Origin of the sequence: Bradyrhizobium sp. 134 (genome assembly GCF_023074155.1) — a bacterium.
GTDB lineage: Bacteria > Pseudomonadota > Alphaproteobacteria > Rhizobiales > Xanthobacteraceae > Bradyrhizobium.
On record NZ_JADPKX010000086.1, the window covers coordinates 1 to 461,373 of the forward strand.

At 63.6% G+C, this 461,373-nt stretch carries 407 protein-coding genes and 8 pseudogenes (1 of these 415 only partly in view); 235 read left to right on the plus strand and 180 right to left on the minus strand.

The features are described 5' to 3' along the window. The 6 genes and pseudogenes from IVA75_RS34900 to IVA75_RS34925 form a co-directional block, all read left to right on the plus strand. A partial coding sequence (locus tag IVA75_RS34900; protein ID WP_247288326.1) for a sensor histidine kinase occupies nt 1-340 on the plus strand: 340 nt, incomplete at its 5' end. Further along, complete coding sequence (locus IVA75_RS34905) at nt 333-698, plus strand: response regulator (RefSeq protein ID WP_247288327.1); 366 nt, start codon at nt 333-335, stop codon at nt 696-698. The genes IVA75_RS34900 and IVA75_RS34905, both read left to right, overlap by 8 nt. 461 nt (nt 699-1,159) lie before the next feature. Further along, nucleotides 1,160-1,813 carry an MEDS domain-containing protein gene (locus IVA75_RS34910; RefSeq protein WP_247288328.1) on the plus strand — a complete coding sequence of 218 codons (654 nt, stop codon included), beginning with the start codon at nt 1,160-1,162 and terminating at the stop codon, nt 1,811-1,813. A gap of 23 nt (nt 1,814-1,836) precedes the next feature. After that, a complete protein-coding gene (locus IVA75_RS34915) occupies nt 1,837-4,956 on the plus strand; it encodes a GAF domain-containing protein (RefSeq protein ID WP_247288329.1) in 3,120 nt (1,039 codons plus the stop codon). Nucleotides 4,957-5,174: 218 nt separating this feature from the next. After that, nucleotides 5,175-5,737 (plus strand): annotated as a pseudogene (locus IVA75_RS34920) (transposase); the annotation flags it as partial. A 184-nt stretch (nt 5,738-5,921) separates the two neighbouring features. Then, nucleotides 5,922-6,110, plus strand: coding sequence for a hypothetical protein (locus tag IVA75_RS34925; protein ID WP_247288330.1), 189 nt, complete (start codon nt 5,922-5,924; stop codon nt 6,108-6,110). 316 nt (nt 6,111-6,426) lie between these two features. Here the strand turns inward: IVA75_RS34925 and IVA75_RS34930 are convergent, their stop codons facing one another. Next, nucleotides 6,427-6,801 (minus strand): cupin domain-containing protein, encoded by a 375-nt coding sequence (locus IVA75_RS34930; protein ID WP_247288331.1) that lies wholly within the window; start codon nt 6,799-6,801, stop codon nt 6,427-6,429. Next, nucleotides 6,801-7,565, minus strand: a complete 765-nt coding sequence (locus IVA75_RS34935) for a Crp/Fnr family transcriptional regulator (protein WP_247288332.1) — start codon at nt 7,563-7,565, stop codon at nt 6,801-6,803. Before IVA75_RS34935 ends, IVA75_RS34930 begins: the two co-directional genes overlap by 1 nt. Before the next feature lie 549 nt (nt 7,566-8,114). Between IVA75_RS34935 and IVA75_RS34940 the strand changes: the two genes are divergently transcribed. Then, the gene (locus IVA75_RS34940; protein ID WP_247288333.1) at nt 8,115-8,846 is read left to right on the plus strand and encodes a Crp/Fnr family transcriptional regulator; all 732 of its coding nucleotides are present in this window, start codon (nt 8,115-8,117) and stop codon (nt 8,844-8,846) included. A 504-nt stretch (nt 8,847-9,350) separates the two neighbouring features. Here IVA75_RS34940 and IVA75_RS34945 read toward each other — a convergent pair. The 4 genes and pseudogenes from IVA75_RS34945 to IVA75_RS34965 form a co-directional block, all read right to left on the minus strand. After that, nucleotides 9,351-9,677 carry a nuclear transport factor 2 family protein gene (locus tag IVA75_RS34945; RefSeq protein ID WP_247288334.1) on the minus strand — a complete coding sequence of 109 codons (327 nt, stop codon included), beginning with the start codon at nt 9,675-9,677 and terminating at the stop codon, nt 9,351-9,353. Between the two features lie 227 nt (nt 9,678-9,904). Next, nucleotides 9,905-10,301 (minus strand): annotated as a pseudogene (locus tag IVA75_RS34950) (tyrosine-type recombinase/integrase). A gap of 542 nt (nt 10,302-10,843) precedes the next feature. Then, complete coding sequence (locus tag IVA75_RS34960; protein WP_247288336.1) at nt 10,844-11,716, minus strand: NmrA family NAD(P)-binding protein; 873 nt, start codon at nt 11,714-11,716, stop codon at nt 10,844-10,846. A gap of 45 nt (nt 11,717-11,761) precedes the next feature. Next, a complete protein-coding gene (locus IVA75_RS34965) occupies nt 11,762-12,184 on the minus strand; it encodes a DoxX family protein (RefSeq protein WP_247288338.1) in 423 nt (140 codons plus the stop codon). 118 nt (nt 12,185-12,302) lie between these two features. On the opposite strand from IVA75_RS34965, the gene IVA75_RS34970 reads away from it, so the two are divergent. Beyond that, nucleotides 12,303-13,208 carry a LysR substrate-binding domain-containing protein gene (locus tag IVA75_RS34970; protein WP_247288340.1) on the plus strand — a complete coding sequence of 302 codons (906 nt, stop codon included), beginning with the start codon at nt 12,303-12,305 and terminating at the stop codon, nt 13,206-13,208. Between the two features lie 793 nt (nt 13,209-14,001). Here IVA75_RS34970 and IVA75_RS34975 read toward each other — a convergent pair. Then, nucleotides 14,002-15,183 (minus strand): SMP-30/gluconolactonase/LRE family protein, encoded by a 1,182-nt coding sequence (locus IVA75_RS34975; RefSeq protein ID WP_247288341.1) that lies wholly within the window; start codon nt 15,181-15,183, stop codon nt 14,002-14,004. A gap of 433 nt (nt 15,184-15,616) precedes the next feature. Here IVA75_RS34975 and IVA75_RS34980 point away from each other — a divergent pair, with 433 nt between their 5' ends. From IVA75_RS34980 to IVA75_RS34990, 3 genes and pseudogenes are all read left to right on the plus strand, one after another. After that, nucleotides 15,617-15,823: a hypothetical protein gene (locus IVA75_RS34980; protein ID WP_247288342.1), complete on the plus strand. Its 207-nt coding sequence runs from the start codon at nt 15,617-15,619 to the stop codon at nt 15,821-15,823. 440 nt (nt 15,824-16,263) lie between these two features. After that, nucleotides 16,264-17,443, plus strand: a pseudogene (locus IVA75_RS34985) (caspase family protein); the annotation flags it as partial. Nucleotides 17,444-17,819: 376 nt separating this feature from the next. After that, nucleotides 17,820-18,191, plus strand: coding sequence for a hypothetical protein (locus IVA75_RS34990; RefSeq protein WP_247288343.1), 372 nt, complete (start codon nt 17,820-17,822; stop codon nt 18,189-18,191). Nucleotides 18,192-18,196: 5 nt separating this feature from the next. Here the strand turns inward: IVA75_RS34990 and IVA75_RS34995 are convergent, their stop codons facing one another. Continuing rightward, a complete protein-coding gene (locus IVA75_RS34995; RefSeq protein ID WP_247288344.1) occupies nt 18,197-18,631 on the minus strand; it encodes a DUF2721 domain-containing protein in 435 nt (144 codons plus the stop codon). Between the two features lie 274 nt (nt 18,632-18,905). Here IVA75_RS34995 and IVA75_RS35000 point away from each other — a divergent pair, with 274 nt between their 5' ends. After that, complete coding sequence (locus IVA75_RS35000; protein ID WP_247288345.1) at nt 18,906-19,397, plus strand: DUF992 domain-containing protein; 492 nt, start codon at nt 18,906-18,908, stop codon at nt 19,395-19,397. Nucleotides 19,398-19,531: 134 nt separating this feature from the next. Continuing rightward, nucleotides 19,532-20,746, plus strand: coding sequence for a TAXI family TRAP transporter solute-binding subunit (locus IVA75_RS35005; protein WP_247288346.1), 1,215 nt, complete (start codon nt 19,532-19,534; stop codon nt 20,744-20,746). A 15-nt stretch (nt 20,747-20,761) separates the two neighbouring features. Here IVA75_RS35005 and IVA75_RS35010 read toward each other — a convergent pair whose 3' ends face one another. The 4 genes from IVA75_RS35010 to IVA75_RS35025 form a co-directional block, all read right to left on the minus strand. Next, on the minus strand, nt 20,762-21,835 hold the full coding sequence (locus IVA75_RS35010; protein ID WP_247288347.1) for a transporter: 1,074 nt from the start codon (nt 21,833-21,835) through the stop codon (nt 20,762-20,764). 122 nt (nt 21,836-21,957) lie between these two features. Then, nucleotides 21,958-22,443, minus strand: coding sequence for a helix-turn-helix transcriptional regulator (locus IVA75_RS35015; RefSeq protein ID WP_247288350.1), 486 nt, complete (start codon nt 22,441-22,443; stop codon nt 21,958-21,960). Between the two features lie 151 nt (nt 22,444-22,594). After that, entirely contained in the window at nt 22,595-23,242 is a 648-nt protein-coding gene (locus IVA75_RS35020) for a response regulator (protein WP_247288351.1), read from the minus strand. A 228-nt stretch (nt 23,243-23,470) separates the two neighbouring features. Then, entirely contained in the window at nt 23,471-24,580 is a 1,110-nt protein-coding gene (locus IVA75_RS35025) for an HlyD family secretion protein (protein ID WP_247288352.1), read from the minus strand. 224 nt (nt 24,581-24,804) lie between these two features. Here IVA75_RS35025 and IVA75_RS35030 point away from each other — a divergent pair, with 224 nt between their 5' ends. The 7 genes from IVA75_RS35030 to IVA75_RS35060 all read left to right on the plus strand — a co-directional run bounded on the left by IVA75_RS35030 (nt 24,805) and on the right by IVA75_RS35060 (nt 33,038). After that, nucleotides 24,805-25,473, plus strand: a complete 669-nt coding sequence (locus tag IVA75_RS35030) for a hypothetical protein (protein WP_247288353.1) — start codon at nt 24,805-24,807, stop codon at nt 25,471-25,473. Nucleotides 25,474-25,587: 114 nt separating this feature from the next. After that, nucleotides 25,588-27,021, plus strand: a complete 1,434-nt coding sequence (locus IVA75_RS35035) for a DUF1254 domain-containing protein (RefSeq protein ID WP_247288354.1) — start codon at nt 25,588-25,590, stop codon at nt 27,019-27,021. Between the two features lie 77 nt (nt 27,022-27,098). Next, nucleotides 27,099-28,541 carry a DUF1254 domain-containing protein gene (locus IVA75_RS35040; RefSeq protein ID WP_247288355.1) on the plus strand — a complete coding sequence of 481 codons (1,443 nt, stop codon included), beginning with the start codon at nt 27,099-27,101 and terminating at the stop codon, nt 28,539-28,541. 173 nt (nt 28,542-28,714) lie between these two features. Then, nucleotides 28,715-30,154 (plus strand): DUF1254 domain-containing protein, encoded by a 1,440-nt coding sequence (locus IVA75_RS35045; protein WP_247288356.1) that lies wholly within the window; start codon nt 28,715-28,717, stop codon nt 30,152-30,154. A gap of 50 nt (nt 30,155-30,204) precedes the next feature. After that, complete coding sequence (locus IVA75_RS35050) at nt 30,205-30,573, plus strand: HdeA/HdeB family chaperone (RefSeq protein WP_247288357.1); 369 nt, start codon at nt 30,205-30,207, stop codon at nt 30,571-30,573. Nucleotides 30,574-30,751: 178 nt separating this feature from the next. Next, entirely contained in the window at nt 30,752-31,105 is a 354-nt protein-coding gene (locus IVA75_RS35055; protein ID WP_247288360.1) for a response regulator, read from the plus strand. A 109-nt stretch (nt 31,106-31,214) separates the two neighbouring features. Then, nucleotides 31,215-33,038, plus strand: coding sequence for an ATP-binding protein (locus tag IVA75_RS35060; protein WP_247288362.1), 1,824 nt, complete (start codon nt 31,215-31,217; stop codon nt 33,036-33,038). Nucleotides 33,039-33,543: 505 nt separating this feature from the next. On the opposite strand, the gene IVA75_RS35065 is transcribed toward IVA75_RS35060, so the two are convergent. The 7 genes from IVA75_RS35065 to IVA75_RS35090 form a co-directional block, all read right to left on the minus strand. After that, nucleotides 33,544-33,744, minus strand: coding sequence for a hypothetical protein (locus IVA75_RS35065; protein ID WP_247288364.1), 201 nt, complete (start codon nt 33,742-33,744; stop codon nt 33,544-33,546). Between the two features lie 150 nt (nt 33,745-33,894). Continuing rightward, nucleotides 33,895-34,179, minus strand: coding sequence for a hypothetical protein (locus tag IVA75_RS35070; RefSeq protein WP_247288366.1), 285 nt, complete (start codon nt 34,177-34,179; stop codon nt 33,895-33,897). 256 nt (nt 34,180-34,435) lie between these two features. Beyond that, on the minus strand, nt 34,436-35,596 hold the full coding sequence (locus IVA75_RS35075) for a PAS domain-containing sensor histidine kinase (RefSeq protein WP_247288367.1): 1,161 nt from the start codon (nt 35,594-35,596) through the stop codon (nt 34,436-34,438). Further along, nucleotides 35,597-36,385: an alpha/beta hydrolase gene (locus IVA75_RS35080; RefSeq protein WP_247288368.1), complete on the minus strand. Its 789-nt coding sequence runs from the start codon at nt 36,383-36,385 to the stop codon at nt 35,597-35,599. A gap of 100 nt (nt 36,386-36,485) precedes the next feature. Continuing rightward, a complete protein-coding gene (locus IVA75_RS35085; protein WP_247288369.1) occupies nt 36,486-36,878 on the minus strand; it encodes a response regulator in 393 nt (130 codons plus the stop codon). 357 nt (nt 36,879-37,235) lie between these two features. Then, complete coding sequence (locus IVA75_RS40230; RefSeq protein WP_256464258.1) at nt 37,236-37,370, minus strand: hypothetical protein; 135 nt, start codon at nt 37,368-37,370, stop codon at nt 37,236-37,238. Nucleotides 37,371-37,781: 411 nt separating this feature from the next. After that, nucleotides 37,782-38,012 carry a hypothetical protein gene (locus IVA75_RS35090; RefSeq protein ID WP_247288370.1) on the minus strand — a complete coding sequence of 77 codons (231 nt, stop codon included), beginning with the start codon at nt 38,010-38,012 and terminating at the stop codon, nt 37,782-37,784. A 37-nt stretch (nt 38,013-38,049) separates the two neighbouring features. Here IVA75_RS35090 and IVA75_RS35095 point away from each other — a divergent pair, with 37 nt between their 5' ends. Next, a complete protein-coding gene (locus IVA75_RS35095; protein ID WP_247288371.1) occupies nt 38,050-38,196 on the plus strand; it encodes a hypothetical protein in 147 nt (48 codons plus the stop codon). Nucleotides 38,197-38,788: 592 nt separating this feature from the next. On the opposite strand, the gene IVA75_RS35100 is transcribed toward IVA75_RS35095, so the two are convergent. Further along, nucleotides 38,789-39,151, minus strand: a complete 363-nt coding sequence (locus IVA75_RS35100) for a response regulator (protein ID WP_247288372.1) — start codon at nt 39,149-39,151, stop codon at nt 38,789-38,791. A gap of 277 nt (nt 39,152-39,428) precedes the next feature. On the opposite strand from IVA75_RS35100, the gene IVA75_RS35105 reads away from it, so the two are divergent. Next, nucleotides 39,429-39,698, plus strand: a complete 270-nt coding sequence (locus tag IVA75_RS35105) for a DUF2934 domain-containing protein (protein ID WP_247288373.1) — start codon at nt 39,429-39,431, stop codon at nt 39,696-39,698. 377 nt (nt 39,699-40,075) lie between these two features. Here the strand turns inward: IVA75_RS35105 and IVA75_RS35110 are convergent, their stop codons facing one another. The 3 genes from IVA75_RS35110 to IVA75_RS35120 all read right to left on the minus strand — a co-directional run bounded on the left by IVA75_RS35110 (nt 40,076) and on the right by IVA75_RS35120 (nt 42,869). Beyond that, entirely contained in the window at nt 40,076-40,570 is a 495-nt protein-coding gene (locus IVA75_RS35110; RefSeq protein WP_247288374.1) for a PRC-barrel domain-containing protein, read from the minus strand. A 130-nt stretch (nt 40,571-40,700) separates the two neighbouring features. Further along, the gene (locus IVA75_RS35115; protein ID WP_247288375.1) at nt 40,701-41,555 is read right to left on the minus strand and encodes a hypothetical protein; all 855 of its coding nucleotides are present in this window, start codon (nt 41,553-41,555) and stop codon (nt 40,701-40,703) included. Nucleotides 41,556-42,062: 507 nt separating this feature from the next. Then, nucleotides 42,063-42,869 carry a helix-turn-helix domain-containing protein gene (locus tag IVA75_RS35120; protein ID WP_247288378.1) on the minus strand — a complete coding sequence of 269 codons (807 nt, stop codon included), beginning with the start codon at nt 42,867-42,869 and terminating at the stop codon, nt 42,063-42,065. 143 nt (nt 42,870-43,012) lie between these two features. Here IVA75_RS35120 and IVA75_RS35125 point away from each other — a divergent pair, with 143 nt between their 5' ends. The 3 genes from IVA75_RS35125 (at nt 43,013) to IVA75_RS35135 (ending at nt 45,570) form a co-directional block, all read left to right on the plus strand. Beyond that, nucleotides 43,013-43,993 carry a tripartite tricarboxylate transporter substrate binding protein gene (locus tag IVA75_RS35125; protein ID WP_247288380.1) on the plus strand — a complete coding sequence of 327 codons (981 nt, stop codon included), beginning with the start codon at nt 43,013-43,015 and terminating at the stop codon, nt 43,991-43,993. Nucleotides 43,994-43,995: 2 nt separating this feature from the next. Next, entirely contained in the window at nt 43,996-44,892 is an 897-nt protein-coding gene (locus IVA75_RS35130) for an MBL fold metallo-hydrolase (protein ID WP_247288382.1), read from the plus strand. A 231-nt stretch (nt 44,893-45,123) separates the two neighbouring features. Beyond that, the gene (locus IVA75_RS35135; RefSeq protein WP_247288383.1) at nt 45,124-45,570 is read left to right on the plus strand and encodes a hypothetical protein; all 447 of its coding nucleotides are present in this window, start codon (nt 45,124-45,126) and stop codon (nt 45,568-45,570) included. A 426-nt stretch (nt 45,571-45,996) separates the two neighbouring features. Here the strand turns inward: IVA75_RS35135 and IVA75_RS35140 are convergent, their stop codons facing one another. Next, nucleotides 45,997-46,896, minus strand: coding sequence for a LysR substrate-binding domain-containing protein (locus IVA75_RS35140; RefSeq protein WP_247289084.1), 900 nt, complete (start codon nt 46,894-46,896; stop codon nt 45,997-45,999). Between the two features lie 83 nt (nt 46,897-46,979). Between IVA75_RS35140 and IVA75_RS35145 the strand changes: the two genes are divergently transcribed. From IVA75_RS35145 to IVA75_RS35160, 4 genes and pseudogenes are all read left to right on the plus strand, one after another. Then, a complete protein-coding gene (locus tag IVA75_RS35145; RefSeq protein WP_247288384.1) occupies nt 46,980-48,131 on the plus strand; it encodes an acyl-CoA dehydrogenase family protein in 1,152 nt (383 codons plus the stop codon). 271 nt (nt 48,132-48,402) lie between these two features. Next, nucleotides 48,403-49,437: pseudogene (locus IVA75_RS35150) on the plus strand (IS110 family transposase). Between the two features lie 731 nt (nt 49,438-50,168). Then, on the plus strand, nt 50,169-50,474 hold the full coding sequence (locus IVA75_RS35155) for a hypothetical protein (RefSeq protein ID WP_247288385.1): 306 nt from the start codon (nt 50,169-50,171) through the stop codon (nt 50,472-50,474). Between the two features lie 627 nt (nt 50,475-51,101). After that, nucleotides 51,102-51,710, plus strand: coding sequence for an NYN domain-containing protein (locus IVA75_RS35160; RefSeq protein ID WP_247288386.1), 609 nt, complete (start codon nt 51,102-51,104; stop codon nt 51,708-51,710). A 722-nt stretch (nt 51,711-52,432) separates the two neighbouring features. On the opposite strand, the gene IVA75_RS35165 is transcribed toward IVA75_RS35160, so the two are convergent. Continuing rightward, nucleotides 52,433-53,695, minus strand: coding sequence for an ROK family protein (locus tag IVA75_RS35165; protein WP_247288387.1), 1,263 nt, complete (start codon nt 53,693-53,695; stop codon nt 52,433-52,435). Between the two features lie 255 nt (nt 53,696-53,950). Here IVA75_RS35165 and IVA75_RS35170 point away from each other — a divergent pair, with 255 nt between their 5' ends. The 4 genes from IVA75_RS35170 (at nt 53,951) to IVA75_RS35185 (ending at nt 59,038) form a co-directional block, all read left to right on the plus strand. After that, complete coding sequence (locus IVA75_RS35170) at nt 53,951-54,916, plus strand: sugar-binding protein (RefSeq protein WP_247288388.1); 966 nt, start codon at nt 53,951-53,953, stop codon at nt 54,914-54,916. 51 nt (nt 54,917-54,967) lie between these two features. Further along, on the plus strand, nt 54,968-56,494 hold the full coding sequence (locus tag IVA75_RS35175) for a sugar ABC transporter ATP-binding protein (protein ID WP_247288389.1): 1,527 nt from the start codon (nt 54,968-54,970) through the stop codon (nt 56,492-56,494). After that, on the plus strand, nt 56,491-57,552 hold the full coding sequence (locus IVA75_RS35180; RefSeq protein WP_247288390.1) for an ABC transporter permease: 1,062 nt from the start codon (nt 56,491-56,493) through the stop codon (nt 57,550-57,552). Before IVA75_RS35175 ends, IVA75_RS35180 begins: the two co-directional genes overlap by 4 nt. Nucleotides 57,553-57,688: 136 nt before the next feature. Beyond that, nucleotides 57,689-59,038 carry a carbohydrate porin gene (locus IVA75_RS35185; RefSeq protein ID WP_247288392.1) on the plus strand — a complete coding sequence of 450 codons (1,350 nt, stop codon included), beginning with the start codon at nt 57,689-57,691 and terminating at the stop codon, nt 59,036-59,038. 149 nt (nt 59,039-59,187) lie between these two features. On the opposite strand, the gene IVA75_RS35190 is transcribed toward IVA75_RS35185, so the two are convergent. Next, entirely contained in the window at nt 59,188-60,075 is an 888-nt protein-coding gene (locus tag IVA75_RS35190) for a hypothetical protein (protein ID WP_247288393.1), read from the minus strand. A gap of 165 nt (nt 60,076-60,240) precedes the next feature. Here IVA75_RS35190 and IVA75_RS35195 point away from each other — a divergent pair, with 165 nt between their 5' ends. Next, on the plus strand, nt 60,241-61,428 hold the full coding sequence (locus tag IVA75_RS35195; RefSeq protein WP_247288394.1) for a CoA transferase: 1,188 nt from the start codon (nt 60,241-60,243) through the stop codon (nt 61,426-61,428). On the opposite strand, the gene IVA75_RS35200 is transcribed toward IVA75_RS35195, so the two are convergent. After that, nucleotides 61,425-62,210 carry a DUF72 domain-containing protein gene (locus IVA75_RS35200; RefSeq protein ID WP_247288395.1) on the minus strand — a complete coding sequence of 262 codons (786 nt, stop codon included), beginning with the start codon at nt 62,208-62,210 and terminating at the stop codon, nt 61,425-61,427. The genes IVA75_RS35195 and IVA75_RS35200 overlap by 4 nt on opposite strands. A 93-nt stretch (nt 62,211-62,303) precedes the next feature. Between IVA75_RS35200 and IVA75_RS35205 the strand changes: the two genes are divergently transcribed. Continuing rightward, the gene (locus tag IVA75_RS35205; RefSeq protein WP_007607539.1) at nt 62,304-62,519 is read left to right on the plus strand and encodes a hypothetical protein; all 216 of its coding nucleotides are present in this window, start codon (nt 62,304-62,306) and stop codon (nt 62,517-62,519) included. A gap of 6 nt (nt 62,520-62,525) precedes the next feature. Here the strand turns inward: IVA75_RS35205 and IVA75_RS35210 are convergent, their stop codons facing one another. From IVA75_RS35210 to IVA75_RS35225, 4 genes are all read right to left on the minus strand, one after another. Beyond that, complete coding sequence (locus IVA75_RS35210) at nt 62,526-63,674, minus strand: amidohydrolase (RefSeq protein ID WP_247288396.1); 1,149 nt, start codon at nt 63,672-63,674, stop codon at nt 62,526-62,528. 104 nt (nt 63,675-63,778) lie between these two features. After that, on the minus strand, nt 63,779-64,867 hold the full coding sequence (locus IVA75_RS35215; protein WP_247288397.1) for a mandelate racemase/muconate lactonizing enzyme family protein: 1,089 nt from the start codon (nt 64,865-64,867) through the stop codon (nt 63,779-63,781). A 74-nt stretch (nt 64,868-64,941) separates the two neighbouring features. Beyond that, nucleotides 64,942-66,135: a M20/M25/M40 family metallo-hydrolase gene (locus IVA75_RS35220; protein WP_247288398.1), complete on the minus strand. Its 1,194-nt coding sequence runs from the start codon at nt 66,133-66,135 to the stop codon at nt 64,942-64,944. Nucleotides 66,136-66,160: 25 nt separating this feature from the next. Beyond that, nucleotides 66,161-67,414, minus strand: coding sequence for an MFS transporter (locus IVA75_RS35225; RefSeq protein ID WP_247288399.1), 1,254 nt, complete (start codon nt 67,412-67,414; stop codon nt 66,161-66,163). A gap of 127 nt (nt 67,415-67,541) precedes the next feature. Here IVA75_RS35225 and xylB point away from each other — a divergent pair, with 127 nt between their 5' ends. The 5 genes from xylB to IVA75_RS35250 all read left to right on the plus strand — a co-directional run bounded on the left by xylB (nt 67,542) and on the right by IVA75_RS35250 (nt 73,540). Then, on the plus strand, nt 67,542-68,987 hold the full coding sequence (gene xylB / locus IVA75_RS35230) for a xylulokinase (RefSeq protein WP_247288400.1): 1,446 nt from the start codon (nt 67,542-67,544) through the stop codon (nt 68,985-68,987). A gap of 210 nt (nt 68,988-69,197) precedes the next feature. Then, nucleotides 69,198-70,727 (plus strand): sugar ABC transporter ATP-binding protein, encoded by a 1,530-nt coding sequence (locus tag IVA75_RS35235; RefSeq protein ID WP_247288401.1) that lies wholly within the window; start codon nt 69,198-69,200, stop codon nt 70,725-70,727. Further along, nucleotides 70,720-71,760: a ribose ABC transporter permease gene (locus tag IVA75_RS35240; RefSeq protein ID WP_247288402.1), complete on the plus strand. Its 1,041-nt coding sequence runs from the start codon at nt 70,720-70,722 to the stop codon at nt 71,758-71,760. Before IVA75_RS35235 ends, IVA75_RS35240 begins: the two co-directional genes overlap by 8 nt. A 96-nt stretch (nt 71,761-71,856) precedes the next feature. Beyond that, entirely contained in the window at nt 71,857-72,804 is a 948-nt protein-coding gene (locus tag IVA75_RS35245) for an ABC transporter substrate-binding protein (RefSeq protein WP_247288403.1), read from the plus strand. A 265-nt stretch (nt 72,805-73,069) separates the two neighbouring features. Continuing rightward, entirely contained in the window at nt 73,070-73,540 is a 471-nt protein-coding gene (locus IVA75_RS35250; RefSeq protein WP_247288404.1) for an Imm50 family immunity protein, read from the plus strand. A gap of 144 nt (nt 73,541-73,684) precedes the next feature. Here IVA75_RS35250 and IVA75_RS35255 read toward each other — a convergent pair whose 3' ends face one another. After that, nucleotides 73,685-74,530 (minus strand): c-type cytochrome, encoded by an 846-nt coding sequence (locus IVA75_RS35255; RefSeq protein ID WP_247288405.1) that lies wholly within the window; start codon nt 74,528-74,530, stop codon nt 73,685-73,687. A gap of 302 nt (nt 74,531-74,832) precedes the next feature. Between IVA75_RS35255 and IVA75_RS35260 the strand changes: the two genes are divergently transcribed. Next, nucleotides 74,833-76,281: a tetratricopeptide repeat protein gene (locus tag IVA75_RS35260; RefSeq protein WP_247288406.1), complete on the plus strand. Its 1,449-nt coding sequence runs from the start codon at nt 74,833-74,835 to the stop codon at nt 76,279-76,281. A 279-nt stretch (nt 76,282-76,560) separates the two neighbouring features. Here IVA75_RS35260 and IVA75_RS35265 read toward each other — a convergent pair whose 3' ends face one another. Next, nucleotides 76,561-77,838, minus strand: a complete 1,278-nt coding sequence (locus IVA75_RS35265) for a L,D-transpeptidase (protein ID WP_247289085.1) — start codon at nt 77,836-77,838, stop codon at nt 76,561-76,563. A 276-nt stretch (nt 77,839-78,114) separates the two neighbouring features. On the opposite strand from IVA75_RS35265, the gene IVA75_RS35270 reads away from it, so the two are divergent. Continuing rightward, nucleotides 78,115-79,230: a transglycosylase SLT domain-containing protein gene (locus IVA75_RS35270; RefSeq protein WP_247288407.1), complete on the plus strand. Its 1,116-nt coding sequence runs from the start codon at nt 78,115-78,117 to the stop codon at nt 79,228-79,230. A gap of 255 nt (nt 79,231-79,485) precedes the next feature. Here IVA75_RS35270 and IVA75_RS35275 read toward each other — a convergent pair whose 3' ends face one another. The 3 genes from IVA75_RS35275 to IVA75_RS35285 form a co-directional block, all read right to left on the minus strand. Beyond that, nucleotides 79,486-79,836, minus strand: coding sequence for a hypothetical protein (locus IVA75_RS35275; protein WP_247288409.1), 351 nt, complete (start codon nt 79,834-79,836; stop codon nt 79,486-79,488). 421 nt (nt 79,837-80,257) lie between these two features. Next, nucleotides 80,258-80,539: an HGGxSTG domain-containing protein gene (locus IVA75_RS35280; RefSeq protein ID WP_247288411.1), complete on the minus strand. Its 282-nt coding sequence runs from the start codon at nt 80,537-80,539 to the stop codon at nt 80,258-80,260. Next, on the minus strand, nt 80,536-81,192 hold the full coding sequence (locus IVA75_RS35285; protein ID WP_247288414.1) for a hypothetical protein: 657 nt from the start codon (nt 81,190-81,192) through the stop codon (nt 80,536-80,538). The genes IVA75_RS35280 and IVA75_RS35285 overlap by 4 nt, the downstream gene beginning before the upstream one ends. A 438-nt stretch (nt 81,193-81,630) precedes the next feature. Here IVA75_RS35285 and IVA75_RS35290 point away from each other — a divergent pair, with 438 nt between their 5' ends. Beyond that, entirely contained in the window at nt 81,631-82,605 is a 975-nt protein-coding gene (locus tag IVA75_RS35290) for a tripartite tricarboxylate transporter substrate binding protein (RefSeq protein WP_247288416.1), read from the plus strand. Here the strand turns inward: IVA75_RS35290 and IVA75_RS35295 are convergent. Continuing rightward, nucleotides 82,592-83,077, minus strand: a complete 486-nt coding sequence (locus tag IVA75_RS35295) for an NUDIX domain-containing protein (protein WP_247288418.1) — start codon at nt 83,075-83,077, stop codon at nt 82,592-82,594. The two genes, IVA75_RS35290 and IVA75_RS35295, sit on opposite strands and share 14 nt — an antisense overlap. A 102-nt stretch (nt 83,078-83,179) precedes the next feature. Between IVA75_RS35295 and IVA75_RS35300 the strand changes: the two genes are divergently transcribed. Next, nucleotides 83,180-84,316, plus strand: a complete 1,137-nt coding sequence (locus IVA75_RS35300; protein WP_247288419.1) for a DUF1236 domain-containing protein — start codon at nt 83,180-83,182, stop codon at nt 84,314-84,316. 50 nt (nt 84,317-84,366) lie between these two features. Here IVA75_RS35300 and IVA75_RS35305 read toward each other — a convergent pair whose 3' ends face one another. Next, nucleotides 84,367-85,323 carry a lytic transglycosylase domain-containing protein gene (locus IVA75_RS35305; protein WP_247288420.1) on the minus strand — a complete coding sequence of 319 codons (957 nt, stop codon included), beginning with the start codon at nt 85,321-85,323 and terminating at the stop codon, nt 84,367-84,369. Between the two features lie 182 nt (nt 85,324-85,505). On the opposite strand from IVA75_RS35305, the gene IVA75_RS35310 reads away from it, so the two are divergent. After that, nucleotides 85,506-86,540, plus strand: coding sequence for a L,D-transpeptidase (locus tag IVA75_RS35310; protein WP_247288421.1), 1,035 nt, complete (start codon nt 85,506-85,508; stop codon nt 86,538-86,540). Here the strand turns inward: IVA75_RS35310 and IVA75_RS35315 are convergent. From IVA75_RS35315 to IVA75_RS35325, 3 genes are all read right to left on the minus strand, one after another. Continuing rightward, entirely contained in the window at nt 86,537-86,812 is a 276-nt protein-coding gene (locus tag IVA75_RS35315) for a hypothetical protein (protein WP_247288422.1), read from the minus strand. The genes IVA75_RS35310 and IVA75_RS35315 overlap by 4 nt on opposite strands. 68 nt (nt 86,813-86,880) lie before the next feature. Beyond that, on the minus strand, nt 86,881-87,738 hold the full coding sequence (locus IVA75_RS35320; protein WP_247288423.1) for a VOC family protein: 858 nt from the start codon (nt 87,736-87,738) through the stop codon (nt 86,881-86,883). Nucleotides 87,739-87,883: 145 nt separating this feature from the next. Beyond that, on the minus strand, nt 87,884-89,074 hold the full coding sequence (locus IVA75_RS35325; RefSeq protein ID WP_247288424.1) for a urate hydroxylase PuuD: 1,191 nt from the start codon (nt 89,072-89,074) through the stop codon (nt 87,884-87,886). Between the two features lie 235 nt (nt 89,075-89,309). On the opposite strand from IVA75_RS35325, the gene IVA75_RS35330 reads away from it, so the two are divergent. Next, nucleotides 89,310-90,650: a sorbosone dehydrogenase family protein gene (locus tag IVA75_RS35330; RefSeq protein ID WP_247288425.1), complete on the plus strand. Its 1,341-nt coding sequence runs from the start codon at nt 89,310-89,312 to the stop codon at nt 90,648-90,650. A 172-nt stretch (nt 90,651-90,822) separates the two neighbouring features. Here the strand turns inward: IVA75_RS35330 and IVA75_RS35335 are convergent, their stop codons facing one another. From IVA75_RS35335 to IVA75_RS35350, 4 genes are read right to left on the minus strand one after another with little or no spacing between them, the layout of a single operon-like run. After that, the gene (locus IVA75_RS35335; RefSeq protein WP_247288427.1) at nt 90,823-91,623 is read right to left on the minus strand and encodes an SDR family oxidoreductase; all 801 of its coding nucleotides are present in this window, start codon (nt 91,621-91,623) and stop codon (nt 90,823-90,825) included. A gap of 1 nt (nt 91,624) precedes the next feature. Then, on the minus strand, nt 91,625-91,894 hold the full coding sequence (locus IVA75_RS35340) for a hypothetical protein (RefSeq protein WP_247288428.1): 270 nt from the start codon (nt 91,892-91,894) through the stop codon (nt 91,625-91,627). Between the two features lie 13 nt (nt 91,895-91,907). Next, entirely contained in the window at nt 91,908-92,177 is a 270-nt protein-coding gene (locus IVA75_RS35345; protein ID WP_247288429.1) for a carboxymuconolactone decarboxylase family protein, read from the minus strand. Nucleotides 92,178-92,191: 14 nt separating this feature from the next. Then, a complete protein-coding gene (locus tag IVA75_RS35350) occupies nt 92,192-93,004 on the minus strand; it encodes an SDR family oxidoreductase (RefSeq protein ID WP_027568764.1) in 813 nt (270 codons plus the stop codon). Between the two features lie 233 nt (nt 93,005-93,237). Here IVA75_RS35350 and IVA75_RS35355 point away from each other — a divergent pair, with 233 nt between their 5' ends. Genes IVA75_RS35355 through cyoD form a run of 4 tightly spaced genes read left to right on the plus strand, consistent with a single transcriptional unit; the run spans nt 93,238 to nt 97,088 of the window. Then, nucleotides 93,238-94,071: a ubiquinol oxidase subunit II gene (locus tag IVA75_RS35355; protein ID WP_027568765.1), complete on the plus strand. Its 834-nt coding sequence runs from the start codon at nt 93,238-93,240 to the stop codon at nt 94,069-94,071. Continuing rightward, the gene (cyoB, locus tag IVA75_RS35360) at nt 94,061-96,061 is read left to right on the plus strand and encodes a cytochrome o ubiquinol oxidase subunit I (protein WP_247288430.1); all 2,001 of its coding nucleotides are present in this window, start codon (nt 94,061-94,063) and stop codon (nt 96,059-96,061) included. Before IVA75_RS35355 ends, cyoB begins: the two co-directional genes overlap by 11 nt. Beyond that, complete coding sequence (locus tag IVA75_RS35365) at nt 96,061-96,702, plus strand: cytochrome (ubi)quinol oxidase subunit III (RefSeq protein ID WP_247288431.1); 642 nt, start codon at nt 96,061-96,063, stop codon at nt 96,700-96,702. Before cyoB ends, IVA75_RS35365 begins: the two co-directional genes overlap by 1 nt. Beyond that, complete coding sequence (gene cyoD, locus IVA75_RS35370) at nt 96,699-97,088, plus strand: cytochrome o ubiquinol oxidase subunit IV (RefSeq protein ID WP_247288432.1); 390 nt, start codon at nt 96,699-96,701, stop codon at nt 97,086-97,088. Before IVA75_RS35365 ends, cyoD begins: the two co-directional genes overlap by 4 nt. Nucleotides 97,089-97,305: 217 nt before the next feature. Here the strand turns inward: cyoD and IVA75_RS35375 are convergent, their stop codons facing one another. Next, on the minus strand, nt 97,306-98,094 hold the full coding sequence (locus IVA75_RS35375) for a thermonuclease family protein (RefSeq protein WP_027568768.1): 789 nt from the start codon (nt 98,092-98,094) through the stop codon (nt 97,306-97,308). Between the two features lie 196 nt (nt 98,095-98,290). Here IVA75_RS35375 and IVA75_RS35380 point away from each other — a divergent pair, with 196 nt between their 5' ends. The 4 genes from IVA75_RS35380 (at nt 98,291) to IVA75_RS35395 (ending at nt 103,244) form a co-directional block, all read left to right on the plus strand. Next, nucleotides 98,291-99,889: a GMC family oxidoreductase gene (locus IVA75_RS35380; protein ID WP_247288433.1), complete on the plus strand. Its 1,599-nt coding sequence runs from the start codon at nt 98,291-98,293 to the stop codon at nt 99,887-99,889. A gap of 7 nt (nt 99,890-99,896) precedes the next feature. Then, entirely contained in the window at nt 99,897-100,346 is a 450-nt protein-coding gene (locus IVA75_RS35385; protein ID WP_247288434.1) for a gluconate 2-dehydrogenase subunit 3 family protein, read from the plus strand. Nucleotides 100,347-100,437: 91 nt separating this feature from the next. Beyond that, on the plus strand, nt 100,438-101,457 hold the full coding sequence (locus IVA75_RS35390; protein WP_247288435.1) for a trypsin-like peptidase domain-containing protein: 1,020 nt from the start codon (nt 100,438-100,440) through the stop codon (nt 101,455-101,457). Nucleotides 101,458-101,516: 59 nt separating this feature from the next. After that, on the plus strand, nt 101,517-103,244 hold the full coding sequence (locus tag IVA75_RS35395; protein WP_247288437.1) for an FAD-dependent oxidoreductase: 1,728 nt from the start codon (nt 101,517-101,519) through the stop codon (nt 103,242-103,244). Between the two features lie 122 nt (nt 103,245-103,366). On the opposite strand, the gene IVA75_RS35400 is transcribed toward IVA75_RS35395, so the two are convergent. After that, the gene (locus IVA75_RS35400; RefSeq protein ID WP_247288439.1) at nt 103,367-106,843 is read right to left on the minus strand and encodes an indolepyruvate ferredoxin oxidoreductase family protein; all 3,477 of its coding nucleotides are present in this window, start codon (nt 106,841-106,843) and stop codon (nt 103,367-103,369) included. Nucleotides 106,844-107,031: 188 nt separating this feature from the next. Between IVA75_RS35400 and IVA75_RS35405 the strand changes: the two genes are divergently transcribed. The 3 genes from IVA75_RS35405 to IVA75_RS35415 all read left to right on the plus strand — a co-directional run bounded on the left by IVA75_RS35405 (nt 107,032) and on the right by IVA75_RS35415 (nt 110,572). Then, nucleotides 107,032-108,000 carry a hypothetical protein gene (locus tag IVA75_RS35405; RefSeq protein WP_247288441.1) on the plus strand — a complete coding sequence of 323 codons (969 nt, stop codon included), beginning with the start codon at nt 107,032-107,034 and terminating at the stop codon, nt 107,998-108,000. A gap of 204 nt (nt 108,001-108,204) precedes the next feature. Then, nucleotides 108,205-108,906, plus strand: a complete 702-nt coding sequence (locus tag IVA75_RS35410; RefSeq protein WP_247288443.1) for an isochorismatase family cysteine hydrolase — start codon at nt 108,205-108,207, stop codon at nt 108,904-108,906. A 10-nt stretch (nt 108,907-108,916) separates the two neighbouring features. Next, on the plus strand, nt 108,917-110,572 hold the full coding sequence (locus tag IVA75_RS35415) for a regulator (RefSeq protein ID WP_247288444.1): 1,656 nt from the start codon (nt 108,917-108,919) through the stop codon (nt 110,570-110,572). Here the strand turns inward: IVA75_RS35415 and IVA75_RS35420 are convergent, their stop codons facing one another. From IVA75_RS35420 to IVA75_RS35465, 10 genes are all read right to left on the minus strand, one after another. Further along, complete coding sequence (locus IVA75_RS35420) at nt 110,573-111,397, minus strand: carbohydrate ABC transporter permease (RefSeq protein ID WP_247288445.1); 825 nt, start codon at nt 111,395-111,397, stop codon at nt 110,573-110,575. Next, nucleotides 111,394-112,332, minus strand: a complete 939-nt coding sequence (locus IVA75_RS35425; RefSeq protein WP_247288446.1) for a sugar ABC transporter permease — start codon at nt 112,330-112,332, stop codon at nt 111,394-111,396. Before IVA75_RS35425 ends, IVA75_RS35420 begins: the two co-directional genes overlap by 4 nt. After that, nucleotides 112,329-113,651, minus strand: coding sequence for an extracellular solute-binding protein (locus IVA75_RS35430; protein ID WP_026233315.1), 1,323 nt, complete (start codon nt 113,649-113,651; stop codon nt 112,329-112,331). Before IVA75_RS35430 ends, IVA75_RS35425 begins: the two co-directional genes overlap by 4 nt. A 78-nt stretch (nt 113,652-113,729) precedes the next feature. Beyond that, nucleotides 113,730-114,509, minus strand: a complete 780-nt coding sequence (gene soxA, locus IVA75_RS35435) for a sulfur oxidation c-type cytochrome SoxA (protein WP_247288447.1) — start codon at nt 114,507-114,509, stop codon at nt 113,730-113,732. Further along, entirely contained in the window at nt 114,506-114,823 is a 318-nt protein-coding gene (gene soxZ / locus IVA75_RS35440; protein WP_027568779.1) for a thiosulfate oxidation carrier complex protein SoxZ, read from the minus strand. Before soxZ ends, soxA begins: the two co-directional genes overlap by 4 nt. Further along, the gene (locus IVA75_RS35445; protein WP_247288448.1) at nt 114,823-115,290 is read right to left on the minus strand and encodes a SoxY-related AACIE arm protein; all 468 of its coding nucleotides are present in this window, start codon (nt 115,288-115,290) and stop codon (nt 114,823-114,825) included. The genes soxZ and IVA75_RS35445 overlap by 1 nt, the downstream gene beginning before the upstream one ends. 8 nt (nt 115,291-115,298) lie before the next feature. Then, nucleotides 115,299-115,751 carry a sulfur oxidation c-type cytochrome SoxX gene (soxX, locus tag IVA75_RS35450; RefSeq protein ID WP_027568781.1) on the minus strand — a complete coding sequence of 151 codons (453 nt, stop codon included), beginning with the start codon at nt 115,749-115,751 and terminating at the stop codon, nt 115,299-115,301. Further along, nucleotides 115,744-117,015, minus strand: a complete 1,272-nt coding sequence (locus IVA75_RS35455; RefSeq protein ID WP_247288449.1) for an NAD(P)/FAD-dependent oxidoreductase — start codon at nt 117,013-117,015, stop codon at nt 115,744-115,746. The genes soxX and IVA75_RS35455 overlap by 8 nt, the downstream gene beginning before the upstream one ends. A 54-nt stretch (nt 117,016-117,069) precedes the next feature. After that, complete coding sequence (locus tag IVA75_RS35460) at nt 117,070-119,256, minus strand: molybdopterin cofactor-binding domain-containing protein (protein ID WP_247288450.1); 2,187 nt, start codon at nt 119,254-119,256, stop codon at nt 117,070-117,072. An 11-nt stretch (nt 119,257-119,267) separates the two neighbouring features. Beyond that, the gene (locus IVA75_RS35465; protein ID WP_007594050.1) at nt 119,268-119,717 is read right to left on the minus strand and encodes a (2Fe-2S)-binding protein; all 450 of its coding nucleotides are present in this window, start codon (nt 119,715-119,717) and stop codon (nt 119,268-119,270) included. 257 nt (nt 119,718-119,974) lie between these two features. Between IVA75_RS35465 and IVA75_RS35470 the strand changes: the two genes are divergently transcribed. After that, entirely contained in the window at nt 119,975-121,594 is a 1,620-nt protein-coding gene (locus IVA75_RS35470; RefSeq protein ID WP_247288451.1) for a B12-binding domain-containing radical SAM protein, read from the plus strand. A gap of 4 nt (nt 121,595-121,598) precedes the next feature. Here IVA75_RS35470 and IVA75_RS35475 read toward each other — a convergent pair whose 3' ends face one another. Next, entirely contained in the window at nt 121,599-122,987 is a 1,389-nt protein-coding gene (locus tag IVA75_RS35475) for an MFS transporter (protein ID WP_247288452.1), read from the minus strand. A gap of 169 nt (nt 122,988-123,156) precedes the next feature. Between IVA75_RS35475 and IVA75_RS35480 the strand changes: the two genes are divergently transcribed. Next, the gene (locus IVA75_RS35480) at nt 123,157-124,218 is read left to right on the plus strand and encodes an isocitrate/isopropylmalate family dehydrogenase (protein ID WP_247288454.1); all 1,062 of its coding nucleotides are present in this window, start codon (nt 123,157-123,159) and stop codon (nt 124,216-124,218) included. Between the two features lie 240 nt (nt 124,219-124,458). Then, nucleotides 124,459-124,812: a UBP-type zinc finger domain-containing protein gene (locus tag IVA75_RS35485; protein ID WP_081747934.1), complete on the plus strand. Its 354-nt coding sequence runs from the start codon at nt 124,459-124,461 to the stop codon at nt 124,810-124,812. Nucleotides 124,813-124,923: 111 nt separating this feature from the next. Here the strand turns inward: IVA75_RS35485 and IVA75_RS35490 are convergent, their stop codons facing one another. Beyond that, complete coding sequence (locus IVA75_RS35490; RefSeq protein WP_027568787.1) at nt 124,924-125,667, minus strand: SDR family oxidoreductase; 744 nt, start codon at nt 125,665-125,667, stop codon at nt 124,924-124,926. Nucleotides 125,668-125,829: 162 nt separating this feature from the next. Between IVA75_RS35490 and IVA75_RS35495 the strand changes: the two genes are divergently transcribed. The 5 genes and pseudogenes from IVA75_RS35495 to IVA75_RS35515 all read left to right on the plus strand — a co-directional run bounded on the left by IVA75_RS35495 (nt 125,830) and on the right by IVA75_RS35515 (nt 131,968). After that, a complete protein-coding gene (locus IVA75_RS35495; RefSeq protein WP_027568788.1) occupies nt 125,830-126,600 on the plus strand; it encodes a methyltransferase domain-containing protein in 771 nt (256 codons plus the stop codon). A 184-nt stretch (nt 126,601-126,784) separates the two neighbouring features. Further along, nucleotides 126,785-127,786 carry a DctP family TRAP transporter solute-binding subunit gene (locus tag IVA75_RS35500; RefSeq protein ID WP_027568789.1) on the plus strand — a complete coding sequence of 334 codons (1,002 nt, stop codon included), beginning with the start codon at nt 126,785-126,787 and terminating at the stop codon, nt 127,784-127,786. 151 nt (nt 127,787-127,937) lie between these two features. Then, nucleotides 127,938-128,414, plus strand: a pseudogene (locus tag IVA75_RS40405) (TRAP transporter small permease subunit); the annotation flags it as partial. A 219-nt stretch (nt 128,415-128,633) separates the two neighbouring features. Further along, nucleotides 128,634-129,914 carry a TRAP transporter large permease subunit gene (locus IVA75_RS40410; RefSeq protein ID WP_245287869.1) on the plus strand — a complete coding sequence of 427 codons (1,281 nt, stop codon included), beginning with the start codon at nt 128,634-128,636 and terminating at the stop codon, nt 129,912-129,914. A gap of 122 nt (nt 129,915-130,036) precedes the next feature. Continuing rightward, the gene (locus tag IVA75_RS35515; protein ID WP_247288456.1) at nt 130,037-131,968 is read left to right on the plus strand and encodes an alkyl sulfatase dimerization domain-containing protein; all 1,932 of its coding nucleotides are present in this window, start codon (nt 130,037-130,039) and stop codon (nt 131,966-131,968) included. Nucleotides 131,969-132,152: 184 nt separating this feature from the next. On the opposite strand, the gene IVA75_RS35520 is transcribed toward IVA75_RS35515, so the two are convergent. Next, nucleotides 132,153-133,223, minus strand: coding sequence for a glycosyltransferase family 4 protein (locus tag IVA75_RS35520; protein WP_247288458.1), 1,071 nt, complete (start codon nt 133,221-133,223; stop codon nt 132,153-132,155). Between the two features lie 277 nt (nt 133,224-133,500). Between IVA75_RS35520 and IVA75_RS35525 the strand changes: the two genes are divergently transcribed. Genes IVA75_RS35525 through IVA75_RS35540 form a run of 4 tightly spaced genes read left to right on the plus strand, consistent with a single transcriptional unit; the run spans nt 133,501 to nt 139,406 of the window. Beyond that, on the plus strand, nt 133,501-135,264 hold the full coding sequence (locus IVA75_RS35525; RefSeq protein ID WP_247288460.1) for an ABC transporter ATP-binding protein: 1,764 nt from the start codon (nt 133,501-133,503) through the stop codon (nt 135,262-135,264). Between the two features lie 56 nt (nt 135,265-135,320). Continuing rightward, a complete protein-coding gene (locus tag IVA75_RS35530; RefSeq protein WP_247288461.1) occupies nt 135,321-137,525 on the plus strand; it encodes an amylo-alpha-1,6-glucosidase in 2,205 nt (734 codons plus the stop codon). Between the two features lie 22 nt (nt 137,526-137,547). Continuing rightward, on the plus strand, nt 137,548-138,069 hold the full coding sequence (locus IVA75_RS35535; RefSeq protein ID WP_027568795.1) for a PRC-barrel domain-containing protein: 522 nt from the start codon (nt 137,548-137,550) through the stop codon (nt 138,067-138,069). Nucleotides 138,070-138,092: 23 nt separating this feature from the next. Further along, the gene (locus tag IVA75_RS35540) at nt 138,093-139,406 is read left to right on the plus strand and encodes an MFS transporter (protein WP_247288462.1); all 1,314 of its coding nucleotides are present in this window, start codon (nt 138,093-138,095) and stop codon (nt 139,404-139,406) included. Nucleotides 139,407-139,444: 38 nt separating this feature from the next. Here the strand turns inward: IVA75_RS35540 and IVA75_RS35545 are convergent, their stop codons facing one another. From IVA75_RS35545 to fixL, 4 genes are all read right to left on the minus strand, one after another. Further along, nucleotides 139,445-140,146, minus strand: a complete 702-nt coding sequence (locus IVA75_RS35545; RefSeq protein WP_007594028.1) for a helix-turn-helix domain-containing protein — start codon at nt 140,144-140,146, stop codon at nt 139,445-139,447. Nucleotides 140,147-140,230: 84 nt separating this feature from the next. Continuing rightward, nucleotides 140,231-140,671, minus strand: coding sequence for a response regulator (locus IVA75_RS35550; RefSeq protein ID WP_247288463.1), 441 nt, complete (start codon nt 140,669-140,671; stop codon nt 140,231-140,233). 58 nt (nt 140,672-140,729) lie between these two features. Next, the gene (gene fixJ / locus IVA75_RS35555) at nt 140,730-141,347 is read right to left on the minus strand and encodes a response regulator FixJ (RefSeq protein ID WP_247288464.1); all 618 of its coding nucleotides are present in this window, start codon (nt 141,345-141,347) and stop codon (nt 140,730-140,732) included. 3 nt (nt 141,348-141,350) lie between these two features. Further along, on the minus strand, nt 141,351-142,868 hold the full coding sequence (gene fixL / locus IVA75_RS35560) for a sensor protein FixL (protein WP_247288465.1): 1,518 nt from the start codon (nt 142,866-142,868) through the stop codon (nt 141,351-141,353). A 204-nt stretch (nt 142,869-143,072) separates the two neighbouring features. Between fixL and IVA75_RS35565 the strand changes: the two genes are divergently transcribed. The 10 genes from IVA75_RS35565 (at nt 143,073) to ccoS (ending at nt 152,595) form a co-directional block, all read left to right on the plus strand. After that, the gene (locus tag IVA75_RS35565) at nt 143,073-143,906 is read left to right on the plus strand and encodes a universal stress protein (RefSeq protein WP_247288466.1); all 834 of its coding nucleotides are present in this window, start codon (nt 143,073-143,075) and stop codon (nt 143,904-143,906) included. Nucleotides 143,907-143,944: 38 nt separating this feature from the next. Beyond that, a complete protein-coding gene (locus IVA75_RS35570) occupies nt 143,945-144,370 on the plus strand; it encodes a CBS domain-containing protein (protein WP_247288467.1) in 426 nt (141 codons plus the stop codon). Nucleotides 144,371-144,690: 320 nt separating this feature from the next. After that, nucleotides 144,691-146,340, plus strand: coding sequence for a cytochrome-c oxidase, cbb3-type subunit I (ccoN, locus tag IVA75_RS35575; protein WP_007607681.1), 1,650 nt, complete (start codon nt 144,691-144,693; stop codon nt 146,338-146,340). A 10-nt stretch (nt 146,341-146,350) separates the two neighbouring features. After that, a complete protein-coding gene (gene ccoO / locus IVA75_RS35580; RefSeq protein WP_247288469.1) occupies nt 146,351-147,085 on the plus strand; it encodes a cytochrome-c oxidase, cbb3-type subunit II in 735 nt (244 codons plus the stop codon). 13 nt (nt 147,086-147,098) lie between these two features. Beyond that, nucleotides 147,099-147,263, plus strand: coding sequence for a CcoQ/FixQ family Cbb3-type cytochrome c oxidase assembly chaperone (locus tag IVA75_RS35585; protein ID WP_007594016.1), 165 nt, complete (start codon nt 147,099-147,101; stop codon nt 147,261-147,263). A 6-nt stretch (nt 147,264-147,269) separates the two neighbouring features. Continuing rightward, nucleotides 147,270-148,145 carry a cytochrome-c oxidase, cbb3-type subunit III gene (ccoP, locus tag IVA75_RS35590; protein WP_027568802.1) on the plus strand — a complete coding sequence of 292 codons (876 nt, stop codon included), beginning with the start codon at nt 147,270-147,272 and terminating at the stop codon, nt 148,143-148,145. 111 nt (nt 148,146-148,256) lie between these two features. Beyond that, nucleotides 148,257-149,723, plus strand: coding sequence for a cytochrome c oxidase accessory protein CcoG (gene ccoG / locus IVA75_RS35595; RefSeq protein WP_247288471.1), 1,467 nt, complete (start codon nt 148,257-148,259; stop codon nt 149,721-149,723). 15 nt (nt 149,724-149,738) lie between these two features. Beyond that, nucleotides 149,739-150,224, plus strand: coding sequence for a FixH family protein (locus IVA75_RS35600; RefSeq protein ID WP_247288474.1), 486 nt, complete (start codon nt 149,739-149,741; stop codon nt 150,222-150,224). An 11-nt stretch (nt 150,225-150,235) separates the two neighbouring features. Beyond that, the gene (locus tag IVA75_RS35605; protein WP_247288475.1) at nt 150,236-152,428 is read left to right on the plus strand and encodes a cation-translocating P-type ATPase; all 2,193 of its coding nucleotides are present in this window, start codon (nt 150,236-150,238) and stop codon (nt 152,426-152,428) included. Further along, entirely contained in the window at nt 152,428-152,595 is a 168-nt protein-coding gene (gene ccoS, locus IVA75_RS35610) for a cbb3-type cytochrome oxidase assembly protein CcoS (protein WP_027568806.1), read from the plus strand. Before IVA75_RS35605 ends, ccoS begins: the two co-directional genes overlap by 1 nt. Here the strand turns inward: ccoS and IVA75_RS35615 are convergent. Together IVA75_RS35615 and IVA75_RS35620 are read right to left on the minus strand one after the other, a co-directional pair. Next, the gene (locus IVA75_RS35615) at nt 152,592-153,794 is read right to left on the minus strand and encodes an MFS transporter (RefSeq protein WP_247288478.1); all 1,203 of its coding nucleotides are present in this window, start codon (nt 153,792-153,794) and stop codon (nt 152,592-152,594) included. The two genes, ccoS and IVA75_RS35615, sit on opposite strands and share 4 nt — an antisense overlap. Nucleotides 153,795-153,894: 100 nt before the next feature. Continuing rightward, nucleotides 153,895-154,377: a cupin domain-containing protein gene (locus IVA75_RS35620; RefSeq protein WP_027568808.1), complete on the minus strand. Its 483-nt coding sequence runs from the start codon at nt 154,375-154,377 to the stop codon at nt 153,895-153,897. A gap of 242 nt (nt 154,378-154,619) precedes the next feature. On the opposite strand from IVA75_RS35620, the gene IVA75_RS35625 reads away from it, so the two are divergent. Together IVA75_RS35625 and IVA75_RS35630 are read left to right on the plus strand one after the other, a co-directional pair. After that, a complete protein-coding gene (locus IVA75_RS35625) occupies nt 154,620-154,904 on the plus strand; it encodes a hypothetical protein (RefSeq protein ID WP_247288479.1) in 285 nt (94 codons plus the stop codon). An 80-nt stretch (nt 154,905-154,984) separates the two neighbouring features. Beyond that, complete coding sequence (locus IVA75_RS35630) at nt 154,985-155,701, plus strand: peroxiredoxin-like family protein (protein WP_247288481.1); 717 nt, start codon at nt 154,985-154,987, stop codon at nt 155,699-155,701. Nucleotides 155,702-155,725: 24 nt separating this feature from the next. On the opposite strand, the gene IVA75_RS35635 is transcribed toward IVA75_RS35630, so the two are convergent. Next, nucleotides 155,726-156,613, minus strand: a complete 888-nt coding sequence (locus IVA75_RS35635; RefSeq protein ID WP_247288483.1) for a LysR family transcriptional regulator — start codon at nt 156,611-156,613, stop codon at nt 155,726-155,728. 172 nt (nt 156,614-156,785) lie between these two features. Here IVA75_RS35635 and IVA75_RS35640 point away from each other — a divergent pair, with 172 nt between their 5' ends. The 3 genes from IVA75_RS35640 to IVA75_RS35650 all read left to right on the plus strand — a co-directional run bounded on the left by IVA75_RS35640 (nt 156,786) and on the right by IVA75_RS35650 (nt 159,856). Then, on the plus strand, nt 156,786-157,607 hold the full coding sequence (locus IVA75_RS35640) for a 3-hydroxybutyrate dehydrogenase (RefSeq protein WP_247288485.1): 822 nt from the start codon (nt 156,786-156,788) through the stop codon (nt 157,605-157,607). Nucleotides 157,608-157,677: 70 nt separating this feature from the next. Further along, the gene (locus IVA75_RS35645; protein ID WP_247288487.1) at nt 157,678-158,820 is read left to right on the plus strand and encodes a patatin-like phospholipase family protein; all 1,143 of its coding nucleotides are present in this window, start codon (nt 157,678-157,680) and stop codon (nt 158,818-158,820) included. Between the two features lie 85 nt (nt 158,821-158,905). Beyond that, a complete protein-coding gene (locus tag IVA75_RS35650; RefSeq protein ID WP_247289086.1) occupies nt 158,906-159,856 on the plus strand; it encodes an oxygenase MpaB family protein in 951 nt (316 codons plus the stop codon). 127 nt (nt 159,857-159,983) lie between these two features. Here the strand turns inward: IVA75_RS35650 and glgA are convergent, their stop codons facing one another. Next, a complete protein-coding gene (gene glgA, locus IVA75_RS35655) occupies nt 159,984-161,399 on the minus strand; it encodes a glycogen synthase GlgA (RefSeq protein ID WP_256465210.1) in 1,416 nt (471 codons plus the stop codon). Nucleotides 161,400-161,594: 195 nt separating this feature from the next. Here glgA and IVA75_RS35660 point away from each other — a divergent pair, with 195 nt between their 5' ends. From IVA75_RS35660 to IVA75_RS35670, 3 genes are all read left to right on the plus strand, one after another. After that, a complete protein-coding gene (locus tag IVA75_RS35660) occupies nt 161,595-162,791 on the plus strand; it encodes a CoA transferase (protein ID WP_247288489.1) in 1,197 nt (398 codons plus the stop codon). Between the two features lie 160 nt (nt 162,792-162,951). Further along, on the plus strand, nt 162,952-164,019 hold the full coding sequence (locus tag IVA75_RS35665; protein ID WP_247288490.1) for an alcohol dehydrogenase: 1,068 nt from the start codon (nt 162,952-162,954) through the stop codon (nt 164,017-164,019). Nucleotides 164,020-164,153: 134 nt separating this feature from the next. Beyond that, complete coding sequence (locus IVA75_RS35670; protein WP_247288491.1) at nt 164,154-165,233, plus strand: isocitrate/isopropylmalate dehydrogenase family protein; 1,080 nt, start codon at nt 164,154-164,156, stop codon at nt 165,231-165,233. A gap of 33 nt (nt 165,234-165,266) precedes the next feature. Here IVA75_RS35670 and IVA75_RS35675 read toward each other — a convergent pair whose 3' ends face one another. The 5 genes from IVA75_RS35675 to IVA75_RS35695 all read right to left on the minus strand — a co-directional run bounded on the left by IVA75_RS35675 (nt 165,267) and on the right by IVA75_RS35695 (nt 169,798). Continuing rightward, nucleotides 165,267-165,551 (minus strand): hypothetical protein, encoded by a 285-nt coding sequence (locus IVA75_RS35675; RefSeq protein ID WP_247288492.1) that lies wholly within the window; start codon nt 165,549-165,551, stop codon nt 165,267-165,269. 144 nt (nt 165,552-165,695) lie between these two features. Next, nucleotides 165,696-166,517: an enoyl-CoA hydratase gene (locus tag IVA75_RS35680; protein WP_247288493.1), complete on the minus strand. Its 822-nt coding sequence runs from the start codon at nt 166,515-166,517 to the stop codon at nt 165,696-165,698. 111 nt (nt 166,518-166,628) lie between these two features. After that, nucleotides 166,629-167,978 (minus strand): L,D-transpeptidase family protein, encoded by a 1,350-nt coding sequence (locus IVA75_RS35685; RefSeq protein WP_247288494.1) that lies wholly within the window; start codon nt 167,976-167,978, stop codon nt 166,629-166,631. A gap of 372 nt (nt 167,979-168,350) precedes the next feature. Further along, a complete protein-coding gene (locus IVA75_RS35690; RefSeq protein ID WP_026233304.1) occupies nt 168,351-168,722 on the minus strand; it encodes a helix-turn-helix transcriptional regulator in 372 nt (123 codons plus the stop codon). A 29-nt stretch (nt 168,723-168,751) separates the two neighbouring features. Further along, entirely contained in the window at nt 168,752-169,798 is a 1,047-nt protein-coding gene (locus tag IVA75_RS35695) for a LysR family transcriptional regulator (protein ID WP_027568820.1), read from the minus strand. Between the two features lie 503 nt (nt 169,799-170,301). On the opposite strand from IVA75_RS35695, the gene IVA75_RS35700 reads away from it, so the two are divergent. Together IVA75_RS35700 and IVA75_RS35705 are read left to right on the plus strand one after the other, a co-directional pair. Then, a complete protein-coding gene (locus IVA75_RS35700; RefSeq protein WP_007593979.1) occupies nt 170,302-170,568 on the plus strand; it encodes a hypothetical protein in 267 nt (88 codons plus the stop codon). A 206-nt stretch (nt 170,569-170,774) separates the two neighbouring features. After that, nucleotides 170,775-171,506, plus strand: a complete 732-nt coding sequence (locus IVA75_RS35705) for a cytochrome c biogenesis protein CcdA (RefSeq protein WP_081747935.1) — start codon at nt 170,775-170,777, stop codon at nt 171,504-171,506. Here IVA75_RS35705 and IVA75_RS35710 read toward each other — a convergent pair. The 3 genes from IVA75_RS35710 to IVA75_RS35720 all read right to left on the minus strand — a co-directional run bounded on the left by IVA75_RS35710 (nt 171,503) and on the right by IVA75_RS35720 (nt 174,803). Then, on the minus strand, nt 171,503-172,639 hold the full coding sequence (locus IVA75_RS35710) for a mandelate racemase/muconate lactonizing enzyme family protein (RefSeq protein ID WP_247288496.1): 1,137 nt from the start codon (nt 172,637-172,639) through the stop codon (nt 171,503-171,505). The genes IVA75_RS35705 and IVA75_RS35710 overlap by 4 nt on opposite strands. 13 nt (nt 172,640-172,652) lie before the next feature. After that, on the minus strand, nt 172,653-174,110 hold the full coding sequence (locus IVA75_RS35715; RefSeq protein ID WP_035961760.1) for a sensor histidine kinase: 1,458 nt from the start codon (nt 174,108-174,110) through the stop codon (nt 172,653-172,655). 348 nt (nt 174,111-174,458) lie between these two features. Next, nucleotides 174,459-174,803 (minus strand): DUF1236 domain-containing protein, encoded by a 345-nt coding sequence (locus IVA75_RS35720; RefSeq protein WP_027568825.1) that lies wholly within the window; start codon nt 174,801-174,803, stop codon nt 174,459-174,461. A 138-nt stretch (nt 174,804-174,941) separates the two neighbouring features. On the opposite strand from IVA75_RS35720, the gene IVA75_RS35725 reads away from it, so the two are divergent. The 4 genes from IVA75_RS35725 to IVA75_RS35740 all read left to right on the plus strand — a co-directional run bounded on the left by IVA75_RS35725 (nt 174,942) and on the right by IVA75_RS35740 (nt 178,469). Beyond that, nucleotides 174,942-175,175, plus strand: a complete 234-nt coding sequence (locus tag IVA75_RS35725; protein ID WP_027568826.1) for a hypothetical protein — start codon at nt 174,942-174,944, stop codon at nt 175,173-175,175. A 379-nt stretch (nt 175,176-175,554) separates the two neighbouring features. Next, nucleotides 175,555-176,553, plus strand: a complete 999-nt coding sequence (locus IVA75_RS35730; RefSeq protein ID WP_247288498.1) for a TRAP transporter substrate-binding protein — start codon at nt 175,555-175,557, stop codon at nt 176,551-176,553. An 84-nt stretch (nt 176,554-176,637) separates the two neighbouring features. Then, a complete protein-coding gene (locus IVA75_RS35735; RefSeq protein ID WP_247288500.1) occupies nt 176,638-177,153 on the plus strand; it encodes a TRAP transporter small permease in 516 nt (171 codons plus the stop codon). After that, nucleotides 177,150-178,469, plus strand: a complete 1,320-nt coding sequence (locus IVA75_RS35740; RefSeq protein WP_027568829.1) for a TRAP transporter large permease — start codon at nt 177,150-177,152, stop codon at nt 178,467-178,469. Before IVA75_RS35735 ends, IVA75_RS35740 begins: the two co-directional genes overlap by 4 nt. A 49-nt stretch (nt 178,470-178,518) precedes the next feature. Here the strand turns inward: IVA75_RS35740 and IVA75_RS35745 are convergent, their stop codons facing one another. Further along, nucleotides 178,519-179,793 carry a serine hydrolase domain-containing protein gene (locus tag IVA75_RS35745; RefSeq protein WP_247288502.1) on the minus strand — a complete coding sequence of 425 codons (1,275 nt, stop codon included), beginning with the start codon at nt 179,791-179,793 and terminating at the stop codon, nt 178,519-178,521. Nucleotides 179,794-179,964: 171 nt separating this feature from the next. On the opposite strand from IVA75_RS35745, the gene IVA75_RS35750 reads away from it, so the two are divergent. Next, the gene (locus IVA75_RS35750) at nt 179,965-180,882 is read left to right on the plus strand and encodes an intradiol ring-cleavage dioxygenase (RefSeq protein WP_247288503.1); all 918 of its coding nucleotides are present in this window, start codon (nt 179,965-179,967) and stop codon (nt 180,880-180,882) included. 31 nt (nt 180,883-180,913) lie between these two features. Here the strand turns inward: IVA75_RS35750 and IVA75_RS35755 are convergent, their stop codons facing one another. Beyond that, entirely contained in the window at nt 180,914-181,807 is an 894-nt protein-coding gene (locus IVA75_RS35755; RefSeq protein WP_247288504.1) for a LysR family transcriptional regulator, read from the minus strand. Nucleotides 181,808-181,909: 102 nt separating this feature from the next. On the opposite strand from IVA75_RS35755, the gene IVA75_RS35760 reads away from it, so the two are divergent. Further along, nucleotides 181,910-182,779 carry an NmrA/HSCARG family protein gene (locus tag IVA75_RS35760; protein WP_247288505.1) on the plus strand — a complete coding sequence of 290 codons (870 nt, stop codon included), beginning with the start codon at nt 181,910-181,912 and terminating at the stop codon, nt 182,777-182,779. Nucleotides 182,780-182,821: 42 nt separating this feature from the next. Then, nucleotides 182,822-183,496: an SDR family oxidoreductase gene (locus IVA75_RS35765; protein WP_247288506.1), complete on the plus strand. Its 675-nt coding sequence runs from the start codon at nt 182,822-182,824 to the stop codon at nt 183,494-183,496. Between the two features lie 24 nt (nt 183,497-183,520). Here the strand turns inward: IVA75_RS35765 and IVA75_RS35770 are convergent, their stop codons facing one another. Together IVA75_RS35770 and IVA75_RS35775 are read right to left on the minus strand one after the other, a co-directional pair. Beyond that, nucleotides 183,521-185,257, minus strand: a complete 1,737-nt coding sequence (locus IVA75_RS35770) for a bifunctional protein-serine/threonine kinase/phosphatase (protein ID WP_247288507.1) — start codon at nt 185,255-185,257, stop codon at nt 183,521-183,523. Nucleotides 185,258-185,312: 55 nt separating this feature from the next. Then, on the minus strand, nt 185,313-186,152 hold the full coding sequence (locus IVA75_RS35775) for a formate/nitrite transporter family protein (RefSeq protein WP_247288508.1): 840 nt from the start codon (nt 186,150-186,152) through the stop codon (nt 185,313-185,315). A 670-nt stretch (nt 186,153-186,822) separates the two neighbouring features. On the opposite strand from IVA75_RS35775, the gene IVA75_RS35780 reads away from it, so the two are divergent. From IVA75_RS35780 to IVA75_RS35825, 10 genes are all read left to right on the plus strand, one after another. Next, nucleotides 186,823-188,142: a CmpA/NrtA family ABC transporter substrate-binding protein gene (locus IVA75_RS35780; protein WP_247288509.1), complete on the plus strand. Its 1,320-nt coding sequence runs from the start codon at nt 186,823-186,825 to the stop codon at nt 188,140-188,142. 61 nt (nt 188,143-188,203) lie between these two features. Beyond that, on the plus strand, nt 188,204-189,100 hold the full coding sequence (ntrB, locus tag IVA75_RS35785) for a nitrate ABC transporter permease (protein WP_007593954.1): 897 nt from the start codon (nt 188,204-188,206) through the stop codon (nt 189,098-189,100). Between the two features lie 11 nt (nt 189,101-189,111). After that, nucleotides 189,112-189,906 (plus strand): ABC transporter ATP-binding protein, encoded by a 795-nt coding sequence (locus IVA75_RS35790; protein ID WP_027568839.1) that lies wholly within the window; start codon nt 189,112-189,114, stop codon nt 189,904-189,906. Nucleotides 189,907-190,244: 338 nt separating this feature from the next. Beyond that, on the plus strand, nt 190,245-191,636 hold the full coding sequence (locus IVA75_RS35795; protein WP_247288510.1) for an MFS transporter: 1,392 nt from the start codon (nt 190,245-190,247) through the stop codon (nt 191,634-191,636). Nucleotides 191,637-191,755: 119 nt separating this feature from the next. Beyond that, nucleotides 191,756-192,184 carry a globin family protein gene (locus tag IVA75_RS35800; protein ID WP_026233298.1) on the plus strand — a complete coding sequence of 143 codons (429 nt, stop codon included), beginning with the start codon at nt 191,756-191,758 and terminating at the stop codon, nt 192,182-192,184. Nucleotides 192,185-192,194: 10 nt separating this feature from the next. Continuing rightward, the gene (locus IVA75_RS35805) at nt 192,195-193,412 is read left to right on the plus strand and encodes an FAD-dependent oxidoreductase (RefSeq protein ID WP_346658457.1); all 1,218 of its coding nucleotides are present in this window, start codon (nt 192,195-192,197) and stop codon (nt 193,410-193,412) included. Nucleotides 193,413-193,427: 15 nt separating this feature from the next. Then, nucleotides 193,428-196,133 carry a nitrate reductase gene (locus IVA75_RS35810; protein WP_247288512.1) on the plus strand — a complete coding sequence of 902 codons (2,706 nt, stop codon included), beginning with the start codon at nt 193,428-193,430 and terminating at the stop codon, nt 196,131-196,133. A gap of 260 nt (nt 196,134-196,393) precedes the next feature. Then, nucleotides 196,394-197,233, plus strand: a complete 840-nt coding sequence (locus IVA75_RS35815; protein WP_247288514.1) for an aldo/keto reductase — start codon at nt 196,394-196,396, stop codon at nt 197,231-197,233. 186 nt (nt 197,234-197,419) lie between these two features. Beyond that, nucleotides 197,420-198,361 carry a DMT family transporter gene (locus IVA75_RS35820; RefSeq protein ID WP_247288516.1) on the plus strand — a complete coding sequence of 314 codons (942 nt, stop codon included), beginning with the start codon at nt 197,420-197,422 and terminating at the stop codon, nt 198,359-198,361. A 59-nt stretch (nt 198,362-198,420) separates the two neighbouring features. Further along, a complete protein-coding gene (locus tag IVA75_RS35825) occupies nt 198,421-199,500 on the plus strand; it encodes a zinc-binding dehydrogenase (RefSeq protein WP_247288517.1) in 1,080 nt (359 codons plus the stop codon). Nucleotides 199,501-199,504: 4 nt separating this feature from the next. On the opposite strand, the gene IVA75_RS35830 is transcribed toward IVA75_RS35825, so the two are convergent. After that, nucleotides 199,505-199,966: an Lrp/AsnC family transcriptional regulator gene (locus tag IVA75_RS35830; protein WP_007593935.1), complete on the minus strand. Its 462-nt coding sequence runs from the start codon at nt 199,964-199,966 to the stop codon at nt 199,505-199,507. Between the two features lie 133 nt (nt 199,967-200,099). Between IVA75_RS35830 and IVA75_RS35835 the strand changes: the two genes are divergently transcribed. Next, nucleotides 200,100-202,463 (plus strand): transketolase, encoded by a 2,364-nt coding sequence (locus tag IVA75_RS35835; protein WP_247288518.1) that lies wholly within the window; start codon nt 200,100-200,102, stop codon nt 202,461-202,463. Between the two features lie 207 nt (nt 202,464-202,670). Continuing rightward, nucleotides 202,671-204,101: an aldehyde dehydrogenase family protein gene (locus IVA75_RS35840; protein ID WP_247288519.1), complete on the plus strand. Its 1,431-nt coding sequence runs from the start codon at nt 202,671-202,673 to the stop codon at nt 204,099-204,101. A gap of 165 nt (nt 204,102-204,266) precedes the next feature. Here the strand turns inward: IVA75_RS35840 and IVA75_RS35845 are convergent, their stop codons facing one another. Further along, nucleotides 204,267-205,235: an SMP-30/gluconolactonase/LRE family protein gene (locus IVA75_RS35845; protein ID WP_247288520.1), complete on the minus strand. Its 969-nt coding sequence runs from the start codon at nt 205,233-205,235 to the stop codon at nt 204,267-204,269. Between the two features lie 89 nt (nt 205,236-205,324). On the opposite strand from IVA75_RS35845, the gene IVA75_RS35850 reads away from it, so the two are divergent. Continuing rightward, entirely contained in the window at nt 205,325-206,146 is an 822-nt protein-coding gene (locus IVA75_RS35850; RefSeq protein WP_247288521.1) for an NAD(P)-dependent oxidoreductase, read from the plus strand. A 38-nt stretch (nt 206,147-206,184) separates the two neighbouring features. Here IVA75_RS35850 and IVA75_RS35855 read toward each other — a convergent pair whose 3' ends face one another. The 3 genes from IVA75_RS35855 to IVA75_RS35865 all read right to left on the minus strand — a co-directional run bounded on the left by IVA75_RS35855 (nt 206,185) and on the right by IVA75_RS35865 (nt 209,443). After that, a complete protein-coding gene (locus tag IVA75_RS35855; protein ID WP_247288522.1) occupies nt 206,185-207,456 on the minus strand; it encodes an MFS transporter in 1,272 nt (423 codons plus the stop codon). Nucleotides 207,457-207,598: 142 nt separating this feature from the next. Next, nucleotides 207,599-208,429 (minus strand): potassium channel family protein, encoded by an 831-nt coding sequence (locus tag IVA75_RS35860; protein WP_247288523.1) that lies wholly within the window; start codon nt 208,427-208,429, stop codon nt 207,599-207,601. 108 nt (nt 208,430-208,537) lie between these two features. Further along, on the minus strand, nt 208,538-209,443 hold the full coding sequence (locus IVA75_RS35865) for a transglutaminase family protein (protein WP_247359672.1): 906 nt from the start codon (nt 209,441-209,443) through the stop codon (nt 208,538-208,540). Between the two features lie 230 nt (nt 209,444-209,673). Between IVA75_RS35865 and IVA75_RS35870 the strand changes: the two genes are divergently transcribed. Continuing rightward, nucleotides 209,674-210,087, plus strand: a complete 414-nt coding sequence (locus IVA75_RS35870) for a hypothetical protein (protein ID WP_027568856.1) — start codon at nt 209,674-209,676, stop codon at nt 210,085-210,087. A gap of 66 nt (nt 210,088-210,153) precedes the next feature. Here IVA75_RS35870 and IVA75_RS35875 read toward each other — a convergent pair whose 3' ends face one another. Continuing rightward, a complete protein-coding gene (locus tag IVA75_RS35875; RefSeq protein ID WP_247288525.1) occupies nt 210,154-210,570 on the minus strand; it encodes a DUF1236 domain-containing protein in 417 nt (138 codons plus the stop codon). A gap of 180 nt (nt 210,571-210,750) precedes the next feature. Next, a complete protein-coding gene (locus tag IVA75_RS35880) occupies nt 210,751-211,452 on the minus strand; it encodes a GntR family transcriptional regulator (RefSeq protein ID WP_027568858.1) in 702 nt (233 codons plus the stop codon). A 175-nt stretch (nt 211,453-211,627) separates the two neighbouring features. On the opposite strand from IVA75_RS35880, the gene IVA75_RS35885 reads away from it, so the two are divergent. From IVA75_RS35885 to IVA75_RS35900, 4 genes are all read left to right on the plus strand, one after another. Next, nucleotides 211,628-213,358, plus strand: a complete 1,731-nt coding sequence (locus IVA75_RS35885; protein ID WP_247288527.1) for an IlvD/Edd family dehydratase — start codon at nt 211,628-211,630, stop codon at nt 213,356-213,358. A 61-nt stretch (nt 213,359-213,419) separates the two neighbouring features. After that, nucleotides 213,420-214,415, plus strand: a complete 996-nt coding sequence (locus IVA75_RS35890) for a TRAP transporter substrate-binding protein (RefSeq protein WP_247288529.1) — start codon at nt 213,420-213,422, stop codon at nt 214,413-214,415. 149 nt (nt 214,416-214,564) lie between these two features. Then, complete coding sequence (locus IVA75_RS35895; RefSeq protein WP_027568861.1) at nt 214,565-215,146, plus strand: TRAP transporter small permease subunit; 582 nt, start codon at nt 214,565-214,567, stop codon at nt 215,144-215,146. Beyond that, nucleotides 215,143-216,483: a TRAP transporter large permease gene (locus IVA75_RS35900; protein ID WP_027568862.1), complete on the plus strand. Its 1,341-nt coding sequence runs from the start codon at nt 215,143-215,145 to the stop codon at nt 216,481-216,483. The genes IVA75_RS35895 and IVA75_RS35900 overlap by 4 nt, the downstream gene beginning before the upstream one ends. A gap of 3 nt (nt 216,484-216,486) precedes the next feature. On the opposite strand, the gene IVA75_RS35905 is transcribed toward IVA75_RS35900, so the two are convergent. Continuing rightward, on the minus strand, nt 216,487-217,281 hold the full coding sequence (locus tag IVA75_RS35905) for an enoyl-CoA hydratase-related protein (RefSeq protein ID WP_027568863.1): 795 nt from the start codon (nt 217,279-217,281) through the stop codon (nt 216,487-216,489). 223 nt (nt 217,282-217,504) lie between these two features. Here IVA75_RS35905 and IVA75_RS35910 point away from each other — a divergent pair, with 223 nt between their 5' ends. Further along, nucleotides 217,505-218,725, plus strand: a complete 1,221-nt coding sequence (locus IVA75_RS35910; RefSeq protein WP_247288530.1) for an FAD-dependent oxidoreductase — start codon at nt 217,505-217,507, stop codon at nt 218,723-218,725. Here the strand turns inward: IVA75_RS35910 and IVA75_RS35915 are convergent, their stop codons facing one another. Continuing rightward, nucleotides 218,726-219,643, minus strand: a complete 918-nt coding sequence (locus IVA75_RS35915) for a ribokinase (protein WP_247289089.1) — start codon at nt 219,641-219,643, stop codon at nt 218,726-218,728. Between the two features lie 17 nt (nt 219,644-219,660). Then, entirely contained in the window at nt 219,661-220,554 is an 894-nt protein-coding gene (locus tag IVA75_RS35920) for a sugar kinase (RefSeq protein ID WP_007593904.1), read from the minus strand. A gap of 210 nt (nt 220,555-220,764) precedes the next feature. On the opposite strand from IVA75_RS35920, the gene IVA75_RS35925 reads away from it, so the two are divergent. From IVA75_RS35925 to IVA75_RS35965, 9 genes are all read left to right on the plus strand, one after another. Continuing rightward, a complete protein-coding gene (locus IVA75_RS35925; RefSeq protein WP_247288531.1) occupies nt 220,765-221,613 on the plus strand; it encodes a VOC family protein in 849 nt (282 codons plus the stop codon). 220 nt (nt 221,614-221,833) lie between these two features. Then, nucleotides 221,834-222,493: a TetR/AcrR family transcriptional regulator gene (locus tag IVA75_RS35930; RefSeq protein ID WP_027568868.1), complete on the plus strand. Its 660-nt coding sequence runs from the start codon at nt 221,834-221,836 to the stop codon at nt 222,491-222,493. Nucleotides 222,494-222,733: 240 nt separating this feature from the next. Then, complete coding sequence (locus IVA75_RS35935) at nt 222,734-223,543, plus strand: ABC transporter permease (RefSeq protein WP_007593901.1); 810 nt, start codon at nt 222,734-222,736, stop codon at nt 223,541-223,543. A 63-nt stretch (nt 223,544-223,606) separates the two neighbouring features. After that, nucleotides 223,607-224,599 carry an ABC transporter substrate-binding protein gene (locus IVA75_RS35940; protein ID WP_027568870.1) on the plus strand — a complete coding sequence of 331 codons (993 nt, stop codon included), beginning with the start codon at nt 223,607-223,609 and terminating at the stop codon, nt 224,597-224,599. Next, the gene (locus IVA75_RS35945; RefSeq protein ID WP_247288532.1) at nt 224,596-225,444 is read left to right on the plus strand and encodes an ATP-binding cassette domain-containing protein; all 849 of its coding nucleotides are present in this window, start codon (nt 224,596-224,598) and stop codon (nt 225,442-225,444) included. The genes IVA75_RS35940 and IVA75_RS35945 overlap by 4 nt, the downstream gene beginning before the upstream one ends. A 4-nt stretch (nt 225,445-225,448) precedes the next feature. Beyond that, entirely contained in the window at nt 225,449-226,846 is a 1,398-nt protein-coding gene (locus IVA75_RS35950) for a hypothetical protein (protein WP_247288533.1), read from the plus strand. Next, the gene (locus IVA75_RS35955; protein WP_247288534.1) at nt 226,843-227,994 is read left to right on the plus strand and encodes a Gfo/Idh/MocA family oxidoreductase; all 1,152 of its coding nucleotides are present in this window, start codon (nt 226,843-226,845) and stop codon (nt 227,992-227,994) included. The genes IVA75_RS35950 and IVA75_RS35955 overlap by 4 nt, the downstream gene beginning before the upstream one ends. A 10-nt stretch (nt 227,995-228,004) precedes the next feature. After that, nucleotides 228,005-229,210 (plus strand): dihydrodipicolinate synthase family protein, encoded by a 1,206-nt coding sequence (locus tag IVA75_RS35960; protein WP_247288535.1) that lies wholly within the window; start codon nt 228,005-228,007, stop codon nt 229,208-229,210. Continuing rightward, nucleotides 229,210-230,073 carry a sugar phosphate isomerase/epimerase family protein gene (locus tag IVA75_RS35965; RefSeq protein ID WP_247288536.1) on the plus strand — a complete coding sequence of 288 codons (864 nt, stop codon included), beginning with the start codon at nt 229,210-229,212 and terminating at the stop codon, nt 230,071-230,073. The genes IVA75_RS35960 and IVA75_RS35965 overlap by 1 nt, the downstream gene beginning before the upstream one ends. Nucleotides 230,074-230,210: 137 nt before the next feature. Here the strand turns inward: IVA75_RS35965 and IVA75_RS35970 are convergent, their stop codons facing one another. Continuing rightward, on the minus strand, nt 230,211-231,431 hold the full coding sequence (locus IVA75_RS35970) for a cytochrome P450 (RefSeq protein ID WP_247359676.1): 1,221 nt from the start codon (nt 231,429-231,431) through the stop codon (nt 230,211-230,213). 107 nt (nt 231,432-231,538) lie between these two features. Here IVA75_RS35970 and IVA75_RS35975 point away from each other — a divergent pair, with 107 nt between their 5' ends. The 9 genes from IVA75_RS35975 to IVA75_RS36015 all read left to right on the plus strand — a co-directional run bounded on the left by IVA75_RS35975 (nt 231,539) and on the right by IVA75_RS36015 (nt 243,000). Then, on the plus strand, nt 231,539-232,084 hold the full coding sequence (locus IVA75_RS35975; protein WP_247288539.1) for a phosphonopyruvate decarboxylase: 546 nt from the start codon (nt 231,539-231,541) through the stop codon (nt 232,082-232,084). Further along, a complete protein-coding gene (locus IVA75_RS35980) occupies nt 232,081-232,671 on the plus strand; it encodes a thiamine pyrophosphate-dependent enzyme (protein WP_247288540.1) in 591 nt (196 codons plus the stop codon). Before IVA75_RS35975 ends, IVA75_RS35980 begins: the two co-directional genes overlap by 4 nt. Nucleotides 232,672-232,804: 133 nt before the next feature. Beyond that, nucleotides 232,805-233,506, plus strand: coding sequence for a TetR/AcrR family transcriptional regulator (locus IVA75_RS35985; protein WP_247289091.1), 702 nt, complete (start codon nt 232,805-232,807; stop codon nt 233,504-233,506). 1 nt (nt 233,507) lies between these two features. Next, on the plus strand, nt 233,508-234,701 hold the full coding sequence (locus tag IVA75_RS35990; RefSeq protein WP_247288541.1) for an efflux RND transporter periplasmic adaptor subunit: 1,194 nt from the start codon (nt 233,508-233,510) through the stop codon (nt 234,699-234,701). A 76-nt stretch (nt 234,702-234,777) separates the two neighbouring features. Next, a complete protein-coding gene (locus IVA75_RS35995) occupies nt 234,778-237,873 on the plus strand; it encodes a MexW/MexI family multidrug efflux RND transporter permease subunit (RefSeq protein ID WP_247289093.1) in 3,096 nt (1,031 codons plus the stop codon). A 140-nt stretch (nt 237,874-238,013) separates the two neighbouring features. Continuing rightward, entirely contained in the window at nt 238,014-240,611 is a 2,598-nt protein-coding gene (locus tag IVA75_RS36000; protein ID WP_247288542.1) for a cache domain-containing protein, read from the plus strand. After that, complete coding sequence (locus IVA75_RS36005; protein ID WP_247288543.1) at nt 240,608-240,997, plus strand: response regulator; 390 nt, start codon at nt 240,608-240,610, stop codon at nt 240,995-240,997. Before IVA75_RS36000 ends, IVA75_RS36005 begins: the two co-directional genes overlap by 4 nt. Beyond that, complete coding sequence (locus tag IVA75_RS36010) at nt 240,994-242,244, plus strand: adenylate/guanylate cyclase domain-containing protein (RefSeq protein ID WP_247288544.1); 1,251 nt, start codon at nt 240,994-240,996, stop codon at nt 242,242-242,244. Before IVA75_RS36005 ends, IVA75_RS36010 begins: the two co-directional genes overlap by 4 nt. Nucleotides 242,245-242,253: 9 nt before the next feature. Continuing rightward, nucleotides 242,254-243,000, plus strand: a complete 747-nt coding sequence (locus tag IVA75_RS36015; RefSeq protein ID WP_027568885.1) for a hypothetical protein — start codon at nt 242,254-242,256, stop codon at nt 242,998-243,000. Here IVA75_RS36015 and IVA75_RS36020 read toward each other — a convergent pair. From IVA75_RS36020 to IVA75_RS36075, 12 genes are all read right to left on the minus strand, one after another. Further along, nucleotides 242,997-243,884, minus strand: a complete 888-nt coding sequence (locus tag IVA75_RS36020) for an ABC transporter permease (protein ID WP_247288545.1) — start codon at nt 243,882-243,884, stop codon at nt 242,997-242,999. The two genes, IVA75_RS36015 and IVA75_RS36020, sit on opposite strands and share 4 nt — an antisense overlap. Before the next feature lie 4 nt (nt 243,885-243,888). Then, nucleotides 243,889-244,830 carry an ABC transporter permease gene (locus IVA75_RS36025; RefSeq protein WP_027568887.1) on the minus strand — a complete coding sequence of 314 codons (942 nt, stop codon included), beginning with the start codon at nt 244,828-244,830 and terminating at the stop codon, nt 243,889-243,891. Nucleotides 244,831-244,861: 31 nt separating this feature from the next. Further along, on the minus strand, nt 244,862-246,385 hold the full coding sequence (locus IVA75_RS36030; RefSeq protein WP_247288546.1) for an ABC transporter substrate-binding protein: 1,524 nt from the start codon (nt 246,383-246,385) through the stop codon (nt 244,862-244,864). Between the two features lie 23 nt (nt 246,386-246,408). Further along, on the minus strand, nt 246,409-247,509 hold the full coding sequence (locus IVA75_RS36035; protein ID WP_247288548.1) for a dipeptide ABC transporter ATP-binding protein: 1,101 nt from the start codon (nt 247,507-247,509) through the stop codon (nt 246,409-246,411). Continuing rightward, nucleotides 247,509-248,498, minus strand: coding sequence for an ABC transporter ATP-binding protein (locus tag IVA75_RS36040; RefSeq protein WP_247288551.1), 990 nt, complete (start codon nt 248,496-248,498; stop codon nt 247,509-247,511). Before IVA75_RS36040 ends, IVA75_RS36035 begins: the two co-directional genes overlap by 1 nt. Next, complete coding sequence (locus IVA75_RS36045; RefSeq protein ID WP_247288553.1) at nt 248,495-249,205, minus strand: DUF1028 domain-containing protein; 711 nt, start codon at nt 249,203-249,205, stop codon at nt 248,495-248,497. Before IVA75_RS36045 ends, IVA75_RS36040 begins: the two co-directional genes overlap by 4 nt. Nucleotides 249,206-249,214: 9 nt before the next feature. Beyond that, the gene (locus IVA75_RS36050) at nt 249,215-251,020 is read right to left on the minus strand and encodes a gamma-glutamyltransferase family protein (RefSeq protein WP_247288555.1); all 1,806 of its coding nucleotides are present in this window, start codon (nt 251,018-251,020) and stop codon (nt 249,215-249,217) included. 81 nt (nt 251,021-251,101) lie between these two features. Further along, on the minus strand, nt 251,102-252,091 hold the full coding sequence (locus IVA75_RS36055) for an oligopeptide/dipeptide ABC transporter ATP-binding protein (protein WP_027568893.1): 990 nt from the start codon (nt 252,089-252,091) through the stop codon (nt 251,102-251,104). Next, nucleotides 252,088-253,074 carry an ABC transporter ATP-binding protein gene (locus IVA75_RS36060; protein WP_027568894.1) on the minus strand — a complete coding sequence of 329 codons (987 nt, stop codon included), beginning with the start codon at nt 253,072-253,074 and terminating at the stop codon, nt 252,088-252,090. The genes IVA75_RS36055 and IVA75_RS36060 overlap by 4 nt, the downstream gene beginning before the upstream one ends. A 13-nt stretch (nt 253,075-253,087) precedes the next feature. Then, nucleotides 253,088-254,056 (minus strand): ABC transporter permease, encoded by a 969-nt coding sequence (locus IVA75_RS36065; protein ID WP_106942637.1) that lies wholly within the window; start codon nt 254,054-254,056, stop codon nt 253,088-253,090. Continuing rightward, nucleotides 254,057-255,037 (minus strand): ABC transporter permease, encoded by a 981-nt coding sequence (locus tag IVA75_RS36070; protein WP_027568896.1) that lies wholly within the window; start codon nt 255,035-255,037, stop codon nt 254,057-254,059. Between the two features lie 115 nt (nt 255,038-255,152). Then, nucleotides 255,153-256,751 (minus strand): ABC transporter substrate-binding protein, encoded by a 1,599-nt coding sequence (locus tag IVA75_RS36075; RefSeq protein ID WP_247288557.1) that lies wholly within the window; start codon nt 256,749-256,751, stop codon nt 255,153-255,155. A gap of 305 nt (nt 256,752-257,056) precedes the next feature. Here IVA75_RS36075 and IVA75_RS36080 point away from each other — a divergent pair, with 305 nt between their 5' ends. The 6 genes from IVA75_RS36080 to IVA75_RS36105 all read left to right on the plus strand — a co-directional run bounded on the left by IVA75_RS36080 (nt 257,057) and on the right by IVA75_RS36105 (nt 264,786). After that, nucleotides 257,057-257,314, plus strand: coding sequence for a DUF6489 family protein (locus IVA75_RS36080; RefSeq protein ID WP_007593837.1), 258 nt, complete (start codon nt 257,057-257,059; stop codon nt 257,312-257,314). Then, entirely contained in the window at nt 257,314-258,114 is an 801-nt protein-coding gene (locus tag IVA75_RS36085; protein WP_247288558.1) for an alpha/beta hydrolase, read from the plus strand. Before IVA75_RS36080 ends, IVA75_RS36085 begins: the two co-directional genes overlap by 1 nt. Before the next feature lie 46 nt (nt 258,115-258,160). Continuing rightward, nucleotides 258,161-259,711, plus strand: a complete 1,551-nt coding sequence (locus tag IVA75_RS36090) for a wax ester/triacylglycerol synthase family O-acyltransferase (protein WP_027568899.1) — start codon at nt 258,161-258,163, stop codon at nt 259,709-259,711. A gap of 10 nt (nt 259,712-259,721) precedes the next feature. Beyond that, complete coding sequence (locus tag IVA75_RS36095) at nt 259,722-260,717, plus strand: alpha/beta hydrolase (RefSeq protein WP_027568900.1); 996 nt, start codon at nt 259,722-259,724, stop codon at nt 260,715-260,717. 130 nt (nt 260,718-260,847) lie between these two features. After that, nucleotides 260,848-264,081, plus strand: a complete 3,234-nt coding sequence (locus IVA75_RS36100) for a cytochrome P450 (RefSeq protein WP_247288559.1) — start codon at nt 260,848-260,850, stop codon at nt 264,079-264,081. Nucleotides 264,082-264,111: 30 nt separating this feature from the next. After that, nucleotides 264,112-264,786, plus strand: coding sequence for a spermidine synthase (locus IVA75_RS36105; protein ID WP_247288560.1), 675 nt, complete (start codon nt 264,112-264,114; stop codon nt 264,784-264,786). A gap of 29 nt (nt 264,787-264,815) precedes the next feature. Here IVA75_RS36105 and IVA75_RS36110 read toward each other — a convergent pair whose 3' ends face one another. Both IVA75_RS36110 and IVA75_RS36115 read right to left on the minus strand, forming a co-directional pair. After that, complete coding sequence (locus IVA75_RS36110) at nt 264,816-265,280, minus strand: nuclear transport factor 2 family protein (protein WP_247288561.1); 465 nt, start codon at nt 265,278-265,280, stop codon at nt 264,816-264,818. 145 nt (nt 265,281-265,425) lie between these two features. Further along, on the minus strand, nt 265,426-266,340 hold the full coding sequence (locus tag IVA75_RS36115) for an alpha/beta hydrolase (protein ID WP_247288562.1): 915 nt from the start codon (nt 266,338-266,340) through the stop codon (nt 265,426-265,428). 170 nt (nt 266,341-266,510) lie between these two features. On the opposite strand from IVA75_RS36115, the gene IVA75_RS36120 reads away from it, so the two are divergent. The 16 genes from IVA75_RS36120 (at nt 266,511) to IVA75_RS36195 (ending at nt 280,327) form a co-directional block, all read left to right on the plus strand. Continuing rightward, nucleotides 266,511-266,894 carry a hypothetical protein gene (locus tag IVA75_RS36120; protein ID WP_247288563.1) on the plus strand — a complete coding sequence of 128 codons (384 nt, stop codon included), beginning with the start codon at nt 266,511-266,513 and terminating at the stop codon, nt 266,892-266,894. Beyond that, a complete protein-coding gene (locus IVA75_RS36125; RefSeq protein ID WP_007593822.1) occupies nt 266,891-267,973 on the plus strand; it encodes an alpha/beta fold hydrolase in 1,083 nt (360 codons plus the stop codon). Before IVA75_RS36120 ends, IVA75_RS36125 begins: the two co-directional genes overlap by 4 nt. Continuing rightward, nucleotides 267,970-268,563, plus strand: a complete 594-nt coding sequence (locus IVA75_RS36130) for a GNAT family N-acetyltransferase (protein ID WP_007593821.1) — start codon at nt 267,970-267,972, stop codon at nt 268,561-268,563. The genes IVA75_RS36125 and IVA75_RS36130 overlap by 4 nt, the downstream gene beginning before the upstream one ends. Nucleotides 268,564-268,765: 202 nt before the next feature. After that, nucleotides 268,766-269,221 carry a phasin gene (locus IVA75_RS36135; protein WP_027568907.1) on the plus strand — a complete coding sequence of 152 codons (456 nt, stop codon included), beginning with the start codon at nt 268,766-268,768 and terminating at the stop codon, nt 269,219-269,221. Nucleotides 269,222-269,386: 165 nt separating this feature from the next. Next, nucleotides 269,387-270,673: a DUF445 domain-containing protein gene (locus IVA75_RS36140; protein WP_247288564.1), complete on the plus strand. Its 1,287-nt coding sequence runs from the start codon at nt 269,387-269,389 to the stop codon at nt 270,671-270,673. A gap of 201 nt (nt 270,674-270,874) precedes the next feature. Next, nucleotides 270,875-271,645 (plus strand): alpha/beta hydrolase, encoded by a 771-nt coding sequence (locus tag IVA75_RS36145; RefSeq protein WP_247288565.1) that lies wholly within the window; start codon nt 270,875-270,877, stop codon nt 271,643-271,645. Between the two features lie 95 nt (nt 271,646-271,740). Further along, on the plus strand, nt 271,741-272,607 hold the full coding sequence (gene paaX, locus IVA75_RS36150; RefSeq protein ID WP_247288567.1) for a phenylacetic acid degradation operon negative regulatory protein PaaX: 867 nt from the start codon (nt 271,741-271,743) through the stop codon (nt 272,605-272,607). A gap of 76 nt (nt 272,608-272,683) precedes the next feature. Beyond that, nucleotides 272,684-273,676: a 1,2-phenylacetyl-CoA epoxidase subunit PaaA gene (gene paaA, locus IVA75_RS36155; RefSeq protein WP_247288569.1), complete on the plus strand. Its 993-nt coding sequence runs from the start codon at nt 272,684-272,686 to the stop codon at nt 273,674-273,676. 10 nt (nt 273,677-273,686) lie between these two features. Further along, a complete protein-coding gene (gene paaB / locus IVA75_RS36160; RefSeq protein WP_106942621.1) occupies nt 273,687-273,974 on the plus strand; it encodes a 1,2-phenylacetyl-CoA epoxidase subunit PaaB in 288 nt (95 codons plus the stop codon). Next, nucleotides 273,974-274,750, plus strand: a complete 777-nt coding sequence (gene paaC, locus IVA75_RS36165; protein ID WP_247288571.1) for a 1,2-phenylacetyl-CoA epoxidase subunit PaaC — start codon at nt 273,974-273,976, stop codon at nt 274,748-274,750. The genes paaB and paaC overlap by 1 nt, the downstream gene beginning before the upstream one ends. Then, nucleotides 274,744-275,247, plus strand: a complete 504-nt coding sequence (gene paaD, locus IVA75_RS36170) for a 1,2-phenylacetyl-CoA epoxidase subunit PaaD (protein WP_247288573.1) — start codon at nt 274,744-274,746, stop codon at nt 275,245-275,247. Before paaC ends, paaD begins: the two co-directional genes overlap by 7 nt. Nucleotides 275,248-275,249: 2 nt before the next feature. Continuing rightward, nucleotides 275,250-276,332, plus strand: a complete 1,083-nt coding sequence (gene paaE, locus IVA75_RS36175; protein ID WP_247288575.1) for a 1,2-phenylacetyl-CoA epoxidase subunit PaaE — start codon at nt 275,250-275,252, stop codon at nt 276,330-276,332. A gap of 55 nt (nt 276,333-276,387) precedes the next feature. Next, nucleotides 276,388-276,837, plus strand: coding sequence for a hydroxyphenylacetyl-CoA thioesterase PaaI (gene paaI, locus IVA75_RS36180; protein ID WP_247288578.1), 450 nt, complete (start codon nt 276,388-276,390; stop codon nt 276,835-276,837). A 28-nt stretch (nt 276,838-276,865) separates the two neighbouring features. Then, nucleotides 276,866-278,197, plus strand: coding sequence for a phenylacetate--CoA ligase PaaK (gene paaK, locus IVA75_RS36185; RefSeq protein WP_247288579.1), 1,332 nt, complete (start codon nt 276,866-276,868; stop codon nt 278,195-278,197). 64 nt (nt 278,198-278,261) lie between these two features. After that, nucleotides 278,262-279,266: a zinc-binding alcohol dehydrogenase family protein gene (locus IVA75_RS36190; RefSeq protein WP_247288580.1), complete on the plus strand. Its 1,005-nt coding sequence runs from the start codon at nt 278,262-278,264 to the stop codon at nt 279,264-279,266. A gap of 2 nt (nt 279,267-279,268) precedes the next feature. Then, nucleotides 279,269-280,327: a YeeE/YedE family protein gene (locus IVA75_RS36195; RefSeq protein ID WP_247288581.1), complete on the plus strand. Its 1,059-nt coding sequence runs from the start codon at nt 279,269-279,271 to the stop codon at nt 280,325-280,327. Here IVA75_RS36195 and IVA75_RS36200 read toward each other — a convergent pair. Further along, nucleotides 280,306-281,220 carry a DMT family transporter gene (locus IVA75_RS36200; RefSeq protein ID WP_247288582.1) on the minus strand — a complete coding sequence of 305 codons (915 nt, stop codon included), beginning with the start codon at nt 281,218-281,220 and terminating at the stop codon, nt 280,306-280,308. The genes IVA75_RS36195 and IVA75_RS36200 overlap by 22 nt on opposite strands. Before the next feature lie 100 nt (nt 281,221-281,320). Here IVA75_RS36200 and IVA75_RS36205 point away from each other — a divergent pair, with 100 nt between their 5' ends. Then, entirely contained in the window at nt 281,321-282,751 is a 1,431-nt protein-coding gene (locus IVA75_RS36205) for a PLP-dependent aminotransferase family protein (protein ID WP_247289096.1), read from the plus strand. Between the two features lie 10 nt (nt 282,752-282,761). On the opposite strand, the gene IVA75_RS36210 is transcribed toward IVA75_RS36205, so the two are convergent. The 5 genes and pseudogenes from IVA75_RS36210 to IVA75_RS36230 form a co-directional block, all read right to left on the minus strand. Continuing rightward, nucleotides 282,762-283,985 carry a bifunctional alpha/beta hydrolase/OsmC family protein gene (locus tag IVA75_RS36210; RefSeq protein ID WP_247288583.1) on the minus strand — a complete coding sequence of 408 codons (1,224 nt, stop codon included), beginning with the start codon at nt 283,983-283,985 and terminating at the stop codon, nt 282,762-282,764. Nucleotides 283,986-284,011: 26 nt separating this feature from the next. After that, nucleotides 284,012-284,671: a sulfite oxidase-like oxidoreductase gene (locus IVA75_RS36215; RefSeq protein ID WP_027568923.1), complete on the minus strand. Its 660-nt coding sequence runs from the start codon at nt 284,669-284,671 to the stop codon at nt 284,012-284,014. A gap of 3 nt (nt 284,672-284,674) precedes the next feature. After that, nucleotides 284,675-284,872, minus strand: a pseudogene (locus tag IVA75_RS36220) (alpha-ketoglutarate permease); the annotation flags it as partial. A gap of 129 nt (nt 284,873-285,001) precedes the next feature. Next, nucleotides 285,002-286,225: a cytochrome P450 gene (locus IVA75_RS36225; protein WP_247288584.1), complete on the minus strand. Its 1,224-nt coding sequence runs from the start codon at nt 286,223-286,225 to the stop codon at nt 285,002-285,004. 54 nt (nt 286,226-286,279) lie between these two features. Continuing rightward, on the minus strand, nt 286,280-286,489 hold the full coding sequence (locus IVA75_RS36230) for a ferredoxin (protein ID WP_027516766.1): 210 nt from the start codon (nt 286,487-286,489) through the stop codon (nt 286,280-286,282). 133 nt (nt 286,490-286,622) lie between these two features. On the opposite strand from IVA75_RS36230, the gene IVA75_RS36235 reads away from it, so the two are divergent. Further along, entirely contained in the window at nt 286,623-287,270 is a 648-nt protein-coding gene (locus IVA75_RS36235) for a TetR/AcrR family transcriptional regulator (RefSeq protein ID WP_247288585.1), read from the plus strand. Here IVA75_RS36235 and IVA75_RS36240 read toward each other — a convergent pair. The 4 genes from IVA75_RS36240 to IVA75_RS36255 all read right to left on the minus strand — a co-directional run bounded on the left by IVA75_RS36240 (nt 287,267) and on the right by IVA75_RS36255 (nt 291,229). Further along, on the minus strand, nt 287,267-287,914 hold the full coding sequence (locus IVA75_RS36240) for an aspartate/glutamate racemase family protein (protein ID WP_247288586.1): 648 nt from the start codon (nt 287,912-287,914) through the stop codon (nt 287,267-287,269). The two genes, IVA75_RS36235 and IVA75_RS36240, sit on opposite strands and share 4 nt — an antisense overlap. Nucleotides 287,915-287,977: 63 nt before the next feature. Beyond that, entirely contained in the window at nt 287,978-288,991 is a 1,014-nt protein-coding gene (locus IVA75_RS36245; protein ID WP_027568927.1) for an amino acid ABC transporter substrate-binding protein, read from the minus strand. A 12-nt stretch (nt 288,992-289,003) separates the two neighbouring features. Next, on the minus strand, nt 289,004-290,353 hold the full coding sequence (locus IVA75_RS36250) for an aspartate aminotransferase family protein (protein WP_247288589.1): 1,350 nt from the start codon (nt 290,351-290,353) through the stop codon (nt 289,004-289,006). A gap of 3 nt (nt 290,354-290,356) precedes the next feature. Continuing rightward, on the minus strand, nt 290,357-291,229 hold the full coding sequence (locus IVA75_RS36255; protein WP_247288591.1) for a MurR/RpiR family transcriptional regulator: 873 nt from the start codon (nt 291,227-291,229) through the stop codon (nt 290,357-290,359). An 86-nt stretch (nt 291,230-291,315) separates the two neighbouring features. On the opposite strand from IVA75_RS36255, the gene IVA75_RS36260 reads away from it, so the two are divergent. After that, nucleotides 291,316-292,503: an ABC transporter permease subunit gene (locus tag IVA75_RS36260; protein ID WP_247288592.1), complete on the plus strand. Its 1,188-nt coding sequence runs from the start codon at nt 291,316-291,318 to the stop codon at nt 292,501-292,503. 2 nt (nt 292,504-292,505) lie between these two features. Next, nucleotides 292,506-293,609: an amino acid ABC transporter permease gene (locus IVA75_RS36265; protein WP_247288593.1), complete on the plus strand. Its 1,104-nt coding sequence runs from the start codon at nt 292,506-292,508 to the stop codon at nt 293,607-293,609. Between the two features lie 70 nt (nt 293,610-293,679). Here IVA75_RS36265 and IVA75_RS36270 read toward each other — a convergent pair whose 3' ends face one another. Both IVA75_RS36270 and IVA75_RS36275 read right to left on the minus strand, forming a co-directional pair. Then, nucleotides 293,680-295,098: an amidase family protein gene (locus IVA75_RS36270; protein ID WP_247288594.1), complete on the minus strand. Its 1,419-nt coding sequence runs from the start codon at nt 295,096-295,098 to the stop codon at nt 293,680-293,682. A gap of 156 nt (nt 295,099-295,254) precedes the next feature. After that, nucleotides 295,255-296,031 (minus strand): SDR family oxidoreductase, encoded by a 777-nt coding sequence (locus tag IVA75_RS36275; protein ID WP_247288599.1) that lies wholly within the window; start codon nt 296,029-296,031, stop codon nt 295,255-295,257. A gap of 157 nt (nt 296,032-296,188) precedes the next feature. On the opposite strand from IVA75_RS36275, the gene IVA75_RS36280 reads away from it, so the two are divergent. After that, nucleotides 296,189-297,262: a tartrate dehydrogenase gene (locus tag IVA75_RS36280; RefSeq protein ID WP_247288600.1), complete on the plus strand. Its 1,074-nt coding sequence runs from the start codon at nt 296,189-296,191 to the stop codon at nt 297,260-297,262. A gap of 188 nt (nt 297,263-297,450) precedes the next feature. Here the strand turns inward: IVA75_RS36280 and IVA75_RS36285 are convergent, their stop codons facing one another. Genes IVA75_RS36285 through IVA75_RS36300 form a run of 4 tightly spaced genes read right to left on the minus strand, consistent with a single transcriptional unit; the run spans nt 297,451 to nt 301,667 of the window. Continuing rightward, nucleotides 297,451-298,527, minus strand: coding sequence for a malate/lactate/ureidoglycolate dehydrogenase (locus IVA75_RS36285; RefSeq protein ID WP_247288602.1), 1,077 nt, complete (start codon nt 298,525-298,527; stop codon nt 297,451-297,453). Between the two features lie 11 nt (nt 298,528-298,538). Next, a complete protein-coding gene (locus IVA75_RS36290) occupies nt 298,539-299,450 on the minus strand; it encodes an NAD(P)-dependent oxidoreductase (RefSeq protein WP_247288603.1) in 912 nt (303 codons plus the stop codon). 16 nt (nt 299,451-299,466) lie between these two features. Then, nucleotides 299,467-300,717, minus strand: coding sequence for a Zn-dependent hydrolase (locus IVA75_RS36295; RefSeq protein WP_247288605.1), 1,251 nt, complete (start codon nt 300,715-300,717; stop codon nt 299,467-299,469). 32 nt (nt 300,718-300,749) lie between these two features. Continuing rightward, complete coding sequence (locus IVA75_RS36300) at nt 300,750-301,667, minus strand: LysR family transcriptional regulator (protein ID WP_247288607.1); 918 nt, start codon at nt 301,665-301,667, stop codon at nt 300,750-300,752. Between the two features lie 120 nt (nt 301,668-301,787). Here IVA75_RS36300 and IVA75_RS36305 point away from each other — a divergent pair, with 120 nt between their 5' ends. The 6 genes from IVA75_RS36305 (at nt 301,788) to IVA75_RS36330 (ending at nt 307,367) form a co-directional block, all read left to right on the plus strand. After that, nucleotides 301,788-302,603, plus strand: coding sequence for a putative hydro-lyase (locus IVA75_RS36305; RefSeq protein WP_247288609.1), 816 nt, complete (start codon nt 301,788-301,790; stop codon nt 302,601-302,603). Nucleotides 302,604-302,692: 89 nt separating this feature from the next. After that, complete coding sequence (locus IVA75_RS36310; RefSeq protein ID WP_027568940.1) at nt 302,693-303,937, plus strand: ABC transporter substrate-binding protein; 1,245 nt, start codon at nt 302,693-302,695, stop codon at nt 303,935-303,937. Between the two features lie 152 nt (nt 303,938-304,089). Then, entirely contained in the window at nt 304,090-304,968 is an 879-nt protein-coding gene (locus IVA75_RS36315; RefSeq protein ID WP_256465216.1) for a branched-chain amino acid ABC transporter permease, read from the plus strand. Next, complete coding sequence (locus IVA75_RS36320; RefSeq protein WP_007593738.1) at nt 304,968-305,951, plus strand: branched-chain amino acid ABC transporter permease; 984 nt, start codon at nt 304,968-304,970, stop codon at nt 305,949-305,951. Before IVA75_RS36315 ends, IVA75_RS36320 begins: the two co-directional genes overlap by 1 nt. Next, on the plus strand, nt 305,948-306,679 hold the full coding sequence (locus tag IVA75_RS36325) for an ABC transporter ATP-binding protein (protein ID WP_007593737.1): 732 nt from the start codon (nt 305,948-305,950) through the stop codon (nt 306,677-306,679). Before IVA75_RS36320 ends, IVA75_RS36325 begins: the two co-directional genes overlap by 4 nt. Next, complete coding sequence (locus tag IVA75_RS36330) at nt 306,663-307,367, plus strand: ABC transporter ATP-binding protein (RefSeq protein WP_027568941.1); 705 nt, start codon at nt 306,663-306,665, stop codon at nt 307,365-307,367. The genes IVA75_RS36325 and IVA75_RS36330 overlap by 17 nt, the downstream gene beginning before the upstream one ends. 184 nt (nt 307,368-307,551) lie before the next feature. Here IVA75_RS36330 and IVA75_RS36335 read toward each other — a convergent pair whose 3' ends face one another. Continuing rightward, complete coding sequence (locus IVA75_RS36335; RefSeq protein ID WP_247288613.1) at nt 307,552-308,226, minus strand: aldolase; 675 nt, start codon at nt 308,224-308,226, stop codon at nt 307,552-307,554. A gap of 103 nt (nt 308,227-308,329) precedes the next feature. On the opposite strand from IVA75_RS36335, the gene ltnD reads away from it, so the two are divergent. The 7 genes and pseudogenes from ltnD to IVA75_RS36370 all read left to right on the plus strand — a co-directional run bounded on the left by ltnD (nt 308,330) and on the right by IVA75_RS36370 (nt 319,661). Beyond that, nucleotides 308,330-309,247 carry an L-threonate dehydrogenase gene (ltnD, locus tag IVA75_RS36340; protein WP_247288615.1) on the plus strand — a complete coding sequence of 306 codons (918 nt, stop codon included), beginning with the start codon at nt 308,330-308,332 and terminating at the stop codon, nt 309,245-309,247. Between the two features lie 16 nt (nt 309,248-309,263). Then, nucleotides 309,264-310,046 carry a 2-oxo-tetronate isomerase gene (gene otnI, locus IVA75_RS36345; protein ID WP_027516788.1) on the plus strand — a complete coding sequence of 261 codons (783 nt, stop codon included), beginning with the start codon at nt 309,264-309,266 and terminating at the stop codon, nt 310,044-310,046. Continuing rightward, on the plus strand, nt 310,043-311,332 hold the full coding sequence (gene otnK, locus IVA75_RS36350) for a 3-oxo-tetronate kinase (protein WP_247288616.1): 1,290 nt from the start codon (nt 310,043-310,045) through the stop codon (nt 311,330-311,332). The genes otnI and otnK overlap by 4 nt, the downstream gene beginning before the upstream one ends. Nucleotides 311,333-311,501: 169 nt before the next feature. Then, nucleotides 311,502-313,190: a methyl-accepting chemotaxis protein gene (locus IVA75_RS36355; RefSeq protein ID WP_247288618.1), complete on the plus strand. Its 1,689-nt coding sequence runs from the start codon at nt 311,502-311,504 to the stop codon at nt 313,188-313,190. Between the two features lie 254 nt (nt 313,191-313,444). Then, nucleotides 313,445-315,138, plus strand: a pseudogene (locus IVA75_RS36360) (methyl-accepting chemotaxis protein). Between the two features lie 154 nt (nt 315,139-315,292). Then, nucleotides 315,293-318,472: an efflux RND transporter permease subunit gene (locus tag IVA75_RS36365; RefSeq protein ID WP_247288620.1), complete on the plus strand. Its 3,180-nt coding sequence runs from the start codon at nt 315,293-315,295 to the stop codon at nt 318,470-318,472. Further along, nucleotides 318,459-319,661 carry an efflux RND transporter periplasmic adaptor subunit gene (locus IVA75_RS36370; RefSeq protein WP_247288622.1) on the plus strand — a complete coding sequence of 401 codons (1,203 nt, stop codon included), beginning with the start codon at nt 318,459-318,461 and terminating at the stop codon, nt 319,659-319,661. The genes IVA75_RS36365 and IVA75_RS36370 overlap by 14 nt, the downstream gene beginning before the upstream one ends. 107 nt (nt 319,662-319,768) lie before the next feature. On the opposite strand, the gene IVA75_RS36375 is transcribed toward IVA75_RS36370, so the two are convergent. Continuing rightward, nucleotides 319,769-321,286 carry an acetyl-CoA acetyltransferase gene (locus IVA75_RS36375; protein WP_247288623.1) on the minus strand — a complete coding sequence of 506 codons (1,518 nt, stop codon included), beginning with the start codon at nt 321,284-321,286 and terminating at the stop codon, nt 319,769-319,771. 118 nt (nt 321,287-321,404) lie between these two features. Continuing rightward, nucleotides 321,405-322,538 (minus strand): nitronate monooxygenase, encoded by a 1,134-nt coding sequence (locus IVA75_RS36380; protein ID WP_247288624.1) that lies wholly within the window; start codon nt 322,536-322,538, stop codon nt 321,405-321,407. A 301-nt stretch (nt 322,539-322,839) separates the two neighbouring features. Here IVA75_RS36380 and yghU point away from each other — a divergent pair, with 301 nt between their 5' ends. Further along, complete coding sequence (gene yghU, locus IVA75_RS36385) at nt 322,840-323,721, plus strand: glutathione-dependent disulfide-bond oxidoreductase (RefSeq protein WP_247288625.1); 882 nt, start codon at nt 322,840-322,842, stop codon at nt 323,719-323,721. A 135-nt stretch (nt 323,722-323,856) separates the two neighbouring features. Here yghU and IVA75_RS36390 read toward each other — a convergent pair whose 3' ends face one another. From IVA75_RS36390 to IVA75_RS36400, 3 genes are all read right to left on the minus strand, one after another. Continuing rightward, entirely contained in the window at nt 323,857-325,134 is a 1,278-nt protein-coding gene (locus IVA75_RS36390) for an acyl-CoA dehydrogenase family protein (protein ID WP_027568951.1), read from the minus strand. A 272-nt stretch (nt 325,135-325,406) separates the two neighbouring features. Further along, nucleotides 325,407-325,787 carry a VOC family protein gene (locus IVA75_RS36395; RefSeq protein ID WP_247288626.1) on the minus strand — a complete coding sequence of 127 codons (381 nt, stop codon included), beginning with the start codon at nt 325,785-325,787 and terminating at the stop codon, nt 325,407-325,409. A gap of 25 nt (nt 325,788-325,812) precedes the next feature. Then, the gene (locus tag IVA75_RS36400) at nt 325,813-326,592 is read right to left on the minus strand and encodes an SDR family oxidoreductase (protein WP_247288627.1); all 780 of its coding nucleotides are present in this window, start codon (nt 326,590-326,592) and stop codon (nt 325,813-325,815) included. A gap of 165 nt (nt 326,593-326,757) precedes the next feature. Here IVA75_RS36400 and IVA75_RS36405 point away from each other — a divergent pair, with 165 nt between their 5' ends. The 3 genes from IVA75_RS36405 to IVA75_RS36415 are packed head-to-tail and all read left to right on the plus strand — an operon-like array spanning nt 326,758 to nt 328,909. Then, a complete protein-coding gene (locus tag IVA75_RS36405; RefSeq protein WP_027568954.1) occupies nt 326,758-327,546 on the plus strand; it encodes an enoyl-CoA hydratase/isomerase in 789 nt (262 codons plus the stop codon). Beyond that, entirely contained in the window at nt 327,543-328,529 is a 987-nt protein-coding gene (locus IVA75_RS36410) for a phosphotransferase family protein (RefSeq protein WP_027568955.1), read from the plus strand. Before IVA75_RS36405 ends, IVA75_RS36410 begins: the two co-directional genes overlap by 4 nt. Nucleotides 328,530-328,531: 2 nt before the next feature. Beyond that, nucleotides 328,532-328,909 (plus strand): DUF6285 domain-containing protein, encoded by a 378-nt coding sequence (locus IVA75_RS36415; protein WP_247288628.1) that lies wholly within the window; start codon nt 328,532-328,534, stop codon nt 328,907-328,909. Nucleotides 328,910-329,070: 161 nt separating this feature from the next. Here the strand turns inward: IVA75_RS36415 and IVA75_RS36420 are convergent, their stop codons facing one another. Then, nucleotides 329,071-329,850, minus strand: a complete 780-nt coding sequence (locus tag IVA75_RS36420) for an enoyl-CoA hydratase-related protein (RefSeq protein WP_247288629.1) — start codon at nt 329,848-329,850, stop codon at nt 329,071-329,073. Between the two features lie 208 nt (nt 329,851-330,058). Between IVA75_RS36420 and IVA75_RS36425 the strand changes: the two genes are divergently transcribed. After that, on the plus strand, nt 330,059-331,333 hold the full coding sequence (locus tag IVA75_RS36425; protein WP_247288630.1) for an acyl-CoA dehydrogenase family protein: 1,275 nt from the start codon (nt 330,059-330,061) through the stop codon (nt 331,331-331,333). A 160-nt stretch (nt 331,334-331,493) separates the two neighbouring features. On the opposite strand, the gene IVA75_RS36430 is transcribed toward IVA75_RS36425, so the two are convergent. Beyond that, nucleotides 331,494-333,074, minus strand: coding sequence for a fatty acid--CoA ligase (locus tag IVA75_RS36430; protein WP_247288632.1), 1,581 nt, complete (start codon nt 333,072-333,074; stop codon nt 331,494-331,496). Nucleotides 333,075-333,294: 220 nt separating this feature from the next. After that, on the minus strand, nt 333,295-334,167 hold the full coding sequence (locus IVA75_RS36435) for an SDR family oxidoreductase (RefSeq protein ID WP_027568960.1): 873 nt from the start codon (nt 334,165-334,167) through the stop codon (nt 333,295-333,297). A 115-nt stretch (nt 334,168-334,282) separates the two neighbouring features. On the opposite strand from IVA75_RS36435, the gene IVA75_RS36440 reads away from it, so the two are divergent. The 4 genes from IVA75_RS36440 (at nt 334,283) to IVA75_RS36455 (ending at nt 337,906) form a co-directional block, all read left to right on the plus strand. Next, nucleotides 334,283-335,092, plus strand: coding sequence for a crotonase/enoyl-CoA hydratase family protein (locus IVA75_RS36440; protein ID WP_247288634.1), 810 nt, complete (start codon nt 334,283-334,285; stop codon nt 335,090-335,092). A gap of 129 nt (nt 335,093-335,221) precedes the next feature. Then, a complete protein-coding gene (locus tag IVA75_RS36445; protein WP_247288636.1) occupies nt 335,222-336,766 on the plus strand; it encodes an acyl-CoA synthetase in 1,545 nt (514 codons plus the stop codon). 93 nt (nt 336,767-336,859) lie between these two features. Further along, on the plus strand, nt 336,860-337,264 hold the full coding sequence (locus IVA75_RS36450) for a YccF domain-containing protein (RefSeq protein ID WP_027568963.1): 405 nt from the start codon (nt 336,860-336,862) through the stop codon (nt 337,262-337,264). Between the two features lie 468 nt (nt 337,265-337,732). Beyond that, on the plus strand, nt 337,733-337,906 hold the full coding sequence (locus IVA75_RS36455; protein ID WP_247288639.1) for a hypothetical protein: 174 nt from the start codon (nt 337,733-337,735) through the stop codon (nt 337,904-337,906). Between the two features lie 115 nt (nt 337,907-338,021). Here IVA75_RS36455 and IVA75_RS36460 read toward each other — a convergent pair whose 3' ends face one another. Both IVA75_RS36460 and IVA75_RS36465 read right to left on the minus strand, forming a co-directional pair. Then, nucleotides 338,022-338,939 carry an NADP-dependent oxidoreductase gene (locus IVA75_RS36460; RefSeq protein ID WP_247288640.1) on the minus strand — a complete coding sequence of 306 codons (918 nt, stop codon included), beginning with the start codon at nt 338,937-338,939 and terminating at the stop codon, nt 338,022-338,024. A gap of 345 nt (nt 338,940-339,284) precedes the next feature. Beyond that, entirely contained in the window at nt 339,285-339,908 is a 624-nt protein-coding gene (locus IVA75_RS36465) for a TetR/AcrR family transcriptional regulator (RefSeq protein ID WP_247288642.1), read from the minus strand. A gap of 124 nt (nt 339,909-340,032) precedes the next feature. Between IVA75_RS36465 and IVA75_RS36470 the strand changes: the two genes are divergently transcribed. Both IVA75_RS36470 and IVA75_RS40415 read left to right on the plus strand, forming a co-directional pair. Then, nucleotides 340,033-340,911: an SDR family oxidoreductase gene (locus tag IVA75_RS36470; protein WP_247288643.1), complete on the plus strand. Its 879-nt coding sequence runs from the start codon at nt 340,033-340,035 to the stop codon at nt 340,909-340,911. Nucleotides 340,912-340,957: 46 nt separating this feature from the next. Further along, a pseudogene (locus IVA75_RS40415) lies at nt 340,958-341,080 on the plus strand (Ohr subfamily peroxiredoxin); the annotation flags it as partial. Here IVA75_RS40415 and IVA75_RS36475 read toward each other — a convergent pair. After that, on the minus strand, nt 341,081-342,244 hold the full coding sequence (locus IVA75_RS36475; RefSeq protein WP_275992101.1) for a mandelate racemase/muconate lactonizing enzyme family protein: 1,164 nt from the start codon (nt 342,242-342,244) through the stop codon (nt 341,081-341,083). Nucleotides 342,245-342,276: 32 nt separating this feature from the next. Further along, entirely contained in the window at nt 342,277-343,593 is a 1,317-nt protein-coding gene (gene dctA, locus IVA75_RS36480; protein ID WP_247288646.1) for a C4-dicarboxylate transporter DctA, read from the minus strand. A gap of 195 nt (nt 343,594-343,788) precedes the next feature. Here dctA and IVA75_RS36485 point away from each other — a divergent pair, with 195 nt between their 5' ends. Both IVA75_RS36485 and ppc read left to right on the plus strand, forming a co-directional pair. Continuing rightward, nucleotides 343,789-344,679: a LysR family transcriptional regulator gene (locus IVA75_RS36485; protein ID WP_247288647.1), complete on the plus strand. Its 891-nt coding sequence runs from the start codon at nt 343,789-343,791 to the stop codon at nt 344,677-344,679. 827 nt (nt 344,680-345,506) lie between these two features. Continuing rightward, on the plus strand, nt 345,507-348,296 hold the full coding sequence (gene ppc / locus IVA75_RS36490; protein WP_247288648.1) for a phosphoenolpyruvate carboxylase: 2,790 nt from the start codon (nt 345,507-345,509) through the stop codon (nt 348,294-348,296). A 50-nt stretch (nt 348,297-348,346) separates the two neighbouring features. On the opposite strand, the gene IVA75_RS36495 is transcribed toward ppc, so the two are convergent. From IVA75_RS36495 to IVA75_RS36510, 4 genes are all read right to left on the minus strand, one after another. Next, nucleotides 348,347-349,510 carry an SMP-30/gluconolactonase/LRE family protein gene (locus IVA75_RS36495; RefSeq protein ID WP_247288649.1) on the minus strand — a complete coding sequence of 388 codons (1,164 nt, stop codon included), beginning with the start codon at nt 349,508-349,510 and terminating at the stop codon, nt 348,347-348,349. A 114-nt stretch (nt 349,511-349,624) separates the two neighbouring features. After that, nucleotides 349,625-350,539: an SDR family oxidoreductase gene (locus tag IVA75_RS36500; RefSeq protein ID WP_247288650.1), complete on the minus strand. Its 915-nt coding sequence runs from the start codon at nt 350,537-350,539 to the stop codon at nt 349,625-349,627. Between the two features lie 5 nt (nt 350,540-350,544). Then, the gene (locus tag IVA75_RS36505; protein ID WP_247288651.1) at nt 350,545-351,684 is read right to left on the minus strand and encodes a thiolase; all 1,140 of its coding nucleotides are present in this window, start codon (nt 351,682-351,684) and stop codon (nt 350,545-350,547) included. A gap of 4 nt (nt 351,685-351,688) precedes the next feature. Next, a complete protein-coding gene (locus IVA75_RS36510) occupies nt 351,689-352,102 on the minus strand; it encodes an OB-fold domain-containing protein (RefSeq protein ID WP_247288652.1) in 414 nt (137 codons plus the stop codon). A 173-nt stretch (nt 352,103-352,275) separates the two neighbouring features. Between IVA75_RS36510 and IVA75_RS36515 the strand changes: the two genes are divergently transcribed. The 5 genes from IVA75_RS36515 (at nt 352,276) to IVA75_RS36535 (ending at nt 357,193) form a co-directional block, all read left to right on the plus strand. After that, nucleotides 352,276-353,625 carry an amidase gene (locus IVA75_RS36515; protein ID WP_247288653.1) on the plus strand — a complete coding sequence of 450 codons (1,350 nt, stop codon included), beginning with the start codon at nt 352,276-352,278 and terminating at the stop codon, nt 353,623-353,625. Further along, nucleotides 353,618-354,304: a DUF2848 domain-containing protein gene (locus tag IVA75_RS36520; RefSeq protein WP_247288655.1), complete on the plus strand. Its 687-nt coding sequence runs from the start codon at nt 353,618-353,620 to the stop codon at nt 354,302-354,304. Before IVA75_RS36515 ends, IVA75_RS36520 begins: the two co-directional genes overlap by 8 nt. 183 nt (nt 354,305-354,487) lie before the next feature. After that, nucleotides 354,488-355,234, plus strand: a complete 747-nt coding sequence (locus tag IVA75_RS36525; protein ID WP_027568977.1) for a 2OG-Fe(II) oxygenase — start codon at nt 354,488-354,490, stop codon at nt 355,232-355,234. Nucleotides 355,235-355,243: 9 nt separating this feature from the next. Continuing rightward, entirely contained in the window at nt 355,244-355,897 is a 654-nt protein-coding gene (gene alkB, locus IVA75_RS36530) for a DNA oxidative demethylase AlkB (protein ID WP_247289098.1), read from the plus strand. Between the two features lie 54 nt (nt 355,898-355,951). Continuing rightward, nucleotides 355,952-357,193 carry an MFS transporter gene (locus tag IVA75_RS36535; protein WP_027568979.1) on the plus strand — a complete coding sequence of 414 codons (1,242 nt, stop codon included), beginning with the start codon at nt 355,952-355,954 and terminating at the stop codon, nt 357,191-357,193. On the opposite strand, the gene IVA75_RS36540 is transcribed toward IVA75_RS36535, so the two are convergent. From IVA75_RS36540 to hpaH, 6 genes are all read right to left on the minus strand, one after another. Further along, nucleotides 357,171-358,799, minus strand: a complete 1,629-nt coding sequence (locus tag IVA75_RS36540) for a thiamine pyrophosphate-dependent enzyme (protein WP_247288657.1) — start codon at nt 358,797-358,799, stop codon at nt 357,171-357,173. The genes IVA75_RS36535 and IVA75_RS36540 overlap by 23 nt on opposite strands. A 25-nt stretch (nt 358,800-358,824) precedes the next feature. Next, the gene (locus tag IVA75_RS36545; protein WP_247288658.1) at nt 358,825-359,694 is read right to left on the minus strand and encodes a fumarylacetoacetate hydrolase family protein; all 870 of its coding nucleotides are present in this window, start codon (nt 359,692-359,694) and stop codon (nt 358,825-358,827) included. 3 nt (nt 359,695-359,697) lie between these two features. After that, nucleotides 359,698-360,681 (minus strand): 3,4-dihydroxyphenylacetate 2,3-dioxygenase, encoded by a 984-nt coding sequence (gene hpaD, locus IVA75_RS36550; protein WP_027568982.1) that lies wholly within the window; start codon nt 360,679-360,681, stop codon nt 359,698-359,700. A 66-nt stretch (nt 360,682-360,747) separates the two neighbouring features. Then, on the minus strand, nt 360,748-362,286 hold the full coding sequence (hpaE, locus tag IVA75_RS36555; RefSeq protein ID WP_247288660.1) for a 5-carboxymethyl-2-hydroxymuconate semialdehyde dehydrogenase: 1,539 nt from the start codon (nt 362,284-362,286) through the stop codon (nt 360,748-360,750). Continuing rightward, entirely contained in the window at nt 362,279-362,677 is a 399-nt protein-coding gene (locus IVA75_RS36560; protein WP_247288662.1) for a 5-carboxymethyl-2-hydroxymuconate Delta-isomerase, read from the minus strand. The genes hpaE and IVA75_RS36560 overlap by 8 nt, the downstream gene beginning before the upstream one ends. Nucleotides 362,678-362,707: 30 nt before the next feature. Next, nucleotides 362,708-363,514, minus strand: coding sequence for a 2-oxo-hept-4-ene-1,7-dioate hydratase (gene hpaH / locus IVA75_RS36565; protein WP_247288665.1), 807 nt, complete (start codon nt 363,512-363,514; stop codon nt 362,708-362,710). 110 nt (nt 363,515-363,624) lie between these two features. Between hpaH and hpaR the strand changes: the two genes are divergently transcribed. The 18 genes from hpaR (at nt 363,625) to IVA75_RS36655 (ending at nt 386,939) form a co-directional block, all read left to right on the plus strand. Next, complete coding sequence (hpaR, locus tag IVA75_RS36570; protein WP_247288667.1) at nt 363,625-364,143, plus strand: homoprotocatechuate degradation operon regulator HpaR; 519 nt, start codon at nt 363,625-363,627, stop codon at nt 364,141-364,143. A gap of 118 nt (nt 364,144-364,261) precedes the next feature. Continuing rightward, on the plus strand, nt 364,262-365,347 hold the full coding sequence (locus IVA75_RS36575) for a malate/lactate/ureidoglycolate dehydrogenase (protein WP_247288669.1): 1,086 nt from the start codon (nt 364,262-364,264) through the stop codon (nt 365,345-365,347). 142 nt (nt 365,348-365,489) lie between these two features. Next, complete coding sequence (locus tag IVA75_RS36580; RefSeq protein ID WP_018456947.1) at nt 365,490-366,266, plus strand: aldolase/citrate lyase family protein; 777 nt, start codon at nt 365,490-365,492, stop codon at nt 366,264-366,266. Between the two features lie 93 nt (nt 366,267-366,359). Then, the gene (locus IVA75_RS36585; protein WP_247288672.1) at nt 366,360-367,883 is read left to right on the plus strand and encodes an altronate dehydratase family protein; all 1,524 of its coding nucleotides are present in this window, start codon (nt 366,360-366,362) and stop codon (nt 367,881-367,883) included. 186 nt (nt 367,884-368,069) lie between these two features. Beyond that, a complete protein-coding gene (locus IVA75_RS36590) occupies nt 368,070-368,591 on the plus strand; it encodes a PAS domain-containing protein (protein ID WP_247288674.1) in 522 nt (173 codons plus the stop codon). Next, nucleotides 368,569-369,873, plus strand: a complete 1,305-nt coding sequence (locus tag IVA75_RS36595) for a methyl-accepting chemotaxis protein (RefSeq protein WP_247288676.1) — start codon at nt 368,569-368,571, stop codon at nt 369,871-369,873. Before IVA75_RS36590 ends, IVA75_RS36595 begins: the two co-directional genes overlap by 23 nt. A 287-nt stretch (nt 369,874-370,160) precedes the next feature. Beyond that, nucleotides 370,161-373,430 carry a transglutaminase family protein gene (locus IVA75_RS36600; protein WP_247288677.1) on the plus strand — a complete coding sequence of 1,090 codons (3,270 nt, stop codon included), beginning with the start codon at nt 370,161-370,163 and terminating at the stop codon, nt 373,428-373,430. A gap of 27 nt (nt 373,431-373,457) precedes the next feature. Continuing rightward, nucleotides 373,458-375,995, plus strand: a complete 2,538-nt coding sequence (locus IVA75_RS36605; RefSeq protein WP_247288679.1) for a circularly permuted type 2 ATP-grasp protein — start codon at nt 373,458-373,460, stop codon at nt 375,993-375,995. After that, nucleotides 375,992-376,870, plus strand: a complete 879-nt coding sequence (locus IVA75_RS36610) for a transglutaminase family protein (protein WP_247288681.1) — start codon at nt 375,992-375,994, stop codon at nt 376,868-376,870. The genes IVA75_RS36605 and IVA75_RS36610 overlap by 4 nt, the downstream gene beginning before the upstream one ends. Nucleotides 376,871-377,086: 216 nt before the next feature. Beyond that, entirely contained in the window at nt 377,087-377,914 is an 828-nt protein-coding gene (locus IVA75_RS36615) for an HD domain-containing protein (protein WP_247288682.1), read from the plus strand. A 12-nt stretch (nt 377,915-377,926) separates the two neighbouring features. After that, nucleotides 377,927-378,817, plus strand: a complete 891-nt coding sequence (locus IVA75_RS36620) for an alpha/beta hydrolase (protein WP_247288683.1) — start codon at nt 377,927-377,929, stop codon at nt 378,815-378,817. Nucleotides 378,818-378,952: 135 nt separating this feature from the next. Then, nucleotides 378,953-379,579 (plus strand): GTP cyclohydrolase I FolE, encoded by a 627-nt coding sequence (gene folE / locus IVA75_RS36625; RefSeq protein WP_018456940.1) that lies wholly within the window; start codon nt 378,953-378,955, stop codon nt 379,577-379,579. A gap of 27 nt (nt 379,580-379,606) precedes the next feature. Further along, entirely contained in the window at nt 379,607-381,130 is a 1,524-nt protein-coding gene (locus IVA75_RS36630; RefSeq protein ID WP_247288684.1) for an FAD-dependent oxidoreductase, read from the plus strand. 177 nt (nt 381,131-381,307) lie between these two features. Next, nucleotides 381,308-382,516, plus strand: coding sequence for an ABC transporter substrate-binding protein (locus IVA75_RS36635; protein ID WP_247288685.1), 1,209 nt, complete (start codon nt 381,308-381,310; stop codon nt 382,514-382,516). Nucleotides 382,517-382,765: 249 nt separating this feature from the next. Then, nucleotides 382,766-383,998 (plus strand): acyl-CoA dehydrogenase family protein, encoded by a 1,233-nt coding sequence (locus tag IVA75_RS36640; protein ID WP_247288686.1) that lies wholly within the window; start codon nt 382,766-382,768, stop codon nt 383,996-383,998. A gap of 130 nt (nt 383,999-384,128) precedes the next feature. Next, nucleotides 384,129-385,529: a PAS domain S-box protein gene (locus IVA75_RS36645; protein WP_247288687.1), complete on the plus strand. Its 1,401-nt coding sequence runs from the start codon at nt 384,129-384,131 to the stop codon at nt 385,527-385,529. A 49-nt stretch (nt 385,530-385,578) separates the two neighbouring features. Continuing rightward, on the plus strand, nt 385,579-385,914 hold the full coding sequence (locus tag IVA75_RS36650) for a response regulator (protein ID WP_247288688.1): 336 nt from the start codon (nt 385,579-385,581) through the stop codon (nt 385,912-385,914). 533 nt (nt 385,915-386,447) lie between these two features. Further along, nucleotides 386,448-386,939 (plus strand): septal ring lytic transglycosylase RlpA family protein, encoded by a 492-nt coding sequence (locus IVA75_RS36655; protein WP_027568999.1) that lies wholly within the window; start codon nt 386,448-386,450, stop codon nt 386,937-386,939. 156 nt (nt 386,940-387,095) lie between these two features. On the opposite strand, the gene IVA75_RS36660 is transcribed toward IVA75_RS36655, so the two are convergent. The 4 genes from IVA75_RS36660 to IVA75_RS36675 all read right to left on the minus strand — a co-directional run bounded on the left by IVA75_RS36660 (nt 387,096) and on the right by IVA75_RS36675 (nt 391,876). Continuing rightward, nucleotides 387,096-389,000 (minus strand): AI-2E family transporter, encoded by a 1,905-nt coding sequence (locus tag IVA75_RS36660; protein ID WP_247289100.1) that lies wholly within the window; start codon nt 388,998-389,000, stop codon nt 387,096-387,098. A gap of 168 nt (nt 389,001-389,168) precedes the next feature. Continuing rightward, nucleotides 389,169-389,483, minus strand: a complete 315-nt coding sequence (locus IVA75_RS36665; RefSeq protein WP_247288689.1) for a hypothetical protein — start codon at nt 389,481-389,483, stop codon at nt 389,169-389,171. A 146-nt stretch (nt 389,484-389,629) separates the two neighbouring features. After that, nucleotides 389,630-389,812 carry a hypothetical protein gene (locus IVA75_RS36670; protein ID WP_247288691.1) on the minus strand — a complete coding sequence of 61 codons (183 nt, stop codon included), beginning with the start codon at nt 389,810-389,812 and terminating at the stop codon, nt 389,630-389,632. A 324-nt stretch (nt 389,813-390,136) separates the two neighbouring features. Next, entirely contained in the window at nt 390,137-391,876 is a 1,740-nt protein-coding gene (locus IVA75_RS36675) for a HAMP domain-containing methyl-accepting chemotaxis protein (protein WP_247288693.1), read from the minus strand. A 219-nt stretch (nt 391,877-392,095) separates the two neighbouring features. Between IVA75_RS36675 and IVA75_RS36680 the strand changes: the two genes are divergently transcribed. The 4 genes from IVA75_RS36680 (at nt 392,096) to IVA75_RS36695 (ending at nt 398,582) form a co-directional block, all read left to right on the plus strand. After that, nucleotides 392,096-393,478 carry an ethanolamine ammonia-lyase subunit EutB gene (locus tag IVA75_RS36680; protein ID WP_247288695.1) on the plus strand — a complete coding sequence of 461 codons (1,383 nt, stop codon included), beginning with the start codon at nt 392,096-392,098 and terminating at the stop codon, nt 393,476-393,478. 152 nt (nt 393,479-393,630) lie between these two features. Continuing rightward, the gene (locus tag IVA75_RS36685) at nt 393,631-395,217 is read left to right on the plus strand and encodes a B12-binding domain-containing radical SAM protein (protein ID WP_247288697.1); all 1,587 of its coding nucleotides are present in this window, start codon (nt 393,631-393,633) and stop codon (nt 395,215-395,217) included. A gap of 6 nt (nt 395,218-395,223) precedes the next feature. Then, entirely contained in the window at nt 395,224-396,009 is a 786-nt protein-coding gene (gene eutC / locus IVA75_RS36690) for an ethanolamine ammonia-lyase subunit EutC (protein WP_247288699.1), read from the plus strand. Between the two features lie 206 nt (nt 396,010-396,215). Continuing rightward, a complete protein-coding gene (locus IVA75_RS36695) occupies nt 396,216-398,582 on the plus strand; it encodes an MMPL family transporter (protein ID WP_027569007.1) in 2,367 nt (788 codons plus the stop codon). 123 nt (nt 398,583-398,705) lie between these two features. Here IVA75_RS36695 and IVA75_RS36700 read toward each other — a convergent pair whose 3' ends face one another. After that, on the minus strand, nt 398,706-399,203 hold the full coding sequence (locus IVA75_RS36700) for a hypothetical protein (RefSeq protein ID WP_027516853.1): 498 nt from the start codon (nt 399,201-399,203) through the stop codon (nt 398,706-398,708). Nucleotides 399,204-399,663: 460 nt separating this feature from the next. On the opposite strand from IVA75_RS36700, the gene IVA75_RS36705 reads away from it, so the two are divergent. The 6 genes from IVA75_RS36705 (at nt 399,664) to IVA75_RS36730 (ending at nt 405,848) form a co-directional block, all read left to right on the plus strand. Then, nucleotides 399,664-399,897 (plus strand): hypothetical protein, encoded by a 234-nt coding sequence (locus IVA75_RS36705; protein ID WP_007593627.1) that lies wholly within the window; start codon nt 399,664-399,666, stop codon nt 399,895-399,897. A 194-nt stretch (nt 399,898-400,091) separates the two neighbouring features. After that, nucleotides 400,092-400,976, plus strand: coding sequence for a squalene synthase HpnC (hpnC, locus tag IVA75_RS36710; RefSeq protein ID WP_247288701.1), 885 nt, complete (start codon nt 400,092-400,094; stop codon nt 400,974-400,976). Then, nucleotides 400,966-401,805: a presqualene diphosphate synthase HpnD gene (gene hpnD, locus IVA75_RS36715; RefSeq protein WP_247288703.1), complete on the plus strand. Its 840-nt coding sequence runs from the start codon at nt 400,966-400,968 to the stop codon at nt 401,803-401,805. Before hpnC ends, hpnD begins: the two co-directional genes overlap by 11 nt. Then, nucleotides 401,805-403,058, plus strand: coding sequence for a hydroxysqualene dehydroxylase HpnE (hpnE, locus tag IVA75_RS36720; protein WP_247288705.1), 1,254 nt, complete (start codon nt 401,805-401,807; stop codon nt 403,056-403,058). The genes hpnD and hpnE overlap by 1 nt, the downstream gene beginning before the upstream one ends. A gap of 76 nt (nt 403,059-403,134) precedes the next feature. Next, nucleotides 403,135-405,102: a squalene--hopene cyclase gene (gene shc, locus IVA75_RS36725; RefSeq protein WP_247288707.1), complete on the plus strand. Its 1,968-nt coding sequence runs from the start codon at nt 403,135-403,137 to the stop codon at nt 405,100-405,102. After that, entirely contained in the window at nt 405,099-405,848 is a 750-nt protein-coding gene (locus IVA75_RS36730; protein ID WP_247288708.1) for a phosphorylase, read from the plus strand. Before shc ends, IVA75_RS36730 begins: the two co-directional genes overlap by 4 nt. Nucleotides 405,849-406,018: 170 nt before the next feature. Here IVA75_RS36730 and hpnH read toward each other — a convergent pair whose 3' ends face one another. Together hpnH and ispH are read right to left on the minus strand one after the other, a co-directional pair. Then, nucleotides 406,019-407,179 (minus strand): adenosyl-hopene transferase HpnH, encoded by a 1,161-nt coding sequence (gene hpnH / locus IVA75_RS36735; protein ID WP_027569013.1) that lies wholly within the window; start codon nt 407,177-407,179, stop codon nt 406,019-406,021. A 35-nt stretch (nt 407,180-407,214) separates the two neighbouring features. Further along, a complete protein-coding gene (gene ispH / locus IVA75_RS36740; protein ID WP_027516858.1) occupies nt 407,215-408,141 on the minus strand; it encodes a 4-hydroxy-3-methylbut-2-enyl diphosphate reductase in 927 nt (308 codons plus the stop codon). A 460-nt stretch (nt 408,142-408,601) separates the two neighbouring features. Between ispH and IVA75_RS36745 the strand changes: the two genes are divergently transcribed. Continuing rightward, the gene (locus tag IVA75_RS36745; RefSeq protein ID WP_247288709.1) at nt 408,602-411,190 is read left to right on the plus strand and encodes an MMPL family transporter; all 2,589 of its coding nucleotides are present in this window, start codon (nt 408,602-408,604) and stop codon (nt 411,188-411,190) included. Here IVA75_RS36745 and IVA75_RS36750 read toward each other — a convergent pair. Beyond that, nucleotides 411,158-411,790, minus strand: a complete 633-nt coding sequence (locus IVA75_RS36750) for a DUF2147 domain-containing protein (RefSeq protein ID WP_247288710.1) — start codon at nt 411,788-411,790, stop codon at nt 411,158-411,160. The two genes, IVA75_RS36745 and IVA75_RS36750, sit on opposite strands and share 33 nt — an antisense overlap. 141 nt (nt 411,791-411,931) lie before the next feature. Between IVA75_RS36750 and hpnO the strand changes: the two genes are divergently transcribed. Together hpnO and IVA75_RS36760 are read left to right on the plus strand one after the other, a co-directional pair. Then, nucleotides 411,932-413,323 (plus strand): aminobacteriohopanetriol synthase HpnO, encoded by a 1,392-nt coding sequence (gene hpnO / locus IVA75_RS36755; RefSeq protein WP_026233264.1) that lies wholly within the window; start codon nt 411,932-411,934, stop codon nt 413,321-413,323. 115 nt (nt 413,324-413,438) lie between these two features. Next, nucleotides 413,439-413,843: a GFA family protein gene (locus IVA75_RS36760; RefSeq protein WP_247288711.1), complete on the plus strand. Its 405-nt coding sequence runs from the start codon at nt 413,439-413,441 to the stop codon at nt 413,841-413,843. 15 nt (nt 413,844-413,858) lie between these two features. Here IVA75_RS36760 and IVA75_RS36765 read toward each other — a convergent pair whose 3' ends face one another. The 5 genes from IVA75_RS36765 to IVA75_RS36785 all read right to left on the minus strand — a co-directional run bounded on the left by IVA75_RS36765 (nt 413,859) and on the right by IVA75_RS36785 (nt 418,434). Next, nucleotides 413,859-414,620: an anti-sigma factor gene (locus tag IVA75_RS36765; RefSeq protein ID WP_027569017.1), complete on the minus strand. Its 762-nt coding sequence runs from the start codon at nt 414,618-414,620 to the stop codon at nt 413,859-413,861. Next, complete coding sequence (locus tag IVA75_RS36770; RefSeq protein WP_247288712.1) at nt 414,617-415,165, minus strand: sigma-70 family RNA polymerase sigma factor; 549 nt, start codon at nt 415,163-415,165, stop codon at nt 414,617-414,619. Before IVA75_RS36770 ends, IVA75_RS36765 begins: the two co-directional genes overlap by 4 nt. Nucleotides 415,166-415,322: 157 nt before the next feature. Next, the gene (locus tag IVA75_RS36775; protein WP_027569019.1) at nt 415,323-415,658 is read right to left on the minus strand and encodes a cupredoxin family copper-binding protein; all 336 of its coding nucleotides are present in this window, start codon (nt 415,656-415,658) and stop codon (nt 415,323-415,325) included. 23 nt (nt 415,659-415,681) lie between these two features. Next, nucleotides 415,682-416,626 carry a metallophosphoesterase gene (locus tag IVA75_RS36780; RefSeq protein ID WP_247288713.1) on the minus strand — a complete coding sequence of 315 codons (945 nt, stop codon included), beginning with the start codon at nt 416,624-416,626 and terminating at the stop codon, nt 415,682-415,684. Nucleotides 416,627-416,814: 188 nt separating this feature from the next. After that, entirely contained in the window at nt 416,815-418,434 is a 1,620-nt protein-coding gene (locus tag IVA75_RS36785; protein WP_247288715.1) for a GMC family oxidoreductase N-terminal domain-containing protein, read from the minus strand. Between the two features lie 200 nt (nt 418,435-418,634). Between IVA75_RS36785 and IVA75_RS36790 the strand changes: the two genes are divergently transcribed. Next, on the plus strand, nt 418,635-419,807 hold the full coding sequence (locus tag IVA75_RS36790) for a M20 aminoacylase family protein (RefSeq protein WP_027569022.1): 1,173 nt from the start codon (nt 418,635-418,637) through the stop codon (nt 419,805-419,807). A gap of 75 nt (nt 419,808-419,882) precedes the next feature. Here IVA75_RS36790 and IVA75_RS36795 read toward each other — a convergent pair whose 3' ends face one another. The 3 genes from IVA75_RS36795 to IVA75_RS36805 all read right to left on the minus strand — a co-directional run bounded on the left by IVA75_RS36795 (nt 419,883) and on the right by IVA75_RS36805 (nt 424,287). After that, entirely contained in the window at nt 419,883-421,511 is a 1,629-nt protein-coding gene (locus IVA75_RS36795; RefSeq protein WP_247288717.1) for an inorganic phosphate transporter, read from the minus strand. Between the two features lie 98 nt (nt 421,512-421,609). After that, nucleotides 421,610-423,052, minus strand: a complete 1,443-nt coding sequence (locus IVA75_RS36800) for a UdgX family uracil-DNA binding protein (protein WP_247288719.1) — start codon at nt 423,050-423,052, stop codon at nt 421,610-421,612. Beyond that, nucleotides 423,052-424,287: a putative DNA modification/repair radical SAM protein gene (locus IVA75_RS36805; RefSeq protein WP_247288721.1), complete on the minus strand. Its 1,236-nt coding sequence runs from the start codon at nt 424,285-424,287 to the stop codon at nt 423,052-423,054. The genes IVA75_RS36800 and IVA75_RS36805 overlap by 1 nt, the downstream gene beginning before the upstream one ends. 165 nt (nt 424,288-424,452) lie before the next feature. On the opposite strand from IVA75_RS36805, the gene IVA75_RS36810 reads away from it, so the two are divergent. The 3 genes from IVA75_RS36810 to IVA75_RS36820 are packed head-to-tail and all read left to right on the plus strand — an operon-like array spanning nt 424,453 to nt 430,095. Beyond that, a complete protein-coding gene (locus tag IVA75_RS36810; protein ID WP_247288723.1) occupies nt 424,453-425,241 on the plus strand; it encodes a DNA repair protein in 789 nt (262 codons plus the stop codon). Continuing rightward, on the plus strand, nt 425,138-426,730 hold the full coding sequence (locus IVA75_RS36815; protein ID WP_247288725.1) for a DNA polymerase Y family protein: 1,593 nt from the start codon (nt 425,138-425,140) through the stop codon (nt 426,728-426,730). The genes IVA75_RS36810 and IVA75_RS36815 overlap by 104 nt, the downstream gene beginning before the upstream one ends. Next, nucleotides 426,727-430,095 carry an error-prone DNA polymerase gene (locus IVA75_RS36820; protein WP_247288727.1) on the plus strand — a complete coding sequence of 1,123 codons (3,369 nt, stop codon included), beginning with the start codon at nt 426,727-426,729 and terminating at the stop codon, nt 430,093-430,095. Before IVA75_RS36815 ends, IVA75_RS36820 begins: the two co-directional genes overlap by 4 nt. A gap of 115 nt (nt 430,096-430,210) precedes the next feature. Here the strand turns inward: IVA75_RS36820 and IVA75_RS36825 are convergent, their stop codons facing one another. Then, on the minus strand, nt 430,211-430,981 hold the full coding sequence (locus IVA75_RS36825; RefSeq protein ID WP_247288729.1) for an SDR family oxidoreductase: 771 nt from the start codon (nt 430,979-430,981) through the stop codon (nt 430,211-430,213). A gap of 175 nt (nt 430,982-431,156) precedes the next feature. Further along, nucleotides 431,157-431,444, minus strand: coding sequence for a hypothetical protein (locus IVA75_RS36830; RefSeq protein WP_007593600.1), 288 nt, complete (start codon nt 431,442-431,444; stop codon nt 431,157-431,159). A gap of 54 nt (nt 431,445-431,498) precedes the next feature. Here IVA75_RS36830 and IVA75_RS36835 point away from each other — a divergent pair, with 54 nt between their 5' ends. The 3 genes from IVA75_RS36835 to IVA75_RS36845 all read left to right on the plus strand — a co-directional run bounded on the left by IVA75_RS36835 (nt 431,499) and on the right by IVA75_RS36845 (nt 437,443). Then, nucleotides 431,499-432,899, plus strand: coding sequence for a CoA transferase (locus IVA75_RS36835; RefSeq protein ID WP_247288730.1), 1,401 nt, complete (start codon nt 431,499-431,501; stop codon nt 432,897-432,899). Between the two features lie 145 nt (nt 432,900-433,044). Then, a complete protein-coding gene (locus IVA75_RS36840) occupies nt 433,045-434,289 on the plus strand; it encodes an efflux RND transporter periplasmic adaptor subunit (RefSeq protein ID WP_247288731.1) in 1,245 nt (414 codons plus the stop codon). Nucleotides 434,290-434,326: 37 nt separating this feature from the next. Continuing rightward, nucleotides 434,327-437,443 (plus strand): CusA/CzcA family heavy metal efflux RND transporter, encoded by a 3,117-nt coding sequence (locus IVA75_RS36845; RefSeq protein ID WP_247288732.1) that lies wholly within the window; start codon nt 434,327-434,329, stop codon nt 437,441-437,443. Nucleotides 437,444-437,452: 9 nt separating this feature from the next. Here the strand turns inward: IVA75_RS36845 and IVA75_RS36850 are convergent, their stop codons facing one another. From IVA75_RS36850 to IVA75_RS36875, 6 genes are all read right to left on the minus strand, one after another. Then, nucleotides 437,453-438,079 carry a LysE family transporter gene (locus tag IVA75_RS36850; RefSeq protein ID WP_247288733.1) on the minus strand — a complete coding sequence of 209 codons (627 nt, stop codon included), beginning with the start codon at nt 438,077-438,079 and terminating at the stop codon, nt 437,453-437,455. Nucleotides 438,080-438,279: 200 nt separating this feature from the next. Further along, nucleotides 438,280-439,242, minus strand: coding sequence for an amidohydrolase family protein (locus IVA75_RS36855; RefSeq protein WP_247288734.1), 963 nt, complete (start codon nt 439,240-439,242; stop codon nt 438,280-438,282). Nucleotides 439,243-439,293: 51 nt separating this feature from the next. Further along, entirely contained in the window at nt 439,294-439,851 is a 558-nt protein-coding gene (locus tag IVA75_RS36860; protein WP_027569035.1) for a hypothetical protein, read from the minus strand. 25 nt (nt 439,852-439,876) lie between these two features. Further along, nucleotides 439,877-441,307, minus strand: a complete 1,431-nt coding sequence (locus IVA75_RS36865; protein ID WP_027569036.1) for a TolC family outer membrane protein — start codon at nt 441,305-441,307, stop codon at nt 439,877-439,879. Between the two features lie 184 nt (nt 441,308-441,491). Next, on the minus strand, nt 441,492-442,271 hold the full coding sequence (locus tag IVA75_RS36870) for an enoyl-CoA hydratase (RefSeq protein ID WP_027516881.1): 780 nt from the start codon (nt 442,269-442,271) through the stop codon (nt 441,492-441,494). Nucleotides 442,272-442,433: 162 nt separating this feature from the next. Further along, nucleotides 442,434-443,099 carry a hypothetical protein gene (locus tag IVA75_RS36875; protein ID WP_247288735.1) on the minus strand — a complete coding sequence of 222 codons (666 nt, stop codon included), beginning with the start codon at nt 443,097-443,099 and terminating at the stop codon, nt 442,434-442,436. A gap of 288 nt (nt 443,100-443,387) precedes the next feature. Between IVA75_RS36875 and IVA75_RS36880 the strand changes: the two genes are divergently transcribed. After that, entirely contained in the window at nt 443,388-443,933 is a 546-nt protein-coding gene (locus tag IVA75_RS36880) for a sigma-70 family RNA polymerase sigma factor (RefSeq protein WP_027569038.1), read from the plus strand. Nucleotides 443,934-443,935: 2 nt separating this feature from the next. Beyond that, complete coding sequence (locus IVA75_RS36885; RefSeq protein ID WP_027516884.1) at nt 443,936-444,574, plus strand: DUF1109 domain-containing protein; 639 nt, start codon at nt 443,936-443,938, stop codon at nt 444,572-444,574. Between the two features lie 10 nt (nt 444,575-444,584). On the opposite strand, the gene IVA75_RS36890 is transcribed toward IVA75_RS36885, so the two are convergent. Both IVA75_RS36890 and IVA75_RS36895 read right to left on the minus strand, forming a co-directional pair. Next, complete coding sequence (locus IVA75_RS36890; RefSeq protein ID WP_247288736.1) at nt 444,585-445,688, minus strand: DUF2336 domain-containing protein; 1,104 nt, start codon at nt 445,686-445,688, stop codon at nt 444,585-444,587. Nucleotides 445,689-445,751: 63 nt separating this feature from the next. Continuing rightward, nucleotides 445,752-446,909: a GGDEF domain-containing protein gene (locus IVA75_RS36895; protein ID WP_027516886.1), complete on the minus strand. Its 1,158-nt coding sequence runs from the start codon at nt 446,907-446,909 to the stop codon at nt 445,752-445,754. Between the two features lie 434 nt (nt 446,910-447,343). On the opposite strand from IVA75_RS36895, the gene IVA75_RS36900 reads away from it, so the two are divergent. From IVA75_RS36900 to IVA75_RS36915, 4 genes are all read left to right on the plus strand, one after another. Next, nucleotides 447,344-447,913: a sigma-70 family RNA polymerase sigma factor gene (locus IVA75_RS36900; protein ID WP_007593582.1), complete on the plus strand. Its 570-nt coding sequence runs from the start codon at nt 447,344-447,346 to the stop codon at nt 447,911-447,913. Further along, a complete protein-coding gene (locus IVA75_RS36905) occupies nt 447,910-448,605 on the plus strand; it encodes a hypothetical protein (RefSeq protein WP_027569041.1) in 696 nt (231 codons plus the stop codon). Before IVA75_RS36900 ends, IVA75_RS36905 begins: the two co-directional genes overlap by 4 nt. 15 nt (nt 448,606-448,620) lie before the next feature. Further along, on the plus strand, nt 448,621-450,327 hold the full coding sequence (locus IVA75_RS36910; protein WP_247288738.1) for a S8 family serine peptidase: 1,707 nt from the start codon (nt 448,621-448,623) through the stop codon (nt 450,325-450,327). A 479-nt stretch (nt 450,328-450,806) separates the two neighbouring features. Continuing rightward, entirely contained in the window at nt 450,807-451,469 is a 663-nt protein-coding gene (locus IVA75_RS36915) for a TIGR03809 family protein (protein ID WP_247288740.1), read from the plus strand. 30 nt (nt 451,470-451,499) lie between these two features. Here the strand turns inward: IVA75_RS36915 and IVA75_RS36920 are convergent, their stop codons facing one another. The 10 genes from IVA75_RS36920 to IVA75_RS36965 form a co-directional block, all read right to left on the minus strand. Continuing rightward, nucleotides 451,500-452,870 (minus strand): TIGR03808 family TAT-translocated repetitive protein, encoded by a 1,371-nt coding sequence (locus tag IVA75_RS36920; protein ID WP_247288742.1) that lies wholly within the window; start codon nt 452,868-452,870, stop codon nt 451,500-451,502. Between the two features lie 104 nt (nt 452,871-452,974). Continuing rightward, complete coding sequence (locus IVA75_RS36925; protein ID WP_247288743.1) at nt 452,975-453,628, minus strand: pyroglutamyl-peptidase I; 654 nt, start codon at nt 453,626-453,628, stop codon at nt 452,975-452,977. Then, nucleotides 453,625-454,614 carry a methylmalonyl Co-A mutase-associated GTPase MeaB gene (meaB, locus tag IVA75_RS36930; protein WP_247288745.1) on the minus strand — a complete coding sequence of 330 codons (990 nt, stop codon included), beginning with the start codon at nt 454,612-454,614 and terminating at the stop codon, nt 453,625-453,627. The genes IVA75_RS36925 and meaB overlap by 4 nt, the downstream gene beginning before the upstream one ends. Before the next feature lie 51 nt (nt 454,615-454,665). Further along, the gene (locus IVA75_RS36935) at nt 454,666-456,180 is read right to left on the minus strand and encodes a tripartite tricarboxylate transporter permease (RefSeq protein WP_027569048.1); all 1,515 of its coding nucleotides are present in this window, start codon (nt 456,178-456,180) and stop codon (nt 454,666-454,668) included. Nucleotides 456,181-456,184: 4 nt separating this feature from the next. Further along, nucleotides 456,185-456,679 carry a tripartite tricarboxylate transporter TctB family protein gene (locus tag IVA75_RS36940; RefSeq protein ID WP_027569049.1) on the minus strand — a complete coding sequence of 165 codons (495 nt, stop codon included), beginning with the start codon at nt 456,677-456,679 and terminating at the stop codon, nt 456,185-456,187. Nucleotides 456,680-456,768: 89 nt separating this feature from the next. Further along, entirely contained in the window at nt 456,769-457,761 is a 993-nt protein-coding gene (locus IVA75_RS36945) for a tripartite tricarboxylate transporter substrate binding protein (protein ID WP_027569050.1), read from the minus strand. Between the two features lie 129 nt (nt 457,762-457,890). Continuing rightward, nucleotides 457,891-458,661 (minus strand): RsiV family protein, encoded by a 771-nt coding sequence (locus IVA75_RS36950; RefSeq protein WP_247289101.1) that lies wholly within the window; start codon nt 458,659-458,661, stop codon nt 457,891-457,893. 53 nt (nt 458,662-458,714) lie between these two features. Continuing rightward, nucleotides 458,715-460,871 (minus strand): methylmalonyl-CoA mutase, encoded by a 2,157-nt coding sequence (scpA, locus tag IVA75_RS36955; RefSeq protein ID WP_247288747.1) that lies wholly within the window; start codon nt 460,869-460,871, stop codon nt 458,715-458,717. A 23-nt stretch (nt 460,872-460,894) separates the two neighbouring features. Next, nucleotides 460,895-461,359 carry a GFA family protein gene (locus IVA75_RS36960; RefSeq protein WP_247288748.1) on the minus strand — a complete coding sequence of 155 codons (465 nt, stop codon included), beginning with the start codon at nt 461,357-461,359 and terminating at the stop codon, nt 460,895-460,897. Then, nucleotides 461,356-461,373 carry the 3' end of a methylmalonyl-CoA mutase subunit beta gene (locus IVA75_RS36965; RefSeq protein ID WP_247288749.1) on the minus strand. Its footprint extends 1,869 nt past the window's final position, so only the last 18 of its 1,887 coding nucleotides appear in the window; its start codon lies off the right edge, out of view — the gene reads right to left on this strand; its stop codon occupies nt 461,356-461,358. Before IVA75_RS36965 ends, IVA75_RS36960 begins: the two co-directional genes overlap by 4 nt.

Genomic DNA, 461,373 nt, shown 5'->3' on the forward strand with positions numbered 1-461,373 from the left:
CGTCGATCTGGACGCGCGCAGCGCACTGAGCATCACCATGGTGCTGAACGAGCTTCTGACCAACGCCGCGAAGTACGGCGCACTCTCGGTGCCCGATGGAACTGTGTCATTCACCTGGCGGCTTGGCCCCACCAAACTGTCGCAAAGCGCGGTGGAATGCGAGTGGCGCGAACGCGGCGGGCCCCCGGTTTCGCCACCCAAGCGGCGTGGCTTCGGCACGCGACTGATGGAGCGGTGCATAGAGCATGACCTCGCGGGCGAGTTCGATCTGGCGTTCGAGCCGGAGGGCACCCGCTGCCGTATGGTGTTTCCCCTAATGCTTGCAGCGTCCAATGGTTGAGCTGTCTGGCGCCAGGGTTCTCCTGGTCGAAGATGAGGGCTTGGTGGCCCTCATGATCGAAGACATGCTCGAGGAATTGGGGTTGAAGGTGGTCGCCTCGGCCGCCCACGTGCCAAAGGCGTGCGAACTTGCCTCCAGGGCATCGTTCGATCTGGCGCTGCTTGACGTGAACCTGGCAGGTGAACGTGTCTTCCCGGTGGCGCGCATCTTGCGCGACCGGAAAATCCCTTTCCTGTTCAGCACCGGTTATGGCGGACCGCCGCTTGAGGAGGAGTTCAGCCATGCGCCGGCAATCGGCAAGCCGTTTTCCATCGATCAATTAAAGGAGCAACTGCAGATTATTCTGGCGCTCCCGTAGAAGCGCGGCTATGTGCGCCGTCGTGGCCAGAGCAGAAATCAGCGCCTCAGAACGGACTGCCGCTTTTGGACCCGGAATAGACGTCCCCAAGCCGGTGAACCGCGTGCTTGCTGCTATGCATCAATGGGACCGCCCACGGCGAGTTCATCAGATGTTCTTTTCTTCAGGTTGAAGGCCGGGTAAAAATCGCCGTGTGCCATTCGCCTTTGTTGGCTAGGGTGGACGGACTGCGGCCAGAACTAATGAATATTCCGCTGGTTTAGAAGCGGTTTCAGCTCCGATTTCGAAGCAGCGCCGGTCGCAGGCGCGTGCAAATAAGAGTGGTTGCACAAATAGAAATCAACTCCTGCTTCGGGAGCAAAGTCAAAGAACGGGTTCAAATATCGACTGGGCCGCGGCTGCTTGGCACGACTACCGGCTCGTTGTAGAAAGACCTAAGGTTTCCCTCGGAGATCATCACGATGCCTGACATCCGCGAAGGTGTGCCGCTCAGCCGGTCCGTCAAACTGGCCGGTTCCGAACTCACCTGTTCATGCCACGCTTGCGCGTTCTTCAACTCGGCCGATGAAGAGCAGGCGGTGCTGGCACCGTTCGCCAAGGACGGTTTGGCGGCGAATGACCGGCTGGTCCAGATTCTTGACGACAGCCATCGCGAGGAACGGGTTCGACGTTTGAGGACGGAGGGGATAGACGTCGATGCCGCTACTGCCCGTGGGCAGTTAGAGATGCGCCCGTGGGAGGAAGCCTACCTAAGTGGCGGCAAAGGCTTCGACCAAGATGCCATGCTGGCCCTTATTCAGGAGTTGCTTAAGCAAGGCCGCAGCAGCGGCTTTGGTATGACCCGGCTCTGGGCCAACATGGAATGGGCGCTGGAGGACCTTCCGGGTGTCGATCAAATCGTCGAATACGAGACCAGGCTAAATCATGTCTTGCCGAAGTACGATGATGTAGTGGTTTGCACCTATGACCTCAACAAGTTCAGTGCCGCTACGGTCATGGACATCTTGCGGACCCACCCGCAGGTGATCGTCGGCGGTGCGCTTCAGCAAAATCCATTTTTCGTTCCACCGGACCAGTTCCTGGCTGAGTTGCATGGTCGCAGAAAGCAAGGCTGAGGTCAGCTCCTGGGGGCACGACATTGAACAAGGTCGACCAAGTCGACGACCGTGAACTGCAGGCCTTGCGCCGCGCGCTTAGCGATATGGCGGCGCTATCTTCGCTTCCGGCAATGTGGGTCAACGCGGATGAGGAACGAATAGGCGCCAGCCTCGCCGATGCGCTCATGCGGGTGCTTGATTTAGACGGCGTGCGCGTCTCTTTTGCCACTGAGCCGGGCAAAACCCTGGAAGTCAATCGGCTGCCGGACAATGGGCTGGCGGAGCTCCTGCAGGCCACCTTTCCCGCGCCAGGCGCGGGGGCGTCCTGCGATCTTGGCCCCCACGGCGGGCTCCGCGCATTCTGCACCGCGATCGGGCTAACCGGCGCCGGCCGCCTGGACGCAGTGTCGGCGCGGCGAAGCTTTCCAAGCCAGGCGGAGCACTTGGCGCTCACGATGGCCGCCAATCAGGTCGCGATCGCATTGCAGAGGGCACGCGCAGAACGCGCGCTTCGGACGGAGACCGACGCGCTCAACCGCGAGCGTCACGCAGTGAACGTTCTTAACCGCAAACTCGGAAGCGAACGGGACAAACTGCAGCGGCTATTCGAGCAGGCTCCTGGTTTCATGGCGGTCATGCGGGGTCCCGAGCACATTTTCGAACTATGCAATCAGAGCTACTTTCGCCTGATCGGGGATCGCGACATCCTGGGTCGGCCTGTTCGCAACGCCTTCCCCGAACTGGAAGGGCAAGGTTTCTTTGAAGCCTTGGACACTGCCTATACGACCGGTGCGCCCTACGTTTCGACGGCGGCAGCCATCGACCTCCAGCGCGAACCAAGCGGCCCGTTAGAGCGCCGCTACCTCGATTTCATCTACCAACCAATTTTCGATGAAAATGGCGAGATAACCGGCATCTTCGCCGAAGGACACGATGTCACAAAGCAGATCCAGGGTCAGGCGCAGCTCGCCATCAACGAGGAATCCATTCGACTGGCGACCTCGGCCGCGGACGTCGGAATCTGGGACCTCGACCTTACGTCCGAGCATCTAACCTGGTGCGACCGCACCAAGGCGATGTTTGGAATTTCGCCCGGAATGCCATGTAGCATGGCGGACTTCTATGGTGGGCTGCATCCTGAGGATCTCGAGCCTACCAGCGCTGCTTTTGCCTCCGCCATCGATCCTCAGCGCCGCGCTACCTACGATGTCGAATACAGGACGATCGGCAAGGAGGATGGGATCACTCGGTGGGTCGCCGCCAAGGGCAAAGGTCTGTTCGAGGGCGAGCGCTGCGTTCGCGCGATCGGAACGGCCATAGACATCACGGCGCGGAAAGCAGCCGAGCAGGCCCTTCGCCGGACGGAGAATGAACTGCGGGCGGAAACCCGAGCGCTTCAGATCCTCAATCGCGCCGGCGCGCTGGTTGCGGCGAACCTCGACTTGGCCGAGGTAGTGCAGACCATCACGGACGCCGGCGTCGAACTCACCGGCGCTGGTTTCGGGGCATTCTTCTACAATGTGCTGAACGAATCCGGTGAGAGTTATACCCTCTACACACTGTCCGGCGCGCCGAGAGAGGCCTTTTCCAAGTTCCCGATGCCGCGCAACACGGCCATCTTCGCGCCGACATTTAACGGCGAAGGAACGGTGCGATCGGACGACATTTTGAAGGACCCCCGCTACGGCCACAACGCGCCCCGCAAAGGCATGCCAGATGGCCATTTGCCTGTGAGGAGCTATCTCGCCGTTCCGGTTCGCTCCCGTTCCGGCGAGGTGCTGGGGGGGCTGTTTTTCGGTCATCCTGAGCCGGGCGTCTTTAACGCCCGCTCTGAAGAACTCATGACCGGCCTCGCCGGCCAAGCGAGCGTTGCCATCGATAATGCCCGGCTATTCCAAGCCTCACAGCGAGAGATAGCGCACCGAAAATCGGCTGAGGAGATGTTGCAGCAGCTGAACGCGACACTTGAAGAGCGGGTTGCTGAAGAGATGGCGCGACGCGGAAAAGCCGAAGACGCCCTTCGTCAGGCGCAAAAGATGGAAGCGGTCGGTCAACTCACTGGCGGCGTCGCTCACGACTTCAACAATCTCCTCACTATCATAATCGGCGGCCTGGATACGATTCGGCGCAGTAAGCCTGGCGATGAAACCCGCGTTCGCCGCGCTGCAGAAATGTCATTGCAGGGGGCACAACGCGCAGCGAGCCTCACGGCCCGGCTACTAGCTTTTTCGAGACGCCAGCCACTGACCCCGCAACCTTCCGATCTCAACCTGATCATTCGCAACATGACCGATCTCTTTCATCGCACCCTAGGTGAGACCATCGAATTGGAAGGAGTGCTCGCCCCGCGGCTCTGGACCGTCGATGTGGATCCAAACCAGGTCGAGAGCGCGATCCTGAACCTTGGCATCAATTCCCGAGACGCGATGCCACAGGGCGGGCGGCTAACGATTGAGACAGCCAATGTTTTCCTTGACGAGCAATACGCCGCCACCGAGGCGGAAGTGGTCCCGGGTCAATATGTCATGGTGTCGGTGAGCGATACTGGCAGCGGCATGGATAGAGAGACGTTGGGCCGGGTGTTCGAGCCCTTCTTCACCACCAAGGAGGTCGGCAAGGGTACCGGCCTTGGTCTCTCCATGGTCTATGGATTTGTCAAACAGTCGGGCGGCCACGTCGCCATCTACAGCGAACCCGGTACGGGCACGAGCGTCAAAATGTACTTCCCCCGCTATCAGGGCAAGGCTGAGTCGGGCACAGAAATTCAAGCGGCTCTCGCGCCACGCGGCCATTCGGAGGAGGTGATCCTGGTCGTCGAGGACAACGACGACGTGCGCGCCTATAGCGTCTCGGTGCTGGCTGAGATGGGTTATAGTGTCCTGGAAGCCCAAGATCCGGAGGCCGCTCTCAGCATCCTGCGAAGGCCGGACCGGATAGATCTACTGTTTACCGATGTCGTCCTGCCCGGGAGAAGCGGGCGGGAGCTGGCGGACTTGGCCGGGCAGCTGAGACCCGGCCTCAAGGTGCTGTTCACGACAGGCTATTCTCGTAATGCTATCGTTCACCATGGTCGTCTCGATGCTGGGGTACAACTCATCATCAAACCGTTCACGTTCGAAGGTCTGGCGGCTCGCGTCCGGGATGTCTTGGATGCTGGATGAGGTAGAGCGCGCGTCGAGACGAATGGGCCGACATCTCACATGCAGCGCGCTGGTGTCCGTTCCTTGCCCGTCGCTTCCGTCGAGGCGGTGCCGCCACATGTCGGTTCAGAGGGATAGACCGGAAGTTTGCAGCCTAGCGCTATTCCGCCGATTTTGACCTGGGCGTGTGAAAACGTCACGCCTGCTATGATTGCCGCACTGAATCGGCGGGGCTGGGCATGAGGCGCTTCGTTCAAGGGGCTGATCGCGGGCAATCGACTTTGTTGCCGGAATGCCTGGATGACTGGGTTTTAGATGACAATCCGGTTCGCGTGATCGACGCCTTCGTTGCGGCCCTCGATCTGGCTGAACTTGGGTTCGGTGGCGTTGAGCCTGCCGGCAGCAGGTAGGCCGTCGTATCATCCGGCTGCGCCATTGAGGCTCTATATTTACGGTTATCTCAACCGTGTGCACTCGAGCCGCCGGCTCGAGCGTGACGCTGGCCGCAACCTCGAACTGATGTGGCTGCTCGCCCGGCTTGCGCCCGATCACAAACGATCGCCGATTTCCGCAAGGACAATGGTCCCGGAATCAAACGAGTCTGCGCGCGCTTCGTAGAGGTATGCCGCAAGATGGGATTGCTCGCGACAGCCAGCGTTGCGATCGACGGCAGCAAATTCAAAGCAGTCAATAATCGCGACAAGACTTCACGTGCGGCAAAGTCGAGCGGCGGCGCACGCAATTGGAGGAGGGTGTTGCGCGCTATCTCGCTCAGCTCGATACCGCCGACCGGCATGAGCCGTCGAAAACGCTGAAATTAGAAAAAGACGCGGGCCGCCTTGCCTTGGTCCGGCTGAGCTGCGCCCAACAGCTTGTTGCTGTCGGAGCAAATACGGCATTTGCTCGTTCGGCGAACCAATTCTTTCGATGATCATGGGCGGACTATACCCAGCATAAACCGGCGCTGCCTGGTTGCCCGATCCACCATGAAGCGCAACGCGGGAACAGCGGACGAAATTTCTAATCTAGTGCAGAGCTTCGGTGAGTGGATGAAGTTGCGAAGTCTTGGCGAGGTGCTGGATCATATGCACGAGATAGATGAACTACCCGCGCAGCAGCGGCGGGCGACCCTTGCTCCCGTTACCGTCGCGGGAACAGGTAATTTCGCCATGTAAAGTCCTCTAAAACAAATCACACAAATCAGTTTTGGAAGTCTGGAGCTCCATCGACACAGAATCCAGCGAATCTAAAGGAAAAAAAGAGTTAGCAAATTCCCTCATTTCAAGGACGATACTCGTCCTTAGAAGCGGAGAGCCCCACCGGGCTAAGGTCGCTGCACGCCGGACCATCACGATCTCCGCCCAAGCCGTCGAGACGCTGGCCGCTGCAGCGTCCGGATCTCGCACACGCGGGCAATGCGATGCGCAATTACCGGAACTCGGTAGGCCGAGCGCTCTGCAGGCGGGCGAAGGCTATGTACCGTGACCGAGCTTAGGACTTGTCAGCAGAATGTCGGGCGAGACTGATCTTCCAAATCCGGATCTCTCCATCCGTGCGTTCAAAGCGATGCGGGTGGCCCCGCGGGATGAACAGCAAATCGCCAGCCGTGCATTCCATCTCTTTGCCGTCCAGGCGCAAACTCCCATAGCCCGAAACGATAATATAGATGGCATCAGCGGAACCGTCGTCGGCTGCTCCGCTTTCAACGCGGTCAAGAGGCAGGATGTTGAGAGAAGACGCTTCGGATCTGTAACAAACGCGCAAGGTTTCGCACGCTTCCCTCCAGCTCATACCAGACGCGATCTCCGTCAGGTTGATCGGAGTGCCTTCAGCGGGAGACGACCGCGCATCCAGAAAAGTAGACATCAGATTAGCCCACGCATTCGCCTGGCGGGTTCGCTGTCAGGCTCCCGTTTTGCCCGATCGAGGTGCAGATAATTGCTTTCGAAACGTGCCGCATTGCGCAGCCCGGCAGGATCACACACCGTCCAGGTATTTCCCTCAATGCTGATCAGATTCTCCTGACGGAGGCGTCCCAGCATTCGGTTGACATACACTGGTGTGAGACCGGTCGCGTCGGCCAAATCCGTCTGAGTCACGGGAAATTCGAACTTTTGGTCGTCCACCACTCCGAAGGCGCGCATCCGAAGGAATATCTCGTAGGTCAGAAACGCGATCCGCGCATATGCGTCGCGACGGCCCACATCGATGATGCGCTCACGAAGGACGCCTTCGTCCTGCAAGGTGTTCCACCAGAACGCCAGCGCGATGCTGGGTCGATTGAGAAGGAGATCCTTCATGATTTCGCCGGAGATGGATGCGACGAGGCTTGGCGTTAATGTCCCGATACTGTGATCCATTTCATCAAGGATGAAGATTTCTGAATCGCAGGGATCGCCGGGCACCAGGAACGCCATGATCTGACGGGCGCCATCTTCAAGGTGTTTGTAGCGGCATGCCAGGCCGGTGATGACGAGGTGGATATCAGAAGAATGCTCCCCCTCCCTTATGATGTCCTGTCCCGGACCATACTGTCGCTGCCGCTCACAGCTGATACGGTTCAGCAATTGACGGTCTTCGTCACTGAACGGCGCGAACTGCTCCAGTTTCCTGATTAGCGGGCTGTCCATGGGGTTCCTCCACGGGGAGAACGCCGGACGACACTTTTGGTGCCTCCTGTACCTCCATTGCACGGTCGTGACCTTGATCTAGTTTAGTGTCGTGCTCGCGCCCTGGTCCGATAGTGCGGGTGATGGCGCCAATGAATCCCACCATTCACGGTCAAGGCAGCCTGATTCAGGCAGAGTTCATCCCAGGATCGGATCAAACTTGCCAAAATTGCGCTTTCTACGCGCGCATGGACCGCCTTAAGCGGGAAATTGTGCGCTGCATGACGAGTACATCCGAACGCATTCAACACACGAAGGAGACGCTTTCGACAACGACCGAACTCGTCGCGTATAGCCAGGAAGCAATCGCACGGTCGTTTCAACTCCTTAAAGTGAATAAGAGGGTTTGAGGACCGCTCGGACCTATTACTCGTTCCTCACTCCGGAGAGATTCAGCTTTTCGTCGTAGCGTCCGATTGCACCTGGCCATGCAACTTGAATCACGTGTTCCTGGCATCTGTGAACCGACCGCAACGGATGGTCTTGCCTTCGGCCATCAGGAGAATCATCATGCATCCCACAGAAATCCTGATCCGACGATTGCGTGCGAACACTCGGCTGTCCGACGAGGACGCCGCCGCAATCAAGACGCTGCCCGTCGATGTAAAGCAGCTTACAGCGGACACTTACGTCGTTCGGGAAGGTGATTGCCCCAAACGTAGCTGTTTGGTCCTGAGTGGCTTCCTCTGCCGGTCGAAGATTGCCGAGAACGGAAAGCGTCAGATCCTGTCCTTCCACATCCCGGGAGACATTCCGGACCTACAGAGTCTTTTTCTCAGTGTCATGGATCATGATCTGGCGACAATATCCAAGGCGACACTGGGCTTCGTCGACCATTCCGCTCTTTCGGCACTGATCGAGCAGCGGCCCGCAGTCGCGCGCGCTTTCTGGTGCGAGACGCTGATCGACGCCGCAATCTTCCGTGAGTGGATCGTCAACGTGGCAGTGCGCCAAGCACCGGCCCGTATGGCGCATCTTCTCGCCGAAATGCGTGAACGCCTAGCGACAGTCGGACTTGTCGGCGATGACGAGTTTGAGTTTCCTGTTACCCAATCCGATTTGGCGGAGGCGCTTGGGCTAAGTGTCGTGCACGTCAATCGCGTTCTTCAGGGCTTCCGGGCGCATGGCGTTCTCGATCTGCAGAAGAAGATGGTCAAGCTGATCGACGTCGAGAGAGTCCTCATTGAGGGCGGATTTGATTCAGCGTATCTGCACCAGAATGACGAGGCTTCTCCATCCTGACGGCGTGCACGGCCTTGCCGGGATAGCCGGTCGGCCTTGTTTATATGTCGATTGGCGTCCGTTTAGTATGGGGTGGGAATAATGCCCATTGCAGCTAACGTGCGGCGACCGCCGCTTGATGAGGAGTTCAGGCATGCGCCGGCAATCGGCAAGCCGTTTTCCATCGACCAATTGAAGGAGCAATTGCGGAGGATTCTGGCGCTCCCGTAGAAGCCGCGGCTTGTGCGCCCGCGTATGTCGCTCACGCATTCGATTTGGAATCTACCTTCGATTAGACCACCACACAACCGGACTTACGTGAAGCTCTCGCGGCTAGCCGTGGCAAGCTCTTCGTCGATCACCGCTAAGCTGCTCGCGCGCTTCTCCAGAAACTGGTGAAACAGAATGAAGCCGCATACGCCAAGCGCAAGTTCCGAAGCCCAGGTTGCAGTTTCGACATCGGAATCACTTACGGGACTTCATTCTGAAGCCGTTCGTCCGTAAGCCGAAACGACTCTGTGCGTCCTAATTTGATGGATTGCAGCTATGGGTTACGATTTGCCCGAGAGCATCAAACTTCAGGACTACAGTGACGATCCCGTTTCTAGCGACGTAGGAGATTAGAGCTCCATCATCCGATGGCTGGAGGTTGTCCAGCTCCGAGGCCGGAAATTGCCAAACCCGGTCCATCCAATAGGCGTGGAGGCCCTCTCGGCCGGTGATGGCTTTCATGCCGCCACAGCCGCAATGGACTGTCGCATCCTCAGCATACATTCCAAGGATAGTTTCAATATCGCCAGCGCGGTAGGCGTCGAGCCAATCAACCGCAGCGGCCATTGGGTCGAAGGACATTTTCCTCACCTACATGCCGTGATCGACCGCAGATGTAGGATTGGCTTGATGAACGCAAGATCAAATTCAGGAGTTCCGGGTCCGTATTTCTCCGGGCATTTAACGAGTTTCGGCCGAGCAATATCAATGGAAGCGCCGCTTTCATCCCGTCGAACCAGCAACTTCAGCTCATGGCCCGAAGCCGCCTTCAAGAAAGGGGCAGGGCATGTCCGCTCTGCCCAGTTAGTTCAGAGGTCGACTTGCTCTGCTATTGCAAGCGCATCGTCGACTTCAATTCCTAGGTATCGCACGGTGCTCTCGAATTTGGTGTGCCCCAGAAGCAGCTGCACGGCTCGCAAGTTGCCCGTGCGCCGATAGATAAGGGTCGCTTTTGTTCGACGGAGCGAATGCGTTCCGAACAGGTGAGGATCCAACCCTATACCGGCCAGCCAGCCCGATAATGGACGCGCATATTGCCGAGTGCCACGTCATCGACTTTCAGGCCCACCACGTCGCACCCACGAAGCTTACGCCGGATCACGGATTCGTCCCTCAACCCTGAAGTGGCGGCTTAGCGCCAACGATCTTACCCTTGTTCCACGGGACGCGCTTTTGGACGTTCTCTGCGGCCTTGACATCGGTCATGATGACCTCCTCAGTTGATGAGGCGATAACCAATGCGAAAAAGTCCAGGACAGAAGCCGGCGGCGACGCGTGACGATAACAGCAGGCGCGACGCCGAAGGCAAACAGATGGAGTCCACGCCACTGAAGCGCGAGGCAAAGCCATCCGGACAGATCTACTGCAATAGCTCCGGTTGTCGTCCGGTTCGACCCGGCTGTCGCCTTGAGAATTTCAGAAGTGGAGTAAACGTGCCGGCCAATGACGCTGTTGGAAACACCGTCGAGGTTTGCAATTAAGCCAAACCAAGTCGCGAGTGAACGCCGCACCGGGAACGCGCGCAAACGTCCGACACGATGCTTGGATTTGCTCTCGCGAGTTCTGCAATCGGCCCATCGGCAGAAGTGGCAAAAGGGAGCCCTGAGCACGTCCGCTCGTCGCTGTAGACCGGAAGAGAACGGCGGCATCCAAAGGGGGCGCTTCTTACGCTTAACGGACGTCGCGCTATTGTCGACTAGCCGAGGCAGAAGCGGGCACTCTCGGTTGCATGCTACTCCGTCGCGGGCTTACGCCTTGGCGGCGTTCTGTGCAGCCTCGAATACATCGCGTGCGGACGTCGTACCCGCTACGTGCTCCGTACCCTCGACCCCGAGGTCCATCCATCCCGCATTCACGGCCTCATACATTTCTTCGGCAGGTCCGGTATGGCCCTGCGGGATGCCGAATTGCTCGAACGCTTTCGCCCACCCTGCACGGGGGACTGCAAAGGCTTTCACGTCGAGATTCAGGACCTCACCCAATTGCTCCGCGACTTCATCCGCGGTGACCATCGAACCAAGCTCGACGGCGCGCTGCCCTGACCAAGCTGGCCCGGTCAAAAGGGTTGCGACCTCCGCGCCGATATCGTTCGTCGCGACCATGGTCGATTTCCGGTTTGTCGGATTGTAGTAGACCGGTAGCGTTCCGCCCTGGGCGACCTGCAAGCCGTAGAGGAAGTTTTCGAAGAATCCACCAGCGCGCACAAATGTGATTGGCGATATCAGGTCGCGAAAGCCTTGCTCCAGAAGCGATAAGGCCGTGATCATCCCAAGCCCGCTGGTCCTGTTCGCGCCCATCGACGAAAGCGCTACCACCCGCGGCGGCGCTGCCTTGGTGAGCGCCTCGACATAGTTCGCAATCACGCCCTTGGCTTCTTTGTAATCGGGCGAGGGGGCCCAGACAGCCGGCAACATGACAAACGTGCCTTCGACGCCTTTGAGCGCCCGCTCGATGGCTGCCGAATCATTCCAATCACCGTCAACCAATTCCACGCCCTGGTTCGCCCAGCTTGACGCCTTCTCGCGATTGCGGACTAGCGCGCGTACTTCCTTGCCGTGCGCCAACAGATGTTCTGCCGTTGCGCCGCCCACTTTTCCCGTGATTCCCATTACTAAAAACATGCGTTTTCTCCTGTTCTTGAAGGACAGAGCACTGCCCCTGTTGCTTCAACGGATGAGCGGCAGAATGGCCCGGATACGGGCATCGCGCGCGTAGAGGCCGCCCCATGTCATCCCGCCCAGAAGCAGGGAAATGATTTCCGGCGGCGACCCCAATTCACCAATGCGGACATGGGCGCATATGGCACCTCCCAAAAAACCCGTCACTAGGATCGCGCCGAGGACGGCGGTGGCCGGGATGGCGTACAGGATGGCGCTGGCGAATACGATCGGACCCACGACACGGGTCAGGTCCATCGCGAACCCGGTTTCCTGCAACATGCTCGCGATCGGTGCCGGCGCGAAAAGCTGAAAAGTGCCGTCTGCCGCCAGAGCGATAACGACAAACGCGCTCATTATCCGGCCGGCCCACTGGGCGCGATGCAAGGTCATAGTTTCAGGCACCTGATGCAGGTTCATTGTTTCGGACACTTGTCATTCTCCGATGGGGGATCCCATCTTCGGAGCTTATTGTGTCTCTTAGGTATGATAAACACCGAGAAAATAAACTCACTGTTCTCTCTGTGGTAAACAATACCGAGGCGCGAAAATGCAGAATCTCGAACCGATCCTCATTTTCATAACTGTAGCGGAAATGGGGAGCTTCACCCGCGCAGCCGATAGCCTGGGCATTCAGAAGGGAAGGGCCTCAACAGCGGTCCGGAAGCTGGAAGAAGATGTCGGTGTCAGACTTCTGCACCGGACGACGCGTAGAGTGCAGTTGACGAAGGACGGACGCGCATTTCATGCCCGCGCCCGCGATCTCCTTGCTGAAGTCGATGACCTACACTCGATGTTCGCAAGCGATCGCGTGGCACTTCGCGGGCGTTTACGGGTCGATCTTCCGACGGAGGTGGCGCGCACAACGATCGTGCCGGCCTTGCCGGATTTCATGGCGATTCACCCCGAGTTGGAGCTGGAGGTGTCGAGTACGGATCGCCAAGTTGATCTGGTTCAAGAGGGGTTTGACTGCGTATTGCGACTTGGTCCCATCGGGGATGAGACGCTGATTGCCCGCCCGCTGGGCAAGTTGCGCATGGTCAACGCCGCGAGTCCTGCCTACCTGGCGCGCTATGGCGTCCCTCGATCGCTAGAAGATCTTCAGCGTCAGGAACATCGGACAATTCATTTTTCGACGATGTTGGGCACAAGACCCTATGGATGGGAATATCCGGACGGCGACAGCTATGCGACGCTCCAGTTGCCAGGTGCGCTACACGTCAACAGCGCGCAGACCTACGAAGCCGCTGCCCTCGCCGGCCTTGGCCTGATTCAGGCGCCACTCTTGGGGATTGGCCGATACTTAGAAAGTGGAGCGCTTGTGGAAATCATACCCGATTTTCGTCGCCGGGCGCTCGCCGTGTCCCTCGTCGTCGCACATCGGAGCAATCTGTCGCGCCGAGTCCGGGCATTCATGAAATGGATCGAAGGTGTGCTGACGCCGTATCTGGAATAGCGAGACGAACATCTTTGTCCGGCCCTCGAATTCAACAATTAAAGTTGTGTCTGCTCGTGGCGGTCGGCGACCCGTGCTCGCCATTACCGTCGAAGCGACTGAACGAAGCCTAACTTTTCTAACTGTGCATGAGTTCGGAAGTGGCCCGTTCCGGACCACCTGCGCCGGTTCTATCACGTCCGCTGTTCGGGGCGGACCGGAAGTGAGAGATAGGGGTCTGCACGCACGGCAACCCGTTGATGCCCAGCGGACGATGAAAGTCATGCTGGCTACCGCCGAAGAAGCAGGTCTCTATTGGCAAGCAATGCGTCAAGTATCTTGATCTCGATGGATAAGCAGATGGCCAAACGTTAGCAGGAAGAAAAAAGAGGGCCGAAGCCCTCTTTCAAGTTAGTACCGACGATAGCTCCGATGGTATCCATAGCTGCGACGTACATAGGGGCGACGCACGACGTAGGCCCCGCGCCGATACACGGGCCTTGTGCGGAGGCAACCGCGCGGACCGCAGACCACTGCGACGTTCTCGACGTTCGAAGACTGGAACTGTCCCAAGGGGGCCAGTGGCATTGCTGAAGCGGTCCCGGTCGAAAGAGCTGCGCCACCTAACGCGGCGAGTGCGAGAAGTGCAATTCTAAGTTTCATCTAGTTCCTCCCGTTGAGTGTTGTCTCCACAGGACGTGTAGAGGTTCGTCTGTGAATGAACGATGAGTGCGAAGATTAAATCGCGGTAATCAGCGGCTACGCGGTGATGCGCGGCTGATGCGGTGCGCACCGCAGCAGCCTCGCGGCGAAGTCATGGTTGCTCCGCCATCCGCACGCCATCTGGCCCAATCAGTCCGGGGTAGGGCGCCTTGAACTTGTAGACGGTTCCGCTCACGGCACCTTCCATGTAGATATATTGGTTATTCTCGCCGCCAAAGGCAAAGTTCGTGGCCGAGGAATCACCATTCGGCAACGGTACGTAACCGATGATGAAGCCACGCGGATCGTACTCGATGACTCCGCCGATGCCGCACGCCGCCCAGAGATTCCCATGTACGTCATAGTGGATGCCGTCAGGCCCACCGTTGCCGGGATTGTAGCTCCCGGCCGTGGCGAAGAAGAATGTCGTGTGCGAGGGATCGTTGGCGCAGTCGGCACAGGCGGGATTCGGCCCTCGCAGGAACGAATAATACAGCATCCGGTTGCTCGCATAATCCGCAACAGCCAGCGTGCCGTCATCCGGCGAAACCGCTATGCCGTTAGGAAAACTGCCGGTAGTGATGATGCGCCGGAGAATCCCGTCCTTGGAATATTGATAGACCGCGCCAGTCCGATCAGCCGCATCGGGGCCTGGTCCTGTTCCCCATGGGTCGGTGAAATACAGGTTGCCCTCGGCGTCGAAGTCGAGATCATTTGGACCCTTGAAGAGTTCGTTATGGAACGTGGAAACGAGTGAGCTTAGTTTCTTCGTCTCCGGATCATAGACCAGGACGCCGAGGTGGCGGGTCGTGACGTAAAGCTTACCGTCATGCCAGCGCGTCCCCTGCGGCTCGCAAGCGGGACCGAGGTCTCCTTTTGGGTTGCAGTTGAACACGGGGACCAGCTTGGCGTCTGGAGTGAGGTAGGACACCCAGCCGCTGCCAATCGCGACAAACCAGAAGTTGCCTGCCTTGTCGAAGGCCCCACCCTCAAGAAACTTACCCTGGGGTTGATCATGGATATCCGCAAACAAAGTAACCGGTCCGATGCCGGGCGGCGGTGGTGGCAGACCCCACGGCTGCACTTGCTCCGGCGATGGCGGACCGGCGAGCGGGGGCGCGGGGATGGACTGGGCTTGCGCCGATGCAGTATGAACGGTTGCGGCCGAGCCCCAGAGTACGAGCGAGAGAATACAGACGGCACTTGCCAACTTCGTTGTCATGACGGTTTCCTCCGACGCTTTTGTTTTTTTCTGCCGCGCTTCAAGCATCAGCTCAAAACGTGGCACGAACATGGGCGTGAGGATTGCTTTTGCTACAATCCAAACGTCAGCTTCGAAGTTGTTGCCGGTTTGAGCTTGCTTAGCTGAAAGCCGTTCAAGCTTGGCGAACGGAGTAACCGCGGACCTGTTGCTGCTTGCAAGTCCTAGGCAAACGGCGGTACCTCGACCAGTGTTCCGATCAGTCTCAGCAACGCTTGCTGTTCGGGTCCCTTTCCGTCACGCAAGAAGTCGCCCAATTCGATGTGAGAAAGGCGACCACCAGAAGGGGCATTGGGCTGATGGACAATAAAAGCATGTCCGTTAGTCGGCTCGCGCCCGATGAACCAAGTGTCGCCATTTGGACTGCGATATAGTTCTCGCCGATCTGACATATCTCCTCCTAACCGCCCCAGTTAATATGGTAGGCGAATGGGCGCTTTAGAGAAAGATATCTCGCAACCCGCGCGTGGAAGTGGATGGTCCGCCTTTTGAAACCGCAAGCGAAGCGGCGATCGCCATCTATGGAAAGAAGACCGGGGGATGGTGGGTTTCCCTGGCCGATCCGACATCGGGGCGCACGCTGCGGGTTGTCCGTCGTGAGTACATCGAAGCGAAGGCCATCGATTCGGACGAAGACGATCAGGATGACGATGGCGACGATGATGAGCTATGAGCCTTACCAAAGTTTCCGGCCTCGGGAAAGATCAAGACTGGATACGTAACAAAGTAATACTCTGTGGTTCAGATGATCCTCATATCCGGGACCGTCGGCTCTGCGATAATCGGGCCCTTCGTCCTGCTCTTCGAGACCGTTGCTCATAGCGAACGCAGGCAGCCCAACAGATAGGCCCGCGTTGCTTGCTAGTTTGCTGGCAAGCATCGTCTCCTGGTGTGACTTTCGCGACATGCCAATCGGACCGAGCGGTGTCCGCATTCAGGGGTAATCTGGACGGCATTTGCTCATCCTGAGTTCTTCGCAGTCTGCCCCGAAGCAGATTTGCGCTGGAGCATTGCCTGCCTCCTGAGGGCATAAACGTGACCAATGTCACAGACTGACTGCTTGCCTTTCAGCAGGCTGTGCATAGGCTGCGCACATATTCGTCGGGGACTGGCATGGGCGCGTTTCGTTGGTTTTCTTTGTTCGTTTCCATCTGGCTGATATGCGGATCAGCCCACGCCGAGCGACGTGTCGCGCTGGTGATGGGCAACTCGGCTTACAAGAGCGTGCCCAAACTCTCCAACCCTGCGAACGATGCCGCTCTGGTCGGGGGCATGTTCAAGAAGGCCGGATTCGACTGGATCGACATCAGGACTGATCTCAATGCTTCCGAGATGCGCAAGGCTCTGCGTGACTTCGGCGGGCGAGCGCGAGATGCTGAGGTTGCCGTCATCTACTACGCTGGTCACGGCATTGAACTTGATGGGACCAACTACCTCATCCCGACTGATGCATCTCTGGAGACTGACAGCGACGTTCTCGATGAGACCGTTGCGCTTGAACGGGCGCTGTTCGCGGTCGAGCCTGCCAAGCAGCTTCGGTTGATAATCCTCGATGCCTGCCGAGACAATCCGTTCGCCAAAGCATGAAGCGAACTGTTGCTGCCCGTGCCATTGGGCGTGGCCTCGCCAAGGTCGAGCCGACCAGCCCGAACACGATGATCGCGTTCGCGGCGAAGGCCGGGTCTACGGCATCCGATGGCGACAGCAAGAACAGCCCATTCGCAGCAGCGCTTGTCGAGCGGCTGCCAACGCCGGGCCTTGATCTGCGCAAGGCTTTCGGCTTCGTCCGTGACGATGTCTTGAAGAATACAAGCTATAAGCAGGAGCCGTATGTGTACGGCTCCCTTGGTGGTGATGACGTGGCGCTGGTTGCCGCTAAGCCGACAGCAACCGGGCCTCAGGCAAGCCCTGATGATGCCATTCGTCGCAACTATGAGCTTGCCCTGCAACTTGGCACTCGCGACGGTTGGGACGTTTTCCTCGCTCAATACCCGGGCGGCTTCTATGCCGGTCTGGCGAAGGGCCAACTCAACAAGATCTCGGCAAAGGAAGCCCGCGCAGCAGCGGTCGAGAAGGCTCGGCAGGCCGAAGAAGACAAGGCTCGGCTTGCCGCCGACCGTGCGAAAAAGAGCGATCAGGACAAGGCCGCTGCCGCCGCGAAGGCTGCTGAGGATGCGCGGCTTGCCGCCGAGAAGGCCAAGCAGGTCTTGTGGCGGCTGCGTGGGTTCAGGCGACCTTGCGGGCGATGGCAGAGCTGCAAGCTTCTGGTCAGTTTCGGTGGCGACTTTCTTCTCTGCTGCCGGCTTATCGGCGAGAGCCTTAGCAACAGCGGTTTCAATCTCTTTGCGGCGTTGCTCGGCGGTTGCGGCTGCAACTGGCCCGTTGCCAAGGGATGCTGCGTTGCACGCGCTTGCGCGGGCTAACGCGATGCCTCGGGTGGAGATCTGCAACTAGCCACAGCGCAGGATGGCGCGCCACGATGAAGTCAGCTTCTGGCCCGTTCCGGACCAACTGCGATGGGCTTTATTGTGTCCGCTGTTCGGGGTGGACCGGAAGTGACAGGTAGAGGAGTGCACCGACGCGTTTGACTCAAAGCGGGGCCAGCCTAGCTCCCGCTTCAGGGAGACGTCCTCCTATGGCCGAATTTGCATAGACGAGGCCATGCTTAGATGGACATTATCGGCGAATGTGCCTCGTTGTCGCCCTTGAACCAAACACCAGGAGGAAAAGAGATGCCCATCTCCATTTCAATGATCGTCCTCGGCTCGCAGCTGGTCATGCCAGTCGCTGACGGTGTGCCGAACTTTGATATCGCGCGGAGCTGTAAGCTTGATATCGCTGCCGCCGCCGGACTTGCCGTCGGCCAGCCCTTAAAGAACTGCATCAGTGACGAGCAGAAAGCCAAGCAACAAGTCGCCAACGGCTGGTCGAAATTCCCTGCGGCCAGCCGGGCAGGCTGTGTGCCGCAAGAGAGCATTGGTGGGACGCCGAGTTACGTCAGCTTGCTAACCTGTCTGCAAATGGGCCAGTGGCTGCGATAGCGAGCTCAGCCGTAGTGGTCATATTCACTCAGCGCAATTCGGACTTCACGAGCGAAGTCGACCAGCGCGACTGTAAACGCGGCGAGCGAAACAACAAAAAAGAGGGCGACGCCGCGCTCGTGCTGCAGCTGAAAGAACGCCGTTACAAAAGCGACGATCACGAGAAGCGTCACTGAGATACTTGCGATCACGGCCCAGAAGATCGCCCGATTCATCATCGCCGCGCGCTGCATCAGACGTGGCAGATCGGCCTTGAGCCGGGATCGGATTGTGTCGTCATCGGGAATCCCATTGAGGATCACCGTCCGGTCAACGATCCGGTTCAGGCGGGAGATCAGGATAGCGATGAAGGCGCCCAGTGCGCCCAGCAGGAAGGCGGGGGCTGCTGACTGCGATATGACGTGAGATAGCTGGGTTACGGAAGGTGTATCTGTCAACATTGGCGGATACCCCGTTCATGGACAGGCCCGGGCGAATAGGCCCCCGACTTACTCCCGTCACGTAACGCACCATCCACGGGTCGACTATGCAAAATCGGCGCGGTCTGCATTGAGCCTTGGATAGGTGGGTAAATTATCAGCGGCGCACGTCGATGATGGTCGGATATCGCATAGGCGGATGACTAGGCCGCCTCGTATAGCTACTCGCGGACATCGGCCCGAGCGGGGTCATCTGTAAAGCCAGCGCTGTGAGCCTCCCAGGGAGTGATCCATCATGCTCAGCTACCATTTCCTCCGCGTAATGAGCCTTGCTGCCACGATACTTCTTGCTCCCGCGTTTGCGTCGGCCCAGCAGCCGCCACCGGGCGTCCAGGCGGGGATGTTGACCTGTAACCTTGCTCCGAGCATTGGACTAATTATTGCGGAAAGCCAGCGGATGAGCTGCAGGTATGTGCCCAACGGGGGATATCCGCTTCAGGACTACAATGGCGCGATGAATACGGTCGGGCTCGAACTCGGAATCAGCGCAGGTGGAGTGATGGCATGGGGCGTGTTTGCTCCTAGCCAAGGAGCGCCGATCGGGGCGTTGGCTGGCGAGTATGTGGGGGCCAGTGGCGACATTGCCGTCGGGGTAGGTATCGGAGCCAACGTCCTCTTTGGCGGCTCTAATCGAACGATTGCTTTGCAACCGTTGTCGGTGGAGGGGCAGGCGGGTTTGAACGTGTCGCTGGGGATCTCGGGGCTCACGCTGGCTTTGGCGCCTTGAACCCGATGGCGAGTCCAGCGATCAACCTTTGGCCGCGATGGCTCAGAGCATCGATTGTCGGAGCAGCGACAGCCGCGGCGATCGGCGGTGGATGGTTCGCGTATCGCTATTTCGCCAAGCCCGTTGTGCTTACGGTGGCCGCCGGGTCGGCGGATGGCGAGGCGCTGGCACTGATCTCGGCGATCTCCGCGCGCCTGACGGCATCGAACTCGCATGTTCGGTTGAAGGTCAGCGATGCCGCTACATCGGCAAAGGCTGCCGAAATGCTGGCTGGGCAGAAGGTGGACCTTGCCGTTGTCCGCGGCGACACAAGCGGTTTGGCTGACGCAAGAAGCGTGTTGCTCCTGACCCACGGCGTGGTCTTGATGATGGCCCCATCGGCTGCAAGCGCCGACAGTCTGGGCGATCTCCGCAACACGGCTATCGGCGTCGTCGGCGGAGCGATCAACCGGCCGGTAGTCGAGGCGCTGAAGCAGGTCTATCGATTCGACGGCGCCAGGGTCAGTTTTCAAGATGTTAGCCTCAACGACGCCGCAGGTGCGCTCGCGTCGGGAAAAGTTCACGCCTTGCTGACGGTGATTCCGCTGACGGAAGGATACCTCGCGAAGGCGAGGCAATTGTTTCAGCAGGAGCGCGCCAAAGGTTCGGCCGCAAAGCTGATCGAGATCGAAGCGGCCGGCGCGGTCGCCAACGTTGCGCAGTACTACAAGAGCTATGACATCCCGAAGGGCACCTTACGGGGCGCACCTCCGATCCCTTCCGATGACCTGACGTCGTTACGAGTTTCCTACTTTCTCGTCGCCAACAAGTCAGTCAATGCCGATGCGATCACCGATCTGACGCAGTCGCTGGTCGATGCGAAACGGGACCTACTGTCGCAATTTCCAATATTGGGCCAAGCCGCAGCACCGAGCACGGATGCGGACGCGCTCATTCCGATCCATCCGGGCGCCGCAACCTATTACAATGGCAGTCAGCAGAGTTTTCTCGATAAGTATGATGACAAGCTCTATTACGCTTCGCTGCTGCTGGGCACGCTGATCTCCATCCTCGTGGCGGCCTGGCGCTTCGCCCGATCCGGCACCGGGTCCGAGAGCATGCTGGAGCCCCTCTACGAGCTTGGCAACGAGATCAGGAATGCGAAAAGCGACGCCGAACTCGAGGATATCGAAAAACGTATCGACGATATCCTGAAGAAGGAGCTTACGAAGAACGCCGGCGAAAATGCCGACAGCGCCGAGATGGCTGCGCTGGGACTTGCGGCCCACAGGCTACACTATCTGATGAGCCACCGTCGGATGCTGGTCCGTTCGACGGCGGTCTCCCCGACAGGGGCCACCCAACAGTAATATCGGTCTATCGCGTCACTTCACGATCCGGTGCTTCGTCGCCGTCACGGTGCTGGTCGGCGCCATCGGCGAGACCGAAAACGTCAGCCAAGTATTCCAGCCTGATGGCCGGTTCTCCGCCGCGAACTCACCGTAGGCTTTCAGGTTCAGGTATCCTTGCATGTCGCCGACGGGAAACAGGATCCCGGCTTGGGGGCCGATACCAAGTACGCGCGATCGAAAACCTCCGAGGATCGGATGCTGGCCGAAATCGTCGGTGATCTGCTGGTACCCATATCCGACAAGCCCGACGAAAAACTGCTTAGAGAGAAATTGCGACATTCCCCAATCGACATGGAAGTCGACACCGTTCTGGTAGTTAGTGGCGTCGTTTTTCAGATTGTAGGTAAAGCCCGCGACTGCCGAAAACTCCTGGCCCGCCGCCGGGTTGAAATAGGTATAGCCGCCGCCGGCATCGATGGCGGCATGGCCGATGCCGAGATTGGCAAGGCGGGTTGAGCTGTAGGCACCGACGGGGATGTCACCCGTCAGATAGGTCATGTAATTGTGCACGCCGGCATTCCACTTCAGCGTTGCCTGCGGATACAGGTCGCCCACCGACGTGATTGAATCCTCGATGAAGCCGGTTCGGGTCACCGCGAGCGGGCCGACGGCTGCCGTCAGCGTGCCGTCGACACTGGCGCTCGAGCGCCCGAACAGGCCGGTGACGCCTATCGCCAGCTGTCCGCCGAGCACCGGCGTTCCGAAGGTATAGGTCGGATTGAGCAGAATGAGGTCGCCCTGCGCATTCAGATTTGCGTTCAGACTGACAGCGACGTTGGCTGGGATCCTGCCGATCTGAATTTGCCTGGCCGCAGCCACCGCCCCAGAAGCCTCGACAGTGGTGTGATAGTAGACCGCAGCCATCGACCAGCCAGGTACGGCGGGAGCGGCTGCCAGGCTGCCAAACCGGCCAGGCAGCCAGTACGAGACGCCGCCTTCGTCGGCGCGGGACACGCCCGGAAGGGCGGCCAGCAGTGCTATCACTATAGCTGCGCTGGTATTCCACGGACGCAAGCTTGGGGTTTGCTGAGATTGTTCGCGCGTCATCTGTTTGCCCCTCAAAGTCAAGTCGGATCAGCGTAGGGAGAAAACCACATGGCGCGGCTATGCAGATTCGACGCGGTGCAGAATTTCGTCGTCGTTGTTGCCGGAATGCCACTTTGGATAGGCTAGTTGAATGCGGGATGTACCACAACTACGGGCCGATATCGTCGCGGTGATGGTGAGTCTTTCGGCGCTTGAGGCGACTTACTGGCTTCGGCTTGCGACGTCCGCTGCAGAGTCTCCGAAGGGCTTTCTCCAAAAATGCGGCGATATTCAACCGAGAACCGGCCCAATTCTGCAAAACCATAGCGAGTCGCAACCTGTGTAACAGTCGTGAGGTTGCTATCAGAGGACAATAGTGCGCGCCTTGCCTGCAACAGCCTCTGCATGCGCAAATGACGACAAGGGGGTACACCGTGGACATTGTGGAATGCCTTGCGCAGCGTGCGCTCGCTGACGGCGAGGGCGCCGCAGAGAGCCGAAATGGCCAGCGGCGAATCCAGCTCTGCAAGAGCGATCGCCTCGGCTTCGACCACGAGATCGTGCCAGGTTCTGATCGTCCATCCGCTGGGAAGGTCTGTAAGAGGTGATGGCAAATAGCGAATTGTCATCTAATGCCCCGGATTCTGTGATCGCGGTGAAAGCGCCGGACCTCAGGGGCAACTCAGCATCATGAGCGACAGTGCGCTACTGTACCTGAGGGCAAAACCTGTAGTTGATCGGCCTTCAGCGAGGCGCGGCCGGGGCCCTCGCGGCGACGAGCTATGAGGCGCTCTCGACGTCGGGCAAGGGCCGGGGCGCCAGGATTCCTGTTCGCTCCGCCACCGAGACTGCCTCCGCAAAAGAACCGACTTCAAGCTTCTGCATGATCATTTGTCGATGGTACTTGATGGTTCGCTCGGAAGTACCCAGAGAATGCGCAATTTGCTTGTTCATCTTGCCGCGCACCATCAACGCAAAAACTTCGTTCTCGCGGGGAGTTAGTTTCGCGACTAGCGTTTTTAGTGCATCGAGCCGGCCAAGATTCTGCTGAGCTTCGTGAAGGCGTAACAGCGCGCGCTCGATCGCTGCCAACAGCGTCTGCCTGGGAATGGGCTTGGACAGAAAGTCTTCTGCACCCGCCTTGATCGCGCGAACGCTCATAGGAATATCGCCGTGAGCGGTCATGAAGATGATGGGCCACTGATGCGATAGCTTGGCGAGCTCCTGCTGAAGCTCCAGACCGCCGATCGTAGGCATTTGCACGTCGAGCAGAAGGCAGCCAGGTTTGGCGTCGTGGATGCTCTGCAAAAAGGCAGCCGCCGATTCAAAGTCGACCACGGCATAGCCCGAAGCTTTCAGTACCCGGCATATCGCCGGGCGAAACGATGCGTCGTCGTCCACGATGTAAACTACGGGCGCGCCGGTCATTCCATTTTCTCGCCCTCGTCGCGGCCCGCCGGCCGAGGCCCGAACAATCTCCGGATGTGATCCGCTGCATGCACCGAAGCCTCGGCTGGTCCGCAGTAGCAAAATACCGGAGATGCGAGAGTTAGCGGTTGCGTCCCCAGCGGTCAACGCGGAGCGGGCATGTATGCAATATGCAAGCCTGATCGCCTGGCCTGATATGACTTTGTGCCAGTCGGGTCCGGAGGCTCGTTACAGGTATGCCGTATATGAGCTGACCCAGACCAGAATGGAGGCGAGCATCCCAATAACCCCCGCATTTGGAGCAAACGCAGTTGCGTTTCCGGACATGCCCAGCCTGAGCGAGTCGCCGCTGATTTCATCCGGAATGGAGATCACCGCCGGAAAGCCCGACGCGCCGCCAATCGCATTAGTCCGCGCCAACGTCCCGGATGCGGCAATCTGTCCCTGGCCTATTCCCTTCGGAATTTCAGTGATTTTGGCGTGATAGATGCGGCCTGGATCATTGTCGAAAACGATATTGACGGGTGTGCCGGCCTTTATGGTCTGAAATCCGTTCTGCGCAAACATCCCGACAATTGTAATTTCATTCTCCACGATGAACGACATGGCTGACCGCAATTGGAAGGCGCGATCGCCCACGGTCAGGGCCACCGCCGTCGCGAAGCCATCGGCAGGAGCGCGGACCGTTGTTTGCGCCAACTCCCAAGTGGCACTCTCCAATTGCGCCTGCAGTTGGGCAACAGTCGTGTTGACCCCCCCGATCTCCGAGTCCAGAGCCAATTTGGCACTTTCCTGGGTTGCCTTGGCGACTTTGAGTTGTGCCCCTACTGTCTCGAACTGCACCTGAGTGTCCTGCTCTTTGAACTCGGTGTTGGATCCGCTGGCATACAGCGTCTGAATGTCTTGGAGGCGCTTCGCATTGTACTTGTATTGGGCCTCGAGGCCGGCAACGTTCGCGCTCGCCTGATCGTAATTTGCTTTCAATATTTGTGTTTGCTGTTTGGCTGCGGCTAACGACGCCTGCAGTTGCGTCACTTTGTATTGGAATGGCGCCGGATCGAGTTGAAACAGAACATCACCTGACTTCACGGCTATGTTCGGCTTCACCGGAATTGCGATCACCTGGCCGGTGACGTTAGGTGTCACTTCGATCACCCGGCCCGCGACGGTGACCTTCCCTGATGGGGTTAAATGATTGAACAGCGCAAGAAATGTCGCGAGTATGAATGCGCCGATCAGGATCGAAATAGTACCCGATAGCCAGCCCCAGCGGACCAGTTTGAGCTTGGAAAATATCACCCACATCGCGAGCACATAAAGGCACAAGATAATAATCATGGGCGGCCCCTCTCGTTTGTGGCGTCAACCGCTCATTGCCGGATATGCGTCGGGACGCGCTATGCAAAATCGGCTCGTACCGAGCGCTGTTCATTTTCGGATGATCAGCGAATTCTTTGCGCTGCCGGTTTTTGCATAGCCAATCGCCCGAAGCCTCCTCATAGTTGTGGACGAACGTGATCATCCGAGACGTGGTCATCCCATTCACAACAGAAGAGACAGACATGAAGCGCACAAGGCTGGCACAAATTGCGGGACTGTTGGTGGTTTCGGCATTGATTGGTCCCATTGCGGCCTTCGGACAGACGGCTCCGGCCCCCTTGAAGACAATCGGTGCGGCTTCAGGGCAAGCCAAGTCCGAGCTCGTGCCGTCGCTGTTCGTGCTCAATTCGCGCGGTGCTACCCTGCAGGGCGACGCCCTGACCATGACTGGAGTAACGCCGAATTCGATCATCTTCGCGGACCGGCCGGTGCGCGCCGCGGGTCACCAGCCAACCGCCGACGTAATCGCGGAGTGGGGATCCGGCGACGACAGCTTTGCCAAAAACCCGCCGAACGCGACCGTGTCGGTACTCGGCAAGGACGGCTCGGTGAAGGACGCCGTTGTAGTGCTGAAAAATCCGAAGCTTGAGGGCGACAAGCTCACCTTCAACGTCCAGGTCCTTGAGGGCGATCTGGCCGGGGCCGACGGTGCGGCCGCGCTCTTCATCGATATCATAGGCCGGCCGTTCACGCCGATGTCGTTTGCCGGCGTTGCCCGCCGCACGGCGTTCAGGGGCGCGATGTATGCCGGCGCTGCCGGGGCGGCTGCTTATGGAGCGGCTGCGTACTACCATCCATACGCGTATCCCCGTCCGGCGTGCGGCTACTATCCCTATCCGCCCTGTTATTGAGACCTGCAAAAGGCGGGGAGGCACCGCTTCCCCGTTTGCACGGCGTCTCGATCGGGGAATCGTCAGCGCATTTTTGAACTGAACCAAACGAATCCGATTGAACGGGAATTTTCAATGAACATCACTCGACGAAATCTCACCTTGGGCGGCATCAGCCTACTGGCCGGCGCTTCCGCAAGCACCATCAGCCGTGCCGAACTAGGTTCGTTCCTCGGAATCGAGGAGGGCGTCGAGGATTTCCTGCTCGCCACCGATGCCTACATCTTTGGCTATCCGCTGGTGACCATGGAGATGACGCGGCGCGTCATCACCAACGTCGCGTCTCCGGTTGGAACGCGCGGGCCGATGGGCCAGATCATCAAGCTGCGGCAATATCCCGATGCATCGTTTCGCGACGTTACCGCGCCGAATGCCGACACGCTCTATACGACATCTTTCTTCGATGTCGGCAAGGAGCCGTGGGTGCTCAGCATTCCCGACATGAAGGGTCGTTATTTCTTGCTGCCGATGCTGGATGGCTGGACCAGTGTCTTCCAGGTCCCAGGCAAGCGCACCACTGGGACTGGCGCGCAGACCTACGCAATCACCGGCCCTGGCTGGAAGGGCTCGCTGCCCTCGGGAGTTAAGGAATACAAGTCGCCCACCGCCATCGTTTGGCTGCTTGGGCGCATCTACTGCACCGGCACGCCGCAAGATTACGCCGAGGTGCACAAGCTGCAGGATGAGTTCAAGCTGGTGCCGTTGAGCGCATACGGCAAGCCCTACACACCACCTCCGGGGACCGTCGATCCATCGATTGACATGAAGACGGCGGTGCGCGAGCAGGTCAACCGCATGGATGCGGTGGCGTACTTCACGCTGTTGTGCAAGTTGATGAAGGACAATCCGGCGTCGGCGGCTGATGCGCCGCAGCTGGCGAAATTCGCCAAAATTGGTATCGTTCCCGGCCAGGATTTCGACACCAGTAAGCTCAAGGCGGATTTCGTCAAGCGGGTACCCGAAGTCGCCTTCGACCGGATCATGCTGCAGTTCAAAATCAACAAGGCCATTACGGACGAGAACGGCTGGGCGTTCACGACCAAGACTGGCATCTACGGAACCGATTACCTGATGCGCGCGCTCGTCACCGCGATCGGGCTTGGCGCCAATCGGCCAGAAGACGCGGTCTATCCGACCTCGCAAAAGGATGCTGAGGGCCGCAAATACAACGGCGCCAACAAATACGTGATGCGTTTCGCCAGGGGCCAGTTGCCCCCGGCGGAGGGATTTTGGTCCCTCACGATGTATGACTCCGGCTATTTCTTCGTCAACAACCCGCTCAACCGTTATTCGATCAGCGCGCGCGAGAAGCTCAAGTCGAACCCGGACGGTTCGGTTGACCTCTACATCCAGAAGGACACACCCGGCAAAGACAAGGAATCCAACTGGCTGCCGTCGCCTCCCGGCGATTTCATCCTGATGCTGCGTCTGTATTGGCCGCGCGAGAAGAACCCCTCGATCATCAATGGATCGTGGAAGATTCCGCCAGTAGCGAAGGTTGCAGTCTAAACCATAAACCAGCGCCGGCTTTCGACACCGGCGTCGGACCGCGCAAACACAATCGTCCCTAAAGAGGAGTCAGCACTATGTTGACTAAACGCGATCTGCTTTGCTCTGCTGCGATGACTGCGCTCGTCGCTACAACGGCAAAGTCCACGTCAGCAATTGCGCAGAACAAAGCCGATTGGCCCAGGCTGCTAGAGGCCAAGGATATCGCCGAGCAAGGCTTCATCTATGGCCTGCCAATCGTCATGAACTACGCCATCATGTACGAGTACGCGATAGATCGCAATTCGGGGCAGTTCAAGGCACCGTTCAACCAGATCAAGAACGAACCCAACGTTTACAGCTACAAGGACACAGCAATCGTCACCCCCAACAGCGACACGCCCTACTCCTTCGTGTGGCTCGATTTGCGGGCGGAGCCGGTGGTGCTCTCGGTGCCGGCGAACGATCCGAAGCGCTACTACTCGATCATGCTATGCGACGGCAATACGTATAATTATGGCTATGTCGGCACCCGAGCCACAGGGAGTGAGGCCGGCGACTACATGGTGGTCGGGCCCGACTGGAAGGGGGACACCCCGGCCGGCATCAAGCAAGTGTTCCGTTCGAGCACACAATTTTCCCTCGCGGGCTATCGCACCCAGCTTTTCGGCCCGGATGATCTCGGCAACGTCAAGAAAGTACAGGCCGGCTATAAGGTGCAGCTGCTCTCTGCCTATCTGAAGCAGGCGCCGCCAGCGGCCGCGGTAGCCATCGACTTTCCGAAGATCGACAAGGAACTCGTAAAGAGCAACTTCTTCGAGTTTCTCGACTTTGCGCTGCAGTTCGCACCACCGGAGGCTAAAGAGATCGAGATTCGCGCTCGGCTCGCGCGCATCGGGATTGGTCCAGGCAAGACCTTCAATTTTAAGGACCTGCCACTGGAGCACAAGCTGGAGGTTGGCCTCGGCATGAAGGAGGGCCAGCGGAAGGTCGACGAGGCCGTCGCGAACGCGGGCAAGGCGATCAATGGCTGGCGGGTTAGCGGCCTTCCAGGCAATAGCGCCCACTACAATGGCGACTGGTTGAAGCGTGCCGTCGCCGCTCAGGCCGGCATTTATGGCAATGACCCGGCGGAGGCGACCTATCCGTACACGCGCATCGACAGCGATGGTCGGACGCTCGATGGCAGCAAGGGCAACTACACCCTCACGTTCCCGGCAGGGCAGCAGCCGCCGGTGAATGCCTTCTGGTCGCTCACTATGTACGACGGAAAGTCGCAGCTTCTAATCGAAAACCCGATTAACCGCTATCTGATCAACTCGCCGATGCTGCCGAACATGAAAAAGAATCCGGATGGATCGCTGACGCTTTACATCCAGAATAAGTCGCCGGGCGCGGACAAAGAGGCCAATTGGCTGCCCGCTCCGAATGACACGATCTATCTGGTGATGCGGTTGTACTGGCCGAAGACCGAACCACCTTCGATCCTGCCCCCGGGGGAAGGCACTTGGAAGCCGCCCGGTATCCAAGCGGCGCAATAATTATCCCCGACCCGGCTGCCGGATCCGTCGCCGCGCAGCTCGGACTGCGAAGGGCTCGAAGCATCGCCATACGCAATTGGGATCGGCAGCCTTACTCTTGCGCGGCTGTCGACGAGAATTGCACGAATGCAGGGCGGTTCGATAACTGCATTAAATGTTGAGGAGCATGGAAAATGTTGACGAAACGGCATTTACTTCGCTCCACTGCGGCGATCGCCGCGCTTGCCGCCACGACAGCTAAGTACACGTCGGCAGTTGCGAAAGACAAAGCCGATTGGCCCAGCCTATTAGAAGCCAAGGACATTGCCGAAGAAGGCTTCATTTACGGCCTGCCCATCATGATGAACTACGCCACCATGTACGAATTTGCTGTCGACCGGAATTCGGGGCAGTTCAAGGCGCCGTTCAACGAGATCAACAACTTATCCCACGTCGCTACTTATAAAGATACCGCCGTCATCACGCCGAACAGCGACACGCCATATTCGATTTTGTGGGTGGATCTGAGGGCGGAGCCGATCGTGGTTTCGGTCCCCCCGGTAGACCCGAAACGCTACTACGCTGTCCAGCTCATAGACGGTAACACATTCAACTACGGCTATATCGGCAGTCGCGCCACTGGAAGCGAAGCTGGCGATTACATGGTGGTCGGACCGGAGTGGAAGGGAGCAACTCCTGCCGGAGTCAAGAAAGTGTTTCAATCGACGACCCAGTTTTCATTGGTTCTCTTCCGCACCCAGCTTTTCGACGCGGGCGACATCAACAACGTGATGAAGGTGCAAGCTGGCTATAAGGCGCAGCCACTTTCAGGCTATCTGAAGCAGGCGGCTCCGCCCGCTACTCCGGCTGTGACTTTTCCGAAGATCGACAAGGAGCTCGCCAAAACGAACTTTTTTGAGTATCTCGATTTCTGCCTGCAGTTCGCGCCGGCACTCGAGAACGAGAAGGACATCCGCGCAAAGCTCGCACGCATTGGTGTCGGGCCTGGAAAGACCTTCGGCTTCAAAGATCTCCCGTTTGAGCACAAGGCGGAGATTCTCGTGGGCATGAAGCAAGGTGAACAGAAAGTGGACGAGGCCGTCGCGAAGGGTGGCGTATCGCTCAACGGATGGCAGGTCCACTCGTTCTTTGGCGATGCAGCGTTCTTCAATGGCGACTGGCTGAAGCGCGCGGCGGGCGCGAAGGCCGGCATTTACGGCAACGATTCCGTGGAGGCGGTCTATCCGCTTACGCGCATCGACGCTGAGGGCAAGACCCTCGACGGTGCCAAGCACAACTACACGCTCACCTTCCCGCCCGATCAATTGCCGCCGGTTAATGCCTTCTGGTCGGTGACGATGTACGACGGCAAGACCCAACTGTTAATCGAGAATCCGATCAGCCGCTACCTGATCAATTCGCCGATGCTCCCCATCATGAACAAGAGCGCGGACGGGTCGCTGACGCTCTATATCCAGAGCAAGTCGCCGGGTAAGGACAAGGAATCGAACTGGCTGCCCGCGCCCGACGGCCCGATCTACCTCGTGATGCGGCTCTACTGGCCGAAAACAGAAACGTCTTCCATTCTGCCGATTGGCAAGGGGACATGGCCGCCGCCCGGTATCATTGCGTGATCGTTAGCCCAGGCCCGCCGATGCGGCGACGAACTCAGCAGGAGAATGGAATGGAGCGCAAGATGTACAGGGCCTTGATATTCGCAACGCTAGTATCTGCGACGGCGATTCCCGTTGCCCGCGCCCAGGTCGATCTCAGCACCTATGCCGACGCCAACGGCTTCCTCAATGTACAGAAGCTTACATGCGCTCAGCTGGCCGGGACCTGGCAAGGCGATGCCGACCGCCTGACAGCCTGGTACAGCGGCTGGTACAATGGACTTGCTCGAAAGCACTATATGGATATCGTCAAATCAAAAGAGGCTGAGCACGAGATCATCGTTTATTGCAAGGCGAACCCTGGTGAATTGATCATTGAGGCGGTCGCCGTGGTGTTCAAGGACATGCGGGCGAGGCTAGGGATCGAAATGAAGCCCTAGCGGTTTCATAATGACCTCGGCAGCCCTGCGCTGGGCGCGGATTGTGCATAGCGTCCTAAGGAGGGCCGATGCAGATGACTTTCGAAGGCGGCGATGGAATAGTCCGGATCGCGATCCGTAGTCGGGAATCGCGTTTCTACGGCGTGGATGTCTACCACCACTCGATGATCGTTTCGCCATGCGCACCATAGCTGTCGTCGACGACAATCCGAGTATGCTGCAAGGCCTGACCCGGCTTTTATCAGCCCATGGCTTCCGTGTCCGGACGTTTGCATCGGCGGAGCTGTTTTTGGACGCCCACGCCGAGTGCGAGGTGGATTGCTTGCTGCTGGACATCCAACTTGGCGGAATCTCCGGCATGGATCTACAACGGCAATTGATCGCATCAGGCAGGGATTTGCCCGTCATTATGATGACGGCGATCGACAGTGAGGTCACTCGGCAGGCGGCATTCGACGCGGGCTGCATTGCGTATCTGAAGAAGCCGTTCCTATCAAAACTACTGATCGATGCGGTCGGCAGGATTGCCTGAGGCCGAAATCGAGTCCTTTAACGATTACAGGCACAGGTAGTGTGCAAAATCGAGTAGGATTGGTTTTCGGAGCCAATTGTAACTCCCTTTTTACCGGCCGCTTTATCGCATGAAAAATCGTACATTGTTCAGTTCGATCGTTCTGCTCCTGGCCATGACGGGTGCGGCTTTCTCTCAGCCAAAGCGGGTGCTCATCGTCCATTCAATCGGACGCGAATTCTCGCCGTGGGACGACTACGCTCGAAACATTCGGGAGGAGTTGCGGCTTCAGTCGAAGGATCCGATCGATATCTTCGAGGTCTCGCTGTCGACGGCTCGCTTCCCGGACGGGGATGAGGATGCCTTTGTCAGCTATCTGAATGCAATATTTTCCGAGCGCAAACTCGACCTGATCATGACGATCGGCGGTCCTGCGGCACGATTCTTTCAGCAAAACCGTCAGCGAATTTTTCCTACGATCCCCACCTTGTACGCGGCTCTGGCGCAGCAGATGTCTTCCAACGCACCGGCGAACGATGCAATGGTTTCGGTATCTGTCGATGTATCAAGCACTCTCGACCAGATACTGAATTTAATTCCGGAGACGACCAAGGTCTTCATCGTGATGGGAAGTTCTCCGATCGAGAAGCTGTGGCTGCAGGAGATGCGCAAGCGTTTTCAGCCGCTGACAACCAGGATGGAGATCACTTATTCCAATGAACTATCGCTGGAAGAGATCCTCGAGCAGGTGGCTACGCTGCCACCGCGGAGCTTCATCGTCTACGGGCAGATGCTTGTGGACGCAGCCGGCGTCGTGCACGAGGGCAAGCGAGCCATAGATCGTATCCGCGCGGTCGCAAATGCACCTATCTTTTCGGAACAGGACGCGTTCTTCGGACGAGGAATCGTGGGCGGTCGGATGACGAACATATCCGACGTCAGCCGCCAGACCGCCGCCGTTGCCGTGCGCATTCTGAGGGGAGAGGCGCCGGGCAGCATCAAGACGCCTGCGATTCCAGCTGCATCGCCCAGATATGACTGGAGGGAGCTGAAGCGTTGGAACATCAGCGAAAGCCAATTGCCGCCAGGCAGCGAAGTTGTTTTTCGGGTGCCCAGCCTCTGGGAGCAGTATCGGCCGCAATTCACGGCTGTTATGGCCGCCATCTTGCTGCAGGGCGGCATCATTGCATTGCTGCTCGTCGAGCGACGGCGACGTCTTGTTGCACAAGCGGAGGCGACAAGTCGCCGCCAGGAAGTCGTTCGCCTGAATCGGGTCACGACCGCAAACGTTCTGTCGTCCTCGATCGCACATGAGCTGTATCAGCCGCTCGGAGCTATCTTGAGCAACACAGAGGCCGCGCAGATGTTGCTCAAGGCGCATCCACTGGATATGGCTCAGCTCGGCGAAATCCTATCCGACATCGTCAGGGATGAGCAACGCGCGAGCGAGATCATTAGCGGCCTTCGAAACTTGCTCAACAACAGAACAGAAGCCGATCTTCGGACGATCGATTTGAATGACACTGTGCGCGACGTCGTCAAAATCGTATCTCCTGAAGTGACTAGGCGGGGGGTGATTTTACGTACCATTCTTGCGCCTGAGCCTCTGCGGGTGCGGTGCGACTCGATTCATCTTCAGCAAGTCATCATCAACCTCGTGATGAATGGCGTGGATGCCATGGAAGAGGTGCCCAGCCCGCACAATCTGACGATCCGGACAAAGCTGGCTGATACCGATCGGATCGAGGTCCGGATATCCGACACCGGGCCCGGCATTCCCGACCCGAAACTGGTAAGCATTTTTAATGCGTTTGTAACAACGAAACCGCACGGGACGGGATTGGGACTGCCGATCGCACGAACGATACTAGAAAGCTACCGGGGCGAGCTGTGGGCAGAGAACCGCACTCGGGGCGCGGTGTTCTCTTTCAGGCTTCCGGTGGCAACCGCCTAGGCTTGCGAGCCACCGCCGGGCTTGCCAAAGAGTTGGCGATGCGGGTCGGGGGCGGAAGTCGTCTCGCCAAGCGCGCCCTCTACGTGCTGTGATGCCCACCCGGTTCCTCCCTGAACGCGGAGTCCTAAGCGCAAGTTCATGTCGCTCGTCCCAAAATGCGGTCCGGGGAATGAGTAAGATGCGGTGCATCATGCCGCATTTCCCGAGCCCTTTCGATGCCGTGGACCTTGTTGATGACTGGATCGACGCCTGTCCGCAGCATCGATTGGGTAACCTGACCTTCTGCTCCAACGGCGTTAGCTTCAAAGGCCGAACGGAGCTTCGATGGTACTGGCAGCCCAGACTGCTGAGGTGGGACTGTTCCGCAGCGCGTCGTGGAAGCTGCTGTTCACAGCTGTCGACTTCGTTCAAGGCCTTGATAACGTGAGGAGCGCGCCTTCGTCGTCATTGAAGTCGAAAAAGAACCTTGGCATGAGCCTCAAACGCCGAGTGCCGTTCGCAGTTCCTAGCTCTTCTTGGCTCCCGGAAAAATGCCGAGGACCTCGCCATCTGCATCGCGAACGGTGACAGTTCGCCCAGTCATCTCAGCCAGCCGCTTCGCAAGCGCGCACGCCTCATCCGCATTTTCTAGATCCAGAGCGACCACCGACAGCTTTGTTGCGTCAGCTCCAATGACGGCGATATCGAAAGGTTTGTTATAGGCCACGGCGCAACTCCTGCTGTTGGCGGGTAGCGCGATCCTTGGTACAGCAACCGTGATTTAAGGATTAGACACTTTGTGCACAAGTGAACACGGAACATGGTGCGCCACGATTTCGCGGTAAGCAGGCGAACGGACTGTCTCAGATCGCCTGCCTCACCATCCGTAGAAGTTCTTGGCGATGGCCAGGGTCTCAAGTTCGCTCGTCTCCAAGGCTATCTTTTGCACCAGCATCACGTCTCCTTCGACGAGCTCGCCAACCGGGACAAAGCACCATCCCGTTCCCAATCGGCCGGATGCATCGACCTCGCGGATGTTGGCTGACGTTCTCTGATAGATGCGATAGCGCATGCCGGTTTCGCACCCGACGACGTCGAAATAGCCCTTGGCGTCGAACTGGGCACGCTGCTGCGCAGTCAGCCAGCCGCGGAGCAGGCACAAGCCCTTTCTCCGCCTCTCCTCCTGATAGCTTCTGTAGAAAGTCCCACACGCCCGCCGCCGAAAGATCCTGAGGTAATGAGAACCAGCCACGACAATCACTCGTTTGCTTGAAAGGCCGCATCAACGCAATTCCAGTGGAAGATGCCGAGATGCCCGCGCGTGTTCCTAATGCTTGATGCACGCCGATTGCTGCCTTAGGATACGCCGCCCTGCCTCGATCACATTTTGTGAACGATGCCCGCCGAAGAGCGCTCGCTTACGGCGCGGAATGCGGCCGGAGCGAGCCATCGCCTTCAAGGGGCATTCGCAAAATGAACTTGGTTTCTGCCTCAGACGAATCCAACTCGATCGAGCCACCGTGGGCTTTGGCGATTTCGGCCGCGATATAAAGGCCAAGCCCAAGTCCCTGCGACGGCCCGTGCGCCTCTCCCCGGTAGAACGGCTGAAACAGGCGCTTGCGAGCCTCCTCCGGAATAGCCGCGCCTCCATTGGCCACCGAGAGCTCGAACATCTCTGCTTTGGCGGTAGCTTCGACCCGCACGGGCCGGTCCGGCGCGCCGTGGCTGATTGCGTTGCCGAGCAGGTTGGAGAACAACTGGGCGATGCGGGCCGGATCGCAGAAAACCGGCCTCTCGACTTCGAAATTGGTCTCGATGCGGCGCTCCGGATGGGCCGCGACCAACTCGGCCACAACCTGGTCCAGCACGGGTTCGACGGCGGTAATGGCCTTAGAGAGCGAGATACCCCCTCCAAGGCGGCCGCGCGCCAGGTCCATGACGCTCTCGATCATCTTGGCCATTCGGCCCACGCTGCTCTGCATCATGGCCTCGAGCCGCAGCGCGTCTTCCGGCGTCTTGGCCTTGAGCATCAGCCGTGCACCGGCCGCGATCGATGCGAGGGGATTGCGCAGGTCGTGACCGAGGACGGCGATGAACTGCTCGCGCAGCTCCGCGTTCTCGCGCTCCTGTCGCAGACGCTCCTCCAGAGCGGTCCTGAGCTCGTCGCTCTCCTTGCGGGCGTCGATGAGCCCGCGCTCATAGCGCCGCCGATCCGTGGCCCGCATGATCGTCAGGCGCGTGAATAGGAGCGCGTCGGCATCGGATCGTCGTTCGCGGGCATTCGCGATCGCCGGCAGCCGCGTTCCGTTTTTAGTCAGGAGATCGAGAGCGAACTCGTCGAAGAAACCCTGCATCCGCAGCAGCGGCGCCACATGGGTCTCCAGGAATATGCGACCGGCCATGTTGAGCAGGTCGCTGAGCCGCATCCCGGACAGGTCATCGGGCAGGTAGCCCATCCAATCCGCCAGGGTCCGATTAGCACGATCGATGCGGCCGTCCGGGCGAACGGAGAGGTACCCGCACGGCGCGTTCTGGTAGAGGTCTTCGAAATCGCTGTCAGCAGGGTGATTGTTGTTCACTCAGACGAAGTCCCGGATTGCGGCGGTGACTTCGTCCGGGGCACTCAAATTGGGACAATGGCCGGTTGCCTTCAAAACCACCATTTTGCTGTTAGGGATGTTGCGCTGGACGTACGCACCCACCTGTTGCCCGGCGATGATGTCTTCGCTGCACTGGAGGATCAGCGTGCGAGCGTTGACCTTGGCCAGGTCCGCGCGGTTGTCGGACAGGAATGTGACCCGGGCGAACTCCTTGGCGATCGCCGGATCTGTTCGACAGAAGCTGTTGGTCAGCTCCTCGCCAAGTTCGGGACGATCGGGATTGCCCATGATGGCGGGCGCCATCTGCGCCGACCAGCCCATGTGGTTCTCCTCCAGAAAAGAAAGAAGCTCTTCGATCTGCTGAGCGCTGAAGCCCCCGAAATAGTCGCCATCGTCGATGTAGCGCGCCGAAGGCCCCACCAGCACCAGGCTTTCGAAGAGTGTCGGATCCTTGATCGCGGCAAGCACTCCGATCATCGCACTGACGGAATGCCCCACGAATACGGCATCCTTCAGGCGCAGCGAGCGCCCGATCTCGACGACGTCATCGGCATAGCCGGACAATTTGGAATACTTCTGGCGATCGTAAGCGGTGAGGTCCGAGCGGCCCGCTCCAACATGGTCGAACAGCACCGTGCTGAAATCGGCCTCGAAGGCCGGCGCCACGAACCGCCACATGTTCTGGTCGCACCCGAACCCATGAGCGAACATCATCGCACGATCGCCGCGGCCGCGGACTTGCACGTTGTTGCGGACCTCGATCGTCATTTGTTACCCCCGAGCGTGTGACAGTTCTTGTGGTCTGGACGAGCGTAGGGTGAACTGGACCCCTATGCATCCCTTTTCGAGCGCCGGGCAGCTATGACGTTCAGATCAGGAGACCCGACAAAGCCTCGACCAACTGCGCCGGCGCGAAGGGCTTGGGCAGGATGACGCTACGCGGCACGCCGTTTGAGGCCCAGCGATGGGCGCTGTCCCCGGAGACGTAGAGGATCCCGCAGCTTGGATCGCGCTCCCGTACGAGACGGGCGAGCGCCCAACCATCCATTCTGGCGGGACCCAGATTGATGTCGGTGACAAGTGCTCGCGGCAGAGAGCTCTCGCTGAGCAGACCGGCCGCCGCTTCGCCTGAGGCGGCGCTGAGCACGCCGTAGCCTGCCTCGACCAAGGTCTCCTCCAGCATCTCGCGGAGGAGATCTTCATCCTCAACCAGAAGAATGGTTGATCTTTCTGCGGCGTTTTGGGAGTTGCTCAGGTGCATCCTCTCGCATCTCCTATCAAAATGACTCCCGCGGTCCTGATGACGCACGTCACCCGGCCCAACGTAGAACAGGACGAAGCGTTCATTTTTTCTTGCTGCGTCGCCCTCGCAAGGAACCAGGAGAAATGTTGGCGCAGACTTCGCCGATGTGCCAGCAGCAGTCAATTGCCCATCGTTGGGCCAGAGATGCACCTTAATAGGGGACAAACTTCGAAGGCGCTTCCAGTCAGGCCGCGTCCGGTCCCGGAATTATCGCTCGGTGCGAAAGTCGGGTCACAAGCGGTCCCGGACCGCTTGCTCGCGGCAGGTCAGCTATGGGCAACAACTGACACTGGAGGACCGCCAACTGAGGCGGCCTTAATTCATCTTGCGGCGAAGCTTGCGTTGCAGTTCGCGCTGTTCCTCGATGTCCTCTTGGACCATCTGGCGCAAATCATCCTCGCGCTTAGTGCCGGAGGGCGGGGTCTCCCGAGGTGGTTCTTTGTCAGCCATGGTGGCATCCTAAAACACTGGCCGCCGGCGCCGTGAGGCAGCCTTAATCTTCCCAAATGCGCTCGGCCGCACTTGTCGCACTGTCAAAGGTTGACGGTGCGACCAGTCCCGACGTCCAGCATCGAATATCGCAGCCGAAGGGGGTAGCGCAAGCCGGGCAATGCGTAGGCTGGGGGCGGGGCTGGCGAGACTGTTCGGACATGCAGATTGTATGCGCCCGAACAGCAAAATAGGCCACTAACGAATTCAAACTAGGCCACTGAGGTCGGGAGCAGGCCGGGGCTGCCGAATCCGGCCATTCCGCAGGCACTAACGAATTGACCCTGGGGCGTTCGGGATGGCTATCGCAAACCCATTGGTGCCACCAGCGGGAGCATGCCACCTTTGGTCCTCCAGACTACCCGCCTATGTTCACTTCATTTTCCGAGAGCCGACGGTGATGAAATAGATCGGTTTCCCGGCTTCATCCGTCACCTCTATGCTCCATTCCTGCCCCGGCCGGAACTTGCCATCGATGTCTTTGAACAGAGCGCCTGCATAGCTTGTGGCCTCCCGCCAAGCCGCTGCGTCATCTGCTAATTCCTCGCCCTGGTCGTCAGCGCTAGGGGCTACGTTATGGACGTGAAAAAAGTATTTTGGCATTCTCGGGAATGCCGCCGAGGCGCTTGCTGTTCCTATCGTGCAATTGACCCTAGAAGAATACCTAGAACGGGCAGACCGATACCGGATCGCGCTGGAAACGGTGAAGGACGTCTTCGCCCGCCATCTCCTCGAGGTGATGGAACAGAGCTACCGGACACTGGCCGAGAGCGAGCTGCACTGGTGACCCGAATGGCCCGTTCGAGGCCTGTCCGCTAATGAGCTCGAATGCGCGCTGATATCCATGATGGCCCGGAGCACAACACGCTCCAATCAGAGGCCGGATACATTGATGCAAGACCGCATCTGCCAGGTTGACGAAAACTCTTGCAACGCGCGGCCGGACCATACATCGGGTCACAAGCGGTCCTCGACCGGCTGCGCGCCCCAGGTCAGCAATGGGCTACATGCGGTCCTAACCGGCCGCGCGGCAGGCTCGGCCGTCGCGTATCGAACTTCGCGCTTCTCGATCTATCCGGAACCTTGATCCGTTGATTTCTAACGAGGCGTCAGATGGAGATAGGTCGGATCGAACCCTGCTAGTTCCTTCAAGCGTTCCAGGTCGAGCGAGTTGAAGCCGGACTTGTCCGTTTCCACGGGTCAGAAGCCGCCCGTTACGCCAAAGGTGACCGCTTCGCTTTGCCTCGGTCAGTACGCGTCTGGGCCGTCACAGAATGAAGGTAAGTCGGGTGACGCGACCTTGCCGGGCCGCCTTTTCGACCATCCTGAGTTGTATAGCGTGATGCAGCAGACCAACGGTGCCTGCTAATACTCTGAAGCTAGTCGGCGTTAGAGCCTTGGCCTAGAAGCGTCCCCATGCAGCGATCGAGAGCGTCCAAAGGGAATGGTTTCTGTAGAAGTGGCCGACCGTTGAATTGCTCTGGTACGCCATCGACGCCATAGCCGCTGGCGAAGACGAAGGGAATGCCGCGGAGCTGCAACGCCTCTGCGATAGCTTCCGAGCTATCCCGGCCAAGCTGCAGGTCGAGAATAGCAGCGTCGCATTCAGCGCTCATGGCCATGTCTAACCCAGAGCCGAGGTCGCTGCCCTCCCCAGCAACCTCGTGACCAAGCTCCATCAGCATATCCGCAATCATCATGCGGATAAGCGTTTCGTCTTCGATCAGAAGTACTGCAGCCATGCTTCTCCTTACGCCGGCAGGCTTGTGAAACGGGAGTCTTTTTCCCGGGCCCTTCGTTCGCGAGCTCGCCCACGTCCCTTCTCTCTCGAAAAACACGCGCGGAAACTAAGCCCCCTTTACACTGGGTACAGCGCAGCCTCGCGACGAGGTTAATGAGCTGTTTTGTGCAAAAGTGAACTTAAGCGCGTGAAGGAATTGGCGCTCCTCGCATTTTACAGCCAGGGCTGAACAATTGAGCCCAGCCGGAGTCAATTAGAACGAGGAGGTTTGCGATCCGATGGATGAAAGGAAAAAGCTCGAGCATCAGATAGCACTGGCTACTCGGACAGCCGCATACACCTCAGACGAGAACACCGCCAGGAGGCTGCGGCAGTTTGCTGATCAGCTGGGGCGCAAGCTTTCCCCCTCTTCTTCGCGGCGCGCTCAAATCACGGCACGCGCCTATCAGCTTTGGGAACGGGCCGGACGTCCCTCGGGGCGAGATTTGGATTTCTGGACCGAGGCGGAGCGGGAGTTCAGCCCGGGCGATACTGCGGGCCAAGATTAGGGGACTCGCGCTCCGCGCGGTGTACTTGCAAAAAGTGACTTCAACCGTGCTAGTTGTGAGCACTTTCAGTCCTACAGCGTAATGGACCATCGATCTCATTGAGTGCACTGACCGAGTGTGCTCATTCATGAAGAATTTGCGGCAATGCTAGGGCTCGAACGAGCTGGGCGAGCAGGTGTCCTGCGAGGCTTCATCCCGATAACTAACAACCGTATGCCCCGAGGATGAAAGCGAGACGATTGTCAAAGTACGTGCGGAGTGGGCAATTTTCGCCGGGCGAGATTTGTGCTCGACATGACGCGCGAGGCGAAGGGCGGGCACCCAAGGTGCCGCTGATCGCCGCCTCAGTCCGAGTGTCCGAGGCGGCGTAGTTGGCCTCAGTATTTGAACTGCGGCATGGCCTTCAATTGGTCCTTGGTCGCGTTGTAGACGACGTGGTCCGGATACCAGTTTTCGTTTGCTGCACGCACAGGCCGGTTGGAGCGGTTGACTTCTCCAGTCGCAGCACCCGCATTGTTGACGCCTACCGTGGGCTTGTCGGCGGCCGGCGTGTTCGTCGACGTGCGAACGGGCTCGTTGACCCACTTCAGCTTGTCGTAGGGGACAGCAACATAATGCTCGCCCACACCGAGGAACCCACCAACACCCAGAATGACGTTCGCAGTCTTGCCGGACTTGTCGAGAATGAGTTCGTTAATGTCGCCAATCTTCTCGTTGGCTTCGTTGTAGACGTTGACGCCGACGAGCTTGGAAGCCCGCCATTCGCCTTCCTTATGCGACGAGGCGGCGGTCTTCGTCGAGGCAGTTTGCGCCGATGCCGAGCTCGTGAACACTGCCGTAGTGAGTAAGGCGGCTATGAGATACTTGTACATGCGTCCTCCTGCGTTTTGCGAATAGTGGGCGTACTTAGCGCAGCAGCATTATGAGAATGATCAGCGGGATCGGGATCCCGACGAGCCAAAGCAAAATCGGCATGATGTCTCTCCTTTCGTTTTCGATGGGTTAGCGATTGGTCGCAGGCACATACGCCTTCTTGCCCCAAGTGCCGTCGCGAAGCCCGCCACCTTCGGTGGCAGCCAGCGATGCGCAGAAGGCGCCGATAAACAGGGAAAGCGTTAGCCAGATCGCAATCTGCATGGCGGCCTTCCTTGCCGCGTCGAGGTCAGTTTTTACCTGAGTGACGACGTCATTGACGCGTTTCTCGGCGTCCGCTTGGCTCAATCCGGTTCGCGCAGACACGACCTTGGCAACGTAGGTGCGGTCGGCGGGACTGACATCGTTGTCCTTGTGGAAGCTGTTGGTGAACAGGCGAACCATCTCACCACGCGAGTCGCCAGTCTGCTGGCCCTGGGAGGGCGGGTTATCCGAGCGAAGGAGCGTGTCGACGTAGCCGCTCATCGGCGAATTCTGTGCAGCGTTCGCCGCGCCCTGCGTCGCGCCAGCAAGCGTTCCGCCTAGCAACGTGGTTGCCGGAGCAGCCAGCAACACAGCGCCGAGAACCGAGGCGGCCGCCCAAGCCAAAAAGCCATGCGCTGTATCCCGGAAGTGCACCTCGGTCGTCTGCACGCCGACCCACTTCGTGCGGAGACGGCCGGCAAGATAGCCGCCGACAGCGGACGAGATCATCGCCATGACAATGAAATACAGGCCGGTTCCGATCTTGAAGGTCGTCGCGGACACGCCCGAGTTGCCCCAGGGCGACACCACAGAGAAACCCATCCCTGCACCAAAAGACAGAAGCACGAGCGTAAGGGCGAGAGAAGCAACGGCCCCCGCCAAGACGGCCGCCCAGGAAACCCCGGCTACTGACGGTTCAACCACCCCGACCTGAATGTCTTCTTGAAAAGCTTGTGCCATTTGTTTCTCCCAGCAGCCAATACAGCTGCCTGGAAAATGCCCAAATGGAACAAAGGTTCCATGCATTGATGCGGAGCCTTAACAATTGCTATCTGGACGAGACTTGGCAGCCGAGAACACTTGAGAACACGCCGAGCCATATCGTTTGCACCCCTCGGTACGTCGGTGATTTGGTCGAGACCTCCTCGCGCCCTGCGCCGCCGGCTGCGCGCTCGGGAGAATTCCTGCGTAGCGGCCCCTTCTCTACGGCGGCGGTGGCGGACGAGATTTCCAAAGCCGCTCGCTCGTGCCACTAATCTACGGGATCGCGGCGACTGACTCCATCTATCGCTCCGCTTTGACCTCCGATGTCACGACGGCAAAGCCGTTTCCGGCATCGCTCAGACGTGCCGACTCTTTCAGCCCTGGATCGTCATCTGAGTAGTTAAGCTAAGGTCCGCTGGTGGGTCAGAAGCAGTCATCGACCCGATGCACATGGCAGGTCCGCTAAGGGGCCAGCAGCGGACATCATCGCTTCGTTCGTCTTTGGACCGAACCTACAATTTCCGCCGCTGCGTTTTGAAGCTCGGCCAGATGATGAGCTGCGAAGGCTTCGATGGAGCACGCTTTTTTGAGCCAGAGCATGTTGATCGCTCCCAGCACGCGTGGACCATCGCGCAGGGGAACCGCGATCGAAAACAAGCCGTCCGAGTGCGGCGGCCCACCGTAATAGCCCCCGGTGTGCATTGAGTTCCGTATGCCATACCCGCGCTCCCGCGCCTCGTCGAGAATAACGTTGAGCCGCCCAGGTTCACGTGCAAGCCGGTCTTCGGGACGGTTCGATTTGCGCAGCAAATCGAGTACGCGTTGACGTTCTTTCGCCGGACAGTACGCAAGATAGGCTGTTCCGACTGCGGACCACAGCCAGTTGACAGGCAGTCCGATCCGCTCCTTCTGCAACAGGAAGGGACTCCGGGCGCGGGTCGTTTCGCGGATTTGCATGTGATCGCCTGCGGGCACCATCAAATCTGACGGCCAGGAGACGCGCTCGCACAAGCGCTCGAGGATCGGCGCCGCGGCTTCCGCTATCCGGTCGTGATGTTCGCGACGCGAGGGTGCATGCGAAAGCATGGCACCGATCCGGTAACGGCCGTCACCAAGCCTTCGCGTCACAATACCTGATCGGGCGCAGGTGTGCAGGATGCGCAATATGCTTGGTTTCGAGATGCCCGTGAGGAGGTACAGCTCCTGCAGCGACGAATCCGGCTGCATCTGCAGCGCTTGCAGTACGCGGAATCCGCGTTCCAAACTCTTGATAACTTTTGGCTCTGACATGGGGTGACCTCGCGCGTTCCACGAAGTGGAACGTACCATTCCACAGTGCGGAACGCTTGCCGATTTTCCTAGCTCGGCACGAACAGGAGACCGAAGCTAGCGTGCGAGCTGGAGTTCACTTTCATCGTTTGATGGAGACTTCCATGACATCTCACCTGTTTCGCCGCTCCACCGTCTTATCAGTTGCGATCCTGCCTCTGCTTGCTGCCAATGGACTGGCGCAGTCATCCTTCCCAACGAGGACGATTCGGTTCGTGGCGCCTAACTCGGCTAGCACCCCGCCCGACATCATCAGCCGCATAATCTCGAAGGAACTGACAGAATCCGAAGGCTGGCGGGTCATTGTGGAGAACCGGCCGGGCGGCGTCACCACGATTGCGGCGAGCGACGTCCTGAACCAGCCGCCAGACGGCAACAGCCTCTTTGCGATGTCTGTACCATCGGTCGCAGCACCGTCGCTGGTGCCGAAAATCGCCTATGACCTCAGCAAGGACTTCGACCCTGTTATCAAGGCTACCGTCTCCTACAATGTGTTGGTCGTGAATCCATCGGTGCCGGCCACTACGGTGGCGGAGCTCGTAGCGCTGCTGAAAAGCCAGCCGGACAAGTTAACGTTCTCCTCGGGGGGCTTCGGCACGCCCGCACATCTGATCGGGGAGCAGTTCAAGCAGCAGACCGGTACGCGCGCCCAGCACGTTCCCTACGCACAATTTTCGCAGGCGATTGGCGATTTGCTCAACGGCACAAACACTTTTCAGTTTATCACCGTATTGCCGGTCGTTGACCTGATTAAGACGGGCAAGCTGCGCGCTTTGGCGGTGACTGGTCCGAAGCGTGTCCCGGCCCTTCCCGACGTGCCAACCATCATCGAGGCTGGCTATCCGTCTCTCGTGGTCGAGGACTGGACTGGTTTCGCGGTCAAGCACGGCACCCCCAAGGAAACGGTCGCGCGGCTCAACGCAGCGATTAACAAGGCGCTGCAAAAGCGATCGGTCCAGGAAGCGCTGGCAAAGATTGGCGCCGAACCGGTAGGCGGCACGCCGGAGCAATTTGGCCGCATGGTCGGCGACCAGGTCGCGCACTGGTATCAAGTCGTCTCCGACGCAGGCATAAAGGTAGAGTAGCAATGACCGCTGATTTCCGGGTGACGCTGCTCGGGACGGGGGTACCGATCCCCCGCCCCGACCGGTTCGGGCCCAGCACGTTAATTGAGGTCGGCGGCCACACTCTCCTTATCGACGCCGGTCGCGGTGCCACGATGAGGCTGTTTCAGCTCGGCGTTCCCATAGGCAGCATCGATGCGCTGTTGCTCACGCATTTTCATTCCGACCACACCGTGGGGATTCCAGACCTCTGGCTCACCGGCTGGCTGAGCTCTTATTTCGGCAACCGTCAGCGGCCTTTTAATGTGATCGGGCCCGTCGGCACCGCCAAGCTGATGCATCATATTGAGGCGGCCTATGCGCACGATATCGACATCAGGGTCGCGGACGAGAAGCTCGCCCGCGAGCACGCCGCTATCGGCGTGAAGGAATTTACCGGTGACGGCGCCGTTTATCAGGCCGGCGATCTAAGGGTTGTTGCCTTCGCCGTCGACCATGGTGAGGCCATTAAGCCGGCTTACGGCTATCGAGTCGAATACAAAAATCGGGTCGCCGTGATCTCCGGTGACACCCGCTACAACGCCAATGTGCTGCGCTACGGCGCGGGTGCTGACCTGCTGGTGCATGAGGTCGCCATGGCGCGGCCGGAACTTCTGAGCGAAGTTTACATCCGGCGCATCCTCAATCATCACACCTCGCCTCAGGAGGCTGGGCGAGTGTTTGCGCAGACCGAGCCCAAAATGGCCGCTTTTACCCATCTCGTCATGCTCGCGAGTAAAACCGTCGCGGCGCCTGCTATAGAGGATTTAGTGGCGGCGACCCGCGAGACCTATTCCGGGCCGCTTGTCGTCGGCGAAGATCTGTCTAGCTTCGAGATAGGCGAGACAATCACAGTCCGACGTTCAAAATCGGAGAACTGAAATGTCGGCTTCGGGTCACAAGCAGTCTTCGACCGGATGCACACGGGAGATCCGGTGCGGGCCCCTTCCGGACTCATGCGTGTTGCCGCCTCGGAAAGCGCTTTTGGCACACCGAGCTCGATGTCCTCGGGAGTATAAAAAGCTCCGATGCGTCCGGATCCGCTGGTGCCGCCGATAAGCCGTAGTCGTATGCAACACATTGGTAACGAGACGAGCTCGATTGGAACAAGAATGAATGCCGAGCAGCTGGCTGAGAAATTCCGACAGAAGTTATCCGCAGCGGTTGCTGAAAAAGAGAGGCAGGCGATCATCGCCGCAGAAAACAAGGACAGGCGATCGGCCGATATCGAGCACTGCAAGCAGGCGATGCAGCGCGAAGTCATACCTTTTCTGGAGGAGTTGAAGCATCATTTCGGGGAAGAGCAGTTCTCCTTCGCTCCGCAGATCGAGCGGAACGACCACCGTCCAGTCGGGGTTTCTTTCACAATCGGCAATGGTCCTCCGACCAGCATCTCAACTGCATTCGGCAACATCGTCGTAACTCGCATCGGTGACAGCGGAACTAAGAAGGGTATCCCTTTCGTTTTTACCCCTGATGTCGAGCCCTACATTTCTAACTCCGGTGATCTGACGCGTGCCAAGATAGCGAAGCTGGTCGAGATGGTGATTGAGGAGTAAAGGACTGCCAACACGGCCTGAACGGTAAGATCACCATCGGCAACGGCCCGCCGCAACATCCGAGGTTGAAGACATGTCCGATTCCAGCACTGATTCCGATCAAGAACGGCGCATCCGAGAGCGGGCCTACCATCTTTGGGCACTTGAGGGGCGACAAGAGGGGCGAGCCGAAGAATACTGGCAGCGGGCTATAGAGCAGCTGGAAGCCGACACACACGCTGCCTATCCGCCGGTTGCTTCCAGGGGACACAGGACTTGATCTCCTCGGCGCCGATGTCAAGCCGGGCAGCGAGCCGACTATAGCCGGTGTCGTGCTGCCCGCATCAGCGACAAGCTTCCGGTCCGCTTCCATCATCGGGCATGTAGCCGCACCGCTCCAACGGGAGTGATGGGCCCAAGCGGACCATCAGGCAAGGAAGAGTCGAGCTAAAGCGCTGCCCGGGCCCAAGTGATGAATTTCTTTATAGCCGAACCATTCGCGGCTCCCGCGCGATGGACAATGTAGAATCCATAACCACTTAAAGTTACCGGCGATATCGGGACGAGCACTCCACTCGCCAATTCGCGGGCGACCAGAACATCGCTGCAGATGGCCACGCCCTGACCGGCAATGGCGGCTTCAATGGCGTGAAGTTCCTCCTGAAACTTTAAACTTACAAGTGACGCAAAATTGCGTTTGGAAAAGGGGAATGCCGCCCGCTGCCAGCGTTGCCACGTTGGCGCGTGTGTGTCGCTCGGCGGCCACGCAGCCTCGATGAGCGGAAGTCGCGCGAGATGGACCGCCTGCATTCTCGCCGCTTTTCTGCCGACGAGCGTCGGGCTCGCTACGACGTAGAAGGTATCGCGCGTCAGTTCGATGGCTTTCCCATCCAGTGGCGGCCCGACAGAGTAACGGACAGCCACGTCGGCTTCGTCCGACTCGAGATTGAGGACGGCGTCAGTGCCGACAATGTCGAGTTTAAGCCGTGGATGTGCGGCCCGCCAAAACGGTAGGCGCGGCAATAGCCAGCGGGCAGCAAAGGCGTTTGTCGTCGTGATGCGCAAATGCGAGCCCGCGTGACCGCTTTTGATGTCCGACAGTGTCTCGGCAAACCTTCCAAAGCCGTCGCGGACAACCGGAAACAGCTGCTTGCCTGCTAAGGTAAGTGCCAGCGGGCGCGGTCGGCGACGGAATAGCGTCCGGCCGCAATGCTGCTCCAGAAGCTTGACCTGGTGACTGATCGCGGTCGGTGTGACGCCAAGTTCGTTGGCTGCGCCCTTAAAGCTTAGATGGCGCGCCGCGGCCTCAAAGGCGCGCAATTCCGTCAGGGGCGGCAACTTTCGCATCGCGGCCAATGTAGATGAAATTATCTCATCTGCACGTGAAATGTTTGGGCTTGCCCCCGATTTGGAAAGCCTGACTATGGCTCATGCAAGAAGATGACCAGGCGACCCCTTTTATTGAGGCTCTCGGGTTTATCCAGCCGTTGATCGCCGACCATCGAGCGGGCTTCGATCGTGACCGGCAACTTCATGAAGAGGTCTTCAATGCGCTGGCCGAGGGAGGATTCTTCAGGCTTTGGCTACCCGCAACTTTGGGCGGACCAGAACTGTCGCCGCTCGCCTTCATGAGCGTTGTAGAACGCGCGGCAGCGCTCGATGGGGCTGTCGGCTGGCTTGTGGGCAATGGAGGCGGCATGAGCCGCGTCGGCGGCTATCTACCCTCGCATGTGGTGCGCAGCTGGTTTGAAGACCGCCGCACATTTGTCGTGAGCGCGACGGGGGCACTAGGTGCCGCCGTGTCTGTCGATGGAGGCTTCCGCGTCTCTGGTCGGTGGCCATTCGGAAGTGGTGCGCCGCATGGCACTCACTTTATGGGGCTAGTGACCATTGGCGAAAACCAAGCCCCTGACCAACCGCGCTTCTGCTGTTACTTCGAACGGAAGCAGGTCACGATTCACGACACGTGGCATGTTTCGGGGTTGCGTGGCACCGGGAGCTCGGACTGGGAGGTCCGCGATACGTGGGTTCCCGCCGAAAGGATGCATCCGTTCGTTGATTACAAGCCAGCCGAGAATGGAGTCATTTACCGCCTTCCAGCTCTTTCAACTTTCGCATGGACGGTTGCAGTGGTCCCACTTGGAATAGCGCGGGGGGCCATCGACAGCTTTGTGACGCTGGCGAGCGGAAAGGGGCGGCTCGGCACTCCCGGCGTGATGCGCGATCGGGAAATCGTGCAGGCGCTCGTCGGGCGGGTCCAGACGCTCCATAGCTCGGCACGCGCTTTCCTCATCGAGACCATGAGCGAACTGATGGCCGCCACCGATGTCGGTGGGCATCGTCTCGTCAGCGCGCGGCTGCGATTGCGAATAGCGGCAGCACACGCCGGCGAAACCGCGCTGCACATTGTCGACATCTTGGCGCGAGAGGCAGGCGCAGCGGCAATCTTCGAAAGCGGTCCTCTGGAACGCGCCGTCCGCGATGTGCACGCCGCCACCAAGCACATCGCTATGAACCCTTCAATATACGTCACTGCCGGACGCGTTGAACTTGGTTTAGAGGCCGCCACAGCGCGATTTTGAGTGAGACGCGGTTCGTCTGCAACGGGTCACAAGCGGTCTCGGACCGTTTGCTCGCGGAGCCGCAGCCGGAATTGGCGATGCCGTTCGAGGGTTCTCCAACCTAGCGACCCTTGAGGGACGTCTGTCTTTGGATGTCCGGTCTCAAAAAAACTGACGACAAGCCTCTGCCTCCGTGCCTCGGGCTGATCGGGGTTATGATGGGGTGGACGCCCCGCCGACGGCATCGATGTGCCAAAGTGGAGGTGTTTAGCACCACTTAAGGGAGGCGTCCGTGATGCAGGTTAGCACAATCGGTCTGGATATCGCCAAGCATGTTTTCCACGCACATGGAGCGGACGGGAAAGGACAGGCTGTATTCAGCAAACGGATCAGCCGAGGAAAGCTCTTGGATTTCTTCGCAGCTCAGCCGAGTTGCACGGTAGCTTTAGAGGCATGTGGCGGAGCCCATCACTGGGCCCGGCAGCTCACGCAGCTTGGCCATCAGGTTCGGCTGATCCCGCCCGCCTATGTGAAGCCGTTTGTAAAGCGGCAAAAGAATGATGCGATCGATGCTGAGGCGATCTGCGAAGCTGCGCAGCGGCCGAACATGCGGTTCGTTGCCGTGAAGAGTGAAGAGTAGCAGGCGGCGGGTCTGGTGTTTCGAACCCGGGACCTGTTGGTGCGGCAGCGAACCCAGCTCATCAACGCGGTCCGAGGACACCTTACGGAATATGGTTGGATAGCGCCCAAGGGGCCATCGCATGTGGCGAAGCTTGCCGACCTGATCGAGGAAGAAGCGATGGCCAGCTCCCTTCCCGAAGCGGCCCGTCCCATGTTCCGAGTGATGCTAGACCTTCTCGCCGAGTTGAATGGCAAGATCGCGGATCTCGACAAGGAGATCACGCGACGCGCTCGCGAAGACGAGGTATCGCGCAGACTGATGACTATTCCTGGCGTCGGCCCGATCTCCGCCACCGCGATCGCCGCCCTAGCGCCGCCGATCGAGACTTTCACCAAGGGGCGCGACTTTGCCGCCTGGTTGGGTCTCACGCCTCTTCAAAAATCGACGGGTGGCAAACAGAGGCTTGGCGCGACGTCCAAGATGGGGGAGCGAACGCTCAGGCGCCTCCTCATCATCGGCAGCAGCGCCGTTGTGCAACAGGCGAGCAAACGCGGAGCGCCAAAGGGGTCCTGGCTCGAACAGATGTTGACCCGCAAACCTCGCATGCTGGTAACGGTCGCACTTGCGAACAAGATGGCCCGGATCGTCTGGGCATTACTTGTAAAGCGCGAAAATTACAGGGCTCCGGTCTCAGCCAAGGCTTGATCTTGGGGGGCCTGAGGTCGTCAGAGATGTAGTCGGTCGAAGGAGGGTATGGCGCAACAGTCGGCGAGACGGGGCCGGAAGAACCAGGTGTACTCATCGTGCCCAGAGCACGCGTTTATGATTTGGTTTCGGTCCGCGAACTCCCATACGGGCCCGCAGCTTCATCGCTGCACCATCAGAGGCCGGACAGATGGCAGCATCCGACTACGTGCCGATCTTCTTCAAAAATCGCTTGCATCTCGCGGGGCGTCCACAGATGAGTACAAGCTCTAGTCTAGCTGCGCCTGCAAACAGGCGAGGCCCCCGACCATCGCACCAAAGTTCCACGGGGTGTTCGTCCACCATCGCTGCGGCCTTCCTTGCTTCGACCTTCGTCGCGCACCAAAACTCACGGCGTTGTCGAGCTCGTCGATCCCGTAACGTGATAGATCATCATGCTACTTCGCTCGCGAACGGCTCGCTGCGTACGTCAATCAAACTGACATAGATTGTGGATTGCCAGAATTTCCCGGCAGTCGTCAGATTTTAGTTGGCAGAAGCGAATGATGTTGGCATGCTCCTGTGACCGGGGCTGGCACGTTCATCTCGCATCTATTTACACCCGGGTTCTGAAGCAACGGCAACGCTGCGGCAGGCGTTTCAGTACGTGTTATTTGAATGAACTAATGAACTCCTGAGGCCGCCTTTAGGTGGCCTCTTCGTTGAGAATTCAATTCTGCGGGGACATTGCAATGGCAAAACCAGCCGTTTCCCGTGATGCTTTTCGTGGACTATTCGCTTTGTACTGGGCGAAAGCTCATCACGACCACAAAGCCGAAGCCGAGGATTGCCTTTTGACGTTGTTCGGGTCTGCGGAATACATTCCCGATCGCCTGCTGCAGCAATGGTCTGAAAAAGCTGATCTACTCGGTCCCGAAACCGTCGGTAGTGTAGTGGAGCCGCGGGCCCGTAAAATCGCCTGCGGCGGCGCGCGGTACGACCATGCGAGTGATTTTCTCCACTCGCTCCTGAGAGACCTCGGGCGAAAAATGCAGTGATCAGATGCGCCGTTTCCGCCGCTCTTACCGCGCGCCTCTGATCAACTTTGACCTCATTGACAATCTTCTGCCGGCACGCAGCTCGTTAGACCGGCGCGTAGCCTTTTAGCCCCTCGATCTCAACCCGCGCCTTCTCCCTGGGTCCAGGGAGGTGCGTGGCGCCTCAATCTTCAAGGCGAGCGACCAGGCTGCTGGAGAAATTCGAACGCGATACGGAGCAATCAATAACATTTGGAAGATTGCCCTGGTGGCCTTGTAATGAGCTGCAGTCCTGCTGCACTCGGTGCCAGTCAACAGAGGGGTGCCTGACCCGTCAATGACGGACCACCGCCAGCCACGACCCCGTCTTTGTATGGTCAGATCAAAGAGAGCAAAATCGCCGGCGTTCATTAGGCAAACCTTCAATACGCACCTGAAAATCGAGAATCCATTACAAATTTGACAGGAGAACTTTCGGGCCATGGTAGAGTTCCACGCCCTGCATAGGTCTGATATTATTTGAAGCTTAAATGTATGACGCTACTCGACGATCTCCGGTAGCCATCCATATAGAATGCGACCAAACATCCGCGTCGCAAATTTCCGGGATGCTTTAATCCCGAGTTGCTCCACCGAAAGCCTGGACAGATGTCCCACTCACCTACTGACAAGATCGCGCTGTTCATCGATGGAGCCAATCTCTACGCGACGGCAAAAACTCTGGGCTTCGACATCGATTACAAGCGCCTGTTGAGGGAATTTCAGAGCCGCGGGACGCTGCTGAGGGCGTTCTACTACACCGCGATCATCGAGGATCAGGAGTACTCCTCGATCCGGCCGCTGATCGACTGGCTCGACTACAACGGCTACACCGTCGTCACCAAGGCGACCAAGGAGTTCATCGACGCCTCCGGACGCCGCAAGGTCAAGGGCAACATGGACATCGAGCTCGCCGTGAACGCCATGGAGCTCGCCGAGCAAATCGACCAGATGGTCCTGTTCTCCGGTGACGGCGATTTCCGTTCCCTTGTCGAGGCCGTGCAACGCCGCGGTGTGCGGGTCACGGTGGTCTCCACGATCGCGAGCCAGCCGCCGATGATCGCCGACGAGCTGCGCCGCCAGGCCGACGTCTTCACCGACCTCGTCGAGCTGCAGTCAAAGCTTGGCCGCGACCCGTCCGAACGCCCCGCCCCCCGCGACCGCGGACACGTGCCTAAATTCTTGCAGGATCCGAAGGGAAACGATTCCCTCGCCTAAACGACCCGTGAATGCAGCTGGACAAGTCGGCGAGGAACGCTTTTGCGCTACGCGGGGGCACCTACCTGTTTCTCGCGCGCCCGGGGGAGTCGACACAGCGGCAGTACCTCAGACAGGATCGGACGCGCAGTGTCGCCGCCCCGCCACGTATTTCGGAGAGCTTGCGGAGACGGTAGCCCGGGGAGGAGCCAATCGAGCACCCATTGCAACTCGCTACGACCCAGATCAGATGTCGACGCTTTAGAGAGTGAGGGGCTTTTCGCCGTTACCTGGTGCGATGTCTCTCTGGTTCAAGATGTTTAGAAGCCAGATATGCGGGCTTTAACGAATGCCTTGGCTAGATCTAATCGTGCCGATTGGGCTTCGCCCGAAGAAGACGCGGTCCCAAAGCTGCTCTCCGATGCGACCTGGGCCATTCAGCTACCCATCAAAGCTGGCCTCTGAGCTACATCCATCTCCAGGCAACGCGCTGTTAGCGTGGGCCGTGCGCGGTTCGCTGTAAGCGCGATTGTTTACGCTGTTCATTCGGACTTTTTCCCTGTTGTGAGCTTAGGGAATTGAGAGTGGATACGCTATTTTTGCGATCTTTTCGGAGCCCGTGCCCCCTCAGACAGACCCCAAAGCCCGTTATTTCCCAGTAAAGTTCCCTGTTTTCAGGGAATTTAGAACGGAGACCGGTGCGAACTGCACTGCGTCGCCAGCCAGCGCTTAGCTCGCGGCGCTTACTCGGTCGCTTCCATGTGGTTTTGGTCGACGACCCGCAGCGTCCGCCGCACCATGCCCTCGACAATGACCGCCGACTCGCTTGGACGCAGATGGATCGCCGTGGACCTGAGCAGCCATGGCAACACCGCCTGCTCGAGCCGTTCCTCATAGGCGTGGCGCATCATGTCGAAGGCCATCAAGCCTGGACCCGCCAGGATGACGTGGTGCGGTCGCAGCACGGATATCGTTGCAGCGACCGCCTCCGCCAGCGCGCGACCTGCCTGCAGGAACAGGTGCTCGAGACGTGGATCTCCGCCCAGTGCGCGCTCGCGCAGCAGGGCCATCTGCCCCTCGGACGGCTGCTGCGAGTCCGCCGGCGGCAGATCGAGAAAGGTGCGGGCGTCGCGGTAGAGCGCATAATCAGCAAGATAAGCCTCGATACAGCCGCGCTGGCCGCAGCGGCATTGCGGGCCGTCCGGCGCCAGCTTGACATGGCCGATCTCGCTGCCGGCGCCCCAGCGTGCTTCACCATCGGCAACGACGCCCATCCCGATGCCGTGACCGACCATGATCGTGGCCGAGAGGCCTTGCGCCAATGCCGGTTCGGCCGCCGTGATGGCGAGCGCGACCGCGACAGCGTCGTTCGCCATCACGACCTCGACCCCGAACGCCTGACGTATCGGCGTCGCCAGATCGACTTCGGTGATCGACAGCGCGGGACTCCACAGCGTCGTGCCGGTGTCGACGTTCACGATGCCTTGCAGCGCGATCCCGATTCCCAACAGCCGATGGCGCGGCGTCTCCGTCGCATCGAGCAGCGCATTGATCTGCGCGATCACGAGATCGCGCAGCGCGCCTGCATCGAGCGCGCGCGTTGACAGTGCAAGTCGCGACTGCGCCACGCCGGAGCCCCGGAAATCCGCGATCAGCGTCTCGATCAGGTTCATGCGCACGGAGATCGCGACGATGCGCCCGAACTCCGGGTTCAGGGTCAGCAGCACGACCGGCCGGCCGCGGCGACGGCCATTCGGTCCGTCCGCATCCTCTTCCTCGCCGTCTTCGGACCAGGGGGTTGCCGCCGTCTCCGTCTCGCACAGCAGCTCTTCCGCGATCAGCCGCGACGTCAGGCCGGAAACGGCCGGGAAGCTCAGGCCTGTACTCCGGGCGAGCGCCACGCGTGGCAGCGGCCCCTGGCGTCGCAAGACGTCGACGAGACGGCCGCGGTTGGATTCGCGGGCCGTGTTCGACACGCGTCTGGACGGCTCAATTTGGTCAACCATGCTGCCTCTTTAATTCATCGCGTAAATTTAATGGAGAGGACGGGATGCCCGTGTGACCGGAAAAGCACAATCGGATTCGGTTTTCAGCAGGCCATATTTACTATTATCGTACCATCTGTACTATTTAGACTTGAAGAAGGGGCAAGTACATCCTGATCCGGCTGGTTTGCCCTGCGGCATTTGTTCGCGACGTAAATAAAAGATGGCGCATAAGCGCTGTGAAACCCCTGAACGGGGTGACCAAGGGAGGTGTACATGAACGGATTGATCAAGAAACTCATGGTGTCGCTGTTTGTGACCGCAGCTGCGCTGGCCGTCGCTACGGGGGCGGCGCAGGCCCAGCAGAAAAAGACCATCGCGCTGGTGACCAATGCCGCGGCCGATTTCTGGACCATCGCCGGCCGCGGGCTCGAGAAGGCTCAGAAGGAGCACCCGGAATACGACATCCAGTTGATCGTTACCAACGAGGCGACCGCGGCAGGTCAGCGGCGCGAGCTGGACGACCTGCTGGTGCGCGGCGTCGCCGGTATCTCGATCTCGGTCGACGATGCGCCGCACGCAACCGAAGAGCTCAACAAGGTTGCGGCCAAGACCGTGTTGATCACGACGGATAGCGACGCGCCGCAGAGTAATCGTCTCGCCTATATCGGTACCGACAACGTCGCGGCCGGGCGGCAGGCTGGCGAAGAAATCAAGAAGGCGCTGCCGAACGGCGGAAAGATCGCGCTGTTCGTCGGCACGATGGACGCGGACAATGCCCGCGAGCGGGTGCAGGGCATCAAGGACGCGATCGCCGGCACCAAGGTCGAGCTGGTCGACGTGTTCACCGATCAGGTGGACTTCGCCAAGGCCAAGGCGAACATGGAGAACGTGCTGGTCAAATATCCCGACATCGCGCTGTTGTCCGGGCTTTGGAGCTACGAGACACCGCTGATCTATGACGCGGTCAAGGCGGCGGGCAAGGCCGGCAAGGTGAAGATCGTCGGCTTCGACGAGGACCAGCGCACGCTGCGGGGTGTTTCCGACGGCACGATCGAGTCGACGGTGGTGCAGCAGCCCTACGAGTTCGGCTATCTCTCCGCCACCAACATCATCAAGACGCTGAACGGCGACAAGTCCTGGATCCCGGCGGGCGGCAAGCTGATCGTGCCGACCAAGGTAATCAGCAAGGCCAACGTCGCGGCGTTCACCGCAGACATGAAGAACCTCCTCAAGAAGTGAGTATCAGGCGCCCGGCGGCACGGCCGCCGGGCGTCGTGCGGGAGGAAATGAATGGCGGAAATCCTGTTCGAACTCGCCGGGATCAGCAAATCCTATCCCGGGGTCATGGCCCTCGATGACGTCAGTTTGCGCGTGGATCGCGGCGAGGTCGTGGGCCTGATCGGCGAGAACGGCGCCGGCAAGTCGACGCTGATGCGCGTGCTGGGCGGCGTGATCGCGCCGAGCGAGGGCGTGATCCGCATCGGCGGCACCGACCACGCACGTGTGACGGTGACCGAGGCGACGCAGGCCGGCATCGCCTTCGTGCACCAGGAACTGAACCTGTTCGAAAATCTCGACGTCGCCGCCAACGTGTTTATCGGGCGCGAGAAGCTGATGGGCGGGCCGCTGAAGCTGGTGGACAATGCCGAGATGCGTGATCGCGTGACGCCGCTGCTGGAGCGGCTGGGTGCCGATTTCGCGCCGGATACGCTGGTCGAAGACCTCTCCATCGCCGAGCGTCAAATGGTGGAGATCGCCAAGGCGCTCTCGATCGACGCCCGCGTGATCATCATGGACGAGCCGACCTCCAGCCTGACGATTTCGGAGACGGAACGGCTGCTGGAAGTGATTGCCGATCTGAAGGCGCACGGCATTTCGGTGATCTATATCTCTCACCGGCTCGGCGAGATCATGACCTGCGCTGACCGCGTCGTGGTGCTGCGCGACGGACGCACTGTTGGCGAGTTGGCGCGGGACCAGCTGAGCCACGCCGCAATGATCCGGCTGATGATCGGCCGCGACCTGAAAGCGCTGCATACCCCGCCGAAACAGGCGCCGCAGCCGGGCGGCTGCGATATCGTCGGCGTCGTGACATCAGCCTTCCCCGACCGGCAGGTTGATCTTTCCGTGCGGCATGGCGAGATCCTGGGCCTGGCGGGGCTCGTGGGCGCCGGCCGCACCTCTCTTGCCCGCGCAGCGTTTGGCATTGACCCGCTGCTGGGCGGCGAGATCAGGATCGACAACGCACCGGTCGCTGTCGCATCGCCGCGCGACGCGATCAGCCAAGGCATCTATCTGGTGCCGGAGGACCGCAAGAAATCCGGGCTCGTGCTGGAATTGCCGATCCGCGAGAACATGACGCTGGCGAGCCTGTTGGATCATGCGCGGATGTGGCTGGTCAGCGGCGCAGCCGAGCGCAAGGTCGCGAAAGAGCAGGTCAGGCGCCTCTCCATCAAGGCGCCGAGCATCGACATGGAGGTGGTGACGCTCTCCGGCGGCAACCAGCAGAAGGTCGTGCTCGGCAAATGGCTTTCCATGCAGCCGCGCGTGATGTTCTTCGACGAGCCGACCCGCGGCATCGACGTCGGCGCCAAGGGCGAGATCTACGCGCTGATGCGCGAGCTTGCCGACCAGGGCGTCGCGATCGTGATGATCTCGTCGGACATGGAGGAAGTCATCGGCGTCTCCGACCGCGTGGCGGTGATGCATGAAGGCAGCGTCAGCGGCGTGCTCGAGCGGGAGCAGTTCAGCGAATACAACGTATTGCGACTGGCCATGGGCCAGGCGCTCGAAACCGTGGAAGCGGTCGCGCCATGATCAGGAAAGAGCTCGGTCTGGGATTGCTGCTGGTGGTGATCGCCGCCATCACGGGCGCGATCAATCCCGCCTTCCTGTCGCTGGTGAACCTCTTGAACATGGCCAATCTGATTGGCCTGTTCGGTGTGTTCGCGCTCGGCGAGGGGCTCGTGATCATCACCGGCGGCATCGACCTGTCGCTCGGCTCGATGTTTGCGCTGCTCGGCGTCGTGTTCGTCGACCTTCTGACGACCTACGAGGTGCCGTGGCCCCTGGCGCTCGTGGCCGTGCTGCTGGGCGGGCTGGTGCTTGGCGGCATCCAGGGGTTCCTGATCACCCGGCTGAAGATGCAGCCCTTCATCGTGACGCTGTGTGGGTTGCTGATCTATCGCGGCGCCGCCCGCTACTACACGAGCGATTCGACCCGCGGCTTCGGTTACGGCGACGAGGCGGCGACACTGAGCAACGTCGCTTCGGGCAATGTGGCGGGAATCCCGAACACCTTCATCCTCCTGATCATCCTTGCGCTGATCCTCGGCGTGCTGCTGCACCGCTCGGTCTACGGGCGCTGGCTTTATGCCGTCGGCAAGAACGAGGAAGCCGCGCGCTTCTCGGGCATCAACACAAACTTCGTGATCGCAACCGCCTATATCATCAGCGGCGGGCTCGCCGGAGTTTCGACGGTCTTGTTCGTGTTCTACACGAACTCGGTCTCGCCGAGCTCCTTCGGCAATTTCTACGAGCTCTACGCGATCGCGGCCGCCGTCCTGGGCGGGTGCAGCTTGCGCGGCGGCGAGGGGTCTATTCTCGGCATCGTGCTGGGCACGGCGCTGCTGCAGGTGTTGCAGAACCTGGTGAACATCCTGGGCATTCCCAATTCGCTGAATTTCGCGGTGATGGGCACGGTCATTCTGATCGGCGTGTTGGCGGATCAGCAATTGCAGGCGCGACGGCGGCGCAAGCAGGCACTGGCCGGCGTCGCCCGCGCCGCACCGAAATCGACATTGGCCGATCAAGTCCAGGGCGCGTCACCGCGCGCCGCGGATGCGTTGCCGGCGAGAACGGGTGATCGGGCATGACGGATCCAGGCTCCAGTTGACACAAGGCTGCCTGGTCGGCGGCCGCTGGGGAGGGAGTGCGTTCCAGGCTCGAGGGCTTTGGGCAGGGACGTGAGGCGAAACAAGCAAAGCCTGAGACGGCGGGAGGACGAGTAAAATGTTGCGCAGGTTTATAAACACCGCAGGGGTGTGCGGTGTGGGGATTGCTTTCTCATCGCTGTTTTGCGGTGGAGTATATGCGGCCGATTTTTCGACGAAAGCTGCACCTGTTCCGTATGGTACGGCTGACGATTTTTGGACGCGGCCGTATCTGTTCGGCGATCTCGGCAGGACCAAGCTGAAGGAACAGGGCATCGAGCTGGGCCTGACGCTCGGCAACGAATCCGTCGGCAACGTCTCGGGTGGAAGCAGGAACACCGCAGCCAACGCCGGTCAGTTGTGGTTCGGCGCCAAGCTGGACATGGGAAAACTCGCCGGCATCCCCGGCGGCACCGTCGGTCTCACGCTGGTCGACCGCTTCGGCAAAAACCTGAATACCGAAGCGGACATTCCCGCCTTGCAGCTGACCAACGAAGTGTTCGGCCGCGGCAATATTCTGCGCCTGACGCAGCTCTATTACTCGCAGAAGCTTTTCGATGACCGCCTTGAACTCAAGGGCGGCCGTCTTCCGGTCGGCTCCGACTTCTTCTTCGGGCTGTGCGAGTTCATCAACCTGACCTTCTGCGGCGGTCAGCCCGGCAACATCCAGGGTGGCTACATCTACAATTGGCCGGTGAGCCAGTGGGCCGGTGTCGTGCATTACAAGATCGCGCCGGAATTCACGGTGTCGGTCGGTGTCTACGATGCCAATCCGGGTTACCTGACGACGTCAGACCCGGGCGTCTACTTCCTGCCCGGCATTCCCGCCTCGAATCGCGCCAGTGGCGTGATGGTGCCGGTGGAGTTGGTCTGGGCGCCGAAGGGCCCCTTGACCGGGACCTGGAGACTTGGCGGCTGGTACGACAGCGCCTCCTCCATTGATGGCGGTCTTCCGGGTGTCATCAGCACCATCCCGGGCGTCGGTGGCGTCCCGGATCAAAATATCAGTGATCAACGCGGCCGCTTCGGCGTTTACGAGTCGATCCTGCAGCGGTTGACCGTCGAGGGTCCGGGCGCGCAGGGTTGGTATACCTTCCTCAATACCACCGTCGCCGACCACCGGACGTCGTACCAGGATTACCAGATCGCCCTCGGCTTCAGGCATACCGGAACGTTCTCGTGGCGTCCCCAGGACGAAGTCGGCTTCGCGGTGGGAACGACCCACGTGAACACGGCTGCCCTCAGTCCCAACGCCGGCGGCAACGAAGTGCCGCTCGAAGTCTGGTACGGATGGCAGGCGACCGGCTGGCTGAACCTCAAGTTCGACGCCCAGTATGTCATCAATCCCGGTGGGCGCGGCTACAACGCGGTGGGCGTGAAGACCGACAACGCCGTGGTTCTTGGCATGCGCACCGAGGTCCACTTCTGACGGGACGCTCACCCGTCTGATGCGAAAGGTGGGGCATGCCCGTCCCACCGGAGCGCACAACATGTGGCGGCTCCACTCAGCGGAGCCGCCCGGCCGCGACTTCGGTCATTACGACGTTGCTGCGGCCAGGCGCGGGACTTGGTGATCACCTATCCCTCGTACTGGTCCGGTCCCATCGCCCAAAGCGATTGATCGTGGCCGGATGCGTAGTTGCGATTGTTCAGCGCCGGATTGCGATTGACCATCGGCCGCATGAACATCGGATGGGTTGCGCTGCGCACCTCGTGCTCGACCGTGAACAGCGGCTCGCCACTGTCGAGATCGACGATGTCGCAGAAGCGGTACTGATATTGATTGTCCTCGCGCGAGATCAGATCGCGCGCCAGCAGCTTGCGATAAGGGCCGGAGAAATCGGTGATGTACATCTGCACATGGTGGCCGTCATAGTCGCCTTGCGGCCGATCGGTCTCGCGAAACAACAAATGCTGGTCGCGGCCGGTCTTCACGGCGGCAACCGTGCCGTCGCCGTTCCGCAACTCGGATGGCATGCCAATGATCTCGGGGTAGAAGGCACAGATGCGCGGGGCGGATCCCACCGGCACGTCGAACTCGACATAGGGAATGCCGAGCGCGACGCGGCCGAAGCGCGCGGCGTCGGGCTCGTAGCAGCGCAAGCGGTTGCCCCACGGACAAATCGCCTCGACATGGTCGTTATGCTCGGTGAAGGCGAACGCGGTGCCCTCGAGCTTCTTCGCGACCGACGCCAATCGCGCCAGCAGCGCCTCGCGGCCCGCGATGACCAGCCCGACATGACCGCGCAGCACCTGCGGCCGGCCGCTCGGCAAATGAAACTGACTTCGTCCGGCGTTGATCCACATATTGGTGTCGGACACCATCAGATAGGGATCGCGGGTGAGCCCAAGGCCTGCGACATAGAACAGCGTGGCCTGCCGCTGGTCCGGGACCTGGATGTTGACGTGCTCGAAATGGATCGCGTTGCCGAGATCTTCTTGGGATCGATCGAATTGTTGCGGCATGGACAAGGCTCTGATCGGGGAGGGACAGGTCCATACTAGAGCACAATTTCCGCCAGTCGAAATGATTCGTCCGATCACTCTCGAGGGTGGACATGGTCTCCGTTGCCACCTTGCCGCAAATGCCAATCCCTGTAAGCTGACGAAAAGCACAAAGGAAAGAGATCGATGGGAGGGGTTCTGGACGGCGTCCGGGTTCTCGATTTCGGGCGCTATATCGCGGGGCCCTATTGCGCGACCTTGCTGGCCGAATTCGGCGCCGAGGTCATTCGGGTGGAGAAGCGCGACGGCAGCGAGGACCGCTTCGTGGCGCCGGTCGGCGAAACTGGCGAAGGTGCGCTGTTTCTTCAGGTCAACCGCAACAAGAAGTGCCTCACGCTCGATCCGATGAAGCCGGAAGGGCAGGGGGTGATGCGCCGCCTGATTGCGACCGCGGACGTGGTCGTCGCCAATCTGCCGCCGCAGACCTTGCGCGCGATGAAGCTCGACTACGACTCGCTCAAAGCGATCAAGCCGGACATCATCCTGACGACGGCCACCGCGTTCGGCGGGCCGGGGCCATGGTCCGACCGCGTCGGCTTCGACGGCGTCGGCCAGGTCATGTCGGGCTCGGTGTACATGACGGGCGCCGGGGATCCGCCCTACCGGGCCGCGGTCAACTGGGTCGATTTCGGGACCGCGCTGCATTGCGCGTTCGGCACGCTCGCCGCGCTGATCGAGCGCGGCAAATCCGGGCGCGGGCAGATCGTCGAGGGCGCATTGCTGGCAACCGCCTTGTCCTTCACCAACGCGACGCTGATCGAGCAGGCCGTCATCAACGTCAATCGGGTGCCGACAGGCAATCTCGGCCAGACCGCGGCGCCCGCCGACATCTACCGCACCAGGGACGGCTGGGTGCTGTGCCAGGTCACGGGGCATCCGCTGTTCAAGCGCTGGGCGAAACTGATGGGCGAGGAGGAGGTCTGGCTGAACGATCCGCGCTTTGCCGACGACATCAGCCGCGGCAACAACGGCCCTGTCATCAGCGAGCGGATGGCGCGCTGGTGCGCCGAGCGCACCACGCAGGAAGCCGTCGACACCCTGGGCAAGGCCATGATTCCGACCGGCCCCGTGCTGAGCCCGCAGCAGGCGCTCGATCATCCGCACGTCCGCGCCGCCGGATTCATGCAGGACGTCGACTATCCAGGTCTGCCGAAGCCCGCACCGGTGGCGCGGGCCGCCGTCCGCCTGTCGGAAACGCCCGGCAAAATCGCGACGCGCCCGCCCACGCTCGGCGAGCATACCGATGTTATCCTGACCGAGCTCGGCTACGACAAGGCCGCGATCGCGGCGCTCCGGCAAGGCGGCATCGTTTAGCGGTGAACAATGGCACCTGCATGGCGGCCTGCCGTTGTGATCGCCGCGCTTTGCCGCAAGTTGAGCAATTGCTTCAACGCCCGGGCATCGGCGGGCGCCGCGCTCTTCTGGTCGTTGTCGAAATAGACGTAGACGTCGCAACCCTGTCGCTTCCAGGACTTGATGCGCCGCGCCCATTGCGCGAGCGTGGGTTTCGTATAGTGCCCGTGATAGCGCCCGCTTGGTCCGTGTCCGCGCACATAGACGAAATCCGCCGTGCGCTTCCACGGCGCGGGTGCGTCGTGATGGTCGGACAGGCACAGCGAGATGTTCTCGTCGGCCAGCATCCGCAAGATGCGCGGCTGATACCAGCTGGGATGACGGAATTCGAAACTGTAACGCCGCTTCCGCGACAACAGCTTGAAGAAGCCGGCGAGGCGGTCCGCGTCGGCTTCGAATTGCGGCGGCAGCTGGAACAGGATCGGGCCGGCCTTGCCGCCGAGCCGTGAGATGCGATCCTCGAGCAGCTCGAGGCTGTTCACCGAGCGATCCGACAGGCGCTTCCAATGCGTGATGAATTTCGAGGCCTTCCAGGCGAAGACGAAATCGCGGTCGGTCTGGTCTCGCCATCCCTTGACGGCCTCGGGCGTCGGGGTGCGGTAGAACACTCCGTTCAGCTCGGTGGTGTCGAACTGCCCGGCGTAATAGCTCAGCTGCTGCTTCAGCGTCACGCCCTCGGGAAAGAACGGGCCTCGCCAGGAGGCGTAATGCCAGCCGGAAGTTCCGATCAGAACGCGCGCCATGTTTGCAGTGTCCATCCGTTGCATTTGCCGGATGGGAACGTCCGTGCGGCCGATACGTTGCTCGTGAGCTTGATCAACGCAGGACCGGAACCGATGTACGCGCTGTTCGAAGGCAACAAGCAGATCGGCGACCCTTTTCCCTCCGAGAAGGAGGTGTGGGAAGCCGCATTGATCGAGGGGCTGGTGACCGACGTGCCGGTCGCGGACGAGGAGGGCGGCCGGCTTCTGCCTGCCGGCTATCACGTCGCGCAGGTCGAGGAGACGTTCGAGCCGAAGCCGGGCTGGAAGCTGCCGCGCGAGATCTCCTGAGCGGGCCTAGTTCGAGGCCAGCGCCGCCTTGGCGACTTCTGCCATCCAGCCTGATGCCACCGGCAGGATCGCGTCATTGAAATCATAGCGCGGGCCGTGCAGCTCGGCGCCATCACGCAATTCGCCATTACCGATCCAGACGAAGGCGCCGGGGCGCCGCGAGAGAAAGTGGGCGAAATCCTCACCGGCCATGCTGGGCGCGAGGTCGCGCCGCAACTCGGCCCGCACCTTGTCCGCGGCGAGGCGCGCGAGATCCGTCTCGGCCGGCGTGTTGATCACCACGCCGACGCCAATGACGATCTCGGGCGTCACCTTGATGCCGAAGCTCGTGGCGATCCCGGCGCAGATCTGTTCGATCCGCGCCACGACCGTGTCCTTCACCGCATCGCGATGGTAACGCAGCGTGCCGCCGATCGAAACGCGTCCGGCGATTTGGTTGCGTGCCGTGCCGCCTTCGAGCGTGCAGAGCGAGAGCACGGCGGTGTCGAGCGGATCGACGCTGCGCGACACGATCGATTGCAGCGCCACGATCAAATGGCCGGCCGCCATCACGGGATCGCGAGTCAGATGCGGCATGCCGGCGTGTCCGGCATGGCCGTCGATGGTGATGGTGACACGCCCGCCGGAGGCCATGACGACGCCGTCATGGACCGCGATGGTGCCGGCGGCAAGGCCCGGCCAGTTGTGAAATCCGAACACCCGCTGCATCGGAAAGCGCTCGAACAGGCCGGCCGCGACCATCGCGCGCGAGCCGCCATAACCTTCCTCGGCCGGCTGGAAGATGAAATCGACCGTGCCGCTCCAGCTGGTGTCGGCGGCGAGCAGCGCGGCGGCGCCGAGCAGCGAAGCGGTATGCCCGTCATGGCCGCAGGCATGCATCACACCGGGATTTTGCGAAGCGTAGGCGAGCCCCGTATCTTCGGTGATCGGCAGCGCATCCATGTCGGCGCGCAGGCCGACGCGGCCCTGGGCGTGCCCGCGCGTCAAGGTCGCGACGATGCCGTGGCCGCCAACCCCGGCCTCGAAGGAGATGCCGAGCTCGGTGAGCTTGTCCTGCACGAAGGCGGCGGTAGCTTTCTCCTGGAGGGACAGTTCGGGATGCGCATGCAAATGCCGGCGCCACGCGGTCAGTTTCTGGTGCAGCTCGGGGGTCAAGACGGGAATCTCTCGGGTTGTGTGTCGGCATCGACACCATAGCCGAATAACCGCTGCTTGCATCAAGCGCCAGCGAATGCCTCGCGTGCAGCAACGCGTCCCGCCTACGCCGACAGATTCGCCAGCCCGTCCCAATCGAAGCTGATGCCGTGGCCGATACGGTCCGGCGCGAGCGCAGACCCGTCCTGCAGCACCAGCGGATGCTCGATATATTTGTCGAGCCCAAAACCGTGCGCCTCCAGATACGACCGGTTCGGGCAGGCCGCGAGCAGGTGCACGGTGATGTCGTGCGCGCCATGGCTGGTGACGGGCAGGTTGAACGCCTCCGCCAGCCGCGCGATCTTCATGAAGGCGGAGACGCCGCCGCAATTGGTGACGTCAGGCTCGGGATAGGATACCGCGCCGGCGACGATGTAGTTCTTGAACTCCCACAGCGAACGCAAATTCTCGCCCGCCGCGATCGGTACGCCGCCGGCCTGCATGATGCGGACATGGCCCGCGACGTCGTCGGGAATGATCGGCTCCTCGAGCCAGGTGAGGTCGTAGGGTTGGAACGCGCGGGCGGCGCGGATCGCTTCCTCGACCGTCCATTTCATGTTGGCATCCACCATCAGCGGAAAGCCGTCGCCGAGATGCTGTCGCATCGCGGAGACCTTCGCTACGTCGGTTTTGAGATCGGGCCGGCCGACCTTCATCTTGATGGCGCGAAAGCCCTTGGCGAGATTGCCGTCGGTCTGCTCCAGCAGCGCCTCGACCGAGAGATCGAGGTCGATGCCGCCGGCATAGCAGGGCACGCGCGCATCGAACCCGCCGAGCAATCGATACAGCGGCAATTTCGCGCGCCGCGCCTTCAAATCCCACAGCGCGATGTCGAGTGCCGAAAGCGCCAGCACCGCCGGCCCGCCGCGGCCGCCGTAATGCAGCGCCCACCAGACCTGATGCCAGATCGCCTCGGTGTCATCGGCCTCGCGGCCCTCGACCAGCGGCGGGATTTCGCGCTTGAGGATGTCGGCGACGGCGCCGCCATTGCGCCCGACTGTGTAGGTGTAGCCGACGCCTTCGGTGCCATCGGCATCGTGGATGCGGCAGGTGATCAGCTCGAACGCCGCGATGTCGCCATGGGTCGAGTCGGAGAGCATGACGGGAAGGGGGATCCGGTAGAATCCGGTTTCGATGGTTGAAATGCGTGCCATGCGGCCTCCCTGCGTTTTCTTTGCAGGCTAGGCCGGCGCGCACCGTCCGGCAAGCGCGCGCCGTGCAAGGCAGCTCACCGCATCGTTGCGAGCTGCACGGCCAGCGCGCAGGCGCGGTCGTATTCGTCGAGATTGATCCACTCGTCGATGGTGTGCACCTCATTCTGGCCGGCGCCGAAGGTCACGGTCGGAACACCGTGGCGGACCATCCAGTTGGCATCGAGGCCGCCATTGGCGGTGCGCACGTTCGGGGTGCCGCCCACGGCAGAAACCGCCTCCACCGCGCGTTTGACGACGGGAAGGTTGTCCTTCATGCGGAACGGGAAGTAGTCGGTCTCGGCCTTGAACTTGACCTTGCCGGACTTGCCTTGCGCGTTGGTGACCTTCTTGGCCGCCTTCTCGAACGCGGCCTTGTAGGCTTTCGTGATCTCCTTGAAGAATTTTCCGTCATGGCTGCGGCTTTCCCCGCGCACATGCACGTAGTCGGTGACGACATTGGTGGCATCGCCCGCAGGCCGCCCTTCGCCGCCGGTGACGGGGCCGACATTGCTGGTGCCTTGCTGCTTGCGCTTGACCACCTTGCCGAACCAGCCGCCGGCCTTCACATCGGCGAGCGCGAGGGCCATGATCATGGTCGAGGAGATGCCGCGCTCCGGCGCGACGCCGGCATGCGAGGCGCGGCCGAAGATTTCCACGGTCCAGCGGTCGGCACCCACGGCGCCGATGACGACGTTGGAGGCCGAGCCGCCGTCATAGTTGAAGGCCATCACCGGCGAGCCGAGCTCGTCCAGCTTGACGTGGCGCGCGCCATAGAGCCCGCTCTCCTCGCGCACGCAGAACAGCAGCGTGATCGGCGGATGATCGAGTTGCTGCTTTTCGAGCTCGGCGGCCAGCGTCACCAGCACGCCGCAGCCGCACCGGTTGTCGCCGCCGAGCGCGGTCTTGGCGTCATTGACGATCTTGCGACCCGACTTCTTCGGCTTGGCGCCGGCGCATAGCGGCACGGTATCCATGTGGGTCATGAACATGATGCGCGGCTGGTTGTGCAGCGCGCCGCGGCCGGGCAGGTCGACGATGAGGTTGCCGGTCTCGGTCGGCACCGGAATGCGGGTATTGGCGTCGTCGAGCCGAATCGCCTTCGCCGGCACGCCGCTCTCCTTCAGCGCAGCCGAGAGCTCGCGCCCGATCGCCGCCTCCTGTCCGGTGACGCCCTCGACGGCGAGAAAGCGCATGAGGCGGTCGGTGGCGGCTTTGGTGTCGACAGGCATGAGATGGTCCCCTTGATGCAGGGCTCTACTCTATCGCCGGTCTTGGCGAGGTGTAGACTAAAAAGATCAGCGCGCCGATGCCAAGCATGGCAGCCATGAACAGCAGCACCGCCGGCAGTCCCGCGAACGCCGCCACCGCGCCGGTGATCGACTGCATCAGCGCCGCGCCGAGAAAGAAGGCGAGATTGATCGCCGCGAGCGCCTTGCCTGCCACTTGCGCGTCGACCAGCTGCCGCGACATGCCGAACAGCAGCGGCTGCGCCGAGGTCGCCAAGCCGATGAGCACGAACAGCACCAGGTCGTATTGCGGTGGCATCACGGGCACGCCGAACAACACGGAGACCGCGTAGTGCGGCGCCCCTAGCGCCATCAGCGCCAGCAGCAATGCGCCAACCAGGTGCGTTCCCGCCACCAGCGCGCGGCGGCGGCCGATCCTGCGGTCGATCATGCCGACGAGAAGCGGGCCTGCGATCATCGCCAGCGTGAACGCGCCGAGCTGGTTGCCGGCCTCGACCCGCGACAATCCCTTGACCTGCATCAGCCACGGCCCGCCCCACAGGCCGCGCAGCACCAGCGAGGTCGCAAGCGACACCAGCGCCAGCGCGATCAGGCCGCGCAAGGGCCGCGACAGTCCGAGCCTGAGCACCTCGATCATCTGCGACAGCGGCGAGGATTCGTCCTTGTGCTCGGCGGGCTGGCTCGGCACCAGGAGGAACACCGCGAGCGCCACGGCGACGCCGCCGAGCGCCGAAATCCAGAACCCGGCGCGCCAGCCGTAAGTGTCGACCACGAAGGCGAGCGGGCTCGACGACAACAGCATGCCGATATTGCCGATCGAGAGGATAGCGCCCGACCACAGCCCGAAGCGCGCGGCCGACAATTGCTTGGCCGCCAACGTCATCGGGCACATCAGCATGCCGGAGGTGGCAACGCCCAGCAGCACCTGACCGACGGCGAAGCTTTCGGGTCCCGTCGCAAAGCCCGACGCGATGGCGCCGACCACGGTTCCCGCGAGCAGGCTCAGCGACACCGGCCGCACGCCAAAGCGGTCCATCGCCGCACCGACCGGGATCTGCGCAGCCGCAAACGCGAACGGGTAGACCGAGGTGAGGCTCGCCAGCGCCTGGGGTTCGATGCCGAAATCCGCCGCCATCAGGTCGAGGCTGACGGCGGGAATGGTACGCAGCAAGGTCGAGAGCATGTGCCCGCAGGCCAGCGCAAGCAGCGCAAAGATCAGCGCGCGGGTGGCTCCCGCGTCGTGGGTGGCGGCGGTGGTCATGGGCGTTGCGTCCCGAGAAGGTTTCGGGTGGGGTTACATGATTGGCGGGTGCATGCCAACATCGGGACCGCCATGGCCGCGATGTCATGGACGCACAAGGGAATGGACGCGCAAGGCAAGCAGCATCATGTATCTCGGCATCGATCTCGGCACCTCCGCCGTCAAAATCGTTCTGGTCGACGACGCGCAGCGCGTGGTGGCGAGCCGCAGCCGCTCACTTACGGTCTCCTCGCCGCGTCCCGGCCATTGCGAGCAGGAGCCGGCACAGTGGATCGAGGCGACTTTCGCGACGCTGGACGCGCTGAAGGCGGATCACGCGCGCGAGCTGGCCGAGGTCGAGGGCATCGGCCTGTCCGGCCAGATGCACGGCGCGACGCTGCTCGACGCCGGTCACACGCCGTTGCGGCCCTGCATTCTCTGGAATGACGGACGGTCCTTTGCGGAATGCGCCGAGCTGGAGCGACGCTGGCCCGCCTTGCGGACGACGACGGGCAACAAGGCGATGCCGGGATTCACCGCGCCAAAATTGCTGTGGGTCGCCAGGCACGAACCGGAGATATTCGCGGCGACAAAACTCGTGCTGCAACCCAAGGCCTATCTGCGCCTGGTGCTGACGGGCGAGGCGATCGAGGACGTCTCGGACGCCTCGGGTTCGCTGTGGCTCGATGTTGTCAGCCGCGATTGGTCGGACGAGGGGCTCGCCGCGACCACGCTGTCGCGCCGGCAGATGCCGCGCCTGGTCGAAGGCTGCGCGCCGGCGGCACGGCTGCGGAGCGAGTTGGCGCAGCGCTGGGGCATGACCGGGCGGCCGATGATCGCGGGCGGGGCCGGCGACAATCCGGCGGGAGCCGTCGGCATCGGCGCCGTCAATCCCGGCGCAGCCTTCATTTCGCTCGGAACCTCCGGCGCATTGCTGGTGCCGACCAAGACGATCGCGGCCAACCCGGAGCGGGTCGTGCACACCTTCTGTCACGCCGTCCCCGACCGATGGATTCAGGCCGGCGCGATCCTCTCGGCGGCATCGTGCCTGGCGTGGATCGCGCGGCTGTTCGGGACCCCCGAGGCCGACCTGCTGGCGCCGCTCGGGCTGCGCCCGCGGGCGCCGTCGCCGGTCAGCTTCCTGCCGTATCTCTCCGGCGAACGCACCCCGCACGATGATCCCGACGTGCGCGGCATGCTCGATGGGCTCAGTCACGCCACCGATCGTGACGCGGTTGTGCAAGCCGTGCTCGAAGGCGTCGCCTTCGCGCTTGCGGACTGCCGGGACGTGCTTGCCGAGACCGGACTGGCGATCACGGAGGCGAATGTCATCGGCGGCGGTTCGCGGTCGCGGTTCTGGTTGTCGGTGCTGGCCAATGTCCTGAACATGCCGGTGCATCGCTTTGCCGACGGCGAAACGGGCGCGGCATTCGGTGCGGCGCGGCTCGGCCGCCTCGCCGTCACCGGTGAGGCGATCGACGCCGTCTGCACCGCGCCACGGCGCGTCGAGACGTTCGAGCCTGAGCCCGCGCTTGCGCAGGCCTATGCCGAGCGGCTGCCGCAATGGCGCCGCCTGTATCGTCCGCGGCGCTGATCGCGATACGCGATGATGTGGCGAAGAAAAGGCATCACGCGCGAGATCGGTTCCGTCTGCAAAAGATAAAAGCAGCGTCGGACCGTTGGTCGGCGTGCGGGAGGTATTGCCCTGCGCCACAACCTTTTGTTTAATGCTCGCACCCGCGCCGGGGACCAACGAGACGCGGGTGAGATTGCGATGCCGCCGTCGGCGCATCGGGGAGGTGTGATGAGCGAGCCCATCCTCGAGATGCGCCGGGTCTCTAAATCGTTCTTCAGCATCAAGGCGCTGCGCGACGTCGACCTCACCGTCCACGCGGGCGAGATCCACGCCTTGATGGGCGAGAATGGCGCCGGAAAATCCACCCTGATGAAGATCCTGTCCGGCGCCTACCGGCCGGACCCGGGCAGCGAAATCCGCATCGACGGCCAGCCCGTGCAGATCAGCGGCCCGCTCGGCGGCCGCGCGGCCGGCATCGCGATCATCTATCAGGAACTCTCGCTCGCTCCCAATCTGAGCGTTGCGGAGAATATCTATCTCGGTCGCGAGGTCTCCCGCGGCGGCTTGCTGGCGCGCGAGGCGATGCAGGCCGGCGTCGGTCCGATCCTGGCGCGGCTCGGCGCGGATTTCACGCCGCAGACGCTGGTCGCCAATCTCTCGATGGGCCAGCGCCAATTGGTCGAGATCGCGCGCGCGCTGCACGCCCGCTCCAGGATCCTGATCATGGACGAGCCGACCACCGCGCTGTCGGCCGGTGAGAGCGAAAGGCTGTTCGCGCTGATCCGCCAGCTGCGCGCCGAAGGCCTCGCCATCATCTACATCTCGCATCGTATGGACGAGGTCTATGCGCTCGGCGATCGCGTCACGGTGCTGCGCGACGGCACGCTGGTGGGTTCGCTCGACAAGGGCGACATCCGCGCCGACACCATCGTCCGGATGATGGTGGGACGCGACGTCTCGTCCTTCTACAAGAAGGAGCATGATCCCAGGAATGAGGCGCGGTCGGGAGCTCCCGTGCTTGCGGCCGTCGACATCGCCGACGGCAGGCGCGTCAAGGGATGTTCGCTGACGGTGCATGCGGGCGAGGTCGTCGGCCTTGCCGGCCTGGTCGGCGCCGGCCGCACCGAGCTTGCGCACCTCATCATCGGCGCCGCGCCGATGGTCTCCGGCCATGTCGAGATCGAGGGGCGCGCGGTCTCGATCCGCACGCCCGGTGAGGCGCTGGACGCCGGCATTGCCTATCTCACCGAGGACAGGAAGGCGCTCGGCCTGTTCCTCGACATGTCCTGCCTCGACAACATCAATCTCGCGGTGCTGGGCCGCGACGCGAAATTCGGCGGCATCCTCGACCGCGACAAGGCCCGCGACCGCGCCAAGCGCGCATTCGCGGGGCTCGGCATCCGCGCCGCCAATATCAGTGTTCCCGCCGGCGGGCTCTCCGGCGGCAACCAGCAGAAAGTGCTGCTGTCGCGGCTGCTCGCCATCGGCCCGAAGATCCTGATCCTCGACGAGCCGACGCGCGGCGTCGACGTCGGGGCCAAGTCCGAGATCTATTCGATCATCGACAATCTCGCGAAGTCGGGCACCGCGGTTCTCGTCATTTCGTCCGACCTGCCCGAGATCATCGGCATCTGCGACCGCGTCGTCGTGATGCGCGCAGGACATATCGCCGGGCAGATCCGACGCGACGCGACATCGCCGCTCGGTCAGGAGGAGATCATGGCCCTCGCCACCGGAACGGAGCAGCTCGATGCCTGAGAACGGCGCTTCCGCGAAAGCGGCCCCCGTGGCGTCCGGTCTTGCCGCCGCGCAGGAGACGAAGCGGCAGCGGACGCGGATGATCATTCGCGCGGTCGGCATGCTGCCGGTGCTGCTGTTGCTGTGCGTCGGCTTTCACGTGCTGTCGGACGGCCGCTTCTTCACCGGCCAGAACATCGGCATCGTAGTGCAGCAATCCGCGGTCAATACCGTCCTGGCCGCAGGCATGACCTTCGTCATCCTCACCGGCGGCATCGACCTCTCGGTCGGCTCCATCCTGGCGGCATCGGCGATGGCCGGGCTGATCATCTCCAAATTCCCCGATCTCGGGGTGCTGTGGTTGCCGGCCGCGGTGCTCACCGGTGCGGTCTTCGGCGTTCTCAATGGCGGCTTGATCGCGCTGTTGCGCCTGCCCCCCTTCATCGTCACGCTGGGATCATTGACCGCCGTGCGCGGCGCGGCGCGCCTGCTCGGCGCCGACACCACCGTGTTCAATCCGTCGATCCCCTATGCCTTCATCGGCAACGGCGCCTTGACCCTCATTCCCGGCGTGTTGTCGATTCCCTGGCTCTGGGTGATTGCGTTGCTGGTCATCTTGGTGTCGTGGCTGGTGCTCAAGCGCACCGTGCTCGGGGTGCACATCTACGCGGTCGGTGGCAACGAGAGCGCCGCGCGACTCGCCGGCATCAAGGTCTGGGCCGTGCTGATCTTCGTCTACGGCGTGTCGGGCCTGCTCGCCGGTCTCGGCGGCGCGATGCAGGCGGCGCGGCTCTATGCCGCCAATGGCCTGCAACTCGGCCAATCCTACGAGCTCGACGCCATCACCGCCGTGATCCTGGGGGGCACATCCTTCGTCGGCGGCATCGGCTCGATCTGGGGAACGCTGGTCGGCGCGCTGATCATTGCGGTGTTGTCGAACGGCCTGATCCTGATCGGCGTGTCCGACGTCTGGCAATATGTGATCAAGGGTCTGGTGATCATCGGCGCGGTCGCACTGGACCGCTATCGGCTGCAGGGCTCGGCGCGCACTTGAGAGCAAGAAATGCAGCGGGCGCTGCGCCCTCATGTTCATTCCGTCACGGCAACTGGTCGCCGTGCCGGAGCTTCAAACAGACCAGGGAGGAAGCCAATGTTGAAGTCGATCTCGTTTGCCGGCGCCGCGATGGCGCTCGTCCTGAGCTCCGCGCCGTCCGGCGCCAAGGAGCTCAAGTCGATCGGCGTTTCGCTGGGCTCGCTCGGCAATCCGTTCTTCGTCGCGTTGTCGAAGGGCGCCGAGTTCGAGGCCAAGAAGACCAATCCCAATGTGAAGATCACCACCGTCGGCTTCGAATATGATCTCGGCAAGCAGGTCACCCAGATCGACAATTTCATTGCCGCGGGCGTCGACCTGATCCTGCTCAATCCCGGCGATCCCAAGGCGGTCGGCCCGGCGATCAAGAAGGCGCAGGCCGCCGGCATCGTCGTCGTCGCCGTCGACACCGCGGCCGAAGGCGCCGACGCCACGGTGACCACCAACAACGTCCAGGCCGGCGAGATCTCCTGCCAGTACATCGTCGACAAGCTCGGGGGCAAGGGCGACGTCATCATCGAGAACGGCCCGCAAGTTTCCGCGGTGATCGACCGCGTCGTCGGCTGCAAGAACGTGCTCGGCAAGAATCCCGGCATCAAGGTCCTGTCCAACGACCAGGACGGCAAGGGCTCGCGCGAAGGCGGCCTCACGGTGGCGCAGGGCTATCTGACCCGCTTCGCCAAGATCGATGCCATCTTCGCCATCAACGATCCGCAGGCGATCGGCACCGACCTTGCCGCGCGCCAGCAGCAGCGCACCGGCATCATCATCACCGCGGTCGACGGCGCACCCGATATCGAAGCAGCGCTCAAGGACCCGCAGGCGACGCAGATCCAGGCCTCCGCCTCGCAGGACCCGTTCTTCATGGCCCGCCGCGCCGTCCAGGTCGGCGTCAACATTCTCAACGGCCAGAAGCCGGCGTCCACCGTCGAGCTGCTGCCGTCAAAACTCGTGACGCGCGACAATGTCGGCGAGTACAAGGGCTGGACCTCGGACCGCTCGCAGTAGCAGGCGGAAGACGGCCGGCGCCGGATGCGGCGCTGGCCGGCTTGCGTGGTGCGGTGTTAGCCGGGCATGCAGCGGTCGACCGGGCTAGGTCGGCCGCGCTCTCGTTAGGCTCATGATCATGAGGTCGTAGGTTCAAATCCCGTCTCTCATCATAGTCGCAGGCTCGACCAGCCGACGTCCGCTTTTCGACACGAAGCGGGCCCCTGGCTTTCAATGCACCAGTTCAGCTTGTGACCCATTGCAGACATCGGGTACGGATGTTTCTATGACCGGCATGGCGAGCGAATTGGAAACGTCAATCTATGACTTAGTACCCGGCGGCGCTGACCTGCTGCGGTGGTTCGCTCAGGTGCCGCGCTTCCACGACGCCGAAATCCTTAGTCTGCACCTGCGTCGCAAAGCGCAGAGTGTTCTGCGCCTGCACGGATGGATCAATACAGGCGAAGTTGGGCCGAACGGGTACTTCGTACTCGACCGGCACGCCATCGTGACTTTCACACTTAGCGACGTTATGGATCTGCAGCTCGACGGCTTCGGCAACCAAAACGTCATTGGTGGGCTGGCTCTGCGCCGCGCACCTGATCGCCCAGAGCGCCAAGGTTACCTAGCCCTCGAGCCGCTTCCGCAAGACATCGAGATCGAGCTTGAGCCCTGCTATGGCCTCAGCGGCTTGATCCGGGCACGGGCGGTGTCCATAACCTTCGAGCCGGATAAACCCAAGGCTCAAGACGATTGAAGTCCGCTTCTGGCCCGTTGCAGACCTCCGCTTACAAAGCCGCTATGTCTGCCTTCAGGAGAAAAGCCGACCCTAGGTCAAGTCCGCGCGGAAGTCAGCCGTGACCCATATGCGACATTTGACGATGGGAAGAATGATCCTGACCTATTCGATCGGTGGAATGGTGCGGACCCACGCGACGATAGCGTCGAGATCCTGCTCAGTCATCTTGCTGAAATAGCGCTGCCGGGCCATAGGCAGCTTGAGCACGCGGCCGTCGCGGCTGATGCCCTCGGTCAGGGCGCGCTTGAGCTCGGGGTCGGTCCACGCGCCCACACCCTTCTCTTTGTTGGAGGAGATGTTGGCGACTACAACTGAACCGAAGGGGCCTTTCATCTCGTGACCGCCCTTGCCCCACCAGTTCTTAAAGTCTTGAGTGCCATCGGGCTTGCGGGAGTGGCATTCCATGCAATGCGCGAGGGTGGCGAGATAGAAGCCGCGTTTGACCTGATCTTGAGGGACCGAGTCACCGATTGATGTTTCGGCGCCCGGCAGTGGCACGGGATACGCCGCGGCGCTATAGACCGGCGGCGGCATCTCGTTGCTTACCGGCTTGGCGGTCTTCAGGTAGGCCGCGATTGCATCGAGATCACCTGGCGTCAGAATTCTGTAGAAGCCGTAAGGCATCTGCGGCGCAACCGAGACCCCGTTCGGTCGCACACCGCTTATCAGCAGTCGCTTGATATCGTCGTCGCTCCAAGCTCCAATGCCTGTGTCGCGGTCGGGCGTGATGTTTGACCCGTGGACAGTGTAGGCCGGTCCATCCCAGACAATAGATCCGCCGGAAAACCGCCGCTCCATGATGAGACCGCCGGGGCCGCGTGGCGTATGGCAGCCATCGCAGGCCATGACCGCGTTGACAAGGTAACTGCCGCGCTCGATTGGCGTCTCGGCGACGGCTGTAGTCGCGGCGCCACACAAAACCGCGAGTACAGCAAAAACGTAGATCATCGCTCCGGCCCCCCGCACTTTTAAAGCTCACTGCTTTCACACTGGAGCCTAGCGGCCGCGCCATATGTGAACTCGTTCACGTCCGGACAAATGTTTTTGTTACCTAGGGCGTATCAGCGAAGTGACTGCCCTTGTCATTGAGGTCCGCTCAGCAGCGATGTCGGACGGGGTTTGCTCAGGTTGAGTTCTTCGCATTTTGACCCATATGAGACATCAACCGCGTGAACCGGTGAGCAAAATGAGTTACACTTTGCGTGAATTCATAGGATAGACACCCAAAAGTGGGGACGCGGGGGGCAACAGTGGCCGACTCGAACGTGCCTGAGGAGGAACAGAAAGAGCCGGCATCTGTCGGGTTAATTATTCGCATCCGAGCGCGTTTGACGCCTATCGGCGCGGCGCTAGCTTCGTTTGCGGCGGTGGGTGCGGTGGCCGGCGGCCTCGTTGGATATTGGAATGTCTGGAAAACGGTCCGCGCTGACGTTTTTCCGGAAAGGCAAAAGATACAGAGCGAAGCCAGGGCTCGGCCCGACATCGTTCCTCGCCTATCTCTTGTCGTGCTGCCATTTGCGAACCTCAACAATGATCCGGAGCAGGACTATTTCGCTGACAGTATTGCGACTGACCTGACGACCGATATTGCGCAAATGCCTGGCGCGTTTGTGGTCGGGCGCGGGACAGCCTTTACGTATAAGAACAAACAGGTCGATCTCAAGACGCTCGGCAAAGACCTTGGCATACGCTGGGCCGTACAGGGTGCAGTGCGACGGGCTGGAGATCAGGTCCGCATCAATGTATCGCTCGGCGACACTTCAACTGGCCGCGATGTCTGGTCCGATCGATTTGACGGGGATCGGACGAATCTTCCGGCCTTGCAGGAGCAGGTCACGGCGCGGCTCGCCCGCTCTCTCAACGTCCAACTCGTCGAGGCGGAAAGCCGACGCAGCCAATTGGAGCAGTCAACGAATCCCGATGCCGTGGATTTTACCATGCGCGGCTGGTCTAAGTTATATGAATTTTCGAACAAGGCCACGAACGCGCAGGCAAAGAGCTTGTTCGACAGCGCGCTGCGCCTCGATCCGGAGAACATCGACGCAATGCTCGGGAAAGCTTGGTGCATAAGCCGGGACGTGGTCAACGAATGGTCAACGTCCGTGGTCGAGGACAAAAAAACGGTGACCAAGATAATCGATCAAATTCTTGCAAAACGCCCAGCGACCGCAAACGCGCACATAGTCAAGGGCAACATTTTGATCTACGGAAATCCGGAGGGAGCGCTGCCCGAATTCGACGCGGCTTTGGAAATCGATCCCAATTCACCGGTTGCTTACGCATTAAAGGGGATGGCGCTTATTACGGCGGGACGCGCGCGCGAAGCGTTCCCATTGATTCAGGTCGCTCTGCGACTAAGCCCCAAAGATCCGTTCGCTGGCACTTGGCGCTTCTTCCTCTGCCATGCTCATATGCATGTACACCAATACACCGAAGCCATCGAGGAATGCAGACGCTCGATCAATCTGAACAAATTAAATTGGTTGCCATATTCGGATCTGGTCTCAGCTTATGGAGCCACAGGTCAATTGGAATTAGCCCAGCAAATGCTCGCCGAATTGAATGCAATAAGGCCGGACTTCACGGTCCAGTGGTTCCGTCAAATGGGCCACGCACGTTCGAACAATCCGCAGTATCTCCGTGAGTATGACAACCTCTTCTTAGAGGGCCTGAGGAAGGCTGGCGTTCGCGAGCAATGAGGAAGATATCTGAAAGTTCAGTACGCGAATAAGAACATTTGCGCCGGAATGGTACTTGCTGGGGAAGCGCGTGGCAGCGCTGCCGAAGAGCAAGATCGCCATTGGCGATGTCTCGTCATGGCCCATAGCTGACCTGTCCCGCGCAGCCGATCCATGATCGCTTGTGACCCTTAGCGGACCTCGCGCCGCTTTGGCTCAGGTGCGGACATCAAGTTGTCGTCGGACAATTCCACCGGGGTTGCGCAGCGGCATCGTGTGTTGGCGGGTTGCGCCGCCGCGTCAATGCGTTACCACGATGAAATCCGTGTCTTTTCCCGTCTCCTGGCTAATTCCGTTGTCGGAAACAATCAACGAAGAGGCCGGCGTCAGGAGTTCAGAAATCTTCTCAACCGTATCCTGGGGCATTTCGATACGATTGAGCGCAGCGTTGGCTTTGTCGGGTAACGGTTCCGGCGCGGTTTGCTTCGCGGGCGCTTCTCGCCGTTTCGTGGCAGCTTCGGGCATACGGGGCAATTCCTCTGGAATCGACACGACGCTCCAGCGAATAGCCGTCCCCTCGTTCTGGAATTCCATCGCGGTAAACACGTGCGTTCCCAGCGGCTCCTCCGGATCTTCGATCTTGACCGGGACATCAAACAACGGCGTGAAGCCCTGACGCACGAACAGCTTGCTCAACTTGCGACTGACGAAGATGGAGATCGGGACGATCTTTTTAGGCACGCTTGCAGCGGGAGCCGAGCCCGGCTCCTGGAGACTGGCGGCTTCTGGACTCTCGGCGTTTGACACCACTGATCCCTGCGTTGCCGCGGCTGCACCGATGCTCTTGGTTGCGACGGTGGCACTCTGGAATTCGGACGAACCGGACGCGGCTTTCGGTTGAAAAAGATGCGGATTGGTTATCTCGACCGGCTGGGCATCACCATGCGCAATGATCACGCGCGTGCCGCGCTTCGTGAGATGCCAGAGTCGAACGGCAAAATCATCTTTCAAACGGATGCAGCCGTGTGACGCTGGATGCCCGGGCACGACACCGGCGTGCAACGCTATCCCTGACCAGGTGATGCGTTGCATGTAGGGCATGGGGGCGGCGCTATAAATATTTGAACGGTGCCATCGTTGTTTGCTGATGACGCTGAAGACGCCGAGGGGCGTCGGATGCCCTTCCATTCCCGTGGACACCGAAGAGCGTGCAATCAGCGCCCCGTTGTCAAAAAGCGAGACCCGTTGGTCTGCTATCGAGATGATGATCTGGAGCGGGCCCTTCGGAAGGGGCTCGAGCCGAACGCTCTTCGCCGTTTCAGAGTTTGTCTGCCGATGGTGGTGCTTGTCTTTGTACGGAGCGTATTGGCTTCGCCAGAACGTGTGTTGGGGGCCAAACAGAAATTGAGCGTGTGCGATCCCCGCAGGGAGCATGAAAATGGCGAATACAGCGATTGATATCGCACGCTGCATTGCTGGTAATTCCTTAACGAACATCGCCCGGTCCCATAGGCGCGGTTCCATCGTTTCGAGACGATGCGCGAAGCCGAAGCCTGATGCGTCATTCTGACAGCGCACCAAGCCTCTCCTCCAAATCCGGTCGCAGTGGGTCGAAAATTGGACCGAGCTCACAATTAGCGTGGGAGTTGCCGCTGGAGACGGGCGCGATTGCTTGTGATCGACGCGTTGCAATGGGGCAACACGTTTTAGAAAAATCGACGAGTGGCCGTTTGTGCCATTGCGCGACCCACATTGATCCCAAGAATGAGCCTCTTCGCATGCTTGGCTTTTCTACACGGCTCCGGTGGAGCCTATGGGGGCGACGGCATCATGAACCCGCGGCGACTTACGATAGTGGCGCCGACGTTTTGCGGAACGGTCGTTCTCGCGGGGTGGATCGTTGGCTGGCTGGCCGGCTTCGGTCCGGCCGGCTCCGAGAACGCCCGCGCAGTGACAGTTCAGGACCGCGCAGCATCTCTCGCCGCCACCGCGAGGCTCGCGGATGAACCGCAGGCAATCGCAATGGGCAACACCGGACCCGCGGACGCCGCTGTCGCTAGCGCCGAAGTGGCGACAGCCGCTGAGCCCGCGGCGGGGACGGCCACCGACACGACGGCGGCCTCGGATAAATCGGAATCGATCGTCGTGGCCGCGTTGCCCGGTCCGTCGCAAACGCTGTCGGCCGATTTACCGCCTGCGCAGGACTCGGTGGACTTGGGCCACCACGATGTCGCCCAGCCGGCGCCGACCACGTGCGGTGCATCCGGCGGTGCCTCCAGCACGGGGCCGCGGGATTTCCGGTATCTTATTTGTTATGTCTGGTCCGAACTGCCGCCTGCCGAGAAGCCGGCGGCGATCGTCTTGCGTTCGTTCAAGGACATCCCAGTCGGGACGCCGGTGGAAGAGATCAAGCGCGCGTCCGACGCTTTCGGTCTGGATTTCACTTTCATGAAGGCCGTGGCCAAGGTCGAGTCCGGTTTCGACCCCAAGCAGCGCACCGGGTCGTATATCGGGCTGTTCCAGCTGAGCAAATACGAGTTCAGAAAATTCGGCTCCGGAGACATTCTTAATCCCCGCGATAATGCCGTTGCGGCAGCCTACAAGGTCATCACGGAAGGCATTCTATTCCAGTGGGTGACGCACAGGAAGCCGGACTTGAACGATCTCTACCTGATTCATCAACAGGGCTGGGAAGGCGCCGCGGAGCACCTCAGCCAACCCAATCGCATCGCCTGGAAATCGATGTGCGCCACTGGCGAAGGCAGGGAGAAGGGCGAAAAATGGTGCAGGCGCGCGATCTGGGGCAATACGCTTCCGGCCGTCAAAGAGGCGTGGAAATCCGTGGAGAAGCTGACGTCGGAAGCGTTCGTCGGAATGTGGCGCGAGCGGGTTGCTCATTTCCAATCGAAATACATGGGCACCGCGACCGCCGACGCTGAGCGGGCGCAGGCGCCAGTGAATGTCCGTTGAGTGGTTAGCAGGAGTTGCCGCACCCGCGGGCGAGCGGGGCTTCACCGTCGCCGGTCGCGCGGATGCACTTTACATCGTCAACGACGCGCTCGGGTCGTTCTTGCTGCTAGCGAGGCCATCGATCAGGTGCTGATGTCTGCTTGTGGCCCGAAGGCTAAGTGTCCGGCACGCCGGCAGCTAGGGCCATAGCGGACATCGAGAATACGCGGGCAGATCGACGCGAATGACCCGAAGCGGAGCACCTTGAAAGTGAAGTCAAGTCATGATTCCGGGCATGAAGCATCGGACGCGCGGATGGCCGTCTATGTAATGCCTCCAGACCATTGTACGGCCGAAGCGGTTTGGTTCTGTGACAACCGCACCGTCAGGCACGAGCACCCATTCGCCGTCAAGGAGGACGCGATAACGGCCCCGACTGGACTCCCAATCGGCATCGGACACTATGTATCCGTCGGCATCGGTACAGCACTTTCCAAATTCGCTCTGCAAGCTTTCAAACCAAGACTTCAGCGGAGAGTGGTCGTATCGGCCATCGTCGCGTGCAAGGACCGGCGTCAGTAGCAACGCTGAACCCAGCAACGATGCCGCAAGTTTCGCTGGAAACATCTGTTTGCCTCCGCGATACTCGCCCGCCGATCCGCTGGCTTGGTGCGGCTTAGGCTGGCAACCCGGAAACCAAGTCCGTTGCAACTGCCGCTGACGAGTGACGACAGCTATGATCGCTCGATGCTGTGATGGGACAGTTCATTCCCATCCCCACTGACGTGAGTCCGGAAATTCGAGCGAAGGTTCAAATACGACAACGCTTCAACTAAAGGTCAGTGCAGCTGCTTCTTTGGCCTAGCCTGCCCTTAGCCGACCTCCAGGCTGGCGCCGAGCTTGTCGCTCATGACGGCGTAGCCGACCAAAGCCCTTACAGACTTAAGGAAATGACCCACGGTGCATGAGTCTGAAGGGCATCTGTTGCGGGTCTCTGCAAGCGTGTTCGTCAACAACGATTGCGATCTACGCTGGTCGCCCGCAACGTCTATTCGGCAACTCGCGACAGCTCCGCAAGGAGCTTCAACGCATCATCCAGCACGGCCCGGTCCTGCGTTCGTTCAGCGACCGCATCACGCGTGAATGCGCCATGCGTTCGCGCATTCTGATTTCCCTTCGGCGCGCCTGTTCTCCGTGCGCCGCCGTGCATGCGGCAGCGGACCTTGCCGTGCACGGCCGGCGCGCGGCAGGTGGTGCCGTTTCGCGTTTCGGCGCCACAGCGCGGGCTCGTCCACATCGCACGCGTGTTGCGAATGTGGTCGCCGCTCATGCATTGCTGCCTTGCCTGGATTCGGCGTGTTCGCACGCGCCGGCCTCACGCGGGGGGACCAGTCCTGCGGCTGTCGCAACGTTCGGCTCCGCGACGATCAGGCTCGCGTGTTGCGTCACGTTGCCCACAATCGCCCTGCCGCCATCCTGCACCGACAAATTCCGGACCGTGATCGCACGCTCGCCGTTGTTGCGGTGGCGGCTGAGTGCCTCGATCTGGCTTGCGAAGGTGCGGGCCAGCCGGGTCAGCGCGCGTGTGAGGCTCTCCTGCTGCGGAATGTCGTCGGTGAGGGCGAGGCGGCAGGCGGAGCGCATCGCTGCCGCGTGAACGGACGCCATCTGCACCGCGAGCATGGCCTCGATTGAGTCCTTCGGCGCGATGCTCTTCACCAGCGAGATCATGAAGGCGAGATTGGCTTCATCGGGCTTGCGTCCAGTCATGCTGGCCTTCACCAATTGCTTGAGGAGGCCATGCAGCGCGTCGCGGTCGGCGGCGCCGAGCGCCTCGGCCAGCAGCCGTTCGCCGGCTTGCGGGTCGGCATGGAGGATCGCAATCCCCCGCTTGTAGAGCTTGATCCGCGGGCTTGCGTCGGGGCCGCTGCGATCGTTTGCCGCAACCGGCAGCGTGCTGTGGTGTTTCGCAGATGTCGTCATGTGCTGTGTCCTTTGCTCGCGCGGGCTCATTGCGCGCGAAATCAATCGCTCGCTGCGCGCCTGTGGGATTTTTGAGATGTCGATGAAGGGCTTACGCGCAATCGCCGCGAGCCCCCCGTGGTCGGGCGGCGTGGACGCTGGCGATTGTTGCGATGATGGCATTCTGCCAGTGTTTTGCCCGACGAGTCAAACGGCATTACGAAGCGCGCAATCCTCGTTCGTGCCAATCCGCGTTCGTGCAAGTCCTTGTTCTTGCAGTTGCCGGCTACTGTGCATGGGGTTGTTTTCGCATTTTTTGTTTCGGAGCGGCCCTGACTTGCCGCGCGACGGAATGCCGGCGCGCAAACGCGATTGCGAAATCCGGCGCGCCCGCTCATCATGATCTGCGAATGCGCTGCGTCATGCCAAAGCGGCGCGATGCGTCTGGGGAGAAAACGAATGCAACGAACGCTTCGCCTGCTGGCGATCGTCGCCGGATTGTGCGTGACGACGGAGGCCCTCGCGCAGAAATATCCGGTGCGGCCGGTCAAGATCATGGTCGGCTTCAGCGCGGGCGGCCCGGTCGACGTCGTCGCGCGCATCGTCGCCGATCGATTGAGCAACAAGCTCGGACAAGCCTTCGTGGTCGAGAACCGCGCCGGCGCCAACGGCATGATCGCCGCCGAAGGCGTCGCGCGTGCGGAAGGCGACGGCTACACGATGCTGGCCTGCAACTCCTCCACGATCACGCTCAACAAAACGCTCTTCAAGGACATCCGCTACGATCCGGAAAAGGACTTCGCGCCGCTCACCACCGTCGTGTCGGCGCCGCTCGTGCTGGTGGTCAATCCGGAGAATCCCAAGACGGCCAACATCAACACCGTCGCCGATCTCGTCGCCGCGGCAAAGGCTGCGCCCGGCGCGCTTGCCTACGGCTCGGGCGGCAACGGCAACCTCGCCCATCTCGCCATGGAGTTGCTCAGCCAGAAGGCCGGCGTCAAGATGATCCACGTGCCCTATCGCGGTGGTGCTGCGTCCGAGGTCGGCATCCTCGCGCAGGAGGTCCTGGCGGTGTTCGATCCCTTGTCCGCCGTGCCGCTGGTGAAGGCCGGCAAGCTGCGCGCGCTCGCGGTGTCCTCAGCCGAGCGGCTGCCGGCGCTGCCTGATGTGCCGACCGTCGCTGAAGCCGGCTATCCCGGTTTCGACATCTCGTTCTGGGTCGGCTTCTTCATGCCAAAGGCAACGCCCGCGCCGACCCTCGAGATGCTGCACCGGGAGATCGTCGCCGCCGCCAACGATCCGGTGTTACGGGAGCGGCTGGAGACGCAGGGCGTCGTCAGCGTGCTCAGTCCGGCCGAGTACGCTGCGAAGATCGCCAAGGAGACCAGGGAGCTTGCCGAAGTGGTGGCGGCGGCGAACATCAAGGCGGAGTAGGGCGTCTGGTTGGCGTGATGCCGACCACCTGAGCCAGCCGCTCGAGCAGCGGGCGTTGTCCTGCGTTGATCTTCTCGTGCGCTGCTGCGAGCGTGAACCATTCTGCACGGTCGACCTCAGGGAAGGTCTGGCGCTTGCCGCTGCGCGGCGGCCATTCCATCTCGAAAGTGTTGCTGCGAATGCTGCGCACGTCGAGGTCGAACTCGGCCGCGAACGCGGCGACGACCTTTCCGCCGCGCTGCTTGACCTGGCCAAGCGAAGCCAGCGGCACGGACAGCTCAAGTCCAAGCTCCTCGGCAAACTCCCGTCGCGCGGTGATTTCTGCGTCTTCTTCGTCGGCATACTCCCCCTTCGGGATCGACCAGGCGCCGAGGTCCTTGTTGCGCCAGAACGGCCCGCCGGGATGAACGAGCAGGACCTCGATCTCCCCGCGCTTCCGATAGGCAACGATCCCGGCACTTTTCGATGGCATCGCAGGTTCCGTGCAGGCGGCGCATTCGCTCGGGAAAAAGTGGAACAGACGGTTTTAGCGCAGGTTAATAGCCAACGCTTTAACCGAACAAGGGAGTGACCCATGATCCGCCTGTTGGCAACGACCGCCTTAGGGCTGGTGCTGGCGAACGCCGCCTTTGCGCAATCGCCAAGCAGCAACACCAAGTCTGAGCAGACGCCGCAATCCCAGTCCAATTCCGCAGCTCCGTCCAACACGTCGCCGTCTGGCGCAGCACAAACGCAGCAGTCGCCATCGCAGCCGCAGCAATCATCAACGCCGGGAGCGTCGACACAGAATACCCAGGCGACGACCCCGTCTTCCGGGTCGGCCAATTCCGGCTCCGGGACCAACGCCACCAACAGCGCGGACACGTCCTCCCGGCCGCCCAGCGGTACGGCAAACTCCAACACGGCCGGCAACCAGCCCGCCTCGCAGCAGAGCGCCAACCCGCCGGCGGCAAACTCGAACCAGACACAGGATCGCTCCAATCCTCCGGCGAACACTACCAATCAGGCGCAGCAGGCGCCTGGTTCATCTGGAACCAACCAGGCCCAGCAATCGCCAAACACGCCGAGCAGCAATCAGGCGCAAGACCAGCGGACCGGTGCCAATTCACAGGCCGCCGCCCGCACTGACGTCAACCTCAACAAGCAGCAGGAGACCAAGATCAGCGCGTCCATCTCCCATCTCAACGTGCGGCCGCTGACCAACGTCAACTTCTCGCTCAACGTCGGCACGGTCGTGCCGCGCGATGTCCAGCTGTCGACGCTGCCACCCGACGTCGTCGAGATCGTGCCGCAATATCGCGGCTATAGCTTTGCGCTGGTGAAGGATGAGATCGTGGTGGTCGATCCGGCGACATACAAGATCGTGACGGTGCTGCCGTACTCTGGACAATCCACGGCGACAACGACAACGACAACGACGACGACGCGCGAGCGCAGCGCCAGCAAGTTTTCGGATCGCGACCGTGAAGTGATCCGCAAGCATGCGAACACCCGCACCGAGGGACGGAGCGAACGACAGACCACCGGCAGCACTGCGCGGTCTGAGATTCACGTCGGTGACCGCGTTCCCGAGAGTGTCGAGGTCGAGGAATTCCCGAGCACCGTCTACCGGGACGCGCCCGACCTGCGCGAGTACCGCTACATTCACCGCGATACGCGGACCTATGTCGTCGAGCCCGGCGAACGCCGCATCATCGAGGAGATCGACTAATCCACGGACCATCGGAAGCCGCTCCATCGAGCGGCTTCCCGATTTGCGCATCAGCCTGAAGATCGTTCGCGCGCTGCAAAACGGATGGCGCGGGCCTTCGCGCTCTTTCCTGCCGCGCGCGCGGCGATCATGCTGCGTGCCTTGCCCGGGGTGCTCTTTCGGATCAGGGACGCGAGCCGCTTGCCTGCGCGGCTGGCGGTCAATCGCGCCGCCAGTTGCTCTGCCTTGCGAATGATGGTCGTGACCGAGGGCGTCAGGTTCACCGGAACCCAGGCGACGTCTTTGGTCTTGGACAGGCTGCCGATGCCTTCGCATGGCGCCTCGCGCGGCAGGTCGATCCGGATCGCGAGGGCTTCCGCACGTTCGGTCCAGTCCTCGGCCCTGGTGCCGGTGATGATGCGGACATAGTCGCGTGTCTCACGCGGCAGCTCGCTCTCTTTGGCAAGCCATTTCTGGATTCGGCCGGGACCTGCGTTGTAGGCGGCTGCAGCAAGTCCGAGATTGCCGAAATCGTCGCGCAGCTTGCGCAGGAATTTGGCCGATGCCGGCAGCGCCTTCATCGCATCGAACGGATCATCCAGCCCGACCTCGGCTGCCGTTTCCGGCATGAACTGTGCGACGCCTTGCGCGCCGGCCTGGCTGACCTCGTTGGACTTGAAGCGGCTCTCCTGCCAGATCAAACGCGCGAAGAACGGCACGGGAATGCCGCTGGCTTCGGCAGCGCCACGAAGCGCGTGGCAGAAGCGCTCCGTCGGCGAAACCGGCGCCTGCGCGACGGGCTCGACCACTCGCTGCGGCTCGGGTGTCTCCTCATAGGCCGCACGCGCATTGGCGAGCTCGAGGGCCTGCACGCTTGCGAGGAACAACTCGACCACCGGAACAAGTGGCGCGGCCTGAGTGTTTTGAAGAACGGTGTGATCGAAAGCTGATTTTTGGCGGGACGCCGACGGATCGAAGTCGCACATCAGAATCATGAACGCGGCGCAAGCCGCGACGACAAATCGCATTTGCTGGAGCAACCTCGAACTGTGGGTGAACGGCCAGCGGTGCGCCGGCGATAAGGAGTTATTAACCGAGGGATTGCGGCAAAGCTGCGGTCTCGTCGGTTCCGCCGGTGTTACTACGGTGTTCCCGACGGGAAACTCTCTTCCCCGCGATTTTGCGGGCATGGCGAATTGGGACGAGCGAGATGATGCGGTGGATGCTTGGCGCGGTGATTTCGCTGTCGGTGATCTCTCCGGCGCTTGCGGGCAATCTCGATGCAGCAGCGGTAAACGACGCTGCGCGTCCCGCAAAACAACCTGCTAGCGACAAGCTCAACGCATCGATCGTGAAGCTTCAGATTCTGCTCGACCATGCGCGGTTCTCGCCCGGGGAGATCGACGGCAAGCTCGGCGAGAACGCGCACAAGGCGCTGAAGGCGTTCGCCGAGCAGAACGGCGTTGCATCCGACAAAACGATCGTACCGGAGCTTTGGGACAAGTTGAATGCAGCGAACGAAGGCCCTGTCCTCGTCGAATACAAGATCACGGACGCGGATGTGAAGGGCCCGTTTCTGAAGGAACTGCCCGGCAAGCTCGATGACATGAAGCAGCTGAAGGCGCTGAGCTACACCAGTCCGCTCGAAGGGCTTGCCGAGAAATTCCACATGAGCGGAGACCTGCTTCGGACGCTCAATCCCGGCAAGTCCTTCGACAAGGCTGGAGAGACGATTACCGTTGCGAATGTCTCTGCACGAAGCGAGCTGCCAGCCGTTGCGCGGCTCGAGATCGACAAGAAGAACGGCACGCTGAAAGCATTCGACGGGGGCGGCACCCTGATCGCATTCTATCCCGCGTCAATCGGAAGTCCGGATCGTCCGACGCCGAGCGGTACGCTCAAGGTCACCAGCACTCACGAGAATCCGGTCTATCGCTACAACCCCGACTACAAGTTCAGAAGCGTCAAATCGAAAAAGCCGTTCGATGTTCAGCCGGGCCCGAACAATCCGGTGGGAGCATACTGGATCGGCTTATCCGCGCAGGGTTATGGCATCCACGGAACGGCGGAGCCTGACAGGGTCAGCAAGTCCGCGTCGCATGGCTGCGTCAGGCTGACCAATTGGGACGTGCGCGCGCTGGGCGAGCACGTCAAGCGCGGCATACCGGTGGTCTTCCTGGATGCGCCGACGGACTCCTCGTCCGAGCAGCGGCGGAAGTCCGGCGGCAGGCGCGCCTCGAACTAGTCTTTAGGAAAGTCCTTGCGCATCGCGATCTCGGCGGCATCGCCCGGCGATAGCACGGTCTGGTCGAACGCTGCTTGCGGCGTCGTCATGATATCGTAAAGCGAGATCCCCTTGATCGGCTTGCCCATGAGCTCGCGGACGCAGTCGGCGAGTGTGCCGTTGTAGACGAGATAGGGCGGACCTCGATCCTTCTGCCTCTCGCCTTTCAGCGACGGCCACTTTTTCAGTTCGGCCGGCGCGTCATAGGCGATCGGCGATTTCTCTTTAAACATGCGCTTGGCCCCTGAAGGCGCGGGTCGCCCGGAAGCCTAGGGCGGCCCGGTAAAACGCTTGTTAAAAATCAGCCGGCAACAAAGGCGAGCAGGGTGCCGTTCGCCTGGGCCGGCGGCACGCAGATCGCAGACCCGCTGCGCACGGCTGCCGAACCAAGCGCCTTCTCGGTGGCCGCGAGATCGCCGCTCACGAGCACCAGGGCAGCGCCACCGCGTTCGGAAAGACCCGCGAGCGGCACGCCGGGATAGCGTTTGCCGAGCTGCTCCAGCGTCAAATAGACGAAATCGGCACGATCGCCACCGGAGGCCACGGTCACCGCGCCGTCGGCCTCGGCCTTCGGCTCGCGGTCGATCAGCCGTCCCAGATGCGCGGCTTCCTTCGCGGGCTCGGGCGTCGCGATCAATGTCTGCTTGATCCGCCTGGCCGCATTGGCGTGCTTCATCAGCTCGGGAATCCACACGGTGTCGCGCGTCTTGTGCTGGCAGGCGAAAATGCGCACGCCGCCGGGCGCTTCCGCGGTCGGCCACATGAAGGTGCGGAATTTCGCCGCCGAGACCGTGCCGTCAGGCAGCGTCACGGGCCGTTCGAAATCGGTCGGGCCGATCGGCTCCAGGCCGCGCGCGCGGATCTCCTCCGCGCCGGCGGTGGAATCGATCGCGGTGAAGGCGATGCGCTCGATGCCTTCGCCGCGCTTGTCGAGGAAGGCACGCGCCGGCGCGTTGTGCTCGGTCGCCGCGAGCACGCCGAGCAGCTCCATATAATCCGGGTCGAACATGATGGTGTAGTTGCCGGTGCCCATATGTGCGCTGTGAGTGCCGCGCGGCGAGATGGTGAAGCCGAGCTGCCGGTAGTTCTCGGCGGCTTTGGCGAGGTCCTGAACCATGACCACGGCGTGGTCGATACCGATGACGTTCTTGAGAGCCACTGTTCTTTCCCCGCATGCAAACTGACTGGACCGCCGCTGGCGGCGCAAGTCCTGTCTACGCCGGATAGGCGGTCAAGTCATTTTCAAATCGGCGGGACATGCGGAAAATTCATTCCGCGAAAGGCGATATCGACGCGCGATGGCGTCAGCGCGCCTGCTCGATATAGGCGGCGAGGATGGCGCGCTCCTCGCTGGTCATTTCGGTGATGTTCCCCGGCGGCATCGCATTGGACCAGGCGGCGACGCGGCCGATCAGGCGGATGTTGCGATGGATGTGCTCGGGCGCGTCGAGCAATATGCCCTTCGGCGCCGTCACGATGCCGGCCCAGACCGGCTCGGTCGCGTGGCACATGCTACAGCGGGACATCACGATCTCCTCGACATTGGCAAGCGTCGGCTGCGCCGACAGCGCGCTTGTCTTGACCTCGCGCGGGCCGGCCGCCGAGAGGAAGAGGATCGCGATCACGCCGACGGCTGCGACACCCCACACCCACCACGGCGATCTGCGTCCGGCATGGCCCTCGTTGAAGAAATGACGGATCACGGGACCGAGCGCCAGGATGATGGCGACGATAATCCAGTTGAAGCGGGTGGCATAGAGCAGGGGATAGTGGTTGCTGATCATCAGCACGACGACAGGCAGCGTCAGATAGTTGTTGTGAACCGAGCGCTCCTTGCTTGACTTGCCGAGCTTTGGATCGGGCGCCTGCCCTGCGAGAAGGGCGGCTACGATCTTCTTCTGGTTCGGGATGATCAGCGTGAAGACGTTGGCGACCATGATGGTGCCGATGATCGCCCCGATCTGATTGAAGGCGCCGCGCCCGCTCAGCACATGGGTGAAGGCGTAGGTCAATGCGACCAGGAACAGATAGCCGCCGATGGCGAAGGGCAGCTCGCGCTGCGCGAGCCCGGTACGGCAGGCGCCTTCATAGAGCAGCCACGCCAGCGCGAGGCTGCAGAGGCTGAACAGGCCGGCCTGGAATGGCGTGAGGTCGAGGATCGACCTGTCGACCAGGAACAAATCGGCCTCGAGATAATACACCACCACCATCAGCGCGAAGCCGGACAGCCAGGTGGTGTAGGCCTCCCATTTGAACCAGGTCAGCTCGTCCGGCATCTGGGCGGGCGCGACCAGATATTTCATGATGCGGTAGAAGCCGCCGCCATGGACTTGCCAGGCCTCGCCTTGCACGCCGTCCGGCAGATCGGACCGGGGCCTAAGGCTGAGGTCGAGGGCGATGAAATAGAAGGAACTGCCGATCCAGGCGATCGCGGCGACCACGTGCAGCCAGCGGAGCAGCAGGCTCGCCCATTCCGATATAATGGATCCCCACATGATCACCCCAATAGATGCGACCCCGATGCCGCAGCCTTGATGACCGCAACCGGCGGCCTCGCCCTTACAATGTGTCGCACCGATCAGCCGCATTTTCCAGTACGATGGGCTACGGCTGATGCACATCGTGCGGGCATGAGCTGACGTGGGATTCGGCAGGCATTTGACCTGTCGCAGAACGCTTGCGTGTCGATCGGCGTTGATGCGCCAGACGTGACGGCCAGGAGGAAACGACGTGAGGAACAGGATTTCGTTCGTGGCGATGTCCGCGGGGTGGCTGGTCGCGGTCGCGACCTGCGCACAGGCGGAGCCGGTGCTGCAGGGCAAGCACGCCTACGGCGATTGGCAGGCCGACAAGCCTGGCACGGTCAGGTTGATCCGGCCGCAGGATCTGGTGCGGCCCGGCGCCACGCGGTCGGTTGCGAGCTCGTCGCGCGTGGTGCCGCGTCCGCCGGAGGGGGCGCTTCAGGTCCCGGCCGGCTTCAAGATCGAGCTGTTCGCCGAGGGTCTGCGCGCTCCGCGCATCGTGCGCGTGGCGCCGAACGGCGATGTCTTCGCCGCGGAGACGCGCGCGGGCACCATCCGCGTGTTGCGCGCCGGCGAAGGCGGCAAGGCCGCGACCAACAAGGTCTTCGCTGCCGGACTGCGGCAGCCGTTCGGCATCGCCTTCTTTCCGAACGGCGACAATCCGCAATGGGTCTATGTCGCCAACACCGACAGCGTCGTCCGCTTTCCCTATCAGGCCGGCGATCTCAAGGCGCGTGGCAAGGCGGAGACGATCGTCGCGAGCCTGCCGCATGACGGCGGTCATTCCACCCGCGACGTCGTCTTCACGCCCGACAACAGGCGCATGCTGGTGTCGGTCGGCTCGCTCAGCAACGTCGCCGAGGGCATGGGCACGCCGCCGGGTGGAGTGGAAGCCTGGTCGAAAGCGCAGCCGCTCGGTGCGGCCTGGGCGAGCGAGACCGAGCGCGCCACGGTGCTCGCCTTCACCCCCGAGGGCAAGGAGCGGACGATCTACGCCACCGGCATCCGCAACTGTGTCGGTCTTGCGATCCAGCCGCAGACCGGGCTGCCCTGGTGCTCGACCAACGAGCGCGACGGGCTCGGCGACGATCTCGTGCCTGACTATGTGACGAGCGTGAAGGAGGGCGCGTTCTACGGCTGGCCATGGTTCTATGTCGGCGGCAACGAAGACCCGCGCCACGCCGGCGCGCGGCCGGACCTCAAGGACAAGGTGACGGTGCCCGACGTGCTGGTGCAGCCGCACTCGGCCTCGCTCGGCATGACCTTCTATCAGGGCACGCAGTTTCCGTCCGAGTACCAGGGCGATGCTTTCGCGGCCGAGCACGGCTCCTGGAACCGGTCGAAGCGCACCGGCTACAAGGTGATCCGCATCCGGATGAAGGACGGCAAGCCGACCGGCGAGTACGAGGATTTCGTCACGGGATTCGTGGTGAGCGACACCGAGGTGTGGGGGCGGCCGGTCGGTGTTGCCGTGGCAAAGGATGGGGCGCTGCTGGTGTCGGAGGACGGCAACGGGACGATCTGGCGGGTGACAAGCGTGCCGCGATGAAGGTGTACCCTCGCCCCTTGCGGGAGAGGGTGGCTCGCCGCGCAGCGGCGAGACGGGTGAGGGGTTCTATCGGCGAACTCCTTGTGCGTGTGCGGAGAGAACCCCTCATCCGGCGCTTCGCGCCACCTTCTCCCGCAAGGGGAGAAGGGAAGACGCACTGCGCTTGCGGCGCTCACCCCCGCCTCACACTGGCTCCGCCATCCACCGGCAACGTCACACCCGTGATGAAATTCGCCTCGTCCGAGGCCAGGAACAGCGCGGCATTCGCGACGTCCCACCCCGTTCCCATCTTCCTGCGCAGCGGCACCTTGCTGTCGCGCTCGGCCTCGACTTCGGCGCGGGTCTTGTGCCATTCGCGGGCGCGGGTGTCGACGGCCATCGGTGTGTTCATCAGGCCCGGCAGGATGACGTTGGCGCGGATGCCGTATTCGGCGTTCTGGTAGGCGAGCTGTTCGGTGAACGCGATCATCGCCGACTTCGTCGCCTTGTAGGCGACGTACGGGTAGGTCGTGATCGCCGCCATCGAGGAGATGTTGATGATCGCGCCGCTGTTTTGCGCTCGCATGATCGGGATCACCTCTTTCGCCGCCCAAATGCAGCTCTTCAGATTGATGGCGACGACGCGGTCGAACGCCTCCTCGGTGATTTGCAGCAGCTCGGCGTCGCCGCCGGCCAGGCTTACGCCGACATTGTTGTGCAGCACGTCGATCCGGCCCCAGCGCGCCTGCGCCTCCGCGACCATCGCCTTGATGTCGGCGGATTTTGTGACGTCGGCCCTGAACGCCGCGGCGGAGCCATGCTTCGCGGCGATCATGGCGGCGGTTTCCTGCGCCGATTCCAGATGATGATCGACGCAAAGCACCTTGGCGCCCTCGCGCGCGAAGGTCAGCGCAGTGGCGCGGCCGTTGCCCATGCCTTCGCCGGGACTCTGGCCGGCGCCCACGACGATCGCAACCTTGTCCTTCAAGCGCATGTCAGTTCACTCCCGGGATCGGGTACTGCTGGAGTACCTCTTTGTAATATGGCTCGTTGTCGATCTTCATGGTGGCGAGCACGCGCACCACGCCGCAATAGAAGGCGATGGTCAGCACGAGGTCGACCATGTGCTCGTCCGGGAGATGCTGCTTGATCTCGGCAAAGGTCGCATCCGACATCGCGAGCTCGCGCACCATCTCGCGGGCACCTTTCAGGATCGCCTTGGCCTGTGGCTCGAGCGTCGAGGGCTTGCCCTCGGTCTCCGCCATCAGGCCGGCGATGTCATCGTCGGTGACGCCGAATTCCTTGCCGATTCACGTGGTGAGTGAACTCGTATTCCGATTTCTCCATCCAGCCGACCTGGAGGATCGCAAGCTCGCGCAGGCGCGGGTCGAGCTTGCTCTTGAAGCGGATGTAGCCGCCGATGCCGTTGAAGGCGCGCGCCATCTCCGGCGAATTGACCAGCAGCTTGTGCAGATTGGTGTTGCGCTTGAGCATGTCGCGATATTCGGGCGCGACCTGGTCGGCCTCGAGATAGGGCAGGCGAGCCATCCCTGATATTCCTTTCAGTGTTCTTGTGATTCACGTTCGGGCGCTTGCAGCGTCACCCCGCCGTCCACCACCAGCACCTGACCGGTGATATAGCGCGCAAAATTGCTGAGCAGGAATTTGACCGCATGGCCAACGTCCCAGCCGGTGCCTTCCGTTTTTAGCAAAGACGCCTTGGCCCGCTGGGCGCGCGCCTGTTCGCTCATGCCGCGGCCATAGACCATCGGCGTGTACATCGGCCCGGGGCAGATGCAATTGACGCGGATGTTGTCGCGGCCGTGATCGACCGCCATTGCGCGGGTCAGGCCGATGATCGCGGCTTTCGAGGTCGAATAGGTCGTCAGGCCGCGCGGCCGCAGCGCCGAGATCGAGGAGATGTTGACGATCGCGCCGCCCCGCGCGGTCTTGATCATGGCAGGGATCGCGTGCTTGGAGAGCAGGAACATGCTCTCGACATTGACCTGCATGACGCGGCGATATTGCTCGGGCGCTTCGTCGACCACGCTGCCGCGGCTGCCGATGCCGACATTGTTGTCGAGGAAATCGAGCTGGCCCCAGCGGTCGAGCGCGGCTTCGACCAGCGTCCTGCAATCGCTCTCGCTGGTGACGTCGCCGCCATGCGCCGCGGCCGTGCCGCCTTCGGCTGCGATCATCTCCGCGGTGCGTTCGGCGAGCTTGAGGTCGCGATCGGCCACCAGCACTTTGGCGCCGGCGCGAGCCAGTAGAATTGCGGCGGCGCGGCCGTTGCCGATGCCGTCGCCGGCAGCGCCGCCGCCGCTGACCAGCGCCACCTTGCCGGCGAGACCGGGATCGTCCTCGGGCCCCTGCATGTCGTTTCATCCCGATGATTTTCGTGCACTCTAGCAATCGCCCCGAGCGGAGAGAAGGGCCGGGCTCCCGCTTTCATGTCATTGACATCGCATGGAATTGCATGTCGCCGCACGAGAAGGGCGAACGATCGACCCGCGCCGTTAGGAACCGACCTCACGAGATCGCGTTTGTTGCGGAGCCTTTCCCGCGCTAGGCTCTGTCCCGGGGCTTCCCAACCGCCAGTGGCTTGCCGATGAATCTGCTCGATCCACAAGGGCCTGTGGCTGCGGCCAACAGCACCATCCTGGTCGATTCCGTCTTCATCATGCTCGCGATCGTGGTGCCGACCATCATCGCCATCCTGGCCTTTGCATTCTGGTTTCGCGCCTCGAATCCCAAAGCAAAGTTTCAGCCCGACTTCGTCTATTCCGGGCGGGTGGAGATGGTGGTGTGGGCGATCCCCGCGCTCACCGTGATCCTGCTCGGCGGCGTCGCCTGGATCGGCTCGCACCAGCTCGATCCCGCGGCACCCGTGCCCGGCACCGGCAGCCCGGTTCGCATCCAGGCCGTCTCGCTCGATTGGAAATGGCTCTTCATCTATCCGGACCAGCGCATCGCCACCGTCAATACGCTGACGGTGCCGGCAGGCGCCGAGCTGAATTTCCAGCTGACGTCCTCGAGCGTGATGAACACCTTCTTCATCCCGCAACTCGGCAGCATGATCTACACCATGAACGGCATGGTGACGAAGCTGAACCTGCGCGCCGACAATGAGGGCAAGCTCCAGGGGTTGTCGGCACATTTCTCCGGCGACGGGTTTCCGGACATGATGTTCGACGTCAACGTGGTCTCGCCGCTCGCCTTTCCGGATTGGGTGGCGACCACGGCGAAGAGCGATGCTGTCCTCAATGAGGACAGCTACAAGAAGCTGATGCAGCAAGGCATCGAAAAGGGCAGGCCGACCTACCGGCTGGATGACCCCAGGCTGTTTGATCTGATCGCGACCCAGCACATTCCGCCGGGACCGGGTCCGGAGCTCGCATCCGAGGCCGGTCGGTCGCACAGTGGAGGCCATGATGCTCGGTAAGCTCGATTGGTCGGCCATTCCGTTCGATCAACCCATCCCGCTGATCGCAGGCGCCGTGGTGCTGATTGGGATTCTCGCCGTTCTGGCCTGGGTCGTGGTGAAGGGGCATCTGCCGTATCTCTGGCACGAGTGGATCACCAGCGTCGACCACAAGCGGATCGGCGTGATGTACATCCTGCTGGCCTCGGTGATGCTACTGCGCGGCGGCAGCGACGCCATCATGATGCGGATCCAGCAGGCGGTGGCCTACCAGTCGCAAGGCTATCTGCCGCCGGAGCACTACAATCAGATATTCTCCGCGCACGGCACCATCATGATCTTCTTCGTGGCGATGCCGTTCGTGATCGGACTGATGAATCTCATCGTGCCGCTCCAGCTTGGCGTACGAGATGTCGCTTTCCCGACGCTCAATTCGGTCGGCTTCTGGCTGACCGCGACCGGTGCGCTGCTGGTCAATCTCTCGCTCGTGATCGGCGAGTTCGCCCGGACCGGCTGGCTCGCGTTTCCGCCGCTGTCGGAGCTGTCCTACTCGCCGGGCGTCGGCGTCGATTATTACGCGTGGTCGCTGCAGATCTCCGGCATCGGCACGTTGGTTGCCGGCATCAATCTCGTGACGACGGTGCTGAAGCTGCGCACCAAGGGCATGAACTATCTGCGCATGCCGATGTTCTGCTGGACCACGCTGGCCTCGAACCTCCTGATCGTCGCGGCTTTCCCGATTTTGACCGCCACCCTCGCGATGCTGCTGCTCGACCGCTATCTCGGCTTCCACTTCTTCACCAATGAGGCCGGCGGCAATGTCATGATGTTCATGAATCTGATCTGGGCCTGGGGGCATCCCGAGGTCTACATCCTGGTGCTGCCGGCCTTCGGCATCTTCTCCGAGGTGGTCTCGACCTTCTCCGGCAAGGCGCTGTTTGGCTATCGCTCGATGGTGCTGGCGACCATGGCGATCTGCGTCATCTCCTTCATGGTCTGGCTGCATCACTTCTTCACGATGGGAGCGGGCCCCGACGTCAACGCTATCTTCGGCATTGCCAGCATGATCATCGCGATACCGACCGGGGTGAAGATCTACAACTGGCTGTTCACGATGTATGGCGGCCGCATCCGCTTCGAGACGCCGATGCTGTGGTCGATAGGCTTCATGGTCACCTTCATCATCGGCGGATTGACGGGCGTATTGGTCGCGGTGCCGCCGGCCGATTTCATCCTCCACAACAGCATGTTCCTGGTCGCGCACTTCCACAACGTCATCATCGGCGGCGTGCTGTTCGGAGCCTTCGCCGGCTTTGAGTACTGGTTCCCAAAGGCGTTCGGCTTTCGCCTCAACGACCGCTGGGGCAAGCTCGCGTTCTGGTTCACTTTCCTCGGCTTCTACGTCACCTTCATCCCGCTCTACGTCGCCGGCATGCTCGGCATGACACGGCGCATGCAGCACTATGACGTCGCGGCGTGGCGGCCCTGGATGCTGGTTGCAGCCGTCGGCATGGCCGTGCTGACGATTGGCGTGATCTGCCAGATCGTGCAGCTCGTGGTCAGCATCCGCAACCGCGAAGCCCTGCGCGACCGCACCGGTGATCCCTGGGACGGCCGTTCGCTGGAATGGGCGACGTCGTCGCCGCCGCCGGTTTTCAACTTCGCTTTCAACCCCGATGTGCGCGGCGAGGATGCCTACTGGGATCTGAAGACCCATGCCAAGCAGCAATCCCTCGGTCATGATGCGCCCGAGTATCATGACATCGAGATGCCCAGGAACTCGCCGACCGGGTTCGTCTGCGCGTTCTTCGCCACGGTCATGGGCTTTGCGCTGATCTGGCACATTTGGTGGATGGTGATCTTGGGCGGTATCGGAGCGTTCGCGACCTTCGTCGTGTTCGCCTGGCGCGACCATGACGAATACGTCATTCCGGCCGAGGAGGTCGCGGCGATAGACCGCGTCAACCTCGAGGAGCGGCGTAGCCTCGTCAGCATGGCGGGGACAGTCTGATGTCAATGACCGCGACCGCCGGCCGTGCGCACGCCGATCCCCATCACATCGGGCTCGTCATCGAGCATCCCGGCCCGGCGCCGAAGCGCATCGTGACCGCCTATGGCTTCTGGGTCTTCCTGCTCTCCGACATCGTGATGTTCTCCTGCTTCTTTGCGGCCTATGCGGTGCTGGCCGACCAGACCGCCGGCGGTCCGAGGGGTTCGGAGATATTCGAGCAGCGGAACGTCGCGATCGAGACTGTCTGCCTGCTACTGTCGAGTTTCACGTGCGGCATGGCGAGCATCGCGGCCGATGTGCGCAACCGGTTCTGGTTCTATCTCGGGATGGCGGTGACGTGTTTGCTCGGCCTCATCTTTCTCGTCATTGAGTTTCGCGAATTCGCTGATCTCGTTGCCCGCGGCTATGGCCCATCGCGCAGCGCTTTCCTGACCTCGTTCTTCTCGCTGGTCGGCTGCCACGGCCTCCACGTCTCGGCCGGCATATTGTGGCTTCTCACCATGATGGCCCAGGTCTTCGCAAAGGGTTTTCGTGCCGACGTGCTGCGCCGGATGATGTGCTTCGCGCTGTTCTGGCATGCGCTTGACATCGTCTGGGTCGGAGTCTTCTCCGTTGTCTATTTGCTTGGGAGTGGCGTATGAGCGATCAGACGCATATGCCGGCCGGCCATGACCTTGCGCCGGGCGATGAGGAGCAACACAGTGTCGGCACGCGCATCCTCGGTTACGTGGTCGGTCTTGTTCTGGCGCTGCTGCTGACGGCGACCTCGTTCTTCATCGCCGGCACGGATCTGGTCTGGCAGCCTTCCATTCCCGTCGCGCTGATCGTGCTGGCGATCGCGCAGATGGGCGTGCACCTCGTGTTCTTCCTGCACATCACCACCGGCCCCGATAACACCAACAACGTGCTGGCGCTGGCTTTCGGACTGTTGGTGGTCTTCCTGGTGGTCGGTGGCACTGTCTGGATCATGGCGCATCTGAATGCGAACATGCCGGCCATGGATCAGGTCATGCCGATGCGCCGCTAAGGGCGCACAAAAAAGAAGAGCCGCTTGTTGTGACAAGCGGCCCAAGTCTAGGGAGGAAACGCCCGAGCAAAGCAATCGGGCCGGAGCCGGATTGCCGCCAAGGAAACGCTCGCGCAAAGCGCTTGCGTACGCTTACAAATGCAGCAACTCCCGATAGAGTTCAATTCCGGATGAATACTGTCTCCGGTTGCCGCTCACGGGTGCGTGATGGGCTTCGTTATTTCGGCCGCCGGCAATTGTAGGCCTTGCGGAAGCCCGCAGCCTGGGCGTCGTCCTCCGAGCAGAACCAGCGGTCCGGTCTGGTGGTCGCGGGGTAGCTCGGGCAGCCCCGTAAATGGTAGATGCCGATATTGCCGGTCACGCGCGCGCGGACCGCAAGCTTGCCCTTGATGCCACAGCTCGGCGGCATCGTCAGATCCTCAGGAAACAACACCGCGCGAATCTCCTTGTCGCGGTCGGCGCGGCAGGCGGCGCCCAGGAGCGCGCCGTCCTTCTTGCCGGCGCGGAATTCCTGCGGTGCAACAAAGCAGCCCTTCCAGATTCCGGCCGAGGTTGATTTGGCGTCGGCCGCGGCCGACTTGATGTTCGCCTTGACCGGCTCCCGGGCAATGGCATAGCCGAGCTTGACGAGCTGCTCGTTCAAGCTGGTCTTGTCGCCTTCGGCCGTGCAGATCGCGCGGTGCCGCTTGCCAAAACTCTTTTCCGGTCCGACATCGTCGCAACGCACCGATCGCTTGCCAATCAGCTTGGCGAGCTGGTCGCGGGCCTCGATGCCGCAGGTCCAGGGATCGGCGTGATCGTCGATGCAGACCTGGTCCAGCTCGGGTGCGTCGACGCCGTCGAGGCGGTAGGTGACGTCGCCGAGCTGGATGGCGTTGCCGTCGCGGACCGTCGCGGCGGCGGTCAGCGCCGAGGCCGGGCCGGAGGTGCCCAGAAATCCGGACAGGGCAATAAAGGAAACGAGCGCAAAAGCGCGGGCGCTGGCAAAGGACTTTCGGAAGGACATAAGGTCTCGCTATCGATGGCTCGTGCGCCTTGTTCCTAGCATCCGGATGTGGCGATACCAATGGTCTGCGCCCCGCGAAGTGCGACATTCCGACCTCGCGGCTTTACTCAGCCGTAGCTCTGATCCTATCGTTCGCGGGCCTTGCGGAGCGGAGGCCGAATCGCCCGGGAAGCGGCGAAGGGAGGAAAAATTTGCGATGAAAGACCCTGTGGACGTCCTGATCATCGGCGCCGGCGCTTCCGGCGCGGCGGTGGCGTGGTCGCTGGCCGAGACCAAGATGCATATTCTCTGCCTGGAGCAGGGCGGCTGGATGAACCCGGCGGAATATCCCAGCACGAGCCGGGACTGGGAGGCCAAGTTCTACGGCGAGTGGTCGTCGAGCCCCAACGTCCGCGGCCGCCCCGAAGACTATCCGATCAACGACGACGATTCGCCGATCAAAGTCGTCAACTATAATGCGGTCGGCGGCTCGACGGTGATGTACACCGCGCACTGGCCGCGGCTGCATCCCTCAGATTTCAAGGTGAGGACGCTCGACGGCGTCGCCGACGACTGGCCGATCGACTACGACGCGCTGACCCCGTTCTTCGAAGAGAACGACCGGATGATGGGCACGTCCGGCCTGTCGGGCGATCCGCTCTCACCGCTGACGCATCCGCCGATGCCGCAACAGCCGATGGGCTTGTCCGGTGCTATCATCGGCAAGACCATGAACAAGCTCGGCTGGCACTGGTGGCCGTCGGATACGACAGTCGCGACCATGGACTACGAGGGCCGCGCGCGCTGCATCAATCTCGGCCATTGCACGCCAGCCTGCGCGCAAGGCGCCAAGTCCTCGACCGACATCACCTATTGGCCGCACGCGGTCCGCGCCGGCGTCGAGCTGCGTACACACTGCCGGGTGCGCGAGATCACCACCGACGAGAACGGCATGGCCACCGGCGTGGTCTATTACGACAAGGACGGCGTCGAGCAGTTCCAGCCGGCGCATGTCGTCATCATCGCCTGCAACGGCGTCGGCACGCCGCGGCTGCTGCTGAATTCGGCATCGAATCGCTTTCCGAACGGGCTTGCCAATTCGTCCGGCCTCGTCGGCAAGAACCTGATGTTCCATCCTTATGCGCAGATCTACGGCTACGTAAAAGAGCCGACCGATAGCAATCGCGCGCCGCCGACCTGCCTGTGGAGCAAGGAATGGTATGACACGGACCTCTCGCGCGGCTTCGTGCGCGGCTATGGCGTTCAGTTCGTGCGCGGCGCGGGGCCGGTGTTCGAGGCTGTCGTCAGCGAGCAGAAGGGCATTCTGCCGTGGGGCGCCGATCATCACCGCATCTTCCGCAAGCTCAACGGCCACCGGCTCGGCTTTTCCGCGATCTGCGAGGACCTGCCGGAGGAGCATAACCAAGTCACGCTCGATCCGGTCTTGAAGGACGGCCACGGCATTCCCGCGCCGAAGATCGACTACACGATCAGCGAGAACAGCCGGAAGATGATGGAGCATGCGCTGGCGCGCGGGCGGGAGATTCTCGAAACCGCGGGGGCGAGCGACATCTGCGTCAACTCGCCGATCCCGTGGGGCGGCTGGCATCTGCTCGGCACGGCACGCATGGGCACCGACCCCGAACGCTCCGTCGTGAATGAATGGGGCCGCTCGCACGACGTCAAGAATCTCTTCATCGTCGATGGCAGCATCTTCGTTACATCGGGCGGGGTCAACCCGACGTCCACCATTCAGGCCCTCGCGCTCTACATCGCCGACCAGATGAAGCAGCGCCTCGCCAATTTGTTCGATTGAGGCCGACATGTCCGCAGACAATCAACTGACACGCAGCCAGCGCGACGACCTCCGCGCTATCGCCGCGATGATCGTTCCCGCGAGCGACGAGTACAAGGTGCCCGGCGCCGACGATCCCGCGATCCAGGCCGACATGCTGGCGACGCTGGGGCGTGACGCCAAATTGGTGGCGGCGGCGCTCGATCATCTGGCGCGGCTCGCGGGGCAGCCGTTGGCCGAGCTCGATGCTGCCAGGCGCGATGCGGTGGCGCAGGAGTTTCGCAGTTCCGGCCGCGCGGCTGCCGCGACGCTCGTCCGCGTGGTGCTGCAATGCTACTACCGCGACGACCGTGTGCTGCGCTCGCTCGGCCTCGAGCTACGCGCGCCGTTCCCCCTGGGTTACGTGCTGCCGGATGGCGACTGGTCGTTGCTGGATCCGGTCAAGGCAAGGGCGGGCACGCTGCGACGGGCGCCCTAGCCACCCGGGCAGTCCAGCCTTGCGCCCCGGACGGGTCCCTTGCGCCTCACGGGGCAGGCCACCATCTGTGTGAGCCTCAAGGACTACTATCATGCTGGATTTCACCTCAGATACCGTCGATGACGCCGCGTCATCGCGAACGGAAACGGCTGTCCCGGTCGATGACCGGGCCCTGCTGGACGCCTATTCCAATGCCGTCATCGACGTGACCGACCGCGTCGGTCCGGCCGTCGTGCGCGTCGAGACCGGACCAAAGGTGCCGAACGGCCGCGAGCGCGGCGGGCTCGGCTCGGGCATCGTGATCTCGCCGGACGGACTCTTGCTCACCAATAGCCACGTGGTCGGCTCGTCGAAGGAGATCCGGCTGCGCGACGTCGAGGGCCATGTCGGCGACGCCCGGGTGCTCGGCGTCGATCCCGACACTGACCTTGCGCTGCTCCGCGCCAACGGCGTGCGGGACTTGCCCTATGCGGCGCTCGGCAACTCCAAGACCTTGCGGCGCGGTCAGCTCGTGATCGCGATCGGCAACCCGCTCGGCTTTGAATCGACCGTTACCGCCGGAGTGGTCTCGGCGCTCGGGCGCTCGATCCGCTCGGTCAGTGGCCGCACCATAGAGGACGTGATCCAGACTGATGCTGCGCTCAATCCCGGCAATTCGGGCGGGCCGCTGGTGTCGTCGAATGCCGAGGTGATCGGCATCAACACCGCGATCATCAATGGCGCGCAAGGCATCTGCTTTGCGGTCGCCAGTAACACCGCGCAATTCGTGCTATCGGAGATCATCCGCCACGGCTATGTCCGCCGCGCCTATATCGGCGTGGCCGGCCAGACCGCGCCGATCCCGCGGCGGCACGCGGTGCTGGCCGGCGTCGAGAACAAGATGGGCGCGCTGCTGGCGCAGATCGAGCCGGACGGGCCGGCCGCGAAGGCGGGCCTGTTGTCCGGCGATGTCGTGATCGGCCTCGACGGCGTCGAGATCAACGGCGTCGACGATCTGATCCGTGTGCTCGATCGCGACCGGATCGGCCGGCGGCTGGCGATGGACGTGCTGCGGTTCGGCCGCCTGCGGGCGATCGATATCGATCCGGTCGAGCGCAAGCCGGCCCGCTAGCGTGTGGGCGCCCAAGCGGGGTATGACGGTGTCATGCCTCGCTTCGGGAACCCCGCCGCATGATGCCGGCGCATGAGACCTACGATGTCATCGTCGTCGGCGCCGGCGCCGGTGGCATGACGGCTGCGGCCGTCGCCGCCGCCGAGGGCCTGCGCGTGCTCGTGATCGAGAAGACCGCTTTCGTCGGCGGCACGACCGCATGGTCCGACGGCATGATCTGGATTCCCGCCAATGCCAAAATGAAAGAGGCGGGGCTCTCCGATAGCGTCACGGACGCCGTGCGATATTTGTCGAACACGGTGCCGGAGCCCGCCAATGCGGGCCTCCGCGCCGCTTTCCTCGCGCGCGGACCGGAGGCAGTCGCCTATCTCCAAGCCAACACGCAAGTGCGGCTCCAGCCGGTCAAGGCCTGTCCGGACTATTATCCGGAGCGATTGGGCGCGACGCCGGGTGGGCGCGTGCTCGAGCCGGTCGTCTTCGACGGCACGCAGCTGGGCGCGCATTTCGCGCGGGTGCGCGCGCCGCTGCCGGAGTTCACGTTGTTCGGCGGGATGATGGTCAACCGCCTCGACATCCCGCATCTGCGGCGGGTCGGAAAATCGCTGCGCTCGGCTCTTCGCGCGGCGCGGCTGGTTTCGGAGTATGCATGGCAGCGCCTGCGCAGCCCGCGCGGCACGACGCTGCATCTCGGAAATGCGCTCGCCGCGCGGCTGTATGCCTCGCTGCTGGCCCGGCAGGTCGAGATCCTCTTTAGTGCGGACGTCGAAGGCCTGTCGACGCAGGGCGAGCGCGTCGGCGGCGTAATTATCCGTCATGGCGCGCGCGATCGCCTGATTGCCGCGCGACGTGGTGTGGTGCTGGCGACCGGCGGCTTTTCGCACGACGCGACCTTGCGAAAACGCTTCTTCCCGCCCGCGGCCGGATTCACCTCGGCGACCCACACGTCCGCTACGGGCGACGGGCTCCGCCTTGCGAGTGCAGCCGGCGCAGCGCTCAATACGGATGCGACGAGCCCGGCCTGTTGGGTGCCGGCCTCGCTGTTCCGGCGCGCCGATGGAAGCCGCGGCGTTTTACCGCACATGGTGACCGACCGCGCCAAGCCCGGCGTGATCGCGGTCAATGCGGCCGGCCGGCGCTTCGTCAACGAGGCACTCTCCTACCACGAGTTCGTGCTCGCCATGCTGCGCGATGGCGACGGCGAACCGGACCGGCCGTTCTATCTGATCTGCGACCGTCCGTTCCTGTGGAGCTACGGCCTTGGCCGCATCAAGCCGTTCACGCGCAGTGTCCGGCGCTATGTGGCGAGCGGGGAGTTGGTCGAGGCCGCTGATATCGCGCAGCTCGCCGCGAAGATCGGCATCAAGCCGTCTACACTCCCGGCGACGATCGCGAGCTACAACGAAGGCGCAAAGGAGGGCCGCGATCCCGAATTCGGACGCGGAAGCACGATCTATCAACGCCATCTCGGAGACGCCGCTCACAAGCCCAACCCGTGCGTCGCGCCCATCCTCTGTGCGCCGTACTTTGCGATGCGGATTTATTCGGCCGATCTCGGCACGGCGATTGGCCTGAAGGTGGATGCCCAGGCGCGCGTGTTGCGCGAGGACGGCACGCCGGTTGCCGGGCTCTATGCGTGCGGCAACGACATGGGCTCGATCATGAACGGCAATTGTCCCGGGCCGGGGATCGCGTTGGGACCGGCACTGACATTCGGGTACATCGCAGGGCGCCATCTGGCGGAGGGGAGTGTGGCAGCGGCGCCGATCGCCGCTACGACGTCGGTCTAACCATCTCCACTGCAGTCATTGCGAGCGCAGCGAAGCAATCCAGACTGTCTCTGCGGAAAGATTCTGGATTGCTTCGTCGCAAGGGCTCCTCGCAATGACGGCGAGAGAGTTCGGGCCTACCGCTACTCCGCAGCTGCCGCAAAACGGCTGTTCTCTAGTTCTGCTTCCAGGCGCGCCTTCTCCGTCGCCGCCAGCTTGATATTGGCTTCCTTGATATGGCCGAAGCCGCGGATCGTCTCCGGCAGCCGCGCGAGCCTCGCCAGCAGCGGGATCTGCTCCGCTTTCAGCCCGGCGATCCGCTGATCGATCATGTCGAGATAATCCGCGACCAGCTTCCGCTCGGTCCGGCGTTCCTCGGTGCGGCCGAACGGATCGAACGCGCCGCCGCGCAGGAACTTCAGCCTGGCCAGCACGCGGAAGGCGTGGATCATCCAGCCGCCGAATTCCTTCTTCTGGAGATGTCCGGTGGTCTTGTCGCGCTGCGCGAAGATCGGCGGGGCCAGATAGAACTTCAGCTTGAAGTCGCCGTCGAATTTCTCCGAGACCTTCTTGGAGAAGCTGCCATCGGTGTAGAGCCGCGCGACCTCGTACTCGTCCTTGTAGGACATCAGCTTGAACAGGTTTTTCGCGACAGCCTCGGTCAGCTCCGTGGACGCTGGCGAGGCAGCCGCTTCCGCCTTGCGCGCCTTGGCGACAGCGGCGAGGTAGCGGTCCGCGTAGGCCCTGTCCTGATAGCCGGTCAAAAACTCCGCGCGCGTCGCGATGATGTCGTCGAGCGACTTCGTCGGCGCGGAGGCCCGGCTCCTGAATTGCAGCACGCTCCGCACCCGCGACATGTCGTGGGCGGCGAGTCGTCCCCAGCTGAAGGCGAGCTTGTTCATTTCGATCGCGGCCCCGTTGATCTCGATGGCGCGCAAGAGCGCCTCCAACGACAACGGGATCGCGCCCTTCTGGAAGGCGAAGCCGAGCATGAAAGGGTTGGTCGCGATCGAATCGCCCATCAGCGCCGAGGCAATTCCTGTCGCGTCGATGATGTCGAGGTTCTTGTCGCCGACAGCGTCCCGCAGCACCGTCTGCATCGTGCCCGCCTCGAAATCGAGGTCGGGGTTTTGCACGAAGCTCGCGGTCGGCTGCAGGTCAGCGTTGACATAGGCCTTGGTCACGCCGCGTTCGGCGCGGCTGAGCGCGGAGGGACCTGCCGAGACGATCATGTCGCAGCCGAGAATGACGTCGGCGCCGCCCGTGGTGATCCGGACCGCGGAGATGTCTTCCGGCTTCGCGGCTATGCGCACATGGCTCATCACGGCGCCGTTCTTCTGCGACAGGCCGGTGAAATCCAGAGCCGAGCAGCCGCGGCCGTCGACATGGGCGGCCATGCCGAGCAGCGCGCCGATGGTGATGACGCCGGTGCCGCCGATGCCGGTGACGAGGATGTTGTAGGGGGCGTCGAGCTCACGCGCGGGTGGCAGCGGCAGGTCGGCAAACAACTGGCCTGAATCCACCGCCGAGGTCTTGATCCGCTTGAGCGTGCCGCCATGCACGGTCACGAAACTCGGGCAAAAACCCTCGACGCAGGAGAAGTCCTTGTTGCAGTTCGACTGATCGATCTGGCGCTTGCGGCCGAACTCGGTCTCCAGCGGCTGCACCGAGACGCAGTTGGACGCTTGCGAGCAGTCGCCGCAGCCTTCGCAAACGAGCTCGTTGATGAAGGCGCGCTTGGCGGGATCCGGATACAGCCCGCGCTTGCGGCGGCGGCGCTTTTCCGCGGCGCAGGTCTGGTCGTAGACGATGACCGTAAGGCCCTTGATGTCGCGCAGCTCGCGCTGCACGGCGTCGAGATCGCGGCGATGATGGACGGTCGCGCCTTGCGGGAAGTAGTTGGCGTCAGGGTATTTGGTGGGATCGTCCGAGACGATCGCGAGGCGCTTGACGCCCTCGGCCCAGACCTGATGCGCGATCTGGGCGACGTTGAAGGCCCCCTCGGCCGGCTGACCGCCGGTCATCGCGACGGCGTCGTTGTAGAGGATCTTGTAGGTGATGCTGATGCCGGCGGCCGACGCCGCGCGGAGGGCAAGCAGTCCGGAATGGGTGTAGGTGCCGTCGCCGAGGTTCTGGAAGATGTGCTTCTCGGTGGTGAAGGGCGCTTGTCCGATCCAGTTCACGCCCTCGGCGCCCATATGCGAGATCAAATCGGTGCGGCGGGTCGGCATGCTCAAAGCCATGCCGTGGCAACCGATGCCGGCCATGGCGCGGCTGCCCTCGGGCACGCGCGTCGAGGTGTTGTGCGGGCAGCCCGAGCAGAAGAACGGCGTGCGCGCGAGCTTGATTTGCGCGGAGGCCGGAACAGGAGTGTCGAAGGCCTCGAGCCGGGCGAGGCGCTGCTCCAGCACCGGGCTGTGGTGGCCGAGCTTGCGCAGTCGGGCCACCAGCGCGGATGCAACGAGAGTCGGCGTCAGCTCGCCCTCGCTTGGCAATAGCGGCGCGCCGCGCTCGTCGCGTTTTCCCGTCACGGTCGGGCGCCTGGACGCATCGATATTGTAGAGGATGCGCATCAGCTGGTCTTCGATGAAGCCGCGCTTCTCCTCGACGACCAGCACGTCCTGAAGTCCTTCGGCGAAGCGCTTGGCCCCGCTTTCCTCAAGTGGCCAGGTCAGTGCGACCTTGTAGATGCGCAAGCCCAAATCCTGCGCGTCCTTGTCGGTAATGCCCAGATCGGCCAGCGCCTGCCGCAGATCGAGATAAGCCTTGCCAGTCGCGACGATGCCGAGCCGTGCCGGTCTGGAGTCGAGCACGATGCGGTCGAGCTGGTTGGCGCGGGCAAAGGCCTGCACCGCCGCCATCTTGGGGCCGAACAGGCGCTTCTCGGCGTCCAGCGGCGGGTCGGGCCAGCGGATGTTGAGGCCGCCGGGCGGCATCTCGAAATCGTCGGGGAGCTTGATCTGGATGCGTTCGGGGTCACTATAGATCGAGGCCGAGCTTTCCACCGTTTCGCTGATCGCCTTGAAGCCGACCCAGCAGCCGGAGAAGCGCGACAGCGCAAAACCGTAGAGGCCGAGGTCGAGATAATCCTGCAGTGTCGCCGGGTTGATCACGGGGATCAGCGCCGCTGCAAATACCTGTTCGCTCTGGTGCGCCAGTGTCGAGGATTGGCAGCCGTGGTCGTCGCCGGCAAGCGCGAGCACGCCGCCATTGAGCGAGGTACCGGCGGCATTCGCATGCTTGAGCGCATCCACCGAGCGATCGACGCCGGGGCCCTTGCCGTACCAGATTCCGAACACGCCATCGACCTTGGCGCCGGGAAACAGGCCGACCTGCTGGCTGCCCCAGACGGCGGTCGCCGCGAGGTCCTCGTTCAGGCCGGGGACGAAGGCGATGTCGTGCTGCTGGAGATGTTCCTTCGCGCGCCACAGCGCGTGGTCGTACATGCCGAGCGGGGAGCCGCGATAGCCCGAGATGAAGCCGCCGGTGTTGAGGCCCTGCAGCCGGTCGCGTTCGCGCTGCAACATGGGCAGCCGGACCAGCGCCTGCGTGCCGGACAGGAAGATCCGCTTCGATTCGAGCCGGTATTTGTCGTCCAGCTCGACCTGCATCAGCGTCATTTCGGAAGTCCTCGTCTCTTGTTCGGCTTTTATTCGACTTGGTATTCGACTTGGGGTTTGCGCTGCGGGAGGGAGGAGCGGCTGCGCGACGCGAATTGTGACAGTCAAAGGCATGCACAGACGAAGTCAATATCGCTGGCCGCATCCGTGGCGCTCCTGCTAGTCATGGCTTGCGTGCGGAGGACATCATGACGGCACAAGCGTTCGATACCGAGATCACGGAGACCGACGGAGCCCTGATCGGGCCGTGGCGTCAGCCGCGTCAGATGCTGCAAGGTCAAACCTACGACGCGCACGCCTCGATCCATGACGACGCCACCGCGCAGAAGCTCGGCTTCAAGGGCGGCACCATCGAGGGGCCGACCCATTTCAGCCAGTTCGCACCGCTGGGTGCGCATTTGTGGGGACAGGCCTGGTTCGAAAGCGGCTGTCTCTCCGCGCATTACCGCAGCGTCTGTTACGAAGGCGAGGAGGTGCAGGCGACCCTGTCGAAACCGTTGCCCGGCACTAGCCAGTGCCAGATCCAGATGGTCAAGCGCGACGGCACGGAGGTGCTGCGCGGCACGGCCTCGGTCGGAGAACCGCACGCCGCGACCGCGCTGGAGGCGCGTCTTGGCGAACTCAAGCCGCTCACTGATCCCGTGATCCTGCGCGACGTGAAGGTCGCGCAGACGAGCCGGCGCCAGGCGGTGCGGATGGCGTTCGATCAGATCATGGGCGACCTCTATCCGTTCTCGCTGCGGCAGAAGCTCGCCGTCATCACCGAGACCTCGCCGTATTATTCAGGCGTCGGCAATCCTTCTTCGAATCCGTGGGGCAGGGCGATCATCCCGATGGAGATGCTGAGCGTGCTGTTCCAGTACCGCTCCAAGGACGATCCTCTCCCGGCCAAGGGACCGGCCGTCGGTCTGTTCGCCGACCAGGAGATCAGGCTGGTGAAGGGCCCGCTGTTTGTTGACGAGGAGTACGAAGTCGAGCGCGAGGTTGTCGCGCTCTCCGGCAGCCGCCGCACCGAGAGCGCCTGGCTGAAGACGCGCGTGTTCGACAAGACAAACATTGTGGTCGCGACCATGCTGCTGAACATGGCCACGCTGAAGGATTCCTACGCGCCGTATGAGGAAGAATATCGACGGCTGTACGGAGATACTGCCCGCTAAAAACGAGCTTCGTTGTCGCTCATCCTCTAGGCAAATGCACGTCGCAAAGTCGTCGCACAGCGAATAAGCAGACGCGAGGCAGCCTGATAACGTTCTGACAGTGCAGCAAATTTTCCCGCGCTGTCCGCCCGATCGTCATTGTACACAATGGCACGGCGCTTGCAGAACTCCTGGCACAGAGAGTTCTCGCGAGGGGCGGGCGTCATGTTGAACTCAAGCAAGCCGACTTTGGGCGCGATCAGCGCCGAACCCGGGCCGATCGCACTCGACTTGTCGGCCACCGCGCTCCTCATCATCGACATGCAGCGCGACTTCATGGAGCCCGGCGGCTTCGGCGAGACGCTCGGCAACGACGTCAGCCAGCTCGCGCGCGCGGTGAAGCCGATCGGTGCGGTGCTGAAGGCCGCGCGGGATACCGGCATGCTGGTGATCCACACGCGCGAGGGCCATCTGCCCGATCTCTCCGACGCGCCGCCGGCGAAAGTCGAGCGCGGAGCGCCATCCCTTCGCATCGGCGATCCCGGTCCCATGGGCCGCATTCTCATTCGCGGCGAGGCGGGCCACGACATCATCCCGGAGCTCTATCCGCTCGACAGCGAGATCGTGATCGACAAGCCCGGCAAGGGCGCGTTCTACGCCACCGAGCTCACCGACGTGCTGGAGAAATACGGCATCGAAAATCTGCTGGTGTGTGGCGTCACCACCGAAGTGTGCGTCAACACCACCGTGCGCGAGGCCAACGACCGCGGCTATCGCTGCGTCGTCATCTCGGACGGCTGCGCGTCCTACTTTCCTGAGTTTCACGAGATGGGTCTGAAGATGATCAAGGCCCAGGGCGGCATCTTCGGTTGGGTCGCAAGCTCAGCCGCGGTTCTGGAGGCGATGAAGATTTCCACATCAGCGTAGGGGCATCACCATGAGCACAGGCACGACAGGGACGGCCGGCACCTCCGAGTTCAAGCCGGCACTATGGACACCGGGCGACTGGAACGCGTTTTTCGGCTTCGGCACCAACATCCTCGTCAACATGCTGGTGCTCACAGGCCTGTTACGCTTCGTTTTGAAGATGCCCGACTCACTGGTGTTCGGCCGCATCCTGCCCGCACTCGGCTTGATGATGTGTCTTTCCACCTTCTACTACGCATTTCTCGCTTATCGCCTTGCGCAGAAGACCGGCCGCACCGACGTCTGCGCGCTGCCATCGGGCGTCAGCGTGCCGCACATGTTCATCGTCACCTTCGTGATCATGCTGCCGATCACGATCAAGACCGGTGATCCGCTCAAGGGTTGGTCGGCGGGCCTGGTCTGGGTGTTCTTCCAGAGCTTTATCCTAGTGATCGGTGGCTTCATTGCGCCTTTCATTCGAAAGATCACGCCGCGTGCGGCGCTGCTCGGCACGCTCGCCGGCGTATCCGTCACCTTCATCTCGATGCGACCGGCACTCGAAATGTACATGACGCCGCAGATCGGCCTGGTCTGCTTCGCCATCATCCTGGTGAGCTGGTTCGGCGGCGTGAAATATTGGCGCGGCATTCCCGCCGGTCTCGTTGCGATCGCGGTGGGCATGGTCATCGCATGGGGGTCGAACCTGTTCGGCCTCGGTCTCGGTGGACTGAGTGTCAAGGGCGTCGGTGATGCCTTCGCGAATTTCGGCTTCTCGGTGCCGATCCCGGCGGTGGGCTACGTCTTCTCCGGCTTCGAATTCCTCGGAATCATCCTGGTCACGGCCATTCCGTTCGGCATCTATGATCTCGTCGAGGCCATGGACAATGTCGAGAGCGCGGAAGCCGCCGGCGACGAATATCCGACCACGCGCGTGCTCACCGCCGACGGAATCGTCAGCCTGATCGGCTGCCTGATGGGCAATCCCTTCATCAACGCGGTCTATATCGGCCATCCCGGCTGGAAGGCGATGGGCGGCCGCATCGGTTACTCGGCTGCGACCGGCATCATGGTGGTGGTGCTGGCCTGGTTCGGCATCATCTCGGTGCTGCTGGCGCTGGTGCCGGTCGTCGCGATCTCGCCGATCCTGCTTTATATCGGCATGCTGATCGGTGCGCAGGCGTTCCAGACCACGCCGGTCAAGCACGCGCCCGCAATCGTGCTGGCGCTGACGCCACATCTGGCCGCCTGGGCCAAGCTCCAGATCGACACCATGCTGGGCTCGACCATGAATGCGGCTGCGACCGTCGGCGGAATGGCCGCCGACAAGGCCGACGCGGTCAAGGCGGCCGCGATCGCCGCCTTGCCGCAGCAGGGCGTGTTCTATCACGGGCTCGAGATCATGGGCGGCGGCTCCATCCTCGGCGGCCTGATCCTGGGTGCGATCGGTGTCTTCATCATCGAGCGCGACTTCGAGAAAGCCTCGGCGTTCGCGCTGGTTGGTGCGGTTCTGACCTACTTCGGCTTCATGCACGGCGAAGCCGTCGGCATCGGCGGCGGCTTTGGCGTCACGCCCGCGGTCGCGTTCGCCTATGCCGTGATGGCCGCCGGTCTATTCGCGGCCAGCAGGCTCGGCGCGAGCGAGCCCTACATGCCGCATGCGGACATGCACGCGGCACCGGCGGAGTAGCTACCCGCCTTTGACGGCACCCGCGGTGAGCCCGGCGACGATCTGTCGCTGGGCGAACACCGTCAGCAGCAGCACCGGGAGGGTGACGATCAGCGCGGCGGCCGCGAGCGGCCCCCAGCTCAACTGGTCGAACGAGATCATGTTGTAGACTGCAACCGGCAGGGTGCGGGTCTCGCGTCCGGCCAGCACGATGCCGAACACAAAATTATTCCAGGAGAAGATCACGGCCAGGATGAAGGCGACCGCGATGCCGGGCTTGGCGATCGGCAGCGCGACATGGTGGAAGACCTGCCAGCGCGTGGCGCCGTCGATCAGGGCTGCTTCTTCGAGCTCCATCGGCATCGTTTCGAAATAGCCGATCATGATCCAGATCACGATCGGCACCGTCACCACGAGGTGGATGATGATCTGTGGCACCAGCGTGCCGAGCAGTCCCAGCCACTGGAACATGAGAAACAGCGGGATCAGATAGGACAGGCCCGGCGTGATGCGGGCGATCAGGATCACGATCGCGGATTTGTGCGCAGCCATCCGCGCAATCCCGTAACCGGCGGGAACGCCGACGAGCAGCGCAAGCAGCGTCGCGCTGCCTGTCACGATCAGGCTGTTGATGAAATAGGTCAGAAAGCGGTTGGAGGCGAGCACGTCGGCATAGTTTTTCCAGGCGACATGCTCGGGAAAGAACACCGGCGGGTAGGCGGCGTTGTCGATCTCGAATTTGAGCGACAGCGACAGCATCCAGAGAAAGAACAGGATCGCCGGCGACACGATGAGGAACACCGAGAACCACAGGCCGATCTTGCCGATGATTTGTCTTGGACTCATGTGCCGCTCGCGATCTCGGTCCACAGCATGCGTTGGCGCGCATAAAGCATCACCGCCGCGAGCAGAACGATCAGCAGGAAGAACACGACCGCGATCGCCGAGCCGTAGCCGAGGTCGTAATAGGAGAAGGCGACGCTGTAGAGATAGATGTTGATCGTCTCCGACGCCGATCCCGGTCCGCCCTGGGTGATTGCGAAAATGATGTCGAAGCTCTTCACGGCGTCGATCATGCGGATCATGCCGGCGATGAACAGGAATGGCATGATCAGCGGCAAGGTGATGAAGCGGAACACCTGCCAGATGCTGGCGCCGTCGATCTGTGCACTTTCATAAGGCTCGGTCGGGATCGCGGCCAGGCCGCCGAGCACGATCAGCATGACCAGCGGCGTCCATTGCCAGGTCTCGACCAGCACCAGCGAGGGAATGACGGTCGCGGGATGGAATACCCAGAGCTGCGCAGGGATTCCGACCAGTGACAGCAGATAGTTCAGTACGCCGAGCTGCGGGTGAAACATCATGGTCCAGACCAGCGCGATCGCCACCGGCGTCGCCATCATCGGCATGATGAAGACGCCGCGCAGAAAGCCGCGGCCGGGGAATTTCTGGTGAAACACCACGGCCGCGAACGTGCCGAGCACGAGCGGCAGCAGCACGGAGAGTGCGGTGTAGACCAGCGTATGTCCGATGGCCTCAATGAAGCGGGGATCGCTCGTCAGCCGCAGATAGTTGGACAATCCCACGAAGGTGGTCGACGAGCCAACCTTCCACTCGTTCAGGCTCATCCAGATCGTGAAGACCCACGGGAAGATGATGATCGCGATCACGACGACCAGCGCCGGCACCACGAACGGCCAGTAGGACGGCGGCCGCAACTCCTTCTCCGGCGCGGCATCAGACTGTGCCGCGCCCGGAGTCGATTGTATCAACGCACTCACGCCTTCTCGCTACGCTCCAGGATCGGCCGGTACTGATCGTTGGCCTTCTTCAGCTCGGCGGCAGGATCGGCGCCGGACAAGGTCGCAGTGACCGCGGCGCCGACGATGTCGCGGAATTCGGCGACTGGAATCACGACGGGCAGGCCCAGCTTGCTGATCTTGCCGGAATCGATCACCGATTGCAGCCATTCCTTGGTTTTGACGCCCTTCTGGACCTCGGGATCGCCAAGGATCGAATTGCGGAACGGCACGCCGCCGCCGGCCTGCAGCAGCCGCGCGCCCTGGGTTTTCGAGACCACCCATTGGCAGAGCAGATAGGCGGCTTCCTTGTTCTTGCTCGCCGCGGCAACGCCGATGCCGTCGCCATAGGTCGAGGAATATTGGCCCTTGGGGCCGGCGGGCACGACGGTGTAGCCGACCTTGCCGACAACGCGCGAGGCGGCCGGGTCTTCCAACGGCGGCGCCCAGCCGACGCCGTCGATCCACATCGCGGATCGGCCTTGCGTGAACGAGGCCATCGACTCCATCCAGTTGAAGCCGGCGACGCCTGGAGGTGCCGACTTTGTCAGGAGCGTCTGATACAGCTTGGTCGCGGCAATGGCTTCCGGACCATCGGTCAGGATGTTGCCCTTGGCGTCGAGGAATTCCCCGCCATAATTGAGGAAGAAGTTGCTCCACATCGCCATGTTGGCGTTGCGCAAGCCGCGCCCGACAAAGCCGTAGATGCCTTCCTTGGTATCGGTGAGCTTCTCGGCCGCCGCGGCCATCTCGTCGAGGGTCTTGGGAACGGCGACGCCCTTCTTCTCGAACAACTCCTTGTTGTAATAGAGGATGAAATAATCCACCGACCACGGCAGAGACAGCATCTGGCCCTTGTCGTTCCTGGCATATTGCAGGCCCGCGGCCGAGAAGTCGCTCTCGACGAGATCGGGCGCGGTCAGCGCCGGATCCTTCATGAAGGGCGTCAAGTCGGCGAGCCAGCCGGCCTTCTCGAACTGCCGCTTCTGCACATGATAGCTGAGATGGACGACATCGAAGCTCGGACGGCCCGAGGTGAACTCGATCACCACCTTCTGGCGCTGCTGCTGCTCGGGAATCTGCTCCGCTTCGACCTGGATGCCGGTGAGTTCGGTGAACTCCTTGACGTATTTTTGCAGGTTGTCGCCGCGGGGGCCCTTGGCAAGGATCACCTCGAGCTTGGTCCCTGCGTATTTTTTCCAATTCACCTCGGCGCGCGCCGGCAATCCCGTCAGGCTGAGCGCGCCAGCTGCGGCAGTGCCGGTCAAGAGCGTACGACGCGAGATTTTGTGGTTGACCACTTGAGGTCCCTCCCTGTGACTCAATTTGGGCGGATACTAGCGGCCGTTCTGCGTCTGCCTAGCCCTAATCTGTGGAATTCAGGGCCGCACGGCCGGCGTTTCCATCGGCAAGCCATGCGCTCGAGACATCAGATAGAGTTCGAGCGCGACCAGCTCGGGCGCGCCGAAATCATAGGCCTGGGCGCGGACACCCGTCATGCAACTGCGTAGCCGCCGCTCCAGCGATCCCAGCGTCTGCCATTCCAGGCGATAAAGCGGATAGCCGGTTGGCTGTCCCTGCGTGATCGGCGCGCCGGCAAGCCGGTTGTTGAAATTGTCGTCGTGGCAATTGGTGCAGGCAAGGTTGAGCTGGCCCTCGCGCTGCATGAAGAGGTCGCGGCCCTGTTCGACGAATGGCTTCAGTTGCGGATCGTCGCCGGCCGTGATCGCGACCCCGCGCGATTGGTGCGCGACCAAGGCGGACAGCGCCAGCAGGTCGCGGCTCTCGTAGGGGAGCGGCGGTGCCTGCTGATGATTGCTGCGGCACAGATTGATGCGCTGGTCGAGCGTGACCGGGCGTGCCAGCGCCTTGTCGAAGGCCGGGTAGCGCGCCGCGACGCCTTTCATGCTGCCGCGTGCATCGCCATGGCAATCCGCACAGGCCTTGTCGGCGCTGCCGGTCCTCTTCGTCCACAACGCCTCACCGTCGAGCACGAACAGCATGCCGGGATTTGAGCTGTCGTCATCCTGCATCGCACGCGTGTCCGGCCCCATGAACGAATAGCCGGAGCGACGCGCGTCCAGTCGAATCTCGCCGGCGAGCAGGGCAGGGGCCGTGGCGAGGAGCGCCGCGGCCGATATCGCGCGCCAAAAACTCATTCGACCGTGATCGACGCGGACGCGCTGGACGAATAGCCGTTGTCGCCGATCCATTCGAACTCGAACTTGCCGCTCTCCTTCGCGACCGTGAAGAACGACAGATAGGGATTGGCCGCGATCGCCGGGAAGAGATCGGCGCGAAAAATCTCGGTGCCGTTGTAGCGGCACGTGAAGCTCGTGATGATGTCGCGCGGGACCAGCGCGCCGTCCGCGGTATGGCGGAAGCCGGTCTCCATGATGTGCGAGGTCAACGTGCGGATCTCGACGATTTCGCCGCGTCTGGCTTTCGCCGGAACGTTGATGAGCGCGGCCATCAATTCATCTCCTCGGTGCAGGCGGCCAGCGTCACGACGATTTCGGTCGTGACCTGCCAGAACGTGTCGTCGGAAAGGCGCGCGATCGCCACCACCTTCTGGGTATCCGCGAGCCGAATCCGGGTCGAGATTTGGGTGCGGCCGGAGGAGGGGCCGAGATGGAAGTTGCCGATGTTCGGCTGCGGGTTCTTCTCGTTGAAGACGTGGATGCTCTTGACGTAGTCGTTCGCCGTCATCGGACTCGCGACGCTCACGGTCAGCGGCACCGTGTTGCCGTTCTCGACCAGCGGCGGAATGTCGAGCTTCACCTTGCCGGTGCGTACAGGTGCTTCGCCGACGACGTTGCGGATCGCGGCGGTGAGCATCGCCGGTGTCGCTTCGAGCGGTCGCAGGGTGACGATCGGGATCGTCCCGGCGACCGTCACGCTTCCGGCAAGGTTCAGGAATTGTCGTCGCGTGGTCGGCATGAACAGTCCTAGTCCCGAAGCGCTGCAATAAAAGCCACGATGTCCTCGATCTCGGCGGCGGACAAGATCGGTTTGCCGACGAAATTTCGCCCGACCCGCACGAGGTGATCGGTGCGATAATAGGACGGCATGATGGTCTCCGGGTTGAAGCGCGCCGCATCGACCAGTCGAAGCCGCAACTGGCTCACCGTCCAGCGGTTCCCCGCACCCGAGAGGTCAGGCGCGAGGTCGCCCTGGAACCGGGTCTCCGGGAAGGGGCCTGAATGGCACAGGATGCAGGTCGTCGTGCGCGCGAGCACGAGCGCGCGCCCGCGCGCGGCATCGCCGGGCGCGCCGGTGAGCGATTCCGCAATGCCGTCGCCGGCGATATTGTAGGGCAGGAGCTCCTCGGCTCCCGCATGGCAGGCGAAGGCGATACTGGCGGCGATCAGCGCTGCGATATGGACCGATGTTCTAGCCAAAGGTGTCCGCCGTGATGGTTTGAAACCAGCGCTCCGCTTCAGCCGCCTCGCGGGCGCGCAATTCGCGCGGCGCATCGACCGGGCTGGTCGCGCCGCCCTCGACCTCGGCGAAGATGTCGCCCCTGGGCTGGTAATTGCCCGCGAGTGAAAAGCCGTAGTCGGGTGCGACAATGTTGTAACAGACGCCCGTCAGTCGCGGCGTTTCTGGTGCGCGGCCGGCAAGGAGGTTCACGATCGCGGCGGCGCAGGCCTTGCCCTGTGCGCTTGCCGCGGATGCCGATTTGGGAATGCCCCCGCCCAGGCAGGCATCGCCGATGACGTGGATGTTCTGGACAAGTTTCGATTCGAAGGTGACGGGATCGATCGGGCACCAGCCGGTGGCATCCGCAGCGCCCGCGACCTCGGCGATGCGTCCGGCTCGCTGCGGCGGGATGACGTTGGCGACATCAGGCGTGTAGTTGCCGAATTCGGTGACGATGGTCCTTGTCGCGGGATCGACCGAGGTCACGCGGCCGCCTTGCGACAGCCCGATGCGTTCGATCATGTCGCCGTAAAGCTCCTTCCACGCCTTCTCGAACAGTCGCTGCTGGGAGAAATTGTCCTTGGCATCGAGGATCAACACTTTCGAGCGCGGCTTCTTGGTTTTCAAGGAATGCGCGATCTGGCTGGCGCGCTCGTAAGGCGCCGGCGGACAGCGCGAGGGATTGGCCGGGATCGCAATGGCGACAGTGCCGCCGTCCGGCATGGCCTCCAACTGGCGACGCAGCAGCAGCGTCTGCGCGCCGGCCTTCCAGGCATGCGGCATCTTTTCTGATGCCGCGTCGTCGTAGCCAGGCAGAGCCTCGAAATGGAAGTCGATGCCGGGAGAGAGGACGAGACGATCATAGGGCAGCGCAACGCCATCGGCCGTCACGACGCTGCGCAGCTGCGGCTCGATTGTGGTTACGGCTTGGCTGATCACCGTCACACCTTCGGCATCGAGCCTGTCATAGCCAAATTGCTGAGCTTCGATGTCGCGCAGGCCGGCGATCACCTCGTTGCTGAAGGGGCAGGAGGTGAAGACCGCATTGGGTTCGATCAGGATGACTTGCAAGTTTGCCTGCGCGCGCTTCAGCGCGCGGGCGCACGCGGCGCCGCCAAAGCCGCCGCCGACCACGACGACGCGGCCCGCCGATTGCGCGCGCAGGATCGAAGGAACGGCGAATGATGTAGCCGCGGCGGCGATGCCGAGGACGGCATCCCGCCGTGTCACCGACGCATTCATGAGTCTTGTCCGGAAAGGGTGCCGCGGCGAGCGTTACGGCCGCCGCGGCATTTTTCAGGCGAAGGTGATGTTCTGGTCGCGTAGTGGCACCGAGCGGATGCGTTTGCCCGTCGCCGCGAAGTACGCATTGAGCACCGCCGGTGCCGCGACGCCGATGGTCGGCTCGCCGACACCGCCCCAGAACCCGCCGCTCGGCACCATCACCGATTCGACCTTCGGCATCTCGTTGATGCGCATCGAATTGTAGGTGTCGAAGTTGGTCTGCTCGATCTTGCCGTCCTTGACGGTGCAGCCGCCGTAGAACAAGGCACCAAGGCCATAGACGAAGGAGCCCGCGATCTGCCGCTCCACCTGTGCCGGATTGACGACGTAGCCGGGATCGGTGGAGGCGACGATGCGATGCACCTTGATCTTGTTGCCGTCGGTCACCGAGATTTCGGCGGCGCCGGCGACATAGCTGCCATAGCCCATCACCTGCGCGATGCCGCGATAGATGCCCTGCGGCGCCGGGGTGCTCCAGCCGATCTTCTCGGCCACGGCGTTGAGCACCGCCAGATGCTTGGGGTGATTGCCCATCAGCTTGCGGCGGAATTCGAGCGGGTCCTGGCCTGCGGCTTGGGCCAGCTCGTCCATGAAGCATTCCATGTAGATCGCGTTGTGATTGACGTTGACGCCGCGCCAGAAGCCCGGCGGAACGTGCGGGTTGCGCATCGCATGCTCGACCAGGAGGTTTGGCACGGAGTAACCGAACGCAGCTTCGCCGGACTGGGCGACGCCCTGGAACGCGGCCGGATCCATGCCGTTCTGCAGCGCTTCGGGGCGGAGCGAGAACAGGATCGATTGCCCGGACAGGCGGTAGTGCAGCGCGACCAGATTGTTGTCCGCATCGAACGCGCCGGTCATTTTGCACTGGGTGATCGGGTGATATCGGCCGTGCGCCATGTCCTCTTCGCGCGACCACAACAGCTTGATCGGCGTGCCCGGCATCTCCTTGGCGATCAAGACGGCTTGGCGGACATAGTCGGTTTGGCCGCGCCGGCCGAAGCCGCCGCCGGGCATCACCTTGTGCACGTCACACTTCTCCGCCGGCAGGCCCGACGCTTCCAACGTCGCCGCGAAGGCCGCCTCGCCATTCTGCGTGCCGCACCAGACCTCGCATTTGTCCGCCGTGTAGAGCGCCGTGGCGTTCATCGGCTCCATGGTGGCGTGGTTCTGGTAGGGATAGCTGTAGACGGCCTCGATCTTCTTGGCGGCACCGGCAATCGCCGCCTTGGCGTCGCCGTTCTTGTTGCCGACATAGGCCGGCTGCCCGTTGTCGAGACCCTCGGTCAGCCATTTCGCGATCGACTCGCTCGAGACCTTGGCGTTGTCGCCCTCGTCCCAGACGATCGGCAGCGCCTCCAGCGCGGTCTTGGCGTGCCACCAGGTGTCGGCAACGACCGCGACCGCGGTGTCGCCGACCTTGACGACCTTCTTGACGCCTTTCATGCCGGTGATCTTGGCTTCGTCATAGCTCTTCAGCTTGCCGCCGAACACCGGGCAGTCCTTGATCGCGGCGTTCAGCATGCCCGGCTGCTTGACGTCGATGCCGTAGATCATGGTGCCGGTGGTCTTCTCGGCGGTGTCCAGCCGCTTCACGCCCTTGCCGATCAGCTTCCAGTCCTTGGGGTCCTTCAGCTTGACGTCGGCCGGTGGCGTCAACTTGGCCGCGGCCTCGGCCACCTTGCCGTAGGTGGTGGTCTTGCCGGACGGCGTGTGGGTGATGACGCTGTTCGCGACCGTGCATTCGGACGCCGGCACTTTCCACGCCTCGGCGGCAGCCTGGATCAGCATCACGCGCGCGGTGGCACCGCCCTTGCGGACATAGTCTTGCGAAGAGCGGATGCCGCGGCTGCCGCCGGTCGAGAAATCGCCCCAGACGCGCTTGCGGGCGACGCTCTGGCCCGGTGTCGGATATTCGGTCGAGACCTTCGACCAGTCGCATTCGAGTTCCTCGGCGACCAGCTGGGCAAGGCCGGTGAGCGAGCCCTGGCCCATTTCGGAGCGGGCGATGCGGATGACGACGGTGTCGTCGGGCCTGACCACGACCCAGGCGCCGATCTCGGGGGAGCCGTCGGCCGCGCGGACCACGGCGGGGCCGCCGAAGGGGATATCGAGGCCGATTGCGAGACCCGCGCCGACCGCGGCGGTGCCGACGACGAAGGCACGGCGGTTCATCCTGGGAGAGACATGCTTGTTCATGTGGCGGCTCCTTACGCGCTTGCGATCGTGTGGATCGCTTCGCGCACCTGCTGGAAGGTGCCGCAGCGGCAGATATTGGTGATGGCCTCGTCGATGTCGGCGTCGGTCGGCTTCGGCTTCTCGCTCAGCAGCGCCGCCACCGCCATGATCATGCCGCTCTGGCAATAGCCGCATTGCGGAACATCCTGGGCGATCCACGCTTCCTGCACCTTGTGCAGTGCGTTGCCGGAGGCGAGCCCTTCGATGGTCGTGATCTTCTTGCCTGCGGCCTCGCCAACTGAAACGCCGCAGGAGCGGGTGGCGACGCCGTCGATGTGAACGGTGCAGGCGCCGCATTGTGCAATGCCGCAGCCATATTTCGTGCCGGTCAGGCCGGCATTCTCGCGGATCGCCCACAGCAGGGGCGTATCCGGCTCGACGTCGAGCGTGAAGGTTTTTCCGTTGATTGTTAGGTTTGCCATCGCAGTCCCCTGATTGGCCCAATCTATCGACTGGACTCAGCGGCGCAATGTGTCCGGCAAATTGGAAACGTTCAAATCAATAGTCCGAGGGGTAGCCGCCGGAGATTTCCTCCCGGCCGGCTCTGGGCACGGCTTGGGGCGACGTTTACCGGCTTCTGCGCCGCCCCCATTGGAACCGAGAGCGACAGTTTGTCCCTTTTGCCGGGGTGCAAGTCGACAATGCTCTGCTACAGTGGAATCAGCCAAAAAGAGGTTCCATGAACGTACCGCAGCCTTGCAAAGTCCTGATGCTCTATCCGCTGTTCTCGGCAGAGTCCTTCTGGAGCTTTGGCGAATCCTGCAAAGTGTTGGGCGTAAAGCGCCCCGCGGCCCCTTTGGGGCTGATCACCGTTGCCGCGATGTTGCCTGAGAGCTGGACGGTCCGGCTGATCGATTGCAACACCGAATCCTTCAGCGACGAGGATCTTTCCTGGGCCGACGTCGTCTTCACCGGCGGAATGATGCCGCAGCAGGCCGACACGCTGCGCCTGATCGAAATTTGCCGTGCCGCGGACAAGCCGGTGGTCGTCGGCGGCCCCGATCCCACCTCGAGCCCCCATATCTATGAGAGGGCCGACTTCCAGGTGCTCGGCGAGGCCGAAAGCGTTCTCCACGAATTCGTCGCCGCGTGGGACAGTGGCGCACGCTCCGGCGTCTTCATCGCGCCGAAATTCCAGGCCGACGTCACCAAGACGCCGGTGCCGCGCTTCGACCTGCTCAAGTTCGAGGACTACCTTTATCTCGGTGTGCAGTATTCCCGCGGCTGCCCGTTCACCTGCGAGTTCTGCGACATCATCGAGCTCTATGGCCGGGTGCCGCGAACCAAGACGAACGAGCAGATGTTGGTCGAGCTCGACAGGCTCTACGCCATGGGCTACCGCGGCCATCTCGACTTCGTCGACGATAATTTCATCGGCAACAAGAAGTCGCTCCGGCTGTTCCTGCCCCAGCTCGCCGAATGGCAGCGTGCGCACGGCTATCCCTTCGAATTGTCCACTGAAGCCTCTGTCAATCTGGCCGACGATCCCGAGCTATTGGACCTGATGGGCCAGGCGAATTTCTTCGCCATCTTCGTCGGTATCGAAAGTCCGGATCCGGCGACGCTGATCGCGATGCGGAAGAAGCAGAACACGCGGCGCAACATCGCCGAGAGCATCCACAAGATCTACGCCGCGGGCATGCTTGTCACCGCGGGTTTCATTGTCGGCTTCGACAATGAGAAGCTCTCGATGGCGGATGCCATGATCGACTTCATCGAGGAGGCGGCGATCCCGGTCAGCATGGTCGGCCTGCTCTATGCCTTGCCGAACACCCAGCTGACGCGTCGCCTCGAGCGCGAAGGCCGGCTGCATCCGGGCCACGATTTGGCGCCGACCATCGGCGCGGATCAGTGCACCGCCGGGATCAACTTCGATCCGGTACGCCCGTTGCGCGACATCCTGACGGACTACAAGCGCGTGCTGGAGCACATCTACAGCCCGGCCGCCTATGCAAGGCGCATCGACCGTCTGATGACCCTGCTCGACCGCTCTCGCCAGCGCCAGGAGCTCGCGGAAGGCGATATCCGCGCACGGATCGGCGCGATGGAAACGGTGCACAAGGTGGTCACAGCCCTTCCCGAGGCGCGCGGACCGCTGTGGCAGACCTTCATGAACTGCGCCAAGCGCGACACGACATCGGCGCGGATCGCCGTGCAGATGATCGCCGCCTATGCGCATCTCGGGCCGTTCTCGCGCAAGGTCATCGCTGCCATCGATACGCGCCTCGCTGCACTCGACGAGGAGACGGTCATTCCGGTCGCGACCGTCGAGGTGACGGCGGCCCGACATCTGGCCTGACGGTCTACTTCACCGCCAGCCGCAAAAAGCTCATCACGCTGCCGAGTGCCGCGAACCCGGCGCCGAGTGCCAAGGCCACGACTGCGCCGTCGTGACCGGCGAGCGAGAAGCAGGCTGCGGCGAGCGCCGCCCCCGTCGTCTGCCCGGTCAGGCGCGCGGTGGCGACGATGCCCGAGGCGCTGCCGCTGCGATGCGGTGGCGCGCTCGACATCACCGCCTTCATGTTTGGCGCCTGGAAGAAGCCGAATCCCATACCGCAGATCACCATCCGCCAGATGATGTCGGGGATCGCAGGATTGGCCGGCAGCATCGCGAGCAGCGCCATGCCGAGGCCGAGCAGCACGAGGCCGATGCCGCCGAGCAGTCCGACCGCGTGCCGGTCGGAGAGGCGCCCGGCGATCGGCGCCATGATGCCGACCACCAGCGGCCACGGCGTCATGAAGAATCCGGTCTCGACCTGCGAACGCCCCAGCACGTCCTCGAAATAGAACGGCAGCGAGACGAAGGCGAGGCCCTGCACCGCAAAGGAACACACCGCCGTCGCCGCCGACAGCGCGAACATCGGCCGGCTGAACAGGTCGATCGGCAGCATCGGCGCCGGATGGTCGGCGTGGCGGCGCGTCAGGATGAAACCGAGCGCGAGAGCCGTGACCAGCTCGATGCCCACGACCACCGGTGAGAGATTATGCGCAGCACTGCCGATGCCCGTGATGAACAGGCCGAGGCAGGCTGATGCCAGGGCCGCGCCGAGAAAGTCAAAGCCGTGATCGGCGCGCGGCGTCTTCGGCAGCATCGCAAATCCGATGCCGAGCGCGACGAGGCCGAACGGGATGTTGACGGCGAACAGCCATGGCCACGGGCCGAGCGCGAGGATGGCGGAGGCGATCGAGGGACCGAAGGTGAAGGCGGTCGCGACCACCAGCGCGTTGTGGCCGAAGCCGCGGCCGAGCATCCTTCCGGGATAGACGAAGCGCACCAGCGCCGTGTTGACGCTCATGATGCCGCTCGCACCCAGCCCTTGCAGCGTGCGCGCAACCAGCAGGCTCTCCAGCGACCAGGCCACCGCGCAGAACAGCGAGGCGATGGTGAACAGGATCAGGCCGCCAAGATAGATGCGCTGGTGCCCGACGATCTCGCCGAGTGCTCCCAGCGGCAGCAGCGTCGCCACCAGCGCGATCTGGTAGACGTTGACCACCCAGACCGATTGCTCTGGGCTGACATGCAGGTCGCCGGCAATGGCGGGCAGCGCGATGTTGGCGATGGCGGTGTCGAGCGAGGCCATCGCCAGCGCGGTGAAGATCGCGGCAATGGCCCAGCGCCGCTGTGCGGCTGGAAGGCCGTCGGAAATAGTGTGGTCGGGCTCGCGCGCGCCGGCGGGTAACGTGATTGTCATTGCGTGGGCGCGTGGCTCCGGCGGCCGGCTACAGGGGACTTGGCATGTACTACGGCGCGGCCGCCTTCCACAGGCATATGCTTGCATGCTGTGTATGCGCGAAGGCTGGGCGATGATTTCGGGCGCCGGCGTATGATCGCGCGAACTGCTGCAATCTCAGGGGACCGCCATGCACATCGTCGTTTTGCCCGGTGACGGCATCGGGCCCGAGATCACGACCGCGACATCAGGCGTGTTGCGCGCGGCCTCCGAACGCTTCCAGCTCGATCTGCGCCTGGAGGAGCACGCAGTCGGGCATGCGAGCCTGAAACAATTTGGCACGACCGTGCGCCCCGAGCTGCTCGACATCGTCCGCGCCGCCGACGGCCTGATCCTTGGGCCGACCGCGACCTTCGATTTCAAGGACGAGGCCCATGGCGAGATCAACCCGTCGCGGCATTTTCGCAAGAACCTCGACCTCTACGCCAATGTCCGGCCGGCACGCACCTATGCGGGGCTGTCCGGCCGGGTCGGCGATTTCGACCTCGTCGTGGTGCGCGAGAACACGGAAGGGTTTTACGCCGACCGCAACATGGAGCAGGGCAATGGCGAGATGCTGGTCACATCGGACGTCGTGATCTCGCTACGCCGGATCACGCGCCTGTGCTGCGAGCGCATCGCGCATGCGGCGTGCCGGCTGGCGATGAAGCGGCGCAAGCATTTGACCATCGTGCATAAGGCCAATGTGCTCAAGCTTGGCGACGGCATGTTCCTCGAGATCTGCCGCGAGACGGCGAAGGCCTATCCCGGTCTTGGGGTCGACGACATCCTCGTCGACGCCATGATGGCGCATGTGGTGCGCAACCCCGACCGCTTCGACGTCATCGTCGCCACCAACATGTTTGGCGACATCCTGTCCGATCTCACCGCCGAGCTCTCCGGCAGCCTCGGGCTCGGCGGCTCGCTCAATGTCGGCGACAGCCACGCCATGGCGCAGGCCGCGCATGGCTCGGCACCTGACATAGCCGGACAGGACGTTGCCAATCCGGTCTCGTTGATCCTGTCGACGGCCCTGCTGCTCGGATGGCACGGCGAGAACAGCGGCGCGGTGCGTTACGAGGAAGCCGCACGTGCGATCGAGGCGGCGGTCGCGAAGGCGATCGGCGAGGGCAGGGCGACACGCGACGTCGGCGGCAAGCTCGGCACGATCGCAGTGGGGGCCGCGATCGCGGAGATCCTGCAGGCGGGGTGAGTGGTCACGCGGGGGCTTGCGAGGTTTTTTTGAGGGCCCGAAACAAAAAACGCGAAAACAACCCCATGCACAGTAGAGCGCCCCTTGATCGATAAGGGATTTTCGAACCGCGTCACGACGACATTCGCCGCCGCCATGACGTTGACCCGTCGGGCAAAACACTGGCAAAATGCGATCGTGGCGGAGATCGCGGCGTGAATGCATCGGTGGTGGCCGCGGGCAATTTCAGTGAGCTGACCTATGAAGTCTGAGAGGGGTGGCATCAATCTCGCGGCCAAACCAAGCGGAACGGGGTGCGTGGAATGCTCGGCTGCGGGCGGGTGGTGGTTTCACCTTCGCAGATGTGTCGAATGCGGTCACATCGGCTGCTGTGATGCGTCACCAAATCAGCACGCAACGAAACACAGCGCGGCGACAGGTCATCCGATCATCACGAGCTTCGAGCCGGGCGAACGATGGTTTTACGACTATCGCACGGGAGAGGCTTTCGCCGGCCCGAAGCTTCAAGGTCCTCACGCGCATCCGTTGGATCAGCCGGTGCCCGGACCGGACGGCGCGGTGCCTCCAGACTGGCAAACGCTGCTGCATGAGTAAGGCGGTAGGCCGTAGGATGGGTAGAGCACTTGCGAAACCCATCAGGTTTCACGTCGTATGCTGTCGATGGGTTTCGCTGCGCTCTACCCATCCTACGAAGTCCAATCGGTTCTAGAACTGATACCTCCGCAGCCCCCCATCCACCGGGATCACCGTGCCCGTGATGTACCGCGCCACCGGTGACGCCAAGAACACCGCCAACGCCGCTAGGTCCTCCGGCTCGCCCCAATAGCCGACCGGGATCTCTTCCTCCGCGAAGCGCTCGCGATAATCAGGCGCGTAGTTGCGGCGGATCTGTTCGCTCATGATGCGGCCGGGCGGGATGCAGTTGATGGTGATGCCGTGCTCACCGACCTCGCGCGACAGGCCCTTGGCCCAGGCGTGCACGGCGGCTTTGGCGGCGAACGCGGCGTTGAGGCCTTCCGGCTCTGACTTGCCGGTGATGTTGACGATGCGGCCCCATTTGCGCTCGATCATCTGCGGCAGCAGCGCATGCGCGATGCGGCGATAGCTGGTGAAATTCAGTGCGATCGCTTCGTCCCATTGGCTGTCGGGGGCATCGACGGGGAGGGGGCGGCTGCCACCGGCATTGTTGATGAGGATGTCGACATGGCCGAGCTCTTTGAGCGCGAAGGCCGAAATCTTCTCGGCCGCGTCCTTGGCCATCACGTCCTGCTCGAAGGGCGTGATCAGATCGGAGCCGACTTCTTTCACCAGCTCGGCGAGCAGGTCGGTCCGCCGTGCCACGCCGACGACGCGCACGCCTTCGGCAGCCAAGCCCTTGGCGATGGCACGGCCGATGCCGACGCTGGCTCCGGTGACGACGGCGGTTTTCGATGTGAGCCCAAGATCCATGGTGACACGCCCTCTTGTTCGCTTTTCTGCTTGTCGCTGGGCCGTTCGTTTTTCTGTTCGTTTCCTGCCCTGTCCCCGTCAGCCCGATTTGCCCGACCGGGACGAGCAGTGGTAACCAAGAGCCGCGTTGAAGGAAACACGAAAAAGAAAAGGCGCCGAGCGATGGTCTGGGATCCGCAGCAATATCTGAAATTCTCCGGCCACCGGCTCCGGCCCGCCGTCGACCTCTTGATGCGGATTCCGGATTCTGGTCCGCGTGCGGTTGCCGATCTCGGCGCCGGCGCCGGCAACGTCACCAAGCTGATCAAGGAGCGTTGGCCGGACGCGACGGTGACCGGTGTCGAGGGTTCGGCCGAGATGGTCGCCGCCGGCCGCAAGGCGGCGCCGGATGTGGAATGGTCACACGAGGACCTCGGCCATTGGCGTCCGACGAAGCAATATGACGTCGTCTATTCCAATGCCGCGCTGCACTGGCTGCCCAATCATGCGGCCCTGTTTCCGTCGATCATGGAGAAGGTGACGCCCGGCGGAATGCTCGCCGTGCAGATGCCGCGCAACTTTCTGGCGCCCTCGCATGTGCTGATCGGCGAGACCGCGCTGAACGGTCCCTGGCGGTCCAAGGTCGAGCATCTCGTCACGCCGCCGCCGGTCGAAGCGCCAGCCTACTATCACGGTCTTCTTGCTCCGATGTCGGCCAATATCGACATCTGGGAGACCGAATATCTGCAGGTGCTGGAAGGCGAGAATCCCGTGAAGGAATGGACCAAGGGGACCTGGCTGACGCGCTATCTCGACATCTTGCAGGGCGACGAGAAGGCCGCGTTCGAAGCCGCCTATGGGATGCGGGTCGCGAAAGCCTATCCGAAGAACGCCGCGGGACAGACGCTGTTTCCGTTCCGGCGTCTGTTCATGGTTGCCCAGCGCAACGGCTGATCGCACTGCCGCAATGCGACATAAGCGCTCGCTTCCGGAACGGCAGCAGGAGCCGGGTTGCGCAAGATAGCTTGGCTGCGGCAAATTGGGCTTAGGTCTAGTTGTTCGGGTGGCGGATTGCTGTCAGTACTGAAATCGGAAAACAAAAAAGACCCGGTTTTAGAGGTTGTTGGGAGGTTCGTTCATGCGCAAGCTGCTTCTTGCGGTCGCCGCCGCAGCCATTCTTATGGCGCCCGCCGTTGTCGAGGCCCAGAGCCCGATCGTCATCAAATTCAGCCACGTCGTCGCCAACGACACGCCCAAAGGCAAGGGCGCCCTGAAGTTCAAGGAACTTGCGGAGAAGTACACCGACGGCAAGGTCAAGGTCGAAATCTACCCGAACTCCACGCTGTACAAGGACAAGGAGGAGATCGAGGCGCTGCAGCTCGGCTCGGTGCACATGCTCGCCCCTTCGACCGCGAAGTTCGCCCCGCTCGGGATCAAGGAGTTCGAGGCGCTCGACCTGCCCTGGTTGTTCAAGGACGACCAGACCTATTCCAACGCGATGAAGGGCACGATCGGCAAGTGGCTGTTCGATAAGCTCGAGACCAAGGGCATCACCGGGCTCGCTTATTGGGACAACGGCTTCCACATGCTCTCCGCCAACCGTGCCCTGATGAAGCCGGCCGATTTCCAGGGTCTCAAATTCCGCATCTCCGGATCGAAGGTCGCCGACCAATATCTCCGGATCATGGGTTCGATCCCCCAGATCATGGCGTTTTCCGAAGTCTACCAGGCTTTGCAGACGGGCGTGGTCGACGGCTGCGAGAACACCGCGTCCAACTACCTGACGCAGAAATTCTACGAGGTGCAGAAGGACATCACCGTGTCCTATCACGCGCACCTGCAATATGCCGTCATCGTCAATTCGAAATTCTGGTCCGGCCTGCCGCCCGATATCCGCGCCCAGCTCGAGAAGGCGATGAACGAGGCGACCGACTACACCAACCAGATCGCGCACCAGGAAAACGAGGACGCGCTGGCCGAGATCAAGAAGACGGGCAAGACCACGCTGCATTATCTGACTGACGCCGATCGCAAGGCGTGGCAGGAAGCGATGCAGCCGACCTACAAATGGGCAAAGGGGCGGGTTGGGCAGGAGGTGCTCGATCTCGTCGCCAAGGAACTCGACGTCAAGATGAACTGACGCCGGCGCGCTTTGAGAACAACCATGAACGGTCGGGGGTGATCGCACTCCCGGCCGTTGCTCTTGAATGATGAGCCAAGCTGAGGGGACCAAGTTGCTGCGTGCATTGAATCGTGTGCTCGATCATCTCGAGGAATGGCTGATCGCGACGATGATCGCGGCCGCGACATCGCTCATCTTCGTTGCCGTGCTGCACCGATATGGCGCCGGGCTGTCGATCGACATCGCCAAATGGGCGGAGGCGCGCAACCTGACCTTGCTGGCCGTCCCCGCGCGAGCCGCGTTCGTCTGGCTTGCCGCTCTCGACCTGTCCTGGGCGCAGGAACTCTGCATCTACATGTTCATCTGGATGGCGAAGTTCGGTGCGGCCTACGGCGTGCGCACCGGCATCCATGTCGGCGTCGACGTCCTGGTCAATGTCCTTCCCGGCGGATCGCGCCGCCGCGTCATCACGTTCGGCCTGATGTGCGGCGCCCTTTTTACCGCCATCGTGTGCTATTTCGGGGCCGCGTTCGTCAGCCAGATGTGGCAGACCGGCCAGCAATCCAACGATTTGGAAGCGCCGATGTGGCTGGTGTATCTCACCATCCCGCTCGGCTCCGGGCTGATGTGCTTCCGCTTCCTGCAGGTGGCCTGGTCGTTCTATCGCACCGGCGAGTTGCCGCATCACGACATGGCCGGCGTCGAGGGTGTCGAAATAGACCCGGTCCATCCGGCCCCGGTCACCCGCAGTCAGGTCGTCCGCGACGAACGCAGCCCGCTCGGCTGGGTCCTGATGTTGTTGCCGGTCCTGATCGTGGCCGTGTGCTTCGCCCATTCCGCGCACGTGATCACGCTGCCGCAGGGCCTGCGTGTCGCCGTCGTCTTCGGCCTCCTGCTGTCGTTGATGCTCACGGGCATGCCGATCTCGATCGCGCTCGGCCTGACCGTGCTCAGCTTCATGTTCACGCTGACCGACGTGCGGACGGAATCGGTGGCGCTGAAGCTGTTCACCGGCATCGAGAGCTTCGAGATCATGGCGATCCCGTTCTTCATCCTTGCCGGCAACTTCCTGACCCATGGCGGCGTGGCGCGCCGGATGATCACATTCGCGACTTCGCTGGTCGGTCATTGGTACGGCGGCCTTGCGCTCTCGGGCGTGGTCGCCTGTGCGCTGTTCGCCGCGATTTCCGGCTCGTCGCCGGCCACCGTGGTGGCGATCGGATCGGTGATCCTGCCCGCGATGGTCGCGCAGGGATTTCCGAAGAGGTTCGGGGCGGGCGTGATCACGACCTCCGGCTCGCTGGGAATTCTCATTCCACCGTCGATTCCGATGGTTCTTTTTGCCGTCTCCACCAACACCTCCGTCGGCAAGCTGTTCATCGCCGGCATCGTGCCGGGACTCGTGCTCGCCATGCTGCTCGGCGCCACGACGTTCTATCGGGCCTGGCGTAACGACTATCCGAGGATGCCGAAAGCAACCCTCTACGAGCGCTTCGATGCGTTCCGCAAGTCGATCTGGGGTATCCTGCTGATCGTGATCGTGATCGGCGGCATCTACAGCGGCCTGTTCACGCCGACCGAAGCTGCCGCCGTCAGCGCGGTGTACGCCTTCATCGTCGCCGTGTTCATCTACAAGGATCTGAAGCTGCGAGACGTGCCGCGGGTGCTGCTGTCGTCGGCAAATCTTTCGGCGATGCTGCTCTACATCATCACCAACGCCGTCCTGTTTTCGTTCCTGATGACTTACGAGAACGTGCCGCAGGCGCTCGCGCAGTGGATGATCGACCAGGGCCTCGGCTGGATCGGCTTCCTCCTCGTCGTCAATCTCCTGCTGCTGTTGGCCGGCAACGTGATGGAGCCGTCCTCGATCATCCTGATCATGGCGCCGATCCTGTTTCCGGTTGCGATCAAGCTCGGCATCGATCCGATCCATTTCGGCATCCTGATGACGGTGAACATGGAGGTCGGGCTGTGCCATCCGCCGGTCGGCCTCAATCTCTACGTCGCCTCGGGCATCGCCAAGATGGGTATCACCGAGCTCACGGTCGCGGTGTGGCCGTGGCTGCTGACGATGCTGGGATTCCTGGTGCTCGTGACCTACTGGCCGGGTCTGTCGCTGTGGCTGCCAAGATTGCTGGGCATGTAGCCCGCGAACACGCTGCATCCTCTCCACCTGTGGGCGCGGGGAAACGCATCACTCCGTCCCCACCATGGCAATCGACCGCGAGATGCGGTTAGATGCCGCACGCAGGCGGGGAGGAGATCAAGATGACGGACACGTCCAGCAACGAGCCGAAGGGCGCAACACCGTCCGTTATCGCGCAGCAAACGGCGATGCTGAATGCGTTGCCGTTCTCCGACACGCGGGATTTCGACGATTCCGCGCGCGGCTTCCTCGGCACCATCGAAAACGCGGAGATCAGCAATCCGCAAGGGCGGACGGTCTGGAGCCTCGAGCCTTACGGCTTTCTCGCCGCCGAGCAGGCGCCGGCCACGGTCAATCCGAGCCTGTGGCGGCAGTCGCGGCTCAACATGCAGCACGGCCTGTTCGAGGTCGTGCCCGGCGTGTACCAGGTGCGTGGGCTCGACATCGCCAACATGACGCTGATCGAAGGCGACAGCGGCGTCATCGTCGTCGACACCCTGACCTCGATCGAGGGCGCGCGCGCCGCGCTCGAACTCTACTACAGGCACCGCGGCCAGCGACCGGTCGCGGCCGTGATCTTCACGCACACCCACACCGACCATTGGGGCGGCGCGCGCGGCGTGCTGGAGGAGGATGCACGCGCGAGCGGCCGCGTGCCGGTCATCGCGCCGAACTTGTTCATGGAGCATGCCGTCTCCGAGAACATCATCGCGGGACCTGCGATGCTGCGGCGGGCGCAGTACCAGTTCGGGCCTCTCCTCGCCAAGGGCGCGCGTGGGCAGGTCGATTGCGGCCTCGGCAAGTCGATGGCAGCAGGGTCGGTGGCGCTGCTGCGGCCGACCGATTTGATCATGGCGACCGGGGACCGGCGCGTGATCGACGGCGTCGAATTCGAATTCCAGATGGCCCCGAACAGCGAAGCGCCGGCGGAGATGCATTTCTTCATCCCGCGCTACAAGCTGTTGAACCTCGCCGAGAACTGCACCCATAATTTCCACAATCTGCTGCCGTTCCGCGGCGCCGACGTACGCGACGCGCTGGCCTGGTCGAAATATCTGGGCGAGGCCTTGCAGCTCTGGGATGGCAAGGCGGAGGCGATGTGCGGCCAGCATCACTGGCCGGTGTGGGGACGCGAACGCATCGGCACGATGATCCGGCAGCAGCGCGACCTCTATAAGTTCGCGCATGACCAGACCATCCGCCTGATGAACCACGGCCTCACCGCGGCCGAGATCGCCGAAACGATCCAGCTGCCCGAGAGCCTGGAGGGCGCCTGGCACGGCCGCGGCTATTACGGCCACATCCGGCACAATGTGAAGGCGATCTATCAAAAGTACCTGGGCTGGTACGACGCCAATCCGGTCAATCTCGATCCGCTGCCGCCGGTGGAGTCGGGCAAAAAATATGTGGAGTACATGGGCGGCGCCGACGCCATCCTCGCGCGGGCGCGTGCCGATTTCGACAAGGGCGAATTCCGCTTCGTGGCGCAGGCGCTCGGCCATCTCGTCTTTGCCGAGCCGGACAATCAGGCTGCGCGTGCGTTGCTGGCGGATACGCTGGAGCAGCTCGGCTACGCGGCTGAAAGCGCGACCTGGCGCAATGCCTATCTGTTCGGCGCGCAGGAATTGCGCCAGGGCATGCCGAAAGTGCCGGCGCGGCCGCCGATGCCGCGCGAGACGCTGGCGGCGCTGCGCACCTCACAGCTCTGGGACGTGCTCGGCATCCGCCTCAACGGACCGAAGGCGGAAGGAAAGCACATCGTGCTGAACTGGAGCTTTTCCGATACCGGCGAGACCTTCGTGCTCAATCTGGAGAACTGCGCGCTCACCTACACAGAGGGCATGCAGGCGGAAAGCGCCGATGCCAGCTTCACGCTGGCGCGGTCGACGCTCGACGAGGTGATCGCAAAACTGACCAGCTTCCCGGAGGCCGTGGCCGCCGGCAAGGTCAAATTCGTCGGCAACCCGATGCGCCTAGCCGAGCTGATGGGCCTGATGGACGAATTCCCGCGCATGTTCGAGATCGTCGAGCCGAAGCGGGCGGTGGTGAGATAGCGCTAAGCCTTCTTCCGTCATTGCGAGCGCAGCGAAGCAATCCAGAATCTCTCCGCGGGGACGGTCTGGATTGCTTCGCTGCGCTCGCAATGACGGTTGATAGAGAGGAGCGCGCCCCACAAATGTCGATGGCCGGGACATGCCCCGGCCATGACGGTCGCGATGGGATGGGCGCGTGCTCCTGCTACTCCGCGCTGCTCACCAGCTTGATCCGCGGCGCCTGTTCCTCGCCAAGGCTGCGATAGGCCGCGAGATAATCCAGCGCCATGCGCCGCGCCGTGAAGCGCGTCTCGAACTGCTTGCGGATGACGGAGCGGTCGAGTTGCTGCAGGCGGCCGACGACGCCGGCTGCGCTGAGGACGTCCTCGACGACGAAGCCGGTGAGGCCCTCGTCAATGATCTCCGGCACCGAGCCGCGGTTGAAGGCGATGACCGGCGTTCCGCAGGCCATCGCTTCGATCATCACCAGGCCAAACGGCTCCGGCCAGTCGATCGGCAGCAAAAGGCCCAGCGCGCCGCTCAAGAAGTCCGACTTCTCGTGATCGCTGATCTCGCCGATGAATTCCACCAGCGGATTGTTCTCGATCATCGGCCGGATCAGCTCGTCATAGTAATCCTGGTCGGCACGATCGACCTTGGCTGCGATCTTGAGCGGAATGCCGCAATGCGTCGCGATCTTGATGGCGCGATCGACGCCCTTTTCCGGCGCGATACGGCCGAGCACGGCGAGGTATTCCTGCTTCGCCTGCTTCGGCGTCAGCAGATTCTCGGGCAGGCCGTGGTGGATCGTCCTCACCCAGTTCGCCTGCGGCACCGGCCGGCGCTGCGCGTTCGAAATCGAGACGACGGGGACCTTCGAGAAGGTATTGAAAACCGGTTGATGCTCCGGCAGGTCGAGCCGGCCGTGCAGCGTGGTCAGGAACGGCGTCGGCTGCCGGTAGAACAGCGACCACGGATAATAATCGAGATGGAAATGGAGGAAGTCGAACTCCTCGTCGTCACATTTCTGCCGCACCCGCTCCAGCATCACCATGTGCAGAGCATTGGGATCGCGCACGGAACCGTCGAGGCGGAGCGCCCGCGGCCATAACGCGTCCAGCTTCGCCGAGGTTTGCGAATCGGCGCTGGCGAACAGCGTCACGTCGTGGCCAAGAGCCACCAGCTCTTCCGTCAACCAGTGCACCACCCGCTCGGTGCCGCCATAAAGCTTGGGTGGAACTGCCTCCGTCAACGGAGCAACCTGCGCGATGCGCATCTCACCATCTCCTCTGTGCGATCATGATTGTAGAAAGCCCCCGCCTGTTCAGCACCGGCATGCCAATCAAGGGAACGTTCCCGCACTTGCGAAGTTCCTCCTTCCGAACGTTACTTATTCGACACGTCGGATGCTCGTCGCGATGCTGCCATCACATCATCGCAGAACGCCCGCATCCGCATGTCGTGATCAGTGTGCCCGGGAACCGAGGCGAAGTGGTCGATGTTCAGTCGACTAACAGAAAAATTGAAAACATCACGACGGGGTCGATAATCACATGGATCATCTTTCTGGGTATGCGCACCGGCCGTTTGCCTTTGTTTTGCGCTATCTTCGGCGTCGGCTCGCGTCGCATCTCGTGATCCTGACCGCAGTCGTCGCGGCCGTTGCCTGCTCCGTAGGCACGCAGTATGGCGTCAAATCCCTCGTCGACAGTCTGTCGGCCGGCGCTTCGCATGGTGGAAGCGTATGGCTGGCATTCATTTTCCTCATGACGCTCATCGCCGCCGACAATTTCCTTTGGCGGATCGCGAGCTGGACGGCCAGCTTCACCTTCGTTCGTGTCACGGGTGATTTACGCCGTGACATCTTTCGTCATCTGACCGGCCACGCGCCGAGCTACTTCTCCGACCGCATGCCCGGCATGCTGACGAGCCGCATCACGGCGACGTCGAATGCGGTGTTCACGGTCGAGAACATGTTCGTCTGGAATGTGCTGCCGCCGTGCATCGCAACGGTTGCGGCCATCGCGCTGATTGGAACCGTCAGTCCCTACATGGCGCTCGGCCTGATCGTGATCGCCGGCGGCATGGTGCTTGCGATGTTCCGCCTCGCCGCCGCAGGAAAACCGCTGCATGACGACTTCGCCGACAAGGCCGCCGTCGTCGACGGCGAGATGATCGACGTCATCAGCAACATGCCGCTGGTGCGCGCCTTCTGCGGCATCGGGCACGAGCATGAGCGGTTCGACGCGACTGTGAACCGGGAGCTCACCGCACGCGGCCGCAGCCTGCGCTATCTGGAGAAGCTGCGGCTTATCCATGCCGGCGTCACTGTCGTGCTCACGATCGCCCTGATGGCTTGGGCAATCATGCTCTGGCAGGACGGCCGGGCGACCACCGGCGACGTGGTGCTGGTCTGCACCCTCGGTCTCTCCATTCTGAACGCGACGCGCGATCTCGCGGTGGCGCTGGTCGACGTCACCCAGCACGTTGCCCGGCTGACAGAGGCGATTGCCACGCTGCTGGTGCCGCATGAATTGCGCGACCACCCCGAGGCCGAGCCGCTGGTGAAGAGCGGCGCCGCGATCGCTTTCAACAATGTCACCTTCGGATATCCCGGGGCTGAAAAGATCTTCGAGCGCTTCAGCCTGCGCCTGCAACCCGGCCAGCGCGTCGGCCTGGTGGGCCAGTCCGGCGGCGGCAAGTCGACGTTGTTCACGCTGTTGCAGCGCTTCTACGATACCGACGAGGGCAGCATCACCATCGACGGCCAGGACATTTCCAAGGTGACGCAGCAGAGCCTGCGCGAAGCGATCTCGGTCGTGCCGCAGGACATTTCGCTGTTCCACCGCTCAATTCGCGAGAACATCCGCTATGGTCGCCCGAACGCGACCGACGACGAGGTGCTGCGTGCCGCAATTGCGGCGCGCTGCGATTTCGTCGAAAGCCTGCCTGGTGGTCTCGACACCATGGTCGGCGACCGCGGCGTCAAGATGTCCGGCGGCCAGCGCCAGCGCATCGCGATTGCGCGCGCCTTCCTGAAGGACGCGCCGATCCTGCTGCTGGACGAGGCGACCGCCGCGCTCGACAGCGAATCCGAGGAGGCGATCCGCGAGGCGTTGTCGCGGCTGATGCGCGGCCGCACGGTCATCGCGATCGCGCATCGCCTCGCTACCCTGCGCAATTTCGATCGCGTGGTCGTGTTGAGGGGTGGTAAGATCATCGAGGACGGGTCGCCCGAGCGTCTGATGCAGGGCCACGGGCCCTATCGTGAGCTGGTCACGCAGGAAATGAGCCGGCTCGCCCAGGCCGCCGCGTAAACCAACAGTCGCGTTCGAGTCGGTTGCGTGTCGAAACAAGCGCAGGGGAGCTGCTGATGTCGGCTGAAGCCGTTACCCAATTCGTCTCCGTGACGCGGACCGTGGACCAGGTCGCGGAGCAGCCTTTCTATATTCCGATGACAGGACCGTCGGCGCGGCCGCGGCGTTCGCTCAAGCACGACGACACCTTTATCGTGCTCGACAGCCATGGCGACATCGGCGCTTCGGCCGGCGGGCCCGATGGGCTGTTTCATCACGACACGCGCTACCTCGCGAGGCTCGAGCTCGTGCTCGACGATCTCCAGCCGTTGCTGCTGGGCTCGAACCTGCGCGACGACAATTCAGCCCTGACCGTCGATCTCACCAATCCGGACATCTACCGGCAGGGCAGCCTCGTGCTGCAAAAGGATCTGCTGCACATCGTGCGCACGATCTTCCTGTGGCGCGGCACCGCTTATCAGCGCATCGGCGTGCAGAACCACGGCGACCGCCCGGCCGGCTTCGCGCTGACGCTGCTGTTCGACAACGATTTCGCCGATCTGTTCGAAGTCCGCGGCGAGCGGCGCCCGCGCCGCGGCATCGGCTCGAGCCGGCTGTTGGGACCAACCGACGTGCTGTTCGACTACCGCGGTCTCGATGACGCCGAGCGCACCACGGGCCTGCATTTCGACCCGCGCCCGACGAAGCTGTCGGTGAATGCCGCGACCTGGCAGCTCGAACTCGACCCTCACGAGTCGAAATCCCTGTTCGTGGCCGTGTCCTGCAATCGGCCGATCGCGGAGAAGCCGGCGCGCTTTTTCCAGAGTTTGCTCGCCCATCGCCGCGAGATGCGGCAATCGACGATGGGCGCCACCAGCATCGAGACCTCCAACAACATCTTCAATGAGGTGCTGTGCCAGGCCATGGCCGACCTCAACATGTTGATGACGGAGACGCCGCAGGGCCGCTATCCCTATGCGGGGATTCCCTGGTACTCGACGACATTCGGCCGCGACGGGCTGATCACGGCGCTGCAGATGCTGTGGGTCGATCCGCGAATCGCCAAGGGTGTGCTGCGGCGGCTCGCCCATTTCCAGGCCAAGGCGGTCGATCCGCTCGCCGATGCCGCGCCGGGCAAGATCCTGCACGAGATGCGCGGCGGCGAGATGGCGGCGCTGCGCGAGGTACCGTTCGCGCAATATTACGGCAGCGTCGATTCCACGGCCTTGTTCGTCCTGCTGGCGGGAAGCTATTTCGAGCGCACCGGCGACGAGACGACGTTGACCGACCTGTGGCCGGCCATCGAGGCGGGGTTGGCCTGGATCGACGGCCCCGGTGACCCCGACAAGGACGGCTTCGTCGAATATCAGCGCGCTACGGAAAAGGGCCTCGCCAACCAGGGCTGGAAGGATTCCTACGACGCGATCTTCCATGCCGATGGCCAGCTTGCGGAAGGCAATCTCGCGCTGGCCGAGGTGCAAGGTTACGTCTTTGCCGCCAAGCGGCTCGCCGCGCGCTGCGCGCTCCGGCTCGGCAAACCCGATCTTGCCAGGAAGCTCGAGGCCGAGGCCAAGACGCTGGCCGAGCGTTTCGAGGCCGCGTTCTGGTGCGAGGAGCTCGGCACCTATGCGCTTGCACTCGACGGCAAGAAGCGGCCCTGCAAGGTGCGGACCTCCAACGCCGGCCAGGTCCTGTTCAGCGGCATGATCCGCGAGGACCGCGCGCGCCTCGTCGCCGCCGATTTGATGCGGCCGCATTTCTTCTCGGGCTGGGGCATCCGCACCGTCGCTGTCGGCGAGGTGCGTTACAACCCGATGTCCTATCATGATGGGTCGATCTGGCCGCACGACAATGCGCTGATCGCGCTCGGGCTCGCGCGCTACGGGCTCAAGCATTCGGTCGCGCATGTCTTCAAGGGACTGTTCGACGCCGCGACCTACATGGACCTGCGCCGGTTGCCCGAATTGTTCTGCGGCTTCCGGCGCGAAAAGCGGCGCGGCCCGACGCTCTATCCGGTCGCCTGCGCGCCGCAGGCCTGGGCTAGCGCCACGGCGTTCACGCTATTGGAGGCGGCGCTGGGCATCGAGTTCGACGTGGACCGCGGCGAGATCCGGCTGCGCAATCCGCATCTGCCGGCGTTTCTGCATGAGGTGATCTTGCGCGATCTGCGTCTTGGCGAGTCCAGCGTGGACCTGCGCGTCAGCCGCCATGGCGACGACGTGGCGCTGGAGGTGTTGCGCACGCGTGGCCAGATTCAGGTCTCGATCGTGCTGGCGCGCTAGCGGCGCGCCGGAAGGAGGGTGCATGCGTACCGCCGGATGGTTGGCCTTGGGCGTCGTGATCGTCGGCGGAATGACGCTCGCCGTGTCACGTGCCGCGGAGGAGTCGCCCGCACCCGCGACTGAAGCGAATGCACCGCCGACGGCGCAACCGCCGGCGTCATCGGTCCCCGTCACGCCAAAGAATGCCGCGCCACCGCCGTCGGTCACGATCATCGGCGCGAGCGATGCGCACGGTGTGCTTGGCCGTGACGTGCTCAGCGCGGCGAACGAGGACATGGGCCGCATCGTCGACGTCATCGTCGATCGGAGCGGGCACGTGCGCGCTGCCGTGATCGATTTCGGCGGCTTCCTCGGCGTCGGCAGCCGCAAGATCGTGGTGGACTGGAACGCGATGCGGTTCGGCAAGATCGTCAACAAGAAGGACAGCATCACGCTGGAATTGACCAAGGCACAGGTCGCAGCCGCGCCAGAATACAAGGAGGACACGCCGATGGTGGTGCTCGGCGCGTCCGGCAGCCTGCAGCCGCTGCAAGCTGTTCAGTGAGGCGCGGGGAGGGATGGCCGCCGGTGCTGTTGTCGAGGAAGCCGAATCATGCGGATCGCGAGGGCCGCGTTGAGCAGGATAACGTCTCGGCGCCGTCGCCGGCCGGCATTCCGGCGCCGTCGCGCCAGAGCCTGCGCGGCCTCGACTGGTTCATCTTCTTCCTCGCCGACGTGCAGACCGGATTCGGGCCGTTCATCGCGGTCTATCTGACGACCCAGAAATGGACCCAGGTCGAGATCGGCCTCGTGCTGTCGATCGGGGGCATCGTTGCCCTGATCGGCCAGATGCCAGGCGGCGCCATCATCGATGCCGCGAAATCCGAGCGGCTGGTCGCCGGCCTCGCGATCGCCACCATCGGCTGCTGCGCGCTCGCCTATGCGGCGATGCCGATCTTCCCCGTGGTGGTGGCTGCGGCCACCTTGCATGCGGCAGCGAGCTGCGTGCTCGGACCGGCGATCGCGGCGATCAGCCTCGGTCTGGTCGGCCCGCTCGCGATCGGCGAGCGTCTCGGCCGCAATGCGCGATTTGCTTCGCTTGGTAACGGCGTTGCGGCCGCGGTGATGGGAACGGCCGGCTATCTGCTGTCGAGCCGTTCGGTATTCCTGGTGACCTTCCTGCTCGCAATCCCCACTTTGATCGCGCTCTCTCGCATCCGCGAGCACGAGGTCGACATCGCGCGCTGTCACGGCGAGATGCCGCGCGAGGCGGAGGATCGCGGCGACACCAATATCTGGCATCTGATCCGGCAGCGGCCGCTCATTGTCTTCGCGGTCAGCGTGCTCTTGTTACAGCTCGCGAACGCCTCGATGATGCCGCTGATGGCAAGCGCGGTGACGGCGCGATCGAGCGAGTGGGCGACGGTGCTCGTAGCCTTTTGCATCGTCGTGCCGCAAGCGATCGTGGCACTGCTGTCGCCGAGCGTCGGGCGCAAGGCGCAAGCATGGGGTCGCAGGCCGCTACTGCTGATCGGATTCGCGGCGCTGACGATTCGCGGTCTACTGTTCGCGACCGTGCGCGATCCGTATCTGCTGGTGCTCGTGCAGGTGTTCGACGGCCTCACTGCGGCGGTGTTCGCGGTGATGATCCCGCTGATCGTGGCCGACGTCGCCTTCGGCAGCGGCCATTTCAACCTTGCGCAGGGCATCGTCGGCACGGCCATGGGCATCGGCGCGTCGCTGAGCACCGCGCTCGGCGGCTATGTCAGCGATAAATTCGGCAATGCCATGGCGTTCACCGGACTGTCCGGCGTCGCGGCGACGGGACTTCTGCTCATTCTGCTTGTGATGCCGGAGACGCGGCGCAAGGGCATGATCGCAGCAAAAGAAATGGCCGGCTGAATCAATCAGCCGGCCATGAGGGGGTGGGAGAGGGGAGATCAGGCGTCGAGATTGTGCAGGCGTGCGCGGTTGCGCAACACGATCTGGCGGGCGCCGGAGAAGCCGAGAATGCCCTGGGCGTGAAGCTGTGACAGCGCGCGCGAGACGGTCTCGAGCGTGAGACCGAGATAGTCGCCGATGTCGCGGCGGCACATCGGCAGCGCCATCATGCCGGCAACTGCGAGGCGACGGTCCATTTCGAGCAGGAAGGTTGCGACGCGCTCCATCGCGGTCTTGCGGCCCAGCAGCAGCATGTGGTCTTCGGCATGGCGAAGCTCACCAGCGGTCATGGCCCAGAGCTTGCGGGCGACCTGGACGTCGGTGGCTGCGGCCTTCTCGAGGCTCGCGCGCTTCACGAGGCGCACCGTGGTGTCGATGATGGCTTCAGCAGCGAGGCGATGGGTCGTGCCGGATTCGAGGCCGAACACGTCGCCGGGAAGGTGGAAGGAGCCGATCTGGCGACGGCCGTCGGAGAGAAGCTTGTAGCTGCGCACGGCGCCGGTGACGACCTGATAGACGTACTCGGCCGGCTCGTCCTCGCCATAGATCTCCTCTTCCTTGCGGTAGGAGAACTCGGTGGCAACGAGGCCGACATGGCCAGCGATCGCACCGAACTGGTCGGAGACGGGATGGCCCGGGGCGATCTTGCTGCCGTTGATCTGGGTCTTGATCGCCTGGGTGTTGATCGTCTGGGTCAGCATCTGCGCCATCTCCGTTGTGATGACGCTTTGGTACGCGGTATCGGGTGCCTCGAAAATTTCGCGAGATATCTTAAGGGGGGTGCCTTACGTAGAATCCCGTAGGTCAGCGTGGACCCGGTTCTGGATGGCGTGGCGGATGCGTTTGATCAGGTTTTCGTCCAGAAGCGGCTTCAGAATCACTTCATTCACGCCTGCGGCCGCCGCCCGGGCCGAGATATTCGAGTCGGGATAGCCGGTGATCAGGATCACCGGGGTGTCGCCCTCGGACTGGCGCAGTCGCCCGGCCAGCTCGATGCCGTTGATGTCGGGCATCTTGTAGTCGATCAGGTAACAGTCTGCACCGGACGGGCTCGCCGCATTGAGCAGCGCCGTGGCGTTCCTGAAGGTCCGCACGGCAAAACCGTCGGTTTCCAACAGGAAGCGCAGGGAGCCCAGCACGGCGGCGTCGTCGTCCACCACATAGACGGTTAATTTCGCGGGTGACGACATCGGGAGCCGCTCAGGATGGGAGCTGATCGCAATCATTCCGATCTGGTAGCACAGGGCGGGCGGACGGTTTTGACTTGCCTCAATCCTGGTGACTTCAATCGTTGAGCATTCCGGCCCGCATTGCCAGCCGCACCAGTTCCGACAGGCTGTTGGCCTGCATCTTGGTCATCACATTGGCCCGGTAGACCTCGATGGTGCGTGGGCTGATGTCGTACTCGCGGGCGATCAGCTTGTTGGAGAGGCCCGCGATCAGCCCCTCCATGACCTGGCGTTCCCTGGGGCTCAGGGAAGCGACGCGAGCGGCGACATCCTGGGCGATGGCGTCGTTCTTGGCCGCCGGCTCGCCCTCGCGGATCGCTGATTCGATCATGGCGACGAGGCGGTCATCTTCGAACGGCTTTTCCAGGAAATCCATGGCACCGAGCTTCATCGCCTCGACCGCGAGCGGCACGTCGCCATGGCCGGTCATGATCAGGATTGGAAACCGGCTGCGCTGCGCCTTGAGGCGCTTGAGAAGCTCGATCCCGTCGATGCCGGGCATGCGCACGTCGGAGACGACGCAACCGAAGGCGAGGCCGGGCAGGGCGTCGAGAAAACCCTGCGCGTTGTCGAACAGTGTGACGCCGAAGCCAGCCGAATCCAGCAGGAAATTCAGCGAATCCCGCATCGCCTCGTCGTCGTCAATGACGTAGATGATTCCCTTGGTCGTCATGGATCAGTTCTCGTCGGCTGCCGGCAACGTGAAGCGGAATGTCGCTCCACCCGATGCGTTGCTCTCGGCCCACATCCGGCCGCCGTGAGCCTCGATGATCGAGCGGCTGATGGATAGTCCCACGCCCATGCCGGTGTCCTTGGTGGTGAAAAAAGTCTGAAACAGGTTCGGCATGACGTCGTCCTGGAAGCCGGAGCCGGAATCGGAGACCTCGATCTCGATCATGTCGTCGGCGACGCGGGTGTTGGTGACGACGAGCTCGCGCCGAGGCGACTGCGCCATCGCTTCCAGCGCGTTGCGGAAGAGGTTGACAAGCACCTGCTGGATTTGCACCCGGTCGGCGAGCACGAGATCGGCATTGGGATTGAGGCTGAAGCGAAGCTGCACGTCCTGCTCGCGCGCGCCTGCCAGCCCGAGGGCGCCGGCCTCTTCGATCAGCTTGGACAGGCTCTCGATCCTTTTCTCCGATTCGCCGCGGGAGACGAAGTCGCGCAAGCGGCGGATGATCTGGCCGGCGCGCAGCGCCTGCTCGGCGGCGCGGTCCAGCGCGCTCTCGATCTTCGGCGTATTCGGATCCTGGCTTCCGGCGAGCAGCCGCCGCGACCCCTTCATGTAGTTGCTGATCGCTGCCAGCGGCTGGTTGAGCTCGTGAGCGAGCGCGGACGCCATTTCGCCCATCGCGCTCAGCCGCGAGACGTGGACAAGTTCGGACTGCAGTTCCTGGAGCCGCGCCTGGGTTTTCTGATGCTCGGTAAGATCGCGGACGAAACCGGTAAAATAGGGCTCGCCGCCCGACTGCATCTCGCCGATCGACAGGTGCATCGGAAAGGTCGTGCCGTCGCGGCGCTTGCCGGTCACGATCCGGCCGATGCCGATGATGTGCGGGTCGCCGGTGGTGCGATAGCGCGCGATGTAGCCGTCGTGACGTGAGCTGTCGGGCTCCGGCATCAGGATGCGGACGTTCTGGCCGATCGCCTCCGACTCGACCCAGCCGAACAGGCGCTCGGCCGCCGTGCTGAAGAACTGGATGATGCCATGGCCATCGATGACGATCATCGCATCGGGAATCGTCTGGAGAATCGAGCGGAGGTGACTTTCGCGGGTGCGCAGGGTCTCCTCGACCTGCTTTTCCTCATCGACGTCAAGAAAGATGCCGCTGAGATGTCGGGCGGCGCCGGCGTCGTCCCGAATTAGCCCCGCGCGGGCGCGGATCCACTGCGCTCTGCCCGACGCCCCCGTGACCCTGAACGACACGTCGAAGCTGCCGCCCCGTTCGGAGACGCGCCGGATCGCACTCTCGATCCGCTCGCGGTCGTTCGGCTCCAGCCGGGACAGGAACAGCGCGTAACTCACCGATTGGCCGGATTCGATTCCGAACAGGATTCTGGCCGTCTCCGACCACTCCAATTCCAGTGTCTTGAGATCGAGATCCCAGGTCCCGACGCCAAATCCCTCGATTCGAACGCGGAAATGTTCGCCCCGGCCGTCATCTTGCGGATGAATCACACGGGTCGGCGCCACACGATCACTCCCATTCTGATGCGGGGAACCGCACAGCGTTGCCGTCGGCAATGTACCCAAGGAGGGGCCAGAGGCAAGTTCCGATGTCTTATACCATTGGCAGATTTCGGGCGCGCGCGGTGATCCAAGGGTTTGATCTATCTCATCCTGCCAGCCGGCGGCCGGCTTACGATCGGATCAAAGCTCATTGCCCCGGAGACTCCGATGACATACGCGACCGTGATGGTCAGCCTGGCGCTCGATCAGCCCAACGAGGCGCGGCTTCAGGTCGCGGGCGAGCTTGCCGAACGATTTGAGGCGTCGATCATCGGCGTTGCTGCGGCGCAGTTCGCGCCGCCGCTCTACTTCAGCGATGGCGCCGCAGCGCAGGGACTGATCGATGAGGGAGAAGCCTCGGTCAAGCGACGCCTGGGCGAGCTCGAGGCGCAATTCCGCGCCGCGATCAGGAATCGCGGCGGACATGTGGAATGGCGCAGCGCCATGGATTTCCCGGCGCGCTTTACGTTCACCCAGGCGCGTTGCGCCGACATCATCGTTACCGGCGGGCAGAGCCCGGCCTTCTCCGACGCCTTCGCGCTCGCGAGCCCAAAGGATCTGGTGATGCAAGCCGGCCGGCCGATCCTGGTCGTGCCTGACGGCGTCAACTGGCTCGACCTGCGCAGCGTCCTGGTGGCGTGGAAGGATACGCCGGAAGCCCGGCGGGCGCTGGCCGATGCACTGCCGATCCTGCGCAAGGCCAGGGATGTCACCGTCCTTGCAATTCCCGAAGGTGACGACGATCGCCCCGCCGCGGTCGCTGGCGTGACCGACGTGACGGCGTGGCTTGCCCGCCATGGCGTGACCGCGATCGCGCGCGTTTCCGAAGCGGCCCGCAACGAAACTGTCGCCGGGCAACTGGAGAAGATTGCCGGCGATGTCGGCGCCAGCCTGATCGTCGCCGGTGCCTACGGTCATTCGCGCTTCCGCGAGCTGATCCTCGGCGGCGTCACCCAATATCTGGTCACTCAATCTGCCCGCTGTGTGCTGCTGTCGCACTGACGCGGGAGCGGTGCAAGACGAATCAAAGAGGACGCGCCGTGTACAGATTCCTTGAGCAGACCGTCGACGGCTACATGACGCACGACGTCAGGACGGTGAGGCGCGACCTCGACCTGCTCGCGCTCAGCGAGATGTTCGAACGCGACGATTTCAATTCCTATCCCGTCGAGGACGACGGGCAGGTCGTCGGCATCGTCACCAAGTTCGACATCCTGAAGTGCTTCGCCTTCACGCCGAGCCAGATGTTGCCGCGCTATCACGACCTGATGAGCCGCAAAATCGGCGACGTCATGACGCCCGACTTTATCTATGTCAGCCCCGACACGCGGCTGACGCGCGTGCTCCAGATCATGGTCGAGCACCGCATCAGGAGCATCATCGTGCTCGACGGAGCGCAGAAGCTGGTCGGAATCATCGCCCGCGAGGACGTCATCGCGGCGCTCAAGGCGACGGCACGCGAGTGACGTTTCCCCTTCTCCCCTTGTGGGAGAAGGTGGCATAGGCGGCCTTCGGCGTCCGTTCTTGAGAACGCCGAAGCGAAGCTTCGGCTATGGCCGGATGAGGGGTTCTCTCCATGGAAAGACGACTTTCCGTGCGGAGCCAACCCTCACCGAGCGAGTTTGCCGCGCCGTCCTCGCTGCCCTCTCCCGCAAGGGGAGAGGGCACATCAACTGGCGGTGGCGCAACTCTCACATTAACAGAAATCCACATAGCTTGATTTCAATCAATTCCCCGCAAGGATGAATGTGGTTTCTGGCCCTGTGTTCTTTCAGAGAGAATCCGCATGAGCCAGCCCTCCATCTCCAAGTCCATGACGTCAGGTGAAAGCGGCCTGGCTGTCGTGTTCGCGGTCACCGCCTTCCTCTGCGTGATTGCCTCGGCCAAGGCGCTCGATGCGCCCTTCGCCTTCCACGCCGCGCTGAGCGCGGCAGCGAGCCTCGCCGCGGTCTTCTGCATCATCAACCGCTACCTCGACCGGCCGGCGGCGCTGCCGCCTGCGGAGATCAATGGGCGCCCCAATTACAACATGGGGCCGATCAAGTTCTCCTCCGTCATGGCGATGTTCTGGGGCATTGCCGGCTTTCTCGTTGGTCTCATCATCGCCTCGCAACTGGCGTGGCCGGCGCTGAACTTCGATCTGCCCTGGACCAGCTTCGGGCGCCTGCGTCCGCTGCACACGTCCGCGGTGATCTTCGCCTTCGGCGGCAACGTCCTGATCGCGACCTCCTTCTACGTCGTCCAGAAGAGCTGTCGCGTTCGCCTTGCAGGCGATCTCGCGCCCTGGTTCGTCGTCGTAGGCTACAACTTCTTCATCCTGATCGCCGGCACGGGCTATCTGCTCGGCGTCACCCAATCGAAGGAATATGCCGAGCCGGAATGGTACGCCGATCTGTGGCTGACCATCGTCTGGGTCACCTATCTGCTTGTCTTCCTTGCCACGATCATCAAGCGCAAGGAGCCGCACATCTTCGTCGCGAACTGGTTCTATCTCGCCTTCATCGTGACGATTGCGGTCTTGCATCTCGGCAACAACCCGGCGCTGCCGGTCTCGGTGTTCGGCTCGAAATCCTACATCGCCTGGGGCGGCATCCAGGACGCCATGTTCCAGTGGTGGTACGGCCACAACGCGGTCGGCTTCTTCCTGACCGCCGGCTTCCTCGCCATCATGTACTACTTCATCCCGAAGCGGGCCGAGCGGCCGATCTACTCCTACCGTCTCTCGATCATCCACTTCTGGGCGCTGATCTTCCTCTACATCTGGGCCGGCCCGCACCATCTGCACTACACGGCGCTGCCGGACTGGACCCAGACGCTCGGCATGACCTTCTCGATCATGCTGTGGATGCCGTCCTGGGGCGGCATGATCAACGGCCTGATGACGCTGTCGGGGGCCTGGGACAAGCTGCGCACCGATCCCGTGCTGCGCATGCTCGTGGTCTCCGTCGCCTTCTACGGCATGTCGACCTTCGAAGGCCCGATGATGTCGATCAAGGTGGTCAACTCGCTCAGCCACTACACCGACTGGACCATCGGCCACGTGCACTCCGGCGCGCTCGGCTGGGTCGGCTTCGTCTCCTTTGGCGCGCTCTACTGCCTCGTGCCCTGGATCTGGAATCGCAAGGGCCTCTACAGCCTCAAGCTCGTCAACTGGCACTTCTGGATCGCGACGCTTGGCATCGTCCTCTACATCTCGGCGATGTGGGTGTCCGGCATCCTCCAGGGTCTGATGTGGCGCGCTTACACCTCGCTCGGCTTTCTCGAATATTCCTTCATCGAGACTGTCGAGGCGATGCATCCCTTCTACATCATCCGCGCTGCCGGCGGCGGGCTGTTCCTGATCGGCGCGTTGATCATGGCCTATAATCTCTGGATGACGGTTCGCGTCGGCGAACAGGAAGTCCAGATGCCCGTCGCTCTCCAGCCGGCGGAATGAGGAGTTTTCCATGTCGTTCTGGACACGCCACCAAATCTTCGAAAAGAACTCGATCATCCTGATCGTCGGCATCCTGCTGGTGATCGCGATCGGGGGGCTCGTCGAGATCACCCCGCTGTTCTACCTCAAGAGCACGATCGAGGCGGTCGACGGGATCCGGCCGTATACGCCGCTGGAGCTCGCCGGGCGCAACGTCTACATTCGCGAGGGCTGCTATCTCTGCCATTCGCAGATGATCCGCCCCTTGCGCGACGAGGTCGAGCGCTACGGTCATTTCTCGCTGGCCGCCGAGAGCATGTACGACCATCCGTTCCAGTGGGGCTCGAAGCGCACCGGTCCCGATCTTGCCCGCGTCGGCGCCAAATATTCCGACGACTGGCACGTCACCCATCTGACCAACCCGCGCGCAATCGTGCCGCAGTCGGTGATGCCCGGCTATCCGTTCCTCAGCAAGACCGAGGTCGATCCGGACACGATCGCCGACCACATGCGCACGCTGCGGACCGTCGGCACGCCCTACACCGACGACCAGATCGCCAATGCGGGCGCCGACATGAAGGCCCAGGCCGATCCTGACAATGCAGGCTCCGACGCCTTCACCAAGCGTTACGCCAAGGCCGTGGTGCGCAACTTCGACGGCAAGGCCGGCACACCGACCGAGATGGACGCGCTGATCGCGTATCTCCAGATGCTCGGCACGCTGGTCGACTTCAAGATCTACAACGAGAAAGCCAATCTTCGCTGAGAAGGCACCAACGATGAAAGCCATCCTGACCCTCGACAATCTCGCGTCCGGTCTCGTGACCACGATCTGGACGCCGGTGTTCGTCGCGATCTTTGTCGCGATCATCGCCTACGCATTCTGGCCCCGTAACAAGGCAGCTTTCGACGAAGCGGCACACCTGCCGTTGCGGGAGGAGTAAGAGATCATGACCGATCATCATAGCGACATCGATCCCGTCTCCGGCAGGTCCACGACCGGACATGAGTGGGACGGCATCAAGGAGCTCAACACGCCGCTGCCGCGCTGGTGGGTGATCAGCTTCTACCTCACCATCGTCTGGTCGATCGGCTACTGGATCGTGTATCCGGCCTGGCCGCTGATCTCCAGCAATACCACCGGCCTGTTCGGCTACTCGACACGCGCCGACGTCGCGGTCGAGCTCGCCAATCTCGAGAAGATCCGCGGGGCCAAGATGGTTGCGCTGGGCGCGGCCTCACTCGCCGACATCGAGAAGGATCCAGCCCTGCTCGCGCTCGCGCGAGCCAAGGGCAAGACCGTGTTCGGCGACAATTGCGCGCCGTGCCATGGCTCAGGCGGCGCCGGCGCCAAGGGCTATCCGAACCTCAACGACGACGACTGGCTGTGGGGCGGATCGCTCGACCAGATCATGCAGACCATCCAGTTCGGCGCACGTTCCGGTCACGCCAAGGGGCACGAAGGCCAGATGCTCGCCTTCGGCAAGGACGGCGTGCTGAAGCCGGACGAGATCGTCACGGCCGCCAATTATGTTCGGGCACTGTCGGGCCTTCCGACTCGCAAGGGCTATGACGCGGCCAAGGGCGAGAAGATCTTCACGGAGAATTGCGTCGCCTGCCATGGCGACGGCGGCAAGGGCAACCCGGAGATGGGCGCTCCCAACCTGACCGACAAGATTTGGCTCTATGGTTCGGACGAGGCGTCGCTGATCGAGACCATCAGCCAGGGCCGCGCGGGCGTGATGCCGGCTTGGGAAGGGCGGCTCGATCCCGCCACCATCAAGGCAATGGCAGTTTACGTCCACTCGCTGGGCGGCGGAAAATAGCCAATCCGGCACAGGCGGGGGCGAATAAAAAAAGCCCCCGCTTGCGCTGGATCAACTGACGCGGCGGCGTCGGGTCTAGGTTTTATCGCACCTCTCGAAAAGCTCCAGGCGATGAACAGGACCGTGAACCCAAAAGAGCTCCCATTAGACGATGACAACGGGCCGCTCTATGTGGCCCAGAAGAAAGTCTATCCCCAGAGCATCTCCGGCACCTTCCGCCGGATCAAATGGGGCCTGATGGCGTTCTGCCTCGGCGTCTATTATTTCCTGCCGTTCGTGCGCTGGAACCGCGGCCTCGGTGCTCCGAGCCAGGCGGTGCTGATCGATCTTCCCAACAGCCGCTTTTATTTCTTCTTCATCGAGCTGTGGCCGCAGGAGGTCTACTACTTCACCGGCCTGCTGATCGTCGCCGCGGTGGCGCTATTCCTGATGAACTCCGTCGGCGGCCGCATCTGGTGCGGTTATCTCTGTCCGCAGACAGTCTGGACCGACCTGTTCTATGCGGTCGAGCGCCTGATCGAGGGCGACCGGCGCGAGCGGATGAAGAAGGACAAATCGTCCGACCCGATGAAGCTGGAGCGCATCTCCGAGATCGTGCTCAAGCATTCGATCTGGCTTTTGATTGGGTGGTGGACCGGTGGCGCCTGGGTGCTCTATTTCAACGATGCACCGACGCTGGTTAGGGAACTCGTCACCTTCCAGGCGCCGATGATCGCCTATATCTGGATCGGCATCCTCACTGCAACGACCTACGTGCTCGCCGGCTTCATGCGCGAGCAGGTCTGCACCTATATGTGTCCGTGGCCGCGGATCCAGGCCGCGCTCACCGACGAATGGGCGCTCAACGTGACCTATCGTTACGATCGCGGCGAGAAGCGTACGTCGGTGAAGAAGGCAGCCGAGCTGCGCGCGCTCGGCGAGCAAGTCGGCGACTGCGTCGACTGCTATCAATGCGTCGCCGTGTGCCCGACCGGCATCGACATCCGCAATGGACCGCAGCTCGAATGCATCCAGTGCGGGCTCTGCATCGACGCCTGCGACAACGTGATGACGAAAATCGGCCGGCCGAAGCGGCTGATCGGCTATGACAACGACGTTAACATCCAGCGCCGCCAGGAAGGCAAGGCGCCGGTCTACCGCATTGTCCGGGCTCGCACCGTCGCCTACAGCGCGATCATCGCGGCGGTCGGCGGCATCATGATCTATACGCTGGCGACCCGCAGCCTGCTCGACATCAACGTGCTGCACGACCGCAACCCGGTCGCTGTCAGGCTCAGCGACGGATCGATCCGCAACGCCTACACGGTGCGGCTGCTCAACAAGAGCGGCTACGATCGGGTCATCGCGATCGACGCGAACGGTCCGGTCAATGCGACGATCCATGTCATCGGGATCGATTCAGTGACGCAGGACCGGCCGATGATCGTGGTTCCGCGCGACTCCACCAGCGAGCTGCGGGTGCTCGTGACCGCGCCGGTGGAGGGCAATCCGGAAAAGTCGATCCCGGTTCGCTTTCACGTCACCGATATCGGGCTCGGCGAAGTCGCCAGCGCCACCGACAATTTCGTCGCGCCCTAGGATCAGGAGTTCGCCATGGCAACCAAGCCGCTGACCGGAACCAAGGTGTTTCTGATGCTGGTCGCCTTCTTCGGCGTCGTGATCGGCGTCAACGTGACCATGATGAAGCTCGCGATCGCGACGCTGCCGGGCACGGACGTCGACAGCCCCTATGCCGCGGGGCTCGCCTATGACCATGAGATCTCCGCGGCCCAGGACCAAACCGCGCGAAAATGGAAGGTCAACGCGCATGTCGAGCGCCGCGCCGATGGCGGCGCCGTGCTTCAGGTCGAGGCGCGCGACGCGAGCGGACAGCCGATCGCCGGACTGAAATTCGGCGGCCGCTTGGAGCGGCCGACCGACAAGCGCGCCGATCTCGCCATCGAGCTCTCGGAGACCGGCATCGGCCTCTATCGTGGCAATGCAGCATCGGTCGCGCCGGGCCAGTGGGATCTGGTGATCGAGGGCGAGGCGCGGGGAACGCGCGTGTTCATGTCGCGCAACCGCGTGATCCTGAACTGAAGGATTTTGCCATGCACGTCTCGCGGGACTTTTCGCATTACGTCCGGACTGCGGGCGAGGGCGTCCAGCACATCGACCTCGCGGTCGAGGGTGTCCACTGCGCCGGCTGCATGGCCAAGATCGAGCGCGGCCTATCCGCGATTCCCGACGTCACGCTGGCGCGCGTGAACCTCACCGACCGGCGCGTTGCGCTGGAATGGAAGGCGGGCACGCTCGATCCGGCCCGCTTCATCGACCGCCTCGAAGAGCTCGGCTATAAGGCCTATCCTTACGAAACCGAGAGCGCGGAGGCGAGCGAGGTCGCGGAATCGCGCTTCCTGCTGCGCTGCCTCGGCGTCGCCGCGTTCGCCACCATGAACGTGATGATGCTGTCGATTCCGGTGTGGTCCGGCAACGTCTCGGACATGCTGCCGGAGCAGCGCGATTTCTTCCACTGGCTGTCGGCACTGATCGCACTGCCGGCGGCGGCCTATGCCGGCCAGCCGTTCTTCCGCTCGGCCTGGCGCGCGCTGTCGGCCAGGACCACCAACATGGACGTGCCGATCTCGATCGGCGTGACGCTGGCGCTCGGCATGTCCGTGGTCGAGACTATCAACCACGCCGAGCACGCCTATTTCGACGCGGCGATCATGCTGCTCACGTTCCTCCTGGTCGGCCGCTTCCTTGACCAGAACATGCGGCGACGGACCCGCGCGGTCGCGGGCAATCTCGCCGCGCTCAAGGCGGAGACCGCGGCCAAGTTCATCGGGCCTGACGAGATATCTCAAGTGCCGGTGGCTGCGATCTATCCCGGCGACATCGTGCTGCTGCGCCCCGGCGAGCGCTGCGCGGTCGACGGCACCGTGATCGAGGGCCGCTCCGAAATCGACCAGAGCCTGATCACCGGCGAGACGCTCTATGTCACCGCCGAGCAGGGCACGCCGGTCTATGCGGGATCGATGAACATCTCAGGGACCTTGCGGGTGCGGGTCTCGGCGGCCTCCGAGGCGACGCTGCTCGCCGAGATCACGCGGCTGCTCGACAATGCGCTGCAGGCGCGCTCGCGCTACATGCGCCTTGCAGACCGCGCTTCGCGACTCTACGCGCCGGTGGTGCATGCCACAGCGCTCGTCACCATCCTCGGCTGGGTCATCGCGGGCGCCGGCTGGCATGATGCGATCGTGACCGGCGTCGCGGTGCTGATCATTACCTGTCCCTGCGCGCTCGGGCTCGCCATTCCAACGGTGCAGACGGTGGCTTCGGGCGCGATGTTCAAGGCGGGTGTGCTGCTGAATTCCGGCGATGCCATCGAGCGTCTCGCGGAAGCCGATCACGTCATCTTCGACAAGACCGGCACGCTGACGCTGCCCGATCTCGAAGTGATGAATGCGGCCGATATCCCCGCTGATATCTTCGAGCTTGCCGGGCGGCTCGCGCTGTCGAGCCATCATCCGGTCGCCGCCGCGGTCGCGCAGGCCTCCGACGCCAGATCGCCGATCGTTAGCGCGGTCGAGGAGGCCGGCCAGGGCGTGCGTGCCGTCGTCGATGGCATCGAGATTCGCCTCGGCCGTCCGTCCTTCTGCGGCGCCGAGACGCTGGTCTCCGACCTGACAAATCTCGATCCCGAAGCCTCCGTCGTGGCGTTCAGCAAGGGCAGCGAAAAATTCATCCTCTCCGTGCGCCAGGGCCTCCGTCCCGATGCGCAGGCTGTGATCGCGGCGCTGAAGGCGCGCAATATCGGCGTCGAGATTCTCTCCGGCGACCGTGAACCGGCGGTGATCGCGGCGGCCCATGCGCTGGGTATCTCCGAATGGCGAGCCGGCGTGACCCCGGCCGACAAGATCGCGCGGATCGAGGTCTTGAAGCAGCGGTGCATGAAGGTCCTGATGGTCGGCGACGGCATGAACGATGCGCCGTCGCTGGCGGCAGCGCACGTCTCGATGTCGCCGATCTCGGCCGCGCATTTGAGCCAGGCGACCGCCGATCTCGTCTTCCTCGGCCGACCGCTGGCCCCAGTCGTCGCCGCCATCGACGCGTCGCGCAAGGCGTTGCACCTGATGCGGCAGAATCTCTGGCTTGCGATCGGCTACAATGTCCTCGCGGTGCCGGTCGCGATCAGCGGCGTCGTGACGCCCCTGATCGCGGCTGCCGCCATGAGCGGATCGTCGATTCTGGTGATGCTGAATTCGCTGCGTGCGCGCGGCGCCTCGCGGGAGATCGTGTGATGGAGATCCTCGTCATCCTGGTGCCGCTGGCGCTGATGCTCGGTCTCGCCGGTCTCGTCGCCTTCCTCTGGTCGCTCCGGAGCGGCCAGTACGACGATCTCGACGGCGCCGCATGGCGCGCCATCGCCGACGACGAGCCGCCGCAGGAGGTGCCGGTCAAGCGCTAGCGCTTCAAGGCGAGCGTCAGCAGGGCAGCCGCAGCAAGGGCAGCGCCGACACCCGCGACGCACGCCTGCCAGCCGAACCCGTCGAACAGCCGGCCGAGCACGGCCGTCCCGACCAGGCCGCCGCAGAAGTAGCAGGCAAGATAAGTCCCGCTGGCGATGCCGCGGCTGTCGGTCGCCGCCTGTCCTACGAATCCTGTCGCAGCCGCTTGCGCGAAGAAGGTGCCGACGCCAACCAGAACCATGCCGGTGACGACTTCGCCCAGATGCGGCGCCAGCAGCAGCGGCAGGCCCAGCCCGGCGACGGCCAGCGAACCCCAGATCGTCGGCCGCGCTCCCAGCCGCGTGGCCACCTTGCCGGCCAGCAAGGTCGTGACGACCGACGGCAGGAAGACGAAATAGACAAGGCCCAGGTCCATCATGCCGAGCGAGAGCGGCGGCTGGACCAGCACAAAATTCACGAAGGTGAAGGTGCCGATGAAGGCGAACAGGATGCAAAATCCGATGCCGAAGGCCGCGCGCAACTGCGGATTGCGCCAGTGCGCGATCGTGGCGGAGAGGGGAGATCCCGCAGGCATCATCGCGTGCATCGGCCGCACGCGCCCGATGGTGAAATAGACCAGCACTGCGCCGGCCAGATTGAGGGCTGCGAAGAAATAAAAATTCCAGGCGAGGCCCAAGCCGTCGGCGACCGCCGCCGAGATCAGCCGGCCGACCAGGTTGCTGGCGACATTGCCGGTGATGTAGGCGGCAAAGGCGCCGCCGGCATCCATCGTGCTGCATTGTTCGCCGAGATAGGCGAGGGTTAGCGCGAAGGCGGATGCCATACACAGGCCCTGCGCGATCCGCAAAGCGGTGAAAACCGCGAGATTTGGCGCGGTCGCCAGCAGGCTGGTGGGGACTGCCAGCAGCCCGAGGCTGAGCAGGATGCCGGTCCGCCGGTTGATGCGCGGGCTGAAGAAGCCGACGACGAGGCTGGCTATCGCCATGCCGAAGGTGCTGGCATTGACGGCAAAGCCCATCGCCGCCGGTGTGACGCCGTAATGGCGCGTCAACGAAGGCAGGATCGCCTGTGTCGCGAACAGGTCGACGACCGTGAGGAAGGCAGTGAGGCCGATCACGAGGGAGCGAAGCGCGAGACCTGGTGAATGCGTGTCCATCGTCATCGCGGTCGGTTTGATCGACGCGGAAAGATCGGTCATGGCAGGCCTCCCTTGTGATGAATGTGGCGCCCGCATGTGGGGCAGCATGGGGATCACGGGCGCCACATTCCGTCACGCGTGCGCTGGGGTCGCGCACCCGTTACATGTTGTGGTCGTGCGGGTCCTTGCGGACGTCGCCGACATAGAGAATGACCATTTCCTTGCCGAGGTTCTTCCACCAGTGCGAGGTGCCGGACACCTCGGGGCGGATGTCGCCGGCCTTGTGCACGATCGGATCAACGCAGTTGGAAGCGTGTTCGACGATCTCGCCTTGCTGCACGAAGATCAGGGCGGGGCGGTCGTCATGGCTGTGCCAGGGCACGATGCCGCCGGGCTCGATGGTCAGCTTGCGGAAGCGCAGCTCGCGGCCCTCGATGTGTGCCGGCTGCTTGCCGAGGTCGATTGCGCCGAGCGTGACGTCGGTGACGCCGACCGGCTTGTAGTCGACCATCTGCTGCGCGTTCGGCTTGATCTTGTCGGCCGGGCATTCACCGGCGGAGACCGGCTGCGCCGAGAGTGTCAATACGCCGAGGATGGCAAGGCCGGGCCAGACCGCGCGCAACAATGTGGGATGCCTGAACATCGGGATGTCTCCTGTGTTGGCCGCAACCGCAATGGTCGTCGGCTATGTCGGGACTTTCGTCGAGAGGGCGCTCGTTCTGAAATGCTCTTTCGCTCTCGCTGCGATAGACCGGCGCTATCGGGCCCGATACGCGCTCGCTATTGAACCGATTGGGGATCGGCATTTCCGCTTCCCGAGCGCTTGGCGTTCGATGGCGGGGCGCCCGATTGGCGGGCGTTCACGTCAATCCGGAGGAGCATCTCATGACGAAATTATCAAAGGCCTTGATTGCCACGGCTGCGTTCGCGGTCATCGCCACATCGGCCTTCTCGGAGGCCGCATGGGATTTCAAAGCCGGCATGGCCTACATGTATGGCGGACCCGGCAAGATGTCGGCGATGGCTATGGCCCCGGCGGAGAAGAACCACGAGGCCATGATGAAGAGCGCCAAGAAGGTCCCCGACAACACCGTCTTCTTCATGAACAACGGATCGCTGTATTCCACCTCGGGGCGGCTGGATCCTACCGGCAATTTCTACGTCAACTGATCGCGCGCGCATGACGGCCGCCTCTTGCGGGCGGCCGGATCGGGCACCTAATATTCGTCCCCTGAACGCTGGAGCGCAAGATGACCTCTCTCTCGCCGGCCGATGCCGAGCTGCTCAAACTCGCCTTCCAGCGCTGCCGTGACATGGATGGCACGCTGAACGAGCAACTCCGCGCCTATGCCGACGCCAGCCGCGACGTGTTCCCGGCCTATGGCGAGGCAGTCGATCGTCTGGTGACCAGATTGAATGGAGGCGGCGGCGGCGAGACCGCGCCGCGTCCGGGCGACGCAATGCCGTCGTTCATGTTGCCTGACGAGAGCGGGCGTCTCGTCGCGCTGTCCTCACTGCTCGAGAGCGGCCCAGTCGCCGTGATGTTTTTCCGCGGCCATTGGTGCCCCTATTGCCGGCTCAATGTCCGCGCGGTGGTCCAGGCGCTTGATAGCATCGAGTCCATGGGTGCGCGGATTGTCGCGATCATGCCGGAGACGCAGGAATACACCCAGCAGCTCAAGGCGGAAGCTGGCGCCCCATTTCCGATCCTGACCGACCTCGACAACGGCTATGCGTTGTCGCTCAATCTCGCGATCTGGCTCGGTGGCGAGATCCAGCACCTGTTGTCCTATCAGGACATGGCGAGGTTCCACGGCAATGATGGCTGGATGCTGCCGATCCCGGCCGTGTTTGTCGTTGGTCGCGACGGTCTCGTGAAAGCCCGCTTCGTCGATCCGGATTTCCGCAAGCGCATGGAGATCGATGATCTGCTTGAAGCGTTGGAAGGCGCGAGCAGGGAGGCCTAAAAGAGTGAGGAGCGAGCGTGGCTGCTACCCCGCAATCTCCCGCCAATCCGCACCGCGCAACATGCGCATAACGGCATTGGCCACCGCCGTGCGCTGCCGGCCGGCCACCCCGTAGAGGCTGACGGTGCGACGGGCGTCCAGCCCGGCGACCGCAGCGCGCGTCAGCGTCTCCGGAACGGGCGAGGTGTGCGGCAGCATGGCGACGCCGATGTCGGCCTCGACCAGCTCGATCAAATCGCGCTCGTTCGAGATTTCGTGACCCTGCTCGACCGCGATGCCGTGCTCGCGCAGGCTCGCCGAGATACGGGCGGAATGCTCGCAAAATGTCCGGCTCAGCAGCTGCTCCGCGCGCAGATCGTCCGGTGCGATGCTGCTGCGGCCGGCCAGGCGGTGCCCGTCGCTCACCACGAGCTCGAAGCTCTCGGTGAATAGCGGCCAGACATCGAGCCGCTCCCAGGCCTCGTCGATGTCCGCGGCAATCCCGAGCTCGGCCTCGCCCTTCTTCAGGAACTCGGCCACTTCACGACTCGAGCCGCGCAGGAAGCGGAATTCGAGCCGGTTGAACTGCCGCTTGATCTGGTTGAGATGCGGAATGAGGAGCGACAGGTCGATCGAATGCGTCAGCGCGACGCGGAGCGCGCCGATCTCGCCGCTCCGGAACGAGGAGGCCAGCGATCGGGCGCCGGTGGCCGCTTCGAAACACTGCTTCAGCAGAGGATGCATGCGCTGTCCGAGCTCGGTCAATTGCGCTGCGGGCCGTTCGCGGCGAAACAGATCGCCGCCGAGCTCGGCCTCGAGCTGCTTGATCGCGCGTGTCAGCGAAGGCTGCGTCACGTTGCAGTCCTCAGCGGCGCGCGTGAAGTTCAAGAGCTGCGCCACCGCGAGGAAATAGCGGACCTGGTGCATTTCCATGGATCGGCTCTCCAGCAAGACCTGGCGGAAGCTAGCCGATCGGGGCGGAGAATGACATCCCGGCCGCAATAGCGCACGGGCATGGTTTCGGAAGCCAACGGGCATTTCCGTCAAACCAGGCGATCCCTCAGAGTCGGCTCAACATCAGTCATCGTGTCGGAGCATTTTGCCAATGAATATGTCCGTGAAGCCGCAGACGTCCGCCGCCCGGGCGCTCGCGGGCAAGGTTGCCCTCGTCACGGGCTCAACCAGTGGCATCGGCCTCGGTATCGCGCGGGCACTTGCCGCGGCCGGCGCCGACATCGTGCTGAACGGCCTTGGTGTGGCGGCCGAGCTCGACCGGACGCGCGAGCAGATCGCGGCGGAGTTCGGCGTCAAGGCAAGCTTTTCGCCGGCCGACATGACGAGGCCGAATTCGATCGCCGAGATGATCGCGGCTACGGTCGCGCAGGCCGGCCGGCTGGATATCCTGATCAACAATGCCGGCATCCAGCACGTCGCGCCGCTGGAGCAGTTTCCGGTCGAGAAATGGGACCCGATCCTCGCGATCAATCTGTCGTCGGCCTTCCACACCACGCGGCTCGCGCTGCCCGCAATGCGACAGAACGGGTTCGGCCGGATCATCAACATCGCCTCCGCGCATGGTCTCGTCGGCTCGCCGTTCAAGGCGGCCTACGTCGCGGCCAAGCACGGCATCATCGGGCTCACCAAGGTGACCGCGCTGGAGACCGCAGAAGAGGGCATTACCTGCAACGCGATCTGTCCCGGCTATGTCTATACGCCGCTGGTCGAGGCGCAGATCGATGGACAGGCCAAGGCGCACGGGATCTCGCGCGACCAGGTGATCCGCGACGTGCTGCTGGCGCAACAGCCCAACAAGCGCTTTGCTACGGTCGAGGAGCTCGGCGCGCTCGCGGTATTCCTCTCGACTGACGCGGCGGCTTCGATCACCGGCGTCGCGCTGCCGGTCGACGGCGGCTGGACCGCGCATTAACATGAGCCGGCGTAACAAGTGGCGGCCGGCAGCGAATCTCGGAGCAGTGCAGGCTGATCAGGAGCGAACCATGAACGGCACGCAGAGTAACATCCAGCGCAAGGACCTGCCCGGGCAGGTCGTCCTCGTGCTTCAAGGCGGCGGTGCGTTAGGCTCCTACCAAGCGGGCGTCTATCAGGCGCTGCACGAGGCCGGTATCGAGCCGGACTGGATCATCGGCACCTCGATCGGTGCCATCAATGCCAGCCTCATTGCGGGTAATGCGCCGGAGCACCGGCTCGCGCAGTTGAGGGAGTTCTGGAAGCGGATGGAGCAGAAGCCGGTCTGGGACTGGCACACCTCATTGCCCGGCTTCAACGAGAAGCTTGCCTATTGGTCGGCCGTGACCCACGGCATTCCAGGGTTCTTCCGGCCCAATCCGCTGGCGCATGCCGGCGATTCCTATCCGCTCGGCGCCGATCACGCCGGATTCTATTCCACTGCGCCGCTGGAGGAGACGCTGCGCGAGCTGGTCGATTTCGATCTGGCCAATCGCTGCGCGCCGCGGCTGACGGTCGGTGCGGCGCATGTCGGCACCAGCCAGATGCGCTATTTCGACAGCCGCGACGGTGAGCTGACGGTGAAGCATGTCTTGGCTTCGGGCGCATTGCCGCCGGCATTCCCGGCGGTGCGGATCGATGGCGAACTCTATTGGGACGGAGGCATCCTCTCGAATACGCCGACGGAAGCGGTGTTCGACGACAATCCGCGCAAGAATTCGCTGATCTTCTCCGTGCATCTGTGGAATCCCGTCGGCGCCGAGCCGACCACGATGGCGGAGGTGCTGAACCGGCACAAGGATGTGATGTATTCGAGTCGGATCGCGAGCCAGATCGAACGCCAGCAGCAGGCCCATCGCCTGCGCCATGTCATCAACCAGCTTGCGGAACGCCTGCCTGAGAGCGAGCGCGGCGATGCCGCGGTGAGGGAGCTGATGAGCTACGGCTGTCCGACCCGTATGCATGTCGTGCGGCTGCTGGCGCCGCAACTAGATCGTGAGACCCACACCAAGGATATCGACTTCAGCCCGTCGGGGATCACGCGGCGCTGGCATGCCGGCTATGCCCACACGAGGTCGGTGCTCGCGCGAAAACCGTGGATCGGCGAATTCGATCCACTTGCCGGCGTGGTGCTGCACGAGCATATGGACGAGATGCCGATGGCGGCGGAGTAGAACCGCAAGAGATCGTCCGCCATCATCGAAATGCCACAGGCCTTGCGGATCGTCGCTCTTTGTCCGCAGCTGAAAGGGCATGCAAGTGGTGTCGGGAAGCGATCTGGAACTGGCGCTCGATCACGTCCGCGCGGATATGGCGGGACCGATTGCCGGCGTGTTCGGTCCTGACACGGTGACCTGGCGGATCGACCGGGAAGCCGTGATCTTTCTCGGTGCCGGTCGTGCGTTGTTGCTGCAGCTGGCGCATCCCTGGGTCGCCGCCGCCATCGCCGAGCATTCGACAACCTTGGCCGATCCGATCGGGCGATTTCACCGCACCTTCGACATCGTCTTTGCCATGGTGTTCGGCTCGCTTGACCGCGCGCTGTCATCATCGCGGCAACTGCACCGGCGCCACAGCATGATCGTCGGCGAGATGCCGGAGACCGTCGGTCCGTTCGCGGCAGGCTCGCGCTACTGTGCCAACGACATCCCGTCGCTGCGCTGGGTTCATGCCACGCTGGTCGAGACCGCGCTGATGGCGCATGATCTGGTTTTGCCACCGCTCTCGGCGGAGGATCGCGAACGCTACTGGACCGAGAGCCGTTTGTTCGGTGCTCTGTTCGGATTGACGGTGCACGATCTGCCGGCGGACTGGTCGGGCTTTGCGGCCTACACCGCGGCAATGACGCAGTCGGACACGCTGACCGTCAGCCCGGTCGCGCGCGAGATTGCGGGGCAGATCTTTGGCGGCGCCCGTCCGTGGTTGCGTCCGCCGCGCTGGTATCGCGCGCTCACGGCAAGCCTGCTGCCGGAACGCCTGCGTGTGGGATTCGGGTTCGATCTTGATGAGCGCGACACCAGATCCGCCGAGAAGGCGCTGCGATGGATACGGCGGGTCTATCCAAGATTGCCAGACCGACTGCGCTACGTCGGTCCCTACCAGGAAGCGCAAGCGCGGCTGCGCGGCGAGCCGCAGCCCGACTGGATGACGCGGTGCCTCAACCGTGCCTGGATCGGCCGCCCGCAGATGGATGTGCGCGGGAGGGGGTGAAGTCCTCCGCCGTTGCCACAAACCACCGTCATTGCGAGGAGCTCTTGCGACGAAGCAATCCAGGCTGCTGCCACGGAAACAGTCTAGATTGCTTCGCTACGCTCGCAATGACGAGGAAACGCAGGCCTCACACCGACGCCAGCTTCCGGTACAGCGCGTTGTAGCTGCCGGCCGGGATGCTCCAGGAGAACGAGCGTCCCATCGCACTGCGACGCATGGTGTCGAGCTGGTCTTGCGCCATGAAGGCGGAGAACGCACGGCGGACGCCGCCGAGGAAGGATTCGTGCGAGGGTTTTGAGAACAGGAAGCCGGTTTCGCCGTCCGTAATGGTCTCGGCGAGGCCGCCGGTCTGGTGGCCGATCGGCAGCGAGCCGAAGCGCTGGGCGTACATCTGGCTAAGCCCGCAGGGCTCGAAGCGTGACGGCATCAATGTGAAGTCGCTACCGGCGAAGATGCGGCGCGCCTGGGCCTCGTTGAAGCCGATCACGACCCCGATCGCGTCGGGGCGCCGGCGATGCGCGTCGATCAGCGCCTGCTCGAGCGCCGGCTCGCCGGAGCCGGTGACCACGATCTGCCCGCCGGCATCGACGATCTCATCGGCCGCCGCCAGCACGAGGTCGATGCCCTTCTGGTGCACCAGTCGGGCGACGATGCCGAACATCGGGCCGCGCGATACCGCAAGCCCGAACTGCTTGCGCACATAGTCTGCATTGGCCTTCTTGCCGACCCAGTCGCCGGCGCCGAATTGCTGGGCAAGCTGGGCGCAGGAACGCGGGTCCCAGCTTTCGTCGATGCCGTTGAGAATGCCGGTGAGCTCGGCCGCGTCGGAGCGGACTCGAAGCAGGCCTTCGAGACCGCAGCCGAATTCATCCGTGGTGATCTCCCGCGCGTAGGTGCCACTGACCGTGGTGAGATGCGATGCGTAGACCAGCCCGGCCTTGAGGAAGGAGAGCTGGTCGTAGAACTCGACGCCGTCGATGTGGAAGGAGCTCTCCGGTGCGCCGATCCGCCGCAGCGAGTCCTTCGGGAAGAGGCCCTGATAGGCGAGGTTGTGGATGGTCAGGATCGACGGCAGCTTGGAGCCGCGCCAGGTGAGGTAGGCCGGCACGAGCGAAGCCTGCCAGTCATTGGCATGGATCAGGTCTGCTGCCCAATCCTTGTCCAGCGTGCCCATCGCGAGCTCAGCGGCGGCCGAGGCAAAGCGCGCAAAACGGATGTCGTTGTCGGGCCAGTCGCGCCCGGACTCGTCGCCATAGGGGTTGCCGGGCCGGTCGTAGAGTTGCGAGCACAACAGCACATAGACCGGCAGGCCGTCCTTGGTCGCGGCTCGGCCGAGCGAGCAGGCCGGCATCTCCGCGAAAGGCGGACAGCGGCCAACGATCTGAATATGCGTGAGTTGTTCGATGATGTCGCGATAGCCGGGCAGCATGACCCGGATGTCGGCGAAAGGACGGAGGGCTCGGGGGAGTGCAGCGGAAACGGCTCCGAGTCCGCCGACGCGGACAAAGTCGTCCATCTCTGTCGTAACGAACAAGACCCTCAAGAACTGCTGCCCTCTGCCGGAGCCCGATTGCTGCTATGCAAGAACGGGTCCAGTTGCCCCGGAATTCCCAAAGCCGCCCGCCAGACGCGTCCGTTCGGTAAAGACTTTCCTACTCAGCCGCCGCCCTTTAGGGTCGGCGCACGAACAACAGAGAACTTCGACAAGTTCCTAACTGACCCGAGGACGCAAGCAGGCATGCAGCTATCAGATAAGCATGATGGGACGACGACAAAGGCCTTCGCCGGCCTCCGGGTCCTGGATTTTTCGACCACCATTGCCGGTCCCCATTGTGCGCGGATGCTCGCCGACATGGGCGCCGAGGTCATCAAGATCGAGACCGACGGCGGCGAGACGATGCGAACCCGGCCGCCGCTGCGCAAGGGCTGCAGCACCGTGTTCGGCCAGCTCAATGTCGGGAAGAAGAGCGTCGTGCTCGACCTCAAGTCCGAAGAGGGCAAGGAGGCGGTCCGCCGGCTGGCCGCGACGGCCGACATCCTGGTCGAGAACTTTCGCCCCGGCGTGATGCACCGGCTGCGGCTCGACTATGACAGAATGCGCGCCGTCAACCCGAAGCTGATCTACTGCTCGATCTCCGGCTACGGCCAGAGCGGCCCGTCGGCCGAGCTGCCGGCCTACGCGCCGGTGATCCATGCGGCATCCGGCTACGACATGGCGCATCTCGCCTACCAGCCCGGCCGCAGCCGCCCGGATTATTGCGGCATCTACCATGCCGACGTCGTCACCGGCACCTACGGGTTCGGCGCGATTGCGTCGGCGCTCTACCAGCGCACCCTGACTGGGCTCGGCCAGCACATCGACGTCTCCATGCTGGAATCGATGCTGACGCTGACATTGATCGAGTTGCAGAACTCGCAGTTCACCGTGAAGCCGCCGCCGCGCCCGATGTTCGGGCCGACCGAGACGGCGAGCGGTTATGTCATGATCACAGTTGCCAGCGAGAAGACGTTTCAGGGACTGATGGGCGTGATCGGCCGCCCCGAATGGATCCTCGATCCGCGCTTCTCCACCTACGCCGCGCGTCGCGACCATTGGGCCGACTTGATGGACGGTGTCGAGGCCTGGTCGCGGCAGCTCTCGACCGATGTCTGTCTTGTCGCGCTAGGTGCGGCCGGCGTGCCGGCCTCGGCCTACCGCACTGTGTCCGAAGCACTGGCCGATCCGCAGCTCGCGCATCGTCAGGCGCTCTCGTCCGTGGAGGACGAAGGCGGTTCGTTCCAGGTCCTCAATCTGCCGTTCCGGATGACCGGTGCCGACACGACACCGGGCAAGACGATGGCCGTGCTTGGCGAGCACACCGACCGGCTGCGCGCGGAGATCGGGCTCACCGACGGTGGACCAACTCCGTTAGCCAAAACAGCTGCGCAAACCTGACGGCAAGGTTGACGGACAGCTTCGTGCAGCGAGCAATGCGGCGTTGCGCGTGGCCGGCTTGCCATCATCCATCGGCCTCAACTAGACAGGTCCGAGTTTGTCTCGTCCTGCCGCCCATGCCATGGTGGCGACGACAAGAAAAGTATCCGGGAGGACGCCAATGAAAAGTTTCAAGGTCGCCGATTTCAAGGCGCCGCTGCAGGAGTTCGACGAGGCGACGCCGCAGCCGTCGGGCACGCAGGTGTTGATCAAGGTGAAGGCCGCCGGCGTCTGCCATAGCGACCTCCACATCTGGGAAGGCGGCTACGATCTCGGCCACGGTCGCAAGCCGCTGTCGCTGAAGGATCGCGGCATCAATTTGCCGCTGACCATGGGACACGAGACAGTCGGCGAGGTCCTCGCCTTCGGCCCGGACGTGAAGTCGTCGGATCAGGGCGACGTGAAGATCGGCGATGTCGGGCTGGTCTATCCCTGGATCGGTTGCGGCAAATGCGCGACCTGTCTAGCCGGCGACGAGAACATGTGCCTGACGCCGCGCTCGCTCGGCGTCTATTGCGACGGTGGTTATTCCGACCACATGCTGGTGCCGCATCCGCGCTATTTGCTCGATCTGAGAGGCCTCGATCCCGCGTCGGCCGCACCCTACGCCTGCTCGGGCGTCACGACCTACAGCGCGCTGAAGAAGCTCGAGCAGCACTTCGACACGCCGATCGTGATGTTCGGTGCCGGCGGACTTGGCCTGATGGCGCTGTCGCTGCTGAAGGCGATGGGCGGCAAGGGCGCCATCATGGTCGACATCGACGCGAAGAAACGCGAAGCCGCGGAGCAAGCCGGCGCGCTCGCGACCGTCGATCCCAAGGCGCCCGACGCGCTGGAGCAGCTTGCCAAGAAAGCCGGTGGCCCCATCCGCGCGGTGCTCGATCTGGTCGGCAACGCCGCCACCACGCAACTCGGCTTCGACTGCCTGACCAAGGGCGGCAAGCTCGTCATCGTCGGCCTATTCGGCGGCGGGGCGACCTGGGCGCTGCCGCTGATTCCGATCAAGGCGGTGACGATCCAAGGCAGCTATGTCGGCAATTTGCGCGAGACGCAGGAGCTGCTCGATCTCGTGCGAGCGAAGAACATAGCGCCGATCCCGGTGACGCGGCAGCCGCTCGCCAAGGCCAACGACGCGCTGGTGCAGTTGCAGCAGGGCGCGGTGGTCGGCCGCACGGTGCTGACGCCGTAACTTCCGCTCCATCCTCCGTCATTGCGAGGAGCGAAGCGACGAAGCAATCCAGAATGTCTCCGCAGATGCAGTTCTGGATTGCTTCGCTTCGCTCGCAATGACGACTTGGCTCGCTCTTTCCCGAGGCTTCCCCCATGTCCGCAAATAACGCCTTCCACATTGCCGTGCTCGCCGGTGACGGCATCGGTCCCGAAGTCATGGCGCCGGCCATCGAAGTCCTGCGCAAGATCGAGACGAAATCCGGCCTGAGCTTCCGCTTCACCGAGGCGCCGGCGGGCGCCAATCATTATCTCGCCACCGGCAAGTCGATGCCCGATACCACCATCAAGCTGTGCGAGGATGCGGACGCGATCCTGCTCGGCGCCTGCGGCCTGCCGTCGGTGCGCTATCCTGACAACACCGAGATCGCGCCGCAGATCGAGCTGCGCTTCATCTTCGATCTCTATGCCGGTGTACGCCCGGCGCGGCTCATTCCGGGCGTGCCGAGCCCGATCGTCGGCGCCGACCAGCGCGGCATCGATCTCGTCGTGATCAGGGAGTCCACCGAAGGCCTGTTCGCCTCGATGGGCAAGGGCGTCGTCACCCATGAGGAGGCGCGCGAGACCATGGTGATCACGCGCAAGACGTCCGAGCGCCTGTTCGAGTTCTCGTTTCGCCTCGCCGAGCGGCGCAAGGCGCGCGGCAAGCCCGGCGCGCTGGCCTGCGTCGACAAGGCGAACGTGTTCAAGGCCTTTGCGTTCTTCCGCGGCATCTTCGACGAGATCGCCAAGCGTCATCCGGAGGTGAAGACCGACCGGCTCTATGTCGATGCCTGCTCGGCGATGCTGGTGAAGCGTCCCTGGGATTTCGACGTGATGGTGATGGAGAACATGTTCGGAGACATCGTCTCCGACATCACCGCGAGCCTGATCGGCGGTCTCGGCATGGCGCCGTCAGCCGACATCGGCGACAAATATGCCGTGTTCCAGCCGTGCCACGGCACCGCGCCCGACATCATGAGGCAGGGCAAGGCCAATCCCACCGGGATGATCTTGTCGGCTGCAATGATGCTGGACTGGCTCGCCGACAAGCACGGTGTCGAGGGCGCGGCCGAGGCCGGCGAGCAAATCGAGCGCGCTGTGGACAAGGTCTACGCCGGCGGCCTCAAGCCGATGGAGTTCGGCGGCAGCAACGGCACCGCCGACATTACGAAGGCGGTGCTCGCGGCGCTGTAGTCAAGGAAGAGGGGCCTCGCGGCCCCTCGCAATTCACCAGCGACGCCAGTGGCGGTGGCCGCCCCAGCCCCACGGACGCGGACCGTAGAAGCGTCGCGGACCGCCGTAAAAGCCGTAGGCGCCATAATAGTTCGGACGCCAGAAGCAGCGACCCCACGGGTTACACACCCAGCGCACCTGATCGACGGTGGCTGCCGGGCCGCTCGCGATACGGTCGGCCTGCGGAATGCCGTTCGGCATCGCTGCGAGCGCCTGTCCCGATATGAGCGCTCCGCCGCCCAGGGCAGCCAGACCAACAACAGCTAATTTGAGTTTCATCGCAATCTCCCTCGTTTGATGGCGAGAGAACCTCCAGCAAATCAGCTGGTTGCTATGGTGTTGCAGGGGCGTGGGAATTTAATCTTCCTGAATGCATGTTCACGTTGGCTGCCGTCGTTGCTGCGCTTCGTGGCAATAACGGAATCACCGTCCCTGGAACTGCGGCTTGCGCTTCTCCATGAAGGCCTGACGGCCCTCGCGAAAGTCCGCGCTGTCCATGCAGGCCGTGCCGGCCGCCCTGATCGCGTCCATGTCGCGCCCGCTTTCGTCCTTCAGCACCTGAGCAATGGTGAGCTTGGCGGCCTTGATCGCGAGCGGCGCATTTTGCGAGATCGTCTCGGCGATGCCCATGGTCTCGCCCCAGAGCTGATCCTCCGGAACCACGCGCTCGACCAGCCCGATGCGCAGCGCTTCGGTGGAATCGATGCGCATGCCCGTGTACATCAGGAGCCGGGCCCAGGACGGTCCGACCAGCGACACCAGGTGCTTCAAGCCGTCGTAGCCATAGGCAATGCCGAGCTTCGCCGCGGGAATGCCGAACTGGCTGTCATGGGAGGCAATGCGGATGTCGGCAAGCATCGCCACCTGCATGCCGCCGCCAAGACAAAAGCCCTGAATGCAGGCAATGGTCGGCTTGGGATAATCGGCAAGCAGCGCGCGCTGGGCGGCGCTGCGCTTGCCATATTCCTCGGAAGCGGCGGCGTTATGGCGCGTCTTCTCGAACTGGCTGATGTCGGCGCCCGATACGAAGGCCTTGCCGCCGCCGCCGCGCAGGATCACGACGCGTACGGCAGCGTCGTCGCGCAAGGCTGTCAGCGCCTCGCCAAATCCCTCCCACATCTCCAGCGACATCGCGTTGCGCTTGTCGGGATTGTTGAAGGTGATCACGCCGACGCCACCGGCTGTGTGCTTGAGGATCTTGCCGTCGGCGTACGGAATTTCGGTCGTGCTGGACATATCGGACATCGCGCTCATTTTCGTTGGCGAGGCGCAATGTTCGGCCGGGGCGAGGCCAGGGTCAACCGCGGCAACGGACGTGGCTTTGCAGTCACCTGTGCCGCGATTGCATAGCGCCATCTATCTCGTCATGTGCGCGGTCAGCGGATGGCTGCCGGCGTTGCTGAAGAAGGCCGCCTCTTCGGCGGTCGCTTCCAGCAGCTGCTCGTCCTGGTGATAGACGTCGTTGCGGAACTGGACGGTCTGGTCCTTGGTCATCCACGCCGTGAGATAGATCCAGGCCACCGGGACTTTCTTCACCATGGCGACGTCGAGATGCTGGCCGCTGGCGATTTCCGCGTCGATCGCGGCGCGGCTCCATTTCGGCTGGTCCTTCAAGAGCCAGGCGGCGAGATCGCGCACATTGTCGACGCGCGAGCAGCCATGGGAATCGAAGCGGTAATCATCGCTGAACAGATTGCGCTGGTTGGTGTCGTGCATGTAGACCGAATAGGAATTCGGCATGTCGATCTTGACCGCGCCGAGCGCGTTGAACGTGCCGTTGTGCTGGCGCACGGTGAAGTTCGGCGTATGCGTGCCCGACCAGTCGACCGAATTCGGGTCGATCGGATTGTCGTGGGCGTCGAGCACTTCCATGTGCATGCGCGACAGATAGGTGGGATCCTTGCGCATATGCGCGGAGATCTCGGTCTTGGCGATCGAGGAGGGCACCGTCCAGGTCGGATTGAGGACGACGCTGCTGATCTGGGCCGTCAGCGTCGGCGAGGGCTTTTCGGTCTTGCCGACGATCACGCGATAACGCCTTACCACCACGTCGTTCTCGACCGCTTCGGCGAAGGCGGCGGAGATGTTGACGACGACATAGCGCTGGCCGAAGCCGAAATTCATGTTCTCGAGCCGCTGCAGCGAAGCCTCCAGCTGCCGGATGCGCTTCTGCACCGGCACGTTCATCGCCGCAATCGTGCGCGGCGTCATCGTTCCGGTCGGCGCGAGGCCGTGGCGGGCCTGGAAGCGTTTCACGGCGTCGGCGAGATCCTGGTCGAAGGCGCCGCTCGCCTTGTCGGCGGCAAGATCGCCGGAGACGATCAGCCGCTTCCGCAGGATATCGTCGTTGGCGCCCTGGGCGCCGGGAGCGAATTTGGCGTCTGCCGGGATCGCCGGCCAGCCGCCGCGCACGGCAAGATCGGAATAGCTCAGCGCCGCATCCTTGATGCGCTGGGCGGAACCCTCGTCATAGGTCGGCTCGTGCGTCAGCGCGAGCGCCGCGGCCGAGCGGCTCTCTGCCGTCGAAGCGGACGCTGGCGCGGCAGTTTTCGGTGCGGCTGCGTGGGCCGGATTGGCGGTGGCCGGCACCGTGCCAGCCGCAGTCGCAGGCTTGGGCCCGGCCTTTCCAATCGTCTCGGTCTGAGCAAGCGCAGAGGCGCTCGCAAGCATGCCGACGGCAATGATCATCGCATGGCGTTTCGACATGTGTCCCATCTTCCCATGAGAGCGAGGCCCGGGTGGGCGCTCGCATCGGCAATTCCCCGGTTCGTCGTGCTGATTCGAGAAATCGGCGGGAGGCTAGCGCCTCCCGGTTGCGGCTCCCTTAAGCACGGCGCATCACGAGCCCGGCACGTCGGACGGCGGTCTCTGGATTGGGTCGCGACAGGGCAGGAATGGGTTCGCGAAAACCGCGGGCGACGGCGGGAAAAATAGTCAACAAAAAGGGGCGGTCATGCCGCCCCGAGAAGTCCGCGCAAGCGCGGGCCGGATATATCTCGTCCGGGTCTCGTTCAATCCAGCCGCGCCCCGTGACGCGGCGGATTGAACATCGGGCGGAAGGCGCGAACGCCGATCGGCTCAGGCTTCGTTCGCTGCGATCGATTCCATCAGCGAGACGAGCTGACGCTGCACCGTCTGGTCCTTGATCTTGCTGTAGGCGCGCAGCAGGCGGAGGCTGAAGGCCGAGTCCAGGAAGAGCAGGCTCTCGACTTCGCGCGCCTTGTTGTCGCCGTCATAGAAGAAGGTCACGGGCACATCGAGGGCGGTGGCGATCTGCTGAAGCCGGGCCGCGCCGACGCGATTGACGCCCTTCTCGTACTTCTGGACCTGCTGGAAACTGACGCCGAGCTTCTCGCCGAGCTCGGCCTGCGAGACCTTCATCTCGACGCGTCGCAGACGGATTCGCTTGCCCAGCTCAATGTCGGGCTTGCCGGCACTGCGCTGCTTCATTCTCTTCGCCGCTGTCTTCATCTTTTTTCTCATCGGTCTTCGGTTGAAAACCCCCCGAAGAGCTGGGTCAGGGGTTCGCCCATATACTCGTCCTTGAATTCATGCGGGTGCACGAACTCTTCCTTAAACCACGGGAAACGCGCCGGATTGAAGGCTTCGATCAGCCAGTCAATCATGTGCCGTACGCGCGGAATCCGGCCGCTACCAGGATGGTAGGACAACCAGATATCCAGCGATCTGTTCAGCTCGACTTCCAGTGGAATCAACTTCCCGCCAAGCGCAACGGCGTAGCTCGGGAACACGCCGATTCCGGCGCCATTCGCGACCGCCCAGTAATTGGCGCTCGAGACGTTGGTCTTCATGACCAGAAGGTCACGCTCCGGAACGCCGGGGAAGAAGCTCTCGAAAGTTTGCTTGGCATCGAGCTGGTCGGCGAACTGCAGCACCAGGCGGTGCTTGATCAACTCCATCGCCGAACGCGGCGCGCCATGTTTCGAAATGTATTTCTCGGAGGCCCAGAACATCAGATGCATGCGGCCGAGCCGCACCAGCTTGACGTCGAGCGCCGCAGGCCGCGACAGGTGAATGGCGACGTCGGCCTCGTGGCGAGAGACGTCGGCCGAACGCATCGCGCAATGCAGGTCGACCAGGATCTTCGGATACGCCTGCTGGAATTCGACCAGTCGCGGGGCGAGCCAGAATGTGCCAAGTCCCTCGGTAATGGCGACGCGGACCTCGCCGGCCAGGGCGTTCGTCGTCGAATCGCTGGTGCGCAGCACGTCGAACGCGGCCGCCTCCATTTGCTCGACGGCGGAGACCACCAGCGCGCCTTCGTCGGTCAGGCGGGTGCCGTGGACGTCGCGGGTGAACAGAGTGGTGCCGGTCTGGCGTTCGAAATCATCGATCCGACGGCGGACGGCGTTGATCGACAGTGACAGGCGCTCAGCCGCCGAGCGGAAACTTCCGCATCGGACGACTTCCAGGAAAATGCGCGCCGCATCCCAGTCCGACAGGCCGCTGATGTTTGTCTTTGGGCGTTCCTCCAGAGGAACGCCCCTTTCCGCCAAGGAGTGCATACAAGTCCCTTCGGGTCGCTAAACTGGCAGAATCTGGCGCAAACCACAACCACGGCGGGTTGGGGAACGACGAGTTTTGAACGTCATCCTTACTACACCGCAGGTGGTATTCGGGTGCTGCCAGGGCGGGAACAAGGGCTGGGAATCGGGCAAACCATTCGCCCGTATGAGGGGTGTGGCGTGAGTTCCGTTGTGGGCCGTGACATGGCTGCGGGATCGTCGGCGCTGTCCGCAATGAACGTCCTTGCGCAAGAGCCGGTGCCGCCTTCCGCGATGGATCAATTGCAGCACGCCAGCCGTTTTAAGATCGAGCGATTTGCAACTGAGCGAGTCGACGCTGGCCGGCGCGAAGCAATACTCGTCGGAACCGCGGTTTCAAGGCAGCAACACACTGAAATCATATTCGGGGGCGCAGCGGCCTCGTGTTATCCTCGACGCTCCATGGGGGCCAAAGAGGTCGTCACAACCACGTCTCACAGGCCGAATTAGCGGGAAGAACGCCGGTGTCGCATTCAGACGAACAGTTGCAGTCGGTGCTGGAAACGCTCGAAGAGTGCCGCAGGGTGCTCAACGAGAGCAACAGCCGCGAGTCGGCCGAGCTGCTGTCCATTGTCATCCTGGACGTGCGGATGAAACTCAAAGGAATTGACAGTGCCGACCTCAAGGCACTGTGCGACGAAATGCTGCGGACCGCGACCAACGAACCGCAGCCCCCCTCCAAGCAGACGCAGGACCAGCCCCGGCGTCCGCTGCTCCGCGTGGTGAAGTAGCCGCGCCGCCAAGTCTCGCTTTTTGGCGAGATTTGTGCGTGTCCCGATGCCGCATCTGTGATCACAGACGGCATCGGGAGGAGCCCTGGTTTTGTGCGCCTCTGTTGCGCATTCGCTGGCATCGGCTACACCAGAGCCGGTTCGGCTCCGGGCCGCGCGCACCCCCCGCGCGCCGCGCCGGCGCCTGAGATGGCTTCGACTGCATCATGCAAAATGTTTCGATCCCGGCGGCGCTGATTGCCGGCCTCGTCAGCTTCCTCTCCCCTTGCGTCCTGCCGCTGGTCCCGCCCTACCTGATCTATCTGACGGGCGCGACGATCGAGCATGTCGAAAGCAACGAGCCCGCATCAGTCTCCAAACGCGCGATTATGATGTCGGCGCTCCTGTTCGTGCTCGGCTTCTCCACTGTGTTCGTGGCGCTCGGCGCCAGCGCCTCGCTGATCGGCGGGCTGATCCGCGCTTGGTCGGCCGAACTCTCGATCCTCGCCGGCATCGTCATCATCGTCATGGGCCTGCATTTCCTCGGCCTGACGCGCATCGGCCTCTTGATGCGCGAGGGACGATTGACCGCGCCCAAGCCCGTCGGCCTCTGGGGTGCTTATGTGATGGGGCTCGCCTTTGCCTTTGGCTGGACGCCCTGCATCGGCCCGATCCTCGCGGCGATCCTCTCGGTCGCGGCCGCCGAAGCGACAGTCACGAAGGGCGCCGGCCTGCTCGCGGTCTATTCGGCTGGCCTCGGCATTCCCTTCCTGATCGCCGCCCTGATGATCGAGCAGTTTTCCACCCTGTTCGCGCGCATGAAGGGCCATCTCGTCAATGTCGAGCGCGCCATGGGCGTCCTGATGGTGATCACCGGCGTCGGCTTCCTCACCGGCGCGGTGTCGAATGTGAGCATCTGGCTGCTTGAGACGTTCCCGGCGTTGCAGACGATCGGTTAGGCCTCCGCCGCAAAGCGCGCCAGCGCCTCGCGGTCGATCTCGATGCCGAGGCCCGGCCCCTCGGGCACCCGCACGACGCCCCTCGCATGCTCGATCGGCTCCTTCAAAACCGCCTGCCGGATCGGATGCTCGGTGCGGTCGAACTCGAGCATCGGTTCGAGCGGAGCCAGCGAGGTCGGCGTGTGCGACGGCAGCACGGCGAGGAGCTGAAGCGAGGCGGCGATCGCAATCCCGGTGCCCCAGACGTGCGGATTGTAGCGGATGCCGAACGCCTCGCTCATGTCGGCGATCTTCTTGCATTCGCTCAAGCCACCCGCCGCGCAGGTGTCGGGCTGGGCGATGTCGAGCGCATGCGAGACGAACAGCTCGCGGAAGCCGAAGCGCGTGAATTCGCACTCGCCGCCGGCGACCGGAATCGTGAGCGCGGATTTCACCGCGCGATAGCCCGCGATGTCCTCCGGCGGCACCGGCTCCTCGAACCATCCGATGTCATGGCGCTCGATCAGGCGGCCGAGCCGGATCGCCGCGACCGCGTCATAGGCGTGGTTCGCATCGACCATCAGCGCGACATCGGGGCCGATCGCCTCGCGCACCGCGCGGGTGACCGCGGCATCCTCCGCGATGCCGTAACCGACCTTCAGCTTCACGGCGCGGAATCCTTCGGCGGCATAACCCGCCGCTTCCTCCGCCAGATAGTTCAGCGGATCGCCTGACTTGCGCCGGTAGAGACCGGTCGCATAGGCCGCAACCTGCTTGCGCGCGCCGCCGCCGAGAAGCTGATGCACGGGTACGCCGAAATGCTTGCCCTTGATGTCCCATAGCGCGATGTCGATGCCGCTCATCCCCTGGATCACGACGCCCTTCTGGCCGTGATCCCGCAGGCGCGCATAGACCATCTGCCACAGCACGTCGGTGCGCAACGGATCCTCGCCGATCAGCCACGGAGCGATACTCTGCACCACCGCCGCCGTGATGCGCGCCGGGCCGTAGCATTCACCCCATCCGACAAGACCATTGTCGGTCTCGATCTCGACCAGCATTGCGGTGCGCGTATCGTACCAGGCGCGCGAATAGGCAAAGGGCTGCGACAGCTTTGCTTCGAGAATGTGCGTGCGAACCCTAGTGATCTTCATTGCCGGCCTCCGTTCATCGCGCCTCGTCCAGCGCGCAAATCACCGTGCAGATCACGCCCCGGGGCAGGAAGTCGACGGTGGCCTCGCCGCCGAGCTGGTCGCGCGCACTGCGCTCGATCAGGCGCGAGCCGAAGCCGCGCTGCACCGGCGCCGTCACCGGCGGTCCGCCGCTCTCGGTCCAGATCAGGCGCAGCCGCGGCTTCGGCGCCTCGGCAAGGACCTCCCACTCCAGCGCCACCCGTCCGGTCTCGTTGGACAGCGCGCCGTACTTTGCGGCGTTGGTGGCGATCTCGTGCACGATCATCGACAGCACCACGGCGAGCCGCGGCGACAGCGGCACCGCGGGTCCGGCCATGCGGATGCGCTCCGGATTATTCAGCAGGAACGGCTGGAGCGCGCGGGTGATCACGTCCCGCAGCTCGGAGCCCGCCCATTTCTCCTGGCTCAGCAAATTATGCGCCTCGGCCAGCGCGCCGAGCCGGCCCTCGAATTTTGCCCGCTCGTCCCGGCTGGCGCTGCGGAAGGTCTGCACCGCGATCGCCTGCATCAACGCGAGCGTGTTCTTGACGCGATGGTTAAGCTCGTCGATCAGGAGATCGTGCAGCATCTCGCCGCGCGCGATCGTGGTTGCCATCCTGACCGCGAAGGTCAGGCCGGTCAGCAGCAGGATGCCGCCGATAAAACTGGTGATCGCGATGTTGCGCCAGAGCGGAGCGATCAGCGAGCTCTCGGCGACGCCGGCCACGATGGTCCAGCCGGTCAGCCGTGACCTCGTATAGACGGTGGACAACGCAACACCGTCGAGCGAAACCGTCGAGAGTGCGGCTTCCGGCGTGCGCAACATACTTTCGTACAGCGTGCCGGTAGCCCGCTTGCCGAAGATCTCCGTAGGGTTCGGCGTGCGCGCGAACACGATGGCCTTGGTGTCGAGCAGGGAGACAGTCCAATCCCGGTCGGGCCGTTGCTTTTCGACCAGGTCCTGAAAGATGCTGACCGGCGGGCTGAAGCAGAGGTCGTAGATCACTTCGCCGTCGCGGAGCACCGGAACCTCGACCGTAAGCACCTGCCGGCCGTTGATCGCGCCGGTGAACAGGTCGGAATATTGCGGCGATCTGGTCGCAAACACCTTTTCGATGATCTCCAGGTGGCCGCGTGACAGCAGGCTTGCGGTGTCCTCCGTCGCCGAGGAGAACAGCAGTCGGCCCTTGCGATCAGAGATCAGCACCAGACCGCCTTTGCCATACTGATCGACGAAGCCGAGGGCGATGCGGCGAAAATTCTGGAAGTCGTCGTCGCGCAGCGAATTCGTCAGCGCAAGCACTTGCAGGCCGCCGGTCATCCGCTGCACCTCGGAGTCCAGCACGAGGCGCATGCTGCGCACGTTCTCCAGCACGCGGCGGGTCGCGTCGTTGCGGTCCTGCTTGTAATTGTAGACGGCAATACCGACCGCGAAGACGATCAGCGGCAACATCGTTCCCGTGACCAGAAGAGCGAGCCGGACCGGCAAATTGAGCTTTGACAAACGCAGGCGTCCCGGTTCCAGCGCAAGGGAGCGCCGGATTTATGATTTTGGGAGACCATAGGGGCGGGATTTGCGGCGCGCCATAATTTTCCCGTCCGGACGAGCCGCCCAGGGACAAGATTTTTGCAGCGCAGTCCGCGGCAGCGCCTCAGCTCATGCTGATTGCGGTCAGCAGCAGGCACATGGCGTAGACGGCAGCCAGGCTGAGCCCGGCGATCCGGGCCTCTCGATACGATTTCATAACGTCAACTCCCAGAGAGGGAGGCCGCATTCGAGGCGGCCCCCCTTACACCTGGATCAATCAATTTCCTGAACAACCGTGCGCGAGCCGGGATCGACGAGCATCACGCGATCGCCGGAGTAGACGTAGCGATACTTGGTCAGCGACGGACCCCAGTCTGCGGGAACGGCCTCGAGCTCGACATCGCTCGGCACGGCCGCGCCGACAACGATCTTTTCCTTCGTCGTCACCGGGCGAATGCGGTGCTCAGTGACGTAGGATTTGATCTTGGTTCGGTATTGCGGCTCGATCTGAACCGCCGCCGCGTGGCCCGTCCCGGTCGTCGTCACGACGGTCGATTGCGCGAAAGCGCCGGTCGACATCAGGACCGCCGCGGCGGAAAGCAGGAACAACTTCTTCATCTCGTTCTCCTCGTTTGAATATGCGCCGCAACAACCCCTCATCGCCGACAGCGTTCCCGGCTCAGGGAACCAATTGCCGCTTTTTCCCGTTTGTAGATGACCGGGCTGACCGGCTCGGGCTCTGGAGGAGGACGACAAATGAAGTTGAAGATCGTAACTGCAACACTGATGCTTGCCGCAATATCCCTGCCGGCGTTCGCGGCCGACGAGTTTTACGTCGTGCAGGACGTCAAGACCAAGAAGTGCACGATCGTCGACAAGAAGCCGACGGACACGTCTATGACCGTCGTCAGCCCCTCGGGCACGATCTACAAGTCGCGCACCGAAGCTGAAACCGGCATGAAGACCGTCAAGGTCTGCACGTCGAACTGAGGAGGATGACAAATGCCAGTTCTGATTCTCTGGGCCGTGCCGGCCGTGCTGGTGATCGGCGGCGGCATCTATCTGATTGGCCATTTGCATTAAAGCACCGTGGAGGCGAGCGGATCTGTGCGTGCAGCGCACAGGTCCGCAAGCCGTCTGCGACGAGAGGAAGAGGCCGTCCCCTCGGCCTGCCACGTATCGGCAGGAGCGCAAGTTGCAGTGCAGCAGTTCACGAAAGGGGTGGCCCTGCGACGAAGAGGACCTCCCGCGCGCGCGAAATGACTTTCGTCCCGCCGACGTTTTCCATACGCTTCCCTCTCGCAAGCCGCATACCGGCTGCGCTCACGGCCCGGCGACAGGGCCGGAGCATCAAAAGGGAGGGGAGACGATGAAGCGAAGATCATTTCTCGCTGGGCTCGGCGCGACCACTGCGGCGGCTGCGATTGGCATGCCGTCGATCATCCGGGCGCAGTCGCCGATCACGCTGAACGGCGCGGTCCAGTTCAACGACGACCACGCCTTCAACCGGGCCCTGCTCCGGTTCGAAGAGCTGGTGAAGAAGTACTACGGCAAGCCCGTCAACTTCACGCTGCACAGGAATTCCTCGCTCGGCCTCGAAAAGCAGTATTTCGAGTACATGTCGCAGGGCAAAGCCGTCGATTACGGCATCGTCTCGCCGGCTCACATGTCGACCTTCGCCAAGGCGGCCCCGTTCATCGACGCGCCCTTCGTGTTCAAGGGCATCGAGCACATGAACAAGGTCGTCGAAGCCAATATCCTGGCGCCGATCGCCGACGAAGTCGCGGCCAAGGCCGAGGTCGTTCTGATCGGCTATTCCGGCGGTGGCATCCGCAACATTTTCGCCAACAAGCCGCTCAAGACTCTCGCCGACCTCAAGAGCCTCAAGGTGCGCGTACAGGGCGCGCCGATCTGGTCGAAGACCTTTGCGGCCGTGGGCATGAGCCCGACGGTGATCGCCTATAACGAAATCTACAACGCGATCCAGAACGGCGTGATATCGGCCGGCGAGAACGAGGCGGCCGGCGTCGAGGCGATGAAGTTCTACGAAGTGGCCCCGCATCTCAACCTGACCCAGCACGCCGTGTCGATCCGGCCGATCTGCTTCTCCGTGAAGACGTTGAAGACCCTGCCGAAGGAGTTGCAGGACGCGATCATGAAGGCGGGCAAGGAGGCCGGCGACTATGGCCGACAACTGGAGTCGAGCGAGGAGGTCGTCAAGCTCGACACGCTGGAAAAGGCCGGCAAGCTCAAGCGTGTTCCCTTCGAGGAGCGGGACGCCATGAAGAAGCTCGCCGACCCCGTGATGGCCACCTACGCCAAGGAAATCGGCGCGGAAGGCATTTTCGAGAAGATCAACGTCGTCTGAGAACTGTCGCCGCCCACGCGACAGGACGTCGGGGCAAGCCGGACGGCTTGCCCCATTGCGTGATTGTGATCCCCCGGAGTCGTAATGACCGAAATATCGATGCCACCGAACCCGTCGCTATGGCGCCGAGCAACGGCGGCCTATGCAAAACTGCTGGAAATCCTGCTCGCCGCCTCTGTCGGCCTTCTGGTCATTCCCGTCACGTTGCAGATCATCTCGCGCTACACGCCCTTGATTCCGTCCTACATCTGGACCGAGGAAATGGCACGGTTCATGTTCATCTGGACGATCATGATCGGTGCCATGGTCGGCATCAGAGAGTCGCAGCATTTTGAAGTCGACGTCTGGCCTGACCTGTCACGCCGAAGCGAAGCCCTGGTGCGGATCCTCGCGCGGCTCGGCGTGCTGGCGTTGGCGGTGGTGTTCGTATTCGCCGGCATCGAGTTCACCCGCTTTGCCTGGAACAGAACTTCGGAACTGGCCGATCTGCCGCTTTGGCTGATCCACGTCGCCTGGCCGGTTGCCGGCGTGACCTGGATCGTGTTCGCCGGTGAACAGATTGTCGACGAGATGCGGATTCTGGTTGGGGCAGATCAATGAGCGGCAATGTTCTTTCTGCCGGACAGGCCGCGATGGTCCTGTTCGGGACTTTCGTTGGCCTGCTCATCATACGCGTGCCGGTCGCCTTCGCGCTTGGCCTTGCCTGCGTGCCGATCCTGCTGATCGAGCCGCATCTGTCGCTGATGACGCTCGCGCAGGAAACCTTCAACGCCTACAATTCGTTCATCCTGCTGGCGGTGCCGTTCTTCCTGCTCACCGCCAATTTGATGAGCATCGGCGGCATCACCGACCGGCTGGTGGCGCTGTCGCGCTCGATGGTCGGGCACTGGCCAGGGTCGCTGGCGCAGATCAACGTCGTGCTGTCGGTGTTCTTTGCCGGCATCTCCGGCTCCTCCACCGCGGACGCGGCGAGCCAGTCCAAGATCTTCATCGATGCCCAGACCAAGGAGGGCTACGACCTCTCGTTCTCCATCGCGATCACCGCGGTCTCGGCCGTGCTCGCGGTCATCATCCCGCCCTCGATCCTGATGATCGTGTGGGGTGGACTGATCTCGACCTCGATCGCGGCGATGTATCTCGCGGGCATCGTGCCGGGATTGCTGATCGCCGGAGCGCAGATGGCGACAGTGCATATCTATGCCGTGCGACGAGGTTACCCGACCTATCCGAAGGACACCTGGAGGGAGATGTGCTGCGCCATCTGGCGCTCGATACCGGCGCTGCTGACGCCGTTCATCATCGTCGGCGGCATCCTGCTGGGGTGGTTCACCGCAACCGAGTCCGCCTGCGTCGCGGTGCTTTATTCCGTGGCGCTATCGACATTCTTTTACCGTGAAACCGGCGCGCGCGAACTCTACAAGGCTTTGCTCGACACCGGCCGTCTCGCGGGTGTCGCGCTGTTCTGCGTGGGCACCGCCAGCGCGTTCGGCTGGCTGCTGGCCTACTACAGGATCCCGCAGGAGCTGCTGGCCAACGTCTCGACCTGGGGCATGGGCGCGATCGGGGCCGGCTTCTTCATCGCGTTCTGCTTTCTGGTGGTGGGCTGCTTCCTCGACGCCATTCCGGCGATCATCATCGTCGGCACCGTTCTCGAACCGCTGGCGAAATCGGTGGACCTTCATCCGGTGCAGTTTGCGATCATCTCGATCGTATCGCTCGCCTTCGGATTGGTGACGCCGCCTTATGGCTTGTGCTTGATGATCGCCTGTTCGATCGCAGGGGTGCGGCTGCGCTATGCGCTGAAGGACACGGTGATCATGCTGATCCCCATGCTGCTCGTGCTGGCGGCGCTCATCATTTGGCCCAGCGTTTCCCTGTTCCTGCCGCGCCTGATCGTGCCGGAGATGCTGAAATGAGCGAAGCTTGATCCCGCGGCTCTGATGCCGCGGGATCGGTGCATTTTGCTCAGAGATTGCTCTCGGTGATCGCAGCGTAGACCATGCTGCGCAGCTCGCGCCGGAGCGGGTAGGCGCTGGATGGCAGCACCTGCGTCATGAAGATGGTGATCAGCTCCTCGGCCGGATCGATCCAGAACGACGTCGTGGCCGCGCCGCCCCAATTGTATTCACCGGGGCTGCCGGCGACCAGCGTCTCGGCCGGGCGCATCGTCACGGCGAAGCCGAGGCCGAAGCCGATGCCGTTGTAGGCGGCTTCCGCAAACAGCGAGCGCGACACTTCCGGCAGGAAACGCCCGCCTGGTATGTGGTTGGTCGTCATCAGCGCCAGCGTCTTCGGCCCGATCAGCCTGACGCCGCCGAGCTCGCCGCCATTGAGCAGCGCACGGCAGAAGGTGAGATAGTCGGCCGTCGTCGAGCACAGCCCGCCGCCACCCGAGATCAAGGACGGCGGCGACAGGAACGAGCTCTTGGTTGGATCATCCTGCAGGGTCAGGCCCTCGCGGCGCTGGCCGGCATGGAAGGTCATGCCGCCACCCGGGTCGGCCGAGTAACAGGCAGCGAACCGGTGGGCCTTGGAAGCCGGCACGTGGAAATCAGTGTCGGTCATGCCGAGTGGATCGAGAATGCGTTGTTTCAGGAACTGCTCGAAGGGAATCCCGGAGATCTTGCCGACGAGGTAGCCGAGCACGTCGGTCGAGACCGAGTAATTCCAGGCCTCGCCCGGTGAGAACTCCAGCGGGATTTTTGCAAGGCTCTCGATCATGGTCTGGAGCGTGCCGGATTTCTCGACCTCGCCGATCTTTTCAGCGCGATAGGCGGCATCGACGTTCGAGCGCTGCTGGAAGCCGTAGGTGAGGCCGGAGGTGTGGCGCAGGAGGTCGACGATCAGCATCGGCCGCGACGGCGGACGGGTCAGGAAGGAAGGCGCGGTGCCGGCGACGAACACGCCGAGATCCTTCCATTCCGGAATGTACTTGGCGACCGGCTCATCGATCGCGACGAGGCCTTGCTCTACCAGCATCATGAAGGCGACGCTGGTGAGCGGCTTGGTCATGGAATAGACGCGGTAGATGGTGTCGTCCTTGACGGGCAGCTTGCGCTCGACGTCGGCAAAACCCTGCACCGTACTGTGGGCGATCTTGCCACGGCGATAGACCAGGAGATGCGTGCCCGGGAAGCGGCCGGCATCGATGTACCGGCTCTTCAGATGCGCATCGACACGGTCGAGCGCGGCCTTGGACATGCCCACGGATTCGGGCGAGGCGGGGGTGGGGGCGAGCATCAGTTCCTCCGAGCAGTTTTGTCCGGCGTTGATAGCCGAAAAGGCGGTCTCATTCCAAGCCGGTCGCGCTTAACGCCGGCCGGCTGTTTGGTGTAGGCTTCACTTTGGAACGCCTCCAAGCAGCCCAAAAAGATCCCCAACGGGCCAATGAGAAAACGCAGGCAAACGACCATGACCCAGTTCAACGAAACCGAACTCACCGGAGCCGTCGTCCGGAGCTTTGACCAGACGCCTGACCCGCGCGCGAAATTCCTGCTCCAGGAATTGGTGAAGTCGCTGCACGATTACGTGAGCAAGACCGGTCTCACCTTCGCGGAATGGGAATACGCCATCGATTTCCTGACCCGCACCGGTCAGAAATGCACGGACACCCGACAGGAATTCATCCTCCTGTCCGACGTGCTCGGCGTCTCCATGCTGGTCGACGCGGTCAACCATCGCGAGCGCGAGGGCGCCACCCAGACCACCGTGCTCGGGCCGTTCTATGTCGGCGAGCACAAGGTGACGGCGCACGGCACCGACATCTCTCCGAACAATCAAACCGGCGAACGGATGTTCGTGCAGAGCCGTGTCACCGATCTCAAGGGCAAGCCGCTCGCGAATGTCCCCGTCGACGTCTGGCACGCTGACGATGACGGCTTCTACGACTCGCAGAAGCCAAACTATGACGAGGTCGGCGCCTCGGCGCGGGCGCGCTTCATCACCGATAGCGATGGCCGCTTCTTCTTCCGCACCATCCTGCCGTGCAGCTATCCGATTCCGACCGACGGCCCGGTCGGCGAGATGATCGTGCAGACCAACCGCCACCCGATGCGCCCGGCGCATGTGCACTTCTTGGTCAATGCCAAGGGCTACGAGCCGCTGATCACCCACGTCTTCATGGACGGCGACAAATATCTGGATTCCGACGTGGTGTTCGGCGTGAAGGACGACCTCGTCGCCAAGGTCGAGCCGCGCAACGATGCGGCGATGCCCGACGGCACTAAGGCGAACGGGCAGTGGCACCTGATGAGCTACGAATTCCACCTCAAGCCGGGCGGCGGCATGGCGCCGAAACCGCTGGGGACGAAGGCGGAGGAGCACGCCTGACAGTCAGGCGCGAGCAGCGCGCGCCGCCCTCTCATCTCCCGATAAAGGCCGCCAGTTCGTCGGGCGTCCCCATCGGAAAGGCTTCTTTCATGAAGTCGAGGAAGGCGGAGACGCGCGCGCTCAACAGCCGGCGCGATGGATAGAGCGTCCACAACGCGATCTCTGGTCCGTCGATGTCGCCCCAATGCACCAGCGTGCCGGCAGCCAGGTCGTGACTGACCAGTGATACGGGAAGGCGTGCGGCGCCGACGCCCGCCCGGACCGCATCGCGGACCATGACGAGCGATGACAGGCGAAGGACCGGATCAATCGCGATGCGCGATTGTCCACTTGGCACCGTGACTTCCCAGCTGGTCAGCTGGTCGCCCGGTCCGCGCATGACAGCCGGCACAGCGATACCGTCCCGCGGTCGTTTCAGGTCCGGGCTCGCCACCACCACCAGCCGATCGCGCAGAAAGATTCGTCCGACAAGGCTGTCATCCGGATCGGGATTGACCCGAATGACGAGGTCATACCCTTCCTCCACCATGTCGACGGAGCGATCTTCCGTCGTGACCTCGAGACGGACCTCCGGGTATCTGAGCGCGAACCCGGCCGCGAGGTTTCCCATCGCAGTCTGCGAGAACAGCATAGGCGCGCTGATCCGCAAGCGCCCCCGCGGCCTGTCCCCACCCGACGCGATCGCTGTCGCCGTCTCGTCGAGCTCGGTGAGCAAGGCTCCCGTCCGCTCGTAAAGGGCGCGTCCTTCCTGCGTGAGTTTCAGGGTGCGCGCTCCGCGTTCGAACAGGCGCAGATCGAGCGCGGCTTCCAGCTCCGCGACCCGCCGGGACAGGGTGGCTTTCGGGCGGCCGGCGGCCCGTGCCGCCCGGCCGAACCCGCCGTGCCGGGCGACGAGATTGAAGTCGGCGAGTGCGAGCAGGTCCATTGTTCCACCAGTGAGACAGTCTGTTCAGATATAGCGGCTATCGGTTCTTTTGTGGATCACTAATTTCCCGAGTGTCTTCTGACCCAACCCGGAGTGATCCCCATGACCATCCTCGTTACCGGTGCAACCGGCACCATCGGCCGCCATGTCGTCGAACAGCTCGTCAAGCGCGGTGCCGATGTCCGTGCTCTCGCCCGCGAACCTGCCAAGGCAAACCTTCCGGCAGGCGTCACAGTCGTGCAGGGCGACCTGCTCGACGTCGACTCGATCCGTAGCGCATTCAAGGGCGTCTCGACCCTGTTCCTGCTCAACGCAGTGGTGCCGGATGAATTCACGCAGGCACTGATCGCGCTCAACGTGGCCCGCGAGGCGGGCGTCGAGCGGGTCGTCTACCTCTCGGTGATCCACAGCGATCGCTACGTGAACGTCCCGCACTTTGCCGGCAAGTTCGGCGTCGAGCGGATGATCGAGCAGATGGGCTTCAACGCTAGCATCCTGCGCCCGGCGTACTTCATGAACAACGACGTCACGATCAAGGACGTGGTGACCGGATACGGCATCTACCCGATGCCGATCGGGAGCAAGGGGCTCGCCATGATCGATGCACGCGACATCGGCGAGATCGCGGCCATCGAGCTGATCCGTCGTGAGCGCGCCGCAACCCCGCTTCCGCTCACGCGCATCAATCTCGTCGGTCCAGATGCGCTGACCGGCGCGAAAGCCGCCGCCGTCTGGTCGGAGGTGCTGGGCCGCACGATCGCCTATCCCGGTGACGATACCGCCGGCTTCGAGAAGAACCTCAGGCAGTTCATGCCGAGCTGGATGGCTTTCGACATGCGGTTGATGAGCGAGCGTTTCCTCACCGAGGGAATGGTCCCCGAGTCCGGCGACGTCGAGCGGTTGACCGCGCTGTTGGGCCGTCCGCTGCGCTCCTATCGCGACTTCGTCTCCGAGATCACGGCCACTGCCTGACGGCATGGGCACGTCCCCATCACGACAACAAGGACTCCTATCATGACCTCTTCAATCGCCACTGTTCCGGTGAATCCGGAAGGCGCAACGAAGATATTGGTGCTTGGAGCGACCGGTGCCACCGGTCGCCTGATCGTCAACCAGGCGGTGGCGCGAGGCTACGACGTCACCGTGCTGGTGCGGTCCGCCGACAAGGCAAGTGACATCAGAGGGGCGAAGCTCATCGTCGGAGATGCCCGCGATGAAGCAGCCCTGCGCGAAGCCCTCAAAGGCCGTGACGCCGTGGTCAGCGCGCTGGGTACACCGGTAAGCCCGTTCCGCGAGGTGACGCTTCTCTCGACCGCGACGCGCGCCCTCGTGAGCGCGATGAAGGCCGAGCAGGTCTCTCGGCTGGTTTGCATCACGGGGATGGGCGCCGGCGACAGTGCCGGGCACGGCGGCTTTATCGCCGACAATGTGATCTTTCCGCTTCTCCTGAAGAAGGTGTACGCCGACAAGAACCGACAGGAAGCGATCGTCAGCGATAGCGGGCTGGACTGGGTCCTGGTTCGCCCCTCGATCCTGAACAACAAGCCCGGCCGCGGCTCGGTCCGGGCCCTGACGGATCTTTCGGGCTTCCATGGCGGTAGCATCGCGCGCGAAGACGTTGCGAGATTCGTGCTCGATCAGGTGCGCGCCGATACCTGGCTGCATCGGTCTCCGCTGATCACGTGGTGATGCTTTGCGTGGCGACACCCCTGATCAGCGCGCGTGCAACATCGCAAGCAGGACCACGACGACGCAGGCGAGCGCCGCCGTGGTCAATTTCCAGAACATCAGAGGGCTGCGCTCCAAAAGCGGTGTGATCCGCGTGTCGAGATAGGCCGGATTGGGCGTGCGAAGCTCGAACACGAATTCGGACAGATCCTCGTGCCGCTTGTAGGGGTCCGGATGGAGCGCACGTCTGAGCGCGCCGTCGACCCAGGCAGGCACGTTGCTGTCGTCGTCGGCCGGGCGGTATTTGAGCCTCCGCACGTCCGCCTTGCGCCGGATCCTGGCGATTTGGGTGCCATAGGGAAGCTTTCCCGTCAGCATCTGGTAACAGATCACGGCGAGTGAAAACATATCGGAGCGCGGCGAGCCGCCCTGCCCAAGAAAATATTCCGGCGCCGTGTACTGGACCGTTCCCAGAATTTCGTCTGCCTCGTCCTGTGGCGCGGCCTCCGCGACGCCTGCCACCTTCACCGATCCGAAGTCGATGATCTTCGCGGTGCCGGTCTTGTCGATCAGGATGTTGTCGGGCCTGAGGTCCTGATGCAGCATTTCCATGCGGTGGAAGGCGCGCAATCCCGCGGCGATCTGCTCGACCAGTCCGCGGACGGTTTCGAGATCGGGGCATGGATTGTCCGTCATCCATTGCCGCAAGGTCTGACCTTCGACGAATTCAGTCGCGACGTAGAGGTAGCTGCGCCGTTTCGACTGCGACAACGGCTTCAGCACGTGCGGGCTATCGATCCGGCGCGCGATCCACTCCTCCATCAGGAAGCGCTTCAGGTATGCGGCATTGTCGCGCAGATCGATCGACGGGAGCTTCAGCGCGACCGGCTCCTCGGTCACCGCGTCGACGGCAAGGTAGATATGGCTGCGGCTGCTGGCGTGGATTTCGCGGACGATCCTGTAGCCGTCGAAGATCGCCCGCGGCTCTGGCAGCGGGGGAAGCGGCAGCTGGGAGGTCTGGTTGAAGATGCCGGCCGGCTCGCGCTGCGGCACCGCATCGATGCGGAGGATCTGGACCGTGATGTTGTCGTCACTGCCGCGCCGATAGGCTTCCTCGACGATCGCCTTCGCCGCCCCGTCGAGCTCGGCTGCATGCTCGCTGAGCGCACTGGTGATGAAACGCGCGTCGACGAATTCATAGGCGCCGTCGGTCGCCAGCAGGAAAGTGTCTCCAGTCTCGATCTCGAAACTCTGATAGTCGATCTCGAGCTGCGGATTGATGCCGAGCGCACGGCCGAGATAGGTCTGTTCCGAGGACACGATGATCCGGTGATCGTCGGTCAGCTGCTCGAGCGCCTTGCCCGCTACGCGGTAGACGCGACAGTCGCCGACGTGGAAGATGTGCGCGGTGGTCGCCTTGATGACCAAGGCGCTCAGCGTGCAGACATAACCCTTGTCGCGGTCATAGGCATATTGGCTCTTGCGCGTCTGCGCGTGGAGCCAGGAATTGGTCGCGTCCAGCACGCGGCGGGCGGAGGTCTTCACCGTCCAGGATTCCGACGTGCAGTAATAGTCCATCAGGAAGCTCTTGACCGCCGACTCGCTGGCGATCTGGCTCACCGTGCTGCTGGAGATGCCGTCGGCGAGGACGGCCGCAATACCCTTCAGGCTGAGCATCGGCTCGTCCGGAACGAGGACGCCGTGAAAATCCTGATTGATGAGCTTGCGACCCTTGTCGGAATGCTGGCCGACCGAGATCTGAAGTCCGCGGGTCATCGTCATCACCGGCAAAGGGGAGCCTCACCCTGATCGGGCGAGGCTCTCCTGTCGAGACGTATCAGGCCGCGACGCGGGGCGAGGTGGCCTTGCCGGCCTGGCGCTTCGGCTTGGTCATGACGTGCGTGGTGTAGAGGGTCATGCCGGTGAAGGCGAGGCCACCGACGAGGTTGCCGAGCACGGTCGGGATCTCGTTCCAGATCAGATAGTCCATGATCGAGAACTTCGCGTGCAGCATCAGGCCGGAGGGGAACAGGAACATGTTCACGACGGAATGCTCGAACACCATGTAGAAGAACACCAGGATCGGCATCCACATCGCGATGACCTTGCCGGGGACCGAGGTCGAGATCATGGCGCCGACCACGCCGGTCGAGACCATCCAGTTGCAGAGCATCCCGCGCAGGAACAGCGTCGCCATGCCGGCCGCGCCATGCGCGGCGTAGCCCAGCGTTCGGCCTTCGCCGATGTTACCGATGGCGGCGCCGACCTTGTCGGGATCCTGCGTGAAGCCGAAGGTCGTGACGAAGGCCATCATGAAGGCCACGGTGAAGGCGCCAGCGAAATTGCCGACGAAGACCAGGCCCCAGTTACGCAGCACGCCGCCGAAGGTGACGCCGGGGCGCTTGTCGATCAGGGCGAGCGGGGAGAGCACGAACACGCCGGTCAGGAGGTCGAAGCCCAGCAGATACAGCATGACGAAGCCGACCGGGAACAGCAGCGCGCCGACCAGCGGCTGCCCGGTGTTCACGTTGATCGTGACGGCGAACCATGCCGCGAGCGCCAGGATGGCGCCGGCCATGTAGGCCCGGATGATGGTATCCCGGGTGGACATGAAGACTTTGGACTCGCCCGCATCCACCATCTTGGTGACGAATTCCGAAGGCGCGAGATACGACATCGATGGTTCCTTTTGCTTCGTAAGAGAGATCGAGACGCCCTGAGTGCGCCGCTGAAAGTTATTGGCCGTGCGGGGTGTCTGCCGCGCGTGGGCCGGGGGAGGTTTGGAAGCCTTGGGATTGCGTCACGACGACCGAGTCGAGGAGGGCCGCGAAGCAGTTGTGCTCCCGGGATGCAGCCGCCAGCGCCTGCATCAATGCGGCAAAGCCGCAGTCTTCGTTGACGTAAATGGAGAAGCAAGTTGCGTGCCGTGTGCAAGACTCCTAAAAAGCAAGTAATATCAATCAGATAGATCTTGGACTGCATCGGCTTTTGCGCTTGATGCGGCCTTTTGCTTGAGCTGCTGCACAACTGTTGTGCGCCGCACAATTATTGGGCAAGCCGCAAATTTCGCGAGCGGAACGGCCCTGCGACAGACTGGCGCGCTGCCTGTAGCATATTGATCTTTCGAGATTTTCCGCGTTGTGACGCTTGGCACGAAGCTTGAATAGTTCCAGGCCGACGCCATTGAAGCCGTCCCGCGAGACTTCTCATCCGAATTGCCGACGCCACCAGACGGGGGTCTCCCCGTCGCGCGTTCGCATGCGCTGCTTCAGGCGTCGCCGGACGGACGGGCTGCTCGTGTGCACTGACGCAATCATTCTGCAACGACGCAAAGGACGATACCGCCTATGACCAAGCGCACCCGCCGGCCGTCGGACACTGGCCTCAGCCGCCGTCAATTGTTGAAGGCCGCCGGCTCGACCGCCGCCCTCCTGGCCGCTGTAAAACTGAATTTCCCCGCCGGCGCCTTCGCGCAGGACGCAGGCCCCGAGGTCAAGGGCGCCAAGCTCGGCTTCATCGCGCTGAGCGATGCCGGCCCCTTGTTCGTCGCCAAGGACAAGGGCCTGTTCGCCAAATACGGCATGCCGGACACCGACGTGCAGAAGCAGGCCTCTTGGGGCACCACGCGGGACAATCTCGTGCTCGGCTCAGAAGGCAACGGCATCGACGGGGCGCACATCCTGACCCCGATGCCGTACCTGATCTCGGCGGGCAAGGTGACGCAGAACAACCAGCCGACGCCGATGTACATCCTGGCGCGGCTCAATCTCGATAGCCAGTGCATCTCCGTCGCCAACGAATATGCCGACCTGAAGCTCGGCGTCGACGCCACGCCCTTCAAGGCGGCGCTCGAGAAGAAGAAGGCCTCGGGCAAGGCCGTGAAGGCCGCGATGACCTTCCCCGGCGGCACCCATGACCTCTGGATCCGCTACTGGCTTGCCGCCGGCGGCATCGATCCGGACAAGGACATCGAAACCATCGTGGTGCCGCCGGCGCAGATGGTGGCCAACATGAAGGTCGGCACGATGGACTGCTTCTGCGTCGGCGAGCCCTGGAACCTGCAGCTGATCCACCAGAACATCGGCTACACCGCGATCACGACCGGCGAGCTCTGGAACAAGCACCCGGAAAAATCCTTCGGCATGCGCGCCGCCTTCGTCGACAAATATCCGAAGGCCGCGAAGGCGCTGCTGATGGCGGTGATGGAAGCGCAGCAGTGGTCGGACAAGGCCGAGAACAAGGCCGAGCTCGCCGCCATCATGGGCAAGCGGCAGTGGATGAACTGCCCGGTCGAAGACGTGCTCGACCGCACCGCCGGCAAGTTCGACTACGGCCTTCCCGGCAAGGTGGTCGAGAATTCGCCGCACATCATGAAGTACTGGCGCGACTTCGCCTCTTATCCCTTCCAGAGCCACGACCTCTGGTTCCTCACCGAGGACATTCGCTGGGGCAAGTACGAGGCGAATTTCGACACCAAGGCGCTGATTGCCAAGGTCAACCGCGAAGATATGTGGCGCGACGCGGCCAAGACGCTCGGCATCGCAAGCGCGGAGATCCCGACCTCCACCTCGCGCGGCAAGGAGACCTTCTTCGACGGCAAGGTGTTCGATCCGGACAATCCGGCTGCCTATCTGAAGTCGCTCGCGATCAAGCGCGTCGAAGTCTGATGGAGCCAAGCGGCCGCCTCCGGGCGGCCGCATCGCCTTTTGCAGCCGGAGAGATATTGCGATGAACATGCCCGCCACGAAGATCGAGGTTGAGACCGCGAAGCCCGCGAGCGCTGCCGCGCCGGTCGTCGCGATGACACCGAAGCGGCCACCGCGTTCGGAGACTTACGCGCGGATGGCGCGGGAGACCGCCGTGCGCGTGATCCCGCCGCTGGTCGTGATCGCGCTCTTGCTTCTGGTGTGGGAGTTGGTCTGCCGCCGTGCCGGCTCGGCACTGCCGCCGCCGTCGAAGGTGTTCAAGGACACGAAGGAGCTGATCCTCGATCCGTTCTTCGATCATGGCGGCATCGACAAGGGGCTGTTCTGGCACCTGTCCGCCAGCCTCCAGCGCGTTGCCTTCGGCTATTCGCTCTCGGCGATTGCCGGCATCGCGCTCGGCGTGCTGGTCGGGCAGTCGGTCTGGGCGATGCGTGGGCTCGATCCGCTGTTCCAGGTCTTGCGCACGATTCCGCCGCTCGCCTGGCTGCCGCTGTCGCTCGCCGCGTTCCGCGACGGCCAGCCCTCGGCGATCTTCGTCATCTTCATCACCTCGATCTGGCCGATCATCATCAACACCGCGGTCGGCATCCGCAACATCCCGCAGGATTATCGCAACGTCGCCGCGGTGGTGCAGCTCAACCCGCTCGAATTCTTCGCCAAGATCATGATTCCGGCCGCCGCGCCCTACATCTTCACGGGGCTTCGCATCGGCATCGGTCTGTCCTGGCTCGCCATCGTAGCGGCCGAGATGCTGATCGGCGGCGTCGGCATCGGCTTCTTCATCTGGGACGCCTGGAATTCCTCGCATATCAGCGAGATCATCCTGGCACTGTTCTATGTCGGCATCATCGGCTTCGTGCTCGACCGCCTGATCGCGGGCGCCGGCAAAATCGTCACCCGCGGCACCGCGCTGAACTAAGGGACAAGCACATGACCGCTTATTTGAAGCTCGATCACATCGACAAGATTTTTACCCGCGGCGCAGCCTCCACGGAGGTGCTGAAGGATATCAATCTCACTATCGAGAAGGGCGAATACGTCTCGATCATCGGCCATTCCGGTTGCGGCAAGTCGACCCTGCTCAACATCATCGCAGGCCTGACCAACGCCACCACCGGCGGCGTGCTGCTCGAGAACCGCGAGGTGAACTCGCCGGGACCCGACCGTGCGGTGGTGTTCCAGAACCACAGCCTGTTGCCGTGGCTGACCGTGTATGAGAATGTCAGGCTCGGCGTCGACAAGGTCTTCGCCAAGACCAAGAAGCGCGCCGAACGCGACGCCTGGGTCATGCACAATCTCAACCTCGTGCAGATGGCTCATGCCAAGGACAAGCGTCCCTCGGAGATATCCGGCGGCATGAAGCAGCGCGTCGGCATTGCCCGCGCGCTTGCCATGGAGCCGAAAGTGTTGCTGCTCGACGAGCCTTTCGGCGCGCTCGACGCACTGACCCGCGCGCATTTGCAGGATTCGGTGATGGCGCTGCATCAGAAGCTCGGCAACACCATTTTGATGATCACCCACGACGTCGACGAGGCGGTGCTGCTGTCCGATCGCATCGTCATGATGACGAACGGGCCGAGCGCGCGCATCGGCGAGGTGCTGGAGGTGCCGCTGGCGCGCCCGCGCAAGCGGCTCGAGCTCGCGACCAACGCCACTTACCTGAAGTGCCGGCAGCGCGTGCTCGAATTCCTCTATGAGCGTCATCGTTTCGTCGAAGCCGCGTAAACGCGTCACCAACAGGTGCTCACGCAACGCCTATTTTTGAATCATCAAGCTCAATCCTTGTGCGCCGCACAGGGATTGAGCGAATCGCAAAATTTGCGTGCGAAATAGTCTTGCAAAAATTCGGAGCACTTCGAACAAGCTTCTGAATTTACTGCGTTTCCGGAATGCGCGCAGTTGGCACGGAAATTGAAGCACCAACTGCGACGCCAACGACGACGTCCCTCAACATCATCAATCAGCATCGTAACTCGCCACCGGGGTGAAGCCTCGGAGCGCGCCTCCGTGGCCGGAGGCAGAGCCTGCAACGACGCAGCGGTGAGCCTGGAAGGGATTTTGCAATGACCAAGAGTCCGACTGGTAATCAGACTTGGATCTCAGACTGGCGCCCCGAAGATGAGGCGTTCTGGAATGCGACTGGCAAGACTATCGCGCGCCGCAACCTGATCTGGTCGATCGTGGCCGAACATATCGGCTTCTCGGTCTGGCTGATCTGGAGCATCGTCACCACCAAGCTGCCGCAGGCGGGCTTCCACTACACCACCGACCAGCTGTTCCAGCTCGTCGCGGTGCCCGGGCTGATCGGCGCGTTGATGCGCTTTCCCTACACCTTCGCGGTGACGACCTTCGGCGGTCGCAACTGGACCATCTTCAGTGCGGCGATCCTGTTCATTCCGACGCTCTCGCTCGCCTATTTCGTCGGCCAGCCCGACACGCCATTCTGGCTGATGCTGCTGATTGCCTCGACCGCCGGTCTCGGCGGCGGCAATTTTGCCTCCAGCATGACCAACATCTCGTTCTTCTTCCCCGACCGGATGAAGGGGTGGGCGCTCGGACTGAATGCGGCCGGTGGCAATATCGGCGTCTCCAGCGTGCAGCTCCTGACCCCGATCCTGATGACGCTCGCCGTCGTCAACCTGTTCCAGGCATCGCCCGTCGACGGCGTCTTCCTTCAAAACGCCGGCCTGATGTGGGTGCTGCCGATCGCGATCGCGGTGTTCGGCGCAGTGTTCTTCATGAACAACCTGACCACAGCCAAGTCGTCGATCAAGAACCAACTCGCCGTGGTCAAGCGCAAGCACACCTGGATCATGGCGTATCTCTATATCGGCACGTTCGGCTCCTTCATCGGCTACTCGGCGGCATTTCCGCTGCTGATCAAGACCCAGTTCCCGCAAGTGACGATTGCGATCGCCTTTCTGGGACCGCTGGTCGGCTCGCTGTCGCGGCCGCTCGGCGGCTGGCTTGCCGACAGGATCGGCGGCTCGGTCATCACGTTCTGGAATTTCATCGTGATGGCAGGCGCCACGATCGGCGTGCTCTACTTCGTCGGACACAAGGATTTCATCGGCTTCCTGTCGATGTTCCTGGTCCTGTTCGTGACGACGGGCATCGGCAACGGTTCGACCTACCGCATGATCCCCTCGATCTTCCGCGAGCAGAATCTGTTCAGGGTGCGCGGCAAGGGCGATGCGGAGCGCGCGGTCGCCTTGAAGACGGCGAGCATCGAGAGCGGTGCTGCGGTTGGCTTCATCGGTGCGGTCGGCGCCGTCGGCGGCTATCTGATCCCGACCGGCTTCGGCAAGTCGATCGCGCTGACCGGCGGGCCGCAGCTCGCGCTCGCGATCTATCTCGGCTTCTACGCCTCCTGCCTCGCGCTGACCTGGTGGTTCTATCTGCGTCGCAGCCTGCAGGGTGAAGGCGCGTCAAGCCTCGCCGGAGCACGTGTCTAATACTTGGTACGAATCTCGCTTCTCCCCGTACGCGGGGAGAAGCATTGCCCGACAGTTTGACAATGAACCTGGTTCGCAATGGCGCGCACCAAGGCAAACCCAAAAGGCAGGAGAACATCATGACGCCAGAACAGATCACCCTCGTGCAACAGAGCTTTGCCAAGGTCGCGCCGATTTCCGCGCAAGCCGCGGTGCTGTTCTACGATCGCCTGTTCGAGGTCGCGCCGTCCGTGCGCGCGATGTTTCCCGAGGACATGACCGAGCAGCGCAAGAAGCTGATGGGCATGCTCGCTGCCGTCGTCGGCGGCCTGTCGAACCTGGACTCGATTCTTCCCGCGGCCTCGGCGCTTGCGAAGCGTCACGTCGGCTACGGCGCCAAGGCCGAGCACTACCCCGTGGTCGGCGCGACCTTGCTGTGGACGCTGGAGAAGGGCCTCGGCGAGGCCTGGACGCCCGAACTCGCTACCGCCTGGACCGACGCCTACGGCGTGTTGTCCGGCTACATGATGTCCGAGGCCTACGGCGCACAGTCGCAGGCCGCCGAATAGGAGACGCGTTGTGAGTGAACCGCTGGTCATCGTGGGTAACGGCATGGCGGCCGCGCGTCTGGTCGACGAGCTCGCCAAGACTTCGCTCGGCCGCTACGCGGTCGCCGTGATCGGCGAGGAGCCGCGGCTCGCTTACAACCGCGTTCTGCTCTCCTCCGTGCTGGCCGGCGAAACCGGCTCGCACGAGATCGAGCTTCGTCCCGCCGACTGGTGGCGCCATCGCGGCGTCACGGTGCGCTACGGCTATCGCGTTAGCGAGATCGACACCGGCCGACGCGAGCTCAAGATCGAAGGCGAAGAGAGCATGGAATATTCCAAGCTCGTGCTCGCCGTCGGCTCGACGCCGCTGCGGCTCAACGTGCCGGGCGCCGACCTTTCCGGCGTGCACACCTTCCGCGACACCCGCGATGTCGATCTGCTGCTGACGCTCGCTGCCGCAAGGAAGCGCGTCGTCGTGGTCGGCGGCGGTCTGCTCGGACTCGAAGCGGCTTACGGCCTCGCCAAGGCCGGAGCGCCCGTGACATTGCTGCATCTGATGGATCGGCTGATGGAGCGCCAGCTCGATGCGCCCGCTGCCGACCTGCTCAAGACGCTGGTCGAGCGCAAGGGCATTCGCATCCTGCTCAATGCATCCACAGCGCGCATCCACGGCGAGGGCCGTGTCGAAGCGGTCGAGCTTGCCGACGGCAGCCGCATCGAGGCCGATGCGGTGATCTTCGCCGCCGGCATCAGGCCCAACATTGCGCTGGCGAAGGACGCCGGCATCGCAGTCAACCGCGGCATCGTCGTCAACGACGAAATGCAGACGGCGTCACCCGATATCTACGCGCTCGGCGAGTGCGCCGAGCATCGCGGCACCTGCTACGGCCTCGTCGAGCCTGCTTACGAGCAGGCGCGGGTTCTGGCGCGGCATCTCTCTGGTCGTCCTGCGGCCTATGAGGGCAGCGTGGTCTCGACCAATCTGAAGGTGTCGGGCGTCAGCGTGTTCTCCGCCGGCGACTTCATGGGCGGGGAGGGTAGCGAGAGCCTCGTGCTGTCAGACCGCAGGCGCGGAACCTACAAGAAGCTCGTCATCGCCGAGGGCCGGCTTACCGGCGCCCTGCTGATCGGCGATACCGTCGATGCGCTCTGGTATCTCGAACTGATCCGCAACCGCGAAAAGGTGGCGGCGATCCGCGCCGACATGATGTTTGGCCGCGTGCTCGCGCGTCCCTCCAAAGCGGCTTGATAGAGGCGGCTTGATATGACGGTGATCGATCCCACGCTCCGCGCCACCAAGACGACCTGTCCGTATTGTGGCGTCGGCTGCGGCGTGCTGGCGACGCCGGACGGCAAGGGCGGCGCGGCGATCGCGGGCGATCCCGATCATCCTGCCAATTTCGGCCGGCTGTGCTCCAAGGGCTCGGCGCTCGGCGAGACGGTCGGGCTGGAAAGCCGGCTGCTCTATCCGATGATCCGCTGCAAGGGCGTGCTCGAACGCGTCGCCTGGAGCGATGCGCTCGATCACGTCGCCCATCGCATGCAGCACATCGTCGCGCGCGACGGCGCCGACGCGGTCGCATTCTATCTCTCGGGCCAACTGCTGACCGAGGACTATTACGTTGCCAACAAGCTGATGAAGGGCTTTGTCGGCACGGCCAACGTCGACACCAATTCGCGGCTGTGCATGTCGTCCTCGGTTGCCGGTCACCGCCGCGCCTTCGGCGCCGACACCGTGCCCGGCTGCTACGAGGATCTCGACCAGGCCGATCTGCTGGTGTTCGTCGGCTCGAATGCCGCCTGGTGCCACCCGGTCCTGTTCCAGCGTATGTTGAAGAACCGTGGGGAGCGCGGCGCGCGCATGATCGTGATCGATCCGCGCCGCACCGACACCGCGACCGACGTCGATCTGTTCCTGGGCCTCAAGCCCGGCACCGACACGGCACTGTTCTGCGGCCTGTTCGTTCACCTCGCCGACAATGGTGCACTGGATCAGGATTACATCGCGCAAAACACGTCGGGCTTTGACGACGCGCTGGCGCGCGCACGCAGCATCGCCGGCAGCGTCACCGCGACCGCACTGGCGACCGGCCTCTCCGAGCAGGACATTGCCACCTTCTTCAAGATGTTCCGTGACACGCCCCGCGTCGTCACGCTGTACTCGCAAGGCGTCAATCAGTCGGCGCAGGGCACCGACAAGGTCAACGCGATCCTGAACTGCCATCTTGCCACGGGGCGCATCGGCAAGCCGGGTGCCTCGCCGTTCTCGCTCACCGGCCAGCCCAACGCGATGGGCGGCCGCGAGGTCGGCGGCCTCGCCAACCAGCTCGCCGCACACATGAACTTCACGCCGCCGGACATCGACCGTGTCAGGCGGTTCTGGAAGGCGCCGCGCATCGCCACCCATGAAGGGTTGAAAGCGGTGCAGCTGTTCGAAGCCATCAACCGCGGCGAGGTCAAGGCCCTGTGGGTGATGGGCACCAACCCCGCAGTGTCGCTGCCCGACGCGGACTTCGTGCGCGAGGCGCTGAAGAAGCTCGAGCTGTTCGTGGTCTCCGAGAACGTGCTCTCCAACGACACGGTCGATGCCGGCCCGCACGTGCTGCTGCCCGCGCTCGCCTGGGGCGAGAAGTCGGGCACCGTGACCAATTCCGAGCGCCGCATCTCGCGCCAGCGTTCGTTCCTGCCGGCGCCCGGCGAGGCGCGGCCGGACTGGTGGATCCTGAGCGAAACCGCAAAACGCCTCGGCTTCGGCGACAGTTTCAGTTACAAATCCGCAGCCGACATCTTTCGCGAGCACGCCGCGCTCTCGGCGTTCGAGAACGATGGCAGCCGCGACTTCGATATCGGCGCGCTGACCTCGCTCTCCGACGAGGGCTTCGACGCCTTGAAGCCCGTGCAGTGGCCGGCGCGTGAAGGCGGGGCGCCCGGCGAGCGCTTCTTCGCGGCCGGCGGCTTCTTCACCAATGACGGCAAGGGCCGCTTCGTCGCGCCGGAAGTCCCGGCGCTGCGTGGCGAGACCGGGCCTTCGCGGCCGCTGCGGCTCAATACCGGGCGCATCCGCGACCAGTGGCATACCATGACGCGCACGGGCCTCAGCCAGCGGCTCGGCGCGCATCTGCCCGAGCCGTTCGTCGAGATTCATCCCGATGACGCCGGCAGATACAACATCGTCCATGACGGCTATGCCCGCATCACCACCGACTACGGCCAGTGCACCCTCAAGGTCGTCGTCAGCGACCGCCAGCAGCGCGGCACGCTGTTCGCGCCGATCCACTGGAGTGCGATGAACGCCTCGCACGGTCGCGTCGGGGCGTTGGTCGCACCGTTCACCGATCCGTTCTCGGGGCAGCCGGAGTCCAAGGCGACACCAGCCGCGATCGGGCCTTATGAATACGTCTTCCGGGGCTTTGCGTTGTCGCGCAAGCAGCTGGACCTGCCGCCAAACCTGATGTGGACCCGCGTCACTGTTGCCGGCGGCTTCGGCTATCTGTTCGCCGACAATGCGGACCTGTCGCGCTGGCCGGCCTGGCTCGGTGGCGTTGCCGGCGAGGACGTCGCCGACTATCGCGACTTCGGCGGCGGCGTTTATCGCGCGGCGTCGTTTGCCGGCGACCGCATCGAAACCTGCCTGTTCGTCGGCCCCGCGCATGATGCCGGCGATTGGGAGGTGGTGAAGAGCCTGTTCGTGGCCGACCACGTCACCGACGAGCAGCGGCGCATGCTGTTGTCCGGTAAGTCGAGCGAGGGCGCGGCTTCGACCGGTCCGGTCGTCTGCGCCTGCTTCGGCGTCGGCCGCGGCACCATCTGCGACACCATCGTCGCAGGCGCGCGCACGGCCGCCGAGATCGGCGTAAAGCTCAAGGCCGGCACCAATTGCGGCTCCTGCATTCCCGAGCTGAAGCGCCTGATTGCGACCACCGAAATTGCGCCGGCGAAGCAGACCAAGCGCGCAGGCGCGGCGGGGTAGAGGCGAATTTCTAGGTCGTCGCCGCATACTCCGCCGTCATCGCCCGGCTTGACCGGGCGATCCAGTACGCCGAGACGCCTGTGATCAAGCGGTAAGGCGACGGCGTACTGGATTCCCCGCTTTCGCGGGGAATGACAGCGGGCGGGGCGCTACGCCTCAGCCCAATCGACGCACGCCCCATTGTGCCCTATGGTGCCGCGCTCTCGCCCTCAACGCGCAAAACAACAATGATGTACCTGGAAACGGGTATCGGAGCAATTATGAACACGAAACCCTTCGGCAAAACCGGTGCCAGCGTCTCTGTCATCGGGCAGGGCACCTGGTATCTCGACCATGGCGATCGTAAGCGCGCGATCGCGGCGCTACAGCGCGGGCTCGATCTCGGCATGACCCACATCGACACCGCCGAGATGTATGGCGATGCCGAGCTCGTCATTGCGGACGCGATCGCGGGCCGCCGCGACGAGGTGTTCCTGGTGTCGAAGGTGCTGCCGAGCAACGCCTCCCGCCGCGGAACCATCACCGCCTGTGAGCGCTCGCTGAAGCGGCTGAAGACCGATCGGCTCGATTGCTATCTGCTGCATTGGCGCGGTTCGTATCCGCTGGAGGACACCGTGGCCGCATTCGAGGAGTTGGTGAAGGCCGGCAAGATCAAATCCTGGGGCGTTTCCAATTTCGACGCCGATGATCTCGACGAGATGCTCGAAGCCGCCGGCGAAGACCGCATCGCCTGCAATCAGGTGCTCTATCATCTCAAGGAACGCGCGATCGAGCACGCCGTGATCCCGTGGTGCGAACAGCATGGTGTCGCCGTGGTCGCCTATTCGCCGTTCGGCCACGACGATTTCCCTGCGAGCACCAGCAAAGCCGGCGCCGTGCTGGCGCGCATCGCTGAGGCGCGTCGCGCGACGCCGCGTCAGGTCGCGCTGAGCTTCCTCACCCGTGCGACTACGGTGTTCGCGATTCCGAAGGCGTCGTCCGCGGAACATGCCGGCGAAAACGCCGCGGCCGGCGATCTCGTGCTGACGAAAGACGAGATTGCGGCGCTCGATGCGGCGTTTCCGCGCGGTCCGAAGCCGCGCGGGCTGCCTATGCTGTAGTGCACAAACTCCTAATATTAATGGAGTCTTGACGCGCGCGGACGTGAGCGCATATCGGCATCCTGTTTTCGGAAGTTGTGAAAGCGGCGCAATTATCGTTTTTTACGATCATTCCCGATTCGCATTTTCTAGGTTCCAGCCGTGACCCCGCCGCCCGCCGCAGCCGCAAGGCTCGACAGTATTCCCATGCCTATACCGGAAAAGAAGCCGCAGGCGCGCCGCGCGCCCGCGCGCGTCGATCATCCCTTCAAGGGCATCGCGCTGGTGCTGCTGTCGACGATCTTTCTCGGTTGCTCCGATGTCACCGCGAAATATTTGTCGTCGAGCCTGCCGTCGATCGAGATCACCTGGATCCGCTTCGTGACGTTCGCGCTGATGTTCACGCCGGTGATGCTGCCGGGCTCGCCGCTGCATGCCATGCGCACCGAGCGCCTCGGCCTGCAGCTGATGCGCGGCGCGGCATTGCTCGGCTCTTCGCTGTTCTTCATCACCGGCCTGAGCTTCCTGCCGATCGCGGAAGCGTCCGCGACCGGCTTCGTCTCGCCGCTGTTCGTCACCGCGCTCTCGATCGTCTTCCTGAGCGAGAAGGTGGGCATGCGCCGCTGGATCGCCACCGCGATCGGCCTGACCGGCGTGCTGATCATCCTGCGCCCGGGCTCCAGCGCGTTTCACGCCGCCGCGTTCTTCCCGATCGTCTCGGCGTTCTGCTGGGCTGCGGCGCTGATCCTGACGCGCATGATGAGCGGGCGCGAAGCTGTCCTTACCACGATGGCCTATTCGGCGCTGACGGGCGTTGCGATCCTCTCTCTGATGGTCCCGTTCGTCTGGGTCACTCCGACCTGGACCGCGATCGGGCTCGGCATCGTGATCGGCGTCGCCTCCACCGTTGGCCAGTGGATCATCGTGCTGGCCTATCGCTACGGCGATGCCTCGGTGCTGGCGCCGTTCTCGTACACGCAGTTGCTGTGGGTGAGCATTCTGGGCTTCTTCCTGTTCGGCGAAGTGCCTGATGTCTGGACCGTCACCGGTGCAGCCTTCATCGTCGCCAGCGGGCTCTACATCGCCCATCGCGAGCGCATCCGTCGCGCCCAGCTCCTGATCATGGAAGAGCGTTCCCCGAACCCCTGACGCAAGTTCACGCGTCCGCTTCGTGCTATCAACGGCTCCAACAAGACGGGAGGAGCCGGATGCGCGCTGCGATTTTCAGGAACGGTGAGATTGTCGTCGACCGGATGGCCGAGCCAAAGCCGGGCCCCGGCCAGGTCCTGGTCAAGACGCTCGCCTGCGGCATCTGTGGCTCCGATCTGCACGCACGCCAGCACGCCCACCGCATGGTGGAGATGGCGCGAAAGACCGGGCGCAAGCCGATGGACCTCGCCCGCGACGTCGTGTTCGGCCATGAGTTCTGCTGCGAGATCGTCGACTTCGGCCCGGGGACTGTGCGCAAGCTCAAGCCGGGCACGCGCGTCTGCTCGCTGCCGGCCCTGGCGACGCCGCAGGGCATTGAAGGCATCGGCTATTCCAACGACAATATTGGCGGCTACGCCGAGGCGATGCTGCTGAGCGAAGCGCTGCTGCTCGAGGTGCCCAACGGTCTCGCGCCGGAGCATGCCGCGCTCACCGAGCCGCTCGCGGTCGGCGTTCACGCCGTCGCCAAGGCCAACATCCGTGGCGGCGAGGTCCCGCTCGTGATCGGCTGCGGACCGGTCGGGCTCGCGGTGATTGCGGCGCTGAAGCTCAAGGGCCTGCATCCGATCGTCGCCGCTGACTATTCGCCGGCGCGGCGCGCGCTTGCGGCAAAACTCGGCGCCGATATCGTCGTGGATCCAAGGGTGTCGCAGCCCTATGCGACCTGGGCCGAGCATGCGCAAATGTCGGAGGCGGAGAAGGGGGCGCGGCCGCCCTTGCAGGCGATGCTGCCCGCGCTGAAGCCCGCGATCATCTTCGAATGCGTCGGCGTGCCTGGGCTGTTGCAGCAGGTGTTCGAAGGCGCGCCGCGCGATGCCAGGATCGTCGTGGTCGGTGTGTGCATGGAGACCGACAGGAGCGAGCCCATGCTCGGCATCATGAAGGAGCTCAACGTTCAGTATGTGCTCGGCTACACGCCCGACGAATTCGCAGCCTCACTGCGCCTGATCGCCGAAGGGCAGGTGGATGCGGCGGCGATGGTGACGGCGGAAGTCGGCATCGACGGCGTCGCAAAGGCTTTCGCCGACCTCGCCAATCCTGAGGCGCACACCAAGATCATCGTGCAGCCGTGGCGGTGATGCCTTACACCGGCAGCGCGATCGAATATTTCACCTGGCTGAGCGCAAAGCTGGACTCGATCGAGGCGATGCCGTCGAGCCGGGTCAGCTTGGTCTTGAGGAAGGTCTCGTAGGAGGCGAGGTCGGCTGCGACGACGCGCAAGAGATAGTCGCGGTTGCCGGTCATCAGATAGCACTCCAGCACCTCGTCCCATTTCGAGATCGCTCGCGCGAAGCGGTTGAGATCCTCCTCCTTCTGCCGCGCCAGCTTGATCGAGATGAAGACGCTGACATGCAGCCCCAGCGCCTTCTGGTCCACGGTCGCGATGTAGCGCGAGATGACGCCGCGCTCCTCGAGCAGCTTGACCCGGCGGTGGCAGGGCGACACCGACAGCCCGACCTTGTCGGCCAGTTCCTGCATGGTCAGCCGGCTGTCGTTCTGGAGGTAGCTGAGGATTTTTCGGTCGATGGCGTCGAGGGCGGGCATTGGGATGAACCTGTCGTTTTTATCGATTGATTGGTAATCTATTCCGATATTGGCCGGTATTGCGCGATAAATTGAGAAGTTTGGCGCGTCCCGCAGGGGTATCATCGGGCACCTGTTTTCCGGGAGCATTGCCATGCCCGTTGATACCGCCCGCCTCGACACGTTGACCGCGCTCGCCCGCAAGGCGCTGTGGCTGTCGTCATGGACCATCCATCACGCCAACCACATCCGCCCGAATGCGGACGGCCTGAAGGTCGGGGGACATCAGGCCTCGTCGGCCTCGCTCGCCACCATCATGTCGGCGCTGTATTTCCACGTGCTGAAACCCGAAGATCGCGTCGCGGTGAAGCCGCATGCGAGCCCGGTGTTCCACGCCATCCAGTATCTGTTCGGCCGGCAGAGCCGCGAGAAGCTGGAGAATTTTCGTGGCTTCAAGGGCGCGCAGTCCTATCCCTCGCGCACCAAGGATGTCGACGACGTCGATTTCTCCACCGGATCGGTCGGCCTCGGCGTTGCGCAGACGCTGTTCGCCTCGCTGGTGCAGGACTACGTCAGGGCACATGGCTGGATGAAGGATCGCCGCGAAGGGCGGATGATTGCGCTCGTCGGCGACGCCGAGATGGACGAGGGCAACATTTTCGAGGCGCTCGCGGAGGGCTGGAAGCACGGCCTGCGCAACACCTGGTGGGTGGTCGACTACAACAGGCAGTCGCTCGACGCCGTCGTCCGCGAAGGTCTCTGGGAAAAGTTCGAGACCGTATTCCGCAATTTCGGCTGGGACGTGGTGATCGTGAAATACGGCCGGCTGATGCGCGAGGCCTTTGCCGAGCCTGGCGGCGAGGCGCTGAAGCGCTGGATCGACAATTGCCCGAACGCGCTCTACGCCGCGTTGTGTTTCCAGGGCGGCGCGGCGTTCCGCAAACATCTTCACGACGAGATCGGCGATCAGGGCCCGATCACCAAGCTGATCGACAAGCGCAGCGACGACGAATTGCTGGCGCTGATGTCGAACCTCGGCGGCCATGACATGGCGAGCATGCTGGACGCCTTCGAATCGATCGATCACGATCGCCCGGTCTGCTTCATCGCCTACACCATCAAGGGCGTCGGCCTGCCGTTCCAGGGCCACAAGGACAATCACGCCGGCCTGATGACGGTCGCGCAGATGGAGAAATATCGCGACAGCCAGAACATCCGGCCCGGACACGAATGGGACAGATACGAGGGCCTCGCCCAAGGTCCCGCCGAGCTCGACGCCTTCCTCGCGGGCGTGTCGTTCAACCAGGACGGCCGCCGGCTCACCGCGCCTGTTATCGAGGTGCCGTCGCAGCTCGCCTTCAAGCCGGCGCCGCAGATGTCGACCCAGCAGGGGTTTGGGCTGGTGTTGAACGAGATCGCGCGTGGCGACAGCGAACTCGCCAGGCGCATCGTCACGACATCCCCTGACGTCACCGTCTCGACCAATCTCGGTCCGTGGGTGAACCGGCGCGGCCTGTTTGCGCGCGGCGAGAAGGCGGACTTATTCCGCAGCGAGAAAATTCCCTCCACCTTCAACTGGGACTTCTCGCCCAAGGGCCAGCATCTCGAGCTCGGCATCGCCGAGATGAACCTGTTCATCATGCTCTCGGCGCTCGGCCTGTCGCACCAGATCAACGGCGAGCGGCTGCTGCCGGTCGGCACGCTCTATGATCCCTTCATCGAGCGCGGTCTCGATGCGCTGAACTATGCCTGCTACCAGGATGCCCGCTTCATGGTGGCGGCAACGCCGTCGGGCATCACGCTGGCACCCGAAGGCGGCGCGCACCAGTCGATCGCAACGCCTTTGATCGGCATGGCGCAGGACGGGCTTGCCTCGTTCGAGCCGGCCTTCGTCGATGAGCTCGCCGTGATCATGGGTTGGGGTTTCAACCACATGCAGCGCGATCCGGGCGAGGGCGGCTCGGTCTATTTGCGGCTGTCGACGCGCAGCATCGAGCAGGCGCAGCGGATCATGACACCCGAGCTTGCAGAGGGCATCACCGACGGCGCCTATTGGCTGCGCAAGCCGGGCCCCAATGCCGAAGCCGTCATCGCCTATACCGGCGCCGTTGCGCCGGAAGCGATCGAGGCGACCGGCTTCATCGGCGAGAGCCGGCGCGACATCGGCCTGCTCGCAATCACGTCTGCGGATCGTCTGCATGCGGGATGGACCGCCGCACGGAGATTGCGCCGTGATCGGCGCGGCGTGCAGCATCTCAGCCACATCGAAAAACTGCTCGCGCCGCTGCCGCGCGACTGCGGCATCGTGACCGTGATCGACGGCCATCCGGCGGCGCTGGGCTGGCTCGGCAGCGTCCGTGGCCACCGCGTCGAGGCGCTCGGCGTCGAGCAGTTCGGCCAGACCGGCACCATCGCCGACCTCTACCGCCACCACGGCATCGACGCCAACGCCATCATCGATGCGGCCGAGAGCCTCACCACGGGCGCGCCGGTGCTGCATCGGAAGATGGCGGTTTAATTCGTCGCCCCGGCCTAGTGCGCAATTGCGCACTAGGCCGGATGACATCGTGAGTGAGGCGAGACCTTGCCACCCCTCCGCCATAGGCTCATATAACCTCCGTCCGCCGCAATGCTGGCCCCGCACATGGCGGGTTCAATTGCCGGCGCTTTCGTGCAAGGATGCCTGCCGAAACGCCCCCTCCAAGCCCCCAAGAAGAGGTTCACTATGGTCAATCGCATGCAGTTCTATATCGACGGCGCCTGGGTCGATCCCGCTGTCAAGAAGTCCACCGCCGTGGTCAATCCGGCGACGGAAGAGGCGATGTACGAGGTTGCGCTGGGCTCCAAGGCCGACGTTGATAAAGCCGTCGCTGCCGCCAAGCGCGCGTTCGTGACGTTCTCCCAGACCAGCCGTGACGAGCGCGTCGCGCTGCTCACCAAGGTCATCGAGATCTACAAGGGCCGCCTTAAGGAGATCGGTGCCGCCGTCTCGGACGAGATGGGTGCGCCGCTGCCGATGGCCGAAAAGCTGCAGGCCGGCGCCGGCCTTGGCCACCTCATGACCACGCTCGACGTGCTCAAGAACTATCGTTTCGAGGAACCGGTCGGCACCGCCATGGTGCTGCGCGAGTCGGTCGGCGTGGTCGGCATGATCACGCCCTGGAACTGGCCGCTCAACCAGATCGCCTGCAAGGTCGCGCCCGCGCTCGCCGCCGGCTGCACCATGATCCTGAAGCCGTCGGAGTTCACCCCGACCTCGGCGCTGATCTTCGCGGAAATCCTCCATGAAGCCGGCGTGCCGAAGGGCGTGTTCAACCTCGTCAACGGTCTCGGCCCCGAGGTCGGCGCCGCCATGAGCGAGCACCCCGACATCGACATGATCTCGTTCACCGGCTCGACCCGCGCCGGCATCGACGTGGCCAAGCGGGCGGCACCGACCGTGAAGCGCGTCAGCCAGGAGCTCGGTGGCAAGTCGCCGAACGTCATCCTCGAAGGCGCCGACCTCACGAAGGCGGTAACCGGCGGCGTGATGCACATGTTCAACAACTCCGGCCAGTCCTGCAACGCGCCCTCGCGCATGATCGTGCCGGCCTCGAAGATGAAGGAAGTCGCCGCGATCGCGAAGGCTGTTGCCGACAAGACCAAGGCGGGCGATCCGCGCGCCGAAGGCACCACCATCGGCCCGGTCGTCAACCGCGGCCAGTGGGACAAGATCCAGGGCCTGATCAAGAAGGGCATCGACGAGGGTGCAACGCTCGTGTCGGGCGGCCCGGGCCTGCCCGAGGGCGTCAACAAGGGCTTCTATGTCCGTCCGACCATCTTCGCCGACGTCACCCCCGACATGACGATCGCCCGCGAAGAGATCTTCGGACCGGTGCTGACCATCATCGGCGCCAAGGACGAAGCCGAGGCGGTGCACATCGCCAACGACACGCCCTATGGGCTTGCCGGCTACGTCACGGGTGCGTCCGTCGAGGATGCCAAGCGCGTCGGCCGCCAGATCCGCGCCGGCAACGTCAATCTGCAGGGCGTGCCCAACGATCGCACCGCGCCATTCGGCGGCTACAAGCAGTCCGGCAACGGCCGCGAATGGGGCAAATACGGCCTCGAGGACTTCCTCGAAGTGAAGGCCGTTGCGGGCTTCAACGCGGCGTAATCTCTAGCGCCTGGGTGAACAAAACGCCGGAGCGGGAAACCGCTCCGGCGTTTTTCGTTCCGTCATTGCGAGCGAAGCGAAGCAATCCAGAATCTTTCCGGGAGTGCAGTCTGGATTGCTTCGTCGCAAGAGCTCCTCGCAATGACGAGGAGAGAGTTGGGAAGACTATCCCCCGACCGCGCCCTGCGTGTTCACATACAACGCGTAGATCGACTGGCTCGCGGCCATGAACAGGCGATTGCGCTTGACGCCACCGAAGCAGAGATTGGCGCAGCGCTCGGGCAGGGCGATGCGGCCGATCATGACGCCGTCGGGCGCGAACACCACGACGCCGTCGAGTTCGGGATCGCCCATGCCCCAGCCGCACCAGAGATTGCCGTCGATGTCGCAGCGCATGCCATCCGGCGTGCCCGGGCCTGCGTCGATTAAGACGCGCTTGTTCGAGATCGTGGTGCCATCCGCCGAGACGTCATAGGCGAGGATCTTGCGGTTCGGCACGCCGCGTGATTCCACGACGTAAAGGATTTTCTCGTCCGGCGAGAAGCACAGCCCGTTCGGCCCGAGCACGCCTTCGGCAACGATGGTCGCCTTGCCGGTCGCGGGATCGAGCCTGTAGACGTTCGGCTCGATCTCAGGCTCGGCCTTGTAGCCCTCGTAATTGCCGAGCAGGCCGAAAGTGGGGTCGGTGAACCAGACCGCGCCATCGGATTTCACCACGACGTCGTTTGGCGAATTGAGCTTCTTGCCGCCGAACGAGTCCAACAGCAAGGTGATGCTGCCGTCATATTCGGTACGGGTGACGCGGCGCCCGCCATGCTCGCAGGTGACGAGCCGGCCCTGGCGATCCCGGGTGTTGCCGTTGGCGAAATTAGAAGGCTTGCGGAACACCGAGACCGCGCCGGTCTCCTCCTCCCATTTGACGATGCGCTGGTTTGGGATGTCGCTGCACAGGAGATAGCGTCCGTCGCCGAACCACACCGGGCCCTCGGCCCAACGCAGGCCGGTCGTCAGCCGCTCCACCGCCGAGAGTTTCAGCCAGTATTTTTCGAAGCGGGGATCGAGTGCTTTTATCGCGGGATCCGGGTAATAGGTCGCTGGCCGCCAGCCTTGAGTGTGGGACGATGCCTCATTCATGTCGGTTCTCTCGTTTCGTTCCCTCTGGACAATCCAGCTATCATTAGAGACACGTGACGGCAAATCGGTCGCCAAAGACGAGGAATGACATGCGCATCTTGATGACGGGAGCTTCGGGTGGAATCGGCACGCGGCTGCGGAAGTTGCTGCCGCCGATCTATCCGGACCTGCTGCTCAGCGACATCCGCCCGCCGGCCGACCTCGGCCCCAACGAGCAATTCAAGGCGGCGGATCTCTCCGACCTTGCCCAGTGCGAGGCGATCTGCGAGGGCGTCGACGGCATCATCCATTTCGGCGGCTATTCGGTCGAAGGACCCTGGAACGACATTCTCCAGGCCAACATCATCGGCGGCTACAATCTGTTCGAGGCCGCGTATCGCAAGGGCGTGAAGCGCGTGGTGTTCGCCTCCTCGAACCATGCCGTCGGATTCTATCCGCGCCACCACAAGATCGGCACCGACGTGACCCCGCGTCCCGACGGCCGCTATGGCGTCAGCAAGGTGTTCGGCGAAGCGGTCGGCGCGCTCTATGCCGACAAGCATGGCCTGAAGGTGACTTGCCTTCGCATTGGCAATTTCGGCGACGTACCGCTGGACCTCCGCCGTATCTCGATCTGGCTGAAGCCGGAAGATCTGGTGCAGCTCTGCCGGATCGGGCTCGAGCATCCCGATATTCATTTCGAGATCTTCTACGGCGTGTCCCTGAACGAGCGCGCGTGGTGGGACAACCACCGTGCCTACGAGTTCGGCTACCGTCCCACGGGGCGCTCCGAGGACCACGTCGCGCATGCGATGGCCGAGCAAGCCAAGCTGAAGCCCGACCCGGTCGGCGATCACTATCAGGGCGGCGCGTTCTGCAGCAACGAGTTCGACGGCGACACAAGTCGGATCATTGATTGGAATAAGCGGTAGGAGCGCATTCGCAAATCCAGGGTGTCGGGATCGGCGCCCTAGACCACGCGCTTGCCGGCCTGGGCTGCGATGGGCCGCTGCACAAAGTACATCAGGATCAGGGAGATCACCGCCGTCGTCACGACGACGTATCCCAGCCGGTCGAAATGCCGGAGCGTGCCGTCCGCGTCCTGCGCGATGAGTGCGGCGGCGAGCACGGAGCCGAGCCCGCCGGAGAGCTGCTGCAGCGACGCGCCGACCGCGCTGAAGGAGCCGCGTTGCGCCGGCTCGGGGATCGCGGAAATCAGCGCCTGCGACGGGATCATGCGGGAGAAGATGCCGACGAACATCAGGACGTTGACCAGGATCGCGACCGTCAGACTCACCTCGCCGAGATGGGTGTAGATCAGCACCATGACGATGGACATGGCGCTGCCGAAGACGAAGGTCGGGTATTTGCCGAAGGCATCGCTCGCGCGTCCCACCAAGGGGCCGATGACAATGCTGAACAGGCCGGAGACGAGATAGATCGTCGGCAGATGCACGATGTCGATGCCGAGATTGTGCACGGTGTAGGCGCTGCCGAACGGCATCAGCATGTAGCCGCCGGTCGCCAGCAGGGTCGTCACCGAGAACGCCATCCAATAACGCGGCTGCGAGACCGTTGCGATCAGATGCCGAAACGGGTTTCGATCCTGCTTCAGCGCGAGATGGCCGTTCACCGGCTTCATCAGGAACATCACGGCGGCCATCCCGATCACCGACAGGCCGACCAATGCGCCGAACGCGATGTGCCAGTTCCACTGGTTGGCTAGGAAAAGACCGGCCGGGATGCCCAGCACCTGGCTTGCAGCGAAGGCGGTTTGCACGAAACCCATGACGCGGCCGCGCAATTGCAGCGTAAACAGATCGGTGACGATGGCGAGCACGACCGAGCCGATCACGCCGCCGAACAGGCCGGTCACGATCCGCCCCAGCAGCAACAGGTGATAGTTGGGCGCGATCGCGCAAAGCGCCGTGCCAAGCGTGAAGCCGGCGTAGAAGAACAACAGCAGCCGCTTGCGGTCGAACCGGTCGGCAAAGCCGGCCGCCAGGATGCCGGAAATCCCCGCGCTGAACGCATAGGCCGAGACCGCCACGCCGAACTGGGCGGCGGAAATATCGAGCGCCGGCATCATGATGGCGCCGAGCGGCGACATGATCATGAAATCGATGATGATCGTGAACTGGACCAGCGCCAGCAGCGCGACGAGGACCGCCTGGTAGCGCGAGAAGCCGCGAGGTGGCGCTTGCCGCTCGGCGATCGGCTCCGTCAGAGTTTGTTCCGTCATGGCATTTCGTTGGGGAGGGAGATGGATGGGGACGCGGGACGTGGCGCCGGAGCCCGGCCCCTATCTATTTCCGGCTTTGCGAAATTTCGATGGCTTGACAAACAGTTTTAATGCCTGTCCCGGCACTCGGGCCGGCATGGGCCTAGTCCGCGCCTTCATCGGGAATGTTCAACACGGTCCCGCAGGCCTTGCAATGCACCGCGTCGACATCGTGGCGCTGCAGACCGCAGACAGCGCAGGGGAAGCGTACCTTGGAGGGCGCGAGCAATGCCTTGGCGAGATTCAGGAAAAGGGTCACGCCAAAGATCATGATGACGACGGTTATCAGGCGTCCGACAGTTCCGGGCAGGGTGATGTCACCGAAGCCGGTCGTCGTTAGCGCCGTGACCGTGAAGTAGAGCGCGTCGGCATAGTGGGCGATCTGATTGTTGTGAGACCTCTGGGTCTCGTAGACGATCCCCGTCATCACAAAAATGAACACCCCGAGGTTGGCGACCGCAAAGACGACTTCCTCATTTCGCCGAAAGAAGGGGCTGTCGACCCGCAGACGTGCCACCATTTGGTAGTCGCGCAGCAGTCGCAATGTTCGAAATGCGCGCAGGAAGCCGCCGGCTTCTCCTGTGAGTGGTGCAAGGAACGAAACAATGACGATGATGTCGGTCCAAGTCGAAAGTCGCGCAAGGTCACGCAGCGGCTGACGGCTGATGATCATCCGTGCGGAGAAGTCTGCAAGGATCGAGACACCGAACACAACATCGAGCGACTCAATAGCCCTGTTGCGAGGCAGGAACGACGTCGCAATGATGAATAGAACCGTGACGATATCAAGCACGAGCAAGCCATATCGGAATCTTATGCAGCCGAAAGTGTCGCCTTCATAAAGTTGTCGGATCCTGCTCTTCAGGAGCTCAAATGGGGCGGAGGCAGAGTCGAGCGCCGCACGTTCCCTCGTGTTGTTGCGATCAAGCACCATGGTCAGCGATTGCCGATTGTCTTGCTCGGGCTGTCTGCCCGCCGAGAAAATGAGGTGGTCAAGCAGCGTCAGGAGAGGAAGTGACCGCCGCGCCTATCTCTCGGCATCCTATCCCTCCGAAGGATCGAGCATTTCGCCGATCTTGTTAACGGCGACGTTGATCGACATGCCGAGGCAGTCGCCGGGGTCGCCAAACCACGAGCCGGCCAGCGGCACGGCCTGGCCCGGATGCCGCGCAATGGCCACAGGGATCAGGTCGAAGCCGGCGCTCAGGCTGTTGGTTGGGTCGTAATCCAGCCAGCCGGCACCGGGCAGGAACACCTGCACCCACGCGTGGGTCGCGCCGGAGCCGGTCATGCCGACGGCGCCGCCATCGAGCGCCGCGTCGTAGAGATAGCCGCTGACGAAGCGGGATGCGAAGCCGAGCCGACGCAAGGTCTCGATCATCAACCAGGCGAAGTCCCGGCATGTACCTGATCTCGTGCGCAGTGTTTCGCTCAGGGGTTGGGTGCCTTCGGCCTCTCTTCCGCGATAGCTGAACTCGCTGCGGAACATGCCCAGCATACGGCGCAGCACGTCGACGGTCCGGTCCTGATCGCCGGCGACAAAGCTCTTGGTCCAGCTCGCATGGCTGCCGTCTGCATCGTCGGCATGCGGACGCAGGTAACCTGCAAGGTCGGTCCATTCGTCCGGGGTATACTGCACGGGAACCTCTTCGGCCCGGGGCTCCAGCGGAAACGTCTCCAGACCCTTGATGCCGAAATAGATGCCGCGAACCTTGAACGTGAATGTCAGTTCGCTGCCGGGTTCGCTGAATTCCATCACCGTCACGGCATTGGAGCGGGAGTCGGTGACCCAATGCACCTTTGATGGCAGGCTGGTCCGAGCGGACCAACGAAGCAGTCGGGTCGAGGAGCCGCGCCGCGGCAGGAACATCGCTCGGTGCGTGCCGAACGTAACCGGCTTTGCGTAGCGGTAGGTCGTGGTGTGTGTGATCTCGCCAATGATCGCCATGCATTGATCCGCTTCGATGTCTCGCGCCTGCGAGCTGGCGACGCCGCTTGCTGTGGTGCGGTTGGTCAAGCCAAACGGCGGCTGAATCGTTTTCCCCACAGGGCGAGCGCATACAATGTCCCGAGCCTTCGCTTTGGCCGTCCCGGCCCATTGATCTAGATCAACGTTGCTCTGGTTATCTGGCTCTCGATCTGCGCGATCGCAATTTGGCATTCGGTGCCTTGATCACAATGAAAATCAAATTGGCAGCCGTCGTACTGCTCGCGCTGATTATGTCGGGACCGGCGCGAGCCGCGATGCTCAGCGACGCCGAGGCGACGTTCCTCGACCAGCTCGTCACCGCGTCCGCGGTGCTCGAACAACGATGTGTCGGCTACGAAGTCAATGGTGCCGGCAGCGTCCAGCTCGGCGCCCGACTTCTCGGCAGCACGGATGCCGCGATGGCGATGATCGAGGCCTATTCTGCGGCCATCAAGGCCCGCGATGGCGAGACCTCCGATCCCGGTAAATTTCGCCCCGAAGTGTCCGACGCGGCCGCCAAAACGTTCAGGCGCGTCCGGACCGATCTGATCAGAAACCCGAAGAGAGCCTGCGTCGACTATGGCGATGCCAGCGTGGATCGCGGTCTGCTGAGGCGGTACTGAACCGGGACTTGAGGGATTTAGATCTGCGCAAACGAAAGGGCCGTCTCGAAAGACGGCCCTTGGTTGTTATTCGAGAATCTCGACGATCCGGTGGGTTCGCGGTTCGACCAGAACCGTGCGACCGTTCACCACCGTGTAACGATACTCACGGGCGCCGTACTCGGGTGGCACCTCGTAATAGGTCACGCCCTCCTCCGGAAGAACCGCCCCGACTCTCACATCCTCGCGGTACTGATATGAGGGCCGCCGCTGTTCGACGACGTAGGAGTGAAAGCGAGGACGTTGATCGACGCCAAGGACTCCCGCCACGCCGCCAACGACGCCGCCGACGACGCCACCCACAACTGCACCGACAGGCCCTGCCGCTCGCTCACCATCCCGCGCACCGCGTTCGACGCCTCCGGGAACGCCCTGGGCCTGGGTCGTTACGGGAAGCAGGACGGCGACGGCAACAGCGGCGGCTCCGACTAAACGGCAAATCATGGCAGCTCCTATGGTGGGGGATTGGTGCAAGACCAAGTACCAAGCCGACCATAGGTTCCCCAGAAGTCATGGACTGCAGGCGTTATTGCCCGAATGGGTTCGTGCGGCCTGCAATTGCGGGCAATCCAGCGCGCCCTTACCGCGTAAACTGCAGCACCGCGAGAAGCGAACGTCTCCCATCTATGAACGCGGGCCCTGCTGTTCGGCTTGCTCACCCGCAATCCGCGCCAGGTAATCCTTCTTGCTGAACTGCATGTGATCCACACACAGCTGCGCCAGCGCCCAGCTGTCACGGCCCTTCAACAGCTCGATCATCAGCTCGTGCTGGCGCTGTGATTGCGCGAGGCCGTCTCGGTCGGCGAGGTTCTTGGCGCGCATCGGCAACGTCAGGTTCATGTAGTCCTGCAGCGAGCGCACCAGATAGGGATTGCCGCAGGCCGAGAACAGCGCGAGGTGGAAGGCGTCGTTGGCCTCGTGGATGCCGCGCAGGTCCTGCAAATCCGCTCTCGCGCAATATTGCCGCTGCAATGCGGAGAGCTCGTCGATCAGGCCTTGCGGAGCGGGCAGGGGGATCATCAACGCCGCCTGCCGGGTCAGCATCTCCCGGACCTCGTAGATCTGCCCGACCTCTTCGGCCGAGTAGAACCGCACGGTGGCGCCGACATTCTTCTCGCGGCGGACGATGCCGCGGCGCTCCGCATCCACCAGCGCCTGGCGCACGAAGTGCCGCGAGGTGCCGTAAGCCGACATCAGCGCGTCTTCCGTGAGGCGCGCGCCTGGCGCGAGCCGGCCGAAGATGATGTCCTCCTCGAGCCGCGCGACGATGTCGTCCGGATCGTCGCGCCGGACCGTCATGGCTTCTGCGGTGTGAGTGTCGGACATGCCCTCGGCCTCCCGGCGCTTGGCCGGTCCGTACTGTGGAGCAGGCAAGGCTCAGATTGTCAATAATTTGGCCGTCACCAGGGCGCCAATGGCGAAAATGCCAAGTTTGACGTCTGTCTTATTGACAATCAAGGGGCAGGCTGTACGACAATGACCCCATGATGGGAGTGGTATGATGACGAGTGGGTTGCGCAAAGGGCTGACGAGCTATGGCGATGCCGGCTTCTCGCTGTTTCTGCGCAAGGCGTTCATCAAGGCCATGGGCTATTCCGACGACGCGCTCGAGCGCCCGATCGTCGGCATCACCAACACCTACAGCGACTACAATCCCTGCCACGGCAACGTCCCGCAGATCATCGAGGCCGCCAAGCGCGGCGTGATGCTGTCGGGCGCGATGCCGTTCGTATTCCCGACCATCTCGATCGCCGAGAGCTTTGCGCATCCGACCTCGATGTATCTGCGCAATCTGATGGCGATGGACACCGAGGAGATGATCCGGGCCCAGCCGATGGATTCGGTGATCGTAATCGGCGGCTGCGACAAGACACTGCCGGCGCAGGTGATGGCCGCGATCAGCGCCGATCTGCCGACGGTGGTCATTCCCGTTGGCCCCATGGTGGTTGGTCATCACAAGGGCGAGGTGCTGGGCGCCTGCACCGATTGCCGCCGTCTCTGGGGCAAGTATCGCGCCGGCGAAATGGACGATGTCGAGATCGAGGCGGTCAACGGCCGCCTCGCACCATCGGTCGGCACCTGCATGGTGATGGGCACGGCCTCCACCATGGCTTGCATGATCGAGGCCATGGGCCTGTCGCTGCCTATGAGCGCGACGATCCCCGCGCCGCATGCCGAGCGCTTTCGGCTTGCCGAGGCGAGCGGCAGGGTGGCCGCCGAGATGGCCAAGACCAAGGGTCCAAAGCCGAGCGAGGTGCTGACGCCGGCGTCTTTCAAGAATGCCCAGGTCGTGCTCCAGGCCATCGGCGGCTCGACCAACGGCCTGATCCATCTGACCGCGATGGCGCATCGCTCGCCGCACCGGCTCGATCTCGAAGTGTTCGATCAAATCGGCCGCGAGGTTCCGGTGCTGATCGATCTGAAGCCGTCCGGCGAGCATTACATGGAGCATTTTCATCATGCCGGTGGCGTGCCGAAGTTGCTGGCGCAGCTTGGCGATCTCGTCGATCTCGATGCGAAGACGATCACGGGCGAGAGCCTGCGCGACGTCGTCGCGAAGGCGGAAGACGTGCCCGGCCAGGACGTGATCCGTCCGCGCGCCAATCCGATCAAGAAGGAAGGCGGCCTCGCCGTCCTGCACGGTAATCTCGCCCCTCGCGGCGCGGTCATCAAGCAGTCGGCTGCAAGCCCGAAACTGTTGCAGCACACCGGGCGTGCGGTGGTGTTCGAATCCGTCGAGGACATGACGCTCCGGGTTGACGATCCCGATCTCGACGTCACCGCCGATGACGTGCTGGTGCTGCGCAACGCCGGCCCCAAGGGGGCGCCCGGCATGCCCGAGGCGGGCTATCTGCCTATCCCGAAGAAGCTCGCGCGTGGCGGTACCAAGGACATGGTGCGCATTTCGGATGCGCGCATGAGCGGCACCGCGTTCGGCACCATCGTGCTGCACATCACGCCGGAATCCGCCGTGGGCGGGCCGCTGGCGCTGGTGCAGAACGGCGACATGATCCGCCTCGACGTCGCCAAGCGCAGCATCGAGCTTCTCGTCGATGCTACCGAGTTCGAACGGCGGCGCGGCGCGTTGAAACCCGCGGCTACGCCGGACGAGGCGCGGCGCGGCTATGCCTGGCTATTCAACGAGACCATCATGCAGGCCGACGAGGGCTGCGATTTCGATTTTATGCAGAGAACTGGGAAGAAGACGGAGCAGAAAACCAAGAGTGGGTGATCAACCACCCGAAGCGTAGCCCAGACCGCACAAGCGGCGGGCGTTAAAACAGGGGGAAACGATGATTGCACGATCCATGTTTGGGCTGGCGGCAACGGCCGCTGTTCTTTTCGTCACGGGCGCGTCGGCGCAGGAGGTGAAGCATTATCGCTTTGCCTACGACCAGCCGCGCAACACCGGCTATTCCATCGCGGGCGACCTCTTTGCCGAAAAGCTCAAGGAATTGAGCAAAGGCACCATGATCATCGATCAATATCCGGGCGCGCAACTCGGGCAGGAGCCGCAGGTGCTCCAGCTCGTGAAGGCGGGCGACGTCGAATTTGCGATCATCTCCTCGGCGAACACCGCGACGATCTCGCCGCAGGCAGGTGTGATGTCGCTGCACTTCTTGTTCCGCGACGAGAATCACGTGGTCAAGGGCCTGGCCGATCCAAAAGTGTTCGACGCGCTCAAAACCATGATCGACGAGACCACACAGGGCCTGCATGTGATCGCGACCGGGTCGCAGGGCGTGCGCCACATGTACTCCAAGAAGGAGATCCACAATGTCGGCGACATCAAGGGCCTGAAAATCCGGGTGCAGGCGACCGCGACCGAGGACACCATGTTCCCGGCCTACGGCGCCCAGACCGTGCACATGCCGTTCGGCAGCGTCTACACGAGCCTGCAGACCGGTGTCGTCGACGTCGCCGAGAACAGCATCAACGTCTACCTCGTCAACAAGCACTACGAGGTCGCTCCGGTCCTGAACATCACCGAGCACGAGGCCAACAACGCGCTGGTATTTATCTCCGACAAGCTCTGGCAGAGCTTGTCGGCCGAGCAGAAGGGCTGGGTGCAGGCGGCAGGGAACGAGGTCAGCGCCAAGGAGCCGCAAAAGGCCTTCGACCTCGAACGCACCGCGGCAGAGAAGCTGAAGAAGATGGGCGTGAAGATCGTCGACAACGTCGACAAGAAGACCTTTACGGCGGTCGCCGATCCCTATCTCGACAAGCTCGCCAAGGAGCTCGGCCCGCACGCCGAGAAGATCAAGGATTTGATCCGCTCGATCAATTAGGCCGCGTACCGTTGCCTCCGCGTCGTCCCGGCGAAAGCCGGGACCCATACGCCGCGGCGGAGCTTGGGGCAGGATAGCCGCCAGCTTGCTTTGACCACACGCAGCTGGGGGTATGGGTCCCGGCTTTCGCCGGGACGACGGGGATAGTGATGACCATCGCCGACAAACTGCTGGTGCAACGCCAGCGTCACCTCAAATGGCGCGGGCTCGACTGGCTCGAGCTCGCGCTGATGATCCTCTGCGGCGTGCTCTGCTTCGGCTTCTCGCTGTCGGTGACCGCCGACATCGTCACCCGTACCATCGGCCATCCCTGGCTATGGCTCCAGGAAGTGACCTCGACATTGTTCATCTACGCGATCTTTGTCGGCACCGCGGCTGCGACCCGGCGCAACGACCACCTCTATCTCACCGCAATCTCCGAGGCGATGCACGGCACGCCGCGTCTGATCGTCGAAATCATCATCCGCATCGTGGTGCTCGGCGTCGCCTTCTGCCTGATCTTGTACGGCTATCAGAACTATCTTCGCGGCTTCGGCAGTTTTCGCCTGCCATCGGGCACGCCGATCGCCTCGCTCTACGCGATCATTCCGCTGTCGGGCGTGCTGGTCGGCCTGTTCACCATCGAGCAGCTCGTCAATGGTCTGCGCAACGGCTTTGACCACCCCGAGCCGCCCGAAGAGGATGGCGGGGCGCCTGTCATCACCGACGTACAGATGAGGGCGCAGCCGTGAGCGCACCCATCGTTCTGGCGTTGATGACGGTCTGCTTCCTGTCGTTCGGCTATCTCGGCGTGCCCGTGCCGTTCTCGCTGATGGCCGGCGTCTTCATCGGCGCGCTCCTGTCGGACGTCTCGCTCGCCGCGATCATCCAGAAAGTCTTCGACGGCGTCGATTCCGAGGCGCTGCTGGCGATCCCCTTTTTCCTGCTGGTCGGCGAGCTCATGAGCTCGGCCAATGTGGTGGTTCGAATAGCCAACCTCTCGGTGTCCCTGGTTGGCCACATCAGAGGCGGCCTGTCGCAGGTCGTGGTGGTCTTCAGCATGTTCTTCTCGGAAATGTCGGGCTCGACCACCGCCGACGTCGCGGTGATGAGCCGCGCGCTGGGCGGCCCGATGAAGCGCGAGGGTTACGAGCCCGCCTTCATCGCCGCGATCATCGCATCCGCCTCGACGATTGCGGCGCTGGTGCCGCCGAGCATCACCGCGGTGGTCTATGGCGCGGTCGGCAACGTCTCGATCGCCGGCCTGTTCATGGCAGGCGTCGTGCCGGGCCTGATGATCGGCTTCGGCTTGATGATCTACTGCTATTTCTTCGGTCCGTCCGGCCTGCGCAAGCCGCGCGCGCCGCTGCGGCAGGTGGTGTTCGCGGCCGGCGATGCGGCGCTACCGCTGATGATCCCCGTGATCCTGTTGGGGGGCATTCTGACCGGCTGGTTCACGCCGACGGAAGCCGGCGTCGTTGCCGTGGTCTGGATTGTCGTGGTCGTGATCCCCGCGCTCAACCGCGGGCATATCAGGAAGATTCCGTACGATTTCTGTCTTGCGGGCCTGATCTTCTCGCTGCCGCTGATCACGATCGGCGCCGCCAATGCCTTCGGCTGGATGCTCGCCTATTTGCGCGGTGCAAGCTACATCGCCGAAGTCATCACCTCGCTCGCCGGCAACGATCCGCATCTGATCATGTTGCTGATGGTACTGCTGTTCACGGTCGTCGGCGATTTCATCGAACCGGTACCGACCATCATCATCTTCATGCCGCTGGTCAACACGCTGACGGAAGCCGGCGACATCAACGCCGTTCACATGGGCGTGGTGCTGATCGCCACGCTCGCCTTCGGCCTGATCACGCCGCCTTATGGCTTGGTGCTGCTGATGGCGTCGAAATTCGTCGGCGTCAGTTTCGCAAAGGCACTACGCGCCGCGTTGCCGATCTATCTGGTCTTCCTCGGGACGATCGCGTTCGCGATCTACTTCCCGAGCGTGGTGCTGTGGCTGCCGCGGCAGGTGCTCCCCGAGTCGGTCGGCTGCTTCAAGTCCCCCGCGGGGACGGGGTACATCTGTCCGCAGTGAGAGCTACTTGCTCTTGCTCGTGAATTTCTTCACGGCGGCGCGGAACTCCTCCGTGTTCATCGCCATGATGATCCTGTGCTCCTCGGCATCGAGTTGCTGTTTCACCGGTGTGGTGGCGGCCTGGTAGACCAGCAACTTGGTGCCGGCAATCGCCGCGCGCGGGTTCTGCGCCAGCCGCTCGGCGAGAATTCGCGTTGCCGCCTTCAGCTCGGCGGCGGGAACGACCTTCGCAACCAGGCCCCATTCATGAGCCTGCTGCGCGGTGAAATTGTCCTCGGCGAGGAAAATCTGGAGCGCGCGGCGCGGGCCGACCGTGTTGACGATGCCGACCGTGGATCCGCCATCCGGCGACACGCCGATCTTGGCGTAGGCCGGCGTGAATTTGGCATCCTCCGCGGCGATGCAGAGGTCGGTGACGAAGGCGAGGCCCATGCCGGCGCCGGCCGCCGAGCCGTGCACGCTTGACAGCGAGATCTTCGGCATGCGCCGGATGATCTCGATGAAGGCATGATAATGCTTCAACAGCTCGCCGACGACAGGCGTCACCGTATTGGCTTCGGCCGCGGCGCCGATCGTCTGCAAATCGCCGCCAGCCGAGAAGGCGCGGCCTTCGCCTTCGAGGACCACGACCCGGATATCGTCGGCGCCCTCAATGTAGGCCGCGAGCTGTTCGAGCTTCTGTGCAATCGCCAGGTTGATCGAATTGAACGCGGCGGGCCGGTTGAGCGTGATGGTCGCAATCGGGCCATCGATTCGCAGCAAGGCGGGATCGTCGGGTCGTGAGACGGGAGCGGTCATCGGAAATCCCCGGCATGAGGTCGATGCACGAACTAAATCGCAGAAGGCGAGGGGTGACAATCCCCGCCTGGCGCTCTTGCGCAAGCGGGAACGATAGGCTCAAATGGGCAGGCCTTCGTTTAGGGACGGACACGAGCGCCGGCTCCTCCTAGGCTAGCAAGCCAAAATCAGAGAGAGGAGACGACATGGGTGACGCTCGTGTCTTGCGGAAATGGGCTGTCCAATGACGGATGGTCCGGTGGTCGTTATCGGTGCCGGCCATGGCGGCTACCAGGTCGCGGCATCGCTGCGCCAGGCAGGATTTTCCGCGCCCATCTGCCTGGTCAATGACGAGGCGCATCTGCCCTATCAGCGGCCGCCGCTGTCCAAGGCCTACATCAAGGGTTCGTCCGGGCCGGAGAGCCTGATGTTCCGGCCGGAGAAATTCTACCAGGACCAGACCATCGAGCTGGTTGCGGGCCGCGCGGTGTCGATCGAACGCGCGGGGCGCAAGGTGCTGCTCGCCTCGGGCAGGACGCTGCCCTATGGCCACCTCGTGCTGGCGACCGGCGCGCGCAACCGGCTGCTCGATCTGCCCAATGCCAATCTCCCCGACGTGAAATATTTGCGCATCCTCGACGAGAGCGAGGCTCTGCGAGAGATCATCCCGTCGAAGACGCGGGTGGTGGTGATCGGCGCCGGCTTCATCGGCCTCGAATTCGCGGCCACCGCGCGCATCAAGGGGCTGGAGGTCGACGTGCTCGAACTCGCCCCGCGCGTGATGGCGCGCGCGGTGACGGCGGAGGTCTCGGAGTATTTTCAGGCGCGGCATCGCGAGGCCGGCATCCGCATTCACCTCGGCGTGCAGGCAACATCCATCGAGGCAGAGGGCGGCAAGGTCACCGGCGTCTCCTTGAGCGACGGAAGGCACCTGCCGGCCGACCTCGTCGTGGTCGGCGTCGGCGTGCTGCCGAATATCGAGCTCGCGGCGGAGGCGGGGCTGCCGGTCGCGGCCGGTATCATCGTCGACGAATATCTCTCGACCGCCGATCCCGATATCTCGGCGATCGGCGATTGCGCGCTGTTCAAAAGCCCGCGCTTCGGCGGATCGCAGCGGCTGGAATCGGTGCAGAATGCCACTGATCACGCGCGCTGCCTCGCGGCGCGGCTGACCGGCGACCGCAAGGCCTATGACAGCCATCCCTGGTTCTGGAGCGACCAGGGCGAGGACAAGCTCCAGATCGCAGGCCTCACCACCGGCTACGACCGCGTCGTGCTACGCGGCGATCCCGCCAAGAAGGCGTTCTCGGCGTTCTGCTACAAGGGCGACAGCCTGCTCGGCATCGAATCGATCAACCGTGCCGGCGACCACATGTTCGGCCGCCGCCTGTTCGGCCTGGATCGCTCGATCACGCCGGAGCAGGCCGCCGATGAAAGCTTTGACCTGAAGGGCGCGCTGGCGTGATCAGCCGGCGTTGAGGACGGCGGCGACTTCCGCGGCCGTCGGCATTGACGGCCCCGCGCCCATGCGCTGCACGGAGATCGAGGCGGCGGCATTGGCGAAGGCGAGTGCCGCGCGCAAGTCGACGCCGTCGGCAAGTTGCGCCGCGAGCGCTCCCACAAAACAATCGCCCGCGCCTGTGGTGTCGAGCGCCTTCACCACGCGGCCGGACACCGAAATCTCCTCGCGTCCCGCGAGCGCCAGCACGCCGCGCTTGCCGAGGGTCACACAGATGGTCTGGTCCTCGCGCGCCTGAAGTTTTCGCGCGACGTCGAGGATCCGCGAAGCCTCGTCCCTGTCGGACAACTCGACGCCGGCGAGGAGGCCGAGCTCGGTCTCGTTCAGCACGAGGATGTCGACCAGCGCGAGCAATTCGCCCGACATGGTTTGTGCCGGGGCCGGATTGAGCAGCGTCGTGGCGCCAATGTCGCGAGCCCGCTGGAAGAACGCGGCGATCGTCGGCAGCGGGATCTCGAATTGACTGACCGCGACATCGCCTTTCGTCAGCGGGACGGTCGCGACGTCGTCGATGCCGACGAGCGCATTGCTGCCGGGAATGACGACGATGGTGTTGTCGGCCTCCGCCACCGTGATGATGGCCGTGCCGGTGTGCGCCTCGGCCGTCTCGCGGATCGCGCCGAGATCGATGCCTTGCGCGCCGAGGAACGTCCTCAGCTCACCGCCGAACGAATCCTTGCCGAGCCGGCCGATCAACGTGGTCCCCGCGCCAAGCCGCGACGCCGCCACCGCCTGGTTGGCGCCCTTGCCACCCGGAAAATAGAGCACCTGCTTGCCGGCGACGGTCTCGCCGATCTTCGGATGGCGATCGGCTGTCGCCACCACATCCATGTTGATGCTGCCGGCGACGAAGACGCGCCCCATCATGACCCCTGCGAACGCTAGACCCTGACCTCGAACTCGTGCCTGACCTTGGCGATGTCGACCAGCGTCGGCAGGCCGGCTTCGTTGCCAAGGCGTTGGATCTTGAAGGTCGAGGCTGCCCGGGCAAAATCAAAATGCTCGCGCCAGCTTTTGCCGGGATGGGCAAGATAGGAATAGACATAGGCGCCGTGGAAGACGTCGCCTGCGCCGTTGGTGTCGATCACGCGCTCGCGTGGGATCGGCATCGCCGGCATCACCTGCACCGTTCCGGTCTCGTCGTACCAGAGCAGGCCCTTCTCGCCCATGGTGATGCCGCCGATCTTGCAGCCGCGGCTCTTGAGGTAATCCAGCATCTTCTCCGGCGTCAGATCCATCTGCTCGCACAGGCGCTCGGCAACGATGGCGACGTCGATGAATTCCAATAGCTCATGCGTGTTGGTGCGAAGGCCGCCACCGTCGAGCGAGGTCAAGATGCCGGCCTCGCGGCAGACTTTCGCGTAGTGGATCGCGGCATCGGGCTGGTGGCCGTCGACATGCAGTGCGCGGCAGCCGCCGAGATTGAGCATCGGGAATGGATGGATGTGGTCGTCGTCGCGGCAGCGGACGATCGCGCGCTTGCCGTCCTTCGGCATGATGAAGGAGAGCGAGGACTGGTTGACCTTCCGCCCATGCAGCGAGATCGCGTATTTCGCGCACATGTCCATGAACATGCGGCCGAGCCAGTCATTGGCCGCGGTGGCGATCAGATCGGGCACGATGCCGAGCTTGGCGCAGCAGAACGCCGCGGTCACCGCATTGCCGCCGAAGGAAACCGCGTAGTCGGAGGCCACGTGCTTCTCGTCGCCGGTCGGCATGTGGTCGGTGATGAAGACGACGTCGATATAGGTCTGTCCGATGAAGAGAGCCTGCATTGCTTGTCCGTGATGCGCTTTGTGGTCCCGGCCGGCGTGCTTACTGTAACACCGGTTCCGCCGCGGGACCGCTGAAATTATTCGCAAAACCGCCGCTCGGAGTGCTTGAGGTCGGCATGCGGCCGGAATACGACCATCGCCGGGCAATGCCAAGTCCGGACAAACGCCGTCTCTCGGTCCACGGTTCCGGGCCGATCAACAGGGGGAAGCATGATCACCGGCCTCGATCACGTCGTCGCTCTGGTCAGGGATATCGGTGCGGCCAGGGCGGCTTATCAGACGCTGCTCGGGCGCGCGCCGGCCTGGCAGAATTCGGGCGAGGGCGCCGACCGTGTGCTGTTCACTCTCGCGAACATGACGATCGAATTGATGGCGCCGAACGGCTTCAGCGTGACCGCCGATCGCATGCGCGCGCTGCTTGGCGACCAGGAAGGCGTGCTCGCCAGCCTGTGCTTTCGTGTCGCGGACATGAGCAAAACGCACCGGCGGCTGGAGCGGGTGGCACTCATGCCGGATCCGGTTGCCGAGGTCGAAAGCAGCGACGCGGAGAGCGGCGCGGTCCTGCACTGGAAGCGAACGCGCGCCGCCACGGAGCTCACGCGCGGCGTGCGCATGTTCTTCCTCGAACTGGCTGATGAGCGCCCGCTTTCGAAGACGACTGATATCGGGCCGATCGATGCGCTCGACCACGTCGTGATCACCACCGAGGATTCCGATCGCGCTGCCGCGCTCTATGGCGCGCGACTCGGGCTCGATCTGGCGCTCGACCGCTCGCATCAGGATTGGGGCCAGCTGATGTTTTTCCGCTGCGGCGATCTCGTCGTCGAGGTGGTGCGCCGCCCCGTTGCGGGCGGCGATTCCCTGCATGACCGCCTCTGGGGCCTGAGCTGGCGGGTGGCCGACATCGACGCCACGCGCGCCCGCCTGATTGCCGCCGGCCTCGACGTCAGCGACGTGCGCAACGGCCGCAAGCCGGGCACGCGGGTGATGACGGTGCGGACCGGCACCTGCGGCATCCAGACGGTCCTGCTGGAGCGCTCGCCGAAGCCGGTGGATTGAGGTTCAGTCCTCCCCTCGTCATTGCGAGGAGCTCTTGCGACGAAGCAATCCAGCTGTCTCCGTGGTGGCAGTCTGGATTGGGTCGCTACGCTCGCAATGACGAAACTATGCGGCGGGCCGAGCGCGTGTTACACGGCATCCTGATAGCACCCAGCGAGCACCCGGTTTGGCGAAAGCAGCGGCAAAGCGAACTCTGAAATGGCAGCGCGATCCCGAGGGGATGCGGCTGCGCATTCTCGAAGCCGCCAAGCAGGAATTCTCGGCGCACGGGCTTGCCGGTGCGCGCGTCGACCGCATCGCGGCCAACGCCGGCGCCAACAAGCGGATGCTGTATTATCACGTCGGCAACAAGGACGAGCTTTATCTCGCGGTGCTCGAAGGCGCCTACGACAAGATCCGCAGCGAGGAGCGCGGGCTCGATCTCGAACATCTCGACCCGCCCGAGGCGATCAGGCGCCTGATCGAGTTCACCTGGAATTACTTCCTGCGCAATCCCGAATTCCTGTCGCTGCTCCAGACCGAGAATCTCGCGCGCGCAAAGCATCTCAAGAAATCGACCAAGGTCAAGTCGATGCACTCGCCCTTCGTCGAGATGATCGGCACCGTGGTGCGGCGCGGCGTGTCCGGCGGCGACTTCAAGGTCGCGGTCGATCCTGTCCAGCTCTACATCTCGATCGCGGGACTGTGCTTCTTCTATCTGTCGAACTCGGCGACGCTCAGCGTGATCTTCGGTCGCGATTTGCTGGCCAAGGACGCCAAGGACGAGCGGCTGGACCACATGGTCGGCCTCGTGCTGGCGGCGCTGACGGGGCGCTCCGCAGCATTGCTAGATGCTACGAAGGCGCCGAAGTCGCGGGCCGCGGTGGCGCAGACGGCGTAGTCCATCGTCGTCCCGGCGAAGGCCGGGACCCATACCGCGTTATCTATCGATAGTGCGCGGTGGCCGTCCCCGCCAACCAGCCTTCGCCAATTTTGCCCTGTGGGTGTGGGTCCCGGCCTTCGCAGGGACGACACGACCTTTGCGGAACCCCAGCCCAAAACGCCGCAGGAAAACCGCTGGACAGTATTTACCCAACGGGTTAATTTCTCGCCCAACGAACAAGACGACCGGGAGTGAGACGTGGCTGAGCTGAAGCCGCAGAGTGCGGTGTCCAAGATGCTGAATGCGGCCTGGATCCGGCCGTTTTTGTTCCTGGTGTTCATCGTCGTGGCCTGGGATCTCGCGATCCGGCTGTTCAAGATTCCCGCCTACCAGATTCCGTCGCCCGGCGATGTCATTGCGGTGCTGCGCACCGATTGGCCGGAACTGCTGCGCCAGTCCTGGCCGACGACTTATGCAACCGTCTGCGGCTTCGCGCTCTCGGCGCTTTTTGGGATCCCCATCGCGATGCTGATCGCGGGCTCCAAGACAGTGGAGAGCTACGTCTATCCGCTGCTGGTGTTCTCGCAATCCGTGCCGAAGATCGCGATCGCTCCGCTGTTCGTGGTGTGGTTCGGCTTCGGCATCATTCCGAAAGTGATCTCGGCGTTCCTGCTTGGGTTTTTCCCGGTGGTGGTCTCCGCTGTGCAAGGCTTCAAATCCGTCGATCCGGATATGGTCGATCTCGCCCGCGCCATGCAGGGCAGCCGCTTCCAGGTGTTTTGCGCGGTGAACCTGCCGCATGCGCTGCCCGCGATCTTCTCCGGCCTCAAAGTGTCGGTGACGCTCGCCGTGGTCGGCGCCGTCGTCGGCGAGTTCGTCGGCTCCAATTCCGGCATCGGCTATGTGATGCAGCGCTCGATCGGCACCTTCGACCTGCCAACGATGTTTGCGGCCCTCGTGATCCTCGCGTTGCTCGGCGTCATCCTGTTCTGGATTGTGGACCGGATCGAGAAGCTGGTCATCCCCTGGCATGTCAGCCAGCGCGAGGACGTGATTTTCGCCTCTTAACAACAACCAAAGCAACGAACGGCCGCCAACGGCCGACGCAAACAACGACAAGGGAGTGTGACGATGAAGCGGTGGATAGGAGCTATCTCGGCGGCGCTGATGGTGTTTGCGGCCATGCCGGCGCAAGCGGCCGACAAGGTCGTGCTGATGCTCAACTGGTACGTCTATGGCGAGCACGCGCCGTTCTATTACGGCAAGGCCAAGGGCATTTATGCGGCCGAGGGCATCGACCTCGAAATTCAGGAAGGCCGTGGCTCGGCTGCGACCACCCAGGCGGTGGCCGCCAAGACCGCCGATTTCGGCTATGTCGACGTGCCCACCATGATGCGCGCGGCGATCAAGGGTGCGCCGGTGGTTGCGACCGGCGTGCTGCTCCAGACCAGCCCGATGTCCGCCATGGGTTTCGTCGACAAGAACATCAGGAAGCCCGAGGATATCAAGGGCAAGACGGTCGCGATCACGCCGGCCGATTCCATGACCCAGATCTGGCCGCTGTTCCTGAAGAAGACCGGCCTCAAGGAAAGCGACTTCCAGACGGTGGCGGGCGATGGCCAGACCAAGCTCAACGCGGTCATCAACGGCCAGGCTGACCTCTTGCTCGGCTACGTCATGGACCAGTCGATGAAGATCAAGGACGCCACCGGCAAGGACGTCTATCCGATCAAGTTCGCCGATTACGGCATCAACATGGTCTCCTCCGGCATCATTGCCAATACTGATTATGTGAAGGCCAATGCCGATCTCGTCCGCCGCTTCATGTCGGCCACGACCAAGGCGGTCGAGGCCGCTGAGAAGGAGCCGAAGGCGGCAGCGCAGTCGATCCTCGATGCCAACCCCAAGGGCGGCAAGATCGACACGCTGACGCAAGGTTTTGAGCTGACCATTCCGCTCTACCGGACGCCCGAGACCAAGAGCAAGCGGCCGTTCCAGGTCACCGACCAGAACATGACGGACTCGGTCAATCTGATGGTCGAATATGGCGGGCTCGACGCCAAGGCCAAGGAGAACCCGAAGGCGTTCTATACCAACGACTATCTGCCGAAGAGCGGTTCGTGAAACCCGCGACAACCATGAGCGAAACCCTGCAACCGGCCGCGCATCTGAGACTGGTGAGCGACCGGGCTGCCGGCGATGCATCGGGCATCAAGCTATCAGGCGTGTCGAAGACCTACCGGACGCGCGACGGCGATGTGCCGTCGTTGCGGCCGCTCGACTTCCACATTAATGACGGCGAGTTCTTCGTCGTGGTCGGCCCATCCGGCTGCGGCAAGTCCACGCTGCTCAAGCTGATCTCGGGACTGCTGCCGCCGACCACGGGCGATATCCTGGTCGAGGGCGAGAAGGTGACGGCGCCGCACGGCAATGTCGGCATCGTGTTCCAGAACGCGCTGCTGCTGCCATGGCGCAACATCCTGTCCAACGTGATGCTGCCGATCGACATGAAGCGGCTGCCGCGGCAGATATATCTCGACCGCGCCAAGGCGCTGTTGAAGCTGGTTGGGCTCGAAGGTTTCGAGAAGAAGCTGCCGTGGCAGCTCTCCGGTGGTATGCAGCAGCGCGCCTCGATTTGCCGCGCCCTGGTGCATGATCCCCGGATCATGCTGATGGACGAGCCGTTCGGCGCGCTCGACGCGTTGACGCGCGAGCGCATGAATGTCGAGCTGATGCGGATCCAGCGCGAGACCAGGAAGACGGTCCTGCTGATCACGCATTCGATCCCCGAGGCCGTGTTCCTCGCCGATCGCGTGCTGGTCATGACCGAGCGGCCCGGCGCGGTCGCCGCCATCTACGACGTGCCGCTGCCGCGCCCGCGCTCGCTGGACGTGATGGCCGACCCTGTGTTCACCGAACTCGTACAGCGCATCCGCAAGCACTTTTTCTCGCAAGGTTCGCTGGACTAAAGCCATGGCGCCGCGTCTGAAGCTGCGAGATATCGCGTTCTTCGAACGACCCGTGCAGTTCGCGCGGCCGTTCCGCTTCGGCGCGATCACCATCAATGCGACGCCGCAGCTTTTCGTGCGGGTCGAGATCGAGGTCGAGGGCAGGGGAAGTGCATTTGGTGCCAGCGCCGAGCTGCTGGTGCCGAAATGGTTCGACAAGCGGCCGGAGCTGTCGCCGGTGCAGACCGTCGATGATTTGCGCCGCTCGCTGGAGATCGCGCGGGGGCTTTATCTCGCGCGAACCGGATTTCTGACGGCATTCGATCTGCATGCATCGTGCGTCGGTGCCCAGGTCGCAACCTGTGCGAAAAAGAACATTCCGGCGCTTGCCGCGGCCTACGGCCCTGCGGAAATCGACAAAGCGATCCTCGACGCGCTGCTCCGTGCGGCCGAGACCAATTTTTTCGACGGCATGGCCGGCAACATCGCCGGCATCGATGCGCGGCTTTCGCCCGACCTGAAGGACACGGATCTCAAGACGTTTCTATCCGGCCGGAAGCCGCTGGCGCGCGTTGCCATCAGGCATACCGTCGGTCTCGACGACACCGTTGAAGGCGAGGGCGGAGTTGCAGATCCCCACGAGAACTCCGGTGCAAGGTACTTCAAGCTGAAGCTGTCGGGGGACCCCGTCGGCGATGCAGCGCGGCTGGCGCGCATTGGCAAGGAGCTCGATGCGCTGGACCGTGACTACAAAGTGACGCTCGATGCCAACGAGCAATATGCCGATCTCGCAGCCTTGCATGAACTCATCGGCCGGCTCGACCATGACACTGCGCTGCGATCGATTTCATCCAGGCTGCTCTATGTCGAGCAGCCAATGCCGCGCGATGTCACGAGGCTGTCACCGCTCGGCTCGCTCGCTGCGCGTGGCTTCATCATCGACGAAGCCGACGATTCCTACGACGCGTTTCCTGCGGCACGGGCGCTTGGCTATCACGGCATCTCGTCGAAATCGTGCAAAGGGCTTTACAAGTCCATCGTCAACGCGACGCGCGCGGCGAAATGGAGCGGGGCCGGCGAAAGATTCTTCGTGACCGGCGAGGACCTGACCTGCCAGGCGGGCCTCGCCCTGCAGCAGGACCTTGCGCTCGGTGCCTTCATCGGCATCACCCATGCCGAACGTAACGGCCACCACTACGTCGATGGCTTCGTTGATACGCCCGCCGCGGAGGCCCAGGCTTTCGCCGTCGCGCATCCCGATCTTTACGCGGATGCCGGGCAGGGCATCCGCCTCTCCATTCACAACGGCGATCTCCCCACGGGATCGCTCAATGCAACGGGCTTTGCGACGTCGGTTCATCCGGACTGGTCGGCGCTACGCCCGCTCGAACAGCCAAAATCACTCTGGGAGCAATCGGCATGACCACGCAACGCCTCGGCCTCATCATGAACGGCGTCACGGGCCGCATGGGGCTCAATCAGCATCTGATCCGTTCGATCGTCGCGATCCGCGAGCAGGGCGGCGTCCGCTTGAAGAACGGCGACCGCGTGATGCCGGACCCGATCCTGGTCGGCCGCAGCGCCGAGAAGGTCGAGGGGCTCGCCAAGCGCTACAACATCACGCGCTGGACCACCGATCTCGATGCCGCCCTCGCCGACAAGAACGACACCATGTTCTTCGATGCCGCGACCACACAGGCACGGCCGGGCCTTTTGACCCAGGCCATCAATGCCGGCAAGCACGTTTATTGCGAGAAGCCGATCGCGACGAACTTCGAGGCGGCGCTCGAGGTCGTCAAGCTCGCCAATTCCAAGGGCGTCAAGCACGGCACGGTGCAGGACAAGCTGTTCCTGCCCGGCCTGAAGAAGATTGCCTTCCTGCGCGACTCCGGCTTCTTCGGCCGCATCCTCTCGGTGCGCGGCGAGTTCGGCTATTGGGTGTTCGAAGGTGGCTGGCAGGAGGCGCAGCGGCCGTCATGGAATTATCGCGACGAGGACGGCGGCGGCATCATCCTCGACATGGTTTGCCACTGGCGCTACGTGCTCGACAATCTCTTCGGCGAGGTCGAGAGCGTGAGCTGCATCGGCAACACCGACATCCCGGAGCGTTTCGACGAGCAGGGCAAGAAGTACAAGGCGACCGCCGACGACTCCGCCTATGCCACGTTCCAGCTCAAGGGCGGCGCCATCGCCCACATCAACATGTCCTGGGTGACGCGCGTCTATCGCGACGATCTCGTCACCTTCCAGGTCGACGGCACGCTCGGCTCGGCCGTCGCCGGCCTTTCCGACTGCATGATCCAGGCACGGCAGGCGACGCCCCGACCGGTGTGGAATCCCGACGAGAAGCGGCTGCACGATTTCTACGGCGACTGGCAGAAGCTGCCTGACAACGTCACCTACGACAACGGCTTTAAGGAGCAGTGGGAGATGTTCATCCGCCACGTCTATGAAGATGCGCCCTACAAGTTCACGCTGCTCGAAGGCGTCAAGGGCGTGCAGCTCGCCGAATGCGCGCTCAAGAGCTGGAAGGAGCGGCGCTGGATCGATGTCGCGCCGATCAAGGTCTGAGGAGGGAATAATGAACAAGCCCGTCCAGCCCAAGCCCGTCCCTTCAACGTCGTCCCTGTCGCTCAAGCTGCCAAAAGCCGATCGCTCGATCGAGACCTACCGGCTCGCGGCCTCGCGGACGTTTCCCGCAAAGCTCGAGGGACCGCTGAACCGCATCGCGTTCTCGGCCGTCCATACCGTGGTCGATCCCTTCGCCGACAACGACCCGTGGCTCTCCGCTGCCGTCGACTGGGACAAGACCATCGCCTTTCGCGAGCACGTCTGGGACCTCGGGCTCGGCGTCGCGGAAGCCATGGACACCGCGCAGCGCGGCATGGGGCTGGATTGGCCGACCTCGCTGGAGCTGATCACGCGCTCGGTGTCTGCCGCGAAGCGACGCAACGGCCTGGTGTTTTCCGGCGCGGGCACGGACCATCTCCCGGTCGAGGACGCCAAAAATCTCGACGACGTGATCCGCGCCTATGAGGAGCAGGTATCGGCGGTCGAGAAGGTCGGCGGCCGCATCATCTTGATGGCGTCGCGCGCGCTGGCGAAGCTTGGCCGTAACGCCGACGATTACGCAAAGGTCTATGACCGCGTGCTGTCGCAGGTTCGCGAGCCCGTGATCATCCACTGGCTCGGCGACATGTTCGATCCGGCGCTGACGGGATATTGGGGCACCAGCGATCTCGACAAGGCCATGGATATTGCGGTCGCCATCATCAACGGCAACGCCGCCAAGGTCGACGGTGTCAAGGTTTCGCTGCTCGACAAGCAGCGCGAGATCGACATGCGCCGTCGTCTCGACAAGCGCATCAAGATGTACACCGGCGACGACTTCAACTACGCGGAGCTGATCGCCGGCGACGAACAGGGCTTTTCGCACGCGCTGCTCGGTATTTTTGACGCGATCGCGCCGGCGGCGTCCTACGCCTTGTCGCGGCTTGCCGCGGGTGACGAAGCCGGCTTCCACGACGTGCTGGGGCCGACGGTCCCGCTGTCGCGCCACATCTTCAAGGCGCCGACGCGGTTCTACAAGACCGGCGTGGTGTTCATGGCATACCTCAATGGTCACCAGGACCATTTTACCATGGTCGGCGGGCAGGAGAGCACGCGCTCGACGCTGCATCTGGCCGAGCTGTTCCGGTTGGCCGACAAGGGCGGGCTGCTCGCCGATCCGGAGCTGGCGACGCTGCGGATGAAGGCGGTGCTCTCAACGCACGGAATCGAATCCTGATGCGTGATTTCTCGTCCGACCATCGCTGGCTATCGCTCAACACGGCGACAATCCGCAAGCAGGGTGACCTCGTGGAGATCGTCGAGGCCTGTGCCAGGCGCGGCATCCGCGCCATCGATCCCTGGCGCGACCAGGTCGCAGCCGTCGGCCTCGAGCGTGCCGCGCGTGCGGTGCGCGATGCCGGTCTCGACCTGTCGGGCTATTGCCGTGGCGGCATGTTCACGTCGGACGCATCGCGCCGGAGCGAGGTGCGCGACGACAACCGGCGCTGCGTCGACGAAGCCAAGGCGCTGGGAGCCCCCTGCATCGTTCTCGTGGTCGGCGGCCTGCCGCAATATTCGCGGCCCGGCAGCGAGGCGTCGAAGGACATTGCCGGCGCGCGGACGCAGGTCGAGGAGGCGCTCGCCGAAATGCTCGACTACGCCAAACAGGCCAAGCTGCCGCTGGCGATCGAGCCGCTGCATCCGGCCTATGCGGCGGACCGCGCCTGCGTCAACACGACGAAACAGGCGCTCGACATCTGCGACCGGCTCGACCCTGATCGCAGCGGCATGCTCGGCGTCGCGCTCGACGTCTATCACATTTGGTGGGATCCGGAGCTGATGGGGCAGATCGCGCGCGCCGGCCGAGATCGCCTGCTGGCCTTCCATGTCTGCGACTGGCTGGTGCCGACCAAGGACATTCTCAATGACCGCGGCATGATGGGCGACGGCGTGATCGACATCAAATCGGTGCGCGAAGCGGTCGAAGCACAGGGCTTTGCCGGCTATTCGGAGATCGAAATCTTCTCCAACGAGTGGTGGAGTAAACCGATGGACGAGGTGCTGCAAACCTGCATCGCGCGGCACAAGACGGTGGTTTAGGCCTTCCGGAATTTGTTGCGCGCGGCGGCGCCGATGGCCTGAGATGTCAATTGGTTGCGTGGGATCACCGGCACATCGCGCGCCGGTAACCTTCTACTGTGCATGGGGTTGTTTTCGCGTTTTGTTGTTTTGAGGCCTCAACCGATCGCGCAGGGCACGCTCAAAAAGCCGCGGAACCGCACCCGTCCGCCCCTGACCGGCTGTCCGCTCACGGCATAGTTCGGGAAGCGCGCCAGGAAGCGTGAGACCGCGATGGCGCCTTCCAGCCGCGCCAGCGCCATGCCGGCGCATTGATGCGCACCGGTGGCGAAGGCGAGATGCCGGTTCCGCGTGCGCGCGATGTCGAAGCTCTCGGGGTCCGGAAACTGCGCCGGATCGCGGTTGGCCGCGCCGATGCACAGCGTAATCGACGTGCCGGCATCCAGCATGACGCCGCCGAGCTCGACCCGCTCCGTGGTCATGCGGTTGCCGAGTTGGTTCGAACTCTCGTAGCGCAGCATCTCTTCGACCGCAGTCTTGATCAGCTCGGGATTGTCGATCAGCCGCCGCTTCTGATCCGGGTTCCGGTCGAGCGCCACGAGGCCGTTGCCGATCAGGTTGGTGGTGGTCTCGTGGCCGGCATTGAGCAGGAAGATGCAATTGTGCAGCAGCTCCTTCTCTGTCAGCCGCTCGCCGTTGTCCTCGCCCTGGATCAGGCGCGTCAGCACGTCGCGTTCGGGGTTGCCAGGCTTCGCTCGTCGGCGTGCGACCAGCGTTTCGAGATAGGCGAGAAAATCCGCCACGGCCTTGTTGCCGCGGGCAGCGACCTCAGGCGACACGACCGGTTCGAGGGCGCCCAGGATCGCCAGCGACCACTCGCGCAGCGGCGCGCGCTCGTCATGGGGCACGTCGAGCAGATTGCCGATCACCTCGATCGGGATCGAGGCGGCGAAGTCCTCGATCAGCTCGCAGCTGCCTTTGACGGCGATGGCGTCGAGCAGGCCGTCGACCAGCTTGATGATGTCAGGCTCCATCCCCGCGATCGCGCGCGGCGACAGCGCGCCCGTGATCAGGCGCCGCACGCGCGTATGCGCCGGCGGATCGTTGAAGACGAGGCTCGTGGTGTGGTGCTCGTAGAGCAGGGTGTCGCCGTATTTCGGCGCGAACTCGCGCTTCTTGTCCGAGCTGAACGACTTTGTGTTCTTGTAGGTCGTGACGAGATCGTCATAGCGGGTCAGGAACACGGTGCCGTTGCGCAGGCGCTTGACCGGCTCGTTCTCCCGCAGTGCACGATAGGTCGGGTAGGGATCGTCGTAGAATTCCGGCGTCAGCTTCTCCAGATCGAAACTGGCCGCCAGTTCATTCGCACTTGCGTTCATGCCGCCATACTCGCCCGTTGAGTCCGATATGCTGTATTCGCTCTTTTGAGCGGCTCGGTTCACCGTCTACAGTCGAGCTGCGATTTGCAAGCCGACCGGACAGGAAAATGCACGCCCGCTCTGACGCTGCCGACACGGACCCTTTTTCATGGCCAGACGATATCTTCGCGGCCCTGCAACGCTTCGACGTCCGGCAGGTGCCCTACGTGCCCGACGCCGGCCATTCGAGGCTGATCCAGCGCGTGCTGGCCTCGTCCACCATGCGCGGCATTCCGCTGACGACGGAGGAGGAGGGCGTCGCGCTGCTCGCCGGCGCCTGGACGGGCGGCCAGCGCGGCGTGCTGTTGATGCAGTCGAGCGGGGTCGGCAATTGCATCAACATGCTGTCGCTGATCCCGATCCTGCGCTTTCCTTTCCTCACGTTGGTGACCATGCGAGGGGAGTGGGGCGAGTTCAATCCGTGGCAGGTGCCGATGGGATCGACCACGCAGGGCGTGTTCGAGCTCTCGGGTGTCAAGGTGCTGCGGGCGTCTAACGCAGCCGAGGTGCCGACCGTGCTCGAGGCGGCGGCCGCGCAGGCCTACAACGCCCTCACGCCCACCGCCGTCCTGCTGTCGCAGCGCCTGATCGGCGCCAAGGTTTTCACCAAATGAGCAAGGCCAATCTCCTCGACCGCCGTCAGGTGGTGTCCACGCTTCTCGCGAACCGCAGGGACGTGGTTGCGATCGGCGGCCTCGGCGCCTCCACCAACGACATGTGCGCGGCCGGTGATCATGCCCGGAATTTCTACCTCTGGGGCGGCATGGGCGGGGCGTCGATGATCGGGTTGGGCCTCGCTCTGGCGCAGCCAAAATTGCCGGTGCTGGTGATCACCGGCGACGGCGAGATGCTGATGGGCATGGGCAGCCTTGCCACCATCGGCCTCCAGAAGCCGCCCAATCTCTCGATCGCGGTGCTCGACAACGAGGCCTATGGCGAGACCGGGGGCCAGGCCAGCCACACGGCCGCGGCGGCCGACCTCGTCGGCGTCGCCAGGGCCTGCGGCATCGGGGATAGCCGGTCTGTGACGACAATGGCCGAGGTCGAGGCCTTCGCCAGAGCCGTCCACGACGTCACCGCCGGGCCGCGCTTTGCCAATGTGAAGATCGACAGTGCCAATCTGGAGCGGATTTTGCCGAGCCGGGACGGGACTTACATTCTCAACCGGATTCGCGGCGACCTCGGCTTCCAACCGATCTAGGCGGGCGTTCCGGCGTCCCGTCCTGCACGGGGACCGTGTGGGCGAGGTCAATTTCCACTGAAATTACAACGCACTCAGGTTGCGATGCAGCATAGTGCTTGACTTTTGCGTGGGTGAGTGCTTACTCACTAGCATGAGCTCATTGCGTATGACGAGCGACCTGAGGCGTCAATTGATCCTCGGCGCCGCAAAGCGTTGCTTTGCCCGACACGGCTATACCGGCACCACGACCAAGAGCGTGGCGGCCGCCGCTGCCATTTCCGAAGCGTTGCTGTTCAAGCATTTCCCGTCCAAGGCCGCGCTGTACGCCGAAATTCTCAGCGACGAATGCGAGGCTGACCCGGCGCTCATGGAGCTGCTCGAACGTGAGCCGTCGACCGCCACGTTGGTCGAACTGATCCGCGGTATGGTGGGGCATTTCATGCACATCGCCGACGGGCCCGACCAGGAAGAGGCCCAGCGCCTGCGACTGATGACCACGAGTCATCTGGATGATGGCGAATTTGCCCGTTTGCTATATGCCAAGATCGAGACGCTGATCGGGGCGGCCTTCGTCGCCTCGCTCGAGCGTGCGGTTGCCGCGAGGGACGCGCGGCCATACAACGGCGAACCGCTCAACCTGTTCTGGTTTGCGCATCACACCGTGATGACCGCTGCGCTGACCAGGCTGCCGGCCACGCCGTGTCTCGCTTATGGCAAGGCGAACGACCTCGAGCGGCAGCTCTGTGAGTTTCTCCTGAGGGGTATCGGACTTAACGACGCCGCAATTGCTTCGCATTTGGGCCGCGATCAGGCCGCGTGTGCGGGCAAGACGGCGATTGCAGAGAGTGCATGACATGAACATCGTCACCGAACACAAGATTTCGGGCGAACCGATCGACAACAAGGCTCCCAAGCGTCCGGCCCGGCCGGTGCTCTGGTTCATCATCGTCGGCGCGCTTCTGGCCGTGCTCGTCGGTGGCCTCGTCTGGTTCAATTATTTCCGCGGCCAGATGATCAAGCAGTTCTTCGCCAACAACAAGCCGCCGCCGGTCGCGGTCAGCGCCGCCGAGGCGAAGTCCGAGGTGGTGCCGAACCTGCTGACCGCCGTCGGCGGGCTGTCTGCCGTGCACCAGGTCGACGTCAGCGCCGACGTCAACGGCCGCGTCACCGAGATCAAGTTCGAGCCGGGCACGCATGTCGAGGCCGGCACGCCGCTGGTGCAGATGTTCGACGCGCCGGAGCAGGGCGACCTCGCCAATTACAAGGCGCAGTCCACCGTCGCGCAGCTGTCGCTGGACCGCGCCAAGCAGCTGGCGTCGCGCCAGTTCGGCCCGCAGGCAACCGTCGATACCGCGCAGGCGGCGTACGATCAGGCGCTGGCGGGTATCGCCAAGACCGAAGCGTTGATCTCCCAGAAGCTGGTCCGCGCGCCGTTCGCCGGTGATCTCGGCGTCCGCAAGGTCGAGGTCGGCCAGTATCTGACCGCCGGCACGGCCATCGTTTCGCTGACGGATCTGTCGGAGCTGTGGGCCAACTTCACGGTGACGGAAAAGGACTCGGGCAATCTCAAGGTCGGTCAGCCGGTCCGGTTGAAGGTCGACGCCTATCCGGGCCGCACCTTCGACGCCAAGATCACCACGATCGAGCCGCAGATCTCGGCCGACACCCGCAACATCCGCGTGCAGGCGACCATCTCCAATCCGGAGAAGATCCTGAAGCCCGGTATGTTCGTGACCACCACGGTTGTGCTCCCGGACAAGCCGGCCGTGGTCACCGTGCCGGAGACGGCAGTCGACTACACGCTGTACGGCGACTCGGTGTTCGTGATCACCGAGAAGAAGGAAGCCGACGGCAAGACCAGCCTGAGCGCGGTGCGCACTTTCGTGCAGACCGGCAACCGGGTCGAAGGTCGCGTCGAAATCGTCAAGGGCGTGAAGCCAGGCGACAAGGTCGTCGCGGTCGGCCAACTCAAGCTGCAATCGGGCGCGGCGGTGTCGATTTCGACCGACCCGGCTCCGCAGCTCCCGGCGCAGCCGCCGCGCTACTGACATCGTACACGTTGCAGCATGATCCGGCACGGCCGGGTCATGCGCTTTGCAAGTCAAAGAAATCGAGATCGCCGCGATGCGCTTTACTGATATCTTCATCAAACGCCCGGTCCTGTCGGTCGTCGTCAGCCTGCTGATCCTGCTGATCGGCCTGCGCGCGGCGACGACGCTGCCGATCCGGCAATATCCGAAGCTGTCGAACACGGTCATCAACATCACGACCGTCTATCCGGGCGCATCCGCGGACCTGATCCAGGGCTTCATCACCACTCCAATCGAGCAGGCGGTCGCTTCCGCCGAAGGCGTCGACTACATCACCTCGTCCTCGGTGCTCGGCACCTCGACGATCCAGGTCTACATCAAGCTGAACTTCGATCCGAACCAGGCGCTGACCGAGGTTCTGGCCAAGACGAACTCGGTCAAATACCTGATCCCGAAGGAATCCAACGACCCGATCGTCACCAAGACCACGGGCCAGACTACGGCCGTGATGTATCTCGGATTTTCGTCCGAAGAGCTGTCAGGCTCGGCGATCTCGGACTACCTGACGCGCGTTGTGCAACCGGTGCTGTCGACCGTCGACGGCGTCGCCTCCGCCGACATTCTCGGCGGCCAGACCTTTGCGATGCGGCTGTGGCTTGATCCCCTGAAGATGGCCGGCCGCAACGTGTCGCCTGCGGATGTCGCGACCGCGATCACCGCCAACAACTTCCAGTCTGCGGCGGGGCAGACCAAGGGCTATCTCATCGTCTCGAACGTATCGACGAATACGGGCCTGACCGACGTCAACCAGTTCAAGAAGATGATCGTCAAGGCCAAGGACGGCGGCTTCGTGCGGATGGAGGACATCGCCACCGTCGAACTTGCGGCCCAAAGCACGGACGCGAGCGTCGCCTTCAACGGCGAGCACGCAATCTTCATCGGTGTGCAGGCAACGCCGCAGGGCAACCCGCTGACGCTGGTCAAGGGCGTGCGGGCGCTGTTCCCCGAGCTGGAGCGCAATCTGCCACCGTCGATGAAGATGAAGGTCGCCTACGATTCGACCAAGTTCATCCAATCCTCGATCGACGAGGTCGAGAAGACACTGGGTGAAGCCGTGATCATCGTGATCGTGGTGATCTTCCTGTTCCTGGCGTCGTTCCGTTCGGTCATCATTCCCGTCGTCACCATCCCGCTGTCGATGATCGGCGTCTGCACGCTGATGCTGGCGCTGGGCTTCAGCTTCAACCTGTTGACCCTGCTCGCGATGGTGCTCGCGATCGGCCTCGTGGTCGACGACGCCATCGTCGTGGTGGAAAACATCCATCGGCATCTGGAGGAAGGGAAGACGCCGGTCCAGGCGTCGCTGGAAGGCGCGCGTGAAATCGTGGGTCCCGTCGTCTCGATGACCATCACGCTCGCGGCCGTGTACGCGCCGATCGGTTTCCTCGGCGGCCTGACCGGCTCGCTGTTCCGTGAATTCGCCTTCACGCTTGCGGGCTCGGTGATCGTGTCCGGCGTGATCGCGCTGACGCTGTCGCCGATGATGTGCTCGGTGCTGCTGAAGAACACTGAAGAGGGGCGCTTCGCCAAGCTCGTCAACAAGGTGTTTGGCGCGCTGACGCGGTGGTACGGGCGCAGGCTCGACCGCTCACTCGACTACAAGGCCATCACCGGCCTGTTTGCGGTGACCATCCTCGGGCTCGTCGGCTTCCTCTACATGCACACGTCGAAGGAGCTGGCGCCTGAGGAGGACCAGGGCATCGTGTTCGCGGTGACCAAGGCGCCGAAATACGCCAACATCGACTACGTCGACTTTTACGGCGAGAAGCTCGACAAGGAATTCCAGAAATTCCCCGAGACCGATCTGCGCTTCGTGCTGAACGGCATCAACGGCCCGCAGGGCGGTATCGCCGGCATGCTGCTGAAGCCATGGGAGGAGCGCAAGCGCTCGTCGATCCAGCTGAAATCGCTGGTGCAGGCCGAGCTTTCCAAGATCGAGGGCGTGCAGGCGTTCGCGTTCAACCTGCCGCCGCTGCCGGGCGGTCCGGGCGGCCTGCCGGTCCAGATGGTGATCAACTCCACCGCCAGTTTCCAGACTGTCTATGAGCAGATGGAGAAGCTGAAGGCTGCCGCCCGAAAGAGCGGAATGTTCATCGTCTCCGACAGCGATCTTGCCTACAACCAGCCGAACGTGAAGGTGACGATCAACCGCACCAAGGCGCAGGATCTCGGCATCAGCATGCAGAACCTCGGCAGCACGCTCGCGGTGCTGCTCGGCGGCAACTACATTAACCGCTTCAACCTCGAGGGCCGTTCCTATCAGGTCATCCCGCAGGTGCCGCGCGGCCAGCGGCTCTCGCCGGAATCGCTCGCCGGCTACTACGTGACGACCAACACCGGGCAGCAGCTTCCGCTGTCGACGGTGGTCTCGATCGAGACCAAGACCGAGCCGAATTCGCTGACCCATTACAATCAGCTCAATTCGGCGACCTTCTCGGCAGTGCCGATGCCCGGCGTGACCGTCGGTGCGGCGGTCGACTTCCTCGAGAGCGAGGCCAAAAACCTGCCGCAAGGCTTCAGCCATGATTATCTTGCTGACAGCAGGCAATATGTCCAGGAAGGCAACCAGCTCGCGATCACCTTCGGCTTCGCGCTGATCATCATCTTCCTGGTGCTGGCGGCGCAGTTCGAGAGCTTGCGCGATCCGCTGGTCATCATGATCTCGGTGCCGATGGCGATCGTTGGTGCGCTGATCCCGCTGTTCTTCGGCGTGGCGACCATGAACATCTACACCCAGGTCGGCCTACTGACCTTGGTGGGCCTGATCACCAAGCACGGCATCCTGATGGTGGAGTTCGCCAACGAGCTCCAGATCAACGAGCGGCTCGATCGCCGCTCCGCCATCGAAATGTCGGCCCGTATTCGTCTGCGGCCGATCCTGATGACCACGGCCGCGATGGTGACGGGCCTGATCCCGCTGCTGACCGCGACCGGCGCTGGTGCGGCCAGCCGCTTCTCGATCGGTCTGGTGGTCGTGGCCGGCATGTCGATCGGCACGTTGTTCACGCTGTTTGTGCTGCCGGCGGTCTACGTGGTGCTGGCGACCGACCATCGCGCGGCGGCCGATTCCGAGCGGAACAAGCAGGTCAACGACCTCGACCTCAACGCCAAGGCGCTGCGGCCGACCTGAGGCCACGGATAAAGCGAACACGAGGGCGGCAGCGGCCAATCCGCTGCCGGCCTTTTCTATTTGCCTCGGGGGCTGGCTGCCATCAGGCTTTCCTGCGCTCGCGAGAGACAAGGTCCGGTCTTCTTGCTAGGTTCGGCGGGATGAGCCTTTCCCTCCATCCCGACACCCCGCAAGCACGAACGCTGCCGAGCGCAACGCCGGATGGCGTCGCGTCCGGTACGACGCCGGGGCAGGGAATCAGGACGCGGCTGTTCACCAAATATGTCGCGTTGTTCGTGGCCGTCGTCGCGATCGCGCTGCTGGCCAACGGGCTGTTCGAGGTCCTCTTCTATTATCGCGAGCACAAGGCCGCGCTGATCCGGGTTCAGCATGAACAGGCCGAGGCGGCCGCGGCCAAGATCGGTCAGTTCGTCAAGGAGATCGAGAGCCAGCTCGGCTGGACCACGCAGCTGTCCTGGTCGGCGGGCTCGATCGAGCAGCGCCGGTTCGATGCGCTGCGGCTGCTGCGTCAGGTGCCCGCGATCACCGAACTCGCCCAGGTCGATGCGACCGGCAAGGAGCGGCTGCGGGTCTCGCGGCTCGCCATGGACGCGATCGACAGCGGGATCGACCTGTCGGCGGATCCGAAGTTTACCGAGGCGGTCGCTCACAAGATATTTTACGGTCCGGTCTATTTCCGCAGGGAGTCCGAGCCGTACATGACCCTGGCGCAGGCCGGGGCGCGCAAGGATGCCGGCGTCAGCATCGCAGAGGTCAATCTCAAGCTGATCTGGGACGTCGTGTCCCAGATCAAGGTCGGCGAGCACGGACATGCCTACGTGGTCGGTCCGGAGGGACGCCTGATTGCGCACCCCGATATCAGCCTGGTCCTGCGCAACACCGACATGTCCAGGCTCGCGCAGGTGAAGGCCGCGCAAGCCGGCGGCGGCACCATGCCGGACGCGCTACAGGAGGCGACCAACATCCAGGGGCAGAAGGTTCTGACGGCGTCCGCCCCGATTCCACCGCTCGGCTGGACCATGTTCGTGGAATTGCCGGTAGAGGAAGCCTACGCCTCCCTCTACGCCTCGCTGCAGCGGCTCGCGATCGTGCTGCTTGCCGCGTCGATCTTCGCGGTGCTTGCGGGGGTTTTCCTGGCGCGCCGCATGGTCGGTCCGATCCAGGCGTTGCGCAGCGGCGCCGAGCGGATCGGCGGCGGCGATTTCTCGCAACGCATCTCGATCAGAACCGGTGACGAGCTCGAGGGTCTCGCGGACCAGTTCAACCAGATGGGCGAGCGCCTGCAGGAATCCTATGCGGACCTTGAGAAAAAGATCGAGGTGAGAACGGCTGAGTTGACCGAGTCGCTCGAGCAACAGACGGCTACGTCGGAAGTGTTGCAGGTCATCAGTTCGTCTCCTGGCGAACTCACGCCAGTGTTCCACAAGATGCTCGAGAATGCCACACGCGTCTGTGGTGCGAGTTTCGGCGTAATGAATCTGTGGGATGGTGAGAGTTTCACGATTGCTGCGGACTACAATGTGCCACCTGCGTTCGCGGCCTCGCGAAAAGATATCGCGATCCGTCCTCATCCGGACAGCGCGCTTGCTGCGGTTGTCAGGACACGTCAAGTTGTCCACGTTCACGATGTGCAGCAAACTCCGGCCTATCTCGCCGGAGGTCCGACCATTCGTGGAATCTCCGACGTCGCCGGCGCCCGGACGATCGTCATCGTGCCCATGATGAGGGAAAGCGAGCTGATCGGAACCGTTGCGGTTTATCGCAAGGAGGTCCGGCCTTTCACCGACAAGCAAATCGCGTTGGTTGAGAACTTCACGAAACAAGCCGTCATCGCGATCGAGAACACGCGACTTCTGAACGAGTTGCGCAAGCGTACGACGGAGCTGTCGCAATCCCTCGACGATCTTCGCAGCGCGCAGGACCGCCTGGTCCAGACCGAGAAGTTGGCGTCGCTCGGCCAGCTCACGGCGGGGATCGCGCACGAGATCAAGAACCCGCTCAATTTCGTCAACAATTTCTCGGCGGTGTCGACCGAACTGATCGACGAGCTCAACGAGGCCCTGCAAGCGGCCCCGCTCGACGGCAAGACTAAGGAGGAGGTCGAAGAGCTGACCGGGATGCTCAGGAGCAACCTCGAAAAGGTGGTGCAGCACGGCAAGCGCGCCGACTCCATCGTCAGGAACATGCTCTTGCATTCGCGCGAAGGCTCGGGCGAGCACCGTCCGGCCAACATCAATGCCATCGTCGAGGAAAGCCTCAACCTCGCCTATCATGGCACGCGCGCCGAGAAGCCCGGCTTCAACGTCACGATCGAGCGCGGCTTCGACCCCGCCGCAGGCATGGTCGATATCTATCCGCAGGAGATTACGCGAGTCTTCCTCAATCTGATCTCGAACGGCTTCTACGCCACGGCCAAGCGCAAGGAGAGCGCGGCAGATGCCTTCGAGCCCACCCTGCGCGCGGCCACAAAAACTCTCGGCGACAGGGTCGAAATCCGCATTCACGACAACGGCACCGGCATCCCGTCCGAGGTGAAGGAGAAGATGTTCAATCCCTTCTTCACCACCAAGCCGGCCGGCGAGGGCACCGGGCTCGGCCTTTCCATGAGCCATGACATCGTGGTGAAACAGCACGGCGGCACGATCGACGTGAACACCGCACCCGGCGTATTCACCGAATTCATCATCACCCTGCCGCGCATGATGGCGGCGGGCGGCACTTCCGGAGGCAAGTCTTGAACGTTTACATCCTGGTCGTCGATGACGAGCCCGACGTCGAGGCGCTGTTCCGGCAGCAGTTTCGGCGCGATTTGCGCGCCGGCCGCTTCCAGATGGAATTCGCGTCGTCGGCACCCGATGCGCTGAAACTGGCCGCCGAGGTTCGCGATCCCTCGTTGATCCTGATTTTGTCCGACATCAACATGCCCGGCATGAGCGGGCTCGATATGCTGCCGAAGGTGCGTCTTGCGCATCCGGACGTTCCCGTCATCATGATCACCGCCTACGGAGACGCCGAGACGCGCCGGAAGGCGATCGAGCGCGGCGCAGTCGGACTTCTCACCAAGCCGATCGATTTCGCGCTGCTGCGGCAGGAAATCGACACGAGGCTCGGGCAAGCTGCATGACCGCGACCATCCTTTTCGTCGACGACGAGCCGGATCTCGAGGCGTTGGTCCTGCAAAAATTCCGCAGGCAGATTCGCGACGGGTCGGTTACGATCATGTTCGCGCGCGACGGCCTCGAAGCGCTGCAGTCGCTAGAGCAGAATCCCCATGTCGACATGGTGGTCTCCGACATCAACATGCCCAGGATGGACGGGCTGTCGCTGCTGGCGAAGCTTCAGGAAGCCGAAGACAAGAAATCCACCATCATCGTTTCGGCCTATGGCGACATGAGCAATATCCGCACTGCGATGAACCGCGGTGCGTTCGACTTCCTGACCAAACCGATCGACTTCGCCGACCTGGAGATGACCATCCAGAAGACCATTCGCCACATCGAAATGCTGCGTGAGGTGCGAGGCCGCCAGGCGGAAGCAGAGCGCGCCCACGCCGCGCTCTCGCGTCATTTCTCGCCCGAACTCGCCAAGCGTCTGGCGGCCAGCGGTGAGAGCGAGGGAATCGAAGTGCAGTGGCGCGATGTCGCGACCATCTTCACGGATATTACCGGCTTCACCTCGCTGGTCGAGAGTGCCCCGCCGGAGACGCTGGGCGCGCTTCTCAACGAGTATGTCAGCGGCATGACCGAGATCGTCTTCGCGCACGAGGGGACTGTCGCCAAGATCATCGGCGATGCGATCCAGGTGCTCTTCAACGCACCCGGCGATCAGCCCGATTACGCGACGCGCGCGGTCGCCTGCGCACACGATCTCGACGCCTGGGCGGAGGATTTTTCCGCGCGCTGGAAGGTGAGAGGCGTGAATTTCGGCACCACCCGAGTCGGCATTCACGCCGGGCCGGCGTTGGTCGGAAATTTCGGCGGCAATCGGTTTTTCGACTACACCGCGTATGGCGACTCCATCAACATTGCGGCGCGGCTGGAAGCCGCAAACAAACATCTGGGCACGCGGATTTGCGTCAGTGCCGGCATCGCCGAGGCGGCTGAGAATTTTCGGGGGCGTCCCGTCGGGGAACTGATGCTGCGCGGACGCAGCGAACCGTTGCACGCGTTCGAGCCACTGACGCCGGCCCAATTCGCTGCGCCGGAAACGGCGCTGTACTCCGAGGCGTTTGCCAAGATGGAGGCTGGTGATGCCGCCGCGATGCCGGCCTTCGCCGCGCTGGTCGGCATGCATGCCGGCGATTCCCTGGCCGGCTTTCACCTGAAGCGCCTGCTTAACGGCGACAAGGGCATTCGCATGCAACTGGAATAGGAGTCCGACATGATTAGTGAATTCTCCGCCGGCAATTACCGTTTCATTCCGTCAGTATTCCAATATTCGGCCGGTGCGGCCGCGGACGATGGCTATGAGATCGAGCGCGTCCGCTTCGACCGGCTGGTGCCGCTTGCGGAAGGGTTTGCGCTTGCCGCGAAGTATATTCGGGGGGCGGGGCGGTCGCTGACGGCGTTCTGCGCCTGCGAACTGCGCTCGCCCGCGGCCTTCAGCGAGGAAGGCTTTCGCGCGTTCAACCTGCACTATGTAAAGACGCTGTCCGAATGGGGCATCTTCGACGGCAGCACCAATCCGGTGGCGCGCAGCAATGTCTGTCCCGAGATCGATCCGCCGGCCGAGCCGTCGTTCTATGCGTTCTCCTTCACGCGGCCGACTAGCTCGAAGACGCCGAGCTTTGTGATTGCCGGCGGCGCCGAGGCGCGCGAGGGCGGTGGGACCTATGTCGAGCGCACCGTGCGCTACCGCGACCTCAGCCCGGAGGGCCTTCGCGAGAAGGTGCGCTTCACGACGACGTCCCAGATGGAGAACAGGATGACGGCCTTCGGCTTCGGCTGGAAGGACACGACCGGCGTGCAGGCCTATTCCGTACACGATTTCCACCACGCGCTGGTCGACGAACTCGTCCGCCGCGGGGCGTTGCGGTCCGGCCTGACTTGGCACTATGCCCGGCCGCCGGTGGTCGATCTCGAATACGAGATGGATTGCCGCCGTGTGATGCGCGAGACAGTGATCTAGCGCTGGCGCGGATCGAGCGCGTCGCGCAGGCCGTCGCCGAGCAGGTTCAGCGACAGCACCACGAGGAAGATCGCTAGCCCCGGCCAGATCGCCATCCAGGGCGCCTGGGTCAGGAAGCGCTGCGCTGCGTTGAGCATGCTGCCCCAGGATGGCGCCGGCGGCTGCTGGCCGAGACCCAGGAAGGACAGCGCGGCTTCGGCGATGATGGCGGCCGCAATCGACAGCGTCGCCTGCACCAGCAGCGCCGGCAGGATGTTCGGCAGGATGTGCGAGAACGCGATCCGCCACGGCGGATTGCCGAGCGCGCGCGCCGCCTCGACATAATCCTCGGCCTTGACGTTCAACACCTGGCCACGGGTCAGGCGGATGAAGATCGGGGTTGCCGAGATGCCGATCGCGATCATGGCGTTACCGAGGCTCGGGCCGAGGAATGCGGCGAGCGCGATCGCCAGGATCAGGAACGGGCAGGCCAGCATCGCGTCGGTCATCCGGCTGATCAGCGCATCGACGAAGCCGCCGCGATAGCCGGCAAGCAGGCCGAGCGGGATGCCGACGCCCAGCGCGATCGCGACCGAGATGAGGCCCGCGAGCAGCGACGCGCGGGCGCCGTAGACGACGCGGCTCAGGATGTCGCGACCGAGCTCGTCGGTGCCGAACCAGTGCGCCGCAGTGGGCGGCTTGCGGACCAGGCTCCAGCTCGTCGCGATGGGATCGTAGGGCACGACGAACGGCGCGAGCAGCGCGATCCCAACGAACAACGTGATCATCACAAGTCCGAACACTGCGGCCTTGCGTTTAAACAAGCGCCGCCGGGCGCGACGCGCCGGGCTGTCCAGCTCGTTGGCCTGCGCGATGGGAGCGGCGGGCAGGGCGGCATCGGTCATGAGTCTAGCCCCGCAGCCGCGGATTGACGAGGATGTAGGCGACATCGGCAACCAGGTTCAGCGCGATGTAGACCGTCGCCGTCACCAGCACGACGCCCTGTACGACGGCGTAGTCGCGGTTGAACACGGCATCCACGATCAGTTTGCCGAAGCCGGGAATGGAGAAGATCTGCTCGGTCAGAACCGCCCCCGACAACAGCGTGCCGAGCTCGAGCGCGCCGAGCGTGATGATCGGCGTGAGTGCGTTGCGCATGGCGTGCTTGAGGATGACCGAGCGCTCGGACAATCCCTTGGCGCGCGCGGTGCGGACGTAGTCGCTTTCCAGCACCTGGAGCATGGCGCTCCGGGTGTGCCGCATCAGGACTGCGGAAATAGCGTTGCCGAGCACGAAGGCCGGCATGATGGTGGCGGCGAGGCTCGCACGCCAGTTCTCGGTCAGCGGCACGTAGCCAGACGCCGGCAGCCAGCCGAGTTCGATGGAGAACAGGAAGATGAGCATGATGCCGAGCCAGAAATTCGGCGTCGAGATGCCCCACAGCGCGAACAAATTGGCGCAATAGTCCCAGACGGTGCCTTTCTTCACGGCGGAGACAATGCCGGCGGGAATTCCGATCAGGAGAGCGATCAACATCGCCATCGAGCCGAGCTGGAGCGTCACCGGCAGCTTCTGCGCGATCAGCTCGCGCACCGGCATCTTGTTGCGTAGCGACTCTCCGAAATTGCCGATCAGGACTCCCTTGAGCCAGTAGACGTACTGCACGGGAATCGGCTGATCGAGCCGGTATTGCTGGCGAATCTGCTCGATCACGGCGGGATCGCGCTCCTCGCCTGCCATCACCAGCGCCGGATCACCCGGCAACAATTGCTGGAGCGAGAAGATCAGTACCGACACGAAGAACAGTGTCGGCAAGATCTGCACAATGCGGCGGGCGAGGAAGTTCAGCATAGTCGTACGCCTGTTCCGGACGATGTCGCCGTCACTTAAACTTAAGCCCGACCACGCGCACGAGGCCATCTGGCATCTGCTTATAGCCCTGGAGCTTGGTCGTATGCGCGATCAGGAGCGTGCGGTGATAGATGTAGATGATCGGCAGGTCGTCGAGCAGGATCTTGTTCAGCTTGGCGTAGATCGCCTTGCGCTCCTCGACGTTGGACGTCGCCCTTCCTTCTTCCAGCAGCTTATCGGCCTCCGGATTCGAATAGACGCCATCGTTCTGCGGTGCCTTGCTGCGCATGAAGATGTAGGAGTTGCCGTCTGGGTCGATGCGGCCGCTCCAGTTGATCTGAAAGATCTGGAACTCGCCGGCCTGGGCCTGCTTGAAGGTGGTCGCGAATTCGACCGCGCGGATCTTGATGTCGAAGCCCGCTTCCGCGGCCATCGACTGGATCACCTGGGCAACCGCTTCGTTCTCCGCGCCTTTGGGAATCATGTAATCGACGGTCACCGGCGAAGTGATTCCGGCTTCCTTCAGAAGCGCCTTGGCCTTCGCGATGTCGCGGCCACGAACCGGAAATGCCTTCTGGTAGTAGGGATGGGTAGGGCTGACCCATTGATTGCCCGGGGTGAATTCGCCGTTGAACACGACCTGGTTGAGAGCCTCGCGATCGATCGACAGATCGAGCGCCTGCCGGACTTTCGCCGATTGGCTCAGCGGCCCCTTGCTCTTGTCGTTGCCGATATTGACCGTGAGGCCGAGATAGCCGAGCTCCGGTGCCGTCGACAGCACGAGCCGCGAATCGGCGCGGACGTCCTTGATGTCGGTGGCGAGCACGCGCTCGATTAGATCGAGCCCGCCGGACTTCAGGTTGGCAAGGCGCACCGTGGCATCGACGATTGGCAGGAATACCACCCGGTCGATATGGATGTTGTCCTTGTTCCAGTAGTCGGCGAATCTCTCGAACACCATGCGGTCCTGCTGCACGCGCTCGACGAACTTGTAGGGACCGGCGCAGACCGGATGCAGGCCGAACTTGTCGCCGGCTTCCTTGGCGGCCTTCGGCGACACCATCATGCCGGAGCGGTCGGTCAGCTGGGCGATCAACGGGGAGTAAGGCGTCTTGAGCACCAGCTTGATGGTCAGGGGATCGACGACCTCGACATGGTCGACGCTGGCGAGCTCGGACTTCCGGAACGAGGTCGGCAACGTCATGTGACGCTCGATCGAGAACTTTGCTGCTTCCGCGTCGAGCGGCTCGCCGTCGTGGAATTTCACGTTGGGCCGGAGCTTGATCGTCATCTCCTTGCCGTCGGCCGAGGTCTCATGCGACAGCGCGAGCTGCGGCACGATGTTGAGCTTCTCGTCGATGTCGAACAGCTTGTCGCAGAAGGCGGAGAACACGATGCGGCCGACATAGGTGCGGCCGATGCTGGGATCGAGGATGTCAGGATCCTCGGCGATGCCGATGCGAAGCGTGGTCTGGGCTTGGGCCTGGGTTTGGGCCGCGCTCACGAGCGACGTCAGCAATGCCGACGCCAGGAGTGCCAAACGCATAGGACTCATCGCTCTCAACCTCTGTTTTGCGGCTATGCCGGGTTCGTCCCCAATGAACTAACCCCGCTGCCGCGGACTGCTTCCGGGCCGCCGCTGAAGGCGGCGACCAATTTTTCGAGAACCGGGGAGAAGCCGCCGTCCGTTGGGACGATCGCCTCGGACGACGGCAGTTCCGACGTTCGGTGGCATGCTGTTGCATGTCCGATGCCATCCGGCACGAGCTGAGGCATTTCGCTGCGGCAACGGTCGACCACGTAGGGGCAGCGGGTGTGGAAGCGGCATCCCGGCGGCGGATTGAGCGCGCTGGGGATCTCTCCCTGCAGCACAATCCGGCTGCGCTTTGCCCGCGGTTTAGGCACCGGGATCGCGGACAGCAGGGCCCGGCTATAGGGATGGCGGGGTGCGGCGAACAGCGCGTCCGCCGCCGCCGTCTCGACGATCTGGCCGAGATTCATCACCGCTACGTGGTCGGCGATGTGCTTGACCACCGCGAGGTCGTGCGAGACGAAAATGTAGGCCAGCCCGAGCCGGTCCTGGAGCTCGCGCAGCAGATTGAGGATCTGCGAGCGGATCGAGACGTCGAGCGCCGAGACCGGCTCATCGCAGATGATCAGTTTCGGCTCGACCGCGAGCGCGCGGGCGATGGCGATGCGCTGGCGCTGGCCGCCGGAAAACTCGTGCGGGTAACGCCGCGCCAGCCGCGGCTCCAGTCCGACCAGCCGCAAGATCTCCTCGACGCGTTCGCGCCGTCGGGCGGGCGGCACCAGGTTGTGCAGCGCCAGCGGCTCGGTCAGGATCTGGCCGACGGTCATGCGCGGATTGAGCGAGGCGTAGGGATCCTGGAAGATGATCTGCGCCTCGCGGCGAAAGGCGCGCAGCGCGCGGGCGTCGAGCGAGAGCAGATCGCGGCCTTCGAACCGGATCGTGCCTGCATCCGGCTCGATCAGCCGCAGCACCAGGCGGCTGACGGTGGATTTGCCGCAGCCGGATTCGCCGACCAGCGCCAGCGTCCTGCCGGCATCGAGCGAGAAGGAAACGCCATCGACGGCTTTGACATGCGCCAGCGCCCGGCCGAACAGCGAACGCTCGGCGACGAAATGCTTGACCAGGCCATCGACCTCGAGCAGCGCCATCACGACACCAGACGTTCGAGCGGCGCGCGGATGCAGCGCGAGAGGTGGCCGGGACTGACCTCGACCAGCGGCGGTGGCGCCTTGGTGCAGGCATCCAGCACGAAGGGGCAGCGCGCGGCGAAGCGACAGCCGGCGGGCGGCTGCGCCATGTTCGGAACCATGCCTTCGATCGTGGCAAGCTGTTCGGCGCGGTGGTCGAGCCGCGGGATCGAGCCGAGCAGGCCGACGGTGTAGGGATGTTGCGGCGCCGAGAACAGCTCGTCCACCGCCGCGCGCTCGACGATCTCACCGGCATACATTACCGCGACCTCGTCGCAGACTTCGGCGACCACGCCGAGATCATGGGTGATCAGGATGATGGCGGCGCCGCTCGCCGCCTTCAACTCGCGCATCAGCTCCAGGATCTGCGCCTGCAGGGTGACATCGAGGGCGGTGGTCGGCTCGTCCGCGATCAGCAGCCGCGGGTCGCAGGCCAGCGCCATCGCGATCATGACGCGCTGGCGCATGCCGCCGGAGAGCTTGTGCGGATATTCGTCGATCCGCCGCTCGGGCGAGGGGATGTGGACGCGACGCAGCAGATCGATCGCCCGCTCGCGCGCACTCTTCCGCGAACCGCCGCGGTGGCGCAAAATCGTCTCGACGATCTGGTCGCCGATCGTGAAGCTCGGATTGAGCGAGGTCATCGGCTCCTGAAAGATCATCGCGAGCCGGTTGCCGCGAAGGTCGCGCAGCGTCTGATCCGACGTCTTAAGCAGGTCGAAACCGTCGAAGCGGATCGCGCCGGAGATTTCCGCGCTCTGCTTCGGCAGCAGGCCCATGATCGCCAGCGATGTCACGCTCTTGCCGCAGCCGGATTCGCCGACGAGGCCGAGCGTCGCGCCATTGGCGACGCTGAGATCGACGCCGTCGACCGCATGGGTAACGCGGCCGTCGTCGCCGTGGAAACGAATGCGCAGATCCTTGATCTCGATGAGGGGGCTCGGGTTCATGATCGTTTTGCGCGCGCTGCGGCAATGCTGGCGTCGATGACGCTGCGATCGGTGTTGCCGGCCGGGTTCTGCCGCGTCGGCATGGAGGCGCGGAAGTGGACCCAGAGCTCGTGGCTGACCCGTTCGAGCCGATCGAGCTCACCGAGCGGATCGGGATGATCGTCGGCGCGCAGGTCCAATGCCGGCCATTCCTCCTCGCCGTGGATCAGGAGCGCGGCGGACTGCTTGCCGCGCTTGTCGCCGCCGGCGGCTTCGCCCGCGCGCATCGCGGCGAGCAGGCGGCGCGGAAACGGCAGGCTGTCATTGGCGATATAGGTCTTTGCGGTCTCGTCGAGCACATCGGCGCCCGCGAGCATGTTGCCGGCGATCGAGAAGCCGCTGCCCGCGATGTGCCCGCACCAATCGACGCAGTTGCGCCCGGTATGCGCGGCAATCGCGCCACTGGCGTCCATGATGTGGATCTGGCGGCTCTCGCGGCCATCGTCGGTCGCGAGCAGGGCGGCCAGCGCATCGTGCGCGTTGAGACCCTGACGCAGCAGCTTGACGCCGTCGATCCCGTAATAAGGATTGACGAAGGCCTGCGTCGCGATGGCGCCAAGGCCCGCAGCGATGTAGGGCACTCGCGCGCCGACGGCGAAGAAGCGCGTGGCTACGGCGATGCCAAACTGGCCGGTAGCAGAACCGCGCGCGATGATCGACCAGGTCATGTGCTGCCTTTAGCGCCCTGCGGCGTAGCCCTGCATGCCGCGTGGATTGGCGGCGGCGCGGCGGCGCGGACCGACGCGCGAGGCCGCGGTGAGACGGCCTTCCGACCAGTCCGGTCCGACCTCGACGATATGTCCGCGTTCGCGAAGATTTTCGATCGTCGCCTTCGGCACGCGGTTCTCGACCACGAGCACGCCGGGGCGCGCGGTGCGGGGCCAGAACGAGATCGGGAAATGCTCGGAGTGCCAGGCCGGGGCGTCGATCGCTTCCTGGAGATTGAGGTTGCAATGGACGTGCCGCAGGAAGAACTGCGTGATCCACTGATCCTGCTGGTCGCCGCCGGGCGAGCCCCAGGCGAGATAAGGCTCGCCGTCGCGCAATGCCATGGTGGGGGACAGCGTGGTGCGCGGCCGCTTGCCGGGCGCGAGCGAGCTCGGTTGGTTCTCCTCCAGATCGAACATCTGCGCGCGGCTGCCGAGGCAGAAGCCGAGCTCGGGAATGATCGGCGATGATTGCAGCCAGCCGCCGGATGGCGTCGACGACACCATGTTGCCTGCCTTGTCGATGATGTCGAAATGCACGGTGTCGCCGCGCACCTCGCCGAAGCGGCCCACCGTCGGTTCACCGGCGCCGAGCGCGCCGACAGCCTCGCGCTGGCCCTCGGCGCGGCGCAGCTTGACCACGCCGCCAAAGCCCTCGATCGCACCGGGCCGGAGATCGAGCGAGGCCTTGTCGGTGACGAGCTTGCGGCGCTCGTTGTTATAGGCATCCGACAGCAGCGTTCCGATCGGAATCTCGCTGAACTCGGGATCGCCGTAGAATTTCTCGCGGTCGGCGAAGGCGAGCTTGGCGCATTCGATCTGGAGATGGATGAATTCCGGCCCGGTCGGGTCCAGCCCATCGAGCGCAAAGCCCTTCAGCAGCGCGAGCTGCTGCAGCGTCACCGGTCCTTGGCTCCAGACCCCGGCCTTGCAGACAGTGTAGCGGCCATAGTCGTAAGTGAGCGGGGCCTCGACGGTCGGCTGCCAGCGCGCCATGTCATCGGCCGACAGCACACCGCGATGCGGCGAGCCGCTGACGTCCATCACGTCCTGCGTCCGGCAGAACTTGTCGATGGCTTCCGCGACGAAACCCTGCGACCACGCCTTGCGTGCGCGCTCGATCTCGGCATCGCGGCCGCCGCCGCCACTTTCGGCTTCGCTCAGGATTCGCGCATAGGTCGCCGCAAGTGTCTTGTTGGTGAAGAGCGTGCCGGGCTTTGGCACTTCGCCGTTCGGGAGATAGACGGCGGCTGACGTCGGCCAATGCTTGCGGAATAATTGCTCGACAGTCTGGATCGTGGCGCAGGCGCGCTCGACCAGCGGATAACCGTCGCGCGCATAGGAGATCGCGGGCTCCAGCACGTCGCGCACGCGCATCGTGCCGTAGTCACGCAGCAGCATCATCCAGGATTCGAAGGTGCCGGGGACGCAGGCTGCGAGCAGGCCGGTGCCGGGCACCATGTCGAGGCCTTCGCTCTTGTAATGCGCGATGGTGGCGCGAGCCGGTGCCGGACCCTGACCGCAGATCACCTCGGTGCGGCCGCGCTTCACGTCGTGCACGATGATCGGAACGTCGCCGCCGGGGCCGTTCAGATGCGGCTCGACCACCTGGAGCGTGAAAGCGGTGGCGACGCCGGCGTCAAAGGCATTGCCGCCCTTTTCCAGGATGGCCATGCCGATAGCGGTCGCGATCCAGTGCGTGGTCGCGACGACCCCGAAGGTGCCTTCGATCTCGGGGCGTGTCGTGAAGGGATCGGGATTGACGATGCTGGCCATGGACTACCTCATTTGCGGCGCGCGCAATTGATCACAGGGCCAGGCCGCCGCCAAATGCGCAGGCTGCATGGCACGCGCGCGTCACGCCGGCACCGGCGCGGTGTTGACCGCATGGCAGGCGACGCCGTCGACCAATTCAGGTGCTTTCTTGCGGCAGAGATCGAACGCCAGCGGGCAGCGCGGATTGAAGGCGCACCCGGGCGGCGGATTGATCGGGTTCGGGATCTCGCCCTTCACGGGAATGCGCTGGCGGCCGCTCATGGCGAGATCGGGCACGGCGCCGAGCAGCATCTTGGTGTAGGGCATGCGAGGACGAGCAAACAGCTCACGTCCTTCCGCGATCTCGACGATGCGGCCGAGATACATCACGCCGACGCGGCTCGCCATGTGGCGAACGACGGCGAGGTTGTGGCTGATGAACATGTAGGTCAGGCCGAACTTATCCTGGAGGTCGCGCATCAGGTTCAGGATCTGCGCTTGCACGGAGACGTCAAGCGCGGAGGTTGGCTCGTCGCAGACAATGAACTCCGCGTCGGAGGCGAGCGCGCGAGCGATCGCGATTCGCTGGCGCTGGCCGCCCGAGAATTCGTGCGGAAATTTCAACCTGTCGTCGGGATGCAGGCCGACAAGGCTGAGCAACTCGCCGACCCGGGCCTGGATGTCGCGCTCGCCCTCGATCAGGTCGAACGCGCGGATCGGCTCGGAGATGATGGCGTCAACCCGGAAGCGTGGGTTCAGGCTCGCATAGGGATCCTGAAAGATCATCTGGATGCGGCGGCGCAGTTTCCGCCGCGCCTGGGCCTGCCGCGGATCGGTCATCGAGATGCCGTCGATCAAGACGTTGCCGGAGCTTGGCGGCAGCAAGCCGACGACCATCCGCGCCACCGTGGTCTTGCCCGAGCCGGATTCGCCGACCAGTGCAAAGGTCTCGCCCTTCCTGATGTCGAAGGTGACGCCATCGACGGCCTTGAGATATTCGAGCTGCCCGCCTTCAAGCATGCGGTTGAGCCAGGGTTTCGAGACGTCGAAGACGCGGCGCAGATTCGTGGCCTGGACGAAGGGAGTGCTCATGCCGCACTCTCCGCCGGCACGCTGTCATAGAGATGGCAGGCGACCGATTGCGCGCCCCGTGGCAGCGGCTCCGGCCGCTCGACACGGCAGCGATCGAACGCCAACGCGCAGCGCGGATTGAACGAGCACCCGCGCGGAATCGCCGACAATCGCGGCATCGAGCCGGGAATTTGCACCAGGCGCTTGTCGTCGCCCGCGAGCGTCGGGATCGCGCCCATCAAGCCCTTGGCGTAAGGATGCAGCGCGTTCTGCACGACATCCTGCACCGGACCGATCTCGGCAACGCGGCCGGCATACATCACCGCGACCCGGTCGGAGGTCTCGGCGATCACACCCATGTCGTGGGTCACCAGCATCACCGCAGTGCCGTGGTCGCGGCCGAGACGCTTGATCAGCGAGATGATTTGCGCCTGCACGGAAACGTCGAGCGCGGTGGTCGGCTCGTCGGCGATGATCAGCTCCGGTTCGGCGCAGATCGCGAGCGCAATCACCACGCGCTGGCGCATGCCGCCGGAGAATTCATGCGGATAACCGTCGATGCGCTTTTCCGGAGCCGGGATCCCGACTTCGGCGAGCAGGTCGATGGCGCGGCGACGGGCGGCGGTCTCGGACAGGTTCAGATGCGTTCTGATCGTCTCGATGAGCTGGTCGCCGATCTTGTACAGCGGATTGAGCGAGGTGAGGGGGTCCTGGAAGATCATGCCGATACGTTTTCCACGCACGCGGCGCATCTCTTCCGGCGGCAGATTGTCGATGCGCAGGCCGGAGAGGCGGATCTCGCCGCCCGAGATGCGGCCCGGCGAATCGATCAGGCCAATGACCGCGAGTCCGGTGACCGATTTACCGGCGCCGGATTCGCCGACAACGCCGAGCACCTCGCCTTTGGCGATGTCGAAGGAGACATTATCGATCGCGCGCAGCGTGCCCCGGCGGGAGGCGAACTCGACCTGAAGATTACGAACGGAGAGAACGGGCTCGGTCATGAACGCTGCATACTCATCGGAGTTTCGGGTTAAGCGCATCGCGCAGCCAGTCGCCGAGCAGATTGATCGACAGGATCAGCGCCGCGAGTGCGATTCCAGGGAAGGCGACGATCCACCATTCGCCCGCGAACAGATAGTTGTTGCCGATGCGGATCAGCGTGCCCAGCGATGGCATGGTCTCGGGCATCCCCGAGCCGAGGAACGACAGCGTCGCTTCGGTGATGATAGCGAGCGCGAGATTGATGGTGGCGATGACGAGAATCGGCCCCATCGTGTTCGGCAGCACGTGGCGCAACATGATCACCGGGGCGGGCAGGCCAATGAGCTGGGCGGCGGCGACATAGTCCTTGTTCTTCTCGACCATGACGGAGCCGCGCACGGTGCGGGCATATTGCACCCAGAAGCTCAACCCGATCGCGAAGACCAGGACAGCCAGCATGCTCATCTCGTCGAGCTTGTTGCCGAAAACAGATTTGGCGATGCCGTTGATCAGCAGCGCGATCAGGATCGCCGGGAATGAAAGCTGCACGTCGGCAATGCGCATGATCAGCCCGTCGACGGCACCGCCGAAATAACCGGCCGTCAGCCCGAGCAGGATGCCGATCGCGCCGGAGAAGACGACGCCGAGCACGCCGACGAGAAGCGAGATGCGCATGCCGTAAAGAATCGCGGACAATACGTCCCGGCCTTGTTCGTCGGTGCCGAGCAGGAACGGGCTCTGGCCGTCTGAGGTCCATAATGGCGAGATGCGCGAGTTCATCAGCTGGAGCTGCGCCGGGTCGAAGGGATTCTGGACCGATAGCACCGAGGCGAGGATCGCGAGCAGGAAGAACAGCAGCGTCACCGCCGCTGCGACCATGGTGATTTTGGAGCGGCGAAATGAATAGAACAGGTCGCTGTCGAGCGCGCGTTTAAACCAACCCGGCGCGTCGGCGCGCGGGCCGCGTTCTTCGACCTTGTGCGGGACGACGGCTTCGCTCATTCAATGTGCCCGGCTGATCGTCGAGCGCAGCCGCGGATCGACGATGGTGTAGAGGATATCAACCACGAGATTGATGGTGACAAAGATCAGGGACACCATCATCAGATAGGCGGCCATGATCGGGATATCGACATTCTGCACGGCCTGCACGAACAGCAACCCCATGCCGGGCCACTGGAACACGGTCTCGGTGATGATCGCAAATGCAATTACCGAGCCAAATTGCAGGCCGGCCACCGTGATGACCGGGATCATCGTGTTGCGCAGCGCATGACCGTAATGGATGGCGCGGGTGGTGAGGCCGCGGGCACGGGCGAAGCGGATGTAGTCGGTGCGCATGACTTCGAGCATCTCGGTGCGGACCAGCCGCATGATCAGCGTCATCTGGAACAAACCCAGCGTGATCGAGGGCATGATCAGCGCCTTCAGTCCTGACAGCGTCAGCAGACCCGTCGTCCACCAGCCGATATGCACGACGTCGCCGCGCCCGAACGAGGGCAGCCAACCCAGCGTCACCGAGAACAGGTAGATCATGAGAATGCCGATCAGGAAGGTCGGCAGCGAGATGCCGATCAGCGAGATAGCCTGGAACGCGTGTGTGAGCCAGCTGTCGCGGCGAAGCGCCGAATAGACGCCCATCAGGATGCCACAGAGCATCGCGAAGATGGTGGCGCAGATCGCGAGCTCCAGGGTCGCGGGCATCCGCTCCATCAGAAGATTGGAGACAGGCAGGCGGAACTGGTAGGAGACGCCGAACTTGAACTGCGCAGCGTTGCCGATATAGCGGCCGAACTGCACGATCACGGGATCATCGAGGCCGAGCGATTTGCGGATAGCGGCGCGTTCGGCGCCGGACGTGTCCATCCCAACCATCTGGTTCACGGGATCGCCGGCGAAACGAAACATCGAGAAGGAGATGATCCCGACGGCGATCATGACACCAATGGCCTGAATGGCCCGGCGCAGTGTGAAAGCGAGCATCTGTTCCTTTCACATATCTTCAGTGGCACGCATCATTGCGTTAGCCCGAAACAGCAAGTCCCGGAAGCCAGATCTTGAAAACGATGGCTTCCGGGACTTCACAACTTGTCGACGCCTACTCGTCCTGCTTGGTCGCCCAATAGAGCATGACCATGTTGTCCGCACGCTGGGTCAACTTCACCTTCTTCGAGACGCCCCAGGCGAGCGCCTGCTGGTGCAGCGGGACGTAGGCCCAGTCCTTCATCGAGACCTCGAAGGCCTGCTTGATCAGGAGATCGCGCTTGCCCGTATCGGGTTCCACGAGAACCTTGTCGGCGAGTTCATCGAACTGCTTGTTGCAATAGCCGGCGAGATTGGCTTCGCCGCGGTTCGGATCCTTGGGATCGTCCCGGCAGCCCATGATGTCGTGCAGCACGTTATGGGAGTCGAGGGTATCCGGGGTCCAGCCCAGCATGAACAGCGAAGTCTTGTAGCCGCCGGGCTTCAGCACCTTGGCGAAATACAGGGCCTTGGGTTGCGCCAGCAGCTCCACTTTGAGGCCGATGCGGGCGAGCATGCCGACGACCGCCTGACATATCGCGGCGTCATTGACGTAGCGATCGTTGGGGCAGTCCATCGTGACTTCGAAACCCTCGGGATAGCCGGCGTCAGCCAGGAGCTTCTTGGCGGCGTCGGGATCGAGCTTCGGCCGGGTGAAATCCTTCGAGGCAAAGATCTCTGGTGCGACCATCAATGCGGACGGCGTAGACAGTCCGCGCATGACGCGATTCTTGATCAGGTCGATGTCGATTGCCCGGTAGACGGCTTCGCGGACGCGAACGTCCTTGAATGGGTTCTTGCCCTTGACGTTGGAGTACAAGAGCTCGTCACGCGCCTGATCCATGCCGACAAAGATGGTGCGGAGTTCAGGTCCCGTCAGCACGGTGGCGTTCGGACTCGCTTTCACGCGCTCGATGTCCTGGACCGGAACCGGCTCGATCACGTCGACCTCGCCGGACAACAGCGCCGCAACACGCGTGGCGGGGTTGGCGATCGGCGTGAAGATGATCTCCTTCAGATTATGTTCCGGCTTGCGCCACCAGTTCGGATTGGCCTTGAAGACGGTCTTCACGCCCGGCTGATGGCTGTCGATCGTGAAGGCGCCGGTGCCGTTCTCATGGAGCGAGGCGTAGCTCGGGGTCGTCGCGGCGGCGGGCGTCGGTGCCACCGCATCGTTCGCCTCTGCCCATTTCTTGTCCATGATGTACCAGGTCGCCCACAGCGCCGTCAGAATGGGATTGGGCGAGGTCAGGATGAAATCGACGGTGTAATCGTCGATCTTGACCACCTTGGCATCGGCGGGAACGCGGCTCTGGAAATTCGAACCTTTCGCCCGCACGCGTTCGGCCGAGAACACCACGTCGTCCGCAGTGAACGGGTCGCCGTTGTGGAATTTGACGTCCTTGCGCAGGTGAAAGCGCCAGCGTGTCGGCTCCGGCGTCTCCCAGCTTTCGGCGAGTGCCGGGACGATCTTCAGGTCCTTGCCGCGGGCAACCAGGCCCTCATAGACATGACCGAGATGCGCACTGGTGGTCGACTCGTTCAGCGTGTACGGGTCGAGCGACTTGAGCTCACCCTGGTTGGCATAGCGCAGCGTCTGGCTCGACGCCGGCGAGACCGCCAACGCAAGCATACTGGCGAGCGTCGCCGCAAACAGACTTCGTCCGACTGACATTCTTGACCTCTCCACTCGCCCGCACCGTCATTTTTGATTGTTCGGCGGAGCTGATCGAACCATGTTGCCCAGAGTTCTCGACCCGTGCAAGCGCCATTCCAGCAAGGAACGCGCCAAGTTGCACTGCTGTGCAGCAATGCTGACCGGCATTGACAAGCCGATGGGCGAGGGCGCCAGCGTTTTTGATTGACCATATCCGCCGATCGCGGAAGCCGGAGCGCCGCGACCGGCCTCAGGTCGCTTGCGTTGCACACCGTCTCGCGGCGATACTGTGGCCGGGCGCTCGAATCTCATCTGGAGGGGACATGAAGGTTAATATCGAAATCGACTGCACCCCCCTCGAAGCCCGTCAGTTCATCGGATTGCCCGATCTGGCACCGATGCAGACGGCGGTGATGGACAAGCTGCAGCAGCAGGTCTTGAGCAACATCGACAAGGTCTCGCCGGAGTCGCTGATCCAGAGCTGGTTCACCTTCGATCCCAAGCTTGCCGAGCGGTTTCAGGACATGTTCGTCACCATGGCCGGCCTCGGCGGCACGCGCAGCGGCGACAAGAAGAAATAATGCCGCCCGGTCCGGACGGGCCGCAGACCCCAGGCCGGCTTCGTCCGCCCGGCCTTGCTTTGCTGCTCGCCGAAGCCCGAGGGTTGCTCGAACTCAACGCCAGCCTGCTGCTGTCGCCGGTCCTGATGCGGGCGCCCAAAGGCGATGGCCATCCGGTGCTGGCGCTGCCTGGCTTCCTCGCCAGCGACCTCTCGATGGCGCCGATGCGGCGCTATCTCAGCGAGCTCGGCTATGAGGCACATGCCTGGCGGATGGGCCGCAATTTCGGCGGGTTGGGACGGATGCGGGATTCATTGCGCGCCCGTCTCGCCGAAATCCATGCTGCGAGCGGACGCAAGGTCAGCCTGGTCGGCTGGAGCCTCGGCGGTGTCTATGCACGCGATCTCGCGCTGCAGGCGCCCGACTTGGTCCGCGATGTCATCACGCTCGGCAGCCCTTTTGCCAATGACATAAGAGCGACCAATGCGACGCGGCTCTACGAGATGATGTCCGGCGAGCGTGTCGAGGATTTCGCCGAGCTGCGTGAGGCGATCGCCGGCGATCTTCCGGTGCCGACGACGTCGATCTATTCGCGCGCCGACGGCATCGTGAACTGGCGAACCTGCCTGCTGCGTCCCTCCGACCGCGCCGAGAACATCGAGGTGCACCTGGCGAGCCATATCGGGCTTGGGGTGAATCCCGCAGCGCTATGGGCCGTGGCGGACCGCCTTGCGCAACCGGAGGGGGAGTTCTGGCCATTTGACAGGGCAGGGCCGTTTGCCATTGCATATGCCCCGCCGGAACAGGCAGTATCGGCCTGACGAGAAGCGCCGCCTAAGGTGCCCGTCAAATACTCGGGAGGGAACTATGGCTGACGGTAAGAAGCTGTCGTCGCTGGACGCGTCGTTTCTCTATCTGGAAACGCCGGAGATGCCGATGCATGTCGGGAGCATGGCGATCTTTCGCCTGCCGGACGACTACAAGGGCGACTTCTTCGAAGATTTCAAGGCAATGATCGTCTCGCGCCTGCACATCGCACCGATCCTCAAAGCGCGGCTGGAGAAGGCGCCGCTCGACATCGATCATCCCTCCTGGGTGGAGGACGACCAGTTCGACATCGACCGTCACATCTTCCGCGCCAGCCTGCCGCAGCCGCGCGACCGCGCCACGCTCGAACGCATCGTGGGCTGGATGCACGCCAAGCTCCTGAACCGCGCCCGCCCGCTCTGGGAGTTCTACGTGTTCGAGGGCATGAAGGACAATGAGGTCGGGCTTTATTCGAAGATGCATCATGCCGCCATCGACGGCGGCGCCGGTGCGGCGCTGACCAACATGATCTACGATATCTCGCCGATCCCGAGGAAGGTCGATCCGCCGACCGCGGGAGCGAAGCCCGGGCAGGAGCCGCGCGACATCGCAGCGAACCTGGTCGATTCCTACCAGCAGCTCTTCACCCAGCCGCTCGATGCATCGGCGGCCGCGAAGAACCTGCAACTGCCGCGCACCGGCAAGAGCGACATCGGCTCGATCCTGTTCGACAATGCGATGTACCAGATCGAGAGCGCGGTGCGCTTTGCCGGCAACATCCCGACCATGGTCAAGAGCGTCTCGGACGTGCTCGGCAAGATATCCGATCCAAAATCGCGCGAGAGCCTTGCCAGCATGGTGTCGCCGCCGACCATGCTCAACAAATCGATCTCGTCCGAGCGCAGCTTCGCCGGCGTCTCGATTTCGCTGTCGCGATCCAAGGCGCTAGCCAAGCAGGCCGGCGGCAAGCTCAACGACGTCGTGCTGGCGCTCGCCTCCGGCGTGGTCCGGCGCTACCTCCAGCAACACGGAACGCTGCCGGCGAAGTCCCTGACCGCTGCCGTGCCGATCTCGCTGCGTGAGGAAGGCAACACCGAAGCCAACAACCAGGTGTTCGGCATGATCTGCTCGATCGCGACCAACATCGACGATCCCAAGGCGCGCCTGGAAGCCATTATCGCGCAATCGACCAAGTCCAAGGAGATGTCGCATCCGCTGCGGGCACTGATGCCGCAGATCTCCAATATCTCGATGCTGGGCGCGCCGATCGTCGTGCAGATCATGGCGCTGCTCTACAGCCGCTCCGATTTGTCGAATGTGCTGCCGCCGGCTGCGAACATCACGGTGTCCAACGTGCCGGGGCCGCGGCAGACGCTGTACGCCGCGGGCGCGGAGCTGTTGCACATCTTCCCGGTGTCGATCTCGACACACGGACAGGCGCTCAACATCACCGTGCAGAGCTATCGCGACCAGCTCGATTTCGGCTTCATCGTCGGCGCCAACATCATTCCGCACGTGCAGGTGATGTGCGACATGCTGCCGGAAGAATTCGCCGCGCTGGAGGCGTCCTATGCTTTGCCCGCTGCGGACATCAAGGGCGCCGCTGAGTAGGAATGTTCCGATGATTGAAATGCCGCCGCTCAAGTTCGTGCAGACGAACGGAATCCGCATGGGCTACTATGAGGCGGGCCCGGTCACAGACAAACCGCCGATGGTGCTGTGCCATGGCTGGCCCGAACTCGCATTTTCCTGGCGCCACCAAATCAAGGCGCTCAGCGAGGCCGGTATCCGCGTGATCGCGCCGGATCAGCGCGGCTACGGCGCGACCGACCGGCCCGAGCCGGTCGAGGACTACGACATGGAGCATTTGACCGGCGATCTGGTCGGGCTGCTCGATCATCTCGGGATCGACAAGGCAATCTTCGTCGGCCACGACTGGGGCGGATTCGTCGTCTGGCAGATGCCGCTGCGGCATCCTGCGCGCGTCGCCGGTGTGGTCGGCGTCAACACGCCGCATTGGGACCGCGCGCCGATCGATCCGATCGCGCTGTTCCGCCAGCGCTTCGGCGATCAGATGTACATCGTCCAGTTCCAGGATCCCGCGCGTGAGCCGGACAGGATATTCGGCAGCCGCGTCGAGCAGACGTTCGACGCGTTCATGCGCAAGCCGCTGGCGCGGCCGGCGGCGAAACCGGAGGAGCCGCCGATCGCGGGTGTCGGCGCCTCGTCAAAGACCAATCTGGCGTTCCCGCAGATGATCGCGGCCTATGATGCAAAGCACGATCCCCGGATTCCGATCCTGTCGGCCGACGAGAAGAAGGTGTTCGTCGATACGTTCACGAAAACCGGCTTCACCGGCGGCATCAACTGGTATCGCAACTTCACTCGCAATTGGGAGCGCGCGAAAGGCCTGGACCATCAGGTGCACGTGCCGTCATTGATGATCATGGCCGAGAACGATGCCGTGCTGCCGCCGTCGGCGGCCGACGGCATGGAGACGCTGATATCTGATCTGGAGAAACATCTTGTGAAGGACAGCGGCCATTGGACGCAACAAGAGAAGCCGGAAGAGGTCAGCGCCAAACTGATCGAATGGCGTAGAAGGCGGTTCGGCTAGCTGATCATTGCGAACTCGTCATTGCGAGGAGCGAAGCGACGAAGCAATCCAGGCTGCCTCCGCCGACATATTTCTGGATTGCTTCGCTTCGCTCGCAACGACGACATTGAAGCAGGGGGACTACATTTCGATGTCATCCAAGAATCGTCTGGACCCGATCCCGCAGCCGCCGACCAAGCCGGTGGTCGGCAACATGCTGTCACTGGATTCGGCCGCGCCGGTGCAGCATCTGACCCGGCTTGCCAAGGAGCTGGGGCCGATCTTCTGGCTCGACATGATGGGCTCGCCGATCGTGGTCGTCTCCGGCCACGATCTCGTCGACGAGCTCTCGGACGAGAAGCGTTTCGACAAGACGGTGCGCGGTGCATTGCGGCGGGTGCGCGCAGTCGGCGGCGACGGCCTGTTCACGGCCGACACGAGGGAGCCAAACTGGAGCAAGGCGCACAACATCCTGCTCCAGCCCTTCGGCAACCGCGCCATGCAGTCCTATCACCCGAGCATGGTCGACATCGCCGAGCAGCTCGTCGGCAAATGGGAGCGGCTCAACGCTGACGACGAGATCGACGTCGTCCACGACATGACGGCGTTGACGCTGGATACGATCGGCCTGTGCGGCTTCGACTACCGCTTCAATTCGTTCTACCGGCGCGACTACCATCCTTTCGTCGAGTCGCTCGTGCGCTCGCTCGAAACCATCATGATGACGCGCGGCTTGCCGTTCGAGCAGCTCTGGATGCAGAAGCGGCGCAAGACGATGGCTGAGGACGTCGACTTCATGAACAGGATGGTCGACGAGATCATTGCGGAGCGCCGCAAGGGAGGAGAGGCGACCGACGACAAGAAGGATATGCTTGCGGCGATGATGACGGGCGTCGATCGCTCGACCGGCGAACAGCTCGACGACGTCAACATCCGCTATCAGATCAACACGTTCCTGATCGCAGGCCACGAGACCACCAGCGGCCTGTTGTCCTGCACGCTCTATGCGCTGCTCAAGCATCCCGAGATTCTCAAGAAGGCCTATGACGAGGTTGACCGCGTCTTCGGTCCCGACGTCAATGTACGGCCGACCTATCAGCAGGTGACGCAGCTCACCTACATCACGCAGATCCTGAAGGAGGCGCTGCGGCTATGGCCGCCAGCGCCGGCCTATGGCATCTCGCCGCTGAACGACGAGACCATCGGCGGCGGCAAGTACAAGCTCAGGAAGGGTACGTTCACCACCATCCTGGTGACCGCGCTGCATCGTGATCCCTCGGTCTGGGGTCCGAATCCGGACGCGTTCGATCCGGAGAATTTCAGCCGGGAGGCGGAAGCCAAACGGCCGATCAATGCCTGGAAGCCGTTCGGCAACGGCCAGCGCGCCTGCATCGGCCGCGGCTTCGCCATGCACGAGGCCGCGCTCGCGCTCGGCATGATCCTCCAGCGATTCAAGCTGATCGACCACCAGCGCTACCAGATGCATCTGAAGGAAACGCTGACGATGAAGCCGGAAGGCTTCAAGACCAAGGTCCGTCCGCGCGCCGATCGCGAGCGCGGTGCCTATGGCGGACCTGTGGCGGTGTCGTCGGCGCCGAAGGCCCCGCGTCAGCCCACCGCGCGTCCCGGCCACAATACGCCGATGCTGGTGCTCTACGGCTCCAATCTCGGCACCGCCGAGGAGCTGGCGACTCGGATGGCCGATCTTGCCGAGATCAACGGCTTTGCCGTGCATCTGGGGCCGCTCGACGATTACGTCGGCAAGCTGCCACGGGAGGGTGGCGTGCTGATCATCTGCGCTTCCTATAACGGCGCGCCGCCGGACAATGCGACGCAATTCGTCAAATGGCTCGGTGACGAGCTGCCGAAGGATGCGTTTGCCAATGTGCGTTACGCCGTGTTCGGCTGCGGCAACAGCGACTGGGCCGCGACCTACCAGTCGGTGCCGCGCTTCATCGATGAGCAGTTGTCGAAGCATGGCGCGCGCGCGGTCTATCCGCGCGGCGAAGGCGATGCGCGCAGCGATCTCGACGGCCAGTTCCAGAAATGGTTCCCGGCGGCCGCCCAGGTCGCGACCAAGGAATTCGGCATCGACTGGAATTTCACCCGTACCGCGGAGGATGATCCGCTCTACGCGATCGAGCCGGTCGCGGTGACCGCCGTCAACACCATCGTCGCCCAGGGCGGCGCGGTGGCAATGAAGGTGCTGGTCAATGACGAGCTTCAGAACAAGGCCGGTTCCAATCCGCCAGAGCGTTCGACGCGCCACATCGAGGTGCAGTTGCCGTCCAACATCAATTACCGCGTAGGCGATCATCTGAGCGTGGTCCCGCGCAACGATCCGACGCTGGTGGATTCGGTCGCCCGTCGCTTTGGCTGCCTGCCGGCCGACCAGATCAGGCTTCAGGTTGCCGAAGGCCGCCGCGCGCAATTGCCGGTCGGCGATGCCGTGTCGGTCGGCCGCCTGCTCAGCGAGTTCGTCGAGCTCCAGCAAGTGGCGACACGGAAGCAGATCCAGATCATGGCCGAGCACACGCGTTGTCCGGTCACGAAACCAAAACTGCTGGCCTTCGTCGGCGAGGAGCCCGAGCCGCTCGAGCGCTATCGCAGCGAGATTCTGGCCCGGCGGAAATCGGTGTTCGATCTGCTGCTCGAATATCCGGCCTGCGAACTGCCGTTCCACGTCTATCTGGAAATGCTCTCGCTGCTGGCGCCGCGTTATTATTCGATCTCGTCTTCGCCGTCGGTCGATCCGGTTCGTTGCAGCGTCACGGTCGGAGTGGTTGAAGGGCCGGCCGCCTCGGGCCGCGGCACCTACAAGGGTATCTGCTCGAACTATCTCGCCAATCGACGCGCGGGCGACGTGATCCATGCCACCGTGCGTGAGACCAAGGCCGGCTTCCGGCTCCCGGACGATCCATCCGTGCCGATCGTCATGATCGGCCCGGGCACGGGATTGGCGCCGTTCCGCGGCTTCCTCCAGGAACGCGCCGAGCGCAAGGTCAAGGGCGCCGCGCTCGGTCCGGCCATGCTGTTTTTCGGCTGCCGGCATCCCGATCAGGATTTTCTCTACGCGGACGAGCTGAAGGCGCTGGCGGCAAGCGGCATCACCGAGCTATTCACGGCGTTCTCGCGAGCGGAAGGCCCGAAGACCTATGTGCAGCACGTCCTCGCCGCGCAGAAAGACAAGGTCTGGCCGCTGATCGAGCAGGGCGCGATCGTCTATGTCTGTGGCGACGGCAGCAAGATGGAGCCCGACGTGAAGGCGGCACTGGTCGCGATCCATCGCGAGAAGAGCGGCAGCGATGCCGCCACGGCTGCCCGCTGGATCGAGGAGATGGGCACGAAGAACCGGTATGTGCTGGACGTGTGGGCAGGTGGATAATCCGGCGGCCGATCGTGCTAAAGCTCTCGCATGATTCCCTGGGAAAAGATCGATACCGCCAAAATCCCCGGCTCCGATGAAGAGCTTCGCCTGATGCGGCGAGGCAAGGAGTTTTCCATCAAGCTCGGCACCAACGAGCTGATGAACAACCGCCTGTCAGGCTCGGAGGCCGCGCTCGCCACACTCGCGGCGAAGCAGATCGAGACGGTGGCAAAACCTGTCGTCCTCATCGGCGGCCTTGGCATGGGTTTTACGCTGCGTGCGGCGCTTACCGTGCTGGGAGGCAAGGCCAAGATCGTGGTTTGCGAGCTCGTGCCGGCGGTCGTCGCCTGGGCGCGAGGCCCGATGGCGCAGGTGTTCGGTGACAGTCTCGATGACGTCAGGGTGAGAATCCGGGAAACCGACGTCGGCGAAACCATCCGGGCACATCGGTCGGCCTTCGACGCCATTCTCCTGGATGTCGACAACGGGCCGGAAGGGCTGACCCGGAAGGGCAACGATGCGCTCTACAATGCGAGCGGGTTGAAGGCGGCGAAGACGGCGCTGCGGCCGGGAGGCGTGCTCGCGGTCTGGTCCTCGGGACCCAACCCGGCCTTCACCAAGCGGCTCGGGAGTGCCGGCTTCGACGTCAACGAAGTCAACATTCGCGCCACCGGAAGAGGCGGTGGCGCGCGTCACGTGATCTGGTTGGCCAGGAAGAGTTAGGCCGTCTGCGCAGCAACCGGTTCAATCCGTCAGAACATCGTGTTGTTGTTCGCCGGATTTTCCGGGATCGGTTGCACGACGTCCCAGTGTTCGACCACCTTGCCGTTCTCCAGCTTGAAAATGTCGACGATCGCGTTGCCCCTGCTGCCGGGCTCGCGAACCGCGTGAACGTGCAGGATGACGTAGTCGCCATCCACGAAGCTGCGCTTGATCTCGCTGTGCGAGTTCGGGAATTTCTCGCGGAGGAAGCCGATGAACTTTCGGAATCCGTCCGGACCATCGGCCGCGTTTGGATTGTGCTGGACGTAGCGGTCGCCGACATGGGCGAGGGCTGCATCGGCATCCTTTTGGTTGAGCCCCTTCTCATAGAACGCAAGCACAGTTTTGCGATTGGCTTCTTCTTGCGCGCTACCCGCCATCGCGGCGCCGCTGGCGAGGGATAGCGTGAGGACTAAAGCAGCGACGATTGCGGCCGACCGGACGATGTAATGCATGTGAACTCCGAGAGGCCGCGGCCTCTTTGTTGGCGATTGAGGTTCTCGGCGATTGAGGAAAGGCTGTATAGCTTTCGTGCCGGCTTACGTTAAGAGAGTAACCGGCAGCTCACATGGTCACCGTGAGGAGACCTTCTGCGTCGGTTTACGCCGCACGCGCCGCTGCGCCATGCGCGTGCTTTGCGATGGCGCCGATGATCTCCGGCCAGAACCGCATCGGCAGCGCGTGGCCCATGCCTTCGATCATCAGCAGCTTTGCGCCAGGAATTGACTCTGCCGTATCCTTGCCGCCCTCGGGGCGGACCAACGGATCGACGGTGCCATGGATGACCAGCGTCGGTGTCTTGACGCCGTACAGTCGCTCCTTGCGGCTGCCGGAGGCGAGCACCGCCCGGAGCTGCCGGCCGACGCCGGGCGGATTGAGCCCGCGCGCGAACACGCGCTCGGCACGACCGGGATCGAGCGCCTCTTCCTCCGGAAAGGACCCGGCCCGCAACACGTTCCAGGTCTGGCCGTAGCGGACGATGAACTCCTCCTTGCTGCGCGGCGGCGGCGCCATCAGCATCGCGGCGGCCTCACGTGTCGGCGGCGGCACGCGCGGATTGCCGGTCGTCGACATGATCGACGTGAGTGAGCGCACGCGCTCGGGAAACGACAACGTCACTTCCTGCGCAATCATGCCGCCCATGGACGCCCCGACCAGATGCGCCGACTTGATGCCGAGTGCGTCCATCAGCCCGACCGTGTCTTTCGCCATGTCGATCAGCTTGTAGGTTGCGGCCACGGGAATCCTGAGAAACCGAAGCTTCAACAACTCGAGCGGCGTCAGACGCTTGCCGCCGGTGAGATGGCTCGACTTTCCGATGTCGCGATTGTCGAACCGAACGACGCGAAAGCCCTGCGCGGCGAGCTGCTCGCAGAACGTATCGTCCCAGTGGATCATCTGAGCGCCTAACCCCATGATCAGCAGCAGCGGCTCGGCACTGTCGTTGCCGAAAGTCTCGTAACAGATGTCGATGCCGTTGGCGTGGACGGTTTGCGGCGGCTGATAGGCGTTCACGGGCGCGTTCCCTCGGCTTTTGATCAATGCTGTATCGCACGGTTTGATCTCGCAATGAAGCCGCGTCCGCGACACCGGACCCGCTGCTTGCCGGTTGACCGGCACCGCGCAACGGTGTGGTATGGCGAAAAAGGAAGGGCATCGAAGCTCTCGAATTCAGGAGGACGCCGATGACCGACAACAGCAACGACCCCATTGCCATGTGGCAGAAGATGGTTGGCGAGATGGAGAAGGGGTTCAACTCCTTCGCCAATCAGGCCATGTCGTCGCCCGAGTTTTCGCAGGCCGTGAACCGGGCCGGCGGCGTTGCTGCAGGTGCTCAGAAGCAGCTCGGCGACCTCATGGAGAAATATCTGGTCTCCATGAATCTGCCGAGCCGGGACCAGGTCACCGGCCTTGCGGAACGGCTGCAGTCCATCGAAGGACAGATCGGTGAGATCAAGTCGATGCTGAGCCAGATGGTGGCAAGTTCCGGCATTTCTCAGGGCTCCGACACCGCAATGCGTCCGCCGCGCACCAGGCGCCCGCCATCTGAAGGCGGAGAGCAGACATGAATGCACCCGCCGGATTAGACTTCGCAGGGATCCCGGAGCGCATCCAGTCCGAGGTGCAGCGCGCCATCCAGCGCAGCATCAAGGGCGTCGAATATTTCTCGACGTCCGGTCCCACGCTCGGCTCGACCCCGAAGGACGTGCTGCATTCGCGCGGCACGATGAGCCTCTACCACTATCGTCCGATGTCCGACGAGATCTATCGAATTCCGATCTTGATCGTGATGGCGACCACCAATCGTGGTTATATTCTCGACCTCGTGCCCGGCCAGAGTTTCATCGAGTTCCTGTTGAAGCGCGGCTACGACGTCTACATGCTCGACTGGAGCGCGCCACGACCGGAGGAGAAGAGCCTTCGCATGGAGGACTATGTCCTCGACTTCATCCCGGATTGCATCCGCCGCGTGCAGCAGGATTCCGGCGAACAGGACGTCTCCGTCATCGGCTATTGTTTCGGCGGCGTGCTGTCGCTGCTCTACGGCTCGATCCACCGTGACGGGCCGATGAAGAATTTGATCTGCTTCACCACGCCGATCGACTTTCGCGAGATGAAGCTGTTCTCGAACTTCTCCGACCGTCGCTATTTCGATGTCGATCGCCTCGTCGACAGCGTCGGCAACGTGCCGCCGGAGATGATCCTGTCGTCGTTCGAGATGCTGCGCCCGGCCTCGCGCACCGTCAGCCAGATCCAGCTCTGGGAAAACATCTGGAATGACGAGTTCGTCAAATCCTACCGGATGTTCGACCGCTGGGCGACCGACACGCTGCCGCTGGCCGGCGAATATTTCCGCACCATCACCAAGGACCTGATGTGGGACAACAAGCTGTTCAACGATACCATGTCGGTCGGCGGCCGTGCTGCGAAGCTCGAGGACATCAAGGTGCCGTTCCTGCATGCGGTGGCGGAGCATGACCACATCGTGCCGTATGAGGCTGCAAAGCACCTGATCGCCAAGATCGGATCGGAGGACAAGGAGGAGGTGATGCTGAAGGGCGGTCACGTCTCGCTCGTCGCCGGCGCCAATGCGGTGAAGCGGCTATGGCCGAAACTGGATTCCTGGCTGGGGAAGAGATCGACATGAGTGAGCAGCGTTCCTATCCGCGTCATGTGAAGACGGACGCGGGCGATATCGAGATCCGCCTGATGTCGCCTGCGGACGAAGCCGCGGTGCTCGCCTTCGGCAAGGGCCTGCCGACCCACGATCTGTTGTTCCTGCCGCGCAACATCAGTGAGCCGAAGGTGCTCTCCGCCTGGGTCAAGGAGATCGAGCGCGGCGCGATCACGAGCCTGCTCGCGGTCAGGGGCGGCACGGTCGTCGGCTGCGGCACGCTGGTGCGTGACCCGCACTCCTGGTCGCCCCATGTCGGCGAGATCCGGATGGTGGTTTCGCTCGATGTGCGCGGGAAGGGGGTCGGTCGGACGCTGTCGCAGGAGACCTTCGCACTCGCGCTCGGAGCCGGCCTCGAGAAGCTCTCGGTCCAGATGACGGTCGATCAGCAGGCGGCGATCACGCTGTTCGAGAGCCTTGGCTTCAAGGCCGAGGCACTGCTGCGCGATCATGTCCGCGATGTCGACGGCAAGACCCACGATATCGTCGTGCTCGGGCACAACATCGCCCAGGTCCAGGCCCAGATGGAGGCCTATGGGCTGCCCGGCGCCGTCCAGCATTGAGAACCGGTGGACGGGTGTCGGGAACCCGGATGCTCAGGGAGGCGCCAGATTGCCTCCCATTAAGGCTATTCACGGTTTCGTGATATCGCACTGCAATATGGATATTGCATTGCACAATTAACTATGCCATATAAGCCGTGCCCCGGGCCAAAACCGGACGGGGTGAGCCCATAGCTCAACCAATGAGGATGGAGAGACCCCAATGACCACCGAAACCAACACCGCTTTCGAAGGCTTCAAGGACGCGTTCAAGAACATCCAGAACCTGGAAGTTCCTGAGGCTGCCCGCGAGTTCGTCAAGAAGTCCGCCAATACCGCCAAGGACCGTGCTGCCGAAGTGTTCGCTGGCTCCGAGCGCGTGACCGCCGCCGTCGAGAACGCGGTGACCGAGTCCGTCACCGAAGCCGGCAAGATCAGCCGCAACATCCAGCAGGCGATCTACGAGGACGCCGAGGCATTCTTCGCGGGCATCGACAAGCTCGCGTCCGCCAAGTCGTTCAGCGAAGCTGTCGAGATCCAGTCCGGCCTGCTCCGCGCCCGCGGCGAAGCGTTCGTCTCGCGCGCCAAGGCGACCACCGACTATTTCGGCAAGCTCGCCGCCAACGGTGCGAAGTCCGCTCAGGACAATTTTGCCAAGGTCTACAACAAGACCGCCTGATACGGCGTCCTGAGCAAAAACTGAATTTGAGGCCCGCTTCGGCGGGCCTTTTGTTATTCCGCCGCAGCTGTCATTGCGAGCGAAGCGAAGCAATCCAGTCTGCCTTCGTGGAAAGCCTCTGGATTGCTTCGCTTCGCTCGTAATGACGGATAGGGTGATGCTGTGATGAATCCACCCGCCACCTTCTCCTTCGATTCCCCCGGCGACGCCGAACGCGCGGCCGAATTGCGCCGCGTGAAAGCGCTGGCGACGCTGGTGCTGGGCTCGACGCTCGTCCTGTTCGTCGTGGCGAAATGGCTGCTGCCTGTGCATCCGGTGTTCGGATTCATCGCGGCCTTCGCGGAAGCCGCGACCATCGGCGGGCTCGCCGACTGGTATGCGGTGGTGGCACTGTTCAAGCGTCCACTCGGCCTGCCGATCCCGCACACGGCGATCATCCAGAGCAATCAGGCCCGCATCGCCGACAAGCTCGGCGAGTTCATTCAGGTTCATTTCCTCGAGGCTGCTCCGGTCGAGGCCAAGCTGAACGAGATCGATTTCGGCTCCTTCGTCGCCGACTGGCTGCGTGACCGCAAGCGCAGTGACGACCTTGCGCGCTTTGCGCTGCGCCTGCTGCCGGAGGCCGTCTCTGCGACGGAAACCTCGGGCCTGATGACCTTCATGATCCGCCGCATGTCCTCGCAGCTCCAGGCGATCGACCTGGCGCCGCTCGCGGCCGGCACGTTGCGCGGTTTCGTCGCGGAAGGGCGGCACCAGATCCTGTTCGACGATCTCCTGCGCGTGATGCACGAGACGCTGAACCAGACCGAGACGATGGCGATGATCCGTGAGAAGGTGCGGGCGGAATTGCCGACCCTGCTCAGGCTCTATCGCGCCGACAAGTTTCTGGTGAACAAGATCGTGGCCTCCGCCACCGCTTTCTTCAATGAGGTGCGTAGCGATCCCAAACATCCGTTCCGCGGCGAGTTCGATCGCATGGTGCTGAGCTTCGTCGACCGGCTCGGCACCGACCAGGCCTATATCGACCGCATCGACGGTTTGAAGCGCGATCTGCTCGCGCGTCCCGAGCTCGCCGATCTCGCCCGCACCGTGTGGGCCAACACGCGGTCCTTCATCGAGCGTAGTGCAAGCGGCGAGACGCAGGTCCTGCAGCATCATCTCGCCGGTATGTGTGTCGCGGCGGGCGAAGCGCTTGCCGGCGATGGCGAACTGCGCGGCGAGATCAACAAGGGTCTGGTCGCGGTGCTGCGCAGTTTCGTCGCGGACCAGAAGAGCGGCGTTTCGACCTTCATCTCCGACCAGGTGAAATCGTGGGACATGGCGCAGCTGATTTCGCTGATCGAAATCAACATTGGCCGCGACCTGCAATACATCCGCTTTAACGGCTCGCTGATCGGTGGGCTGGCGGGCCTGGCGCTTTACTCCTTAGAATTCCTGCTTCGATTGTTGTGACTTTTGCGTCACGGACGCTGGCATTCACGCGCCGGCCTATTGTGGCCTCGGGTTTCACCCGCTTGAATGTAGGGAACCGGCGTTCTAGCTGATTCATGGTGCGCTGCGGAACGTTCGAAAAGCTGGCGTGTTGGAATTCATACCTATTTGCCGGCCTCGCAGCCGGTGGTCTTTTCAGCATTTCTTCCGAGGGATCCATTGATGACCGCTACTGCCCAGACGCTGAGCCCGCCGTCTCGCACCCTGATGTTCCTGGAAGGGCGAGCGATCCACGAGTTTGGCGCATTCCTCGGCGCGCTGCCGCTGCTCAGCCTTGCGCCGCGGGGCGATGGGCATCCGGTGCTGGTTCTGCCGGGCCTCGTGGCCTCCGACGGGTCCACGCGCGCGTTGCGCACATTTTTGTCGGGCAAGGGCTATGCGGTGAGCGGCTGGCGCCAGGGCCGCAATTACGGCCTGCGCGAGGGCGTGCAGCACGCGATGGTGGATCTGGTTCAGGAGCTCAGCGACGGGCATGGCCGCAAGATCAGCCTGGTCGGCTGGAGCCTCGGCGGTCTCTATGCGCGCCAGCTCGCCAAAATGATGCCCGACCGCGTGCGCCAGGTGATCACCCTCGGCAGCCCCTTTGCCGGCGATCCGCATTCGACCAATGCCTGGCGCGTCTATGAATGGGCGAGCGGGCGGAAATCCGACGAGGTCGATCCGCAGTTCGGCGGCGATCTCGCCGTTCCGCCGCCGGTGCCGACCACGGCGATCTTCAGCCGCACCGACGGCGTCTGCGCCTGGCAGGGCTGCATGGAGAAGACGGGCACGCAGACCGAGAGCATCGAGATCGAGAGCAGCCATTGCGGCATGGGCCATCATCCGGCTGCTGTCTTCGCGGTGGCTGATCGCCTTGCGCAGAAGGAAGGCAGCTGGCGGCCCTTCGACCGCAGCGGCTGGCGCAGCGTGGTCTATCCCGATCCGCATCGGTAGTTCTTTGCCTCTCCCGTAAGAACGGGGAGAGGGAGAAACGAGACCGTCGCACCCGTCCATTGTCGCGCCCGCACCAAACGCGCTATGCCTCGCGCATGGCGCATCCGTTGTCCCGCATCATCGAGCAGCTCAAACGCGAACCGTCGCGCACCGGCTCCATCGTCATCACGGTGTTCGGCGATGCCATCGTGCCGCGTGGTGGCTCGGTATGGCTCGGCACGCTGCTGGAATTCTTCGAGAGTCTGGACATCGACAGCGGTGTGGTGCGTACCGCGATGTCCCGGCTTGCCGCCGATGGCTGGCTGACGCGCGAAAAGGTCGGCCGCAACAGCTTTTATCGCCTAGCCGACAAGGGCCGCCAGATCTTCGAGGCCGCGACACGCCATATCTACGATCCGCCGCCATCCGGCTGGACCGGGCGCTTCGAGCTGCTGCTGATCGGCAATGGCGAGGATCGCGACGCCTCGCGCGAGGCGCTCCGCAATGCCGGCTTCGGCAGTCCGCTGCCGGGCGTGTGGGTCGCGCCGTCGGGCGTGCCAGTGCCGGACGAAGCCGCGGGCGCCATCCGTCTGGAAGTCTCGGCCGAGGATGACAGCGGCCGACGGCTGCTCAGCGCGAGCTGGCCGTTGGATCGCACCGCAGACGCCTATCTCAAGTTCATGAAGACGTTCGAGCCGCTGCGCGCCGCGATCGCGCGCGGCACGGGCTTGTCCGAAGCCGACGCCTTCACGGCGCGCATCCTCCTGATCCACCATTACCGTCGCGTAGTGCTGCGCGATCCGCTGCTGCCCGAAAGCCTGCTTCCGGCGAACTGGCCGGGCAAGGCCGCCCGCGCGCTGTGCGGCGACATTTATCGCGCGCTGCTTGTTCCATCAGAACAATGGCTTGATGGCAATGGAACCAATGAAAAGGGCCCATTGCCGCCGGCGCGAAAACTCTTGGAACGGAGATTCGAGGCTTGATCGTTATGTTACAGAAATATCTTGCATGAGATAATTCTTGTTATATATTGTCTCTCAATAAAATGGGAGGGTGCGCATGTATACCCAGGCGCTGAACACGACCGAGACCGATGATCGCGGTCTTGAGGACGCGGCCAAGGCTGCGCAGTTCCAGGCCCGCATCGATGCCGAGGAGCGCATCGAGCCAAACGACTGGATGCCAGCGGCGTATCGCAAGACGCTGACGCGCCAGATCTCCCAGCACGCTCATTCCGAAATCGTCGGCATGCTGCCCGAAGGCAACTGGATCACGCGTGCGCCGTCCTTGCGCCGCAAGGCGGCGCTGCTCGCCAAGGTGCAGGACGAGTGCGGCCACGGGCTTTATCTCTATGCCGCGGCCGAGACGCTCGGCACTTCGCGCGAAGAGCTGGTCGACGCCATGCTCGCGGGCAAGGCTAAATATTCATCGATCTTCAACTATCCGACGCTGACCTGGGCCGACATTGGCACCATCGGCTGGCTGGTCGACGGCGCCGCGATCATGAACCAGATCCCGCTGTGTCGCTGCTCCTATGGTCCTTACGCGCGCGCGATGATCCGCGTCTGCAAGGAGGAGTCGTTCCACCAGCGCCAGGGCTATGAAATCATTCTGACGCTGTGCCGTGGCTCCGACGAGCAGAAGGCGATGGCGCAGGATGCCTTGAACCGCTGGTGGTGGCCGGTGCTGATGATGTTCGGCCCGCCCGATGCCACCAGCCAGCACAGCGACATCTCGACGAAGTGGAAGATCAAGCGCTTCTCCAATGACGAGCTGCGACAGAAGTTCGTCGACGCCACCGTGCCGCAGGCGCAATATCTCGGCCTCACCATTCCCGATCCCGGCATGATTCAGGATGCGGACGGGCACTGGCGTTACAGCGAGATCGACTGGACAGAATTCAAGCAGGTGCTCGCCGGCAACGGACCGTGCAACCGTGACCGAATGGCCGCGCGCCGCAAGGCGCACGAGGAAGGCGCCTGGGTGCGCGAGGCGGCAGCTAGCTATGCCGCAAAGCGCGCGCAGCGTCGAACTGCACAAGCGGCAGAGTAGGGAGATCGCAATGGCCACGCCAAACACGCCGCTGTGGGAAGTCTTCATTCGCAGCCGCAACGGGCTCGCGCACAAGCATGTCGGCTCGCTGCATGCGAGCGACGCCACGATGGCCTTGCAGGCCGCCCGCGATATCTACACCCGTCGCGGCGAAGGTCTTTCGATCTGGGTCGTGCCGTCGACGGCGATCACCGCAAGCGATCCCGCCGACAAGGGCATGATGTTCGAGCCGGCGGAATCGAAGATCTATCGGCACCCGACGTTTTACGAAGTGCCCGAGGAAGTGGGACACATGTGATGCCCGTCGCGAACATCGAGGTCTCAGAAACACCACTGGTGCTCTACGCGCTGCGCCGGGCCGACGACGCGCTGATCCTTGGGCACAGGCTGTCGGAATGGTGCGGACATGCGCCGATGCTGGAAGAGGACATGGCGCTCTCCAACATCGCGCTCGACCTCCTTGGCCAGGCCCGCGAACTCTACTCTTACGCCGCCAAGGTCGAAGGCAAGGACAACGACGAGGACAGCTTCGCATACCTGCGCGACGTCAGGCAGTATCGCAATTTGCTGCTGGTCGAGCAGCCCAATGGCGATTTTGCCCAGACGCTGGTGCGGCAGTTCTTCTATTCCGCCTTCGCTGATCTCTACTGGCGTGCGATGATGACTTCGCGCGATGCGGCGCTAGCGGCCATTGCCGCCAAGTCGGAGAAGGAGAGCGCCTATCACCTTCGCCATGCCTCGGAGTGGATCATCCGGCTCGGTGACGGCACGGCTGAAAGCCATGCCCGCGCGCAGGCCGCGATCAATCATCTCTGGGCTTTCACCGGTGAGATGTTTGCCGTCGATGAAGGCGAGCGCGCCCTGATCCATGCCGATATCGCCGTCGATCCCGGAAGCTTGCGGGGTCGCTGGATGACGACACTCTCGGGTGTCGTTAGTGAAACCACGCTAGAGCTGCCGCAGACCGACTGGATGCAGCAAGGCGGTCGTTCCGGGCGGCACAGCGAGCATCTTGGCCATCTTCTGTCCGAGCTGCAGTCGATGCAGCGCACTTTCCCGGGGCAGACATGGTGACGGTGCTGGAGCCCGATAGCGAACTGCGCCAACGGGCCTGGGATGCCGCGGCGAGCGTGGTCGATCCCGAAATTCCGGTCTTGACCATCGCCGATCTTGGCGTGCTCCGTGATGTCGTCCTCGACGGCGATCACGTCGAGGTCGCGATCACCCCGACCTATTCGGGCTGCCCAGCCATGAACATGATCGCGCTGGAAATCGAAGTCGCGCTGGAGCGCGCCGGTTTTTGCAGTCCAAAAGTCCGCACTGTGCTCTCGCCGGCCTGGACCACCGACTGGATGAGCGAAGAGGGCCGCCGGAAGCTTCACGCCTACGGCATCGCGCCGCCGCAGGATTCGAATTCACGCCGCGCGCTGTTCGGCGAGCAAGCTGTTACGTGCCCGCAATGCGGCTCGGCGAATACCGAGCTGCTATCCGAATTCGGCTCCACCTCCTGCAAGGCGCTCTGGCGCTGCAGGGCCTGCCGCGAACCCTTTGATTATTTCAAGTGTCATTGACCATGTCAGCAGCCGCACCACGCTTTCATCGCCTGGCCGTCAACGACCTCCGCCGCGAGGCGTCGGACGCCGTATCGCTGACATTCGCCATCCCGGCGGAGCTTGCGACCGACTACGCCTTCACGCCCGGCCAATACCTCACACTCCGCACCACGCTGGATGGCGAGGAAGTGCGCCGCTCCTATTCGATCTGCTCCGGCCCCGACGACGGCGAGATACGCATCGCCGTAAAGAAGATCGATGGTGGCGCGTTTTCGAGCTGGGCAGCGGACGATTTGAAGTGTGGCGACGCGCTGGATGTGATGACGCCCACGGGACGTTTCGGCGTGATCCCGCCGGCCGGCACCGGCCGCATCCATGTCGGCTTTGCCGCCGGCTCCGGCATCACGCCGATCGTGTCGATCGTCAAGGGCACGCTTGCGCGCGAGCCGGACAGCCAGTTCTTCCTGTTCTACGGCAATCGCACGACCGACAACATCATGTTCCTCGAGGCGCTCGAAGAGCTCAAGGATCGCTTCATCGACCGGCTCTCGATCTTCCACGTCATCTCCGGCGAGGAGCAGGACATCCCGATCCTGCATGGCCGGCTCGACGGCGACAAGGTGCGAGTGCTGCTGCGTTCGCTGGTGCCGGCGGAAAGCGTCGATCACGTCTTCATCTGCGGTCCGTCCGGCATGAGCGAGGACATCGAGGCGACCTGCCGAGGGCTCGGCATCGCGGAAGAGCGTATCCATGTCGAGCGCTTTGTCTCCGAGTTCGGTGGCAAGCCGCGGCCGAAGAAGATCGTTGCGCCCGACGCGCCGCCGAAAGCGATCGCGTCGCTGATCATCGACGGCAAGCGCCGCGACGTGCCGGTCGCCGAGGACGAGGCGATCCTCGATGCCGCACTACGCGCCGGTGTCGATCTGCCCTTCGCCTGCAAGGGCGGCATGTGTTCGACCTGCCGTGCAAAACTGGTGGATGGTGAGGCGCCGATGGATATCAACTACTCGCTGGAACCCTGGGAGCTGAAAGCCGGCTTTGTCCTGACCTGTCAGGCCAAGCCATCGTCGGAGCGGGTCGTGGTCGATTACGACCACGTTTGACAGTTTTAGCCAGGCAGCAGAACATCGTGTCCAAACACTCGGAGGGGAGAAGCGCGTGAACGTCAAGCCCGCCTTGTCGCCCGAGGATGTTGCCCGCGCCTGCGCCGATGCGATGTGGGCGCAGGACGATGCCTCCAAAGGACTCGGCATGGAGATCGTCGAGATCGGGCCGGGCTATGCGACGCTGGCGATGACTGTGCGGCCGGACATGGTCAACGGCCAGCGCATCGCCCATGGCGGCTTCATCTTCACGCTGGCCGATTCCGCCTTCGCTTTCGCGTGCAATTCGCACAACGACCGCGTCGTGGCGGCGCAGGGACAGATCACCTTCATCAAGCCGGGCAAGCTCGGCGATCGGCTGGTGGCGAAGGCGCGGGAGGTCACCCGTAGCGGCCGCTCCGGCATCTATGACGTGCGCGTCACCGCCGGCGATACAGTCATCGCCGAATTTCGCGGGCATTCGCGGGTCATTCCCGGCAATTGGCTGCCGGCGCAGGATCAATAAAGAAAAGCAATGATGCGGGGAAACGAGGATGGCTCTGACGAGGCTCAAGGAAGGTGGTAACACCTATCGCGCCGAAATGGATGCGCATGAGCGCGCATCGCGCGACGAGATCATGGCACTCCAGACGGAGCGACTGGCCTGGTCGCTGAAGCACGCCTACGACAACGTCCCGCATTATCGCAAGGCCTTCGACGCGGCCGGCGTGCATCCGTCCGACTTTCGAGAGCTCTCGGATCTTGCGAAATTTCCGTTCACGGTGAAGACGGACCTGCGCGACAATTATCCCTTCAACATGTTTGCCGTGCCCCGTGAAAAGCTGGTGCGCGTGCATGCGTCCTCCGGCACGACGGGCAAGCCGATCGTGGTCGGCTATACGCAACGCGACATCGACACATGGTCGGACGTGATGGCGCGCTCGATCCGCGCCGCCGGCGGCCGCACTGGCATGATCATCCACAATGCTTATGGCTACGGTCTCTTCACCGGCGGGTTAGGGGTGCACTATGGCGCCGAAAAACTCGGCTGCACCGTGGTGCCGATCTCCGGGGGCATGACCGAGCGGCAGGTGCAGCTCATCAACGACTTCCGGCCCGACATCATCACGGTGACGCCGAGCTACATGCTGGCGATCCTCGACGAGTTCAAGCGCCAGAAGCTCGATCCACGCCAGTGCTCGCTGAAGGTCGGCATCTTCGGTGCCGAGCCCTGGACCAATGCCATGCGCGGCGAGATCGAAGACGCCTTCGACATGGACGCGACCGACATCTACGGTCTTTCCGAGGTCATCGGGCCCGGCGTTGCGCAGGAATGTATCGAAACCAAGGACGGTCTGCACATCTGGGAGGATCATTTCTATCCCGAAGTCATCGACCCCGACACCGGTGCAGTGCTGCCCGACGGTGAGAAGGGCGAACTTGTCTTTACCTCGCTCACCAAGGAAGCATTTCCGGTGGTCCGCTATCGCACCCGTGACCTGACGCGGCTGTTGCCGGGCACGGCGCGGCCGGGCATGCGGCGGATGGAGAAGGTCACGGGCCGTTCCGACGACATGATCATCCTGCGCGGCGTCAATCTGTTCCCGACCCAGATCGAGGAGGTTCTGCTCGCCACCGACTGGTGCGGAGGGCATTTCATTCTGGAACTGACCCGCGAAGGCCGCATGGACGAGTTGACCATCATTGCCGAGGCGCGGCCGGAGAGCTGGGACGGCCGGGGCCTCCTCGACCATGCGAGCCGGATCTCGACGCACATCAAGAACACCATCGGCATCAGCTCCAGGGTGAGCGTGGTTGCGCCGGCCACGCTGGAGCGCTCGCTCGGCAAGGCCAAGCGCCTCTATGACAAGCGGCCCAAGGATTGACTTGACGGATTGACTCGACCGTCCCCAAGGGCGACAAGGCCCGCGAGAAATCGCGGATCTTTCCATGTCAACAGCCGATCCCAAAGCCGTCGACACGCGCTGCGTGCGCCTCAATGCCAAGTCCGAGAACGCCGCCGCGCTTGCGCCTGCCGTCGAGCGTCATACACTCACGCGTGGTCCGAATGATCTCCTGATCGAGGTCAAGGCTGCCGCCGTCAATCCCTCCGACGTCAAGGCCGCAACCGGGCTGATGCCCTACGCCGTGTTTCCGCGCACGCCAGGTCGCGATTACGCCGGCCTGGTGATCGATGGGCCGGCCGGCTCGATCGGCCACGAGGTGTTCGGCTCCTCCGGCGATCTCGGCATCCGTCGCGACGGCACCCACGCCAGCCATCTCGTCGTTGAAGCTGACGCGGTTGTCGACAAGCCGAAAACCGTATCCTGGGAGGAGGCCGCCGGCATCGGCGTGCCCTTCGTCACCGCCATGGAGGGCTTTCGCCGCGCCGGCATTCCAAAGCGGGGGGAAGCGGTGCTGGTATTCGGCGTCAACGGCAAGGTCGGTCAGGCGGCGGTGCAGATCGCGACCTGGCAGGGCGCGCGTGTCATCGGCGTGGTGCGCAAAGCGGAAGCTTATGAGGGCCATACCAACGCGGCCATCGAGGTGATCGACGCTTCCGCGACCGACGTCGCCACATGCGTGCGCGAGTTGACCGGAGGTAAAGGTGCCGACATCGTCTTCAACACGGTCGGCGATCCCTATTTCCAGGCGGCGCACAAGTCGCTCGCGCTTCGCGGCCGCCAGATCCTGATCGCCGCGATCGACCGCATCGTGCAGTTCAACATCCTCGAATTCTACCGCGGGCAACACACCTATGTCGGCATCGACACGCTCGGCCTCTCGTCGATCGCGACAGGCGCAGTGCTGCGTGACCTCGGCCCGGGCTTCGCGAGCGGGCACCTGAAACCATTCCCGATCAAGGCAAACGCCGTCTATCCGCTCGAACGCGCGAAGGAGGCCTATGTCGCCGTTGCCGGCTCGTCGCGGGACCGTGTGATCCTGAAGCCTTGATCATGGAGTCGTCCACCCAGCTCGTCATCCTCGCCGGCCTCGGCATCGGCCTGGTTTACGGCGCCGTCGGCCTGCTCAGCGGCTTCTGCCTGATGAGCAGCATGCGCGGCTGGCTGGCAAAGGGGGATGGGCGGCTGGTACGCACCTACGCGTTGGCGATCGCGGTTGCGACCGCCGCGAGCCAATTCCTCGCCGGCAACGGCATGGTCGATCTCGGCAAGTCGATCTACCTGCAACAGTCCTTTTCGGTGCCAGTGCTGTTTCTCGGCGGACTTCTGTTTGGATACGGAATGGTGCTGTCGAACGGCTGCGGTTCGCGCGCGCTGGTGCTGCTCGGTCGCGGCAATCTCCGCTCCTTCGTCGTGGTGGTCGTGCTCGCCATCGCCGCGCAGATGACGCTCAAGGGCCTTATCGCGCCGGTGCGCATCGCGCTGGTCCAGGCCTCGCAAACCACGGTCAACGTGAATTCGCTGCCGTCACTGTTGGCGACGTTCGGTCCGGCTGAAGCGGTTTCGCGCGCGATGGCTGCTGCTGTCGTCGTTGTTGCGCTGATCCTGTTCGCTTTCGCGCACCCGGCGTTCCGGCGTTCCCCCGGCCAGATTGCGGCCGGTGTCATCGTCGGTCTCCTCGTCGCCGGCGGCTGGTTCGTCACCGGCTATCTCGGCGCGGATGACTTCAACCCGGTGCCGGTGACCTCGCTCACCTTCGTCGCGCCGATTGCGGGCAGTCTGCAATATGCCATGCTCTCGACTGGTCTGACGCCGAATTTCGGCATTGCAACAGTTGCCGGCGTCTTCGCAGGCAGTCTGGCCACCGCGCTAGCTACGGGCCGTTTCCATCTCGAAGGCTATTCCTCGCCACGCCATATGCTGCGTTCGGCCAGCGGCGCTGCGCTGATGGGTATCGGCGGCGTGATGGCGTTCGGCTGCTCGATCGGGCAAGGGCTCACCGGGGTGTCGACGCTCGCGCTGGGCTCCTTCGTCGCCATCGCCGGCATCCTGCTCGGCACGACGGCGGGCTTGCGCGGGATGCTGCGCGTTCAGCCGTTCGCGGTAGCTTGACGGCGCAGCATACGATCGCCGAGCGTGGCAAAGCCAATGCCACCGATGATCAGTCCGGCCGCAACGGCAAGACTAATATCAATAGGCTCGCCCAGCAGGATCGCAGCGCAGGCGATCCCGACGAGCGGCGTGCCGGTGGTTCCGAGCGCCGTCGTCAGAGCCGAGATGCTCTTGTTGACCATCGACATGGCCCAATAAGCCAGCGCCGTCCCGATCAGACCGGAGTACAGGAACAGCAGGACGAGTTTCCATGACCATTCCGCGTGCGGCAGCCCCTCCACGATTATCGCAGCCGCTGACAGCACGATCGTGGCAACGAGCACCTGCCAGATTAGGAGCTGAAGTGGGGATGCGATCCAGCGATGGGCCCGAATATAGATGATGTTCGCAGCCCATGAGATCGCGGCCAGGATCACCATGCCGGCGCCAAGCACGACGTTGGCATTCGTCCAGTCGATCGAGGTGGGATTCAGGATCACGGCAAGACCAATCAGCCCGAGCAGGGCGCCGGCCAGTTTTGGCACAGTCAGCGTATCCTTCCCCAGCAGGGGCGCTGCGATCGCGACCCAGAGCGGCGTGGTGTAGCCGAGCACAATGGCCTTGCTCGCGGGCAGGAAGCGCACACCGGCCGCCACCAGGACAGAGAATATCGTCATGTGCAGCAGCGCGACACTCAGGACCACCGGAATGTCGCGCCGCTTCGGGATCACCAGATTGTTGCTGAGCCCCAGGATCACGAACAATGCTGCCAAAGCGATCCAGCTGCGGATCGCCGAGGTCCAGAGCGGCGGAAGGAATTGCACGAGTTGCTTCGTCACCGACCAGTTTACGCCCCAGGCCAGCACGACGATGAGGAATAGGCCGACGGCCGCGCGGGGCGAGAGGGAGTTCATCGGAAAATCCTTGAAGCAGTTCTATCAGGCGGATAGCATTCCGCCTGGCACCTAAAAAAGTGCCAGATCAGAAAGGATCAAGGTGCCAGTTCCGGAAGGCATGATCTCCGCCCTGATCGAGCTGAACCGGGCCGACGACAAGGGACTGGTGGGTCAACTGACGAGCCAGCTCCGAAGCTTGATCGCGACCGGCCGTCTCGTCAAAGGCCGCACGCTGCCGTCGAGCCGCCGGCTCGCGAGCGATCTCGGCGTCTCGCGCAACACCGTCACCTATGCGTTCGAGCAGCTCGCCGCCGAGGGATATCTCGAGGCTTCGCACGGCCGCCGTCCGATGATTACGCTCGAGGGCGGCGAGCGCATTGCAGAGGCGGGCGCCATCGCATCTCGCATGCGCCTTGCTAGGCCGCGGCTTTCGCCTTGGGCTTCAAGCCTCACGCAGACCGACTGGCCGATGTCTTATCAGGCGCGACTGAGACCCTTGCGTCCCGGGCACGGCGATTTCCGGGAGTTTCCGAACGAGGTCTGGGCGCGCTGCCTGCGCCGCAGCGCCGTGCGCGCGGCCAGGCGCGAGCTCGGACCGGTCAACCGGGCGCGCCTGCGCGAGGCGCTGGCGCATTATCTCGCGACCAGCAGGGGTGTGCGCGCGACGGCGGATCAGATCCTGATTCTGCCGAGCGCGCAGGCTGCGCTCACCTTGATTGCGGCTGCCCTCATCACGCCGGGCGACGACGTCTGGGTCGAGGATCCCGGCTACCCCGGCGCCGCAGCCGCGTTCCGCGCGTCCGGTGCGCGCGTGACCGGGATGAGGTTGGACGAGCAGGGCATGCAGCGGATTCCGGGGATAGCGACCCCGACATTGATCTTCATGACGCCGTCGCACCAGCACCCGACTGGTCGCCTGATGTCGCTCTCGCGCCGCACGGAGTTTCTTGGCCTGAGCAGGCCCGGCAAGACCTGGATCGTGGAGGACGATTACGATGGTGAATTCCACTATGACAGCCGGCCGGTGCCGGCCTTGCAGGGACTCGATGCCCATGGCCGCGTGTTCTATGTCGGTACGTTCTCCAAGGCCATGACCTCGGACATCCGCCTCGGCTATCTCGTCGTTCCTCCGGCCCTGGTCAACACCTTGGAGATCGCACAGCGGCACATCGGGCTGATCGCCCCGAGCCACGTCCAGGAAGCGCTGGCCGAGTTCATTGCCGACGGGCATTTCCTGGCGCATCTGCGCCGGGTGCGCCGGATCTATCATGCCCGCCGCGATCACCTCGTCGAGGGACTAGAGCGCCATTTGGGCGACGTGCTCTCTGCCGAAGTGCCCCCCGGTGGCATTCAGCTCGTCGCGCGCCTCAAGCGCGGTCGCGCGGATCAGAAGGCGGTAAAGCGGCTGGTCGAAGCGGGCGTTGAAACGCGTGCCCTGTCCGGCTTGGCACTGGGCAGGCCGCGCGATCACGGTCTATTGCTCGGCTTCGCGGCCTGGCGCGAGAGCGAGATCACCGCGGCGTTGCGGACGATGGCGTCCTGCTTCTAGCGCAAGCGCGCTAATCCACGGCCCTGGTCACGATCCGGATTTCCGAGGTCAGCGTCCGGTGCACCGGGCACTTGTCGGCTATCTCCATCAATTTCTTGCGCTGCTCGGGATCGAGCGCGCCGTCCATCGCGATGTCGCGCTCGATCTGGTCGAGCATGCCGTCGCGCGTCTCGCATTCCGCGCAGTCTTTCGCATAGATCTTAGAATGCTTCAGTGAGACGGTGACACGATCGAGCGGCAGCGACTTGCGGTCGGCATAGAGGCGCATGGTCATGGAGGTGCAGGCCCCGAGGCCAGCGAGCAGAAGATCATAAGGACCAGGGCCGGCATCCTCGCCGCCGGCGGCGACCGGTTCATCCGCGATCAGGCGATGCGGACCGACAGAGATGACCTGGTTGAACTTGCTCTTGCGGGTCTCCTGCACCACGACCCGGCGCGGCGCCTCGGGAAGATCCATCGCCTTCGCCGGTTTGGCTGTGTCGATGTACCGGCTTGCCCAGGCCGCGATCATGTCGGCCGCGTAGAGCGCATCGGCCGGCTTGGTCAGGAGATGATCGGCATGATCGAGCGAGACGAAGCTCTTGGGATGCCGGGCGGAGACGAAGAGCTTGGTCGCATTGTCGATGCCGACGGTATCGTCGACTGGAGAATGCATGACCAACAGCGCCTTGTGCAGGCCGGTGACGTCCTTCATCAGCTCGTGCTCGGCGATGTCGTCGAGGAATTCGCGCTTGATCCGGAACGGGCGTCCCGCAAGCGAGACTTCGACCTCACCTTGGGTGCGAATGTCGTCGAGATGCGCTTTGAACAGGCCGGTGACGTGGGCGGGATCGGATGGTGCCGCGATGGTCGCAACCGCCTTGGCCTCCGGGATGCGTCCGGCCGCCGCGAGGATCGCGGCGCCGCCGAGGCTGTGACCGATGAGGATCGACGGCGCCTTGCGGACGCTACGCAGATGATCGGCGGCGTGCACGAGATCGGCGACGTTGGAGGAAAACGTCGAATTGGCGAAATCCCCTTCACTGGAGCCGAGCCCGGTAAAGTCGAAGCGCAGCACCGCGATGCCCTTGGCGGCCAGCGCGACCGAGATGCGCTTGGCGGCCAGCGTGTCCTTGCCGCAAGTGAAGCAATGCGCGAACAGCGCGAAGGCCGCCGGCTCACCGTCGGGTAGCTCCAGCGCGGCCGAAAGTTGATGGCCGCCTTCGCCCGTGAATTGAAAGCGCTCTGTCGGCATGGGCTTCCCCCCGTCCTTGCTTGAACCTATTCGCCCGAATAGCGCTGCTCTGCCCAGGGATCGCCGCGATTATGATAGCCGCGGACTTCCCAGAAGCCCGGCGCGTCCTCGGTCAGGAACTCGATGGCCTGGAGCCATTTGGCGCTCTTCCAGAAATACAGATGCGGCACCACCAGCCGCACCGGGCCGCCATGTTCGTCCGACAATGGCTCACCGGACCAGCTATGGGCGAGCAATGCATCCTCGGCTGCAAAGTCGTCCAGCGCGAGGTTGGTGGTGTAGCCGTCATGGGAATGCAGCACGACGAAGCGCGCGTCCTCGCGCGGCTGGCAGGCCGCGAGCAGCTCGCGCGTAGCGAGCCCCTCCCACTCATTGTCGTAGCGCGACCAGGTCGTGACGCAGTGGATGTCGGAGGTGAACCGCGCCTGCTTCTGGGCGGCGAACTCGGCAAAGGTCCAGAACACGGGGGTCTCGATTGCGCCGTAGACGTCGAGCCGCCAGCGCTCGCGCGAAACTGGCGGCACGACGCCGAGATCGAGCACCGGCCAGTCTTTTGTCAGATGCTGGCCGGGCGGCAGGCGCTGATCTTCCGGGCGCGTGATCTTGCCGGTCAAAAAGCGGCCTTCGCGCGCCCATTTTTCCTTCGTGCGCGTCAGCTTGCTGTCGGATGGCGTCTCGTCGGTCATGAGCTACTCGTGCCGGTGCATCGCGGAGGCATGCTTGGTGCTGCGCATGGTGGAATAGATGATCAGCGACAGGCAGATGATACCAGCGAGATAGTAGTAGAACCACTCCTCATGCCCGATGCTCTTGAAATAGAGCGCGATTGCCGGCGCCGTGCCTCCGAACACCGAGACGGTGATCGCATAGGGCAGGCCTACGCCGAGGTTGCCGATCGAGCCGATGAAGGTCGCGTCGATCCGCGCTGGGCGCTGGCGATATCAAAATGCTCAGAGGCCGGTTTGATTGCTTGTCTCAGTCACGTCCAGCCTCTCCGCATCGCTATTTGGAGAGGTCTACATCGCCTTTCCAAGTAAAAATGGCAACTGGCGGGGACCTCTGACGGTTCCCTGTGACCAGGTCACCGTGCCCGCCGGATCGAGGGCGAAGTCCGGAATTCGCTTCAGCCATTCCTCCAACGCAACCTGCATCTCCATGCGCGCAAGGTTCGAGCCGACGCAGCGGTGGATACCGAGGCCGAAGGCGGCGTGGCGGTTCTCACGGCGGTCAATCACGACCTTGTCAGCATCCGGAAACATTTTCGGGTCACGGTTGGCGGCCGGGAAGGACAGCAGCACCATGTTGCCTGCCTTGACCGGGCAGCCGGAAATCGTGGTCTCCTTGACCACTTCGCGCGCCATCGTCACCGGCGAATAGGCGCGCAGCAGCTCCTCCACCGCGGTCGGGATCAGTCCGGGCTCGGCGACCAGGCGCTGGCGGTCGGCCGGCGTCCGGGCGAGGTGCCAGAGCGAGGAGCCGATCGCGCTCCAGGTGGTGTCGATGCCGGCGATCAGGAGCAGTCGCAGCGAGCCCAGCACGTGCGAATCCTCGAGCGGATTGCCCGCCTTGTCCCTGGCATTCATCAGGTAGGAAATGAGGTCGTCGGTCGGCTTGTTCTTGCGCGCTTCGATATGGGCGCTGAAATAGACGGTCATCTCTTGCACCGCCTGGAGCAGCGTGTTTTCGTCCTTGATGCCAAGTTCCAGGATCATGTGGATCCAGCGGATGAAGAGATCGCTGTCTGTCTCGGGGATGCCGAGCATGTGGGCGATCGCGCGAACCGGAATGTGCTTGGTGTAGCGCTCTGCCGCGTCCAGTCCGCCTTCAGTGATGAAACCGTCGATCAACTCGTTGCAGATCGCGCGCACCCGCGGTTCCAGCTTCTTCATCGCGTCCGGCGTGAACGGCGGCAGCAGCAATTGCTTGGCTGGCTTGTGCACCGGCGGATCGGACGTGATCGGCGGGGCGGAGTTTCTGCTGGTGATCTCCGGCCGAACGTCACGGACGATGATGCGGCGCGAGGAGAAATGCTCGCTGTCGTTGGCGATCTGGCGCACCGCTTCATAGGTCGTCGGCAGGTAGCAGCCGAGGAAGCGGTCGGTATGCACGACCGGGCTTGCGGCGCGCAGCTCGTCCCAGATCGGGAAAGGATCTTCCGTCCATTGCGGATCGGTGTGGTCGAAATCATGGACCCAGTCGGTCACGGGCGGATGGGCGGCGGGCTGGCTGACGTCGGACATCTCGAAATCCCTTGGGGCTCGTGTGCACGGAAGGCTCGCGGGGCAGCGGCTGCGCTACTCCTCGATCACGTCGATCGCGATTTCCGGACAATTGGATTTGGCGAGCCAGGCCTTGTCTTCGAGGCCGGATGGGACGGTGCCGTCGCCGGCTTCGTGGGCGTTGCCGTATTCGTCCAGCTCGAACAGCTCCGGCGCCAGCGCCTTGCAGCGCGCGTGCCCCTGGCATTTGTCCGGATCGACGCGAACCCTCAGTCGCTCTGTCATGGCGGCTTCCTCGGTCGTATGCGCTGGCCTGAAGGCGGCGCGCGCTCCCATCTGAGTTCTTATTCAAGTTATAGGATATTACATTCGCGGCGGGCTTCCCCTGTCAAGCGCAAACTTATAGGCTCTGCGCAACATGCGTTCACAACTTTCCCGCAAGCCCGAGAACACCTACCACCATGGCGATCTTCGCGACGCCTTGATCAAGGCCGCGCTGCGCGAAGCCGAGCAGGGCGGGACGGAGGCGATCAGCATCAAGGCGCTGGCAAAGCAGCTGGGTGTCTCGCAGCCGGCGCCCTACCGGCATTTCGCCGATCGCGAGGCGCTGCTTGCAGCGGTGACGGCGGAGGCGTTCCGGCAGCTCAACGGGATCTTGCGGACGGCGATGGCAAAGCCGTCGAAGCGGTCGAAGCTGTCGCTGTTGGCGCAGGCGACGCTGGATTTCGGCTTACGCCGCAATGGCATCTACCGCTTGATGTTCGCCTCTCGCACGGTGTCGTGTGCGGCGAAAGGTAGCGAGTTGCACGAAGCGACACGCGAAACGTTTGCGCTCGTGATCGAGGCACTGGAAGCTCCGGCTGTTGATTACTTGCGCGAGCGGCAGGCGCTCAAGATCTGGGCGGCGGTGCACGGCGTGGTGATGCTGGCTGAGCAGGGACTGTTCACCGGCGAGGCGGCTCATGCCACGCGCGAAGACCTGGTCGAGGACTTTGTCAGCGAAACCAAGGCAGCGCTTGCGGTGGCGATCAAGGGCGCACGGCGCCGGAAAAAGGCCTGCGCTTAAGCCTTCGCCGCCAACAGCTTCATCAGCTTCTCGACGGCGCTGTCGGGCGTGGTGACTACAGGGCGGCCGGTAGCTTCTGCCACGAGGGGCGCCGTTGCCGCGATGCTGAACTGCGCGAGCGCGATGACGTCGCAATCGCGCAAATCATGTGAGGCTTCCACGATCAGCCGGTCATGCGTAGCGCGGTCGCCGCGGTCGAGTGCCGCCAACGCGCCTTCGGCAAGTTTCGGCACAACCTGGACAGCGGGAGGAAACTCCGGCGGCATCGAGGCCAGCGTCGGCGCGAAAGTCGAGAGCAGGCCGATGCGCTGGCCCATCGTCACCGCCCGTTCGATCATGGCTTCGTTCGGCTTGAGCACCGGCATCGGCGCTTGCGCGCGCGCGACCGCCTCGATGCAGGGACCGAAGGCCGAGCAGGTGAACAGGATCGCATCCGCGCCTGTCGCCGCGGCGTAGTGGCCGAGCGCAAGGAAGCGTTCGGTCATGGCATCATTGAGCTTGCCGTCACGCGTCAGATCCGACGACAGGCTGTCATCGAGCAGGTTCATCAACCGCGCTTCCGGCCACGCCTTCGCGAACGCAGCTTCGATCGGGGCGATGGAATGCTTGAGGGCGTGGATCAGCGCGATGCGAGGAGACGTCATTGAACGTTACCTGATGCAAGGTCGCGTGCCCCGGACGCAGCGCGTCCGGGACACGAGAGGCGTTTACTTGAATGGCACCGCGTACATCAAGCCGCCCTTGCTCCAGAGGCCGTTGAGGCCGCGCTCGAGCTTGAGCGGGCTCGCCTTGCCGACATTGCGCTCATAGATCTCGCCGTAATTGCCAGTAGCCTTGATGGCTGTGACCAGCCATTTGTTGTCGAGCCCGAGCCGCGAGCCGAGATCGCCGGAGGCACCGAGCAGGCGCTGGATCGCGGGCGTCTGCGACTTCGCCATCTCGTCGACATTGCCTTGTGTGACGCCGAGCTCTTCGGCCTCGATCAAGCCGTAATGCAGCCAGGTGATGATGTCGCTCCAGACCTCGTCGCCATTGCGGGTGAAGGGGCCGAGCGGCTCCTTGCTGATGGTCTGCGGCAGCACGACGTAGTCGGCCGCGTTCGGCGCCGCGGTCGTCACGGCGCCTGCGAGCGCGGAAGCGTCCTGGGTCATGGCGTCGCAACGGCCGCCGAAGAAGGTCTGGTACATGGTGTCGACGCGGTCGAACACCAGCGGCTTCCAGTCGATGCCGTTGGCGCGGCCGTAATCGCCGAGCGTGACCTCATGCGTGGTGCCCTGCGCGACGCAGACGGTGGCGCCCTTGAGATCCTTAATCTCCTTCACGCCGAGGTCCTTCTTCACGACAAAGCCCTGGCCGTCGTAGAAGTTGACCGGTCCCTGCCGCAGGCCCAGCGTGACACCGCGCAGATAGGTCTGCGTCGAGTTGCGATAGAGCACGTCGATCTCGCCGGACTGGAGCGCGGTGAAGCGGTTCTGCGCGGTCAGCGAGACGTAACGCACCTTGCTGGCATCGCCGAGCACGCCGGCGGCGAGCGCGCGGCAATAATCGACGTCGAGACCCTTGTAGTTGCCTTGCGAATCCGGCGCGGAGAAGCCGGCAAAACCGGCGCTGACGCCGCATATCAGCGTGCCGCGGCTCTTCACCGTGTCGAGCGTTGCCGCCGACGCGACCACCGTCGATGCCGCGAGCACGCCGGCTACGATAACCACTTTCCTCATCATGCTATTCTCTCCTCAGTGATTGACACGACGCAATACGTTGTCGACGGCGGTGCCGAGCTTGTCGACGATCAGGTCGATCTCCTCAGGCGAAGCGATATAGGGCGGTGCCAGCAGTACGTGGTCGCCACGGACGCCGTCCACGGTGCCGCCTCCGGGATAGCAGCCGAGACCGTTGGCGAAGGCCTCCGCCTTGATCTTCTGGTTCAGCTTCAGCGCGGGATCGAACGAGGTCCGGCTGGCGCGATCAGCGACGAGCTCGATCGCCCAGAATAGGCCGCGGCCCCTGATGTCGCCGACATGACGGTGATTGCCGAATCGCTCGATGAGCCGCTGCTCGAGCTGCTTGCCGCGCTCCTTGATCCGGTCGAGCAGGCCATCCTCGCGGATCACGTCCTGCACCGCGAGCGCGGCAGCGCAAGCGAGGGGATGCGCGAGATACGTGTGGCCGTGCAGGAAGGCGCCCGAACCTGAGCGGATTGTGTCGATGATCCTGCCGCTTGCCAGCATCGCGCCGATCGGCTGGTAGCCGCCGCCGAGACCCTTGGCGATCGCCTGGATGTCGGGCGCCACGCCTTCCTGCTCCCAGGCGTGCGTGGTGCCGGTGCGGCCCATGCCACTCATGACCTCGTCGAGAATGAGCAGCGCGCCGTGGCGGTCGCAGATCTCGCGCACCGCCTTGAAGTAGCCGTCCGGCGCCGTCACGGCACCTGCGGTGGCGCCGACGACGGGCTCTGCGAGGAACGCCGCGACCGTATTGGGACCGAGGCGCTGAAACTCGGCTTCGAGTTCGGCCGCGAGCCGGGCGACGAATTGCGCGTCGGATTCGCTCTCGTGCTTCTCGTGATAGGCGAAGGCCGGGGTCACATGGCTGAAGGCGTCGGAGAGCAGCGGTGCGTAGGGCGCGCGGCGCCAGGCATTGCCGCCCGCCGCGAGCGCGCCGAGCGTATTGCCGTGATAGCTCTGCCGCCGCGCGATGAAGTGTTGCCGCTCCGGCTCGCCGCGCTCGATGAAAAATTGCCGCGCGAGCTTGATGCTGGCTTCAACCGCTTCCGATCCGCCGCTGACGAAATAGGCGTAGGCAAGGCCGCCGGGCTCATGGCCGACCAGCCTCTCGGCCAGCGCCTCCGCCGGCTCGGACGAGAAGAACGCGGTATGGGCATAAGCGAGGGTCGAAGCCTGCTTCGTGATCGCTGCGATCACGCGCGGATGCTGGTGGCCGAGACAGGAGACCGCAGCTCCGCCGGAGGCGTCGATGATGCGGCGCCCGTCCTCGGCAAAGAGATAGACGCCTTCGCCGCCGATCGCCTTGGGCGGCGTTTCGCGCAGCGAGCGATGCAGCACGCGGCTGGTGCGAGCGACCATGGGTCAACCTTTCTCTGAAACGTAAGTTGAGGCCGCGGCCAGCCGCGCCTCGGTATTCTCCAGGCGCTTCTTCGCGGCCGTGCCGCCGAGCGAAAACGTCACGGCGGCGAGCGATTGCGCGATCGCAATGGCGCCGGTGAGGCTCGGGAAAAAGCCGGGAGAGGAGGCCGCCTCGAACAGCAGCACGTGGTCGGCGCCTTCAGCCATCGGCGCCGAAGGGCTATCGGCGATCGCGATCAGGGCCGCGCCGGCGCGATAGGCGGCCTGCGCGATCCGGACGCTCGCATGGGTGTACGGCATGAAGCCGATGACGATAACGGCCTCGCCGGGCCGGAACGCGCCGAGGTCGAGATCGTCGGGTCCGGACGCGCCGACGAGTTGCACCTGTTCGGGGCGAAACAGCCGGAGCTCGTAGTTCAGCAGCTCCGCGACGCTGCGGCAGCTTCGGTAGCCGGTGATCCATATCCGCTTGGCATCGTGGAGCGCGCGTGCCGCCTCCGCAATCGGCTGCGCCGGGATGCGCGGAAGGCCGGCGGCCTCGGCCTCGAGCTTTTCGGTGACGAGGGCGACATCGGCGTTCGGGCCGTGGCGGCGGCTCCTGGCGCGGCCGGAGAAGGGCGCTGTCTGCGAGGGCCGTCGCGCCTCCGTCAGTGCCGCGCGCAATTCGTCCCAGCCCGAATAGCCGATCGCCTTGGCAAGCCGCGTGAAGGCGGCGGGATCGGCGCCGGCAACCGCTGCGAGATCGCGCATCGAACGCGTGGTGGCGTCGTAATCGTTGGCCGCGACGAAACGCCCGACCTCCTGCAACCGCATCGGAAGCGATGGCAATGCAATGCGCAGTTCGCTCAGCGGCGAGGATTTGGCGGGCTCGGCCATGAAACATTTGTTGCACGAAGTAGAGTTTGGTGCAACACTTGACGTACGCTGCCGGAAATCGCCGTCTTGAGAAGGATTTTTGTGCTGTGACGTCAGACGCTCCGAGACCGCCGCCGCGCCGTCGCTTCTTCGGCGCTTTCGGACAACGCGAGCTGAAAGGCCTGTTCTGGCAGGCCCTGGTGGTGGGGATCGCAGTCGCGGTCATCGCCTTCCTCTGGTCCAACACGGTCACCAATCTCTCCGCGCGCCGCATCACGACCGGTTTTGCCTTCCTGGGCCGAGAGGCCGGCATGCCCATCGCCGACAGCCTGCTCGCCTATAATCCGAGAGACTCATATCTCTGGGCCTTCGTCGTCGGCATCGCCAACACCCTGCGCGTCGCCGTGATCGGAATCGTGCTTGCAACCATCCTGGGCACGGTGATCGGCATCTCGCGGCTGTCGGCCAACTGGCTGCTGTCGTGGCTCGCCGCGGTGTATGTCGAAACGCTCCGCGACATCCCGCTGCTGCTCCAGCTCCTGTTCTGGTACGTGCTGATGCAAGCGCTGCCGGCCGCGCGCGCGGCATGGCGGCCGATCGAGGGCGTGTTCCTGTCTAATCGCGGGCTGATCCTGCCGGCGATTCCGATCGGGACGCCGCAGCTTTGGGTGCTCGGCACGGCAGTGCTCGGGCTTGTGGTGTTCTATGTCATCCAGCGGCGGCTCATCGCGCAGCAAATGCGCGACGGCAAGCCGCGGCCGGCCTGGCCGTTTGGACTCGGGTTGCTCGTTGGGCTGCCTGCGGCGGTGTCCGTGCTGCTCGGCGTGCCCTGGACGATCGAATGGCCTGGGTTGCGCGGCTTCAACTTCGTCGGCGGGCTGACGCTCGCGCCGGAATATTTCGCGCTGCTGATCGCGCTCGTCACCTACACCTCGGCCTTCATCGCCGAGATCGTGCGCAGTGGCATCCAGTCGGTGCCGCGCGGCCAGTGGGATGCCGCCAATGCGCTCGGACTGCGCCGCAGCTTCATGCTGCGGCAGATCATCCTGCCACAGGCGCTACGCGTGATCGTGCCGCCAATGACGAGCCAATACCTCAACCTGACCAAGAACTCTTCGCTCGCGGTGGCGATCGGATATCAGGACGTGGTCTCGATTGCCAACACGACGTTGAACCAGACCGGGCAGGCGATCGAGGCCATTGCCTTGATCATGGCGGTGTTTCTGACCATCAGCCTCGGCATCAGCTTTTTCATGAACTGGTACAATTCGCGCATCGCGCTGGTGGAGCGCTGACCATGACGGCGATCGCCGACATTCCAGAAGCACCGCGCACCGCCCGCCCGCAAATTGGCAATCCGGTGCTGCGCTGGCTGCGCGCCAATTTGTTCTCGTCGATCCCCAACGGCATCCTTTCGGTCGTGTTGCTGGCAGTGCTCGCAAAGGGCCTTTTCAGCTTCGTGCAATGGGGCATCGCCAATGCGGTCTGGCTCACCCCGGCGAACGATTCCAGCGCCTGCCGCGCGGTACGCGGCGTCGGTGCATGCTGGGCGATCATCCCCGAAAAATACCGCTTCATCCTGTTCGGTACCTATCCGTTCGACGAGCAGTGGCGGCCGGCGCTGGCAGTATTGCTGTTCATCGCCTTGTTCTATCTCTCCACCCGCCGCGCCCTATGGCGGCGCGAGCTGGCCTATCTCTGGATCGCCGCTCTCGCGCTGATCAGCATGTTGATGTGGGGCGGCATACTCGGCCTGTCGTTCGTCTCGCAGGACCGCTGGGGCGGTTTGCCCGTGACGCTGATCCTGGCGACCTTTGGTCTGGCTTTTGGCTTCCCGCTCGGCATCCTGGTCGCACTCGGCCGGCGCTCAAAGCTGCCGGCGATCCGCTCGCTCAGCGTGCTCTATGTCGAACTGATCCGCGGCGTGCCGCTGGTCAGTCTGCTGTTTATGGCCAGCGTGATGTTTCCGCTGTTCATGCCGAACGGATTCAACATCGACAAGCTCCTGCGCGCGCAGGTCGCGATCATCCTGTTCGCGGGTGCCTATCTTGCCGAAGTCATTCGCGGCGGCCTCCAGGCCGTGCCGCGCGGGCAATACGAGGCCGCCGACGCGCTCGGCCTGTCCTACTGGCGCAAGAACCGGCTGATCGTCCTGCCGCAGGCGATCCGCCACGTCATCCCGCCGCTGGTCAACACCTTCATCGCCTTCTTCAAGGACACCAGCCTCGTCCTGATCATCGGTATCTTCGACTTGCTGACAACGGCCAAGACCGCGATCATCGATCCGGCGTGGCAGCAATTCTCCGTCGAGGTCTACATCTTCGTCGCCGGGATCTATTTTGTCTTCTGCTTCGCGATGTCGCGGTATAGCCGCAGCCTGGAGGCGACGAGCGGAAGGTGACTATCTCTCTTGTCCCGGCTCTGCAGCACACCGCTGAAGAAGCGCTGCGCCGCGTCCGGGACACGAGAGGCTAGTTCTTCACGCGCGGATCAATCGGTGTCGTGCCGCGCACGCCCAAAATATCCTCCAGCACCTTGGCGCCGGCGATCACATGCGCATCCGCGCGCGGAGCCCCGACGACCTGCAGGCCGACCGGAAGTCCCGATGCGGTGAAGCCGCACGGCAGCGACAGCGCGGGACAGCAGGCGAGCGTGATCGCATAGACGATGCCGAGCCACTCGACGTAATTGTCGAACTTCTTGCCGGCGCATTCGGCGACATAGCGATGCTCGATCGGGAAGGGCGGCACGATCGTGGTCGGTACCAGCAGCAGATCGTAGCTCTTGAAGAACTCGACCGCACGCGCGGTCATGCCGACGCGCTGCGCCTCGGCGCGTTCGAGCTGCTCGATCGTGAGCTTGAGGCCTTCCTCGATGTTCCAGATCACTTCGGGCTTGAGCAGGTCGCGCTTGGTGCGCAACAGATTGGCCTTGCTGATCGCAAAATCGAAGGCGCGCAACGTGTGGAAGCACTCGTGCGCATCGCGCCAGTCCGGGTGCGCCTCCTCGACGATGGCGCCGGCTTCGGCAAAGCGTTCAGCCGCCTTGCGTGTGATCGCTTTGACTTCGGGATCGACCGGCGTAATGCCGAGATCGGGCGAGTAGGCGATGCGCTTCGGTTTCTTGCCTGATTGTGCCGCTGACAGGAATGAGGCCGCAGGCGCGGGAAGCGACAATGGATCGGCTGCATAGTCGCCACTCATGGCATCGAGCAGCAGCGCGAGATCTTCGACGTTGCGTGCCATCGGACCGACGACGCCGAGGTTACGATCGATGGCTGATTTTGGAGTATGTGCGACCCGGCCGATGCTCGGCCGCATGCCCACGACGCCGCAGAAAGCTGCCGGGCTGCGCAGACTGCCGCCCATGTCGGAGCCTTGCGCGACCCAGGCCATGCCGGTGGCGAGCGCAACGGCCGCGCCGCCTGACGAACCGGCTGCCGACTTGGACGTATCCCAAGGATTGAGAGTTGCGCCGAACACCTCGTTGAAGGTGTTGGCGCCCGCGCCGAATTCCGGCGTGTTCGACTTGGCATAGATGACGGCGCCGTTGGCCTCGAGATTTTCGACCAGGATGTCGGACGTCGCCGGGATGTTGTCCTTGAAGATCGGCGAGCCCTGGGTGTTCAACACGCCTGCAACATCGGTCAGGTCCTTGATCGGCACCGGCAGGGCTGCGAGCAGTCCGCGCGCGCCGGCCGGCTTCCGCATCAGCGCCTTTGCGCTATCCCGCGCGCGATCGAAGCACAGCGTCGGCAACGCGTTGACCTTGCCATCGACTTGACCGATGCGCTTCTCCAGCACATCCAGGAGCTCCAGCGGCGAGACGTCGCCGGACCGCAGCTTGTCGACGACGGTGCACGCGGTTTCGCGGATCAGGTCCTGAGACAATTATTTTACTCCTGTGCTTGTTCTAGGCTCCGTCATTGCGAGGAACGAAGCGACGAAGCAATCCAGACTTTTGCCGCAGATACATTTCTGGATTGCATCCGCCTTCGTTAAAGCTTCGGCGGACAAGTCGCTTCGCTCGCAATGACGTGGACAGACTTAACCCCATCCCGCGCTGATGCCGCCGTCCACCGTGTAGATCACGCCTGACGTGTAGCCCGCGCGATCCGACGCCAGGAACGCCATGAGATCTCCGATCTCGCGCGCATGCGCAGGCCGGCCGAGCGGCAGGCTCTTCTGGAATTCCTTGTAGCGGCTCTCGTCGCCGAACTGGTGCTTTGCCCGGGTCTTCAGCAAGGTGACGTGACGGTCGGTGCCCACAGGGCCGGGATTGATTCCGACCACGCGGATGTTGTCGGCGAGGCTCTTGCCCCCGAGCGCGCGGGTGAAGGCCATCAGCGCGGCATTGCCGGCGCTGCCGCAAATGTAGTTGGCGTCGAATTTTTCGCCGGCGGCACCGATGTCGTTGACGATCACGCCGCCGCCCTTCGCCTTCATCTGCGCATAGATCATGCGCGTGAGGTTGATGTAGCCGAACACTTTCAATTCCCAGGCATGGCGCCAGGTCGCCTCGTCGATCTTGTCGATGGAGCCGCCGGGAATGTCCCCGGCATTGTTGACGAGGACGTCGATGTCGGCGGCTTCCTTGGCGAGCCGCGTCAAATCCTCGCTCTTGCGCAAATCGACGATGCTCGTGGCGGCATCGATCTGGTGCGCCGAGCGCAAGCGCTCGGCCAGAGCCTTGAGCTGATCGCCGTTGCGGGCGGCGAGGAGGAGATGGCAGCCTTCCTCGGCAAAGACCTCGGCGGCAGCTGCGCCGATGCCCTTGGACGCGCCCGTGATCAGGACGCGCTTGCCACGCAGATGCAGATCCATGGGAGTTACTCGCAGGAGAGGAACGGGAATAAAATCAGTAGGCGGTCGGCCGCGCCATGGTCAACATTGCAGTGCAGCGTTGCACTGCCGCCGCGTTTGGTCCATTGCAGTGCGGTCAAAAAGGCGGCGGCTGCCGGAGCAATCAAGGACGTTCTCGATGAGCAAGAAACAATACCGGATCGCGGTCATTCCTGGCGACGGCATCGGCAAGGAAGTGATGCCCGAAGGTCTGCGCGTTCTGGAGACCGCGGCGAAGAAGCACGGGGTGTCCCTTCATTTCGATCATTTCGACTTCTCGTCCTGGGACTATTACGAGAAGCACGGGCAGATGATGCCGGACGATTGGAAGGATAAGATCGGCAAGCACGACGCCATCTATTTCGGCGCGGTCGGCTGGCCGGCCAAGATTCCGGATCACGTCTCGCTCTGGGGCTCGTTGATCAAGTTCCGCCGCGAGTTCGATCAGTATGTGAATCTGCGCCCGGTACGGCTGATGCCGGGCGTGCCGTCGCCGCTGGCAAACCGCAAGCCCGGCGACATCGATTTCTGGGTGGTGCGCGAGAACACCGAGGGCGAATATTCCTCCGTCGGCGGCCGCATGTTCCCGGACACCGACCGTGAGTTCGTGACGCAGCAGACGGTGATGACCCGCATCGGCGTCGATCGCATCCTGAAGTTCGCGTTCGAGCTCGCGCAGTCGCGGCCGAAGAAGCACCTGACCTCAGCGACCAAGTCGAACGGCATCTCCATCACCATGCCCTATTGGGACGAGCGCGTGGAGGCGATGGCGAAGAAGTATCCAAGTGTGAAGTGGGACAAGTACCACATCGACATCCTGACCGCGAACTTCGTGCTGCATCCGGATTGGTTCGACGTCGTGGTCGGCTCCAATTTGTTCGGCGACATCCTGTCCGACCTCGGCCCGGCCTGCACCGGCACCATCGGCATCGCGCCGTCGGGCAACATCAACCCCGAGGGCAATTTCCCGTCGGTATTCGAGCCGGTGCACGGCTCGGCGCCCGATATCGCGGGGCAGGGCATCGCCAATCCGATCGGCGCAATCTGGTCCGGCGCGATGATGCTCGAACATCTCGGCGAAAAGGAAGCCGGCAAGTCGATCGTCGATGCGATCGAGCGCACGCTGGCGGAGCGCACGCTCCGCACCAAGGATCTCGGCGGCAACGCCGACACCACGGCTTGCGGCAAGGCGGTTGCGGATATGGTGGATTAGAGCGCTGCTTTCCCCTCCCCCCTTGTGGGGGAGGGTGGCTTCGATGCGAAGCATCGAAGATGGGTGAGGGGGTTGTCTCCGCGGAGACAGGCCTCTCAATTGTGCATTTCTCTTCGTGGAGAGAGACCCCTCATCCGGCGCTTCGCGCCACCTTCTCCCACAATGGGAGAAGAGCCGCGTGCTCTGCCTCACGCCCCCGCGATCTTCTCGATCGCCGCCTGATCCAGCCCGAACTTCTTCCCGGCCTCCAAGATCTCCTGCCAGGTGGTCGGATCGACCGGAATGCCTTCAGCCAGGCGCTTCTGTTTCGTCTCGCGCTCCGGCTCGCCGGCGATCTTCACCTTGTCGACGCCGACGGCGGGCGGTGAGCCGGTGTGCCAGGCGACGAAGCTCTCGACTTCGCGCGCGAGATTTTCCGCGGTGCCGAGCTTGGTCGGATCGATGATGATCGAGAGCATGCCGTTGAGGACGTTGTACTTGCCATCTGACGGGCCCTTGACCACCTGCCCGCCAGAGAGCGCGCCGCCGAGGATTTCGCACACCAGCGCGAGCCCCGACCCCTTGTGCTCGCCGAACGGCAGGATGGCGCCGTGCGGCGGGATCACGGTGTAGCGCGGGTTGGTGGTCGGCTTGCCCTCATTGTCGATGACGGTGCCGGGCTCGAGCTCGACGCCCTTGTTGTGGGCGACGCGGGTCTTGCCCTGCGCGATCCTGCTGGTGGCGAAGTCGAGCACGATGGGGTCCTTGCCCGCGCGCGGGATGCCGACGCAGAACGGGTTGGTGCCGTGGCGCCCATCGCTGCCGCCCCACGGCGCCACGATCGGGCGCGAGATCACGTTGACGAAGTGAATCGAGACCAGTCCGTGGTCGATGCACTGCTCGGCCCAGTGGCCGATCCGGCCGATATGGTGCGAGTTCGAGAGCCCAACGAGGCACACGCCGTTGCGCTTGGCCCGCTCGGCAGCCAGCTCCATCGCTTCATGGCCGATCACCTGGCCGTAGCCGGTGAGACCGTCGAGGGTGAGCAGCGGACCGGTGTCGAGCACGATCTTGACGTGCTGGTTCACGGCGAGGCCGCCTGTGGTGACGCTCTGGACATAGCGCGGGATCATGCCGACGCCGTGGGAGTCGTGTCCCTTGAGATTGGCCTCGACCAGATTGGTGGATACGAGCTCGGCCTCGCGGTCCGTGGACCCGCCGGCCTTGACGATGGCACTGATGGCTTCGATGAGCGGCTGTGCCTTGATGGTGCGATAGTCGGCCATTGTTGGTGCTCTTATCCCTTTACGATCAGGCGGCAGTGCTCCCACGCCGCGCCAATCAGGTTCTCGCTCGCCTCCGGGGTGCGGAACGCCGAATGCGCCGACAACGTCACGTTCGGCAGTTTTGTCAGCGGATGATCGCCGGGCAGGGGCTCGATGTTGAAGACGTCGAGGCCGGCATGGCGGATGTGGCCCGACTTCAGCGCATCGATCATGGCGGCCTCGTCGACGACGGCGGCGCGGGCGGTGTTGATGAGGATGACGCCCGGCTTCATCTTCGCGATCATCTCGCGGGTGATCATGCCGCGCGTTTCGTCGTTGAGCAGCAGATGCAGCGATACGACGTCGGCTCTCGCCAACACCGTGTCGAGATCGGCGAATTCCACGCCCGGATAGCTCTTCGGCGAGCGGTTCCAGGCGGTCACCTTCATGCCGCTGCCTGAGGCGATGCGCGCGACTTCCGCGGCAATGCCGCCGAAGCCGATCAGGCCGAGCGTCTTGCCGGTGAGCTGCATGCCGTCTTCGCGCAGCCAGTTTCCGCCGCGCATCTCTCGGTCCATCATCGCGATGACGCGGGCCGAAGCCCACATCAGCGCGATCGCGCATTCCGCGACTGCCGTGTCGCCATAGCCCTTGATCAGGTGCACGGAGATGCCGAGCTCAGCGAGCTCCTCCGGGTTCATGTAACTGCGTGCACCGGTGCCGAGGAACACGACATGTTTCAGCCCCGCGCACTTCTTTGCGACCTCGGTCGGCAGCGCGGTATGGTCGACGATCGCGATCTCGGCGCCGTCGAGGATTTCAGGATATTGCTCGGGCTTGATGTCGGGATCCCTGTGGATCCGCACCTTGGGATCGCCGGGCTGCTCCAGCCGCTCCATGATCACGGCCAGGGCTTCGTTGGCGTCGACGAAAACTCCGCGCATGACTCTCTCTCTCCGGTCAGGATGCGACGCCGGCGATCGCCAGCACCGTGTGCATGAGGACATTGGTGCCCGCGGCGCAATCGGGCTGCGTGGCGTCTTCCAGCTCGTTGTGGCTGATGCCGTCCTTGCAGGGCACGAACACCATTGCGGCCGGCATGATTGTGTTGAGATTGCAGGCGTCGTGGCCGGCGCCGGAGGTGATGCGGCGAGAGGAGTAGCCGAGCGTCTTCGCCGCGTTCTCGACGGCCGCAATCAACTTGGGATCGAAATGCGTCGGCGGCTTGCGCCAGACCAGGTCGATCTTCACCTCGACCTTGCGGCGTGCGGCGATCTCGGCAATCGCGCTGCGCAGATCGCGATCGAGCGCATCCATGATCGCGCCATCCGCACTGCGGCAATCCATCGTGAAGGCGATCTCGCCGGGAATGACGTTGCGCGACGGGTTTGCGATCACGGCCTCGCCGATGGTGCCGACTGCCTTCGGCCCGTGCTTGCTCGCAATGGCCTCCATCGCCAGCACGATCTCGGACAGCGTCGCGAGCGCGTCGCGCCGCAGCGGCATCGGCGTCGACCCGGCATGGCTCTCGAAGCCGGAAATCTTGCCGTCGTACCAAAGTACGCCCTGGCCGGAATCGACGACACCGATGGTCTTGCCTTCGGCTTCCAGGATCGGGCCCTGCTCGATGTGCAACTCGACGAAACAGCCGAGCTTCTGGAAACCGACCGGCTTGTCGCCGCGATAACCGATGCTGTCGAGCGCCTGGCCGACGGTGGTGCCGTCGGCGTCCTTGCGCGACAGGATGTCGTCGGTGGTGAAGTCGCCGACATAGGCGGCGGAGGCCATCATCGCGGGAGCGAAGCGCGAGCCCTCTTCGTTGGTCCAGTTGACGACGCAGATCGGCGCCTCGGTCTCAATGCCGGCGTCGTTCAACGTGCGGATCACTTCCAGTGCTCCGAGCGTTCCCAGAATGCCGTCATACTTGCCGCCGGTGGGTTGCGTGTCGAGATGCGAGCCGATGCCGACAGGCGGCTTCGACATGTCGCGTCCCTTGCGCAGGCCGAACTGCGAACCGAGCGCATCGGTGTGCACCTCTAGGCCGGCGTCCTCGCAGGCCTTGCGGAACCAGTCGCGCACCAGCTTGTCCTCCGCGCTCAGCGTCAGCCGCCGCACCCCGCCCTTGGCCGTCGCGCCGAACTGCGCGGTCTCGTGGATGGAGCCCCAGAGGCGGGCGGAATCGATTTGCAAATTGGTGGCGGCTCGGCTCATGCGGTCAGTCTCTCAATTGTCCGGCGCCTGTTTCAATGACGCGCCGGCGCGGGCGCGTCAACTGTAAGGCTGCCCTGCGCAATCTGACATGCAAGCTCAGCGACCCGCTCCACCGCCACGACATCGGGCGAGGCGAGCCAGCTGGCGGTGAATGTCAGCGGCGCGATTTTGAGATCGGTGTCGAGCAGTTGCAGCCGCCCGTCTGCGAGCTCGCTCTCGACGATGGCGTCGGGGATCACGGCGATGCCGAGGCCCTCGACCGCCATGTGAATCACGGTCGCAAGCGAGGCGGAGGCGTGCAGCCGGATCGGCGGAAGCTCCGGCCGGTCGAACACTTCGCGCACGACCTCGTAGGGCCGCGTCTTCCGCGGAAATGTAATGATCGGAAACCGGGCGAGCTCGGCCCGCGTGACCGGCCCATGGCCGAGGCCGAGCGAGGGGCTGGCGAGAAATCCGATCGGATAGTCGGCGAGAACGCGATTGTGCACCCCGGAGGCCGAGAGCGGACCCACGACGAAAGCGAGTTCGATCTCCTGCGCAAGCAGGCGCGCGGTCAGGTTCGGCGTGATGTCGACCTCGATCTCCAGCGACAGGTTCGGGTAGACTTGGTTCATGCTCTTCACCAGCCGCGGCAGCCAGGTGTGCACGATGGTCTCGGCGACGCCGAGCCGCATCACGCCGCGCATCGCGGAGCGATCGCCGATCTCGGCGATCATCGCGGCGCGCAGGCCGATCAGCTTCTCCGCGTAGACCATCATCTGCCGGCCGCTCGGCGTCGGCGAGGCCACGCGGTGGTCGCGATTCAGGAGCTTCACCCCCATCTCGCGCTCAAGCTGGGCGATGCGCTGGGAGATCGCCGGCTGGGTCGTGTTGAGGCGTGCTGCGGCGCCGCGAAAGCTGCCGAGCTTCACAACCCAAAGGAACGTCTCGATCGATCTGAAGTCCAGCATTGGAACGATTTTCCAGTCCGATAAATGAAATTTATCGATATTGATTAGAAAGGAAGATTAGACTTTATAGCACGCGTGGTGTTGGCTTGTCTTTGTCGAGTTTATAGGCAGATCGATCCCATGACTGTTTTGGTGGCAATGCAGCAAACTGAAACGCCCGACACGCTCCCGAGCCGCAAGGCGCGGCTTGCCTACCGCGAGGGGCTGGTCGCCTCCACCGCCGGCGTTGCCCCCGGCTTCGTCCAGGGCAATCTGGCGATCCTGCCGGCGGAATATGCCGGCGCCTTTCACCGCTTCTGCCAGCTCAATCCCAAGCCGTGCCCCATCATCGGCATGTCCGATGTGGGCAGTCCGCACATCCCGGCGCTGGGCGCCGATCTCGACATCCGCACCGACGTGCCGCGCTACCGCGTCTGGCGCGACGGCGAGGTCGTGGACGAGCCGACCGATGTGACAAAGCATTGGCGCGACGATCTCGTGACCTTCGTGCTCGGCTGCTCGTTCTCGTTCGAAGAGGCGCTGCTCGACGAGGGCATGCCGATCCGCCACATCGAGCACAATGTGCGCGTGCCGATGTATCGCACCAACATCGCTTGCGGCGAGTCCGGTCCCTTCGCCGGTCCCATGGTGGTGTCGATGCGTCCGTTCAAGCCGGCGGATGCGATCCGCGCGGTGCAGATCACCTCGCGCTATCCGGCCGTGCACGGCGCGCCCGTGCATCTCGGCCATCCGCACCTGATCGGTATCAAGGACATCGCCAAGCCCGATTACGGCGATCCGGTACCGGTCGCCGACGACGAGATCCCGGTGTTCTGGGCCTGCGGCGTGACACCGCAATCGGTCATCAACGCTGCCAAGCTGCCGTTCGCGATCACGCATTCGCCCGGCCTGATGCTGGTGACGGATCTCAAGAACAGGACCATGGCCGTGATTTAGTGGGCAGCGTTTGCTGCTTCTTCGAGCTTTACCGAATCCATCAATCGCTTCATTCGATCAGCCGAAATTCAGTAACAGGGGACTTTGCCATGACGATCACTCGCCGCGACGTATTGTTGGGAGCCACCGCTACGGCCGCGCTGGTGCCGCTGGCCGCCCGCGCACAGACTTCGGAAGTCGTGATCGGCGTGATCTATCCGTTCTCCGGCGGCAGCGCGCAGCAGGGCGTCGATGCGCAGAAGGCCTATGAGACCGCGCTCGAGGTCATCAACAAGGACACCGATTTCGACCTGCCGCTGGCGAAGGGCGAAGGCTTGCCGGGTCTCGGCGGGGCAAAAGTGCGCCTCGTCTTCGCCGACCACCAGGCCGATCCGCAGAAGGGCCGCGCCGAGGCCGAGCGCCTGATCACGCAGGAGAAGGTCTCCGCCATCATCGGCACCTATCAGAGCGCGGTCGCCGTCACCGTCAGCCAGATCTGCGAGCGCTATCAGATCCCGTTCGTCTCCGCCGACAACTCCTCGCCGAGCCTGCACCGTCGCGGCCTGAAATATTACTTCCGCGCCGCGCCGCATGACGAGATGTACTCGGCCGCCATGTTCGACTTCTTCGATGCGTTGAAGAAGAAGGGCACCAAGATCGAGACGCTGTCGCTGTTCCACGAGGACACCATCTTCGGCACCGATTCCGGTAATGCCCAGGCCAAGATCGCCGGCGAACGTGGCTACAAGATCGTCTCCGACATCAAGTATCGGGCCAACTCACCCTCGCTCTCGGCCGAGGTGCAGCAACTCAAGAGCGCGAACGCCGACGTGCTGATGCCCTCGAGCTACACCACCGATGGCATCCTGCTGGTGAAGACCATGGGCGAGCTCGGTTACAAGCCGAACGCGATCGTGGCGCAGGACGCCGGCTTCTCCGAGAAGGCGCTCTACGACGCCGTCGGCGACAAGCTCGAAGGCGTGATCTCGCGCGGCACCTTCTCGCTCGATCTCGCGCAGAAGCGCCCGATGGTCGGCAAGATCAACGATATGTTCAAGACACGGTCGGGCAAGGATTTCAACGATCTCACCTCGCGTCAGTTCATGGGCCTGATCATCCTCGCCGACGCCATCAGCCGCGCCAAGTCGACCGACGGCGAGAAGATCCGCGACGCGCTGGCCGCCACCGACATCCCGGGCGAGCAGACCATCATGCCCTGGAAGCGCGTCAAGTTCGACGAGATGGGCCAGAACAACGACGCCGACCCGGTGCTGCTGCAATATGTCGGCGGCAAGTTCGTGACCATCTTCCCACCGCAGGCCGCGATCGCCGAGGCGATCTGGCCGATGAAGTAAGACACGGCGAGCGGGAGCACAGATCGTAGCTCCCGCCCTCACCCTGAGGAGCGGGCGCAGCCCGCGTCTCGAAGGACGAGGGCTGGGCCATCCTTCGAGACGCGCGCGGTGCGCGCTCCTCAGGATGAGGACGGATTTCGGGGGACAGACTTTTGACAGCCCAAACCATTATCCAAAGTCTCGCGAGCGGCCTTCTCATGGGTCTGCTCTACGGACTGATCGCCGTCGGCCTCGCGCTGATCTTCGGCCTGATGGACGTCGTGAACTTCGCCCATGGCGAGTTCCTGATGATCGCCATGTATGTGAGCTTCTTCCTGTTCACGTTCTTCGCCATCGACCCCTTGCTGTCGGCGCCGCTGGTAGCCGCCGCGCTGTTCGTATTCGGAGCGGTCGTCTATTTGTTGATCGTGCGCTTCGCCATGCGAGCCAAGGCCAATGCCGGCATGGTGCAGATCTTCTCCACCTTTGGCCTCGCCATCGTGATGCGCGGCCTCGCGCAATTCTTCTTCACGCCTGACTATCGCAGCGTTCCGCAGTCCTGGCTCGGCGGCAAGACGATCTCGATCGCCGGCGTCTTCTTGCCGCAGCCGCAGCTCATGGGTGCGCTGGTTTCGATCCTGGCCTTTGCCGGCCTCTACTTCTTCATCCATCGCACCGATTTCGGTCGCGCGCTGGAGGCGACCCGTGAAGATCCCGGCGCGGTGGCCCTCGTCGGCATCGACAAGAATCGCGTGTTCGCACTCGGCTGGGGGCTTGGTGCCGCGCTGGTCGGCCTGGCCGGAGCGATCATGGCAAGCTTCTTCTATATTTATCCCGACGTCGGCGCGTCCTTTGCGCTGATCGCCTACGTCACGGTCGCGCTCGGCGGCTTCGGCAGCGTGTTCGGCGCTTTCGCCGGCGGGATCATCGTCGGCCTCGTCGAGGCCACCACCGCGCTGGTGCTGCCGCCGTCGCTGAAATCGGTCGGCATTTACGCCGTCTACCTGCTGGTCGTCTTCATCCGGCCGCGCGGCCTGTTCGGATCGATGTGATGGACAAGGATTTTGCCGCGCGGCGCCGCCGCGACCTCATAATCGCCGCGGTGTTGACCGCCCTGGCGGCGCTCGCGCCGCTGTTCATCAAGGACGTCTACGTCCAGAACATCCTGATCCTGACCTTGATGTATGCGGCGCTGTCGCAGAGCTGGAACATTCTCTCCGGCTATTGCGGGCAGATCTCGCTGGGACACGCGCTCTATTTCGGCATCGGCGCCTACACCACCGAGCTCCTGTTCACCAAATTCGGCGTGCTGCCATGGTTCGGCATGCTCGCCGGCGGCGCAGTCGCGGCCGCGATCGCGATGGGGCTCGGCTATCCCTTCTTCCGCCTGCGCGGCCATTACTTCGTGATCGCGACCATCGTTATCGCCGAGATCGGGCTGCTGCTGTTCCAGAACTGGGAATGGGCGGGGGCCGCGATGGGAATCACCATTCCGGTGCGCGGCGACAGCTGGCTGAAGTTCCAGTTCATGCGCAGCAAGCTGCCGTACTTCTATTTCGCATTGGTGCTATGCAGCCTCGCCTGGTTCGTCACCTGGTGGTTGGAGGACTCCAAATGGGGCTTCTGGTGGCGCGCGGTGAAGGACAATCCGGAAGCGGCCGAGAGCCTCGGCGTCGTCGTGTTCAACTCCAAGATGGGCGCGGCTGCCGTCTCCGCTTTCCTCGTTGCGATCGGCGGCGCCTTCTACGCGCAGTTTCTCGCCTATATCGATCCTGAAAGCGTCATGGGCTTCCAGTTCTCGCTGCTGATGGCGTTGCCGGCCGTGCTCGGCGGCATCGGCACCCTCTGGGGGCCCGTGTTAGGAGCGGCCATCCTGATCCCGATGACGGAGCTGACGCGCTCCTATATCGGCGGCTCCGGCCGCGGCGTCGATCTCATCGTCTACGGCACGCTGATCGTGCTGATTTCGCTCGCCCTGCCACAGGGTCTGGTGAGCCTGTTCTCTCGTGCGAAGCGGAAGGGAGCCACGCGATGACCCCGCTGCTTGAAACCCGCGGCGTCTGGCAGCGCTTCGGCGGCCTCGTCGCCAACAGCGACGTCTCGATCTCGGTCGGCCGCGGCGAGATCGTCGGCCTGATCGGCCCGAATGGAGCCGGCAAGTCGACGCTGTTCAATCTCATCGCCGGCGTGCTGCCGCCGACGCAAGGCTCGATCTGGTTCGACGGCGAGGATGTCACCAGCATGCCAGCCGCCGAGCGCTGCCAGCGCGGCGTCGGTCGCACCTTCCAGGTCGTCAAGAGCTTCGAGACCATGACCGTTATCGACAACGTCATCGTCGGCGCTCTCGTGCGCAACACCGTAATGCGCGAGGCACGCCGCAAGGCGCATGAGGTGCTCGAATTTACCGGCCTTGCCGCGCGCGCCAACGTGCTCGCGAGCGACCTCGTGCCGGCCGAAAAGCGCCGCCTTGAAGTCGCGCGCGCGCTTGCAACAGAACCGAAATTGCTGCTGCTCGACGAAGTCCTCACTGGTCTTACGCCGACCGAGGCGCAGACCGGCGTCGCCCTGGTGCGCAAGGTGCGTGACGCCGGCATCACCGTGCTGATGGTCGAGCACGTCATGGAGATCGTGATGCCGCTGGTCGATCGCGCCATCGTGCTCGACCTCGGCAAGGTGCTGGTCGAGGGCAAGCCCACTGAAATCGTTCGCGATCCCAAGGTGATCAGCGCATATCTGGGAGATCGTCATGCTGTCGGTGCGTGAAGTCACGACCGCCTATCAGGGCCTGGTCGCGATCTCCGGGGTCAGCATCGAAGTCGCCAAGGGCGAGATCGTCTGCGTCGCCGGCGCCAACGGCGCGGGCAAGTCGACGCTGTTGAAATCCATCGCCGGCGCCGAGCGCCCGCGCTCGGGCACGGTGACGTTCGACGGCAAGCGCCTCGACGGCATGGCGCAGCACCACATCACCGCCACCGGCATCGCCTATGTGCCGGAGAACCGCCGCTTGTTTCCGCGCCTCTCCGTGCGCGACAATCTGCGCCTCGGCAGCTATCTCTACCGCGGCGAGGCCGACCGCGAGAGCCCTCTCGATCTCGTGTTCCAGCTCTTTCCGCGCCTCTCCGAACGCCTCGAGCAGCGCGCCGAGACGCTAAGCGGTGGCGAGCAGCAGATGCTCGCGATCGGCCGGGCGCTGATGACGCGCCCGCGGCTGTTGATGCTGGACGAGCCCTCGCAGGGCATCATGCCGAAGCTGGTCGACGAGATCTTCCAGGCCGTCAAGCGCATCCGCGACGCCGGCATGACCGTGCTGATCGTGGAGCAACGCATGGCGGAGTGCCTGGAAATCGCTGACCGCGCCTACATCCTGCAAACCGGCCGCGTGCTGATGCAGGGCGCGGCAAGCGAGATCAAGGGCAATCCCGACGTGCGCAAGGCGTATTTGGGGCTGTAGCCGCGAAGTGTTGGGCACGCTCACGCAACACACTCGGCGTCATCGCCCGCGAAGGCGGGCGATCCAGTATTCCAGAGGCCGTTGTGATTGAGCCGAGAAGCCGCGGCGTACTGGATTCCCCGCCTTCGCGGGGAATGACAGCGGTGAGCAGGACGGTGTTAGTTCACCCACGGCTGGACGAGGCTCATTCCTCGTTCCCGTGCTCCGGCAGCGCCACCCCAAACACCTTCACCAGATCCGTCACCTGCTCGGGCGACAAATACCGCGGGTTCATCCCGCGCAGCAGCAGATACAGCTTCGCCGTCTCCTCCAACTCCTCGGTCGCGAACACCGCTGCTTCCAGCGTATCGCCGGCGACGACCGGGCCGTGATTGGCGAGCAGCACCGATGAGTATTTTCCCGCCAGCCCCCTGATCGCATCCGCGACCGCGGGATCGCCGGGGCGGTAATAGGGCACGAGCGCGGTGGCGCCGCATTTCATCAGATAATAGGCCGTCATCGGCGGCAGCGCGGCGCGCGGGTCGATCTCCGGCAGCATCGACAGCGCGACCGAATGGGTGGAATGCAGATGCACGATTGCCCTTGCGCTCCCGCGCGTGGTGTAGAGCGCATTGTGCAGCGGAACTTCCTTGGTTGGCGCATCGCCCGAAACCAGTCGGCCCTGATCGTCCAGCCGCGACAGTTTTGCGGGATCGAGGAAGCCGAGCGAGGCATTGGTGGGCGTCACCAGCCAGCCGCCGCCGTCCAGCCTGACGCTGATATTGCCGGAGGACCCGGGCGTCAGCCCACGCTCGAACAGGGACCGTCCGAAACGGCAAATGTCTTCGCGCAGCAATGTCTCGTTGCTCATGGCCGTCATGTCCGTTTGTCTCACGCTTTGGCAGCGCGGCCAAGCCGTGTTATTCGGTTGGCAAGCTGCCGCAAAGGGTGGCCCTCCGGGAAACGTCGCAAGGATCAGTTGCATGTCCGCCTCCACGTCACAGAATCAGCGCATCGCCGTCATCGGGCTCGGCTCGATGGGGTTTGGCATGGCGACCTCGCTGAAGCGCGCCGGTCATGTCGTCACCGGCTGCGACGTCTCGGCTGATGCGGTGGCTCGTTTCGTGACGGAGGGCGGCGCGGGCGCCAAGACGCCGGCTGAGGCTGCCAAGGGCGCCGACATCGTCGTCAGCGTCGTTGTCAATGCCGCGCAGACCGAGACGATCCTGTTCGGCAAGGATTGCGTCGCCGAAACCATGGCCAAGGACAGCGTCTTCCTGTCGTCGGCGACCATGGATCCCGACGTGGCGCGGCGTCTCGCCAAGCAGTTGGAGGCGACCGGCCGGCACTATCTGGATGCACCGATCTCCGGCGGGGCGCTGCGCGCAGCGCAGGGCGAGCTGACGATCCTCGCCTCCGGCAGTCCGGTTGCGTTCGAGAAAGCGCGGCCCGCGCTCGATGCCATGGCCGCAAAGCTCTACGAACTTGGCGATGCCGCAGGCCAGGGCGCCGCCTTCAAGATGATCAACCAGTTGCTCGCCGGCGTGCATATCGCCGCCGCCAGCGAGGCGATCGCGTTCGCGGCCAAGCAGGGGCTCGATATCCGCAAGGTCTATGAGGTGATCACGGCGTCCGCCGGAAACTCCTGGATGTTCGAGAACCGCATGCCGCACGTGCTCGACGGCGATTACACGCCGCGCAGTGCGGTCGAGATCTTCGTCAAGGACCTCGGCATCATCCAGGACATGGCACGCAGTGCCAGATTCCCGGTTCCGGTCTCCGCCGCAGCGCTCCAGATGTTCTTGATGACGGCCGCCGCCGGCATGGGCCGCGACGACGATGCGTCGGTGGCGCGGATGTATGCGCAGGTCACCGGAGTCAAGCTGCCCGGCGACAAGTAAGGATAAGAGGATTCCGATGCCCCGTTTTGCCGCCAATCTCTCGATGATGTTCACCGAGGTGCCGTTCCTCGACCGCTTCGATGCCGCTGCGGCAGCCGGCTTCACCGCCGTCGAGTTTCTCTTTCCCTATGAGCATCCGGCCGAGGCGGTCGGCGAGCGGCTCAAGCGCAACGGCTTGACTCAGGCGCTGTTCAACCTGCCGCCGGGCGATTGGAATGCCGGCGAGAAGGGCTTTGCGGCACTCCCGTCGCGATTCCCCGAGCTCAAGGCGAGCCTGGAGACCGCGCTGCCCTACGCCAAGGCGACCGGCGTCAAGCGGCTGCATTTGATGGCGGGCATCGCCAACCGTGGCGAGCGCGTCGCGATCGAGGCGTTCTACAAATCGGTGGCGTGGGCCGCCGAGTTCTTTGCGCCGCACGGCATCGACATCGTGCTCGAGCCGATCAATGCACGCAACGTGCCCGGCTATTTCCTCAACGATTTCGGATTCGCGCGCGACCTGATCCAGGAGCTGCGGCTTCCGAACCTGAAACTCCAGTTCGACATCTATCACTGCCAGATCATCCATGGCGACGTCACGATGCGGCTGCGTGAGATGATGCCGGTCATCGGCCACATCCAGATCGCCAGCATCCCCTCGCGCAACGAGCCTGATGGCGAGGAGCTGAACTATCCGTTCCTGTTCGACGAACTCGACCGGCTCGGTTATGCCGGCTTCGTCGGCTGCGAATATAATCCGCGCGGCAAGACCACCGACGGCCTTGCCTGGTTCAAGCCTTATGCGGGAGTGAAGCCGTGACAGTTGCAGCGAAAATATCCCTTGGCTGCATTGCCGACGACTACACCGGCGCCTCCGACCTCGCCAACACGCTGACGCGCGCCGGCCTGCGCACCGTGCAGACCATCGGCGTGCCCGCGGACGATCTCGCGCTGCCCGAGGTCGACGCCGTCGTGGTGTCCTTGAAGAGCCGTTCGATCGAGGCCGGCCTTGCCGTGTCGCGCTCGCGCGCGGCCGAGACATGGCTGCGGGGCCGCGGCGCAAGCCACGTGCTGTTCAAGATCTGCTCGACCTTCGATTCCATCGATGCCGGCAATATCGGCCCGGTGATGGACGCGCTGCGCGCCGATGGCGGCGAGGCGGCCGTGCTGGTGACGCCGGCCTTTCCGGAGACCGGCCGCACCGTCTACCAGGGCAATCTGTTCGTCGGCGCCGTGCCGCTGAACGAGAGCCCGCTGAAGGACCATCCGCTCAACCCGATGCACGATTCCAACCTGGTGCGCGTGCTGGCGCGCCAGAGCAAGACGCAAATCGGCCTCGTCGACCTCGCCACCGTCACGCGCGGCGCGGATGCCGTGCGGGCGCGGCTGTCCGAACTCGCCGGCAAGGGCATTGGCGCGGCGATCATCGACGCCGTGTTCGATCGCGACCTCGAAACCATCGGCCTCGTCGCTGCCCAGCATCGGTTGTCGGTCGGCGCCTCCGGCATGGGCCTTGGGCTGGCGCGGGCGCTGGTGTCTACAGGCAAGGTCACATCGACGGCGGCGAGCAGCGAGGCGGGGGCAGCGGTCGGCGGACCGGCGGCGTGCCTGGCCGGAAGCTGCTCGCAGGCGACGCTTCAGCAGATCGCCATTGCCGAGCGTGTCATGCCCGTGCTGCATCTCGATCCGGACCGTATTTCCACGGGCGAGGACGAGGCGCAGCGCGCACTGGCCTGGGCGAAGCCGCGACTGGCGGACGGTCCGATCCTGATCGCATCGAGCTCGACGCCGGATCAGGTCGCCGCGCTCCAGGCGCGCCATGGCCGCGACGCGGCCGGTCACGCCATCGAGCAGGCGATGGCCGACATTGCCGAGGGTCTGGTGCGGGCCGGCGTCAAGCGCCTGGTCGTTGCCGGCGGGGAAACATCCGGCGCCGTGGTCGACCGGCTGAAGATTCCCGGATTTCTCGTGGGAGCAGAGATCGCGGCGGGCGTTCCCGTGCTGCGCGCGGTCGGTGCTGAAAAAGGCGACATGTTGCTTGCTTTGAAGTCCGGAAACTTCGGCGGGCCGGAGTTTTTCTCCGACGCGCTTGGGCTCATGCGCTGAGCGCAGGGCATTTTTAGCGTCGTGTTCACTTGTTTCAGGCTTCCGTACTCGTACGGAGTCGTCGTTAACGTCCGCTCAGGTGCTCTGGTGTTGGATGTCGGTGCTGCTCCCTTAGGTTGATTCGTAAAGCTTCCGGACGCGCCGCCGCGCCAGCACAAAGAGACTCCATATGCTCGCCACTATTTCCATCCGCGCCAAGATCATCAGTGTCGTGGCGTTCCTGCTGGTCGCGATGGCCGGCATGGGCCTGCTCGCCGTCATGAAGATGCGGTCGATGAATGCCAACACCGTCGACATCACCACGAGCTGGATGCCCAGCGTGCGCGTGCTCGGCGATTTGCGTGCCGGCGTGATCACTTACCGCAACGTCATCCGGGAGCATATGCTGTCGGAAACGCTGGACGAGAAGCTCGCGATGGAAAAGACGCTCGCGACCGTGATCGAGGCCAACGCCAAGTTTCGCAAGACTTATGAAGGCATGATCACCTCGCCTGAAGAACGGGCACTCTACGGTGAATGGTCGAAGCTCTGGGAGGAGTACAAGAAGGGCACCCAGGAGGTCATGGCGCTGTCGCGCAAGGACGCCAACAAGGTCCCGCACGAGGCGCATGAGCTGAACACCAAGACGGTCAACAAGATCGGGCTTCAGGCCGACGAGGTCCTGAGGAAGGACGTCGAGCTGAACACCAAGGGTGGAGACCAGGCAGCTCAGGACGCCGCAGATAGCTACAATTACGCCTTCATGCTGGTCTCGATCATTCTTGGCGCCGCCGTGATCATCGGGATCGCCGTCGGCTTCTACCTCGTCCGGGACGTCTCCAGCGGTATCAACTCGATCATCGAGCCGATGCAGGCACTCGGTAAGGGCGAGCTTTCCGCCGAAGTGCCGCATCGCGGTGAGAAGACCGAGATCGGTGCCATGGCCGAGGTGCTCCAGATCTTCAAGGAAGCGCTGATCGCCAAGAAGGCCGCCGACGAGGCTGCCGCCGCCGATGCCGAAGCCAAGATCGAGCGCGGCCGCCGCGTCGACAACATCACCCGCGAATTCGAAACGATGATCGGCGAGATCGTTCAGACCGTGTCGTCGGCCTCGACCCAGTTGGAGGCCTCCGCCTCGACGCTGACCTCGACCGCCGACCGCTCCCAGCGGCTGGCGACCACGGTTGCCGGAGCGTCGGAGGAGGCCTCGACCAACGTGCAGTCGGTGGCCTCGGCCACCGAGGAGATGGCGTCATCGGTCGGTGAGATCGGCCGTCAGGTGCAGGAATCTGCGCGGATGGCGGGCGACGCCGTCGGCCAGGCGCGCACCACCACCGAACGCGTCAGCGAGCTCTCCAAGGCAGCCTCGCGCATCGGCGACGTCGTCGAGCTCATCAACACCATCGCCGGCCAGACCAACCTTCTGGCGCTGAACGCGACCATCGAAGCACGCGCCGGCGAAGCCGGCCGCGGCTTTGCGGTCGTCGCCTCCGAGGTGAAGGCCCTCGCCGAGCAGACCGCGAAGGCGACCGGTGAGATCGGCCAGCAGATTTCCGGCATCCAGGCGGCGACCAACGACTCGGTCGGCGCCATCAAGGAGATCTCGTCGACCATCGAGCGTCTGTCGGAGATCTCGTCGGCGATCGCGGCGGCCGTGGAAGAGCAGGGCGCGGCGACCCAGGAGATCGCCCGCAACGTCCAGCAGGCGGCGCAGGGCACCCAGCAGGTCTCCTCCAACATCACCGACGTGCAGCGCGGCGCGACCGAGACCGGCACGGCCTCCTCGCAGGTGCTGTCGGCGGCGCAGATGCTGTCGAACGACTCGAACCGGCTCAAGACCGAAGTCAGCAAGTTCCTGACCAACGTCCGCGCGGCGTAACGACCGAGGCGCGCGGCGTAAACCCCCGCGTCAACATCCATTGACGAAAGAGCGGCGCCGCAAGCGCCGCTCTTTTTTTTCGAGCGCCGGTAGCCCGATGTCGGTAGCAGGTACCATCATGGGGGTTCCGCGGAAGTGGGCGGGTGGTCTCCTTCATTGATAGTTAAATTCGGCTTACGAGAATGGTCTCAAGGACCGCCGGTTGCAGCCCTGATTGGAATAGCCGCTTATTTCATCCAACTTCTGGGGCTCACATGCGCAAGAATTTACCCGTCACCGATGTCGAATATCCCGTCAGCGACGAGACGCTGATCGTCTCCCGGACCGACCTCAAGGGCAAGCTCACTTACTTCAACGACGATTTTCTCGCAGCAGCCGGCTTCACGTCTGCGGAGCTGATGGGCCAGCCGCATAACATCGTCCGTCACCCGGACATGCCGCCGGAGGCGTTCGACAATCTCTGGACACGCTGAAGGCCGGCAAGCCGTGGCTCGGCGCGGTGAAGAACCGCCGCAAGAACGGCGATTTCTACTGGGTGCTGGCGACGGCGTCGCCGATTCGCGAGAACGGCCAGGTCACGGGCTTTACGTCGATCCGCACCAAACTGCCAGCCGACCAGCGCAAGCTGGCCGAAGAGGTCTACGCGGCGATCCGCGAGAAGAAGCCGCATGGTTATCGCGTTGACGCCGGCATCATCCGCCGCCGCTCGCTGCTCGACCATTTTGCGGTCTTCACCAGGACGCTGAAGGCGCGCCTGGCCACCACGATGGCGCTCCAGTTGCTGTTCGTGCTCGGACTTGGCATCGGCGGAGCGCTCTCGACCGGCGGTACGACCAGCCTGAGCCTGGCGCTGCTGGCCGTCGCCGGCGCTGCCGTCCTCGGCTTTGCCGGCCTTACGACCATGCGCGCCGTCCAGGGGCCAATGCAGCAGCTCAACGACACCTTGGTCAACCTCGTCCAGGACAAGCTGGACAACCGCATCCTGATCGAGCGTGACGACGAGATCGGCGAGTCGCTGCGCAATCTGCAGACGGTGCAGACGATCATCCGCTTCAGCCGCGACGAGGTGCAGGCGGTGCAGCGCCGCGCCGAGGGACAGCGCAAGGCCGACATGACAAAGCTTGCCGACGGCTTCGAGGCCGCGGTCGGCGAAATCGTCGAGACCGTATCGTCGGCTGCGACCGAGCTCGAGGCGTCGGCCTCGACGCTGACCTCGACCGCCGGTCGGGCGCAGGAATTGGCGACGGTGGTCGCGTCCGCCTCGGAAGAAGCCTCCACCAACGTCCATTCAGTGGCGTCCGCCGCCGAAGAGATGTCCTCCTCGGTGCGTGAGATCAGCCGGCAGGTGCAGGAATCCGCCCGGATCGCAGGGGAGGCCGTCAGCCAGGCGCAATCCACCACCGAACGCGTCAGCGAATTGTCGCGGGCGGCGTCCCGGATCGGCGACGTCGTCGAGCTCATCAACGCCATTGCAGGCCAGACAAATCTGCTGGCGCTGAATGCGACGATCGAGGCGGCTCGTGCCGGCGAGGCCGGCCGCGGCTTTGCGGTCGTTGCCTCGGAGGTGAAGGCGCTCGCCGAGCAGACGGCCAAGGCCACCGGCGAAATCGGCCAGCAGATCGGCGGCATCCAGACGGCGACGCAGGAATCGGTTGGTGCCATCGGCGAGATCAGCGGCACGATCGCCCGCCTGTCGGAAATCTCTTCGGCGATCGCGGCGGCGGTGGAGGAGCAGGGCGCGGCCACCCAGGAGATCGCTCGCAACGTGCAGCAGGCTGCCCAAGGCACCCAGCAGGTGTCAGCCAATGTCGGCGAGGTGCAGCACGGTGCTTCCGAAACCGGGTCGGCGTCCTCGCAAGTGTTGTCGGCGGCGCAGATGCTGTCTCGCGATTCGAGCCGCCTCAAGCTCGAAGTCGGCAAGTTCCTGGACTCGGTCCGCGCCGCATGAGGCCGCCGCATGGCCGCAGTGCGCGTTCCGCAGTGCGGTAGCACGGAAGTGAATGCCGGAAATTGGCGTTTCCGGCGGTGCTCGGGTAAAGGGAGGGAGGGATCCCCGTGGGGGCGGATTCCGTATCCTCGCTTGACCTGGAATTTTCCGGCGAATGATTGCTCTGGTCCGTATTGCCCTGAGCCGGCCCTACACGTTTGTCGTGCTCGCGCTCCTGCTTCTGATCATCGGACCGCTGGCGGCGCTGCGGACGCCGACCGACATCTTTCCGGACATCCGCATTCCCGTGATCGGCGTGGTCTGGCAATACACCGGCCTGCCGCCCGACCAGATGTCGGGCCGCATCACCACGCCGTTCCAGCGCGCGCTGACGACGACGGTCAACGACATCGAGCACATCACCGCCAATTCCTATAACGGCTTTGGCATCATCAAGATATTCTTCCAGCCGAACGTCGACATTCGCACCGCCAATGCGCAGGTCACCGCGATCTCGCAGACGCTGATCAAGCAGATGCCGCCGGGCGCGACGCCGCCTCTGATCCTGAACTACTCCGCCTCCACCGTGCCGATCGTCCAGGTGGCGCTGTCGGGCGACGGGCTGACCGAGCAGAACCTCGCCGATATCGGCATCAACCAGCTGCGAACGCCGCTGGTCACCGTGCCTGGCGCAGCTATCCCGTACCCGTTTGGCGGCAAGCAGCGCCAGGTCCAGATCGACCTCGACCCGACCGCGCTCCAGGCGAGGGGCCTGTCCGGCCAGGACCTCGCCAACGCGCTCGCCGCCCAGAACCTGATCACGCCGGTCGGCACCCAGAAGATCGGGCAGTTCGAATACATCATTCAGCTCAACAACTCGCCGCTGAAGATCGACGAGCTCGGCAATCTGCCGATCAAGACCGTCAATGGCGCGATGGTCTATGTGCGCGACGTCGCGACCGTGCGCGACGGCAACCCGCCGCAGACCAACATCGTCCACGTCGACGGCAACCGCTCGGTGCTCATGATGGTGCTGAAGGCGGGCGCGACCTCGACGCTCGACATCATCGCGGGCATCAAGCAGAAGGTGATCGACGTCAAGGATCAGCTGCCGGACGCGCTCAAGATCGGCTTCATCGGTGATCAGTCGGTGTTCGTCCGCGGCGCCATCGAAGGCGTCGCGTTCGAAGGCGTGATCGCGGCGCTGCTCACCAGCATCATGATCCTGCTGTTCCTCGGCAGCTGGCGCTCGACCGTCATCATCGCGGTCTCGATCCCGCTCTCCGTGCTCGGCGCCATCATCATGCTGTCGGCTATCGGCGAGACGCTGAACATCATGACGCTCGGCGGCCTGGCTCTCGCGGTCGGCATCCTCGTCGACGACGCCACCGTCACGATCGAGAACATCAATTATCATCTGGAGCAGGGCAAGCCGGTCGAGCAGTCGATCCTCGACGGCGCCAACCAGATCGTGACGCCGGCCTTCGTCTCGCTGCTCTGCATCTGCATCGTGTTCGTGCCGATGTTCTTCCTCACCGGCGTGGCGCGCTTCCTGTTCGTGCCGATGGCGGAAGCGGTGATGTTCGCGATGATCTGGTCGTTCCTGCTGTCGCGTACGCTGGTGCCGACCATGGCGAACTATCTGTTGCAGGCACATGTCCAGCACGAGGACGGCCCGCCGAAGTCGCGCAATCCCCTGGTGTGGTTCCAGCGCGGTTTCGAGGCCCGCTTCGAGCGCATTCGCGGCGGCTACCACAATTTCCTCGGGCTCGCGCTGGCGCACCGTCCGGTGTTCGTGATCGGCTTCCTCTGCGTGGTCGGCGCGTCCTTCGCGCTGGTGCCGTTCCTCGGGCGCAACTTCTTCCCCGCGGTCGATGCCGGCAACATCCTGATGCACGTCCGCACCCAGGTCGGCACCCGCGTCGAGGAGACCGCGAACCAGCTCGCCGACGTGCAGAAGGCGATCCGCAAGCTGATCCCGGGCGAGATCGAAACGCTGACCGACAACATCGGCATGCCGATCTCCGGCATCAACATGACCTACAACAACACCGGCGTGATCGGCCCGCAGGATGGCGACATCCAGATCAAGCTAAAGGAAGGCCACAAGCCGACCGAGGAGCATGTGCGCGTGCTGCGTGAGCAACTGCCGCGGCTGTTCCCCGGCGTCAGCTTCGCCTTCCTGCCGGCCGACATCGTCAGCCAGATCCTGAACTTCGGCGCGCCGGCGCCGATCGATCTGCAGATCCGCGGCGCCAATCTCAGCGCTAACTTCGCGTATGCCAACAATCTGCTGGCCAAGGTCCGCAGGATTCCCGGCGTCGCCGATGCGCGCATCCAGCAGTCGCCGAACAATCCGACCTTCAACATCGATGTCGACCGCACCCGCGCGCAATATGTCGGCCTGACCGAGCGCGACGTCACCAACAGTCTCGTCGTCAACCTTGCCGGCTCATCGCAGGTGGCGCCGACCTACTATCTCAATCCGGATAACGGCGTGTCCTATTCGATCGTGATGCAGACGCCGCAATACCAGATGAATTCGCTCAGCGCGCTTCAGACGTTGCCGATCACGGCGGCCGGCAATTCGCAGTCGCCGATCCTCGGCGGCATCGCAGACATCAAGCGCTCGACCTCGAGCGCGGTGGTCTCGCAATACGACATCCAGTCGATGGTGCAGATTTTCGCCACGACCTCGGGCCGCGATCTCGGTGCGGTCGCGACCGACATCCGCCAAGTGATCGCCGACACCGCCAAGGAGGTGCCGAAAGGCTCTTCCGTGGTGCTGCTCGGCCAGGTGCAGACCATGAACAGCGCCTTCACCGGCTTGTTGTTCGGCCTGCTCGGGGCGGTCGTCCTGATCTATTTCCTGATCGTCGTGAACTTCCAGTCCTGGTCCGATCCGTTCGTGATCATCACCGCGCTGCCTGCCGCGCTCGCCGGCATCGTCTGGATGCTGTTCGCCACCGAGACGACGCTGTCGGTGCCGGCGCTGACCGGCGCCATCATGTGCATGGGCGTTGCCACCGCCAACAGCGTGCTCGTGATCTCGTTCGCGCGCGAGCGCTACGAAGAGCTCGGCGATCCCATCGCCGCGGCGCTGGAAGCCGGCTTCGTCCGGTTCCGCCCGGTGTTGATGACCGCGCTCGCCATGATCATCGGCATGGCGCCGATGGCCTTGGGGCTCGGCGAGGGCGGCGAGCAGAATGCGCCGCTCGGCCGCGCCGTGATCGGCGGCCTGATCTTTGCAACCTTCGCCACGTTGATGTTTGTTCCCGTGGTGTTCAGCATGGTACACAAGAAGCAAGGCGCCAAAGCCGCCGCCTCCCTGGAGACCCCGCATGTCGCCCACTGAATCCCGCTCCCCGGTGTCGTACCGGAAACTGGGCATTTTCGGCGTGGTGGCGCTGATCGCAGCGGGCCTGGTCGTGGGCACCGGCATCCGTGCCCGCGAGGAGCAGGGCTCCAGGCTGAAGGCATGGACCGATGACCAGGCCGTTCCCAGCGTCGCGGTGACGCTGCCCAACGCCAAGGCTCTCAATGCGACCATCGACTTGCCGGGCCGTCTCGAGGCCTATTATCGCGCGCCGATCTTTGCCCGCGTTCCCGGCTATCTCAAAAGCTGGAGCGCCGATATCGGTGCGCGGGTGAAGGCCGGTCAGGTGATCGCCGAGATCGAGGCGCCCGACCTCGACCAGCAACTGCTTCAGGCCCGCGCCGACCTCGCCAGCCAGCAGTCCAGCGCCAGGCTGTCGGAAGCCACCCTCAACCGCCGCAAGACGCTGGTCGCCTCCAATTTCGTCTCCGCGCAGGAGATCGACGAGCGTACCGCCGATCTCTCCAACAAGAACGCGGCGGTTCGCTCGGGCCAGGCCAATGTCGAGCGCCTCGAAGCGCTGGCCGGTTACAAGAAGATCACCGCTCCGTTTGACGGTGTTGTCACGGCGCGAGACACTGACGTCGGTGCGCTGATCAATTCAGGCGGCGGCTCGGGCCCGGCGATGTTCGTGGTCTCCGACATCACCAAGCTGCGCGTCTATATCAACGTGCCCCAGAACTACGTGCCCGCGATCAAGATCGGCGCCAAGGCCGCCATCGTGCTGCCGGAGTATCCGAACCGGACCTTCCAGGCGACGGTGGAGGCTTCCTCACAGGCGGTTGACGTCGCCTCCGGCACGACACGCATGCAGCTCGGTCTCGATAATTCCTCAGGCGAGCTGATGCCCGGCGGCTACGCCAGCGTGAAGCTCAGCCTGCAGCGCGACACCGCGCCGCTCAGCATTCCCGCCAGCGCGCTGATCTTCAACGGCAGCGGCCTGCGCGTCGCAACCGTCGGTCCGGACGACAAGGTGCTGTTCAAGCCGGTGACCATCGCGCGCGATCTTGGCAAGGAAATCGAGCTCGCCTCGGGAATTGCAGCGGACGACCGCGTCATCACGGCACCACCGGACGGCCTTTCCGACGGCGACCAGGTCCGCGTCACCGGCGCCGGCGCCAAGGGCAAGCCGGCGACCGCGTCGGAGAAGCAGGCTCCGAAGGGGTAGCTTCGATTTCGTAGGGTGGGCAAAGCGAAGCGTGCCCACCATCTCTCTGCGGTCCTAAAAAGATTGGTGGGCACGGCTCAAGAGCGCCTTTGCCCACCCTACGAGAGCTACGCCACCCGCCACTCCGGCACGCCATCCGCAGCCATCGCGATCTCGCCCAGCGAACCCACCGGCGTCCTGTTCAAGTCGAGCAGATGCCCCAGCGTCGCCGCATCGCTCGCGGGAATTCGCGCCAGTGTGCGCCTGTCATCTTCGGTCCGCAGCATCACCACGCCATGCTCGACATCGCCGCTCCGACCGTAGAGCACCGTAAAGCTCTCCACCTTGGCCTTGCCTGAGACATCCGTGACGAACTCCGGCACCGCGCGCTTGTTGCGATCGGCCTCCGCCTGCACGCTCGTTTCCTGTGCCAATGTTTCACGCGGCGCCGCCTTCGATACCACCAGCGCATGATGCTTGGTGACGAAGCCCCCCTGGCCGTAGAGCAGGCCGAGCTTTGCGCCGTCGCGCACACGCCGCACCATCGCGCAGGCCGCATGCGTCATGTAGGTGTTGAGCGGCGCACCGAAGAAGGTGAGGCCGCCTGTTACGGTCGGCTTCACGTCCGCACCCAGGCCCAGCGTCCGCCGCGCCATCTTGGGCACGCACGGGAAGCAGCTATAGAGCTCTATCGCATCGAATTTCTTGCCGTCGCCGCCGGCGAGATCCATCGCAGCCTTCAAGACGGCGTTCTGCGGATGGCTCTCGTAAAACTGGTCGCGGAGGAGATAGTCGCGCGGTTCTTCCGCCGAGGCGCCGCCGAGTGGATAGACCAGCTTGTCCTCGGCGATGCCTGCCGCACGCGCCTTGGTGAGGCTGGTGAGCAGCAGCGCGCCGCCCATGTTGACGCTCGGGTTGGCAACCATCAGCTTGTTGTAGGGCCAGGCGATCAGGCGGTTGTCTGCCGTCGGCGTCGTGATTTCGTCGGGCGCATAACGCCGCTTCAGCCAGGCGTTGGGATTTTGCGCGGCGGCATCCGAATAGCGCGACCACAGCACGCCCGACTCTGCCATCGCCTCGCGCGGTGTCTGGCCCCAATGGGCGGATGATGACGCTTCATAGAACGGATAGACGGTCACGGGCCGGAACACGCCGAGCTTCACGGCCAGCGGTTTCTGGAACGCTGCGCCGCGTTTCGGCTCCTCGACGTCATGGGCGAACGGCGTCCATGGCAGCTTCGCGCCCGCGCGCTCCGCCTTGGTCGCCGTCGACTGTGCCTCCGCGCCGCACACCGCGGCAACGCTGCATTCACCGCGCGCAATGCGCTTTGCTGCCTCGTGGATGTAGCGAATCGGGCTCTCGCCGCCGACCGGGCCGTAATAGCAATGCGCAGGCGTGATGCCGAGCCGTTGCGCCAGCAGCTGCTCCGGATCGCGATAGCGCCAGCTCAGGAAGTTGACGACGTCGAGCGATTGCACCTCGCCGAGCAGCCTTGCGCCGGCATCAGCTTCCGCGCGCAGCAAGGCCTGTTCGAGCAGGTCGAGCGGCTCGAGGCCATCGGTGATCTCCTTGGGGCGGTCGATAATCTCGCCGACGCCGACGATGACGGGGATGCGGTCTTCGGGGGTATGTTTCTTATCTGTCATGCTTCAATTCACGATGTGTCAGTTGTTTCGTCATTGCGAGCGCAGCGAAGCAATCCAGGTTTTTCCGCGATGGTAGTCTGGATTGCTTCGCTGCGCTCGCAATGACGGTATGTGGCAATCACTCCGCCACCAGCGCATTCATGTGCTCGACGGCTTCGGCAAACTCTTCCTTGAACTCCTGCACCACCGCGCCGGCCGATTTCACGCTGTCGATCAGCCCGACGCCCTGGCCGACGAAGTAACTCACGAGATCGCGGGCCTTCGCGTTGCCGCCCGCCGCCGCGCGGTCGATCGCGTTGAAGGCGTCGCGGCTGACGATGCTTTGCAGCGGCATCGGCAATGCGCCGGGGCTCTCAGGTGCGCGGTCCCAGGCGTCGGTCCAGACCGAACGAAGCTGCCGCGCCGGCTTTCCGGTGCGGCCCTTCGAGCGCACCGCATCGCGCGACGATGCCGCGATCATCTTCTCGCGAAAGATCTCCGTGGTCTCGGCCTCGACGGTGGCAAGCCACACCGAGCCGGTCCAGGCGCCGGCCGCGCCCATCGCCATGCAGGCCGCCATCTGCCGTCCGGTCATGATGCCGCCGGCCGCCAGCACCGGCACGTCGCGGATATTCTTGATCGCCTTGATCACCTCCGGCACCAGCACCATGGTCGAGACCTCGCCGCAATGGCCGCCGGCCTCGGTGCCCTGGACCACGAGGATATCGACGCCGGCCGCGACCTGGCGCAGCGCGTGCTCCTTCGCGCCGACCAGCGCCGCGACCGGCACGCCGTGTTTCCTGCCCATCTCGATCATCGCCTTCGGCGGCACACCCAAGGCATTGGCGATCAGGCGGATCGGGTGCTTGAACGAGACCTCCAGCAGCTCCAACGCGGTCCTGCCATCGAACGGCTGCGGCTGATTGTCGGCGACCTCGGTGGTCGTGAGTTCGATGTCGTATGTCTTCAGGAGATCGCGCGTGTAGTCGCGATGCGCCTGCGGCACGCGTGCTTCAAGGCTCTTCCAGGTGACGTCCTTCTCGCCCGCAGTCGAGATGTTTTCGGGGATCAGCACATCGATGCCGTAGGGCTTGCCGTCGACGTGATCGTCGATCCATTTCAGCTCGCGCTCCAGCGTATCCGGCGTGTGCACGGTCGCACCTAACACGCCAAATCCGCCGGCGCGGCTGACGGCGGCGACGACATCGCGGCAATGGCTGAAGGCGAGCAGGGGGAAATCGATGCCCAGCATGTCGCAGATCGGCGATTTCATCGTTCCCTCCGGCGGCCTCGCGTTGCTGTCATTGCAATCTTGAGCGAAGGCTCCGACGCTAGACCATCGTCTTGCGCAATGCCAATCCGGATTTGGCAGCGCATCTTGCGTGCACACGCCGTATTGCGCGAAGCCGTACGCCCGGCTCGACAGATGCGGATTCTCGTGATGCCCGTCCTCGGCAACGTCGGATGCATGACGCGGCCTCGAGGCCCGCGCCGGACGCAGGGCCGGCAGGGCTTGCCATCGGCCGTCCGTGGGCTAATTAATGCAGGCGCATCTTTTTCGCCGGAGCCCTCTCATGACCGACGCCCCCGCCTACGTGCCGCCGAAAGTCTGGACCTGGAACAAGGAAAACGGCGGACAATTCGCCAGCATCAACCGTCCCATTGCCGGTCCCACCCATGACAAGGAGCTGCCGGTCGGCAAGCATCCCTTCCAGCTCTATTCGCTGGCGACGCCGAACGGGGTGAAGGTCACGGTCATGCTGGAGGAGCTTCTGGCGCTCGGCCACAAGGGCGCGGAGTACGACGCCTGGCTCATCAAGATCGGCAACGGCGACCAGTTCGGCAGCGGCTTTGTCGACATCAATCCGAATTCCAAGATCCCGGCGCTGATGGACCGCTCCGGCCCGGAGCCGATCCGGGTGTTCGAGTCCGGCTCGATCCTGTTCTACCTCGCGGAAAAGTTCGGCGCGTTCCTGCCGAAGGACATCAAGAGCCGCACCGAGGCGATGTCGTGGCTGTTCTGGCAGATGGGCAGCGCGCCCTATCTCGGCGGTGGCTTCGGCCATTTCTACGCCTACGCGCCGACAAAGATCGAATATGCCATCGACCGTTTCGCAATGGAGACCAAGCGCCAGCTCGACGTGCTCGACCGCCGGCTCGCCGACAACGAATATCTCGCCGGCAGCGAATACACCATCGCCGACATGGCGGTATGGCCCTGGTACGGCGCGCTCGCCAAGGGGCTGGTCTATGGCGCCGGCGAATTCCTCTCGGTGCAGGACTACAAGCACGTGCAGCGCTGGACCGACCAGATCGCCAAGCGCCCGGCCGTCAAGCGCGGCCGCATGGTCAACCGCGTCTCCGGCGATCCCGCCAGCCAGCTCCACGAGCGGCATGATGCCGGCGATTTCGAGACCAAGACGCAGGACAAGATCGAGGCAGCGAAGCCTGCGTGAAGCGATTCGCAGATGTCGTAGGGTGGGCAAAGCGAACCGTGCCCACCACTTCTTGCGATACGATGGTGGGCACGGCGCGCGAAGAGCGCACCTTTGCCCACCCTACGGCTCTTCCCGAGCGGGAAGAGGTAGCGCTCACGCCATGCTCAACTCGTGGCGTCCCACCACCATCCAGTGCACCTCGTCCGGACCATCCGCGAAGCGCAGATGGCGGACATCCTGGTACATTTCGGCGAGCGGGGTCCAGTGCGAGATGCCGGTGGCGCCGTGCATCTGGATCGACTGGTCGATGATCTTGCAAGCTCGCTCCGGCACCATGGCCTTGACCATGGAGACCCAGACGCGGGCCTCCTTGTTGCCGAGCACGTCCATGGCCTTGGCGGCCTTCAGCACCATCAGCCGCATCGCCTCGATCTCGCAGCGCGCCTGCGCGATGATCTGCATATTGCCGCCGAGATGGGCGATCTTCTTGCCAAAGGCTTCGCGGGTGAGGCCACGCTGCACCATCAAATCGAGCGCCTTCTCCGCCTTGCCGATGGTGCGCATGCAGTGATGGATGCGGCCCGGGCCCAGCCGAAGCTGCGAGATCTCGAAGCCGCGGCCTTCGCCGAGCAGAATGTTCTCCTTGGGCACGCGCACATTGTTGAAGCGCATATGCATATGGCCGCGCGGCGCGTGGTCCTGGCCGAACACGTACATGGGGCCGAGCACCTCGACGCCGGGCGTGTCACGCGGCACCAGGATCTGCGACTGCTGCTTGCTCGGCGCCGCATCCGGATTGGTCTTCACCATCACGATGAGGATCTTGCAGCGGGGATCGCCGACGCCGGAAATGTAATACTTCTCGCCGTTGATGACCCATTCGTCGCCGACGAGCTTTGCACTCGTCGAGATGTTCTTGGCATCGGAGGAGGCGACGTTCGGCTCGGTCATGACATAGGCCGAGCGGATCTCGCCGTTCATCAGCGGCTTCAGCCACTTCTCCTTCTGCTCCTTGGTGCCGACGCGCTCCAGCACCTCCATGTTGCCGGTATCAGGCGCCGAGCAGTTCATGCTCTCCGAGGCCAGCGGGCTCTTGCCGAGCTCGGAGGCGATATAGGCGTAGTCGAGATTCTTCAGGCCCTGGCCGGTCTCGTCGTCGGGCAGGAAGAAGTTCCAGAGGCCTTCCTGCTTGGCCTTGTTCTTGGCCTTCTCCAGCACCTCGAGCTGCTTCGGCGTGAAGCTCCAGCGGTCTTGCTTGCCTTCGCCGGCCTTGGCGAACTCGATCGACATCGGCTCGACGGTGTCGCGGATGAACTTCCTGACGTGATCATAGAGCGGCCGGACCTGGTCCGACATCCTGAGGTCATTGAGCTCGTCGCCGGGATTGAGGGTGTAGTTGGTGGTGCGGGGAATATAGGTGTGTTTTGTCATTGTTCCTACCGGGGGCGCTGAGATCGTGTTGGACGCGAGAATAGTCGCAGCGTCGCCAAAGTGCGAGCGCGCATTTTTCAACGCGAGCCATGCCATGCGATGGAATATCGCGGGCGTTTGAAATGTTGTTTGAACGGGGCTGCATTCTCGCTGTCATCGCCCGACTTGATCGTACGATCCAGTACTCCGTGACGTCGGTGATTCATGAAGAAGCCGCGGCGTACTGGATGCCCCGGTCAAGCCGGGGCATGACAGTGGTGCTTGCGGCTGGCTCAGTTCGCCATCCGATGCATCGCGCAGATTCTGTTGCCATCCAGGTCGCGCAAATACGCGATATAGAGATTGACGCCGGGGCCTTGGCGGATGCCGGGAGGATCTTCGCAGGGAATGCCGCCGGCAGCGATGCCGGCCGTATGCCATGCATTGACCTGCTCCGGCGAGTTGGCGGCAAAGCCGATGGTGCCGCCATTCGCAGACGTCGCCGCTTCGCCGTTGATCGGCTTTGTGACCGAGAACACGCCGGTCTTGGTGATGTAGAAGATGCGATGGCCGTCGACGCGCGCCGGCCGCACCTCGAGCGTGGACAGCAAATTGTCGTAAAAGCCCTTGGCCTTGTCGAGGTCGTTGGTGCCGATCATGACGTGTGAAAACATGTGCTCGTTCCCCTCATTATGAAAATCAAAACGCCGTATAACCGCCGTCGATCACGAACGTATCCGCCGTGTGGTACGACGACGCCTTGCTCATCAGATACACCGCGATGCCGCCGAAATCGCTGGCCTCGCCGAAGCGCCGCACCGGAATTCGCGGCATCACGTTGGCCACGAATTTTTCGTTAGCCATCAGGCCCGACGTCATGTCGCTCTTGATCCAGCCGGGCAGGATCGCATTCGCGGTGACGCTGTGGCGCGCCAGCTCGACGCCGAGCGCGCGGACCAGCGCGTTGATCGCGGCCTTGGTCGCCGCGTAGTGCTCGTTGCGGGCGGTGCCGAAGATCGAGGCGAGGCTCGAGGTCGCCACCAGCCGGCCGAAGGGATCGCCCGCCTCGGCGCGCTGGGTCATGTGTTTTGCGGCCGTCTGGAACGCGTGGAACACGCCGTCGAGATTGGTCGCAAACATTGTGCGCCATTCCTCTTCGGTGCGTTCGATGAAGGAGCGCCGGCCGCCGCCGCCGATGCCGGCATTGGCGAAGCAGCCGTCGACGCGGCCGAATGTGTCCAGCGTGGCCTTCATCGCGGCATTGACCGAGGCCGGGTCGGTGACGTCGCAGACCCGCGCGTCGACCTTGCCGGGCAAGCCCGCCAGGCTCGCGGCAGCGCTGCTGTTCTTGTCAGGATTGCGGCCCCAGATCGAGACGTTGCAGCCCTGGCCGGCGAGCGCCTGCGCGATGCCGAGTCCGATCCCGCCATTGCCGCCGGTGATCACGGCGACCCGTCCTGAAAGGTCGAAAAGGTTCATGGCGCGTTTCCTGTTTTTGCTTGGCGCGCATCAGCCGCTGCGCGCAAGATTGCTTGCTATGCTCCGATCACCATGGACAAGACCGCGCCAAAAATCAAATATGCGCCCCGGCAAAAGCAATTCCGGTCTGCGAAACTGGTGCAGGCCGCAACTCACGAGGAAACCATGCAGTTCAAACACGTCACGCTCGATCTCGATGGTTCGGTCGCGATCCTCAAGCTCGACCATCAGGAGGTGATGAACGCGGTCTCCGTCGACATGCTGGGCGGTCTCGCGGAAGCGCTCGACGCGATCGAGGAAAAGAAGGACGAGGTGCGCTGCGTCGTGCTCACCGGCGCGGGACGGGCGTTCTGCACCGGCGCCAATCTGCAGGGCCGCAATAACCAGTCGAAGAAGACCAAGGCCGGCCTGACGCTCGAGACCGGCTTTCATCCCTTCCTGCGCCGCATCCGCAATCTGCATTGCCCGATCGTGACCGCGGTCAACGGCCCGGCGGCCGGCGCCGGCATGAGCTTCGCGCTGCTCGGCGACATGATTTTATGCGCGCGCTCGTCCTATTTCCTGCAAGCCTTCCGCCGTATCGGCCTCGTGCCGGATTGCGGCTCGACCTGGCTCTTGCCGCGGCTTATCGGCAAGGCACGCTCGATCGAATTGTCGCTGATGGGCGAGCGGCTTCCCGCCGAGAAGGCGCTGGAATGGGGCCTCGTCAACCGCGTCTATGATGACGGCGTGCTGATGGAGGAGGCGATGAAGCTCGCGCGCGACCTCGCCAGCGGCCCGACGGTCGCGCTGTCGCTGATCCGCAAGCTCTATTGGGACAGCCCGGAAAATTCCTTCGAGGATCAGCTCAATCTCGAATTCCAATGCCAGCTCCGCGCCGGCGACACGGATGATTTCCGCGAAGGCGTCGGCGCGTTCCTGGAGAAGCGCCCGGCGCAGTTCAAGGGCAAATGATCGAGCCCGAGCTCTCCCGCAGCGTTGCGCGCTGGTGCAAGGGGGCGACCGGCGTGACGGGCGCGGCCAAGCTGTCCGGCGGCGCCAGCCAGGAGACCTGGCGCTTCGACATCGTGCATCCCGACGGGCCGATCGGTGCGATCTTGCGCCGCTCGCCGAAAGGCTATGGCGCGGCGCCGACGCGCGCGGCGGGTCTTGCCGCCGAAGCGCAACTGATGAAGCTCGCCTATGAGGCCGGCGTGCCGTCGCCGCGCGTGATGCATGTGTTGGTGCCGGACGACGATCTCGGCACCGGCTTCATCATGCAGCGGGTCGAGGGCGAAACCATCGCGCGCAAGATCCTGCGCGACGACGAGTTCGCCGCGGCGCGGCCGCGCCTCGCACGGCAGATCGGCGGCGTGCTCGCGAATCTGCACAGGCTACCGGGCGACAAATTGCCCAAGCTGCGCAGCCGGTCCGCGACCCAGGAGATCGGCGAGTTCGAACGCGATTATCGCAGCCTGGACTGGCCAAAGCCGGTGTTCGAATTGGCGCTGCGCTGGCTGCGCGACCAGGACCCGGGTCCCGCCGGCGAGACGACGCTGGTGCATGGCGATTTCCGCAACGGCAATCTCATCATCGGTGCCGACGGCGTGCGTGCGGTGCTGGACTGGGAGCTCGCCCATCTCGGAGATCCCATGGAGGATCTCGGCTGGGTCTGCGTCAATTCCTGGCGCTTTGGCGAGATCGACAAGCCGGTCGGCGGCTTTGGCTCGCGTGAGGAGCTGTTCGCCGGCTATGAGGCGGCTGGGCGGAAGGTCGATCCATCGCGTGTCAAATTCTGGGAAGTGATGGGCACGCTGCGCTGGGGCATCATGTGCGGCGGCATGATGCAGCGCTTTCGCGAAAGTCCGGACCATTCGATGGAACGCGCCATGATCGGCCGTCGCGCTTCCGAGACCGAGATCGATCTATTGCGGCTGCTCGCGCCGCGGGGGAGTTGACCATGCAGGACGAGCCGACCCCGATCGAGCTGACCAAGTCAGTCGCCGATTTCCTCCGCAACGACATCACGCCGCTGATCTCCGGCCACCAGGCCTTCAAGCTGCGCGTCGCCATCAACATCCTCGATCTCGTGACACGGCAGTTGACGCGGGAGGAGGGGAGCGATGCTGCGGAGGTGGCGCGGCTGCGCGGGTTGCTCGGCATGGACGGCTCGGTCACGGACCTGAACCGCGCGCTCGCCGAGCGCATCGCCAAAGGCGAGGTCGATCTGGCAACGCCGGGCCTCGCCGAGCATCTGTGGCAGACGACGATGGACAAACTTGCCGTCGACCAGCCGAGTTATGCATCGTACAAGCGCGAGTTGGGGCGAGACGGGTAAGCGGCGCCTAATTCTCCGCGGTCATCGCCCGCGAAGGCGGGCGATCCAGTATTCCAGAGACGGCAGTGATTGGGCTGAGAAGCCGCGGCGTACTGGATGCCCCGGTCAAGCCGGGCATGACACCGGTGGTGTTGAGTCGTGACGGGCGGAGAGAGACCGCCCTACTTCCCCACCCATTTCGGAGGTCGCTTCTCCGCAAACGCCTTCGGGCCCTCGATGTAGTCCTGCGAGGCCACCATCGCCTTCACCGCCGGATATTCCCGCTGCTCCTCGATCGCCTGCTGCAGCGACACGCCGAGGCCCTTCTGGATCGCCTGCTTCGAGGCGCGGATCGACATCGGCGAATTCTTGGTAATCATCTCGGCCCAGCGCAGCGCGGCCGTGAGCGCCTCGCCCTGCGGCACCACCTCGTTGACGAAGCCGAGCTCGTGGCCCTCCTTGGCGCTGACATGGCGCGCGGTGAGGATCATGCCCATGGCGCGCTTCAACCCGATCTGGCGCGGCAGCCGGTGCAGGCCTCCGGCAAGCGCGGCCAGCCCCACGCGCGGCTCGGGCAGAGCGAAGGTGGCGTTCTCCGAGGCAATGATGAGGTCGCAGGCCAACGCGATCTCGAAACCGCCGCCCATGGCGACGCCATTGACCGCGGCAATGATCGGCTTGTCGCAGTCGAAGCGCGCGGTGAGGCCGGCAAAGCCACCCTTGTCCCAGCCGCGCTTGCCGCCGGCCGCCTGCCACTTCAGATCGTTGCCGGCGCAGAACGCCTTGTCGCCGCTACCGGTGACGACCGCGATCCACTGCTCGGGATCGGCGGAGAAATCGTCAAATACCTTTTGCAGCTCGAAATGCGCGTCGGTGTGCAGCGCGTTGTAGACCTCGGGCCGCGACAGTGTGACGATCGTGATCGGCCCCTTGCGTTCCACCTTTGAGAACTTCAGCTCCATGGTCGCTCCGCATTTTCTCGTGAAGGAATATTGCGGCCATACTAGCGCGCAGGCGCGTTTCAACACCATCGAATTGCGCGGGCACGCCTTGCGCCTCTCACACGCCTCGCATTGCTTGACTTGGCGGCGCTCTTCTCACCTTAATCGTGCGAAGTAAAGCTGCGCCCAGCGCCTTAACACAAAACGAAAAGACACCCGGGAGAGAGCCGTGGATTTCTCATTGCCTGCCGATCTCGTCGCCTATCTCGCAGAGCTCGACCGTTTCATCGAACGCGAGATCAAGCCGCTGGAGGAAGCCGACGACAACATCCGCTTCTTCGATCATCGCCGCGAATGGGCGCGCACCGATTTCGAGAATGGCGGGCTGCCACGCCACGAATGGGAAGCGCTGCTGCGCAAGGCCAAGGATCTCGCGGACGCCGCCGGCCATCTGCGCTTTCCGGTGCCGAAGCAATATGGCGGCAAGGATGGCTCCAACCTCTGGATGGCCGTCATCCGCGAGCACTTTGCAGCCAAGGGGCTCGGTCTGCACAACGATCTCCAGAACGAGCACTCCATCGTTGGCAATTTCCCTGTCGCGACCATGCTGGATCGCTATGGGCGCGACGACCAGAAGGCGATGATCGATGGCTCCATCAAGGGCAAGTACCGCATCACCTTCGGCCTGACCGAGCCAAATCATGGCTCCGACGCCACCCACATGGAAACGCGCGCGGTGCCGGCGACCCGCGACAACGTCAAGGGCTGGATCATCAACGGCGAGAAGATGTGGACCACCGGCATGCACGTCGCCACCCACTGCGCGCTGTTCGCGCGGACCTCGGGCAATGACGGCGATGCGCGCGGCATCACCTGCTTCCTGGTTCCAGCCAAGAGCCATGGCGTGAAGATCGAAGAGTACATGTGGACCTTCAACATGCCGACCGATCATCCCCGCGTCAGCTTCACCGACGTGTTCGTACCGGAGGACGCGCTGTTCGGCGAGGTCGGCCGCGGCCTGTCGCTGGCACAGTGCTTCGTCCACCAGAACCGCATCCGGCAGGCGGCGAGTTCGCTCGGCGCGGCTGTTTATTGCATCAACGAGAGCGTGAAGTATGCGCGCGAGCGAAAACCGTTCGGCAAGGCGCTGGCCGAGAACCAGGCGATCCAGTTCCCGCTGGTCGAGCTTGCGACCCAGGCCGAGATGCTGCGCCTGTTGATCCGCAAGACCGCCTGGGAAATGGACAAGCTCACTGAGGAGCAGATCGAGCGCACGCTCTCCGACCGCGTCTCGATGTGCAACTACTGGGCAAACCGCCTCTGTTGCGAATCCGCCGACCGCGCCATGCAGGTCCACGGCGGCATGGGCTACTCACGCCACAAGCCGTTCGAGCACATCTACCGCCACCACCGCCGCTATCGCATCACCGAGGGCAGCGAGGAGATCCAGATCCGCAAAGTGGCGGGATTTTTGTTCGGTTATATGGGGCCCGGGAAGCACTGAGAGGACATCTCTCTCTCTCCAATGTCGTTCCGGCGAAGGCCGGGACCCATAACCCCAGGGAGGGGTTTGGGTGAGCTGGTAATTGTCAGCCTTCGCCAAACTGCGTTCGGTGGTTATGGGTCCCGGCCTTCGCCGGGACGACGATGTGGATAGAGCGGGCCTAATTCACCCTTCTATCCTTCCCCGCCCAGTACGGCTCCCTCAACTGCCGCCGCAAGATCTTGCCCGACGGATTTCGCGGCAATGCCGGCAGGAACTCCACGCTCTTGGGCGTCTTGAACCCGGCGATGCGCTCGCGGGTGAAGTTGATGATGTCCGTGGCGGTCGCTTGCTTGCCGGGCTTCATCACCACCACGGCCTTCACCGCCTCGCCCCATTTGTCGTCGGGTATGCCGATCACGGCAGCTTCCGCGACGTCGGGATGATCGCACAGCGCGCTCTCGACCTCGGCCGGGTAGATGTTCTCGCCGCCAGAGATGATCATGTCCTTGATGCGGTCGTGGATGTAGAGATAGCCGTCTTCGTCCATGTAGCCGGCATCACCCGTGCGCAGCCAGCCGTCGCCGCGTAGCGTCGCGGCGGTCGCTTCCGGCAGGTTCCAGTAGCCTGCCATGTTGGAGCCCGAGCGTGTCGCGATCTCGCCGACCTCGCGCGGCGGCAGCGGCTTGCCGTCCACATCAAGGATCGCGATCTCGACGCCCGGCAGCGCCTTGCCCGCCGAGCGCATCCGCTCCAGCCCCTCGAGATGATCCTCCGGCGGCAGCGCGACGATGGTGCCGGTGGTCTCGGTCATGCCGTACATCTGCACGAAGCCGCATCTGAAGATCTCGATGCATTCCTTTAGCAGCGCCGCCGGGATCGGCGAGGCGCCATAGAGCATGTATTTCAACCGCGAGAAATCGACCGTTTTGGCGCGGGGTTGACGCACCACGAACTGCATCGCCGCGGGCACCATGAACAGCTTTGTGATGCCCGACTGTTCGAAGAAATCCAGTACCTTGGTCGGATCGAACTCGCGCGCGATCACGCCGCGGGCGCCGTGATAGAGCCCCATCACGCCCCAGCCGGAACCGCCGATATGGAAGATCGGCATCGCGACCAGCGACACGTCGTGGGTCGACCACCGGTTCCACTCGGGCTTGTCCTCGGTATTGCCGGTTTGCACGAGGTTGAGGAAGTTCGCATGCGACAGCATCGCGCCCTTCGGCTTGCCCGTCGTGCCCGACGTATAGAGCTGGATCGCGATGTCCCGGGCGGCGATCGGCACCTTCGGGTCGTCGCCGCTCTGCGCGTCGCGCCAAGCGGCAAAATCCTGCCATTCCGGCGCGCCGCCTTCGGTGGTGATGACGCTGCGCACGTCCGGCAACTGGTCCCTGATCTGGCGGACCTGCGTGATGAACTCGGGCCCGACGAACAGCACCGGCGCCTTGCAGTCGCCAACGATGAAGGCGACCTCCGGGCCCGCGAGCCGCCAGTTCACCGGCGCCATCACCACGCCGGCCTTCATGGCGCCCATCAGCAGCTCGAAATAGATGTCGCTGTTCTTGCCGAGATAAGCGATGCGCTCGCCCTTGTTCACACCCATCGCGATCAGCGCATTGGCGACGCGATTCGTCTTGATGTCGAACTCGGCGAAGCTGGTGACACGACCTTCGAACTCGAAGGCGATGGCATTGCCGCGGCTCTTGGCGCGCTCGCGCACCATGTCGGCGAGGTCAGCCAATGGCTGTGTGGTGGACATGTCTCTCCCGTGACGTCTTGTTTTTATGGTGCGGAGTGTGGCGTCATCCGCGGGCGATGACAAGACGGGAGAGGGTCGTTCGCTCTCTCAACATTGTCGTCCCGGCGAAGGCCGGGACCCATAACCATCAAACGCAATTTGGCGAAGACTGGTCATGACCAATCTTCGCGAGACAAGATTTGGTGTGTATGGGTCCCGGCCTTCGCCGGGACGACAGCAATTACCCCCGCTTCGCACGATCCTTCTCGTTCTGCGCCATGATGCTCTCGCGCGCGGTTTTCCAGTCGTCGTCGCTCCAGTCGCGGAGCTGGTAGAAATTGCCGCCCATGGCGAGCGCCTGCGCGCCGTCCATGGCGATGGTCTCGCCGGAGATCCAGTCGCAGCCGCCGGAGATCAGGAACACGGCGACGTTCTGCAATTCCTCCATGGTGCCGACGCGGCCCATCGGGTTCATCGCCTTGGTGCGCGCGCCGGCTTCGTCGCCGGGTTTGATGCGCTTGCTCATGCCCTCGGTCGGGATCTCACCCGGCGCGATCGTGTTCAGCCGGATGCCGTAGCGGCCCCATTCGGTGGCGAGCGACATCGTCATCGCATGGATCGCCGACTTGCTCATCGCCGACGGCACCACGTAAGGCGAGCCGTTGCGCACCCAGGTCGTGGTGATCGAGACGACGTTGCCGGGCTGCTTCAACGCGATCCAGCGCTTGCCGACCGCATGCGTCACGTAGAACGTGCCGTGCATGACGATGTTGGCGACCGCGTCGAAGCCGCGCGGCGACAGCTCCTCGCTGCGCGAGATGAAATTCCCGGCGGCGTTGTTGATGAGGTCGGTGAGGGGGCCGTCGCGAAAGATGGTTTCGATCATCTCCTCGACCGCGAGCGCGTTGCGGATATCGACGCCGTGGCTCGTGACGCGGCCGCCATACTCGGCCATCAGCTCGGTCGCGGTCTCGTCGCAGACGATCTTGCGCCGGCCGCAGATGTGCACTTCGGCGCCGAGCTGGAGAAAGCGCGCCGCCATCGACTTGCCGAGCCCGGTGCCGCCGCCGGTCACGAGGATGCGCCGTCCCGCCAGAAGATTTTCCTTGAACATGGCTGTTTCCCCCGCAGTGATTGTCGGTTAATTGATCGATTGACTAAATCCGGCCGCCGTCGTCCTGTAAAGCGGCACCGAACAAGAACAGCCGGGAACCCGGGGAGAATCATCCATGGAAGAGCGCGTCTCGATCTCGATCTCGGAAGGCGTCGCCGACGTGCGCCTGGTGCGCGCGGACAAGATGAATGCGCTGGATCAGGCCATGTTCGAGGCCCTTGTCGCTGCAACCGATCGGCTTTCGAAGGAAAAAGGTGTGCGCGCCGTCGTGCTGTCCGGCGAGGGCCGCGCCTTCTGCGCCGGTCTCGACATGGGGCGTTTTGCCGCCATGAAAGAGAAGGGCGGCAACGGAATTCCGGGTGGCGAAAATCGCGACCTCACCAAGCGCACGCACGGCCAGGCGAATTTCGCGCAACAGGCGGTGTGGGGCTGGCGCCAGCTTCCGGTTCCGGTGATCGCGGCAATCCAGGGCGTCGCCTTCGGCGGCGGCTTCCAGCTCGCGCTCGGCGCCGACATGCGCTTCCTCACCCCGGATGCGCGGATGTCGGTGATGGAAATAAAATGGGGCTTGGTGCCCGACATGGCGGGCACGCCGATCCTGGCCTCGCTCGTGCGCGATGACATTCTGCGCGATCTCACCTACACCGGCCGCATCTTCTCCGCGCAGGAGGCGATGGCTTACGGTCTCGCCACGCGCATCTGCGACGACCCGCGCGCTGCCGCGCTCGACGTCGCGCGCGAGATCGCGGGAAAAAGCCCCGATGCGATCCGCGCCGCGAAACGCATGCTCAACAATCTCTCGGTCGATCCGGGCCCCGCGCTACTCGCCGAGTCCGTCGAGCAGCAGAAGTTGATCGGCAGCGCGAACCAGACCGAAGCGGTGCGTGCCAATCTGGAGAAGCGCGCGCCCAAGTTTGCGGATTAGCGCAGACCTCATCCCGAGGAGCCGCGAAGCGGCGTCTCGAGCGATGCGCCACGGGCTTTCATGGTTCGAGACGGCGCTTTGCGCCTCCTCACCATGAGGGGGCAACGTCAACAACAAAGAAAAACAACAATGAGCGAAACCTCAAATTTCCTCGGCATCGTCTCCGGCGGGCGCAGCCGCTCCCATGCCGAGGTCGCTGATCGTGCCGACCGCATCGCCGCCGGCCTCAGCCAGATCGGCGTCGGGCAGGGCGATTGCGTCTGCATGCTGATGCGTAACGATATCGCCTTCGTCGAAGCTGCCTATGCAGCGATGCGGCTGGGCGCCTATGGCGTGCCGATCAACTGGCACTTCAAGCCTGAGGAGATCAATTACATCCTGAACGACACCGGCACGTCCGTGCTGATCGGGCATGCCGACATGCTGCATGCTCTGCGCGACGCGATCCCGAAAGGCGTCACCGTGCTCAGCGTGCCGACGCCGCCGGAGATCCTGTCCAGCTACAAGATCGATCCCGATCATCTGAAGACGCCGGACTTCGCGATCGATTTCGAATCCTGGCTCGTAGAGCACCAGCCCTATGACGGCCCGATCGTGCCGCAGCCCATGAACATGATCTACACCTCGGGCACGACCGGCCACCCAAAGGGTGTACGGCGCAATGCGCCGACGCCGGAGCAGGCGGCTGCCGGCGAGCGCATGCGCGCGATGATCTATGGGCTGAAGCCCGGCGCCCGCACGATCCTGCCGGGTCCGCTCTATCACTCCGCGCCGAACTCGTTCGGCATTCGCGCCGGCAAGCTCGGCGGCGCACTGGTGCTGATGCCGCGGTTCGAGCCCGAGGAATTTCTCGGGCTGATCGAGCGCTACAAGATCGACACCGTCTTCATGGTGCCGACCATGTTCATCCGGCTGATGAAGCTGCAGGAGGAGGTGCGAAAGAAATACGACGTCTCCTCGCTCCGCCATATCATCCATGCCGCAGCACCCTGTCCGGCGGACGTCAAGCGCGCCATGATCGAATGGTGGGGGCCGGTGATCTACGAATTCTACGGCTCGACCGAATCCAGCGCCGTCACCTTCGCGACCTCCGAGGACGCGCTGAGGAAGCCCGGCACCGTCGGCAAAATATCGCCCGGCGCCGAGCTGCGCTTCATCGGCGATGACGGACGCGTGCTGGGCGTGGGCGAGATCGGCGAGATCTATTCGCGCATGGCCGGGATGGCCGATTTCACCTACCACAACAAGCCGGAGAAGCGCGCCGAGATCGATCGCGACGGCTTCATCACCTCGGGCGACGTCGGCTATATCGATGAAGAGGGCTACGTCTTCATCTGCGATCGCAAGCGCGACATGGTGATCTCGGGCGGCGTCAACATTTACCCGGCCGAGATCGAGTCGGTTCTGCACGCGGTGCCCGGCGTGCATGATTGCGCGGTGTTCGGCATCCCCGATGCCGAGTTCGGAGAAGCGCTGATGGCCGTGGTCGAGCCACAGCTGGGCATCGCGCTCAACGCCGGCGATATCCGCGCGCGGCTGAAGGCGTCGCTCGCCGACTACAAGGTGCCAAAACACATCGAGATCCGCACCGGGCTGCCGCGCGAAGATTCCGGCAAGATCTTCAAGCGCCGCCTGCGCGATCCCTATTGGGAGCAGGTGGGGCGGAAGATCTAGCGGTCGATCTACGCTTTGCGTGCGTCGATACCATCCTGGCAGGGACGGATTCTGAGCCTATATAGACGGAATCATCGTCTCGCGGATCATCCCATGGCTCCCGTTTCCATCCTGCTCAACCTGCTCTGGATTCTCATCGGCGGCGCCTGGATGGCGCTCGGCTGGCTGGTCGCCGCGGTCATCATGGCGATCACCATCGTTGGCCTGCCCTGGGCGCGGGCCGCGTTCAACATTGCGGTCTACACGCTGATGCCGTTCGGCTCGCGGGCGGTCAACCGCTATGAGGTCACCGGTGTCGAAGATATCGGCACCGGCCCGCTCGGGGTGATCGGCAACATCATCTGGTTCGTGCTGGCCGGCTGGTGGCTGGCGCTCGGCCACCTCCTCACCGCCCTGGCCCTCGCGATCACCATCATCGGCATTCCCTTCGCTTGGGCCCACCTCAAGCTCGCGGGCATCGCGCTCTGGCCGATCGGCAAGGTGATCGTGCCGGCCTAGGGGAGTCGTAAGCGTCCCCGCGGCACATCCTTCGAGACGCCCGCCGTTGGCGGGCCCTCAGGATGAGGGCGGAACACGTGGCTGCACCTGCAACAAATCCCGACGCAGCTCAGCCTTATCCTGAGGAGACCGCGAAGCGGTCGTCTCGAAGGACGAGGCGCTTGCTCGGGTCGTGGGATGGGTAGAGCGCCAGCGAAACCGCAATGCGTCACGTTTCATTGCAACTTTTTCCCGGCTTCATTGTTGACGAGCGGGAGCGAACGCGGCCGCAATGGACCGCGGCTGGCTGGCCCTTGGTTTCATTCTTATCGGGAGGCGATTGCATGAAGTGGCTTTGTTTGATCGGCTTTGTGGCGGGGTCAGTTGCTCTAATCCCCTCACCCTCTGCTTCGGCGATGCCCGTTGCCAAGCCGGACGCACTGGGCGCGTCTCAGACTGACACCATCGAGGTCAAGGGCGGCCACGGACATGGCGGTGGCCACGGGTTGGGTCATCGCGGCGGCCGTGGTCATCATTACGGTTGGGGCAGAGGCCGAGGCCATCATTATGGCTGGCAGCACCATCACCACTGGTAAGCGTCACTATTGTCCCGAGATCGGAGTTAAGCACATCCGGGAGTTTGAGGACCAACTAAGCTCGTAGGATGGGCTAGAGCGTGAGCGAAACCCATCATACCGTCCGCCTACGACGAAACATGATGGGTTTCGCAAGGGCTCAGCCCATCCTGCACGCTGCGTGCATCAATGGGCATGCTCCCTCAGGGACGAACGCGAATGATCGTATTCCCCTTGCGTCGCCTGGTCGGGTTTAAGGCGGTGACCGCATCGTCGAAGATCGAGATGTTGCCGATGTTTGTCCGCAATCGTCCGTCCCGCACCCGCTGGACGATCTCACTCAGTTGGGCACGATCGGCCTCGACGACAAAGTCGACCGCCAGGCCGTCGGAGGGTCGCGCCTCTGCGGGCCCGACGATGGTGACCAGTGTTCCTCCGACTCCAATCAATCCTGCGGACCGCTTCTGGATGTCACCGCCGATGACATCGAACACCAGGTCGACTTTGCCGATGTCTTCCAGGGCATCGTTGTCGAGGTCGACGAACTCCTTCGCGCCGAAGTCGAGCACTGTCTGACGGTCGGCGGCGCGTCCAGAGCCGATGACGTAGGCGCCGGCCTCTCGTGCGAGTTGCGTCACCATCGACCCGACTGCGCCGGCCGCGCCGTGTGCGAGGACGCTCTGCCCCGCCTGGAGACGGCCATGCTGGAACAGCCCTTGCCAGGCCGTCAGGCCCGAGACCGGCAGACTTGCGCCCACCGTGAAGTCGACGTCGCCCGGGAGCGGCGCGAGATTGCGTGCCTCGATCGCCACATACTCGGCAAGCGTGCCGTCGCGATACCAGTCCGCGAGGCCAAACACCCGCTGTCCTACCGACAACCCCGTAGTGCCATATCCGAGAGCGGTAACCACTCCAGCCAACTCATGCCCAAGGATCGACGGCGTTCGGTCACGCTCGAGGCGATCTGTCCAGGTCGAGGGCCACGTCAACTCGGTCGGAACAAATCCCGACGCATGAACCCGAACAATGACGTCGTTTATCGATGCCTGCGGCTCGGGCCGGTCCACCAGCTTCATCCCGGCCGTTCCCGCGGCCCGTTCTGTTACAACGATCGCCTTCATGGGATTACCTCCTCGGTCATTGTCTCTTGATGCAACTGTTGCTGGCAGCGTAAGCACAAAGGCTGTCTACAAACTGCCGGGCAGTGTGGAAGTGTCCGCGATCTGCGCTGTCTGCATTGACCGGTTTGTATTGAGACTGCCGATCGGGTTCGCTTCGGTCGCGGTACTAGCAGCTAGATGCGTCGCGCCTGGTCATGAAACCAGTACCAAGAGTGCAAATTTTGGCTGTACCAAGCGCATTCAGACGGCGCTTAGCTTGAGCGCGTAGGATGAGTAGAGCGCCAGCGAAACCCATCAAACCGTCCGCCGATGACGAAGCATGATGGGTTTCGCAAGGGCTACGGATCAGAACGACGAGGCGATCCCGTTTTCCAGCAACACTCTGGCTGCCTCGCGGTTAGCCTGGACGATGGCGGGATCACGCGTTGACTGTGCGATCACGAGCGAGCCTTCGAACAGCGACAGGATCTGGATCACGGCCCTTTCGGGTTTGCTCAATGCCAAGGGCTCAATGAGTGACGCAACGAAGCCGTGCAACTTTGTAAAATACGCTGCGATGGTCGCCTCTACGCCCGGGGAGTTTGCCTCCGGCCCGAATTCGGCCATTCCTTTCGCGAACGGACAGCCGCGGAATGAGGGCGCAAGGAGCGGTTGTTCGAGTGCGTCGAAAACAGCGAGAACGCGCTCCACTGGCGTGAGACCGGCTCGCTCGGTGGAGGTCGAAAGCATCTGAAACCAGACGGCGCTCTTGTAGCGAAGGTAGGTGGCGATGAGGTCGGCCTTCGAGGGAAAGTGCTTGTAGAACGTCATCTTGGCCACGCCGCTTTCGGCGATGATCCGGTCGATTCCGACAGAGTTGATGCTGAACCGGTAAAACAGATCTGACGCCGTCTTCAAAATGCGCTCGCGCGGGGCGAGCGCATCGAGCGGTTGAATATCCACGTCCACGAAATCAAGCAGCGTGCCCATCGATCGCCCTTAACCGAGCCGTTTGCGTCACTGGACAGACTATTCTGTCAATTTAAGGATTGCAAATACATACAGGTCTGTCTATACCTTGGTCGTGCCTTGGATTTAAGAGAAAGATCGTGAGATGAGCGGAAAAGTTGTGGTTGTGACGGGTTCGAGCAGTGGTTTTGGGAAACTCACCGCCTCGGAGCTCACAAGGCGGGGTCACACGGTGGTTGCTGCCATGCGCGACGTCGCAGGAAGAAATAGCCGTGTTCGCGACGAGCTTGTCGAAGCGGCAAAGGCCGAAGGGCGTGCGCTCCAGGTCCTGGAGATGGACGTTGCCGACGAGCAATCCGTCAACGCCGCGATCGCGGATGTCGTCCGGCAGCACGGCAGGGTCGATGCTCTGGTCAACAACGCGGGAATGATGCCCGTGGGCGTCACGGAAGCCTATACGGTCAAGGATATCGAAGCGCAGTTCGCCGTGAACTTCTTCGGCGCCGTTCGCACCGATCGCGCCGTTCTGCCGCACATGCGGGCCGCCGGCGGCGGCGTCCTCATCCATGTCACGTCGCTCATGGGTCGGGTGGTCTTCCCGTTCTTCGGTGTCTATTCCGCCAGCAAGTTCGCGCTCGAAGCCCTCGCGGAAGCCTACCGCTACGAGCTTTCGAGCTTCGGCGTCGATTCGGTCATCGTCGAGCCAGGCCCGTTCCCGAGCAACCTTCTTCCATCCAGCCCCGAACCCTCCGACCAAGCCCTGCTGAAAACCTATGGCGATGTCGCGGCGATCCCGGGTCAGATCAAGGAGCACTCCAACGATGGAAACGATCCGCAGAATCCGCCACAGCCCCAGCGCGTCGCGAATGCGATCGCGCATCTGGTCGAGGCCACGGAACGGCGGCCTCTGCGGACGGTCGTGATGCCCGAAGGCATGGATTTCGGTGTCCAGCGGCTGAACGAGGCCGTCGCCCCGATTCAGAACGACCTCCTTCGCGCGCTCGGCATGGCGAGCATGATTTGACGGGAAGACGACGAGGAACAAACTTTACAGCAACAGGGTCACCGCGATGGGCGGGCGAAGCGGCAGCATCCGTAGCGAGGACGGGATTATCGAGCTTCCGCTGGCGCTTCCCAAGACGATGGGCGGCAAGGGCGCCGCAACCAATCCGGAGCAACTCTTTGCAGCCGGCCTATTCCGCCAGTTCGCGCATGATCTTGATGAGATCCGACTTGCCCTCGAAGCCGATGCCCGGAATGTCCGGCATGACGATGTGACCGTCCTGAACCCGGACCGAATCCGGGAATCCACCGTAGGGCTGGAAGAGGTCCGGGTAGCTCTCGTTGCCGCCGAGCCCTAGACCGGCGGCGATGTTCAACGACATCTGGTGACCACCGTGCGGGATGCAGCGCGACGGCGACCAACCGTGTTGGGCTAGGACGTCCAGGGTCCGGAGATATTCGACGAGACCGTATGACAGGGCACAGTCGAACTGCAGCCAGTCGCGGTCCGGGCGCATGCCGCCGTAGCGGAGCAGGTTGCGAGCGTCTTGATGCGAAAACAGATTCTCGCCCGTGGCCATCGGAGCGGGATAGAATTCGGCGACGGCGGCCTGGAGGGCGTAGTCGAGCGGATCGCCAATCTCCTCATACCAGAACAGCGGGTACTGGCGCAGCATTTTGGCATAGGCGATGCCGGTCTCGAGATCGAAGCGGCCGTTGGCATCGACGGCGAGCTTGGCCTGCGACCCGATTTCCTTGAGCACGGCCTCGATGCGGCCGCGGTCCTCGTCGATCGACGCGCCACCGATCTTCATCTTCACGACGTTGTAGCCGCGGTCTAGATAGCCGCGCATTTCTGCCTGCAATGCGGAGTTGTCCTTGCCGGGATAGTAGTAGCCGCCGGCAGCGTAGACGAAGACCCGGGGGTTGGCCTCCTTGCCCTTCATTTCGGCCAGCAGGCGGAAAAGTGGCTTGCCGGCGATTTTTGCGGTCGCATCCCAGATTGCCATATCGAGCGTTCCGACGGCCACGGAACGCTCGCCATGACCGCCGGGCTTCTCGTTCGACATCATCTTCGCCCAGATGCGATGCGGATCGAGATTGGTACCGTCGTCGTTCAGCAGGCTGACGGGTTCGGCTTCGAGAATGCGGTCGCGAAAGCGCTCCCGGATCAGTCCGCCCTGACCGTAGCGACCGTTGGAATTGAAGCCGTAGCCGATCACTCGCCGCCCGTCGCGGACGACGTCGGTTACGACGGCGACGAGGCTGGACGTCATCTTCGAGAAATCGATGTAGGCATTCCGGATCGGTGACGAGATTGGCTTGGTCGCCTCGACGACATCTACGATACGCATCGGCATTCTCCGTTTTGAGTTGCTGACTCGGGTTAGTGGGTTGTCTCGGGAAGTTCGTATTCGCCTGTGATGGGCTGCTTGCCATGAAGGCGCATGGTCTCCGCTGCCTGCTTCTGGTCAAAGGCGCCGTCCCACTTGGCAATCGCGATCGTCGCGATCCCGTTGCCGATCAGGTTGGTCACGGCGCGGGCTTCGTTCATGAAGCGATCGACGCCGAGCAGTAGAACGAGCCCGGCTACGGGAACGGTGTGGATCGAAGAGAGGGTCGCGGCGAGCGTCACGAATCCGGCGCCAGCGACGCCAGCGGATCCCTTCGACGTCAGGAGAAGCACGCCCAGCAGGACAATCTGGTCGCCGAAGGAAAGATCGGTGTTCGTCGCCTGGGCTACGAAGATGGCGGCCATGGAAAGGTAGATCGACGTTCCGTCGGCATTGAACGTGTAGCCGGTGGGCAGCACCATGCCGACGACGGTCTTGTCGCAACCGAGCCGTTCGAGTTTGACCAGCATCTGCGGCATCACCGCTTCGGTCGAGCAGGTGCCCAGGACGATGAGGATCTCGTCCTTGAAGTAACGGAAGAACTGCGGCAGCGAAAAACCGGCCCACGTCGCGATGCCGCCGAGCACCACGACGACGAAGAGAATGGTGGTGACGTAGACACCGAGCATCAGATAGCCGAGCGACCAGAGCGTCGCGATCCCGTACTTCCCGATCGTGAACGCGACCCCCGCCCCGGCTCCTAGCGGGGCGAGGCGCATCACCATGGCCACGATCCGGAACAGGGCGTGCAGCAGGATGTCGATCACGTTCACCAGCGGCTTGCCGTAATCGCCGAGTTGAACCATGGCGATGCCGATCAGCACCGAAATCAGGATGACCTGCAGCATCATTCCCTTGGCGAAGGCCTCCACGATCGTGGTCGGGATGATGTCGAGTAGGAACTGCACGAAACCGTGGTTGCCGTCAGCGGCCTTTACGTAGGCCGAGATCGATCCCGCATCGATGTGGCTGGCGTCGATGTTCATGCCAACGCCTGGCTTGATCACGTTGACGACGACCAGGCCGATCACCAAGGCCAGTGTCGAGACGACCTCGAAGTAGATCAGCGACTTGACACCGATCCGGCCGACTTCCTTGATGTCGCTCATCTTGGCTATGCCGACGACGACCGTACCGAAGATGATCGGCGATAGCAGCATCTTGATCAGTTTGATGAAGCCGTCGGCGAGCGGCTGAAGGCTCGTCCCGACCTGAGGCCAGAGATAGCCCACCAAACCGCCGAGCAGGATGGCAAGGAGGACCTGCACATACAGTTCGCTCAAAAGTCCGAATGATGACGCTTTTCTCAATGTTTTCTCCCCTGATGGCCGCGCTGTGCCGGGCCGTGGATCGGCCTCTATAGCTGTTTGGAAAGGGCCGCTCCGATGTCCGGAACGACTTCCGTCCTGCTGCGGTGTTGTATAGCCTGCAGTGATCCGTAGGCTTCAGGCGGGGAGAAGGCTAATGCTGTTGCCGAGAATAGTTATGCCGATTTGGCATTACCGATGGAGCTGATCTGGTTTGAGGACTATCTGGCTCTCTCCGAGACCTTGAGCTTCTCCAAGGCGGCCGAAGCCCGTCACGTCACCCAGCCGGCCTTCAGCCGGCGTATCCGGGCATTGGAGGACTGGGTGGGGGCGCCGCTATTCGTTCGCACGACGCACAGCGTGACGCTCACGCCCGCCGGCGAGCATTTCCACGGCCAGGCAGAGATCCTGACCAGAGCGCTTCACCAACTGCGCCGCGAGACCCTCGAAGTGGCCGGCCGGGGCGTGGGACCGCTGTCGATCGCGGCGACGCATGTATTGTCGTTCACGTTCTTTCCGAAGTGGGTCCGGAGCAGCGAGAAGATCCTCGCCTTAGGCAATCTTAATCTGGTTTCCGACAGCATGCTGGCGTGCGAGCGGATGATGCTCCGGGGCGACGTGTCGTTCTTGTTGTGCCACTACCACCGCAGCATGGGCAGCCGGCTCGATACCAGGCAATTCAAGAGCATTGTCGTAGGGACCGACACGCTACTTCCGCTCAGCGCAGCGGGCACCGGCCGGAAGCCGCGGTGGTCGCTGCAGAGCGACGAGACCATCCCCTACTTGGCCTACAGCCCGCAGTCTGGGCTGGGCCGTATCGTTGCAAGTCAGTTAGCGAAAAGACACCTGAAGAAGATCTTCACGTCGCATCTCGCCGCGACGCTGCTATCGATGGTCAGGTCCGGAGACGGTGTCGCCTGGCTTCCGCGAACGTTGGCTGAAGACGACATCAAGGCGGGTTCGCTGGTCGCGGCCGGCGATGCCAAGTCCGTAATCCCGATCGAGATACGGCTCTTTCGACCGGCTGCACGACAGAGTCACGAAGTTGAAGCTCTCTGGTTGGCATTCGAACCTGCAGAGGTCGGCTGAAGAAACATTCGGCTCCCATGGTGACTACTACGCCCACGGTCTTCCGACGCCAAAACACGCTACATGCAGGTCAAGGAGTGGCACCGACAAATATTCTGATTGACCGAATTCACGGCTTCGGGTAAACCGCAGGACATTCCGGCCCGCTAAAAGGGCGTTTCGCGATCGTCACGATACGTGAGCCGGGATGCGATGGACGCGGCAGCGCCGGCGCGTGACGAGGTGGCGGGGCGGGCTACGCCTGTGAGCCATCGCGATCCGCGCGAACGACCCGGCGCGGTCACAGCGTTTCTTTTCGGCTTCGGGAGCGAGCACGCGCAAGCTTCCGGATGTCCGGGGAGGGACGTCCGCGGACGGCAAAAGCGTGTGGTCCTGACGCCCGGGGTCTGTGCGTCAAGGCTTGCGGTGATGTGCGGCCCGACCGGGTGCGCGCGTCGATCATCCGCGAGGCGACGGGAGCAATAGTGCATCGCTCCCCGGGGAGAGCGCGCCATAAGCCGTAAAACCATTGCGCAGGGAAGGCCGGATGTTCCGGCATCACCTGTGGTCACCCCCGCGTGCGTTTTTCGCGTGCGGACCCTGGGTGCCAGCCGGCGCCCGGCCTTCCCTGCGCCCTTTTTTCTCGACGAGGGCGAAACGGACAGCAAACTCGGGCGCCCCCCGCCGCGAGACCGCGAATGTATGTCTGCGCCCGTCAGCAAGGCGCATTCCCACCCATGATCGGTGATGTTACCGCGCCGCCCCCAACTTCATCTTGCGCTGCGGCAAAAAACTTGCACACTCGGCTGAGCCGGGCAGTCAAGCGAGCTCGACAAGGGGAGCGAGCCATGTCCCTCCAGACCATATCGTCCGACACCGCCGACCAACGCCCCAACCGCCCCGAGGATGTCCTGGCGCTGGAGGCAGATGCGCGGCTGCGGGACGATATCCGCCTGCTCGGACGCATCCTCGGCGACACCGTGCGCGACCAGGAGGGGCCTGAATTGTTCGATCTGGTCGAGCGCATCCGGCAGACCTCGATCCGATTCCACCGCGACGAGGACCGGCTCGCCCGCCGCGAGCTCGAGCAGATCCTCGACAGCATGTCGACCTCCGAGACGGTACGGATCGTCCGCGCCTTCAGCTATTTCTCCCACCTCGCCAACATCGCCGAGGACCAGAACAACATCCGCCAGATGCGCGCCAACAAGGGTGGCGGCTCCGGCGTGCTGGCCGAGACGCTCGCCCATGCGAGGGCTGCGGGCATCGGTGCCGATGCCCTGCGCAACTTCTTCAAGAGCGCGCTGGTCAGCCCGGTGCTGACCGCGCATCCGACCGAGGTGCGCCGCAAGAGCACGATGGACCGCGAGATGGAGGTCGCAGCCCTGCTCGACCGCCGCGAGCGGGTCGCGCTGACCGCGGACGAGGCTGACGCCAGCGACGAGCAGCTCCGCCGCGAGGTGCTGACGCTGTGGCAGACCAATCTGCTGCGCCGGACCAAGCTCACCGTGCTCGACGAGGTCGCCAACGGCTTGTCGTTCTACGATTACACGTTTCTGCGCGAGGTGCCGCGGCTGGTCAACACGCTGGAGGACCGGCTGGAGGAGGGCGGCGAGCAGGCGACCGGCGAGCTCGCCTCGTTCCTGCGCATGGGCAGCTGGATCGGCGGCGACCGCGACGGCAATCCCTTCGTCACCGCCGACGTGATGCGCGGCACGCTGCGGCTGCAGTCGAGCCGGGTGATGCAGTTCTATCTCAATGAGCTGCACGTGCTCGGCTCCGAGCTGTCGATCGCGGCTCATCTCGCCGACGTCTCCGAGGAGTTGCGCACGCTGGCGGAGCGCTCGCCCGATACCTCGCCGCACCGGAGCGGCGAGCCCTATCGCCTCGCGGTCTCTGGCATCTATGCGCGCCTGACCGCAACGGCCGAAATGCTTCAGGTCGAGATCACGCGCCGGCCGGTCGGCAAGGGTGCGCCATATGACAGCGTCGGGGAGTTCAAGGCCGATCTCGACGTGCTGCACCGCTCGCTGATCTCCAACAACGCCGGCGTGATCGCCCGCGGCCGGCTGCGGCTGCTGCGCCGTGCGGTGGACTGCTTCGGCTTCCATCTGGCCCGGCTCGACATCCGCCAGAACTCGGCGGTGCACGAGCGCACTATTGCCGAGCTGATGGATGCCGCCAATCCCGGCATGTCGTACCTCGCGCTCGGCGAGGACGCCCGCATCTCGCTGCTCACCAACGAGCTGCGCTCGACGCGTTCGCTGGTGTCGCCGTTCGTCAAGTACAGCGACGAGACCATGGGCGAGCTCAACGTCTTCCATGCGGCCGCGGAGGCGCATGCGAAGTTCGGCTCGGATGCCATCCCTCAATGCATCATCTCGATGTGCAAGGGCATGTCCGACATGCTCGAGGTCGCGGTGCTGCTCAAGGAGGTCGGCCTCGTTCATCCCTCCGGGCGCAGCGCCATCAACATCGTGCCGCTGTTCGAAACCATCGAGGATCTGCAGGCTTCCAGCGCCATCATGGACCGCATGCTGTCGCTGCATGATTACCGCCGGCTGGTCGACAGCCGCGGCAGCGTGCAGGAGGTCATGCTGGGCTATTCCGACTCGAACAAGGACGGCGGCTTCGTCACTTCGGGCTGGGAGCTCTACAAGGCCGAGATCGGCCTCGTCGACGTGTTCGAGCGCCACGGCGTGCGCCTGCGCCTGTTCCATGGCCGCGGCGGTTCGGTCGGCCGTGGCGGCGGCCCGAGCTACGATGCCATCATCGCCCAGCCCGGCGGCGCGGTGAACGGCCAGATCCGCATCACCGAGCAGGGCGAGATCATCTCGTCGAAATACTCCAACGCCGAAGTTGGCCGCAACAATCTGGAGATACTTGCCGCCGCGACTCTGGAGGCGAGCCTGTTGCATCCGCGCCAGAGCGCGCCGCGGCGCGAATATCTGACCGCGATGGACGAGCTTTCAAGTCTCGCCTTCAAGGCCTATCGCGGCCTCGTCTACGAGACCGACGGCTTCGTCGATTATTTCTGGGCGTCCACCGTCATCAACGAGATCGCGACGCTCAACATCGGCAGCCGTCCGGCCTCGCGCAAGAAGACTCGCGCGATCGAGGACCTTCGCGCCATCCCCTGGGTGTTCTCCTGGGCGCAATGCCGCCTGATGCTGCCCGGTTGGTACGGCTTTGGCAGCGCCGTCGAGCAATGGATCGCGGAGCATCCCGACAAGGGCATGCCGTTCCTCAAGGAGCTCTACAAGGAATGGCCGTTCTTCCGCATGCTGCTGTCGAACATGGACATGGTGCTGGCGAAAAGCTCGATCGCGATCGCCTCGCGCTATGCCGAACTCGTGCCCGACGAAGCTCTGCGTGAAAAAATCTTCGGCCGCATCCGCCGCGAATGGCATTCCTGCATCGAGACGCTGCTCGACATCATGGGTCAGGACCGCCTGCTGCAAGGCAATCCGCTGCTGGAGCGCTCGGTGCGTCACCGCTTCCCCTATCTCGACCCGCTCAACCACGTGCAGGTCGAGCTGCTGAAAGAACATCGCGCGCAGAACCCGGACGAGCAGGTGCTGCGCGGGATTCAGCTGACGATCAACGGGATCTCGGCGGGACTGAGGAATACGGGTTGAGAAGCGAGTAGCGAACCGTACGGTTCGCTACTCGCTTCTCTATTAATCGCTCACGGCTTCATCGCGCCCTGCACACTGGTGTAGACGGCATAGAGCGATGTCGAGCCACAAATATAGAGCCTATTTCGCTGCTGACCGCCGAAGCACAAATTAGCGACGGTTTCCGGAATATGAATCTTGCCCAGCAACTCGCCGGAGGGCGTGTAGCAGCGTACGCCGTCTTCGTTTGCGTCCCCCCAGCCCACCGAGCACCAGACGCGTCCTTCGGCGTCACAGCGGACGCCATCGGTGATGCTCGGTTTCGGCATCTCTGCGAACACCTTGCTGTTCGACACCTTTGCCCCGGCGACGTCGAGATCGAACACGCGGATATGGGATGGATTGTCCGGCCCGTCGGTGAAACCGGTGTCGCAGATGTAGAGCTTCTTCTCGTCCGGCGAGATGGCAAGCCCGTTCGGCTCGACAAAGTCGTCGACGACGACCTTGACCTCTCCAGACTTCGGATCGACCCGGTAGACGTTCTTCTTCTCCTGCTCGGGCTCGGCCTTGATTCCTTCGTAGAAACCGCCGATGCCGTAGGCGGGATCGGTGAACCAGATTGCGCCATCGGCCGTCACGACCGCATCGTTGGGCGAGTTCAGTCGCTTGCCATTGAACTTGTCGGCGATGATGGTGATCGAGCCGTCGAGTTCGGTGCGCGTCACGCGCCGACCGCTGTGCTCGCACGTGATCAGGCGTCCTTCGCGATCAATCGTGTTGCCGTTCGAGTTCATCGAGGGCTGGCGATAGACACTGACGTGGCCGTCGTCCTCCGAGAAGCGCATGATGCGATTATTCGGAATGTCGCTGAACAGCAGGTATCGCCCGGCCGCGAAATATACTGGCCCCTCGGCCCAGCGGAAGCCCGTTGCGACTCGCTCGACGGCCATGGTGCCGGCAAAGGCGGGAAAGCCGGGGGGCCCAAACGATGGCGGCCCCTTCTTGGCGGATTCCAAATGGGCGTCCGGATAACGGCTGCCCGGCAGTGGTCCCAACGGTAATGGCGCGGTCGATCTTGTCGGTGCACCCGTTTGGCCCAAGGGCGTTACCGACGCCCCCAGGGCTGCGGTCATGGTGACGCCCGTCGCCGCGACTGCTGCCGCGCCCTTCAGCAGGGTGCGGCGCGCGAGAACAGGCTCATTGACGTCGGTGGAGATGGTCAGTGGGTTTGTCATAGTCGCCTCCCATTTTTTTGTTTGGGAGAAAACTGTCCGCCTGCAATCGGGCGTAAAGCGGGCGATCCCCGGCTGGACAACCGGAGATCGCAATGCAGCAAAGGTGGAATTCGCTTACACGGGATCCCACGGGAAGATATCGGCGGAGCGGTCGAGCTTGTAGAACGATCCCTTCAGCGCGGGCATGCCGTGTTCCGCGATCGATTGCGGCGTCCAACCTTCGCTCCGGTGCACCGAGCGCAGCGGGCGGTTCTGGCTGAACAGGAACAGCTCGTTCATGCGCGCGCCGAAGATCTGCCCGGAGACATCCTTGGCGGCGTCGGAGAGCAGATAGGCGCAAACCGGCGCGATCTTCTCCGGTCCCATCTGCTTGATCTTCTCGACCCGTGCCTTCTCGGCTTCGGTCTCGGTCGGGATGGTGCCGATCATGCGGGTCCAGGCGAACGGCGAGACGCAGTTGGAACGGACGTTGAAGCGGCCCATGTCGAGCGCAATCGACTTCGACAAGCCAACGATGCCGAGCTTGGCGGCGGCGTAATTGGCTTGTCCAAAGTTGCCGATCAGGCCCGAGGTCGAGGTGAAGTGGACGAAGGAGCCGCTCTCCTGCTCGCGGAAGATCCGCGCCGCGGCGTGGCTGACGTAGAACGAGCCCATCAAATGCACCTTGATGACGGCCTCGAACGCTTCCACGCTCATCTTGTGGAAGATCATGTCGCGCAGGATGCCGGCATTGTTGACCACGCCGTCGAGCCGGCCGAAATGATCGGTCGCGGTCTTCACGATCTTGCTGGCGGGGATGGCTTCGGCCACCGACTCGAAATTGGCGACAGCGGTGCCGCCGCGCTTCTTGATCTCCTCGACCACCTCCTCGGCGGGCGCGGCGCTGGTGCCGGCGCCGTCAGCGGCGACGCCGGGATCGTTGACGACGACCTTGGCGCCTTCACCAGCGCAAAGCAGCGCGATCTCCCGCCCGATGCCGCGGCCTGCGCCGGTAACGATGATGACCTTGTCTTGCAGTGATTTGCTCATGTGGATTACCTCTCGTTCGTAAACACGATCGTGCCCGACGCGGCGAACATGCCGCCGACGCCGTGGCACACCGAAATCTTCGCGTTGGCGACCTGCGCCGGCGCAATGCCGCGCATCTGGCGGACGCTCTCCTGGAGCGCGTACATGCCGTACATGCCCGAATGCATGTAGCTCAATCCGCCGCCATTGGTGTTGAGCGGCAGCTTGCCGCCCGGGCGCGTGTTGCCGTCCGCGATGAACTTGCCGGTCTCCTCGTGCGGCATGAAGCCGAGATCGCCGAGGCCGAACAGCGGCAGATGCGCGAAGGCGTCGTAGATCATGAGATGATCGACGTCCTTGTGCGCGATGCCGGCCTCCCTGAACGCCAGCGGTCCCGCGGTCTTGAACGCGCGCGAGGAGTTGAACGTTTCCATCTGGCTGACCATCGGCGTCTCCACGCTCTCGCCGGTGCCCATGATGTAGACCGGCTTGCGCGGAAAATCCTTGGCGCGGTCGGCCGAGGTCAGGATCAGCGCGCCGCCGCCGTCGGTGACGAGGCAGCATTGCAGCAGGCGGAACGGATAGGCGATCATGCGCGAGTTGAGGACGTCTGCGACCGTGATCGGATCCTTCATCATCGCGCGCGGATTCTTCGCCGCCCATTCCCGCTGCACCACCGCGACCGAGGCGAGCTGCTCGTGCGTGATGCCATAGGTCTTCATGAAGCGCAGCACGGGGATCGGGAACATGCTGGGCGGGCCGTAGACGCCGAATGGCGCCTCGAACTGGCCTTGCAGGCTGTCGGCGGGGATCGAGCGCGGCGCCTTGCCGATCATCGACTTGCCGCTCTCGGCATGGGTGATCAGCACGGTCTTGCAGAGGCCGGCCTCGATCGCCGCGGCGGCATGGCGGACGTGCAGCATGAAGGAGCAGCCGCCGACCGAGGTACCGTCCACCCAGGTCGGCTTGATGCCGAGATAGTGGCAGACCTGCTGCGGTGTCTCGACGGCGGTGGCGAAGCCGTCGATGTCCGACAGCTTCAGGCCGGCATCGGCAATGGCATTGAGCGCCGCATCCGCGTGAAGCTGGAGCTGCGAGGCGTTGGGAATGACACCGAGCTCGGTGGTCTCGGCCGCGCCGACGACGGCAACCTGATTGCTGCGCATGGGCTTACCCCTTCGCCGGACGGAATACGGGGAGGGTGATCTTGTCATCGAGCGCCTCGAAGGCGACCTCGAGCTTCATGTCGAGCTCGAGCGCCTCCGGCATCTGCGGGCAGTCGATGATGTTGCTCATCATCCGCGGTCCCTCGGCAAGTTCAACCACGGCGATCGCGTAAGGCGGCGTGAAGCCGGGCGCGGCGGGACGATGGTTGATCACGTAGCTGTAGAGGAAGCCCTTGCCACTCGCCTTGAAGATGCTGACCTTGCGCGAGGCGCAGGACGGGCAGAACGGGCGCGGCGGAAAATAGACATGCGCGCAGGCGTCGCAGCGCTGCAGGCGCAACTCACCCGCCTTGGTACCGTCCCAGAAATGCTGGGTCTCGGGCGTCGGTTTCGGTCGCGCGCGCTGCGGTTCGGCCATCTCGGCAGGTCCTCCCAAGGCCAAGCTGAGCCCGGCTGTTGCGATCTTGATGCGACAATCGACCATGGCGCGTCAACGGTCCAGCAATGCGCATGCATGCCATCATGCGCACAATGCTTGTGTCGAAGTGAGGCAGCGCTATACATTGCGCGCAAATATTCCGTGAGACAGACATGCCCGATTTTCCGACAGTGACGAAGCTCGCCGAAGACCTCGAAAGCGGCCGCACCACCTCCCGCAAGCTGGTCGAGGCTTGCATCGCCAAAATCGCCGATCCGGCCGGCGAGGGGCAGCGTGCCTTCATCCATGTCGACAAGGATGCCGCGCTTGTGGCGGCCGATGCGATGGACGGTTTGCGCAAGGTGAAGGCGGCGCCGTCGCGCTACGCCGGTATCCCGGTCTCGATCAAGGATCTCTTCGACATCAAGGGCCAGGTGACGCGCGCCGGCTCCCGCGCGCTCGACGATTCCTCCCCGGCCGAACAGGATGCCCCCACGGTGGCGCGGCTGCGCAAGGCCGGCTTCGTCGTGATCGGGCGCACCAACATGACCGAGTTCGCCTATTCCGGCATCGGCATCAATCCGCATTACGGCACGCCAAAGGGCGTCTGGAACCGGGCCGAGGGCCACGTGCCCGGCGGGTCGTCCTCGGGCGCCGCGGTTTCCGTGCTCGACGGCATGGCGCATGGCGCGCTCGGCACCGACACCGGCGGCTCCTGCCGGATTCCGGCGGCCTATAACGGCATCGTCGGCTATAAGCCGACGCAGCGGCGCGTGCCGCTCGACGGGGCTGTGCCGCTGTCGTTCTCGCTCGACAGCATCGGGCCGCTGGCACGATCGGTCAGTTGCTGTGCCATTCTCGATGCCGTGCTGGCGAACGAGCCGATCGCCCCGCTGAAGCCCCGGCCCGTCAAGGGCATGCAGCTGGCGGTCCCGACCACGATCGCGCTCGACGACCTCGACGCGGCTGTGGCCGCGACGTTCGAGCGTGCACTCAAGAGCCTTGCCGATCATGGTGCGATCATCGAGCGCATCGAGATGGCCGAATTCCACGACATCGGACCGATGAACGCCAAGGGCGGCTTTGCGGCTTCCGAAAGCTATGCCTGGCATCGCTACCTCCTCACGTCCAAGGGCGACGTCTACGATCCCAGAGTCTCCGTGCGCATCATGCGTGGCGAGGCGCAGAGCGCGGCGGACTACATCGATCTTCTCCACGAGCGCCGCTCGCTGATCGCCCGCGTCAATGCGCGCATCGCGCCCTATGACGCGCTGGTGCTGCCGACCACCGCCAACACGCCGCCGAAAATTTCGGACCTTGCCGACGACAAGGCGTTCACAAGAGAAAACCTGCGGGCGCTCCGCAACTGCACCCTGATCAACATGATCGACGGCTGCGCCATCTCGCTGCCTGCGCATCGCGAGGGCGAGATTCCGGTCGGCCTGATGCTGGCGGGCGCGGGCGGATCGGACCGCCGTATCTTCGAGCTTGCTGCCGGCATGGAGGCCGTAATTCGTGTTTGACCTGACTTTCACCGTTGACGCCCAGGACACCACCACGCCGCTGACGCTGGCGATCGACCAGATGGTCATCGCCGGCTGGACCGGCCGCGATCCGGTCGCGCGCGACAAGCACATTGCCGAGCTGCAGGAGATGGGTATCGCCCCGCCGGCCTCGACGCCGATCTACTATCGCGCCTCGGCACGACGGCTGACGATGGAAGACAGCATCGAGTGCACCGGCGGCGATTCCTCTGGCGAGGTCGAGTTCGTGCTGATCGGCTGGCAGGGTCGCATTTTCGTCGGCTGCGGTTCCGACCACACCGACCGCAAGGTCGAGGCCTATAACGTCACGGTGTCCAAGCAGATGTGCGACAAGCCGATCGCATCCACGCTGTGGGAGCTCGAGGACGTCATCGGCCACTGGGACAGGATGATCCTGCGCTCCTGGGCCACGATCAAGGGCGAGCGCGTGCTCTATCAGGAGGGCACGCTCGATGCGATGCTGCCGGTCGCCGACCTGATCGCGCGTGGCTTCGAGAGAGGGAAATTTCCCGACGGCTGCGCCATGTTCGGCGGCACGTTTGCGGCGAAAGGCGGTATCCGCCCCGCCGACCGTTTCGATTTCGAGCTGGAAGACCCGGTGCTGAAGCGCACGATCAAGCACGGCTATGACGTGGTGACGCTGCCCGTGAGGGGCTAAGGTCTCTCCGCCGTCATTGCGAGCGGAACTCTCTCCGCCGTCATTGCGAGGAGCCCTTGCGACGAAGCAATCCAGGCTGGTTCCGCGGAGGGATTCTGGATTGCTTCGCTCCGCTCGCAATGACGGGGAGAGAGACGGAAATCGGGTGGTAGAGGACGGGGCGGTCTTGCGAAGGTCAGAGCCATGACAGCAACAGCACGCAAATCGCCTCATAAGTCAGCCACGGACCCCGCCGCCCGCGTCGATGCCCTCGACTGGCCCCAGATCACCGGCGAACTCGACACCCAGGGCTGCGCGCTCCTGAAAGGCCTGCTCACGCCGGACCAGTGCCGCGCCGTCGCCGCGCTCTATCCCCACGACGCCAACTTCCGCAGCCGCATCGTCATGGGCCGCCATGGCTTCGGTCGCGGCGAGTACAAATATTTCTCCTACCCGCTGCCTGACCTGATCGCGCAGTTGCGCCCGACGCTCTACGCGCATCTCCAGGGCGTCGCCAACCGCTGGAACGAGGCTATGGGGATCGACATCCGCTACCCGGCCGAACACGCGGCGTTCCTGAAGCGGTGCCACGAGGCAGGCCAAGCGCGACCGACGCCGCTGCTGCTGCAATACGAGGCCGGCGATTTCAACTGTCTGCATCAGGACCTCTATGGCGAGCACGTGTTCCCGTTGCAGGTCGCGATCCTCTTGTCGGAGCCCGGCCGCGATTTCACCGGCGGCGAGTTCGTGCTGACCGAGCAGCGCCCGCGCATGCAGTCCCGCGCCGAAGTGGTTCCGCTCGCGCAGGGCGACGCCGTGGCCTTCGCTGTGCATCACCGCCCGGTGCAGGGGACACGCGGCACCTACCGCGTTAATCTCCGCCATGGCGTCAGCCGGGTCAGGTCCGGTCAGCGCCACACACTAGGTGTGATCTTTCACGATGCGAAATAAACGCTGCCACTGATGGCGGATTTGTTCGATAGCGTTGCCGAAGCCCAGCCGTCGCGCGAGGAGATCGCCGACGGCGCCGTTCTGCTGCGCGGCTTCGTCCAGCCGATCGAGAGCGAGTTGATCGAAGCGGTGCGCGCCATCGTGGCGCAGTCGCCGTTCCGCCGCATGACCACGCCCGGCGGGCATCTGATGTCGGTCGCCATGACCAATTGCGGCGAGCGCGGCTGGATCACCGATCATACCGGCTATCGCTATGATCCCATCGACCCGCGGACCGGGGCGCCGTGGCCGGCGATGCCGCCGGTGCTCCGCGATCTGGCGTTGCGCGCCGCGGAGCAGGGCGGCTTTGCCGGCTTCGCGCCCGACGCGTGCCTCGTCAACCGCTACGAGCCCGGCACGCGGCTGTCATTGCATCAGGACAAGGACGAGCTGGATTATTCAGCGCCGATCGTCTCGGTCTCGCTCGGGCTGCCTGCGACGTTCCTGTTCGGCGGCCTGGCACGCAGCGACAAGCCGCGCCGCTTCCGCTTGGTCCATGGCGATGTCGTGGTCTGGGGCGGGCCGTCACGGCTCGCCTATCACGGCGTCGCGCCGCTGGCCGACGGTGAACATGCGTTGCTGGGGCGGAAGCGGATCAATTTGACGTTCCGAAAGGTCCGCTGACGCGTTTCCTCGCAGCCGCCGCTCGTCTAAGCTTCCGGCGGGGGAGACGGCGATATGGCGACCACACAGCTCTCGGCCGGCACTGGCGCGGCCAACCGTACCGGCTTGTATCTGGCCGTGCTGCAACTGGCGTTCACGCTTGGCTGGACCACCTACGTCATCTATCTGCCAAAGCTCGCGGCTGAGGTCGGCGTCGCGCCATCAGCCGTCATCCTCATCCTGATGCTGGACCAGGCGATCTTCACCATCGCCGACACCGCGATGGGGATCGCCGCCGACAAGATCGCTCCCCATCTCGGCAGGCTAGGCCTGTTCGTCGGGCTCGTGGCCGCGATCTCCTGCGGCGCGTTCGTCGCGCTGCCCTTCGTCGCAGGACGCGGGGTGGCCGCGCAGGGGTGGTTCATTGCCCTGATCGTGGTCTGGTCGATCACCTCGTCCGCGCTGCGCGCGCCGCCGCTGACCCTGCTCGGCAAATACCGCGCCCGGCCGCAGGTGCCGTTCCTCGCCGCGCTCGCGATGCTCGGCTATGGCGTCGCCGGCGCAGTCTCGCCCTATCTCGGCGTGGTGCTGCGCGAGCACGATGCGCGGCTGCCCTTCGTGATATCGAGCGCAGTGTTGCTGTTGACCGCGCTCGGACTGTCACGGATCGAGCACGAGGTGGCCCGCGACACCGCGCCGCCGACACCGCCCGAAGCGGCAAAGCCGCTTGGCCTCGTGCCGATCGCCTTCATCGTCGCGATGGTGGCGCTCGCGCTCGGTTATCAGTTGCACTTCGCTCTGAACAGCGCGCCGTTCTACCTGCGCTTTGCCAAGCCGGATGAGCTGCAATGGCTGATGCCGGTGTTCTGGATCGGTTTCAACATTGCCATGTTTCCGGCAAGCCTCGTCGCCAAGCACCGTGGCGGCGTGATCGTGATGGGCGCGGCCGGACTGCTTGGAGCGGTCGCGATTGCTGCGGCCGAATTCGCCGGCAGCCTCAACACGCTGATCGTCGCGCAGTTTCTCGCCGGAGCAGCGTGGGGCTGCATGCTGATGAGCGCGATCTCGGCTGCGTTGGCCATCGGCTCGACCGGCGCGGAGGGAAAGGTGACCGGCCTCGTCTTCTCGGCGCTGGCACTCGGGACCTTGGCACGAATGGCGGCGGTCGCCGGCGGCTTGCAGAAAGTGCCTGACTACGCGCCGCTGCTGCACTGGGCCCCGGTCGCCTGCTGGGCGGTCGCAGGCGCGGGCCTGCTGGTGATCGCGGCGGCGCGGCTACAGGGCGGCGTTCACCTCAAGGCTTCGGCGGGTGGATGAACGCCCAAGGGCTCACTTCCGAATCCCTGGTCACTTCGATCGAGATCAGATACGGCCCGCCATGGGCGAGCGCCTTCTCCATCGCCGCCTTGAACTGGTCCGGCGCAGTGACGCGCGCTGATGCGACGCCAAAGGACTCCGCCAGCTTGACGAAATCCGGGTTGACCAGATCCGACGCCACCACGCGGCCGTCGAAGCGCTCGCGCTGGTCGCGGCGGACATTGCCGTAGGCGTTGTTGTTGAACACCAGCGTCACCACGCCGATGTTGAACTGCACGGCGGTGGCAAGCTCCTGCACGCCGAACATGAAGCCGCCGTCGCCGGTGATCGCCACCACCGGCTTGTCGGGATTGGCGACCTTGGCGCCGAGCGCGGTCGGGAAGCCCGAGCCGAGTGTGCCCTGATAGCCTGATGTGATGAAGGTGCGCGGCTCGTAGATCGGAAAACCGTACCAGGAGGCGAAACCGAACTGCGACAATTCATCTGTCACGATCGCGTTCGCCGGCAGCACCTCGCGCAGGATGTTGAGATATGCCATCTGCGGCTGGATGCGCTGGATCTCGGCTTGCGCCGTCGCAGCAGCCTCGCGGATCTCTCCCCGCCGGCCGCTGGTCCTGGCAAAGCCGGCCTTCTTCACGGCTGTGACGAGATCGGCCGCGCCGGCCTTGGCGTCGGCGACGATAGCGACATCGGAGGCGAGCCGACGCATCTCGGCCGGATCGATATCGACACGAATGGATTTCAGCCCCTTCGGCTGATACGGCCAACGAAAGCCCGATGCCGGCAGTTCGGCGCGCGTGCCGATTGCGATCATCAAATCGGTTGTCGGCCACAGCTTGTAAGCTGCCGCCATGGTCAGCCCAAGCTCATGCGCGTTGGAGACGATGCCGCGGCCGCTGCGGAAGGCGACGACAGGCGCGTCGATCATCTCGGCGAGTTCGAGAATCTCCTCGCGCGCCTCGATCGCGCCGCTGCCGACGAAGATCATCGGCGCCTTGCTGTTCTTGATCAGCGCGGCCGCCTGCTTGATCATATCAGGGTCGGGCTGCGGCGCGGGCAGCGGCTCCAGCACTTGCGCAGCCGCGGTGTCGGCGCGCTGGGTGAAGACGTCCCAGGGCATCTCGATCGAAGCGGGGCCACGCCGTCCGGACGTCATCTCCTGGAAGGCGCGCGCGACGGTGGTCGGCGCGTTGCCGGGATATTCGATCCGATCCGCCCATTTCACATAGGTGCGCAAGGTCGCGAGCTGGTCCGGCATCTCGTGCAGATGGCCGCGGCCCTTGCCCAGAAACTGCGTCGGCACCTGACCGGTGACGCACAGCACCGGCTCGTTGCAGCCGAAGGCGGTGAGCAGCGCGGCGCTGGCGTTGAGCACGCCGGGGCCGGGCACCACGCTGAACACGCCGGGCCTGCCGCTGGAGCGCGCATAGCCGAACGCCATGTAGCCGCAAGCCTGCTCGTGCCGCGCGCCGATCACCTTGAGCTGGGCCTGGTGGAACGCGTCGAACAGGCCGTAGACCTGGGCGCCGGGCAGGCCGAACACGGTGTCGACGCCGTGGGCGACAAGGCCGCTTACGATGGCTTCGCCGCCGGTGAGGGTGGTCATGGCATTATTCCATTTCGATTATTGTTCAGGCTTCGTCGACGACGCCGTTGCGTAAAGATCCGATGCCCTCGGCCGCGACTTCGATAACATCGCCGGGCTTCAGATAACGCGGCGGGTCGAACCGCGCACCGGCGCCGGTTGGCGTGCCCGTGACGATGATATCGCCGGGAACGAGCGTTGCGAAGGTCGAGATATAGCTGATGAGATAGCGGAACGGAAACATCAGCCGGCTGGTGCGGTCGTCCTGCCGCAGCTCTCCGTTGACGTGCGTGGTGAGGCGGATGTCGGCGACCTGCGATTCCTGTGCGTAGGGCACCAGCCACGGGCCGAGGCTGCCGCTGGAATCGAAGTTCTTGCCCTGCGTGACGTTGAACTTGGCATGGCGCAGCCAGTCGCGCACCGAACCTTCGTTGCAGAGCGTCAGCGCGGCGATGTGATCGAGCGCCGAACTTTCCGGGATGTGCCGACCGGCCTTGCCGATCACCAGCACGATCTCTCCCTCATAGTCGAGCTGCGCGGAGGCGCGCGGGCGCACTAGCGGTGTGTCGTGGCCGACGAAGGAGCGCGGCGAGCGCATGAACATGCTCGGATATTTCGGCGCGTCTTGGCCGTCCTTGTACTCGGCATTGCGGTCGGGATAGTTGACGCCGATGCAGATGATCTTTTCCGGCGCGGGCACCGGCGGCAGCCAGATGATGTCACCGAGCGCGTGATCGGGCGTGCGGCCGGCGGCCTCTTCCGCGAAGCTCGCGAGCTTTCCTGCCGCGATCACCTCGCGCAGCGTCGGATAGTCCTTTGCGTGGCGCGCGGAGAGATCGACAATGCCGCCGTCCACGACGGCGCCGTACTTCGTTGCACCCTTGACGGAATAGGTGGCGATGCGAGGGAGGGTCATCGCTTAATCCGCCACCAGCACGTCGGCCACGAAGTTCGGCTCACGCACGGCTTGGCCAGCGAACGGCGAGCCCTGCTCGAACCAGGAGCGCGGGGCGGGCGCGCCCCACAATGTCTGGCGGCGCGGATCTCGCAATGACCAGCGCAGCGGCTCGTGGTCGTGATCGCCGGTGAAATAGTCGCTGGTGTAGAGCTCGAGCCGGTGTCCATCGGGGTCGCGGACGTAGAGGAAGAACGCATTCGAGATGCCGTGGCGGCCGGGGCCACGCTCGATGTTCTTGACGAAGCCCTGCGAGGCCATGACGTCGCAGAGATGGATGATGTTCATCGCCGTCGGCGTCCAGTACGCGAAGTGGTGCAGCCGCGGGCCCTTGCCGTTGGTGATGGCAAAATCGTGGACATTGCCCTTGCGATGCATCCAGGCCGCGGCGATGCGCCCGTTCGGTCCGTCCTCCTCGGCGTATTCGGTGAGGCGAAAGCCGAGCCGGGCATAGAATTCGACGGTGTCCTGCACTTCGGCGGCGAACACGTTGAAATGGTCGAGCCGCTGCGGATGGCAGCCCCTGTAGAGATCGTAGCGGCGCAGCAGGTGCGGCCGCCGGTCCATCGACGCATACAGCTCGATCTGGAAGCCGAAGGGGTCGGTGAACTGCAGCGTGCGGCCCTGGAAGGGCTGATCGACGAAGGCGTAGCCAAGGCCGTTCTCGGACAGGAACTTCGCGGCCTTGTCCAGATCCCCGTCGTTGCCAACTTTGAAACCGAGCCGGTTGCAGGCAGGCGCCGCCGCCTTGCGCAACACCAGCGAGTGATGCTGGTGCTCCTCGGCGGCGCGCAAGTAGACGACCTTGTCGTCGGCGTCCTCCACATGCAGGCCGACAACGCTTTCATAGAACTCGCGGCTGAGCTTCAGGTCGGTGACGTCCAGCACGGCGTGGCTGGAGCGGATGATGTTGAACGGCGGCTCGAAGATATGTTGCGGTACGGGCATTGCGTTTCCCCTCTCTAGACCCCGCCATTCCCCGTCCGCGCTCCGCGCGCCGAGGAACCGCGGGCGTTAGATTCCCAACTTCTGAATCTTGTGCGTGCCCCGCGCCAGCGAGACGTGCTTGGTTTCCATGTAGAAATCGAACGAGTAATCGCCGCCGTCGCGGCCGATGCCGGAGGCCTTCATGCCGCCAAACGGCGTTGGCAGATGCCGGACGTTTTCCGAGTTCAGCCAGATCATGCCGGCTTCCAGCGCATCCGCGACACGCAATGCGCGGCCAAGGTCGTTGGTCCAGACATAGCCGGTCAGGCCATAGCGGATGTCGTTGGCGATCTCGACGGCGTCGGCTTCGTCCTTGAAGGGCAGCACGGTCAGGAAGGGGCCGAACACCTCTTCCTGCGCCACGCGCATCTTGCCATGCGCGCCGGTCACCAAGGTCGGCTCGACATAATGTCCGCCGCCCGGGCCGTCATAGGCCTTGCCGCCGACGGCAATCGTCGCGCCGTCCTGGCGTGCGACGTCGAAATACGAGCACACCTTTGCCAGATGACGCTCGTGGATCAGTGGCCCGATCTCGGTTACCGGATCGAGGGGATGGCCGACCTTCAGGGCTTTTACGCGCGCCGTGAGTTTCTCGGTGAACTTCTCGGCGATGCCGGCCTGGATCAGCAGGCGGCTCGACGACGTGCAGCGCTCGCCGTTGAGCGAGTAGATCATGAACACGACCGCATCGAGCGCGCGGTCGAGATCGGCGTCGTCGAACACGATCACCGGGTTCTTGCCGCCGAGCTCGAAATGCACGCGCTTCAGCGTGGGCGCGCCCTGAACCATGATCGCGGATCCCGTCGAGCTTTCGCCGACGAAGCCGATCGCCTTGATGGCGGGATGCTCGGTCAGCGCCTTGCCGGCCTCTTCCCCGAAACCGTGCACGGTGTTGAGCACGCCATCGGGCACGCCGGCTTCCTTGACGAGCTTTGCCAGAATGGCCGCCGTGATCGGCGACCATTCCGCCGGCTTGTGCACGACGGTGCAGCCGGCGGCGAGGGCAGGGGCGATCTTCCAGGTCGAGAGCATGAACGGTGTATTCCACGGCGTGATCACGCCGACCGGGCCGATCGGCACGCGCGTCGAGACGTTCCAATGCTCGTCGCTCGGCGTGTTCTGGCCGTCGCGCGCCTCGCCGCATCGATCGGCAAAGAAGCGGAAATTTTCGGCGGCGCGGATCGCGGCCTTGGCCATGAAGCGATAGGCCTGGCCGGTGTCGATGCATTCGAGCACCGCGATGTCTTCGGCATTGTCCTCGATGGCGTCGGCCACGCGATGCAGCAGCTTCTTCCGCATCGCCGGTGCCATGTCACGCCAGGACTTGAAGGCGAGGGCGGCAGCGGTGGCGGCGCGATCGACATCCTCGGCATTGCCGCGGGCGACGCTTGCGAGTATCGCGCCGTCGACCGGCGATTTCGTCTCGAACGTCTCGCCTGAGATTGACGGCACGATCTTGCCGTCGATCATGTGCCCGATACCGTCGGCACGCAGCGTCTTCAGCAGCGGTGCAACGCGGTCTCGGTTGGCCTGGAACACATCGGTTTTCGGCGTGGGCTTATCCATGGGCGGCCTCCGCTTTCAGGGCGTCGTGGATGTTGTTGCGCTTCCAGCTCGTGTCCTTGTCGTTGATCTGCATGTCGAACGAGAGGGCGAATTTCGAGCTTGCGAAGACGGGATCGAGATGCCGGGAGAGCGCCTGGAAGACATGCTCGCCGGCCGTCTTGCGGGTTGGCAGATCGCGGCCTTCGCCGATGCGCAGCACCATGTCGAGAAAGCCGTAGTCTTGCCGCGCGTCGGCGATGGCATAATGCTCGCATTTGACGGCGCGGACGCGGATGCCGCCGAGCGGGAAGATGCCGGTCTCGACCGCCGCCTTGCGCACCACCTCACACACCGCGCCGATGTCGAGGCGGTCGTCGAGATTGGCCGAATATTCGATCGTGAAATGCGGCATCGCGGTTTCACTCCCTGTTTTCTTGTTCGTCTAAGCGAAGTAGCAGCTCACCGAGCCGTAGGCGCCATAATCGGCCTGGATTGTGTCGCCCTTGCGGGTCTCGATCGGACGGATGAAAGAGCCGGCGAGCACGATTTGTCCGGGCTCGAGCGCAAGGCCGAGCGGTGCGATCTTGTTGGCGAGCCAGGCAACGGCCGTGGCGGGATGATTGAGCACGCCGGCGGCAAGGCCGGTCTCTTCGAGCTGGCCGTTCTTGAAACACAACGCACCGATCCAGCGCAGATCGGCGTCAAGCGGGCGGATCGGCCGTCCGCCGAGCACGATGCCGGCATTCGCCGCGTTATCGGCGATGGTGTCGAAGATCTTTCGCGTCGCCTTGGTCTGGGGATCGACGCGCTCGATCCGCGTGTCCAGAATCTCCAGCGCCGGCACCACGAAGTCGGTGGCGTTGAGCACGTCGAATAGCGTGCAGTTGGGGCCCGCGAGGCGCTTGCTCATGACGAAGGCGAGCTCGGCTTCGACGCGCGTCGCGATGAAGCGCTTCGTCGGGACCAGGCCACCATCGGCAAAGAACATGTCGTCGAGCAACACGCCGGAATCCGGCTCGTTGATGCCGAGCGCGCTCTGCATCGCCTTCGAGGTCAGGCCGATCTTGTGTCCCCTGACGATGCGCCCCTCGGCAATCTTGACGTCGACCCAGGCCTTCTGAATCGCGTAGGCGTCAGCGATGCTGATGTCGGGAAAGTCGTGCGAGAGCTGCCGGATCTGTGTACGGGTCTTTTCCGCCTGGTGCAGACGGTTCGCGCAAGCTCGGATATCGTCGTTGGAAAGCGCCATTTGTGATCTTACAAATCGTGGTGCGGGAAGATACTTAACATGTTAAGTGAATGCGTCAATCGCAAATTGGCTTGCTGCACTGCAAACGTTTCGCGGCTTGAAGGGGCGTCATGGTGAAGAGACCGGCTGATCCTGCGAACGGAAGCGAGCCCGCCGTCCGGCAGGTGCCGATGCGCGACTTCTCGCGCTCGCTACCGATGTCGCTTCTGCGGGCGCGCGAAGCGGTGATGCGGCAATTCCGTCCCTCGCTGCGTGAGCATGGCCTGACAGAGCAGCAATGGCGCATTCTGCGCGCGCTCGCGGCGATCGATACGGTCGAGGTCACGGAACTGGCGCGCACCGCGTTCCTGCTCGGACCAAGCCTGTCGCGCATCCTGCGTGATCTGGAGGCGCGCAATTTGATCGAGCGCAAGACGGCGAAGGCGGACCAGCGCCGCAGCATGGTCTCGATCTCGGAAAAGGGCGTGAAGCTGATGGCCTCCGTGGCGCCGTCCTCCGAAGCGATCTATGCGGAGATCACGCGACGCTTTGGCGCACGCAAGCTCGTCGAGTTGCAGGAGATGCTCGGCGAGCTCGAACAAAGTCTCGCAGGGCTCGGCGCGGGCGAGGAGGCAAGTGCCGAGGAGTGAAAGCAGATATGCGCAAGCGCGCGTCAACAATCATGGACATCGCCGCAGTTTTTCGCTCAAGTGCCGCTCAAGCCGATCACTGCAAAATCGGCGCCGAGGTAGAGGCAAACAGACCCTCATGGTCACCATCCAGGTTCAGAAGCTGATCGACTTCGTCACCGAGGTCTTCGCGCATGCGCAGTCGTCGCCCGACGAAGCCCGGCGCATCGCCACCTACCTGACCACGGCGAATCTGACCGGCCATGACAGCCACGGCGTGATCCGCGTCCCCGTCTATATTCGCTGGCAGAAGTCCGGCGCGGTCGTGCCCAACCAGAACGCCGAATTGGTGCTCGACACGCCTTCGCTCGCGGTGATCGACGGCAAGTTCGGCTACGGCCAGACCGTGACGCCGCAAGCGGTCCGGATCGGCATCGAGAAGTGCAGGAAGGCGGGACTTGCCGCAGTCGCGCTACGCAATGCGGGCCATATCGGCCGCGTCGGCGATTGGGCCGAGATGGCCGCCGCAGAAGGGCTGATCTCGGTGCATTTCGTCAATGCCGCGGGCTCGCTGCTGGTGGCGCCGTTCGGCGGCGTCGAGAAACGGCTCTCCACCGCGCCCTATTGCGTCGGCATTCCGCGCGAGGGCCAAGACCCGATCGTGCTGGACTTCGCAACCTCGGTCGTGGCCGAGGGCAAGGTGCTGGTCGCGAGCCGCGGCGGCAAGAAGCTGCCGAAGGGCGCGCTGGTCGATGCCGACGGCAGACTGAGCGAGGAGCCGGCCGTGCTCTACGGCCCCTACACGCCGGACGGGCCGCGCGACCACACCAAGGGAACGGGCGCGATCCGAGCGTTCGGCGAGCACAAGGGCTCGGGCCTTGCCTTCATGTGCGAGCTGCTCGGCGGGGCGTTGACCGGAACCGGGGCCACGTCCGGCGGTCGGCGCTTCGCCAACGGCATGCTGGCCTTCTACATCGATCCGAAAGTGGTCGATACCTCCCATGTCTTCGACGCAGAGGTGTCGCGCTATGCGGACTTCATCCGTGCCACCAAGCCGGTGGCCGGGGTCGATCAGGTGCTGATTCCCGGCGATCCCGAGCGGAAAACCAGGGCTGAGCGGAGCCAGAACGGCGTCCCCTTGCCGGATGACACCTGGGCGGCAATAGTGAATACGGCCCGCGAGGTCGGCGTCAGCGAAGTGAGCATCCAGAGGGCGACCGCATAGGTCTTGCGTCATTGCGAGCGTAGCGCGGCGCGCCAGTTCGCGGTAACAGCGGGGCTGTGCTGTCGCGACGCTCGTCATGGTGACGAAGGTCCAAATAACGACGACTTAAACAATAACGGTCCAAAACAAGAAGGAAGGCAACGTGGCGAACAAGGTCAAGGAAATCTGGAAGTCGGGCAAGGCCGTGGTCAACGCGTGGCTCGCGATTCCCTCCGGCTTCTCGGCCGAGATGATCGCGCAGTGCGGCTTCGACAGCGTCACCGTCGATATGCAGCACGGCGTGCAGGATTATCTGTCGATGGTGCAGTGCTTCCAGGCGATGGACAAGCATCCGATCACGCCGATGGTCCGCGTGCCCTGGAACGAGCCCGGCATCATCGGCAAGGTGCTCGATGGCGGTGCCTATGGCGTGATCTGCCCGATGGTCAACACCCCGCAGGAAGCCAGGAACCTCGTTTCCTATGCCAAGTACCCGCCAAAGGGCGTCCGCTCCAACGGCCCGATCCGCGCCGGCATGTACGGCACCGCGGGCTCCTACCAGAAGACGGCCAACGACGACATCGTGCTGCTGCCGATGATGGAGACCAAAACCGCGGTCGAGAACATGGAAGCGATCTTCGACGTCGAAGGCATCGACGGCGTCTATATCGGCCCGTCCGACCTCGGCTTCTCCTACGGCCTCGAACCGAAGCTCGATCGCACCGAGCCCGAAATCCTGGCGATCTACGAGAAGATCATCAAGGAGTGCGGCAAGCGCGGCCTCAACCCGGGTATCCATTGCAGCGGCGCCGAAGGTGCCGCGCGCGCCATCAACATGGGCTTCAAGCTGGTGACGCTCTCGAACGAGGTCGGCCTGATGACGACCTACGCCAAGATGCAGGTCAATGCCACGCGGAAGGATTCCGGCGGCAAGGCCTGAGAACTCGCGAATGGCGAATGGGGAGTAGCGAATGAGCTGCTCCCTTTTTCCATTCGCCACTCGCTACTCACTATTCGCCCTAAGGAGACTCCCATGACCATCAGCCCCGTCATTCGCCTGCATCCCGATGATGGCGTGCTGATCGCGCGCGCGAGTTTGCCGCCGGGAACGGTAGTCGCCGACGGCGTGACCACGGTCGAGCGCATTCCTTCCGGCCACAAGGTCGCGATCAAGCCGATCGCAGTCGGGGAGCCGGTGATCCGCTATGGCCAGATCATCGGCTTCGCGACCACACCGATCGCGCCGGGCCAGCACGTGCACGTGCAGAACTGCGGCATGGGCGATTTCGCCAAGGACTATGCTTATTGCGCCGACGTCAAGCCGACGCCGAATTTCGAGCTGCCGGCAAGCTTCGAAGGCATCCGCCGCCCGGACGGCCGCGTCGCCACGCGCAACTATATCGGCATCCTCACCTCGGTGAATTGCAGCGCGCATGTCGCAAGCCTCGTCGCCGACGTCTTCAAGAAGAATCCGTTCACCGGCGACAATCCACTGGCCGACTTCCCCAATGTCGACGGCGTGGTTGCGCTGACCCACAAGACCGGCTGCGGCATGACGCAGAACGAGCCCTTGGCGCTGCTCCGCCGCACGCTCGGTGGCTATGCGCGGCACGTGAACTTCTCCCACGTCATCGTGCTCGGCCTCGGCTGCGAGGTGAACCAGATCGGCGGCTTGATGGAGGAGCAGAAGCTCGCGGGACGTCTGCGTGCGATGGACATCCAGGAGGTCGGCGGCACCCGCAAGACGGTGGAAGCCGGCATCGCCTTCGTGCGCGAGGCACTCGCGGAGTCCAACAAGGTCAGGCGCGAGTCCGTTCCGGTCAGCGAATTGACCGTGGCGCTGCAATGCGGCGGCTCGGATGGCTATTCCGGCGTTTCCGCCAATCCGGCGCTGGGTGCGGCCAGCGATCTCATCGTACGTCACGGCGGCACCGTGATCCTGTCGGAGACGCCGGAGACTTATGGCGCCGAGCATCTGCTCACGCGCCGCGCCGTCAGCCGCGAAGTCGGCGAGAAGCTGGTCGATCTCATGCGCTGGTGGGACGAATACACGACGCGCGAAGGCGCCGAGATGAACGCCAATCCGAGCCCGGGCAACAAGGCCGGCGGTCTCACCACCATTTTGGAGAAGTCGCTCGGCGCGATGGCGAAGGCCGGCACCACCAATCTCGTCGAGGTGCTGCGCTACGCCGAACCCATCACCAAGAAGGGTTTCGTCTTCATGGACACGCCTGGCTACGATCCCGTTGCCGCGACCGGGCAGGTCGCCGGCGGCGCCAATCTGGTCTGCTTCACCACGGGCCGCGGCAGCGTGTTCGGCTGCAAGCCGGCGCCCTCGATCAAGCTCGCCACCAACACGCCCATGTACAAGCGCATGGAAGAGGACATGGACGTCAATTGCGGCACCATCCTCGAAGGCGAGGAGAGCGTCCAGCAGTGCGGCCAGCGCATTTTCGATCTCATCCTCAAGACCGCGTCCGGACAGCCGACCAAGAGCGAGAGTTTTGATTTCGGCGGCGCCGAGTTCGCGCCCTGGGTGCTGGGCGCGACGATGTAATTCCTCGTTGCGCGTCGGCGGTAACAACACGCTGCAAGCGACGCTCCTAAGTAATGATACGGAGCCGTCAAGTGAACACGGGGGTTCCCGCGGTCACACCTGATTAACATCTTCTGCCGTAATCCCTTGGGACGATGCGAGCTCCACTCATGTGGGACGTTCGCCCTTCGTGAGGATTCGTCGACGATGACGCGTGTGATACGGCCGACCGGCGTGGAACATCTCCTCGGTGAGGAGGAGCTGATCGTGTCGAAGACCGATCTCAAGGGGCGCATCACCTACGCCAACGATGTCTTCATCCGCATGGCGAAGTACTCCTGGAAGGAGCTGATGGGCGCCTCCCATAGCCTGATCCGCCACCCTGAGATGCCACGCTCCGTCTTCAAGCTGCTGTGGGACACGCTTCAGTCCAGGCAGGAGATCTTCGCCTACGTCGTCAACCTCGCGAGGGACGGCAGTCATTACTGGGTGTTCGCCCACGTCACGCCGACATTCGACGAGCGTGGCAATATCGTCGGCTATCACTCCAACCGTCGCAGACCCGATCCGGCGCAGATCGAGCGCATCAAGCCGATCTACAAGGCGCTGTGCGCGGAAGAGGCGCGGCATGCCAATGCCAAGGACGGCATGCATGCGAGCTTCGAGGCGATGGTCGGGCTGCTCAAGCAACAGGGTGTCGGCTACGATGAATTTGTGCTCTCTCTCTAAGGCGCAGGGAGCGACCGCGCTCGCATCCGTTCTTGCCGTCGTTGCGTTCGTGCTCTCGCTGGCCGGTGCGACCGGAATTTCCGGCGCGGCTTTGCCTGGCGTTACGGTCGTGCTGCTTGGGTACGCCGTCTGGTGCCAGCACCGCACGGCGGTGGCCGTCGACGAGGTGGCAGACGTGTGCCGCAAGGCCGCACGTGGCGATCTCGAGGCGCGCATTCTCAGCAACCGCCAGGCCGGGCGGATCGGCGCCATTCAGAAGTCGGTCAACGACATGCTCGACATCACCGACGCCTATTTGCGGGAAGCTTCGGCGTCGATGGACTATGCGAGCCGCGGCAAATATTTCCGCAAGATCCTCGCGCGCGGATTACCCGGCTCGTTCCGCCGTTCGGCCACCGTCATCAATTCCGGCACCGACAGCCTCGGCCGTCGCGTGGTCGAGATCGCGGACCTCGCAAAGCAGTTCGGCACGCATCTCGACCAGGTCGCCGGCACTCTCATGGGCGCGGCGACCGATCTCGAATCCGACGCCGGCCAGATGGCGGCGGCGGCCGAGAAGACCAGCCGGCAGACCTCCGGCGTGCTCAGTGCGTCCGACCAGGCCTCGCGCAACGTCGCCACCGTCGCCGGCGCCGCGGAGCAACTCGCATCGTCGATCGCCGAGATCGGCCGCCAGGTGGCCGGCTCGACCACGAGCACGGGGCGGGCGGTGAACGAAGCCAATCGTGCCGGCAGCGAGATCCGCACGCTTGCGGACGCGGCGATGCGGATCGGCGACGTGGTCAAGCTGATCAGCGCGATCGCCGAGCAGACCAACCTCCTGGCGCTCAACGCCACCATCGAGGCCGCGCGGGCAGGCGAGGCCGGCCGCGGCTTCGCCGTGGTCGCATCCGAGGTCAAGAGCCTTGCCAACCAGACCGCGAAGGCGACCGAGGAGATCAGCGCCAAGGTCGGCGAGATGCAGCAATCGACCACCAATTCGGTCGCCGCCGTCGAGGCGATTGCGCAGACCATTACCGAGATCAACGGCATCACCGCCTCGATCGCGACCTCGATCGAGCAGCAGGGGCTCGCCACCCGGGAGATCGCCCGCAACGTCCAGGAAGCCTCGGCCGGCACCGCGCAAATGTCCGCCAACGTCACCGGCATCAGCGAAGCCGCCGCCGACACCGGCCGTGTGGCGAGCCGCGTCAACAGCGCCTCCGAACGCGTCCATGGCGAGGTCGAGACGCTCCGGCGCGAGGTGACGCAGTTTTTGCAGCGGCTGACGTCAGCGGCGTAGGACATCGCGGAGAGGACGCGCATTCTTCCCCTCTCCCCTTGTGGGAGAGGGTGGCTCGCAGCGTTTGCGGCGAGACGGGTGAGGGGTCTCTCTCCGCGCGCACCTCTCACGCCGGAATCGCGGAGACGTACCCCTCATCCGGCGCTTCGCGCCACCTTCTCCCGCAAGGGGACAAGGAAGAAAGCGACCGCCCGCACCTTGCGTAGGCACCCTTTGCCCGTTGTTAGTGCTTGATCGAGGTCACCAGCGGTGTTCTGCTCAAAAAAGCTGCTGGAGTACCGCACCCCGTGTCGATCTACGTCGCATTACACCACGTCACGCACTACAAATACGACCGCCCGATCGATCTCGGCCCGCAGACCATCCGTCTGCGGCCGGCGCCGCATACTCGCACGCCGATCCTGAGCTATTCGCTCAAGGTCACGCCGGCCAATCATTTCGTGAACTGGCAGCAGGATCCGCTGGGCAATTGGATCGCGCGTTACGTCTTCCCGGAGAAGACGACCGAGCTCAAGATCGAGGTCGATTTCACGGCGCAGATGACCACGGTCAATCCGTTCGACTTCTTCGTCGAACCCTATGCCGACAGCTTTCCGTTCGAATATACGCAGGATCTCAAGACCGAACTCGCGCCTTATCTCGAGACCGTCAAGCCCGATCGGCTGTTCGCGAAATATCTCGACACGATCCCGCACGAAGCCCCGAACACCGTCAACTTCCTGGTCGATCTCAACAGGGAGCTGCAGAAAAGGATCGGCTACGTCATCCGCATGGAGGCGGGCGTGCAGACGCCGGAGGAGACGCTCTCCTCCGCGGCCGGCTCGTGCCGCGACTCCGCCTGGCTTCTGATCCAGACCTTCCGGCACCTCGGTCTCGCCGCCCGTTTCGTCTCGGGCTATCTGATCCAGGTCCGTCCCGACATCGATCCGATCGAGGGGCCGCCGGAGGTCGAGAACGATTTCACTGATCTGCACGCCTGGGCCGAGGTCTACCTGCCGGGCGCGGGCTGGATCGGCTTCGACGCGACCTCGGGCATGCTTGCGGGCGAGGGCCACATCCCGGTCGCCGCGACACCGCACTACCGCTCGGCCGCGCCGATCTCCGGCGGCGCGGGCTTTGCCGAGGTCGAATTCGCCTTCGACATGAGCGTCAAGCGCATTCGCGAGGCGCCGCGCATCACAAAACCATTCTCCGACGAATCCTGGATACGGCTCAACGATCTCGGCGAGCAGGTCGACGGCGATCTTGCGGCGCAGGACGTGCGTCTGACCATGGGCGGCGAGCCGACCTTCGTCTCCGTCGATGATCTCGAAGGCGCCGAGTGGAACACGGACGCCGTCGGCCCAACCAAGCGCGGGCTCGCCGACGATCTGATCCGCCGCCTGCGCGCGCGTTTCGGACCCGGGGGCCTGCTGCACTTCGGTCAGGGCAAATGGTATCCCGGCGAAAGCCTGCCGCGCTGGGCGTTTGGCCTGTACTGGCGCAAGGACGGCGTGCCGATCTGGAAGAATGCCGACCTCATCGCCAGTATCGAAAATCCGCGGCCGGCGCAGGCCAAGGACGTCAAGGCGTTCGTGGAGGGCACGGCGCTGCGGCTTGGGCTCGATCCCGGCTACATCATGCCGGCCTATGAGGACACCGCGTACTGGCTGCAGAAGGAATCCGAGCTTCCCGTCAACGTCGATCCGTCCGATTCCAAATTGTCCGATCCGGAGGCCCGCGCGCGGATGGCGCGGGTGTTCGAGCAGGGGCTCAACAACCCTCGCGGCTTCGTGCTGCCCGTGCAGCGCTGGAATGCGGCGCCACGCTGGCGCAGCGAGCGCTGGCAGCTCCGGCGCAGTCATCTGTTCCTGATGCCGGGCGACTCGCCGCTTGGCCTGCGCCTGCCGCTGGACTCGCTCGGCTATGTCGCGCCCGATCAATATCCCTACGTCGTCGAGCGGGATCCGATGGAGGCCCGCGGCAAGCTGCCCGTGTTCAGCCTTCCGGTGCGTCCGGACTCGCCGGAGCGGCTCGAGCCCGAAGAGCTCAACACCTCCGTGCCGGTCCGCACCGCGATGTCGGTCGAGGTCCGCGACGGCGTGCTCTGCGCCTTCATGCCGCCGGTCGAGCAGATCGAGGATTATCTGGAGATGATCGCGGCGCTCGAAGCGACGGCCGAGGAGATGCAGCTCCAGGTCCATGTCGAGGGTTATCCGCCGCCGTTCGATCCGCGTGTCGACGTCATCAAGGTGACGCCCGATCCCGGCGTGATCGAGGTCAACGTCCAGCCGGCAAAGAACTGGCGCGAGGCGGTCGATATCACCGTCGGGCTCTATGAAGATGCGGGCAAGACACGCCTCGGCGCCAACCGCTTCCTCGTCGACGGCCGCCACACCGGCACCGGCGGCGGCAATCACGTCGTGGTCGGCGGCTCGAGTCCGCAGGACTCGCCGTTCCTGCGCCGGCCTGATCTGTTGAAGAGCCTGGTGCTGCACTGGCAGCGGCATCCGGCGCTGTCCTATTTCTTCTCCGGCCTGTTCATCGGCCCGACCAGTCAGGCACCGCGCATCGACGAAGCCCGCCACGACAGCATTTACGAGCTCGAGGTTGCGCTCACGCACGTGCCGCCGCCGCGCGTTCAGGCGCCGCTGTGGCTGGTGGATCGCTTGTTCCGGCATCTCCTCGTCGACATCACCGGCAACACCCATCGCGCCGAGATCTGCATCGACAAGCTCTATTCACCGGACGGCACGACCGGCCGCCTCGGCCTGGTCGAATTCCGCGCGCTCGAAATGCCGCCGGATCCGCGCATGTCGCTGGCGCAGCAGCTGCTGATCCGCGCGCTGATCGCAAAATTCTGGCGCGAGCCGCAACAAGGCAAGTTCGTGCGCTGGGGCACCGCGCTGCATGATCGCTTCATGCTGCCGCACTTCATCTGGGAGGATTTCCTCGAAGTGCTGACCGAGTTGAAGCAGTCCGGCTATCCGTTCGAGCCTGAATGGTATCTGGCCCAGCTCGAATTCCGCTTCCCCGCTTTCGGCCGCATCCATCATGGCGGCGTGACGCTGGAGCTGCGGCAGGCGCTGGAGCCCTGGCACGTGCTCGGCGAGGAGGGCTCGGCCGGCGGTACCGTGCGCTATGTCGACTCGTCGGTCGAGCGGCTCCAGGTCAAGGCGGAAGGCTTCGTCGAGGGCCGCCACATCGTCACCTGCAACGGCCGCCGCCTGCCGATGACCGCCACCGGCCGCTCCGGCGAAGCCGTGGCCGGCGTCCGCTTCAAGGCCTGGCAGCCGGCCTCAGGCCTGCACCCGACCATTCCCGTTCACGCGCCCCTGACCTTCGATCTTATTGACACCTGGAACGGCCGCTCGCTCGGCGGCTGCGTCTATCACGTCGCCCATCCCGGCGGCCGCAGCTACGACACCAAGCCGGTCAACACCTACGAGGCCGAGGCACGGCGGCTGGCGCGCTTCCAGGACCACGGCCATACGCCGGGCCCGATGCAGCCGCCGCCCGAGGAACGCACAAATGAGTTTCCGCTGACCCTCGACTTGCGGACCCCGCTCCTGCAATGAGTATGATGCGGGGGCAGGGAGAGGCGCATGGCCGAGGGCGCAGCCGAAGAGGACGACAAGGCGGGTAAGGCGCAAGGTCAACGTAATGGTCAGCGCGAAGGCCAGCGCCGTTTCGCGCAATGGGTCCGCGACTACAGGCGCCTGCCCGGCATCCCCGACGAGTTTCTCGGCCCGGACGGCAAGCCCCGCGCGGTCTGGAGCCGCTTCTTCGATGCCTTCGGCGCGCTTGCGCCCGACGAGGTCGAGCGGCGGTTCGGCATGGCCGACCGTCATCTCCGCGAGGCCGGCGTCACCTATCGCGCGCCCGGCGAGAGCGCCGACCGGCCCTGGTCGATCAGCCATCTGCCGCTGCTGATCGACGAGGCCGACTGGAAGCAGCTGTCCGATGGCATCACCCAGCGCGCCGAGCTGCTCGAGCTCGTGCTGCGCGACATCTATGGCGAGGGCCGCCTCGTCGCCGAAGGCGCGCTGCCGGCGGCCGCGATCGCGGGCAGCCCCGAATATCTCCGCCCCGTCTGCGGCGTGCCGCCGCCGGGCGGGCGCTATCTCTCGCTCTATGCCGCCGATGTCGGCCGCGGGCCCGACGGCCGCTGGTGGGTGCTCGGCGACCGCACGCAGGCACCTTCCGGCGCGGGCTATGCGCTGGAGAACCGCCTGGTGCTCTCGCGCGCCTTCTCCGATCTCTACAAGTCGATGAACGTGCCGCGCGTCGCGCCGTTCTTCGAGGCGTTTCGCGACAGTCTTCGGGCGCGCGCCGACCGCGACGAGCCGCGGATCGGCGTGCTCACGCCGGGCAGCTTCAGCGAGACCTATTTCGAGCACGCGACGCTGGCGCGCTATCTCGGCTTCCTGCTGGTCGAAGGCGACGATCTCGCCGTCAGCGACAACCATATCCACATCCGCACGGTTGCGGGCCTCAAGCGGCTCGACGTGCTGCTGCGCCGCGTCGATTCCAATTCGCTCGACCCGCTCGAGCTCGAAGCCTCCTCGCGGCTTGGCGTCCCCGGGCTGATCGACGTGCTGCGCAAGGACGGCGTCGTCGTCGCCAACATGCCGGGCTCGGGCGTGCTGGAGGCGCGCGCGATGCTCGGCTTCCTGCCGGCGCTGAGCCGCCGCCTGCTCGGTGAAGAGTTGAAGATGCCGCACATCGCGACCTGGTGGTGCGGCCAGCGCTCGGCGCGCGACGAGGTGTTGTCGCGGCTCGACGAGGTCGCGATCGAAGGCGCCTATCGGCGCGGCGTTCCCGGTTTCGACAGCAACGGTCCGGTGCTCGCGAGCGAGCTCGATGCCGCCGGCCGCCGGCGCCTGAGCGACGCGATCGCTGCGCGCGGCATGGACTATGTCGGCCAGGAGGTGGTTCGGCTCTCGACCATGCCGGTATGGGAGCAGGGGCAGATCACGTCCCGTCCCTTCGTGCTGCGCGTGTTCGCAGCCGCGACGCCGGACGGCTGGGCCATCATGCCCGGCGGCTTCTGCCGGATCGCCGAGCAGCCGGATGCGCGCGCGGTGTCGATGGGCGACGGCGCGCGTTCCGCCGACGTCTGGGTGGTCTCGGACAAGCAGGTCTCGACCGCGACGCTGCTGCCTGCGGTTGACAAGGTGCGCATCCGCCGTATCGCCGGCGTGCTGCCGAGTCGCGCCGCCGACAATCTGTTCTGGCTCGGCCGCTATCTCGAACGCGCCGAGGCGACGCTGCGGCTGGTGCGGGCGCTGGGCTCGCCGAGCGGGCCCAACAAGGGCACCGCGGCCTCGCTGCAATCGGCGGAGCGTATCCAGCGCCTGCTGGTGACCTGGGGCGCGATCTCACAGACCTCGCGCGCGGCGCCCGGCCGCATCGTTGCCGAGGCGCTGCAAAGCCCGGAGCGTTTCGGCTCGGCACTGTCGCTGGTCCGCGCGGCCCAGCGCACGGCGACCTCCTTGCGCGAGCGGCTGTCGCCCGATGCTTGGCAAGTCATCACCGAGATGGTCGAGCGGCTGGCCGTCGAGGTCGAGGACGACGACAGCGTGCTGAGCGCGGCCGAGCTGACGTTGCAGGAGCTCGCGAGCTTTGCCGGCCTTGCGCATGAGAACATGAACCGCGCCGCCGGCTGGCGCTTCCTCGATATCGGCCGCCGCACCGAGCGCGCCATCAACACCACGCGCTTTGCCCGGCAGTTCGCCTATGACGAAGCCGGCGACGAGGATCTCGATATCCTGCTGACGCTGGTGGATTGCCAGATCACCTACCGCTCGCGTTATCTGCTGGCGCCGATCCTTGCGCCGGTGCGCGATCTCGCCGTGCTCGACAGTTACAATCCGCGTTCGGTGGCGTTCCAGGTGACGGCGCTGAACGAGCATATCGCTGCACTGCCGAGCCTGAAGGAGCACGGCCTGATCGAGAAGCCGCAGCGGCTTGCGGTCGCGCTGCAGGCGATGCTCGCGACCGCGGAGGCCGAGAGGATCGAGGTCAAGACGCTGTTCGCATTGGAGCAGGATCTGCTCAGCCTCGCCGAGGCAGTCGGGCAGCACTACTTCCCGCACGGCCCCAATGCCAGCCGGCCGGAAAAGCTGACGGGGCTGGCGTGATCTACGATATCCGTCACGTCACCACCTACGAATATGAGAGCCCGGTCAGCTTCGCCCGCTGCACGCTGCGGCTGGAGCCGAGGAGCGGCAATGGCCAGGAGCTGATCTCGCACAAGGTCGAGATCCGTCCGCGCCCCGCGGAGCGTAGCGTCCGGCGCGATTTCTTCGGCACCCTGACCGAGAGTGTGGTGATCGAGGCCGCGCATCGCACTCTGCGCATCGATTCTCGCTCTCGCGTGAAGGTGTCGCGCCAGCCGCCGGCGCGTGACGCTGACAGCCCGGGCTGGGAGAGCATTCGCGACATCGCCTTCGAGGCGACGAGCCTCGGGCCGTCCTCGCCGGTCGGCTATGTCTTTGGGAGCCCGCTGGTGCCGGTGCTGGGACCGGTCAGCGCCTATGCGGCGGAAAGCTTTGCGGCCGGCGCGGGCATCCTCGCCGGGGCGGTCGATCTGATGCATCGCATCCGGACCGAATTTCGCTACGACCCCAAGGCGACGGTGATCTCGACGCCGCTCGACGAGGTCTTCGTCAAGCGCCATGGCGTCTGTCAGGATTTTGCCCATGTGATGATTGCGGGCCTGCGCGGGCTGGGCCTGCCCGCGGCCTATGTCAGCGGATATCTGCGCACCATTCCGCCGGCGGGCCAGCCGCGCCTGCAGGGCGCCGACGCCACCCATGCCTGGGTGTCGCTGTGGTGCGGGGAGGAGCTTGGCTGGGTTGATTTCGATCCGACCAACGACCTTATGGTCGCTGGCGACCATATCGTGCTCGCGGTCGGCCGCGACTTTTCCGACGTTTCGCCGGTCGACGGCATCATTGTCGGCTCGCCGAAGCAGAAGCTCGACGTCGCCGTCGACGTGCTGCTGGTGGAATGATTGCCGTTTTTGCCGTGCTGGCGAGCCCGGCCCCAGGTGTGTCGGGCCGGCACCGCAACCGCGATATCGCGGGGCACAACCGCAACATATTTCCGGATTTTCGTTCCCGGGTTTGGCCAGTCGGCCCAAGATGGGCTAAGCTGGCCTTTGCGTCGAGGACATGAATGATACGTCGGGAGTTGGCGTGGAACACCACCGACAAGCGGGGCTGCATCCATGATCACGTTACCGAAACTGGCGGCGGAGACCCTGGAGAAGTTGCTGGGATCGTTCATGCGTCGTCGGTACGACGAGTCCTACGCCAGGGTGCTGGAAGGCTCGACCCGCACGGCAATGGAATGCATCGGCAACAGCGACGCACTCTATCACAACATCGAACATACGATGTTGGTGACCCTGGCCGCTCAGGCGATCCTGATGGGACGTAATCTCCACACGCATCTTGCGGCTGAGGACTATATCAACGTCCTGATTGCCTGCCTCGCGCACGACATCGGCTATGTCCGCGGTCTGTTTCCGGAGGACGACGACGACGGCTTTATCATAGATGATTCCGGCACCAAGGTGTCGCTGCCGCGTGGCGCTTCGGATGCCAGTCTGATGATGTATCACGTCGATCGCTCGAAACTGTTTGTGCGGCGGCGGCTGCCGCAGATCCGGGGCGTGGACAGTGAGCGCGTCGCCCGCGCCATCGAGGGCACGCGGTTTCCGGCCCGCGAGGGGCAAGACTATGACGACGACGCCTCGATCCTGCGCGCTGCCGATTTCATCGGGCAACTCGGAGATCCCAACTATCTGCGCAAGGCTAACGCGCTCTATTACGAATTCGAAGAAGTCGGCATGAACCGCCAGCTCGGCTACGATTCGCCGGCCGACATCGTGAACCGCTATCCGCAGTTCTATTGGAATAGTGTCGCACCGCACATTCAAACCGAGATCGGCTATCTCAACAAGACCGAGATTGGCCGCCAGTGGATCGCCAACCTCTACAGCAACGTGTTCCGCGCCGAGCGTGACATCACGTTGTCCGGGCCGCAAAAATAGCTCCGCTTTGTAATGCAACAAAAAACTGTCGCCACCGATATCCTCGACATCGCCTATCGCGAATACGGCGCGCCGGACGGCTGGCCCTGCATCATGGGCCACGGCTTTCCCTACGACGTGAACGCCTATGCCGAGTCCGCGCCGATCATTGCGCAAGCGGGCGCGCGGGTGCTGGTGCCCTGGCTGCGCGGCTACGGGCCGACGCGGTTTCGCTCCGCTGCGACGTTGCGCTCCGGCGAGCAGGCGGCGCTTGGCGCCGATCTCCTGGCCTTCATGGATGCGCTTGGAATCTCGCACGCGGTGGTCGGCGGTTACGACTGGGGCGGGCGCGCGGCCTGCGTGGTCTCGGTTCTGCATCCGGAGCGCGTAATCGGCCTCGTCTCGGGCAATTCCTACAACATCCAGAACATCGCGCGTTCGATGGAGCCGGCTTCGCCAACCGAGGAGGCGGCGCTCTGGTATCAATATCTCTTCCACAACGAACGCGGCCGCCGCGCGCTGGAGCGCAACCGGCGCGGTTTTGCGCGCCAGCTCTGGTCGATGTGGTCGCCGACATGGGCCTTCGACGACGCGACGTTCGAGACCAGCGCCATGTCGTTCGACAATCCTGATTTCGTCGATGTTGTGATCCACTCCTATCGACATCGTTACGCACTGGTCACGGGCGATCCCGCCTATGCCGCGATCGAGGCGAAGCTCGCCGCGCAGCCGCCGGTCCGTGTCCCGACCATCGCGATCGACGGCGATAGCGACGGCGTCAATTCCGGCACGGCCCATCACGCGGGCAAGTTCGAAGGCTTTTTCGAGCGGCGCGTCTTTGCAGGGGCCGGCCACAATTTGCCGCAGGAGCGGCCGGCCGAATGGGCCCAGGCCGTGCTCGATGTGCGGAAAGCGGCCTCATAGAGCCGGATTTCTCGTCCCGCTGTCTTGCCGCTCTCACAGCTTCCAATTTTTCCTGATCCCGGGAACCTTTTCCGATCGCAGCCGTCCAAGCTGTGGGCCGCCTTCTGTATGCGGTTCGTTGCAGGGGAGTTTTCGATGAAGACGCAAACGCGCAGGCTGGAACGTGTCGCGGTCGCGCAGGCGCCGAGCGAGCGGCCTGAGAGGGCGGAGGTCGAGCAGGCGATCCGCACCATGATCCGCTGGGCCGGTGATGACCCCGCGCGCGACGGTCTGCGCGATACGCCGGACCGGGTCGCGCGCGCCTTCGAGGAGTATTTCTCCGGCTATGCGCAGGATCCGACCGAAATCCTGCAAAAGACCTTTGAGGAGATCGAAGGCTATGACGAGATGATCGTCCTGCGCGGCGTTCGCTTCGAAAGCCATTGCGAGCACCACATGGCACCGATCGTCGGCCGCGCCTGGGTCGCTTATATCCCGCAAGGGCGCGTCGTCGGCATCTCCAAGCTCGCGCGTCTCGTCGACATCTACGCCAAGCGGCTTCAGATCCAGGAGAAGATGACCGCGCAGATCGCCAACACGATCAACGATGTGCTGAGGCCCGAAGGCGTCGGGGTCATCATCAAGGCAACGCATCACTGCATGACCACGCGCGGCGCGCACAAGCCCGGGACCGATCTCGTCACCAGCCGCATGCTCGGCGTGTTCCGCGACAATGCGTTGACGCGCCAGGAGCTGCTGGGGCTGGCCAATTCGGACGATTGATCCGCGACGGCTCAAGGAGGCAACGCCATGACCGAGGACAAGAAGCCAAGCGGACCCGACTTGAGCCGAGGCGTGACGCTCGCCGCGTTCAAGGACAGCAAATTGCTCGGCCATGTCGGCGAGGAAGACGTCCTGCTGGTGCAGGCCGGCAGCGAGATCTTTGCGATCGAGCCGACCTGCAGCCACTATCACGGACCGCTTGCGGAAGGACTGGTGGTTGGCGACACCATCCGCTGTCCCTGGCATCATGCCTGCTTCTCCTTGCGGTCAGGCGAGGCGACCCGTCCGCCGGCGCTGAACGCGCTGGCGGTGTGGGAGGTCTCGCGCGATCAGGACAAGATCGTCGTTCAGCGCAAGCGCGAGATGCCGAAGCCTCCGGCGCCTCACCGGACGGCGCCAACGCCGGAAAAATTCGTCATCATCGGCGGCGGCGCGGCGGGTTTCGCGGCGGCGCAGACGCTCCGTCGCGAGGGCTTTGCCGGCGCCATCACCATGCTCAGCAATGACAGCGCGATGCCGGTCGACCGGCCCAATCTTTCCAAGGATTACCTCGCGGGCAACGCGCCGGAGGATTGGCTGCCGCTGCGGGGCGAGGACTATTATCGGGACGCCGGCATCGATCTCAGGCTCAACACGAATGTCGCCGCGATCGAGGCGAAGACGCGCAACGTGACGCTGGGCAACGGCGACAGGCTGCCGTTCGACCGGCTGCTGCTCGCGACCGGCGCCGAGCCGGTCAGATTGCAGATTCCGGGGGCCGACCAGCCTCATGTCCACACCCTGCGCTCCGTCGCCGACAGCCGCGCCATCATTGAGGCGGCCGGCAGCGCCAAGCGTGCGCTGGTGATCGGGGCCAGCTTCATCGGCCTGGAAGTTGCGGCCTCCTTGCGGGCACGCAAGATCGAGGTCCACGTGGTCGCACCGGACGAACGGCCGATGCAGAGGGTGCTCGGTCCCGAGATGGGCGACTTCGTGCGCGCGCTGCATGAGGAGAATGGCGTCAACTTCCACCTCGAGGACACGGTGGAGAAGCTGGACGGCACGCGCGCCACGTTGAAAAGCGGCGGCGTGATCGAGGCCGACCTGGTCGTGGTCGGCATCGGCGTCAAGCCGCGCCTCGCGCTCGCCGAGCAGGCAGGGCTTGCGGCCGACCGGGGCGTCAGCGTGAGCGAATATCTGGAGACCAGCATAGCAGGTATCTTTGCGGCCGGGGACATCGCGCGCTGGCCCGATCCGCATTCGCGGCAAACTATTCGCGTCGAGCACTGGGTGGTGGCGGAGCGGCAGGGCCAGACCGCGGCCCGCAACATGCTCGGCAAGCGCGAGCGCTTCGAGGCCGTGCCGTTCTTCTGGTCGCAGCACTATGACGTGCCGATCAACTATGTCGGCCACGCCGATAGTTTTGACGATATCGCAATCGACGGCAGCATTTCCGGCAAGGACTGCCTGCTGAAGTATCGCAAGGGCGGCCGTGTCCTTGCGATTGCTTCAATTTATCGGGATCTCGACAACCTCAAGGCCGAGCTGGAGATGGAGCGGACGCGCGGCTGAGGCGCCGCATCCGATCTTGATTGGCGTCAATGTTGCTGCCGGCGACGGCGGCTGTGCACCGGCTGATCAGCAACTCGACGCAAGACCGCCTTGTGGAACTCCGCTGATCTGACGTGCTGGCAAGAGCAGCACGCCGCGCCTTCCGAGTCGCGCGGCGATCATCACCGGGGAGAAACCATGAAAGCCGCTTTGGTCCTGGCTGCAGCCTTGGCTGCCTGCCTGTCCACGCCTGTCTCCGCGCAAAAATCCTACGGTCCGGGCGTCAGCGACACCGAGATCAAGATCGGCAACACCATGCCCTATAGCGGCCCCGCATCGCCGCTCGGCATCACCGGCAGGGTGATCTCGGCCTATTTCGACGAGGTCAACGAGAAGGGCGGGATCAACGGCCGCAAGCTCAATCTCCTGTCGCTCGACGACGCCTTCTCGCCGCCGAAGACCATGGAAGCGGCGCGCCGGCTGGTCGAGGGCGATGGCGTCGCCTTCATCTTCGCGACCATGGGCACCGCGCCGAGCTCGGCGATTGCGAAATATCTCAACAGCAACAAGGTGCCGCAGCTGTTTCTGATCAGCTCGGCCTCGAAGTGGAACGACCCGGCCAACATGCCCTGGTCGATGGCGCTGCCGTGGGCGCCGAACTACACCAGCGAGGCGGCCATCGACGTCGCCTATGCCCGCGCCAAGAACCCGAATGCACGCTTCGCGGTGCTCTATCAGAACGACGACGCCGGCAAGGAATATCTGCGCGGCGTCAAGGAAGCGCTTGGTGCCGACGCCGACAAGGCGATCGCGATGGCGTCGAGCTTCGAGGTCGCCGACCCCACCGTCGATTCCCAGGTGCTGACTCTCGCGAACACCAAGGCCGACGTGTTCATGATCTATTCGGTGACGCCGCGCGCCTGCGCCCAGGCGATCCGGAAAGCGCATGAGGTCGGCTGGCAGGCAACGCGCTTCCTCGCCTCGGGCTGCGCCAACAAGGCAACCGTGATGGTCCCGGCTGGCCTCGATGCCGGCAAGGGCGTGCTCTCGCTCGGCTCGCTCAAGCCGTTCGTCGAGGCGCCAAAGGACGATCCGGCGATGACGGCCTATATCGACTTCATGAAGAAGCGCCTGCCCAATGCCGACGTCAACAACGTCGCGGGTCTCTACGGCTACACCGTCGCCGAGGCGTTGGTCGTCTTGCTGAAGCAGTGCAAGGACAATCTGACGCGTGAGAACATCATGGCGCAGGCGGCCAATTTGAAGAACGTGCCGCTGTCGCTGCTGATGCCCGGCATCACGCTCAACACCACGCCGCAGGATTTTCGCCCGATCAAGGACGGCTATATGCTCCAGTTCAACGGCAACGACTGGATCGTCGCGAGCGAGCTCCTGCGCGGCACGTGAGGGGACTGCGCAAGCGGCAGCAGGGACAGTGCACCCTCTCCCCTTGCGGGAGAGGGTGGATCGCCGCGAAGCGGCGAGACGGGTGAGGGGTATCTCTCCGCGTGCGAAGCTGTCTCTTGCGTCCGCGGAGAGATACCCCTCATCCGGCGCCATAGCCGAAGCTTTGCTTCGGCGTTCTTAGGAACGCCGGCCGAAGGCCGCCTATGCCACCTTCTCCCACGAGGGGAGAAGGGAAGAGGAGGAACACCAATGGATTTTCACCACTCCGAACGTTCGCTGGAGCTGCAGGAGCGGGTCCGCCGGTTCATGCGGACGCATGTCGAGCCGGTCGAGGAGCTCTATTACGAGCAGGTGAAGCCGGAAGCGACACGCTACAGGACGCCACAGGTCCTTCAGGACCTGAAGCGGCTGGCGCGCGAGCAGGGGCTCTGGAACCTGTTCCTCTCCGGCGAGCACGGCCAAGACCCTAACAACACTGGCTTGACCAATCTCGAATACGCGCCGGTGAAGGAAATCATGGGCCGCATCCTCTGGGCGCCGGAGGTGTTCAATTGCTCGGCGCCCGATGTCGGCAACATGGAGGTGCTGGCCAATTACGGCACGCCGGCACAGCAGGAGCGCTGGCTGAAGCCGCTGCTGGAAGGGCGCATCCGCTCCGGCTTCTCGATGACGGAGCCGCAGGTCGCCTCCAGCGATGCCACCAACATTCAATGCGAGATCAAGCGCGACGGCGGCGACTACGTCATCAACGGCCGCAAATGGTTCACCTCGGGCGCGATGAACGAGGATTGCGAGATCCTGATCGTGATGGGCAAGACGGCGCCCGACGATCCCGACCGCCACCGCCAGCAATCCATGATCCTGGTGCCGAGAGCGACGCCCGGCGTGCGCATCGTCCGCGACATGCTCACTTACGGCTATGACGACGCGCCGGTCGGCCATCCCGAGATCGTCTACGAGAACGTTCGCGTGCCCGCCGAGAACATCCTGCTCGGCGAGGGCCGCGGTTTCGAGATCGCGCAAGGCAGGCTCGGTCCCGGCCGCATCCATCATTGCATGCGGCTGATCGGCTGTGCCCAGCGCGCGCTGGAATTGATGTGCAAGCGCGCCGTCTCCCGCACAGCCTTTGGCAAGCCGCTCGCAGAGCAGGGCTCGGTGCGCGAGGACATCGCGCACTCATTCTGCGAGATCGCGCAGGCGCGGCTCCTGACGCTGCAAGCCGCCGACAGGATGGACCGCGAAGGCAACAAGGCCGCGCGCGACCTGATCGCGGCCGCCAAGATCGTGGTGCCAAGCATGGCCGCCCGCGTGATCGACCGCGCCATCCAGATCCACGGCGCCGCCGGCGTCTCGCAGGATACCTTCCTCGCGCGTGCTTACGTCTACGCCCGCTTCATCCGCATCGGCGACGGGCCGGATCAGGTGCATCTGGCCGCGGTAGGGAAGGAGCTGATCAAGCGCGGCGGGGTGATGGCCGGGTAGGACCGTTACCGGACGTCACCCGTTGCTGCGGGAACCTGGGTCGTGAACCAGCTTAGGAACGTCCTTGGACTGTCGCGATTGTCGCTGGCAGTTGGCGCGCTGCCCAGCGCGAGCGCTGGAGATCGTCCGCGTGCAGGAGAGCAATCACCCGACAAACGGTCCGGCCGTCCCCGCGGACAATGAGCTGCTGCGTCTCGTATTCGAGAGCGCGACGGACTTTGCTATCTTCACGACAGACCCGAACGGCATCACCACCAGCTGGAACCCCGGCGCCGAGCGGTTACTCGGGTACAAGACCGACGAAATCATCGGAAAATCGGCGGACGTGATTTTTCCCGCCGAGGAGGGTGGTTTTGAGGCGGCAGCCGAAGAACGACGCAGCGCGTTAGCTCAGGGCCGCGCCGAGGACGAACGCTGGCAGATGCGCAAGGACGGCACCCGGCTCTGGGCTTCGGGCCTGTTGATGCCGCTGGCGGAGCGCGACGCGGGTTTCGTGAAGATGCTGCGCGATCGCACCAGCCAGCACCGTGCTGCGGAGCAGCTCGCGCAAAGCGAGGAGCTGTTCCGCGTTCTCGCCACCAATATACCCCAGCTGGTTTTCCGCTCAAAAAGTGATGGTGAGCGCACTTGGGCCAGCCCGCAATGGACCATCTTTAGCGGTCTGAGCTTCGCTGATAGCATCGGTTTCGGTTGGCTTGACGCGATCCATCCGGATGATCGCGAAGAGACCCAGGCGGCCTGGCTCGAAGCGCGCGCCAAGGGCGAGTATTACGTCGAGCACCGCGTCAGGCGTTCCGCCGACAGAGAGTTCAGGTGGCATCAGACCCGCGCGGTACCGATGAAAGTCAGTTCGGATGCAGACGCTGTCGATTGGGTCGGCACGATGACGGACATCCACGAACTGCGCGTGCTTCAAGATCGGCAGAAGGTTCTCTTGGCCGAACTGCAGCACCGCAGGCGCAATCTGCTCGGGGTCGTCCAATCACTTGCCCGGCAGACGATCAGATCGAGCCCGTCCCTGGACGACTTTGCAGACGACTTTGAAAGCAGGTTGGGCGCCCTCTCCAGGGCTCAGGGTTTGCTCGCGCAAAGCGACAATCGGCCGATTGAACTCGGTGATCTGGTCAGGGCCGAATTGGAGGCGCACGCCAGTGCCGACGTGGAGAAGGTAACGACCGAGGGGCCGGCGGCACCGTTGCCGGCGATGTCGGCGCAATCGATGGCTCTCGCGCTGCATGAGCTCGCCACGAATGCGGTAAAATACGGCGCCCTCGGCCAACCCTCAGGCCGGCTGACGGTGCGATGGGAGGTCAAGAACGATCAATCCAGGCGGCAAGCAACCGTGGTATGGTCCGAAAGCGGGGTTGCCATGCCTGAGGGCGGGCCGGCGCGAAAAGGCTACGGAAGCGAATTGATCGAGCGAGCACTTCCTTATCAGCTCGGCGCCAAAACGAAGCTTCGGTTCGAACCTGACGGCGTCCACTGCGAAATCGCCGTGCCGCTCGCGAGCGAGGAGAAGCGTGATGACTGAGTCGCAATCACTACTAGGCCGGCGGCTCCTCGTCGTCGAAGACGAGTACATGATCGCCGCCGACCTGGCCCGTGCGCTGGAAGATCGCGGCGCTGAGGTCATTGGGCCGGCGGGCTCGGTCGAGGACGCCCTGAATCTGGTTGCGGCCGAACAGCGGATAGATGGCGCCGTCCTGGACATCAATCTTCGCGGCGAACGCTCCTATCCGGTTGCCGACGCACTTCGGACGCGCGGGGTGCGGTTCGTGTTCACCACCGGTTATGACGCTTGGGCGATTCCGGATGCTTATGCAGCCGTGCCACGTGTCGAAAAGCCGGTTAACATCAAGGCGCTCAGCGGACTGTTCTCGATCGATCAATCGGACGAGAAACCGCGGACGCTCTAGCCGCGCCCGTTGCGGGGCAAGGCCGCGATCCCACTCCCTGATAGCTGCGTTCCCGGCCTGCAAGATAGGTCGGATGATCGCTTGCCGCATTCGCGCGGCAGCGTAGCAGATTTGCCGTTACAATCCGATCAAGCGGAGCGGGTGATGGAGTAGGGGCGATCTCTTCTTCGTTCGAGAGGGTGCACGCCTGTGCAGCAGTGTATCTGCGTTGATCGCTTCTGCGGAAAGGACGGTCGATGGGAAAGAAGAGAAGGTCGGACAGGCGAGTGGAACAATCAATCTGATTGTGAGCGCCGCGGAACTCATGTGGCCGCGCCATTTCGCCGTGGCCTCTTCTTGTCACGCTGTTGACGCAATGTCCGTCTTAGACGGCGACAACTAAAAACACCGTTTGGAACCATTCTGGTTCCTGCAATGGTTCCGCAGCCGGGGTTGGCTCGACCTGTAAACATCGCGAACCCGAACGCTTCCGCGTTTGCTTGATGATGTTTTGAGGCATCGGAACCGGACAATCGAAAATCACAGGAGATATGATGGTGTTCCGATCCAGCGCCGCAATTTGCGGCGCCGTGGTTGCGCTTGCCGTTTCCGTTACTGTTGCTCGATGCGAAGCCGCTGGAGTTCACTCAAGCGCTGTCGTCAATGTCGCTTCCGGGGAAGCGATCGTCGGCGCGGCGTCCACGTACAATCCGTTCAAGCCGGGCAAAGAGGAGGGCGGCCCGAAGACAGCCTCCGGCGAGCGCTATGATCCCTCAGTCTGGTCGGCCGCCATCAAAACGAGTTTGCGTAAGAAATTCGGTGGAGTCCAGTTTGGCGCGAAGCCGAAATACGCCCTCGTAGAGGCCGTCGGCAAGAAGGTCATCGTCAAGATAAATGACGTGGGACCGCTAAGGCCTGGCCGCATCATCGACCTCAACGAGCGGACGATGCGCCATTTCGATCCGGGCCTGCAGCGCGGGGTCATTCCCGATGTAAAGGTGCGGCCGCTTGCCGGCGGCGATTGGACCCCCGGGCCGGTTGGCTGAACCGTCGCACCAGAAGGTCGCGCAGCACGGTCCTTTGTATGTGACTGAGGGAGTGCCAGGACGCACCGGCCTCGAGCCGGATCCGATGTCGGCAGGAAGGAAGGCCTTTCGGGTTTGCTGCGCGCCTGCAGCAGCCATGTCTCCGCGTATAAACCGCTAGCCGGCCGTGATCTTCGAAATCCGGCCTTCAGCGACTGTGCCAAGGGAGTCCACACCCGTCGCCTCTATGCAGAGTTTAAGCGCCCCGCCCAGAGTTGCAGCAGCCAGATCCGCCTTGGCGCCTTCCCGCAGATTTTCCAGCGCCGCTGGGTCGATGTCCTTCATCCAGCAACCCAGAATGATTGTAGCCTTCGGCAATTTACGGCGAAGCCGTCGCACCGAGTAACGCATATGGGCCGGGCTGCTTGCATCCATATAGACGAGGCAGACAATGGCGACCCCATCGGTCTCCAGCCGGAAGATATTCGCCGTCGACAACGCTTCCGCTGCCTCGACTCTGGCCGACAAGCCATGCGCTCCGGTCAGTTGAGCCAGCATGATCGCAGCGGCTTCGTCGATCGGATTTCGCCCGGCCACGCAGAGCACGGGATGTTCGCCTTGCCATTCAGTGGGCAAGTCCTCCTTGCGCAGCACCCGCAGACCCTCATAAGGCGCATCCTCAGCCACGCCTTCTATGGCAGATGTAGCTTCGACATCTGTGGTCGGGCCGACCTTCGGCGGCGGACGCTCATCCTGCTCCGAAATGTTATTGGCAAATTCCTGGACCGCATCCCTGATTTTAGCCAGCCGGTCGGGATCCAGAGCGCCGCGCTCGGCATCCGCTTGAGCCAGCTGCAGTCCTCGCAAGGCGACTTCGTCGTAATAAGAGCTGAGAGATCGCTCCTTCAAGAACTCCTCGGCTTTTGCAGATGCTTCGGTCGGGTCGCCGGCGAGCATCCGCTGATAGAATATCTCGGGCGGAGAGAGCGCTGGTCGGTCTCCAAACATGACGTCCAGGAACTCCAGGCGCTCGACATGGCGGCCCAGGACGACCAGACACACCGTAAGGGGTGTTGCCAGAACGAGGCCGATCGGACCCCAGAGCGCCGTCCAGAACGTCGCGGAAGCGACAACGGCCACCGGCGACAGTCCGGTGCTGTGTCCATAGACCATCGGCTCCAGCACATGGCCGACGACGGGCTCCACCACCACGAACAGCGCGATCGTCCACAGCAGCATCGTCCAGGTTGGATCGACCGCAACCGCGAGAGCGAGAGGGAAGGCGGCGGCGATGACCGCCCCAATGTAAGGCACGAAGCGCAGCACTGCCGCCAGAATGCCCCACAGGATCGCGCTTGGAACGCCGATCAGCCAGAGACCGATTCCGATGATGATGCCGAAGCCCCCGTTCACGAGAAGCTGGATAAGGAAAAGCCGGCTGAGGCGGCTCGCCGCGTCATCAAGGGCAGCCGTGGTGCGCTGCAGGTCATCCGAACCGGCCAGCCTGATCAGACGATTACGAAGATCCTCGCGCTGAAGCAAAATGAAGATCACGAATATGACGATGATCCCGGTCGTTGCGAGTGGATGAAGCAATGGTGAAATCAGCGTTTGCAAGCTCTCCAGCGCGCCGGGATCGGGCTGAAGCACTTCCACAGGAACGGGCTTCGGCGGGACCGCTTTCGGAGCTGCTATGGTCCCCAACGAATTCGCGGCCTCCTTGGGCTTGTCGAGTTCTTTGCTGAGGTCCTTCAACATGCTGGAAGCCCGCTCGAGCGTGCCCCGACTGGCCGTGGTCTCACGGAAGGATTGGATCTTCTCGCTTATTGTGGACTGATATCGCGGCAAATCGCCGGCCAGCTGGGCGAGTTGGGTAGCGAGCAGACTGCCCATCGCAAATATGAACGCGAAGGCGATCACGACCACGCTCACCACAGCCAAACTGCGTGGAATGCGCAGTCGCTGAACCAGTCGAACCAGAGGCGCCAGCACGAAGCTGAGCAAGACGGCCAGCGCTATCGGAATGATGATCTCGCGACCATAATACAGCACCATGACAATGATCGCGGCGAGAATGGCCATCGCCACGGCGCTCAATAGAGAAATCAGTTCTTCCGGTGTTCGTGCTTTGAATGGCTGCCTGATCACAGCTCCTCGCTAGGCCGGGAAAAGCGGCGAGTTTGTTGACGTCCAGTGAGTTCAAAAAAGCCGCGGATTGCTCCGCGGCTTCTGCATTCACCGGCTCGTATCTCAGTAGCGGTCGGTGCCGATCCCGACGCTCACGCCGGGAGCACGGAAGCCGATGCCGCTGCGCTCTTCATAGCCGCGCCGCTCGATGTAGCGCTCGCGAGGCGCATATCCGTAGGAATCGCGCCCATCGCGGATGATGACACGGCGCTCGCTGCGCTCGCGCCAGCAACGACCATCTTCATTGCAGACCATGCGCACGTTTTGAACGTTGCTGTCCGGAGCGGCATACAGGGTGGGAGACAGCGGGGCTGCAGAAGCAGCGGTCACAAGAAGGGCACTTGCTGCGGCCGTCAGAGCGGCTGTTAAAAATTTCATGGTGTTTCTCCAAAATGTGATGTGTCAGTGAGGCAATAGACTGGGAACCCAATGGTTCCATGGCTGAACAGATATCGTCAGCTGCCGCCACTCTGTTCGCAGGCATCCCGTGCCCGAAAGACAGATCAACTCGCTATGATTGGCGATTATGACTTGGAAGATGGGATTGCGGAGAGAGCCATCGCGCGCTCTCTATGAAGATCGGCTTCGAGATCCTGGACGATGTCGTGGAGCAGAACGGCGGCAAGCGGATCGGTCACCTCTCGCTCCAACGCCCGGTAGCGCAAGATCAGGACCTCCTGTTCGTCGAATTGGCCGTCTGCAGACATGCTGTAATTCCCTCCGCATACCGACGCAGAGGCGGCTGGATAGTTTCGCTAAAAGTTCTGGATCATTGTCTATGGGGCATCAAGCGACGAGAGGCGGCCTCAGCCGGCCTTCGGCTTTCCACGATCTGCCGGCCCCCAGCGCGGAAAGCTCCAACACTGACATCATGCCCCTGTTTTGCCCGACGGAGCAAATGGATTCGCAAAATCCGCAAAAGATAACGCCGATGGCCAAGCCTTTGAAATCGCTGTCCCCGGCTACTGTGCATGGGGTTGTTTTCGCGTTTTATTAATAGAGCGACCCCAGCGCCGCCGGTGGACGTCCCGTCATCCGGCCTTGGCGATGCGGCCGTCCGCTGCGCCCGAGCGCAGGTTCTGGAAGAACTTCTCCACCTCGCGCGACAGCGTCTCCGCCGTCTCGGTCACGCTGCTCGCAGCCGTCAGCACCGAGGAGGCCGCCGTATCGGTCTCGCCGATGGCATCGCGGAGCGAGCTGATGTTGGCGACCAGGGTCTCGTTGCCTTGGGCAGCCGATTGCGCGTTGGACGAGATCTCGCGCGTGGCGGCGTCCTGCTGGCCGATGGCTCCGGCGATCGCCGAGGTGACGTCGTTGATCTCGCGCACCGCGCCGCCGATCTCGCGGACGGCGTCGACCGCGTTGCGGGTCGAGGACTGGATCATCGAGACGTTCTCGCTGATGTCGGCGGTAGCTTTCGCGGTCTGCCCTGCGAGTGCCTTGACTTCGTGTGCGACGACGGCGAAGCCGCGACCGGCATCGCCGGCGCGCGCGGCCTCGATGGTGGCATTGAGCGCGAGCAGATTGGTCTGCTCGGCGATCGCCTGGATCAGGCTGAGCACGCCGTCGATGCGTTGCGTGGCTGCAGCCAGGCTCTCGATCTCGGCGATCGATTTCTCGGTGCGCTGGCCGGTCTGCTCGACCGCGCTGGCGGATTGCCGCACCTGCCGGCCGATCTCCACCACCGACGCCGACAGTTCCTCGGCCGCGCCTGCCACCGCCGTGACGTTGTGCGAAGCCTGCTCGGTGGCGTTCGCTGCCGTGCCGGCGCGGCTGCTCGCGTCCGCGGTGACGCGGGTGATGGTCTGCGCTGTCTCGCGCATCACGGAGGCGTTGTCGCTGAGGCCGCGCATGATCGCGCCGATCGCCTCGCGAAACGCGTCGACGGATTGTTCGATGTGGCGGGCGCGCTCTTCGCGCGCGGCGGAGTCCTGCGAGACCTGTGAGGCGAGGTTGCGGTTACGCGCCATCGCCTCCTGGAAGATCTGGATCGCGCGTGCCAGTGCGCCGATCTCGTCGGCGCGCTGGCTGTGGGGCACCACGACGTTCTCGGCGCCGTCAGCGACCTGCTTGATGGTCGCGGTGATGGCGGAGAGGGGGCGTGCGATCGAGCGGGCGATGATGACGATGCCGATCACGACGAGCGCGAGCGCCACACCGGCGAGGCAGGTCAGGACGAGGGACAGGATGCGATTGGTCTCGGTCTCGTGCGCGATTTGCCTGGCGCGCTCGGCATAGACCTTGGACAGCCCCTCGAGATCCTTGTTCAGCGCCGAACGCACGGTGCGGTTGGCGTCGTTGTCGCCCCATTCGCGACCCGCGGCCGCATTGATCTCGACGCCGCGGCGCACCAGCTCCTTGCGAAACTCGACGAACTGCTCGATGCGCTTCTTGAAGGTGGCGAACTGCTCGGCATCGTCAGCCTTGACGATGGTCTCCCAGCGCTTCACGACGTCAAGGATCTGGGCGTTGAACTTGAGCAGGCCGTCGCCGTATTTCTTCACCACGGCCGGTTCAGTCGACATGTAGACGCCGCGCGATTCCATCACGACCGCATAGACCAGCGAGTTGACCCGCTCGACGTTCAGCGCGGCGGCGTTCGCAGTCTCGATCGCGCTCGTCAGGTCGGCACCGCGGCGGCTGTTGTAATCGGACAGCATCGCGATCGCGGCCGTGAGCAACGCGAACAGCGCGAAGATGGCGTAGAGCTTGTTGGCAAGCGTGAAGCGGCCGGCGAGGCCGGTGGCATTCCCAGGTCGGTCAGTTGTCATGGTTTCAGGGGCCCGAATGGCCGGGAGCGGCCGGAGAGCGCGGTCGTGCAAATTATTGCAAAACTATGCAGAATGAAGATGGACGCGGCGTTAACGCCGGGTTTCGCCCCCTTTGCCCTCGGCCGAAAGAAAGGTAGATATTTCAGCGTCTTGATCTGAAGGTATAGTCTTGGGATCGCCCTGGAGTCGGCCTCTGGCCGACGAACCCCGGAGAGACCTTTGGTCTACCGCCACACCATCGACGCCACGACCTACACATTCCCGGATTTGCGCGACCTGCTCGCCAAGGCGACGCCGCCGCGCTCCGGCGACCGGCTGGCCGGGATCGCCGCCGCCAGTGCCGAACAGATGATCGCGGCGCGGATGGCGCTGGCCGACGTCCCGCTTGGGCAGTTCTTGCAGGAAGCCGTCATCCCCTATGAGACGGACGAGGTCACCCGCCTCGTCATCGACAGCCACGACGCCAAGGCGTTCGCGCCGGTGGCTTCGCTGACGGTCGGTGCATTTCGCGACTGGCTGCTGTCGGACGGCGCAACGCCCGAAATCTTGCGCAAGCTGGCCGGCGGCATCACCCCTGAGATGGCCGCCGCGGTCTCGAAGCTGATGCGCAACCAGGATCTGATCCTGGCGGCGCGGAAATGCGAGGTCACCACCGCTTTCCGCAACACCATCGGCCTGAAGGGCCGGATGAGCACCCGGCTCCAGCCCAACCATCCCTTCGACGACGCCAGGGGCATCACCGCCTCCATCGTCGACGGCATCCTGCTCGGCGCCGGCGATGCCTGCATCGGCATCAACCCGGCGAGCGACGACCCGGCCGTGATCGGCCAATTGCTGCGGCTGCTCGACGAGATCATCGCGCGGCTGAAGATCCCGACCCAGGCCTGCGTGCTGACCCATGTCACCACGACGCTGTCGCTGATCGGGCAGGGGGCGCCGGTCGACCTCGTGTTCCAGTCGGTCGCCGGCACTGAGGCTGCCAACCGCAGTTTTGGCATCGACCTTGCGCTTCTGAAGGAGGCGCAGGAGGCCGGGCTGTCGCAGAAGCGCGGTACGGTTGGCCAGAACGTGATGTATTTCGAAACCGGGCAAGGCTCGGCGCTGTCGGCCAATGCCCATCACGGCGTCGACCAGCAGACCTGCGAGGCGCGCGCCTATGCGGTCGCCCGCGCCTTTGCGCCCCTCCTGGTCAACAGCGTGGTCGGCTTCATCGGCCCGGAATATCTCTACGACGGCAAGGAAATCATCCGGGCCGGGCTGGAAGATCACTTTTGCGGCAAGCTGCTCGGCCTGCCGCTCGGCATCGACATCTGCTACACCAATCACGCCGAGGCGGACCAGGACGACATGGACAATCTGCTGACGCTGCTGGCGGCCGCCGGCGTCACCTTCATCATGGGCGTTCCCGGCGCCGATGACGTCATGCTGAACTATCAGTCCACATCTTTTCACGACGCGCTCTACGTCCGCGACGTCTTCGGACTGCGCCGCGCACCGGAATTCGACGACTGGCTGGTGCGGTCCGGCATTGCGGGCCCAGATTTCCGTCTTGCCGGCGATGCAGGCCTGCTGCCCGATTTTGCGTCACGGCTGATCGCGTGACTCGGCGGAGGCACCCGGCGACCCGAGGAAACCATTGGTGCCCTAGGGAATTAGGCTCATGCCACAATATTGAGAAATTCCGGCGGCAGCATTACGCTATGTGTCTGTCTGGCAATTTCCGCGGCTAAGTCGAGCGTGGCGGGGGAGCTTTGATGCGAGCTGAAAGTAACGGGACGTCCCGGCGGATTCTCTGCGTGTTTCCGCGATACACATCGTCGTTCGGGACGTTCGAGCATTCCTACCCCCTGACCGATGGCGTCCGCGCCTTCATGCCGCCGCAGGGACTTTTGCTGCTCGCGGCCTATTTGCCCAAGGAATGGCAGGTCAAATTCGTCGACGAGAACCTTCGCCGCGCGACAAGGGAAGAGTTCGAGTGGGCGGAGGCGGTCTTCGTCAGCGGCATGCACATCCAGCGCCAGCAGATGAACGATATCTGCCGCCGCGCCCACGAGTTCGATCTGCCCGTCGCGCTCGGCGGTCCCTCCGTCAGCGCCTGCCCGGATTACTATCCGTCCTTCGATTATCTCCATGTCGGCGAACTCGGCGACGCCACCGATCAGCTGCTCGAAATCTTGTCGCGCGATACCTCGCGTCCGGAAGCGCAGGTGGTGCTGACCACCAAGGACCGCGTGCCGATGACGGAGTTTCCGATCCCGGCCTACGAGCTCGCCGACGTGAAGAAGTACTTCCTCGGCAGCATCCAGTATTCCAGCGGCTGTCCCTATCAGTGCGAGTTCTGCGACATCCCCGGCCTCTACGGCCGCAATCCGCGCCTCAAATCGCCGGAGCAGATCATCGCCGAGCTCGACCGCCTGCGCGAATGCGGCATGACCGACACGGTCTATTTCGTCGACGACAATTTCATCGGCAACCGCAAGGCGGCGCTGGACCTCCTGCCGCATCTGATCGAATGGCAGAAGAGGACCGGCTACATGGTGCGGCTCGCCTGCGAGGCGACGCTCAACATCGCCAAGCGGCCGGAAATCCTCGAGAAGATGCGCGAGGCCTATTTCGTCACCATCTTCTGCGGCATCGAGACGCCCGACCCCGATGCGCTGAAGGCGATGCACAAGGACCACAATATGATGGTCCCGATCCTCGAGGGCGTGCAAACCATCAACTCCTACGGCATGGAGGTCGTGTCCGGCATCATCATGGGGCTCGACACCGACAAGCCGAACACTTCGGAGGCGCTGCTCGCCTTCGTCGAGGACTCCCGAATTCCGCTGCTCACGATCAACCTGCTTCAAGCCCTGCCGAAGACGCCGCTGTGGGACCGTCTTGAGCGCGAGGGACGCCTGGTCGAGGACGACGGCCGCGATTCCAATGTCAACTTCCTGCTGCCCTACGACGACGTCATCGCGTCCTGGAAGCACGCCATGGCCGTCGCCTACGAGCCCGAGAAGGTCTACGCGCGCTTCCAGTATCAATGCGACCACGTTTACGTGCACCGCCTGAAGATGCCGACGCCGGATGAGATGAAGACTTGGCCCAACATCAGGCGCGGCCTCGTCATGCTGCGAAACATCTTCTGGAAGGTCGGCGTGCTCGGCGACTACAAGCGCGTGTTCTGGAAGTTCGCGCTGGGCCGCATCAAGCGCGGCGATCTCGAAGGCCTGATTGGCTGCACCCTGATCGCGCACCATCTCATCACCTTTGCGCGGGCGGCCTCGACCGGCCAGCAAAATGCCTCGAACTATTCGATCCGGCTACGCGAGGCTTCCGTCCCCGCCGAATGATGCGACATGTCTGATCCGGCCACCCCGCGTCGCCCGACCCTCGATCTGCGGTCGCTCACGCCTGCGCGCGTCGCGCTCGGGCGCAGCGGCGCGAGCCTGCCGACGCGGGCACTGCTCGATTTCACGCTGGACCATGCCCGCGCCCGCGATGCCGTGCATGCCGTCTTCGATGCGCCGCGGCTGGTTGCGGATCTCCGCGCGCTTGGCCTCGTCGTCACCGAGGCGAACAGCCGGGCGGTCGATCGCAGGGACTATCTGCGGCGGCCCGACCTGGGCAGACGGCTCGATGCCGGATCAGTCGAGGCTCTGGCGCGGAGCGCCTCGGAACCGTGCCAACTCGCGGTCGTGATTGGCGATGGGCTGTCAGCGGCGGCGGTCCACGCCCATGCGGTCGCGCTGCTGATGCGTCTGCTGCCGTTGCTCGCAGCCGGCGATGGTGTCGCGATCGGCCATGTCGTCGTCGCCTCAGGCGCGCGCGTCGCGCTCGGCGACGAGATCGGCGCCATTCTCGGCGCGCGCATGGTCGCGACGCTGATCGGCGAGCGGCCGGGCCTGTCGGCGCCCGACAGTCTCGGCGCCTATCTGACTTTCGCCCCGAAGCCGGGCCGCACCGATGCCGAGCGCAACTGCGTGTCGAACATCCACAAGGCCGGGTTGAGCTATGACGAGGCGGCCTTCAAGATCGCCTGGCTGGTCCGCGAGGGGCTCGCGCGGGAAGTGAGCGGTGTGGCGCTGAAGGACGAGAGCGCGGACCGTGCGCCGCGTCGAATTGGCACGGCTTTGCCCGAATGAAGGGCATTAAGGCAAAATCGCCACATCTTGATCGATTCGGCCACACTCCGCCTGCTTGCGAGAAGGGTGATTGACCTGCTAAACCCCTCGCGGCGATTTTCTGCGCATTTTCAAAGGGCAAGCCTCCCATTGGTATGGCATTTTCAAGCCGTTCGCGGGGCGCGACAAGCTCACAGACCCGAGCCGATTTAGGAACTGGACAAGGCATGCTCGAAAAGCACAGCGAGAGTGAGGTTCATGTCGACAAGGTCGAGCAGGGGCCTGCGTCCTCCATCGCCTTCGGGCTGGAGCGCATTGGGCTGATCGCCGTCCGGGCGCCCATCGTCTCCTGCATCGTCCTGCTCGTGCTGATCGTCGGCGCCGTGTTCGGCATCCACCGCATCAAGATCGACGATTCGCTGTCGCAGCTGTTCCGGTCCAACACGCCGGAATTCCGCCAGTACGAAGCGGTGACCAAGAAGTTCCCGGCCGAGGAATTCGACGTTCTCGTCGTAGTCGAGGGCAAGACCCTGCTGGCGCGGAACAACCTCGAGAAGCTGCGCGACTTCGTCACCGACATGCAGCTGGTCGAGGGGACGCGCGGACTGGTCTCGCTATTCTCCGCGCGTCAGGCGCCGGCGCCGGGCAAGCTTCCCGCCGCGCTGTTCCCGCCCGAGCTGCCCGAGGGCGCGGCCTATGACAAGTTCATCGAGGGCGTCAAAGCCAACGAGATCATCCGCGGCAAGCTGTTGTCGGAGGACGGCACGCTGGCGCTGATCGTGCTGTCGCTCGATCCGGAGGTGGTCGCCTCCAATAAGCTGACCAAGACCGTCGCCGACATCCGCGCGCTGATGAAGGAAGACCTCGGCGACACCGGGCTCAACGTGCAGCTTTCCGGCGTGCCGGTGATGCAGCTCGAGATCCGCAACGCCGTCGAGCGCGACGGGCTCACCTACAACATCCTCGGCATTCTCGCCGGCTGTGTCATCGCCATCATCTTCTTTCGCAAGATATCGTTCATGGTGGCGGCGGCGTTCCCGCCGATGATCGCGATCCTGCTGGCGCTCGGCGCGCTCGGCTGGGCCAATTTCAATCTCAACATGTTCCTGAACGTGATGACGCCGCTCATCATGGTCATCAGCTTCTCGGACTCGATGCAGCTCACCTTCGCCGCGCGCGACCGGCTGATCGCGGGCCAGGACAAGTTCACCGCATTCAAGAACGCGGTGCTGGTGGTGGGACCGGCGTGCGTGCTGACGCACGGCACCGCCGGCATTTCCTTTATCGCGCTCCAGTTCTCCGACTCCGATCTGATCCGCAAGTTCGGCGAGGCGGGTCTCGCCGCCACCATCATCGCGCTGGTCGCGGTGTTGTCGCTGGTGCCGGTGTTCGGCGTGCTGTTGGTGCGCAACGAGAAGGTCTTTGCGACCAAGTTCCAGACTGCGGATGCCGGCGTGCAGGCGCTGCGTAATTTCTGCTACTGGATCGCGGTGCGCATGGTGGGCCGTCCCGGCCTGTTCAGCCTGATCGCCGTGGTGTTCGTGGCGGGCCTCGGCGTCATCTACGCCAATCTGGAGCCGCGCTACCGGCTCGCCGACCAGGTGCCGGACAAGCGCCAGGCGGTCGCTGCCAGCGACCGGCTCGACGCCAAGCTCACCGGCGCCAACCCGGTCAACGTTCTGATCCAGTTCCCCAAGGGTGAATCGCTCTATTCGCCGGAGACGCTGCAGACCATCGCTGACGTGCACGCGACGGTGGAGAAGGCAGCCGGTGTCGGCAATGTCTGGTCGGTTGAGACCCTGCGCCGCTGGCTCGCGGACAAGGCCGGCAGCGCCGACGTCGCGACCTTGAAGGAATATGTCAGCGTCATTCCGGAGCATCTGGTGCGCCGGTTCATCGATGCCGAGCAGGACGCCGTCGTGGTCGCAGGTCGCGTGCCGGACAAGGATTCCAGCCAGCTCCTGCCGATCGTCGACAAGCTCGATTCCGAGCTCGACGCCGTCCGCAAGAAGCATCCCGGCTATGAAGTGGCGGTCACGGGTCTTGCCGCGATTGCCGCGCGCAACTCGGCCGGCATGATCGAGAAGCTCAACCGCGGGCTCACCGTCGAATTCGCGCTGGTCGCGATCTTCATCGGCCTGGCCTTCCGGTCCTGGGTGGTGATGTTCGCCTGCATCCTGCCGGGCATCTTCCCCGTCGTGATGTCGGGAACGGTGCTGTGGGCGATGGGTGAGGGACTGCAATTCGCCAGTGTCGTGGCTCTGACCGTTTCGTTCGGCCTGGGCTTAAGCGCCACCATCCACTTCCTCAACCGCCTCAGGCTCGAGAGCAAGCCGGGCGTCGGCTCGGCGCTCGCGGTGGAGCGCGCGACCGTGCTGGTGGGCCCGGCATTGATCCTGACCACGCTGGTGCTCGCCTGCGGTCTCGTCGTCACGGTGTTCTCCGACCTGCCGTCGCTACGGCTGTTCGGCTGGCTCAGCGCCTTCTCGATGGTGATGGCGCTCGTCGCCGATCTCTTCATCCTGCGGCCGACGGCGATGTGGCTGATCAATCTGCACGCCAAGCTTCAGGGCACCGACAAGCCGGCGATCTGAGCGGTTTCATTCATCAGACATGAAATCGGTGCGGTCCGGGGCGATTGCGCCGCGTCTCCGAAAAACAACAAAGCCCCGGTTCGCGAGAACCGGGGCTTGCTGCTTTCGAAGCGGTAAGAGCTGTCAGCCCTTCGTCATCGTGATGTTGACGCCGCGAATCTCGCCCTTGGATGAGATCTGCACCGTTTGCTTGGTGCCATTGGTGCGCAGCGACAGATTGGCGGCAAAGCCGTTGGCCTCGACGAACACCTCGATCTGGCCGCCACCGGCGGTGCCCTGGAGATTGCCGAAGATGTTGCGGTTGGTCTCGCTCCAATTGCCGGAGATCCGCTCGCCCTGGCTGGTCACGTCGCTGGTGAGGTCGAACTTGTAGCTGTCGGACGCGCAGTGCAGCGCCTGCTTGAGGCTGAGACCGGTGCCGGCAACCTTGTAGTCGGCCTTGCAGCGGATGCGCTCGGTGGAGCCGTCGGACAGCGACACCGTACCCGTGCCGGTCCACGCGCCCTCGAAACCTGCAAACGGTCCGGACGACTGAGCCTGACTTGTCGAAACCGAGAAGAGCAGCACTGCGCCGATGCCGGCCGCCTTGATTGCCAGTTCAGATCGCCCAAAGAATTTCATCTTCAAAATATCCCGTTTTCGAACGACGTCCGCTTGTCACCAAGGACGTCTCGCCACATCGAAGGTTTAGTGTTCCGAGCCTGTGTCAGGTTCAATGGCCGGCCGCCCACATGTCGGCATCGCGAAGCGCACTTTCCATAGTTGGCGTCGGATTCTCTGCGTTTCGGCATGTTTCTGGCGCCCAAGGAGGGATGGAGAGATGCAGCTCTGCAACAGGTGCGCAGCAAAACGCGGCGCACGTGGATTATGACGTAGTATCAGTCTCTTACATTTGCCAGAGAAGGCGCAGGGAAGACCTGATTTGGTGGACGTGGCGCCAATTTGGCCGCATTTGCCAGTGCTTGTGCCTTCTCCGAGGCCGCTACTCCCGCGGCGACTTGCCATCAGAACAATCCGTTCCGGTCGTCGCCCAGTGCCGCCCGGGATAGGTGCGATTCTGCCGTCAGAATGAAGGAATACAATGCGTAAGCTTCTCGTCGCTCTCACCTTGCTGTCGGCCTCCCTCTCGACCGCAGCGTTCGCCCAGCAAGGGCGCGGCACCGACGCCGAGCAGAAGGCCTGCTCGCGCGATGTGCAGAAGCTCTGCCGTCCGGTCATCGACCAGGGCGATTTCACCATCCTGGCCTGCCTCAAGGAGAACCGGGCCAAGATCTCGCAGGCCTGCGACCAGGTCCTGAAGAACCACAACCAGTAAGCTCGGCCACTGGCCCACAAAAAGGCGGCCCCGGGGCCGCCTTTTCGGACCTGATCCGCGAAGGGCAGCCATCGAGAGACAGGATTGGTTTTGCGGCCGTATTCCCCTATATGGGGGCCGCGGCGGCATCGCCGGCACGGGCTAGCGCGAGCGAAAAAGCCCTTCCTGTCCAAACGATTGTAGACCAGCCCTCGATGACCTCTGCGAGCGAATTGCGATCCGGCAAGGGTGAGCGCGACGAGAATTTTCCCGTCGCGTCCTGGATCATTCATCCGCGTCATCGCGCGCTAATCCTGGCGTATTACAATTTCGTCCGCACCGCCGACGACATCGCCGACCACGCCACGCTGCCGCCGGACGAGAAGCTCGCTTATCTCGACCTGCTCGAGGCGGAATTGCTCGGCACGGGCGACACCCAGGCCGAGGCCGTCAGATTGCGGCACGCACTGGCCGAACGCGGCATGGCGCCGCGCCACGCGCTCGACGTGCTCATCGCGTTCCGTATGGACGTGACCAAGTTGCGCTACGAGAATTGGGACGAGGTCATCCATTATTGCCGCTACTCGGCGATGCCGGTCGGCCGCTTCATGCTCGACGTCCATGGTGAGAGCACCTCGACCTGGGCTGCGTCGGATGCGCTCTGCGCAGCGCTGCAGATCAACAACCACCTTCAGGATTGCGGCAAGGATTTCCGCGAGCTCAACCGCGTCTATCTGCCGCGCGACGCGTTGGCCGCGAGTGGCGCCTCGGTCGAGCAGCTCGGACTGGCGCAGTCGCCGCCGGCGATGCTGGCCTGCCTTCAGGCTCTCGCCGTGCGCAATGAAGCGCTGCTGGACGAGGGCAGGTCGCTCAGCGCGGAAATCAGGGATTTCCGCCTCGGCGTCGAGGTCTCGGTGATCCAGGCCTATGCCGACCGCATCGTGCGCCTCTTGAAGGTGCGCGATCCCTTGCGCGAGCGCGTGCACCTGAACAAGCTCGAGCTCCTCACCTTCAGCCTCGCCGGCATGATCGGCGAAGTCGGCCGCCGCGCGGTCGGACGCAAGGCCATTTCCAGACCGGGGGCTGCACATGACGCTTGAGGCGACCTCGCCCAGCGCCAATTATGGCTCGACCGCATCCGGCAGTTCGTTCTACGCCGCGATGCGCATCTTGCCGCACGACCAGCGCGAAGCGATGTTCCAGATCTACAGCTTCTGCCGGCAGGTCGACGACATCGCCGATTCCGACGGTCCGCGCGACGAGCGGCTCGCCGCGCTTCAGGCGTGGCGCAACGACATCGATGCGCTCTACCAGGGCAATCCGCCGCCGCGGCTGAAGGACTACGTCGCCTCGGTGAAGACCTTCGGCCTCAAGCGCGAGGATTTCCTCGCGATCGTCGACGGCATGGAGATGGACGTGCCGCAGGACATCCGCGCGCCCGACATGGCGACGCTGGATCTCTATTGCGATCGCGTCGCGAGCGCCGTGGGGCGGTTGTCGGTCCGGGTCTTCGGCCTGCCGGAAGAAGACGGCATCGAGCTCGCCCATCATCTCGGCCGCGCGCTCCAGCTCACCAACATCCTGCGCGACATCGACGAGGACGCGGGCCTCGGCCGGCTCTATCTGCCGCGCGAAGCGCTGCTGCATGCCGGCATCACCTCCAACGATCCGGACCGCGTGATCGTCGAGCGCGCGCTGCCGAAGGTCTGCCTGCCGCTGGCGCAGCGCGCAAAGGTGCATTTCGAGAAGTCGGACGAGATCATGAACCGCAACCGCCGCCGCGCGGTGCGCGCGCCGCGGATGATGTCGAAATACTATCATGCCATTCTGGATCTCCTGATCGCGCGCGGGTTCAACGCGCCGCGCGAACCGGTGCGTGTGTCGAAGGTCACACGCATCGCCATTCTGCTCCGTTACGCTCTCATCTGATGCAAAAAACAGCTCACATCATCGGTGCTGGAATCTCCGGCCTTTCCGCCGCTGTGCGGCTTGCCAGTGCCGGCTTCAAGGTCGCCGTGCACGAAGCGACGCAGCAGGCCGGCGGCCGTTGCCGTTCCTATTTCGACGGCGCCACCAATCTCACCATCGACAACGGCAACCATCTGCTGCTGTCCGGCAATAGCCATGCGCGCGCCTATGCGCGTTCGATCGGCACCGAGGCGGGCCTCGTCGGTCCGGAGCGCGCGCAGTTTCCCTTCGTCGATCTCAAGACCGGGCAGCGCTGGCAGATCGACCTCGGCGACGGCCGGCTCCCGACCTGGGTGCTCGACGAGAGCCGCCGCGTCCCCGACACCGGGCTGACCGATTATCTGAAGCTGGCGCCGCTGATCTGGGCCTCGGAAGAGACGCTGGTCGGCAAGTCCATTCCCTGCGAGGGCGTCCTCTATCAGCGCCTGGTGCAGCCGCTGCTGCTCGCGGCGCTCAACGTTGATCCCCCCGAAGGCTCGGCGGGGCTTGCCGGCGCGATCGTGCGCGAGACGCTGCTCGCCGGCGGGCAGGCCTGCCGTCCCCTGATCGCGCGCGACGGGCTCAGCGCGGTACTGATCGAGCCTGCCGTGACGTTCCTGCAGGAGCGCGGGCACAGCGTTCAGCTCGGCCATGAGCTGCGCTCGTTTGCGACCCATGGCGGCAAGGTCGGCGCGCTGAATTTCGGCGGCGAGGATGTGATCCAGATCGGCGCGGGCGATGTCGTCGTGATGGCGGTGCCGCCGCGCGCTGCCTCCAACCTGCTGCCGGGCCTGAAGACGCCGACCGAATTCCGCGCCATCGTGAATGCGCATTTCCGCGTCGAGCCGCCGGCGGGATCTGCTCCGATCCTCGGCGTGATCGGCGGCGTCGTGGAATGGCTGTTTGCGTTCCCGAACCGGCTGTCCGTCACCATCAGCAACGGCGACCGCCTGGTCGACATGCCGCGCGAGGAACTCGCGCAGGCGATCTGGAACGACGTCTGCGAGGCGGGCGGTGTTTCCGGCGAGCTGCCCCCCTGGCAGATCGTGCGCGAGCGCCGCGCCACATTTGCGGCGACGCCGGCGCAGAATGCCCTGCGTCCAGGGCCGGTCACTGCGCTGAAAAACCTGTTTCTTGCAGGCGATTGGACTGCTACGGGATTGCCTGCAACCATCGAGGGATCGGTCCGATCCGGTGATCGCGCCGCCGATCTGGTTCTGGCCGCCAAGGGATAGTGACAGGCGGCCCTGACGGGCATTTGTCCCGGTCAATTTCGGCCCATTCAATCGACTATCGGAGCAATCGAGCGAGATGGATTCCGTGAACGCGACCAGCCGCGAAGCCCAAGAATTCAGGAACTTGGAATCGAGCATTGCGTCGGCCACCGAAGGCGTCCTCGGCTTCCAGCAACCCGACGGCCATTGGGTGTTCGAGCTCGAGGCCGATGGCACGATTCCGGCCGAATACGTCCTGCTGCGCCATTATCTCGCCGAGCCGGTCGATTCCGTGCTCGAAGCCAAGATCGCCAATTATCTTCGCCGCGTGCAGGGCGCCCATGGCGGCTGGTCGCTGGTGCATGACGGCGAGTTCGACATGAGCGCCAGCGTCAAGGCGTATTTCGCGCTGAAAATGATCGGGGATTCCATCGACGCGCCGCACATGGTGCGTGCGCGCGAGGCGATCCATTCCCGCGGCGGCGCCATTCACAGCAATGTCTTCACGCGCTTCATGCTTGCGATGTTTGGCGTCGTGACCTGGCGCGCGGTACCGGTGCTGCCGATCGAGATCGTGCTGCTGCCGTTCTGGTCGCCGTTCCACATCAACAAGATCTCCTACTGGGCGCGCACCACCATGGTGCCGCTGATGGTCATCGCCGCGCTGAAGCCACGGGCGAAGAATCCCAAGGGCGTCGGCATCGACGAGCTGTTCCTGCAGGATCCGCGCTCGATCGGCATGACCGCCAAGGCGCCGCACCAGAGCATGGCCTGGTTCGTGCTGTTCCGCGCGCTCGACGGCATTTTGCGCGTGGTCGAGCCGATGTTTCCCAAGAGCCTGCGCAAGCGCGCCATCGACGCCGCGCTCGCCTTCACCGAGGAGCGGCTGAACGGCGAGGACGGCATGGGCGCGATCTATCCGCCGATGGCCAACATCGTCATGATGTACGACGCGCTCGGCAAGGACGAGAACTTCCCGCCACGCGCGATCACGCGCCGGGGTATCGACAAGCTGCTCGTGATCAAGGACGACGAAGCCTATTGCCAGCCCTGCGTCTCGCCGGTGTGGGACACGACGCTGACCGCCCACGCGCTGCTCGAAGCCGGCGGTGACAAGGCGGTGCCGGCGGCCAAGCAGGGTCTCGACTGGCTGATCCCGAAGCAGGAGCTCGAGGTGAAGGGCGACTGGGCGGTGAAGCGGCCCGACGTGCGCCCGGGCGGCTGGGCCTTCCAGTACAACAATGCCCATTATCCCGATCTCGACGACACTGCGGTGGTGGTGATGTCGATGGACCGGATGCGCCGGGAGCACGGTGCGACCGGCTATGACGCCGCGATCGACCGTGCCCGGGAGTGGATCGAAGGCATGCAGAGCGACGACGGCGGCTGGGCTGCCTTCGACGTCAACAATCTCGAATATTATTTGAACAACATCCCGTTCTCGGACCATGGCGCGCTGCTCGATCCGCCGACGGAGGACGTCACCGCGCGCTGCATCTCGATGCTGGCCCAGCTCGGCGAGACCGCGAAGACCAGCAAGCACGTCGCGGACGGGATCGCCTACCTCCGCAAGACCCAGCACCCCGAAGGGTCCTGGTACGGCCGCTGGGGCATGAACTTCATCTACGGAACCTGGTCGGTGCTGTGCGCCCTCAACATGGCCGGCGTCCGCCACGACGATCCGATGATGCGCAAGGCGGCCGGCTGGCTGGCCTCGATCCAGAACCAGGACGGCGGCTGGGGCGAGGATGCCGTCAGCTACCGGCTGGACTACCAGGGCTGGGAGGCTGCTCCCTCGACCGCCTCGCAAACGGCATGGGCCTTGCTTGCCCTTATGGCTGCTGGCGAGGTTGATCACCCGGCCGTCGCCCGCGGGGTGGAGTACCTGATTGCAACACAGAACAAAAAAGGACTGTGGGACGAACAGCGGTACACCGCCACAGGCTTTCCCCGTGTATTCTATCTACGGTACCATGGTTACCCGAAGTTCTTCCCGCTGTGGGCGTTGGCGCGGTATCGGAACTTGCGGAACACCAACAGCAGGGTGGTAGGGGTCGGAATGTGACTTTGGGGACGGGGGACTATCTTACCGCGGGTCAACCCGTTGATCCGCGGCCGATATTGATCGTGACTGGACTGGTTCAGGAGGCCCGCATCGCGGCCGGGCCCGGAATGGCGGTGATCTGTTCGTCGAGCAGCCCGACTCAGTTGCGGGCGCTGTTGACGGTGCTGGATCCCGAGACGATTCGCGGCGTGATCTCCTTTGGCGTGGCCGGCGGGCTCGACCCGACGCTGCGCTCCGGCGACGTCGTGCTGGCGACCGAGGTGCTCGCGGGCGATACCCGCTGGGCCGCTGGCCTCTCGCTCGGCGACGACCTGATCGACCGCCTGACGTCCGGACGCCGCCGCGTGGTGCGCGGCAGCCTCGCCGGTGCCGAGGAAGTGGTCACGGGGCGGTCCTGCAAGGCGGCGCTGCATTCGGAGACGGGAGCGGCCGCCGTCGACATGGAAAGCCACATCGCGGCCGCCTACGCCGCCGAGGCCGGCTTGCCGTTCGCCGCGGTCCGCGTCATCAGCGATCCCGCCCATCGCGCGCTGCCGGCGCTCGCCCGCGCCGCGATCAAGCCGAACGGCCAGATCGACGTGCTGGCCGTGCTGCGCGGCATCGCGCGCAACCCGACCGCGCTGCATGGACTGGTCTCGACCGGCCTCGACTTCAACCGCGCGCTGCGCTCACTTCGCGGCTGCCGCGACTTCCTGATCGGCACCGAGCTCGTGGAGAGCGAGGCGCTGGTTTCAGAGGCGGCCTGAGCGGTTTCTGCGATCATTAAAAACCAAAAGGCCCGGTCGCCATTGGCGATCGGGCCTTTTCTGTTTCAGTGTGCGTCACTCGGATGGAGCGGAGCGCAATCCGACGACTTCAACGCGGAGGACCGTCCCGGATTTCGCTTGCGCTCCATCCGGGCTACAGGGCATCGCGCTTACGCGGCGGTCGAAGCCTTCCGTGCCGCCTTCTCCTGCGCGGCGGCGGCCTCGTCCTTGCGGATCTCCGACAGGCGCTTCTGCACTTCCGCCGAGAAGATGTACTGCGCCGGGCGCTGCTTGCTCATGTCGATCTCGGGGGCCATCGGACCCGTGGTCCTGACGCCGCGCAGCGACACCCACATCGCCTTCAGCGGGTTGTTGATGGCTGCGGTCGCCGCCGTCGGCTCGTAGCCGCAATGGGCCATGCAGTCGGCGCACTTCTCGTACTTGCCGGTGCCGTAGGTCTCCCAGTCGGTGGTGTCCATCAGCTCCTTGAAGGTCTTGGCGTAGCCTTCACCGAGCAGATAGCAGGGCTTCTGCCAGCCGAAGATGTTGCGCGCGGGCATGCCCCAGGGCGTGCACTCGTATTCCTGGTTGCCGGCGAGGAAGTCCAGGAACAGGCCGGAATGCATGAAATTCCACTTCTTGCCTTTGCCCATCGCGAAGACGTCGCGGAACAGCTTCTTGGTCTTGGTGCGGTTGAGGAAGTGCTCCTGGTCCGGCGCACGCTCATAGGCATAGCCCGGCGACATCGAGACGCCGACACCGAGCTCGACGGTGAGGTCGAGGAATTTCGCGATCTCCTCGGCCGGATGGCCGTCGAAGATGGTGGCGTTCACGTTGACGGTGAAGCCGCGGGCCTTGGCCGCCTTGATCGCGGAGACGGCGCGGTCGAACACGCCCTTCTGCGACACGGCCTTGTCGTGGTGCTCCTTCAGGCCGTCGAGATGCACGGAGAAGAACAGATAGGGCGAGGGCTCGAACAGATCGAGCTTCTTCTCGAGCAACAGCGCATTGGTGCAGAGCGAGACGAACTTCTTGCGCGCCACGAGGCCGCGCACGATCTCGCCGATCTCCTTGTGGATCAGCGGCTCGCCGCCGGGAATGGCGACCATCGGCGCGCCGCACTCGTCGGCCGCGTCCCAGCACTCCTGCGCGGTCATGCGGCGGTTGAGGATCGCGTCCGGATAGTCGATCTTGCCGCAGCCGACACAGGCGAGGTTGCAGCGAAACAGCGGCTCCAGCATCAGCACGAGCGGATAGCGCTTGCGGCCAAGCAGCTTCTGCTTGATCAAATAACCGCCGATACGCATTTCCTTGAAGAAGGGGATAGCCATTACAAGTTTCTTTCTGGGCTTGAAATTCGGGTGGGTCAGCTCGCAGCCAGTTGGGCCGGAAGCCGGAATTCGATGTTTTCCTCGCGGCCCGGAAGCACCGAGACCTTGACCGGTCCGATCCGCCGCATCGCTTCGATCACGTCATCCACGAGTACCTCGGGCGCCGAAGCGCCGGCCGTGACGCCGACGATCCTGGCATCTTTCAACCACTCCGGATTGAGCGCGCTGCCGTCGGCAATCAGATAACTCGCGACACCGGCCTCAGTGCCGATTTCGCGGAGCCGGTTCGAATTCGAGCTATTGGCAGCGCCCACCACCAAGATCACGTCGACCAGCTTGCTCAAGTCCCTTACCGCAGATTGGCGGTTCTGTGTCGCATAGCAGATATCCCGGATATCCGGGCCTTGAATATCTGTAAAGCGGGCTTGCAGGGCCGAAATGATGTCTTTTGTGTCATCCACCGACAGGGTGGTCTGGGTGATATAGGCCACTGGGGTATCCGCCGGCAGCTCAAGGGCCTTAACCTCTTCAACGCTTTGGACCAGCAGTACGGGGGCGGGAACCTGGCCCATCGTACCCTCGACCTCGGGGTGGCCGGCATGGCCGATCAGGATCAGGGTGCGGCCCCTGGCGATGTAGCGCTTCCCCTGATTGTGAACTTTCGTGACTAGGGGGCAGGTGGCATTGAGCACCGGAAGGTCGCGCGCAGCGGCCTCTTCCTCGACGCTCCGGGCGACGCCATGGGCGCTGAAGACCGTCACAGCCTTGGGCGGCACCTCCGACAGCTCCTCGACGAAGATCGCACCTTTGTTTTTCAGGCTCTCGACGACGTACTTGTTGTGCACGATCTCATGGCGCACGTAGACGGGCGGGCCGTACTTCTCCAGCGCCCGTTCCACGATCTCGATCGCACGCACCACTCCCGCGCAAAAGCCGCGCGGTTGCGCCAGATAAACTTCCATTGGACGCCCATCACGCAAGTTGCACCAATCCGCTCTCAAGTTCAGGGGGCACCCCGATACGAACCAATGAGTGGCAATATCCGCACCATCGGTTCGCGCACGCGGTAGCCGCCCACCCCTGCCGGGGCCCCGGTGCATGGAGGCGCAGTACTTTGTGTCAAAAAATCGGCAGTAAGGAAAGGTAGAAAGAACTTTGGTTCCGTGCCGGATCAGTTTCGCGGTATTATAGTAGAGAATGCCCGTGGCAGCAAAGTGGCGACATTTGTGCGCACGCTTCGTCACTTTCCCGCCTCAACTCCTCGGCTATACCGACGGCCCGCATGATTTTGCCATGGTCTTCCGCCGTTTACCTCGAACCTTCTGACGGCGATAACCACTCAAAACAGCAATAGGTTTCGGCCGGGAACTCCGTTAAACAGCGGGCGTTTCCGGCAAGCTGTTAACCGCAGAAAGAAAAGTAGTGCTGCAAAGCGTCGTCGTTGCCATCGTCAGGGCCTGCACCCGGTTTGCCCCCCTCGTCGTCGTTCTCGGGCTCCTGCTGGCGGTGGGGGCGGGCTATTACACGTCCCAGCATTTCGCCATCAACACCGACATCAACTCGCTGATTGCCCAAAATCTGGACTGGCGCCAACGCGACCAGCAGTTCGATCGCGCCTTCGACCGCGATGCGACGATTACGGCGGTGGTCGAAGCCAAGACGCCGGAGATGGCGACCGCGGCGTCGGACGCGCTCTATGCCAAGCTGAAGGACAACAAGACCGAATTCCAGTCGATGCAGCAGCTCGGCACCGGCGAGTTCTTCGAAAAGAATGGCCTGTTGTTCCTGCCGACAGAGGAAGTTGCCAAGGTCACCGGCCAGTTCGAATCCGCCGCGCCACTGATCGAGATCATGTCGGGCGATCCCTCGATCCGTGGCCTGACCGGCGCGCTGGAAACAGGACTTGCCGGCGTCAAGCGCGGGCAGGTCAAGCTCGACAACACCGAACGGCCCTTCAACCAGATCGCGCAAACGGTCGAGACCGTGCTCAACAAGGGCAATGCGACCTTCTCCTGGCGCCAGCTCGTCAGTGACGAGCCGCTGACGGATTCGGACAAGCGTGCCTTCATCGAGTTCAAGCCGATCCTCGACTACAATGCGCTGGAGCCCGGCAAGGGCGCCACCGATGCGATCCGCAAGGCCGCAGCCGATCTGGATTTTGCCACCAAATACCAGGCGCGGGTCCGGCTGACTGGACCGGTCCCGATCGCCAACGAGGAATATGCAACCGTTCAGGAAGGCGCCGTCGTCAACGGCATCGGCACGGTTCTCGTCGTGCTGCTCATCCTGTGGCTGGCGCTGCATTCGGCGAAGATCATCTTCGCGGTGTTCGTCAATCTCTTCGTAGGTCTTGCGCTGACAACCGCCGCCGGCCTGATGATGGTGGGCTCGCTCAATTTGCTGTCGATCGCGTTCGCCGTGCTGTTCGTCGGCCTCGGCGTCGATTTCGGCATTCAGTACAGCGTCCGCTATCGCTCCGAGCGCTACAAGCACAACGATCTCTCGGGGGCGCTGATCCTCGCTGCCAAGCGCTCGGCTATTCCGTTATCGCTGGCGGCAATGGCGACCGCGGCCGGCTTCCTCTGCTTCATCCCCACCGACTACAAGGGAATCGCCGAACTCGGCCAGATCGCCGGCGTCGGCATGCTGGTCGCGTTCCTCACCAGCATCACCGTGCTCCCGGCGATGCTGAAGCTGTTGAACCCGCCCGGTGAGAAAGAGCCGGTCGGCTATGCCTTCCTGGCGCCGCTCGATCACTTCCTGGAGAAGCACCGCGTGCTCGTCGTCGGTGGCACGATGTTTCTGGCGGTCGCCGGCCTGCCGCTGCTCTATTTCATGAAGTTCGACTTCAACCCGATGAATCTGCGCAACCCGAAGGCAGAGTCGATCGCGACCTTCCTCGATTTGCGCAAGGATCCCAACACCGGCGCCAATGCCATCAACGTGATGACCACGTCGGAAGAGCAGGCAAAGCAGGTGGAGGCAAAGCTGGAGAAGGTGCCGGAGGTGTTGCGCGTGATGTCGCTCAACAGCTTCGTTCCTGAAGACCAGCCGCCGAAGCTGAAGCTGCTCGCGCAGGGCGCCAAGGTGCTGAACCCCGCGCTCAATCCCGACCAGATCGACGCCGCGCCGTCGGACAAGGAAAACGTCGATGCGCTGAAATCCTCGGTCGACAATCTGCGCCGGACCGCAGGCGATGCGAAGGGCCCGGGAGCGGTCGCGTCGCGTCGGCTCGCGGACGCGCTGGAAAAGCTCGCCAATGGCGACGAGGCCACGCGGAACAAGGCGCAGGACGTGTTCGTCGCGCCGATGAAGATTGTGTTCGACCAGCTCCGGAACGCGATGCAGGCCGAGCCGGTCACCCTGAAGTCATTGCCGGCAGATCTCGTCAGCGCCTGGAAGAGCAAGGACGGCATCATCCGCGTCGAGGCGCTGCCGAAGGGCGATCCCAACGACAACGACACGCTGCGCAAATTTGCGGCGGCGGTACTCGTTGCCGAGCCGACCGCGATCGGCGGTCCGGTCTCGATCCTGAAATCCGGCGACACCGTGGTGAAGGCGTTCATCCATGCCGGAATCTATGCGCTGCTGGTGATCGGCCTGTTGCTGTGGGTCACGCTGCGCCGGTTCGTCGACGTGCTGATGACGCTGGTGCCGCTGCTGGTGGCCGGCGCGGTGACGCTCGAGATCTGCGTGCTGATCGGCTTGCCGCTCAACTTCGCCAATATCGTTGCGTTCCCGCTGCTGCTCGGCGTCGGCGTGGCCTTCAAGATCTACTATGTCGTGGCCTGGCGCTCGGGCAGGACAAACCTGCTCCAGACCAGCCTGACGCGCGCGATCTTTTTCAGCGCGCTGACAACGGCGACCGCGTTCGGCAGCCTTTGGCTGTCGAGCCATCCCGGCACGTCCAGCATGGGCAAGCTGCTCGCGCTGTCGCTGGTGACGACGCTTGCCGCCGTGCTGCTGTTTCAGCCCGCCCTAATGGGCAAACCCCGCAATCTCAGGGAGTAGGCAGATGTCGCCGACCTGGTCGGCGGCGCCCTTCTGACCGGGTTTGGCGGTGCCGGTGGCCTTCGGGGCTGCGGGCGCAGCCTGCGCCGCTGTAGCGCCCGTCGTTGCCGGGGCTTTCGGCGCTGCGCCGGTGGGCTTCGGCGCGCCCTTGGCCATGGCGTTGGCGGGGCTCAAGGGAATCGGGGGACTGACCCGGGTCCAGGTCTCGCCACCGCACAGGAACCCCATCACGCAGCCCTTGATCTCGAGTTGGTCGGTGCCAACCGGCGTGATGGTCGCGCTGTAGAGCTGGCCGTCCTTGGCGTTGTAGACCTGACCTTCCCATTGATCGGCGCCGGGCCTCTTCTTCATGTCGATCAGGGTCGCCATGCCCAGCGTGGGGCGGGTCTTTTTCGACGCGTCCGGATTGTTCTCGTCGCGGCCACCGGGCTGTTTTTCCCAGGAAACCGCGCCCCACATGCTGCCATTGCATTGGGCGACACGAATGTTGGCGACACCGTCGGCAACCCGCCAGTCGCCGGTCGGATCGGCCGCGAGCGCCGGGTTCAGGCAGGTGTAACCGCCAGCCAGTATTAGTCCGGTGTAAAGGGCTAAACGCATGATAGTTCCTTGGCAGTGCAACATGGTCTAAAGCTCTGCTTGCGAAGATGGTCCGAAAAAGGGCAAAAGGCCGCACAGACCGTTTTCAGCGACGTTCCGTTTTCAGTTGACGAGACGGCCCTCAACCGAAGTATGTAGCGGATGCACAGCCCAAATCCAGACATGTCTCAGCTGTTCGCGGACCGCCAGGCCCAGCGCAGCGCCCTGCATAATCGGCATCTGAACGAGCAGTTCGTTCGGGTCCTGAAGACCATCGGCTACGATGTCGGCTTCCAGAAGGGGCAGGGACAGTACCTCTACGACCGCGACGGGGCGCGCTATCTCGACCTCTTGTCCGGTTTTGGCGTGTTTGCGATCGGGCGCAATCATCCGGTCATGCGCGAGGCGCTCAAGAGCGTGCTCGATGCCGACCTGCCCAACCTCGTCCAGTTTGACGTCTCGGTGCTTGCCGGCGTGCTTGCCGAGCGGCTTTTGAAGTACGTCCCCTATCTCGACAAGGCGTTCTTCGCCAATTCCGGCGCCGAATGCGTCGAAGCGGCGATCAAGTTCGCCCGCGGCGCCACCGGCCGTCCGGGCATCGTTTATTGTGCCCACGGCTATCACGGCCTGACCTATGGCGCGCTGTCGCTGACGGGTGATTCGAACTTTCGCACCGGCTTCGAGCCGCTGCTGCCGGGCTGCACCTCGATCCCGTTCAACGATCTCGCCGCGCTCGAAAAGGCGCTGGCCTCGCGCGAGGTAGCCGCCTTCGTCGTCGAGCCGATCCAGGGCAAGGGCGTCAACATGCCCACCGACGAGTTCCTGCCGGGTGCGGCTGCGCTCTGCAAGAAATACGGCACGCTGTTCGTCGCCGACGAGATCCAGACCGGCATGGGCCGCACCGGCCGCTTCCTCGCGGTCGAGCACTGGAACGTCGAGCCCGACATGGTGCTGCTGTCGAAGTCGCTGTCCGGCGGCCATGTGCCGGTCGGCGCGGTGCTGACGCGCAAGAGCATCTTCGACAAGATCTTCAACCAGATGGACCGTGCAGTCGTGCACGGCTCGACTTTCTCCAAGAACGACCTGGCGATGGCCGCGGGCATCGCCACGCTCGATATCATGGAGTCCGAGAAGCTGATCGAGTCCGCCGCCAAGCGCGGTGCCGAGCTGCGCCTCGCGCTCACGCGCATGGTGCCCGGCTACGAGCTGTTGAAGGAAGTCCGCGGCAAGGGCCTGATGATCGGCGTCGAGTTCGGTCCGCCGAAATCGCTGCGGCTGCGGGCGTCCTGGAACGTGCTGGAGGCGGCCAACAAGGGCCTGTTCTGCCAGCTCATCACCGTGCCGCTGTTCAAGGACCACAAGATCCTCACGCAGGTTGCCGGCCACGGCAGCCACACCATCAAGCTTCTGCCGCCGCTCACCATCACCGAGGAAGATTGCGGCTGGATCGAGCGCGCCTTCGACGACGTCATCGCCGGCAGCCACAAGGTCCCCGGCGCGATCTGGTCGCTCGGCAAGACGCTGGTGGACAACGCGGTGAGGCGATCGGCGTAAGGCCTGTGCTGCGGCCTGATGTCGCGACGTGCGACCTGCTGAAGCAGTCCGTCTCCCGAAATTCCAAATCGACGCTTATTTTCCGGCATTGACCTGACCGGGAGAGGAGTGGGCGATGCCTTTGACTGGCGGCTGTCATTGCGGCGCGATCCGCTACGAAGTCAACGGCGACATGATGGTGCACGCGCTCTGCCATTGCGCGGATTGCCGCCGCCACTCCGGGGCACCGATGGTCGGCTGGGCGATGTATTCGCTCAAAGCCGTCAAAGTCGTGCGCGGTCAGCCGAAGATCTATCAATCATCCGAACATGGACGACGTCACTTCTGTGCCGATTGCGGCACTGGGCTGTTCTACATCAACGAAAACCTGATGCCCGATATCATCGATATCCAGAGCGGGACCTATGATGACCCCGATGCCGTTCCGGCGACGATGCACATTCAGGTCGCCGAGCGGATTGGCTGGATGAAGCGGGCTCACGAACTGCCCGTCTTCGAACGATTTCCTCCGCTCGAATGACTGGATGCGCAGAGGCTAACCCTTCATCGCCGCCTCGAACTTGTCGACGAATTCGGCAAGCTCGTCGGGGGCGAGATCGCTGACGGCCCAGAAGTTCAGGCCGCGATTGCCCCAGCGCCGGCAGTTGAAGCCCTGCATGGTTTCGGTCTTGGGCGCGCGGTATTCCGCGTTCGATGTCTGCGACACGAACAAATTCACCACGTGCTGCCGGCGCTTGTAGACGACCGCACCGATGGCGCGGGCGTCGATATAGTCGAGCCGCCCTCCCACCAGCGTAAACCCTTGTGCGGTGAGGTCGATCACGGGCGGGGCGACGTCGAGCTTGCCGTTGAACCACGGCTTCACCGTGTGCTGGTCGGTCGAGACCACGTCGATGAGGTGGCCGGCCTGGAGCGAGCGCAGATGCGCGGAGACGACCTCCGACAGGATGCGCTGCTGGTCGTCCTGGCGCAGCACCAATGCAACGACGCCGGAGGCGGCGAGCGCCGAGACTGCCGAGCCCATCGCAAAGCCGCGCAGCACGGAGCGGCGGCTCGGCTGTTGGCGCTGCGGCTGCGGCTGCGGCAGCGAAGCCTCGATACGCGCGCGCAGGCTCGCCGGTGCGGTGTAGCGCAAATCGGCGTCCGCGAGCACGCGCTGCATGTCGCGTTGGGCCGAAAGCTCCGCAGCGCAGGCCGGGCAGCTCGCGATATGGGCTTCGACCTCGCGCGCATGGCCGGCATCGAGCTCGTTGTCGAGCAGCGCGTGAAGCAGGATTCTTGCTTCGTCGCAGGTCATCTTGCTTGCTCCTCATCCGCCGTCCAGGCCGCGCGCAGCATGGCGCGGGCGCGGGCGAGGCGGGACATCACGGTGCCGACGGGCGCGCCGACGGCCTCGGCGATTTCGCGATAGGACAGGTTGTTGATCTCGCGCAGCACGAATGTTTCCTTGAACGGCTCGGCGAGCGCGTCGATCAGCTTGCGGATCGCGCCCGCATCGCGGCTGCGCAGCACTTCGGTCTCGGGACTGGCCTCGGTCTCCTGCCAGATCGGCGTCTGCTCGGCAGCGCCGGGCGTATCGTCGATCGCGCTGTGCCTGTGCGCGCGCCGTGCATATTCGGCATTGCAGACGTTACGCAGGATCGCGAACAGCCAGGGCTTCATCGCCGGTCCGCGATAGCTGTCGAAATGCTTCAGCGCGCGCAGATAGCACTCCTGCACCGCGTCCTCGGCATCGGAGGCATCACGCAAGAGATAGCGCGCGAGGGTGTAGACGTCGTCGAGATAGGGCAGCGCCGCCTCGCGGAAGCGTTGCGCCTTCTGCAAATCGTCGTTGGCGGGCATCGCTCCTCGCTTTGCCTCTTGTTCTGATCGTTGCTTCGTCTCGTCGTTGCTCGTTTCGTCCCTGTTCGTTTCGTCCCTGTGTGTGACCGAAGGCACACGAGCCCGGCCGGCGTGGGACCACCGGCCGGGCAAGACGTTGATGCCTTGGTTCGAGACGTTACTCAACCTTGATCATCCCCGTCATGTGCGGGTGCAGAGAACAAAAATATTTGTAGTCGCCCGCATTGGTGAAGGTGAACGAGAACTTGTCGTCAGTGTCCAGGGTCTTGGATCTGAACTTCCCGGCCGACACAACGGTATGGGGGATGTCGTCCCGGTTGGTCCAGGTCACGGTGGTGCCGACCTTGATCTTGAGCTCGGCCGGCTGGAAGACGAAATTGTCGATATGCACCTCCATGTCGTCGGCACGGGCGGTTGTGGCGGGTACCAGCATGGCCGCGGCCCAAGCGAGACCGAAGGCGACACCGAAGTCGCGGCGATTGAGAGTCTTCATTGTCAGCTTCCGTTCGCCCTGCATCAACCCTGGAGCGGCGTGTCGATGATCGCGAGCCGCTGCTCATTCTGCTTGAAGTTGATGCTGGCAACGCCGAGCATCGCGCGGAGCTTTGCGTCCTCGACCTTCATCGGTCCGGGCGAGGGGGCGGCTCCCGGCGCCGGCTGCGGAAAGGCGGTGGAGCGTGCGGTGTGGAAGGTGACGTTGCCTTCGACCTTCTGCATCACCTGGTGAATGTGGCCGTTCAGCACGGTGACTGAACCAAAGCCCTTCACCTGTTCCAGCGCGCGGGCGCCGTCCTCAGTGCCCCAGCCCCATTCGGGGTAGACGGTCCAGAGCGGGATGTGGGCGAACAGCACGATCGGCGTCGATTTCGACTTGCCGCGCAGATCGTCCTCGAGCCAGGCGAGTTGCTCGGCACCGAGATTGCCGAGGCCTCCGGCCTTGAGGTCGACGACATTGACGAGGCCGATGAAGTGCACGCCGCCCGCGTCGAACGAATACCAGCCTGCGCCCTTGGTACCGCGGCCGTAGCGCTCGCGATAGAACTTCACGTCCTCGTCGAGGAAGTCATGCTCGCCGGGCACGTAATGCACGTCGAGCTTGCTCTGCGAGATGATGCGATCGGCATTGTCGAACTCGGCGGCCTTGGAGAGATGCGTGATGTCGCCAGTGTGGATCATGAAGGACGGCTTGACCGGCATTGCGTTGATCTTGTTGATGGCTTCCTCCAGCGTGCCGAGCGCGTTGGGATTGGCCGGCTTGTCGAAGCCGACATGGCTATCGCTGATCTGGAGGAAGGTCATTCCGGGCGCGGCCGCGCTCGCAGCTTGCGCGGAATCGATGATGCCGAGCGAGCGCGGGACGCCACCGGTGATGGTCCAGAGCACCCCGGTGCCGGCCCAGGTCATGCATTCCAACACCTTGCGGCGGCTTAAGCCGTCCTCGCCGTGATCGTGTCCGCTCATCGCGCAGCTCCACTTCGCCCGGAATTGGGCTTCGGGGAGGTGATTGGGGGAGCGGGGGTGTTATTCCCGGACGCGATGACGTTTTCGTGAGGTGGTTGGACGCGTAGCCCGTATGGAGCGTAGCGGAATACGGGACCTATCGAGCGTCCTCTCCCTGGATTTCGCTACGCCCGATCAAGGCTACGCATTCACTTCGCATCCTCCAAAATCATCGCCGCACCCTTCTCGGCGATCATCGCGGTCGGCGTGTTGGTATTGCCCGACGTGATGGTCGGCATGATCGAGGCATCGACAATGCGAAGGCCGCCGAGACCGTAGAAGCGCAGGCGTTCGTCGACCACCGCCATCGGATCGCTTGCCGCGCCCATCTTCGCGGTGCCGACGGGGTGGAAGATGGTGGTGCCGATGTCGCCGGCGGCCTTCGCGAGCGAGGCATCGTCGTCGCCGACGGCGGGGCCGGGCAGATATTCGCTCGGGAGATATTTTGCCAGCGCCTTCTGCTGCATCAGGCGGCGGGTGGTGCGGATGGCGTCGGCGCCGACCTGGCGGTCATCATCCGTTGAAAGGTAATTAGGCGCGATGATGGGCTTCTCGTCCGGCGTCGCCGAACGCAGACGTACGGTGCCGCGCGAGGTCGGCTGGAGATTGCAGGCGCTCACCGTGATCGCGGGGAAGCGGTGCAGGGGATCGCCGAACTTGTCGAGCGACAGCGGTTGCACGTGAAACTGGATGTTGGCGCGTGTGCGCGTCGCATCGGAACGGGTGAAGATGCCGAGCTGCGACGGCGCCATGGTCAGCGGCCCGCGGCGGCGGAAGGCGTAGTCCAGGCCCATCAGGCCGCGTCGAACCAGATTGTAATAGGTCTCGTTCAGGGTGCGCACGCCCTCGACCTTGTAGATCGCGCGCTGCTGGAGATGGTCCTGCAGATTGCGGCCGACGCCGGGCTTATCCATCACGATGTCGATGCCGAGCGGTGACAGCCAGTCGGCAGGTCCGATGCCGGAGCGATGCAGCACTTGCACCGAGCCGATCGCGCCTGCCGAGAGGACCACCTCGCGTTTCGCACGCGCCTCGAAGATCTCGCCATTCTGGATGAAGCGCACGCCGACGGCGCGGCCCTGTTCGATGATCAGACGGTCGACCAGCACATGCTTTTCGAGCCGCAGGTTCGGGCGGTTCAATACCGGCTTGAGGAAGCCGCGCGCCGACGACCAGCGCCGGCCGCGCTTCTGATTGACGTGGAAATAGCTGGTGCCTTCGTTGTCGCCGGTATTGAAATCCGGGATGCGCTTGATGCCCATCTCCTCGGCCGCGTCGCCCACGGCATCAAGGACGTCCCAGGACAGCCGCGGCGCCTCGATGCGCCAGCCGCCGCCGGCGCCGTGATGCTCACTCGCGCCGAGGAAGTGATCCTCGAGCCGTTTGAACAGCGGCAGCACGTCGTCATAACCCCAGCCGGTCATGCCGAGCTGGCGCCAGTGATCGTAATCGGCGGCCTGTCCACGCATCGAGATCATGGCATTGATCGCCGAAGAGCCGCCGATCACCTTGCCACGGGGATAGGCGAGCGAGCGGCCGTTCAGCCCGGGCTCGGCCTCGGTCTTGAACATCCAGTCCGAGCGCGGATTGCCGATAGCGAAGAGATAGCCGACGGGAATGTGGAACCAGATCCAGTTGTCGTCGCCGCCGGCTTCGAGGACGAGGACGCGATTGCTGGAAACCGCGGACAGCCGGTTGGCGAGGATGCAGCCCGCCGTTCCGGCACCAACGACAATGTAGTCAAACTCACCTTCGAGCCGCCTTGGCATTCTGCTTCCACCCAACAGGCGTCATGCCCGGGCTTGTCCGGGGCATCCACGCGCTTTCCGTTCTAATAGTCAGACGTGGATGGCCGGGACAAGCCCGGCCATGATGAGAGGACAGAGCTACCCGGAGCCCCCGCCAGTTGGGTGGACTGGTGCTTGCATGGTAGACAGGCCTGCATTTTCAACAAAGCTTGAGACCCTCCATGCCCATCGTGAACCGCGTCGCCGACCTTCAACCCGATATTCAGGCCTGGCGCCGGGACATCCACCAGCATCCGGAGCTGCTCTATGACGTCCACCGCACCGCAGCATTCGTCGCAGACCGCCTGCGCGAATTCGGCTGCGATGAGGTCGTGACGGGCATCGGCCAGACCGGCGTGGTCGGCGTGATCAAGGGCAGCAAGCCGGCCGGCGAGGGCCTCAAGGCCATCGGCCTGCGTGCCGACATGGATGCGCTGCCGGTCGAGGAACAGACCAACCTGCCTTACGCTTCGAAGACCCCGGGCAAGATGCACGCCTGCGGCCATGACGGCCACACCGCGATGCTGCTCGGTGCTGCGCGATATCTCGCCGAGACCCGCAACTTCGCCGGCGATGCGGTGGTGATCTTCCAGCCGGCCGAGGAGGGTGGCGCCGGCGGCTTGGCGATGGTCAAAGACGGAATGATGGAGCGCTTCGGCATCGAGCAGGTCTACGGCATGCACAACGGTCCCGGCATCCCGGTCGGCTCGTTCGCGATCCGGCCGGGTCCGATCATGGCAGCGACCGACGAGGTCGATATCATGATCGAAGGCCTCGGCGGCCATGCCGCGCGGCCGCACAAATGTGTCGATTCCGTTCTGGTCGGCGCCCAGGTGATCACGGCGCTGCAGTCGATCGTCGCGCGCAGCGTCGATCCGCTGGAATCGGCCGTGATCTCGATCTGCGAGTTCCACGCGGGCAATGCCCGCAACGTGATTCCGCAAACCGCGACACTGAGGGGCACCATCCGCACGCTGTCGCCGGAGGTGCGCAAGCTGGTCGAGAAGCGCGTGCACGAGGTCGTGGCGGGTGTGGCGCAGATCACCGGCGCCAAGATCGACCTGCGCTACCAGCGGAATTATCCCGTGGTGAACAACCACGCCGCGGAGACCGAGATTGCGCGTCGCATCGCGGGGCAAGTTGCGGGCGAGGCCAACGTGCTCGAGATGTCGCCGCTGATGGGCGGCGAGGATTTCGCCTATATGCTGGAGGCGCGCCCCGGCGCCTTCATCTTCTGCGGCAACGGCGATAGCGCCGGCTTGCATCACCCCGCCTACAATTTCGACGACGAGGCGATCGTCTACGGCACGTCGTACTGGGTCAAGCTGGTCGAGCAATCGCTCGCGGCGTCGTAAGGTCAAGCCGAAAGCACAAACGAAAAGGGCCCGCGCATCGCACGGGCCCTTTGTCTTCGAGTGGCGCGATCGGCTTCAGAAGATCCGCGAGAAGATCACGTACAGCGTGCCCGACAACAGGATAGCGACGGGCAAGGTCAGCACCCAGGCCATCACCATGTTCCTGATGGTGGCGACCTGGAGACCCGAACCGTTCGCGGCCATGGTGCCGGCGACGCCGGACGACAGCACGTGGGTGGTCGAGACCGGCAGGCCGAACACGTCGGCGGCGCCGATCGTGGCGGCGGCGACGAGCTCGGCGGAGGCACCCTGCGCGTAGGTGAGATGGGTCTTGCCGATCTTCTCGCCGACGGTGACGACGATGCGCTTCCAGCCGATCATGGTGCCGAGGCCGAGCGCGATCGCGACGGCCACTTTCACCCAGGTCGGGATGAACTTGGTCGCGCTGTCGAGGCCGCCCTTGTAGGCGTTCAAGGTCGCGACCTCTTCCTTGCTAAGGTCATTTTCCTTGTCCTTCATCAGGAAGCGGATCGCTTCCGAGGTCAGGTACATGTCGTTGCGGGTGTTGCCGACGACTTCCGCCGGCACCTTGTTCAGCGAACCGTATTTCGCGACCTGCTCGCCGACATCCTTCACCAGCACTGACAGAGAAGGATAGGTGCCTTCGCTGATGTGATGCGAGGTGACGTACTGCGTCACCGCAGGACGGGGATCGCCGATGATCGCATGGCCGGCGCCCTTGGCCGCAACCACCTTGGAGGCGGCATCCGAGACCTTCGCGAACTGGGCGACTTGCGACTCCGGCAATGCGCGGTTGAGCGCGTAGGCCGTGGGCACGGTGCCGATCAGGATCAGCATGATCAGGCCCATGCCCTTCTGGCCGTCGTTCGAACCGTGGGCGAAGCTGACGCCGGTGCAGGTCAGGATCAGCAGGCCGCGAATCCAGATCGGCGGGGCTTTATTACCCTCAGGGGCGGCATAGAGCGCTGGGTTCTTGACGATCAGCTTGAGCAGCAGCAGCAGGCCGGCGGCGCAGACGAAGCCAACCAGCGGCGACAGCAACAGCGCATAGCCGATCTCGGTGGCCTTGCCCCAGTCCACGCCCGAGGTACCGTCGCGGCCGCGCATCAGCGCGTTCGCGACGCCGACGCCGATGATCGAGCCGATTAGCGTGTGCGAGGAGGAGGCCGGCAGGCCGAAATACCAGGTGCCGAGGTTCCAAAGGATCGCGGCGATCAGCAGCGCGAACACCATCGCGAAACCGGCGCTGGAGCCGACCTGGAGGATCAGCTCGACGGGCAGCAGCGAGACGATGCCGAAGGCCACGGCGCCAGACGAGAGCAGCACGCCGAGAAAGTTGAAGAAGCCTGACCACATCACCGCGACCTCGGCCGGCAGCGAATGGGTGTAGATCACGGTCGCTACCGCGTTGGCGGTGTCGTGGAAGCCGTTGACGAATTCGAAGCCAAGCGCGATCAGGAGGGCGACGATAAGGAGGATATAGGGCAGGTAGCTCGTGACCCGCGTGCCGGTCGCATCGACATCCGAATAGATGCTGTAGGCCACATAGAGCAGGCCCGCGGCGAGAATGCCGAAGAACAGGATCAGTGTCAGCGGATTGAAGCCCTTGTCGAGATTTGGCCGCGAAGCCGGCTGGATCGGCGCGGGATCGGCTACCGCGCGGTCGAATGCAACATCGGTCATGTCTGGACGCCCCTTAACTTTCTGTAAGGGCTATTGTCTCCGATGGATTTGAAGGCTGGATGACAGGCGGCGCCTGAAAGGGGTTTTCCCGCCCGTTTTCAGGCGGCGCGCGCGGCTTTCTTCTGCAACCCGGCGACGATCTTCAGGTCTTCGACAAAGCGCTGATATTCCAGCACCTTGGCTTCCGGATCGGGCAATCGCAGTAGATAGGACGGGTGCACCGTCACCAGCGCCTTGTGACCGTCGGGAAGGTCGATCAACCGGCCGCGGGTCTTGCCTACAGGGGTGATCTTGCCGAACACGCTCTGCGCGGCGGTCGCGCCCATCGCGACGATGAGATCGGGCTGGATGACGGAGACTTCCCGCTCATACCACTGCCGGCAGGCTTTTATTTCCGGCGTATTTGGCTTCTGATGCAGGCGGATCTTGCCGCGCGGCACGAACTTGAAGTGTTTCACCGCGTTGGTGACATAGACCTTCTTGCGGTCGACGCCGGCCTCTTGCAGTGCCTTGTCGAGCATCTGGCCGGCCGGACCGACGAAGGGATGGCCGGCGAGGTCTTCCTTGTCGCCGGGCTGCTCGCCGACCAGCATGATATTGGCAGACTTCGGGCCTTCGCCGAACACGGTCTGGGTCGCATCCTTGTAGAGCGGGCAGGCTCGGCAGTGGGCGGCCTCCTCGCGGAGCGCGTCGAGATCGTCGGCAGCGGTCTTGCGTTTCATCGGAGCCTCCGGCCGCCTTTGAGGCTTGTGCGGATCGGTTGCGGCATTGGCGATCATGGCGCCGGTCATGCGCTCAGCGTCCGCGATCAAGGGCTTAATGATCGAAGCCTCGGGCAGGTTCCTCCAATATTTCTTCGGCATCTCCGTTTGCATCGCCTTCACCTTCAGGCGGGCCGGATTGAAGATGCTGGCATAGTAGCGTCGCCAGGTTTCCTCCAGCCGGTCTTCGCTCGGCGCCTCGCTCTTGCTGACGCCTGATGTGAACGAGAGCGCGTGGCCATCCCAATGCGCGCAGAGGTCCGGCGTCAGGACCGACCAGGGCATGTCGGCAAAGCGCTTGGCGAAGAACGGCGCGGCGAGTTCGACAATGTGATGCTCCGGCTCGAACCAGGCGACGTAATGTGCTTCGCGTTCCCTGCCGATCTCGCGGAAGCGCACGAAGGCATGCATCTTGTGCTCGTCGCGGTAGACCGCCTTTGCCATGGCCGTGACTTGCGCAACATTGGGGTCGGTCGCGACCTCGATGAGGTCGTGATTGTCCTTCAGCCGAAACAGCAGGCGATAGAGGATCGCGAAACGCTCGGGATCGCGATGCAGGATCGCGGCCTTGGCGAGCTCGACAAATTTTGCTGGCACATTGAAGGTGCCGTCGCCGCCCTGCGGCAGCGGAGACGGTGAGGGCGGCGCGAACAGCTCCGCTTCGCCGCCCTGCACGGCCCAGGTGACGTCGGTCGGTTTCATTTGGTGAAGCACGAGGCTACGCGCGGCTTTGCGCCAGCCGTCGAAATCGGTTTCGTTCTCGAGGATGATGTATTGCATCAGAAGCTAAATCCCAGTTGCGTTGCCTTCGGCTTGAACCGTTCGATCAGCCGTGCCTCGTCGAGGCGGTGCGGCGCGGGACGGTGGTCGCTGAGGACGATGAACGGCAGCGCCTTGTTGCGGGGCACATGCAGCCGCGCGAGATCGGCGACGCGGATCGTGGTCGTGCGGCGCGCCGCGATAATGCGATCGACCGCCTTGGTGCCGAAGCCTGGCACGCGCAACAACTCCTCGCGGCTGGCGCGGTTGACGTCGAGCGGGAAGCGGTCGCGGTGGCGTAATGCCCAGGCGAGTTTTGGATCGATGTCGAGCGGCAGCATCGCACTGTCGTCGACGATCTCGCCGACATCAAAACCGTAGAACCGCATCAGCCAGTCGGCCTGGTAGAGACGGTGCTCGCGCAGCAAGGGCGGCGCGCGCAGAGGCAGCGCGCGGCTGGCATCGGGGATCGGGCTGAACGCGGAATAGTAGACGCGCCTCAGCCTGTATGAACCGTAGAGATTGGCGCTGGTGTGGAGGATGGTGTGGTCGGAGGCCGCGTCGGCGCCGACGATCATCTGCGTGCTTTGGCCGGCCGGCGCGAAGCGCTGCGGCTTGGCTTTCGTGTTCGCGCTGCGGCTTTCCTCGGCCTCGTCGAGCTTGAGCCGCAGCCGACCCATGGTGCGGCGGATCGCGCGCACGTCTTTCTCGGGCGCGAATTGCTGCAGGCTCGTCTCCTGCGGCATCTCGATATTGATGGAGAGACGGTCGGCATATTTGCCAGCCTCGGAGATCAATGCATCGTCGGCCTCGGGGATTGTTTTGAGATGGATGTAGCCACGGAAGTGATGCTCCTCGCGCAGTTTGCGCGCGACGCTCACCACCTGCTCCATGGTGTAGTCGGGGTTGCGGATGATGCCGGAGGAGAGAAACAGTCCTTCGATGTAATTGCGCCGGTAGAAGTCGAGCGTCAGCTTGACCACTTCGTCGATGGTGAAGCGGGCACGCGGCACGTTGGAGGAGGCCCGGTTGACGCAATAGAGGCAGTCGTAATTGCAGGCGTTGGTCAGCAGCACCTTGAGCAGCGAGATGCAGCGGCCGTCCGGCGCGTAGGAATGGCAAATGCCCATGCCGGGCGCGGTCGATCCCATGCCCTTGCCGTCGCTGGAATCCCGTCTCTCGGTGCCGCTGGAGGCGCAGGACGCGTCGTACTTGGCGGCGTCCGCCAGGATTTCCAGCTTGCGTTGCACGTCCATATATTGGAATCCCTTTGATTCAGCTCATGAATCCCGAAGAGTGCCAATTCGATTGACTCTCCAGGCGCCGTTAGCTTTATATTAGAACATATCATGAACAAATGAGCCAGCCGTTGGTTCTCTTTTTGAGAGCCACGGCAATCACCCCTTCAAGGAGCGGCGACCATGAGCGGCGCACGCATCAGCGCGCTTGCAGCCTTGCGCGGCCAGATCGAGCGCATCGAGACGGCGGAGGTCGTGCATCATCGCGACCGTGTCGCGCTCGGCCATCGCGAGGCCGACAACGCGCTAAAGGGCGGGCTCGCGCGCGCGGCAATCCACGAGGTATTTTGCGAGGGACGTCAGGGCGCGGCCGCGACGGGCTTTGTCACCGGACTTGCGGGGCGGATGACGGCGCGAAAACCGCTGCTGTGGGTGCGGCAGGATTTTTCAGAAATTGAAACCGGTGCGCTGTCGATGAGCGGGCTCACCGAGATCGGTCTCGATCCACGCCGCATGGTGATGGTGCGCGCCGCCGATGTGGAGAGTGCGTTGCGCACGTCGGCCGATGCGCTCGCCTGCGACGCGCTGGGTGCGGTCGTGCTCGAGCTCTGGGGCGAGACGAGGCAGTTCGATCTGGTGGCGAGCCGCAAGCTGACGCTGGCTGCGCAATCTTCCGGTGTCACCGGCCTGTTGCTGCGGATGGCCGCGCAACCTTTACCCTCAACCGCCGAGACCAGATGGATACTGCGCGCGGCGCATTCGCCGCCGGGCGCGATGTGGAGCGCTTGGGGGGCGCCGCGCTTCGATGCCGAACTCCTGCGCAATCGTCATGGCCCGTGCGGCCGGTGGATCATGGAATGGAAATGTGATGAGTGCCAGTTCTCTGAATCGTCGGCGTATCCTCAGCCTGTGGCTGCCGCGCCTGCCCATCGATCGGATTCAGCGGTTCTTCGGCAACGTCGGACTGCATGAAAATAATGCGCCCAGCATCGTCGTTGCCAAGGACAGCAACGCGCTGGTGATCCATGCGCTGGACGAGGCGGCCGAGCGCCTCGGTCTGCATATCGGCCAGCCTCTGGCCAATGCCCGGGCGATGTGTCCTGATTTAAAGGTGTTCGACGCCGATGCCGTGGCCGATGCCAAGACGATCGGCGACATCGCCGACTGGTGCGATCGTTTCACGCCGTTGGTGGCACTCGATCCGCCGCACGGGCTGTTCCTCGACATCACCGGCTGCGCGCATCTGTTCGGCGGCGAGGCTGCGCTGTTGCAAACCCTTGTCCGTGCCCTCGATCGCCAGGGCTTTGCCGTCAGCGCGGCGATCGCCGGCACCTCGGTCTGCGCGCGCACGCTGACGCGGCAGGCATCTGGTAGTATCGTCGCCGATGGCGGGGAGGCGGCGGCAATCAGCCGGTTTCCGGTGTCCGCGCTTGGTGCGGGTGAGGCCATCAGCACCGGCCTGCGCCGCGCCGGCCTGAAGACGGTCGGCGATGTCGCCGCGCGTACGCCGAGTGAAATCACGGCGCGGTTCGGCGCACGGTTCTCCACGCTGCTCGCGCATGCGCTGGGGCAGGGCGATGCGCCGATCAGCCCGCGAAAGCCGCTGCCCGACTACATCGTGGAGAAACGCTTTGCCGAGCCGATCGCGACTGACACCATGATCGCGGTGACGCTGTCGCGCCTCGCCGACACGCTGATCGTGTCGATGGAGAAGCAGGGCAAGGGCGCGCGACGGTTAGAGGCTACCTTCTTCCGTACCGACGGCGCGGTGCGCGCGATCATGGTCGAGACCGGACGTCCCGTGACGCGGAGCGCGGTCGTCGACCGGCTGTTCCGCGAGCGCCTCGATGCACTCGCCGATCCGCTCGATCCAGGCTTCGGCTTCGACATGGTGCGGCTGTCGGCAAGCCGCACCGAAATCGTGGTGCAGGAGCAGCGCGATCTCGACGCCCATGTCCACGACAATGACGAGCTTGCCGCGCTGATCGACCGCATCGCCGCGCGCATCGGCGGAAAGCGCGTCGTCGTGCATCTGCCTGAGGATACCCATATCCCCGAATGTGCGGTGCTGGCCGCACCGGCGCAGCATCATCTCGCCGTGGCCATGCAGGCCGAATGGCCCGCGCGCACCGAGACTGAGCCGCCGCTGCGTCCGTTGCGGCTGTTCGACAAGCCTGAGCCGATCAATGTGCCGTTTGCGACCGTGCCCGACGGGCCGCCGCATCAATTCACCTGGCGCCGCGCGCAGCATGCGGTGGTGCGGGTGGAAGGCCCCGAGCGCATCGCCATGGAATGGTGGCGGCAGGACGGCAAGCAACTGACGCGGGATTATTTCCGCATCGAGGATGCCGAAGGCTTGCGCTTCTGGATCTTTCGCGACGGTCTTTACGAGGGGGAGTGCTTCGACGGCGACGGCAAGCCCGCTCCTCCCGGTTGGTATGTGCACGGTCTCTTCGCATGAACACGCCTGCTTATGCCGAGATCGGCATCACCACGAATTTCTCCTTCCTGCGCGGCGGCTCGGATCCGCGTGCCTATGTGCACCAGGCCAGCATCCTCGGCATTCCCGTGATCGGCATTGCCGATCACAACACGCTCGCCGGCGTGGTGCGCGCCTACAAGGAGCTCGACAATGACGAGGTGCTGCACAAGCCGAAGCTTTTGATTGGCACCCGCATCGTCTTCATCGACGGCACGCCCGATATCCTGGTCTATCCGCGTGATCGCGCCGCCTATGGCCGGCTGTGCCAGCTTCTCACCCGGGGCAAGCGCGGCGACGGTATCACGCGGATTGCGAAGGGCGAGTGCCATCTCACCTTCGCCGATCTCCTTGCGTTTTCCGAAGGCCAACTCCTGATCCTGACGCTGCCGCATCGCTTCGATGCGGCGCAGACGCAGGACATCCTCGCCAAGCTGAAGGCAAGTCGTGCCGAGGGCGTGTGGCTGGCGGCGAGCCTGGTCTATCGTGGCGACGACCGCCGCCGCCTCGCGCAGCTCGATGATCTCGCCGCAAAAGCAAAAGTGCCGCTGCTTGCGACCAACGAGGTGCTCTATCACCACCCCGCGCGCCGTCCCCTCCAGGACGTGCTGACCTGCATCCGGGAGAAAACCACGATCGAGGCGGTCGGCCGGAAGCTGGAAGCCAATGCCGAGCGATTTCTGAAGACGCCCAGGGAGATGGCGCGGCTGTTCCGCGATTTCCCCGAAGCTATCGCGGAGACCATGCGCTTTGCGGACAAGATCACCTTCTCGCTCGATCAGCTCAAATATCAGTATCCGGATGAGCCGGTGCCGCCGGGAAAGACCGCGCAGGGGCATCTGGAGGATCTGACCTGGGCCGGTGTCGACAAATATTTCGGCAGCAAGATCGACGACAAGCTGCGCGCCACCCTGAAGAAAGAACTCGCACTGATCGCCGATCTGAAATACGCGCATTACTTCCTCACCGTGCACGACATCGTGCATTACGCCCGCAGCCAGAACATTTTGTGCCAGGGGCGGGGATCGGCGGCGAATTCGGCGGTCTGCTACGTGCTCGGCATCACCTCGGTCGACCCGACCAAGGTCGATCTGCTGTTCGAGCGCTTCATCTCCAAGGAGCGGCTGGAGCCGCCCGACATCGACGTCGATTTCGAGCATTCGCGGCGCGAGGAGGTGATGCAATATGTCTATCGCCGTTACGGCCGCCATCGCGCTGCGATCATCGCCACCGTCATTCATTATCGCCCGCGCAGCGCCATCCGCGACGTCGGCAAGGCGCTGGGCCTGACCGAGGACGTCACCGCGGCCCTCGCCGACACCGTCTGGGGAAGCTGGGGCAAGGGCCTCAACGACATGCAGGTCAGGCAGGCCGGCCTCGATCCGCAAAATTCAATGATCAACCTCGCAGTCGAGCTCGCGACCGAGCTGATCGAATTCCCCCGTCATCTGTCCCAGCATGTCGGCGGCTATGTGCTCACGCAGGACCGGCTCGACACCTATGTGCCGATCGGCAATGCCGCGATGGACGATCGCACCTTCATCGAATGGGACAAAGACGATGTCGACGCGCTCAGCATGATGAAGGTCGACGTGCTCGCGCTGGGCATGCTGACCTGCATCCGCAAGTGCTTTGATCTGATCGAGCAGCACAAGGGCGAACGCTGGATGCTGGCGAGCGTCCCGCAGGATGATTCCAAAGTCTACGACATGCTGTGCGACGGGGAGTCGCTCGGCGTGTTCCAGGTCGAGAGCCGCGCGCAGATGAACATGTTGCCCCGGCTGAAGCCACGGACCTTCTACGATCTCGTGATCGAGGTCGCGATCGTGCGGCCGGGGCCGATCCAGGGTGACATGGTGCATCCGTATTTGCGGCGGCGGAACGGCTTGGAAAAAGTGAACTATCCATCGCCGTCACCGGAGCATGGCGACAAGGACGAGCTTTACAGAGTGCTGCACAAGACCCTCGGCGTGCCCTTGTTTCAGGAGCAGGCGATGCGGATCGCGATCGAGGCCGCGAAGTTCACGGCCGAGGAGGCCAACGGCCTGCGCCGTGCGATGGCAACGTTCCGCAATGTCGGCACCATCGGCAAGTTCGAAGACAAGATGATCGGCAACATGATCGCACGCGGTTATGCGCCGGATTTTGCCAGAAACTGTTTCGAACAGATCAAGGGTTTTGGCAGCTACGGTTTTCCGGAGAGCCATGCCGCAAGCTTCGCGCAGCTTGTCTATATCTCCTCATGGCTGAAGCATTATCACCCTGATGCGTTCTGCTGCGGCCTCCTGAACTCGCAGCCGATGGGCTTTTACGCCCCGGCGCAGATCGTCAGCGACGCTCGCAAGAACGGCGTCGAGGTGCGCGATATCGATGTGTCCTACAGCTTTGCGCAGAACACGCTGGAAGAAAGAAGTGGCAAATATTGCGCCGTGCGCCTGGGCTTCCGCCAGATCGACGGTTTTCATTGGCTCGATGAGGATGAGGAAAGGCTGAAAAGAGGCGCGCCTCGGAATGAGTATGTGGAGAGAGCGCCCGACTGGGCCGACCGCATCGTCGCCGCGCGCAACCGCCGGCCCTTCACCTCGCTGGAAGATTTCGCCCGCGACACCGGTCTGCCCAAGCGCGCGCTGATCTTGCTCGCCGATGCCGACGCGTTCCGCTCGCTCGGGCTCGACCGCCGCGAGGCGCTGTGGCAGGTGCGGCGCCTGCCCGACGATGTGCCGCTGCCGCTGTTCGAGGTGGCCACCGCACGCGAGCAGCCGGACGAGCGCGCCAGGCCGTTGCCGGTGATGCCGCGGGCCGAACAGGTGGTCGCGGACTATCAGACCATTCGGTTATCGCTGAAGGGGCATCCGATGGAATTTTTGCGCGAGATGTTTTCGCGCGAGCGCATCGTCGCCTGCAAGGACATCAATCATGACAACGAGCGGCGCCGTGTCCGCTGTGCCGGCGTCGTGCTGGTACGGCAGCGGCCGGGCAGCGCCAGCGGCGTCGTGTTCATGACACTGGAGGACGAAACCGGCATCGCCAATGTCGTGGTGTGGCCGAAGATCATGGAGCAGTACCGGAAGGAGGTGATGGGCGCACGCCTCATCCTGGTCGAAGGCTATATCCAGAGCAGCCCTGAAAAGGTGACGCATCTGATCGCCCAGCGGATGATCGACCGTTCGCACGATCTGGTCGGCCTCGCCAACGACGCCCTCGGCCACAAGCATCCGGTGCCGGCAGGCGCCACCGTGGTCGAACCGCTCAACGACGATCCCCGGGTGCATGCGGATGCGCCCGCGCAAAAACTTCGCCATCCCCGCAATGTCCGCATCCTGCCGCCGTCAAGGGATTTCCATTGAGGAATGTAGAGCACTCTGCTGCCACACCGTCATTGCGAGCGCAGCGAAGCAATCCAGACTGTTACCGCGGAGAGATACTGGATTGCTTCGCTGCGCTCGCAATGACGAGCATATTCTAGAAATTCACCCGGTTCGAGATCGCGCCGTCCACCACCAGATTGGAGCCCGTGGTGAACCCCGACACCGGGCTCGCCAGAAACACCGCTGCGTTCGCGATCTCCTGCGGCGTCGCCATGCGGCCGGTGGGGTTGCGCTTCATCGCATCATTGTAGCGCTCGGGCATGTTCTGCTCGATCGTATTCCAGACGCCGCCCTTGAAATAGACCGTGCCTGGCGAGACCACGTTGACGCGGATATTCTTCTTCGCGTACTGCCGTGCCAGCCCCTTGGACATGTGGATCAACGCAGCCTTGATCGGGCCGTAGGAGCTCGCCGTATCCGCTTGCGCCGCGGAGATCGATGAGATGATCACGAAGGCGGCGTCGCCGCTGCTTACACCGCTGGCCTCGAGGAACGGCCGCGCGGCGTCGAACGCATGCACGGCGCCGAGCAGGTCGAGCCGAAAATTCTGCTCCCACGAAGCGGCATCATGGCCTTGTGCCATTGCGCCCGCGTTGGAGAACAGCATGTCGATGCCACCAAGCTCCTTTGCAGCATTCTCGATCCAGGATTTCAGTGCCGCGCCGTCGGTGACGTCGACCGGGCCGCCGGTCGCGCGGATCCCGCTGGCCTTCAACTCCGTAACGGTGGCGGCAACCTGGTCCGCGTTGCGTGCACACACCGCGACATTGCTGCCTTCGCCGGCCAGCGTCGCCGCAATCGCCCGCCCGATGCCGCGCGTCCCGCCAAGTACGACGGCGTTCTTGCCCTTGAGACCGAGATCCATTGTTTGGTTTCCTTTTTTGTTGGTCGCAGCGAGTGTAGCTGTTTCGAGAGACGCCCAAAAGCCTCCACATCGTCATTGCGAGGAGCTCTTGCGACGAAGCAATCCAGACTGCCACCGCGGAAAGACTCTGGATTGCTTCGCTTCGCTCGCAATGAGCGTGTGGAAACAGCGGCCCTCACTCCGGTGCCGCCCCCACCGGCGGGCCGCCGGGCGGGCGGTGCAGGAATGTCAGTGAGACGTAGGCGCCGGCCCAGGAGCCGATCGCCGCGAAAGCCACATAGAAAGCGTTTTCGGTGTAGCTGATCACCGCATAGGAGGAGAGCATGTACCAGACCGCGCTCCAGTTCGCCGCGGGCACGCGCTTGCGCGCGATCACGGCCGAGGTGAACATGACATAGACCGCGTCGGTAGCCGCCGTTGCGATGAACACGGCGCCTGCGGTGAGAGGATCGATGGCGGCCATTGCATGTCCTTGTGTGCTAATGCGATGGTCGCAAACTAAAGGGAGAGAAGGGTCATGCAAAGCCCCACCGAAATTCTCAGTGGCATCTGGACCTCCGCCGGTGGCGACGCCGCCGCGCTCGCGCGCGTGCGGCTGACGGGCGAGGAGCCGCAGATCCCGTCCTCGTTTCGCGTCGCAATTGCCGGCCAAACGACTATCGCCGCCGCCGGCCTTGCCGCCGCCGAAATCTGGAGATTGCGCAGCGGCGAGGCGCAGGACGTTAGCGTCGAGCTGCGCCATGCCGTCGCCGAATGCCGCTCCGAGCGCTACTTGCGCGTCGACGACAAGCCGCCGCCGCCCGCCTGGGACGCCATCGCCGGCGTCTACAGAACCGGCGACAACCGCTTCGTCCGCTGTCACACCAATTTCCCGCATCATCGCGACGCCGTCTGCCAGGTCCTCGGCTGCGAGCCCGAGCGCGAGAAGGTGCAGGCTGCATTGATGCATTGGAAGGGCGAGGATTTCGAGACTGCGGCTTACGCTGCGGGCGGCGTCGTTGCCCTGATGCGCTCCTACGACGAATGGTCGGCGCTGCCGCAGGCCCGCGCGCTCGCCGAATTGCCGCTGGTCTCGATCGAGAAGATCGGCGAGGCCCCGCCGAAGCCATGGCTAAAAGGCGATCGCCCGCTCTCGGGCCTGCGCGTGCTTGATCTCTCTCGCGTCATCGCGGGGCCCATCGCCGGCCGCACGCTCGCCGCGCACGGCGCGGATGTGCTGCTCGTGTCAGGCCCCGAACTGCCGGCCATTCCGTGGCTGATCATCGACACCGGCCGCGGCAAGCTCACCACCTTCATCGAGCTGAAGAGCAAGGCGGGGAGAGCGCAGATGCGCGCGCTGTTGAAGGACGCCGACATCTTCTCGCAAGGCTATCGCTCGCGCGCGCTCGCCGCTCTCGGCTTTACGCCGGAGGACGCGGCAAAAATCAATCCCGGCATCGTCTACGTGACGCTGTCGGCCTATGGCCATGCCGGCCCATGGGCGGAGCGGCGCGGCTTCGATTCTCTGGTGCAGACCACGACCGGCTTCAACCATGCCGAGGGACAGGCTGCCGGCATCGATGGACCGAAGGAATTGCCGGCACAGATGCTCGACCACGCCACCGGCTATCTGATGGCGTTCGGCGCGATGATGGCCAAGGCTCGCCAGGCCCGCGAAGGCGGCAGCTGGCACGTGCGCGTATCGCTGGCGCAGACCGGGCGTTGGCTGTGGGATCTCGGACGGCTCGAAAATGGCTTGAACACCCCGGATATTACGGGCGAGGCCGTACACGCTGCATTCATCGAGAGCATGCCATCTGGCTTCGGCCCGTTGAAGGCGGTGCGCCATTCAGCGATGCTGTCGAAGACGCCGGCGCAATGGAGCCGTCCGGCGATGCCGCTCGGCAGTCATCCGGCAGAGTGGCCGGTGACAAACTGACGTGAAGCTGACGTGTCGCAAATTTTTAACGCAAACCGAAAGGCGCGCGGCGTTTTTTAGGTTGTTTGAAATCACAATTCGGCACTATTAGCGCGACCGATGACGCCGGCATCCGCTGGTATCATCGCAGACATGACCGGGCCCCATGGTAGTTGAAAATACCAAGCGATTGCAGGTGCTTACAAAACAACGGGTAATTACATCCGTAGTTTTACTAGCTCTTGCCGGTGCCGGGGCTTACGGCTTCCTCCATGCGGGAGCGAAGGAGAAGAACCACTCCGAGATCTCCAGCCAGTCGCGCAGGAATGCGCAGAACTTCACGCCGACGCCGTCGGAATGGGCGACGCTGACGATCGAGCCGGTCAAGGCCAAGACCTTCCGCGCCGAGTATGTCACCGAGGGTAAGGTCGCAGTCGACGAGGACCGTTCGACGCCGGTGTTCTCGCCCTATGCGGGCCGGGTGACCAAGCTGCTCGCCAAGCCCGGCGAGGTGCTGAAGCAAGGTCAACCGCTGTTCACGATCGAGGCCGCCGACACCGTGCAGGCCCAGAACGATTTCATTGCGGCGATGAGCTCGCAGAACAAGGCGAAGTCGGCGATCGATCTTGCCGACATCCAGTTCAAGCGCGCCAAGGACCTCTACGAAGGCCATGCCATCCCCCTGAAGGACTATCAGCAGGCGGAAGCCACCCAGGTTCAGGCGCAGAACGACATGCGCTCCTCGACGACGGCGCTGGAAGCCGCGCGCAACAAGCTGCGTATTCTCGGCTTCACCGACGAGACCATCAAGGTGTTCCAGGACAAGGGCGTCATCAATCCGGAAGTCACGATCTATTCGCCGATCGCGGGCACGGTCGTGCAGCGTAAGATCGGCCCCGGCCAGTACGTCAATTCGGGCGCCAGCGATCCGGTCTTCGTCGTCGGCGACCTCTCCACGGTCTGGCTCACCGCCTTCGTGCGCGAGAGCGATGCGGCTGCCGTGTGCATCGGGCAGGACATCACCGTCAACGTGATGGCGCTGCCGGGCCGCCCCTTGACCGCCAAGGTCAACTACGTCGCCGCCGCGATCGATCCGAACACCCGCCGCCTGCTGGTCCGCGCCACCATCGACAACAAGGACGGTCTGCTGAAGCCGGAGATGTTCGCCAACGTCACGATCTATTCGTCCGGCGATCGCGCCGCGCCGGCTGTACCGAAGCAGGCCTTGATCTACGAAGCCGACAAGGTCCGCCTCTGGGTGGCACGCGAGGACAAGTCGGTCGAGCTGCGCGAGATCAAGATCGGTCTCATCAATGGCAATCTCGTCGAGGTCACCAGCAATCTGAAGCCCGGCGAGCAGGTGGTCACCAAAGGCAGCCTGTTCATCGACCGCGCGGCGTCCGGCAGCTGATCGACGGGCCGGGAAAAAAGACAAGCTGAAGACCTGAATGGATCGCCTCGTCGCCCTTGCCGTCAACCGGCGCTTCCTGATGGTCGGGATGTTCGTCGCCGTGCTCATCGGCGGCCTGATCGCGTTCAACCAGCTCAACATCGAGGCTTATCCCGATCCGACCCCGCCGATGGTCGACATCGTGACGCAGAGCCCGGGGCTGTCGGCGGAGGAGATCGAGCGCTACATCACGATTCCGATCGAGACCCAGGTCGCGGGTCTGAAGAACGTGACGACCATTCGCACCATCTCGCTCTACGGCCTCTCCGACGTCAAACTGCAGTTCTCTTTCGCCTACACCTATGACGAGGCGTTGCAGCAGGTCTTGAACCGCCTGGCGCAGCTCGCGCCGCTGCCCGGCAACGTGCAGCCGCAGATCTCGCCGCTCAGCCCGATTGGCGAAATTTTCCGCTACCGTCTCGTCGGTCCGCCGAACTACAGCGTGCTTGACCTCAAGACCATCCAGGACTGGATTCTCCAGCGGCGCTTCCGTGCCGTGCCCGGCGTGATCGACGTCACCGGCTGGGGCGGCAAGAGCAAGACCTATGAGCTCCAGGTCGACTTCAACAAGCTGGTCGCCAACGGCCTGACGCTGCCGCAATTGCTCCAGGCGGTCGGCAATTCCAACGTCAATGTCGGCGGTAACACCGTCAATATCGGTCAGCAATCGGCCGTGGTGCGTGGCGTCGGCCTGATCCGCTCGATCGACGACCTCGCCAACACCATGGTCTCGCAGACCAACGGCAATCCGGTGCTAGTCAAGGACGTCGCCACCGTCACCGTCGGCCAGAAGCCACGTCTCGGCATTGCCGGCCTCGATGAGTCCGACGACATCGTGCAAGGCATCGTCCTGATGCGCCGCGGCGAGCAGAGCTCGCCAACCATCAAGCGCGTCCACCAGCTCGTTCAAACCATCAACGAGTCCAGCATCCTGCCGCCCGGCGTGCGCATCGAACGCATCTACGACCGCGGCGACCTGATTGAGCTCACCACCCACACCGTGCTGCACAACATGGTGGTCGGCATTCTCTTGATCGTGCTGCTGCAGTGGATCTTTCTCGGCGATCTCCGCAGTGCGCTGATCGTCGGCGCCACCATTCCGTTCGCGTTGTTCTTCGCGGTGATCATCCTGGTGCTGCGCGGGGAATCGGCGAACCTGCTGTCGGTCGGCGCGATCGATTTCGGCCTGATCGTCGATGCCACCGTCATCATGGTGGAGGCGATCTTCCGGCGCCTGACGCAGACGACGCCGATGTCGGAATCCGAGCAGATGTCGTCCGAGACGCTGTTCGGCATGAAAAGCCACGCCATCCTTAGCGCGGCGGCCGATGTCTCCCGTTCGATCTTCTTCGCCGCAGCGATCATCATCGCGGCCTTCCTGCCGCTGTTCACGCTCTCCGGCGTCGAGGGCAACATCTTCGGGCCGATGGCGCGGACCTATGCCTACGCGCTGGCCGGCGGACTGCTTGCGACCTTCACCGTGACCCCGGCGCTGTCCGCGATCATCCTGCCCGCGCATGTCAGGGAGACCGAGACCAAGGTGATGCTGATCCTGCATCGGATCTACATGCCGGTGCTGCATTGGGCGGTCGCCAACCGCGGCATCATGCTCGGTGGCGCGTTCGGCCTCGTGCTGATGACGGTTGCGCTCAGCCGGTTGCTTGGCCTCGAATTCCTGCCGAAGCTGGAGGAGGGCAATCTCTGGATCCGCGCCACGCTGCCGCCGACCATCTCGCTCCAGGAAGGCAACTCCTACGTCAACGAGATGCGCAAGGTGATCCGCGCGCGGCCTGAAGTGGAATCCGTGGTGTCGCAGCACGGCCGCCCCGATGACGGCACCGACGCGGCCGGCTTCTTCAATGCCGAGTTCTTCGCGCCGCTCAAGCCCGCCAGCCAATGGCCCGGCACCCGCGACAAGGAAGAGCTGACCGCGCAACTGCTCAAGCAGCTCGACGATCGCTTCCCCGGCGTCGAGTTCAACTTCTCGCAATATCTCCAGGACAACGTCTCCGAAGCCGTCTCCGGCGTGAAGGGCGAGAACTCGATCAAGCTGTTCGGCAGCGATCTCCAGGCGCTGACCGACACCGCCAACAAGATCAAGTCGGTGCTGTCAACCGTGCAGGGCGTCACCGATCTTGCGGTGTTCACCTCACTCGGGCAGCCGACCATCCAGATCGACATCAACCGTGCCAAGGCCGCGCGCTACGGCCTCGCGCCGGGTGACATCAACGCCACCATCAAGGTCGCGATCGGCGGCGACACCGCGGGAGACATCTACGAGGCGGGAAGCGACCGCCACTTCCCGATCATCGTTCGTCTCGCGCCGGAATTCCGCAGGAGCGCCGAGGCGATCCAGAATTTGCGGATCGGCGCGCCCGGACCAAACGGCACCGTCACGCAGATCCCCCTGAGCGAGGTCGCCAGCATCAGCCTCGTCTCGGGTGCGGCCTACATTTATCGCGAGCAGCAGGAACGCTATCTGCCGATCAAGTTCTCGGTGCGTGAACGCGACCTCGGCAGCGCCATCCGCGAGGCGCAGCAGAAGATCGCCGATCAGGTGCAACTGCCGCCCGGCGCGCACATGGATTGGGTCGGCGAATTCGGCAATCTCCAGGACGCGATCCGACGATTGTCGATCGTGGTGCCGATCTCGCTGGCGCTGATCGGCGTCCTGCTCTGGTTCAATTTCGGCTCGATGACCGACACGCTGCTCGCCATGAGCGTGATCCCGATGGCGATCTTCGGCGGCGTGCTCGGTCTTTTGATCACCGGCACCGCCTTCAGTGTCTCGGCGGCGATCGGCTTCATCGCGCTGTTCGGTATCGCCGTGATGGACGGCATCATCATCCTGTCGCAGTTCAACCAGCTCATCGAAGAGGGCATGGACCGCATGAGCGCGGTGATACGCACCGGCGAATTGCAGCTTCGGCCGGTGCTGATGACCTGCGTCGTCGCCGGCATCGGCCTGTTGCCGGCCGCGCTGTCGGAAGGTATCGGCTCGCAGGTGCAGAAGCCGCTCGCGGTGGTCGTGGTAACCGGCATGATGCTCGCCCCGATCGTGATCCTGGTGACGCTGCCGGTGTTGATCTCCTTCTTCTCCCGCCGCGCACGCTGACGCCGCCGGTCACAGCATCCGCTGCGCGATCCGCACCAGCATCATGGTGCCGAGGCCCAGCAGCATCAGGCTGGCCAACCGACTGCTCATCGACAGCATGCGCGGCGTCAGCCGTGATCGCGCCGTTGCCACGATCGTGCTGAGCACGGTCCACCAGATCGCGGAACCGACGAAGACACCGGCGATCAGCGGGGCTGCCGCGGCCTGCATGGAGAAGGCGTGCAGCGCAGCCAGAAACAGGATGACGGTCAGCGGATTGGTGAACCCAAGCGCGATGGCGCTGAGATAGGCGCGCGCCAGATGCACGTTGTCGATGTCGTCGGTCGCCTGGAGTGCGACCGAGCCGCGATGGGTTCGGATCGCGAACCACAGCAGCGTGAGCGCCGAGACGATGCCGAAGCTGGCGGCATTGGCCTCGACCCAGGGCCGTGCAAGCGAGCCCAGGCCCAAAACCGCGAGGGCGCTGTAAGTGAGATGCACGGTCGCCGCGCCGAAGCCGGTTGCGAGGCCCGTGGCCATTCCTGATGCCAATGTGCGCTGAATGCACAGCATGCCCATCGGTCCGATGGGGGCGGCGACGGTGAAACCAATTCCAATGCCGGAAAAAAGCGCGGCAAGATAATGCGATAAAGGCATGCACCCGCACGAACAAATGAAATCTGTGCGTGTGCGTAGCCCTGAAAAAGAATCGCCGCCTCAACCAGAAGGGTGAGAAACGAACGAGAGCACAAACACGTTCGTGTGAGTCCAACGGGTTTGTGCCTTCGCGACAACAGTTCCACGCCTCACTGTGGAACCGTGTCGCGGTCGTTGAACCGAATTGCGCTTGGCGCGACTCAGAATCCGTAAAGTTGCGCCGGGTTGTCGACCAGGATCTTCTTGCGCACATCCGCATCCGGCGCCCACTCCGGAAGCTGGTTGAGCAGGCGGCCGTCGTCGATCTGGTAGAGCGGCGCGATGTCGGTGGCTTTGCGTCCCTCTACACGGCTCGAATCCGGATGCGGCCAGTCCGTGCCCCAGACGATGCGGTCCGCATTCGCCGCGATCAGTGCGCGGGCATAGGGCACCATGTCCTGATAGTCGGGCGCGAGCTTGGAGGAGCGATAGGCGCCGGAAATCTTGACATAGGCCTTGCCGGATTTCACCAGCGCGACCAGATCGGAAAATCCCGGCTGCTCCAGCCCAAGCGAAGCCTCGAGGCCGCCGAAATGGTCGAATACAACGGGTACTGGCGCCGTCTCGACGAGGTCCTTGATTGCCGAGATCATGGGGAGCGTGGTGTAAAGTTGCACGTGCCAGCCGCGCGCCTTCATGCGCTCGACTGCGGCGGTGAAACGCGGCCGACCGACATTGGGGTCGTTGACGCCGCCGGTCGCAAGATTGAGGCGGACACCGCGAAAGCCGTCTGCTTGCATCGCGTCGAGCTGGGCCTCGGTCGTTTTGTCGTCGATCACGGCCACTCCACGCGAGGCCGCGCCGCGCGCCTTCATGCCGAACAGGGTGGAGGCGTTATCGGTGCCGTAGACACTCGGCGTCACGATCACAACGCGCTCGATATGCAGCGCCTTGTGCAACGCGGCCATTTCCTCCGGCGAAGCCGGCTCCGGCGTGTAGACGCGGCCCGCGAAGAACGGAAATTTTTCGACATCGCCATGGATGTGGGTGTGACAGTCGCAGGCATGGGCCGGGACGTCGAAATTGACCGGCGTCGCGGGCTGCGCGGCACGTGCGTGGGCTTTGTTGGACATGGCAACTCCGGCGGCAAGGGAGGCAAGCAGGACGCTGCGTCGGCTGAGCATGGTTTCTCTCCCCGTTTTGTTATTTGGCGGTGGCGTCGGGACAGTATCACATCAGCCCGGCAGCCGCTGCGCTTCGCTGCATAGCTGCTCGACGAGGTCCGCAAGCGGGCGTGAGCCGTCGACGCGCACGACCGGGCAGGGCAGCTTCGCGAGCCACGCTTCATCTTTTGCGAGACTGCGGCCGTCGCGGTCGCCGGCTTCGTAGTGCGAGGCCCAGTCGACGAACGACTCCGCCTCCTCATGACGCCAGCCGCCCTGTGCGACGGCATCCGCTCCGAAATGCGTAGCCTCGCGGTCACGCAGGCGCTGCAAGCGAAGCTCGCGCGGCGTCGTCACAAAGACGACGAGATCGAAGAATGGGACGAGCTCGTCGCCCCAGCCGGTGACGGTTCCGCTCAGCACCCAATCGAGCCGCGGCAAAAACATCTCGCGCATCAAGCGCAAACGCTCGGCGGCAGGGCGTGTCGTCTGGTAGGGCGGCGCCGTCGGCAGCCAGAAATAATCATCGCTGTCGTGATGCGGCAGCGCAAGCCTGCCGGCGAGCGCGCGACCGATCGTCGTCACGCCGGAGCCGGAGGCTCCCATCAGATGGATGCGGCGGCTTTTCATCGGCACCAAGGCGGACGATTTGAAGCTACTGCCCGGACGGCGTGCGCAGACCGTGCCAGGCGTCGCGGACTTGCTGGTAGTGCACCTCGGGCAGATAGTCCGGCGTGTTCAGGCTCAAGGTCTTGACGTCGAGATGACCGACGGCGCTGAGCAGCGTGTAGGAGGCGATTACGCGGTCGCGATTGGCGCCGATCAGGCGGGCCTTGGCCTGGATCAAATCGGCCTGCGAGTTCAGCACATCCACCGTCGTGCGCTGTCCACCGGCGGCCTCGCGCTGCACGCCCTGGAGCGCGACGGTCGCCGCCTTCACTTCGGACTCCGAGGCCGAGACCGCAATCTTGGCGCCTTCGTTGGCAACCCACGCGCTGACCGCCGCCGTGCGCGCCTGGTTGCGCACCTGGTCGAGCACGAGCCGGCTCTGCGCCGTGATCTCCTTGGCCTGCCGGGTCTGTGCGGCGGCCTGGCCGCCGTCGTAGATCGGCACGGTGACATTCGCGACGATCGAGGCCTGATCTTCGGCGAAGGTGCCGAGCGTCGGGTCGTTGTTGCGGCTCTTGCTGGCGCTGCCCTGGACGCTGGCGCTCGGCAGCAGCGCGCCTTCGGCGACGCGGATGTTGGTGGAGGCGACATCAACGTCGAAGCCCGCCGCCATCACCGCCGGGTGCTGGCGGATAGCCATCGTCAGCGCGTCTTCGCGGCTCTTCGGCAGATAGCGGTCGACAACTTCGGCGGCGCGAAGCTGCGACGGCGCATTGCCGATCACCTGCGCGTAGATCGCCTGGCTCACCGCCAGCGCGACTTCGGCGGCGTTGAGATCGGAAAGTCCGCGGTTGAGCCGCGCCTCGGCCTGGGCGCTGTCGGTCGGCGTGACGTCGCCGGCGTTGAGGCGCCGCTGGGTGACCGAGAGCGTTTCGCGCAGGAAGGCGACGTTGGAGCGCTGCGCCTCGACCAGCGACTGGTTGGCGAGGACATTGGTGTAGGCGGTGACCGCGTCGAGCAGCACGCCCTGGCCGACGTTGCGCAGCGCCTCGCGGCCAGACTGCACCTGGAGTTCGGCGGCGCGCACGTTGTTGGCGGTGCGGAAACCGTTGAACAGGGTCTGCGACACGGTGACGCCGATGATCCATGGCTTCAGATTGGCGGTCTGGATGGTGTTGTCGGGCAGCAGATTGCGCACCGATTGCAGCCCGGCGCTGAGGCTTGCCACGATCTGTGGCCGGTAGCCGGCGAGCGCCTGCGGCACGTTCTCGTCGGTGGCCCGCTGCCGCGCACGTTCGGCATTGAGCTGCGGATTGGTCTGGTAGGCCTTGGCGAGCGCCTCCGGCAGCGCTTCCGCCCGTGCGGCGGAGGGCAGGGCGCAACAGAGCGCAAGCGTGGTCCATGTCGCGAGCACAGGAGCCACGCCCGATCGATGCCGCGCCATCACGCGACCAGCTCTGGCGGCACGCCCAATCATGTAATCCGCAAATCCTGGCTGTCCGCCCCCGCCGACGGCGGCTCTCTTAACTGTTTAACCAGCCGAGGTCCCGCAGGCAAACTGCCGCGGGGGAAACCCCCATGTATTCCGTGCTTGTTGCAGCTACATCACAGGGATTCCGCGGGAAAGGCAGAGTCTTACACCAGCCTGACCGCTCGCCTCCCTACCGGTTCTTGTTCACCGGCTTCCGCTTCTCGATGAACGCCGCCATTCCCTCGGAGCGGTCCTCCAGCGCGAAGGTCGAGTGGAACAGGTTGCGCTCGACGCTCATGCCCTCGGCGAGCGTGGTCTCGAAGGCGCGGTTGACCGCTTCCTTGGCCATCGCGACCGCGGGCCGTGACATCGCGGCGATCTTCTCGGCCGCGGCCATCACCTCTTCCATCAGCTTGTCGGCTGGCACGATGCGGCTGACGAGGCCGCTGCGCTCGGCTTCGGCTGCATCCATCATGCGGCCGGTGAGGCAAAGGTCCATCGCTTTGGACTTGCCGATCGCACGGGTCAGGCGCTGGGTGCCGCCGATGCCGGGAATGGTGCCGAGGGTGATTTCGGGTTGGCCAAATTTGGCGGTGTCGGCGGCGATGATGAAGTCGCACATCATCGCGAGCTCGCAGCCGCCGCCGAGGGCATAACCCGCGACCGCGGCGATCGTCGGCTTGCGGCAGCGCGCGACCCGATCGCCGCCGATCGCGGCAAAATCCTCCGAGAACATGTCGATGAAGCCTTTCGGCTGCATCTCCTTGATGTCGGCGCCGGCGGCAAATGCCTTCTCGCTGCCGGTCACGACGATGCAGCCGATGGCGTCATCGGCTTCGAGATCGTCGACGGCCGCGGCGATCTCGCGGAAGACGCCAAAGGAGAGTGCGTTGAGCAGCTTCGGCCGATTCAGCTTGATGATGCCGACCGCGCCTTTGCTTTCGACGATGATGTGTTCGAACGTGCTCATGCTCCACCCACGCTTTTGGTTGAGCGGGCAATGTGCCCGCTGGCGCGGTGGGCTTCAAGAGGCGCTAAAGCCATCGGAGCAGGAACGGCCGGAACACGCGGCGAGATGCGCGTTCCGGACGAGGTCCCGCGGGCCGGCGATCAGGCCGTAATCAAGCCAAAGTCACGCCATGAACATGCGCGCGGCGGAGGCCAGCGTCAGCAGCGTGCCGACGCCGATGAAGATCTTTCCGATCAGGGAGCTCTGGTCCCAGGCCGAGCTCTGCTGGCTGCTTGCCATCACCGGTGCCGGACGCGGCTGCGCGTCGATTGCGGCAATCACCGCCTTCTGCGCCAGCGCGTTGTCCTGTTGCAGGGCGCGGTCGATATCGTTGAGCTGATCGGGTGCGACGACCTGGCTATCGGGGTTCGGGGCGGCGGTATTATCGGCCGCGGCCTGGACGTTGTCGTTGGCCCGGCCGGTCATTGCTGAGGCGGCAGCCGCGGTCGGCGTATCGGCGGCGGCGAGCTGCGCATTGGCGTTGGCGACTTCCGGCGGCATCTGGCTCGAGGCCGGGACCTCACGATTGTCGGCCTTCGCCTCGCCGGCCGTTGCTGCGGCGTCCTTCTTGTCGGCCTTGTCGTCGGATTTCTGCGCCGTCTTGGTGTTGTCGCGGTGGCGCGACGTGTGACGCCGCTGCTTGCTCGGCTTGACCTCGTCCGCCTGTTTGCCTGCGCTGTCCGACTTGCTGCTGGCTGCTGAACTCGGCGCCGCCTGTGCAACGCCCCCGAACAGCACGAAAAGCCCGGCCAGGAGAATCAGGGCCGCGCGCCCGCTGGCTTTAATCATGTTGACATCTCCCCAAGTCCGCCCGTCCCGGACCGAACAGAGACCCTGGGGCGTGACGACAGCGCGGCAGAAAATGGGAATCTTCGGGCCACACCGGGCAAAAGCGCGGCAATCCCTGGCCGTCGCGGCCGGCCGCGGGTGCGTACGGGACCGATCGGTGTTATGAGCCGTCGCAGATCCTGACGGCCGTATCGGTTGCGTGGCCAAGCCTGATCACGAATTCGTGATCATGCTGCCGCCGGCGTAACAAACTGAAAGAACGGCCGAATTGCATGGTGAGGGGCGCGCGTGCGCGGACGTGAGGACGAGTGGACCGACCTGATGCGGTCGGCCATGGCAGGCGATGACGCGGCGTATCATCGTCTGTTGAAGGCGGTCACGCCTGTGCTGCGCGCTGCCGCGAGGCGCGGCCTGGCGCGGGCCGGGCAGCCTCCCGACCAGGCCGAGGATATCGTGCAGGAGATTCTGTTGGCGGTGCATCTGAAGCGGCACACTTGGGACAGCGAAGCCCCCTTCGCCCCGTGGCTGTTTGCGATCGGCCGCAACAAGCTGATCGACATGCTGCGGCGACGGGGCAGGCGGATCTTCGTCAACATCGACGATTTCGCCGAGATCCTGCCGGGTGAGGCGCCGCAGGAGACGGTCTCGGCCGGCGAGGTCGCCAGCCAGCTCAATACGCTGCCGCAACGCCAGCGCGACGTGTTGCAGTCGATCGCGGTCGACAGCACCTCGATCAAGGACACGGCGGCGAAATATTCGATGAGCGAGGGCGCGGTGCGGGTCGCGCTGCATCGCGGACTTGCGGCGCTGACAGCCAAACTGCGGGACCACTAGTCATGGATACCGATCAACTCATTCGCTCGCTCGCGGCCGACAACGCCCATCGCCCGCCGCGCGTCGGCGCGGTGCTGACCATGGCGCTGCTGGTCGCCGCGCCGCTGTCGATCCTGATCTTCGCCACCTTTCTCGGTGTGCGTCACGACGTGATGAGCGCGATGCGCAACCCGTTCTTCGACATGAAGTTCGCGGTCACGCTGTCGCTCGCGATCCCGGCAATCATCGTCAGCCTGCATCTGTCGCGTCCCGAGGCTTTGCTGCGTGGCTGGGGCTGGCTGCTGCTGCTGCCCGTCGGGCTGCTCGCGGTGGCGATCGGCAGCGAGGCGATGATGGCGCCGGCCATGCCGATGACGATGCGTTTGATGGGCAAGAATTCCAGGGTGTGCCTGTTCGCAATCCCCGCGATGTCGCTGCCGCTGCTTGCGGGGGCCCTGTTCGGCCTGCGCCACGGTGCGCCGTCGCACCCCGCGCTCGCCGGTGCGCTCGCCGGCCTGGTGTCGGCGGGCCTTGCCGCGACGCTGTACGCCTCGCACTGCACCGATGACTCGCCGCTGTTCGTCGCGACCTGGTACACGCTCGCCACCGCGTTGGTGACGGCAATTGGCGCGCTGGTGGGGGCGAGGGTCCTACGCTACTAGCTCGTCTGCTTCACGCCACCGGCGCCGCGCCCTGCTGCATGCGGTGGAAGCGCAGCACCTGCTGCGCGGTCGAGCTGCGCAGCGCCTCGTAAGCGTCGCGCAGCGTCAGCATGTCGGTCTGCGGGCCGCCTGAGAGCTTCTCGCGCAGGGCGATGATGGCGCGGACGCTCGACCATTGCATGGCCGCGACCTTGGCGAGGATCATCACGCCCTCGACCCGGCTTTCGATCATCATGGTCTCGGCGGTCTCGACTGCGACGCCCGCAAGCGCCGCGAGCCCCGCATTGGTCTCGTCGAACTTGCCCTGCTCTGCGAAGGTGGCGACCTGGAGTTCGGTCAGGCGGCCGTCCTCGTGCAGCGACTTCACCAGCGCCCGCGCCATCTCGGTCTGCCGGGTCGTGGTGGCGGCGCGGATCCGCTGAGCCGCTTCCTGGACCACGCTGGACACGTCGTCCGCGAGCTCCGGATGCGCGGCCTCCAGCTTCCGGCGCACGGTCAAGGAGGCCTTCACGACCAGCTTCAAATAATGATGGCGGGGCAGGTCGGCCCGCAGGCCGATGCAGCTGGCGAGGTCGTCGTCACGTTCGGCGCGGGTCACGAGGTCGGCGAGACTTCCCTCGGACAGTTGCGCGCCCGGATTGCTGACGGTCGATTGCACCACGTCCTCGTTGCCGCGGGTCACCAGCACGTCGCTCAGCGCTTCCGACAACACCCGCCGGAGCGAGATCGCCTTGAGATGGGCCTGGCCCCTGGTGCGCGCGATCTCGATCAGGGTCGCCTCGTCCAGCCGTTCGGATTTCGACAGCACCGGGCCGGAAACCTCGATCACCTCGTCGAGCGCGAGCGTGCGGATGATCTTCGGCGGCGCAGCCGCGATCGATGCGAGGCGGTCGGCGAGCAGCGCCCTGGCGGACGTCTCGATCCGCTCGATCAGGCATTGGAACACGTCGTCGAACACGCGGACGTGGTCGTCGGAATAGTCCACCGCGTTGCCCACGAACAGATCGGTTACGCGGCGCAACGTCTCGACCCGGTGCGCAACGGTGCCGTGCGAGAGCGCAGTTTGCAATTCCTCGAGCAGACTCTCGGATGATTTTACGGCTTTGGATCTCATTGCCCTGTCCTGGAGCGTTCGGCCCGGCCGCGGCTTCTGTCGCGCCGGGAGAAAATGGATTGGTCAGCTCGTTGCAATGCGGTTGCGCCCCTGTGCCTTGGCGGAATAGAGCGCGCTATCGGCGCGCACGAGAAACGTGTCGGCAGTATCGTTGTCGCGTAGCGTCACGACGCCCGCGGAAATGGTCACGCGCATGCCCGGGGAGAATGCGCTCCAGTCCAGATCGGCGACGATGCCGCGCAGCCGATCGAGCATGCGTGACGCCGCATCGCCGTCCATCCCCGGCAGCAGCAGCAAGAATTCCTCGCCGCCGTAGCGGCCGAAGCAGTCGGCCGGGCGGATGTTGGCGAAAATGGTGATCGCGAAGGTGCGCAGCACCTCGTCGCCGACGGGATGGCCATGGGCGTCGTTGATGCGCTTGAACCAGTCGAGATCGATCAGCGCGATCGCGCAAGGGGTCGACGTCTGCCGCGATTTTTCGATCTCGTCGTCGAGAAGCCGCATGATACAGCGGCGGTTGTAGGAGCCGGTGAGCTCGTCGAGCTCCGCCAGTTCCTCGATGCGCCGATAGGCGGCCTTCAGCTCGATGCTGCGCCGGTACAGGATCTTGCGCAACGTGGCGCCGAACAGGCCGAGGAAGGCGCACTGGCCGATCACCAGCACGAAGCACAGCATCGATGCCGCCCGTTGCAGCTGGGTCGTAACCGGCAGTCCGATTGGCAAGTCCGAAGCGAGGAAGACCAACGCGAGCCCGCAAGTGGTGAGACCCCAGGTGAGCATTGCCTGGCTCGATGTCATACGAAGCGTGCCGAAGGCGAAGATCAGAAATAGCACGGCCAGGAACGCGACTCCGACTGTCGGCACCGCGAGCAGGAACAGCAGCTGCAGCGTCATATGCGCCGAGATCTGGAAGACGGTGAGGTAATGATCCTCGAACCGGTCGCCGAAGCCCGCTTCCGATAGCACGGTGAAGGTACCGATGATCAGCAGGCCGCTGAGCCAGAACAGCGACGGAACGCCCATGGAGATCACGCCGTCAAAGGCGTAGAGCAGCAGGACGGAGGCGCCGAGCGAATAGCTCGCCACCTGGCCGACGTACATCTGGCGCCGCTGCCGGATCCGGCGTGCCAGGACCTCGGGTGCCGCTGCCTCGGTCGTCAAGGCGAGATCCGCGGCCTCAGCGGCATTCCTCTCGGGAAAGGACGTCGCAGCCGTGCTCATGGTCCCGCCAGTGGTGGATGTCAGCTCAAAAATCTACGTCGCAAGCCTTTAGGTTTGGTATCCTTCGAAATCGAATCCACGCTGTGCAGCGCGGCAGCGAGGGGACGCGGACCTCTCAAGGAATTGTCGGCGATTAGGCATTGTGAGCGACGCGGTCGAGCCAAAGCAGGGCTTCGGAAGACATATGTCGTGCTAGGCTGCTAAGGTTCCATGCACGTCGGGCCGTCTCTACTGGGACGGCATTGCTCAGGAAAGTGCTTCATTACTATGTTACCGTTCTTGAGCGAGGCGCCCAGCCGCGGGTGGCAACAGGAAATTTCGCGTATGTGGGGTAGATCACACAGCCTCCCGTATGACTGCGGTAGGTTGAACAATTTTACCCCTCCCGTCGAACCGTCTGCCGCATCGACCCGACCAACCTTGCGAGACGGTCTTTGAGCGTGACACAAGCGGCTTCGGACGAGATCCTGATCGCCAGGATCGCTCAAGGTGACCGGCTCGCCATGCAGGTGCTGTACGGGCGGCACCATGTCAGGGTGTATCGGTTCGGCCTCCGGCTCGTGCGGGACGAGCAGGCGGCGGAAGACCTCATCAGCGAGGTGTTTCTCGACGTCTGGCGTCAAGCCGGCAAATTCGAGGGCCGATCCGCCGTTTCCACCTGGCTGCTGGCCATTACCCGATTCAAGGCCCTGTCTGCGCTTCGGCGCAGGAAGGATTTTGAGTTGGACGACGACGCCGCGAACGCGATCGAGGATACGTCCGACAATCCGGAAACGGCGGTGCAGAAGAAGGATACCAGTGAAGCGTTGCGGGAGTGTCTGACGGGCCTCTCGCCGGACCATCGGGAGATCGTCGATCTCGTCTACTACCACGAGAAATCCGTGGAAGAAGTGGCCGAAATCGTTGGCATCCCGGAGAACACTGTGAAGACGCGCTTGTTCTATGCGCGCAAGAAATTGGCCGAACTGCTGAAAGCAGCCGGCATTGAGCGAGGCTGGCCATGATGGCTTTGAGCAAGAAGATGCTGGAGCAAGAGCCCGGTGAAATTGAACTGCTGCTGCCGTGGCACGCCGCCGGCACGCTGAACCCGCGCGATGCACGCCGCGTCGACGAGGCGCTGGCGCGCGATCCCGAGCTCGCGAAGCAATATGCCGCGATCCGCGGCGAGTATGAAGAGACCATCCATCTGAACGAGAGCCTGGGGGCTCCATCGGCGCGTGCGATGCAGAAGCTGTTCGCCGCGATCGACGCTGAGCCTGCGCGGGCGGCCGGTTCGCTGCCGCTGTCGGCGCGCATCGCCACCTTCTTTGCGAGCCTGTCGCCGCGCACTCTGGCCTGGTCGGCGAGCCTTGGCGCCATCGCGCTCGTGCTGCAGGCCGGAATCATCGGCGCCGTGTTGACGAAGACCCAGACTGCGACCTTCCAGACTGCTTCGCTCTCGACCAGCGCTCCGATCACCCGCGACCTCGGCACGACCGTCCCGCCAGCGCGCGCGCTGGTACGCTTCACGCCCGAGGCGCGCGTCGCCGATATCACGGCATTGCTCGACGGCTACCAGGCTTCGATCATCGGTGATGCCAAGGGCGGTATGTTCCGCCTCCAGTTCGACAAGGCGATGAGCCGTGACGAACTCACCTCGCTGCTCGGCAAGATGCAGCGCGAGAAGTTCGTCAACCTCGCCGTCGCAGCGCCGTAAGGCGCTTCCAAACCAATGACGCGCAAGTTTGAAAGTGGAGTAAGAGGCGGGGCCTGCGCTTCGTCGGTCGCAGCCGCGCTTCTGCTCGCCGCCTGTCTCGGCGTCGATGTTGCGCAGGCGCAGGCGATCATGCGCACGCCGACGATCAGCGTCCCCTCCCGAATGCCGACGATTTCTCCTGGCATCGCCGCACGCGTCAGTCCCGGCGTTGCCGCCAGAGCGGTGGCCGTCGGCCGCGGTCCCGGTCCGATTGTGACGACAAGGATTTCGGCGCGGATGGGGCCGACGCCGGTGCTGCCCTATGCGCGCTACTCCCCGAACCTCTATCCCGCCTGTACTGCGCCCGATCGCGACGCCGCCGGCGAGTGCCTGGCGCAGCAGAACGCAGGCGGCGATGGCTCGGGCAAATCGGGCAAGAAGACCGCTGGAAAGGGGCGCGGCAACAACACGCCCGTCGCCGCGGATTTGCGCACCTTTGCCGGCGAATTCGTCGCCGAGATCGACGGCGGGCTGTCGTTGAGCCAAGCCGACGAGCTTGCGCGCCGCCATGGCCTGACGCGCGTGTCCTCCGAGAATTTTCCGCTGATCGGGGCGACGTTCGGACTGTTCCGCATCACCGACGGCCGGCCCTCCGCGACGGTGCGGCGTGAATTCGTGGCCGACGGCAGCGTGCGTTCGGTCCAGCCGAACTTCCGCTACCTGCTCCAGGACCAGAAATCGTCGGTGCCGACCGAGGGAGATCCCGCGCAATATGCGCTGGCGAAGCTCCGCCTGCCGCAGGCACATACTCTCGCGCATGGCGCCAATGTGACGGTCGCCGTGATCGACTCCGGCATCGACGTCCAACATCCGGAACTTGCCAATTCCATTGCCGACAATTTCGATGCGCTTGGCAGCGCCGAGGGCCCGCACATTCACGGCACCGGCATTGCCGGCGCCATCGTGGCGCATGCCAAGCTGATGGGCAGCGCGCCCGAGGCGCGCCTCATCGCCATCCGCGCCTTCGGCGGCACCACCGGCGGGGCCGAGAGCTCGTCCTACATCATCCTGCGCTCGCTGAACTATGCCGCCGAGCATGGCGCCCAGATCGTCAACATGAGCTTTGCCGGTCCGAAGGATACGGTGATCGAGCGGGCCATCGCGGCGACGGCCGCGCGTGGCCTGGTGCTGATCGCGGCCGCCGGCAATGCCGGCGCGAAGTCTCCGCCGCTCTATCCGGCCGCCAATCCCAACGTGATAGCGGTCAGCGCGACCGACCAGCAGGACAGGCTGTTCACCGCCTCCAACCGCGGCAACTACATCGCGGTCGCGGCCCCCGGCGTCGATATCTTCCTGCCGGCGCCTGACGGCAAATACCAGATGACGTCGGGCACCTCGTTCTCGGCTGCCTATGTCTCCGGCGTCGCGGCGCTGCTGCTCGAGCGCAACTACGCCTTGAAGCCGGAAGCGCTGCGCACGACGCTGGCAAAGACGGCGCGTGACCTCGGTTCACCCGGGCGTGACGATCTGTTCGGCGATGGCGAGGCCGACGCGTTTGCCGCGGTCATGGCCGTTCCCGCCGCCGGCGCGACGCCGGTCGCGGCCGCGTCCGGTACAACAAAACGTGAAGATATTGAGAAGCGTCGCGACGGGCCTGGCATCCGCGCATTAGAGCAACCTTCGTTGTCGAGCACCGAGGATAAAGCCACGGTTTCTCAAGCGGATAAGCCGACGACGCGATAGCGGCTGCGACAACTTTGCGCGCGGCGCGAAGGTCGAAAAATCAAACGCCGCGTTGAACGTTCGGCCCGCTGCCACGACCAAATTATGTGGGAGCGGTTATCCCTCCCCATAAGTCATATTAGGCGCGAGCGCCCATCCACCCCAAGCGCCCATATGGCTCGACCCGTCCGGTTGTCCCCCCGGACGGGTCTTTTCTTTTTGGACGTCCAATTCCTCGAAGCCCTACGCGAGATCAGCTTCCGGTTGAGAGGTCGTAGCTCACTTAACGCTACCGCTCCGCCGGCACGCCGCAAGCGCCCTATGCTTGTGCGAAGCTTGACTCCAAAACCCCTTGAATCTCCGCACGACTACGGAGTTTGGCGACGAAAACATCGTCGTTGCTGGACAAGTCAAAACTTTTCCACAAAATATTCACGTCGCGTCTAAATTGATTCGTGTGCGTTGCGTCGCGTCCGTATTTTCTCCTGACGGGCTGATTTATGACACATCGCCAAGAGGCTATTCGCGACGTTGCTATTGGTCGCGACGTTGCGGCACGCTGGTGCGCTCTCGCCGAGCAGCGGCTGGTGCATCTCTCCGAGATGTTCGAGACCGGGCGCTGGCGCCGCTATCATTCCGAGATCGCATTTCTCGAAAACATTCAGGAAGCGAAGCTCGCCGTCCAGACCTGGCGCGCGCTTGCCACCGGCGCTGATGTCGCCACGGCGGCCGCGAGCGTGTCGCCCGCATTCGGCTGGTCGCCGGCGACAATGCCCCGCATGTTTCCGCGCGAGCCCCAGGCGCAGACCGTGCAACCGAAGGCCGTGCACATCGCCCCGGAGACCGCCGTCCCGGTCAGGCTCGATCCGAAGCCGGGCGTTCTCGCCGAAATCACCGAAGCCCCGACCGCGCCGGTCGCCGCGCCTGCCCCGATGGCACCGCTCAGAGTGCCGGCTGCCATGGCGCCGCCTACCGCGCCCGTGGTAATGACGGGGCCCAAGGTGCCGGCATCGCCCAAGGCGCTGGCTGCGATGGTGGCGCTTCTGCCGCAGTTCTCTCCGCCGGCAGCCGAAATTGTCGCAGCCCCCGAACGTCTGGTTGAGTTCACCTTCAGCCTCGACGGGCTCGAAGCGAAGTACCCGCTGCTGCGGAACGCGTTCTAGCGTTCGAGAGCCAGAGGCGAGGAGCCGCAGCTACCGCCGCACCGCATTCCCGCCGACGACCAATTGCGCAAACCGCTGAGCGCCATCCGCCGACAGGTCGGACGTTACGGCTCGCGCGTGATCGAGCCCGACGACGGCGCCGCGCGGGGTTTCCGAGATCATGTTGTTATTGACGAGCGCGGTGCCGGCGCCGGGCACGACGGACACGCCGACGCCTGCCAGTGCCTTGCGGATCACGTTGCCCGTGATGGCGACGTCGCGGAGATATTTGCCCCAGCCGGCGACGATGCCGTAGGACGGCGCGTTCTCGATCACGTTGCCGGTGACCGATGAATCCGCCTCGATGTAGATGCCGATGCCGGCATCGTCATCCGGCGCGGTGCCGATCGGCCGCTTCGGGATCAAATTGCGGATGATGTTGCCCTGGACCACGGCGATGCGGCCGCCTTCGTTGAAATTGCAGACGGAGACGCCGACCGCGGCGCCGTCCACAATGTTGTTGGCGATCACCGCGGCCTCGAAAGCGAATTCCGAATAGAGCGCGACCTCGCGCACGTCGCTGACGCTGTTGCCGGTAATGTGGATGTTCGAGGCCGAGTTGCCGCGCACGGCGGAGTAATCGCAGTTCTTGATGCGATTGCCACGCACGATGACGTTTCCGGCGCGGAACGCGTTGATGGCGTTGCCGTACTGGCCGGAGCCGCCGGGACCGGCCTTGATGTCCTCGATGCGGTTATCAGCGACCAGCGTGCCGTCGTCGCCGATGGCCGTGCGCAGGATCTCGATGCCATTGTCGTTGGTGCCGGTGATGGTGTTGCGGGAGACGCTGAGACCCCTGGCGTCGAACGACACCACCGCCGTCACCGCGATGTTGGCAAAAATGTTGCCGGAGATGTCGCCGGAGACCTGCTCGAGCCAGATGCCGCTGCCGCCGGAACCGGTGATCTCGCAATCGCTGATGCGGACGTCGCGCCCGCCGAGGACATGGATCAGCCCGCGCCGTGCCGGCAGCGGAATGCCGCCGCCGTCGAAGGTGATGCCGGTGAGGCCAATCGAATCGGAGCGGTCGCTCTGGATCGCCGAGGCCCCGCCGGTGAAGACGAATTTTGTGGCGCCGCGTACGCCGATCAGTTGCGCGCCATTTGGCAGGCGCAACAGTCCGGTGCGGTAGATGCCGGGGGGCAGCGCCAGCGGCATCTGCGCCCGGCCAGCCTCGTCGATCGCACGCTGCAGCGCGCGGGTCTGGTCCTCGCTGCTGCCGGGTCGCACACCATACTGCGTGGCATCGCGGCCGAGCAACGACGTCAGCGGCGCCGCACGCGCGGCGTCGGCAGGCATCGCGAGCGCGCCGGCGATGCCTGCGGTCGATGCTCCGATGAGATGGCGGCGATTGAGGTCCATGGATGCGTCCTCCGGCGGACGCGGGGGCCCGCAGCGGTTAGGTAGCGCAAAAACGGGACCGCGCGGCTGGGGCCATGAGGATAGTTCACGGTAGGGTTAAATGTTTACGCAGTCGTGTTCCGAGCCTTCCGTGCCAGCTGTACCATCTCCATCAGCATCGCTTCCCCGGCGTCCACCAGTTCCTCCAGCGTGATCCGCGGCGCGCCCTTGCGGCGCACGGCGCCACTGCGCGCGAGCAGGGGAATATGGATGAACGCCGCAAGCTGCGGCCCGCCGGCCCTGACGTTTTCGATCGCGCGCCAGCTCAGGTAATTGCAGAGATAGGCGCCGGCATCGCGCGAGGGGCGCGCGTCGATGCCGGTGAGGCGCGCGGCGCGCAGCAGCCTTGCGGTGTGCGGGCCGAACGTTATCGCGTCCGCATTGCCGGCGATGCCGCGCTTGCTCGAGCGGGTGTTGGCGGCATCGGGCCAGAGCATGGTGACGGCGTTGCGCGCGCGGCTCTCGATGCGCAGATAGGGTGTGCGTGCGGCGAGGCCGAACATCAGCAGCGCATCCGGCTTCTCTTTCGCGAGCACCTCCGGCAATTGCCGGTCTACCGCAGCATAGGTGACCGGGAAGATGTGGCTGGAGATCGCGGCATCGTCGAGTGCGGGTCGGCGCAATTGCGCCAGCCGGGCGACCAGTGGCTGGGTCGGATTGTAGGGCGCGCCGGGAAACGGGCCGAAGCCGGTGAGGAGAATGCGGAGCTTGTCGCTCATTGCAGCAGCTCCAAAATCTTCTCGGCGGCGATCGCCGGCGTGAGATGGCCGTCGGCGACCTCGGCCTCGATCTTCCTGACCTTGGTCCGCACTGACGCCTCGCTGCGCAACCGCGCCAGCATGCGTTGCTCCAGCATCGACCACATCCATTTCACCTGCTGCTCACGCCGCCGTGCGGCGAAGTCGCCGGATGCATTCATCGCCTTGCGGTGATCGAGGACGTTCTGCCAGATATTCGCGATGCCGTCCCCGGTCAGCGCCGAATAGGTCTCGACCGGCGGATGCCAGTGCTCGGAGCGTGGCGTCAGGATATGCAGCGCGCCGCGATAATCGGCGGCGGTGATGTTCGCGCGCTTGAGATTGTCGCCATCGGCCTTGTTGATCGCGATCATGTCGGCGAGCTCCACCAGGCCCTTCTTGATGCCCTGCAATTCGTCGCCGCCGCCCGGCAGCATCAGGGCGAGGAAGAAATCGGTCATGTCGCAGACCGCCGTTTCGGACTGGCCGATGCCGACCGTTTCCACCAGCACGACGTCGAAGCCGGCTGCTTCGCACAGCAGCATCGCCTCGCGCGTTTTCGCCGCGACGCCCCCAAGAGTGCCCGAAGACGGCGAGGGCCGGATGAAGGCGTGGTCGGAGGCCGAAAGCCGCGCCATCCGGGTCTTGTCGCCGAGGATCGAGCCGCCGCTGCGCGCCGAGGACGGATCGACCGCGAGCACGGCGACCTTGTGGCCCTGCTCGATCAGATGAGTGCCGAGCGCGTCGATCGTGGTGGATTTGCCGACGCCGGGCGAGCCGGTGATGCCGACGCGGACCGCCTTGCCGGTATCGGGCAAGAGCATCTGCACCAGTTCGCGCGCCAGCGCCTGATGGTCGCTGCGCCGGCTCTCGACCAGCGTGATCGCCCGCGCCAGCGCCGCGCGGCTGCCGGCGCGGAGGTCACGGGCGAGGGATTTGATGTCCAGTGAAGGCTTTTTCTCAACCATGCCCTGCTTTACAACGCCCCCGCGGGGCAGGCGAGGGCCGCCCGCCCGATATCACCGGGATGTCGCCGCCACCCCCGTCCGCACCGGTTTCACCTTCCGCCACGCCCAGACCATCACCGGCCACAGCAGCGCCCCGATCGCCATGGCGGCGAGGATCGCAGCGACCGGGCGTTCGAAAAACGGCAAAATGCTGCCGTCCGACTTGATCAGCGAGGTGACGAAAGCCTGCTCGACCATGGTGCCCATGACGATGCCGAGCACCATCGCCGCGACGGGATAGCCGTTCGCCTCCATCACATAGCCGATCACGCCGAAGGCGGCGACGGTGACGACGCCGAACATGTTGTTGCCGATCGCGAACGAGCCGACCGCGCAGCACAGCATGATGATCGGCATGATAGCGGAGCGCGGTGCCAGCAGGATGTAGGCGGCAACCCGGATCATGGCGATGCCGAGCGGGATCATCAAAATGTTTGCGATGATGAACATCAGATAGATCGCGTACATGCTCGACGCTTTCTCGGTGAACAGCGTCGGTCCGGGGTTCAGCCCCTTCATGTAGAGCACGCCGATCGCGATCGCGGCGATGGTGTCGCCGGGGATGCCGAACAGCAATGACGGCACCCAGCCCGAGGCGATGCTGGCATTGTTGCTGGCGCCGGCCTCGACCAGGCCCTCGACATGGCCGGTGCCGAACTTTTCCGGTTCCTTGGAGAAGCGCTTTGACATCGCGTAGGACACCCAAGCGGCCATGTCGGCGCCGGCGCCGGGCAGCACGCCGATGATGATGCCGACGATGTTTCCGCGCGTCATCTGCCAATGGTATTTCTTGGTCAGCTTCCACTGGCCGGCCATGATGCTTCCGAATTTGCGCCGCGGCAGCGGCGGAGGCTCGGGCGTCAGCATCGCGCGCATCACCTGGGCCACCGCGAACACGCCGACCAGCGCGGGGATCGGCTCGATGCCGCCGAACAGATCGGTGAGGCCGAAGGTGAAGCGTGGCACGCCGCCGGGATTTTCGATGCCGACGCAGGAGACCAGCAGGCCGAGGAACATGCCGGCGATCGCCTTCACGGGCGAGGAGCGCGCCACCAACGTCGCGCACATCAGGCCGAGCAGCGCCAGCCAGAAATACTCGAAGGTCGAAAACGACAGCGCGATCTCGGCCAGCGGCGGCGCCAGGATCATCAGCGACAGCACGCCGGCGATGCCGCCGACGGCCGAGAACCACACGCCGGCCCCGAGCGCCAGTTCGGCCTGTCCCTTGCGGGTCATGGCGTAGGCCTCGTCTGCATAGGCGGCGGAGGCGGGCGTTCCCGGGATGCGCAGCAGCGCGCCGGGAATGTCGCCGGAGAAGATCGCCATCGAGGACGCTGCGACGATGGTCGCGATCGCCGCGATCGGCGAGAGGTAGAAGGTGACGGGGACGAGCAGGGCGGTTGCCATCGTCGCCGACAGGCCTGGCAGCGAGCCGATCACGAGTCCGTACACCGAGGCTGCGAACATCGCGATGATGACCTCCCAGGTGGAGATCAGTGCGAACGCTTCAATCAGGGTTTTCAGCATGGGATCACCAGGGCGTCGGCAACAGGCCGGCGGGAAGCGGCACGCGCAGCAGCTTGCCGAAGATCAGGTGGATGGCGAACGGCGCCAGCGCTGCGAGCGGCAGCGCCAGCTTCCACTTCGCCCCCAACGCGGTCGAGGTGACGTAGACCATGATCGCCGCGGTGACGATGAAGCCGAGGCGGTCGGCCGCGACCACGTAGAACAGCAGCAGCGCCGGGGGCAGCAGCGCGCGCAGGCCGTACAACTTTCCCTGCGGCGGCGGGGCAGCCGCTGCCTGGCCATCCTCGAGCGGGATCAGCTCTTCCGCCTCCTCGAAGGTGTGGCCGATCCCGAACACGATCGCGAGCCCGCACAGCGCAAGCCCAATGCCGATCACGAGCGGAAATACGTTGGGACCAACCGGCTGCCCGGGCACCGGCGGCAGCAGCCAGCCGCCATAGGCGGCTGCTGTGCCGAGCACGACGAGAAACGATCCCGTGACCGAGTCGGGAAGACGCATGGGAGAATCCTATGTGAGGTATTCTCTCTCTCCCCGCGCGGGAGGAGAGAGAGGCGATCAGCGCGTGTAGTCGGGAAATGATCCCAGGGTCACGCCTTGCTCAGACCCGCCGCCTTCATCGCTTCGCCCATCTGGGCGTCGCCCTTGTCCATGAAGCTTGCGAACTGGCCGGCATCGCCCCACACCGTGCCGAAGCCGCGATTGCTCATGAAGTCCTTGAACTCGGCGGAGTCGTAGACCTTCTGCAGCGCCGCGGTGAGCTTGGTTGCGATCTCCGGCGGCAGGTTCTTCGGCCCGGCGATGCCGCGCCAGGCGCCGGTCGCGTAGTCGATGCCCATCGCCTCCTTCAGCGTCGGCACGTCCTTGAAGATCGGATTGCGCGCCGGCGCCATGATGGCAAGGCTCCTGGCCTTGCCGGCCTCGATGATGGCGCGGGCTTCCGGCACCGAGCAGGTAGTGAGGTCGAGGCCGCCAGCGGCGAGGTCCTGCATCGCGGGTGCGGCGCCGTTCGACGGTACCCAGGCGACCTGGTTGGCGGGCAGGCCCATCGCCTGCATCCAGCCGACCAGCGCGAGGTGCCAGATCCCGCCTTGGCCGGTGCCGGAAGCCTTGAACTTGCCGGGAGGAGCCGCCTTGATGGCTTCCGCGAGTTCCTTCACCGTCTTGTAAGGCGAGGAGGAGGAGACCTGGATGCCCGGGGGGTCTTCGTTCATCAGCGCCAGCGGGGTGTAGCTCTTCGGCGCCAGTTCGGTCAGCCCCTGCCAGTGCATCATCGAGATTTCCACCGTGAGCATGCCGATGGTGTAGCCATCGGGCTGCGCGGTCGCGATCGCGGTATGGCCGACGACACCGGAGCCGCCGGTGCGATTGACCACGTTGAAGGGTTGGCCGAGATCCTTCTCCAACAGCGCTGCGACAATGCGCGCAGTCGCGTCGGTGCCGCCGCCCGCGCCCCAGGGCACGATCACGGTGACGGGCCGCGCCGGATAGGCTTGCGCAAGTGCGGGTGTGAGGCCGAATGCGGCGGATGCCGCGACTGCGGCAGATGAAGCCGCAAAGGTGCGGCGCGTAATCTTGGACATCAATGCCTCCCAACGGCGCCCATGACGTCAGGCGCTCTTGTCAATGGCGACATTCTAGTCAGCTTTGCAACGCGGCTGCAAGGCAGCGCTACCAGCGCTCTGCGAGCAAGCTGTCGCTGCTCAACACGATCATTGCGGCTCGTCAGCGTCACTCTTCGGCCGCGCGCCGCCGAAGATGCGGGTGCCTTCCGCGGTGAGATAGGACTTCAGCGCTTCCCACGGCACGAACGCGACATATTCGCCCTCGGCGTAAGGGCCGATTGCGTAGGGCGGATAGTGGAAGGTGAGCCCGGAACTCTTGCCCGCGTCGGTTGAGGGCGCGAGCGTCACCGCGCCGATCTTGAGCAGGCTCGGTGCGAGCTCCTTAAACCACTCGTCGGTCGCGGTCTCGCCGGCGCCGCGCTTCTTCTTCTCGATTTTCAGTGAGGCGATCACCGCCTGCACCATCGCCTTCATGGCCGGGCCGTTGTCGGCGGTCTCGGTGAAGAACGGGCGGATGGAGATGCGCTTGCCTTCGGCCTTGTCCCACACGACCGTGTTCACGTCGGAATTGGGATGGGCGCCGTGAGTGTCCATGTAGTCGTTGCGCAGGATGCTGACATAGCGGTCGGCGACGACGGAGCGGACCGCATATTTGCGCTCAAAGTCCCAGCCGCCTTCCTTGAAGAACTGCGGATCCTCTTTGCGCGAGGCGGCGGCTTCTGCTGCGTTCTTGTCGATCCACTTCCTGCCTTCGGCTAGGCAATTCGCCGCCAGCGTCGGGGCAGCCTTGATCTTGTCGTCGAGGAGGACACGCGCCTCGATGCTCTTGGTCTTGATGACCGCGTCGGGCTTGGGATCGGCGGCATGGGCGGTAGCCAACAACGCGCTGCAAGCTGCGACCACAGCTAGCGCGCGCATGAACGCCGGCGCGGAAAATATCACGCACTGTCCTTTCGAAGATCGATGGCGACCTACTCCGCCGCCTCGCTATGCCCGAGCCGGGCGTTCAGCTTGCGGATCAGCTCTTCGGCCGCGTCCGCAATCACCGTGCCCGGTGGGAAGATCGCTTCGGCGCCGGCCGCGTAGAGCGCGTCGTAATCCTGTGGCGGCACCACGCCGCCGACGATGATCATGATGTCGTCGCGGCCCTGCTTCTTCAGCGCGGCTTTCAGTTCGGGCACGGCTGTGAGATGGGCGGCCGCGAGCGAGGAAACGCCGAGGATGTGGACGTCGTTCTCGACCGCCTGGCGCGCGGCTTCGTCGGCAGTCGCGAACAGCGGCCCGATGTCGACATCGAAGCCGATATCGGCGAAGGCCGACGCGATCACCTTCTGGCCGCGGTCGTGACCGTCCTGACCGATTTTTGCGACCAGGATGCGCGGACGGCGGCCTTCCGCCTCCTCGAAGGCATCGATCAGCGCCTGAACTTTCTCGACCCGGTTACCCATGCTGGACGCCTCCCGCTTGTAGACGCCGGTGATGGATTTGATCTCGGCGCGGTGCCGGCCGAACACCTTCTCCATCGCGTCCGAGATTTCGCCGACGGTTGCCTTCGCGCGCGCGGCGTCGATGGCGAGCGCCAGCAGATTGCCGTTGCCTTCGCCGGCCGAGCGCGTCAGCGCGGCGAGCGCGGCCTCGACGTCCTTCTGGTTGCGTTCGGACTTCAGCCGCGTCAGCTTGTCGATCTGGAGCCGGCGGACATTGGTATTGTCGACCTTGAGGATATCGATCGGAGCTTCGTCCGTCGGCTTGTATTTGTTGACCCCGATCACCGCCTGCTTGCCGGCATCGATGCGGGCCTGGGTCTTGGCGGAGGCTTCCTCGATGCGCAGCTTCGGTACGCCGGCCTCGATCGCCTTGGCCATGCCGCCGAGTTCCTCGACCTCCTGGATGTGGCTCCAGGCCTTGGCGGCGAGGTCGCGTGTCAGCCGCTCGACATAATACGAGCCGCCCCAGGGATCGATGATGCGGGTGGTGCCGCTCTCCTGCTGCAGGAAGAGCTGCGTGTTGCGGGCAATGCGCGCCGAAAAGTCGGTCGGCAAAGCGAGCGCCTCGTCGAGCGCGTTGGTGTGCAGCGACTGGGTGTGGCCCTGCGTCGCCGCCATCGCTTCCACCGTCGTGCGCATCACGTTGTTGAAGACGTCCTGCGCGGTCAGCGACCAGCCGGATGTCTGGCAATGCGTGCGCAGTGACAGCGAGCGTGGATCCTTCGGATTGAAGGGCTTGAGCAGCTTCGCCCAGAGCAGCCGCGCGGCGCGCATCTTGGCCACTTCCATGAAGAAGTTCATCCCGGTCGCCCAGAAGAACGACAGCCGCGGGGCGAAGCGGTCGACATCGAGGCCCGCCGCAAGGCCGGCACGAAGATATTCGACGCCGTCGGCGAGCGTATAGGCGAGCTCGAGGTCCTGCGTCGCCCCGGCCTCCTGCATGTGATAGCCGGAGATCGAGATCGAATTGTATTTCGGCATCTTCTGCGAGGTGTAGGCGAAGATGTCCGAGATGATCCGCATCGAGGGCGCGGGCGGATAGATGTAGGTGTTGCGCACCATGAACTCTTTCAGAATGTCGTTCTGAATGGTCCCTGAGAGCTTCTCCGGCGGCACACCCTGTTCCTCGGCGGCAGCAACGTAGAGCGCGAGGATCGGCAGCACCGCGCCGTTCATGGTCATGGACACGCTCATCTGGTCGAGCGGAATGCCCGCAAACAGCGTGCGCATGTCGTAGATGGAATCGATGGCAACGCCGGCCATGCCGACGTCGCCGCCGACGCGCGGATGGTCGCTGTCATAGCCGCGATGGGTGGCGAGATCGAACGCGACCGAGAGGCCCTTCTGTCCGGCCGCGAGGTTGCGGCGGTAGAACGCGTTGGAATCCTCCGCCGTGGAGAAGCCGGCATATTGCCTGACGGTCCAGGGCTGGTTGACGTACATGGTCGGGTAGGGGCCGCGCAGATAAGGCGCGATGCCCGGATAGGTCTCGAGGAAGTCGAGGCCGGCGAGGTCGGCCTCGCCATAAGCGGGCTTCACCAGAATGCCCTCGGGCGTCAGCCACGGCTCGGCGCTGCCTGATGGCGCGGCGCTTGTGGTGCGCTCGAAGGCGATGTCTGCGAAATCAGGAATGCGGCTCATGGTTTCAACCATATCATGGGCGCTCAATCATGGTCGGGATGCTGATGGCTGACGATGGTTGCCATCTTCTCCGGCCCGTAATTTTGCTGCGTGGTCTGGCTTGGTAGATTGGCGATCCCGACCACCCAGCCGAGACGGGACTCGGAACCGAACTGCCGCGTCGGCACCACGTGATCGGGGCGGTCGAACGCGCCGGTCATGATCTCGATCCGGTCGCCGTCGATGCGGCCAAAGCTTAGCGGCGTGCCGCAGGCGGCGCAAAATCCGCGCTCGGCGATGGAGGAGGAGCGGAAGAACGACGGCTTGCCCTTGGTCCATGCAAAGTCCGTCTTGTTGATGTCGGCAAAAGAGGCGAACGGCGCCCCGCTCGCCTTCTGGCACATCCGGCAGTGACAGATCGAAACCCTGTTCGGCGCCGTCGTGACTCCAAAGCGCACTGCCCCGCATTGGCAGCCGCCGGTGAGAACGGGTTTGCCTGCTTCCGTCATGGCTGCTCCATCCG

Bases quoted from the DNA above. Each gene is read 5' to 3' on its own strand.
- IVA75_RS36330 (WP_027568941.1), top strand. From the start codon at position 306,663: ATGCTGTCGGTGCGTGAAGTCACGACCGCCTATCAGGGCCTGGTCGCG.
- IVA75_RS35750 (WP_247288503.1), top strand. From the start codon at position 179,965: ATGACCCAGTTCAACGAAACCGAACTCACCGGAGCCGTCGTCCGGAGC.
- IVA75_RS34995 (WP_247288344.1), bottom strand. From the start codon at position 18,631: ATGTTGACAGATACACCTTCCGTAACCCAGCTATCTCACGTCATATCG.
- IVA75_RS36240 (WP_247288586.1), bottom strand. From the start codon at position 287,914: ATGACGTCTCCTCGCATCGCGCTGATCCACGCCCTCAAGCATTCCATC.
- IVA75_RS35090 (WP_247288370.1), bottom strand. From the start codon at position 38,012: ATGCCAAAATACTTTTTTCACGTCCATAACGTAGCCCCTAGCGCTGAC.
- IVA75_RS36215 (WP_027568923.1), bottom strand. From the start codon at position 284,671: ATGACCGACGAGACGCCATCCGACAGCAAGCTGACGCGCACGAAGGAA.
- IVA75_RS35080 (WP_247288368.1), bottom strand. From the start codon at position 36,385: ATGACGATCGAGGTCCGCAACAACGTGCAAGTCCGCGGCCGCGGCGAT.
- IVA75_RS35420 (WP_247288445.1), bottom strand. From the start codon at position 111,397: ATGAGTCCAAGACAAATCATCGGCAAGATCGGCCTGTGGTTCTCGGTG.
- IVA75_RS36290 (WP_247288603.1), bottom strand. From the start codon at position 299,450: ATGCGCGGAGTTTTCGTCGACGCCAACGAAGCCCTGGCCGTGATCATG.
- IVA75_RS35990 (WP_247288541.1), top strand. From the start codon at position 233,508: ATGAACATCGTCACCGAACACAAGATTTCGGGCGAACCGATCGACAAC.
- IVA75_RS35865 (WP_247359672.1), bottom strand. From the start codon at position 209,443: ATGGCGATCATTGGCGAGATCACACACACCACGACCTACCGCTACGCA.
- IVA75_RS35290 (WP_247288416.1), top strand. From the start codon at position 81,631: ATGCAACGAACGCTTCGCCTGCTGGCGATCGTCGCCGGATTGTGCGTG.
- IVA75_RS35765 (WP_247288506.1), top strand. From the start codon at position 182,822: ATGACCTCTTCAATCGCCACTGTTCCGGTGAATCCGGAAGGCGCAACG.
- IVA75_RS34930 (WP_247288331.1), bottom strand. From the start codon at position 6,801: ATGTCTACTTTTCTGGATGCGCGGTCGTCTCCCGCTGAAGGCACTCCG.
- IVA75_RS35830 (WP_007593935.1), bottom strand. From the start codon at position 199,966: ATGCCCGCCCTCGACGCCATCGACCGAAAAATCCTCAGCTACCTCCAG.
- paaD (WP_247288573.1), top strand. From the start codon at position 274,744: ATGGTGACGGTGCTGGAGCCCGATAGCGAACTGCGCCAACGGGCCTGG.
- IVA75_RS36860 (WP_027569035.1), bottom strand. From the start codon at position 439,851: ATGAAAAGCCGCCGCATCCATCTGATGGGAGCCTCCGGCTCCGGCGTG.
- IVA75_RS35895 (WP_027568861.1), top strand. From the start codon at position 214,565: ATGACCATCGCCGACAAACTGCTGGTGCAACGCCAGCGTCACCTCAAA.
- IVA75_RS36410 (WP_027568955.1), top strand. From the start codon at position 327,543: ATGATCGAGCCCGAGCTCTCCCGCAGCGTTGCGCGCTGGTGCAAGGGG.
- paaA (WP_247288569.1), top strand. From the start codon at position 272,684: ATGTATACCCAGGCGCTGAACACGACCGAGACCGATGATCGCGGTCTT.
- IVA75_RS36235 (WP_247288585.1), top strand. From the start codon at position 286,623: ATGCGTTCACAACTTTCCCGCAAGCCCGAGAACACCTACCACCATGGC.
- IVA75_RS36230 (WP_027516766.1), bottom strand. From the start codon at position 286,489: ATGACAGAGCGACTGAGGGTTCGCGTCGATCCGGACAAATGCCAGGGG.
- IVA75_RS35145 (WP_247288384.1), top strand. From the start codon at position 46,980: ATGCAAGAAGATGACCAGGCGACCCCTTTTATTGAGGCTCTCGGGTTT.
- IVA75_RS35250 (WP_247288404.1), top strand. From the start codon at position 73,070: ATGACCGGCATGGCGAGCGAATTGGAAACGTCAATCTATGACTTAGTA.
- IVA75_RS35050 (WP_247288357.1), top strand. From the start codon at position 30,205: ATGGAGCGCAAGATGTACAGGGCCTTGATATTCGCAACGCTAGTATCT.
- IVA75_RS36250 (WP_247288589.1), bottom strand. From the start codon at position 290,353: ATGGTCGCTCGCACCAGCCGCGTGCTGCATCGCTCGCTGCGCGAAACG.
- IVA75_RS35645 (WP_247288487.1), top strand. From the start codon at position 157,678: ATGAACGGCACGCAGAGTAACATCCAGCGCAAGGACCTGCCCGGGCAG.
- IVA75_RS35980 (WP_247288540.1), top strand. From the start codon at position 232,081: ATGAGCAAGGCCAATCTCCTCGACCGCCGTCAGGTGGTGTCCACGCTT.
- IVA75_RS35845 (WP_247288520.1), bottom strand. From the start codon at position 205,235: ATGAATGAGGCATCGTCCCACACTCAAGGCTGGCGGCCAGCGACCTAT.
- IVA75_RS36585 (WP_247288672.1), top strand. From the start codon at position 366,360: ATGACCATCAGCCCCGTCATTCGCCTGCATCCCGATGATGGCGTGCTG.
- IVA75_RS35755 (WP_247288504.1), bottom strand. From the start codon at position 181,807: ATGGACCTGCTCGCACTCGCCGACTTCAATCTCGTCGCCCGGCACGGC.
- IVA75_RS36105 (WP_247288560.1), top strand. From the start codon at position 264,112: ATGATTCCCTGGGAAAAGATCGATACCGCCAAAATCCCCGGCTCCGAT.
- IVA75_RS35795 (WP_247288510.1), top strand. From the start codon at position 190,245: ATGACCAAGAGTCCGACTGGTAATCAGACTTGGATCTCAGACTGGCGC.
- IVA75_RS36265 (WP_247288593.1), top strand. From the start codon at position 292,506: ATGACGGCGATCGCCGACATTCCAGAAGCACCGCGCACCGCCCGCCCG.
- ccoN (WP_007607681.1), top strand. From the start codon at position 144,691: ATGAGCCAGCCCTCCATCTCCAAGTCCATGACGTCAGGTGAAAGCGGC.
- IVA75_RS35010 (WP_247288347.1), bottom strand. From the start codon at position 21,835: ATGACGCGCGAACAATCTCAGCAAACCCCAAGCTTGCGTCCGTGGAAT.
- IVA75_RS36935 (WP_027569048.1), bottom strand. From the start codon at position 456,180: ATGCTGAAAACCCTGATTGAAGCGTTCGCACTGATCTCCACCTGGGAG.
- IVA75_RS36305 (WP_247288609.1), top strand. From the start codon at position 301,788: ATGACTGTTTTGGTGGCAATGCAGCAAACTGAAACGCCCGACACGCTC.
- IVA75_RS36800 (WP_247288719.1), bottom strand. From the start codon at position 423,052: ATGCAATACATCATCCTCGAGAACGAAACCGATTTCGACGGCTGGCGC.
- IVA75_RS36390 (WP_027568951.1), bottom strand. From the start codon at position 325,134: ATGACAAAACACACCTATATTCCCCGCACCACCAACTACACCCTCAAT.
- IVA75_RS35640 (WP_247288485.1), top strand. From the start codon at position 156,786: ATGAATATGTCCGTGAAGCCGCAGACGTCCGCCGCCCGGGCGCTCGCG.
- paaK (WP_247288579.1), top strand. From the start codon at position 276,866: ATGGCTCTGACGAGGCTCAAGGAAGGTGGTAACACCTATCGCGCCGAA.
- IVA75_RS36705 (WP_007593627.1), top strand. From the start codon at position 399,664: ATGCGTAAGCTTCTCGTCGCTCTCACCTTGCTGTCGGCCTCCCTCTCG.
- IVA75_RS35635 (WP_247288483.1), bottom strand. From the start codon at position 156,613: ATGGAAATGCACCAGGTCCGCTATTTCCTCGCGGTGGCGCAGCTCTTG.
- IVA75_RS36405 (WP_027568954.1), top strand. From the start codon at position 326,758: ATGCAGTTCAAACACGTCACGCTCGATCTCGATGGTTCGGTCGCGATC.
- IVA75_RS36905 (WP_027569041.1), top strand. From the start codon at position 447,910: ATGATGGCTTTGAGCAAGAAGATGCTGGAGCAAGAGCCCGGTGAAATT.
- IVA75_RS36595 (WP_247288676.1), top strand. From the start codon at position 368,569: ATGAATTTGTGCTCTCTCTCTAAGGCGCAGGGAGCGACCGCGCTCGCA.
- IVA75_RS35965 (WP_247288536.1), top strand. From the start codon at position 229,210: ATGCGTGATTTCTCGTCCGACCATCGCTGGCTATCGCTCAACACGGCG.
- soxZ (WP_027568779.1), bottom strand. From the start codon at position 114,823: ATGGCCGCGCTCATCAACGTTCCGGCGAAAGCCAGACGCGGCGAAATC.
- IVA75_RS35490 (WP_027568787.1), bottom strand. From the start codon at position 125,667: ATGGATCTTGGGCTCACATCGAAAACCGCCGTCGTCACCGGAGCCAGC.
- folE (WP_018456940.1), top strand. From the start codon at position 378,953: ATGAAGACGCAAACGCGCAGGCTGGAACGTGTCGCGGTCGCGCAGGCG.
- IVA75_RS36640 (WP_247288686.1), top strand. From the start codon at position 382,766: ATGGATTTTCACCACTCCGAACGTTCGCTGGAGCTGCAGGAGCGGGTC.
- IVA75_RS36575 (WP_247288669.1), top strand. From the start codon at position 364,262: ATGGTCACCATCCAGGTTCAGAAGCTGATCGACTTCGTCACCGAGGTC.
- IVA75_RS35455 (WP_247288449.1), bottom strand. From the start codon at position 117,015: ATGAATGCGTCGGTGACACGGCGGGATGCCGTCCTCGGCATCGCCGCC.
- IVA75_RS36095 (WP_027568900.1), top strand. From the start codon at position 259,722: ATGATTGAAATGCCGCCGCTCAAGTTCGTGCAGACGAACGGAATCCGC.
- IVA75_RS36415 (WP_247288628.1), top strand. From the start codon at position 328,532: ATGCAGGACGAGCCGACCCCGATCGAGCTGACCAAGTCAGTCGCCGAT.
- hpaH (WP_247288665.1), bottom strand. From the start codon at position 363,514: ATGGCGCTTTCCAACGACGATATCCGAGCTTGCGCGAACCGTCTGCAC.
- IVA75_RS35720 (WP_027568825.1), bottom strand. From the start codon at position 174,803: ATGAAGAAGTTGTTCCTGCTTTCCGCCGCGGCGGTCCTGATGTCGACC.
- IVA75_RS35740 (WP_027568829.1), top strand. From the start codon at position 177,150: ATGAGCGGCAATGTTCTTTCTGCCGGACAGGCCGCGATGGTCCTGTTC.
- IVA75_RS35410 (WP_247288443.1), top strand. From the start codon at position 108,205: ATGTTGAACTCAAGCAAGCCGACTTTGGGCGCGATCAGCGCCGAACCC.
- IVA75_RS35625 (WP_247288479.1), top strand. From the start codon at position 154,620: ATGACGAAATTATCAAAGGCCTTGATTGCCACGGCTGCGTTCGCGGTC.
- IVA75_RS36505 (WP_247288651.1), bottom strand. From the start codon at position 351,684: ATGCGCAGCAATCAGGTTGCCGTCGTCGGCGCGGCCGAGACCACCGAG.
- IVA75_RS35195 (WP_247288394.1), top strand. From the start codon at position 60,241: ATGGGAGGGGTTCTGGACGGCGTCCGGGTTCTCGATTTCGGGCGCTAT.
- IVA75_RS36280 (WP_247288600.1), top strand. From the start codon at position 296,189: ATGAGCAAGAAACAATACCGGATCGCGGTCATTCCTGGCGACGGCATC.
- IVA75_RS36620 (WP_247288683.1), top strand. From the start codon at position 377,927: ATGCAACAAAAAACTGTCGCCACCGATATCCTCGACATCGCCTATCGC.
- IVA75_RS36670 (WP_247288691.1), bottom strand. From the start codon at position 389,812: ATGTCTGCAGACGGCCAATTCGACGAACAGGAGGTCCTGATCTTGCGC.
- IVA75_RS36045 (WP_247288553.1), bottom strand. From the start codon at position 249,205: ATGACCTGGTCGATCATCGCGCGCGGTTCTGCTACCGGCCAGTTTGGC.
- IVA75_RS36395 (WP_247288626.1), bottom strand. From the start codon at position 325,787: ATGTTTTCACACGTCATGATCGGCACCAACGACCTCGACAAGGCCAAG.
- IVA75_RS36065 (WP_106942637.1), bottom strand. From the start codon at position 254,056: ATGAGCGAAGCCGTCGTCCCGCACAAGGTCGAAGAACGCGGCCCGCGC.
- IVA75_RS36130 (WP_007593821.1), top strand. From the start codon at position 267,970: ATGAGTGAGCAGCGTTCCTATCCGCGTCATGTGAAGACGGACGCGGGC.
- IVA75_RS36400 (WP_247288627.1), bottom strand. From the start codon at position 326,592: ATGAACCTTTTCGACCTTTCAGGACGGGTCGCCGTGATCACCGGCGGC.
- IVA75_RS35335 (WP_247288427.1), bottom strand. From the start codon at position 91,623: ATGCGCTTGAAGGACAAGGTTGCGATCGTCGTGGGCGCCGGCCAGAGT.
- IVA75_RS35240 (WP_247288402.1), top strand. From the start codon at position 70,720: ATGCCTGAGAACGGCGCTTCCGCGAAAGCGGCCCCCGTGGCGTCCGGT.
- IVA75_RS35305 (WP_247288420.1), bottom strand. From the start codon at position 85,323: ATGCGATTTGTCGTCGCGGCTTGCGCCGCGTTCATGATTCTGATGTGC.
- IVA75_RS35100 (WP_247288372.1), bottom strand. From the start codon at position 39,151: ATGGCTGCAGTACTTCTGATCGAAGACGAAACGCTTATCCGCATGATG.
- IVA75_RS35475 (WP_247288452.1), bottom strand. From the start codon at position 122,987: ATGACAATCACGTTACCCGCCGGCGCGCGCGAGCCCGACCACACTATT.
- IVA75_RS35615 (WP_247288478.1), bottom strand. From the start codon at position 153,794: ATGACCGATCTTTCCGCGTCGATCAAACCGACCGCGATGACGATGGAC.
- IVA75_RS36275 (WP_247288599.1), bottom strand. From the start codon at position 296,031: ATGGATCTGCATCTGCGTGGCAAGCGCGTCCTGATCACGGGCGCGTCC.
- IVA75_RS35350 (WP_027568764.1), bottom strand. From the start codon at position 93,004: ATGCAGGGGCCCGAGGACGATCCCGGTCTCGCCGGCAAGGTGGCGCTG.
- IVA75_RS36460 (WP_247288640.1), bottom strand. From the start codon at position 338,939: ATGAAGGCGATCGTTGTAACAGAACGGGCCGCGGGAACGGCCGGGATG.
- paaX (WP_247288567.1), top strand. From the start codon at position 271,741: ATGGCGCATCCGTTGTCCCGCATCATCGAGCAGCTCAAACGCGAACCG.
- IVA75_RS35045 (WP_247288356.1), top strand. From the start codon at position 28,715: ATGTTGACGAAACGGCATTTACTTCGCTCCACTGCGGCGATCGCCGCG.
- hpaE (WP_247288660.1), bottom strand. From the start codon at position 362,286: ATGGATAAGCCCACGCCGAAAACCGATGTGTTCCAGGCCAACCGAGAC.
- IVA75_RS36790 (WP_027569022.1), top strand. From the start codon at position 418,635: ATGCCCATCGTGAACCGCGTCGCCGACCTTCAACCCGATATTCAGGCC.
- IVA75_RS35285 (WP_247288414.1), bottom strand. From the start codon at position 81,192: ATGACGACATCTGCGAAACACCACAGCACGCTGCCGGTTGCGGCAAAC.
- IVA75_RS36195 (WP_247288581.1), top strand. From the start codon at position 279,269: ATGGAGTCGTCCACCCAGCTCGTCATCCTCGCCGGCCTCGGCATCGGC.
- IVA75_RS35115 (WP_247288375.1), bottom strand. From the start codon at position 41,555: ATGGCACAAGCTTTTCAAGAAGACATTCAGGTCGGGGTGGTTGAACCG.
- IVA75_RS36665 (WP_247288689.1), bottom strand. From the start codon at position 389,483: ATGAAATTTTTAACAGCCGCTCTGACGGCCGCAGCAAGTGCCCTTCTT.
- IVA75_RS35970 (WP_247359676.1), bottom strand. From the start codon at position 231,431: ATGAACGCAAGTGCGAATGAACTGGCGGCCAGTTTCGATCTGGAGAAG.
- IVA75_RS35585 (WP_007594016.1), top strand. From the start codon at position 147,099: ATGAAAGCCATCCTGACCCTCGACAATCTCGCGTCCGGTCTCGTGACC.
- IVA75_RS36515 (WP_247288653.1), top strand. From the start codon at position 352,276: ATGCCCGATTTTCCGACAGTGACGAAGCTCGCCGAAGACCTCGAAAGC.
- IVA75_RS36075 (WP_247288557.1), bottom strand. From the start codon at position 256,751: ATGTCAGTCGGACGAAGTCTGTTTGCGGCGACGCTCGCCAGTATGCTT.
- IVA75_RS36675 (WP_247288693.1), bottom strand. From the start codon at position 391,876: ATGACAACTGACCGACCTGGGAATGCCACCGGCCTCGCCGGCCGCTTC.
- paaE (WP_247288575.1), top strand. From the start codon at position 275,250: ATGTCAGCAGCCGCACCACGCTTTCATCGCCTGGCCGTCAACGACCTC.
- IVA75_RS36365 (WP_247288620.1), top strand. From the start codon at position 315,293: ATGATTGCTCTGGTCCGTATTGCCCTGAGCCGGCCCTACACGTTTGTC.
- IVA75_RS36375 (WP_247288623.1), bottom strand. From the start codon at position 321,286: ATGACAGATAAGAAACATACCCCCGAAGACCGCATCCCCGTCATCGTC.
- IVA75_RS35915 (WP_247289089.1), bottom strand. From the start codon at position 219,643: ATGGGGCGCGTCTTCGTCGCCGGCAGCATCAACATGGATGTGGTGGCG.
- IVA75_RS36035 (WP_247288548.1), bottom strand. From the start codon at position 247,509: ATGGCGCTGCTCGAGGTCGATGGCCTGGTCAAGCATTTCGTCGCCGAG.
- IVA75_RS36190 (WP_247288580.1), top strand. From the start codon at position 278,262: ATGTCAACAGCCGATCCCAAAGCCGTCGACACGCGCTGCGTGCGCCTC.
- IVA75_RS35905 (WP_027568863.1), bottom strand. From the start codon at position 217,281: ATGACCGCTCCCGTCTCACGACCCGACGATCCCGCCTTGCTGCGAATC.
- IVA75_RS35995 (WP_247289093.1), top strand. From the start codon at position 234,778: ATGCGCTTTACTGATATCTTCATCAAACGCCCGGTCCTGTCGGTCGTC.
- IVA75_RS36320 (WP_007593738.1), top strand. From the start codon at position 304,968: ATGGACAAGGATTTTGCCGCGCGGCGCCGCCGCGACCTCATAATCGCC.
- IVA75_RS36495 (WP_247288649.1), bottom strand. From the start codon at position 349,510: ATGACAAACCCACTGACCATCTCCACCGACGTCAATGAGCCTGTTCTC.
- IVA75_RS35460 (WP_247288450.1), bottom strand. From the start codon at position 119,256: ATGAACAAGCATGTCTCTCCCAGGATGAACCGCCGTGCCTTCGTCGTC.
- IVA75_RS36830 (WP_007593600.1), bottom strand. From the start codon at position 431,444: ATGGCCGCCATCGATCCTCTCACCGCAGGCGCCGTGTTCATCGCAACG.
- IVA75_RS35105 (WP_247288373.1), top strand. From the start codon at position 39,429: ATGGATGAAAGGAAAAAGCTCGAGCATCAGATAGCACTGGCTACTCGG.
- IVA75_RS34970 (WP_247288340.1), top strand. From the start codon at position 12,303: ATGCAGAATCTCGAACCGATCCTCATTTTCATAACTGTAGCGGAAATG.
- IVA75_RS36785 (WP_247288715.1), bottom strand. From the start codon at position 418,434: ATGCCAAGGCGGCTCGAAGGTGAGTTTGACTACATTGTCGTTGGTGCC.
- IVA75_RS36775 (WP_027569019.1), bottom strand. From the start codon at position 415,658: ATGAAGACTCTCAATCGCCGCGACTTCGGTGTCGCCTTCGGTCTCGCT.
- IVA75_RS36030 (WP_247288546.1), bottom strand. From the start codon at position 246,385: ATGAGTCCTATGCGTTTGGCACTCCTGGCGTCGGCATTGCTGACGTCG.
- IVA75_RS35760 (WP_247288505.1), top strand. From the start codon at position 181,910: ATGACCATCCTCGTTACCGGTGCAACCGGCACCATCGGCCGCCATGTC.
- IVA75_RS36840 (WP_247288731.1), top strand. From the start codon at position 433,045: ATGGTAGTTGAAAATACCAAGCGATTGCAGGTGCTTACAAAACAACGG.
- shc (WP_247288707.1), top strand. From the start codon at position 403,135: ATGGATTCCGTGAACGCGACCAGCCGCGAAGCCCAAGAATTCAGGAAC.
- IVA75_RS36010 (WP_247288544.1), top strand. From the start codon at position 240,994: ATGACCGCGACCATCCTTTTCGTCGACGACGAGCCGGATCTCGAGGCG.
- IVA75_RS35730 (WP_247288498.1), top strand. From the start codon at position 175,555: ATGAAGCGAAGATCATTTCTCGCTGGGCTCGGCGCGACCACTGCGGCG.
- IVA75_RS36845 (WP_247288732.1), top strand. From the start codon at position 434,327: ATGGATCGCCTCGTCGCCCTTGCCGTCAACCGGCGCTTCCTGATGGTC.
- IVA75_RS36510 (WP_247288652.1), bottom strand. From the start codon at position 352,102: ATGGCCGAACCGCAGCGCGCGCGACCGAAACCGACGCCCGAGACCCAG.
- IVA75_RS36200 (WP_247288582.1), bottom strand. From the start codon at position 281,220: ATGAACTCCCTCTCGCCCCGCGCGGCCGTCGGCCTATTCCTCATCGTC.
- otnI (WP_027516788.1), top strand. From the start codon at position 309,264: ATGCCCCGTTTTGCCGCCAATCTCTCGATGATGTTCACCGAGGTGCCG.
- scpA (WP_247288747.1), bottom strand. From the start codon at position 460,871: ATGAGCCGCATTCCTGATTTCGCAGACATCGCCTTCGAGCGCACCACA.
- IVA75_RS34935 (WP_247288332.1), bottom strand. From the start codon at position 7,565: ATGGACAGCCCGCTAATCAGGAAACTGGAGCAGTTCGCGCCGTTCAGT.
- IVA75_RS35680 (WP_247288493.1), bottom strand. From the start codon at position 166,517: ATGTCCGATATGTCCAGCACGACCGAAATTCCGTACGCCGACGGCAAG.
- IVA75_RS36940 (WP_027569049.1), bottom strand. From the start codon at position 456,679: ATGCGTCTTCCCGACTCGGTCACGGGATCGTTTCTCGTCGTGCTCGGC.
- IVA75_RS35110 (WP_247288374.1), bottom strand. From the start codon at position 40,570: ATGTACAAGTATCTCATAGCCGCCTTACTCACTACGGCAGTGTTCACG.
- IVA75_RS36295 (WP_247288605.1), bottom strand. From the start codon at position 300,717: ATGAGCCGAGCCGCCACCAATTTGCAAATCGATTCCGCCCGCCTCTGG.
- IVA75_RS35775 (WP_247288508.1), bottom strand. From the start codon at position 186,152: ATGTCGTATCTCGCGCCTTCGGAATTCGTCACCAAGATGGTGGATGCG.
- hpnO (WP_026233264.1), top strand. From the start codon at position 411,932: ATGCACAGCCCAAATCCAGACATGTCTCAGCTGTTCGCGGACCGCCAG.
- IVA75_RS34960 (WP_247288336.1), bottom strand. From the start codon at position 11,716: ATGTTTTTAGTAATGGGAATCACGGGAAAAGTGGGCGGCGCAACGGCA.
- eutC (WP_247288699.1), top strand. From the start codon at position 395,224: ATGTCTGATCCGGCCACCCCGCGTCGCCCGACCCTCGATCTGCGGTCG.
- IVA75_RS35135 (WP_247288383.1), top strand. From the start codon at position 45,124: ATGAATGCCGAGCAGCTGGCTGAGAAATTCCGACAGAAGTTATCCGCA.
- IVA75_RS36835 (WP_247288730.1), top strand. From the start codon at position 431,499: ATGCAAAGCCCCACCGAAATTCTCAGTGGCATCTGGACCTCCGCCGGT.
- IVA75_RS35535 (WP_027568795.1), top strand. From the start codon at position 137,548: ATGCGTACCGCCGGATGGTTGGCCTTGGGCGTCGTGATCGTCGGCGGA.
- IVA75_RS35685 (WP_247288494.1), bottom strand. From the start codon at position 167,978: ATGTCGAAACGCCATGCGATGATCATTGCCGTCGGCATGCTTGCGAGC.
- IVA75_RS36020 (WP_247288545.1), bottom strand. From the start codon at position 243,884: ATGACCGATGCCGCCCTGCCCGCCGCTCCCATCGCGCAGGCCAACGAG.
- IVA75_RS36080 (WP_007593837.1), top strand. From the start codon at position 257,057: ATGAAGGTTAATATCGAAATCGACTGCACCCCCCTCGAAGCCCGTCAG.
- IVA75_RS36500 (WP_247288650.1), bottom strand. From the start codon at position 350,539: ATGAGCAAATCACTGCAAGACAAGGTCATCATCGTTACCGGCGCAGGC.
- IVA75_RS35790 (WP_027568839.1), top strand. From the start codon at position 189,112: ATGACCGCTTATTTGAAGCTCGATCACATCGACAAGATTTTTACCCGC.
- IVA75_RS36140 (WP_247288564.1), top strand. From the start codon at position 269,387: ATGAATCCACCCGCCACCTTCTCCTTCGATTCCCCCGGCGACGCCGAA.
- IVA75_RS36110 (WP_247288561.1), bottom strand. From the start codon at position 265,280: ATGCATTACATCGTCCGGTCGGCCGCAATCGTCGCTGCTTTAGTCCTC.
- IVA75_RS35185 (WP_247288392.1), top strand. From the start codon at position 57,689: ATGTTGCGCAGGTTTATAAACACCGCAGGGGTGTGCGGTGTGGGGATT.
- IVA75_RS35180 (WP_247288390.1), top strand. From the start codon at position 56,491: ATGATCAGGAAAGAGCTCGGTCTGGGATTGCTGCTGGTGGTGATCGCC.
- IVA75_RS36950 (WP_247289101.1), bottom strand. From the start codon at position 458,661: ATGCGCGCGCTAGCTGTGGTCGCAGCTTGCAGCGCGTTGTTGGCTACC.
- IVA75_RS35125 (WP_247288380.1), top strand. From the start codon at position 43,013: ATGACATCTCACCTGTTTCGCCGCTCCACCGTCTTATCAGTTGCGATC.
- hpaR (WP_247288667.1), top strand. From the start codon at position 363,625: ATGGTGAAGAGACCGGCTGATCCTGCGAACGGAAGCGAGCCCGCCGTC.
- IVA75_RS35225 (WP_247288399.1), bottom strand. From the start codon at position 67,414: ATGACCACCGCCGCCACCCACGACGCGGGAGCCACCCGCGCGCTGATC.
- IVA75_RS36945 (WP_027569050.1), bottom strand. From the start codon at position 457,761: ATGTCCAAGATTACGCGCCGCACCTTTGCGGCTTCATCTGCCGCAGTC.
- IVA75_RS35465 (WP_007594050.1), bottom strand. From the start codon at position 119,717: ATGGCAAACCTAACAATCAACGGAAAAACCTTCACGCTCGACGTCGAG.
- ccoP (WP_027568802.1), top strand. From the start codon at position 147,270: ATGACCGATCATCATAGCGACATCGATCCCGTCTCCGGCAGGTCCACG.
- IVA75_RS35745 (WP_247288502.1), bottom strand. From the start codon at position 179,793: ATGCTCGCCCCCACCCCCGCCTCGCCCGAATCCGTGGGCATGTCCAAG.
- IVA75_RS36310 (WP_027568940.1), top strand. From the start codon at position 302,693: ATGACGATCACTCGCCGCGACGTATTGTTGGGAGCCACCGCTACGGCC.
- IVA75_RS36335 (WP_247288613.1), bottom strand. From the start codon at position 308,226: ATGACGGCCATGAGCAACGAGACATTGCTGCGCGAAGACATTTGCCGT.
- IVA75_RS36890 (WP_247288736.1), bottom strand. From the start codon at position 445,688: ATGAGATCCAAAGCCGTAAAATCATCCGAGAGTCTGCTCGAGGAATTG.
- IVA75_RS36450 (WP_027568963.1), top strand. From the start codon at position 336,860: ATGGCTCCCGTTTCCATCCTGCTCAACCTGCTCTGGATTCTCATCGGC.
- IVA75_RS35955 (WP_247288534.1), top strand. From the start codon at position 226,843: ATGACCACGCAACGCCTCGGCCTCATCATGAACGGCGTCACGGGCCGC.
- IVA75_RS34925 (WP_247288330.1), top strand. From the start codon at position 5,922: ATGAAGCGCAACGCGGGAACAGCGGACGAAATTTCTAATCTAGTGCAG.
- IVA75_RS36255 (WP_247288591.1), bottom strand. From the start codon at position 291,229: ATGGCCGAGCCCGCCAAATCCTCGCCGCTGAGCGAACTGCGCATTGCA.
- IVA75_RS35355 (WP_027568765.1), top strand. From the start codon at position 93,238: ATGAATCTGCTCGATCCACAAGGGCCTGTGGCTGCGGCCAACAGCACC.
- IVA75_RS35855 (WP_247288522.1), bottom strand. From the start codon at position 207,456: ATGACGGAACAAACTCTGACGGAGCCGATCGCCGAGCGGCAAGCGCCA.
- IVA75_RS35130 (WP_247288382.1), top strand. From the start codon at position 43,996: ATGACCGCTGATTTCCGGGTGACGCTGCTCGGGACGGGGGTACCGATC.
- IVA75_RS35550 (WP_247288463.1), bottom strand. From the start codon at position 140,671: ATGATTGCGATCAGCTCCCATCCTGAGCGGCTCCCGATGTCGTCACCC.
- IVA75_RS35030 (WP_247288353.1), top strand. From the start codon at position 24,805: ATGAAGCGCACAAGGCTGGCACAAATTGCGGGACTGTTGGTGGTTTCG.
- IVA75_RS36765 (WP_027569017.1), bottom strand. From the start codon at position 414,620: ATGACCTGCGACGAAGCAAGAATCCTGCTTCACGCGCTGCTCGACAAC.
- meaB (WP_247288745.1), bottom strand. From the start codon at position 454,614: ATGGTTGAGAAAAAGCCTTCACTGGACATCAAATCCCTCGCCCGTGAC.
- IVA75_RS35015 (WP_247288350.1), bottom strand. From the start codon at position 22,443: ATGACAATTCGCTATTTGCCATCACCTCTTACAGACCTTCCCAGCGGA.
- IVA75_RS35160 (WP_247288386.1), top strand. From the start codon at position 51,102: ATGTCCCACTCACCTACTGACAAGATCGCGCTGTTCATCGATGGAGCC.
- IVA75_RS36855 (WP_247288734.1), bottom strand. From the start codon at position 439,242: ATGCTCAGCCGACGCAGCGTCCTGCTTGCCTCCCTTGCCGCCGGAGTT.
- IVA75_RS35375 (WP_027568768.1), bottom strand. From the start codon at position 98,094: ATGTCCTTCCGAAAGTCCTTTGCCAGCGCCCGCGCTTTTGCGCTCGTT.
- IVA75_RS35300 (WP_247288419.1), top strand. From the start codon at position 83,180: ATGATCCGCCTGTTGGCAACGACCGCCTTAGGGCTGGTGCTGGCGAAC.
- IVA75_RS34910 (WP_247288328.1), top strand. From the start codon at position 1,160: ATGCCTGACATCCGCGAAGGTGTGCCGCTCAGCCGGTCCGTCAAACTG.
- IVA75_RS35725 (WP_027568826.1), top strand. From the start codon at position 174,942: ATGAAGTTGAAGATCGTAACTGCAACACTGATGCTTGCCGCAATATCC.
- IVA75_RS35870 (WP_027568856.1), top strand. From the start codon at position 209,674: ATGAAAATCAAATTGGCAGCCGTCGTACTGCTCGCGCTGATTATGTCG.
- IVA75_RS36795 (WP_247288717.1), bottom strand. From the start codon at position 421,511: ATGACCGATGTTGCATTCGACCGCGCGGTAGCCGATCCCGCGCCGATC.
- paaC (WP_247288571.1), top strand. From the start codon at position 273,974: ATGCCCGTCGCGAACATCGAGGTCTCAGAAACACCACTGGTGCTCTAC.
- IVA75_RS35310 (WP_247288421.1), top strand. From the start codon at position 85,506: ATGATGCGGTGGATGCTTGGCGCGGTGATTTCGCTGTCGGTGATCTCT.
- IVA75_RS35395 (WP_247288437.1), top strand. From the start codon at position 101,517: ATGATGCCGGCGCATGAGACCTACGATGTCATCGTCGTCGGCGCCGGC.
- IVA75_RS36475 (WP_275992101.1), bottom strand. From the start codon at position 342,244: ATGCGTATCGTAGATGTCGTCGAGGCGACCAAGCCAATCTCGTCACCG.
- hpnH (WP_027569013.1), bottom strand. From the start codon at position 407,179: ATGGCTATCCCCTTCTTCAAGGAAATGCGTATCGGCGGTTATTTGATC.
- IVA75_RS35255 (WP_247288405.1), bottom strand. From the start codon at position 74,530: ATGATCTACGTTTTTGCTGTACTCGCGGTTTTGTGTGGCGCCGCGACT.
- cyoD (WP_247288432.1), top strand. From the start codon at position 96,699: ATGAGCGATCAGACGCATATGCCGGCCGGCCATGACCTTGCGCCGGGC.
- IVA75_RS36750 (WP_247288710.1), bottom strand. From the start codon at position 411,790: ATGCGTTTAGCCCTTTACACCGGACTAATACTGGCTGGCGGTTACACC.
- paaB (WP_106942621.1), top strand. From the start codon at position 273,687: ATGGCCACGCCAAACACGCCGCTGTGGGAAGTCTTCATTCGCAGCCGC.
- IVA75_RS36055 (WP_027568893.1), bottom strand. From the start codon at position 252,091: ATGAGCACTCCCTTCGTCCAGGCCACGAATCTGCGCCGCGTCTTCGAC.
- IVA75_RS36865 (WP_027569036.1), bottom strand. From the start codon at position 441,307: ATGATTGGGCGTGCCGCCAGAGCTGGTCGCGTGATGGCGCGGCATCGA.
- IVA75_RS36695 (WP_027569007.1), top strand. From the start codon at position 396,216: ATGCTCGAAAAGCACAGCGAGAGTGAGGTTCATGTCGACAAGGTCGAG.
- IVA75_RS35770 (WP_247288507.1), bottom strand. From the start codon at position 185,257: ATGACGATGACCCGCGGACTTCAGATCTCGGTCGGCCAGCATTCCGAC.
- IVA75_RS34975 (WP_247288341.1), bottom strand. From the start codon at position 15,183: ATGTTCGTGCCACGTTTTGAGCTGATGCTTGAAGCGCGGCAGAAAAAA.
- IVA75_RS35880 (WP_027568858.1), bottom strand. From the start codon at position 211,452: ATGTCCGACACTCACACCGCAGAAGCCATGACGGTCCGGCGCGACGAT.
- IVA75_RS36560 (WP_247288662.1), bottom strand. From the start codon at position 362,677: ATGCCGCATTTCACGATCGAATATTCGGCCAATCTCGACGACCGCCTC.
- IVA75_RS36770 (WP_247288712.1), bottom strand. From the start codon at position 415,165: ATGCCCGCCAACGACGATTTGCAGAAGGCGCAACGCTTCCGCGAGGCG.
- IVA75_RS35085 (WP_247288369.1), bottom strand. From the start codon at position 36,878: ATGCACCTGAGCAACTCCCAAAACGCCGCAGAAAGATCAACCATTCTT.
- IVA75_RS35885 (WP_247288527.1), top strand. From the start codon at position 211,628: ATGACGAGTGGGTTGCGCAAAGGGCTGACGAGCTATGGCGATGCCGGC.
- IVA75_RS35365 (WP_247288431.1), top strand. From the start codon at position 96,061: ATGTCAATGACCGCGACCGCCGGCCGTGCGCACGCCGATCCCCATCAC.
- IVA75_RS36815 (WP_247288725.1), top strand. From the start codon at position 425,138: ATGAGTGCCAGTTCTCTGAATCGTCGGCGTATCCTCAGCCTGTGGCTG.
- IVA75_RS36915 (WP_247288740.1), top strand. From the start codon at position 450,807: ATGACACATCGCCAAGAGGCTATTCGCGACGTTGCTATTGGTCGCGAC.
- IVA75_RS35020 (WP_247288351.1), bottom strand. From the start codon at position 23,242: ATGACCGGCGCGCCCGTAGTTTACATCGTGGACGACGACGCATCGTTT.
- IVA75_RS35485 (WP_081747934.1), top strand. From the start codon at position 124,459: ATGAAGTCTGAGAGGGGTGGCATCAATCTCGCGGCCAAACCAAGCGGA.
- IVA75_RS35155 (WP_247288385.1), top strand. From the start codon at position 50,169: ATGGCAAAACCAGCCGTTTCCCGTGATGCTTTTCGTGGACTATTCGCT.
- ntrB (WP_007593954.1), top strand. From the start codon at position 188,204: ATGAACATGCCCGCCACGAAGATCGAGGTTGAGACCGCGAAGCCCGCG.
- IVA75_RS35545 (WP_007594028.1), bottom strand. From the start codon at position 140,146: ATGCTGACCCAGACGATCAACACCCAGGCGATCAAGACCCAGATCAAC.
- IVA75_RS36060 (WP_027568894.1), bottom strand. From the start codon at position 253,074: ATGACCGAGCCCGTTCTCTCCGTTCGTAATCTTCAGGTCGAGTTCGCC.
- IVA75_RS35940 (WP_027568870.1), top strand. From the start codon at position 223,607: ATGAAGCGGTGGATAGGAGCTATCTCGGCGGCGCTGATGGTGTTTGCG.
- IVA75_RS35960 (WP_247288535.1), top strand. From the start codon at position 228,005: ATGAACAAGCCCGTCCAGCCCAAGCCCGTCCCTTCAACGTCGTCCCTG.
- IVA75_RS35405 (WP_247288441.1), top strand. From the start codon at position 107,032: ATGACGGCACAAGCGTTCGATACCGAGATCACGGAGACCGACGGAGCC.
- ccoS (WP_027568806.1), top strand. From the start codon at position 152,428: ATGGAGATCCTCGTCATCCTGGTGCCGCTGGCGCTGATGCTCGGTCTC.
- IVA75_RS35695 (WP_027568820.1), bottom strand. From the start codon at position 169,798: ATGCACTCCTTGGCGGAAAGGGGCGTTCCTCTGGAGGAACGCCCAAAG.
- hpaD (WP_027568982.1), bottom strand. From the start codon at position 360,681: ATGCCCGTACCGCAACATATCTTCGAGCCGCCGTTCAACATCATCCGC.
- IVA75_RS36635 (WP_247288685.1), top strand. From the start codon at position 381,308: ATGAAAGCCGCTTTGGTCCTGGCTGCAGCCTTGGCTGCCTGCCTGTCC.
- ccoO (WP_247288469.1), top strand. From the start codon at position 146,351: ATGTCGTTCTGGACACGCCACCAAATCTTCGAAAAGAACTCGATCATC.
- IVA75_RS36685 (WP_247288697.1), top strand. From the start codon at position 393,631: ATGCGAGCTGAAAGTAACGGGACGTCCCGGCGGATTCTCTGCGTGTTT.
- IVA75_RS36435 (WP_027568960.1), bottom strand. From the start codon at position 334,167: ATGTTCAAGGAAAATCTTCTGGCGGGACGGCGCATCCTCGTGACCGGC.
- IVA75_RS35665 (WP_247288490.1), top strand. From the start codon at position 162,952: ATGAAAAGTTTCAAGGTCGCCGATTTCAAGGCGCCGCTGCAGGAGTTC.
- IVA75_RS36285 (WP_247288602.1), bottom strand. From the start codon at position 298,527: ATGGCCGACTATCGCACCATCAAGGCACAGCCGCTCATCGAAGCCATC.
- IVA75_RS35500 (WP_027568789.1), top strand. From the start codon at position 126,785: ATGCGCAAGCTGCTTCTTGCGGTCGCCGCCGCAGCCATTCTTATGGCG.
- IVA75_RS35975 (WP_247288539.1), top strand. From the start codon at position 231,539: ATGCACGCCCGCTCTGACGCTGCCGACACGGACCCTTTTTCATGGCCA.
- IVA75_RS35820 (WP_247288516.1), top strand. From the start codon at position 197,420: ATGCCTATACCGGAAAAGAAGCCGCAGGCGCGCCGCGCGCCCGCGCGC.
- IVA75_RS35690 (WP_026233304.1), bottom strand. From the start codon at position 168,722: ATGAAGCAGCGCAGTGCCGGCAAGCCCGACATTGAGCTGGGCAAGCGA.
- ccoG (WP_247288471.1), top strand. From the start codon at position 148,257: ATGAACAGGACCGTGAACCCAAAAGAGCTCCCATTAGACGATGACAAC.
- IVA75_RS36225 (WP_247288584.1), bottom strand. From the start codon at position 286,225: ATGTCCGACGTCAGCCAGCCCGCCGCCCATCCGCCCGTGACCGACTGG.
- IVA75_RS35835 (WP_247288518.1), top strand. From the start codon at position 200,100: ATGCCCGTTGATACCGCCCGCCTCGACACGTTGACCGCGCTCGCCCGC.
- IVA75_RS36465 (WP_247288642.1), bottom strand. From the start codon at position 339,908: ATGGGCACGCTGCTTGATTTCGTGGACGTGGATATTCAACCGCTCGAT.
- IVA75_RS35780 (WP_247288509.1), top strand. From the start codon at position 186,823: ATGACCAAGCGCACCCGCCGGCCGTCGGACACTGGCCTCAGCCGCCGT.
- IVA75_RS35120 (WP_247288378.1), bottom strand. From the start codon at position 42,869: ATGTCAGAGCCAAAAGTTATCAAGAGTTTGGAACGCGGATTCCGCGTA.
- IVA75_RS36920 (WP_247288742.1), bottom strand. From the start codon at position 452,870: ATGGACCTCAATCGCCGCCATCTCATCGGAGCATCGACCGCAGGCATC.
- IVA75_RS36925 (WP_247288743.1), bottom strand. From the start codon at position 453,628: ATGAGCGACAAGCTCCGCATTCTCCTCACCGGCTTCGGCCCGTTTCCC.
- IVA75_RS36445 (WP_247288636.1), top strand. From the start codon at position 335,222: ATGAGCGAAACCTCAAATTTCCTCGGCATCGTCTCCGGCGGGCGCAGC.
- IVA75_RS36485 (WP_247288647.1), top strand. From the start codon at position 343,789: ATGGAGCTGATCTGGTTTGAGGACTATCTGGCTCTCTCCGAGACCTTG.
- IVA75_RS36700 (WP_027516853.1), bottom strand. From the start codon at position 399,203: ATGAAATTCTTTGGGCGATCTGAACTGGCAATCAAGGCGGCCGGCATC.
- IVA75_RS36355 (WP_247288618.1), top strand. From the start codon at position 311,502: ATGCTCGCCACTATTTCCATCCGCGCCAAGATCATCAGTGTCGTGGCG.
- IVA75_RS36885 (WP_027516884.1), top strand. From the start codon at position 443,936: ATGGATACCGATCAACTCATTCGCTCGCTCGCGGCCGACAACGCCCAT.
- IVA75_RS36455 (WP_247288639.1), top strand. From the start codon at position 337,733: ATGGCGGTGGCCACGGGTTGGGTCATCGCGGCGGCCGTGGTCATCATT.
- IVA75_RS35630 (WP_247288481.1), top strand. From the start codon at position 154,985: ATGACCTCTCTCTCGCCGGCCGATGCCGAGCTGCTCAAACTCGCCTTC.
- IVA75_RS35525 (WP_247288460.1), top strand. From the start codon at position 133,501: ATGGATCATCTTTCTGGGTATGCGCACCGGCCGTTTGCCTTTGTTTTG.
- IVA75_RS35675 (WP_247288492.1), bottom strand. From the start codon at position 165,551: ATGAAACTCAAATTAGCTGTTGTTGGTCTGGCTGCCCTGGGCGGCGGA.
- IVA75_RS36805 (WP_247288721.1), bottom strand. From the start codon at position 424,287: ATGGACGTGCAACGCAAGCTGGAAATCCTGGCGGACGCCGCCAAGTAC.
- IVA75_RS36910 (WP_247288738.1), top strand. From the start codon at position 448,621: ATGACGCGCAAGTTTGAAAGTGGAGTAAGAGGCGGGGCCTGCGCTTCG.
- IVA75_RS36470 (WP_247288643.1), top strand. From the start codon at position 340,033: ATGAGCGGAAAAGTTGTGGTTGTGACGGGTTCGAGCAGTGGTTTTGGG.
- IVA75_RS36660 (WP_247289100.1), bottom strand. From the start codon at position 389,000: ATGGCCATTCTCGCCGCGATCATTGTCATGGTGCTGTATTATGGTCGC.
- ltnD (WP_247288615.1), top strand. From the start codon at position 308,330: ATGTCCGCCTCCACGTCACAGAATCAGCGCATCGCCGTCATCGGGCTC.
- IVA75_RS35400 (WP_247288439.1), bottom strand. From the start codon at position 106,843: ATGACGCTGATGCAGGTCGAGCTGGACGACAAATACCGGCTCGAATCG.
- IVA75_RS35930 (WP_027568868.1), top strand. From the start codon at position 221,834: ATGCGGCTGCGCATTCTCGAAGCCGCCAAGCAGGAATTCTCGGCGCAC.
- IVA75_RS36875 (WP_247288735.1), bottom strand. From the start codon at position 443,099: ATGATTAAAGCCAGCGGGCGCGCGGCCCTGATTCTCCTGGCCGGGCTT.
- IVA75_RS35140 (WP_247289084.1), bottom strand. From the start codon at position 46,896: ATGCGAAAGTTGCCGCCCCTGACGGAATTGCGCGCCTTTGAGGCCGCG.
- IVA75_RS34940 (WP_247288333.1), top strand. From the start codon at position 8,115: ATGCATCCCACAGAAATCCTGATCCGACGATTGCGTGCGAACACTCGG.
- IVA75_RS36545 (WP_247288658.1), bottom strand. From the start codon at position 359,694: ATGACCCTCCCTCGCATCGCCACCTATTCCGTCAAGGGTGCAACGAAG.
- ppc (WP_247288648.1), top strand. From the start codon at position 345,507: ATGTCCCTCCAGACCATATCGTCCGACACCGCCGACCAACGCCCCAAC.
- IVA75_RS35600 (WP_247288474.1), top strand. From the start codon at position 149,739: ATGGCAACCAAGCCGCTGACCGGAACCAAGGTGTTTCTGATGCTGGTC.
- IVA75_RS35200 (WP_247288395.1), bottom strand. From the start codon at position 62,210: ATGGCGCGCGTTCTGATCGGAACTTCCGGCTGGCATTACGCCTCCTGG.
- cyoB (WP_247288430.1), top strand. From the start codon at position 94,061: ATGCTCGGTAAGCTCGATTGGTCGGCCATTCCGTTCGATCAACCCATC.
- IVA75_RS35480 (WP_247288454.1), top strand. From the start codon at position 123,157: ATGCACATCGTCGTTTTGCCCGGTGACGGCATCGGGCCCGAGATCACG.
- IVA75_RS35190 (WP_247288393.1), bottom strand. From the start codon at position 60,075: ATGCCGCAACAATTCGATCGATCCCAAGAAGATCTCGGCAACGCGATC.
- IVA75_RS35245 (WP_247288403.1), top strand. From the start codon at position 71,857: ATGTTGAAGTCGATCTCGTTTGCCGGCGCCGCGATGGCGCTCGTCCTG.
- IVA75_RS36070 (WP_027568896.1), bottom strand. From the start codon at position 255,037: ATGCTCGCTTTCACACTGCGCCGGGCCATTCAGGCCATTGGTGTCATG.
- IVA75_RS35000 (WP_247288345.1), top strand. From the start codon at position 18,906: ATGCTCAGCTACCATTTCCTCCGCGTAATGAGCCTTGCTGCCACGATA.
- IVA75_RS40230 (WP_256464258.1), bottom strand. From the start codon at position 37,370: ATGGCTGACAAAGAACCACCTCGGGAGACCCCGCCCTCCGGCACTAAG.
- IVA75_RS36325 (WP_007593737.1), top strand. From the start codon at position 305,948: ATGACCCCGCTGCTTGAAACCCGCGGCGTCTGGCAGCGCTTCGGCGGC.
- IVA75_RS35390 (WP_247288435.1), top strand. From the start codon at position 100,438: ATGCTGGATTTCACCTCAGATACCGTCGATGACGCCGCGTCATCGCGA.
- IVA75_RS36820 (WP_247288727.1), top strand. From the start codon at position 426,727: ATGAACACGCCTGCTTATGCCGAGATCGGCATCACCACGAATTTCTCC.
- hpnD (WP_247288703.1), top strand. From the start codon at position 400,966: ATGACGCTTGAGGCGACCTCGCCCAGCGCCAATTATGGCTCGACCGCA.
- IVA75_RS36100 (WP_247288559.1), top strand. From the start codon at position 260,848: ATGTCATCCAAGAATCGTCTGGACCCGATCCCGCAGCCGCCGACCAAG.
- IVA75_RS35660 (WP_247288489.1), top strand. From the start codon at position 161,595: ATGCAGCTATCAGATAAGCATGATGGGACGACGACAAAGGCCTTCGCC.
- IVA75_RS35340 (WP_247288428.1), bottom strand. From the start codon at position 91,894: ATGGCGGAGACCGAGGGCAAGCCCTCGACGCTCGAGCCACAGGCCAAG.
- IVA75_RS36370 (WP_247288622.1), top strand. From the start codon at position 318,459: ATGTCGCCCACTGAATCCCGCTCCCCGGTGTCGTACCGGAAACTGGGC.
- IVA75_RS35025 (WP_247288352.1), bottom strand. From the start codon at position 24,580: ATGATTATTATCTTGTGCCTTTATGTGCTCGCGATGTGGGTGATATTT.
- IVA75_RS36850 (WP_247288733.1), bottom strand. From the start codon at position 438,079: ATGCCTTTATCGCATTATCTTGCCGCGCTTTTTTCCGGCATTGGAATT.
- IVA75_RS35925 (WP_247288531.1), top strand. From the start codon at position 220,765: ATGATCACCGGCCTCGATCACGTCGTCGCTCTGGTCAGGGATATCGGT.
- IVA75_RS35345 (WP_247288429.1), bottom strand. From the start codon at position 92,177: ATGGCTCGCCTGCCCTATCTCGAGGCCGACCAGGTCGCGCCCGAATAT.
- IVA75_RS36780 (WP_247288713.1), bottom strand. From the start codon at position 416,626: ATGAGCGGACACGATCACGGCGAGGACGGCTTAAGCCGCCGCAAGGTG.
- fixJ (WP_247288464.1), bottom strand. From the start codon at position 141,347: ATGACGACCAAGGGAATCATCTACGTCATTGACGACGACGAGGCGATG.
- IVA75_RS35735 (WP_247288500.1), top strand. From the start codon at position 176,638: ATGACCGAAATATCGATGCCACCGAACCCGTCGCTATGGCGCCGAGCA.
- IVA75_RS36760 (WP_247288711.1), top strand. From the start codon at position 413,439: ATGCCTTTGACTGGCGGCTGTCATTGCGGCGCGATCCGCTACGAAGTC.
- IVA75_RS36960 (WP_247288748.1), bottom strand. From the start codon at position 461,359: ATGACGGAAGCAGGCAAACCCGTTCTCACCGGCGGCTGCCAATGCGGG.
- IVA75_RS35495 (WP_027568788.1), top strand. From the start codon at position 125,830: ATGGTCTGGGATCCGCAGCAATATCTGAAATTCTCCGGCCACCGGCTC.
- IVA75_RS35415 (WP_247288444.1), top strand. From the start codon at position 108,917: ATGAGCACAGGCACGACAGGGACGGCCGGCACCTCCGAGTTCAAGCCG.
- IVA75_RS35315 (WP_247288422.1), bottom strand. From the start codon at position 86,812: ATGTTTAAAGAGAAATCGCCGATCGCCTATGACGCGCCGGCCGAACTG.
- hpnE (WP_247288705.1), top strand. From the start codon at position 401,805: ATGCAAAAAACAGCTCACATCATCGGTGCTGGAATCTCCGGCCTTTCC.
- yghU (WP_247288625.1), top strand. From the start codon at position 322,840: ATGACCGACGCCCCCGCCTACGTGCCGCCGAAAGTCTGGACCTGGAAC.
- IVA75_RS36655 (WP_027568999.1), top strand. From the start codon at position 386,448: ATGGTGTTCCGATCCAGCGCCGCAATTTGCGGCGCCGTGGTTGCGCTT.
- IVA75_RS36540 (WP_247288657.1), bottom strand. From the start codon at position 358,799: ATGACCACCCTCACCGGCGGCGAAGCCATCGTAAGCGGCCTTGTCGCC.
- IVA75_RS35670 (WP_247288491.1), top strand. From the start codon at position 164,154: ATGTCCGCAAATAACGCCTTCCACATTGCCGTGCTCGCCGGTGACGGC.
- IVA75_RS35205 (WP_007607539.1), top strand. From the start codon at position 62,304: ATGTACGCGCTGTTCGAAGGCAACAAGCAGATCGGCGACCCTTTTCCC.
- IVA75_RS36000 (WP_247288542.1), top strand. From the start codon at position 238,014: ATGAGCCTTTCCCTCCATCCCGACACCCCGCAAGCACGAACGCTGCCG.
- IVA75_RS36590 (WP_247288674.1), top strand. From the start codon at position 368,070: ATGACGCGTGTGATACGGCCGACCGGCGTGGAACATCTCCTCGGTGAG.
- IVA75_RS35920 (WP_007593904.1), bottom strand. From the start codon at position 220,554: ATGCAGGCTCTCTTCATCGGACAGACCTATATCGACGTCGTCTTCATC.
- IVA75_RS36380 (WP_247288624.1), bottom strand. From the start codon at position 322,538: ATGAAATCGCCGATCTGCGACATGCTGGGCATCGATTTCCCCCTGCTC.
- xylB (WP_247288400.1), top strand. From the start codon at position 67,542: ATGTATCTCGGCATCGATCTCGGCACCTCCGCCGTCAAAATCGTTCTG.
- IVA75_RS36120 (WP_247288563.1), top strand. From the start codon at position 266,511: ATGACCGACAACAGCAACGACCCCATTGCCATGTGGCAGAAGATGGTT.
- IVA75_RS35170 (WP_247288388.1), top strand. From the start codon at position 53,951: ATGAACGGATTGATCAAGAAACTCATGGTGTCGCTGTTTGTGACCGCA.
- IVA75_RS34990 (WP_247288343.1), top strand. From the start codon at position 17,820: ATGGACATTATCGGCGAATGTGCCTCGTTGTCGCCCTTGAACCAAACA.
- IVA75_RS36015 (WP_027568885.1), top strand. From the start codon at position 242,254: ATGATTAGTGAATTCTCCGCCGGCAATTACCGTTTCATTCCGTCAGTA.
- IVA75_RS35295 (WP_247288418.1), bottom strand. From the start codon at position 83,077: ATGCCATCGAAAAGTGCCGGGATCGTTGCCTATCGGAAGCGCGGGGAG.
- IVA75_RS36025 (WP_027568887.1), bottom strand. From the start codon at position 244,830: ATGCTGAACTTCCTCGCCCGCCGCATTGTGCAGATCTTGCCGACACTG.
- IVA75_RS35325 (WP_247288424.1), bottom strand. From the start codon at position 89,074: ATGTGGGGATCCATTATATCGGAATGGGCGAGCCTGCTGCTCCGCTGG.
- IVA75_RS35175 (WP_247288389.1), top strand. From the start codon at position 54,968: ATGGCGGAAATCCTGTTCGAACTCGCCGGGATCAGCAAATCCTATCCC.
- IVA75_RS35815 (WP_247288514.1), top strand. From the start codon at position 196,394: ATGAACACGAAACCCTTCGGCAAAACCGGTGCCAGCGTCTCTGTCATC.
- IVA75_RS35910 (WP_247288530.1), top strand. From the start codon at position 217,505: ATGACGGATGGTCCGGTGGTCGTTATCGGTGCCGGCCATGGCGGCTAC.
- hpnC (WP_247288701.1), top strand. From the start codon at position 400,092: ATGACCTCTGCGAGCGAATTGCGATCCGGCAAGGGTGAGCGCGACGAG.
- IVA75_RS36135 (WP_027568907.1), top strand. From the start codon at position 268,766: ATGACCACCGAAACCAACACCGCTTTCGAAGGCTTCAAGGACGCGTTC.
- IVA75_RS35705 (WP_081747935.1), top strand. From the start codon at position 170,775: ATGCAAAATGTTTCGATCCCGGCGGCGCTGATTGCCGGCCTCGTCAGC.
- IVA75_RS36145 (WP_247288565.1), top strand. From the start codon at position 270,875: ATGACCGCTACTGCCCAGACGCTGAGCCCGCCGTCTCGCACCCTGATG.
- IVA75_RS36810 (WP_247288723.1), top strand. From the start codon at position 424,453: ATGAGCGGCGCACGCATCAGCGCGCTTGCAGCCTTGCGCGGCCAGATC.
- IVA75_RS36605 (WP_247288679.1), top strand. From the start codon at position 373,458: ATGGCCGAGGGCGCAGCCGAAGAGGACGACAAGGCGGGTAAGGCGCAA.
- IVA75_RS35710 (WP_247288496.1), bottom strand. From the start codon at position 172,639: ATGAAGATCACTAGGGTTCGCACGCACATTCTCGAAGCAAAGCTGTCG.
- IVA75_RS35520 (WP_247288458.1), bottom strand. From the start codon at position 133,223: ATGCGCATCGCGCAGGTTGCTCCGTTGACGGAGGCAGTTCCACCCAAG.
- IVA75_RS36205 (WP_247289096.1), top strand. From the start codon at position 281,321: ATGATCTCCGCCCTGATCGAGCTGAACCGGGCCGACGACAAGGGACTG.
- soxA (WP_247288447.1), bottom strand. From the start codon at position 114,509: ATGAGTTTTTGGCGCGCGATATCGGCCGCGGCGCTCCTCGCCACGGCC.
- IVA75_RS35605 (WP_247288475.1), top strand. From the start codon at position 150,236: ATGCACGTCTCGCGGGACTTTTCGCATTACGTCCGGACTGCGGGCGAG.
- IVA75_RS35215 (WP_247288397.1), bottom strand. From the start codon at position 64,867: ATGGCACGCATTTCAACCATCGAAACCGGATTCTACCGGATCCCCCTT.
- IVA75_RS36085 (WP_247288558.1), top strand. From the start codon at position 257,314: ATGCCGCCCGGTCCGGACGGGCCGCAGACCCCAGGCCGGCTTCGTCCG.
- IVA75_RS35950 (WP_247288533.1), top strand. From the start codon at position 225,449: ATGGCGCCGCGTCTGAAGCTGCGAGATATCGCGTTCTTCGAACGACCC.
- IVA75_RS36440 (WP_247288634.1), top strand. From the start codon at position 334,283: ATGGAAGAGCGCGTCTCGATCTCGATCTCGGAAGGCGTCGCCGACGTG.
- IVA75_RS34945 (WP_247288334.1), bottom strand. From the start codon at position 9,677: ATGTCCTTCGACCCAATGGCCGCTGCGGTTGATTGGCTCGACGCCTAC.
- IVA75_RS35565 (WP_247288466.1), top strand. From the start codon at position 143,073: ATGACATACGCGACCGTGATGGTCAGCCTGGCGCTCGATCAGCCCAAC.
- IVA75_RS35035 (WP_247288354.1), top strand. From the start codon at position 25,588: ATGAACATCACTCGACGAAATCTCACCTTGGGCGGCATCAGCCTACTG.
- IVA75_RS35860 (WP_247288523.1), bottom strand. From the start codon at position 208,429: ATGGTGCTTGATCGCAACAACACGAGGGAACGTGCGGCGCTCGACTCT.
- IVA75_RS36525 (WP_027568977.1), top strand. From the start codon at position 354,488: ATGACAGCAACAGCACGCAAATCGCCTCATAAGTCAGCCACGGACCCC.
- IVA75_RS35280 (WP_247288411.1), bottom strand. From the start codon at position 80,539: ATGAGCGGCGACCACATTCGCAACACGCGTGCGATGTGGACGAGCCCG.
- IVA75_RS36420 (WP_247288629.1), bottom strand. From the start codon at position 329,850: ATGGAGCTGAAGTTCTCAAAGGTGGAACGCAAGGGGCCGATCACGATC.
- IVA75_RS36895 (WP_027516886.1), bottom strand. From the start codon at position 446,909: ATGAGCACGGCTGCGACGTCCTTTCCCGAGAGGAATGCCGCTGAGGCC.
- IVA75_RS36630 (WP_247288684.1), top strand. From the start codon at position 379,607: ATGACCGAGGACAAGAAGCCAAGCGGACCCGACTTGAGCCGAGGCGTG.
- IVA75_RS35275 (WP_247288409.1), bottom strand. From the start codon at position 79,836: ATGTTTCCAGCGAAACTTGCGGCATCGTTGCTGGGTTCAGCGTTGCTA.
- IVA75_RS36050 (WP_247288555.1), bottom strand. From the start codon at position 251,020: ATGGCCAGCATCGTCAATCCCGATCCCTTCACGACACGCCCCGAGATC.
- IVA75_RS36825 (WP_247288729.1), bottom strand. From the start codon at position 430,981: ATGGATCTCGGTCTCAAGGGCAAGAACGCCGTCGTACTTGGCGGGACG.
- IVA75_RS36615 (WP_247288682.1), top strand. From the start codon at position 377,087: ATGATCACGTTACCGAAACTGGCGGCGGAGACCCTGGAGAAGTTGCTG.
- IVA75_RS35235 (WP_247288401.1), top strand. From the start codon at position 69,198: ATGAGCGAGCCCATCCTCGAGATGCGCCGGGTCTCTAAATCGTTCTTC.
- IVA75_RS35850 (WP_247288521.1), top strand. From the start codon at position 205,325: ATGCGCATCTTGATGACGGGAGCTTCGGGTGGAATCGGCACGCGGCTG.
- ispH (WP_027516858.1), bottom strand. From the start codon at position 408,141: ATGGAAGTTTATCTGGCGCAACCGCGCGGCTTTTGCGCGGGAGTGGTG.
- IVA75_RS34905 (WP_247288327.1), top strand. From the start codon at position 333: ATGGTTGAGCTGTCTGGCGCCAGGGTTCTCCTGGTCGAAGATGAGGGC.
- IVA75_RS36430 (WP_247288632.1), bottom strand. From the start codon at position 333,074: ATGTCCACCACACAGCCATTGGCTGACCTCGCCGACATGGTGCGCGAG.
- IVA75_RS36650 (WP_247288688.1), top strand. From the start codon at position 385,579: ATGATCGCCGCCGACCTGGCCCGTGCGCTGGAAGATCGCGGCGCTGAG.
- IVA75_RS36040 (WP_247288551.1), bottom strand. From the start codon at position 248,498: ATGAACCCGAGCCCCCTCATCGAGATCAAGGATCTGCGCATTCGTTTC.
- IVA75_RS36125 (WP_007593822.1), top strand. From the start codon at position 266,891: ATGAATGCACCCGCCGGATTAGACTTCGCAGGGATCCCGGAGCGCATC.
- IVA75_RS35530 (WP_247288461.1), top strand. From the start codon at position 135,321: ATGTCGGCTGAAGCCGTTACCCAATTCGTCTCCGTGACGCGGACCGTG.
- IVA75_RS36870 (WP_027516881.1), bottom strand. From the start codon at position 442,271: ATGAGCACGTTCGAACACATCATCGTCGAAAGCAAAGGCGCGGTCGGC.
- IVA75_RS35825 (WP_247288517.1), top strand. From the start codon at position 198,421: ATGCGCGCTGCGATTTTCAGGAACGGTGAGATTGTCGTCGACCGGATG.
- IVA75_RS36090 (WP_027568899.1), top strand. From the start codon at position 258,161: ATGGCTGACGGTAAGAAGCTGTCGTCGCTGGACGCGTCGTTTCTCTAT.
- IVA75_RS35380 (WP_247288433.1), top strand. From the start codon at position 98,291: ATGAAAGACCCTGTGGACGTCCTGATCATCGGCGCCGGCGCTTCCGGC.
- IVA75_RS35840 (WP_247288519.1), top strand. From the start codon at position 202,671: ATGGTCAATCGCATGCAGTTCTATATCGACGGCGCCTGGGTCGATCCC.
- IVA75_RS36535 (WP_027568979.1), top strand. From the start codon at position 355,952: ATGGCGACCACACAGCTCTCGGCCGGCACTGGCGCGGCCAACCGTACC.
- IVA75_RS35800 (WP_026233298.1), top strand. From the start codon at position 191,756: ATGACGCCAGAACAGATCACCCTCGTGCAACAGAGCTTTGCCAAGGTC.
- IVA75_RS36210 (WP_247288583.1), bottom strand. From the start codon at position 283,985: ATGCCGACAGAGCGCTTTCAATTCACGGGCGAAGGCGGCCATCAACTT.
- IVA75_RS35060 (WP_247288362.1), top strand. From the start codon at position 31,215: ATGAAAAATCGTACATTGTTCAGTTCGATCGTTCTGCTCCTGGCCATG.
- IVA75_RS36300 (WP_247288607.1), bottom strand. From the start codon at position 301,667: ATGCTGGACTTCAGATCGATCGAGACGTTCCTTTGGGTTGTGAAGCTC.
- IVA75_RS36245 (WP_027568927.1), bottom strand. From the start codon at position 288,991: ATGATGAGGAAAGTGGTTATCGTAGCCGGCGTGCTCGCGGCATCGACG.
- IVA75_RS35875 (WP_247288525.1), bottom strand. From the start codon at position 210,570: ATGATTTGCCGTTTAGTCGGAGCCGCCGCTGTTGCCGTCGCCGTCCTG.
- IVA75_RS35890 (WP_247288529.1), top strand. From the start codon at position 213,420: ATGATTGCACGATCCATGTTTGGGCTGGCGGCAACGGCCGCTGTTCTT.
- IVA75_RS35220 (WP_247288398.1), bottom strand. From the start codon at position 66,135: ATGCCTGTCGACACCAAAGCCGCCACCGACCGCCTCATGCGCTTTCTC.
- IVA75_RS35445 (WP_247288448.1), bottom strand. From the start codon at position 115,290: ATGCCGACCACGCGACGACAATTCCTGAACCTTGCCGGAAGCGTGACG.
- IVA75_RS35470 (WP_247288451.1), top strand. From the start codon at position 119,975: ATGAACGTACCGCAGCCTTGCAAAGTCCTGATGCTCTATCCGCTGTTC.
- IVA75_RS35040 (WP_247288355.1), top strand. From the start codon at position 27,099: ATGTTGACTAAACGCGATCTGCTTTGCTCTGCTGCGATGACTGCGCTC.
- IVA75_RS35165 (WP_247288387.1), bottom strand. From the start codon at position 53,695: ATGGTTGACCAAATTGAGCCGTCCAGACGCGTGTCGAACACGGCCCGC.
- IVA75_RS35385 (WP_247288434.1), top strand. From the start codon at position 99,897: ATGTCCGCAGACAATCAACTGACACGCAGCCAGCGCGACGACCTCCGC.
- IVA75_RS35515 (WP_247288456.1), top strand. From the start codon at position 130,037: ATGACGGACACGTCCAGCAACGAGCCGAAGGGCGCAACACCGTCCGTT.
- IVA75_RS35985 (WP_247289091.1), top strand. From the start codon at position 232,805: ATGAGCTCATTGCGTATGACGAGCGACCTGAGGCGTCAATTGATCCTC.
- IVA75_RS35620 (WP_027568808.1), bottom strand. From the start codon at position 154,377: ATGTTCAGGCATCCCACATTGTTGCGCGCGGTCTGGCCCGGCCTTGCC.
- IVA75_RS35055 (WP_247288360.1), top strand. From the start codon at position 30,752: ATGCGCACCATAGCTGTCGTCGACGACAATCCGAGTATGCTGCAAGGC.
- IVA75_RS35715 (WP_035961760.1), bottom strand. From the start codon at position 174,110: ATGTTGCCGCTGATCGTCTTCGCGGTCGGTATTGCCGTCTACAATTAC.
- IVA75_RS35810 (WP_247288512.1), top strand. From the start codon at position 193,428: ATGACGGTGATCGATCCCACGCTCCGCGCCACCAAGACGACCTGTCCG.